Below are 381,650 nucleotides of genomic sequence, written 5' to 3'. Positions count from 1 at the left end.
TGCCGTTCTGGTTCGAGCATTACAACAATCTTCACCCGCACAGTGCTTTAGGATATCAATCGCCGCGCGAGTTCATCAGCTCGCAATCTCAAACCTGAGCATGTCCGGTCTTTTGGGGGCAACTCCAGGTTATTCCAACAGTTCCCATGACCACTGGAATAGCAACAAGCATAATCACGGGATCGACGTGGAAGCCTGCGTGGTCAGCTGTCTCATGTACAAGCTTGAGCAAGCTCATTAGATAGTAGCTGATCGCGATGATCGAAAAGCCTTCGACCGCACGCTGGATCTTGACCTGTGTCGCCGCTCGGTCGGCCATTGCCTGGATCTGTGTAGCGTTCTGGAATTCAATCTCCACCTGAATACGGGTCTGTAGCAGATCGAGCAGGTGCATCGTCGCTCTGGATAGGTGCTCGAGCCGTGAGACAGTTGCCTCGCAAGTACGGATCGCCGGCTTGAATCGTCGTTCGACGAAAGTGCCGAAACGTTGGAAACCAGGGACATGAGTTTCCCGTAAGAGAGCAATTCTCTCTTCAACGATTTTGGCGTAGGCAGCGGTTGCCCCGAACCTGTTTCTGGTTTCAGCGGTGGCCGAGATAATATGCGATGAAAGAACAGTGATCTCATCAAGCAACTGCTTGTGTTGATTTGCAGGAGTACTCAAGTTGCGATTGGTCAGCTGAAGGAGCTGCGCATCATATTCGCCGAGAAGCGGCGCAAGGCGTCGCGCCTCCGGCAATCCGAGCAGCGCCATTGATCTGTAGGTTTCAATCTCAAAGATACGACGTACCATGCGCCCCAGGCGATGCGCATTCAGATCCTTGTTGAATAAGATGATCCTACTTGAATTGTCCGGTCTGACCCGGAAATCGGAGCAGACTTGCGCCGACCCACCACCAATCGAGGACGCCGCGGTATCGCCGAAATCGAAGGATTTCAGCGCCGGTCCCAACTCGCCAGGAGGGTTCCCGAGGACAAGGATACTGACGTGGCAAACAAGGCGAGGAGTTTTCAATCCCGCTAGCCGCGCAAAATCGCCCTCCCCGAGATCAGGTTCGGGCCAACGCTCGGGCTCCGAATTTAATTTCCGCAAGCGCGTGACTGTGACGAACTCAGTATGCCGTTCGACCCTGACTGAAAAATCACCATCGACTTCTAAGCTATCATGGAATTCTGTGATCGTCGCATTGATCGTTAGGAAAGCAACGTGCTCGACGATTGCCAGTCCGGCGAAATAGATGGACGGTCGAGCATGGAGTTCAGCGTTGAAATCTGTCGAAAGTCCTGCAGAGGCAGAACTGGAGACCTTATGGGCAGTAGCAAGCGCTTTTGCCAAACCGCTCCTTTCAAGCTTTTTCGAGTCAAGCGTCATTTTTTCTCCCAACCGATGACCCCTCGTGGAACGTAATCCTCGTGATGGCCTAACGGCCTGCTGATCGAATGACGCCGACGTGCTTCGGTGAATCACGGCGAGGCGGCGGAATCGGTGTGCACCTAAACTAGCTGCAACCAGCCTAACCCGTCTTCAGTTTTCGCCATCGGACGGTACTCACAGCCGACAAAGCCACAATAGCCGATTGCATCAATTTCTCTGAAGATCAGTAGATCGTTCAATTCTCCCGTTGTTGGCTCATGGCGCCAAGGAACTGATGCAGTTTGTATGTGACCAATCACGGGGGCCAAGTTCCGCAGCGCTGTAATTACATCGCCATGCATGATTTGCCGATGGTAGATATCGAACTGAAGCCTCACATTTGGATGACCGAGGTTATGAATCAGGTCAACGGTCCGGTCAAAGTCATTGAGAAAATATCCTGGCATGTCACGCCTGTTGATTGGCTCGATCACCAATCCGATCCCAATGGCGCCGGTAGCGTCCGCTGCGTGTTTCAGATTATCAAGATATGTCGCCATAGCCTCCGGTTGATCTGATGGAGCAAGCCCAGCCATCATGTGAAGCAATGGAGTGCCGATAATGGAGGCGTAGGCCACAGCTTGGGCAAGGCTCTTTTTAAACTCTGCGCTACGTTCGGGAAGGCTTGCGAGCCCACGGTCACCTGCAGCCCAGTCGCCAGGCGGCATGTTGAAGAGCGCTTGATTGACAGACGCAGCAGCGAGTTTTTCGGCGATCAGCTGTGGCGGATAATCGTAGGGAAACAAGTACTCAACTGCGCTAAAACCCGCATCCGCTGCGGCCTTGAATCGCTCGAGGAACGGCAGCTCGTTAAACATCAATGTTAGATTTGCTGCAAACTTCGGCATCACGTCCTCTCCGGTTGAGTCATGCACTGCGATCGAAGGCCGGCGATCGGCGCAAGAAATCGTGACACGACGCTGGCATCACGGCATCCCATGCCGACGGATTCGATTATTGTTACTTTGGTCGTAGCGCAAAAACACCTTCGACGAATACCGGCTGCACCGTCCCTTCCGAAAAGACACTTAAGCTTGGTATGCCAACGATGACACCAGATCGGCGTAAGGTGTGATTCCGACGGCCATGATCAGCCCGGTACCAATAAGTAACCGGGCTGACCATGCGACCAACGTCCGCGCCCATATGGGCGCGGAGTACGTTGCACAAGAACTCGAGGTGTCAAACGGCCCGCCGTCTTCGATTGACACTCGGTGCTCTTCTGAACAACGGCGGTCAGCGTTTGATTGGCTTTAGTGAAGCTTTCGGGAACTGGACTCCAACGCAACCCTTAGTCTTTTCGCTGAGGTACGTGCAGTAGACGCGCACCTGCACACCGGGGTTGCCGTTGAAGTGCGTGATCACTTCCTGAGGGTCCATTCCATGGTCTTCGACAAGCCAGTCGAGCAACCAAAGGTGGGCTTGCCTTACCGCGTCCTCCCAAGGCCGCTGCGATGCCAACTGAATCAGGTGCGTCGGCGTTTCAATGCGAACGAAGGGCGGCTGCTTACCCTTAATCACGCTACATGCGAGCGTGACTTCAGCCTCGCATTCGTTGGCCGAACCTGCGAACTCGGTGGCCTGGCTCGCCTGGACATCGCCGGCGTAGAGTAGCGCGCCTTTATGCGCAACGGGGTAATAGATCTTGTGACCCTTCTTGATGTCGGTGGCATCGAGATTTCCCCCGTATCGACTCTGCATTGTGAATGTGTCGTACCCTTGTTCAGGTCTACGGGGAGCGACGCCCAGACATCCGATATGTGGCTCCAGATTCCAGACCGCGCCGTTGCTCACGTGACCTGTGCCGTCTGAGGTCGTCCCGCTTGCCCCGACGCGATGCTCGACAAGCTCCGTAAACGGGACTGATAGTTCGGAATATTTCGACCCAAGGAGTACGCCTGCGCCACCCTGGTTGCCGATAAAGCCCGTTGCTGCAGGAATGATTTCGAGCACATCGACGACAAGCGTGTCGCCCGGTTCTGCGCCCTCCACGAAGACCGGCCCTGCGGCAGGGTTGGATAAGCCGTCGGTAAAGATCTTGCCGAGCGTTGCTTCATCCAGGTGATCGTCTTTGCTGCGGATGTGGCCATTGAGCGCATCGCGCGTCTCCAACACAAACGGCTCTCCCTGAGCAACCGTGATTTGTGGCTCCCTGATCGCGAACTCGTAGGATGTCGCGTCCTCGCGACGCACTCGTTTGGGTGTACTCATAGCTCAATTCCTCCATTGCAGTATGCTATCGTTAGGTTGGAAATCTCGCTTGAATTCAGGATGGGGGCTGGATGATTTTCCAATACGAGTCCTTGTGGCAGATGAAGCCGGCATCATCCAATTGCATCACGTCGCAACCCTGCACCTCGATACGGTCGCCGTCCACCGAGTTTCCGGTAAGCACCCAGCGCGAAACCCCGAGTTTGCCCTTTGCCCAGTGCTCGTCGCGGCCATAGTGCATGTCAGGAAGCCAGCCGAACCGATACGACAAGATCTCGCGAACTGCGGCTTGTCCTTCGTAGCGGTTACCCCATATCTCCGGTCCTCGGGGCGTCTCGAGGACGCAGTCGTCGGAGAAGTATTCCATGATCCGATCGACATCGTGTTTGTTGAACGCGTCGAGGAAGTCACGAAGGTCCTCGTCCTGCCATTCGCCAGAGCGGATGGGGCTGCGGCGAGATTCGCTGGCGCTCGATGAAGTCTTATTAACATTTGTCTCTGTCATGCAATCATCCTCGTGTTTATCCGCACGTCCGCCACGACGACCAGGCGGAGCAGATACTAATTGAGATCTTTCTGAGAGTGACGGATGCTGGCTCCCGGGGGCCTTCCTTGGCCGGAGGTACAAAGCCCACATTCATCACTCTGCTACGCGACTGGTAAAAGTAGATGCAACCATAAGTACAAATCCGGCAGCAACTGTTACTCCGTCATCCAAGGCCGTTGAAGCCAGCCTCGTCACCGTGATATTCCGTCGAACTGCCGTTGCCCGGCGGCCTCAGTGAAAATCTATCTCAGCGCTAACACAAAATACTTGCGTGGGGCAAGGGAAAAATGTTAGCGCTGAGATAATTCGAGGTCGTCGTGGTTGCGCCGCAAATCGAACAGCATTTGTGAATGAGGTTGAATGATCATGTCATCCCCGACACTCGCCGACGTGGCAAGCCTGGCTGATGTCAGTGAGAACACAGTCTCACGGGTCATCCGCGACAAGGGTTACATCGCGCCCGCAACCAGGAAGCGCGTCAACGAAGCTATCCGAAAACTCGGTTATGTTCCCAATCGCGCCGCTGGCTCCCTTGCATCCTCATCTTCAGCGATCATCGGAGTCATTCTTCCATCAATGTCTAACATTGTGTTTCCTGAAGTTCTTCGCGGAATCCACGCTGGTCTTGCCGGCACGCATTATCAGCCAATGATCGGCGTCACAGACTACGACCTTAAGAAGGAAGAGTCGCTTATTTCATCCTTGCTCGCCTGGAAGCCAGCGGCCATCATTACCACCGGTTGTGAACACACAGCCGCCGCTCGTCGGATGCTGAAGAACAGCACGGTGCGGGTCGGGGAACTCATGGATATCGACCATCGCCCGATCGACTTGGCGGTGGGTCTGTCTCATCTTGAGGCTGGGCGGTCGGCCGCAAGGCACTTGATCGGACGTGGATATGCGAAGATTGGCTATGTGGGGCACGATTGGAACGCCGACAAGCGTGCGCACGCTCGTTACCTCGGCCTCGTTGAGGGGTTGCGACAGGCAGGTTTAGTTCTGAGCGAAGAAAATCGAACTAATGGCCCAAGCTCCACACTTGCGGGCAAGGCTGCGCTAGCCGAGTTGCTCAGTCGAGCCAAGACAATCGATGCCGTGGTGTTCTCGAACGATGACATGGCAGTCGGCGGATATATGCACTGCATGGCGGCAGAAATCGCAGTTCCGGAAACATTAGCTCTCTTCGGATTTAACGGGTTGGAAATAGGGCAGACACTCCCCAAGCCGCTTTCCACGATATTGTCCAACCGTTTTGCCATCGGGAAGACGGCAGTGGAGTTGCTGCTGGCTAACTCAGAGCGGAATAAGAAGCCTCAGATTGTCGATACAGGTTTCTCCATACTTGAAGGATCGACCGCATGAGGTTGCGTTTTAGAACATCTGGCAGGTGTTCCTCGCGAACACTCATGCACCAAGAAGACCAGCGAGCATACCGTCGGATCAGAGCAAAGCACCTCAGCAATCCGCGGGTTTCCTATCGACTCGCTTGTGCCCCTTTGGCGCTGCGAATGGGTCTGGAAGCCGGGCGCTCAAGGGACGCCGAACTCAAAGTCACCGATCTAGGAGATAGCAGGCGACGAAGCCTCTCCGAGACAGGTTAGGAGACGAAAGCGCGGGCATACGCAGTGACGGCTGACGTGAGTATTTTAGAAGGCGCTGACTGGACTGAGAAACGCCGCCGAATGAGGCGCCGATAGCAATCCTAATGCACATTAAAAGGAGATCATCTTGGACATTCGTGCCGCAGTCGCCGTTCAGGCAGGAAAACCTCTTGAAGTCATGACCGTGCAACTCGACGGCCCGAAGGCCGGCGAAGTGCTGATCGAGGTCAAGGCGACGGGCATTTGCCACACCGACGATTTCACCCTCTCGGGCGCCGATCCGGAAGGCCTTTTCCCCGCCATTCTCGGCCATGAGGGCGCCGGCATCGTCGTCGACGTCGGCCCGGGCGTCACTTCGGTCAAGAAGGGCGACCACGTCATTCCGCTTTACACGCCGGAATGCCGCGAGTGCTATTCCTGCACCTCGCGCAAGACCAATCTCTGCACCGCCATCCGCGCCACCCAAGGCCAGGGCGTGATGCCGGACGGCACCTCGCGCTTTTCGATCGGCAAGGACAAGATCCATCACTATATGGGCTGCTCGACCTTCGCCAATTACACGGTGCTGCCGGAGATCGCGCTCGCCAAGATCAACCCCGACGCGCCCTTCGACAAGGTCTGCTACATCGGCTGCGGCGTCACCACCGGCATCGGCGCCGTCATCAACACGGCCAAGGTGGAAATCGGCGCCACGGCGATCGTCTTCGGTCTCGGCGGCATCGGTCTGAACGTCATCCAGGGCCTGCGCCTTGCTGGCGCCGACATGATCATCGGCGTCGACATCAACCCGGATCGCAAGGCCTGGGGCGAGAAGTTCGGCATGACGCATTTCGTCAATCCGAAGGACGTCGGCGACGACATCGTTCCCTATCTGGTCAACATGACCAAGCGCGGCGGCGACCTGATCGGCGGCGCCGACTACACCTTCGACTGCACCGGCAACACCAAAGTCATGCGCCAGGCGCTTGAAGCCTCCCATCGCGGCTGGGGCAAATCCATTGTCATTGGTGTTGCCGGTGCGGGGCAGGAAATCTCGACCCGTCCATTCCAACTCGTCACCGGTCGCTCCTGGATGGGCACGGCCTTCGGCGGTGCGCGCGGCCGCACCGATGTTCCGAAGATCGTCGACTGGTACATGCAGGGCAAGATCCAGATCGACCCGATGATCACCCACACCATGCCGCTCGAAGACATCAACAAGGGCTTCGAGCTGATGCATAAGGGTGAAAGCATCCGCGGCGTGGTCATGTACTGAGCCATGAAGACGATCTCGACCGATAAGTCTTACGGCGGCACTCAGGGCGTCTACGTCGAGCGCTCCGAGGCTTGCGACTGCGACATGACCTTCGCGGTGTTCGTGCCGCCGCAGGCCGCCGAGCGCAATCTGCCGGTGCTGTGGTATCTGTCCGGCCTGACCTGCACACATGCCAATGTCATGGACAAGGGCGAGTATCGGCGGCTTGCCGCCGAACTCGGTCTTGTCATCGTCTGCCCGGACACCAGCCCCCGCGGCGATCATGTTCCCGATGAAGCCGACAACTGGCAGTTCGGCAAGGGGGCGGGCTTCTACGTCGACGCCACCCAGCCGCCCTATGCAGCGAATTATCGCATGTACAGCTACATCGTCGATGAACTGCCGAAGCTGATCGCGGCCGAGTTCCCGGTCGATATGGATCGCCAGGGGATCTTCGGCCACTCGATGGGCGGACATGGCGCGATCACCATCGCGCTCAAGAACCCGGACCGCTTCCAGAGCTGTTCGGCCTTCGCGCCGATCAGCCATCCCTCGGTTTCCGGCTGGTCGATGCCGGCGTTCCGGAAATATCTCGGAGCCGACGAAAAGACCTGGCGGGCCTATGACGCCTGCTCGCTGATCGAGGACGGGCATCGTTTCCCCGAACTGCTCGTCGACCAGGGGACCGCCGACAGCTTCCTGGAGGATGGATTGCGTCCCGGCGAACTCAATCAGGCTTGCGAGGCGGCTGGTATCGACCTCCAGCTTCGTATGCAGGAAGGCTACGGCCATTCCTACTTCTTCATTTCGACATTCATGGAGGACCATCTGCGCTGGCATGCGCAGAGGCTGGGAGATCGGAAATAACGCAGAGCTCGGCCGGGCATAACGCAAACGGCCAGGGAGGAAGGGAGTGAAGCAATGAGCAGCATAGCCATTCATCCGGCAGTGGATTCAGGCTTTCGAGCGACTGACGCTGCTTTCGCGGGCGGGACGCTCGTGTGCAAATGCGCGAGCAATCCGGTCAAGGTCAGGATCAAGGGCGACATCGCCCACAACCACGCCTGCGGCTGCACCAAGTGCTGGAAGCCCGAGGGCGCTGTCTTTTCGGTCGTGGCGGTTGCGCCGACCGAAAGCGTCGAAGTGCTGGAGAACGGCGACAAGCTCGCCGTCGTCGATCCCGCTGCCCTGATCCAGCGCCATGCCTGCAAGGAGTGCGGCGTGCATATGTACGGTCCGGTCGAGCGCGAACATCCGTTCCAGGGATTGTCCTTCGTACATCCGGAACGCTTCCAGGAAGGCGGCTGGGCAAAGCCGACCTTTGCGGCCTTCGTCTCCTCGATCATCGAAAGTGGCTTCGAACCCGCCAAAATGGACGCCGTCCGGGCGCAGTTGAAGGCATCCGGCCTCGAGCCCTATGACTGCCTTTCGCCCGGCTTGATGGACTATATCGCGACCTGGACGGCCAAGAAGAGCGGCGTTCTCGCCGCCTAAGACAAATACGGCGCCGGGCGACTATGTTTCGGCCCGGCGCCTGGTATCACATTCATTGCGAATTATGATGGCGAACTGCAGCTGTTCGGCGGCCGGGTGACGGCTGCCGCAATATTCATCACAAAAGGAAACAATCGATGCTGTTCGGCGCGATCGCTGATGACCTGACGGGTGCAACAGACCTATCCCTAACGCTCTCGCGCGAAGGGATGAGGACGATACAAACAGTCGGTGTACCCACCTCAGATTTGGATTTGAAGGAGTACGACGCTGTTGTTGTCGCACTGAAGTCCCGGACAAACCCTGCTGCCGAAGCAGTCTCAATGTCGCTAGCCGCATTGGAATGGTTGCAGGCGGCTGGAGCCAAGCAAGTGCTCTTTAAGTATTGTTCGACGTTCGACTCGACGCCGCATGGCAACATCGGTCCGGTTACTGACGCACTTTTCAGTAGAATGAAAGCGGATCTCACCGTTGTCTGCCCGGCCTTCCCGGCAAACCGAAGAACGGTTTACATGGGAAACCTGTTCGTTGCAGATAAATTGCTATCGGAAAGCCCGATGCGTAATCATCCCTTGACGCCTATGCTGGATTCATCCTTGGTAAGGCTCATGTCGGCGCAGTCTAAACTTAAAGTCGGTCTCATCCCCTATGAAGACGTTGCCGGAGGTGTGGAAGTCCTATCTCGTGCCTACGCTTCTGCCCGCAGCAAAGGCACCCAGGTGCTGGTTGTTGATGCTATCTCGGATAGCGATCTGAGAGTAATTGGCGAGTCGCTGGCGGATTTCCCGTTAATCACAGGCGGGTCGGGCATAGCAATCGGACTGCCAGATAATTTCCGTCGACGTGGTTTGCTGAGAGACTTCGGAACGGCTAAAGCCTTCACCGCTCCGAGTGGTCGGGCAGCAATTCTGGCGGGGTCTTGTTCCGAAGCAACGAGATTGCAGATCAAGACTGCCCTTGCGGCGGGTGTCCCAGGCCTGAAGGTTGAGCCGAGGGATATTGTCAGTGGGGCAACATCGGTGGACAAGGTCGTGGATTGGGTCTTGGCACAAAATGTAGCAGGGCCACTTGTCTATTCGAGCGCTGAACCGAATGAAGTGCGGGCCTCTCAGCTCGCGTTAGGGCGAGAACATTCTGGTGAGGTCATTGAGCAGTTCCTCGCGCGGACTTCCGTGGAGTTGCGGAAGCGTGGCGTACGCAAGCTAATTGTTGCGGGTGGCGAAACGTCTGGAGCGGTGGTTAGTGCCCTCGCGCCACCTGCTCTCCACGTAGGGTCGGAAATTGATCCTGGTGTGCCTTGGACGCTGACAGTCGGTCAGACCGAAGCGATGGCGTTGGCTCTAAAATCCGGCAACTTCGGTTCACCTGATTTCTTCATCAAGGCTTGGGATTTCCTGAAATGACCGAAATCTTGTCAGAAGAGACACGTTTGCGCGATGAGATTGTGTCGATCGGCCGCTCGCTATTTGATCGTTGCTATACACACGGTTCAACCGGAAATATCAGTGCCAGACTGTCGAATGGAGAAATCCTGATGACGCCAACTGATGCATCGCTTGGCAATCTTGAGGGATCTACGCTCTCTAAATTCTCTGCAGACGGTGTACACATTGGTGGGGCCAAGCCAACCAAAGAGGCGTTCCTGCATCAATGCATGTATTGCGAACGCATTGAGGCAAGCGCGGTGGTTCATTTGCATTCGACGAACGCTGTCGCTGTAAGCGTAATCGATGGTCTTGATCCTGAGGACCTGCTTCCGCCACTCACTGCGTACTACGTCATGCGCGTGGGAAAGCTGCCTTTAGCCCCGTATTTCCCACCAGGTGACTTAGCATTGGCGGAAGCGGTGCGGGAAAGGGCGAAGAGCAGTGCAGCAATTCTACTTGCCAACCACGGACCCGTAGTTGCGGGCAAAACGCTCAGAGATGCGCAACATGCAACTGAGGAACTAGAAGAGACGGCAAAGCTGTTCTTAATGCTGAGATCAGAAAAAATCAGGCCACTCACGCCAATGCAGCGAAACAATTTGTTGCAGCGAAAAAACTGATCTGGGCCTCACGCGACGAGCAGTAGAAGGGGAAAGCTTGTTCCGCGCGCTCCGGCGCATTCGAGTGGCGCCGGCAGTGATGAGACTTCGCAATAAGCTCTTTCAGAGCGCCCACTATAGGGGCCCCCCGATGGCCTTTAAGCCGGGCGGGGCGTAAAGCCGCCTTCCATCGCGTGATTGGAGCGGGTGCTGTTTGCCAGTGCGCTCAAGCGCAAGATTAATAAGCGATCTCAACAACAAGCTCAGTCCGCTTCACGATCGGTCTCCATCGCTCAGGCGACATCGCGTCTAGCGGCGGACTGGCCGAGGCCATAGCGACCGGCCCGCAATGGCCGGTGCGCTCATGCGTCTATCGCCCCATCATGTTCGCTCGACCACGATGGAACGATGGATGCGCTTGCTTCAAGTCAGTTAAGCGTGCCCCCTAATTCGTCGGCAATGTGCGCTTGGATAATCTCGTCCATGGATTCTTCTGCCCGAAAACCCAAATTCTTTGCGCGTTCGGCGGAAAATGCCCTTGGCCAAGACGAAACAATTCTGAGGATCGCAGGGTCGGGGACCTCTTTGATCAAATCGGTGGCCCGGGTTCCGGCAATACGACGCAGGGCTTCAATTTGCTCACCTACGGACGCCGAAACACCTGGCAAATTCAGGCTCCTGCGAGCGCCGAGCGGCGCAAGGTCGATCGTAGCTGCATGGAGTAACGCACCGACCGCTGAGCGTGGGCTGGCGAACCAATGACGCAATTCTCTTGGAACTGGCAGGATTGCTTCCTGCCCGATCAATGGTTCGCGTATGATGCTCGAGTAGAAACCAGATGCTGCCTTGTTTGGCTTGCCCGGCCGAACGCAAATGGTCGGCAATCGAAGAGCGATACCATCAAGGAAGCCGCGTCTCGAATAATCCGATAAAAGCAGTTCGCCGATTGCCTTTTGTGTTCCGTAGCACGACAAGGGCGCCAAAACAAAATCATCTGGAATTTCGTCCGGCAGCGGAACTCCGAAGACCGCGAGGGAAGATGTAAAAACTACCTTCGGGCAGTACGGTTCTGTGTCGCTTTGAAGTCGAATGGCCTCCAGCAGAGATCGCGTCCCGTCTAGATTGATGAGGTAACCCTTCTCAAAGTCAGCTTCCGCATCACTCGAAACGATAGCAGCAAGATGGAAAATGACGTCTGGACGGCTGGCGATCAGACGTTTCGCCGCGCCGTCGGTTGACAGATCAGCTGTAACGCACACCTGCTCCACTTCCGAAAAAGTGTCGACTTGAGGCGCCACGATATCGACTAGGGTGAGCCGTGATACACTTCGTGTTCCTATCGAACGATCGCTAAGAATTTTTCGAGCCAGCTTTTTCCCTATCATCCCAGCTGCGCCTATGATCATGACCTGCATAAGATTCTCCTTTCCTTCCAAGACGTTTCGGTTGTTCGACGTCGCACATCTCGTTCCTTGATCCGGTCTGACGAAGCTCTCAATGCGGACGACTTTTGAGGCGGTGTTCTAGGCATCGACCGGACTCGCCACGTCGGAATCCGCCTCGGGGAGAGGAGGTGGCATGACCATTATCTCGCTCAGAAATGTTCCTAAATTCACGGCACAACCTCGCTGCCCCAAATTTATCTCAGCGCTAACATTTTTTTCTTGCTTCGGGCAAGTACTTTATGTTAGCGCTGAGATAGATTTTAACGGAGGCCACTGGATATCAGCAGATAGAGGTAAAATCGCCGTCTTCAGGCTCAGTATAGTTGGCCCTGATGGTGGCAAGTTCATCATTGCAGCTATGTGTTATGCTTTGCGGCTAATCCGCTCAAACAAGCAAGCACATGGCAGAATGATGGATGGCAAGTTTGGCGACGTCCGGCCGTTACAAGGGGTAACCCGATCGGCGCAGGATGTCTTGGAACCTTTGGAACATGGTGCTCAAGACTGGGAGAAAGTCATGAAGAAACTATTGATTGGAACGGCCTTCGCGGGCTTGTTGATGGGAGTTACAAGCGCCCACGCCGGTTACAAAATCGGAGTCTCAAACTCTGTGCAGGGCAACGGCTGGCGCGAAGAGATGGTTTGCGCGATGAAAGCCGAAGCGCTCGCTTCAGGCAAAGTCAGCTCGTTGAACATCGCTCATCGCAACACCGATGCAGCAGGTCAGCTCGAAGACATCCGCAACCTGATCCAGGCAGGCGTCAACGCCATCGTCGTCAATCCGGCTAATGCCGAAGGCGTCAATGCCGCCATCAAGGAAGCGACCGATAAGGGCATTGTGGTGGTCGCCGTCGATCAGGCCGTCACGGAGCCGTCCGCATATATTCTCTCCAACAACCAGGAGCAGTATGCCTATCTCGGCGCCAAATGGCTGTTCGAAAAACTTGGCGGGAAAGGTGCAGTGGTTTACATGCGGGGCGCTGCCGGCGCGGGTGCTGACAATGACCGCGATAAAGGCTTCAAGCGCGCGCTCGCTGAATTCCCGGGCATCACGGTTGCCAAGGAAGTATTTACGGGCTGGCAGCAGGATCAGGGCAAGCAGCAGATGAACGATATCATCGCTTCTGGCATGAAGTTCGATGGCGTTTGGACCTCAGGTGTCGACAATGTGATCGTTGATGCGTTCACCGAGTCCGGTACGCCACTGGTTCCGATCGTGGGTGCCGACACAGCCGGCTTCGTTTCGCAGTTGACCACGGTACAAGATCTCAAGGGTGCAGCGGTCACTAATCCGGGCTCGGTCGGTGGTGCTGGAGTCGCTCTCGCAATCCAAATCCTCGACGGCAAAAAGCCCGCTAATAAGACCGTGTTGGTAGACCCTGTTGTTTGGGATAACACGACCGATGAGGGCAAGGCATTGATAGCTGCCGCCCAAAGCCCGAACCTCAGCCCCGAATGGCCTGTGAGCGTCTCGATCCCGGGCTGGACGCACTACTCGATGGAGCAAATCATCGCGTGTAAAGGTCCCGGCGAGTGATTGGGCGGGGCTTCCGGTAAGGCCGGAAGCCCCATTTCTATTCCACAGTTGCACGTAGAGATCCTAATGATGACAGCCGATGTCCAAACACCGGTCCTTGATGCAGCCTCCGTCTCCAAACACTTCGGCGCCGTCATAGCGCTTCGCGATGCATCGCTCCGCGTTAACCGCGGAGAGGTGGTCGCGCTGATGGGGGCGAACGGCGCGGGTAAGTCGACCTTCGTCAAAATTCTGACCGGCGCGTTGAAGCCTGACGGCGGCCATGTTCGTATACATGGGCGTGAGGCGCATGTAGGGTCTCCTGCAGAAGCGCGACGATCTGGCCTGGTGCCGGTCTATCAGGAACCATCCCTCATCCCAGATCTGACTGTGGGAGATAACCTGCGCCTCTGCAACATTTCCGCTGAACCGTTCCAGCATTGGGTGCGAGAACTTGGCATTATCGACCTCGATCTCGGGGAGACTATCAAGAATTTGCCGCTCGCGACGTTGCGCATTCTCGATCTCGCCCGCGCAATCGCGAGCAAGCCGGACGTTCTTCTCCTTGACGAAATGACTGCCGCTTTACCGTCCAATCTTGTCGAGCGTGTTTTGAAGGTTGTCCGCCAGCAGGCCGACAACGGATGTGCGATCATCTACATCTCACACCGGTTCGCCGAGATAGCGGGCATCTGCGATCGAACCACGATCCTGCGCGATGGCGCCACTGTAGGAGATCTCGCGATCGTGCCAGGTGTGGAAGAGCGTGCTGTTGAGCTAATGCTTGGCGCCGCTATCAGCGCCGCTGTGTTCGAAGCACGTGAGACAAGAAAAGCCGCGGAGGACAAAATCCCTCGCCTGCGCGTGCGCAATCTTGGAACCGGCGCCCGACTCGAAGACGTCTCGCTTGACCTTCACAAAGGTGAGGTACTTGGCGTTGTCGCCTTGGAAGGGCAGGGGCAGGACGAACTATTCGATGCGCTTTCTGGCAACAGGCGAGCCGCTAAGGGGACAATTGAAGTCGACGGCAGCCAGGTGTCATTCCATCACCCGGCGGACGCGATCGCTTTGGGTATAGGCTTGGTACCTGGCGATCGTGCGCATGCACTGGCCATGTCCCGGTCGGTGCGGGAAAACATCGCCATCCCTCAGTTCGCGCGCTTCAGAAAATGGGGGCCGGTCGCAATGGGTGATGAGACCCGACGCGTCGGCCCGGCCGTTGAGCGGATGCAGATCGACATGCGCGCGCAGGGCGAAGTACGTCGACTGTCGGGTGGCAATCAGCAGAAGGTAACGATCGCGCGCTGGATAGCCAGCGGAATTGAAACGCTTCTTCTGTTCGACCCGTCGCGTGGCATCGATGTGCGAACGAAGCGTCAGATTTACGATCTCGTGCGTGAGTTGGCATCGCAAGGAACATCGGTTCTCTACTACACATCGGAACTTGGCGAGATCCAGGCTGCCTGCGACCGTGCCGTGGTGATATTCAATGGACGCGTGGTCGATATCATTAGCGCGGCAGAGGCCACGGAAGCGAACCTCCTCCGTGCGGCCCATGGACTTGGTGAAAAAGCGGCGGTGCACGCATGAATCGACTTGTTTCTAGACATGGATGGGTCATGGGACTCGTCGTAATGCTGCTGGTACTTGCAGCCCTCGCCAAACTCCTTCAGGCCGATTTCGGCTTCTCCGGGCTCGAGTCGCTAGCCCGCGCCGCGCTGCCGTTCGCCTTCGCGACGGCCGGTATGGCAATCGTCATCATCGCCGGAGGCATAGATCTCTCAATCGCTGCCGTGATGGCGGTGGTAAGTGTGACTGCGGCCGTTCTGATGACCGGTACCAACGAGACCGAAGCGGTTCTCGTAGTCGTTTTCGTGTTGGTTCTCGGGCTTGCCATGGGCGCTTTGAACGGCGCGCTTATTGTCGTAACGCGCGTGCCCGATATCGTGGTGACACTTGCCATGCTTTTCGTTTGGCAAGGCGTAGCCCTCCTTATCCTAAATGCTCCAGGTGGAGCTGCCGCGTCCTGGCTTCGGAGTCTCATTGTAGGCGGCACGACCCTACCCGGCGTGTCTCCGGGGCTGACGGGGTGGTTGCCGAAGGCAATCGTATTCCTCATCGTTTGCGTTGCCGTCATCTGGATTCCCATTCGGCGCTCGAAGCTGGGCCTCATGCTCTATTCCATCGGCAGTGACAGAGTGGCTGCCTTTAGATCGGGCGTACCGGTAGGATGGGTACGCATCGCAGCTTACGCGCTTGCCGGCCTTTTCGCGGCACTCGGCGGACTTGCGGTCACAATGAGCACAGGGATAGGCGAGCCGATCCCCGGCCCATATCTACTTGCGAGCGTGGCGGCAGTAGTTTTGGGGGGCGTGGTTCTCGGCGGCGGCCGTGGGAGCATTCTTGGACCAATCCTTGCAGTGTTCGTACTGCGATTGGTTCGACTTGATCTCACTTTGCTCGCCGTTGATCCAAACGTGACAGTCATCATCGAAGGGATAATCATGGTAGTCGTTGTAATGATCGGCGCCGTGCTCATGACAAGGACGGCGAGACAATGAGCAACTCAATGGCGCAAGCGCCGACATTGGTAAATTTCAAGCGCGTATTGGCTGGCAACCCACTCATTCCTCTGCTCGCGCTCCTCATGGGGCTGATTGGTCTCCTCGAGCTTATGCAGCCCGGTATCGTGAATCCGCTCTGGCTAGGCAATACCGTCAGATTTGCCATCCCACTTGCGATGCTTGCTGCTTGCCAGACACTCACGATGCTCACCGGAGGCATAGATCTATCAGCAGGTACCGTTGCAACGATCTCGGCATTCGTCACCGCCACGCTCACACCACAGATCGGTGTCCCGGCGGCCATCACCGTGGCCCTGCTTTGCGCGGTGCTCGTCGGGTTGCTCAGTGGCTTCGGAATCGCCGTTTGCCGAGTGCATCCGCTGATCATGACGCTTGGCACAGGCCTTATTGGCGTTGGATGCTTGCTCGTTTATCAGCGATATGTAATTTCGAGCGGCACACTCATTCCGGTGTTCCTGGCTTGGCTTGGAACCGGACGTACTTGGGGCGTGCCGAACGCATTGGCGCTCTTCGTGCCCTTTGCTGCACTGTTGATCTGGGGCCAGCGCCGGACCGGTTTCGGAAGGCTCCTTTATGCGGTCGGCGCCAATGAAGAGGCAGCGCGCCTCTCGGGTGTCAGAGTGTGGCAGGTGCATCTTGCTCTCTACGCGCTCTCGGCGTTCATCGCGGGACTCACCGGTCTCCTGTATCTCGGTGTCGTGAAAACGGCATCGCTCTCACTTGCCTTGCCGCTGGATCTTCCGTCGGTCGCTGCAGCTGTGGTGGGCGGAACCTCTATTTTTGGCGGACGTGGGGGTTATGGCGGCACCATCGTCGGCGCGCTGATACTCGCGGTGCTTGCCACCATGCTCACCATGTTACAGATGCCTGAGGGCGCGCGGCGCATCATATTCGGGCTCATCATCCTGCTAGTCACCGCCATTTACGTGCGCGCGACGGATAGGGGGTAGGCCATGGCAAAACTGAGAGTCGCCGGTATCAGTTTCGATCACATGCATATGGGCGATCTCTTACGCCTGGTGCATGGAAACGCCGACACCGAAATTGTCGGGATCTTTGATCCCGATCGCAACAAGATGGTGAGCGCCATCGAGAACTTCTCGATTTCGGAGGATCGGATCTTCGCCGATTTCGACGCCTGCATGAAGGAGGCAAAACCAGACCTTGCAATTCTTTGCGTGGCTACCGCTGAGCATGCGAATTACACGGAGCGCCTAGCTGCTTACGGGGTCCACGTCGTTGTCGAAAAACCATTTGCAGCTTCGACCGCGGACGCAAGACGGATGATCGCGGCGGTCAAGCCAACCGGCAAACTCCTGGCGATCAACTGGCCACTTGCTTGGGTCGAAAGTCATATGACGGCTAAACGCCTTATTGATCAAGGCGTGATCGGCACGTTGAACGAAGTGCATTTCTATGATGGCAATCGCGGGCCGCTCTATCATCTGGCGGATAAGGTCGAAGTTACTAGAGAAGAAGTCGATCAACAGAAACCCACATCGTGGTGGTACAAGAAGGATTCAGGCGGCGGCTCCCTGCTTGACTACTTGGGATACGGCGCAACGCTCGGCACTTGGTACATGAACGGAGAGGCGCCTTTGGAAGTAACGTCTACGATCGACGTGACCCAAAACGTCGAAGTCGACCAGCACTCGATCACGGTTTGTCGATATGCACGCGGGCTGTCCAAGATGGAAACACGATGGGGTACATTCACCGATCCTTGGACCATACAACCGCAGCCATCTTGCGGATTCGTGTTTGTTGGCTCCGACGGGACCATCGCCAGCCAAGATTATGCCGATCACGTAACGGTGCAGACACGTGCGCAGCCAAAACCGACGAAGGTGCCCGCCGAGCCGCTGCCTGTACGCCGCCGCAACGTTATCGAGTATGTTGCGGGTTGTATCCGCAGAGGCGAGCCGATCACTGGGCCACTCGATCCGGAATTATGCCTGATTGCCCAACGCATCGTCGACACAGCCGCCCGATCAGCGCAAGAGAAACGCACTCTGGCCTTGCTGTCATAAACGGACGCGCTTTTGGCAGACGCTCCGCCGTTGTCGGCCATGGCGCCATGAATGGGAATCGATGTTTGCGACCTGCAGGAACACCTATGCGAAACAATTTGTCGTTGAGCACGACAACCCATCAGATCTCGTGCGCCTGGCGACGCGATCGATTTAAACCATCAAGGCGCTCTGAGGTGGCACAATGAAAAAGGAATATGGGGTTGGCATCGTCGGTTGCGGAGACATATCAGAAGCCTATTTCAGGCTGATCCCTCTTTACCGAAATCTGAAGGTTGTTGCCTGTACCGACATCAACATGGCCACGGCAAAGTCACGGGCCGAGAAGTTCGGTGTCGATGCGCTGGAAATTGAAGCACTGCTCGCCAGTCCCGCCGTAGACGTGGTTCTCAATTTGACGATCCCGTCGGCACATTATCCTGTCTCCAAGCAGGCTCTTGAAGCCGGCAAGCATGTTTATTCGGAAAAACCCTTCGTGCTGACAGTTAAGCAGGGCGAGGACCTGCGCAGCATCGCCAATGCGAGGAATTTGCGTATCGGTTCTGCGCCCGATACTTATCTTGGTGGATCACACCAACTTGCCCGCAGCCTAATTGATGCTGGCAAGATTGGAGAAATTACGTCTGGTACGGCCCACGTGCTCGGGCCGGGCATGGAAATGTGGCACCCGAACCCGGATTTCTTCTTCCAGCCCGGTGGCGGCCCAATTCTCGATCTTGGCCCCTATTACGTCACCAACCTCGTCAACTTAATAGGCCCGGTGAAGCGCGTCGTCGCCCTTGGCAACAAGGCTAGGGACGAGCGCGTCATTGGCAGTGGCCAGCGACGCGGCGAGAAAGTGCCGGTTAGCGTTATGACCAACGTGAATGCCATTCTCGAATTCGTCACAGGTGCGCAAGTAGCTCTGATGGCTAGTTGGGATGTCTGGGCAAGTCGTCATGAGAACATGGAGCTCTATGGCACGAAGGGTTCGATATTTCTTCCCGATTCCAACTATTTCGGTGGGCCAATTGAGTTGGCTGGCGAAGACCGCTCGCCCAGGGTTGAAGAGTGGGATCACCCGCTGACGGCTACGAATTATGAATTTAGCTGGGGCACGCTGGCGAACTATCGCGGCGCGGGCCTCGCGGACATGATGGATGGCATCGACACTGGTCGCGATCACCGCTGCTCGCTCGACCGAGCGCTGCATACGATCGATATCCTGACCTCGATTCTCCTGGCTGCCGAGGAGGGCAGGGCGATCGATATTAGCACGACGTGCACTCGGCCGCCGGCGTTCGGGGTCGAGGAGGCGCGATCGCTGATGCGTTGACGGATGTTGATCGCACGGCAACAGCGAAAGCGGGAGGAGTGATGGTACAGGCCGCATGCACCCCGTCGGTCGAGTTCGGTCGGTACTCTTTTAGGATTCCTTCGTTCGTGCCAATACCACGCCCACCGCGTGCGCCTAGTTCGCGCTGAACCCGAACAGATTTATTGGAGATGGCAATGACTGAACAGATTGCTGGCTGGTGTGCTCTTTGCAAATCGCGCTGCGGCGCGACGTTTACCGTAAGTGACGGCAAGCTCATAGGAGCGGGTCCGCTCCCCGAACACCCGACGGGCAAATCGCTTTGCGTGAAAGGCAAGGCCGCTCCCGAAATCCTCTACAGCCCGGATCGGCTTCTCTACCCGCAGCGTCGAACCAAGCCAAAGACCGGAGGAGATCCTGGGTGGGTCCGTATTACTTGGGAAGAGGCATATCGTGAAATCGGCGAACGGCTGCGCGACATTCGACATCGCCATGGCCCGGAGGCCCTGTCGTTCGCAACAACGACACCGAGCGGCACAAGCATTAGCGATGGCGACGACTGGATCGACCGCCTGATCCGCTTGACGACGCCCAACTGGATTTGCTCGCAGGAGGTTTGCAACTGGCACAGGGACAGCACCCATCAGTTGACCGTCGGCACCTCGGTGCCATACCCTGATTGGGCGCGCACGGATCTGGTGGTCCTTTGGGGCTTCAACCCAAGCTCCGTGTGGCTCGACCAAGCCACTCAAGTGGCGGCCGCAAGGGCGCGGGGAGCGAAAGTGCTGGTGGTTGACCCGCGCCGTTTCGGTTTTGCCATCGGAGCCGACCATTGGCTGCGCGTCCGTCCTGGATCAGACGGGATTCTGATGCTTGGGATGATCCGACACATCTTGGAGACGGAGCAGTACGACAAGGCTTTCATCCAGCGCTGGAGCAATGGCGCATTTCTCGTCAGAAAAGATACCGGCAGATTCCTGCGGGGCCGTGATATCGACGCGGACGCTCCTCCAGACAGCTATGTGGTCAGTAGCGAAGCCGGTCTTCAGTTCGTCACAAAGAACGACGAGGCGGACGGAGAAAAGCTCCTCGGAGCGAATCTCGCTAGCTCGATCGTCGTCGACGGGCGCAACGGTGCAATCGAATGTCGTACGTCCTTCGAACATTTCCGCGCAGCCGCCTGCGCTCGCACGCTGGAGGGGGTCTCGGCAGCTACCTGGGTGCCTGTCGAAGACATCATCGCTGCCGCAAATACCTTGGGCCAGTCAAAGAGCGCCGCCTACTATACATGGACGGGTCTCTGTCAGCACGCAACCGCGACCCAAACCGACCGAGCCCTCGCCAGCTTAATGTCTCTGAAGGGCTGCTACGACACCCCTGGCGGCAATGTCCTGCTTCCGAGCCAACCGGTAAACAAGATTCACGGCGACCACCTGCTGGACCCTGAACTGCTGCGTAAAACAGTTGGGATAGACGAGCGACCGCTGGGTCCACCGGGCGTCGGGCGCGTCGTAGCCCATGACTTCTATTCCGCCGTTCTGGACAGCAAACCTTACAAGGTTCGCGCACTGGTAGACTTCGGTTTAAATCTCGCGGTCTCCCATGGGGATTCATCGCGCGGCCGCGACGCGTTGGCCGCGCTCGACTTCTATGTCCACTGCGATATCTTCGAAAATCCGAGCTCACGATTTGCCGACATTCTCCTGCCTGTCAACACCTTCTATGAACGGGACGCGATGCGCGTAGGCTTCACCTCCGGCCTGGCGGCAGAGGAGCATATTCAATATCGACCCAAGCTGGTCGAGCCGGCCGGGGAAACACGGTCGGATGCAGAGATCGCGTTTGCGATTGCCGATGAGCTCGGCTTACGCGAACAATTCTTTGGCGGAAGCATCGATGCGGGACGCCAATATATCCTTCAGCCGTTGGGAATTGATCTCGAGGAATTGAAGAAGACGCCAGGCGGCATACGCCGTCCGTTAGAGCAGCGATATAGGAAATATGCCGAAGTCGCCGACGGCTCGGTAACTGGTTTCAAAACCGAAACCGGGCTCGTCGAGCTATATAGCGAAGTCCTTGCGAGAGAAAACGACCCCCCGGTTCCGGACTTCTTGGAGAGCGATCTGCCCGGTAACGAGGAGTACCCGTTTGCACTGACCACCGCGAAAACGGTCTATTATTGCCACTCGCAGCACCGAAATATCCCCTCACTTCGAAAGCGCGAGCCGGATCCATCAGTCTTTCTCGCTCCGGAAACGGCGGACGAGCTGCTGCTTGAGGAGGGCGACTGGGCGAACGTCGTAACGGCCAAAGGCTGGATCACGATGCGCGTCAAGCACGACAAGAGCCTCCATCCGAGGGTCGTACGAGCGTCCTACGGCTGGTGGCAGGCCAACCGTGAAATGTCTCTTCCCGGCTATGACCCGTTCACCAACGGCGGCTCGAATTACAATATGCTTCTCGACAGCACGAGACTGGACCGCGTCTCCGGCAGCTCGCCTCATCGCTCCCTCTCCTGCAACGTGGTGGCCGTGAACCCGCGACCCAAGCACCTTCATGGCTGGCGTGGCTTCAGGGACATGCAAGTCGTTCGGACCCAACGTGTCGCCGACGAGGTCACCGCCATTTGGATACAGGCCTCGGACGGTGGTGTCCTGCCCGACTATCAGCCGGGTCAGCATATTACCGTTCAGACGGACGATCCCAATTCGGGCGAACAGCTAATCCGATGCTATTCTCTAGTCGGTTCCGCTGTCGAAGAGGGACGCAAGACGTACCAGATCGCCGTCCGCTTTGTTCCGAGACCTCACAACCGGCCCGACCTGCCCGACGGTCGAATGTCGTCAGTGATGAACCGACATCTTTCCGTCGACCATAAAATTCAGGTTCAGGCTCCGAGCGGACGCTTCGTCATTCCGGCCGAATCTGCTCGACCTATCGTGCTTGTCGCTGGCGGTATCGGCATCACCCCGATGATCTGTTATCTGGAAACGATCGCGACCCTTGCTCAGCAGCCACGCGTTCACTTGGTCTACGCGAACAGATCGCGGGAGACGGAAGCATTCGCTGATCGGCTAACCGAACTCAAGGCGAGAATTCCCTCTCTGACGATCACCCGCGTATGGGAAGCAGGTGAAGGCGAATTACCTTATGGCGTGCGAGTTGGATTCGCGAGCGTCACGGATATTCTCGTGGACGATCTCAAGGAGGCCCCAGAGGTCTTTTTCTGCGGCCCTCCGCCGATGACGGCTGCACTGCGCAAGGCGCTCATCGAAGCGGGAGATTCAAGCGAACTTGTTCTCGAGGAGGCCTTCACCGCAGTTCAGGGGGATGTTTCGAAGCTGCCGGAAGGCCCGTTCAAGATTACCTTCGCGAAATCGGATAAGACCGTTATCTGGAAGCGGGAAAACGGCTCCCTGCTCGAACTCGCGGAAGCGCAGGGTATCAAGATCACCAACGGGTGCCGTGCAGGTCAGTGCGAATCGTGCGAGGTGCGCATTCTGGGCGGCGAATGCACGCACCGCATTGAGGTTAATCATGACGGCGGCGAGACCTGCTTGGCATGCCAGGCCGTGCCGACGGCGGACCTTCTCATCGACGCATAGACACCGAGGTCCCAACCCACTCGTCGCTTCTCTCCAGAAATGGTCAGCACGGCGCCATGAGCAACGGTTTGATAATCCTTCGCCGGTGCGAGTTCACGCTGGCGACGGTCGCAATGAACAACCTCGTCTCCTCCAGGTGATCGGTCACCTCAAAATTTTCGTGAACAGCGTTTGCATGCGAGGACACTGGTTGTAGGTTGCACGTCGTCGCTTTCTGGCGGGCGGAGACGGTCGATCGCCACAAAAGTCCTGGCGCCGCTTGCCAGGGGATAACACACTGGATCGTTCAAGGATAACCCTATGACAATCATTCCTGCACACGCAAAAGCGCCCAAGGTGGCGTTCGTAGTCGGTCTTGGCTCCATGGGCATGGGAATGGCCCTTTCGCTCAAGAACGCCGGTCTCGATGTAATCGGCATCGACATTTCCACTGAGGCCGCTTCACGCTTCGCTGAATCCGGGGGCCGCGTTGCCTCGAGCGTCAAAGACGCTGCGAAAGAGGCCGACATCGTCGTATCCGTGGTCGTAAATGCGGCACAGACCGAAAGCGTTCTATTCGGCGCGAGTGGGATCGCCGAGTTCATGCGTCCCGATTCTGTGTTTATCTCTTCGGCGACTATGGACCCGGCCGCCGCCCGCAAGCTTGCGCAGCAGGTCGAGGCGAGGGGCGTTCACTACCTCGACGCACCCATCTCGGGAGGGGCAGTGCGCGCCGCAAATGGCCAACTGACAATCATGGCTTCTGGATCGGAAGCTGCCTTCAACGCGGCGCGCCCCGCACTCGATGCCATGGCTGCAAAGGTTTACGAACTCGGCGATTCCGCTGGGGCCGGCGCGGCCTTCAAGATGATCAACCAACTGCTCGCCGGTGTTCACATTGCCGCCGCCTGTGAGGCGATTTCGCTCGCCGCAAAACTCGGTCTCGACCTCGACAAGGTCTATGAGGTGATCACTGCATCCGCCGGCAATTCCTGGATGTTCGAAAACCGTATCCCGCATGTGCTTGCCGGCGATTATGCGCCCCTCAGCGCCATCGATATTTTCGTCAAGGATCTCGGCATCATCCAGGATATGGCGCGTACTGAGCGTTATCCGGTGCCGGTGAGTGCGGCAGCGCTGCAAATGTATCTCGCGGCCAGTGGTGCCGGCATGGGTCGAGACGACGATGCCTCGCTCGCCCGACTATATGCCCAACTTTCTGGTGTAGCGCTCCCCGAAAAGACCAAGTGAGGTATGGGAAGTTCGCCCGGGCTGCGGGCGAGTTAGTGCGCGCCCCCGAGATAGGTATCGGGTGTCGAGCCGAGACGCAGATTTCTGGATTTGGCGATCCGGTGTAAATCCCCGCCCCCTTCGAACGTGAGTTCGAAGGGTCCTTCGGAATAGTCGTGCTTACCGGCGTCAGCGCGCGCTTGGAGCCCGGATAATGTGCTGCATGGATCGTCAGGTTAAGGACTATCTCGACAGCGGGGTTGGCGAGCAACGGTAGCCGACGATACCTACGCCATATTTTTCCGTGACGGTGTAACTCCTCAAAACGCATTGATGGTTTTGATAGAGCGGGTGGCGAGGCGCACGAGATCGGATGGATTATCGTGCTCAACGACAAAATGCTTCGCTTTAGTGGCCTTGCAGGTAACGAACAGTGACTTCCAGTCGACGGTACCATAGCCGACATCGGCCCAGCCGCCTTCGTCGACATTTTCACCGGCCGGCGCGATGTCCTTGACATGCACAGAGGTTATGCGGTCCTTGTAAACTTCGATGAACTTCTTCGGGTCGGCGCCACCGCGGATGACCCAAGCTACATCGATCTCCCAGGAAAGGCTGGGTGCAGTCTCGAACATGCGGTCATGCGGTAAGGAGCCGTCCGGCAGTGCTTCGAATTCGAAGCCGTGATTGTGCCAGCCAAATTCAAGACCAGCATCATGGAATGGTCTTGAAGCTTGTTCAAGCAGCAAGCCAAAGGCACTCCACTGGCTTGCCTCCTTTGGCCAGTTGTCCTGCGCTGGCGCCGGCGCATAGATCGAATCCATGCCAAGCGTCTTGGCAATAGCGAGGACCCGTTTCGGCTCGTTCTCGATTTGGGCGATATCGAAATGGCTGGTGGCCATTTTCAGCCCATTTGCATCGAGATCGGCCCTTAGTGTATTGAGGGCGCTCTCATCCATGGAACTGTAAAGGCCACCAAAGCCTTCCACTTCTTTGTAGCCAAGCGAGCCGAGGAGCGCCAGCGTATCGCCGAGCGGCGGGAAATTGCGGGCACTGTAGAGCTGGAAAGAGACATCTGTCATTGGTCAGATCCTTCTAAGTACGGGCTGGAACGGCCCGTCATTGAAAATTTTAGCCATCACAGCGCGTGCCATCCCTGATCCTCCAGCCCAAACTAAAAAACAGGTGCGGCGACGTGATCGGCGCTGCGCGCAAGAGTTGAGCGACACATGCACCACTCAACACGCTGCTCTTGTGAAACCTCTAGTGCCGGCCGCACTCCGACACCACATGCTTACCCCAGGCGATCGGAGGTGAGCCATAGATGGCACTGAAGTTGGGTCGCCTACCCACGGCGTCAGGTGTGCGCGCTCAACCCAAGCATTCGACGGTTGGCGGCTGCATCCGTCCCTGCGTCGGCAAAGTCGTCAAACGTTCGCTCGGTCACACGGATAATGTAGTTCCTGATAAGCTCTGCACCTTCGCGAGCGCCTACCTCAGGGTGCTTGAGTGCACATTCCCATTCGAGCACAGCCCACCCGTCGAAGTCGTTGGCAGCCATTTTTGCAAAGATGGCCGGGAAATCGACTTGTCCGTCACCTATCGAGCGAAACCGCCCGGCTCGATTGACCCACGACTGAAACCCACCGTAGATGCCTTGCCGGCCAGTTGGATTGAACTCGGCATCCTTGACATGGAACATCTTGATGCGGTCGCGGTAGATGTCGACAAAGTCGAGATAGTCCAGTTGTTGAAGGACGAAGTGACTTGGATCAAAGAGGAGATTAGCGCGGGGATGATTGTTTACCCGCTCAAGGAACATTTCGTAAGTGACGCCATCGTGCAAATCTTCGCCGGCATGAAGTTCATAGCAAAGGTCAACACCGGCTTCATCGAACGCATTGAGGATAGGAGTCCAACGCCGGGCTAGTTCGTCGAAAGCTTCTTCCACCAGTCCGGCAGGACGCTGAGGCCAAGGGTACACGAATGGCCAGGCCAATCCGCCTGAAAAGGTAACATGCGCATTCAGGCCCAAGTTCTGAGAAGCCTTGGCCGTCTGCAACATCGTCTGCACGGCCCATTCTTGACGCGCTTTCGGGTTGCCGCGCAAGTGTGAAGGGGCAAAGCCATCAAATGCAGTGTCATAAGCCGGATGCACAGCGACAAGCTGACCCTGGAGATGGGTCGAAAGTTCAGTGATCTCTAGACCGTGATTATGAACGGTTTCTTTGACTTCGTCAGCGTAGGTCTTTGAATCGGCGGCCTTTTCTAGGTCGATAAAGCTGGAGACCCACGTCGGGATCTGAACGCCCTTATATCCGAGGTTTGCCGCCCATCGGCAAATCCCATCGAGGGAGTTGAAGGGGGCCGTGTCGCCCGCGAACTGAGCGAGGAAAATTGCAGGCCCTTTGATAGTTTTCATAGTCGTGATCCATTGCGATTTTGAAGTTGATTTTCCACTGGGTTCAAGAGTCGAGCGGTCGCGCGCGCCTGACGGATTCGCGTGGCACCAACTCGGTTGGGAGTTCCACAACCGTCCTCGCTGTCTCCCCGGACAACCGCGCGATCATCATGGACATCGCTTGTCTGCCGATTTCTCGGCGAGGCTGCCGAATGGTTGTGAGTGGAGGGTCCATTGCGTCGGCCAAGATTATATCATCGAAGCCGACAACGGAGATATCCTCCGGAACTTTCTGTCCCAGCCGACGCAGTTCGCTTATGGCTCCGATGGCCATCTGGTCACTGGCGGCAAAGATTGCCGAAAACTCGGTGTCTGCCTCCCTCAACCGGCGCACTGCTGAGCGACCTGCCTCGATGCTATAGTCTCCGGGCACGACAAGCTTGTCATTATAGGAGATGCCGGCCTCCCGCAGACCCGCCCGGTAACCTTCAAGCCTTTCAAGGGCCAATTGCTCAGGCAAAGGCCCTGCTAGGTGGACGATGCGCCGGTGACCTTCGTTAACGAGATAGGCGATCGCCTGCCGTGACGCTTGGGCATTGTCCACTTTGACGGTGGGGAGATCGAGTCCGGGGAACGCTTCCGAAGCGATAACAAGGGGCGGTAACTGATCGATTTTCTCGGTCAGTTCAGCAGGGAAATGGCCTACCATCAGAATTAGCCCATCCGCCTGCTTCTGCCGAACCATCTCAATATGCTGTTGGACCTGTGCGTCGTCGTCGCGTGCATCGCTGAGAAGCACTCTGAAGCCTGCCTCTCGTGCTACTTCATCGATCCCCTTGTAGATCTCAAGGTAAAACGGATTGCCGATGTCGCGCACGAGCACAATGACAGCCTTGGTCGCTTGTTGGCGAAAAGTGCGCGCTTGCGCATTCGAGACGAAATTCGTTTGCCGAACCGCAGCCAAGACTTTTTCTCTGGTCTCGGCTTTCACCAACTCGGGATGCTGCAACGTGCGTGACACGGTCGCGATAGAAACCCCGGCGATTGCTGCCACTTGTCTTATGTTGGAGGCGTCGGATTGCATTATATCAAAACCTAAATCGGCGGCCACCGCAAGCGAGCTAACGGCCAGCAATAGCGTGTTCAGCAAAGGCCCGCAGCTTGTCGTGATCGCTCTAGCGAGCGCCGCAGCCTTGCGACGGCGGCGCAATATGTAACCGGTTACATATTAGGAGTCAAGGTATTCAATGATTTCACATGCAATAAGAAAATACACAATATTTCCGATAAAACCCTGCAATGTAACTGTTACATCGTGCGTCCTGCGGTTTCTCAAGCCGACGCGATTAGTTTGAGCGCAGAGAGTTCCATAAAAACCATCCTGCCGCAAAAAGGGTGTAGCCGCAAAGTTAAAGTGTCCTGTTTCTGCAAAGTTGGAATGTCACTTTCCCCGGTGTTTCGATGACCTGGGAGAGTGCGGATGGGATTGATAGCAATGATCGAGCGTGATCTGCAGCGGATCGAGGTTTTTGTCGGAGGTGATTGACGGTCGGATGACGCTGGCGGCGGCGGCGTCTCCGCTTGACCTGAGCGAGCGCCAGGTCCGTCGTCTGCTGGAGCGGATCGGTCTGACGGTGCGGCCTAGATCCGACACAAGGCGGTCCGCCGGCCGTCCGCGAGCTTTCAGCGATGCATCCCTGAAGGATAGGGGCGGCATCCGCCGGGCAGTCTACGGGCGTTGATTTGGTCCCACCCGCTAGGTTGAGCATCGAAGAAAAGCCACGGGTTGCCGCGACACGAGTTGCCGTGGCTTTCTTGTTTCTAGGCCTAGCGTCGCTCGACGCGTACGCTGCGGCGTTTGGCGTTCGACATCGAAGATTGCGACGCGTTTCGCTGGCTTTGCCTTCATAGTCATCGGCCAACTACCCAATTTTCACGCAGCAGTTTGTGCTTCCCAGCGATGGCCGACGGGAAATTTAAGGCGCTGAAAACGTGAAGGAAACTCTTACACCAGCACGCTGATAAAGCCCATTGACTCTCCGATTTAATAGGTCTAGCACTCTCTCTATTAAACTAAATAGTTCTATAAGTGCAAGAGCCCAGAGGTCGTGACAGACTGTTTTCTGGCGAGGTGCCGAGCGGAGGGCGCTCGAACTCTTATAGAACATTGGACGTCGGCGTCGGAAAAAGCGCCGAAGGAAGGGAACAGGAATGAAGTACGATCTGACGCGGTTTGCCATCAACCAGATCACGACGCCGAAATGGTCCATGCCGGAGGCGATCGAGGGCTATTCGAGGAACGGGATCAAGGGAATTGCCGTCTGGCGGAATTTCCTGGACGACTACGGTGTGGAGAAGACTTCCAAGCACCTCAAAGACGCTGGAATGTGGGTCGCTTCGCTTTGCACCAGCGCTTGGGTTAATGAAACAGAGGCGGCGGCATATAAGGCGCAGATCGACGCGAACCGCCGGATCATCGATCAGGCTGCAGCTATCGGTGCGCCGTGTGTGGTCATGGTGATGGGCGGTCTACCCAAGGGTGACAAAGACCTGGCGGCTCAGCGGGTCAGGATTCACGACGCGCTCGCTGAGCTCGCGCCCTATGCCATTGCCTCGGGCGTGAAGCTGGGTCTGGAGCCCCTGCATCCAATGTATTGCGGCGATCGCAGCGCGATGAATTCGATCACCGACGTGAAGGGACTTATCGACGAGCTTGGCGACGACGCTACGAGCTTAGTCGCAGACGTCTACCACTGCTGGTGGGATCCGGCATTTGAACGGGAGCTTCGTCACGCTGGGAAAGACCGGATTCAGACCTTCCATTACTGCGATTGGCTGGTTCCGACCCGGAACCTTCGCGACCGGGGAATGGTTGGTGATGGGGTAATCGACTTTGCTCGCATTCGTGGCTGGCTCGACGAAATCGGATACGAGGGACCGTTCGAGTTGGAAATTTTCTCCGAACTCAACTGGTGGGAGCGCGATCCGGAAGAGACTGTGCGGATCGCGATTGAGCGTTGCGGCCCGTTTGTCGGCCCGCTCAAGAAGTGAAGCTGGCCACTCATGGAACGCGAAGCAAGGCCTATCCAAAAACTGCCTGTCCTGCAGGCCACGATTCAGGGGATCCTGATGACCGAACAAAGTTTCATTTCCGTACGCGGCCTGAAGAAGAGCTACGCCAACGGGCAGATAAAGGTCCTCAATGGCCTCGATCTCGATATGAAGAAAACTGACCGCCTTCTCGTCATAGGGCCAAGTGGCGGCGGCAAGAGCACCCTCCTGCGCTGCGTGATGGGGCTGGAAGACGTACAGGGCGGCGAGATCAAGGTCGACGGCAAGAGCTACATCATCGGCGGCGAGCGAAAGACGAACATCGATCCCGAAATGCAGAGGCAGATTGGCATGGTGTTCCAGAGCTACACGCTGTTTCCGCACCTGACAGTTCTCGGCAACCTGACGCTTGCTCCCATTAGGTCACGCGGCGTCAGAAAGGACGAGGCCGAAGCCAGGGCGATGGATCTCCTCAATCGCTTTGGTCTGAAAGCCAAGGCTCGCGCCTATCCGGCGGCACTATCCGGCGGCCAGAAGCAGCGCGTGGCGATCGCAAGGGCGCTGATGCTTGATCCAAAGCTGATGCTGTTCGACGAAGTCACATCGGCGCTGGATCCTGAACTCGTCAACGAAGTGATTACGATGATCACCGAGCTGGCAGATAGCGGAATGCCGATGATGATTGTCACGCACGACATGTGGTTTGCGAAAAAGATCGCAACCCGCGTGGTATTCTGCGATGGCGGGGTGATCGCAGAAGACGCTACCCCCGAGGAATTCTTTAGCGCGCCTAAGTCGGTCCGAGCTCGGGACTTCATTCACAATGTTCTGCACGCAGATCGTTAAAGCGGACGCGTCATCATGCAAAACATCGACTTCTTCTTTGTCTTGAACGCCTGGCCGGCATTGCTGCAGGGCCTGATTATAACGCTTCAGATCACCTTCTGGGCGAACGTAATCGGCCTCGTCGCGGGCTTTCCTCTTGCGCTGCTTTCGAGCTCGTCGTTCCTTCCCGCGCGTATCGTTGCCCGGTTCTATATCGACTTGTTTCGATGCACGCCGGTTCTGGTGCAAGTCGTCTGGTTCTTCTTTTGCATTCCGATGCTGCTGGACGTGTTCTGGTCGCCGGTCTTCATGGGCATTGTCATCCTCGGGATGAACCAGACCGCTTTCAACGGAGAAGCGTTCCGCGCAGCCATTCAGTCGATACCCCTCGCTCAAAAGGATGCGAGCGTCGCGCTTGGATTGGGCCGCTGGAACTACGTACGATACGTTGTTCTCCCTCAGGCGATCAAGACCGCCACGCCGGTGCTAATCACGAACGCCATCGGCATCTTCCAGCAAAGTTCGCTGGTGGCGCTCGTCGGCGTCGCTGACCTTATGTACCAGGGCAAGCTGCTCTCGACCCAGACCTACCGTCCGATCGAGACCTTCACCTTCCTAGCGGCGTTCTACCTCGTGATCGCCATTCCGTTTGGCCGGCTGGCTGCGTTTCTCGAATATCGGCTCGAACGATTGAACAGGATATAAGACGATGCAAGGTCTCGATTTTTCCGTTGTCTTAAATTATCGCGACGCACTGCTGAAGGGGCTTCTCCTCACCGTCGAGCTCACCGTCATCTGTGGAATCCTCAGCGTCGTATTCGGCTTTCTGATTGGTGTCGGCAGAAAATCTGGCCCGCTTCCGATCCGGTGGCTGAGCACGACCTATGTCGAGATCCTGCGCGGCACCCCGGTGCTGATCACGTTGTTCTGGGTATTCTTCTGTTTCCCGCTGATCTTCGGTGTCGAGTTCGGGGCTGTGACCTCGTCTATAATCGCGCTCACCCTTTATACGTCGGCGATCACGAGCGAGTCATTCCGATCGGCGCTCAGTTCGATTGGTCCTGACCAGCATGACGCCTGCAGAGCGCTCAGCCTGACGCCCTTCACGAAGATGCTCTACGTCATAGCGCCGCAGACGCTAATCAGAGCGATACCCAACCTCATGTCGAACCTTGTGAGCCTGTTCAAGGAGAGCGCACTGGTGTCGGCAGTGGGCGTGGTGGAGTTGATGTACACCGCACAGAATGTTTCCAACGTGACCGCGAGACCGGTGGAAGTTCTGACTACCGCAGCCCTGATCTATTTCGTCATTGGATGGATTTTGACCCGCCTTGTGAACCGCGTCGAGGACCGGCTGCTGTCCAAGATCGCAGCATAGCCCGATTTTTTTGGGCGGCGTTAAAGGCGACGCCAACGACAAAACCCCAGAGACATGGAGTTGTAAAATGATAGATGCCAAAACTGGAAACGAAGCTTCGCTGGCCGTGATTACAGGCGGCGCGAGCGGAATAGGGGAGGCGACGGCCAGAGGGTTCGTGGCAGCGGGGTGGCGCGTCGTCATCGCGGACATCAACGACGAACGAGGTGACAATATCGCCGCCGAACTCGCTGGGCGGGGATCGCAGGTGACCTATTCGCACCTCGACGTGTCCGACGAGCAGGCTGTGCTCGACTTCAAGCAGGATGTTTACTCCCGGTTCGGCAGGGTTGACGCTCTCGTCAACTCCGGCGGGATACTGCAGAACGCGACGCGCGTCACGAAGATGGCGATTGCCGATTTCGACCGCATCATCGACGTGAACCTGCGAGGGACCTTGTTGACGGCGCGGGCCTTTGGCGAGGAGATGGCGGCAGCCGGCTCCGGATCCATTGTGAATTTGTGCTCGCTTACCACCTTTCAAGCGACTCCCCAGCCGGCCTACGGCATGAGCAAGTCGGCGCTGAAGATGCTTACCGAAGTCATGGCTGCCGAGCTCGGGCCTCAAGGCGTCCGTGTCAATGCGGTCGCCCCCGGCTACACCATGACGCCGGCGATGAAGCAAAGGATTGATCGCGGCGAGCGCGATCCCGCCAAGGTGATCTCAAAGTCGGCCCTGCGGCGATTTGTGGAGCCCAAGGAGATCGCGGACGCGATCCTTTTCCTATGTTCTCCATCTGCGTCCGCTATCACCGGCGTCACGCTTCCGATCGACTGCGGCTGGCTCGTGTACTCCGTCTACAGCAGCGCTGCTGCGCAGCCCGAGTAATAGGCGAAGCGCTGCGCGGCTTCGTTACGCCGCGCCGTGGAGAGAAGAGGAGGTATGGAATGCCCACGATTCAAGTCCAGATGCTGCTCGGCCGCAGTCGGGAGCAGAAGCGGGAAATGGCGGAAGTATTCACTCGCGAGATGGCTCGTATCGCGAAGTGCGGGGAGAGCGACGTCCAGATAATTTTCGACGAGGTTCCGAAAGAGAACTGGGCGGTTGGTGGCGTCCTCAACGACGAACGCTAGCCCTTGGTCGGAGGCCCAAAAAAATTGGACCTGGTCTCAAATGACCAAAAAAAGGATTGGCTATTGTCGACAATGTGGTACAACGAGGTGCGAGCAGCTAATCAAGCGAGATGTAAATAGTCGCACTGCGCGTATCGCGAAACGCGAAAGCATAAAAAGGGAACGGCTTAGTCTGTTCAAGGAAATTACCAAACCTAACACAACTGGGAGCATGACAATGAAAGCATCAGGTATGTTCAAGGGCATCGTCCTCGGTCTGCTATTTGCAGCAAGCGCCGGTTACGCAAACGCTCAGTCGCAGGAAGGCAGCGGCTACTGGCAAGACATTCAGAAAAGCGGGGTCCTGCGTTGCGGGGCCGCCGTCGCGCCGCCCCACGTCATTCGTGATCCTCAGACTGGTGAGTACAGCGGCACGTTCGTCGACCTATGCAAGAAGTTCGCCTCGGATGCGCTTGGGGTGAAGGCTGAGATCGTAGATACGACCTGGGACAATATCGTCGCCGGCCTTCAGGCAAACCGTTGGGACCTGTCGATGGCGCTCAACCAGAACCCGAAGCGCGCGATGGCGATTGCGTTCAGCCAGCCGGTCGTTGAGTATCAGGTGTCGGGCCTCTACGACAAAGCGAATCCGAAATTCTCGCAGCCTCCGAAGTCCATTACAGACGTGGATGTTGCCGGCGTGACGATCATTCTGATGTCCGGCACGTCGATCGATGGCACCCTTTCGCCGCAGATCAAGAATGCAACGATCTTGCGCCTGCCTGACATCGACGCCACCCGCCTCGCGCTCTCCTCTCGACGCGGCGACATCCTATTCGATGACAGCGACAGCAATGCTCTGTTTTCCGCGACCGGCAAAGATCGTTGGGTAACGTTGAATCCCGAACCGGCCATTTCCAAGCAAGGGATCGCCTTTGGGCTCCGCCGCTCAGCGTCCTACTCGGATATTCAGTCGCTGAATTTCTTCATCCAGGAAAAGTCAGCGATCGGAGAGATCGACCGTATTGCGAAGGGCTATATCGACAAGCTCGCGGGCGACATCAAACAATGATTTGCATGCGAGGCGCCGGTCGAAACGATCGGCGCCTCGTCCAATGAACGTTAAGTGCTGGACGAGAACCACGCTGAGAGGTGGGACCTCCCATATCCGGTGGCGGCCTCGAATGGAGATGAACATGACTGCCGAAAAGAAGCCTCTACGAAGTGAGGCGTGGTTCAAGCGTATCGACAACACCGGGTACGAGCATCGCACGCACCTCAAGGCTCGTGGCGCCCTGCCTGACATGTTCGAAGGCAAGCCGGTTATTGGCATCGCCAACTCGGCATCTGATCTCGTGCCCTGCAACGCGCATCTGACCGAGCTCGCGGAGTGGGTTTCTCGAGGCGTTCTGGAGGCTGGCGGCTTTCCCCTCGTCTTCTCGACCATGTCGATCGGGGACTCCATCATGCGGCCGAGCGGGATGCTTTTCCGCAACATGATGAGCATGGAACTCGAAGCGACCCTACGCGCCAATCCCCTCGATGGCGTCGTCCTGCTCACCGGGTGCGACAACACGGCCCCGGCCTACATGATGGGCGCGGCCAGCGTCGATCTGCCCACGATTGTCGTCCACGGCGGCGCGATGATCAACGGCAAGGTCGGTATGCGACAGGTGGGATCGGGCTCGGACATCTTCAGAATGCACGGCGAATACAAGGCCGGGCGCATGTCCAAGGACGCGTTTCTGAGTTCAGAATACGGGATGTCGAGAAGCAACGGCTCCTGCAATACGATGGGAACTGCGACGACGATGGGCTGCATCGCAGAGGCCCTCGGCCTCAGTCTGTCCGGCTCCGCAGCGATACCTGCCGTTGATGGGCGCCGCAAGGGTTCGGCCCAGCTATCAGGGCGCCGGATCGTCCAAATGGTCAGAGAGGAGCTGAATTTCTCGAAAATCGTGGATCGACGAGCGCTTGAGAATTCGATCCGCGTCAACGCGGCCCTCGGTGGGAGCACAAACGCGATCATACATTTGCTCGCTTTGGCCGGCCGGCTGGAGATCGAATTGACGTTGTCCGATTTCGAGCGAAACTGTCAGTCCATCCCGTTGCTCGCGAACATCATTCCAAACGGAAAATATCTAGTCGAAGAGTTCTTTTCCGCCGGCGGTCTTCCGGCGGTCATGGCGTCGCTCGGTGAAAAGCTACATTTGGACGTCTTGACCGCTAGCGGAAAGACGCTGGCCGAAGAACTTACCGACGTAGAGAGCCTGGACCACGACGTCATTGCGCCTCTGGACAATCCTATCAAGCCGCAGAACGCGCTGCGTATTTTGAAAGGAAACATCGCTCCCAACGGAGCGGTGATGAAGCCATCGGCCGCGAGCCCACATTTGATGAAGCACACCGGTCGCGCCGTTGTCTTCGAATCGGTGGAAGACTTGGACAAGCGCATCGACGATCCGTCGCTAAACATCGATGAGAATTGCGTTCTCGTCCTCAAAGGCATCGGGCCACGGGGTTATCCGGGAATGCCTGAGCTGGGAAACATCCGGCTTCCAAAGCACATCCTGGAAAAGGGCATCACCGACATGGTGAGAATTTCGGACGGTCGCATGAGCGGCACTGCCTATGGCACGGTTGTTCTTCATGTGGCGCCGGAATCGTCGATCGGCGGCCCATTGGCGCTGGTGAAGGATGGGGACCTCATCTCCCTCGACGTGGAAGCAGGCACCTTGTCTGTGAATCTCTCGGAAGAGGAGTTCGAAAAGCGAAGGGCGGCGGCTACGTTCGAGCCGATCGTTCACAAGCGCGGGTATGAACGGCTTTTCGTCGAACACGTGCTGCAGGCCGATAAGGGCCTCGACTTCGATTTCCTCGTCGGTCGAAGCGGGAACGCGGCTCCTACTCGGCGTCCATTCTGACGAAGCAGCAGCAGGCCGATCGTGCGCAAATACTCCATTAAGTTTACGGCAATGCCTTTCAATCAGACCGCCTTCGAAACTGATCGCACAACGAGCACTGAGATGGCGGCATTGCTTCGAGAAAAGCGCATCTCTTCCGGTTACAGCCTTGACGAGATGTCTCTAGTGACCGGCCTCACAGCAAGCGAGATCGCCGACGTGGAGCGGGGGATAATTTCCCGTTCCGCCGACCTCGCCAGACTTGTCGGAGCTGCGCGAAAGCTGCGGCGCTGAGAGGCGAGGTCGAAGCAAGTTACTGATAAGGAAACGCTAGTTGCGGCCGCCGTCGGCCGCAACTAGCGCCGCAGATAGGCCAGCACCATCTCGACAGCTTGCTCTCGTTGGACCCTAACCGCCTTTCGGGCGCTGAGATCCTTGTCGAGTACGATCGAAAGCGTGTTCATATTCGAGAAGTAGAAGTAGCCCAGCGCCGAGATGGAAATGTAAAGATGTTTCAGATCGACGTTGGAGCGGAACACTCCGATTTCCTCACCGATCTTCACAATCTCGCGCATCTTCTCTAGCAGAGGCACGTAGAGGGATCGGATGTCCATTGCTTCCTTGAGAAATCGGGCATTCAGCACGTTTTCATGGGTGATCATCCGTACTATGCGCGGATTTTCCGCGAAGGTGTCAAAGGTGGATTCGATCAGCCTTCTCATAGACGACATCGGGTCTGGGTCGTTCAGGTCGAAATCCCGCTGGGAGGCTCGAAGCTTTTCGTAGGTGTCTTTCAGGCTAGCGGTATAAAGCTCTTCCTTGCTGTTGAAATACCGATAAATCAGACTCTTGTTTGTCTGTGACGCCTCTGCGATCGCATCGATCCTTGCGCCATCGAGGCCGCGCTCAGTGAACTCGTCGATCGCCGCGTCGATGATGTGCTGCCGCGTTTTCAACGGATTTCGAATTCTTTTTTTCTTTGTCGCTTCTGTAAGGTCGTTTGTCATTTAACTGTCCTGGATAGTGGCGCCGCAGCTTGGCCCCGCACTGTGTACCATGATGTCTGCGTCAGCCCTAGCTGGCTTTCCGACCCGACGGCCACCGCAGAAGTCTGCACAAAAACCACCTAAAATAAGTCGCTTGTTTCAAGCCAAACGGGCTTGCTCAGTTGCTTATAAGCAATTGATTGGAAAGTATTTTCCAGCATTTTCAAAATTCATATTTTTGCGATTGACGCACCTCCTGAAACCAGCTAGCACTCCCGTTAGTAAACTAGTTAGTTCTATAACGAACGATCCGGGATTAGTCAACTGTCCCGGCGGGCCGAGAAAATGCGGGTTCTACCCGCTTGCCGAAAAGAAAAGAGCCGCGTACGCGCGAAGGAGGTACAAATGAATAACGCACGCATCGGCGTGGATATTGGTGGAACGTTTACCGACCTGGTACTCTTCGGTGACGGCGGCGAGACGTTCTTCACAAAAGTTCCCTCGACGCCTGCTAAACCGGAGCAGGCGGTCCTCACTGGCATCCGTCAGATTACCGCGACGGCCAAGCTCGACGTGACCAAGGTCGTCGAAGTCGTCCATGGGACCACTGTAGGTTCCAACACGCTCCTGCAGAAGGTTGGCGCGAAGTCCGGATTGATCACCACGAAGGGCTTTCGCGACGTGCTTGAAATCGGCCGCGTGCGCACGCCGACGATGTTCGATCTGAGTTGGGAAAAGGCCGTCCCGTTGATATCTCGCAGATATCGCCTCGAAGTCGACGAGCGCTCGACCGCGGACGGCAGGATCCTCAAGCCCCTGGACGAGGCGGAGGTCATCGAAATTGGCCGGTTCTTCGAAAGTGAAGGCGTCGAGTCTGTCGCGATCTGCTTCATCAACTCGTATCGCAACCCCGAGAACGAAGCGCGTGCCGAGGAAGTCATGCGCAGGAATTTCCCGGACATCTGGGTCACTTCCTCAGTGTCGGTTCTGCCTGAGATTCGTGAGTACGAGCGCACCTCCACGACCGCGGTGAATGCCTACGTCCTGCCATCGCTTCGCGCCTATTTCGAAAGACTTGAGAATGGACTGCGCGAGATCGGAGTTTCCGCCCCGCTGTTGATCAGCAATTCGAATGGCGGTCTTTCGAGCGCGAAGATGGCTCAGGAAAAGCCGGTGTTCTTCATCTCCTCCGGACGATCTGCAGGGGTCGTCGGGGCAGGGCGTCTCGGTGAGGCGATCAAGGAAAAAGATCTCGTGGTCTTCGACATGGGCGGCACCACGGCGTCCGCGTCGCTCATTCACAAGGGCGAGCTCTCGCGGGCCAACGAATACGAATTTCGCGCCGGCATTTCCACGCCGAGCCGTTTCATCAAGGCCGGCGGCTACCTCATGAGAGTGCCGACGGTCGATGTCGCGGAGGTCGGAAGCGGTGCCGGTTCCATTGCTCGCATCGATGAGGGCGGCTTGATGCATGTGGGCCCCCTCTCGGCCGGCGCCGATCCAGGTCCGGTGTGCTACGGCATCGGTGGTCAATCGCCGACGGTGACCGATGCCAACGTCGTGCTTGGCTTCCTTCCGCCCGCCCTGGCTGGCGGAAGCATGCAGCTCGACGTGGACGGCGCCCGCACCGCGATCAAGCGGGATCTCGCGGACCCGCTGAAGCTTTCGGTTGAAGATGCCGCATTTGGTATTCGCGAAGTCGTCAACATTAACATGGCCCGCACGATCAAAGCGGTAACGGTCGAAAGAGGGGTGGATCCTCGCGATTTCGCAATCCTAGCATTTGGCGGGTCTGGTCCCGTCCATGCATGCGATCTAGCCCGCACGCTGGGAATCTCCCGTGTGATCTTCCCGAAATCGCCCGGCGTCTTCACTGCGACAGGAATGCTGGCCGCGAAGGTCGAGCGCTATTTTCTCCGCAGCCTCAACGGCATGCTGGACCAGTTGCCGGTGGAGCGGGTCAACAGCCTCTTGGGCGAGATGCGTGCTGAAGCAATCGCTTCGCTCGCGGAGGAGGGATACCGGGACGATCAGGTGGAATGCGGCTTCGAGGCTGATCTGCGCTTCAAAGGCCAGGACTTCGAGCTGCCGATTGCATTGCCTGAGATCGTCGTCGAGGCGGATCGCTCAAAGCTCAGAGCGGCATTCCGCGAGGCCTACAAGGCGATCTATGGCTATGCATCGGACGACGGCGTCGAAATCGTCAACATCAGGCTTAACGCCAGCGGCAACAGTGGAAACCGGTTAAGCTTCACGCCTCACGCACCGAGCGGCGAAACACAGTTCGAAAGCCGCAGGATCTACTACTCGCGCACCGACGGCTGGGTGGACACGCCGATCTACGAACGAAGCAGCTTCCGCGGGGGAGTTGCCGGTCCGCTTATCATCCAGAGCCCAGACACGACCATTGTTATTCCGCCACGCGCGACAGCCGACCTCGACACGTTTGGCAACGTTGTCGCGACGCTTGCCTGAGATTTCCGGAGGAACAGGAACATGGCTCAAAAACACAACGACCCAATCACCTTCGCGGTCATCAAAAATGCGCTGGATACGATCGTAGACGACATGGCTTTCGCAGTGATGCGAACCGCGCGCTCGCCGATCGTCCGTGACGTGCTCGACTATTCGGTGACGCTTTGCGACAAGCATGGTCGGATCCTGTCGCAGGCGAAGACTGTTGCTCTTCACCTCGGCGCGGTCCCTGACGCGATGGCCGTGATCATGGCGCGCTATGCCAACGATCTTGCGCCCGGCGACGTCATCATCTTCAACGATCCCTACGAAGGCGGGATGCATCTCCCCGACATCTTTATGATCAGGCCGATCTTCCATGCCGGCTCGTTGCGGGGCTTCTCCGTCGTGATTGCCCATCACTGCGACGTTGGCGGCCGCGTTCCGGGCTCGAATGCGGCGGATTCCACGGAGATCTTCCAGGAGGGCCTCCGCATCGCGCCGATGAAGCTCTATGACAAGGGCGTTCTCAACGACACGCTCATGCGCATCATCACGAAAAACGTCAGGCTTCCAGAACTGGTCACGGGCGACCTGGAGGCCCAGTTCGCTACCTGCAATCTCGGCGAGCGCGAACTCCTGCGTCTTATCGAGCGATACGGCGCGGACGAGCTTGACGGCTATTTCGATGACCTGATCGACTATGGCGAGCAACTCACCAGAGCCGCAATCCGCTCCTGGCCAGACGGCGACTATTACTTCGAAGACTTCATCGACGGCGACGGCTTCTCCACCGACGCCATCCCCATCAAGGTGAAGCTCACCGTTCGTGGCGACCATCTCGATGTCGACTTCGCCGGGTCGTCGCCTCAGGTGAAGGGCGCGATCAACTCGACGCTTTCCTTCGTAAAGTCCGCCACCTACCTCTCAGTGCGCTGCGCCCTTGATGAGGAAGTTCCCAATAACGCAGGGGTCTACCGATGCATCACAATATCGGCGCCCGAAGGATCGATCCTGAACCCGTTGATGCCGGCAGCTGTGGCTGCGCGCGCTTTGACTGGCTATCGAGTAGTGGACACCGTCCTTGGCGCGCTATCGCAGATCGCGCCCAAGAAGGTGATGGCGGCCGGCGAAGGCGGCAACACCGTCCTTGCGTTCGGAGGTTGGGATAAGACGACGCGCGAGCCTTTCGTGCTCGTCGACATGATCAATGGAGCATGGGGCGGTCGTTGGAACAAGGACGGTGTGGAAGGCGTGACGAATCCGTCGCAGAACATGTCGAACCTTCCCGTCGAAACCCTCGAAGTCCGCTATCCGATGATGATGGACGAGTACAGCCTCCGGCCGGACTCGTGTGGGGCCGGCGAATATCGCGGCGGCCTGGGCCTGATCCGACAGTATCGCCTTCTGGCTGAAGAAGCGGTTCTCCAAATCCGCGCGGACCGTCACGACCATGCCCCCTATGGCCTGTTTGGCGGCAAACCTGCGGCTCCCTGCGTGAACATCCTCGATCCCGAAGGTGAGAACGTTGTGCTTCCCGCCAAGATAACCAGGACGATTGGCCGGAATGTCGTGGTTCGTCATGAACAGGCGGGCGGCGGGGGCTACGGCGATCCGTTGAAACGCTCGCTCGACCTCATTCGGGACGACCTGACGAACGGTAAGATCACTCCGGCTTACGCGACGACGCATCATGGCGTGGTGTTCGCTTCCGACGGCCAGACCGTGGACGCTCAGGCGACCGAGGCGCGGCGGGCCGAGGGCTCCGCCGCCTAGTCGAGCGGATTGCGGACGGAAGACGACTGGTCCGGCGTGGTGCCCGGCCAAGGGTGCTCACTTCAGCGAGCCGGGCCAGTCGACAATCAGGCGCTAATGCAGCGTCAACCCTAGTGCGGCAGGTCTCCGTTGGCTTTGTTGCAGGAGCCATGGAAGTTTGGGAACACCTATGTTTGCTCCGATAGACACCTCCTTCATGCGATGCGTCGATCCGTTCTTGCGACACTCGTCCGTTGCCCGGCACGCAGGTTGGCAACTGCGCATCAGGCGGCCGGCGGCGATCCAGGCGGTGATTGACGCACTCGGCGACGTGCTGATGAACGACGAACATTCGATGATGGTGAGGTTCACCGGCTGCAAGATCGTACACAGACTGCAGGAGGAGGGCACCTTCGGAGCGGCCAATACGAGAGTCGGCCGCTTTGCACTCGCAGACGAGGTTTCCGAAGCGCTGAGTTCCATTGGTTCAGACGGCCCGGTTCGCGTACTTGCGGATGCGTTGAGGCCACTGGCCGCGGAGTTGGACTGGTATCAGGGTAGGGGCGGCCCTTTCGCCAGCGTGAACTTTCCGCAAGCGCACGCTCATGCCGTTATAGTTGGCCCAATCGGGCTGGAGGAACGCAGCGACGTTCGATGCGGAATCACCATCCTGGCTCCATACACCCGCTTCCCTGACCATGAACAAACACACTCCCGTGTGGTCATACCGATCGGCATCGGTGAATTTAGGTCAGACGCCGGCGAGTGGGCCGCCACCCCGCCCGGTTCAACCATTTTTTGTGCTACTGGCAGTACGTACGCGATGCGATCTACATCGTGCCCGTTGCTGACGGTATGGTGCCAGAAACTGTCGAGATGATGTTAGCTGAACACATGCCCCTTTCGGCGGAACGGCGGTAGCGAATGGCTGAGTGCGCTTCGTACAAGGATTGGACGATGATTTCTGGCACTACGAAGATTTTTTATATGGTGGCGCATCCGATCCACCACGTCCGTACTCCGGAGATCATCAATCCGCTTTTTCGCAAGAGAGACCTCAACGCAGTAATGGTTCCGATCCATCTCAGTCGTGAGGACTTCAAGTTGGGATGGGAGGCCATGAAGCGCACGCGCAATCTTGGCGGCGTGGTTGTAAGTGTTCCCTTTAAGGAACGGGCCTTCGACCTTGCGGACGAAGTGGAGGCTTCGGCAGGTGAACTCGGGGCCGCCAATGTCGTGCGACGCGAAGAAGATGGTCGAATGATTGCTACTAATCTCGACGGTCGAGGCTTTTTGGACGGGGTGTTGAACGGCGGGACAGATGCACGCGGTCGCGACGCTTTGGTCGTTGGGGCTGGCGGTGCGGGAAAGGCTATCGCCTTTGCACTGGCGAAATGCGGTGTCCGCTCGCTTAGAGTCGACGACGTCGAGGCAGCACGTGTGGAAGATCTCGTCGGACGGGTCCAAACAGCCTACCCAGCTTTGAACGTCGGCAAGGCGCCCGCAGATCTTTCCAGCATCAATCTCGTTGTCAATGCCACTCCGTGCGGCCTGAACCCCGACTCCGATCCGCTTCCCGTGGACGGCTCGAAGCTACGATCCGACATCCTCGTTGCGGACATCATAATGAAGCCGCGCGAGACCCCTTTGCTCAAAGCGGCGATAGCGACCGGGTGCGATATTCGATATGGCGCAGGCATGCTCGATGCCCAGATTGATCTTATGGTCGCTTATTTCGGCTACTGACTTTGAAGGCGAGAACACGAAGTACGGTGGCGCATCAGTGACCGTCCGCCAAAGCATCTACTCGGATTCCGATCGTCGACGAGCTCTCGACAAACATCGCGATGACGCAGCCTCGGCGTTTGACGTTCGCGGGTCACATCGAGCTTGTCAGCTTCTCGCCTTCAACAAGGTTATGTCGTTCCGAAAGCTCGCCGGCAAGAGACGGGTTCCCGTCCCGGATGGCGCGAAGAATTGGTTCGTGTTGTGCGACGATCTCGATGGGATCGCTGATCAGGGCGTCGCTCGAATGAATGTAGACCCTGATCTGCTGTTCGATGAGTTCGTATTGCATGACCAACCGTTCATGGCTCGCCGCATTTACGATCGACTTGTGGAAGGCGAAATCGGCTTCGGCGATCGAGGTCGGCTTCCCGATTTCGCATTCACGCCTGAGCGTTTCGAAACTCGCCGCAATCGCAGCTACGCTTTTTTCGTCGCTTTTTGTAGCCGCCAACTGGGCCGCCAGTCGCTCGACCGCGCCACGAAGGGTGTAGAGCTCCCAAATATCCGTCGGCGTCAGCTCAATGACGGTCCATCCGGTGTATGGGACGAGCTTTACCAACCCTTCCTTACCCAGTTGATGCAGAGCGGTCCTGACGGTTGCGCGGGAGAGGCCCATCTCTTCGGAAAGCTGTATTTCAGTAAGACGGGACCCCGGAGCGATCGAGCCGTCGACGATCTGGCTCCGAAGTACGCTGAGCGCGCGCGCATCTGCCGGCATCTTCTGGATTTTTGGTAGTTTGACCTGCGTCATACGGATCCTCTGCGCGTCAAGGAACCACCTATATGGGCACGGCTAACATTGAACAAGGACAAAAATACTGCAAAAATTAATGAGGGCTATTGTCGACAATAGCCCTTTGCGCTAAAAGTCAAATCAAGCAAAGCCCACCTCGGCCTCAACCGATTATCTCCAACCTCCAGCGAGTAGCTGTACACGAGGAGTGCATATCCGTGTCCGCAATGACGAAGATACGAAACGCCCCTGCCATTCTTTCTCAGGGGGACATTTCCTCCCGGAGAATCGTGCTGGACATCGCCGATCGGACGCTCGAGCGGCTCGACAGTTACAAGCGCATTCGCAGCATCATGCGGCTTGAAGGAGGCATCCTCCATATCGGAATGAAGACCTGGGACCTGTCGAAGAAGCGCAACGTCTATCTCTTCGGCGCCGGAAAGGCCTGCAACCATATGGCAATGGCCGTCGATCATGTGCTGGGCGATCGCCTCACTGCCGGCATCGCCATCGTGAAGATCTATGAAGAGAGCGATCGGTTCAACAAGACCGAGGTGTTTGTCGGCGGCCATCCACTTCCGAATGAGGAGGGCTATCGGGCCTCTAAGAAGATCATCGAGATCGTCGACCAAGCTGACCCGCAGGACCTCTTCATTGCCGTGATCAGCGGCGGAAGCTCGGCACTTATGTCTTGTCCTATCGACGGCATCACCCTCCAAGACGAAATCGACACGACCGATGTGCTGCTGAAGTCGGGTGCGGGCATCTACGAGATCAATGCCGTGCGCCGGCACATCTCGGCTCTCAATGGCGGTATGCTCGCCAAACGCATCCAAGACGTCGGCGCCGAACTGATTGGTTTCGGCATAAGCGACGGCGTCGGCACCCCGGCGACTGGCGACATCGCGGTCCCGCACGCTGCCTACAAGAGCACGCCGATCGGTCCAGATGCGACGACGCTCGATGACGCGCGAGCCACCATCGTCAATTTCGACGTCGCTGATCGACTGCCGCCCAGGGTGGTCGATTATCTGATGAACGCCGGCCCCGAGAAGGAAACGCCAAAAGCGTTCCCGAGCAACACGTACTTCCTGCTCAACTCGCTGCCCGATTCCTGCATCTATGCCAAAGAAGTCGCTGAGAAGATGGGAATCCCTGCGATCATCGTCTCATCCTTCCTCGAAGGGGAGAGCAAGGACGCCGGCACGTTCTTCGCGTCTATGGCGCGCGAGATCCAGGCATATGGCAATCCGATCAAAGCGCCGTGCGTCCTACTGAGCTCTGGCGAGGTGACCACGCAGATCCTCGACAACAGCGTGATCAAGGGGCACGGCGGGCCAGGGCAGGAGATGGCTGTCGGCTTTGCGATCATGGCAGCGAAGACTAAGGGCGCCTGCCTCCTCTCTATCGACAGCGAGGGCACCGATGGGACCGCGAAGGCTGCCGGTGGCATCACCGACTCGGCGAGCTTCGCGGCCGCCGCCGCCAAAGGCATCAACCTCCATCAGACGTTGCGCGAGCATAGCTGCTTCGAGGCCCTCGATGCGATCGGCTCGGCCGTCTTCACGGGGAACACCGGCACGAACCTCTGCGACCTCAACATTCTCTACGTTCCAGCCCTGAAGGATGGCCAGTAAGATGGAAGACAAGATCGTATCGGTGACCGCTCAGCAGATCATCGACTGCAAATGCCGACCGGCCGTTGAGGTCGAAGTTCGCACAGAAAGTGGTGCGATTGGTCGTGGCGCTGCCCCGACTGGTACCTCCGTGGGGATGCATGAAGCCTTCGTGCTTCGCGACGGAGACAAATCGACATACGGCGGCCTTAGCGTTCACAAGGCCGTCGAGAAAGCTGAGAAGGTTATCGGCCCGGCACTAGTCGGCATGAATGTGTTCGACCAGCGCGCCATAGACGAGAAAATGATCGCGCTGGATGGGACACCCGATAAGAAGAGCCTTGGTGGAAACACAATCTATTCGGTTTCGATCGCCACGTTCCGGGCCGCCGCCGATGCGCGGCGCATCCCGCTCTATAATCATATCGCCGGCGGTGACGTCAAAACAGTTCCGGTTCCGTGTTTCAACGTCATCAATGGCGGCAAGTACGAGGGGTTCACCCAATCCTTCAACGAATTCCTGATCGTTCCCTATGGCACGGATAGCATCGACCTCTCGATCGAGATGGCTGTGACGGTATTCCAGAAGCTGGGCGAAGTTCTGACCTCGCACCTCGGCCACAAGCCCCAGGTCGCCAGCTCGTATGGCTACGCGGCCCCGTCCGACGATCCCGAGGTGCTGCTTGGACTCATGCAGCAGGCCATTGACGCGTGCGGCTACACTGGTTGCATCGCGTTCGCGCTCGATTGCGCGTCGAGCGAGGTCTACGATGCCGAGACCCGCACCTACCTTCTTAAAAGCAAGCGCGTGACGACCGACGAGTTGATCGCCTATGCGAAGGAACTCACCAGCAAGTTCGACTTCGTCTTCATCGAGGACCTTCTCGACGAGAACGATTGGGAAGGTTACATCAAGGCAAACCGGGAATTGGATCGGACACTTATTCTCGGTGACGATCTCACGGTAACCAAGCTCGACTATCTCAAGCGAGCATACGAAACCCATGCAGTCAGCGGCTTCATTCTGAAGCCAAACCAGGTCGGCACGATCACCGAAGCTTTGGATGCCTACCAGTTCGCGGACAGTCATGGAATGATCGCCGTACCATCGGGTCGGTCGGGCGGCGTCGTGGACGACGTAGTGATGGACTTCTCCGTTGGACTTCAGGTTCCGTTCCAGAAGAACGGGGCACCCCGATCGGGTGAGCGGATCGAAAAGCTGAACTTCCTGATGCGCGCAAATGCACGAAGCGCAGGAAGCCGCCTCTACGACATTAAGCCTCTCCTCAAATTCTGAAGAACCTGACGCGGTCGGGCCAGGTATCCAACAAGCATTCACCAACACACCCGGAGGGTTGAAACCAATGACTACGAAAATCGACTTCCTGTATCTTTCCGAACCTGACATGATCGAGGCTGGCGTCCTTGACGCGGCCCGTTGCGTAACGGTCTGCGAAGAGACATTCAGCCTGCTTGGTAAGGGCGACTACCTGATGGGTGGCGCCAACCACAATAACCACGGTCTGAACATCGTGTTCCCGAAGGAAACGAAGTTTCCGAACATGCCGGTTGCAGGACCGGATCGCCGTTTTGCAGCTATGCCAGGTTATCTGGGTGGACGCTTCGATGTCTGTGGCAACAAGTGGTACGGTTCGAACCACGCCAATACGCAAAAGGGCCTGCCCCGCTCGATCTTGACCATGATGTTGAACGACAAGGACACGGGCGCGCCGCTGGCTCTCATGTCCGCCAACCTGCTAAGCGCCGCGCGTACGGGCGCCGTTCCAGGTGTTGCGGCCAAGCGTTTGGCAAACAAGGACGCCAAGGTTGTTTCGGTCGTCGGTTGTGGGCCTATCAACAAGTCCTGCTTCACGGCGATCATGACGCAGCTTTCTGCAGTGGAGAAGGTTGTCTGCTTTGACGTCTTTCTCGACAAGGCTAACGAACTGGCCCGCTGGGTGGAGGAATCCTACAAGGTCAAAGCGGTCGGTGTAGAAGATGCGGAGGCTGGCTTCCGGGACGTCGACGTCATTACCGTCGCGGCATCCCGTCTGAAGCCACTGTTCTTCAAGGACGAATGGATCAAGGAAGGTGCGACCATACTTGTATCCGGTCCCGTCAACGCCGACGAATCCTTCCTGACGGGCTGCAAGATCGTCTACGACCACACGGCCCTTCAGGAGGCCTACGTGGAAGACGCGATCGCATCGGGCAACAAGGATGCCTACTACAGCGGTGTCATTGGCGGCCCGTTCTATCGGCTGATTGATGCCGGTAAGCTGCCGGCCCTGAAGGACTCGACGGGTCTCGGCGATGTTGTGAACGGCACGAAGCCAGGCCGTGAGAGCTCGAAGGATCGTATCATATTCATCGCGTGCGGCATGGCAGTCTTCGACATTAGCTGGGGCTATGAACTCTATGAGAACGCCAAAGCGCGCGGGATCGGGCAGTCGTTGAACCTCTGGGACAAGCCAAGCATGGCTTGAGCAGGAACGGCTGCGGCCAGCGGAGTTGCCGCAGCCGTTTCTTTGCCATTCTTGTCGAGGCTCTTGTCCGTCTATTGAGAGAGGCTTGCGTGAATCCATTTTCAATCGAAGCCGGAGAGGCTCCAGTAGAGCATTTTCTTGGCGCCAAGTTCTGTAAAATTCAGGAGGAGGACGACGGGTCAGCCAGTAGGTCGCAAGCGCTCCGGAAGCTCGTGAAGGCGTTGGAGGACATGCTGCTTCAGCAGAGTCCTGGTGTTCCTGGCACGCTTCCGGGCTGCAAGATGCTAGGCATCCTTCAAGCTTCCGGCATCAGGCAATGCGCCACGTTTGTAATGACGCCGTTCGAACTCAGGGCTGACCTTGACCATGCGCTGAAGGCGTTGGCTGCAGGAGGACCCAACTCCCGCGGTATTTCGGATGCGCTGGCCACGCTATGCGACGGTCTTGGGTGGTACTCAGCGCAGAGCGGCCCGTTCGCAAGTTTGAACTTCGAACGGGGGCACGCGCATGCGCTGCTCGGCATCACGACAGGAGGAACGGACAAAGGTTCGGTGCTCTTTGGCGTCACTGTAATGAGCAGGTACACGAGGTTCCCGGATCACGCCGTGAAGCTCCCTCGCGTGATGTTTCCGTTATCGGAAGGGGAATATCTGAATGCTAGCGGCATGTGGATTGAGGGGCAGATCGGCGCTCCCATAACCTGCGTCGCTGGTCGCGATTTCGCAATGCGGACGGCCGCGAAGCCGCTTTTGGCTCTTTGGTGTCAAAGGCACTTACCCTGACGGCATTGCCAAAACAACCGTCGCATCTTCACGTTCACCATCGGGCTGCGCAGGACCGCACGCTTCGCCATACAGAGGAAACTAGCTTGGATCACGTCGGCAAATCAAACGAGCAGATTGGCGACTCGCCGTTTCTGGAGAGCGTCGAAGCTTACATTGATCGAGCGATGACGCATCTCGATCTCAGCGAAGGTCTGGCGGAGCGTATCAAGGCGTGCAACTCCACATACACGGTTCGCTTCGGCGTTCGACTTCGCGGTCGGATGTACAGCTTCACGGGCTGGCGCTCCGTCCACAGCGAACACGTCGAACCTGCAAAGGGCGGGATCCGTTATTCGCTTCTTTCCGATCAGGAAGAGGTGGAGGCGCTCGCGGCGCTCATGAGTTTGAAATGCGCGGTGGTTGACGTCCCTTTCGGAGGCTCGAAGGGTGCCCTGAAAATTGATCCCAACGAATGGGAGGCGCATGAGCTCGAACGCATCACGCGCCGGTTCACACAGGAGCTTGCCAAGCGGAATCTCATCTGCCCTGGTCGAAATGTTCCGGCGCCCGACATGGGAACCGGTGAACGCGAAATGGCTTGGATGGCAGACGAATACAAGCGCACCGGTCCTTCCGACGTCATGAACGCGAACGCCTGCGTTACTGGAAAACCTCTGGCGCGAGGAGGTATCGCCGGCCGCACCGAGGCTACCGGTCGGGGCGTCCAGTACGCGATCCAGAGCTATCTTCGCGACATGGACGAAAACGGCATCGACGGCCGGCGCGATCTCCGTGGCTTGTCTGTGGTCGTTCAAGGCTTCGGAAATGTCGGCTACCACGCAGCCAAATTTCTGAGCGAGGAAGACAACGCAAAGATCGTTGCCCTTGTCGAACGCGATGGATACATCACCAATCCAGACGGTCTTCCGGTCGAGGAGGTCAAGCGGTTCCAGGGACTGCACGGGACCATTCTCGGCTTTCCCGGCGCGACCAGTTTCGCGTCCCCTTCGGAAGGAATCGAACTGCCTTGTGACATCCTTATCCCTGCAGCGATGGAGAACGCCATTACCGCAGCGAACGCGTCTAGAATAAAGGCAAGGCTGATCGCTGAGGGAGCGAACGGTCCGGTTAGCTTCGAAGCTGAGCGTCAATTGGCGGATCGAGGTGTCGTCGTGCTGCCTGATCTGTTCGTCAACGCCGGGGGCGTTGTGGTGAGCTATTTCGAATGGGTCAAGAACATCACCCATATTCCGTTTGGGCTCATGGAGCGACGCCGCCGCGAACGCCGAAATCTGCAGATCACCTATGCGATGGAAGCGATGACGCAATCCCAGTTTCCGGAAGATCTCCGGGACGAATTTCTGGAAGGCGGAGCTGAGATCGACCTCGTCCGCTCAGGCCTGGAAGACGTTATGCGCAATGCGTACGACAAGATTGCAGAGAAGAAGCGCTCCTCTCCGAGCATTACAACCTTCCGAACAGCCGCGTATGTCATCGCGATCAGCAAAATCGCCGAGGCATACAAGGCGATCGGCATTTAGACGAACTGGACGGTCAGCCGGGTGCGCACACAAGTCTCTGGCAGGCCGAAAAGTGGTGTCGGGAAATGATAGCCGCTTGAGGCCTCCGCCGTCGGCTGTCGTTACCCGCGCTTTCATTACGAAAATAAAATTTTCCTAGGAGGACAAAATGAGAAAGTTGGTTGCCGGCAAGCTGCACGGCATTCGTGTGACAGAGGCGAACCTGAATTACCATGGGTCAATCACCCTCGATCCCGATCATTGCGAGCAGGCCGGCATTCTTCCGATGGAGTTTGTGGAGATCTGGAACAAGAATTCCGGCGAGCGTATCTCGACCTATGTAATATGGGGCGAGCGCGGGTCCAGATGCTGTGTCCTCAACGGAGCTGCAGCCAGGACATGCCAGCCAGGAGACCAGGTAATCGTCTGTAATTCGATCTATCTGGACGACAGCAAGCTCACCGAGCTCAAGCCCAAAGTCTTAACCTTCGACACCGATAACAACGTAGCAGAGCGACTTACGTATTCGGTGACTAAGGACGTGCACGACGGTTATCGATTCGAGATACTCGACGATTCAGCCCAAAGTCTTTCCGTGCCTCTGCTCGTCTCTGGAAAGACTTGAGGCGGCGGTTCGGCAAAAGATGCCTTGCGATGTCAGATAACCCATGAAAGCGCTTTCACTGCATCAGGTGCGGCGGCACGCGGTGAAGGGTAGGAGCCACAGTGCCTGCACAGAACGTGGCGGCGCCTGCTGCCGCGCTCGCTTCCTCGAGACATGACTTACAGCCTGGACCAGGGTTTTGCTTTGGTGATCGGGGTTTCCTGAGATTGTTGTTAGTTGTCTCGTCGACAAATGTCTTAGGCGTGATGTCGCGGCCTGGGAACACGTTGCTGGGACAAGTTTGAGTGTTCTGCGCCGAACCAACAGAGGCCCATACCTTTTACGAAGGGGCTCTTCAACGTCCCGACTGCACCTGTGACACCCGTTTTAATCAGCTTCTTGCGGGCCAAATTGCCTAACTGCGGCAATTCAACAAAAATTAACTGTTCTCTGGAAGTATATCGATATATTAATATGTAGTGGGCATCGATGATGAAATTCCTACCTTTCCTTAAGAAATTGCCGTCGATGATAACGCTTTCAATGCGCGCCAAGGTTGGGCTCGCGATGGGGTTGTTGCTCCTTAGCAACGTCGGTTTAGGGATAGCTGGGTTGGACCGACTAAAAGAAGTAAATACGACCGCAACGCTTATAGCCAACAAATGGCTCCCCTCTGCGCAAAGTCTCGGCTTGCTCGCGGCACGTTTCGAGACCGTGCGCTCGCGTCAATTGCAACTACTCCTCGCAAATGAAGACGATCGTCAGAAGGCGGCGCGCGAGTTGGAAACCGGGGTCCTCGATATGGCGGATTCGCTTAAAGAGTTCAGAGCGTTCGCGACCGGTGAGGACGAGACCAAGAGCGCTGACAATATTTCGCTCACCTACGACGCCTACATGAAGTTCACCGGGCCTTTGGCCGAGACGCTCTCAACTGGCGACACGGCAGGAGCACATGAACTGCTGCTTGGCCGGTCACAGCCGTATCTCAAGGGCATCCGAGATGCGATCAAACGGGGGCAGCGGTACCAGAAAGAGATTTCAACATCCGCTGTCGCTTTGGGCGCAGAAGCAGCCGACGAGGCTCATTTGTTTTTCATCATTAGCTTAGGGATGGTGAGCATTGTCTGCGTTGGCGCATTCGCGTGGATGCAGGCGCGCATTGCCTCGCCGATCGTCAAGCTCACGAACGCAATGCAGGCTTTGACCACAGGAAGTCGATCAGTTGCCGTACCCGGTCTGGTCCGGCGAGATGAGATCGGCTCGATGGCTCAAGCACTAGCCTTTTTCGGAAAAGCCTTGGATGAGCGCCGAATTCTTGAAGATGAACAGAAGCGGCTACACAGTGAGACGGATCACCGTTTGCGTTCGACGGAACAGGCATTCGAGGCTGCAAGCGTTGAGCAACGGAGAGCCCTGTCCGTCCTTCGTGACGGATTGGTACATCTGTCCAAGGGAGACTTGACCGTCCGGATCGCCCAAGCACTTTCATCGGAGTATGAGGATCTCAAAACCAACTTCAACGACGCGGTTGAGGCATTGGAGCGGACGGTCGCTTCCGTTGCAGAGACGGTTGTCGCCGTAAACCAGACCGCGGCTCAGATGACCGCTATTTCTGATGAACTTGCGAGACGAACCGAACAACAAGCCGCGTCTGTCGAAGAGGCAGCCGCAGTACTATCAGAAATTACCTCTACCGTGGGACGGACCGCGTCCGGGGCGTCAAACGCCAACGAGGTCGTTCGGTCCGTCCAACTGGAAACAAAGCAGTCCGAAAGGGTTGTCGAGAGTGCCGTCGCAGCAATGGGTGAGATCGAGGGATCGTCATCTCAAATGTCGCAAATTATCGCAACAATCGATCAGATCTCCTTTCAGACCAATCTTCTGGCATTGAACGCAGGCGTTGAGGCGGCCCGCGCCGGAGAAGCTGGAAAAGGCTTCGCTGTAGTTGCGGCTGAGGTCCGCTCGCTTGCTCAAAGTTCGGCGAGCGCTGCAAAGGAAATCAACAGCCTTATTTCCACGTCGGGCGGTCAGGTTTCACACGGAGTCGAACTAGTTGGCAAAGCTGGTTCGACGCTTAAACTCATCGCCTCGCGATTCGAGCAGATCGCGTCGATCGTACGCGAGATTTCCGTGGGCTCAAACCATCAGGCTGAAGGGTTGCGGGGCGTGAATGCGGCTGTAACAAGGATTGATCAAATGACCCGGGAAAACGCTCATTTGGTAGATGATTGGAATAAAATTGTGCAGGAAATTCTCCGCAGGTCTCAGGATCTAAAGGTTTCCGTCTCGGGACTGAGGCTTCGATCGCACCTTGTAATGGAAGGCGCAGAGGCATTTTCGTCTAAACGTTATTTGTCTCGGTAGACATTAGTTCCATAATATCCGTTATGCAATTTTTGCATCTATTTGATGTATGTTATCTCAACAAACAACTTATGAGTGATTTCGCAGACCTGATGGTCGAGTTGCGAGTGTCGGCTCAACAAATTGCCAAGAAATCCGGGGGCCAAATATGGTTTCGGGGATCGCCATATCCGGCCGGAGCTCGGCTCAAATATGCAGCGCGCTGCCCAGAGCTTTCAATGCCGCCTCCATCATCGCCTCGCTGCGGGTCGGATGCGCGTGGATGGTGCCGGCGATGTCTTCCAGGCGTGCGCCCATCTCGATGGCCAATGCGAAAGCAGCCGAGAGCTCGGAGACCCCGGCACCCACCGCCTGCAGGCCGAGCACGAGGTTGGTGTCGGCACGCGCTACGACGCGCACGAAACCCTCTTCGGATAGCATAGTCATCGCCCGTCCGTTGGCGCTGAAGGGAAACTGGCCGGTTCGGATCTCATAGCCTTGGGCCTGGGCTTCCGCCGGCGAGAGGCCGGCGCTGATGATCTCCGGGTCGGTGAAGCAGATGGCGGGGATGCAGCGCTTGTCCCACGCCCGCTTCTTGCCGGCGATGATTTCGGCCACCATCTCGCCTTGCGCCATGGCACGATGGGCAAGCATCGGTTCGCCGGTCACGTCGCCGATCGCATAGATGCCGCGCATTGAGGTGCGGCAGCGATCGTCGATCCTCAGATAGGGGCCGGCGCGATCGAGATCGAGTTCTTCGAGGCCGGAGCCCGCGGTCCTTGGGCGGCGACCGACGGTCACGAGGATGCGGTCCGCCGGCAGGGTCTCTCGCCGGCCATCCGATGTTTCGACGATCAAAGCTCCGCCATCGTCGGCAAGGCCGATCGCCTTCGCCCCCGTCAGCACGCGGATCCCGCTTTCGGTGAGTTTGCGCATGACGGGACGCACCAACTCGGCATCATAGAGCGGCAGCACCTGCGGCGTTGCCTCCACGACCGTCACCTCCGAGCCCATCTTAGCAAACGCTGTCCCAAGCTCCAGACCGATATAACCGCCGCCGACCACGAGGAGTTTTTTCGGCAGCTCCGTGAGCGACAGCGCCTCGGTCGAGGAAATGACGCGGCCGCCGAAAGGCAGGCTGGCAAGCTCGACCGGATCGGAGCCGGTGGCGATCACTACCGTCTCGGCACGGATGATCTGCTGGCCAGTTTCGGTCTCCACCTCCACCGTCTTGCCGTCGCGGAAGCGGGCTCGGCCATGGACGATCTTGACGCGTGCCTTCTGTAAGAGGCCGGAGACGCCACTCGTCAACCGGCCGACAATGCCATCCTTCCAGGCGATCGTTCTGGAAAGATCGATGGCCGCACCCTCGACGCGGATGCCCATCGGATTCCTGCCGGCAAGCATTTTTTTCGTGGCCTCGAATTCCTCGGCCGCATGGATCAGCGCCTTGGAGGGAATGCAGCCGACCGTCAGGCAGGTGCCGCCCGGCTTGCCGGCCTCGACGATGACGGTATCGATGCCGAGCTGGCCGGCGCGGATGGCGCAGACATATCCGCCCGGACCGGCGCCGATGACCAGGAGCTTGCAGACAATCTCTTTCATGGATCAGCCTTCGATGAAAATGAGGGCCGGCGTTTCGAGCAACGTGCGGATGCGCTGCACGAAGGTTGCCGCATCCCAGCCGTCGATGATGCGATGGTCGAAGCTGGAGGAGAGGTTCATTATTTTGCGCGGCACGAACTGCGCGCCGTCCCAGACCGGCCGCGTGGCGATCTTGTTGACACCGATGATCGCCACTTCGGGGTGATTGATGACGGGCGTCGAGGCGATACCGCCGAGAGCGCCCAGCGAGCTGATGGTGATGGTGGAGCCGGAAAGCTCGTCGCGCGTCGCAGTACCGGATCGCGCCGCTTCCGCCAACCGGTTCATCTCCGCGGCGCAATCCCAGATGCCGCGGGCTTCCGCATGCCGCACCACAGGTACGGTCAGGCCGGCCGGCGTCTGTGTCGCGATACCGATATGCACGGCGCTATGGCGCGTGATGATGCCGGCGTCGTCGTCGAAGGTGGCGTTGACCTCCGGCTGTTCGGATATCGCCTTGACCAGCGCCCGCATCAAAAAGGGCAGAACGGTCAACTTCGGGTGACCTGCCCGGCGATCACCGTTCATGGTGGCGCGCAGCTCCTCGAGCGCCGTCATGTCCATTTCCTCCACGTAAGTGATGTGGGGGATGCGCGAGGTGGAGAGAACCATCTTTTCGGCGATGCGCCGACGCAGGCCGGTCAGATTGATCTCCTCGGTTGCCGTCTTCCTGGCAAAGCCGTTCTTCACCGTTGCAGGAGCGGTCCCGGCCCCCTGGGCGAGAAACTGCTCGATATCCTCGCGCAGGATACGTCCGGCCGGTCCGCTCCCCTGCACCTGCCTGAGATCGACGCCACTTTCCCTGGCGAAGAGCCGCACGGAAGGAGCGGCGAGCGGCTTTTCGGCCGGCGCTGCCACGGGCGCCGGCGGCGGCGGGGCAGGCTTCGCAATCTCAGTTTTGGTCGTTTCGGCAATCGGCGTCTGCGAGATCTGCATCGGCTGGGCTTCGCCGACATCTCCCGCCGTCTCGATCCGCACCAAGGGCGCCTTGACCGCGATGCGGTCTCCGACCTCGCCGGCAAGCCAGATGACGGTGCCGTCGACGGGAGAGGGAATTTCCACCGTCGCCTTGTCGGTCATGACGGCGGCGATCACCATGTCCTCACGGACGGGATCTCCTGCCTTCACATGCCATTCCACAAGCTCGGCCTCGGCGACCCCTTCCCCGACATCGGGCATCTTGATGATGAATTCGCCCATGGCTCAGGCCTCCATGACTTCGGCAAGCGCCCGCCCGACACGGCCGGGACCGGGAAAATAGTCCCACTCCTGCGCATGCGGATAGGGCGTGTCCCAGCCGGCAACGCGAACGACTGGCGCTTCGAGATGATAGAAGCAATGTTCCTGCACCAGCGCCACGACTTCGGCGCCGAAGCCCGATGTCAAGGTCGCCTCATGCACGACGACGCAACGGCCGGTCTTGGAGACCGATTGGACGATCGTATCGAGATCGAGCGGCAGCAGGCTTCGGAGATCGATCACCTCGGCATCGATGCCGGCATCCTCGGCCGCGGCAAGCGCCACATGCACCATCGTGCCATAGGCAACCACAGTCACCGCCGATCCCGTGCGCCGCACCTCGGCTTTGCCGATCGGGATGGTGTAATGGCCATCGGGCACCTCGCCGAGATCGTGTTTCGACCAGGGCGTCACCGGCCGCTCGTGATGGCCGTCGAAGGGACCGTTATAGAGCCGCTTCGGCTCAAGGAACATGACGGGATCGGGATCCTCGATCGCTGCAATCAGCAGGCCTTTGGCGTCATAGGGATTGGAAGGCACGATGACCTTCAATCCGCAGACATGGGTGAAGAGCGCTTCCGGGCTCTGACTGTGGGTTTGGCCGCCGAAGATGCCGCCGCCTGTGGGCATACGCACGACGATCGGGCAGGTGAAATCGCCGTTGGAACGGTAGCGGATGCGCGCCGCCTCCTGCGTCAGCTGGTCATAGGCCGGATACATGTAGTCGGCGAACTGGATTTCGACACAGGGCTTCAGCCCATAGGCCGCCATGCCGATCGCCGTGCCGACGATCCCGGATTCGCTGATCGGCGTGTCGAAGCAGCGTGTCCTGCCGTACTTTGCCTGCAGGCCCTGGGTCGAGCGGAAGACGCCGCCGAAGTAACCGACATCCTCGCCGAAGACCACGACATTGTCATCCCTAGCCATAGAGACATCCATGGCACTGCGCACGGCCTCGATCATCGTCATTCTGGTCATGTCAGTACCCCGCCTTCTGCCGCTGGCGACGGATATGCGGTGGCATCTCGGCATAGACGCCCTCGAAAATATCGCGCACCGAAGGCTTGCCGCCGGCATGCAGCGTGCCATGCGTTTCTGCCTGGCGCTGCGCTTCGATCACCTCGTCCATAATTTCGGCTTCGGCCTGCACATGCCGCTCCTCCGACCATGCGCCCTTGACGATCAGATGTTTTTTCAGCCGCAGCACGGGGTCGCCGAGCGGCCAGGCCTCCGATTCCGTCTTTGGCCGGTAGGCACTCGGATCGTCTGAGGTCGAATGTGCGCCAACGCGATAGGTCACATATTCGATCAGCGTCGGGCCAAGATTGCGGCGCGCGCGCTCGGCCGCCCAGCGGGCGACGGCATGGACGGCGAGATAGTCGTTTCCATCGACCCGCAGCGCCGGAATGCCGAAGCCGAGGCCGCGGGCGGCAAAAGTGCCGGAGCCGCCGCGGGCAATGCCCTGGAAGGTGGAGATCGCCCACTGATTGTTGACGATATTGAGGATGACCGGCGCCTTGTAGGTCGAGGCGAAGACGAGCGCCGAGTGGAAATCCGATTCCGCCGTTGATCCGTCGCCGATCCAGGCCGCGGCAATGCGGCTGTCGTTCTTGATCGCCGAGGCCATTGCCCAGCCCACAGCCTGCACATATTGCGTGGCGAGATTGCCCGAGATGGTGAAGAAGCCGTGCTCCTTGGACGAGTACATGATCGGCAGCTGCCGGCCGCGCAGCGGATCGCTCTCGTTCGAGTAGATCTGGTTCATCATCTCGACCATCGGGTAGTCGTCGGCGATCAAGAGGCCCGCCTGACGATAGGTCGGGAAATTCATGTCTCCCTTGTTGAGCGCTTTGCGGAAGGCACAGCTGACCGCCTCTTCGCCGAGATGCTGCATGTAGAAGGAGGTCTTGCCCTGCCGCTGCGCCATCAGCATGCGAGCGTCGAAGGCGCGCAGCTTCATCATGTTGCGAAGCCCGGTCAGCAACTCCTCGTCTGAGAGCGAGCCCGCCCACGGACCAACCGGTTCGCCATCGCGGTTCAGCACGCGGATGATCGAATAGGCAAGATCGCGAATATCTTCGGATGCGACATCCACCTCCGGCCGCGGCACGGAGCCCGCCTTGGCGATCTTGACGTTGGAAAAATCAGGCTGGCCGCCCGGGCGGACGGCGGGTTCGGGGACATGCAGGCTCAAACGAGCGGAATCCACCATATTTTTCTTTCCTCCCTTTGCCGGCCCTGCTCCCCTCCCCGGAAGCGGACCGGATGTCATTCCTATAGATTGCGGGCCTATAGATTGCGGGCGATCACCATGCGCTGCACATCACTCGTTCCCTCATAGATCTGGCAGATGCGCACATCGCGATAAATCCGCTCGACCGGATAATCGGCCATGTAGCCGTAACCGCCGTGGATCTGGATCGCGTCGGAGCAGACGCGCTCGGCCATCTCCGAGGCAAAGAGCTTCGCCATCGAAGCTTCCGAGAGGCAGGGAAGCTCCGCCTCCCGGAGGGAAGCGGCATGAAAGACGAGCTGGCGCGCCGCCTCGATCCGCACCGCCATGTCTGCAAGGCGGAAGGCAACGGCCTGATGTTCGAAAATCGGCTTGCCGAAGGCCGTACGCTCCTTGGCGTAATCGCGCGCTGCCTCGAAGGCCGCGCGCGCCATGCCGACGGCCTGCGCGGCAATGCCGATCCGCCCGCCCTCGAGATTGGCGAGCGCGATGCGATAGCCTTCGCCTTCCGCACCCAGCCTGAAATCCGCAGGAATGCGCATGTTGTTGAAGGCGATTTGGCAGGTATCGGTGGAATGTAGACCGAGCTTTTCCTCGACGCGGATTACCTCGTAGCCCGGCGTCTCCGTCGGCACGATGAAGGCGGTGATGCCTTTCTTGCCGGCGTCGGGATCAGTGACGGCGAAGACGATGATCACGTTGCCGTTCTTGCCCGAGGTGATGAACTGCTTGGCGCCGTCGAGCACGTAGTGATCGCCGTCACGCCGGGCTCGGGTCTTCAGGTTCGAGGCATCGGAACCGGCCTGCGGCTCGGTAAGCGCAAAGCCGCCGATCCATTCGCCGCTGGCGAGCTTCGGCAGGAAGCGCTGCCGCTGCTCCTCGGAGCCGAATTTCAGGATCGGCACGCAGCCGACGGAGCTGTGCACGCTCATGATGGTGGAACAAGGTCCGTCGCCGGCGGCAATCTCCTCCAGTGCGGCGGCATAGGCGATCACACCGGTATCCGAGCCGCCATAGGCCTCCGGCACCAGCATGCCGAGCAGCCCGAGTTCACCCATCTCCTTCAATTCCTCGCGCGGAAAGAGATGCTCCCGGTCGCGTCTGGCCGCCCCCGGCGCCAGCCGGTCGCGGGCAAAATCGCGGGCGAGATCTGAGATTTGCTGCTGGAGGTCGGAAAGGATCATCTGTTTCTTCCCCTCTCCTATTGCCGCTCGATCGCGACTGCCGTCGCCTCGCCGCCGCCGATGCAAAGCGCGGCCATGCCGCGCTTCAGGTCGTAGCGCTCCAGCGCCGCAAGCAGCGTCACCAGGATGCGGGCTCCGGAAGCGCCTATGGGATGGCCGAGCGCGCAGGCGCCGCCATGCACATTGACCTTTTCATGCGGCAGGTCGAGATCGCGCATCGCCGCCATGGCGACGACGGCGAAGGCCTCGTTGATTTCGAAGAGATCGACCTCCGAGAGCGCCAGGCCGGTACGATCGGACAATTTCTGAAGCGCGCCGATCGGCGCGGTGGCGAAAAGATTGGGTGCCTGAGAATGGGTGGCGTGGCCGAGGATGGTGGCAAGCGGCCTCAGGCCGCGGCGATCCGCCTCCGAGCGGCGCATCAGCACCAGGGCTGCCGCGCCATCGGAGATCGAGCTGGAATTGGCAGCCGTCACCGTGCCGCCGTCACGGAAGGCCGGCTTCAGCGTCGGGATCTTGTCGGGTTTCGCCTTTCCCGGCTGTTCGTCGCGGCTCGCCACCTGCTCTGATTTGCCCGATTTCACGGTGACCGGCACGATCTCGCTTTCGAAGTAACCTTCGGCGATCGCCTTCTGCGCCCGCGTCAGCGAGGCAATGGCATAGGCATCCTGCGCCTCGCGCGTGAACTGATAGGCCTCGGCGCAATCCTCCGCGAAGCTGCCCATCAAGCGCCCCTTGTCATATGCATCCTCCAGCCCGTCGAGGAACATGTGATCCACGACACGCCCATGGCCGAGCCTATAGCCGCCGCGGGCCTTGTCCAGGAGATAGGGCGCATTCGTCATGCTTTCCATGCCGCCCGCGGCAGCTATCGAGCCACTGCCGGCCGTAATCAGATCATGAGCCATCATGACCGCCTTCATGCCTGAGCCGCACATCTTGTTGACGGTGCTGGCCCCGGTCGCGAAGGGCAAGCCGGCATGGATCGCAGCCTGGCGCGCCGGCGCCTGCCCCTGGCCAGCCGGCAGCACGCAGCCGAAGACAACCTCCTCGATCGCCTCGGCCTCGACGCGGCTCCGCTCAAGTGCCGCCCGGATCGCCGCTGCTCCAAGCTCGGGCGCTGTCGCCTCTTTCAGCTCTCCCTGAAAGCTGCCGATCGGGGTGCGCGCCGCACCGACGATGACGATGGGATCCTGCAAAACCATCTTTCCCTCCTTCGAGCGACGCGCTTACCGCGCGCCCATCCGCAATGCGCCGTCGAGGCGGATCACCTCGCCGTTCAGCATGTTGTTTTCAAAGATATGGCGCACCAGCCCGGCAAATTCCGTCGGACGTCCGAGCCGCGGCGGAAACGGCACGCTCTTGCCGAGCGCTTCCCGCACCTCCGTCGGCATGCCGGCCATCATCGGTGTCTCGAAGATGCCGGGCGCGATCGACACGACGCGAACGCCGTGGCGGGCAAGCTCGCGGGCAATCGGCAGCGTCATCGCCGCCACACCACCCTTGGAAGCGGCATAGGCCGCCTGGCCGATCTGGCCGTCGAAGGCGGCAACCGAGGCTGTATTGACGATCACGCCGCGCTCACCTTCCGCATCCGGCTCAGTCTTCTCGATCGCCGCGGCGGCAAGCCGGATCATGTTGAACGTGCCAATGAGATTGATGGAGACCGTGCGCGCAAAGCTTTCCAACCGGTGCGGCCCGTCGCGGCCGATCACCTTTTCGGCGGGCGCCACGCCCGCGCAATTGACCAATCCGCGCAAACTGCCGAAGGCTTCGAGGGCTGTGGCAACCACTGCCGTTCCCTGCTCAGCATCGGTTACATCGGCCTTGACGAAACGGGCATCGCTCCCGAACTCCCGGGCGATCTCTTCGCCCGCTTCGGCATTGAGATCGGCGATCGTCACGCGTCCGCCTGCCTCGACAAGTGTGCGCACCGTTGCCGCACCGAGGCCTGAGCCGCCCCCGGTCACGATGAAACTTGCACCTCGGATCAGCATGAATGTTCCTCCCTGCCGGCCGCGCCCTCCTCAAAGCGCAACCGACAGGTACGATTCTATTCGCTCCACCTATTGCAAGCGATGACAGAACTGCTCCATTATTTCGGCCAGTTTTGCCATAGCGAGGATGGGATGGCCGAGATCGAACGACGGATGATCGCGCCGGGCTTTGTGGAGGAGGCGCTCGACAGTCTGCGGCGGCTCGGCAAACCGACGGCGCCGATCCTTGACCGCGTCGGCTTGCTATCCCGAGACGACCTGCTCGTCGACCAGCCGGTTTCGGCGGAAACCTATGGGGCACTCTGGCTGGCAATCGCCGCCGAACTCGACGATGAATTCTTCGGCATGGGCGCACGGCCGATGCGCAGCGGCAGCTTCACGCTGCTTTGCCATTGCGTGCTGCATGCGCCGACGCTCGGGCATGCGCTACGCCGAGCCCTGCGCTTCCTCGATGTCGTGCTCGACGATCCCCGGGGGCGCCTCGTCATCCGCGATGGACTGGCCGAGATCGAACTCCGGGATGCCGGCGGCCCGCGTTCGGCCTTCGCCTACCGCACCTATTGGATCATCCTGCACGGCATCATCTGCTGGCTGGTCGGCCGGCGCATCCCGATCCGCCTCGTCGATTTCCGCTGCCCTGAGCCGAAACAAGGCGCCGACTACCGGCTCTTCTTTGGCGCACCCGTGCGCTTCTCGCAACCGATCAGCCGCCTCGGCTTCGACAGCGCCTTGCTCGACCTGCCGATTTCACGCAGCGAACAGGCGCTCAAACAGTTCCTGCGCGGCGCCCCCGCCAATATTCTGGTGCGCTATCGTTATGATGCCGGCATCGCCGCCGCCGTCCGCCGCCGCTTGAGCCAGGCAACGCCGGGTATGTGGCGGAGCTTCGCCGAACTCGCCGCCGACATGCGCATGCCGCCCTCAACGTTACGCCACCGCCTGCACGATGAGGGACAAAGCTATGCTGCCATCAAGGACGACATCCGCCGGGATCTCGCCGTCGAGCTGTTGCTGAACACGCCAAGGGCCATCGGCGAGATCGCGGTGCAGCTCGGCTATTCCGAACCCAGCGCCTTCTTCCGCGCCTTCCGCAAATGGATGGGCAGGAGTCCCGAGGTTTTTCGCCGGGAGGGAGCGGAAAATTGAGGGCGTGTCAGTCGAGTCGGTTGATCCGACCCGATTGACCTCGCGCTTTCGCGAACATGGCGGCAATCTTCATCGCGAAGGTCTTGCTGAATCGACCAAGAACCTCCTGATGAGGTTCGATGTACCAGGAACGCTCGACGACATCGTAATTGTATTCGTCGACGACGATCCAACTCTGCTTGAGATCACCGAGACCGGCGCGCCGACGTTCGATATCGGGAATCTCCAGCGCAATCCTTCCCGCCTCCGGCGGCTGTGTGGTGATTGCCAGAAGGACGAGATGCGTATTTCCATCGCTCGCACTGCGGATCGCCACGACCACACAGACCGGGCGCTGTTTGCGCCCCTCGGTCTCGCCACGCTGCTGCTGCCATGCCCAGAGATAGGGATAGGTTATCACCTCGCCAGGGCGAAACTCATGGCTCATCGTCGTAGCCTTCACCGTGCGCCAGCCGCTCGATCGCGTCGTCGAACAATTCGGCATGCTCGTCCGGCATCTCCGAAATGTGATGGGCACGGCGCGGGTCCCCGCCGCTGCGCATCCGCTCGTAATGCTCATAGCTCATCAGCACGAAACGCGGCTTGTTGTGGCGGGTGAGGACGACCGGCTCGCGGCTCGCGGCATCGGTGACATCGCCGACCTGCTTGTTGAGATCACCTGTCGTAAACTGTCGCATGGATATCATCTCCGCTTCGTTCTCCATATATTCCATGTTTTCCATATTTTCAAGAAAAGGAGCTCTCCGCTCGCATTATTCAACGGCACTTTGAACCTGCCGCAACCCGCGCTACATATTTCAGCGGGAGGAGTGCCATGTTTGATTTTTCGCTCGGCGAAACCGCGGACGCGATCCGCGAAACGACGGCGCGGTTTGCCGCCGATCATATTGCTCCGATTGCCGCGGAGATCGACGAAAGCAACACATTTCCACGCCAGCTCTGGCCTGAAATGGGTGCGTTAGGCCTGCACGGGATCACCGTCGAGGAAGAATTCGGTGGCGCCGGTCTCGGTTATCTCGATCATGTCATTGCCATGGAGGAGGTCTCGCGCGCCTCGGCGTCCGTCGGCCTCAGCTACGGCGCCCATTCCAATCTCTGCGTCAACCAGATCCGCCGCTGGGCCTCGCCGGAGCAGAAACGCCGCCATCTGCCGAAGCTGATCTCCGGCGAACATGTCGGCTCGCTTGCGATGTCAGAGGTGGGCTCCGGTTCCGATGTCGTCTCCATGCAGCTGCGCGCCGACAAGAAGGGCGACCGCTATGTCCTGAACGGCACCAAGTTCTGGATCACCAATGCACCGCACGCCGATGTGCTTGTCGTCTATGCCAAGACAGATCCCGCCGCCGGCCCGAAAGGCATTTCCGCCTTCATCATCGAAAAGGGCCTGCCCGGCTTCAGCGTCTCGAAGAAGCTCTCCAAGCTCGGCATGCGCGGCAGCGACACGGCCGAACTGGTCTTTCAGGATTGCGAGGTGCCGGCCGAGGCGCTCATGGGCCGAGAGGGAGAGGGCGTGAAGATCCTGATGTCCGGTCTCGATTACGAGCGCGCCGTGCTGGCCGGCGGGCCGCTCGGCATCATGCAGGCCTGCCTCGATGTCGTGTTGCCCTATGTCAGGGATCGCAAGCAATTTGGCAAGGCGATCGGCGATTTCCAGCTGATGCAGGGCAAGATCGCCGACATGTATGTCGCGCTGAATTCGGCCCGCGCCTATGTTTATTCCGTCGCCCGCGCCTGCGATGCCGGCCGCACGACGCGCACCGACGCAGCCGCCGCAATCCTCTTTGCCAGCGAGAATGCCGTGAAAGTGTCGCTGGAGGCGATCCAGGCGCTCGGCGGCGCCGGCTATACCAAGGAATGGCCGGTCGAACGCTTCCTGCGTGACGCCAAGCTCTACGATATCGGCGCCGGCACCAACGAGATCCGCCGCTACCTGATCGGCCGGGAGCTCATTGCATCATGACGGTGATTTCCTCGGCGATCGATCGCGACAACGAGATTTTCAAGACCAATGCAATCAAGAACCGAGCGCTCGTCGACGAGCTCTACGAGCGTTCGACGAAAGCCCGCGACGGCGGTTCGCAGGCAGCCCGTGAGCGCCATACCGGTAAGGGCAAGCTCCTGCCGCGCGACCGCATCCAGCTTTTGCTCGATGCCGGCAGCCCCTTCCTGGAGATCGGTGCGCTGGCGGCCAACGGCATGTACGGCGACGAGGCGCCAGGCGCCGGCATCATTACTGGCATCGGCCGCGTTTCCGGCCGCGAGGTGATGATCGTCGCCAATGACGCGACGGTGAAGGGTGGGGCCTATTACCCCCTGACAGTGAAAAAGCATCTGCGGGCGCAAGAGATCGCCCTGCAGAACCGGCTGCCCTGCCTCTATCTCGTCGATAGCGGCGGCGCCAATCTTCCGCATCAGGCCGAGGTCTTTCCCGACCGCGACCATTTTGGCGCGATCTTCTACAATCAGGCGCAGATGTCGGCCGAGGGAATCCCACAGATCGCCTGCGTCATGGGAAGCTGCACCGCCGGTGGCGCCTATGTGCCCGCCATGTCGGACGAAACGGTGATCGTGCGCAATCAGGGCACGATCTTCCTCGCCGGTCCCCCGCTGGTCAAAGCCGCGACCGGCGAGATTATTTCGGCCGAGGAGCTCGGCGGCGCCGAGACCCATGGCCGCCGCTCCGGCGTCGTCGATCATGTCGCCGAAAACGACGAACATGCGCTGCTTCTGGTGCGCGATATCGTCGCCAGCCTCAACAGCGTCAAATCGGTCGATATCGACCTCAAGCCGCCACGACCGCCGAAACTCGATCCCGAGGATCTCTGCGGTCTCATCCCCGAGGACGTGCGCTCGCCCTATGACGTGCGCGAGGTCATCGGCCGCATCGTCGACGGCTCGGAACTGCATGAGTTCAAGCCGCTCTACGGCACCACGCTGGTCTGCGGCTTCGCCCGCATCTGGGGCATGCCGGTCGCCGTCATCGCCAATAACGGCGTGCTGTTTTCCGAAAGCGCACTGAAGGGCGCGCATTTCATCGAGCTCGCCTGCCAGCGCCGCGTACCCCTGCTCTTCCTGCAGAACATCTCCGGCTTCATGGTCGGCGGCCGCTATGAGGCCGGCGGCATCGCCAAGGACGGGGCAAAGCTGGTGACGGCGGTCGCGACCGCGACCGTGCCGAAGATCACCGTCATCATCGGCGGCAGCTTCGGCGCCGGCAATTATGGCATGTGCGGCCGCGCCTATCGGCCGCGTTTCCTCTTCACCTGGCCGAACAGCCGCATCAGCGTCATGGGGGGCGAACAGGCGGCTTCCGTGCTCGCCACCATCCGCCGCGACGCGCTTGAAGCGCGCGGCGAGGATTGGCCTGTCGATGAGGAGGAGGCCTTCAAGGCGCCGATCCGCGCCGGCTATGAGGCCGAAGGCAATCCCTATTATGCCACAGCCCGCCTCTGGGACGACGGCATCATCGATCCCAGCCAGACACGCGATGTGCTGGGCCTTGCCTTTTCCGCCTGCCTGAATGCGCCGATCCCTAGAGGGACGCGCTTCGGCCTGTTCAGGATGTGACGCGCGATGATGGAAAGCCTTCTCATCGCCAACCGAGGCGAAATCGCCCGCCGCATCATCCGCACCGCGAAGATGCTCGGCATCCGCACCATCGCCGTCTATTCCGAGGCCGATGCCGGCCTGCCCTTCGTGAGGGAGGCGGACGAGGCGATCGCCATCGGCCCCTCGCCGGCCCGCGAAAGCTATCTCTCGCCGGAGCGCATCCTGGAGGCCACCCGCAAGAACGGAGCCGCTGCGATCCATCCGGGCTACGGATTCCTCTCGGAAAATGCCGATTTTGCCGAGGCGGTGGAAAAGGCCGGCATCATCTGGGTCGGCGCGCCGCCGGCGGCCATCCGGGCGATGGGGCTGAAGGACGCCGCGAAAGAATTGATGCAGGCGGCAGGCGTGCCGGTGACCCCTGGTTATCTCGGATCGGACCAGAGCCAGGAGAGGCTGACGGCGGAAGCCGAAGCCATCGGTTATCCCGTCCTCATCAAGGCGGTTGCCGGCGGCGGCGGCAAAGGCATGCGCCGCGTCGACGGTCGGCAAGATTTCGCCGAACTTCTGGCCTCCTGCCGCCGTGAGGCCGTCGCCGCCTTCGGCGACGACCGCGTTCTGATCGAACGTTATATTGCCAATCCGCGCCATATCGAGGTGCAGGTTTTCGCCGATCAGCATGGGAACTGTGCCCATCTCTTCGAACGCGATTGCTCGTTGCAGCGCCGTCACCAGAAGGTCATCGAGGAGGCCCCTGCCCCCGGCCTCGATGCCGCCACACGGGCAGCGATCTGCGATGCGGCGGTGAAGGCAGCAAGAGCGGTGAACTATGTCGGCGCCGGCACCATCGAATTCATCGCCGATGCCTCAGAGGGGCTGCGTCCCGACCGGATCTGGTTCATGGAAATGAATACGCGCCTACAGGTCGAACACCCGGTCACCGAGGCAATTACAGGCGAGGATCTGGTGCTCTGGCAGCTGAAGGTCGCTAGCGGCGAGCCACTGCCGAAAATGCAGGACGAGATTTCAATGAAAGGCTGGGCCCTCGAAGCCCGCCTCTATGCCGAAAATCCCGCCGCCGGCTACCTGCCCTCGACCGGCCGGCTCGAGCATCTCAGGCTGCCGCAAACGGTCCGCGTCGACAGCGGTGTCGAAGAGGGCGATGAGATCACCGCTTTCTACGACCCGATGATCGCCAAGATTATTGCGCACGGGCCAAACCGCCAGGCTGCGCTTTCGAAGCTCGCGGCCGCTTGCGCCGATATTGAGGTCTGGCCGGTCCGTTCCAATGCCGGTCTTCTCGCCCGCATCGCTACCGACCCGGACTTCCGCGCGGCACGGATCGATACCGGTTTCCTCGACCGGCACGGCGAAAGTCTTGTGGCGAAGGAGCCGGATGCAACGGCAATCGACCGTGCCGCCTCGGTTCTTTCGAAGAAAGTCGGCGATGATCCGTGGTCGGCGCTGACTGGTTTTCGCATCGCCGGGCCAAGCGACGGCCGCGTGCGCGTCCGCATCGACGGTCACCTCTATTGGGGGCAGTCACGTCCGGAACTTGAGGCAAATACCGTCACAACGGCGGAAACGACAGTGCTTTTCGACGCCGGCGATGCCTGGCCGATCAGCCTGCCCGCCGCGAGCGAAGTCGAGGCAAACCATGGGCCGGGCGATGGCGCGATCCTGTCGCCCATGCCCGGCCTCGTCATTTCGGTGGAGGTCGCCGAAGGCGATCGTGTCGCCAAAGGGGACCGCCTGCTGACGGTGGAAGCGATGAAAATGGAGCATTCGCTGCGCGCACCCTTCGACGGCATCGTCGGAAAACTGCAGGTTTCCACTGGCATCAGGGTTTCAGAAAACCAGCTGGTGGTCACCGTCATCAAGGAGGAGGAGTGATGGCCGGCCGCTATTTCGATGAATGGAGGGTCGGCGACCGCATCGCCCACGAAATCCGCCGCACGGTCACCGAGACCGACAATCTGCTGTTCACGACGCTTTCCCACAATCCGCAGCCCCTGCATCTCGATGCTGACTATGCCGCCGGCACCGAATTCGGCCAGATCGTCGTCAACGGCACTTTCACCTTCGCGCTGACCGTCGGCCTTTCGGTCGGCGACACCACGCTCGGCACGCTCGTCGCCAATCTCGGCTATGACAAGGTGACGATGCCGAAGCCGGTCTTCATCGGCGATACGCTGCGAGTGGAAACGGAAGTAACAGAACTGCGCCGTTCGAATTCCCGCCCCGATGCCGGCATCGTCACTTTCCAGCACATCACCCTGAACCAGCGCGGCGAGACGGTCTGCCAGTGCCTGCGCACGGCGATGCTGAAGGTGAAACCGTCATGAGGCTGCGCTCGCTGCTCTTTGTGCCCGGCGACCGGCCGGAGCGTTTCGACAAAGCGCTCGCTTCCGGCGCCGATGCAGTCATTCTCGATCTGGAGGATTCGGTTGCGCCGGCCAACAAGCCGCGCGCTCGCGAAAACGTGCACGAATACGTCCAGCGTCGGGCCGGCGAAACCAATCTGCTGATCCGCATCAATCCCCTCTCCTCCCCGGAATTCGAAGACGACCTTGCCGCTTTGAACGGCCTTCATCCTTTCGCGATCATGCTGCCGAAGGCCGAGGGCGCGGCGTCGGTGTGGAAACTCGCAGGCTCTCTTGCATCTGAAATCCCGATCCTGCCGATCGCAACCGAAACGCCATCCGCAATCTTCGAGATCGGCAGCTATCGGGAAGTCTCGACCAGCCTCTGCGGCCTGACCTGGGGTGCCGAGGACCTGCCCGCCGCGATGGGGGCTGCGACCGCGCGCAGGACGGATGGCCGTTATACCCCACCTTACGAGCTTGCCCGCTCGCTCACGCTATTCGGGGCGCACGCCGCCGCCGTTCCAGCCATCGAAACCGTCTATCCCGATTTCCACGATCTCAGCGGTCTCAGGGCCTATGTCGGCCGCGCCCGGCGCGACGGCTTTTCCGGTATGATGGCCATCCATCCGAGCCAGGTCGAAACGATCAACCACGCCTTCACACCTGACGCGTCCGAGATCGCCTGGGCGGAGAAAGTCGCTGCTGCCTTTGCCGCCAAGCCGCACGCGGGCGTCATCCAGCTTGACGGGCGCATGCTGGATATGCCGCATCTCAAACTTGCCCTCCGCATCCTGGAGATATCAGGGCGATAGGGCAAACCGCTCCGGCCAACTAGCCGACTTCGCCGTTCGCTCGGAGACGACCTGCCCTTGCGGAGGCAGGTAGCCGGCGCCGACGGCGACGTAGAGATCGACATAATCCTTGGCGACCTGCTGCACCGTGGCGGCAAGACTTGCCTGCGCGTCAGAGACCGAACGCTGCGCGTCGAGGACATCGAGCAGCGACGAGGCGCCGTCCTTGTAGCTCGTGGTCGAAAGCACAAGTGATTCCTGCGCCGTCTGCACCTGCCTGCGCAGCGGTTCCAGCGTCTGCGTGTCGCGGCGAACCGCCGATAGCGCATTCTCGACCTCTTCGACCCCGTTCAGCACCGCCGCCTTCCAGGCGAGATATTGGGTCCGGGCGTCGGATTTCTCGATATCGACATTCGCCCGCAATTTGCCGCCATCGAAGATCGGCAGGTTGAGCGTCGGGCCGAAGAACCAGCTGGTCAGGCTTGCGCCGCTGGCGCCCGATGATTTGACCCAGCTCGGCGAGATCGAACCGGAGAGCGAGATCGACGGATAAAGCTGGGATTCGGCAGCGCCGATATCGGCAACAGCCGCCGCCAGCTCGCGTTCGGCCTTGCGGATATCGGGACGGTTGCGGATGAGATCGGCCAGAATGCCGGCGCGAATGCTGCCGCGGAAAACGGGCTGGCCTGCGCTCTTATGCAGCTCGTCCGTCAGCGAAGCCGCCGGCATTCCAAGCAAGGTGGCAATGTGATGAGCAGATTCGGTAAAACTCTGTTCGAGACCGGGAATGTCGGCCTTCGTCGACTGTACGAGCCCCTCGGCCTGAACGACATCGAGGCGGGAGGCGGCCCCTGCCTTGAGCTGCAGCTGCGTGAGTTCGTAAGTCTGCTGGCGGGATTTCAAATTCGCCTGTGAAAGCGCAATGCGCTCCTGATAGTAGCGAGCGTCGACATAGCTCGAGACGAGATCTTTCAGAAAAGTGAGTTTCGCATTGTCGGCCGTCGCATAGGCTGCCCCGAGCGAGCCGATAGCGCTCTCTTTCGAGCGACGGTACTGACCGAAGAAGTCGAGCAGCCAGGAAAGGCTGGCCCCGCCGCCTGTCGTGTTGGTGGTGCCGACGGTCGTGCGGAGCCTGCCCTTCTCACCGGACACCGTATGCGATGCGTCGACACTCAAGCTCGGCTGGCCGCCTGCACTGGCAACCGTGACGTTGGCGGAAGCCGCGTTGATCTTTTCGAGCGCCTGCAGCACGTCGAGGTTCTCGTTGAGGCCCTGAGCGACCAGCCCGTCGAGCTGCTTGTCGCGATAGGCCGTCCACCACTCTACCGTCACGACATCGCCGTTGCTCTTGCTGCCACCCTCTTCGAATTTGGCGGGGAGCGGCATTTCAGGGGGAGCATGATCCGGACCGCTGACGCAGCCTGCGAGCAGCAGCGTGAAGACGGATGCGGCGTAGCGGAGCGATGATAGTCTTGTAGAGAGCGACGAATACACTGACGAGCTTTCTGAACCGGGGTCGTGGGTTCAGGCTTAGCGAGGCCAACGTTAACAGCGGTTAAGAAACTGTAAAGTTAGGTAAAATCGCGAGGGTCGGCCGAACCGGGGAACGTCGGCCGCCTGGGAAGCTCGAGCGTGATTGCCAGGCCGCCGCCATCGGGCAAGGATGCGTGCACCCGCCCGCCATGGCGCTCGACCGCCTGTCTGGTGATGGCAAGACCCAGGCCGTATCCACCTCTTGGCACAGCCTCTTTCCCGCGTGAGAACGGCTGGAAGATCCGTTCGAGTTCGTCGCGCCTGACGCCCGGCCCCTGATCCGTAACGCAGATTTTGAGGCGCTCAGCCGCCGCCTCGCAAGACACGGATATGCGCGAATGTTCGGCCGTGTATTTGACGGCGTTGCGCACGACGTTTTCGAGCGCTCTGTAGATCAGCTCGCCTTCGACCTCGGCGCGGAAGCTGCCGGCGACGCTTGTTGTGATCGAGACATCGCGTGCCTGGGCTTCGAATGCCGCATCGCCAAGGATTTCGTTCAGCAGTTCGATGACATCCAGGGTCTGGGTTTTCAGCGGCAGGCCGGATCCCGCGGTCAGCCTCGCAAGCGTCAGAACTTCGCCGACCAGCGCATCGAGCCGTTCGACCTCCCGGTCCATGCGATCCAGCATGGCGCCGAGCTTGGCCGGGCTCTGCCGGAGGACGCCGACCGCGGCCTGCAGGCGCGACAGGGGCGAACGCAGTTCGTGGGACACGTCGTGGAACAGCCGCTGCTGCGCATCCTGAAGCTCCTGGAGCCGCGCGGCGGTGGAATCGAAGTCATGCGCAAGTGCGGTGACCTCGTCCCGGCGACCGGCCATCTGGTCGCCGATACGGACGTCGAAGCGGCCATGGGCAAGCGCGCTCAGGCCATCGCGAAGGTGCACGACAGGGCGAATGAGGTATCCGGCGAGTGCAGCCGCAGCGACCGTGCTCGCAATGAAGATCGAAAGCCAGGGCACCAGCAGAGCCAAGTTGTCTACAACGTTGAGAAGAAAGCTGCCTTGCGGCGTCACCGAAATCCGGTAGCAAATTCCGTCCTTCAGGATGGATTTCGTCTCTGCCGTGCTCTCGTCCGCGCACGCAAGCGACTCCGTGCTTTTCGAGAGCGTCAGGCCAAGCGGCACCGTCTCCTCACTTGTGCGGATGAAGCGCGCGGCGGCGTACTCGCCATCTCTTGCAAGCACATTCGCCGTCAGCGTCAGAATGATCGCCCGCTCCTGATATTCCCGATCGCGGCCGGGGGGTGGGATCTGAAAAAGATTGACGATCAGGATTATGACGGTGAGAGTCGCTGCGAGCGTCAGCCAGATCGTTGCGAAGAACTTCCAGAAAAGCCGGGGCATGGTCAGTCCACGAGAAGTTGATAGCCCTGGCCGCGGACGGACTGGATCCAGGATTGCCCGTCCTCCCTAAGCCCGAGCTTCTGGCGAACGCTGCTGATATGAACATCGATACGGCGATCGAACGGCGTCAGCGGCTTGCCGAAGGCGCGCTTTGAAATCTCCTGCTTGGACACGAGCTGACCGGCGCTGCGGGCAAGCACCTCGAGCAGGCTGAACTCGGTGCCGGTCAGGTCAAGGCTTTCTCCGCGCCATTCGGCGATCCTGCTGCCTGGATGGATCACGAGCTGCCCCGCCCTTATCACGTCGGTCGCCGCGCCGGTCGCCGGCTGACCGGCGCGGCGAAGGATGGCGCGCAGCCTCGCCGCCAGCTCACCCGGCGAACACGGCTTCGGCACATAGTCGTCGGCGCCGAGATTGAGGCCCGATATCCTGTCCACGTCATCGCCCCTTGCGGTCAGCATCAGCACTGGAACCTGGCTGAGCTTCCGGATCCTCTGCAGAACCTCGATCCCGTTCATCCGAGGCATCATGATGTCGAGCACGATGATATCGACCGTATTGCCGGCAGCCGCGGCAATGGCGGCGCGACCGTCCGTATCGGTTACGACGTCATATCCTTCTTCGACCAGATATTCCTGCAGAAGCGTCGTCAGCTCGGCATCGTCGTCGATGAGGAGAACCCTGTTCATTCACTTCGTCCGTCATTAATCCCGGCAAGCCATACAGCACAAACACGTTCGGGTGAGCGAGTTTTACCTAACTTAACACTAACTTGACCGCACTTAACGTTCGCCTCGTTACTTATCCTGCCATGACATCGACGCGCGCCGAGGCCGGTTGCCGCGCATGAGCGGCAATCATCCGTCGAGCTGGCGCGGAACGGGAAAAGGCAGCGATGCCTTTGACCACAAGGAGTGCATCGTTGAGAAAACCGTCTGGAATATTCGCCACCGCGCTTGTTGCCGCGGCGCTTCTGCTTCCGCTGCGCAGTGCCGTGGCGGATCAAGCCGCCGCACCCGCCTTGACCGTCTCGCTGGTGACGCCAGCTGAGCGGGACTGGCCGGAAACCGTTCCCGCAAGCGGCTGGCTGAAGCCTTGGCAGGAAGCCATCATCGCATCCGAGACGAGCGGCCTGCGCATCACCGAAATCCTGGCCGACGTCGGCTCGGTGGTTAGGAAAGGGCAGACCCTCGTCCTGTTGTCACAAGACAGCGTGCAGGCCGACCTTCGCAAGCAGGAGGCGGCCGTCGCGACCGCCAATGCGACGCTCGCAAAGGCGAAGGCAAATGCGGATCGGGCACGCCAGCTTCAGCCATCAGGCGCGCTCTCGGACGAGAAGATCGCCGAATATTTCGCTGACGAACAGACGGCGACAGCAAGTCTTGCCTCTGAAAAGGCGGCTCTCGACAGCCAGAAGATCAAGCTCGATCAGACGACCGTCACGGCCGTCGACGACGGGCTGATCACCTCGCGCTCGGCCGAACTCGGCGCGGTCGTCTCCTCCGGCACCGAGCTGTTCCGAATGGTCCGCCAGCAGCGGGTCGAATGGCAGGCCGAGGTTTCCGCCCGTTACCTCTCGCGTGTCTCGGAAGGATTGAGCGTCGATATCGACGGGACGGACGGACGCCACATTCAGGGCAAGGTGAGGCTCGTCGGACCTTCGGTCGACACCAATACGAGCCGGGCGATCGTCTATGTCGCGCTTCCCCAGGACTTTCACCCGCGCACCGGCCTTTACGTCACCGGCGCCATCGAACTCCGGACCACGCCGGCGCTGACGGTTCCGGAGACGGCGATCGTGTTCCGGGACGGGATCAACTACGTCTTTACAACCGGCGAGGACAAGCGGGTAAGACGGGTGCGGGTGGAGACCGGCCGCCGCAATGACGGCGAAGTCGAGATCATCTCGGGCATCGATACGTCGGCGCGGGTGGTGACGTCGGGCGGAGCGTTTCTGTCGGACAACGATCTCGTGAAGATTGCGGGAGAAGGCTGATGAACTTTTCCGCATTTTCGATCCGCAATCCCGTCCCGGCGATCCTGCTGTTTGCGATGCTTGCCGTCGGCGGCTTGCTGGCCTTCAAGCATCTGCCGGTCCAGAACTTCCCCGACATGGACCTCCCAACCATCAAAGTGACCGCGACGCTCGACGGCGCTGCGCCCTCGCAGCTGGAGACGGAGGTTGCCCGCACGATCGAGGACAATCTTGCCTCGCTCAGCTATCTCGACCATATCACGACGACGATCACCGACGGCACAGTGTCGATCAGCGTCTCCTTCAAACTGGAGAAAGACAGCGAAACGGCCTTGAATGAGGTCCGCAATGCGGTCGACAGCGTCAAAGGCGATCTGCCGGCACAGATGCAGTCGCCCAGCGTCACCAAGGTCACGGTGCAGAATTCCGCGCTGGTCACCTATGCCATCCGCTCCGACTCCCTCAATGAGACCGAACTCTCGTGGTTCGTCGACAATGATCTGACCAAGGCGCTCCTGTCGGTACCGGGCGTCGGTCAGGTCAACCGCATCGGCGGTGTCGACCGTGAGGTTCATGTCGATCTCGACCCCAAGACAATGGCGACTTTCGGTGTGACGGCGGCCACCGTGTCGGCCCAGCTGAAATCGGTTCAGGCGGATACGTCAGGCGGCCTCGGAGAAATCGGCGGCACCCGTCAGACATTGCGCACGCTGGGCGCCGTGGCCTCGGTCGATGCCCTTAGGGAACTCCGAATTCCCCTCGCCAACGGGCAGCAGATCCGCCTCGACGACGTCGCATCCGTCACCGACAGCTTCGCCGAGCGATCCTCGATGGCCTATCTCGACGGCAAACCGGTGATCGCTGTCGAGATCAAGCGCTCGAACGGGTTTTCGGACAGCGGTGTGTCGACCGATGTCAACAAGGCGATGAAAGAGTTCGCAGCCAAACATGCCAACGTGCAGATCGAGGAAGCTTACAGCACGATCGGGCCGATCCTCGACAATTACGACGGTTCGATGCACATGCTGTACGAAGGGGCGATCCTGGCTATCGTGGTCGTCTGGCTGTTCCTTCGCGACTGGCGTGCGACGATCCTGTCGGCCGTGGCGCTGCCATTGTCGGTCATACCGACTTTCCTTGTCATGTATCTGGCTGGCTTCAGCCTTAATATCGTCACCCTGCTTGCGCTGTCGCTCGTCGTCGGCATCCTCGTCGACGATGCCATCGTCGAAGTCGAGAACATCGCCCGCCACCTGCAGATGGGCAAGCGGCCGATCGACGCCGCTCTGGAGGCAGCCGACGAGATCGGGCTCGCCGTCATCGCCACCACCTTCACGCTGGTCGCCGTCTTCCTGCCGACGGCTTTCATGAGCGGCATACCGGGACTTATATTCCGCCAGTTCGGTATCACGGCCGCGGTTGCTGTCCTCGCCTCGCTCGTCGTCGCACGCCTGCTGACGCCGATGATGGCCGCCTATTTTATGAAGGCCCATCCGAGGGAGGAAAAGGACAGCCGCATCATGCGCGCCTATATGGCAATCGTGAAAGCGGCCATGAACCACAGGAAGACCACCGTGGCCGTGACCGCCGTCGTCGTCGCGCTTTCGCTTGCCACCATCCCGCTCCTGAAATCCGGCTTCCTGCCCGCTTCCGACGACGCGCGCGCCCAGATCACGCTGACCATGCAGCCAGGCGCCACCATCGAGCAGACGGATGCCGCAACCAGGCAGGCCGCCGATATCGTCGGCAAGCTCCAGGATGTGACGCATGTCTTTTCTGCGGTCGGCTCCGCATCTTCGGGCGGCGGCCCCGACTCCAGCACCGCGAGCAACGTCGGATCGGCGACGATCGTCGCCGTGCTCTCCCCCATCGGCGAGCGCGACCGCAAGCAATCGGAAATCGAAAACGACATCCGGCAAGCTCTCTCGGTCCTTCCTGGCGTGCGGGTGGCGGTCGGCGGCGGCGGCAACGGCACGAAGCTGGAGATCACCCTTGCCAGTGACGATGCCAACGCGCTCGACAGCGCCAGCACGGCGCTCGAAGAACAGCTCCGCACGCTGCAGGGTATCGGCGCAGTGACGTCGACCGCGGCCAGGCAGGCGCCGGAGATCCAGATCGCGCCGGACTTTGCCCGCGCCGCAGCGCTCGGAGTGACGTCGAGCGCCATCGCCGAAGCCGTGCGCGTGGCGACGAACGGGGAATATTCCGCCGATCTGCCAAAGCTCAACCTGCCGCAGCGCCAGGTTCCGATTGTCGTCCGCTTCAGCCCCGAGACACGCACGAAGCTCGACGACATCAAGAACATGCGGGTTGTGGGAACGAACGGCAATGTCGATCTCGGATCGATCGCCGATATCCGGATCGGCGGCAGTCCCTCCGAGATCGACCGCATCGATCGGATGCGCAACGTCACCGTGTCAGTCGAACTCAACGGCCGCATTCTCGGAGACGTCAACCGCGAGGCGCAGGCGCTGCCAGCGCTCCAGCATCTGCCGTCGGGCGTCACTCTTGTCGAACAGGGCGAACTTCAGCGCAGTTCGGAGCTGTTCCAGAGCTTTGGCCTGGCGATGGCGATCGGGGTGTTCTGCATCTACGCGATCCTCGTCCTGCTCTTCCACGATTTCCTGCAGCCATTCACCCTTCTGACGGCTCTGCCGCTCTCGCTCGGCGGCGCGCTGCTGCCGCTGGTGATAACGGGAACCAGCTTCTCGATGTCTGCTGTCATCGGGCTGCTGATGCTCATGGGCGTGGTGACGAAGAATTCAATTCTTCTCATCGAATACGCGATCATGTCGCGCCGCCAGGGCGTGCCCCGGTTCGAAGCCCTCCTGGATGCCTGCCACAAGCGCGCACGGCCGATCATCATGACCACCATCGCCATGGCATCCGGCATGCTGCCGGTCGCGCTCAGCCTGACGGGCGGCGATTCCAGCTTCCGCCAGCCGATGGCGATCGTGGTGATCGGCGGCGTGATAATGTCGACGCTGCTCAGCCTCATCGTCATCCCCGTCATCTTCACTTTCGTCGACGACCTCAACGAGAGGCTGAAGCGCCTTGTGCGCCGGACCGGGCCGGATACCGCCGACGAGGAACCGCATGCATCCAACGATCACGCGGCGATCGCCTTCAAGCCCGAGCTTCCGAAGCGAGGGCAAGGTCAGAGGTGATCGCCTCTCGCCGGGCTATCAGCCGGACGGTGCCGGTAACCGTCATGGCAACTCTTCGGTCTTATTCCCCTACGGAACAAGGCCGCGGGACGTGTTCCCCCGCAGGCGGCGTCATGCCGCCTGCGCGTCCTGCCGGATAATGGGGCGACCGCCCGTCATGTACGTCGTCCTCCCACCCTGCACGCTTTTCCGTGAAATGCGTTAACGGCCATGTTTGGCCCGCCAGGCGGCGAAATCCTCGAGGTTGTGGGGCTGCGTCGCCGGGTAGAGGCCGATGATCGATTGGCCGGCCAGCACCCGTTCGGTGACGAAATCCTCGTAGGCGGTCATCTCAATGGCCTCGTCGGCTATCTCGTCGGCCAGTTCGGCGGGAATGACGATCACGGCTTCATCATCACCCACCATGATATCGCCGGGCCATACCGCCACATCGCCGCAACCGATCGGCACATTGATGTCGAGCGCCTGGTGCAGCGTGAGATTGGTCGGCGACGACGGGCGGTTGTGATAGGCGGGGATCGAAAGCGCCGCAATTTCCGGGCTGTCGCGAAACCCGCCATCGGTAACCACGCCCGCCACGCCGCGCACCATCAGACGCGTCACCAGGATCGAGCCGGCGGAGGCGGCGCGCGGATTTTTGCGGCTGTCCATGACAAGCACGGCGCCCGTCGGGCAGCTTTCGATGCAGGCGCGCTGCGGATGCTCCGGATTTCGGAAAACCTCGAGCTTGTTGAGATCCTCGCGCGCCGGAATATAGCGCAGCGTATAGGCGGGGCCGACCATGTTGCGGCCTTTGCGTGCGACCGGCTGCACATCCTGGATGGTCTGGTTGCGCAAGCCGCGCTTGAACAGCGCCGTGCTGATGGTGGCAACGCTGACCCGCATGAGTTTGTCGCGTGTGCTCTCCGAAAGAGTCGTCATGCCTGCATGTCCTCCTGGAAAATGTCTGGCTAGAATATATCCGGTTCCCCTGCCGCCGGGCCGAATTCCGGCAGCAGATAGTCGAAATCGCAACCCTTGTCGGCCTGGCTGACATGCGCCGCATACATCCAGCCATAGCCGCGGCCGAAGCGGTCGGCGGGCTTCACCCAGGCGGCACGGCGCCGGGCGAGTTCCACCTCGTCGACCAGCATGTCCAGACGGCGGTTGGGAATATCGATCCTGACGATGTCCCCGTTCCGCAGCAAGGCGAGCGGGCCGCCGATATGGGCTTCGGGCGCCACATGCAGCACGCAGGCGCCGTAGCTGGTGCCGCTCATGCGCGCATCCGACAGCCGCAACATGTCGCGATGCCCCTGTTTCAGCAGCGCCTTCGGCATCGGCAGCATGCCCCATTCCGGCATGCCGGGGCCGCCGAGCGGCCCGGCATTGCGCAGCACCATCACATGATCGGGGGTCACATCGAGCGTCTCGTCGTCGATTGCCGCCTTCATTTGCGGGTAGCTGTCGAAAACCAGAGCGGGGCCCTGATGGACATGGAAGCGGGGGTCGCAGGCCGCCGGCTTGATCACCGCGCCATCCGGCGCCAGATTGCCCTTGAGCACGGCAAGCGATCCCTCGGGATAGATCGGGTTGGAAAGCGGCCGGATCACATCGTCGTTGTAGACTTTCGCCTCGGCCAGCGCCGCCCCCATGGTTTCGCCCGAAACCGTCATGGCGCTGAGATCCAACCGTTCGCGAATCTGCGACATCAGCGCCAGCAGACCGCCGGCATAGTAGAAGTCCTCCATCAGATAGGTCTTCCCGGAAGGGCGGATATTGGCGACAACAGGCGTGGTGCGGCCGAGCGCGTCGAGATCGTCAAGCGTCAGCGCGACACCTGCCCTGCGCGCCATCGCCAGGAGATGGATGACCGCGTTGGTCGAACAGCCGGTCGCCATGGCGACCGTCGCCGCATTGCGCACGGCCGCAGGCGTGACGATCCGGTCCGGCGTCAGATCTTCCCAGACCATGTCGACGATCCGCCGCCCCGAATGGGCCGACATGCGGATGTGGTTGGCATCGGGGGCGGGAATGGATGAGACCCCGGTCAATGTCAGACCCATCGCATCGGCGATCGCGGTCATCGTCGAGGCGGTTCCCATCGTCATGCAATGGCCGTAGGAGCGCGCAATGCCGGCCTCGATGCCGGACCACTGCTTGTCCGATATCGTGCCGGCGCGCCGCTCGTCCCAATATTTCCAGGCATCCGATCCCGACCCGAGCTGCTGGCCGGCATAATTGCCGCGCAGCATCGGCCCCGCCGGCAGGAAGATCATCGGCACTCCAGCGCTAAGCGCCCCCATGATGAGGCCCGGCGTGGTCTTGTCGCATCCGCCCATCAGCACCACGCCGTCAACGGGATGGGCGCGGATCTGTTCCTCGGTCTCCATCGCCAGAAGGTTGCGATAGAGCATGGTCGTCGGCTTCATGAAATTTTCCGACAGTGCCAGCGCCGGCATTTCCACCGGAAAGCCGCCGGCCTGCAGCACCCCGCGCTTCACGTCCTCGACGCGATGCTTGAAATGGGCGTGGCAGGGATTGAGATCCGACCAGGTGGAGAGGATGCCGATCAGAGGCTTGCCGGCCCAGTCGCCGGCATCGTAACCCATCTGCATCAGGCGCGAGCGATGGCCGAAGCCGCGCAGGTCTTCGGATGCGAACCAGCGCGCCGACCGCAGCTCACCGGGTGTCTTGACTGATATCACAGACATGCCGACATGCCTCCATTCCCGTAAAATATATGGCCGCTGACATGGTGCGAAGCGTCCGAAGCCAGGAAGATAAAGGCGCCCGTCAATTCCTCAAGCCTACCCCGGCCGTTAAAGAGACCAAGGAGTTCACTCGCCCGATGACGACCGCTGTTGGACATCATGACAGCGGCTCCATCGATTCGAAATCGGGCAAGGCGCCGCTGGCATAGCCTATCGCCTCGAGCGAACCGATGGCGATCCGGCCGTTGCGGATCGATAGGAGCGGCCCATCGGCAGTCTGCTCATAAAGATCGGGATGGGCCGCGGCGAAGCGCGCTTTCTCTGCTGGTGATGCGCCCTGCATTCCGGCCACATAGTGGTGGCCGTTGCGCTCGACATGGGAAAGGCCAAGCAGGGAGACCAGCGCCAGATCCTGCTGCACCGCAAGTCCGGCCTGGCAGGTCAGGTCCTCGCCCGAGAGGAATAGCTCCGGCACGCTTCCTGTCCTGATGCGGATCGCCTTCATGAGCGAGCGGTAAATGCCCTTGCAGGTTTTCGAGGAGACGCCGGTATAGCCGAGCCGGCGGGCGCGGGCGAAGGCGCCGTCGCCGTCATCGCTTTCATCGATCAGGAAGGGCAGTCGCGCCGCGAGATCCCCGAGCGGCGTTTCCATGGTGATCTCGCGCGAGAACGGTTGTTCGACAAAGGCGATGGCGGCACGCAGCCTGGCGAGCCCCGGCACCGCATCGATCCGCGCCAGCAAGGCGGCAAGCTCCTCGGCGGCGCCGAACTGCTCGTTGCCGTCGACCGTCACGCGGTAGTCGGGCACCCGGTCGAGCACGACGGCAATCCGCGTCAGGCGGTCGAGATCGGCATCGATCGCGCCCGAGAGCTTGATCTTGAACCAGCGGTTGCCATAGCGCGCTATCACCGCCTCGAGGCTCTGCGGCAGGCCGTCGTCGACGGGCCGGACGATATCGCCTTCGGTGATCGGGTCGAGAAGCCCGATCGTATGGCGGGCCGAGATCGAACCGGCGGGGCGAAGGTCGGCAAGCACCGCCGAGGCGGCATCGGCATCGATGTCGCCCGGCAGCATATGGCCGCCGATGCCGATGAGGTTGCGGCGCACCGCCTCGAAGAAGGAAATGCCGGCCAGACGACAAAAGGCATCGAGCGCGGCGCGGGCGATGAGCGAAGGGCCGAAACTGGCGGCCAATGGATTTCCGGGCAGGCGGCGCACCGTTTCGATTTCGTTGACGCGGGCGGCGGTAAACAATGTCGTCGGGTGAGATGCTTCGAGCGACGCAGCGGCAGCCGCGCGGATCGAGGCGCGCAACTGATCTACATTTTGCGCCGGGGTGAAGGCCGGGTTCTTGTCGAACCATTTCGGTACCATCATTTCGGCGGCGGCGCCGATGGCGCTTCTCCCCTCTTCGTCCTCGACGCTGACCCGGAGAAAAGCTTGCGGTGCCTTTTCGAGGGTCGCCGCGCCGAAGCGAAACGGCAGGCGCAGCCTGATGTCGCGCTCGAAGGCGTCGATTTCGATGATCTTTATGCGCGGCGCGGTCACGGAACCTCCAATGCTTCTGTCCATGGTCATGCCATGCGGTCGAGCATGGCGCGGGTGACCTCGTGGTGGAGCGGTTCCCGGCGAAGCAGCCTTCCGATCTCATCCACCATGGCCTGCCCCTGGGCGAAATGCGCCTCTTCGGTATGGCCGGCGGCATGCGGCGAAATGGTGACATTGGCGAGCGTGGGGTGGCGGAAAGGGCTGTCGGAAGGCAGCGGCTCATTGTCGAAGACATCAAGCGCGGCTTCGATACGGCCGGAGCGGATCTCGGTGAGTAGCGCCACCTCATCGACCAGCTCCGCGCGTGCCGTATTGATGAACAGAGCGCCGGGGCGCAGCAGCGCCAGTTCCCGGGCACCGATCATGCGGCGCGTTTCGGGCAGGACGGGCGCATGCAGGGAAATCACGTCGCTTTGCGTCAGCGCATCGTCCAGCTCGACCCTGAAAACGCCGAGCGCGTTAGCCTCACTGTCATCCAGGAAGGGATCGACGACCAGAACACGGCAGCCGAAGGGAACGAGCAGGCGCATCACTGCCCGGCCGACATATCCGGCGCCGACAATGCCGACCGTCCGGGCGCCAAGCAGTCTCTGCGGCACCGCTGCGCGGACGTCGAGCCATTCGCCGCCGTCGCGCAATTGATGGTGCAGCCGATGAATACCGCGCATGGCAAGCAACGCTTCGGCGACGACGAATTCGGCAACCGAGGCGGCAATTTTCGAGGCGGCATGGCTGACGCGAAGGCCATCGTCGAACAGGCGGGCGGGAACGAGCGTGCGGACGCTGCCTGCCGAATGGGCGACGAGGGCGAGTTGCGGATGGCGCTGACGCGCGGCGGGATCGAAGGGCGGCGTGCCCCATCCGGTGAGGCAGGCGGTTGCGCCCCGCAGCAGGTGGTCGACATCGGCAGCGTCAATCGTGGCAGCAGCCGGCCAGCGCACATCGCCAAGACCGTTCAACTGGTTGATCGCCGCATCGTCCAGCATCATGCGGCGGGTCTTTTCGGTCAAAAGGACGGCGATGACGGAAGCCTGTTCGTTCATGGTTCTACTCTTTCGCTGCGGCGACCAGGCGCCTGAGATAGGCAAGATCGGCGCGTGCCTTGTCGAGCGCCTGTTCCCGGGGGACCCGGTATTGGGAATGCACCGAGAGCACACCGGCAAATCCGGCGGCCACCAGATGGGGAATGATTTCGTTCCAAGGCACCATGCCCTCGTCGAGCCCGTACCAATCCGAATGCCATGCGCGTTGGCCGCCGGCACTGTGGGCGCCGGGAAACCGGCCGCCGTTCTTGACGCCCATGCAGCAGAACCACGGGTCGAGTAGGTCGAGGGTAAGGCGCCAGTCCTCGCTTCTCTCGCGAACGATCTGATTGGCCGGATCGGGATAGGCGCCGATCCTGACGGGATCGCGCCCGGTGAGCAATTGCCTTGCCAGCGCGCCTGAGCTGTGCAGGGTGCCGCCATGCAGCTGGATGGTCAGCTTGATGCCGAACCGTTCGGCAAGCCGTTCGAAACCACCCAGATCATGCCGCGCTTCATCGACCTGCACCGTCCAGCGCCGAGACGGATCATAGCGCCAGAAGCCAAGCCTGACCTGCCCGATGCCAGCCTCGGCGCAGCAGCCGAGAAGCCGTGACGTGGAGTCGTCGGGCCGCGTGGAATCGATCGTCGCCATCGGAGTGCGCACCCCCGCCGCGGCAAAGAGCTTTGCGGCCTTGACGATTTCCTCGGGCCTCTCAGGGGAGACGGCGTGCCCCTCGCGGATGAGAAGATCGGCGCAGTCGAAGCCCAAAGCGGCGGTGATCTCTGCCGCTCTTTCAAGCAGCAGTCCCTCCAGCGTCTTGGTGAAATAGGCAATATCCATGGCTCAGATCCGGAAGAGGCTGCTCATGTGGACGAGACGCAAAGCTCGCTGTGGCGGCCGAATGCATCGCGGGCGCGCACCGCATAACGCACCCCTTGTGGTGGCGACATGTGCAGGAATGCCGTCGAGATCAGTGGGACGGGACTAACCTTTTCAAAAGGTCCGCCGCCGGTGCTGGCCAGGACATCATAGAAGATGGCAGGGCTGGCATGACCGGCAGCCCAGAACAGCATACGCTCTTCCCGGCCGCCGAGACCGAGGTAACGTTCGACGACGAGGCCGGTCGGTGCAGCCGGAGCCGTGCCGATATCGGGAACGACAATCACCTGCGTCAGCGACGGCAACGGTACATCGAGGTCGACACTGATCCTGCCTTCATCGCATTCGACGGTGCTGATCGGATGCAGCAAGGCTGGCTCCTGCGCCCGGCGCAGCTCGGCAAACTGCGCTTCATTGGGTTCAGGCGGCGCGCCGACCGGCTCGAAGGGCCCGCGCGGATTGCTTTCGTCGCGCTGGGCCTCCCAGACCTCCATCGGATTGGTGAATTCCTCGTCGATGCGCAGCAGGCAAAGCGCGTGGCGGCCGGGAACCAATCCGCTCACATCGAGGCGGACGGCGGTCCGGCCCGAACGGTTGATGGCATCGACGCTGTGGATGAGACTGATGGAAACACCGCCGCCCGGCAGTCGCGTCGGCAGGATCGCAAGACCGTCCTGGTCAGGAGCAAGCGGCGGTTCGGCCGTCACCTTGCAGACCGTATCGCCGAGCGTTGCCAGCAGTTCCATCGATGTCAGGCCGGGCTTCTTGATGATGTCGAAGGGCGGCGCCTTGTCGACATCGGTGACCAGCGTCTCGAGATCGGTTTTGTGCTCCCACTGGGCCTTGGTGAAATTGCGCGGGCCGAAATAAGCAAAGATCGTGCGCTGGCTCCAGCCGCCGATAAAGGCGTGGTCATTGCTGAGGAAGGTGAAATCCGCCGCCTTCGGGGCGATGATGCGCCGGTCGTGTTGTTCGATGATGCGCGCGATGATGCCGGCGTAATAGGCCTTGCCGTGCCAGCTGTGGTGGTCGCTCCAACCGAGCTGCGGATCGCATTCGTCGTTGACGATGGGCAGGGCCGCGAGGCGCGGATGGTGCTCCTTGAGATAATCGACGACGAGAAGCGTGCGATCGACGATGGCGTTGGTGTTCGGCGTCAGATCTTCCTTGCTGCCGTTGACGCCCTTTTCGTGGATCGAGATGTAGTCGAGGCGCGGCGGGCCATCGCCGGTCAAGCAGCTCGTGCCATTGTCGCAATGAGCCATGAGAGCGCGAAAGATCGGTGACAGCGTGCGGGCGGTGCCGGGTCCGCCCATCGGCAGGCTGGGATCGACGGCATCGAGCCCTGCAACGCAGGCGTCGTAATAGTTGGTGTAGCCCTTGATCCCGTAGGTCCACCAGCCGGAATCGGCCTCGTTGGTCGTTTCGAAATACCATGTGCGCAATTCATCCATGCCGTAGCGCGCGCCGTAACGATCCGCCGTCACCGTGACGAGATCGCGCCAGCGTCTGACCTGATCCAGGTCCTCGTAATCGGTGAAGAGCCCCGAGGGATTGCCCATCAGCTCGAAGAACGGCTTCAGCCGGTGCTCGATCATCACGTCGAGCGCGCGGTCGAGCAGGGACCAATCATAGCCGGCCCCGCCGGTCGAACGCAGCAGATTGTAGAGGTAGTGCACGCGCAAATACCGGATGCCCTCGTTCGGCAGAGCGCCGATATAGGCAAGCATCTGGCGCATCTCGGGTTCGAGCAGCAGCTCGGCGGGTGAAAAGCCGGTGCCGCGCCAGAACCGATTGAACGGGCGGACCGCCTCACCGGCATCGACGCTTATTCGCGTACGTTCACGCATGGATCGTTTCTCCTTGAACGGAAAGTCGGCAGCAAAGGCCAGGCCGGATCATTTGAACTTGTCGCGCATCGCATCGATGCCGGGGATGGTTTTGGTCAGATGCTGATGGGCGGGATCGAAACGCTGGATCAGCCCGCGGCGGTGCTTGCCGACGAGGATGGTGAAGATGTAGCCGCGATGCCCCGGCGAGGTGACGGTCGGGTGGTAACCCCGGTCGAGCAGGAAGGTGTCGCCGTGACGGGTCATCAGGATCTTGACCGGGCCATCCTCGTCATAGGTGATCTGGCTGCCGAAGCCAGTCTCGGGCTGGAAACGGTAGTGATAGAGCTCCTCGTGGAGGGTCTCGGCATCGCCGTCTTCGGTGTCGTGTTTGTGAGGGGGATAACCGGACCAGCAGCCCTCGCCGGCATAGAGTTCGCTCACCAGAAGGTTGCCGCAGCGGCCATTCTGCCGTTGGCCGAGCAGATGGACGATCCTCCGCTGGCTGTGCGTGTCGGACGAGCCTACATTGACCGCGTCGACCTCATCAGGCGTCACCCGGAACGCGGCATAACGCGTCTCGCAAAGGCCGCCGGCGATGGCGACCTCGGCCGGTCCGCCGTGAGCCGATATCCGGACATTGGCATTGACGGGCGCGTAAACCGAGTCCGCATCGCCTCCCCAGATATCGGCTCGCCGGCCCACCGCTTCGAACATGATGTCATCCACCTCGATATCCACCTGACCCGACAGCACGACGTAGAGGCTTTCGTGCGCAGGCAGCCGCCGGGTGTCCTGCTCGTTGGAGGCGAGCGTGACGAGATCGAAGTAGATGAGATCGAGCGTCTTGGAGGAGGTATCCACAATAGGACGCTGCTCGGAGCGTGGAATGAAATCGGGCATCAGTTGAACTCCGGAACGGTACGGTCGGCAAAGGGATTGAGGTTCAAGGCTTCGGCGTGATGGCAGGCGACTGCGTGCCCATCATCAGTGACGGTGCGCAGAGCCGGTGCTGCCTGCTTGCAAAGCGCGGTCGCGTAGCGGCAGCGCGGATGAAATGCGCAGCCGGGAGGCGGGTGGGCAGGATCGGCAACCTCGCCCGCCAGCCGGATGCGCTGGCCATGGCGGCGCAGCCGTGGATCGGCGATCGGCACGGCCGAGAGCAGCGCTTCGGTATAAGGGTGGAGCGGGCGCGAAAAGATCTGCTCGGTCGGCGCCTTTTCGACGACATGGCCGACATACATGACGGCAATATTGTCCGAGATGTGCCTGACGACCGAGAGATCGTGCGCGACGAAGAGATAGGTCAGGCCGAATTGTTCCTGCAGGTCCTGCAGCAGGTTGATGGTTTGCGCCTGCACGCTGACATCGAGCGCCGAGACGGCTTCATCGGCAATCACCAGGCGCGGATTGGACGCCAGCGCCCGGGCGATGCCGATGCGCTGACGCTCGCCGCCCGAGAAAGCGTGGGGATAGCGGCGCATATATTCGGGGCGCAAACCGACGCTCTGCATGAGATCGGCGACCCGGTGCTCGAGTTCCCGGCCCTTGACGATGCCGTTGACGCTCAACACCTCGCCGATGATGTCGATCACCGGAAGGCGCGGGTTGAGCGAGGATTGCGGGTCCTGAAACACCATGCGCAGATCGCGGTGGATGTCCTTGAGGGCCGGACCCGACAGCGCCGCCAGATCGACCGTGCCGCCCCTGCGGTCGCGATAGCGGATTTCTCCGCCTGTGGGCCGATAGATGCGCAGGATGGTGCGGGCAAGTGTCGACTTGCCGCAGCCGGATTCGCCGACAATGCCGAGTGTTTCGCCATCCTCGACGCGAAGCGAAACGCCGTCGACCGCCTTCACGTGTCCGACCACGTGCCGGAACGCGCCCTTGCGAATGGGGAAATGCATCCTGAGGTCATTGAGTTCGAGCAACGGGCTGCGCGGTGTCGCGGAACCGGCCATCAGAGTCCTCCCTCGTAAAGCAGACAGCTGGCGACATGCCCGTCGCCGATGACGACGGATTGGGGATCACTCTGGTCGCAGAGGCCCGCCCTCGCCTGTTTGCATCGGGGATGAAAGCTGCAGCCTTCGGGCCGTGCGAAACGCGAGGGCACCATGCCGTCGATGACCGCCAGCCGTTCGGTGGGCGCCCCGTGCATGCGGGGCACAGATTGCAGCAGCGCCTTGGTGTAGGGATGAGCCGGCGCGTGGAAGATCGTGTCGACATCACCCGCCTCCACGACCCGGCCGACATACATGACGACCACCTCGTCGGCGATCTCGGCCACCACGCCGAGATCATGGGTGACGAACAGCACGGAGAGCCCGAATTCGGCCTGCAGCGAGGAGAGCAGATCGAGGATATTGGCCTGGGTAGTGACATCGAGCGCGGTGGTCGGCTCGTCGGCGATCAGGAGCTTGGGACGGCAGGCGAGCGCGAGCGCGATGCAGACGCGCTGGCGCATACCGCCGGAAAACTGGAAGGCATAGCTTTCCATACGCTCGGCCGGCCGGGGAATGCCGACCAGGGCTAAGGTCTCGATCGCATGTTCGCGCGCCTCCTTCTTTCCCATCTTCAGATGCAGGCGGATCACCTCCACCATCTGGTTGCCAATCGTATGGACGGGCGAAAGGGCAGCCATCGGCTCCTGACTGATCAGGCCGATCTGGGCGCCGCGGATCGCGCGCATGTCGTGGCCGCGTGGGTCGAGCGCCGCCAGATCCATGGCAGGTGCTGCCCGGTCGGGCCGGTAGCGGATCGCACCCGAGACGATCCGCCCGCCGCGCGGAACCTGATTGAGGATCGAGCGGCCGGTAATGCTCTTGCCCGAACCGGATTCGCCGACAACGCAGACCGTCTTGCCGCGCGGGATGGAAAAGGAAACGCCGTCGACGGCCCGGATCGTGCCCGCACCGCCAAAGAAATGGGTCCTTAGGTCGTCGACCTCGATCAGTGTGTCGCGACCGGCGCGCCGCCCGCCGGCGACGACGAAATTGGGATCAGTATTCATAGGGATCTGCAGCATCGCGTAATCCATCACCGAGGAAATTGAGGGCGAGCACCGTGACGATCACCGCCAGGCCGGGAAGAAACAGCCAGGGCGCGCTCGAGACCGCGAGAATGTTCTGCGCTTCCTGAAGCAGCACGCCCCAGCTCACGACAGGCGGGCGCAGGCCGATGCCCAAGAAGGAAAGCGCGGTTTCGGCCAGGATCATCGTCGGGATGGCGAGCGTCACCGAGGCGATGATGTGGCTCATGAAGGAAGGCACCATGTGCCGCCAGATGATGCGCATATGGGAGCAACCATCGAGGCCGGCGGCGATGACGAAGTCCTCGGTCTTGAGCGAGAGGAAACGGCCGCGCACCACACGCGCCAGATCGGTCCAGCCGATCAGCGACAGGATGACCGTGATCCAGAGATAGACCAGGATCGGATCGGCGCTGATTGGAACGGCCGCCGCAAGGCCCATCCACAGCGGGATGGTCGGGATCGAGTTGATGAGTTCGATAGAGCGCTGGATCACATCGTCCACCCAGCCGCCATAAAGTCCCGAGATACCGCCCAGAATGATGCCGAGGACCAGGCTGATTGCCACCCCGATCAGGCCTACGGACATCGAGACGCGGGTGCCGTGGACCGTCCGGCTGAAGACATCGCGGCCGAGCCGGTCGGCGCCGAACAGGTAGAATGGTTTGCCCATCTCGGTCGGGCCGATGAAATGCCGGTTGAGATCGAACAGCCCCCAAAGCCGGTAGGGTTCGCCTTTGACGAAGAAGCCGACGGGAATGACGATGGCCGGATCAGGCGCATAATTGCGGCTGAGCGCGATCGGGTCGACCTTCATCGTATAACCGTTGACGTAAAGCGGATGAAATCCGCCAGCCGCATCGTAGCCGGCGAACCTGAGCTGCTGGGGCGGCGCATAGGTGTAGCGTGAATCGTAGGTCTGCGATGAGACCGGGGCGAGAACCTCGGCGAATATGGCGACAAGGTAGATCAGGAAGATGACGACGCCAGCTGCGAGCGCCAGCCGGTGGCGGCAGAAGCGCCGCCAGATGAGCTTCCACTGCCCGGCGACAGCGTCGGAATTCTGGATCAGTTCTGGCTGTAGCGCGATGGCTTGATCAGTCATATCTATCGTCCCTCAGCCGTTGCGGATGCGTGGGTCGAGCCAGGCGAGCAGCAGATCTGAGATCAGCGTGCCAATGAGCGTCAGCATGCTCATCAGCAGGATGAAGGTGCCGGCGAGATACATGTCCTGGGCAAACAGCGCATTGAGCAGGAGCGGGCCTGTTATCGGCAGGCTGAGGACGATCGACACCACCACCGATCCGGAGACGAGGTGCGGCAGCACCCAGCCGACTGTGGAGACGAACGGATTGAGCGCCACCCGCACCGGATATTTCAGGAGCAGCCGGATCTCGCTCAAACCCCGGGCGCGGGCCATGTCGACATAGGGCTTGTTGAGCTCGTCCAGCAGGTTGGCGCGCATGATGCGGATCAGCGCCGCCGTGGCGCCGGTGCCGAGCACGACGACCGGAATCCACATGTGCGAGAGGAGGTCGCCGAGCTTGCCCCAGCTCCAGGCGGCGTTGATGTAGTTGGGTGAAAACAGCCCGCCGACGCTTTGGCCGAAATACTGCGATGAGACGAACATCAGCACCAGCGCCAGCAGGAAGTTCGGAATGGCGAGCCCGAGAAAGCCGAAGAAGGTGGCGAAGTAATCGCCGACCGAATATTGCCGCACAGCCGAATAGATGCCGATCGGAAAGGCCACCGCCCAGACGAAGAGCAGCGTGGTGACCGAGACCACCATCGTCATGCCCATGCGGGCCCAGATCAGCTCGCTGACCGGCTTGTTCCAATCGAGGGACTGGCCGAAATCGCCGCGCAGCAGGATGCCGCTGATCCATTTCCAGTATTGCACTGGCCATGGCTGGTCGAGGCCGTAGCGTTCGCGCAGGCCGGCGATGACGCCGGGATCGATGGTCTCGTTCTGCGAGGCCAGACGCGCGGTCATCGCGGTCAGGAAGTCGCCGGGCGGCAGCTGGATGATGATAAAGGTCACCACCGAGATCGCGAACATCATCGGGATCATGTAAAGCAGACGTCTGATGATGAAGCCGGCCATGTTCAAGCTCCTGCAATCGGCAGTCGCCGACTGGATTGGGATTGGGCGGGGCTGATGCAGGAATGACGACCATGGCGCCATTCCTGCCGATCATTTGACTTTATTGCTGGTAGTAGAAGGTCTCCGGCTTTGCCGGTCCCGGCGTCATGTAGAACGACGTGCTGGGAATGACCTTGGGCACGTTGTGCATGTTGGTCTTGACGATGCCGACGCGGTCAGGCTCCAGGTTCGTGCCGATGACGTAGAACTCGTCACGGGTGATCGCCAGCAGTTCCTTCATCGCGGCCAGCTGCTTTTCGAGCGTCGGGGCTTCCTGCACCTGGCGGTAGAGGTCCATCTGCTTCTTGGCAGCGGGGCTCGGCTCCTCAGCGTTCGGATCCTTGGGATTCTGATAGTAGAGGCCCCAGGCTGTCGCGAAGCTCGATTCATATTCGTGCGGGAAATACCATTTGGGATCGAGCAGGCCGAGGAAGTCGTAACCGCCGCCACCGACCCATCCCAGGCCGTCATTCTCGTTGTTCTGCAGGCGGGAGAAGATCAGCGACCGTTCGGCCGGACGCGGCTGCATGTCGATGCCGACAGCCCGCCAGTAGCGCTGGATCATCTCAAGGGCGTCGACCTGGATCGGGCTTCCGGTCAAGGCGTCGATCGCAAAGGTGATCCGCTTGCCGTCCTGGCCGAGGCGGTAGCCTTCGGCGTCGTGTTTAGTGAGACCCGCCTTATCGAGATATTGATTGGCGAGGTCGACATTATATTCGAGATACTGCGTCGCCATCTTCTCGTCGTAGAGCGCGGTGCCTTCACGGGGCGCCGCCTGATAGGGCTTGGCCTGCCCGGCATAGATCAGCTGGTTGAGTTCCTCGCGGTTGATCGCGTAGCTGAGGCCAATGCGGAAATCCTTGTTGGAGAAGACGGCGCGCAGCGCCGGATTCTTGTGGGTCTGGTTGAGCGTGATCAGCAGCGCGTTCGACCATGCCGGCCGGGCGACGAACAGGCCGTAGCCGCCCTTCTGCTGGTTCTGCACGATCACAGTGCGGGCATCCGTCGTCTCGATGAAGCGGTTCTGCATGTCGATTTCACCGCTGATCGCCTTCAGGATGATCGCCTGCGTATCCTGCATCACGTCGATGGTGATGCGATCGAAATAAGGCAGCTGGTTTCCTGCGGTATCCACCTTGGCATAATAGGGATTGCGCTCAGCGACGACCTGGGTCGTGCCGTTATAGGGCGCGGTCAGCACCCAGGCATCGAGCGTCGGGCGGCCGAGATCGCGCCAGCGGCCGGGAAAGCCGGTCTTGTTGTTGAAGAGCTGGACCCAGTCGGTCGCACCGGCCGCCTTCACCAGGGCATCGATGCCGTCGGGATTGAAGTCCTTGTGGAACTGCTTGAGGTAATGCGCCGGTGCAGCCGCCAGGATATCGGAGCCGCGCACGGTCGCCATGTTCATCAGGAACAGGCCATTCGGCGCGGCAAACTTGAAGACAACCTTGTCGTCGGCGAGCTTTTCGACCTTGACGGTCTCCCCGCCGGCGGTCAGCCAGTCGGGTGCTGCCGGCGTAATCTTGGTGTTGCGCAGCACGTTTTCGTTCCACCACACCAGATCGTCGGCGGTAAAAGGTTCGCCGTCCGACCAGCGCGTGCCTTGACGCAGGGTGAACGTATATTCGGTGGCGTTGTCATTGACCTCGACGCTCTTGGCGATGTCGGGAATTACCTCGGTCCATTCCGGGTTCCAGCGGACCAGCCTTGTATAGCCGATCGAACGCTCGATCTCGCTGTCGCCGCCGCCGAAGGTGGCCGTGCGCCAGGTGCCGCCATAGGTGCCGACGGATTCAAGCGGTGTAAGCACGAGCGGGTCCTTGGGAAGCCGCTGGTCGACCGGCGGCAGTTTGCCGGAATCGGCAAGCGCCTTGAGTTCCGGCGCCTCCTGAAACCCGAGTGCGGCGCCGGCCCAACAGGAACCGATGAGGACCGCTGCGGCAACGGTGGAAACAACCTGCCGGCGTAGAGTTCTGACGTGTTGCATTCTCTCCTCCCAATGCTCTCGTTCTAGGTTATCGTTAACGTATTCTCCTCTTTCTCGAACGTTATCGTTACCGTTAAATCTTGTCAAAGAGATTCTGAGTGCTCTATTCCAAGCCGACTCTGTCTTGGCTTTCCCGAAAATTATGTTAGTTATCGTTATCGTAGAATTTCCGGTCATTTAAGAGACAACCCTGTTGAGCCGCCAAAAAGAGCCAGAATCCAAAGTCACCATCGCCGATGTCGCGCGTGCCGCAGGCGTGTCGCCGATGACGGTATCGCGCGTGCTCAATGATCAGGGCGGAGCCAGTGCTGAAACCAGCCAGCGCATTATCCTGGCCGCCAACGAACTCAACTACCGGCCCAATCCTTTTGCGCGCGGATTGCGCTCCGACCGATCGAAGACCATCGGCCTTCTCGTTCCCGACATCACCAATCCGTTCTTTCCCGAAGTCATCCGGGGGGCGGAGGATGCAGCCAGCGCTGCCGGCTACAACCTGCTTTTGTCCAATGTTGTCGAGAGCAGCAAACGCGAAGAGGAACTCATCGAGACGCTGCTGCGGCACCGGGTCGACGGGATCATCGTGTGTAGCGCACGATTGCCTGATGCCGCGCTCCACAAGGCACTCGGGCCGCACCGTGCCGTGGTGCTCATCAATCGCGAGGCACCCAACGAGGTCGCGGGAACGATCGTCACGGACTACGAGACCGGAGCGTCACTGGCCGTCGACCATCTGGTCGAGCGCGGACGCCGCAAGATCGCGATCATTGCAGGCCCCCGCAGTTCGTTCGGCGGCAAGAGCCGCCTTGTCGGCTTCCGCAAGACACTGGCCGCCCAGGGGCTCAAGGCGCACGGCATCGTCTATTGCGATCCGACTGTAGCGGGCGGGCAGACAGCTGCAGAACAACTGCTGGCGGAAGCACCCGAGGTCGACGCCCTCGTCTGCTACAACGACCTCAATGCGATCGGCGCCATGAAGGCCTGCCGGGCCGCCGGCATTTCGATCCCCGGGCAAATCGCCCTGATCGGCTTCGACGACATCCCGACCGCCGAACTGCTGTCGCCTGCGCTCACCACTTTGCGGGTGCAGAAGCGGGAAATGGGCGAGGAAGCCGTGCGTCTGCTGCTCAGCCGCATCGCCACCAAGAACCGTCAGCACGGCATCGTCATCGTGCCCGAGCTCATTGTCCGCGAAACGACCTGAACTCCAATCCCAATAGGGGGAACATCCATGGATGCCGATAATCTGCAGTCACTGGCCTTGCCCGAGGAGAAGAAGGCCTGGTTCGTCCACGACCGGTTCGGCATGTTCGTGCATTGGGGGCTCTATGCCCTGCCGGCCCGTCATGAATGGGTCAAAAGCCGCGAAGAATTGAACGACGCCGACTACCAGAAATATTTCGATCACTTCGACCCCGATCTCTACGACCCCAGAGAATGGGCGAGACGTGCGAAGGCTGCAGGCATGAAATATGTGGTGCTGACGACCAAGCACCATGAAGGCTTCTGTCTCTGGGACACCAAGGCGACCGATTTCAAGGTGACCAACACGCCTTACGGAAAGGATCTGTTGCGCCCCTTCGTCGACGCCTTCCGCGCCGAGGGCCTGAGGATCGGATTCTACTATTCGCTGATCGACTGGCATCATCCTGATTTCACGGTCGATCCGCGCCACCCGCAGCGCAATCATCCCGATGCGCTGAAGATCAACGAAGGCCGCGACATCAGCCGTTATGCCGCCTTCATGCGCGAGCAGGTGCGCGAGTTGCTGACCGAGTTCGGGCGGATCGACATCATGTGGTTCGATTTCAGCTACCCCCAGTGGAAGCTCGGAGAGCTGGTCGGCAAGGGCCATCAGGATTGGGAAAGCGAGAAACTCGTGCGTCTGGTGCGCGAGCTTGCCCCCGATGTCATCATCAACAACCGGCTCGATCTCGCCGGCCTGCAGCCCGATATCGTCACGCCGGAGCAATATATGCCGCGCGCCTGGCCGAAGCGCGACGGCAGGCGCGTCGTCTGGGAGGCATGCCAGACACTCAGCGGCTCCTGGGGCTATCACCGTGACGAGGACACCTGGAAAAGCACCGAGCAATTGGTGCAGATGCTGGTCGGCACCGTTGCCATAGGCGGTAATCTCTTGATGAACGTCGGCCCAACGGCGCGCGGCACGCTCGACCACCGCGCGATAGCGGCCCTTGCCGCCTACGAAGAGTGGATGGCGCTGCACGAGCGCAGCATCGTCGGCTGCACCCAGTCAGACTTCACCGCCCCGCCCGATTGCCGGCTGACCCAGAATGGCGACCGGCTCTACATCCATATCTTCAACTGGCCCTATCGCCATCTGCATCTCGATGCACTGGCGGGCAAGATCGAATATGCCCAATTCCTGCATGACGGCAGCGAAGTCACCTGGCTGCAGCCGTCCGCCAATACGTTGTGGGCAAATACCCAGTTCCCCGTCGCCGAGGACGAGTTGACATTCGTCCTGCCGGTGCGCCGACCCAAGGTCGTGGTCCCTGTCATCGAGGTCAAGCTCAAGGCAGGGAACGCAGCTGGCATTCAAGATTGAGATGCAGCTGGCATCGCGACACGAAAGTGACGAGTGCAGTCCGACTTTTGAGAACATGATCAAGCTGAGAGGATGAACGTTTGACGCCACGGCGGCCCCGAGATCGAGGCCGCCGGATATCAATGCCGGCGAGGCTGACGTGTTGCCGACCTCGGGCGGCGTGACGATGCCTTCCCGGTTGAACTCGGCGAAAGCCTGGAATTTCGTGCCAGGATTGGCTAGCAATGACTACCCGAATAAATTGCAGCGAAATCCTCAAGCATATTGGAGCGACATAATGGTGAGCACGACACCGATCATCGCCGATGGAAAGCCTACCGACCTGCAGATTGCCGCCTCGGGTGAGGCAGGATTCAAGTCCGATCCGGTAAAACGCTTTGACGATCTGGAGAAAAGCGGAAGGCTTGCGGGCCTGCATGGTGTCGTAGCCCTTCGCGGCGGCCGTATCGTCTTCGAGCGGTATATCGATGGCAACGATATGACGTGGGGACAGTCGCTCGGGAATGTCAGATTCGGGCCTGACACGCTTCACGATATCCGATCTGTCACGAAAAGCATCGTTGGTCTGCTCTATGGCATCGCACTTGAAGAGGGTCGCGTGCCAGCGCTTGATGAGCCAATCGTCGCGCAGTTTCCCGAATATGCCGATCTTGCCGGCGATCCCCAGCGCAAGCGCCGGACCATCCGACATACCTTGACGATGACGCTTGCGATGGAATGGAACGAAAACGTGCCCTATACCGATGCGGCCAATAGCGAGATCGCCATGGAGCAGGCGCCGGATCGCTATCGCTTCATCCTCGATCGCCCGATCCTCGCAGAGCCCGGACGCGGATGGATCTACAGCGGCGGGGCTGTTGCACTGCTTGGCAAGATCATTGAGCAAGGCACCGGTCAATCCTTGCCTGCATTCGCAAGCGAAAAGCTGTTCTCCCCTCTGGGCATCGATACCATCGAGTGGATGCGGGGCCAGGACGGCAGAGCGTCGGCAGCATCGGGGCTGCGGCTGGCGCCACGCTCGCTGGCTCGAATTGGGCAGATGATATTGGACGGTGGCAGATCGGGGAGGCGCTCCGTCGTTCCCAAATCCTGGCTTGACCAGAGTTTCCAGCCCGCCGCGATGGTCGATATCGGCTGGCCGGGAATGCATTACGGTTATCTCTGGTATGTGGGCGAGGAAGCCATCACCGATAGGACAGGGACCTATGGCGAGCGCTTCATCGCCGCACTTGGCAATGGCGGGCAGCGGCTGTTTGTTTTCCCGGGGCTCGACTTCGTCCTTGCCATTGCGACTGGCAATTACGATTCTCCCGACCAGTGGAGAGCACCTGCCGCACTGCTGTACGAGGTGTTTCTGCCCAGCCTGACGGTCAGCTGAAAACCGGCGCTACCCGAAGATGGCGCCTGCTCAGGAGAACGGTTCTGTCGGATCCGCTGCCGGCTGGGTGAACCAGCGCGGGCCTTCGGTGGTCATGGTGATGTGGTCTTCCAGCCGGATCCCGAATTTTTCGGGAAATACGATCATCGGTTCGTTGGAAAAACACATGCCGGCGGCAAGCGGCGTATGGTTGCCACGAACGATGTAGGGCTCTTCATGGATCTCGAGCCCGAGGCCATGGCCTGCGCGATGCGGCAGTCCCGGCAGGCGGTAATCGGGGCCGAGCGAGTGTTTGGCAAGCACCGTACGGGCCGCATCGTCGAGGCTTGAGCAGTCCACGCCGATCCGGGCTGCGTCGAAAACGGCCTGCTGCGCCTCGCGTTCGATCCACCAGGCGCGTTCAAAGGCGCTATCGCCGCCTTCGAGCATATAGGTCCTGGTGATATCGGAATGGTAACCGTCGATCCGGCAGCCGGTGTCGACGAGAATGACGTCGCCGTGGTCAAGAACCTGATCGCCGTCGGCGCCATGCGGAAGCGAGGTGGCCACACCGAAGGAGACGATTGCAAATGTCGAGCCGTCGTCAGCGCCGATCTCGCGATGCTGCCGATCGATGAAATCGACCACCTCGGATGATTTGATGCCCGGCTTCACCAGCGCATGCACTTGCTTGTGGACGTCGAGCGTCAGGTTCATCGCATATTGGATGAGCGCGATCTCCGCATCCGATTTAATGCGACGCAGGCCGCGGATCAGCCGCCCGCCATCAGAAAGCCTTTCGGTGCCCATCGCCGCTGCCAATGCGTGATAGAAGAAAAGCGGCAGACCGTCGTCGAGGCCAAGCGTGCCGCCCCGGCCGACGAGCCGGGAGATAAGGGCAGCACTGTTCTCTTCCTCTTCCCAGACCAGGATTTCACCGGGCAGATGCGGCAGAGTTTCGACGCGGCTGCGTTCGAATCCCGGAACGATGTAGGAGACTGCCGTGGGAGTCACCAGCGCGCCGAGGAATCGTTCGCTCGGATGCCAGACGAGCCCGGTGAAGTAGCGCAGGCTCTCGGTCGGCCCGAGAAGCACGCCGGCCAGTCCTTCGGCTTCGATCCTTTCGCGAAGCCGCGACAGGCGAACCTGGCGCTCGTCTTGGGTTATGCGGGGTACGGGGTGCTGCCACGACATGTCGTTTTCCTGTATTCCCTAGCTCGGCTCAGCCGCTTCAGGATAGGCTGATCGCCACCGGCCGGTCGAGGTCGCGGGCGATATAGTCCTGAATCTGACGGACGATCTGTGCGGCGTGCGCAATTGCCAGCCGGTCGGCGCGTTCGGCGTCGCCGGCCTCGATGGCGGCGATTATTTCCTCATGTTCATCGACATATTGGCGCGGCAGCCGGTCGTCGAAGGTCGCATAGTAGAGGCGAAGGATGCGCCGGCCTTCGTCGAGCAGCTTGGCGAAGAAGGTCGTGTAATAGGAATTGCCGGCAAGCTCGGCAATCGCCACGTGGAATTCGCGGTTCGCCTCGATCATCGCATAGGGGTCGCGCGCGGCAACGGCGTCGGCGAAGTCTTTCTGGTGTCGGCGGATGGTCCTCAAGATGTCACCATTTCGCCGCTCTGCCGCCCCACGCGTCGTGACCCGGTACATCAGCGTCAGCGCTTCGAAATAGGTGGGCAGGCTTGCGAAATCGATCGGCGCGACGATCGTATTCCGGTTCGGTAGCGTCGTGACCAGCCCGTCGGCGGCAAGCCGCAACAGCGCCTCGCGAATGGGTGTCCTCGACATCCCGAAGCGCTCGGACAGCCGGACCTCGTCTAGCGGGCTGCCGGGTTCGAGCGCCATCGATAGGATTTCCCGGCGCAGCGTCACATAGACGCTCTGCGTGCCCGAGCCGCGCACTCGCACATGTTCCGCGTCATTCTGCATTCCGTCCGTCCTCTTTCATGAAAGCCTTGTATTGCGTTTCTGCCGTTTCCCGCAACGGCGTCCATGGGTTCCCGAATTATTCGAGATCAGCACGATTGAGTCTTGTCGACAGTTTGTATATAACGAAACCAATCTTAACGGAGTTTCGATCGATGACAACAGGATGGAAGGGCGTATTTCCCGCCGTAACGACGCAATTCAACGAAGATCTTTCCGTGGATCTCTCCGCGACCCAGCGTGTCCAGGACGCTCTCGTCAACGACGGCGTCAACGGGCTGATCGTCATGGGCACGTGCGGCGAAAACAATTCGCTCGATCCCGATGAGAAGCGCACGATCCTCAAAGCCGCCGTCGAGGTCGTCAACGGCCGTGTTCCGGTCGTGACCGGTGTCTCCGAATTCGACACGCGCCGTGCGGTCGCCTATGCCCGCGATGCCGAAAAACTTGGCGCCGACGGGCTGATGCTGCTGCCGGCCATGGTCTATGTGCCGAAGCCGGAAGAACTGATCGCGCATTTCCGAACCGTCGCCGAAGCGACCTCGCTGCCGATCATGCTCTACAACAACCCGCCGGCCTACCGCGTCGATATCGGCGCCGATGTGCTGAAGGTGCTTGCCGACGTGCCGAATATCAAGGCGGTCAAGGAAAGCGCGCCGGATCCGCGCCGCTTCACCGATCTCATCAATGAATTCGGCGATCGCTTCGATATTTTCGCCGGCCTCGACGACGTTGCGCTCGAAGGCTTGATGCTCGGCGCAAAGGGCTGGGTCTCCGGCCTCACCAGCGCCTTCCCCGAGGAATCCGTGCAGCTCGTTGCGGCCGCCGATCGCGGCGATTGGGAAGAGGCCCGCAGGATCTATCGCTGGTTCATGCCGCTTCTGCATCTCGATGCCGAACATGACCTCGTTCAGTCGATCAAGCTCGCCGAGCAGATCATGGGCCGCGGCTCCGAACGCGTCCGCCTGCCGCGCCTGCCGCTTTCGGGCGCCCGCCGCGCCGAAGTCACCGCGATGGTCGAAAAAGCCGCCGCGACGCGCCCCTCCAAGGCCCGTCAGGCGGCCTGAGACAAGAGGCCGGCAAGCGCTCATAGCCGCTGCCGGCCTTTCCATACCTCGCGCTACGCGCCCGAAGCGCCGGCGGAACGGCTTAGGCTGTTGCGGCTGACCAGTGACGGTATCTGGAAAATATGCTCGGCACCGGCGCGGCCTTCTATCCTGGAAATCAGGGTTCGGGTGGCGACCTGGCCGAGTTCCCTGCCCGACTGATCGATGCTGGCGAGATTGACGAGGCCAAGGGCCGCGGTCGACGAATTGTCGTATCCGATGACGGCGAGGTCGTCGGGCACGCGCACACCCATCTCCATAGCCAGGCTTAGAAGAGTAATCGCGTCGAGATCGCTCCAGCAGAACACCGCGCGCGGCCTGTCTTTCCTTGACAGGAACTTTCGCATCGCCTCTTCCCGCTTGGGCGAGGCGATCGGGATTTTTCCGATCGGCGCGGAGGAGCCGAGCCCGCCGCGCTGCATCGCCCGGCGGAACCCGATCTCACGCTGGCGGACGACGGAAACGGCGTGCCCCTCGCGTTCGCCGAGGCTCAGCATTTCGATATCGCGATAGCCTTGGGTGAGAAGCGCTTCGACCGCGATCTCCGCCCCGCGCTGATCGTCGGCATTGACAGTGTCGAAGGCCGTTGCGGCGGCATCATGGTAACCGACCGCAACGATCGGGATCTGGACCGCGAATTTTGCGATGATCTCCGAGGGCAGGCGTGGCGCAACCAGGATAAGGCCGTCCATCTTGTAGTCGATCATCGACTCGATCAACGACGTCTCCAGCTGCACGCGCGCATCGCTGACGCCGATCATCGCCTGATAATGCGAAGGCGCCAGCACCGCGTTGACGCCGGCAATCACCTCGGGAAGGAAGGGATTGCGGATGTCGATCAGGAGCACACCGATGGTGAAACTCCGGCCGCGCAACCCGCGCGCGGCCCGCGAAGGGCGATATCCGAGCGCTTCGATGGCATCGGTCACCTTTGCCCGCAACCCTTCGCTGACGCCGTAGGCGTTTCGCATCACCTTGGAAACCGCGGCGACCGATACGCCTGCATGGGTTGCCACTGTCCGGATCGTCACGCGATCATTTCGTTGCAGTTTTTGTTTGTCTTCGATCGACATGAAATCTCTGGGCTACTTTGCGGACTGCCAACAATCGTCCGCCACAAGCACCATGGCAGACTGACAACGAAATTTCTATTGCACATCCGAAAAAAATGTAGAACGTTATATGGAGAACGTTCTACATTTGTCGGGAGGACTTGATGAACTTTCAGCCGGCAGCCATCAGCGGCAATCTCGTCTCGCGTGCCTGGTCCGGGGATATGGTCGCGCCACTCTCGGATGGCGGCCAGGGAACAGCCGCAAGCTTCATCGCCAAAAGCTTCGAGCATGATGGCGCGGGACATCCGGCAGAACTCTTCATCTCCGCGCTCGGCCTCTATCGCTGTTTCATCAACGGCGCCCGCGTCGGAGAGGATCTGCTGACACCTGGATGGACGAATTACGACGACCGCATTGCCTATCAGCGATACGACGTCTCGAACCTGCTCAAGCCTGGCGTGAACCGTATCGAGATCTGGCTTGCCGACGGATGGTACCGGTCGCCTCTGATGTGGGGCGCCAAGGCTATTCCCAATTGCTGGGGCGACAGGATCGGCGCCATCGCCGATCTGGTCGGCCCCAGCGGTATCATTCTTTCTACCGATACGACCTGGCGCAGCGGCCTCCTGCCGATCCTGAAGTCGGGGATCTATTTCGGCGAGGTCTACGATGCCCGTCAGGAAAATCTTGTCGAGACGCATGGCACGGAGAGATTGCCATTCGACAGGACGCTGCTCGTCGCGCATGAAACCCCGGCTGTGCGGGAATTGCAGCCGCTCGCCCCAGTCGAAAGCTGGACCGATGATGACGGCCGGACCGTCTATGATTTCGGCCAGAACGCCGGCGGTTATGTCAGGTACACGGTCCGCGGGGCTGCCGGCGCCGAAGTGCGGGTGGAGCATTCGGAGGTCCTCGGCCCCGACCGACATTTCGACAATCGCAATTATCGCGCGGCCGTGGCGCAGACCGTCTATACGCTGCGCGGAGACGGCGACGAGACCTATTCGCCGCATTTTACTTTCCAGGGCTTCCGCTATGCCAGGGTGACCATCACTGGCGATGCAAAGATCCTGGCGATCGCCTCCATCCCGATCTCGTCGGTACCGGAGCCCGCCGGCGGCTTCATATCGGGCAATGCGCTCGTCAATCGCCTCGTCCAGAATACCATCTGGTCACAGCGCGCCAATTTCGTCGAAGTGCCCACGGATTGCCCGCAACGCGACGAACGCCTGGGCTGGACCGGCGATGCCCAGGTGTTTGCGGCAACGGCATGCTGGCTGAGCGACAGCCAGTCCTTCCTCCGGAAATATCTGCGCGACGTGATGGCCGACCAGCGCGAGGACGGCGCCATCTCGCATTTTTCGCCCGACCCGACGCGCCTGCATCCTGCCGACTTCCCGGGTTATGCCGGCTCGACCGGTTGGGGCGATGCGATCGTCGTCATCCCCTGGGTTCTCTACACCCATTATGGCGATCGGACGGTTCTTTCGGAGTGCCTGGATTCCATGGTGCGCTGGGTCGATTTCGTCTGGTCGATCTCGGATGGTCCGCTGGTGCGCCCGCCGTCACGCTGGGGCGACCGCGGCTTCACCTTCGGCGACTGGCTTCAGCCGGTCGGCGACAACCGGAAGCCACGTCCGACGATTGCTGACGACTGCGCAGCCACCCTCTACCATTTCATCTCGACCGACCTCGTGGCGAAGATTGCAGCCGTTCTCGGGGAGAAAGCGCTTGAAGAGCAGATGAAACGCCGCGCCGGAGAGATCCGGCTGGCATTTGCCAACGAGTTCATCACGCCATCGGGACGCCTCGCCCACAATGACCAGACCTCCTATGCGCTGGCTTTCCTCCATGATTTGATACCGGAGGAGCATCATGACGCTGCGAGACGGCATTTCAGGCAGGTGATCATCGATGCCGACTACAAGATCGGCACCGGCTTCATCGGCACGCCCGCCCTGCTGCCGGCCCTGACGAAGCTCGGAATGGACGATCTCGCCGAAAAGGTCTTCCTGCAGGAGGACGTGCCGGGCTGGCTCTATCAGGTCTCGAAGGGGGCGACGACGATCTGGGAGCGCTGGGATTCCATGGCGCCCGACGGCACCATCTACGAACCCGAGATGAACAGCTACAACCACTATGCCTATGGCGCCGTCTGCCAATGGCTATTCGAATCCGTCGCCGGAATTTCGCCGAGCCCGGAGGCGCCGGGCTTTGCCGAGGTGATCGTCGATCCCGCGCCGATTCCGTCCCTCTCGCCGGTTTCAGCCCATCACGATATCGGCCAGGGCCGCATCGAGGCCGACTGGCAGTGCGACGGCAACCAGATCACCTATTTGCTGACGCTTCCCGAAGGCTGCATCGGCCGTTTCCGGCCCGGACGGCGGCACCGGAACCCGTCGCTCAACGGAGAGCCTGTCATCGGGGAAGCCGTTCTTCCGGCGGGAACGCACAAGCTGGCGTTTTCCCTACCCAATTCTTGAGGAGCATACACGTCACACCGTTCAGAGGAGGAACGTCATGACACATCGGATAAAGTTCATTCTTGCCGGCACGTCCGCGCTTTTGGCACTGGTTGCGGCCGGGCCGTCACATGCGGAAGTCACGCTGTCGTTCCTGATCGACAACAATCCCGACACGGTCGCGGCAGCCGAGGCACTGGTTACCGCCTATCAGGCCAAGGCGCCCGATGTGACGATCGAAATCGAGCAGCGGCCGGGCGGTGGCGAGGGCGACAATATCGTCAAGACGCGTCTGGCGACCGGGGAAATGTCCGATGTATTCCTCTATAATTCCGGCTCGCTGTTGCAGGCGCTGAAACCCGCCCAGACGCTTGTCGATCTGAGTGGTCTCTCGTCGCAGGCGAAGGTGGACGACGGTTTCAAGTCAGTCGTCCGCGCCGATGGCAAGCTCTACGGCGTTCCCTTCGGCACGGCGATGGCGGGCGGGATCCTCTATAACAGGAAAATCTATCAGGACCTCGGCCTCTCCGTTCCGAAGACATGGGCGGAGTTCATGGCGAACAATGCGAAGGTCAAGACATCAGGCAAGGTCGCGGTGGCGCAGACATATCGCGACACCTGGACCTCGCAGCTGTTCGTTCTGGCCGACTATTACAACCTGCATGCCGCCGTGCCGAATTTCGCCGCCGACTATACCGCCAATAAGGCGAAATATGCAGAGACGCCTGCGGCCATGAAGGGCTTTGAGCGACTGAAGGATGTACACGATGCCGGCCTGATGAACGAAGATTTTGGCGCGGCAAGCTACGATGACGGCCTGAGAATGGTGGCGACCGGCGAGGCAGCGCATTATCCAATGCTGAGCTTTGCGGTCGGCGCGCTCAAGCAGAATTATCCCGAAAACCTCGTCGACGTCGGCTTCTTCGCGCAGCCGTCCGACGATGCCGGGACCAACGGCCTGACGGTCTGGATGCCGCCGGCCCTTTATATTCCCGCGACCAGCCAGCACACTGAGGAAGCGCGGAAATTCGTGGATTTCGCCGGGAGCGTCGAGGCTTGCAAGCTCATGGTGGAAACCAACGCCGTTCAGGGGCCGTCGCTGATCGATGGCTGCGACCTGCCGGCCGACGTACCGCCTGCAATAAAGGACATGCTTCCCTATTTCGAAGCCAAGGACAAGACGACACCGGCACTGGAATTCGTTTCGCCGATCAAGGGGCCATCGCTCGAGCAGATCACCGTTGAGGTCGGCTCCGGTATTCGCCAGCCGGCCGATGCGGCGAAACTCTATGACGACGATGTGCGCAAGCAGGCCAAGCAACTCGGGCTACCCAACTGGTAGTGGTCTTTCGGGTCAATCGACCTCGCTCCTAATGGAGCGAGGCTCCACCCGATCGAAGAGGTAGACATGATCGAGACACGCCCCCGCTCGCGCAAATCGCCCTACCCGCTGTGGTTTTTCATTCCGGCCGCCATCATCTACGGCGTGCTGTTTCTTGTTCCCACGGTCTCATCTCTCTGGTTCAGCCTGACGCGCTGGGATCTTTCGACGGCCGAATTCATCGGGCTCGAGAATTTCCAGCAATTCTTTTCAGAACCGTTCCTGATCAAGGGGCTCGTCAACACGTTGATCTACGCGGTGACGACATCCGGCCTGAAGACGGTCTGCGGGCTGCTGCTGGCCGTGCTGCTCACCAGCAACATCTTCGCCCGCGGTTTTCTGCGAACGTTGGTCTTCTTCCCCGTGCTGGTCTCGACGATCGGCATCGGCATCACCTTCGCCGTCATGATGCATCCGACCAAGGGCATCATCAATGTCACGCTGGAGGCGCTCGGCATCCCCGGGCCGGGATGGCTGACCAATCCAGCGCTCGCGCTGTTTTCGGTGGCGCTGGTCGACGTCTGGAAAGGTGTGGGTCTTGCCACGCTGATCTTCATCGCCGGTCTCGCTGCGATCAGCCCCGATTATTATGAGGCGGCGAGGATCGACGGTGCCACCCGGCTCCAGCAATTCTTCCGGATCACCCTGCCGCTTGTGCGTCCCGCCACCGTGATCGTGGTGACATTGTCGCTGATCGGCGGGCTTCGTTCCTTCGACCTGATATGGGCCATGACCCGGGGCGGACCTGGTTTTTCCTCTGATGTGATCGCCTCGGTTATCTACAAGCAGTACCAGGCGGGTTTCTATGGTTTGTCGACGGCCGGAAACGTCATCCTGTTTGCGCTGATCGCCGTGATCATCCTGCCATTCACTCTATGGTTCAACCGGCGCGAGGTCGAGGCATGAGAAGCGTCCGCCCTTATGTGACGGGGGCGATAGCTCTTGCCGTCGCCACCGTCATCTTCGTCATGCCTTTTGCTTTCGTCGCGCTCCAGGCGGTCAAATCGAAGTCCGAAGCGTCCCGCCTCGATTTTGAATTGCCCGAGCACTGGCTGTTCTGGGATAATCTCGCCGCCGTCTTCAAAGCGCGCGACTACCAGCTCGTGCTCGCCTATTTCAACTCCACCCTGATCACGGTTGCCTCCGTGACAATCCTCATCCTTCTGTCGGCGATGGTCGGATATGTCATGCAGCGCCGCAAGACCGCCTGGAACAGGGTGGCCTTCATTGCGCTTTTCATGGGCCTGATGATGCCGCCGGCCGTCGTGCCCACCATCGGCCTCCTGCAGGAGATTGGTCTGTTCAAGACCATGACCGGGATGATCCTGATCCAGGTCGCCTATAATCTCTCCTTTTCGATACTGCTCTATCGCTCGTTCATCTCGACCATACCGCGCGATCTCGATGAAGCGGCGCTGATCGACGGCGCCAAACCCCGGCAGATCTTCTTCAGGGTAGTGCTGCCGCTTCTGAAGCCGGTGACCGTCACCAATATCGTCGTGCAGTCGATCGCGATCTTCAACGATTTCACCAATCCGCTCTACTACCTCCCCGGCAAGGAGAACGTCACGGTGCAGCTGACGCTCTACAATTTCCAGAGCATGTATACGAGCCAGTACAATCTTCTCTTCATGAACATCCTCCTCGTGACGATCCCGCCGCTGATCGTCTTCATCTTCTTCAACCGCCAGATCGTCGCGGGCATGACATCCGGCGGAGTCAAAGGGTAGTAGGAATGGCCGAACTCACTCTCAAACAGGTTCGCAAGAACTTCGGCGCCCTCGAGGTCATCAAGGGTATCGATCTCGACGTTTCTTCCGGCGAATTCGTCGTTTTCGTCGGCCCGTCGGGCTGCGGAAAGTCGACGCTGCTGCGCATCATCGCCGGCCTCGAGGAAACGACGTCGGGCGCGCTGACCATCGGCGGCAAGGATGTGACCTACGCCGAACCCTCTGAGCGCGGCATCGCCATGGTGTTCCAGAGCTACGCGCTCTATCCGCATATGACCGTTGCGGAGAATATCGGCTTCGGGCTCTCGCTCGCGCGCCGCCCGAAAGCAGAGATCGCCGCCAAGGTCGCAGCGGCGGCCGAAACGCTGCAACTCACCCATCTGCTGGAAAGAAAGCCGAAAGCGCTCTCCGGCGGCCAGAGACAGCGCGTCGCGATCGGCAGGGCGATCGTTCGCGATCCCAAGGTCTTCCTGTTCGACGAGCCGCTCTCCAACCTCGATGCCTCGCTCCGAGCCCAGATGCGCCTGGAGATATCAGAGCTCCACGCACGGCTGAAGGCGACGATGATCTACGTCACCCACGATCAGGTCGAAGCCATGACAATGGCAGACAAGATCGTCGTCCTGAACGGCGGCGCGGTCGAACAGATTGGCAGTCCGATGGAACTCTACCGCAATCCCGCAACCCCCTTCGTCGCCGGCTTCATCGGCAGCCCGAAGATGAACCTCTACGGCGGCGAGACGGCCCGGCGAAAGAACTGCACCACCTACGGCATCCGCCCCGAACATATCAGGCTTTCGGACGGCGCCGGACAGTGGCAGGGGAATATCCGGCATGTGGAGCGGTTGGGCGCTGATGCGATTCTCTATCTCGACGTTCCCGAACTCGGCGAGATGGTCGTGCGCGCCGAAGGCGAGACGCCATTTGCGCCTGGCATGACAGTCTGGGCAAATCCGGTCGAAGGAGCGGAGCACCGGTTCTGAGGCTGGCGTCATGGTTTGGTGCGGTTTTGCGATGTTCCTATGCCGCCATCGATCATGCCAATCTTGAAAATCTGCAATCATTGATTAATATGCAATCATTGATGAATGGAGATAGAGATGGCAAGCATGACGATCCGCAATCTCGATGACGGGCTGAAGCAGCGGCTGCGCATGAGGGCCGCAACGCATGGCCGCTCCATGGAGGATGAAGCGCGGGATATCCTGCGTGCGGCCCTTGCGACCAGCGAACCGCCGGCGCGCAATCTCGCGGACGCCATCCGAGCGCGTCTGCTCTCGGTTGGCGGCGTTGAACTTGATATCCCGCCGCGTGAGCCGATCCGCGAACCACCGGACTTCGCGGCGTGATCGTTCTCGATACCAACGTCATTTCGGAGCTGCTGACACCTGTCCCGAATACATCAGTGGTCAATTGGCTCGCTGCGCAGCATCCTCCGTCAATTTTTACGACAGCAGTCACCGAGGCCGAGATCCTCTATGGACTGCGTCTCCTCCCCGAGGGACGCCGCCGGCGTGATCTCGAGGCGGCAATCCTCCCGATCTTCAGCGAGGATATCGGCGGGCGCGTTTTGCCGTTTGATCGTGACGCCTCAAATGTCTATGCCACGATCGCCAGCGACCGCCGCAGAGCGGGTCGGCCGATCAGCCAGTTCGATGCCCAGATCGCCGCCATCGCGATTTCGCGTGGGGCTTCGCTCGCGACACGCAACGTCTCCGATTTCACGGGCATCGACCTCGAAATTATCAATCCGTGGAAAGAGAGATAGAAGCGCGGGCCGTCATCTGAGCGGAATTGAGCCCGAACGGCCAACCGTGAAACATCACGCGATGGAATCGCCGTCGCTCGATCGATTCAGCATATTCATTGGACGCGGGCAGCACTCGCATAGGATTCTTGGGCATGACCCAAGCGACCCATCCGACATTGCTTTTTCGTATAAACCCCGCGCAGAATATGGCGCGCTTCTATCTGCTGACGATCGAACCCACCCTTTTCGGCGGCAGTTCGCTCATGCGTTGCTGGGGACGGATCGGAACGAAAGGGCAGCTGAAGATCGACCTGTTCGACACGGCTGTCGAAGCCAGTGAGGCTGCCGGTAAGCTGTTGCACGACAAGCTGAAACGGGGATACAGCCGGAATGAGGAAAATTCACGGGAGCACGGCTCAAAACCGATCGGGACGCAAAGGCGCTAATCCGCGCCAGCGCTCAATGGCGGCAATGCATCGCCGGCCAAGGAGAGAAGCGGCTCGTAATCGGCTTCGGAAAGCACCGCAAAATCGACGAGACCCAGAGTGGCGCGCGTGGCGGCCAGCGATGGCTCCCTGATGGCGGCATGAAGTGCGCTCCTCAGGAGACGAATTCTCTCTTCCGATGCGTCGCCAGAGGTGATGAACGGCAGACCCGGACCTCTCGGCGTCTCGGCAATGACGCGGATATCCTGGAGAAGGTCGGGATCGAAGCGGAGAATATTGGCATAGGTGACGCAATCGATCGCCGCGCTGTCTGCCCTGCCCTCGACCACAGCAGCAATGCTGCCGCCATGGCTGCCGGTTTGAATGATCCGTCCGAAAAAGCTGCCATTGCGGGCAAGCGGCGCGACGGCGGCGCGAAAGAAATTGCTGCCGGAATTGCTGTCAGGGCTGTTGATCGCAGCGGTCGTGCCGCGCAGATCCTCCAGCGACTGAAAAGCGGAATCCTTGCGGACGATGACGAAGCTGCACATCAGCGGCCCGTCGCAGCCGGGATAGCCATAAACCGGCGTCGCCACCAGGCGGACCTTGCCGCGCAGGTCCTTCACATAGGGATAGCCGCATGTCTGCGAGAGGAGAAGATCCGGCCGCAGCCAGGCTTCGTCGTAGGGAATGCTCCGGTCGAGCCTCTCGGGCAAGTCCTCGAGACCGGCCTGCGAGAGGCTGCACCTGAGGAACGACCAGAGTTCAGCCGTCGCATCCGCGAGCGGCTGAGATGTGGCATACATGGCAATGCTGACGAGATGCATTCGGTCTTTCCTTGCGGCGAAACGCAAGCATCGACCAGTTCAGGCAATGCCGCCCATGCATACATATTTGAGTTCGGTATATTCGTCCAACCCGTGCCTCGATCCTTCGCGGCCAAGCCCCGACATCTTGACGCCCCCGAACGGCGCCTCGGCCGTGGAGATGAGACCGGTATTGACGCCGACCATCCCATACTCGAGCGCTTCGGCGACGCGGAATACCCGCGACAGATCACGCGCGTAAAAATAGGAGGCCAGCCCGAAGTCGGTGTCGTTTGCCTGCTCGATCACATCCCGCTCGTCGCGGAAACGAAAGAGCGGCGCGAGAGGCCCGAAGGTCTCTTCGCGAGCGACCTGCATGCCGGCATCGACGTCGCGCAGGATCGTCGGTTCAAAGAACAGGCCGCCAAGCGGGTGGCGTTTACCCCCTGAAACGACCCCGGCACCCTTTGCAACAGCATCGCGGATATGGCTTTCGACCTTGGCGACAGCATTGTCGTCGATGAGCGGGCCGAGCACGACGTCGCGCTCCAAGCCGTTGCCGACCTTCAATGCCGCAACGGCCGCCGCAAGCTTGGCGGCGAATGCTTCGTAGACGCCGTCCTGGACGTAAAGCCGGTTGGCACAGACGCAGGTCTGGCCGTTGTTGCGGAACTTGGCGATGATCGCGCCTTCGACTGCGGCATCGAGATCGGCATCGTCGAACACGATGAAGGGTGCGTTGCCGCCAAGTTCGAGGCCGAGCTTTTTGATCGTCGGCGCGCATTGGCGATAAAGCAGTTCGCCCGTCCGGGTGGAGCCGGTAAAGGTCAGGACCCTAATGTCGCGGCTTGCAGTCAACACCCCGCCGATGGCGGCTGCGTCACCGGTCACGATGCTGAGCAGACCCGGCGGCAGACCGGCGCGCTGCGCAAGAACCGCAAGCGCGATAGCCGAAAACGGCGTCTGCGGCGCGGGCTTCAGAACGACGGAACAGCCGGCGGCCAGTGCCGGTCCGACCTTGCGGGTGATCATCGCATTCGGAAAATTCCAGGGCGTGATCGCGGCCACCACGCCTGCGGGCTGGCGAAGCACGAGGATGCGTTTGTCCGGCTGATGTCCCGGGATGGTCTCGCCATTGATGCGTCTCGCTTCCTCGGCGAACCATTCGATGAAGCTTGCGCCATAGGTGATCTCGCCCTTGGCCTCGGCCAGGGGTTTTCCCTGCTCCAGTGTCAGGATCATCGCCAGGTCGTCGCGGTTTTCGATCATCAGGCGGTGCCACGCCTTGAGCACGAACGCGCGCTCGCCGGCGGTCTTCTTTGCCCAAAGCTTCTGGGCGATGACGGCGGCTCTGATGGCCTGCTGCGTCTCCGCGGCACCGAGATCAGGGACCGCACCCAGCGTCTCGCCCGTCGCCGGGTTGCGGATCATCGTCGCCTGCCGGCCTTCCGCTTCGATCCAGCGATCGGCGACCGGGCATGCCTGACGGAACAGCGAGGGGTCAACGAGCTTCATAGGGCAACTTTCAGCAGAACACGTGAGCGGCACCGGGATCGAAATCCAGACGCACCCTGTCACCTCGGCTGAGCCCGGTGATCGCCTCATGACCGAACGGCAGGCGAACTGCGAGCGCTTCACCCGCCGCCGTTTCGGTCGCGACGTGGATATTGTTGCCGAGGAAGGTGATGTCGCTGACGGTCGCGGCAAGACCGGTTCCATCAGCCTGAGCGCGCGACAGCCGAATGCGTTCCGGCCGCAGCATTAGCGCTGCCTTTGTGCCGGAGGTGCCTTTTCCATGCACCGGGATGCGGTTGAACACGCTCCCGCCGCCAAGCGAAATCGTGGCCTGCCCATCGGACGACGACAGCAGGTCACAGGAAATGAAGTCACTGTCGCCGATGAATTCTGCGACGAAGCGGGTCTTGGGATTGGCGTAGAGTTCCGGGCCGGTTCCGATCTGGTCGATGATGCCCTTCGAAAAGACGGCGATGCGGTCGGAAAGACGCAACGCCTCTTCCTGATCGTGCGTGACGTAGAGGATCGTCACTTCGGTCTGCTGGTGGATGCGGCGGATCTCATGCTGGATTTCCTCACGCAGCTTCTTGTCGAGTGCCGACAGCGGCTCGTCCATCAGTAGCACGGGCGGATCGTAGGCAAGAGCCCTGGCAAGCGCGACGCGCTGCTGCTGGCCGCCCGACATTTGCGCAGGTTTGCGATCCTCGAAGCCTTCGAGGCGGACGAGGCGCAGCATCTCCTTCACCTTGCTGTCGATCTCAGCCTTGGACTTGCGCCTGACCTTCAGCGGAAAGGCGATGTTTTCACCCACCGTCAGATGCGGAAACAGGGTGTAGCGCTGGAACACCATGCCGATATTGCGCTTATGCGACGGTGTGGCGAGCAGGGTCTTGCCCTCCAGCGTAATGTCGCCCTTCGTCGGATTGTCAAATCCCGCCAGGATGTAGAGCGTCGTGCTCTTGCCGGATCCGGACGGCCCGAGAAAGGTGAGGAACTCACCGCGGCGGACGTCGAGCGTGACATCGTGCACGGCGACGACGGGGCCGTATTCCTTGCGTATGCCACGGATCTGAAGGAATGGTTCGTTCATTGTTTCAGTACCTTACGCACGACGGCAACAAGTGCCATCAGGATGATCGTCAAAAGGATGAGAAGGGTCGACGCCGCAGCCACGACGGGCGTCAGGTCCTGCCGGAGCGTCGCCCATACCTTCACCGGCAGCGTCTGCAGGGTCGGGCTGGACATGAAGATCGCCACCACCACCTCGTCCCATGATGTCAGGAAAGAGAAGATGGCGGCCGAAAACAGCCCATGACTGATTGCGGGAAGCGTGACCCTGATCTTCGCTTCCAGGGGAGAGGCGCCGCAGAGCACCGCCGCATCCTCGATCGACTTGTCGAAGCCCTCCAGCGCGCTCGATATGGACAGGATCGAGAAAGGCAACGCGAGGACCAGGTGCGAAACGACAAAGCCGGTCAGCGTTCCGCCAAGACCGATCCTGAGAAAGAAGGCGTAGAGGGCAACCGCGAGAACGACGACCGGAAGGATCATCGGCGTGAGGAACAGCGCTTTCAGCGCATCGCGGAAGATGAACGAACCGCGCACCAGCCCGAAGGACGTCACGAGCCCGAGCAGCACCGACAGAACCGTCACAATGACCGCGATCTTGAAACTCGTCAAAGCCGATTCCAGCCAGCGCGGATCGGCGAAGAGCTCACCATACCATTGAAACGTCCAGCCCGGCGGCGGAAAGATCAGCCATTGCGAGGAGCCGAATGACAGGGCCGCGATGAAGAGGATCGGCAGCAGCAGGAAGGCTGCGGTCAGAAGCGTTATCGCCAGAAGCATGTATTTCCACCAGCCGAGGCGGTCGAAATTGAGCAACATGTCAACGTCCTCCCGGGTTCTGGTTGCCTAGGAAACGCAGCTGCACGGCATAAAGCGACAGGGTCACCACCAGGAGAACCAGCGCCGCAGCACCGCCCATTCCCCAATTGACCAGCGACTGCACGAATTGCGCGATCAGCTCTGCGAGCATCATGTTGGCGGTGCCGCCGAGAAGCGAGGGCGTGACGAAATAGCCGAGCGACATGACGAAGACCATGAGGGCGCCGGCCGCCATGCCGGGTGTTGCCAGCGGCAGCAGAACGCGCGTCAGACACTGCCACCGGTTGGCGCCGCAAAGGGCCGCCGCCTGCAGGATCGACGGGTCGATCTTCTTGATGACGCCGTAGAGCGGCAGGATGATGAAAGGCAGCATGATATAGGTCATGCCGATCGTCACCCCGGTCAGGTTGTTGACGAGCGCGAGCGGTTTGTCGATCAGCCCCATTCCCATCAGCATCTTGTTGATGAGCCCCGTTCGCTGCAGAAGCACCATCCAGGCATAGGTGCGGGCCAAGAGGTTGGTCCACATCGACAGGAGCAGGATCGCAAAGATCACCGAGGTCAGCCGTCCGGGCATGATTGCCAGCGCCCAGGCAACGGGAAAACCGATCAGCAGCGAAATCACCGTGACGAGGCCGGAGACGATGAAGGTGTTGGCGAAAATCTTGAGATAGGTCGCCGACCCGATAAGCTGCGCATAATTGCCGAGGCCCGGCACCGGTTCCAGCACGCTCCGCAACAGAAGTATCGCCACCGGCACGATGAAAAAGATGCCCACGAAGGCAAGAGCCGGAGCGACCGCGCCGAAACCTGTTGCCCTCCGCACCTTCGGTAAGGGCGCAATGATGCCGGAGGCATCGCTATACGTCGACATGACAGTCCTTCCCACCCGTCAATTTCCGCGGGGCGCCGGGATAGAAGCAATTGGCAGCGGCGCCGCGGAGGGCACGGCGACCTTCGCCGTGCCCATTCATCTCAGGTTTCAGCTTATTTCGCCTGCCAGGCGTACCACTTCTCGCCGATGGCATCGCGATTCTCAGCCCAATAGTTCATATCGGCATTCACCTGGCTTGCCGTCTGCTGGTCCGGCAGCGTCTTGGCGGTCGCCGGGTCCATCAGCTTGGCGGAGTCGAGGTTGATCGGCGCATAGCCGGTGGCTTTTGCGAGGGCCGCCTGCGGTTCAGCCGAGGTCGCCAGAGCAATGAACTTCATCGCAGCCTCAGCGTTCGGCGAACCCTTCGGCACGACGAGCGCATCAGCTGCGGTGATATTCTGTTCCCAGGAGGTCTCAACCTTGATGCCGGTCGCTGCAAGCGCCGTCATGCGGCCGTTCCAGACACTGCCGAAGGGAGCTTCGGCGGATGCCAAGAGCTGCTGCGACTGTGCGCCGCCCGACCACCAGATGATGTCGGATTTGATCGTATCGAGCTTCTTGAAGGCGCGGTCGAGATCGAGCGGATAAAGCTTGTCGGCAGGCACGCCGTCGGCCAGCAGCGCCGCTTCGATCACGCCGGGAGCCGACCACTTGTAGAATGTGCGCTTGCCGGGAAATTTCGCCGTGTCGAACAGGTCAGCCCATGTCTTCGGGCAAGCGCTGACGGCATCGGCATTGCAGCCGATCACAAAGGAATAATAGAAGCTGCCGACTGAATAGTCGGTGACGAAGCGCGGATCGAGCTTGGATTTATCGATGATCGAGAAGTCGAGTTTCTCGAGCTGGCCGTTTTTGCCGGCCTGGGCAGCGTAGTCGCCTTCAACGTCGACGACGTCCCAGGTGACCTCACCGGCCTCGACCATCGCCTTGAGCTTGCCGTAGTCGGTCGGTCCGTCCTGAACGACGGTGACACCGGTCTTTTCCGTGAACGGGCTTGCCCATGCAGCCTTCTGCGCGTCCTGGGTCGTTCCTCCCCAGCTCGAGAAGACCATGTTGTCGGCGTGTGCGGGTGCGGACGCCGCCACGAATGCGGCGATCGCCGCGAAAGCAAATGTTGTTTTCATGTTCCCTTTTCCTTGTTCTGGTTTGTCCTACGGGTATGCCTTATGCCGTCAGTGCGCCTCGCTCCCGGGCGAAAAGCTTGCTGGCTTCATAATCTTGTTCTCCGCCACTTCGATCAGATCGCGGATCTTGGGCAGGAAGGCCTGCCAACGGGGATCGGCCAGAAGCGTCCGGCGTCTTGCCTCCCGGTCGTCCAGGCTCGCAAAGGCCCAGATGTGGACGATCTCGTTGATCGTGCCGATCTCCGAGAAGAAGTAGCCGACGAGCGTGCCGAGATGGCTCTTCTGGATCTCGATCCCCTCTTCCTCGACGACCTTGAGGTATTGCGGGATCGTGCCGTTCTTCAGCCGATAGGTGCGGATTTCGTAAAACATCGCCGCTATCTCATCACGAAGGGATCGGGGATCGGATCGTCCGATGTCCGGAGCCAAATCGTCTTGGTGCGGGTATAGTCGAGGGCCGCTGCCATGCCCCCTTCCCTACCGTGACCGGACAGGCCGAAACCGCCGAACGGCGCGATCGGCGATACGGCGCGGTAGGTGTTGACCCAGACGATCCCGGCGCGGATCCCCTTCATCAGCCGGTGTGCCCGGGTCAGATTCTGCGTGAAGACTCCGGCGGCCAGGCCATAGCGAGTATCGTTGGCAAGCCTAAGCGCCTCGGCCTCGGTCTCGAAGGACACGACTGAGAGGACCGGCCCGAAGAATTCCTCGATCAGCGAGGGCGAGGCGACATCGTCGCAGTCGAGGATCGTCGGCGGGAAATAAAAGCCTTCGCCGTCAATCTTGCTGCCGCCGGTGACGAGACGGGCGCCGCTTTCGATCGACCTGGCGACGAGCGCGCCGATATTGTCTTGCTGGCGCTTGGTGGCAAGCGGGCCGACCTCCGTCGCCATGTCGAGCGGTGCGCCGATCCGGATCGCCTCAGCCTTCTGTCGCAGCAGGGCGACGAACCTGTCCTTGACGCTGCGTTCGACGATCAAGCGCGACCCGGCAACGCAGCTCTGTCCCGTCGCGGCGAAGATGCCGGCGACCTGGGCGTTGGCAGCACTTTCGAGGTCCGCATCGGCAAAGACGATGAAGGGCGACTTGCCGCCGAGTTCAAGCGAGGTGGAGGCGAGGTTTTCGGCCGAGTTGCGAACGACGTGCCGGGCCGTTTCAGGACCGCCGGTGAAGGCGACGTGCGCAACCTTCGGATGACGGCCGAGCGCGGCGCCGCAGGAAGCGCCGAAACCGGTGATGATGTTGACGACGCCTGCGGGAAAGCCAGCCTCGTGCACGAGACGCGCAAATTCGAGAAGCGGCGCCGGCCCATCTTCCGAGGCCTTCACCACCATGGTGCAGCCGGCGGCCAGCGCCGGACCGATCTTCACCGCCGACAGGAAGAGCTGGCTGTTCCACGGCACGACCATGGCGACGACGCCGATCGGCTCGCGGCGAAGCCAGACATCCATGTCAGGCTTGTCGATCGGCAGGTAGGAGCCTTCGATCTTGTCTGATATGCCGGCATAGTAGCGATAGTAGTCGGCGACATAGGCGATTTGCGCCGATGTTTCACGGATGATCTTGCCGGTGTCGCGCGTCTCCAGTTCAGCGAGAACCTGCGCGTTGGCGGCAACCAGATCGGCGAGCTTGTAAAGCAGCTTGCCTCGCTGCGTGGCCGTCATTTTCGACCAGGGGCCTTCGTAGAGCGCCCTGTCAGCGGCATTCACCGCCCGGTCGACATCATCCTCGCGCGCTTCCGGCATCTCCGCCCAGACCGCGCCGGTGGCCGGATCGATGCTGGGATAACGGGCCTCGCCATCCGAAAATTCACCGTCGATATAGTGCTGGAAACGCCGCATGGCCTTACTCCTGAAATGCCGGCATGACCTCGGCGATGAAGCGTTCGAGCGACGCTTTCTTGCGCTCGAAACTCATGCCGGTGTCGATCCAGAAGGAATATTCGTCATAACCGAGCGCTTCATAGGCTTTGAGCCGGTCAATGACGGTTCGCGCGTCTCCAACGACATTGTTGGTGCGCATGACGTGATCCGAAAGCATGGCGTTCGACCTGATCTGGTCGTCCGGAATCCGCTCGATCAGGCCTTGGTTGACCGGCTTCTCATTTTTGAACCAGGCGAAGAAATAGTTGTAGTAAACGCTGAGTTCGTGCGCGGCCTGGGCGACGTCTTCTTCCGACGAACCGACATAGGTGTGGCGCAGCAGCATGATCTTCGGCCGCTCGACGTCAGGATTTTTGGCGCAGGCATCGTTGAAGCGGTCCATCAGCGACTGGACCTCGTCATCACCCTGCCAGAGCGGCGTAACCTGGACGTTGCAGCCGTTGGCGACGGCAAATTCGTGCGAATTCGGATCGCGCGCCGCAACCCAGATGGGCGGGTTCGGCTGCTGCAGCGGCTTCGGCGCCGAGGTGGTCGCGGGGAACTTGAAGAATTCCCCGTCATGGGCGTAGTCGCCGTTCCAGATTCCTTTGATTGCCGGGATGAGTTCCCGCATGCGCTGACCGGCACCCCATGCATCGAGACCCGGGAGCAGGCGCTCGTATTCGAAGGAATAGGCGCCGCGCGCAATGCCGATGTCGAGCCTTCCATCGCAGATGATGTCGGTCATGGCAGCCTCGCCGGCAAGCTTGATCGGATGCCAGAAGGGCGCGATTACCGTTCCCGTCCCGAGCCTTGCCCGCGATGTGCGCCGCGCCAGATCGGCAATGGTGACGAACGGGTTGGGCGCGATGGTGAAATCCATGCCATGATGTTCGCCCGTCCAGATCGCATGCATGCCGCCCTTGTCGGCGATCTCGCAGAGCGCGACGAATTCCTCGTAAAGGCTCTTGTGGCTCTGGCTGGCGTCGAGCCGTTCCATATGGACGAAGAGGGAGAACTTCATGCTTTTGCGCCCTTGGCTGGAATGGGATGAACTTTGCCGCCGGTCTCGTCACCGAAATAGACGCCGAAATTGCCGATCGAGCTTTCCATCGCGAAGCGATTGACGATATCGGCGGTCGAGCTGGTCTTGAACTGCGCACCGGATATGGCATCGGCCTTCAGGAACCTGCCGCTCGCGGGCTCCCCATCACCTGCGACAGCGTGGTAGACGATGTGCTGCTTACCGTCGCTCTTGCCCTCGTAAACCGAATAGAGAAAGCCGATGCTGACCTTCAGCCCGGTTGATGTCTCCAGGTATTTTTCCAGCATCTCCGTCGGGTTGCCGTCATGGGCGTCAATGCTTGGGAGAAACAGAACGTCATCGCCGAGCAGCAGAACCTCTCCGCGTCGTTCGACGACGGCGGCAAGTTCCAGATTGCCTTCGGCTGCCGCGGAGACCGCCTTGCTGGCGAGCGTCGGGGTGAAGTAGCCGCCACGGGCATAGCCGAGACCGTTGCGGCCGCTATTGTCGAAGGATTCGATGCTCCCGATCAGGATGACGTGGTCGCCGGCCTCGATGACCTCTTCCATGGCGCATTCGAACCATGCCGCCACGTTCGAGAAAATCGGGCAGCCTGCCGTTCCCTTGGCCCACTCGACCGCCGCAAACCGGTCCTCGACAGGACGCGCAAAGGTATTCGACACATCCTTCTGCGTTTCCGACAGCACGTTGATCGCAAAATGCTGCGCGCCGGTCATGGTGGCGAAATTTCGCGAGGTCTTGGCAAGGCAGACGAGCAGCAACGGCGGATTGAGCGAGACCGAGGTGAAGGAGTTCGCCGTGAAGCCGATCGGATTTCCCTCCCCGTCGCAGGCGGTGACGACAGTCACGCCTGTGGGAAAAGCCCCGAATGCATCGCGCAATGCTCTTGGATCGACAGTCTGGATTGTCATCGTTCATCCTCCCCGAACGACAGCCACTCGGCGAGCAGCGAATTGACGATATCAGGCGCGGTCAGGTTCACCATATGGCGATGACCTTCGACGATGCGGGCATAACCCCGGGGCGCAAGCTCTGCCATTTGCGTCGCCATCAAGGGCGTCGAGTTCGGATCGTCGGACCCCGTCAGAAACAAGGCCGGACCAGCCACGTCTTTCCAGCCGTCGGCATAGGTCTCGTCTCCACCCGCAAAGGCGGCGTAGGCGACAGCATAACCCTGGGGGTCGACGAGGTTGAGCCATTTCCGTGTCAGCTCACGAGCAGCATTGCTCTCCGGATCATCGCCGAACCAGCGCGCCAGCGGACCTTCCTTATCCACGCCCGTCACCGGAATGGCCGCGGCCCGCTCGAGGACGGCAGCCTTGGCTTCCGGGTCACGGCGATAGACGCCATTGAGGTAAGCAACGCGCTTGATGCGTTGACCGAAGGTCGCAGCCGCCCCTCCCGACACCAGTGCGCCCATGGAATGCCCGGCGACATTCACCGTGCCGATTTCCATCTCATCGAGAAAGCGGCCGAACCAGGCGACAAATTCCTCGAGGCGGCTGCCGACCTGCAGCTTTGCGCTCTCGCCGTGCCCCGGCATGTCCACGGCGATGACGCGATATCCGCCGGACAGGGATGCGATTTGCGGCGCCCAGGCTTCGAGCCGCATGCCGACACCATGGATCAGGACCAGCGACTCGCCGCTCCCGGCCTCATGATAAGCCGTCCCGCCTGCCGTCCTCTTGCGAGGAAAGGCACCGGCGTCCTTCACTGCAGCGGTGCCTGAGATCGATCCGGCTGCCTGCATGTCAGAGCCCACCCCTTCAAACGCCCGCCGGATTGGCGACGTCCTGCCCCAGATCCTTGAGATCCTGATAGCGGTCGCCGATGCGATGATGAGGACGCCCGCCCACCGAAGCGCCGAGCGCCACGACAATCTCATCGGCAGCAGGCGCGTCGGGGATCGACGTCTGGATGGTCAGGTAGTGGGAGCGGCGGCCTTCATCGTTCTTGTCCATCAGCGGGATCATGATCGGCGCGTTGGCAGGGCCGCGCGTATTGCAGAAGGCGAGATACGACTTGGCGCCGACAGCCTGGCGGTAAAAATTGCCGAAGCGCAGCGTGTGGATGAGTGCGGATGCGTGCTCGATCTCACCGTTCAGGCCGACGACGGCCGCCTTTCCATAGCCTTCGACAGCCTCGCCGGAACCGACCGCGTCGATGATCATCCTGGTCAGCAATTCACCGAGCACGGGAGCCGCAGCATGGATTTCCGGCTTGAGGTCTTCGACGAAGCCGCGCCCCGCCCAGGGGTTGTTCACAACCGCGAAGGCCGAAAACAGCTTCAACGGCACGGCTGCAGCCTTGCCGCCCTCGATCAGCGTCGTTTCGATCTGCAGTCCCGTCTTGCGAATTTGGATGGCCATCTGAATACCTCAATCCCGTTATTAGGTATTATGGTATACCATAGTATAAGAGTGTCAAGTTCGCTATGCGACCCAAGGGAAAATCTTAAAAATACCGTTATAAAACAACACTTTAATAATCAGCTGGCATTCCACATTGACCGCCGCGTTATCTGCTCAAGAGCGAAAATTTCCAAGCCGGCCACGAAAAACGGTTAGCCGCCCGGAATAACCTCTTCATTTTTGTCCACTGTTGTCAGCTGACAAAGCCCCGCGAATGCGCGACCGACAGGCGCGCAACAAACCCGAAAGGCAGGATGGTCCAGACTCAGCAATGTCACCTTAGATATTATTTATTATGGCATACCATCACATCACGCAAAGTTGCGTGTCAAGCCGGCAGTGCCGACTCCCCAGAATCGTGATTGGCATGATGATGGGCGATCGATGGCACGAATGCGTCGCCCGCTTCCAATGGAAGCTGCGGCGGTCGCCCGGTCTTACTCGGCGGATTTCTTGGCCGACAGCACCGCTTCGGCAATCGCGCAGGCGGCGGCGACATGGTCCATCGCCGCCTGGTAAGCCCCCTCGCCGTCGCCGCGGCGGATGGCGTCGACGATCTTCGCCATCTGCGCCGGCCCTTCAATGCTGCGTCGCTCCGTCTTGATCGTCATCGAGCGCAAGTGGTTTATGCGCACGGTGAGAAGGTTGACGACACCCCAGGCAACATGCCTGTCGACCATGGTAAACAGCGTTTGGTAGAAGGAAGAGGTGTTCGCGAGCACAGCCGCCATGTCATTGTCGCGATAGCTGTTGCGTATCCCGGTCAGGGATTCTTCCAGCGCAGCAACAATCTCGGGACTGCTGCGCTCCGCACACAGCCGCGCCGCCATGCCCTCGAGCGCGCCGCGGATCTCATAGATCTGTTTGGCTTCGTCGATGTCGAGCTGGGCAACGATCGGCCCCTTGTTCGGCAGATTGGCGACGAGCCCTTCCGATTCCAGATGCCGCAATACCTCGCGCACGACGGTTCGGCTGACGCCAAGCTGGGCGCAGAGGTCGCGTTCGACGAGGCGGTCACCGGGACGGAAATATCCGTTGACGATGGCTTCGCGGACCTTGTCGAGCGCCAATTCCCGCAATGTCTTTGCAGGACGCTCGACCCTGATTGTTGCGTCCTTCAGAGCACCGCTCATTCTGCACCTCAATGTTAGACCGGCTAAACGCGAACGAACGTCGCCGCGGCAGTCGAATTCGGGAAATCGTATTATGGCGTACCAGATACTGTAGCTGCCGGCGACCGGCAATTCAACAGCCCGGGAACGATCAGGAATTGTCAGCCTGTGCCTCGGCAATCGTGCGTTTCGCAACGATCTCTTCGACCACAGCCTTCGCCTGCAACCGAATATCGGGAACGGCCGTGATCTCCCAGAACTGTCCCGCCGTCAAGGCGCCCACGGTAAACAGCCGGGCAGGCGAAATCCGCGATGGGGCCATCACCTCTGAAGCAGCGTCCACCTGGATCCCGAGACCGAGGGGATCAGCGGCGATCAGTTGAAACCGGCTCATTTCCTTCAAAAGCGGGGAATGGCTGATCCCGGCACGCTCCATCCCCGTGCAGTTGACGAGCCAGTCCGCCCGGATCTCGGCGATGTCTTGCGTCCCTCTGATCCTGTATCCGGCAAGGAGCCTGTCCTCCTCGGCTCTAAGCGATTTCAGGAAGCCGGCATGGAAACGAACGGTTCCTTCCGAGACCAGTTTGTCGAACCTGTCGAACACCTCGGGCGCGACCCGATGACGGTGGATGTTCCACCAGGGAAGCGCATGCCTGAGGAAGCGTGCCCGCTCCTCGCTGGAAAGCCGCTGCCAGAGAGCCTGCGTGAGGGGCCTCAGGCCATCCATCACACTTCGCCAGTCGTCGACCGCCCTGCCCCTCTCCCGCAAGCTCTTCAATATGCTGCTGATCGTTCCGGGAAGCGCCTCAACGTCGATCGGCAGCGGCGCCGGCGGCTTCCCCACATGGCCGAGCGGCGCGAGCCCGCGGCGCGAAAGCACGTCGATCCTGCCATTATGGCCGTGCGCGCGAAGAGCCAGAACCTGATCGATCATCGTCAGGCCGGAGCCGAGGATGCAGACGGCATCGGACAATGCGACGCGCCGCAGCCAGGAGAACCGCCAAGGGTTCTCGATGATCCGCGACCTCAGTGATAGAGGAGCGCCAGCCGGATCGACCGGGAGCTTGGCGTTGCCGACACCGAGACAGAGCACCACGTTCTTTCCGGCGATCTCGTCGCCATTGCCGAGCTGGAAGGCCAGCGTGCTGTTGTAACGCTCCACGCATCCCGTCGCCTTGGCTCTGATGAAATCCACCCGGCAGCGACCGTCGCGCCTTCGAAGCAGCCGCGCAAGCGTATCCCTGATATAGAGGCCGTAATCGCTACGCGAGGCGAAATCGCCGGCCTGCAGTGGGCGTCCATGGCTTTTCAGCCAGTTGACGAAGTCGTCGGGATGATGCGGCAACAGGCTCATGCGGCCCGCCGGCACATTCAGGCGGTGGAGATAGAGTTCCGTCCGATATGCCGTCCCGCGGCCGAAGCCGGGATCGTCACCGACGACGGCAATCTTCGCCGAAGCGGGAAGCTGCTCGATGAGATTGCAGGTCACGGCTATCGCCGAAAAACCGGAACCGACCACGATAACATCGTATATCACCGCATTCTCCCTGAAGCTTCGCAGACCTTAGCTCCCATCGCTCACTCGTCCTTGGGATCGCGTCAGCGGCGGAATCACGAAAACAAATGTCTTCATTGTCTATAAATATAGTTTGTTATTTCTCCCGCTAGCCCGTTCTCAACCATTACCCTTTTGAGGGTGAGATTAAGGGGGCCGGGTGGCCCTCAAACAAAGGGGCTCAAGATGAATTTCAAAAAATTGGTTGCCGCGATCGCTATCGGCGTCGGCACTCTTGCAGCGGCTGCTGTCACTGAGGCGGCGGACAAGAAGGTAGTCGTCGGCTATCAGACCGACGCCCTGCCGTCTTCGGTAGCAATCGCCAATGGCGAATTCGCCAAGTCGACGGGCTATGACATCGATTTCCGCAGGTTCAATTCCGGCGCCGAGATCTTTGCGGCCATTGCCTCGGGCGATGTCCAGGTCGGCTATGTCGGCTCCAGCCCGTTTGCGGCTGCGGTATCGCGCGGGCTCGAGGTCAAAGCCTTCTACCTCGCCTCCATCTCGGGCATCGACGAGGCTCTCGTCGTTCGCAACGGTTCCGGTATCGAAAGCCTGAATGACCTCAAGGGCAAGAAGCTTGCCGCCGCGCCGGTTTCCACCGACCACTATCAGCTGCTGGCGTTGATCAAATCGCTCGGCCTGACCGAAAAGGACGTGCAGGTCTTCGCAATCCCGCAGCCCGAGATCGTCGCCAGCTATAATCGCAGCGACATCGATGGCGGCTTCGTCTGGGATCCGGCACTGACCGAACTGAAGAAGAACGGCAAGGTTCTCGTCACCTCGAAGGACGTGGCGGACAAGGGTGCGCCGACCTTCTCGGCCTGGGTTGCGACCTCGAAGTTTGCCACCGACAACCCGCAATTCCTGAAGGGTTTCGCTTCGGTCATCAACAAATACTACGCGTCCTTCGCCTCGGACAAAGCCGCCTGGGGTCCCGATAGCGACAACGCCAAGTCGCTCGCCAAGCTTCTCGGCGGAACGCCGGACCAGCAGGCATCGGCCCTGAAGAACCTGACCCTTCTGACGCCTGAGGTCCAGGCATCGGACGCCTGGCTCGGCGGCGGCGAAAAGGCCGGCGCCGGCAAGATTCTCAAGGACACGGCATCGTTCCTGAAGGAACAGGGCAAGGTTTCCGACGTCCTGGCCGATTACGGCGCCTTCGTCACCGCCGACGCGCTCACCGGCGTCAGCAACTGATCCTCCCCGACGCCGGCGCGGCTTGCCGCGCCGGCGTCTAATTTGCGAGCGGGCAACATGCTTAAAGTCGATCACGCCGGCGTTTTCTTCTCAGCCCGCGACGGGCGGACGGTTCATGCGCTCGATCGCGTTTCCTTCGATATTCCCGAACGAGGCTTCGTCGTGGCGCTCGGAGCATCGGGATGCGGCAAGTCAACCCTTCTCAACGCGATCGCCGGGTTCCTTCCGCTTTCGGAAGGCCGGATCACGCTTGATGGCCGCGCGGTCGAACGACCGGGTGCTGATCGCGGCGTCGTCTTTCAGAAGGACTCGCTGCTGCCCTGGAAATCCGTGGTCGACAATGTCGCGCTCGGCCTGAAATTCGCCGGCGTAAACCGGAAGGAGCGCCAGGCAAGCGCCCTGGAACTTCTCCGGCTCGTCGGCCTTGCCGAATTCGCCGGCGCTTTTCCCTACGAGCTGTCGGGCGGCATGCGGCAGCGCGTCGGCATTGCCCGAGCTCTCGCGACAAATCCCGATATCCTGCTGATGGACGAACCGTTCGGCGCGCTCGACAGCCTGACGCGCGAGCAGATGCAGGAACTGCTGGTGTCCATCTGGGACAAGACGGCAAAAAAGATTTTCTTTATCACCCATTCGATCGAAGAGGCTCTGTTCCTTGGCACGCAGGTCCTGGTCATGTCGCCGCGGCCGGGACGCGTCGTAGCGCGCTTCGACCTCGATTTCATTAACCGCTTCGCCGAAACCGGCGACGCCCGATCGATCAAGGCGTCCCCGCAATTTGCCGAGCTGCGCGAGGAGATCCGCGCCATTCTCCACAGCACCGAAGACTTGAGGAGCGCCGCATGAGCGATGTAGTCCAGGCCCCGCCGATTGCGGCCGATATAGAGAACCATCAGGTCAAGTTGGTGAAAATGGCAGGCTTCGGCGCCGGCGACAAATCGACGGTGGCGATCAGCGTTGCCACCGCGCTCGCCATACTGCTGCTGTGGTGGGTTGTATCCGCGCTCGGTGTCGTTCCACACCTCTTCCTGCCGCGCCCGGACGAGGTGCTCACACAGATCGGCGCTATCTATCGCGACGGTTACGCCGGAGCGTCGCTCTCCGAGCATGTCTTTGCGAGCCTGTTCCGTATCGTCGTCGCCGCTCTCATCGCCGTCTCCGCCGGCATTCCGCTCGGATTGCTCATGGGCTTGAACCGCTGGGCAAAGGGCGTACTCGACGCACCGATCGAATTCTACTGGCCGCTTCCGCCGCTCTCCTACCTGCCGCTGATGATCATCTGGCTCGGCATCGGCGAGACGTCGAAGATCACGCTGCTGGTGCTTGCGATGTTCGCACCGATCTGCCTCTCGGCCCAGGCCGGCGTTCGTTCGCTGCCGATCGAGCGCGTCAATGCCGCGCGTTCGCTAGGCGCAAGCCGGCTGCAGCTGTTCCTCGATATCGTCCTGCCGTCCGCCATGCCCGAGATTCTCACCGGCATCCGTATTGCACTCGGGGTCGGCTGGGGTACGTTGGTTGCCGCCGAATTGATCGCCTCGACGCGCGGGATCGGCTTCATGATCATGTCGGCTTCGCAGTTCCTGGCGACCGACGTCGTCTTCGTCGGCATCGGCATCATCGCCGTCTGCGCCTTCACCTTCTCGGCCGTCATCCGCTTTCTGGAGGCCTTCCTCGTGCCGTGGAAGGGCAAGCTCTAAAGCGTGAGAAGCGAATCTGAAAGCTGGCGACCCGCTTAAAGCGGGGCGCGAACTTCTTCGCCCCGCAGGATCGCCGCGTGCTCCTGCTCCAAAGGTTCAGGTGTCAATGCACCGTAAACCTGGCCGCGTCGGTTCGGCGGCGCTCCAAGCTGCGTATCAGCATCGCCGCCTCCCTGACGATTGCCTGGAATGTCGCATCGTCTGCCTCGGCGATCCTTCCGGTCATATCGCGGATGATCGTCGTCAAATGGATGATCGAATAGCGGCTCTGCACATCGTCCGGACCGAATCCGCTATCGGCCATGGCAAGCAGCGCCTGCACCAGGCGCTCCATCGTCTGCCGCCGCCTGCTCCTCGGATCGGCATCCGGATCTTCGCTGAGACGCAGGAGATCGGCGACAATGTCGGACATTCCGTTCCACTCACATCGCGAAGGCTGGCGGCATGGCGACGGTATGCCTTCGACCACGCGTCTGCGTCTTCAAGGTCTCTAGCAGCCGGTAGCCTGTGCGCCAGCGGCCAAAGCCGCTGGCAACATTGATATGTCCGGCGAGGCCGATATTCCTGGTTTCGGCGTTCCATAAGCGGCCGAACAGGGTCAACCGGTCGACCGTCATGTACGCATCGTTCATGCTGCCGACGACGATGCTCGGATATGGCAGAGCGGCTGTCGGCATGTCGCCAAACGAGATCTGCCCCGGATGCAGATTTTCCGTGACCGGCAGATCGCATGGAGCAACGAGCAATGCCCCCTTCACGTGACGTGCCGCACTTCGCCCGGCCAGTCGGGCGGCCAGCAGGCATCCGAGACTATGGGCCACCAGATAGGCCTCGCCCGCCTCTTCCAGCGCACTTTCCAGCCGCGGCAGCCAGCTGTCGAGGTTCGGATGGTCCCAATCGTCCTGGGTAACGCAACGGCTGTCCGGCTGATCCTGCAGCCAGTGCTGTTGCCAATGCCCTTCGCCCGAGCCGAAAAGGCCGGGGAGGATAAGTACATCGCTCATTGGATCAGCCCGATCACCAGGGCGAACAGGAATGCGAAAGAGCCGGCGACCGTGCAGATTCCGGCCGCATGCCTGAATTGCGACATTAAGCTGCCCGTTGCTCTTCTCGCACCGTGCCGACCGAGGTCGGTCTCAACGACGATTGCCATCACGCCACCTCCTCAATACCAAAGCCCGGGCAACGCGCCCCAATAGTGAAGTTCGTATTCGCGCGCGGACCGATCGCGTTCGTCGTCCCGCACAAATGACGCAACTACAGGCTCCCGCGCCTTTGCATGGAAGAGGCGGCCGATCACGAGTTTCAGCCAGACGTGAAAATCAAGCTTCATGCGAACCTCCTGGGATCGATAGGTTAGGAAATCAGCGAATGACGTTGGGCGTTGGCGAGAAGATCGCGGAGCGATGCTGTTGGTCCGTAGAGCATCAGCAGGCGGTTCTCCTCCCGTTTGGCGAGACGGTATCGTCGGGCGAATTCGAAGACGCTCCACAGTTGATCGCCTGCCCCCGGCCTTTCGGCATCGGTAATTGTCGCTTCCTGGGATCGAGCCATGGCGACGATCCTTATTCGGCCGCCGCCAGCGCCGGGTTTGCACCCGGGAAGAAGGCCGCCAATTCGCCGACCACTTCGTTGATGCGGGCCAGGAGCGGATCGGATGAGACCGCAAAGTCCGTGAAGTCGCGATCGGACGCGTAAACGGCAGTCGGCAATGTATGGGCCATGAAAAAACCAAACAGCGGCCGAAGCTGATGCTCGACCATCAACGCATGCCGATCACCGCCCCCTGTCGCCGTGATGATGATCGGTTTGCCCCGGAGTTCGTGCGGGTCGATCAGGTCGATCAGGTGTTTGAAATGGCCGGGATAAGAGCCCTTGTAGGTCGGCGAACCGATGACCAGGGCATCGGCCTGCACGATCTCGTCGACGACACGCCTGGCCTGCTCGTCGAGGTCCTTGCGCCACAAGGTGCTGCCCAGCGACGGGCCGACATCGTTGAGATCATAGGTCTTGCTCGTAAATCCGTAACGAATGCTCGCGCGGTCAGCGACGTGCCGGACGAGTGCAAGTGTTTTCGATGGGCGGTTGAAGCTGCCAGCAATGCCGACGAGTTTGAAACCTGACATGGTTTTTCCTCTCTTTGGGTTGCCTCAACTATTGTCTACAAAATTGATAGATTAAAGAAACATGTGTCTCTCCTTGTTCGCGTCGTTGAAAAAAACGTTCGTCACCGCTTCGGCACGCATAAGCTGCGCTTCCGATGACAATTTCGGGAGAGCTCGATCTTGAGCCGGGTACTTTCGCATTCTGCCGGCCACAGGTTTCGTTCTGTCGTCAGCCTGCGGCGGTCGTTAGTCGCTTCCGCAAAAAGCCCCGCGGATCTGGTCAGTGTGTGGATTGTACCGCTGCTGCCCGCATACGCGTCTCCTTCGGACACTCGCCGAACGGCATTGCGGTAAACAACGGAGAACCGGCCCGGGTGAAAAAAGCCCCACATCGCGCAAATTTCGCGAACCGATTTTTGATTTAAAGGATCAGCCAGTTGGTCATGAGGCCGCCATCTCAATGAGCAGAGGCTTGCGCCACCATGATGGCAGCTCAGCTTTCATGCGGCGGTGAAGAAAGCCGGTGTGCGGAATTAGAATGTCAGTATCCGCGCCACCGACCCGCCCAATCTGACCAAACGGCTTTGCCGCAAGCTTGAATATAATTGGTATAAGATTTCCGGTTCAGCGGTACGATTGGATCACACGCCCTGCCTTTTGAGCCGGCGAAAACATACACTCCTTATAGATTTAGCGGGAGTGTTTCATGCCAGTGCAGACGGCTGATGTCATCGATTTCCAGGCCTATCGGCAATCACGCAGCAAAGATGCGCTTGATGCGTCCAAGGCAGCCGCTCCGGTATCCTTTGCGATGCAGCCTGTTCTGATGTGGATGCCATATTGGGGTTTCGTCCCGGTCATGGCGATGGGCATTGCGGGATATGGCGTCTGATCAAGCGCTTCTTTCCGACGGTGAAGCGAGAGACACCGCCGACGAGATCACCGCTCAGACAGGACAGAATTTGCGGCGCATTCGCACCCGCCGCGGCTATTCCCTGGACAGGCTGGCAAAGATCGCCGGCGTCAGCCGCGCCATGCTCGGCCAAATCGAGACGGGCAAAAGCAGCCCGACGCTCAGCATTCTTTCGAAGATCGCGCTTGCGCTCGGCATTCCCTGCGCAGCGCTGATCGCCGAACGCGCTGAAAACTCGATCATTGCCGTGCCGCGGGCAAGATCAAAGATCCTCGCTTCCTCCGAGGGGCGCTTCCGGACAAGGGCTCTCTTCCCGTTCGAAGGTGAGCGGAAGGTGGAATTCTACGAACTCAGGATCGCTCCGCATCATACCGAAAACGCCGATGCCCATCAGCATGGAACGGTCGAAAATCTGGTCGTTGCCCAGGGCACCGTCGAAATCATTGCGGGCAAGCAGACGCCGCATATCCTGGGTGAAGGCGACGCCCTCCTCTTCGATGCAGACGTGCCCCATGTCTACCGCAACATGACGGGAACGGAAGCGATCCTCTACCTGGTTACGACCTACCTCGAAGACGTTCGCGTCTGACGCAAAAAAAGCCGCCAAACATGGCGGCTTCTCGGTCGTTTCCTGACAGCGCCGCGCATCTTTTCAGATGCGCTGGAGATGGCTTAGGCGGCCATCATGCAGCACATCATCATGCCGCCGCAGTTCATCATGACGGGCATGCCGCCGGACATCATGGACATCATGCGCTTGCAGCACTCCATGAACATGTCCTTGTCCATGCCTTCCATCGGCTTCATTTCGCAGACCATGCCCTCGGCGGTCATGCTGCACTTCATGGAGCCCATCATCATCATCGTCGGCATGGAGCCCATCATCGGCATCATCGCGCCGTTCATCATCGGCATCCCGCTCATCATGGGCATGCCCGACATCATCGGCATCATTCCACCCATCATCGGGTTCATCATGGCAGGCATCATGTTGTTCATCATCGGCATCATGTTCATGGCGGGGTTCATTGTCTCTCTCCGATCAATACAGCGGCGTTTCGCGTTTCAATGAAGCGGGAGATAAAACGACTAATTGGGGTAAGCAATGTAAAAAAATCTTCCCATATCTTTTCCTCCAATAGAATGGAACGGTTTCGATGGGATTGCGCAAACTTACCAAGATAGCGGAATTTCCTCCGTTATAGTCGCTTGGGTAAAGCGACGCTCGCGTCGCCAGCCGTGCCCCGCTTTCGCGTGAGGCTCAGGACAGGCGATTGGAGTGAGCTTCTGCAGTGCTGTCATCCAAGTCACGAGCGCAGCGACAGTGCCGACGCTTCAGCCGGTGACCCTTGGATGCGTTGGCGCCGTCATTGTTATGAATGATGAGGATGCGTCGGATCGTCGTGCGGCTTCAGGAAAAACCGGCGCGCAATGTCCCAATAGCCGTCATAGACAAGCCCGCCATTCGACTGGACGAGCGTTTCGCGGTTTTTGCGATAGACCTCCGGAAGACGATACCAGGAGATGCCCGGCCGGCGGTGATGGAGAACATGCAGATTGTTGTAGAGGAACAGCAGGCCGAAGAGACGGCTGTTTTCGACGATGGCGGTGCGTTCCTCATGGCTGTCGGCATATCTGTGCTCGGCATAGGATCTGAGCCGCGTCATGGCAGCACCCGTATAGATGAAAGCGAGATAGAGCCACAGCGGCACGCCGCAGACGAGTATCGCCCAGCAAAGGAGGGCGGCGACGCCGATGCCGTGCTCTGCCCATATCCGTCGCCGTCCCGGTTCGTTCGTCCGGATCAGCCACCATTCCTGTCCAAGGAAACTCAAAAGCATCACGGCGGGACCGATGGTCAACCGGCCGAACAAGGTGGTATTCCACCGCGCCAGCAGCCTGCCGGTCGCGCCGAGCTGTTCCCAGGCAGCCTTGGTGAAATAGGACGATTCCGGATCTTCGATCGGATCAGTCAGATATTCGTCGCGATGATGCTCCAGGTGGCTTTCCCTATAGATCGGATAGGGCAGCCAGAGCGACAGCGGTATCGACCCAATCGCGTCGTTTATCCCTTGCTTTCCGGTCGGATGGCCGTGAATGACCTCGTGCTGCAGCGATCCGTGCCAGGCGATCAGCCAGCCTCCAACGATGATCGCTACAACAGGCGATAATGATTGCCACCACCAGGTGAGCGCAAAAAATCCGCCATGGATGACGAGTGCGAGAATGACGGTCGGCCATTCCGTCGGACGCGTGGAAACAATGGTCCCGGCGGCCTGCGAAGTCCTGTCGAGCATGCGTGTGATTTCCCCATCAACCACACCAATCTATCGCAGGGCATCGGCAGTAGGGAATAATACCTATCTATTTTATAGACTTATCGGAAAAAATCCGTCTCAACTCCGGCTGGATTGCTCAACCCAAAGCCTAAGGCCTGTCGCCGCGAAGGTGACGTTCGAGGAAGGGCAAGTTGTCCTGTCCCCAATAGAGCTCGCCATCATGGACATAGGTGGGAAAGCCGAAGACGCCGCTGTCACGCGCATGCAGGCGGTCGGCCGACCACTTGTTCTGGACATCGTCGTCGGCCTGCCGTCTGAGCAGTGCTGCGCCATCGAACCCTGCGGCGTTTACGATCGCCTCGCGCACGTCGGACCTGCCGATATCCCTAGCCTCGCTCCAGAAGGCATGCTGCAGGGCGCGGGCAACGCCGATCCAATCCTGTCCGTTGAGATAGGCCGCGATGACGAAGAGGGACGCCGGTGTCGGATCGCTCAATTCAGGACGATGTTCGAGCCGTAGCTCCTTGCCGCGCACGCGCGCCCAGCGTTTGAGATCCCGCGTCCAGTAGGCACGCCGGATTTCGGGGCGATTGCGCGAGAAGATACCGCCATTTTCTTCGACCACCGTCGTCAGATAGGGCGTGATGGCAACCTTGTTCTTCGCCGCCAGTTCGGTAAAGGCGTCGAAGCCGATATAGGACCAGGGCGAGCCGATCGAAAAGAAATATTCTACCGATTTAGTCACTGATGCATCTTCCCTAAGAGATGAGTTCTGGCATCGATTGATGTGGCTGAGATATTCAGGAGGCGGCCCGAATGGCGGATTGCTCTTTCCATCCGAGCTCCGGTGCGATTGTCGTCACGAAGTCGTGGAGGATCTGGCGATATTGCTCGTGCTCGAACTCGTAAGGAAGCTCCAGCCTCAACTCGCTGACCGCGGGCAGGATCGGATCGGCGAAAAGCCGCTCCAAGATCTCGTCTGATGTGCCGACGATATCGCCGGCAAACAAGATGCGCCGCTCGCCCTGCGGCGAAAGCGTCCGTTCATGGCGGCCATCGGCATAGTCTCGATATCGGCGCCGCGTTGCCGCATCGGCGCTGTCGAATGGTACGATGACGCGGCCGAGCGCGACACGGCGCTGCGTGCCGGCGGCGCGAAAGGTTTCGATCAACCTGGATTGCGCGGTAAAGAAATCGTCGGTCCCCTCACCCGTTATCACATTGCCCGTCAACAGGTTGAAGCCATTGCGGCCGGCCCATTCGGCCGAGCGCTGCGACCCGCCGCCATACCAGATCCGGTCGATAAGGCCCTTGGCATAAGGCTGCAGGCGCGGCCGCTGCGGCCCGAACGGCGTCTTGATCAAGGTCTGCTCGTCGCCGAGATAGTTGCCGCGCAGATTGTCGGCAAAGCGCAGCACGCGCTCATGCGAGAAATCGTAACCCGTCCAGTCGCCGTCGAAGACGAGCGGCGCGATCAGATCGGCGTGTAACGGCCGGCCGGCACTGACGCCGACATTCAGCCGCCCGCGCGAAAGGATATCGACGGTGGCAAGGTCTTCGGCCAACCGATAGGGGCTTTCATAACCGATCGGAATGACCGCGGTTCCAAGCTCGATCCGGCTGGTGCGCTGCGTCGCGGCCGCCAGGAAAGCGCTCGCGGAAGAGATTCCGGGCTCGAGATGCCGCTGGCGGACCCAGGCGCTATCGAAGCCCAGATCCTCGCCATATTGCAGCTGCTGGAGCGTCTGCTCCAATCCCGACAGCGGATCCTCGTCAGGATAGTTGCCGGGGGTGAGGAAGCCGATATGGCTGATGGATATGTTGCCCAAGCGTGCCATCCCATCAGTATTTCGGCAGGCCGGGCGGGTTGGTCTCGGATGCAGGCAAGGCTTCCTCGGAAAGATGCCAGTGGTCGAGGATTTTTGCGTATGTGCCGTCCTTGATCAGGCCGTTGGTGGCGACGGTCAGCGCATCGGCGAGCCCACTCCCCTTGCGGGTGGTGATTGCGACATCCGAACGATCCGGCCAGCCGGCGCTCAACGTGCCGACACGCTTGATGTTCTTATCGCGCGCGGCGATGAAGACCAGCTGCGCATGCGGCTGGACGATGACGTCGGCCCGGCCGGACCTGAGCGCGAGAAGGCTTGCCGCCTCGTCGTCGTAATATTGCAGCTCGATCGGCTTCAGGCCGGCGGCGACATCTTCCTCGCTCCACTTCACCAGGATACGCTCCTGGTTGGTGCCGGCGCCGACGATGATCCTGAGGCCTGCGGCGTCCTTCGGCTCCTTGATCGAGGTGACCAGACTGTCGGATTTGACGAAGATACCGTGCAGGCCCTGACGGTAGGTGGAGAAATCGAATTTCTCCTTGCGCTGTTCGGTGACGCCGACATTGGAGATGACCGCATCATACTTGCCGGAGACGAGGCCGAGCGGCCAGTCGATCCAGGCGACCGGCACGATCTCCAGCGTCAGGCCGAGGCTGTCGGCGATGGCGTAAGCGTAGTCGGGGTCGGCCCCGACCACGGTCTTGGCATCCGTGGCATAGGTGGCAAGTGGCGGACCGCCGGGGCTGACGGCGATGGTGAATTTGCCCGGCGTGACGAATTTGAATTCCCTGGGGATCGCGGCAATCGCCGCATCGTTTTTGGCGGCATGAAGCCGGCCCGGCTGTTGCGGGCTGAGATCGAAATCCTCGGCCGCGTGAGCGGAGCCGAAACCAGTCAATGCTGACACCAGTGCTGCAAAGAGCAAGATGCGGGATTTTGGATGGATCGTCACGTTTAATATGTCTCCGTTTGCATCGGGAAGCGGGAGCGGACCGGCAGCTTCCCTGTAACGCCGGTCCGCCAAACCAACGTTACGAACCGCTTTTCGGCAGGCCGGGTGGGTTGGTCTGAGCCTTGTCGATCGCCTCAGGGCCAAGGTTCCACGTGTCGAGGATCTTCTTATAGGCGCCGCTGGCGATCAGGTCGTTGACGACATCGGTCACCGGCGCCGCCAGGCCGCTGCCCTTGCGCGTTGTGACGGCAATTTCTGCGGTGATCGGCCAACCGCCGCTCACAGTGCCGACGAGCTTGGTCTTACCGTTGATCCCCGCCGAATAGGCTTGTGTTGCGTTCACGCTGAAGACGGCGTCGGCACGGCCGGACTGCACCGCAAGAGTCTTGACCGCATCGTCGTCGTAATACTGCACCTCGATCGGCTTCAGGCCGGCCGCGACGTTCTGTCGGTCCCATTCCAGCAGGATCTTCTCCTGGTTGGTGCCGGCATCGGTAATGACCTTCAGGCCGGCAATATCCTTAGGCTGCTTCAGCGCCGTGATCGGGCTATCCGACTTGACGTAGAAACCCAGCTCATCCTTGCGGTAGGTCGAGAAATCGAATTTCTCCTTACGCTCTTCCGTGACCGTCACGTTCGAGATCACGGCGTCGAACTTGCCGGAGGTCAGTCCCAGCGGCCAATCCGCCCAAGCGACGGAAACGAGATTAAGCTTCAGTCCCAGGCTGTCGGCAACCGCCTGCGCGAGATCGACGTCATAACCGATGACCGTCTTGGAATCGGAGGCATAGTCGTGCAGCGGCAGATTTCCACTCGAGCTGATGCCGACCGTGAAGACGCCGTTTTCAACGAACTTGAAATCCTTGACCTCGGCAATGCGCTTCTCGTTCTTTTCCACCCGCAGCCGGTTCGGCTGCTCGGGGCTGAGATCGAATTTCTGCTGCGCCTGAGCGGAACCGAAACCGATCGCGGTAATGGTGACGGCACCCGCTATCAGAAGCCTTGCCCTATCTCTAAATGTCATGCCCCTTCTCCATTTCATCTTTAGGTTGTGGTTATTGTCAGTCAACCGGAGCAGCCCGTCGCGGCCCGGCATTTCGCCAGCGCTGTCAGGCGCTAGAGAACCTTGGCGAGGAATTCCCGTGTGCGGGGATGCTCCGCTTGCGTGAAGACGCGGGCCGGTGGGCCGGCCTCCAGAATGCGGCCGCTTTCCATGAAGACAACCGTGTCGGCGACCTCACGGGCAAAGCCGATTTCATGGGTAACGATGACGAGCGTCGTGCCGGTACGGGCGAGTTCCTTGATGACGTCGAGCACTTCGCCGACGAGTTCCGGATCGAGCGCGGAGGTCGGCTCGTCGAAGAGCAGTACCTTGGGGCGAAGCGCCAGCGCGCGGGCGATTGCCACGCGCTGTTGCTGGCCGCCGGAGAGCTGGCGGGGATAGGCGTTGATCTTGTCGCTGAGGCCGATGCGGGCAAGCAGCTCCTGCGCCAGTTGCACGGCTTCCTCACGGCTGACGCCGCGAACCTGGATGGGCGCCTCGATGAGATTTTCGAGCACGGTCAGATGCGGGAACAGATTGAAGCTCTGGAAGACCATGCCGATATCGGCGCGGCGTTTGAGGATATCCTTCTCCTTGAGCTCGTAGAGCGTATCATCCTTCCTGCTGTAGCCGACGAAATCGCCGTCGACGGAGATGAAGCCCTCATCGACACGCTCCAGATGGTTGATGGCGCGCAACAGCGTCGACTTGCCCGAACCGGAGGGGCCGAGGATGGCCGTCACGCTGCCGGCGGGAAGGCTGAGTTCGACATCGTCGAGCACTTTCAGCGAGCCGAAGCTCTTGGAGATACCATGGATGCGCACCGTGCCGCCCGCGGCGCGCAGCGCCGCCGCATCCCGGAAACCGACCTTACGCCCGGTGTCGGTCGCCGTCTCCAAGACCGGCAGCGGACGACGGAAGCGCTCGAAAAATGCCTGGAAGGGCAGCGGCGTCGGATTGCGCACCGCGCCCTTGGAGAAATAGCGCTCGATATAGTGCTGCGCGAGCGACAGCACCGTCATGATGATCAGATACCAGACGGTCGCCACCATCAGCAGCGAAATGACTTCGAGATTGCGGCGGTAGATCACCTGGACCGTGTAGAAAAGCTCCGGCAGCGCCAGCACATAGACCATGGATGTGCTCTTCGCCAATCCGATCAGTTCGTTGAAGCCGGTCGGCAGGATCGAGCGCATGGCCTGCGGCAACACGATGCGGAAAGCCTGGCGGCGCCGCGGCAGGCCGAGAGCGGCAGCGGCCTCCAGTTGGCCGTGATCCACCGAGAGAATGCCGCCACGCACGATTTCCGCGAAGAAGGCAGACTGGTTGAGCGTCAGACCAAGGAAGGCGGCGGCAAAGGGCGTCAGCAGCTGCACGGTGGGATAGTCGAGGAAGACCGTATTGGTGAAAGGGATGCCGATCTTGATCGTCTCGTAGAGGTAGCCGAGATTGTTCAGGATCAGCAGCAGCACGATGACCGGGATGGAGCGCAGCAGCCAGATATAGCCCCAGGAGAGACCGGAGAGCAGCGGCGACTTGGAAACTCGGGCAAGCGCCAGAGCCGTTCCGAGAATGGAACCTGAAATGGCGGCAAGCACGGTCAAGAGCAACGTCCTGCCGAGGCCGACGAGCACCGGTTCGGCAAAGAACCACTCGGCAAAGACGCCCCAGCCCCAGCGCGGATTGGTAAAGGTGGAATAGAGCGCGGCTGCGATGACGAAGGCTGCAAAGATCGTGCCTGCCAGGCGGCCCGGATGGCGCGCCGGCACGATGCGGTAACGGGAATAGTCCTTCGATTCTGCCGTTCTGCTGCCGGGGTCGATGCCGGCAAAATCCGTCGTCAGTGCCATTGTGCTTCCCTTTTATGATTGTCGGTCTTTGCCGTTTTCAGTGATTGGCGCCGGCGAGACGCAGGCGCGGCTCCGCATCTTCGAGAGCCGGCTCAGCGAGATGGGTAATGTCCTTCTCGAAGGGCAGGCTCTTGTAGATTTCGGGATCGGCTGACGTGTCGAAGAGAGCGGTGTAGCCATAGTTCAGATAGAGGCCGACGGCCTCTGGCTGGCGAAAACCGGTCGTCAGATAGATGCGGGCATAGCCCTGGCGGGCGGCCTGGGCCTCAAGCTCCACCAGCACCTTGCGGGCAAGGCCCTGGCGGCGCAGATCGGAGCGCGTCCAGATGCGCTTGAACTCGGCCGTGCGCTCGTCATAGTTTTTGAAGGCGCCGCCGCCGATAGTTTCGCCGTCCCGGATCAACAGCAAAAAATTGCCATGAGGCGGGGCAAAGGCTTCAGGAGGATAGCGATTGAGTTCGGCCGCAGCACCTTCAGCATTGAAATAGGTGCCGTAGCGGCTGTCATATTCGTGGATCAACTCATCGATCAGCGGCTTGGCGCGGGGGTCGAGAGGGCTGGTATAGAGAAACGTATCGCTCATATCGTTCATCACCCGTTGTCATCAGTGAGGAAGGTTTCGGCGAGCAGCACCCAGTAGCGGGCGGCGGGCGCGATGATCGCATCGTTGAAATTGTAGTGGGCACTGTGGAGAGGCGCGCTGTCGCCGTTGCCCACGAAGAGGTAGCTGCCGGGATTTGCCTGCAGCATGAAGGCGAAGTCCTCGCTCGCGGTTCTCGGCCGGAAATCCTTCTCGACCGCGGCGAGACCGAGCGCGTCATATGCAACATCGCGGGCAAAGGCTGTTTCCTTGGCGTGGTTGACCAGCGCCGGAAAACCGAGCCGGTAGTTCACCTCCGCCTCGGCGCCGAAGCTTTCGGCCTGGGCGCGGGCAAGGGCTGGAATGCGCTCTTGCAATAGCTGGCGCACCGCCTCGCTGAAGGCCCGCATGGTGAGCTTCATCTCCACGCTCTCAGGGATGACATTCGAAGCCGAGCCGGCATGGATCGAGCCGACGGTGGCGACCGCCATGTCCTGTGGATCGACATTGCGCGAGACGACGCTCTGCAGGGCGGTGATGAAGGAGGCCGAGGCCAGCACCGGATCGACGGCCCGGTGCGGTTCGGCGCCGTGGCCGCCCTTGCCGACGATCTTTATAATCGCCTGATCGACCGAAGCCATGGCGGGACCGGCGACGAAACCGAATTGTCCCGCCGGCACGCCCGGCCAATTGTGCAGCCCGAAGACCGCATCGACCGGAAACCGCTCGAACAGGCCTTCCGAGATCATCTTGCGCGCGCCGGCGCCGATCTCCTCGGCGGGCTGGAAGATCAGCCGCAGCGTGCCGCTGAAATTGCCGCTCTCGGCGAGATATCGGGCGGCGGCAAGCAGGATCGACGTATGCCCGTCATGGCCGCAGGCATGCATGACACCGGGATTGCTGCTGGCATAGGCAAGACCGGTCGCCTCCTCGATCGGCAGGGCATCCATGTCGGCGCGAATGCCGATCCGCCTCCTGCCCTCACCGCGCTTGAGGGTGGCGACGATGCCGGTTCCGGCAATGCCCGTCGCCACCTCGTAGCCCCAGGAGGAAAGGCGGGATGCCACGAGCTTGCTGGTGCGCAACTCCTGGAACGCAAGTTCCGGATATTGGTGCAGGTCATGGCGAAGCGCGATGATCTCGTCGAGATAACCGGCGACGCCCTTTTCGACCGGATCGTTGCTGCGCGAATCTTGATCGATGATATCCATGGCGGTTCGCCGGCGCCTCAGGCGCCGACAGCCTTTCCGGGCTCGACCTGCTCGGCACCTGCCGCATAACGGCTTTCGCGGAAGGGCAAGCCGAGATGATCACGCAGCGTTTCGCCCTTCAGGACCGGGTCGAAATAGCCGCGTTCGGTGAGGATCGGCAGAACGTATCTCTCAAAATCGTCGAAACCCTCGGCGATGACGGGGAAGCCGAGAATGAAGCCGTCGGCAGCACCCTGATCCACCCAGCGGATGATCTCATTGGCGATATGCTCGGCCGTGCCGATGAAGGCCGTGCGCGGCGTTGCTGAATCGAGCGCGACCTGGCGAAGCGTCAGACCCTTTTCACGCGCTGTCCTCTTGATGCGGTCGGTGGTGGCGCGGAAATTGTTCCTGCCGATATCGCCGAGTTCGGGGAACGGCTCGTCGAGCGGATAGGCGCTGAAATCGTGATGATCGAAGAAGCGGCCGAGATAGAGCAGCGCCTCCTCTATCGTGACGAGATTGCGGATCGCCTGGTACTTGACTTCCGCTTCCTCGGCCGTCGCGCCGACAATCGGTCCAATGCCGGGATAGATGCCGACTTCGGCTGCCGGGCGGCCGTGTGCGATCACACTGTCCTTCAGCTGCCGATAGAAGGCCTGCGCCTCCTCGAAAGGCCCACCATTGGTGAAGACGGCATCGGCATGTTTGCCGGCGAGCCTGATGCCGGAATCCGAAGCCCCGGCCTGGAAGACGACCGGCTGACCCTGCTTGGAGCGGCCGATGTTGAGCGGCCCCTCGATGCGGTGGAAGCGGCCCTTGTGATTGAGGCGATGCATCTTCGTCTTATCGACAAAGACGCCGGTCTCGCGATTGCGCACGAACGCGTCGTCGTCCCAGGAATCCCAGAGGCCCTTGATCGCATCGATATAGTCCTCAGCGATCTCGTAGCGCAGCTCGTGTTCGGGATGTTCGCGGCTGTAATTGCGCCCCGAGCCCTCGAGCGGGGAGGTCACTGCATTCCACCCTGCCCGGCCGCCGCTGATGAGGTCGATCGATGCAAACTGCCGGGCGATGGTGAAGGGATCGCTGTAGGAGGTCGAGACCGTGCCGACGAGGCCGATCTTCGAAGTCGAAGCCGCCAGGGCAGAGAGAATGGCGATCGGCTCGAAGCGGTTGAGGAAATGCGGGATCGACTGCTCGTTGATATAAAGCCCGTCGGCGACGAAGGCGAAGGCGATGCCCGCCTCCTCGGCCTTGCGCGCGGTCTTGACGAAGAAGTCGAAATTGACGCTGGCATCGGCCGGCCCGCTCGGATGTTTCCAGGCATTCATGTGGCCGCCGGGACCCTGCAGCATGATGCCGAACGTGACGTGTTTCTGAGCCATGGGATCAATCCTCCTTGGAAACGGTCAGGCGACGAGAGAAAGCCGCTCCTTGGCGAGCAACTCGATGGAGGCAAGGCGCTCGGCCGCCGAAAGCGCGGGCGTGTCGAGCACGAATTCCTTGACGCCATATCGCCGGTGAAGTTCGTCCAGCTCCTTGCGGATCTGCTGTGCTGTGCCGTGCAGCACGCTCGGTACCTTTTCTTCGATGCGGTAATCGGTGACGCCTGCCTGGCGGGCGAATTCCGCGGCCTGTTCCTCGCTGCCGACACTGACCGTCTGGCCATTCGGCAGGAATACTTTAACGATACGGAGCTTGCCGACGCGCTCGCGGGCATAGTCCTCACTCTCGGCGGCAAAGGCCGCCAGCGCCAAAATCGGTCGCTTGCCGCCGGAAGCGCGCTCATAGGCCTCGAAGGTCTTGCGCAGGTTGTCCGGATCGCCGTTGAGGTGACCGGCGAAAACAAGCTCCCAGCCTTTCTCGGCCGCGAGTTCGGCGCTTTCGACACTGGCACCGAGCAGGAAACGTTCGGGAGGCGTCGGCGGGAAAGGTGTTGCCTGCGCCCCATCGTATTTCGGGTCGGCGGCGAGATAAGTGTTGAGGTCGGAAAGCTGGCTCGGAAAATCCGGCTTTCTGGACGGATCGACGGCAACCTGCAGAGCGCGTGTCGACAGCGGAAAGCCGCCCGGCGCCTTGCCGACACCGAGATCAACGCGGCCGGGCGCAAGCGAAGCCAGAAGATTGAAGGTTTCGGCAACCTTGTAGGCGCTGTAATGCTGCAGCATCACGCCACCGGAGCCGATGCGGATCCTCGACGTCCTGGCGAGAAGGTAGGCGATCAGCGCCTCAGGCGCGGAACTCGCCAGATTGGACATGTTATGATGCTCGGCGACCCAGAAACGGTGATAACCGAGTTCCTCGGCCCGGGCGGCAATCTTTACCGTGGCTCGCAGCGCATCCGCGGCGGTAAGACCCTCTTCGATCGGGCTTTTGTCGAGAAGACTGAGGAGATAGGACATGGCACCACGATCCGATCACTGGTTGCAAAGTTTAGTCTATAAAATCAGTAGACAAACTTTATTATAAGAAATGCCATTCTCTTTCGGACCGGCGGAGTGAAAAAAAGCGTCCACGCCCCAAGGGAAAATCAACTGCTGGAGAGCAGCGCCGCGGCGTCTATATTCTGGATAAAGGGAGTAGGCAGATGAAGCGGTCAGAACAGATCAAACCGATCTGCTATCTCAAGCGCAGGCGCGTGTCGGCCAATATGAGGAAACGCTGGCGCTTCTGAAGGTGCTCGCGCTCACCAGCCGACAGGTCGACGAGGGCAAGCCGCGCCCCGCTGGGGAATCCTTCGCGCGCATCCGCAAACGTCTGGCCGATAGTCAATCCTGATGCCGTGTCGTGCTCCTTTCGCCGAGGACGCGGAGCGCGAAATCCAGGCCCTCCTGGAGCAAAGGCTGATCCGCTGAAGTGCTGCATGTCGAGCAGTCCGACATATGGCTTGCCCCATCCCCTGCCCTCAAAAATCCGCTGACCATTCCCCGGACCTGGCCATAAGCGCCCATGTGGAGACCGGAGGCCTACCCCTCCTTTCGGCCGTCTGGCGCGTTTGCCCGTAGGAACGCTATGAGCGTCGGGCCGATCGCGAATTCTCCCTTTTCGCCTCGCCGCGTCAGGTTACGAAGATAGCCGCCGGTCGAATTGATGTGGCCGCCGCGCTCCAGGATGCAGGCCATCACCGTTGCAGCGTTTTCCGCACCCATCACATGTCAAAATGGATGCGTATCCGGCCGAACGCTACGGGCTATTCAAGGGGGAGGTCACGAACGTCGGAGCCGACACCCGGAGGATAGCGCACGGCAGCAATGGGTTTACGCCACGCCTGAAGCTGACGGCCATCCCCCGCTCGCCGGCGGGGGATATCAAGCTTGCGGCTGGCATGACGTCGACGGTTGACGTGATTACCGGTGAACGGCGGCTCGTCAGTTATTTCTTCGAGCCGCTAACAAAGGCCTTGCAGGATAGTTTGCGCGAGCGTTGAAGCCACCTTCCAGAGCCCGAAACGCCTAGGGTCGAAGGTCTTTCTGTCGTTCGGTTCAGTGTGGACAAAAAAGATGGGACAGCATCCGGACATCGCATTGCATTTTTAGGCATCCCATTGCGTTCCGCTTATGAAAGATGGCCGTTTTTGGTTCGACCGGCTTCTTGCCGCCGTGCCGAACGCCGCAATCGGTATGGCGCTCTTTTCACTCACAATTGTGCATCGAAACGCCGCCTCTTCATAATCTCTCAGAACTGTGGGGGCCGGCACATCAGGAATCCTCTCGCTCCCGCCCGGAACGAAGTGATTGCGGCCGTCTTTTGGGTCGATCCCTGCAAACAGCTCAGAAACACTTACGGATTAGCCGCGCGGCAAGCGAGGAACGCTCGAGCAACAGATCCGATCCAGTCTCGAGAAGACGCTATTCAAAATGGGATATTGTCCGTAGTGCTTTGTCGGGATCGAAACCTAGAATTTCCGATAGTTCTAGAAATTCGATGACGTCAACTCTGCGCTGGCCGCTTTCCAAGCGAGCCACGAAAGACTGATATTCTCCAAGCTTCTTCGCAAGCTCAATCTGCGTCAGGCCGGCGGCTTCGCGCTTTTCGATCAACAGCGCAATGAGCGCTTTATGTCGTTCCGTGCCGAGTGTCTTCGCCACGTATTCACCCACCGATTGAGATAGGCTCTTTCGTTATATCTGATTTTCAGTTATCTTAAATTCAGATATTTCGAGGTCGACCCTGCGGCGTAGGGGACTGCGATGCTTTGCGTCTGGCTAACGCCGATTTTCGCGGGCATAGGGGTCAAGGATCTAAGGCAATGCATGATCGGGTAGAAAAGCGGTTCGCAGGTAACTCTGGGCCCAACATGTTTCGGGCTGGAGACGACGGCGACCAAGCGTCGCATCCGGTCGATATTCACGTGGGCCAGCAGCTTCGCATCAGGCGGGTTCACTCCAACCTGTCGCAAACCGAACTCGGTCAGAAAGTTGGCCTGAGCTACCAGCAGGTCCAGAAATATGAGAGTGGCAAGAACCGCATCAGCGCGTCGATGCTCTATGAAATCGCCAGCGGTCTGAATGTGCCGGTGGGCTGCTTTTTCGATGGGCTGCCGCAACCAGGTTCAAGGAAGGGGGCGGCTATCGCGCCCGAGGCAGATGAGAGGATCGCCTATCTCGCCACAGCGGAAGGACGCCGTTTCGTCGAGGAGATCCTTCGTCTTCCGCCAAAGCTCAGGACCCGCACCTTCGCGGTAATCAGGGCAATCGCTGGAGACGAGGATAAAGCCGATGACGATTGATCGTCCCCTCATGCCAGCATATTTTAAGCAGGCGGCCCCATGTTTCCGTGCCTGCCTTCAGGCAATATGAATTCTGCCCAAGGGACCGTTGCGCTCGATGAGCGTGCCAAATTCGATCGAGCGCTTGGCGAGATCATCGATGATCTGCTCCGCTGTTTTGCCCAACGCCGCAACCGGCACATGGCGCTGATGGAAGTCCAGCTCTTCGATCTGTTCTCCGCCGAGGACAATGGGGAGAAGGTCGATCGTCAAGGATCCCGCCGGGTCGAAGGTGCATGTGGCCACCACGCTCTTCCAGACATCCGGCGAACTCCATTCCGTTTCACCCTTTTCGGTGTGGAAGAAGAAATTCCCAAGGCCGAAGAAGACGGGGGCGCGTTTATAGATCTCGATCGGCTGCAGGACCGGTGTCCCGTGGCTGACGAAGGCTTGGGCGCCGGCGTCAATGCAGGCATGGGCGAATGCCCTGACCCAGTCCGGCACGTCGCGCCAGTTCGGTTCCCAGTGATGATGGTGCAGATAGGCGATAACGAATTGCCCGCGAGAGCTGGCCTGTGCAATTGCCGTCAGCTGGCCTGAAGCACTTTCAGGATCAACCGCGATAACACGCCGATTGGCGCTGGAGCGTCGGAAAATGGTGCCGTAGAAGTCGACTTCCTTGTCATCGTCCACGACCGGAGGATCATCGGGCTGGGCATAGTTTGCCCGTTCCAGTTTCGAGCTTTGAAACGTCGCCTGGATGGTTTCGAGCATGTCGAATATGGCTTGATCCGCCTCGAAGATCCTGGTCACGTTCAATTGGTTCACACCGGGTCTGGACGGACGGCGGTTGCTCGCATTCTCGGCATACATATTTCGAGGTCCAGGGCCGGCATCCATTGCCACCAAGGCCATATGTTGGTTGCCGAAGGTCGCCGCACCCGGCGTTGCGGCATGATCGCGGTCAAGACCGATACCTGCGTGCAGGAAACCGTGGGTACGAACCTCCTCGAGCGTAGACATGATACCTGGTGGGCCAAGATCGAAGGCATGGTTGTTGGAGAGCGCCAGGGTGTTGAAACCTATTTGCCTCAGGGCATCGAGGACAGAGGGGTCGGAATACCCGAAATATGAACCTTTCATGGGAGAGCCGCCGTGCCGCCCCAGGATCGTGCCTTCGAAGTTGGTGAAGGCGACATCGGCCTTTTTCAGGATATCCACGATTTGCAGAAAGCCGGGATCCCGGCAAGTTCTGACATCGTGATGGATGAGCGACTGGCCCGTCACGGCCACGGTAAAAAGGGAGGGCATCGGTTTACCTGCGATGTTCAATTGGAATTCAACCGGCAGTTCTGATGCCGGTTCCTGTGGTTGGCTGCTGGCGAGATCTCTCCATCCGGTCAAGCGTCGCGCCGGCTCACGGCGTCGCGGATGGGGAGATATCGATTCCGAACCACTTCAGGCTAAGCGCCTTCAGTGTTCCGTCTCTGACGCTCTCATCGATGGCCTTGTCGAAGGCCGCGACCAGATCGGTATCTTCCTTGCGGATGCCGACCCCGACGCCTGGCCCCCACAGACCGCCCGATAGTTCCGGGCCGTAGAAGGCGGCTGTCTCACCATCCTTACCATCAAGGAATGTCTTCCACGTGAAATAGTCGGCAAGGCCGCCATCGATACGGCCTGCGGCGAGATCCAGATGGAGATTGTCCTGGGTGTCGTAGCTCCGGATCGTTGCAACTTTGCCGAAGAGCTCGTTGAGGACGGCTTCGGAATTGGAGGACCTCAGAACGCCCAAAGTCTTGCCGGAGAGCGCCGATTGGAGCTGCCCGAGGATTGCCTGTTGCTCTGCGCCAACGCTTGTAAGGTTGATTTTAGCGTTGGTGTCGGTTGCCGGGAGCTGAAGGTCCCTTCGCATTACCAACTGATTGAAGCCGCCGGCATAGGGTCGCGAAAAAGCGATCGACCTCCTGCGCTTTTCCGTGATCGCCATGCCGGACATGATCGCATCGAACTTGCCGACGGTCAGTGCCGGGATGATCCCATCCCAGTCCTGAGCGACGAACTTGCATTCGATCGCGATGCGTCGGCATAAATCTGTGCCGACGTCTATGTCGTAGCCGACCAGCTTTCCTTCTGTGTCGATCATGTCCCAGGGCGGAGAGGCGCCTTCTGTCGCAATCGTAAGCACTTTGCGATCCATAGCTTGGACGGCGGTCTGGCTCGTGAGAGCGATGAGCGATGCTAGGAGCATGGACTTGAGCATTTGCTGTTTCCCTTTTTATAGTACGTGGATGGATGTTTCGTCGCCCCGTTTTGTGTGGGCTCGCTTGTCCACGGCCTTTCGAAGACGCCGGAGCCTCGAGGCCATTGGGCCGGCTGTGGCGTTCCTTGAATTGCTGGTCGGCGACTGCGTGAGATGCGTCTCCAGCATTCGGAAGAATGCCGAAACGATGAAGTTCAGAAGCAGATAAAGAAGGCCTGCCGCCAGGAAGACCTCGTAGGGAGCGAATGTCTCCGAGACCATCCGGCGGGCCAGTCCTGTGATCTCCAGGAGTGTGACGGTGCTTGCCAGCGAGCTCGCCTTGACCATGCCGATGACTTCGTTCGCATAGGAGGGAAGCACCGTCCTGAATGCCAAAGGGAATATGATCAGCCGTATTTGCATCAGTCTCGACAGGCCGAGTGCCTGTGCGGCTTCGATGATGCCTCGTGGGACGGCCAGTATGCCCGCTCTGAATACTTCGGTCGTATAAGCGGTGCTGTTCAAGGAGAAGGCGGCAAGCGCACACCAGAACGGCTCGCGCAGCAACGGCCAGAAGATACTCTGACGGACGACCGCCAGTTGGCTGAGACCGTAATAGACCAGGAACAGCTGCACGAGCAATGGCGTGCCGCGAAACACATAGGTATACGCCAGTACCGATCCCGAGAGGACCCTGTTCGGGGATGCTCTGAGAAGGCTGAGCGGCACCGACAGAATGAAGCTGACCACGAGCGATAGAAGAGTCACTGAAAGGGTAAGGAAAACACCGTGCGACAGCACGAAGATGCTTTCGACGATCAGCTTGATGTCCATCGCTGCGATCCCTCAGTGACCAGGAATTTGGATGCGCCGCTCGAGCGCGCGGAACGACGCGAGCGACAGGCTGGTGACGGCGAGATAAAGTGCCGAGGCCATCAGATAGAATGTGAGCGGTGCCCTCATCGATCCCGCACCAATAAAGGCCACACGCATGATGTCGGTCAGCCCGATGACAGACACGAGGGATGTATCTTTCACGAGGGAAACCCAGAGATTGCCGTAAGCTGGCAGGGCGACGCGCATCATCTGCGGCAGGATGACGAACAACCAGATATGCCATGGTTTCAGGCCCAGACTGCGCGCGGCCTCCGCCTGTCCTCGCGGAACGCTCACGATCGCGCCGCGGAAAATCTCCGCAGAATAGGCACCAAAGACGATCATCAGTGCGGCTACACCCGCGGCAAAGGCATTGATTTCGACATAGCGGCCCGTCAGCGCAGTGATGGCCGCCGTTCCCCCGAAATAGACGACGAGAATGACGAGCAGTTCGGGCAGGCCGCGCACGATCGTCGTGTATGCCTGTCCAAGGAGGACTGAGACACCCAGCTTTGACAGTTTGACTATGGCGACAAGCAGACCGAGAAGTGATCCTAGTGCGCCGCTTACGAGCGCCAGTACAACGGTGACCTGGAGACCATTGAAGAATTGAAGTGCAAAGCTGAGCACGCAGGTCCTCCCCGCCTAATGTCGGATTTCCCGAAATAAGGTCGCCTTATGTGTAGTTTCTTGTCAAAAAGCGTGCATACTACCGGAGATAGTATTATGTATACCTATAATCTCAAGTAATATTCGCGTTCACTCAAGATTTATACTTTGACAATTTGGCGTCAATTTATAAGGTGTTCTTAATTTTGATAAGCTCAGCTTATATGCCGTTTCCCGCCCGCCTCGGAGAACCTCTCTTCGACGGCGTTGACGCTCGGGCCGGTCAAAACCATGGGACCGAAAATATGGTCGGCAAAACCACGACAGGAGTGACGATCCGGCAGCTACAGATTTTTCGCGAGGTTTTGCGCGCAGGATCGGAACGGCATGCCGCAAAGATCCTCAAGATCACCCAGCCGGCCGTCAGTCAGCAGATCAGGCAGCTTGAGCTGGAGGTTGATCTCGTGTTGTTTGCGCGGGAGAATAATCGGCTGGTACCGACCGATCGTGCCTGGGATCTGTTGCGCAGCGTCGACGGTGCCTTGCAGAGCGTCGACCGGATCGCAAGGTCGATGGCTGCCTTGCGCAACGAGGAGCCGGGCTCATTGAGCTTGGCTGCTCCGGGCGTTTTCTGTCTGAACGCCATCCCCCGGGCCATCCAAGCCGTCCGGAAGAGCAATCCCCTATCGTTTCAGATCAGATCCGGCAGCTACCAGCAGATCGCAGAGCACGTTCTCAACGGCCGAGCCGATCTGGGAGTTTCGCGCCTGCCGCTCGATGAACGTGCCTTCGAGTGGGCACCGGCTGCTACGGCCACAAACGTCTGTTTGTTCCAAGCGGGACATCGGTTGGCCGCCAAAGACGTGGTCACGCCAGAGGATATTATCGGTGAAGCATTGGTGGACATAGAACCCCAGTTTGCGGCTCATCAGATGAATATCAACGCCTTGCGATACCGGGGCGTAGAACCGGATATAGCCGTTGAATACGACGCGAACGGCCATGACGTAGGCTTCGTCGCGGCCGGCGTCGGAATTTCGATCATCAATAGCCTGATTGCGCGCGAATATCGGCAATTCGGGCTGGAGTTCAGGCCATTCGAACCTGGCGCCATCTACCACTACGTGGTGTTCTGGCAACGAGGGCGCCAACTCACCACTGGCATGCGACAAACTGTGAATGAGTTAGTGGGCGTCTTCACAGCGACGTAGTAGTTTGAGCTGTACCGCGAGCCATTTCCGCATCGTTGATATTTCCGAGCGGCCTCGGCGGCGTGTGCTGATGCTGGGTTGCCGCGCCTTAAAAGGCAGATCGTCCTTGCGTTGCGGCCGGACGCCCGGTGTTGGTTGCGAAAGGCGTCCCTTCACTACTCGGTATGCTTGCTTAAATAGGCATGCAGATACCGATCGTTGCCAAGCGTGGCACTGGTCGTCTTCTGCCGGCCATCTGCCCTGGCGCGACTAATTTACGCTCAATCCTGCACCCCCCGGCGCGCAAAATATATGCAGGCGAGCCGGAATCTCCTGAAAATCCTGAGTGCGGGGTTTTGGCACGAGCTTTGCTTTTCTATCTTGTATGCAAGATAGCCGCGCAACCGAGATCACGCAGAGGACCATCGAGGAGACGATCGTCTCCGGGATTCTTTCGGCCAGGATTCGTCCCGGTACGCGCCTCAGCGAAAACCAGCTCGCCACACTCTTCGGCGTGTCGCGAACCCGCGTGCGTGAAGCCATGATGCGCCTGGAAACGCGCGGCATCGTGCATGTCAGTCCGAGGCGCGGCTGGTTCGTCGTCGAGCCTTCCGCCGAAGATGCGATGGCGGTCTATGAGGCACGGCGCATTATCGAGGCCGGATTGCTGCGCAGCATGCGGTCGCTGACGGATGCAGGACGCAAAGCTCTCGAGGCGCACTTGCACGAGGAAAAGCATGCACTGGCTTCGGGCGACCGCCAGCGCCTGACCTATCTGATGGGCGATTTCCATATCCGCATCGCGGAATTGAGCGGCAACGGCATCCTGGTCGATATCCTGCGCGATCTCACCGCGAGGACGATCCTCATTTCGATGCTCTATCAGTCCGATTTTCACGCGGCGCAGTCCCATGACGGTCACTGCCGCATCTTCGAGGCCATGCAGTCGGGCGATTTCACCAGGGCAGCAGAACTCTCCGTCGAGCATCTCGACGAAGTGGAAATGGGCCTCGACCTCACCACGCGCCCCGATCCGCTCTCGGAGCTGCGCAATTCCCTGTCACTCCCTCCCAAGACCGCTTCTTCGGTTTCCCCACAGCCCGACCCCAAAAAACGCAACTTCAAAGGAGCAATCAACACATGCTGACAAGAAGAGTCTTCTTCGCAATCGCAACGCTCGCGGTAGGCTTCGGCTTCGCCTCCGCCTCTCACGCCGATGCACTAGCCGACATCACCGCACGGGGTACGCTGCGGGTCGCCGTCCCGCAGGATTTCCCGCCCTTCGGCAGCGTCGGCACCGATATGGCGCCGATGGGTTACGATATCGATGTGGCCAATCTCGTCGCTGAAAAGCTGGGTGTCAAAACCGAACTCGTGCCGGTCACCAGCGCCAACCGCATTCCCTACTTGCAGACGAACAAAGTCGATCTGGTCATATCAAGTCTCGGCAAGAATCCGGAGCGCGAAAAGGTGATCGATTTCTCTATCGCCTACGCCCCCTTCTTCAACGGCGTCTTCGGGCCGGCTGATCTTTCGGTCGCCAAGGCGGAAGATCTCGCGGGCAAGAGCATCGGCGTCACACGCGGCGCCGTGGAGGACCTCGAGTTGACGAAGATCGTCCCGGCCGACGCAACAATCAAGCGTTACGAGGACAACAACGGCACCATCTCGGCGTTCCTGTCTGGCCAGGTCGACATCGTTGCCACCGGCAACGTGGTGGCCGCCGCGATCCTCGCCAAAAATCCTCCCAAGCGTCCTGAGCTGAAGTTCCTTATCAAGAATTCGCCCTGCTACATCGGTCTCAACAAGGAACAGCCGGCCCTTCTGGAGAAGGTAAACGGCATCGTCGCCGCCGCCAAAACCGATGGCACTTTAAACGCCGTTGCGCAGAAGTGGCTCGGCACCGACCTCCCGTCGGATCTGTAAAGATCGAGTCTCCCGTCTGTCATCCCGCGCCGCATGCGGGATGACGATGCTCGTCACCGCAGGAGGGGAACTCCTTGAGCTACCATTTCGAATTCGGCTGGCTGCTTCAATATTATCCCGAGATCATCAAGGGTATACTGATCACCCTGGAGCTTATCGCGGTTGGCGGAGTGCTCGGCATTTCGCTCGGCATCGTTTGCGCCTGGGTGCGGGCACTCGGTCCCGTCTGGCTGAAGCCGGTCGTCGCGAGCTATGTCGAACTGATCCGCAACACGCCGTTCTTGATCCAGCTTTTCTTCATCTTTTTCGGTCTGCCGTCCCTTGGTCTCCAGCTTTCCGAATTGACGGCCGCCAATCTTGCGATGGTCATCAACCTCGGCGCCTATAGCTGCGAGATTATCCGCGCCGGCATCCAGGCAACGCCGAAAGGCCAGTTCGAGGCAGGCGAGAGCCTCGCCATGACTCGCTTCGAGACCTTTCGTCATGTTGTTCTCGTGCCGTCGCTGCAGCGCATCTGGCCGGCGCTGTCGTCGCAGGTCGTCATCGTCATGCTCGGCTCGGCGGTCGTGTCGCAGATCGCCGCCGAGGACCTCACCTTCGCCGCGAATTTCATACAGTCGCGAACCTTCCGCGCCTTCGAGGCCTACATCGTCTCGACATCAATCTATCTCGTGCTGGCGATCCTGCTTCGGCAGGTGCTGGGCCTGGTCGGCTGGTTCATTTTCCCGAGGAGAGCAGCACGATGATCACGTTCACACTCTGGGACATCTTGCGCAATCTCCTTCTCGCAGCCCGCTGGACTATCCTTCTTTCGCTCGTCTCGTTCACCGGCGGCGGCCTGGTCGGCCTGGGGCTGCTCTTCCTGCGGATCGGCAAGCGCAAGGCATTCAGGGCATTCGCGAAATATTATATCGAGCTCTTCCAGGGCACGCCGTTGCTGATGCAGCTCTTTGTCGCCTTTTTCGGGCTCGGCCTCTTTGGCATCGACGTGCCGGCCTGGTTTGCTGCGGGATTAGCACTCACCTTGTGGAGTGCGGCCTTTCTCGCTGAGATCTGGCGAGGCTGCGTCGAAGCTGTCGCCAAAGGTCAGTGGGAAGCCTCCGCCAGCCTCGGCATGGGCCGGCTGCAGCAAATGCGCTATGTCATCCTTCCGCAGGCGCTGAGGATCGCCGTACCGCCGACCGTCGGCTTCTCGGTCCAGATCATCAAGGGCACAGCGCTGACCTCGATCATCGGCTTCGTCGAATTGTCGAAAGCCGGCACCGTCGTCACCAACGCCACCTTCCAGCCCTTCACCGTCTATGGGCTCGTTGCCCTCATCTACTTTGCCCTTTGCTGGCCTTTGTCAAAAAGCAGCCAGATCCTGGAAAGGAAGCTCAATGTCGCTCATCGAAATCACTGAAGTACGCAAGAGCTTCGGAACCAACGAGGTGCTGAAAGGCATCAATCTTGATGTCGAGCCCGGAGAGGTCATCGCCATTATCGGCAAGAGCGGTTCGGGCAAATCGACTCTGCTTCGCTGCATCAACGGTCTTGAGACGATCACCAGCGGCTCCATCTCGGTGGCCGGCGCGCAACTACTCGATGACGAAGTGCATCTGAAGGCATTGCGCCTGAAGGTCGGCATGATCTTTCAGCAGTTCAATCTCTTCCCGCATTTGACCGCTGGTGGCAATGTCATGCTGTCGCAGACGGTAGTCAAAAAGACCGCCAAGGCCGAAGCCGAGTCCACCGCCCGCAAGATGCTGGAGCGGGTGGGGCTCAGCCACAAGTTCGATGCCTATCCGGACGAGCTCTCGGGCGGCCAGCAGCAGCGCGTCGCCATTGCCCGCGCGCTTGCCATGCAGCCGACAGCATTGCTCTGCGACGAGATCACTTCCGCACTTGATCCGGAGCTGGTCGCCGAGGTTCTGGCTGTCGTGCGCGAACTGGCCTCGGAGGGAATGACGTTGCTGATGGTCACGCATGAGATGAAGTTCGCCCGCGACGTCTGCAGCCGCGTCGTATTCATGCATCAGGGCCGGGTCCACGAGATCGGCCGGCCGGAAGAAGTCTTTGCCAATCCGCGGACCGCGGAGCTGAAGCAGTTTCTAGGCGTCAACTAGCATCGTTTCACCGGTCTCCAATGAAGGGGGCTGGAGTGCGAGAAGATGGACTGAACCTTACACGCGATCAGTCGATGCAGGCGTCGACGATCGGCGAGGGTGAAATGTTGATAGTATCGAGACACATGTCGCACTTGAAAATAGAATGTACCGAAGAGCTGTACCGTCAGGCGCTCGACTTCAGCATCGCCCGTGAGAACAGCCGCCGGTCGCAAATCCTGCAATCCAGTCTTCCCGTCCACGAAGCCCTGAGCCTCTACCTTTACGATATCGCTGACGGCGACACCCAGCCGGGCAAGCCGCGAGGTTGCATGGTTTCCACGGCCGTCCTGCAGCATGCGGAAGAAAATGCATCCGTCGCGCGGATGACGGCGGCATTGCGCGAGACGTCGCTCCAGACCCTTAAAGCCCGCTTCGACCGTGCCGTCGAAGAAGGCGAATTGCCCGCGAAAACCGATACCGATACGCTCGCGCGCTTCTATGGTGCGATCATTCAGGGCATGTCTGCTCAGGCCTGCGACGGCGCCTGCAATGTGCGGCTTAAGCGGCTGATTGACGTCGCGCTCACGGCCTGGCCAGGAAAGCGTCCGACCTCGACCGGGAATTCGGATTAAAGACACGTCGACCACTTGTACTGACTGCAAAGGTGGGAAAAGCGCCGGTCGGCAAATCTGCGGACGCGAGAAGGCCGGCACCCCCTCGCGCCGCCTCCCGCGTGCGTCGGAAGCTATCTCCGACCCGCGGAACATCAGTGTACGCGCGGATCCCTGTCCCGGCGCACGCGAGACGCGACGATAACGTTGGTTTCCGGCGCCAGCAGATCGTGCTTTTCCGCAAAGGCGGCAAACAAGCCGCGGGCGGTCTCCGCTTCGATTTCGCCGCGCAGGGCGGCTCCGCACGCCTTAAGCGCAACGGAGTGCGCGTCATCTCTGCGCGCCGCCGGCCATTCAACGAGATAGCGGTAGGCGTCCATCGTGCTGCGGACCTCCGCCGGAAAGCCGAGGCCCATAAGTATTGAAACAGGCTCTTTGAACATATCGGGTTTCATTACGCTCTCCTTCCCAACCCGCGATGTTGAGGCGTCGGCGCAGCGACGCCCTGTTGATAGGTTGCTTAAGCGGCCTTCTGCGCTTCGATCTGCGCGGGAAGAGCCGACCGCTCAAGAGTCGGCGCAGTCTCGATGGCGATTTTCCGCGGTTTCATTTCCTCCGGAACCTCACGAACCAGATCTAACGACAGCAGCCCGTTCTTTAGATGCGCTCCGTTCACCCTGACATGGTCGGCGAGCTCGAACCGGTGTTCAAACGGCCGGCCGGCTATGCCGCGATGGAGGTAGGCTTCGGCAGCCGCCTCCGGCTTCTTGCCGGCCACGGTCAGAAGGTTGGACTGGAACGTTATGTCGAGATCGTTCTGGGCGTAACCTGCCACTGCTATCGAGATCCGATAGCTGTCACCGCCGGTCTTCACAATGTCATAGGGCGGCCAGTCGTTTATAGAGCGACCACGCTGAGCATTTTCGAGAAGATTAAAGACCCGATCGAAACCGACGCTGGATCGGAACAGCGGTGCATAGTCGTAGTATGTTGCCATAGCCATATCCTCCTTGAAGCAACATGGGTACGGAGCGCCGAAAGACGGCGCTTCCAGCAAGGCCAGCCCTACCTCAGCGGCTGGCGGCTATCAATTTGGTTTTTGAGAATTTCGGATTCAAGAGCTGCGCCTGAGAAAAATTAGCGGGTCTTCAGTCCCTGCGGACCACCCGATCACGCTGATGACCTGCGGCTAATTCTCCACCCTCACAAAGGCGCACGCCCATTGCGCCGTCGTCCAACCGCAGAATTAGAGCCGGCAATCAAACGTGGGCTGCGCATGCACTATCCCGACACGCTTTTGATATCGTCACACGGAGACCGGGACGACGTGCGATAGTAGCCTCCATCGCCAAAAGAGCCAGGAAACGAAGAATCCGGATTCACGTCTCAGTGCAGCTTAAATTCGCCTTCAACACGGCGCCATTCGTTCGGTCCGATCAGGCGGTGATGCGTATAGCGGACGGAATGCAGCGGGCCGTCAAGGTTGGCCTGCCAGTAGTTGAGGAACTTCTTCATCTCAGGGAAATCGGGAGCCAGATCGTAATCCTGCCAGACATAAGTCTGAAGAACGGATTCGAAATCGGGAATGCGGTACAGGATACGCGCGGTGATAAGGCCATAACCGTTGAGCTGACTCTCCAGATCCGATGAAAATCGCATGCTTCATCTCCGCTACGTGACAGCCTGCAGGTGGCGTAAATTTTTGCGGCCATCAATGATTTTTTGAAATGCTCAAGGTCATGTTGTTGTTCCTTTTCAGTGTGTTAGCGGCCACCGATGAAGAGTGCCAATTTTTTTATTTTGACCTCTTGAAATCGTAAAACCGACAAACCAGATGATTTTGCGCGAAACGCTCGACTGAGGTTTTTGCACCCGCCCGGACTGGTCATCCGGTCCGGCCAGGGGAACACGTCATCATTGTTTGTCCATCGGAGGAAAACATGTCGTTCCGACCGCTTCATGATCGCATTCTTGTCCGCCGGGTTAAGTCTGAAGAGAAAACCAAGGGCGGAATCATCATCCCCGATACCGCCAAGGAAAAACCGCAGGAAGGCGAGGTCATCGCCGTCGGCCCCGGCGCGCGTAACGATTCCGGCCAAGTCCAGGCGCTCGACGTCAAGGCTGGCGATCGCATCCTGTTCGGCAAATGGTCCGGCACCGAGATCAAGATCAACGGCGAGGACCTGCTGATCATGAAGGAAAGCGATGTCATGGGCATCATCGAAGCTCCGGCAGAGCAGAAGCAGGCCGCCTAAAGGCCGATCCATGAGCTGAATTAGCTGCCTATTGAGGAGTTAAAGAAATGGCTGCGAAAGAAGTCAAGTTCCATACTGATGCCCGTGAACGCATGCTGCGTGGGGTCGATGTGCTTGCCAATGCTGTGAAGGTGACGCTTGGCCCGAAAGGCCGCAATGTCGTTATCGAAAAGTCCTTCGGCGCACCACGCATAACCAAGGACGGCGTTTCGGTCGCCAAGGAAATCGAACTCGAAGACAAGTTCGAAAACATGGGTGCCCAAATGCTGCGCGAGGTGGCGTCGAAAACCAACGATCTCGCCGGCGATGGCACAACGACCGCGACCGTGCTTGCCCAGGCAATCGTCAAGGAAGGCGCCAAGGCGGTGGCGTCTGGCATGAACCCGATGGATCTCAAGCGCGGCATCGACCTTGCTGTGGACGCCGTGGTCAAGGAACTGAAGACGAACGCGCGCAATATCTCGAACAATTCGGAGATCGCCCAGGTCGGCACGATTTCGGCCAATGGCGACGAAGAGATCGGGCGGTATCTTGCCGAGGCAATGGAAAATGTCGGCAACGAGGGCGTCATCACCGTCGAGGAAGCCAAGACGGCGGAAATCGAACTTGAAGTCGTCGAAGGCATGCAGTTCGACCGTGGCTATCTCAGCCCTTACTTCGTCACGAATGCCGATAAGATGCGCGTCGAGTTCGAGGATCCTTATATCCTCATCCACGAAAAGAAGCTGTCGAACCTGCAGTCTATGCTGCCGGTTCTCGAAGCCGTCGTCCAGTCCGGCAAGCCGCTCCTCATCATCGCCGAAGACGTCGAAGGCGAAGCCCTTGCAACCCTCGTCGTCAACAAGCTGCGTGGCGGCCTGAACATCGCAGCCGTCAAGGCTCCCGGCTTCGGCGACCGCCGCAAGGCCATGCTGGAAGACATCGCCATCCTGACGGGCGGCACGGTTGTTTCCGAAGACCTCGGCATCAAGCTGGAGAACGTGACGTTGAACATGCTTGGCCGAGCCAAGAAGGTCGCGATCGAGAAGGAGAACACGACGATCATCAATGGCGTCGGTTCCAAGGCCGAGATTGACGGCCGCGTTGCGCAAATCCGCGCGCAGATCGAGGAAACCACCTCTGATTACGACCGCGAGAAGCTGCAGGAACGTCTTGCCAAGCTCGCTGGCGGCGTTGCCGTCATCCGCGTCGGCGGCTCGACAGAAGTCGAAGTCAAGGAAAAGAAGGACCGCGTCGACGACGCGTTGCATGCGACCCGCGCAGCAGTCGAGGAAGGCATTCTGCCGGGCGGCGGCGTGGCGTTGCTGCGGGCCGTCAAGACGCTCGACAATCTTAATACGGCCAACCAGGACCAGCGTGTCGGCGTCGAGATCGTGCGTCGCGCGCTCGAGGCACCTGTGCGTCAAATCGCCGAGAATGCCGGCGCAGAAGGTTCGATCATCGTCGGCAAGCTGCGCGAAAAGAGCGAGTTCTCCTATGGCTGGAATGCCCAGACCGGCGAGTATGGCGACCTTTATGCGCAGGGCGTCATCGACCCGGCCAAGGTCGTGCGCACCGCGCTTGAGGATGCAGCCTCCGTTGCCGGCCTGCTGGTGACGACGGAAGCCATGATCGCCGAGAAACCCAAGAAGGAAGCCGCTCCGGCGATCCCCGCCGGTGCCGGCATGGACTTCTAAGGCGATCGACGCCGGCCCGCCCTGCTCTTAAGGGCGGGCCTCCAGCAATGGAGGAATTAATGGTTCAAACGATCATCAAGAAGTCGCAAGCGCCGCTGGATTCCCGTGATCTCGAAATCTGCCAGGACGTCTTCGACGACCTCAGAACTATGGCGGACGTGCCTCGCAATTCAGAAGAAGCCGAACGCATCGCGGCCATCGTGGTGGAGATTTATCGGCAGGGCGTTCACAATCCCGAACACCTGAAGACCATTGTTCAGGCCGCGCGCGGACTGTTCGAAAAGCAGCCTGCGCTGACCATGGGAAGGCGGATAAGGTCCATTGGCCCTCTATCCGTGGAGTCGGAAGATGAGAAAGGGAACTGATAGCAATTCTGCAGCCGAGCAAGCCGTAATGGGCCCCGCGCATCTGTTGCACCCGGCCATGCATTTCGATCATCCCCGCGACGTGCTGATGGCAGACAATATCAGCAAGGACGAGAAGCGGGCCATTCTGGCCTCATGGGCGTCCGACATATATGCAATCGAATCCATGCCAGCCTGGCGGTGCTATCCGGGTACGGAACGGATCGTCGCCTATGATGAGGTTCTTGCGGCCTTGAAGGCCCTCGATGGCGACGATCAAAGCATGTCGTTCCGTTAATGAGAGCCGAAGTCGCTGCCGCAGCTCGCTATGGCTATCGCGCTGAAGCCGCGCGGAAGGGGGTGTTTGCCGCTTCGACCTATATCGACGTGCGGAGGCTCCCCGAGCTCTTTCTGCGGCCTGCCGCACCGGCGCGCAGGGACTGACCTTCATGCGGTCAAGTGCTCGCGTAGGCATGGGCGGCGGCAACGCCTTTGTCGTTATTGCATTCGTGCCTCGGAGTTCGATCCGAAAGGTAGACGTGATCGATCGCAGGGGGATATTCGCGTGCTCACGACAACATAATCGGTTGGATCGAGCGCTACGCCGGTCAAGTCCCAACCACGCTATCTGTCACGCTCTTCCTCGTCGGCGGACACTGATCAACGAGCGCGGCAACCTTGCCTGTCGGCAGATGCCGGCCTTCACCCAGCAAAGCTTCGTCGTTGCTGGCCCACGCAAAGCCCGCGTAGCACCTGTCGCGATAACCTCGGCCACAAGCGTTTCGTCGGCAGGCCCGAGGACGGCAGTGACGTCGGCTGAAGTCATGGTCATAGCCATTGCTCCCTCTCTTTACCTTGGCTCAAATATGGTGGCGCCTCGCAAAATTCAATTTTTCCAACGGAGGAAATCCACTCCTCTTGAAACATTAACCAACTGAATTATATCAATATTAGTCGATTGCCCAATCGGGATCGACACAGGTCCAGGAGACGCCGGTCGCTCTTGGCGTCTCTTTGTATCCATGTTGCTTATAAGGAGGATATGGCTATGAGGACAAACCTCGATTTCTCACCCTTATTCCGGTCGAGCATCGGCTTCGACCGTATGTTGAACGCGCTCGAGGCTGCTAGCCGCGCGGAGACGATCGACAGTTGGCCGTCTTACGATATCGTCAAAACTGGCGAGAATGATTACCGCATCGTCATGGCAGTGGCGGGCTTCTCACAGGACGAACTGGCGATGACCCAAGAGCAGAACATGCTCATCGTCTCGGGGCAGAAGGCTGAAGGCGATGACTTCCAGTATCTGCATCGCGGCATCGCTGGCCGTTCGTTCCAGCGTCGCTTCGAACTGGCCGACCACGTCAAGGTCGTGGGTGCGGGTCTCGTCAACGGTCTACTGACCATCGATCTCAAACGCGAAATCCCTGAAGAAATGAAGCCGCGCCAGATCGAGATCCGAACCGGTCCGGGAATGCCGAAAGCCGAGACCAAGCAGATCGAGGCCGAGAAGCACGCGGCTTAAGCCTTCCAGCCGACCGCAAACAAGGCGCCGGCACGGCCCGGCGCCCGCAGGAAAGCTTTGCCAACCGAACCAACAAAAAGGAGAAGAGACATGAGTGTTCGTGATCTAATTCCCTGGGGCCGCAACAATGGCAACCGGGTTCCCAGTCTCTTGCCCGATGATGAGCGTGATCCCTTCCTGTCGCTTCATCGCGAGGTGAACCGTCTGTTCGATGACGTCTTTCGCGGCTTTGGCTCCGGTTTACCGTCCTTCGGCAACCCCTCTGGGTTCGGGAGTGGCTGGCCGAGCGTCGAGATCTCCAATGCCGAAAAGGAAATCAAGGTGACGGCCGAAGTGCCCGGCCTTGAGGAGAAGGACATCGAGGTCCTGCTCACTGACGGCGTTCTGACGCTGAAGGGCGAAAAGCGCTCCGAGAGCGAGGATAAGGATCGCCAGTTCTCCGAGCGCTATTACGGCCGCTTCGAGCGTCGCATTCCGCTCGGTGTCGAGGTCAAGGAAGACCAGGTCGACGCCACCTTCAGGAACGGTGTGCTGACTGTCACCCTGCCGAAGACCGAGAAGGCGCAGTCGCAGGTCAAGCGCATCACCATCAAGAGCTAAGCGAGATGAGCACGCGGCGGCGGCCACCAGATTGCCGCCGCCGCATGCTTCGCCAACATGGGGAAAATTTCCAGTCGGCTGACGATAGCCCGATCGATATCGGGGTCGTCCTGTTGTTTGGCGAAAGAGGGAAGAATATCTGCGCGTTCTGGCTTCGATCGCGAGGCAGCTTCGGTCCGGATTGGTCGTCCAAGCCATGCGTGCCGCCCGTACGGCGGGCAGCTCGTGACGAGATGCGGCGGTCGGACAGCGCTGACAACAGCATTTTTGGGATTACAAGCTAAACCTCTTCGGGCCCCATAGTCGCAGCAATTCGGCTGGAGCCGAAAGCTCCGCCGCGATGACGTAGGGGTCTCCACTGCGCATCGGCGTTGTGGCTTCCCGCCTCTTGATTGGAAGCCCGTGCTCCATGTTCCGGACCGAATAGAAAGCCAGCTTCAGACCGTCTAAGGCCCGCCACGACTGCAATCTGCCAGATGAAACCGGTCGTTACGGAGAGCATCGGTCTCCAGTTGCGAGAGAGCTGGTTCAACCATAAGAATTCTCCACGTCTTTAATGCTAAACTGTAGGACAATCGAACATGAAACACTGTGTCGCTCTAGCCACCGCGCAGGGTGAGGTTGCCTAAATAATGGACATTACCCTCTTGGCCGACGCGGAAGCGTTCCGCCGAGAGGCCCAACCTTTTGCGACTGGTGCGGTCAGCTTTGAAGCTGCCAAAGCGGGCATTCCCAATAGGTCTCGAGAAGGCTTGCCCGCCACAGCGAAGCTGGTGCTGATCGAGGCGATGTCCTTGATCCTGTGTAAGCGCGTTCGTTGAACGAACTCGTCGTCCTGTGGGCTGCCACGAGGATGCGTAGATATTCTTCCTTTGCGGGGCATACGCGTTTGACGCGCCTGATAAGCGGAGTCACCAACCTCCGGCTCTCAATTAAGTTGCGGGTTAATCGGCACTAAAATGCGACCGCGCACCTTACCCTCAAGGAATCGCGGTGCGGCTGCGATAACGTCGCCGAGCTGAACTTCCGTCGTCATTGCCTCAAGTCTTGCCATATCGACTTCGTGCGCGAGTCTTTGCCAGACGATCAGCCTTTCGAGTTTTGGACACATAACGCTGTCGATCCCGACCAGCGTCACAGCGCGCAAGATGAAGGGCGCGACAGTCGCGGGCAGTTCCATGCCGCCCGCCAGTCCGCATGCGGCGACGACACCGCGATAGCGCATCGAAGCCAGTACGTTGGCCAGCACCACTCCGCCTGCCACGTCTATAGCTCCCGCCCAACGCTCCTTGGCCAAAGGTCGGCCGACCTGCATAAACTCCGCCCGGTCAATGATGATCGTGGCACCGAGGCCGGTGAGATAATCTGTCTCGGCCGTCCGCCCGGTAACGGCAGCGACGCTGTAGCCCCGCGCGGCCAAAAGCATGGTCGCAATACTGCCAACACCACCGGCCGCACCTGTTACCACCACTTCGCCGCCTCCCGGCAGCACCCCATTGCGCTCTAGCGCCATGACGCACAACATCGCCGTGTAACCAGCCGTCCCTATCGCCATGGCGTTCCGGTGGCTGATCCCTTCCGGCAAAGGCACGAGCCAGTCTCCACTCACGCGCGCCTTGGCCGCCAGTCCACCCCAATGCCGCTCTCCAACGCCCCAGCCGTTCAGCACGACCCGATCGCCCGGCTCAAAGTCGGAATGGGAACTTTCGGCAACGACGCCGGCAAAATCGATCCCCGGCACCATCGAAAAACTGCGAACCACCGGCGAGGCGCCGGTGATCGCTAAGGCATCCTTGTAGTTCAGGGTCGACCACGCGACCTCCACCAGCACGTCGCCTTGGGGCAGTTGCGCGGTATCGATCCTGGAAAGACCGGCTTCCTGCCCACTGTCAGACTTTTCGATCAGGACGGCGTCAAACATCTGAGATTCCCATTCCTGGATTTCCCTATTTCGCCTACGCGACTTTCTTAGCGTCGGACGTTGAGCAAGCCACTTGCGCATTGACCATGGCGTCAACCGCCTGGGGAAGCGTCAGCACACCTATGGCCTGACCGTCGCCATCGACAACAGTGATCTCGCTTGCCCCGGCCAGCGTCATCGCTCTTGCCGCTTCTTCCAGCGTTGCGCCGGCCTGCACCGAAATGTTCAATTCGCGGGACGAGCCATTAGGCGCGGTGGCGACAGTCTCGACTTTGATGACACGGCCGCGGTTCACTTCCCGGACGAAGCTGGCGATGTAATCGTCGGCAGGATTCATCACGATGTCCTGCCCCGTGCCCTGCTGCACGACTTCGCCGTCCCGCAATATCGCGATGCGATCCCCAAGCCTGAGCGCTTCGTCCAGATCATGGGTGATGAACACGATCGTCTTCTTGATCTCCTTCTGCAGATCGAGGAGCACGGTTTGCATGTCGACGCGAATGAGCGGGTCCAGCGCGGAAAACGCTTCGTCCATCAACAGGATCGGCGCATCGTTCGCCAGCGCACGGGCAAGACCGACGCGCTGTTGCATACCGCCGGACAACTGATTGGGATATTTGCTCTCGAAACCCTTCAGCCCGACGCGCTCGATCCATCGCATGGCGCAGTCGACCTGCCGGTTCCGAGGCGCCCCTTGTATCTCCAGGCCATAGAGGGTGTTTTCGAGAACAGTGCGGTGCGGAAGAAGCGCAAACTTCTGGAACACCATGGCTGTCTGATGCCGACGGAACTCACGCAACTGCTCGGCGTCCATCTTGACCACATCCTCGTCGCCGATGACGACTTCACCTGACGTCGGATCGATAAGGCGATTGATGTGGCGAATGAGCGTGGACTTTCCCGATCCAGAAAGACCCATGATCACCTGAATGCCACCGGCAGGCATGAAGATGTTGATGTCTTTCAGGCCAAGGACATGCCCATGTTTTGCATTCAGTTCCGTCTTCGTAACACCCTGCTCGATCAGCTTGACGCAATCCGCACCATTTGGGCCGAAGATTTTGTAGAGCTTTTTGATTTCGATGCCGAAGCCGCCAATTTTCTTATTACCCATGGACCACCTCCCGGTGCTTTTGAAGGCGTGCGCCGAAAGCTTGGCTGACGCGGTCGAAGATGATCGCGATGCCGACGATGGCGAGGCCGTTGAAGATGCCGAGCGTGAAATATTGGTTGGAGATCGCCTTCAGAACCGGCTGGCCGAGGCCCTGAACGCCGATCATCGAGGCGATGACCACCATGGCAAGCGCCATCATGATGGTCTGATTGATGCCGGCCATGATGGTGGGCAAAGCCAGCGGCATCTGCACGTGCTTCAGCTTCTGCCAGTTCGACGACCCGAAGGCGTCTGCCGCTTCCAGCACGTCCTTGTCGACGAGACGGATGCCGAGATTGGTCAAACGGATCATCGGCGGGATGGCGTAGATGACGACGGCGATGAGGCCCGGCACCTTGCCGATGCCGAGCAGCATGACGACCGGGATCAGATAGACGAAGCTCGGCATCGTCTGCATCACGTCGAGCACCGGATTGACGATATTCTGCACCCTGTCCGACCGGGACATGGCGATACCGATGGGAATACCGACGACGATCGACAGGACCGTGCAGACGAAAATCATCGAGACCGTCTTCATCGTGTCGTCCCACATGTCGAAGTAGCCGATGAGCAGCAGCGTCACGACTGTTCCCGCGACGATCTTCCAGTTGCGGCTGGCGAACCACGCGACCAGCGCAATGAGAATAAGCACGATCGGCCAGGGCGTCTTCGTCATGAAACGCTCGGACCAGATCAGAAAGTGCTGTAGCGGCTCGAAAATCAATTCAAGACCATCGCCATAGGCCCGAGTAAAACTGCGGAATCCTTCGTCGATCACCTTCTTGAGATCGCGTAAAGCCGCATCATCCATGTGCGGAAAGCTGAACAGCCAATCCAAAATCCATCCTCCTCGATAACGGCAAGCGCATTCTGGGACGCGCTGTTCGTTGCCGGCGCGATACACGCCAGCAACGTCTTGAATGAGATCAAAGCGCCGCCTTGATCTTCTCGGCTGCTTCAGGCGATACCCATTCTTTCCACATGGCCTCGTTTTCTTCGAGGAAGTGCTTTGCACCGTCGTCGCCGCTTGCCTGATTGTCGGTCATCCAGGCCATCAGCTTGTTGACCGTGTCGTTCGACCAGGCGCGTTTGTTGAGGTAGCCCATGATGTCCTCACCGGCGCGCTCGGAGAATGGCTTGGTCACGAGCGTCTGGACGGTGTCCTTCGGCCATTCATTCTTTTTCGGGTCCAGGCAATCCGCGACGGTGTTGCAGCGCTTCCACTCGGCCGCGTCATAGGGCACGCCATGCTCGAGCTTCACCATCTCATACTTGCCGAGAAGCGCGGTTGGAGCCCAGTAGTAGCCGACCCAGCCTTCGTTGCGCTCGTAGGCCTTGGCAATGGAGCCATCGAGGCCGGCAGCTGAGCCTGTGTCGACCAGCGTGAAGTTCGCAGCTTCGCCGCCATAGGCCTTGTAGAGCTGCGAGGTCACGACCGTGCCGCCCCAGCCCTGCGGGCCATTGTGAATGGCACCCTTCGAATTGTCCTCGGGATCCGGGAACAGCTCCGGATGCTTAAGGATATCATCGATCGTCTTGATGTCCGGATGAGCGTCAGCAAGGTATTTCGGCATCCACCAGCCCTGCACCGCGCCATCGGTCAGCACGGTCGATGCAACCACCAGCTTTCCGTTCTTGACGCCGGCGTTGACGACATCAGGCAGAAGATCGACCCAGCCTTCCGGCGCGATGTCGGGCTGGCCCTTTTCGGTCATCGACGTGATCGTCGGGACCGTATCGCCCTGTATGATTTCGGCGTTGCAACCGTAACCCTCGGTCAGAATAAATTTGTCCAGACTGGCGAGCACTTCCGCACTCTGCCAGTTCATGCTGGCGATGGTGACGTCGCCGCAATCAGCAGCCTGCGCCGAATTGCAAAAGGTCAGCATGGCTGCTGCAAGGCATGTCGAGGCGAAGAGTTCTTTCATGGCATTTCCTCCCTATGTGCGATGTTGAAATTCCAAGCCCGTCGACGCCATCGCATAGGTTGGGGGCCGCGAGCGGCTTCAGTATCCTCCTCAGAACCCGAAGCCGCCGTTTCCTGCTAGCTCGGCAGATACTCCGCGCTCCAAGTCTCGCTGACCGTACCGGAGGCAATCAGCCGGTCGATCTCGGCTTCGGTGTAGTTCAGGGACTGGAGAACGGCGCGCGTGGAGGCTCCGTACTTCTCCGCCGGGGCGACGGCTGTAACCTTGCCGACAGCCGGACGGATAGCGAAGGGATCGAGCTGTGTGACGGTGTGCCCGCTCGGATGGTTTGGGAAGATCGAGAAGGAATAGCTGCCCCGGTCGATGCCCGGCGTGCCGTCGGCAATGCGGGCACTGCGGCTGCGGATCGTTTCGATATTCTCGCAGAGCGATACGCCGATATCGGCTTCCCGCAGGCGCTGGTGCCAGGTTTGGGCGGGAGCGGTCACAAAGGCCTGCGCGAGATAGGACTCACGATTGGATGCCGCCATCTCGACTATCCCCCTTAGACCTTCAACCTTGCCGAAGCGTGGCAGGTCCGCTTCCGAAGCACACAAAAGAAGGTGATCTCCCAATGCCGTTTCATAGAGGCGCGACAGGGCATGATACCCCTTGGTTTCGCGGCCGGACGGCTCGTCGAAGGGACCGCGCCCGGTATAATCGTAGCAGAACGGTATCTGCGCGAGGCCGGTCAGCGCCGACAGGGACGTGCGCGGGCGGCCGACGATGCCGGTTCTGGATTTCTGATAGAGGGCGGCGGCAATGCCGAGCGCCGCGCCGAAGCCGCACATGACGTCGATCGTGCCGACATGGGCATGTTCCTCCGGCGTTTCCATCGAGCCGCCGAAACGCAGCATGATGCCGGTCGCGGACTGCACGAGATCGTCATAGCCGAGATAGTCCGTGCGCGGGCCGCTCCGCACGCCGCCGAAGCAATCAAGCTGGCAGAAGATCGCTTGGCGGTTGAGCGCCTTCAGGCTTTCGGCATCGAGCCCCATCGCCTTGACCTGCCGGTCGGTGGCATTCCAGACCACGACATCGACGGAACGCACCAGTTCCTCGAAGACGATGCGGCCATCAGGCGAACCCATGTTCAGCAGCACGGACTGTTTGCCGCGCATATGCGACAGGCCGAAGATCACGGTGTTCCAGCAATCATAGAGCGGTCTGGCCGGATCGATCTTGATCACCTCAGCGCCGAAGCGGGCGAGATAGGCGACCGAATGCGGACCGGCGATCACATTGCATAGATCGAGAACTCTGACGCCGTCCAGCCAGCCGCCGGGGGCGTCGGTTGTCGGCGCCGGCAAGGACGGGCGCTCCACACCCGAAAGCATCGCAAGCGCGTCCTCAAAGGTTCCCCAACGCCGCGGACGCGGCGTCAGCATGGCTTCGGCGCTCTCCTGTAGCCAGGCCATGGGCCCCGGCTGCGTCATGCGGCCCAGGATCGGATCGTCCACCTCAATCATCAGGCCGGCGGCCCTTGCATGATCGTCTGCGATCCATTCCTTCAGCCAGCGCTGCGGTGCGCCCGGAAACAGGCCTTCCCCGAAGACGCGTTCCCATTCAGCCGCCGTCCTGGTCAGGAAGACCTCCTTCATGCGGGCCGCGATCTTGTCGGCCCAGAATTTCGGGAGCGGATAGACGCCAAGCGAAACGTCCGACGACCATTGCGAGACCGGCAGATAGGTGTCTTCCTCCTCGCGCAGTCCTTCGACCACCAATTCATCGTAGAGACCGAGGGCTTGCAGGCAGCGCTTCGCATGGTTCTTGTGGCTGGGGCAGACGACGTAGAACATCCGCCCATCGGCGCACATGTAGCTGCGATAGAAGGGATCGAGGAACTCCTGGAGGTCGTCATAGGACATATTCATCGGCAGGCCTTCGCCGCGCCGGCGCTCGATCTCCCGCTCACGCTGGGTCTGGTAGCGCAGCGGATAATCGTCGATCAGGATCGAGTTATAGGACAGGCCCTCCATGACGGCGCTTGCCAGCGGCACTTCGATGTGGTCACCGTGCCCAGTGCGCTCGCGCGCCTGAAGCGCCAGCACCGTCGCAGATGCTGCAAGCATCGTGCCATAGGCGGAAGACAACGGCAGCGGCGAGAAAGACGGGTTGATGCCCATCAGCACGCGATTAAGGCCCATATCCGTAAAGACACCGGATGACGCCGCGATCACCGTCTCGAAGGCACGCCAGTCACGACGAAGTTGGTCGTCAGAGGCGAAACCGGGGATAGACAGGGTGATCAGCTCCGGCCGAGCCTTGCGCAACGCCGAAAAATCGATTCCAAGCCGGGCGAGCACGCCGGGGCGGAAATTCTCGACGACAATATCGGCCTCGGCCACCAGCGCTTTTGCCTCATCCACCCCCTCTTCCGACTTGAGATCGAGAGTGACGATCAGCTTGTTGCGATTGAGGATGGCGTTGGCGGGATTGTCCCAGAGCGGACCGCCGGGCGGATCGACGTGCACGACGGTCGCACCGAGATCGCCAAGAATCATGGCGACCGCCGGGCCGGCAATGTATTGCCCGAAATCAACCACCCGAACGCCGGAAAGCGGAAGCGCAGAACGCGCGATCGAAGTCATTGCTATTACCTCCCCAAGAATTTTCTATGCGCGCGCATCGGCGACGATCCATCCCGCTGCTTTTTCGGCGATCATCAGCGTCGGCGCGTTGGTGTTGCCGCTGGTGATCTTCGGCATGATGCCTGCGTCGACGACGCGCAGACCCTCGATGCCCCGTACCCTGAGACGGCCATCCACCACCGCCATCGGATCGTTGTCACGGCCCATCTTCGTCGTCCCGACGGGATGAAAGATAGTGTTGGCGATATCGCCCGCGAGCCGCGTCAGCTCCTCGTCGCTCTGGAACTGCAAACCGGGTTTCCACTCTTGCGGCTGGTATTTCGCCAGTGCCGGCTGCGACACGATCTTGCGCACCTGCCGCAGGCTCTCGGCGGCAATACGGCGGTCCTCTTCCGTGCTGAGATAGTTCGGCGCGATAACCGGCGTGTCCGATGGCTTGCTGGAGCGAATGCGCACGCTTCCGACGCTGGTAGGGTTGAGGTTGCAGACGCTCGCGGTGAAGGCGGGTATGCTGTGCAAAGGCTCGCCGAAGGCATCGAGACTGAGCGGCTGGACATGATATTCGAGATTGGCAAAGGCCTGGCTGTCGTCCGAACGGGTGAAGGCGCCGAGCTGAGAGGGCGACATGCTCATGGGACCGCTGCGCTTCAACGCATATTCCAGCCCGATCATCGCCTTGCCGAACAGGCTGTTGGCGAGCGTATTCAGCGTCTTTGCATTGCCGACCTTGAAGACCGCGCGGATTTGCAGATGGTCCTGGAGATTTTCCCCCACGCCCGGCAGGTCATGCACAACCTCGACGCCATGACGCTTCAGCAGTCCAGCCGGGCCGATACCCGACAGTTGCAGGATTTGCGGCGAGCCGATCGCGCCGGCGGACAGGATGACTTCCCGGCGCGCCCGTACCTCCACGCTCTGTCCCTGCCGCTGAAGCACGACGCCAACGCAACGCTTGCGACCGGAACCCTCCGCTTCCAGGATCAGCCGTTCGACATGGGCCTGCGTCCAGATCGTCAGGTTCGGGCGGTTCTTCGCGGGGCGCAAAAAAGCCTTCGACGTGTTCCAGCGCCAGCCGGAGCGCTGGTTGACCTCGAAATAGCCGACGCCTTCATTGTCGCCGCCGTTGAAATCGTCCGAGCGCGGAATCCCGGCCTCGACAGACGCCTCGGCGAAGGATTCGAGGATGTCCCATTTGAGCCGCTGCTTCTCGATCCGCCACTCGCCCCCATGGCCGTGCATGTCGGAGAACCGGCTGTTGCCACCAGTCTTCGGGTCCGCGCCGTTGTCCAGCCGGTAGTGGTCCTCATGCGCCTTGAAGTCCGGCAGGCAGTTCTGCCAGGACCAGGCATCGTCCCCGGCCGCCGCCGCCCAGCCGTCGAAATCGCGCGCCTGGCCTCGCATGTAAATCATGCCGTTGATGGAGGAGCAGCCGCCAAGCGTCTTGCCGCGCGGGTAGCGGAGCGACCGCCCGTTCAACCCGGCATCGGGCTCTGTTTTGTAAAGCCAGTCGGTGCGGGGATTGCCGATGCAATAGAGATAGCCGACAGGGATGTGGATCCAGGGGTAATCATCCTTCCGCCCCGCTTCCAGCAGCAGCACGCGCATCGCGGGATCGCGGCTTAGACGGTTGGCGAGCAGGCAGCCGGCGGAGCCGCCACCCACAATGATATAATCAAATGCATCAACGGAAGCCGGAGAAGCTCTACGCATCATCGTGCTGCCCGCCTGTTCAACTGGAACAACGCACAATCATAAGCTTCGACACTCTGTCGTGGCATGCCAGCCTCCCTGCCTACATTATTTAGAGCCATAGCGGAGGTTCAGCCCGAAAATCCAATGACAAATGATAGAACGCATTATAAATGAAACTAATATGCTGCAGTCGATCGACCTGAGAACATTGAGGGCATTCGTAGCCGTGGCGCGGGAGGGCAACGTCACCCGCGCCGCAGAGCAATTGCACGTCACCCAGCCTGCCGTGACACTGCAACTGAAACGTATTGCCGCAGAGACCGGCCTCTCCCTGTTCCGGCGGACCTCCACGGGTTTAGAGTTGACGCAGGAGGGAGCTCTTCTTGCCGCCAAGGCGGAGCAGGTTTTGGCGGCACTTACGGATTTTGGGCAGACGGCCGGGCACCTGGCGACGCGCGTGCGGGGGAAACTGCGGATCGGCACCATCATCGACCCGGAGTTCACACGCTTGGGTGCGTTTCTGAAGGCGCTGATAGAAAGCGGGCCAGGCATCGAGACGACGTTGCGCCATGGCATGAGTGGGGATGTACCGGAAGGGCTTCGACGGAATGACCTGGATGCTGGATTCTTCCTCGGAGACCCAAGGGATTACGATCCTGTAGCCGAGATTTCGGATGAAACTACCACCAAACTGTTTTATGGCAGGGAACTGGCACAACTGACTTATCGCGTCGTCGCCCCGCCGTCGCTTGCCACCTTCGTGCGCGGTGCGGATTGGGTACAGCTTGCATCCCTGCCGTGGATCGGTACACCACCCGCTTCGGTGCATAACCGACTGCTGGCGCGCTTGTTCACCGATCTCGGCCTGCGTCAGAACATCGTCTCGCAGGTTGATCAGGAAGCGTCGATGGTCGCCATGGTCCGCACGGGCGTTGGCTTGAGTCTCTGCCGTGACTCGATCGCTCTCCATGAACAACAAGCCCACGGGCTCTTCATCGCCGATGCTGTGAAAATTTCGACGACACTGAGCTTCATATGCATGGAAGCTCGTAGGAATGATCCTACTGTCGTGGCCGCATTTGATGCAATCAAACGTGTTTGGGGTTAAGCAGATCAAGTTCGGTCGACATCTTGCACCGGCTTTGAAGTGAACCCCTTCGGGCAGCCGCAAAATGCACCGCTAACACCGACCATCACTTGGGAACACACCCGATCGTAGTCACCGTCGAAGCGGTGCAGAAGCCGCGGAGCACTGGATTCAAGCGCATGTGGAGGTCGATGGCAGAAGCGCTAGGCAAGAGACCCTTGACGTTGCGAGAAGCCGGCGGTCCCATTACCGATCGAGTTGATCATCTGCGACCCCAACTGCGAGAGAGGTAGCTTAACTGCAAAACGGTCGGCGAATCTGATGGTCGCGTCGGCGGCTCGGGATTTCGGTCGATGGCCTGCGCGCGACGGTTGGACGGTTCAACAGCTTCGCACTTGATGGTCATGATCTCGATTTTGCTCGCGGTGCAGACGTGCACGGCGCTTATTATGGAGAGCCCGATCATCATCCGCCGCGGCCGACAGGTGCTGTGTGCCGAACGGACTGAAGTAGTACATGCCGAGACGGCGATGCCCCGAGAAAAAATGGCGGCCGCCGGGACCTGTTCGGCGACCGCCAAGGTGCCCCGGGAGGAGGCTGGAATTCGTATCGCTTCTTTGGCGTCGAACAGGTTATGTTATTACGCATGCGACGATTTATGGACCTTCGGGCAATGTACGTGAGGCGCCGACTGGGGGCGCTGCATCGCCACTGTACGCACCGCGACCTGTCCAGTTCTGCCGGTTGGCGATCAGATCGTCCACCACTGCCGGATCGGCAAGCGTCGACGTGTCGCCCAGCGCGCCAAAATCATCCTCGGCGATCTTGCGCAGGATGCGGCGCATGATCTTGCCGGAGCGGGTCTTCGGCAAGCCGGGCGCGAACTGGATCTTGTCGGGTGCCGCGATCGGGCCGATTTCAGCGCGGACATGTTTCACGAGGTCCTGACGCAATGTGTCGGAACCGTCGTGGCCGGCCATCAGCGTCACGTAGCAATAGATGCCCTGGCCCTTGATCGGATGCGGATAACCGACGACAGCCGCTTCCGAAACCAGATTGTGCGAGACGAGCGCCGATTCCACTTCAGCAGTACCGAGCCGGTGACCGGAGACATTGAGCACGTCGTCAACGCGGCCGGTGATCCAGTAATAGCCGTCCGCATCGCGCCGGCAGCCGTCGCCGGTGAAATATTTCCCCTTGTAGGTGGAGAAATAGGTCTGGATGAAGCGTTCATGATCGCCATAGACCGTGCGCATCTGCCCAGGCCAGCTGTCCGTAATGCAGAGATTGCCATCGGCCGGGCCTTCCAGCACCTTGCCGTCATTGTCGACCAGCTGCGGTTTAACGCCGAAGAACGGTGTCGTCGCCGAACCAGGCTTCAGATCGGTGGCGCCCGGCAGCGGCGTGATCATATGGCCGCCGGTTTCCGTCTGCCACCAGGTATCGATAACAGGGGAGCGCTTGTCGCCGACGACGTTGTAGTACCATTCCCACGCCTCGGGATTGATCGGCTCGCCGACCGTGCCGAGCAGGCGCAGCGAGGAGCGCGAGGAGCGCGTGACGAATTCGTCGCCGGCGCCCATCAGCGAGCGGATCGCCGTCGGTGCCGTATAGAAGATGTTGACCTTGTGCTTGTCGATGACCTCCCAGAACCGGCCCTGGTCGGGGAAATTCGGCACGCCCTCGAACATCAGCGTCGTCGCGCAATTCGCAAGCGGTCCGTAGACGATATAGGAATGGCCGGTGACCCAGCCGACATCGGCCGTGCACCAGTAGATGTCGCCATGATGGTAGTCGAAGACATATTCATGCGTCATCGAGGCATAGACGAGATAACCGCCCGTCGTGTGCAGCACGCCCTTCGGCTTGCCGGTGGAGCCTGACGTATAAAGAATGAAGAGCGGATCTTCCGCCTTCATCTTCACCGGCGGGCATTCCGCCTTCACGGTGGCGACCTCCTGATGATGCCAGAGATCGCGGCCCGGCGCCCAGCCGGTCTTGCCGCCGGTGCGGCGCACGACCAGCACCTTGTCTACGATCACGTGCTGGCGTGCCGCAATGTGAATTGCAGTATCGGTATTGTCCTTCAGCGGTACAGGCTTGCCGCCGCGCACACCTTCGTCGCAGGTGATGACGAAGGTGGATTCGCAGTCGACGATGCGTCCTGCCAGCGCCTCCGGCGAGAAACCGCCGAAGACGACCGAATGCACCGCGCCGATGCGGGCGCAGGCGAGCATCGCATAGGCCGCCTCCGGGATCATCGGCATGTAGATGGTGACGCGATCGCCCTTCTTGACGCCGTGCTTCTTCAAGACGTTCGCCATCCGGCAGACATGCTCGTAGAGCTCGTTGTAGGTGATCTTCTTGTCGACGTAAGGGTTGTCGCCTTCCCAGATGATCGCCACCTGGTCGCCATTGGTTTTCAGATGGCGGTCGATGCAATTATAGGAGACGTTCGTCTGGCCGTCCTCAAACCACTTGATCGAGATCTTGCCGGTAAAGGACGTGTTCTTGACCTTGGTATAGGGCTTGAACCAGTCGATCCGCTTGCCGTGCTTGCCCCAGAATTTATCCGGGTTCTCAACGCTTTCCTCGTACCATTTCAGGTACTTCTCCCGGCCTATGAATGCTCGTTCCCGGATGAGGCGCGGTACGATGTAGCGCTCGAGGACCACGGTTTAGCTCCTTGATATTGGCTCCTATTAGCTGATTCCGTCCGGTCGACGAGAATCTGGAAGCCTTTTCTGTTCGGTTGATCTTCCGACCCATTCGTCGGTTTAAGTCCCTAAAGGCCAACGACAACAGCAGCTTGGACAGTAACCAACCTCGACCGTTACATCATTTCCGGCCGTCTGATCGCCGAGCCGTCGCTGAACCGGCTCAGCCTGTAGGGTGTGATGTCTGTGATCGAGGTCTCGTTCATAACGATCTCGCTGACCAACCGACCGGCACCCGGTCCAATGGCAAAGCCGTGCCCGCTAAACCCCGCCGCTATCACGTAACCAGGCAGTTGCTCCACTCTAGAAATGACGGGGACGAGATCTGGCGAAGTATCGATGAGCCCTCCCCAGGCGCGCTCGACCCCGATTCCCTTCAGCGCTGGGTACTCGCTTTGCAGATTCTTCAATGCGAGCTTCACGAGTTCCCCGTCGGGCGCAGGATCCAGAATGCGGTTCTTTTCGAACGGCGAGATTTCATCGTTCTCCCAGCTGCTGACAGCATCCGGCCCATTCCAGAAGCTGCTGTTCAGACGATACTTCAGCTTCTTGCCGATCTTGCTGCGGTACATCTGATAGAATTTGAAGGCGTATCGCATCCCCCGCGGCGTGATGTCGAGCGTACCACGTCCCGGTACGGCGATCGTGTAGGCGCCGTCTGTCCGGCGCCGCAACACGAAGTTTGAAGCCGAGAGGCATCCTGCTTGAATGATCTCGGGCGCGGGAGTCGTCTTAATTGCGGTCCCGGAGATGTTTGCGACGGGAAGCTCGATGCCATATCGATGAGAAAACCGGGAAGCCCATGCCCCGCCAGCGCAAACAACAGTGCCGGCTTTCACAAGTCCCCGCTCTGTCCAGGCGCCTGTTACGCGGCCGTTGCTAATGTCGAGGCCCCGAACGGCGCAGTTTTGATGGAGCGATACGCCGTTTTCCTTCGCGGCCTCAGCGATGGCAGGTACGGCAAGGCTGGGCTCCGCTCGCCCATCGCTCGGAGACCAAACGCCGCCGACCCACGAGGATGTACCGCCTGAAGCCCGTTCATTGGCCTCGGAGGCGCTGAGGATCTGGCTATCAAATCCTTGAAGGCGGGCAGCCTGGCCCCACTTCTCCCATCGGGCGACGTCAGCCTCGTTCTTTGTGCAGTAAAGTATGCCGGTTCGGCGGAAGCCGAGATCGCGGCCGGTCTCGCTGCCCAGTTCCTCCCAGCGCCGCAGACTGTACATGGCCAGCGCAAGTTCATAGAGGTCGCGGTTCTGCTGGCGAACCCACCCCCAGTTGCGGCTCGACTGCTCGCCACCGACGATGCCTTTTTCAAGCAGGGCAACCGATAACCCTTTGCGGGCGAGCTCATAGGCCGTGCAGGTACCCACGATCCCCGCGCCGATGACGACCACATCGACCTGGGTCGGAAAAGAGGCGCTATCACTTACTTTCTGAACCTGGACCGGCATAGTCACTATTCCTCTGGCATCGTGCTCCAGTCATCTGGAACGATAAAACTCAACAATCTGTCGTCTTGGACACGGAACATTCCGACGATCGGGGCAGGCAATGACGCCAAATGTGTTCCGCCGACATCACGTGCGCATTTTGCAGCGGATGTCTCTTTTGGTGGCGCGCGAGATGCTCTTTCTCAGCTGTGATCACCGCGAACATCGAGTGCATCGCGCAGCCCGTCGCCGATGAAATTGAAGCTTGTGACAGCGATCGTTATGGCCGCGCCGGGAATTATCGCCAGCCAAGGCGCCGTCCCCAGATATTGCTGGGCGCCGTTCAGCATATTACCCCAGCTGGGCAGCGGCGGCTGAATTCCATAGCCGAGGAAGCTGATATAGGCCTCCATCAGGATCGCCCGGGCGACGGTCAGTGTCGCGGCGACGATGATCGGACCGATGGCATTGGGAAGGATTTCGCGGAACATGATGTGCGTTGCGCTCAGTCCCAGCATGCGGCCGGCCAGCACGAATTCACGCTCGCGCAGGGAGCGGACCTCGGCCTCGACGATGCGGGCAACTTCCATCCAGCTTGTGGCAGCGATGACGACGGTGATCATGATGGGACTTGGCTTCAGCGCAGCGGCAAGAGCAAGTACGAGGAAGATGGATGGGAAGGAGAGGAAGCCATCCACGGCACGCATCAGCACCGTGCCGACCAGGCCACCCCTATATCCCGCCACCACGCCGACAAAGGTTCCGATCAGCGTCGACAATAGCATCGCCGAGAAACCGACCAAGAGCGAAATCCGCCCCGCCATGAACAGCCGGGCGGCCAAGTCTCGTCCTAGTGGGTCCGTGCCGAGATAATGCTGGCCGGTCAGGGGCGGAGCGAAGCGGGCGCGCAAGTCGATGTAGAGCGAATCGTACGGCAACAAATGCGGACCTAAGACGCATGCCAGCGTCATGAGAACGATCATTACCATTCCGATGAGGGCCAGATGGTGCTTCAAGAAACGGTGCGCAGCTCGGCTGTTCCACCAGCGTTCCCGGGGCGAATTTGCGGCAATGGCAGTCATGATGGCTGACTCCTGATGAGCGTTCATGGCGCTTAACTCAGACGGATACGGGGATCGATGATGGCGACAACGATGTCGGCGGCGAGGTTGCTCACCACGACAAGGATCGCTGAGAACATGAGCAATCCCATCACCACCGGATAGTCACTGTAGCCGAGGCTGTCGAGGAACAGGCGTCCCATGCCCGGCCAGGTAAACACCGTCTCGGTGACCAGAGCACCCGTCAGGACGCTGGGAAGCTGCACCCCAAGGAGGGTGATCATCGGTAGAAGGGCATTGCCGATGACATGTTTCATCAGGATGCGCCGCTCGCTTAGTCCTTTGGCGCGCGCAGTCTTAATGAATTCCTGGCTGATAACGTCGAGAGTAGCCGTTCGCATGTAGCGGCTCCAGATGGCCACATGCACGAGCGCGAGTACGACGCTGGGCAGAATAAGATGGTGGAGATAGTTCAGAACGGATTCGTCGCCGATCGTGTACATGTTGCCGGCTGGCAGCCAGCCAAGTCTAAGCGAGAAGACGTAGATCCCGATCAGGCCGAACCAAAAAGTCGGGATGGAAAGGGCCACCATCGCACCGATCGTCGCCATGTAGTCGAAAAGCGAATAACGCTTTATGGCGCCGCGAACACCGATCCACGTACCGATAGTGATCGCGATCACCGTGGACGATCCCATCAGCAGCAGCGTTGCCATGAGGTGTCGCCCAATCACCTTGAGAACAGGCGCTCCGTCGCGGAATGAGTGGCCCCAGTCTCCTCTCAACAGGCGCCAGGCCCAATCCAGATACTGCATCCACAGAGGACGGTTCAGGCCCAACTGCTCCGCCAGTCGCTTCAAGTCATCCTGCGTCATGCTCGCATCGAGCCCAAATTGTGCCAGGGGGCCGCCCGGAATCAGGTTGAGGACCACGAAGCCGATAACGGAGACGATCAGGAGCAGTATGAGGCTCTGAGCGAACCGATTAAGTAGGAAGCTACGCATTCAGGCTCTCCCTGTGATAGCGCCAATAGAAGTCGCCGCCGCGACGGGCGGCGGCGACGACGGGAGGTTAACTCAACTCTTCCAGTGCCAGCCGGCAGCATGCCAGGATGCCGTGCGCGTGTTCGTATTCGGTTCCCAGCCTTCAAGGCCTTCCTTCGTGCCAACCACATAGGTGGCGGCAAACAGTGGAAGGAACGGAAGGTCCTGACGGACGATTTCCTGGATACGGTAATAGATTTCACGACGTGCTTCGGGATCGAAGGTCTGAGCACCCTTCTTGAGCAGTGCATCCACTTCCTGATTGGAATACTGGCCGACGTTCGATCCCTTTCCGCCCTTGGCGGCAATCGCGCTGCTCGCAAGACGGTTGGTTGCATCGGGGTCCGCGGCAATCAGATGCGTAACACCCGAGATGGCCGTGTCGAACTGTGACTTCAGCCAAAACTCGCCGAACATGACGGCAGCCGGCAAATTCGAGATCGTCATCTGGACACCAATTTCGGCGAATGTCTGCTGCAGGAATTGCTGCACCTGCTCGCGGAGGTTATTGCCGGATGTCGTCGAGTTGTTGAACGCCAGCTTCACTCCGTTCTTCTCACGGATTCCGTCCGAACCCGGCACCCAGCCGGCGTCGTCGAGGAGCTTGCGTGCGGCGTCGAGATTGAATTCCTGCGCCGGAAGGTTCGGATTGAAATAGTAAGACTCCTTCGGCATGAAGGTTTCGGTCGTTGTCACCACGCCGAAATAGAGGGCGTCGATGATCGCCTTTCTGTCCATTGCAGCATAGAGTGCCTGACGCACCGCAAGTTCCTTGAATTGCGGCCGCTCGAGATTGAGATAGAACGACTCGACGGAGGCGCCGGGCACCAGGCTCACCACACGGCCCGGCAATTTGCTGGCTTCGTCGTAGTGGTCGGGCGTGATGTATGCCTGGTCTGTGAGGTCGATGTCGCCGCTCTTGAATTGGGTATAGAGCACCGTCTGGTCAGGAATATATTTGAATACAACCTGTTCGACATACGGCCCCTCCCCAAAATAATCCGGGTTCGCTGCCAGCTCGAGATGGTCGCCGGCGACACGCTGGCTCCACTTGAAGGCACCGGTGCCAACGGGTGCCTGGTTGAAGGCTGCTGCGTTCGGATCAGCCTCATTCTCGAGAAGGTGCTTCGGCACGATGAAGGTTTCGGTGAGAAACGACAGGTAAGGAGCGAAAACCTGCTCCATGCGCCAGGTGATTTCAGTTGGCGAGACCACCGTGAGGTCGCGCACCAGCGAATGGCCGCCCGTACGCCAGGCGCGGAATTTCGGATTGGTGATCAGTTCAAGGGTGAACTTCACGTCCTCAGCGGTAAACGGCTGGCCGTCATGCCAGCGCACATCGTCACGCAGGCGAACGCGCCAGTTCAGGCCATCCGCCGAGATGCCGCCGTTCTTTTGCGTGGGCACCTCTAGCGCAAGATTGGGCTGGAGCACACCGCCCGGATCCATGCGAAAGAGGGCGTCGAAGAGTGAGAAGTGGACCGCATCGTCCGTTTCGATGTGGGCCATCAGCGGATTGAAGACGGTCGGTTCCTGCGAAAGCCCGACCACGACGCGACCCGCAGGCTTCTTGTCGGCAGCCCGGGCAATGTCAGGCTTGCCGATCAGGTTGGGAGCGGCAAAGCATGCAATGCCGCCGGCTGCCATCAGGCGCAGTGCGTCGCGCCGAGAAATGTTGCTTTTGATTCTAGACTCTTTTGTCATTTCATTCCCTCTCTTTTGCTCATTAGGAAGCCACCGCCAGCAGTTAATTGAACTTTCTCAAGTGTCTCTGCCTCGTTCTCCCGGAATTGCAGCCACAAGTTCACGCGTGTAGTCGGATTGCGGTTTCAGGAAGATCTGAGACGGCGGGCCGCGCTCGACGACCCGGCCCTTCTGCATCACAGCAATTTCGTCGCAAATCTGGCTGGCAACACGCAGATCATGGGTGATGAAGACCATTGATACGCCGGTCTCGCGCTGGATTTGGTCGAGCAGTTTGAGGATCTGCGCCTGGATCGACACGTCGAGCGCGGAGACTGCTTCGTCGGCAATCAGCAGCTTGGGCTTGAACATCAAGGCCCGCGCGATGCCGATGCGCTGGCGCTGACCACCCGAGAATTCGTGCGGGTAGCGGCCGAAGGCGCCCGCATCGAGACCGACGTGGGATAGCAACGCCCGAGCCTCTTCGCGCGCCTGTGCATAGGGCATACCATGTGCGACGGGCCCGACGGTCAATATCTGACCGATAGTGGAGCGCGGATTGAGCGAGGCAAAGGGATCCTGAAAGATCATTTGAATCCTAGGGCGCAGCGGCCGGAACTCGGATTCAGAGAGCTTGACGATGTCCTTGCCCTCAAACAGGATCTGACCGCTGTCGCTGTCCTGAAGCTTGATCAGGAGTCGCCCCAACGACGATTTTCCGGAACCACTTTCGCCGACAATGCCAAGGGTTCGGCCCGCGGCCAAGGTGAATGAGGCGTCCTGTACCGCAGGCACGACACGCTGGCTACCGAACAACGCGCTGCCGCTGCGATAGGTCTTGCACAAGCCATTGACAGTCAGGATTGCCTCGTCGCTCGTCTGCACCTTGAGCTTTCTGTCCTCGCCCGTGAGGCGCGGAACGGCGGCGATCAAGCGTTTGGTGTAGGGGTGGCTGGGTGATTTGAGAACCTGATCGGCGGTGCCCTGCTCGACAATCCGCCCTTTCTCCATAACCACGACGCTGTCGGCAATTTCTGCGACCACGCCGAAGTCGTGGGTGATGAACATGACGCTCATATCCTTGCGGCGCTGAATGTCACGGATGAGCTTCAGGATCTGCGCCTGGGTGGTTACATCGAGGGCTGTCGTTGGTTCGTCTGCGATCAGAACGGTCGGCTCGAGGGCCAGCGCCATCGCGATCATGACACGTTGGCGCTGACCACCAGAGAGCCGGAACGGATACTGGTGGTACATCAGATCCGGATCGGGTAGGCCCACCTCGGTCAGCAATTCGAGTGCGCGGTCACGGCGCGAGGCCTTTGTGCCCACTCCATGGGCCGCCATCACTTCAGTAACCTGCTCGCCGACCGTCATCAGCGGGTTGAGCGCCGAAAGCGGATCCTGAAAGATCATGGACACGACGCGGCCGCGCAACTGGCGCAGCTTTTTTGCCGGCGCGTCGACGATCCCCGTTCCATCAAGATTGATCGCACCCGACGAGACTGGAATTATCTTGGGTAAAAGCCCCATGATGGTATTCGCGGTTACCGACTTGCCCGATCCAGACTCGCCGATAATGCAAAGGATTTGGCCGCGCCTGAGGTCAAACGAGACGTTTTCGACGGCATGAGCTCGTTCCATGCCTTTTGGCAGGTCGACTGTGAGACCACGCACCGAAAGCGCTGCATCGCCTGCTGTAACAGCCTCTGTCGTAACGGCCATCGGTTTTTCTCCATTGTCTACGCAGCTTCTCATTTGAGATTTTGATCGCCGATCAATGCATGCTGCCACGTAATCTTTTCGAGCAGTGCATCTCAGCACCATTCGCAACCAATCGGCGTTGGTTCGATGATTATTATAAGATTGGTCTTGCCATTGGTGTCAATATAGATCAAATTGGTTTCGTAAAATATTTATTGGAGGTCACATGAGCGTGTTGTTGAAGGACTTCATTGAAGCGGAAGGTCTGGAACCAGGCGATCGCCTGCCTCCCGAGCGTGACTTGGCACTGAAGCTCGGGCTGCCGCGTACCGCCCTTCGAAGGATGCTCGGTTCCTTGGAGAAGGAAGGCCGCCTTATCAGGCACGTCGGCAGAGGCACCTTTATAGCCGGCAGCGGCGTGAGTTCGAGCGCCCTTCGCCGGCCGGCAACCAATGAAGGAGACACATTGCGCACCTATCCGGCGGAAGTCTTTGAGGCTCGGCTAATCATAGAACCGAAGATCGCCGCGTTGGCAGCATTGCGGGCGACCAGGCAGGAAGTCGAAGAAATGCAGAAATCAATCGCGCGTGGCAGCGCGTCGGAAGCACTGGGTGAATTCGAGAAATGGGACGCCGTCTTTCATCGCATTATCGTCCAAGCCGCCCGTAACGGTCTTCTTGCCTCGCTCTATGAAGGAATTCACGCAGTACGGGCCGGGAACCTCTGGGGGAAAATGAAAGAACAATCGCTGACCTCAGAGCGCATGACGGCGTATATCGTCAGCCATCAGGCGATTCTCGACGCAATAAAAGATCGTGATAGCAGGGAGGCTGAGCGAAACATGTACGACCACATCATCGAAGCCAGAACCAATATCCTCGGTCCGAGCATCTGAGGTGTGGCAATTGGTATTGAGGCGCAATGCGTGTCCACTGTATCGGCTGCGATCCTCGTTAAGTCGCCGCCCGAGTCGATAACCCACGCCGGCCTCGCAGTCTTGCCAAACTGCGGCCTTCAGGGACCAAACTGTCGTCGAAGCCAAGAGAGGAAGGTTCGTTTTCTGGCATCGCCTTCGAAAGGAAGTCGGCTCAACAGGATGTAATGATAGCCGTTACCGGAGAACCCCAGCGGCGCCACCAGTTGCCCGCTTTCCACAGCGTCGGCGACCAGCGGCTCTGGGCCTATCGCGGCACCTAGCCCGGCGATTGCAGCTTCGATACTCAAATAGAAGTGTTCGAACACTTGGCTGCCGGGTGGATTTGGGTCTCCGATCTGGTTGTCGGCGATGTAACGCGTCCACGCATCTCGACGCGTGGCCGAATGAATGCGAGGCAAGCAAAGGATTTCATCGCTGCCGGACGCCAACAGGCGTGACGCGCACACTGGGCCGACACGTTCTTCGACAACCGTTTCCACAAACAGTTCCGGCGGCCAGCTGAAATCGCTTCTCCGCAGCGCGAGATCAATATGGCTCCTGTCGAAGTTTACAGGGCCGCCAGCGGCCAAGACGTGAACCTCAATCTCCGGATGAAGTGCGTTAAACAGCGGAAGGCGCGGGATCAGCCAGCGCTGTGTGAATGTCGGCTCGCACGAGAGTACAAGTGGTGCCGAACCGCCACCTTTGATTTCATCGCAACACTCGCTGATCTGCCGAAACACTTCGCTCATCGTTACAAGCAGACGCCGTCCAGAGTCGGTCAGGAAAACGGCTCTGTTTCTTCGTTCGAAAAGGGCCACTCCCAAGTCTTCCTCAAGCAAGCGGATTTGTTTGCTGACGGCGCTGTGCGTGACGAACAATTCATCGCCGGCACGCCCGAAATTCAAATGCCGTGCAGCTGCCTCAAACACTCGAAGCGCGGATAAAGATGGGAATCGTGCGGCCATATCTGTGAGATAAAGTGACGGATTTCGGTCAGAATTGATCGTTTTTCCGGCAAAAGCAATAGCGCTAATATCCTCCTCGTCACACAAAAGCCGACAGGAGCGCGACTTTGAAGGTAGGAATTCTAGCCGATGATCTGACGAGTGCAACGGATGGCGCCGCACCATTCGTGAGCATGGGGCACAGATGCCTTGTCGTCACCGACTACCGGCGATCGTCGCTTGAAAAGGTCGCGATTATCTCTATCAACAAGGCGAGTCGGAGTGCGCCGGTTGAGGACGCTATCGATCGGGCGACGCAGGCGGCGAAAAGCCTGGCGTCCGCGGAAATCCTTTACAATACCGTTGATTCCACCATTCGCGGCCACATTGGAGCTGAGATAACAGCCGCGCTCGCGGCGTCTGGTCGGACCATCGCAATCGTCGCTCCGGCTTTCCCCGCAGGCGGACGCACTACTGAAGGAGGGCGTCAGCTTCTTCATGGCGTCCCGCTGGAGGAAACCGAGTTTGCAAAGGACCCGCTCCACCCCATAGCGGACTCCCATCTTCGGGCCCTGTATCGGGATATCCCAGAGGAGGAAATCCGTCACCTTGGGCTTACGGAAATCCGTATATTAAAGTCGGGCGAACTGACCGCAGATCACCGGAAATTGTTGATCGCCGATGCCACAACGCAGGATGATCTGACTCGGCTGGTGAAATCGGCGGCGGATCCGAAGTCGATTCTTTGGTGCGGTTCTCCAGGACTGGCAATCGCGCTGGCAGACTATGTGGGTCGCGCCGATGACACTACGCTGTTTCCTCTCGCGACGGCGCTCAATCTCTTCGTCATTGGCAGCGTCAACCCCCTGAGCCGCGAGCAATGCTCACGGCTCATCAGCACTGGCGACGTCCGGCAGATCATCATCGACGCCGAGGTGGCGTCCCGCTCTGCCGGCCTAGCGGCCGAAAACGCCGCTGCCCAATACAGAAAATGCGGAACCAGCGGTGAAGTTATTCTAACTACGTCGGACCGGGGCGCCTCCGCTGATCCTCGGTCGATCGCAATCGCTCTTGGCAAGGCTGCCCGCGCGATTATGGAGCATCATCCGGTGACCGGACTCTTCCTGACCGGCGGTGACACCGCCGAATCCGTGCTGAGCGAACTTGAGATCGCGTCTGTGAATCTTCTCGGCGAGGTCGAGCCCGGCATCCCGGTGGGCCGCACGACCGGCCCCCATCCTATTCACATCATCACAAAGGCGGGCGGCTTCGGCTCGTCCAATATCCTGCTGAAATCAGCCGAGGTGCTTCGGGGCCTCTGGCTTGGAGATAAGAAATGAAGAAACCTGTTGGAATAACGATGGGCGATCCCTGTGGGATCGGCCCGGAAATCATCGCGCGCCTTTTCGCGGACGGACTGCCGGAGCAAGCGGTGGTGATCGGCGACGCGAAGGTGATGGAACGCGCGGTTCGGGCCTTGGCTCTTCCTCTCCAAGTGCAGCCCATCGCGTCGGTCGATGAGGCGGTCCGAGACGCGACCCTCATACCCGTCCTTAACGTCTCGGATCTGCCGAACGATTTGCCGATCGGTCAGGTGGACGCTCGTGCCGGGCGCGCGAGCTACGATTATGTCGTGAGAGCGATCGACGAAGCGCTGGCAGGAAACATCGGGGCAATCGTCACCGCGCCGATCAATAAGGAAGCAATGAAGAAGGGTGGGCTCAATTATCCCGGCCACACCGAAATCCTTGCTGAACGGTCGGGGACCGACAAGTTCGCGATGATGCTGGCAAACGATGAATTGCGTGTCATTCTGGTGACGATCCACGTGTCGTTGCGCGACGCAATCGACCTGGTGACGCAGGATTCGGTGCTCAGAACGATCGAATTGGCGCACAGGGCAGGCAAGACTTATGGCATCGCCTCGCCGCGCGTTGCGGTCGCCGGTCTCAATCCCCATGCCGGTGAAAACGGCATGTTCGGACGCGAAGATCTCGACATCATCGCGCCGGCGATCAGGCGCGCTCAGGAATTTGGAATAAATGCGTCCGGCCCTTGGCCCGGAGACACGATTTTCATGCGGGCCCGCAAGGGTGAGTTCGACATCGTCGTTGCACAATACCACGACCAGGGGCTCATTCCGGTCAAGTATTTCGGCATCGACAACGGCGTCAACGTCACCATCGGCTTGCCCTTCATCCGGACCAGCGTCGATCACGGCACCGCATTCGACATCGCGGGCCAGGGCACGGCCGACCATTCCTCTCTTCGCTATGCCTTCGATCAGGCTCTGCTTCTCAACGCAATCTAGGAGGGCTTTCGATGCCCCAGGCCCCCGACTTCATTTTCATGCTGACCAATCAGGATCGGACCGTTGCCGACGCGACCGACCGCCTCAAGGATGTCCTTGCCGCCGGAATCACGCATGTGGGATTCAAGGATATTGGTCTGCCGTTCGATGAACTTTTGGTCCTTGCTTCAGCGATCAAGGCGGCGGGCGCCACGCTCTATCTCGAAGTGGTCAGCCTCGACGAGGAAAGCGAGCGACGGTCCGCGCAGGCCGCGGTCGACCTTGATGTCGACATCTTGATGGGTGGAACCAGACCAAGTGTCGTTTTGCCAGTCATTGCTAGGAGGAACATCCAGTACTATCCGTTCCCCGGCAAGATCGTGGGACACCCGAGTAAGCTCGAAGGGACGATCGAAACAATTGTGGACAGTGCTCGGCAATTGGCTGCGATCGACGGTGTCAGCGGTCTCGATCTGCTCGCCTATCGTTTCCACGGAGATGTCGAAGCGTTGATGACGCGGGTGTGCGAAGCCGTCGAGAAGCCTGTAGTGGTTGCCGGATCGATCGACAGTCCTGAAAGGATGGCGGCCGTGATACGATCTGGCGCAGCAGGGTTTACTATCGGCACGGCGGCTTTCAATGGCGCATTTTCAGGCAGTTCAAATCTGCGGTTTGAGATCGAGAAGGAGATCGACGTACTCACGCGGATTCAGGCTGATGCGGGTGATATTGCGCTGTCACCATTAACAGCTGGCTGAATCGAACCTTCACCGACCATTAATTGCTATCTTTACGATTTAGCGACAAGGTTAATTTCGATTTTGGAGATCAGATACATGGATCTAGCGACGTTCGACCCCTCCTCTCGCTTGGCGGCCACGACCACTCTTGAGACGCTGGAAACGCCCTGTCTGGTTCTGGACGCGGACCGGATGGACCGGAATATCACGCGGCTCAGGAACCGGCTCGATAGCCTGGGTGTGTCGCTTCGACCGCATCTGAAGACCGCAAAGTCAACTGACGTGGCCCGGCGCATCATGAGTGCGCCGGAGGGGCCGGCGACCGTCTCCACGCTGAAGGAAGCCGAGCAGTTCGCGACCGATGGCGTTCGCGACATGATCTATGCGGTCGGCATCGCCCCGGAGAAGCTCGCACGTGTCGTCGAACTGCGCGCCAAGGGCGTCGATCTCGTGGTGGTACTCGATACTGTTGAGCAGGCGGAGGCGGTTGCCGCGGCATCCCGAAAGGCCGGAATGCGGATCCCAGCCATGATCGAGATCGACTGCGATGGCCACCGCTCGGGTGTGGTGCCAAATAATCACGCTCAGTTGCTGGAGATCGGGAAGGTCCTGGCCGCAGGGGCGGAACTGCGTGGCGTTCTGACCCATGCCGGCGACAGCTACAGAGGTGGAGGCGACGAGGCGCAGCACCACTATGCACAAGCGGAGCGGTTGGCCGTTGTTGAAGCCGCGCAGCTTCTTCGCGGTGCGGGTCTGCCGTGCCCGGTCGTCAGCGTCGGTTCGACGCCGACGGCCCATCATGCGAAGGATCTGACCGGGGTGACTGAAGTCCGCGCCGGCGTATTCGTGTTCTTCGATCTCGTGATGGCAGGCATCGGCATTTGCCACGTCGATGACATCGCGCTCAGCGTTCTGGCTACGGTTATCGGACACCAGCGCGAGAAGGGTTGGATCATAACTGACGGCGGATGGATGTCGCTGTCGCGCGACCGTGGAACCGGCAAGCAAGCCGTCGACCAGGGATATGGCCTCGTCTGTGATATCGACGGAAGTGCCTACCAGGACATCATCGTTGCCGATGCGAACCAGGAGCACGGTATCATCGCCGTGCGGCCCGGCTCGGACGCTCGCCTGCCCGATCTGGCGATCGGAGACCGGGTGAGGATCCTGCCGAACCACGCATGCGCGGCCGCTGCCCAGCACGAAGCCTATCATGTTGTCCGCAGTCGCTCGCACGCTGTCGAGGCCTGCTGGCCGCGCTTCGGAGGCTGGTGATGCCCGGAACCATGAACGTGAGTACCGACCAAGCACCCAGCCCTGCAGGTCATTACGTACAGGCCAGACGGGCTGGTGACCATCTTTACATTTCCGGTCAGCTCCCGACCCGGCCAGATGGGCGGCCGCTTGCTGACGACAGTTTCGAAACACAGGCAGGGCAAGCCATCGACAACTTGATGGCGGTTCTGAAAGCCGCCGGCGGAAGCCCAGACGATCTCGCCAGGGTCACTGCATACATCGTGGGCGTCGGCAACTGGCCCCGCTTCAACCAGATTTATGCCGCGCGGTTGGGAGAAGCGCGCCCGGCGCGCACGGTGGTGCCGGTGTCCGAACTCCACTACGGCTATCTGGTGGAAGTCGATGCCATCGCCGTGATCGCAGAAGAACCAACTGCCACGCAAGCAGCAAAACCCGTCAATATGACGGTGAATGAAAGTTAGAAGCGATGATTTTTTCATCCGACAATTGGTCCGGCGCCCATCCTGCGATTGGCGAGAGCCTGATGATGCATGCCGGCGGCTATGCGTCGGGCTACGGCACCAGCGACCTCGACCGTAAGGTGGAACAGAAGTTCGCGGAGATTTTCGAACGCGACGTCGCCGTCTTTTTCGTCGGCACCGGAACGGCGGCCAATTCGCTGGCGCTTGCGACAGCCAACCGCGCGGGAGGCGTCGTCTTCTGTCATCGCGAGGCTCACGTCGTCGCCGACGAATGCGGCGCGCCGGAGTTCTTTTCGCACGGTGCGCGACTGAAGCCGATTGACGGACCGCGAGGCAAGATGGAGGTTGCCGGCCTCGAAGCCGAGATTCGGCGCTTCCCACTCGATAATGTCCAGGGCGGTCAGCCGACGGCGGTATCGCTGACGCAGGCAACGGAAAGTGGCACGGTCTATTCGCTCGCTGAAATCGACGCGATCGCCGCCGTTTCCAAGGCGCATAGGCTGCCGCTTCATATGGATGGCGCCCGCTTCGCCAACGCGCTTGTCAGCTTGGATACGACTCCTGCCGAAATGACCTGGAAGCGAGGCGTTGACCTAGTTTCCTTCGGTGGCACCAAGAACGGCTGCTGGTGCGCCGAAGCGCTGGTGCTTTTCGATCGCTCTAAGGCGCAGGAAATGCACTTCATGCGAAAGCGCGCCGGCCAGCTCTTTTCGAAATCGCGCTTCGTTTCGGCGCAGTTCGACGCCTACTTTGCTGGCGATCTCTGGCTGAACCTCGCCCGCCACGCCAACGCCATGGCTGCGCGCCTTGCCGAGGGCATCACCGCCTCCCAGACGAGTCGCCTCGCCTGGCAAGCCGACGCCAACGAGGTTTTCGCTATCCTGAAGAAGGACGTCGCTGCCAAACTCCGCCAACAGGGTGCAATCTTCTACGATTGGCCCGTGCCACAGCGCCTCGACGGAAGCCTCGCGCCGGACGAAGGTCTCCACCGACTGGTGAGCAGTTTTGCAACGAGGGCCGACGAGGTCGATCGTTTCGTGTCGGCTTGCTAAGACAAAGGTTCAGTGGAGCGGGTCCCGACCTCTGAACCTCAATTACACCATTCCGCCTGTCGAACGGGATGAGCTGCGTTGTCAAACGATGCTTGCTGCGTCCTCACATCGGAGAGGATCTCGGCCGAAGAGCAGTAGTCCAAAATGAGGTCTCCCAATGTCACCACTCCTCAAGCGTATACAGAGCGATCAAGAGCTTCCCGCTAAGGCCGACGTTGTCGTCATCGGCGGCGGCATTATTGGTGCGTCGGCGGCATTTTTTCTCGCAGAGCGGGGGCTTTCCGTTGCTTTGGTGGAAAAGGGCTACGTCGGCGGTGAGCAGTCCAGCCGAAACTGGGGCTGGTGCCGCCGGCAAAACCGGGATGAGCGCGAACTGCCGCTCTCAGGGATTTCCATGCAGGCGTGGGACCAGTTTGCTGCAAAAATCGACGAGGACGTCGGCTTCCGCCAATGCGGCCTATTCTATGCGACAGACAACCCGCAGCAACTGGCGGAATGGGAACAATGGCTTGATCTTGCCCGGCAATTCAACGTCAATACGAAGATGCTAACTGCCCGGGAGGCGCATGACAGAGTTCCCGCGCAAGGTCGCCGCTGGCTCGGCGGCGTCCATTCAGTCGATGATGGCAAGGGCGAGCCGGCCATTGCGGCGCCGACGATCGCGAATGGTGCCCGCAAGTTCGGAGCGACTATCCATCAGGTATGCGCTGCACGAGGTCTCGATATCGTCAATGGTGCAATCGCGGGCGTCATCACCGAAAAAGGGATAATCAGGTCGCAGGCCGTTCTGAACGCCGGCGGTGCGTGGGCCTCCCTGTTCTGTCGCCAATACGGCGTGCAGTTCCCGCAGGCAAGCGTGCGCCAGACCGCAATTCGTACGCGACCCACAACCAATCTTGGCGAGGCGATCTATACGCCGGAGTGCTCGCTGACCCGCAGGTTGGACGGCAGCTATACGCTTGCTGTCAGCGGTAGGGCAACATTGGATATCACGCCACAAGGCCTACGCTACGCGCGCTGGTTCATGCCGATGTTTCTGAAGCGACTGAAAGCGGTCCAGATCGGCGTAGGCAGATCGATGTTTCATGGGCCTGAAGCGTTGGCAAGCTGGAACCGGGATGCGCTTTCGCCTTTCGAGCGGATCCGTGTTCTCGATCCAAGACCAAGTCGTCGGACGATCGCGGCTATCCTGAAGGGCGTCACGCAGCAGTTCCCGGCGCTTGCAGGTATCGAGATAGCCGACAGTTGGGGCGCTTACGTGGATTGCACACCGGATGCGGTACCGGTCATCTCGGCGTCCGATCATGTGAAAGGCCTCTATTTGGCCGCGGGCGGTTCCGGCCATGGCTTCGGCATCGGCCCGGGCATCGGTCGACTGGCAGCCGACCTGGTTGCGAACGATAGGCCTTGCGTCGATCCCACGCCGTTCCGGCTATCGCGCTTCTTTGACGGCTCGAGGGTCGAGGTCGGCGGGCTCTGATCATGGCGGAAGGCCAGTGTAGGACAAAAAGTTTCTAGCCGACGCTGTCCAGCATCTTGTAATACATGCCGACCAGCGGCAGGAACCAGGGGGTTCCGAAGTGTCCCGGGACGGCCGGCCATTCGAGCCTCTTCATCGGATTCCGGTCCGGTCGGCCAAGGATCGCGTCGGCGGTCAGCATTCCGAGATGGGTCGAAAGCTGGGCGCCATGGCCGGAGTAACCCATCGCGTACCAGACGCCGTCGTGACAGCCCGCGCGCGGAAACCGGTCTTTGGTGATGTCGACGAGGCCGCCCCAGCAATAGTCGATCTCGACGTTTGCGAGTTGTGGGAAAATCTCGGCGAGACTTGCCTTCAGGATCGCTCCGATCTTGGGGTCCGAACGGTGATCGGAGCTCGCCGAGAAGCGCGCGCGGCCTCCAAAGATCAGCCGGTTGTCAGGCGAGAGCCGGAAATAGTTGCCGATGTTCTTCGATGTGACGCAGGTGCGGTTGCCCGGCAACGTCGCCGCGATCTCCACTTCGCTCAACGGCCGCGTTGCAATGATGAAGCTGCCTACCGCAATGATCCGGCGCCGGAAATAGCCGAAGGTCGAGGGCGTATAGGCGCCGGTGGCAACAAGCACCGCATCGGCGGTGATGCTGCCGCGGCCGGTTTTCAGATGATGGCGGCGGTCCGCCTGCCGATGATCCGTGACGGCGGCGTTCTCGAAGATCGTCGCACCGTGACGCTTCGCGGCCTCGGCAAGCCCTGTGACGTATCGGCCCATATGCATCATCGCGCTCTTCTTTGAGAGCATCGCGCCAAAGAAGGGCGAACCGATCTCCTGCTTGAGGTCATCTGCACCAAGCAGTGCCGTGTCGGGATCTACCTCAGCATTCACGGCTTCGAAGTTGCGGGCGATTGCCTGGAAATGCTGGGCCTTCGAGGCGAGTTTGAGCTTCCCGGCGCGGCGGAAATTGCAGTCGATTCCCTCCTCCGCAATCAGCGCCTCGATCGTGTCGATGGAGTCGTCCAAGGCCTTGTAGAGCGCGATCGCCCTCTCCTTGCCGAGTTCCGCCTTTGCCGCCAGGTAGCTATGCGCAAGCCCGTTGTTCAGGTGTCCGCCATTGCGGCCGGAGGCGCCCCAGCCAACGTTCTCCGCCTCCAGCACCACAACCTTGGCACCCGCCTTCGCGAGTTGCCGGGCGGCGCCGAGACCCGTGAAGCCGCCGCCGATCACTGCGACGTCGTAGTGGCCATCGACCGGACACTCCGCGGCCCCGGCAAAAGCTTGGGCGTTGTCATGCCAGTAGGATAGGAATTTCATGGCAGTACGCCTTCCTTCTAGAGTTTGGGTTGCCCGTAACCGTCGGTGGAAGGGCAAGGAGTTCATCATAACCTACGGCTCAAACAGCTTTGTCAGCGGCAGCTGCGCCTTGCGGATCGGCGATTTCAGCACGACGAAGCTAAAATATTTGTCGATACCGACGTCCAATTCGATCAACCGCTCCATGATCTCCTGATATTCTCCGATCCCAGTAGTCACGAATTTCAAGAGGTAGTCGTAGCCGCCCGAGACCACATGACACTCGATGAGTTGCTCGATCTTCTCGATTGCAGCAAGGAAGCGTGCGAAATCGGTCTGCCGATGGTTCTTCAGCGTAACCTCAGTAAACACCGTTAACGCCTGCCCCAACTTGGCGATATTGATGCGCGCCGAATAGCCTTCGATGTAGCCCTCGGACTGGAGATTCTTCAGTCGCATGAGGCAGGGGCTCGGCGACAGGTTGACCACCTCCGCAAGTTCAACATTCGTCATCCGGCCATTCTGCTGGAGCACATGCAGGATCTTGATGTCGATCCGGTCTAACTTCATGGATGTAGCTTTCGCTCTGATGTTCACACCCGCGCCACGGCTTTTCTGAGCGCATGTTCGATGGCTTCGAGGAATCGGTCCACATGCTCCGCCTGGCAAATGAGCGGAGGACGGACTTTAAGAGTATCCTCGTTGGCGCCCGTGGTACTGATGAGAACGCCATCATCACGCAGCAGGTTTACGATCTCCAATGCCGTGGCGCGTCGACCGGCCGCCCCCGTTGCATCCAACCCGATGTCAATGCCGATGAACAGGCCGGCATTTCGAACACCGCGAACACCAGGATGCCGTGTGGCAAGCTGCTCCAATCCCAACCTCAGGCGCTCACCCATGAGATGGGCATGCTCCATGATCCGGTCTCTATGCAAAATGGTTAGGACTGCATTAGCTGCCGCGATCCCGACGGTATTGCCCGCAAAGGTGTTTGAGTAACGGGCGGCAGCGCCAAAGCGGTCCATCGGTGCCTTGCGGCCAACAACCGCGCCGATGGGAAAACCATTGCCCATCGGCTTACCGAGAGTGACGAGGTCCGGAACGACATCGTGCCGCCCAAAACCCCACATGTTTTTGCCCGTCCGCCCGAAGCCTGGCTGAACTTCATCGGCAATCACGAGACCACCCACTTCCCGCACCGCCTTGACTCCTCCCGCAATGAAGCCAGGCGGGTCCACCCATACGCCGTCGCTGGAGAAGATGCTGTCAAAGAGCAGGGCCGCTACGCCAATGCCACGTCGCTTCAAATCGGCGATGGCCGAACGGACCTGTTCTTCAAAGAATGCCGCAGCTTGTTTCTCGGAGACGCCGGCTGGCCCATGCAACGACACCATCCGGACGGCAGGACTAAGCTTGACGGCGTCGCCCAAATTGGGCGACACCATCGCCGTGGCCGCGCTTGTGCCGTGATAGGCATGGGAAGAGACGATTACGCCGTCGCTGCCGCTGGCCAGCCTGGCGATGCGGAGCGCCAAATCATTCGATTCGCTGCCCGTGCAGGTGAATACAACGCGGTTCAGCTCCTGAGGAAACGTGCCGACCAGCCGTTCGGCATAGTCGACCAGCCTCGGTTCGAGATAGCGCGTGTTTGCGCTAATTCGGCTGGCTTGTTCCGCCATCGCAGCGTTGATCTCTGGATTGCAATGCCCAAGAGAAGGCACGTTGTTATAGAAGTCCAGATAGCGACGTCCGTCGGGATCGTAGAGCCACATGCCCTCGCCGCGAACGAAATGCACGGGTCGGCGGTATTGGAGCCTGTAAGAGCCTCCCAGGACGTTGTCGCGGCGGGCGATGAGCTCGGCTTCGCGCAGCGGAATTGTGGCTTCACCGGGGGTAAAGCGGTTGGGCATGAGATCTGTGGACATAGCTTTGATCCTGCTTAAGTTTCATCCGCGAGAAGTCGCGAGTTATCGTCCTGACCGCCAACGCGAGTGACGAAAAGCTTAGCTGTCTCCAGCAACCCCCGTTAAGTGACGGCGCGTCGCACAGCCAGTTCAGCCTCTTCGACCCCCAACGACGATAGTATTGAGAGCCCACGTTCGGCGCGGCCCACGTTCTTCTTGATATACGCTGCCTCCGCCGGAAACAGTCCGGCTCGCCAGTAGTTGATCAGGATGAGCGCGCTTTGCCGCGCCTTTATCAGCCCGACGAGCAGCTTTGTCTCGAGCGCGGAAAGCGGAACCACCGACGCATAACCAGAGATGAGATTTTCTGCGCCCCCGAGTGTCAAAGACGGGTCTGTCACCACGAGGCTTGCCGCAATCGCCAGATCCTGAATCCGTGGTCCCCAGCAGCCGTCCCCAAAATCGATGAACGCGACACCGCTGTCGGTGAGGAGTGTGTTGAACGGGCTGGGGTCATTGTGTGTGACCTGCCATGCTACCTCACGCAATTGCGGCTCGATGGAATCGACATAGTTGTTCATGGCAAGACGCACGGATGCCGCGACAGGCTCTGGAGGCAAATGCTCCTCCAGTCCCATTAGCTTCGACCAGCACCCCACGTGCCAAAGAACCGGGCGGTGGATGGCGGGCAACCTCAAAGGCTCGAGCGCCAAACTGAGTCCGGCGAGCGCTTGGCCGACCCGGTAAAGAACGTCCCGAGTTGCGGTCACCTGGTACAGCGGCGCCCCTGAAATTCGGGTCTGCAAGTAACCACAAATCTTCTCCTCTTCGAACATCAACATAGCGCCATTGGTACGCACGATATGAGGAGCTGCGAAGCTGACAGCGCCTTCCAGTCCGGCAAGGGCCGCAACCTGGAAGCGGAAACTGTCTCTTCCTTCGGGCCGCGTTGATGTTTTGAGGATCAGCTGGTCGCCGGTCAACAGCTTGACCTCCGCAGTACACTCAGCCTCCGAGGAGAGAACCCTGATCGCTCCCGTTACACCGTAGTGGCGCAATAGCAACTCGGACAACAGTGTTCCGGCAGAACTCGGCTTTGTCGCCAGAATAGCTACGGCGTCCTCAAAAAATGCTTTAGTGAACGGCTCGCGGACCGATGGGTTGTCGTCGAGATGACGCGCCCCGTCTTCTGAAACCGCATCATTACAGGTACCCACGACTGAAACCCTCGCACTGTTGAATTCGAGCGGCGTGCTCATCCGAAGCGATCGTCGCTTAACATTCAGTCCGCTGCGATCAATCCCGACTGGGGTCGGACGTTTGCTACTGAAGCACGATTGCCTCGCTCCAGGTACTGGAAATTCCTTGCCCGTACGGGCATCCATGTCGCACCGCCGAACACGGCGGAACCACAATGCCCGCCCCCGACCCCACGGCAAACCGAGATTACCGGTCCGGCGGGATCGGGATTTCAGATCTGTCTGCGCACCTTAAAGCCCGACGATGCCGGGCAATCCCGAGATGCCTGCGATTTCGGTGTATCCGTAATAGGGATTGGCCGGCTCGTGACCGCGATTGACCCAAACCTTGTTCTTGATCCCGAGGTCATGTGCGGACATCAGATCGTAACGGAACGAAGAGGAGCAATGCAGTATGTCCTCCGGACCGCAACCAAGCATATCGAGCATATATTCGAACGCCCGGAAGTGCGGCTTGTAGGCGCCCGCCTGTTCGGCCGTGTAGACGGCATGGAAAGGCGCGCCGAGTTTCTCGACGTTGGACATGATCTGCGAGTTCATCGCATTTGACAGAATGACCAGTGGAATTTCCTTGGCCACCTTGGCAAGACCTGCCGGAACGTCTGGATGCGGCCCCCAAGTGGGGACGCGTTGGTAAACCATCTGTGCGTCTTCGTCCTTGAAGACGATGCCGTTGCGTTTGCAGGTCCTTTCCAGTGCGTTATGGACCACTTCCGCATAAGGCTTCCAGTCGGCCATGACTTCATCAAGGCGGTACGCGGAAAAGTCCGCGATAAATTGCAGCATTTTCTGCTCGCTCATTCGGTCGCCGTAAAGATCGCGTGCGGCCTCCGCCATCTGGAAGTTGATGAGGGTGCCATGGCAGTCGAAGGTGATGTATTTCGGGCGGAAAATGGTCATGCGCTTCGTCCTTGCTTTGCGGGGGAGTTGTTCAAGTTATGACCAATCATAGCCCGGCCCTCGCATCTGAATTGCCCGGATATTGCGGGACATCAGCATAAAATGCTGGAGGGAAGCATCATTTGTCCTTGTGAGTGCTGGGTCACAGTGATCCGCGGTCGAGATGCCGGACGCAGCAGATAGATAGTGCCCGGTCAACTCGTTATGCCGGAAACGGTGGGGCGTTCGTCTTCGGGTAGCGGACGGGATCCAATCCCGGGAAGCTCGTCATTCGGTAACCCGTAGGCGACAGCGCGTAAGATCGACTGCGTCAGCTCCCAATCATTCGCGATTTTAGCATTGGAGTGGTGGGATAGTTCCAGCACTCCGCCCAAGCTCCAAAGGGCGCCCGCCGGTACTCTCTGCCAAAATCGCCGCGCGATATAAAACAATCTGCCTGAGGTCCCGCGAATAAAGCCAATAGACCCACATTGGGCCTGATATGATCAATGCAGTTCAGGTCGCACCCTGCCCACGCATCCGATGAATTGAATTAGAGAGGTCACGCATGAAAACGCTGCTGCTCAAGAAGCATGACGTAGGGCGGCTTATCAGCATGACGGAAGTCATCGGCGCGGTCGAAGAGGCTTATAGGGCCTTCAGCAGCGATCAAGTGGAACAGCCCGATTATATCGGGATTCATCTGCCCTCGCTGCGCGGGGAGATCGACTTCAAGCTTGGCTACGATAAAGTCGCTGAAATCATCTCCATGAAGGCGCATTCCGGAGGATTCACCGACAACCCGGTAAAACACGGCGTGCCGAATAGCATGGGCACCATTCTCCTGTTTGATGCCAGAAGCTGTGCGTTGATTTGTATCATGGATGGTAGTTTGATCACTGGCCTCAGAACCGGAGCGGCGGGAGCCGTCTCCGTCAAAGCACTAGCGAGAAAGAACGCCACGACGATCGCGTCGATCGGCACAGGCAATCAGGCAAGAATGCAAATTCGGGCGATCAACGAGATCATGAAGATCGAAGAGATCCACGCCTGGGACAGCACCTACGAAACAAGTTCCAAATACAAGGCGGATATCGAGCATGAATTCGGCATTCCCGTTACCGTCGCAAGCTCGAAGAAGGAGGCGGTCGAGCGGGCCGACATCTTGATCACAACGACCCGAGGGAAAGGGTCGCTTGTGGAAGCGGATTGGGTGAAGCCCGGCACGCACATCGTTGCAATCGGGACGGATCAACGCGGCAAACAGGAGCTGGATCCGGAGCTCTTCCGAAACGCCAAAATCATCGTCGACTCGCTTTCACAATGTATGGAAAAGGGCGAGACCTGGCACCCGCTCGATAAAAACATCATTACCAAGGACGACATCCACGGTGAAATCGGCGAGGTATTATTGGGGAGGAAGCCGGGACGAGAAAGTGATGACGAAATCACCATTTTCGACTCCACGGGGATGGCCATACAAGACAATACGACGGCCAGCAAAATTTATCGCAACGCCATAGCCAATAATGTCGGCACTTTTTTCCCGTTTTTTTGAGGAATGACCATGCGCAACTATCCCACCATTCAGGACATCCGTGAAGCGCAGCAACGACTAAAGCCGCATGTCAGGCACACGCCGCTATTGCGTGCCGACAAAATCGAGAAAGCGGCTGGTTGTCAGCTCTACCTCAAGCCGGAAACCCTGCAGATCACTGGCGCATTCAAGATCCGCGGCGCCCTGAACAAGGCTCTCTCGCTCCCCCGAGAAGAGGTCGCAAATGGGATCATTGCGACCTCGTCGGGGAACCACGCCCAGGCGCTTGCTTACGCAGCCAAGATGCTCGGCGTAAAAGTGATGTTGGTGCTGCCGGTCACCACACCCAAAATCAAGATCGCTAATACGGAAGCCCTTGGCGCGGAAGTCATTCTTTTTGATGGCGATAATGCTGCTAGATGGAGAAAAGTCTACGAGATCGCTGAAGGAAACAATTATGCGGTCATTCACGGCTTCGAGGACCCCGTCGTAATGGCTGGTCAGGGAACGATCGGGTGCGAGATCCTCGAAGACTTGGAAGATGTGGACACGGTCATCGTACCCCTGGGCGGTGGAGGGCTGATCTCGGGCATCGCCACTGCGATCAAAGAAACGAAGCCATCGGTGCGTGTTATCGCGGCAGAGCCTGCCTTGACGCCGAAATATTTTTACAGCCGGAAAAACAAGGAGCGCACATCGCTTCCGTTAAAGAATACGATCGCGGATGGTCTGAGGTTAAGCGTTCCGGGTCAAAATCCGTATCCGATTATCGAAAAATATGTCGACGAGATTGTTCTTGTTGAAGACGAACACATCATTGCCGGAATGCGCGCCCTTGCCAAGGATGCAAAATTGATTGCGGAACCAGCCGCCTCCATCGGAATAGGAGCCCTGTTGGCAGGCAGCATACACGTGAAGCAAGATGAGAAAGTGTGTGCGGTCTTGTCTGGCGGTAATTGGGATCTAAGCGACCTTGCCGAGATTTACAATTTGGCGCCGTGATCGGTCTCAGCGTCGGTCAGGACATCACCCCGATCGTCGTTCGACGTCTGCGATTCTCATACCCTCTCTCACAAATGCAAACAGTCCGACCGCGGGGCGGATCGGTTTTCATTCGGCAGGGAGGATAGATCAAGCCATTCCAGGGAGCCACCATTGAAACATAACCACAGCTTCTATATCGACGGTCAATGGGTCGCGCCCTGCGTCTCGGAAACACTCGAAGTCGTCGATCCCTCGACCGGGCAGCCGATGGGCACAATCGCACTCGGCAGTGCCGCCGACGCTGAAAAGGCGGTCGCGGCCGCATGGCAAGCCTTTGCCTCCTTCTCGCAGACATCAAAGGAAGAGCGCGTCGAACTACTGAGGCGCATTGTAACGATCCTGAAGCGCCGCAATGACGAGCTCGGCGACATCATTTCGCGGGAAATGGGCGCGCCGCTCGCCATGGCCCGGGCCGAGCAGGCCGGCATCGGCGCTGTCCATTTCGAGCAGGCGATCAAGGCTATGGAGACCTTTGCCTTCGACTACATGCAGGGGACCACGCGCATCCTGCACGAGCCGGTCGGTGTGGTTGCGATGATCACGCCGTGGAACTGGCCGATCAATCAGATCGCCTGCAAGGTCGCTCCGGCGCTCGCCACGGGATGCACCATGGTCCTGAAGCCTTCGGAGATCGCTCCCTTCAACGCCGTGATCTTCGCCGAGATCATGGATGAGGCCGGCGTGCCGAAGGGCGTCTTCAACCTCGTCCAGGGCGACGGGCCTACCGTAGGTGCGGTACTGGCCAGGCACCCGGATGTGGACATGGTGTCCTTCACCGGGTCGACGCGCGCCGGCATTGCCGTGGCGCAGGCGGCGGCACCGACTGTCAAGCGGGTGCATCAGGAACTCGGCGGCAAGTCGCCGAACATCGTCTTGCGCAGTGCCGACTTTTCAGCGGCGGTCGCCGCCGGCGTGCGCCGGTGCTTCGGCAATTCCGGCCAGACCTGTACCTCACCAACGCGGATGCTGGTGCCGGCGGAGCGAATGGACGAAGCAGGCTCGATCGCCGCGCGGGAAGCGGCCGCGCTTGTTGTTGGTCCCCCTTCGGATTCCCGCACCGATCTCGGACCAGTTGCAAGCGCCGCCCAGTTCGACAAGATCCAGGCGTTGATCGAACGCGGCATCGCGGAAGGCGCGGAGCTCGTCGCCGGCGGCCCTGGCCGCCCTTCGCATCTCAATGCCGGCTATTACGTGCGCCCAACGGTCTTTGCCCGCGTCACCAATCAGATGACGATTGCGCGCGAGGAAATCTTCGGCCCGGTGCTGTCGATCATCGGTTATGACAACGAAGAAGAAGCCGTGGCGATCGCCAACGATACGCCCTACGGCTTGGCGGCCTACATTCAGGGCGATCCAAAGGAAGCGCGATCGCTCGCAGGCAGGTTGCGCGCCGGCAGCGTTCGCCTCAACAGCTCCGCCTGGGACAGTGCCGCCCCTTTCGGCGGCTACAAGCAATCCGGCAACGGTCGGGAATACGGGAAGTTCGGACTGCACGAGTTTACTGAGATCAAGGGCATAGCCGGCTTCTTAAACGAGTGAATGGTCAAAGTGCGGTGTAGCCGTTTCGGATGCCTGTGCAAGAGGCTGTGATTACAGTCAAACGGGAGATCCAAGCGTAACGCGATCACGGGTGATCGCGTGGGATCGACCGCTCTGAAGATGCGGTCGCGCGCGAAACGGTATCCCGCGGCGGCATAAGCCGGGCGGGTCGAAATTGAATGTGACCTCAGGCGACGTTTTCACTCATTCAGAAGAAGACCAGCCGACCCATGCAATTCGAATCACCGATCAAACGCGGAAGGCTGTCGCTGCATCGATGGAACCTCGAAAGGTCGTGAATGGGATTCCCTGTTTGACGAACCCAACCGTAAAGATCGGCCCGGTCCAGTCATTCCCGCACGCCTCACGGACGACCGCTGTGCGCCCCTAGAAGCGTTTGTTGAGGAACAGCCCCGGTTACTCGAAAGCGGACATCGATAGCTACAAACGCGCCTAAGTCCGACGTGCCGTTGCGTCAAGCTCATATCACACCGCTCTAACGCCAGCAGGTCGCGCGTGCGGAAGGGGTCTCCGAAAGGCCTTGCCTGCTCCCCTTCGAACGTAAAGAGAAGGGGCGAACGGACCGCCCCGGTCTCATCGTCGTAACAGCGCTTGAGCTGGCTTTTCAGGCGCGCTTGAGGGCTGGCTCCAGGCCAACGACGGCGGCTAAGCCGCCGATATCCTTGATCTCGGTGTATTCGTAATATGGATTGGCCGGCTCATGGCCGCGGTTCACCCAGACCTTGCTCTTGATGCCCAGGTCATAGGCGGTCATCAGGTCGTAGCGGAAGGATGAGGACACATGAGTGATGTCTTCCGGTCCGCAGCCGAGCTTGTCGAGCATGTATTCGAAACCCTTCATCAGAGGTTTATATGCCCCGACTTCTTCTGCCGTGATTACCATATGGATGGGCGCGCCCAGCTTTTCCACGTTCGACATGATCAGGCTGTTCATGGAGTTCGAGAGGATGACCAGCGGAATTTCCTTGGCCACCCTCGACAGGCCAGCCGGGACGTCCGGGTGCGGACCCCAGGTTGGCACCTCGTCATAGATGCGCTGCGCGTCTTCGGGTTTGAACGGGATACCGATGCGTTTGCAGCTGCGTTCGATTGAGTTCTGCACCACTTCGAGGAACGGCTTCCATGGGCCTAGCACCTCGTCAAGGCGATAGCCCCTGAAAGCCTCGACGAAGGCGGCCATCGCTTCAGGGGAGAGGCGCTCGCCGTAGACGCGTCGCGCAGCGCCGGCCATATCGAAATTGGTGAGCGTGCCGTAGCAGTCGAAGGTCACGTACTTCGGTCGAAATTGAGTCATCGCGTGTTTTCCTTCCAATTTTCATGGCACGGTGTGCCTATCCAAGGTCGTTTTAGCGGGCATGCCGCCTGTCCAACGAAGTCGCGGTTCCGACAGACCGCAATGCGGTCGAGGCCGGTACCTTTGCCAATCTGGTCATTTGCTCTGCCTTTTCAGATACCGGGCCAACCCACCAAAGCGGATCATTCCGACTCGTTCGCCGCATTCCGACCAGTGGGAACACACTGGCATAACTTTGTGACGGTGGCAACTAATTGTCCAACAATTATTTGAATCTAAGTTCTGTGATTCTCCGTCATCGACGTACGTGTCGCTACCAAACAATAACCATTGGCTCGTTAATCAGCTGTTTTTGTAGCATTTTGCCCGGAGGAAATCAGAAAGGCTAAGCTCGACCACATTCGTCATCGAAATAAATTGTTGTACAAAAATTGAAGTGTGAGATACTAACGTCATCGAACTGCCCGTTCCGAGGCAGGATATGAATGAGTTTGAAGATGGGTCACGAGCATCAGTGCGGGCCAGCCCGCGTCCCGGAGCTTTCCGAGGCGTGCCATACCGTGGGCACTGCGGAAGCCGAACGAATCGCCGAGCGGCTATATGGCACGCACGGGTCGGCAACGCGCTTTGAAACAGAAAAGGACGACACGTTCCTCCTCAACTGCGCGGCCCAGGGGAAGTTTGTGTTGAAGATCGCTCATCCTTCTGAGCGGATCGAGGAACTCGATTTCCAGGTCTCGCTGATGCGGCATTTGGAGCGGCGAGCCCCTGATCTGCCAATCCCCCGTACACTTCGCGATGTCGACGGGGCGGATTTACCCATCGTCACTACGAGTGGCGGCGAGCGGCGAGTGGTGCGCCTTATTACCTTTCTTGCCGGCACCCCGCTCGACCGGACATCTTGCACAGCCCCACAGCGTGAATGGATCGGCGAAATTCTGGCAAAGCTGCGTCATTCCATGGCCGATTTCTCGCACCCCGCAGACGGCCGGACGGTGGCGTGGGACGTCACCCATCTGCTCGACCTCACCAATCTGTTGAGCTACATCCCGGAGGGCAGCAAGCGCACCTGGACCGTCCGCGCGCTCGAGCGGTTTGCCGAAGTCAAGCCGAAGCTCGACCTGTGCCGGCGGCAAGTGCTCCACAACGACTTCAATACGTCGAACCTGGTCGTCGATCATGCCAGTCCGCGGTTCCTGACCGGCGTCATCGACTTCGGCGATGCGGTCCGTACCGCCATTGCCGTTGATGTATCCACGGCATTGATGAACCAGATGCCAAAAACCTTCGACCATGGGAACCGGCGTGACCTGTTTGACGAACCGCGCGACGTTCTGCGCGGTTATCTCCGCCACGCCGAACTGACGGAGGAGGAGATCCGGCTCATCCCCTTCCTATCGATGGGACGTCTTGCGGTCCGTGCGCTGTTGACGTGCTGGCGCGCAGAGATCTTCCCCGAGAATAGCCGCTATATCCTGCGTAATACCGAAGTCGGTTGGGCCCACCTGGAGTGGTTCCACTCGATTTCGACCGCACAGATTTCCGATCTTCTGACACGATAGGAACCGCAATGTCCAAACAAGCGACTACCTTGCCCAAGGGCTTCCGTGGCGACATGGCCAATGGCTTCAACCCTCAGGACACGTCTCATCTAACAAATGAAGATCTGGCGCATGTCGCCAGGCGGCAAAGGCTGCTCGGGCCTGCTTATCGGCTCTTCTACAAGTCGCCGGTTGAGATCTCTCGCGCCAAGGGCGTCTTCCTCTATGACAAGCACGGCAACGAATATCTTGATGCCTACAACAACGTGGTATCGCTGGGTCACTCTCATCCTCGTGTCGTCGAGGCGATCCAGAAGCAGCTCGAGGTACTTTGTACCCACACGCGTTACATGCAGGAGCCGCTGCTGGACTATGCCGAGGCCCTGATCAATACGTTCGGTGGCGAACTCGGCCGGACCGGATGCGCGATGTTCACATGCACGGGTTCGGAAGCCAACGATCTCGCCTTGCGAATCGCGCGTTACCACACACGCAAGACCGGCGTCATCGTCACGGCCGAAGCCTATCACGGCAACAGCGGCGCGGTGGCGGCAATCTCGCCGTCGCTCGGCAGGAGGTCAGCTCTGGATCCCTATCTTCGCACGGTCGCCGCGCCGGATTCCTATCGCCTCCCCGTCGAGGAAATCGGCCGGCGGATGGCGGAGGATGTCGCGCGGCAGATCGCCGACATGGAGCGGCGTGGCGGCGGCCTGGCGGCCTTCATCGCCGATTCCGTCTTCTCCTCCGATGGTCTTTACGTCGATCCGACGGACGTATTGGCGCCGGTGGCGGAAGTGGTGCGCAAGGCGGGTGGCCTATTCATTGCCGACGAGGTGCAATCCGGATTCGGGCGGACCGGCACCCATCTTTGGGGTCACCGCCGTCACAAGATCGATCCGGACATCGTCACCATGGGCAAGCCCATGGGCAACGGCTATCCCGTAGCCGGCGTAGTGCTGCGGCCCGAACTCGTCGCCGAATTCGGTTCCAGCATGCGCTACTTCAACACGTTTGGCGGCAACTCGGTCGCTATCGCCGCTGCAAAATCCGTGCTCGACACGATCCTCGAAGAAGGCCTGATGGACACTGCTGTCAAGGTCGGCGGCGAAATCCTCGACGGCCTCCGGGATCTACAGAAGAAATATGAATTCGTCGGCGATGTTCGCGGCGCCGGACTCTATTTCGCGGTCGAACTCGTCAAGGATAGAGACCGGAAGACACCGGACATGGACCGTGCGCTTGCAGCCGTCAATGCCTTGCGCGACCGGCGCATCCTCATTTCCGCGACGGGAGCGGACGCGCATATCCTGAAGATCAGGCCCCCGCTCATCTTCACATCGGCCAATGCGGCGCGTCTGCTCGAGGGCATCGACGAGGCGCTTCGGTCCGTGCATATCTAGGACCCGCCACCAGCGGCCGGGAGGCACAAATCATCTAGCCTTGCCCTACGCCGCCTCGTGTGGCGTAGCTACATGAACATGATCAACGAGCAAAGCCAAAGCCATGCCGCTGCTGTCCGCCAAGAATCAAGCCGAAGATCCAGAGACGAAGGTCGACGCCGTGCCCGCTAGCGCGGTGGAAATCCTGACTCACGCCTTGCGACGGCGCATCTTGTCAGGGGATTTCCGACCGGGCGAGTTCCTCCGCGACGTGAAGATGTGCGAAGAGCATTCGACCTCGCGGCACACATTCCGCACAGCTGCCCAGGTGCTCGTCACGCAGGGCCTGCTGCGTCAGATACCGAACCGGGGCTTTGTGGTGCCCGAATTCGGGCCAGACGATATTGTCGATATCACACGCGTGCGCGGCGCCATCGAGGGCGAGGCCATTCGTCTGATTGTGCTGACCGGCGTCATCCCACCTCAGGCGCTGGAGGCGGTCGACGTGATGCACAGGTCGACTCTATCCTCCGATAGATCTGTGTTGGTTGCTGCGGACCGTGACTTCCACCGCGCGATCATCGCCGCCAGCGGTAGCGTTCGGCTGAAGCGGACTTATTCGGACCTCGAGGGCGAGATCGAGCTCCTCCTCGCACAGCGGCAGGATTTCTACGCCACCGCGGAAGAAATGGCGGAAGAACACGAGCGGCTCATCAACAGTTTGAGAAGCCGCCACTACGATACGGCGCGGGACGCGTTCCAGGAGCATTGGGAAGATCTCCAGATCAAATTGCTCGATCAACGCTGACCCCAGCGCTCCCTGCGGAATTCGACCGCTCGGAAAGGATAACCTGCCAGGCGGCACAGAGGATGCTAGTCCCGCGCGTTCGACGCGGAGTAAGCACCATCTCTGATGCTTCCTCTCTGACTTCGAGAGGCCCTGCTTCTGGCTCGCGGCGTCGTCGCTAAGCGTATGGCATCGAAGACGCAGTGGCGGCCGCTGCCGGCCAACTCGATCGAATAACGATACGGAGAAGTTTGATGCGTGAATACTCCATTGCAGCCATACCTGCCGACGGCATCGGACCTGAGGTGATCGCTGCCGGCCAGACTGTTCTTGCAAACCTGGAGATGCGACTCGGCGACGTAAAATTGACCTTCAAAAATTTCACCTGGGGATCTGACTACTACAGGAAACATGGTGTGATGATGCCGTCGGACGGGCTGGAGCAGCTCAAGAAATTCGACGCCATCTATTTTGGCGCGGTCGGAGCACCGGATGTTCCCGACCATGTCACCCTGTGGGGGCTCAGATTGCCGATCTGCCAGGGCTTCGACCAGTACGCCAATGTCCGGCCAACCAAGATCCTGCCTGGCATAACCTCGCCGCTGCGCAATTGCGGCGCCGACGATCTCGACTGGGTGATTGTGCGGGAGAACTCCGAAGGCGAATATTCTGGCCATGGCGGCCGCGCTCACCGCGGTTTGCCCGAAGAGGTCGGCACGGAGGTCGCCATCTTCACCCGCGTCGGCGTCACCCGTATCATGCGCTACGCCTTCAGGTTGGCCCAATCCCGGCCGCGCAAGTTGCTTACGGTCGTTACGAAGTCCAATGCCCAGCGGCATGGCATGGTCCTGTGGGACGAGATCGCCTCCGAGGTGGCGGAGGAATTCCCCGAGGTTACGTGGGACAAGATGCTGGTCGATGCCATGACGGTGCGGATGACGCTCAAGCCACGGAGCCTCGACACCATAGTGGCAACGAACCTGCACGCCGACATTCTTTCCGATCTCGCTGGTGCTCTTGCCGGTAGTCTGGGGGTTGCACCGACGGCGAACATCGATCCGGAGCGCCGCTTTCCCTCGATGTTTGAGCCGATCCACGGCTCCGCCTTCGACATTGCCGGCAAAGGCATCGCTAACCCGGTTGCCGCCTTCTGGACTGCTGCCCAGATGCTCGACCACCTCGGCGAGCGGGAAGGCTCGTCCCGCCTCATGCGCGCTGTCGAGCGGGTGACCGGCGCCGGAATCCTTACCCCCGACGTGGGCGGTTCAGCCACTACCTTGGAGGTTGCCGAGGCCGTCTGCGACGCGCTCCACTCCTCGAATTTCTAGGGACACGCGGCTGACCATGACCTGAAACGATCACAAAGCAAGGAAGGCATTTCGCCGGCGCCATCCTCATCAGCGGGAACTAGCCAATGAAACTTGATAGGATTGACGTCAAGATACTGAACGCATTGCAGACGGATGGCCGAATGACGAATGTCGAGCTTTCGGAAATGGTGAATCTCTCGCCAAGCCCCTGTTTGCTGCGCGTGAAAAAGCTGCAGGCGGAGGGCTATATCCAAGGCTACTCTGCACGGATCAATATGGCAAAACTGGGCCAAGCGCTGACGGTGTTCACCGAAATCACTCTAAAGAATCACCGTCAACTTGACTTCGCGAGATTTATTACGGCGATTGAGAAGGTCGATCAGGTTATCGAGTGCCATTTGGTTTCGGGAGGCTACGATTATCTCGTAAAATTTGTCACCACCGGAATCGATGAGTACCAGACGATCATGGAGCGGCTCCTCGATTTGAATATCGGAATTGACAAGTATTTTACCTTCGTCGTCCTGAAATCGCCCCTGATCAAAGTGCATTTGCCGCTTGCAGGCCTGCTTCAGCAGTAATGGTACCGGACGTCGACAGCCGGCATCCGGTGCCGCTGGAATGATGAGAGACGACAATTGAAGCCAGGCTTTTAGATAGGTGTCCACCCGTTTCAAACGGGCGGAGCAGTCGATGTTGCAACATAAGAGCGCCATGCTGAATGGGGTACCGTGTTATCGAATTACAGCAGAGCGGAGGGGAAAATGCTAAGGCGGACTCCGCGCCAGCTCTCCTAGCGCTGCGGCGATGCTATGGGGACAGCCAGCATTTCATCTGAGGAGCCGCCCCTGTCAGAATGGCACTCCCTGTCGGCAGGCAACATACAGGGGAAGGCCGATGAAAAGGTGTTTGGGGTGTTGGCCGCGGGAATTGGGAACTAATCAACCTTCGAGACTTGTAATGCGGCTTCCTGTCTGCCAGTCGCGTGGAGACGCCTCGACGGCGAGACGCTCTTCTGTCCCAGAGGCAGTCAGATGTGTCTAATGCCGCCGCCTCGCACTTCAGATTTTTCCGTCAGCCAATAGCTTGGCTCGCAAGGCAGAAAGTTTGAACGGCCGGTATTTTAGATTGGCCCGCGGCGCCGCGAACCATCGCAACGACGGTGCCCTCCCGAGGCAGCCCCCAGTCTTCGAGCGGTGACGAAAGGCCGGTCTGTTCGGGGATGTCGACTCGCACGATGCGACCTTTCTTGCCGGAGAGGATGAAGGCAAGCAGGTCCCTTGCCTGTTCCAAGCTTTCCGCAGCGACAGGCCCGACGACTTCACCCTTTCCGAACAACCGCGTTGCCGCAAATGCGACGATACGATCACCTTTTCGGATGGCGGCGAAACGCCCCTCCTTCGCCAGGGCATTGTATACCGCGTCACGGTCGGCCCCGAATGCCGTACGATCGAGCGCTTTAATTGCCGGCAGCGCGTCAGGCCCGACCCAGTCAGCATTTTCAGCGGAAACGACGTCGCTGACGACCCCTTGGTGGCGGACGATTTGGTGCTTCGCGACGAATCCCAGTTTTTCATAAAGAGGCAAGCCGTCATTCGTCGCCGTCAAGCGGCATTCACGATCGCCGGCGAGTTCCAACACAGCGGTGGTCAATTTTCTTCCCACCCCCCGGCCACGTTGGCTTTCGTCGACAATAATCATGTTAATGGCAGAGCAAGTGTCGCCGAAGGGAGTCATGAGGGCGGTACCCACTACCCGGTCGCCGGCGAGCGCAACGCGTCCTTCGCTCAGAGAGCGTATCATTTCCCAGTCTTCCCTCCGGTGCGCCCAACCCGCTGCACGCGACAGCGCGAGGGCTCCGCCCACATGATGAGCCTCGAAAGGCGCAAGAACGATCGATTCCGTTTGCATGAGTTCATCCATTCGTGGGTCTCCTGGTCGCCAGTGGTAAGAGAGACGGGTCTATGAAGCGGCGGCGGAGAACCGAGACTTCTGGCCGCACCCGACGATACGGATAGACAAGCCGAGTAACGAGCGACGGATAAACCGCCGAACCGATTTCTAGACGCGCCGGCCGAAACTGGTGGCCTGCCGCCTCGCTCCGTCCCACCTGCAGATGCGAAGATGCACGTTATTAAAACGCATCGTTTGCTCGAATGATCAGGTGACGGTGACGAAAATCTTCCGCGCCGTCTCGATTGTCTTCCAAACCCCGACATAGCCCGGCTTCATCACGAAGCTGTCGCCCGCGCGATAAATGACCGGGTCCTTGCCCTTCTCTGTCAATTCGATCACACCGTGTACAAGATGGCAAAATTCAAATGTCTCGCCCTTGATGGAGTGCGTTTCGCCTGGCGTCGCTTCGAAAACACCGGTATTGACCTTCCCGTCCTTGGCGGTGTCCTGCAGCCATGTCTTGAAGGCAGGGCTGCCCGAGATGAGGCGATCCGGCTCGGCGGTTCTATGCTTCGGCTCGAAGGATGGATTGGGGTCGATCGTTTTCAGTAGGGACATTTATCTCTCCTATTCTTGCTGGAGACACCTGCGCGTCATCATTGGATGTTTAGCCTGCCTGACGTCGGCAACGATTGCCAACGCGTAGCGTACCCGCTTTGCTCGAGGCGACCTACCAAGTGACCGCGATGTACTTCGTTTCGAGGTATTCGAGCATGCCGTGATGGCTGCCTTCGCGCCCGAGGCCACTCTGCTTCATGCCGCCGAACGGCGCCGCAGCGTCGGAAACGACACCTCGGTTGATACCGACCATGCCGCTTTCCAGCCTGCCGGCGACTGCAAGCACACGCTTGAGGTCTCGGCTGAAGATATACGATACAAGCCCGTATTCGGTATCGTTGGCCAGATTGACGACCTCGTCCTCGGTATCAAACACAATCACTGGCGCAACCGGACCGAAGATTTCTTCGCGAAGAATCTCGGCGTCCGGAGAGACATTGGCGAGAACGGTTGGCAAATAATAGAAACCCTCGCCGCTCAACCTGCTACCGCCTGTTACCAGCCGGGCCCCCTTGGCGACCGCGTCGTCTACCAGGCGCTCCACCTTGGTCACCGCTGCATCGGTGATCAGTGGGCCAAGCTGCGTATCCGGCGCCAGTCCTGGCCCCACGTTGAGCGCTGCCATCTCCTCGGCGAAGCGCCGAATGAAGTCAGCAGAAATTCCCCTTTGAACGTAGAAGCGGTTTGCGGCCGTACATGCCTCACCGCCGTTGCGCATCTTTGCAACCATTGCGCCGGCGACCGCCGTTTCCAGGTCGGCATCGTCGAATACGATGAAAGGCGCGTTGCCGCCCAATTCCATTGAGCAACTGACGACCTGGTCCGCGGCCTCGCGCAGCAGTATCCTGCCAACGCCGGTCGAGCCTGTGAACGACAGCTTCCGGACCCGCTGGTCATGCAGCATTGCGCTGACCACAGGGCCGGCTTTTTTCGTGGGAACGATGTTGACCACTCCGGCAGGAACACCTGCCTGGCGCATGAGTTCTCCAATCGCGAGCGCGGTCAGAGGCGTCTCTGCTGCCGGCTTCAGGATGCAAGTGCAGCCTGCAGCCAATGCCGGGGCAATTTTTCGGGTCGCCATCGCTGCCGGGAAATTCCAGGGCGTTACCAACACGGCGATACCAATCGGCTCATGGCTGACGATGATCTGGTTTGCGCCCGAAGGTGCTGATCCAAATTCTCCGGTAGCCCTCACCGCCTCCTCGGCATACCAGCGGAAAAACTCGGCCGCGTAGGCGACTTCCGATCTAGCGTCGGGAAGCGCCTTGCCATTTTCCACCGTGATCAGTTGCGCCAGCCACTCGGCTTGTTCGAGAAGAAGGTGAAAACACTTCATCAGGACATCCGCGCGCCGCCGCGGCGGAGTTGCTTTCCAGGCCGCAGCTGCCTTTTCCGCCGCGTCGACGGCCGCCATCGCGTCCGGAATGTCGCCGTCACAAACTGTGGCGATTGCTTCCGCAGTCGAAGGATCGATCACATCGAAGGTCCGGCCACCTTTTGCCGAAACCCATTCGCCGTCGATGAACAGCTGGGTGGGAGCTTCGCATGCTAGAGCAGCCTGCGAAGGCGCACGGCTTGTTTCAAGTGTCGGAGTTGCTTTCACGGTCACCACCATTCGCTACCAATCAGGATCGTTGTGCGATCAATATAGAATTGGTTTAGCGATTGGTGTCAATATAGATCAAAATGGTCTCGCGGATTATTTCCAATCTTCTGCAAGGGCGGTGCCTTGCGGTAAGCAAAACAGCTCGAATGCGGGCCGCTGAGGCCTCGGCGGCAAAGAGCCGACCAGCATCAACTTTCAAAGAACGTGCCGGCACTTCGTTCTTCGGCGCGCGCAAACGCCAGCGTGGCAATAGCGGTATCCTGAACACCGGTGCCCGTAAGATCGGCTATGGTGATGTCCGAGGCGCTTCTGCGGCCCGGTCTGGCACCCACAACGACCTGACCTAGTTCCGGAAAATCAGCGTCACTTGCGACGAGACCTGCGTCGATGGCATGGCGCAATTCACCCAATCTTCGCGTCTGTTTGAGGCTGTCAGCCACGTAAACATCTGCCGCTTTGATAGCGATGGGGTCAATCTCGTTCTTATGTTCGGCGTCCGAACCCATGGCTGTCAGGTGCTGTCCGGGTTCGAGCCACGAGGCATCGACAATCGGTCGGTCGGCAGGTGTCGTCGTGACGACGATCTGTGACCCGGCGATCGCGCTTCGCGGCTCCTCAAATGCGGAAATGGACAGATTTTGTGTGGTTCCGATCTGCTCAACAAGCGCTTGCGCTCGCCGATAATCACGCGCCCAAACGCGAATCTCTCGAATAGGTCTCACCAGCATCAGGGCCTCAAGTTGCAGCCTGGCCTGAACGCCCGCCCCGAAGACCGTTGCAATCGACGCGTCCTTCCGTGCCAGATGGTTTGCCGCGACAGCGCCGGCGGCCGCTGTGCGAACGTCGGTGAGATAGCCATTGTCCAGCAAGAGCGCCTGCACCAAGCCCGTTTTGCTCGACAGCAAGACCATCAGACCGTTAGTGCTCGGAAGTCCGATCTTCGGATTATCGAAGAAACCAGGGCTGACCTTAATGGCAAAGCTGCTCAAACCATGAATATAAGCCGTCTTCACATCGACTTCGCCTCTGCTGTCGGGCACGTCGAGGCGCAAAATCGGCGGCATCTGAACCGCGTTTTCCACGGCCAGTGCGCGGAAGGCGTTTTCAACGCAAGTCACCGCATCTATGTCGAGCGGAACGATGGTTCGAAGCTCTGACTCGGTCAATATTCTTATTTTCGGCATCAGCTTCCCTCACCAATTGTGTCGAGGCCGTTGGCCACCTTCATGTGCAACGCCATGTCGATGTTCCCACCTGAAAGAATGGCAACGATCGGGCCTTCAACCTGCGCCAGTTTACCTGAGAGCAGCGCAGCAATGCCGACTGCGCCCGCCCCCTCGATTATCTCATGCTCATACGCATAGGCGTGACGTATGCCGGCGGCTATCTCGCGCTCGCTGACGAGCACCACGTCGTCGAGAAGGGTTTTGCACATCGGGTACGTCCAGGCATTGGCCAATCCGATGCCGCCTCCGAGCGAGTCGGCGAAACTTCGATGCTCTTCGACCTGGATCGGGTGCCCCGTATCGATGCTAGCCTTCATCGCCGCTCCCCTTTCCATAGTTATACCGACTACCTTGGCATCCGGGCGCACCGCCTTGACCGCCGAGGCGACACCTGCTGCCAAACCGCCGCCGGACAGGGGAACGAGAACCGCGGCGACGTCAGGCATCGCCTCGACGATTTCAAGTCCGACGGTGCCTTGGCCGGCGATGATCCAGGGGTGATCAAAGGGCGGGATCATGCTGAGGCCCTCCTCCGCGACGAGACGATCAACCTCGACCTGCGCTTCATCTTGGGATGACCCGACGATCCGTACGCGAGCGCCGAGCCGGCGGATTTCGGACACCTTGTTTTCAGGCACGAGATGCGACATGCAAATGGTCGCTCGGGAGCCAATCGCGCCGGCGGCATACGAGAGCGCGCGTCCGTGATTGCCAGTGGAAGCCGCAACAACGCCTCTATCCCGCTCGGATTGGGTGAGCTGCAACACGGCATTGGTGGCTCCACGAAGCTTGAAGCTTCCGGTCAACTGGCGATGCTCCAGCTTCAGGCTGACTTGCGTCCCGGCCAGTTCGGACAGTGTCGCCGACATGACGACAGGCGTGATGCGGATGTGCTTGCTGATGCGCTCGCGCGCCTGCTCAATCGTTTCCAGACTAATCATGTCTGTTCACCCTAGCTCCGGCCTTTGCCAGTTGTTGCCTGCTGAGCGTAGCGCCAACGCAGGGACTTGATTGCAAGCGGACGGCACGCACTTTTTCGGTCCCTTGGCGGACTTGCACAAACAAGTATCACATCTGAACCTCAGCCCTTCAGGCGTCTGAGGAGCATCTTCCTGTCGTGCCGCGCATACATCGAGTAAACGATAGGAATGAACCAGGGTTTGCCGTTGAAGAATGGGACGGCCCTCGGAGCGGCATCGAAATCGAACGCAGAGCGCGATTGTTCCCCGTCACCGAGGATCTTGAACGCCGCCTTCTTGCCCAGCCATCTGGCCCATACGACACCGGAGCCGCAATAGCCGGTCGCATAGACTGTATTTCCGCGGGTGAACATGCGCGGGATCATGTCGCGGTTCATGGCCACAAAGCCGAACCAGCTGTGTGTAAGACCTATTCCTGCAAGTTCGGGAAAGAGCCGAGCAAGTTCGCTTTGCAGATGTGCAATCGGAGCAGCGGAGTCCCCTTCAGTCGTCCCGTCGCGTCCGCCGAACAAGATCCGAGATCCATCGTGCGACGGCCGATAATAGTAGCTGAGCTTACGCAGGTCGCCATACATCATGCGTGGCGGCATCAGCCGATCCATCACCTCCCTGTCGAGCGGCTCGGTTGCAATTATCCTGCTACGGACAGGAACAAGCCGGCGACGCAGCCACGGGTCGAAACCGTCGGTGTAGCCATCAGTGCAGACAAGAAGTTTTCTGGCGAAAACCTCTCCGCGCCGCGTTTGAATTCGCACGCCTCCGGCCTCGCTAGTCGATCCAATGACTGCCGTATTTTCATGTATGACCGCCGTCGACGAACTTACCAGATGGACCATGGCCGCAAGAAGCTTGGCCGGCTGCAGCCCACCGATATCTTTGCGCACAAGGCCGCCGATATAAAGGTCAGTTCCGATGAACTTCGGAACATCGGCCCTTTCCACCGGATATGCCTCGATGCCGAGATTCTGATGCAGAAAGTCTGCCTGACGACGGAGTTCGTCGGCTTGATCAGCCGTCATGGCCCCGCTGAAGGCGCCAGACAGCGAGAAGTCACATTCGATACTCTCGTCTCTGAGGAAGCGCCAGAGATCCTCTCGCGCCGCTTTACCTTCCAGGAGAATGGCTTGCGCCCTCTCCTGCCCGAACCGCCTGACCAAATCCTTCCGCCCCGGGCGGATGCTTCCGCTGGCCATGCCCCCATTGCGGCCCGATGCCGCAAGGCCAAGGGCCTGACGGTCGAACAGCTGGACATGCTTGCCGGCACGCGCAAGTTCGTGCGCCGCCGATAAACCCGTGTACCCTCCCCCAACGACCGCCACGTCGCATGTCTTCTCGACGTTCCGCGCTGGCAGGGAAGGAAATGTGCTGTCCTCCCACCAGTAGGGCGTGGATTTAATGGGATGCGCTTGAGCCTGGGCCATGAGAGCTTACGTTCCGGAAAGATGATTTGAAGTGATGATGGCTTAGTCTCGGCAGACCCAAAGCTTGCGCGTCGTTTCGATCACCCTCCAGGTTCCGACGAAACCCGGATGCATGGCGAAAGCGTCGCCGGCAACGATGCGTCGCGGCGCACAGCCATCCTCAATCAGTTCGGACACACCCGACAGAATGACACAGAATTCGAAAGTTTCGCCCTTGATCGAGCGGTAGGCGCCGGGCGTCGCTTCCCAGACGCCGGAGCGAACGACGCCATCGGCGGTCTGCGCGATGTCCCAAGAGAGAAACTGCGGATTTCCCTCGACCAGCCTTTCAGGCGCGGGCTGGCCTTTACGCGGTTCAGGCAGGTTGCCGTAATCGACGAAAGTGAGTTTGGACATTGAAAGACCTTTCTTGGATCTGTTTATCGGACAAACGACAGGCGCCGTTCGAGGAGTTTCAAACCCGTCAGAACGACGACGTTGATGGTGAGATAGAACGCTGCGGTGACGATGAAGATGTCCATGATCGCGAAAGTCTCGCTCATGAGCCGCTTCGCATATCCGGTGATTTCCAGAACGGTGATCGTGGATGCGAGGCTGGATTCCTTCACGATGATCGCCGCCTCGCTGCTATAAGCGGGAAGTGCCTGGCGTACGGCAAGCGGGAACTTCACCCTCTTGAAGACGTGCCACGGGTGCATGCCACAGGCTTCTGCCGCTTCAATAAGTCCTTTCGGCAGGGAGAGGAAAGCCGTGCGGAAAATCTCCGCCGTGTAGGCACCGGTGTTGAGCACCACGGCAAGGATTGCAGCGTTCAGCCCATCTCCGATCATCCACCACAGAATGGGGTTCTGACGAATAAAGCTCACCTGGGCCAAGCCGTAATAGATGACGAAGACCTGCACCAGCATTGGCGTGCCGCGGAAGATCGCGCAGTAGGCGTCGCATACGCGGCGCAATGCCCGGCTCCTGGAGCAGCGCGCGAGCCCGACGGCGACACCAAAGGGAAGCCCGATACCGACGCCGAATACGGCGATCAGCAACGTCGTCTTGGCACCTATGACAAGGAACGGAATGGCATATGCAATTATTCCGAGATCCATATCAGCGTCCTCGGAAGCCGCGGTCGAGCGCACGTTCTGCGCTCGAAAACGCGGTTTGGCTGACTGCGGTCATGCAGAAGAAGAGTGCTGCAGCGATGCAGTAGAAAAGCAGCGGGGATCGCGTGATTCCTGCACCGATGGCAGCCGTCCTCATCAATTCCTGTAAGCCGACGACCGAGACGAGCGAAGTATCCTTGATCGTCATCTGCCAGACGTTGTTGATCCCGCCAAGCGCCAGCCGCAGTGCCAGTGGGAACGTGATGCGCATAAAGGTTACCCCTCTTGGCAAGGCGAGCGACTGAGCGGCTTCCAGCAGACCGTACGGCACCGCCTGAAGCGCACCCCGGATGACTTCGATCGAATAGGCGCACGAGATGACGGCAATCGCGATCACCCCGACGATGTAGGGGTATGCGTCATCAGCCGAGTCCTGGTAGCCGAACGCAGCCGTAATCTCCTTCACCCACTCGATCGACCCGAAAAACAGGAGATAGATGACCAGCAAGCCCGGGACGCCACGAACAAGAACGCTGTACCCGTCGACAAGTTGCGAGACAAACACGACCTTCCGCCAGCGCATGATGGCCAAGGGGGTCGCAACCAGAAAACCGAGTGCCATTCCGGTCAAACCGATGACGATCGTGACGACACTTCCTTTCAGCAGAGCCAGCGCCCAACTTTGCTCCACCATCAACACCCAGAGGTCACTCAACATGGAAACAATCCCCGTGACCTGCCTTGGTATGTGCCAAGGCAGGCTTCATGTTCGAAACAATCACTTCTTGCAGGGAATCGTGTAGTCGTCCTGGAACCAATGCATCGAGGCTTCCTTGACCTTGCCATCGTTGATCATCTTGCAAAGGGCGGCATCGACCTTGGTCTTGAGTTCGGTATTGCCCTTGCGCATGCCGACTCCCATGCCATGGCCAAGAACGTCTGGGTCATCCATGGCCATGATCTTCAGGTCGATCCTGGTGAAGTTGGCGCCGTCAGGCGTTGCGAAAAAATCCATCCATGTCGGCGAATCCGCGAAGGCGGCGTCGATACGGCCGCTCGCGAGATCGGCGGTCAGCTGCGTGACGGCGTCGTATGTCTTAAGATCGGCGCCGTGCATCCGCTTCTCCATGAACCTGGCGTAGGTCGTCCCGGTGACGACGCCGACACTCTTGCCCTGGAGGGCCTTTTCGATTTCGGCGAGGCTCTTGAGGCCTGCAAGCGGGGAGTCCTTGGCGACAGCGAAATAGAGCGGTGTTGTCGCATAGGGGATGGAGTAGTCGATCTTCTTCTGACGTTCGGCGGTGATACCAAGGCCGGAAATGATGACGTCAAAGCGATCTTTATCCATGGAAGGCACCAGCGAGCTGAATGTCTGTACGACGAATTCGCACTTCAGTTTCAGCTCGGCGCAGATGCCGTTGGCGATATCGGCGTCGAACCCGGTTACCTTGCCGCTCGGATCGGCCATGCTGAACTTCGGCGCATCACCCTCCGTCCCGATGCGCAGGACGCCGTCCTTTGCCGACGCGCCCGTCGCCAGTGCGCAGACGAGAAGGCTGGTTGCGAATGCTGACTTGATGAGATTGCTGTTGATCATGATTTGTTACCCCTTTTGGTTTTCGTTGTAGCGCGCTTTCAGGCGTTGGCCGCCATCACTGTCGATAGAAACCGCTTCACCCCTTCCGTTGCCGGATTTCGAAACAGTTCCTTCGGCTCGTCATCCTGCTCAAGGCGGCCGTTTTGCAGGAATATCATCCGGTTCGACACATCGCGTGCGAACCGCATTTCATGCGTGACGAGGAGGATCGTAGCCCCCGCTTCCGCCAGCGCCCTTATGACTTTCAGCACTTCACCCACGAGCTCGGGGTCCAGTGCGGATGTCGGCTCATCGCAGAGCATCAGTTTCGGTCCCATTGCCAGAACACGTGCGATCGCGACGCGTTGTTGCTGCCCGCCGGAAAGCTGTTGCGGGTAGCGGTCGCGGAAACTCGCCATGCCGACTTTCGACAAGGCCGACAGCGCAACCTCTTCGGCGTCTTTCTTCCCGAGTTTCAGCACCCAAACGAGTGCCTCGGTCACGTTGGACAGGACGCTCAGGTGCGGCCAGAGATTGTAATTCTGGAACACCATGCCGATCTGTCTGCGAAGGTTCCTGATATCGCGAGCGTTGACGATCTGACTTCCGCCGCGCTCGTCATTGACGACGGAGACGGACTGGCCCATGCACTCGATCCGACCCGATGTCGGCGTCTCCAAAAAATTGATGCAGCGAAGTGCGGTGCTCTTTCCACATCCGGACGACCCGATCAGAGAAATGACCTCACCTTCTCTCATATCGAAGCTGATACCATCCAGCACCTTCGTCGATCCAAACGTCTTGGTGAGTTCGTGAACCTTTAGAATTGCGTTCATGCGCAAAGCCTTAGACGATTGCCCATTCGTTACCCCACCACCAGTCCTTGGGAGTCCAGCTCGCGCAGCACCTCGTCGACGGCAGCCCTTGCGATCGCAATCATTTCGTCGATTTCCGCTTCCGTCATCACAAGTGGCGGTGCAAAGCCCAGAATGTCTCCGTGCGGCATTGCGCGCGCGATGAGGTTGCGATTTCGAGCGGCTTGCGAGATGCGCGCGCCGACCTTCAGGCCCGGATCGAACGAAGCCCGGCTACCACGATCGGAAACGAACTCGATGGCTGCCAGCATGCCGACACCACGAACTTCCCCGACGATCGGGTTCTGCTCGAACTCTGCCTTCAACCGTTGCAAAAGATAAGCGCCTTTCGTCGCGGACTGTCGGGCCAGATTTTCGCGCTCGACGATATCAAGCACTGCGTTCGCCGCCGCGGCGCCGATCGGATGACCGGAATAGGTGTAGCCGTGTGAGAAGGAGCCCACGCGCGGCGTCGCCTCCTCCATGACCTCGTAGACTTTCTGCGAAACGATGGCCGCCGACAGCGGCACATAGGCTGAGGTCAATCCCTTGGCCACGGTGATCAGATCGGGATCCATACCGTAGAGATCCGATCCGAACATTGCACCGGTGCGGCCAAACCCGCAGACCACCTCGTCGGCAATCAGCAGCACGTCGTACTTCTTCAGCACAGCCTGGATTTTCGGCCAGTATCCTGCCGGCGGCGGTGCAATGCCTCCCGTGCCAAGGACCGGCTCCGCTATGAAGGCCCCGACAGTCTCCGGCCCTTCGGCGAGAATGAGGGCTTCCAGTTCATCAGCGCGACGCTGTGAAAAGGCTTCTTCGGTCTCGCCAGGCATCGCACCGCGATAGAAATGCGGCACGCCGGTACGCAGAATCCCCGAAACCGGGAGATCCATATGATCGTGGTAAAAGCTCAAGCCTGTCATGGAACCGGAAACCACAGAACATCCATGATAGCCACGCTCACGCGAGATGATCTTTTTCTTTTGCGCTTTCCCGCGAAGATTGTTGTAATACCAGACGATCTTCGCCTGCGTCTCGTTCGCATCCGAACCGGACAGCCCGTAGAAGACCTTGGACATGTTGCCTGGCGCCATTCGCACCAGTCGATCCGAAAGTCGCGCCAGCTCCTCGGTCGTGTGCGCAGCGTACGAATGATAATAGGCAAGCTTGTAGGCCTGCCGGGCGATCGCTTCGGCGACCTCGGTGCGGCCGTAGCCAACATTTACGCAATAGAGGCCGGCAAAGCCGTCCAGATATTCCCGTCCGGATGCGTCGCGGATACGAACGCCTTTTCCAGTCTCGACGATGGTAGGATCGGTCTCGCCGGCGGAGTAATTCTTAAGATAAGTGAACGGATGCAGAACCGTTCTGCGGTCCATGTCAGCTATTTCAGCAATGTTGGTCATTCTCAATTCCTCATGCAGCGAGGTCATCGTCCGGCTGAATGTTTCCGCCGCCTCTGTCTTGTCCATGAAGGGTAGGAGTACTGAGACGATGAATTCCGGCGTAGGTGTTGCTTGGACGAGGAATTCCTGCTTTTTATGGCCATTGAACGATGAAATCATGCGGAGTTTCCCAATGCAGCTCGACCGCCTAGATGCTCGTCTTCTCAGCATTGTGCAGAATCATAACAGGCATAGCAGCGAGGAACTCGGTGCGATGGTCGGTCTTTCGGCCACCGCGGTGCAGCGCCGTCTCAGGCGGCTGCGTGAGGCGGGAGTCATTGAGGCGGAGGTTGCGGTTGTGAAACCCAGATCTGTTGGCCGGCCGATCGCAATGCTTGTACTGGTTACGCTCGAGCGCGAAAGAGCCGACATCGTCGACCGGTTCAAGCAATCGATCCGGCAGACGCCGGAAGTGATGAACGGCTACTATGTAACGGGAGATGCGGATTTCGTCCTGATTGTCACTGCCGAGAGCATGGAGGACTACGAGGTCTTCACCCGCAAGTTCTTCTACGAAAATCCCGATATCAAGGGCTTCAAGACAATGGTGGTGATGGACCGCGTCAAGACAGGCTTTTCAGTTCCGATCGACTTTGATCACTTCTCCTGAGATTGTCGCCGACAGCCGCTCAGCCGCGTCGTCTTTCGGAAAGATAGACACTTCCACGAGTTACGTGGACAGTCGGTTTCCTCCACGAACCATTTGTACTCGAGTGCTTGAGCCGGATGGACGGACACGCGGCAAACGGTCGGCATCATGAGCGAAATGCACGGCAGATTGGTCTGTTTGTGCCGTTCCGGCTGAGCGATTCGCATCCGATGATATGCGCACCAACGCTTCATCGGAGGAAACCACATGAAAATCTACAATATTTCCCTCATCGGATTTGGTGGCGTCAACCGTGCTTTGGCCGAGCTCATCGCGACGAAAAATCCTCTGTGGGAACGCGATCTCGGTTTCCGCCTGAACATCGTCGCCGTCAGCGATCTCCATCTGGGCTCCGTCATTTCGCCCAACGGTCTGGATGCCAAGACCCTCGTGGAGGCGAATTTCGCGAAGGGCGGTTTTGGCGAGCTCTCCGGCGGCAGCGCCGAGGCCGACAACGAAGCCATTATCAAGACGGCGCCCGCCGATATCGTCGTGGAGGCGACTTTTACGAACCCGAAGGACGGCGAGCCCGCGGTTTCGCACTGCCGCTGGGCTCTAAACTCGGGCAAGCACGTGGTCACCACGAACAAGGGGCCAGTAGCAATTGCTGGTCGCGAACTGAAGGCACTTGCCAAGGCGAACAGTGTTCACTTCGAGTATGAGGGCTCCGTGATGAGCGGGACGCCCGTCATAAGGATGGCAGAGAAGACCCTTGCCGGAGCAGAGGTGAAAGGGTTTGAAGGGATCCTCAACGGCACGTCGAACTTCGTCCTCGGTCGCATGGAGGACGGTCTCGACTTCGCCAGGGCTGTTGCGGAAGCGCAGGCCCTGGGCTATGCCGAAGCCGATCCGACCGCCGACGTCGAAGGTTTCGACGTTCGCCTGAAAGTCGTGATCCTGGCAAATGAGCTGCTGGGAGCAAATCTCAAGCCGGAGGATGTCTCTTGCCGCGGCATCTCCAAGCTTTCCCATTCCGACATTCAAGCAGCTGCCAAGGTTGAAAGCCGTTGGAAACTGATCGGCTCCGCAGTTCGTAATGCCGACGGGACGATAACCGGCAGTGTAGCGCCCAAACAGCTTGCTCTCGGACATACGCTCGCCGGCGTCAACGGCGCTACCAACGCAGTATCGCTGAACACAGAGCTTCTCGGCCCCGTTACGGTCAGTGGCCCAGGCGCCGGTCGAATCGAAACCGCTTACGCGCTGCTGTCCGACATCGTGGCTATACACAATGCCCAGTCGGCAAATTTCGCGAAGGAGGCAGCGTGATGCCCGGTCTAGCCTTGAAACCCGCCTCTTCCAACGAAATCATCGTCAGTAATCCTTACGACGGCAGTTTTGTCGGCGCCATCCGAGAGACCAGTGCCGACGCTGTGGACCTGTTGCTCGAACGCGCTAGGCGCGGCGCGCAGATTGCCCGGTCGCTCCCCCGCCACCAGCGCTCTGCAATTCTCGAAAGGGCCGCAGCCACTGTCGAAGAACGCCTGGAGGAGTTTGCGCTCCTGATCGTACGAGAGGCGGGGAAGACAATTTCCCAGGCCCGCAAGGAGGCGACACGTTGTGTCAACACACTGAAACTCTCCGCGGAAGAGGCCAAGCGGAATGCTGGCGAAGTCATCCCGTTTGATGCCTATGCTGGATCGGAATCTCGGCAGGGCTGGTACACCCGGGAGCCGCTAGGGATCGTCGCGGCGATCACGCCTTACAATGACCCGCTCAATCTCGTGGCCCACAAGCTTGGCCCTGCCATTGCCGGCGCAAACGCGGTACTTCTGAAGCCGTCGGAGCTTACGCCCTTATCGGCCCTCAAGCTGGTGGAGGTCTTGATCGAAAGCGGCTTGCCGGAAGAGGTCGTCACGGTCGCTGTCGGCGGTGCCGATCTGGGTGAGGCGATTGTTTCGGCAAAAGACGTTCGCATGATCTCCTTTACAGGGGGCTTTGTCACGGGCGAGGCCATCGCAAGATCTGCAGGCATCAAGAAGCTCGCTATGGATCTCGGTGGCAATGCTCCGGTTATCGTGATGGAAGATAGTGATGTTGACGCCGCCGTGGAAGATTGCGTGTCGGGTTCCTTCTGGGCGGCGGGCCAGAACTGCATCGGAACGCAGCGAATTCTGGTGCAGCGCACGATCTATGAACGCTTCAAGGCGGAGTTCGTGGCCCAGACTGCTCGGATGAGGACCGGCGACCCGATGAAATCCGAGACTGACATGGGCCCGATGATCTCCGAGAGTGCGGTGAACCGAGCCGCCGCCATGGTGGAACGGGCAATCGCTGCCGGCGCGATGCTGCTTTGCGGTCACAAGCCGGCCGGCACCCTCTATCCCCCGACCGTCCTGGAAAACGTGCCTGCGACGTGCGATGTACTTAATGAGGAAGTCTTCGCCCCGGTCGTCATACTGCAGCCGTTCGATGACCTTGAAGAGGCAATAGAGCTGGCTAACAAGCCGGAATACAGCCTCCATGCCGGGATCTTTACCAACGATCTTGCCAGCGCCCTGGAGGCAGCAAAGCGGATCGACGCCGGCGGCGTCATGATCAACCAGTCGTCGGACTATCGGTTCGACGCAATGCCGTTTGGCGGATTCAAATACGGCAGCATGGGACGCGAAGGCGTTCGCTTTGCTTATGAGGACATGACCCAGCCTAAGGTCGTCTGCATCACGTCGCTGCAGCACTGATCGCCGGCGCCGGCGCCAGTTTGAACCCATCGTCGTTTTTGGAAGTCAAGATGTTCGAAGGATCCATCACTGCCCTTGTCACCCCATTTGCCGATGGGAAAGTCGATGAGTTTGCGCTTCGCAGCCTCATCGAATGGCAGATCGCCGAGGGCACGTCAGGGCTTGTCCCCTGCGGAACAACGGGGGAAAGCCCGACCCTCAGCCATGCCGAACACAAGCGAGTCGTGGAAATCGCGATCGAGGCAGCGGGCGGTCGCGTTCCGGTCATAGCCGGCGCCGGCTCCAACAGCACTGAGGAAGCAATCAGCTTCGTGCGGCATGCACAGGAGGCGGGCGCGAACGGTTTGCTGATCGTGGCGCCCTACTACAATAAACCCACCCAAGAGGGGATCTATCAGCACTTTAAGGCCATCGACGCTGAAGCTACGGTTCCGATCATTGTCTACAACATCCCGGGTCGGAGCGTAATCGATATTGAAGTCGCAACGCTTGCCCGGATTTTCGGTGATTGTCCGAACGTCAAGGGTGTCAAAGACGCGACGGGCAATCTCTTGCGACCGTCGCTGGAGCGTATGGACTGCGGCAATGAGTTCAATCTTCTCACCGGCGAAGACGGCACCGCGCTGGGTTATATGGCCCATGGCGGCCACGGTTGCATCTCCGTCACCGCGAACGTCGCTCCCCGGCTGTGTGCAGACTTCCAGCGGGCATGTCTGAAGGGCGACTTCGTGGCGGCACTGGCTCTTCAGGATCGACTGATGCCCCTGCATCGCGCGCTATTCCTCGAGACCAGCCCGGCTGGGGTGAAATTCGCGCTGGCGCAACTCTCAAAGATTCGAAGGGACCTGCGCCTTCCTCTCGTGGAGGTGAGCGATCCTGTCAAAGAGGTAATCCTTCATGCCATGCGCCACGCCGGAATTCTGGACCAGGGGGGAACGGCAAATGGGAACTGAACGCATAGAGACCGATTTGATCGGCCCCCTCCCTATCCCCGGTGACGTTCTCTACGGTGTCCATACGCGTCGAGCCGAACTTAACTTCACCGTTTCAGGCCTTCGCCTAAAAGACTTCCCCGAACTCATTCAATCTATGGCTATGGTCAAGAAAGCGGCCGCGCGTGCGAACGCTGAGCTTGGCCTGCTGTCAGCGGAAAAGGCGTCGGCAATCTCAGAGGCTTGTGATGAGCTCATCGAGTTGAAATGCGTTGATGAGAACTTCCCGGTCGATATGATGCAGGGTGGCGCCGGAACGTCCACCAACATGAACGTCAATGAAGTTGTTGCGAACCAGTCGCTCTTGAAGCTCGGTGCGAATGTGGGCGACTATGACAAGCTTCATCCAAATGATGACGTGAACCTGTCTCAATCGACAAACGATGTCTATCCGACCGCACTGCGTCTGACCATTCTTCGTGCTTGCGAAGGGCTGATCGAGTCCCAGGTCGGGCTGCGCGATGCATTTCGCGCCCAGGCGCATGAATATGCGACTGTGCTGAAGGTCGGCCGCACTCAGTTGCAGGACGCGGTCCCAATGACGGTCGGGCAGGAATTTGGTGCGTTCGCCGAGCTGATCGACGAAGATATCGACCAACTGCAGGCCGCTTCGAGGCTGATGAAAGAGGTTAATCTCGGCGGATCTGCGATCGGAACGTCGATCAACGTACCCCGCGGCTTTGGAGCCGCGGCTTGCGCCCACCTGACACAGATTTCCGGTATCCAGCTCACCCGAGCTCGAAATCTGATCGAGGCCACCTCAGACACCGGTGGCTTCGTTTCCATCTCCAGTGTCCTCAAGCGAATTGCTGTGAAGCTGACAAAGGTCTGCAATGATCTGCGGCTCTTGAGCAGTGGGCCGAGGGGCGGCCTGGGAGAAATCCGACTTCCGCCCGTCCAGGCCGGTTCCTCGATCATGCCCGGAAAAGTCAACGCCGTCATTCCGGAAATGATGAACCAAATCGCATTTCAGGTTATCGGAAATGATCCCACTGTCACCCTGGCGGCAAGTGCGGGGCAGCTGCAACTCAATGCCATGGAGCCGGTGATCATCCTCAACATCCTTCAATCCATGCGGATGTTGACGCGGGGCATGGAAATTTTTAAGCAGCGGTGCGTCGTCGGCATTGAAGTTGATGTCGACCGTTGCAAGGACCTCCTCGATCAGTCTCTCGTTCTTGCGACACCGTTAGCGATGCTAATCGGCTACAGTAAGGCAGCGCAGCTTTCCAAAAAAGCGCTGGCCGAAAAGCGGGGGCTGCGGCAGGTCGTGGAAGAGGAAGGGATCTTAACTTCCAGTCAAGTTGAAGAGCTCTTCGAAGTTACCTCCGCCTTCGCAAATTTCTGATGGGTTCATCGGCCGCATAAGGGTAGGAAATGGCTGTTTTTACCGAGCTTTCTGACGAAGATCGCCAACTCATTACAGCGGCTTATGGTTTCACGTCGCTTCTGTCGATGATTGGCATCGCGGACGGCGACTCCGAGACGACCTATCTGTTTCGGACTGGGGAAGGCGAATTCATAGTTACCCTTTTCGAGAACGGAGCCCGACCTTCAGATCTGGAAAGGGCCTTCGAAACCATGGAGGCGCTTTATCGACATGGCGTCCCCTGCCCTAAGCCGCTGCGCACGGTCGATGGCCACGCTACGTCTCGGGCCGCAGGTCGAATGGTCGCCATCGTCAGCTTCGTACCCGGCGCCTCACCCACATTTGCAAACCCGGCAAAATGCCTCAGTCTAGGCCACGTGCTGGCTGAAATGCACACCGTCTTAGAACTAAAAGCGAAGTGCAAATCGACGGATCTTCGCATTGGCGCGATTCATGGCGCATTGGTCCAGGAGAACGTCTTTTTCCTCGGAGAGGAAGTCAGCGGAGTCATCAACTTCAGGCTTCGGCACGACGACGCGCTCGTGTCGGAGCTAGCTGATGCGCTTGTCGGTTGGGCGGGCGAAATCAACGGAGAGCTGAATAAAAACCGGGCGCGAGCGCTGCTGCAGGGTTATCAGGACGTCCGCTGTCTGACGGAGAGTGAAAAAGAGGCGCTGCCAGGATTCGTAATGGCTTCGACATCAAAGCGATTTGCGAGCAAGAAGGAAAGAACATTGCTACCGGAAATCGCCATGTTAGCTTATCGGTCCGTAACCTCCGACATTCTAGGCTAAGCGACCCGGCTCAATATCCATGAAATATCTTCTCGATCGAACTGACGAACAGATACTTATCGAATTGAAGGCTAATGCTCGAATTTCGCATGCGGATTTGTCAGCGAAGGTGAACCTTTCTCGCAACGCCGTGCGGGTGCGAATCGAACGTCTCGAACGAGAAGGCTTCATCAAGGGATATACAATCCTCACCGGGGATGGTGGGAATAGCCAAAACGTCACAACAGCATTGATTTTCGTCTATCGTCACGATCGCATGCGGGGCGGAGAAGTCATTCAGGCGCTACGGAAGATCCCAGAAGTCGTTGCTTGCGACGTTATGACCGGTGATTTCGATCTCCTCGTGCGGGTCGAGTCCCCCGAGGCCGACCGCATACGGCAGATTTGGCAATTGATTGCCGAGATGCCCGGCGTGCGCGATACACTGACTGCGTTCGCCCTCTCCTCGGTAATCCGAAGATAATCCGGTGTGATCGGTAAGTGGGCAAGTGTCAGTCCCAAAACAACCGGGTGCCAACCTAATTGGCGGACTATACGAGCACGCGCAAATTTGGGTCACCATCCGCTCGATGTGAGCGGATGGTGATCATTCCAGCGAGCCGGCCCATCCGAACTGCTCTTCACATGTTGGAGCTTCGAATGATGCCGCTCCCAGACTGGCGCATGGTTTGACATCGTCGAATCCTTGCGGATCATATGTTCTCACAACGGCGGAGAGCAACGCTTCTCCGCCGATTTACCGCTAGTTCTTGTCGAGGCTAATCGGTTCCTACGCTCGCGTACCGGAGGCGGCGGAGCTGGTTAGTTGACGGTGACGTAGATCTTCCGGACCGTTTTCACGGTGCGCCAGGTGCCGATGAATCCGGGTTTCATCACGAAACTGTCGCCTGCTTTGTAGGTAACCGGTTCACCACCGTCCGGGGTGATTTCCACGACGCCTTCAAGGATGTGGCAGAATTCGAATGTCTCTCCCTTGACGGAGCGCGTCAGGCCAGGTGTCGCTTCCCAGACGCCGGTGTGAATCATGTCGCCTCGCGCAACGTCCTGAGCCCAGCTTTTGAACGAAGGATCGCCGGAGATCAGGCGTTCCGGCCCAGGCTTTGACTCACGCGGTGTTTCCGTGCTGTTGGGTACTATGGTCTTGAGGAGGGACATATTTTCTCCTTGCTCTCCTGGTTGCAGCTTCAATATCCGCGGTCGCGATCGACCAGCCCGATCGGGTCGAGACCGTTGCGAAGGCGTTTGATGTTGTCGATGACGGCGCCGGCCGCCGTCTCTGCTTGCGTGACGCTTGCGATGTGCGGCGTCAGGATGATTTTTGGATGCCTCCAGAAGCCATGTTCGGGGGGCAAGGGTTCAGGTTCGGTGACATCGATGACCGCACCCGACAGATGTCCATCATCGAGGGCCGCAATCAGCGCGTCATGATCGAGTTGCGCGCCGCGCCCCACTTGGACGAGCGCCGCGCCGGCTGGAAGGGCCGCGAAGACCGCGGCGTCGAGTAGTCCTTGCGTCTCTTGGGTCAGCGGCAGGAGACAGATCAGGATGTCGGTGCGCGCAAGCAACCGCGTGAGTCCCTCCGAGCCGTGATAGCAATCAACATCATCCACCTGTCGTTCCGAGCGGCTCCAGGCGGCAAGCGGAAAGCCGAAGGGCTTCAGTCGCTCCATAACGGCCTGGGCGAGCATACCAAGGCCAAGGATGCCGATCCGCTGCTCGCCAGCTTGCCGCACAGGAAGCGAGAGCCAAGCAGCGTCAGTCTGCTGTCCGATATAGAACTTCAACTTGCGGTGCAGGGCGAGCACGGCGAGAGTGACGTATTCTTGCATCATCCGCACGATACCGTCCTCGACCATGCGGACGATCATGACGTTTGGCGGAAGCGATTCTGGCTTGAACTGATCGACGCCCGCGCCAATCGAGAAGACAACCTCCAAGTTCCGGAAACGATGGAGATCGGGCGGCGCGGTCCACGTGAGAACGTACCGGATTTCGTCCGGGTCGCGTTCTGAAATATCCATCACGAAGGGCAGATCGGGCAGGTCGCGTGCAAAAGCCTCGGCGAAGACCCGGCCTCGTTCTCGATCCGAATTGAACCAGAAAACCATGAACGTCTCCTACCGTTGTAGCGTTTTGGCGAGCCGCAGGATCATCTCTTCACAGGCAGCCAGTTCGTCGAGGCGGATGAACTCGTCAGCGCGGTGGGCGCGGGAGATGTCCCCGGGACCACAGATGATCGCGTCGATGCCGGCTGCCTGATAGAGCCCGGCCTCAGTGCCGTAGCTGACGGCTGCCAAGCTCTGCGCTGAGGTTAGCTCCTCCATCAGCCGAGCGAGCGGCGTGTCCGCGTTAAGCGAAAGCGCGGGATAAGTGCTGCTGATTTCCCACGTGACGCGGAAACCGTCGTTCGCCAAAGCCTCTGCCGTTGCCTTGATATGTTCCAGGAGAACTGTTGGCGATACGCCGGGCACCGCGCGAGCTTCCAGTTCCATGATGCAGAGATTAGGGATGATGTTGACGCTGCGTCCGCCCGTGATCGTTCCGATCTGCAGCGTAGAATATGGCGGCTCGAAGTTCCGATCTAAGTCGCTGTTTCGCAGGGCATCGACAGTCTCCAGCGTCGCACTCATCACCGCAGTCATGGCGTGGATCGCGTTCAGACCCTTATCAGGGCGCGACGAATGACCGGTCGCGCCCTGGATTTCGATACGGGCGGCGGCCTTTCCCTTGTGACCGCGGATCGCCACCATACTGCTCGGTTCACCAATGATTGCTCCCAAAGGAGGAGCGCATAGGTTTCCGATCTGCTGCAACATATGAGGTACGCCGCGGCAGCCGGCTTCCTCATCATACGAAAAGGCGAAGTGAATCGGGTGCCTCAATGGCATTTTTGCTATAGCGGGAAGTCCTGCAAGTACGGCGGCAAGAAACCCCTTCATATCGGAGGCGCCTCTGCCAAAAAGCCGATCTCCCTCAGCCCGCAGTCGGAAGGGATCCGACGTCCAAGTCCGTTCGGAGGCCGAAACGACATCCATATGCCCGGAAAGAATATAGCCGGACTGATCTTTGGGGCCGATCGAGGCGAACAGGTTTGCCCTATCCCCTTCCGGCCCCGGCAAGACAGTCACGGTGGCGCCATGACTTTCGAGATAGGTCTTCACCCATGCGACGATGTCCCCATTCGGAGTCCCGACGACGGACGGAAAGCTGACCAGCTGCTCCAGTATGTCCTTAGCATTCATCGCAGGTTCTCCATCGTGTGTAGGGCACAACGCCGTACTGGCGACCACTGGCCGCATGGCAGGCTCCGTTCGAGCAGCGGTCGCGGGATTATCGTTCGGGGATCCCTTCCCTGTCTGGGGCGGCCAAATCGGCCGGCGCATTCTCGGTATCCGGTTCCCAACCGCACCCGCTGAATACTGCCCAGGCCAGCCCATCGGGCTGATAAGCCAACGTCGCCAGCATGAATCCGTTATCCCCTAATCTCACCTTGTCGCCAAAGCCTAAAGATGGCAATTAATCCCAGATGAATAATCACTTCAGGTAGACGTTAATGCTCACGTCCGACGATCTTGCCTTTTTTTCGGTCCTCACCACCTCCAAATCCCTCGCTGAAAGCGCGAGAAAGCTGAACGTCACCCCTCCGGCGGTAACCCAGCGCCTGCGCGCGCTAGAAGAGAAAGTCGGGGTAAGGCTGATCGACCGCTCCGGGCGCCACCTGCGTCTTACCGAAGAGGGCTCACTGGTCGCTTCCCACAGCGTGATCGTCAGCGATGCCATAGACTCGCTTACCGAAGCCCTGGCTGATCGCAAGGGTGCGGTCCGCGGGCACCTAAGGGTCGCAGCACCTCACGGTTTTGGTAGGATCTACGTCGCCCCGGTCGTGGAGGCTTTCGCTCGAGAGCATCGCGGTGCCACCGCTACCCTGCAACTGTCCGACCATCCCACGGCATTGATCGTTGACAGCTATGAGGTGGTTGTTCACATCGGGGCGTCCGCGCATCTGGATCAAGTCGTGACGACGCTGGCGCCGAACAACCGGATTCTCTGCGCAAGTCCCGAATACCTGACTTTGGCTGCGCCCATTACTACCCCCGCCGATCTGGCGCGCCATCGCTGCCTTGTCGTTCGCGAGAACGAGGAGGACGTAACGCTCTGGCGGTTTAAGGGATCACGGCAGGAAAGTGCGACAGTGCGCGTCAACCCCGTCATGTCGAGTAATGATGGCGCCGTTATTCGGGATTGGGCGCTGGCGGGTCAGGGCATCATGATGCGCTCCGAATGGGCCGTTGCAGAAGACCTGGCCGAGGGACGGCTGAGGCAGGTACTTCCCAACTGGAAGCTGCCGTCGGCCGATATCGTCGCCATCCTCGGATCGCGGCACGGACGAAGTGCGCGCACCGCCGCTTTCCTGACAATGCTTCGTCAGTCGCTGAAACCACCGCCCTGGAGCGCCGATCCTGCGGAGAAGCCTGGTTAATAACCGAGGATCGACTTCGTTTCGAGATACTCTTCAAGCCCATATACGCCATACTCGCGGCCGTTGCCCGACCGTTTGTAGCCGCCGAAGGCGGCCGCTCCGTCCCAAGCCGGATAATTGATATGGACCTGACCGGCACGGATGCGAGTGGCGACCCGGCGTGCCCGCTCCGGGTCTGGAGACTGAACATGGGCGCCCAATCCATAGACGGTGTCGTTGGCAATCGCGATTGCCTCTTCCTCGTCCTTGTAGGGCATGATTGAAAGGACGGGACCGAAGATCTCCTCACGAGCAATGCGCATGTCGGGCGTCACCTCGGAAAAGATCGTGGGCTGCGTGAAAAAGCCGCTGTCATGGCCGGCCGGTCGACCCAGCCCGCCGCACAGCAGCTTGGCGCCGTCATCAATACCCGCTTGTATCATGACCTGTACCCGCTCGAACTGGGCACGATTGGCTATGGGGCCCATGTCCGTCGCCGGATCAAGCGGCACGCCGACGCGGATGGCACGCGCAGTGGCGCCAGCCAATTCCTCGACTTCACCGAGCCGATGTGCCGGTACCAGCATGCGCGTCGGGGCGCTGCACGACTGGCCGACATTGCGCATTCCGGCGAGCACGCCCTTCGCCACCGCCTCGCCGAAGTCGGCATCGTCGAGGAAAATGTTCGGCGACTTGCCGCCTAGCTCCTGAACCACTCGCTTTACAGTCGGGGCGGCCGCCTGCGCGACGAGTACCCCTGCGCGGGTGGAACCGGTGATCGAGATCATGTCGACGTCAGGGTGGCTGGCGAGCGCTGCGCCTACGCTCTCGCCGGTCCCGTTGACCAGATTGAACACGCCCGCTGGAATGCCGGCATCGTGCATCAACTGGGCGAACAGCAGAGCGCTGTACGGCGACAGTTCACTGGGCTTGAGGACGATGGTGCAGCCTGCTGCGATAGCGGGAGCGACTTTGGCCGTGATCTGGTAAAGTGGCCAGTTCCAGGGCGTGATCAGAGCGCAAACCCCAATCGCCTCCTTAGCGGTCGCGGTTCGCCCTTCAACCGTCACGAAACGGTACTTCTCGAGCATCTCCATTTGGACACGAATGTGCTCGGCAGCAAACGGAACCTGTGAGGCGCGCGCGAAGCTGATCGCTGCCCCCATTTCCATGACGAGGGCTTCTGCGAAAGTCTCCGCCCTTTCCTTCAAAAGCGAATACATCCGGCGGAGCAGATCAATCCTGTCGGACACAGAAGCTTGGGAAAAAGTGAGAAAGGCCTGCCGCGCAGCTGCAACCGCGACATCGACGTCTTGAGCGCCGCCCGCAGCAATATGCCCGATAACCTGCTCCGAGGCGGGATTCACGACCGGCGAACGGGTTGGATCCAGAGCGTCCTGCCATCTTCCACCAATGTAGAACTGGTGCTCGCGTTCGGTCAGCATTTTTCACCTCGCGTCAAAACTTTGCGGCCATTCCGAGCCGCCTGGGGAGGATGCCGGGAAAGACGCGAAGATGGCAATTTACCTCGTCTGAATGGTTACTTAAGGAGCATGTTAACACAATCGCTTTTTGGCTTGGCGAAGATGGTAAGGTTCTTCGTCGTATATCATCTCGGCCACTGCCCCAACTAGAATCAGGTTCGGAGCGACCGGCGCCCTACGCGAAATCGTTGAAGAGAGATTCGCGCTTTTACGGGAAACCCATGTCCCCGGCTTCCAACGCTTTGGCACTTTCGTCGAGAGGCGGTTCAAGCCCGCGGTCAGTATCCGCGAGGCAACTGTCTTGAGTCTTGGGCATTTATCCAGACCGACGATGCACCTGCTCGACACAAACCCGAATTCAGCTCAGGATTGAACTCCAATGCAGCACAGATCCAGGCAATGGCCGACCCGGCTGCGACGCAGGTCAAGATCCAGCGTGCGGTCGAAGGCTTCTGGATGAGAGCGATCAGCTACTATCTGCTGGGCTTGCTGATATTCACGTATGAGACAGCAGACCATGCAGGAATCCATTTCAATCCCATGATTATTCTTGTTGCCGTTCCAGTGGTCGTCGTGGGGGTTGCTGCGATCACTATCATCCGCGTCAAGCATCCTTTGACGGAAGGGTCGTAAAGCTGGAGATCACGCGTTGAGAACACCTTGCACCAAAGGTCCTCGACGTCTTAGCCGGTGACCACGACGCGGGTCCGCTTGTGTATAGCGGCTAGCAGGCCGCCGCGTGCTCGAACCGATAATCGATGCCTTCGAGCGATGCGGTGATACTGACCAGCGCAAGGGCACGGCGACAACGGTGTGCGCCACGATGACGGCTGCAAACGTGTTGGCAAATCCGAGGCGGGCAAACAGGATCTGTAACCCGACGCCGAGTACGACCGCCGGAACGACCATGGGCAGAAGGAAAATTGTTCGCAGTGTCGAACCCAAAAAGATTCGCCTGCGCAATGCGAGCGCCGCAAGCATGCCAAGCACCGTCGACAGCACGGTGGTTCCTGTGCCGATCAGGAAGCTGTTAACGATGGATCGCCGCCAGGCCTCGTTATTTGCAAGCTCTGCAAACCAGCGTATCGAAAAAGCCGGAATGGGATAGGCAAGGAAGCTGCTGGAAGTAAATGCGATCGGACGGATGTTCGACACCAAGATAGACAAATGGACCAAAATAAGGTCGATCCCAATGGGAGATGAGCAAGACTTCTTAATTCAAATTGGTCGTGCTGGGTATGCGTTAGTTCGACTCGGCGCGATTTAGACAACACCAGACAATAGCACCACTTGCTGCCGAGTTATCATGACACGACGGTCGCATCGTGGGGCTTTCTGCGGAAATTCCCCCTGGCGCTCACGAGTCGATCAGAGACCACATTGCCCGCCTCGGATCGACCGCCGGTCAGTAGCAATGCAACTGCCTCCTCATCTGCGGGAGCTGTTTTTTTGGCAATCGCCCTTGTAGCCTACGACGAGCGGATGGTAGGCAGCGCTTGGCGCAAGTTTATGGCCGAGGTCTAGATCGATTCAATTCTTGTTCGCGGCTACAGGGGCGGCCCAAGTTCCAAGCAGCATGCTCATGAAGCGTTCGGCTGCTGGCGATAGCGATCCGTTTCGCCGCCGGACAATGCCGATGGTCCGCGAAATCTCAGGATTTCGAATTGGCCTGGCGACGAGAAAAGGATGATCTCCCTGAGGTGTCGCCATCTTCGGAAGCACTGAGATGCCGAGGCCAGCCTCGACAAGACCAAGCGAGGTCGAAAGATGTGTCACCTCGTAGAACCAGTTGAGTTTGATGCTTGATTTCGCCAATGCCGCATCGAGAAGGGTGCGGTTGGCGCTGGAGCGATGGACCGTGATCAAGTGATAGGGCTCCAGGTCTTTCCACCCGATCTCGTCCTTCGTCGCAAGCGGGTGATCGTTGCGCGCTGCGAGAACGAAAGGGTCTTCGACAAGGCGTTCGAAAACAAGGTCGCTATCCGAACTTCCCATAATGTTGATGCCAAATTCAACCTCGCCCCTGGCAACGGCCTGCAAGGCATCGACGGCGGTCAGGTCGAGAATCCTGACGCGGATCTGTGGATACTCGATGTTGAACTGGCGAATGACCGAAGGCAGGAAATAGAAGGCGGCCGTGGGCAGGCAAGCAATGGTCACTAGCCCGCCGCGATTGCCACCGAGTTCGCGCATCGCGAAGAGAGACCCGTCGAACTCCTCCAGCATTCTCTGGATGAGCGGTACAAGTCCCACACCTACGGCAGTGGCTGCAACATGCCGTGTGGTTCGTTCGAGCAACGGTGCGCCGATTGTTTGCTCGAGCTTTTGAATGCGCCGGCTGAGGGCCGGTTGCGATAAGTGCAATTGATCCGCAGCCCGATTGAAACTCTCCAACTCCACGACCGCAAGGAAAGCGCGAAGATCGAGTATTTCGCAATTGATGTTCATTTCGCATCAATACCCTCGTTATTAGCATTTCACAAATAAATCTTTATTCCGATAATGGCAATAACTGATGAGATTGATACCAACCGAACATCATTTCCGGGGTCTCGATGAACGATCTGATTTCCATTCCATGCGTCCTGATGCGCGGTGGCACCTCGAAAGGTCCCTTTTTTCTCGCTTCCGATCTCCCGAGCGAGCCGGCATCCCGGGACCAGGTGCTTCTATCCGTCATGGGCTCCGGGCACCCTCTCCAGATCGATGGAATCGGCGGCGGAAATCCGATTACGAGCAAGGTGGCAATCATTGGCAAAAGTACGGTACCCGACGCAGACGTGGACTACCTCTTTGCACAGGTTCGCGTCGATCAACAGATCGTCGATACATCCCCAAATTGCGGCAACATGCTTGCCGCGGTTGGGCCTTTTGCCATCGAAGCGGGTCTTGCAGCCGTGTCTGGAGAGACGACCATCGTGCGGATCAACAACCTGAACACAGGCAAGATGATCGAAGCCGAGGTGCCCACGCCTCAAGGACGTGTCGCTTACATGGGTGACGCCGCCATCGACGGCGTGCCGGGACGAGCAGCGCCGATCGCTCTGACTTTCATGGACGCGGCGGGAGCCAGAACCGGTCAGCTCTTCCCGACGGGCAAAGCAATCGACACCATCGATGGCGTGGACATGACATGCATCGACTGTGCCATGCCAATGATCCTCATGGAGGCTGAATCTCTCGGCGTGAGCGGCTATGAAACGTCTGCCGAACTGAACGGGAATGGCGCCCTACTGCAGCGGATGGAAGCTCTGCGTCTTAGCGCTGGCGAGCGGATGGGTATGGGTGATGTGCGCGATCAGGTCACCCCGAAGCCCGTCTTGATTGCGCGCCCAAGCAAAGGCGGTGCGCTCTCCGTGCGCTATTTCATGCCCCATGAGTGCCATCCATCGCTTGCAACGACAGGAGCCGTCGGCATTGCGACCGCATGTATCAGCGAAGGGACGGTTGCGGCGCGCCTTGTGGGCCTGCAACAGCCGCCCGTCATCCTGTCGCTTGAACACCCGAGCGGACGTCTGGATGTCAAACTCGACCACCGGGACGGCAAGGTCGTCGCGGGCATTCTGCGAACCGCCAGACGGCTCTTCGAAGGCCGCGTCTTTGCGAAACCCGTCAAAAATCTCATTTGTGCTGCATAATCTGTCAATCTACCGGCACTGGGAGAGTGCCTGAACGGAGGAAAGAACATGAAGAAGCTCATCTTGGCGCTTGCCGCAACCGTGGTTCTCACGAGCTCGGCTTACGCCGAGTCCGTGCGGATCAGCGTCGGCTCCTATAATCTTAACAACTTGCCGTTTCCAGTCGCCCAGGGTCTGGGCCTCTACAAGAAGGAGGGCCTGGAAGTCACGATCGAAAATTTCGCGTCAGGCGGCTCTAAGACGCTTCAGGCGCTCGTTGCCGGATCGACGGACGTCGCCGTCGGCTTCTACGACCACACGATCCAGATGCAGTCTCAGCGCAAGGACGTGGTTGCTTTCGTCGAACTGGCCCGCAATTCTGGTCTTGTCCTCGCAGGCGGGAAGGACTCGAGATTTGATCCGGCCAAGCCCGAGACCATCAAGGGCGCAAAAATCGGGATCACGGCGCCCGGATCCTCTTCGGATTTCTTCGTTCGATACTACCTGCAGCGTCACAAGATTCCTTCAGATGAGGTCTCGATCATCGGGGTCGGCTCCGGGTCGGCCGCCGTCGCCGCCCTGGAGCAGGGAAAGATTGACCTCCTGGTCAATTATGACCCGGCGGCGACCTTTGTCGTCGAAAAGGGCGTCGGGAAGATTCTCATCGACGCGAGGAACGACGAAGGCGCAAAGGAGATCTACGGCGGCCTCTATCCCACCTCGGTCCTCTATGCGACGCAATCCTACATTTCCGAAAATCCGGAGACGATCCAGAAAGTCACGAATGCCACGGTGAAGGCTTTGGAATGGATGAAGAACCACACCGCCGCAGAAATCGTCGAGACGCTGCCACCCGAGTTCATTTCCGGTGACAAGGAGACCTATGTGAAGGCCGTCGAAAACGCCCGTGCGATCTTTTCGTCCGATGGGACGCTGAATGAAGAGGATATCAAGACACCTCTCGCCGTCCTCCAGTCCTTCAACGAGAAGGTTGCCGTCGCAAAGATCGACCTGAGCAAGACTTATACCAACGAATTCGTATCGAAGGTGCCGAAAGCGGCATCGAACTGAGGGAGGATAAGATGACCGTGGCGGCCTTCAAGCCAACCATGCGGACGCCGAAGGCGGCCGCAACCCGAGGAATGGTGTCGATCGAAAACGTCACCATGGCCTTCGGTTCCTTCGTCGCCGTTCAGGACGTGAACCTGACCGTCGCTGATGGGGAATTCGTCGCAATCGTCGGCCCGACGGGCTGTGGAAAGAGCACGATCCTCAACGCCATCGCAGGCCTCCTGAAGCCCGCGCAGGGCAGTGTCACGATCGACGGCAAGCTCGTCGACGGGGTCCAGAACGACATCGGCTATCTGTTCCAGCAGGATGCATTGCTGCCTTGGAAGACGGCAATCGAGAACGTCGAACTCGGCCCGATGTTCCAGGGCGTGGGCGCAAGGGAACGGCGCGAGCAATCCCTCAAATGGCTTGCCAAAGTCGGCTTGAAGGGCTTCGAAGATCGTTATCCCCATCAGCTCTCCGGCGGTCAGCGCAAGCGTGTGCAGATGGCCCAGGCGCTGATCACTGGCCCGAAGGTGATCCTGATGGACGAGCCGTTTTCGGCTCTCGACATTCACACGCGACATCTGATGCAGAATGAACTCCTGCGCCTATGGCAGGAAGAGCGCCGCGCCGTCGTGCTCATCACCCACGATCTCGAGGAGGCGATCGCTCTAGGCGACCGCGTCGTGGTGCTGGCCGCCGGACCGCGTTCACGGGTGATCGACAGCTTCCCGGTCGACCTTGAGAGACCGCGCGATGTCTCGGAAATCAAGCTCGATCCGAGGTTTACCGACCTCTATCGCAACATCTGGGCGTCCCTGCGGGGTGAAGTGGAGAAAAGCTATGCACACAATGACTGAACGGCTCATTCAACTCACCCTTCTCCTCGTCATCGTCGGAGGATGGCAGCTCGGCGTGAACGCAGGCGTGATCGATGTCTTCTTTTTCCCGTCGCCGGCCGACATCTTTCATCAGGTCGTCACCTGGGTAAGCGATCCGTCTTTCTACAAGCACGTAACGATCACGCTGACGGAGACGGTACTCGGCTACGTCATCGGCACGGCTCTCGGGGTCGCCGCAGGCGTGTGGCTCGGCCTCTCCCGATCGATGGCACGGATTCTGGATCCCTTCATCAAGGGGCTGAACGCCATCCCACGCGTCGTCCTTGCACCAATTTTTGTGCTGTGGCTTGGACTGGGCTTGTGGTCAAAAGTCGCGCTCGCGGTAACGCTCGTCTTTTTCGTAACTTTCTTCAACGCCATGCAAGGCGTTCGTGAGGTCAATCCGGTCGTGCTTTCGAACGCGCGTATTCTCGGGGCCAAGCGGTCTGACCTTCTCCGCCATGTCTATTTCCCGGCTGCGGCAAGCTGGATTCTTTCGTCACTTCGCACTTCGGTGGGCTTCGCAGTGGTCGGCGCAATCATTGGGGAATATCTCGGCGCGTCCGCCGGACTGGGCTATCTCATCGCTCAGGCCGAAGGCAACTTCGACGCGGTCGGCGTCTTTGCGGGTATCGTCATCCTCGCCATCTTCGTCCTCCTCATCGATCTGGTGCTGGACTTGGTCGAGTCGCGCCTTATCAAATGGCGTCCGAAAACCGCAGAACGGCCCGCTTAATACAACAGGCTTGACGCCTCTGCCATGTGCATATTGACAGACAGTCACAATGCAAAAGACGGATGCGTCAACCATCCCGGTAGTCCCTTTTACAACGGCAACCTTGTGAGCGAACGTACGATGACGACAATCGTATCCATACCTGGCATTATGTCCGACGGTCGCACTTGGCGGTCCATCGTCGGTGATCTGAAGTCCGATAAAACCACGGTCTTCGAGGCCGATACACGCCGGGATGCGAGGATAGAGGATATGGCCTCCCGAACGCTTCGTGAAACGAATGGGGCATTGATCGTGCTCGCCCATTCGATGGGGACCCGCGTGGCCATGGAGATGGGCCGCCAATCGCCGGATCGGATCGGTGCAATGGTCCTTTCGAATGCAAATGCCGAAGGCCCGGCTCAGGATGAAGCGGCCAGCCGCGAGAGCCGTATTGCCGAGGTAAAAGCAGATGTGGTGGCTTACGCACGCTGTTGGGTGACAAAGGTGATCTCTGCCGAAAGTGCGCGAGACGCTCGTCTCGTCGGCGATATCCGCCAGATGGTCGAAGATTGTCCGCTAGAGATTCACGAGCGGCAGAACCGGGCTCTAATTGTCAGGCCTGATGCGACGGTGTACCTGCCGTCCTTCGAGTTTCCCGTCTTGTTGATGACCGGTGCGGAAGATCACCTCTCTACGCCTGTCGTCCAAGAAGCCATCGCGGAACTGATGCGAGATTGCGAGACAGTGGTCATCGAGGGCGCAGGGCATCTGCTTCCTTTTGAGCAGCCACGTGCGGTGTCGGCAGTTGTCAAAGAATTTCTATGCCGCAGGTACTTTTGAAGCGTGCGGATCCGCAATCGCGTGTTCCGACAGCTTGGTATTGCGGGCTCCACATCAATTCAACGTGAGACTGCAGGTTCCTACGCTAATTAGCGCTATCCAGTTGATGCTCTTGGGGGGAGCAGAACTTGGGACCGCGTCATTTGTCCGTCTGGCGTAGGCGAAGGGGATTCGTACCAGAGGCTCATTTGACATTGAAAACCCTCGAATTTTCAAGAATCGGCGGGTCTTGAGGCTGAGCAGAAATTCCCAGGCGCTAACACCACAGTGCGGAAATAGGCACGGCGTATAGACGTTCTCCGAAGGGGACCACTTTTTGATGGTCATACAAAACAAAGCCTGAAACAAATCTTTCTCTAGATGCCTCGGCCAGGATTCGCAACCCAGAAAAATCGGCGCTCGAGACGGTAGCTGCCGCCTTTATCTCAATGCCGACGATGCGTCCTCTTCTGTCTTCGACAACGATATCGACTTCGTTCTGCTGCTTGTCGCGAAAGTGTGAGAATTCAAATCGTTCTTCCCCGCCACTCGCGAGTTTAAGAATTTCGGCGAAGACGAAAGTCTCCAGCAATGGTCCAAATTGCCCCCTCTCTGCCCGTAGCCGGTCGAGAGAGAGATCCCGGAGGGAAGCGAGAAGACCAGAGTCGAGAAAATGTATTTTGGGTGTCTTGATGAGGCGTTTCAGGTTATTGGAAAACCAGGGCGGCAAGGTTCGAGCGAGGAATAAGCTCTCGAATATGCCGACGTATTTTTGTGTTGTGATGTGGTTCATCCCGATGGCGGCACCAATGCCGGAATAATTCACGAGTTGACCTGAATGCTCCGTAAGAATGCGTAGCAACCGCGGCATTTGAGTGATCTGCTCGATTTGTGCCACATCGCGAACATCGCGTTGAACGATTGCCTGGATATAATCCGCGTACCAGTCCTGTCTGCGGCTCAGGTTTTTGCGGCCCAATGCCTCGGGATATCCCCCTGCCAAGACCGCGGCCATCAAGTCGTCGCCGAAGATGGAATCTCCGGCTTTGGGGTCGTTGCGAAAAGCGTCGCGCAAAAAGCTGCTGCCGGCCGCCCTGATTTCGCTTTGAGCGAGCGGCAGCAATCGGACGACCTCCATGCGACCTGCGAGCGAGTCCGCTACGCGCGGCAGTGTCATGAGATTGGCTGAGCCCGTCAGCAGGAATCGTCCTGGACGTTGGTCGGTATCCACACTTTCTTTAATTGCCAGCAGCAGCTCGGGAGCGCGCTGAATCTCGTCGATGATGGCACGGTCCATTCCTCTGACGAACCCAACCGGGTCTCGTTGAGCCGCTTCCAGGATCGTCGCATTGTCGAGCGTGTAATATTCCATTTCTGGACTGGCCATCTTCCTGGCCAGCGTCGTTTTGCCGGATTGTCGGGGTCCGACGATCAATACGACGCGCGTGTCCGACATGGCATCGTTAACACGTTGCTCGGCGAGCCTAGGATATAGCGCCATGGTTTTGCTCCTTGTGACCAATTGAAGCTATGGTATTGACTAATTGAAAGTCAATATGTGGCCATTTGAAATCCAAATGGCGTCCATTTGAAATTTAAGACAAAGACGCCGGCATACTCGTTTGCGACAAGAAATAGGAGAGAGATGGGGTGCTCACCGTCTTTTTCCTTGCCGCAGTCCGGATGCCGCGCCAGTATTTCAACGTCCATGCCGAGGTCACCGCATGACGAATATTCTGAAGGTCGCGTTCAGGGAATTCTTCGTCATGTTCGTCGACGACGGCGCTGGCGTTGGCGGCGCTGCTATTGATCGCCGTCGGCGGCGTGCTGGTGAAATTCGTCCATGCCGACGCGCTGCTCCGCGCCGCTCTGCTTCTCCTCGGCTGTCTGCTGATCCTCGCCGAGAGCGTGGCGCGCGCCGCGCGGAAGAAGTTTCAAAGAAGATAGGCGGGGACAAAAACCGGGCTCAATAGAAGCGAGCGTCGCGCACTCTCGCTTAGACGCTCTACATCATTCGACCAAGTTTCGCTCCCTTTAACTTTGTTATGGGGACAACCGCTGCGCTTTCGTTCTGACACTCGGACCATGAGGCATACGATAAGGCGTAGCCCGTCTTCTCAATGGCGAGCGCGAGCCGCACCCCTTGTCGTTCGGCTTCGTTTGGCGACCGGCCTCGGTTTCGGCACGATCATAACGAGTTCAATCTTCCTCGCCGCGATCGTCACGATCGTAGCCTTCATGAGCGTGCTGCATTAAGGCGAAGAGCTGGTTGACATCAACGAGGATGGCAATGACAAAGGCCAGCCACAGCCAAAGGTTCGCTGTCATCAAGAAAGGCTTCAACCATTTGGTCGCTGCCGTCCTTGACCAAGACCCAGCCGTACACGGTGGCAGGAGAGTCGTGTTCCTCGCGAGCGACGATGACGGCGCCGCAGCGGAGATTGGTGCGCTTGCGGAAAATCTCGGTTCTCCGGTGCCGCGTGATATATCGCTGTCAAGCTGGTCGGGGTGTGTGGGCCCAGAGTCACAATGTTTCCACGAGAAGCGGCCCCTTTCACGGCGGTCGCTGCTGCATCGGACGCAGGTGCTAGGTAGCCTACGTGCCGACGGCATGCTATTCTGTCTGGAAACATTGTGGTGAAGCTATGCGCCGGTTTCTTACATCGGTAGCGTTGTTTTTTTCTGCGACAGTCGCGGCCGCAGGGGATCCCTTGTTCGATGCCGTTTCAGCGGGAAACACTGTTGCCGTGGAGCAGTTTCTGGCTTCGGGTGCCGACGTCAACAGCCGCACCCGCGACCAGGCAACACCACTCATCAACGCCGCGCTTGAAAATCAGCTCGCCGTTGCCGAGTTGCTGATAGACAGAAATGCCGATGTTATGGCCAGGAATTCAGGCGGCTTTACTCCCCTCCATGCTGCGGCATTTTCGGGCAGCGTTCCGATCAGCAAACTGCTCCTAGACCACGGAGCAATTCTCGACGATGCGTCCAACAAAGCGGGTGTTACCCCGCTCATGGTTGCGGGCGAAGAGAACCATGTCCTTCTCGCGGAGTTTTTCCTCGCCAAGGGCGCCGATGTGACCCACGCCGAGGTTCACGGCTACGCACCAATCACGAGGGCCATGTGGAAAGGCAATTTCGATATTGTCCGTCTATTCAAGCGACATGGCGTGGCATGCCCTCCGGGCAGCGTTCTCGGCGCAGAGAATTACGCTAAGTGCACGGAAATACACGAATAAAACAGGAGGCGCAGATGCATTTTGGAAACAAGACACAATGCATTGGTCGATCTTTGGCAGTGATCGGTCTGGCTGTCGCAGGCGTTGTCAGCGGATCGCCAGCCATGGCGGACGACTCGGTAAACACGGGGTACTTCGGCGGTGTCGCGATCATGGGCTACGATACTGTCGCCTACTTTACCGAAGGCAAAGCGACGAAAGGTTCGGAAAAAATCACCTACGAATGGATGGGGACGCCCTGGCATTTCGCTAATGCCAAACATCGCGAGATGTTCATGAGCGAACCGCTCAGATACGCGCCTCAGTACGGCGGCTACTGCACGGGCGAGGTAAGTGCCGGGTCTGTCACGGTCAACATCGATCCGGAAGCCTTCAAGATTGTCGAAGGCAAGCTTTACCTGATGTATGACAAGGCGGATGCGGAGGACTTTGCCGCTCATCCGGCGGACACTGTGGCCAGCGCCGATGCCAAATGGCCGAAGGTCGCGGCCGATCTCGAACGGGATCAGTACCACTGACGGACTAACAAGGCTCTATTGGGCCGGCGAAAAATAAAAAACCTTGGTCGAGTTTGCGTAGGCATAGCTGGTTTGGTCGACCGGATTTGCGTGTCTATAGACCGGGCCGCAATCGGGCCGGCCAAATGCGTTTTCGCTTTGCTCGCAAAGCAGGTCCCCTTTGACAGAGACCTTCTCGGTCATCATCTGGGATGCCGAGCGGAATGCGGCCTTTCCGTCCGGTTGGACTTGCATCAGCGCGAGGCTTTCGGACGGCTCGGTCGTCCCTCGCAGAAGTTTGCCCATGACGGTGGCGGAGATCTCGGCACCTTTCAACCGATTTTGCTCGTTCCCCTGGAAACCGAACGGCCATTCCGGCAGCCCGGCCTGGCGCAACGCGTCCAGGATAAATGCCAAATCCTCGTCCCTGAAATGGGCATTGCCGATACGCCAGGCCGCAAGGCAGTCGCGTCCCCCGAGAAGACGTTGGGCCTCGGCGACAGTCGCTCGGGCCTCATCAATGCGACCGATACGGACATAGGCCATGGCGAGCGGGGTGACGAACTCGCCGTTACCTTGGGAGCCGTAGCCCGCGCGTTTGAAACTGTCTATCGCCCTCTCGTAGTCGCGTTGCAGATAAAAAATCATGCCGGCCGTATATCGGTCGACGGCGGAGGGGTTCGGATCGAACCTGAGCGCCTTCTCGACAGCCGCAACGGCGTCGGCGTGATTGCCCGATATCAATTGAACATATGCGAAGGCCATATGAGCTTCGGCGTCAGAGGGGCCGAGTGCCACGGCCTTCTGCGCCGAGACAATCGCCTGCTCGTAACGTCGGTCCACGACCTGCATGATAGCGAGGACCGCATAAGGCGACGGTAGTTCGGGATCGAGGGCGAGCGCGCGACTTGCCTTGTCGTATGTTCTTTTTCGCGCCAGGGCACTCTGGAGGACGTCGTCATATGCGCTTCGCCATACAAAGGCCGACGCATGCGCATCGGACGCAAAGGCTTCGGCAAAGCCACTGTCGAGTTCTTCGGCCTTGTCAAACAGCGCCAACGCCTCCAGCATCATAGAACGACGTCCCGTCCGGGCCGCCTGCTCGGCACGCAGATAATAATCATAGGCTTCGAGATTGGCGGTCGGCGGACGCGCAATTCGCTCTACCTCGGAGGGGGTGAGTTCCAGACCGAGCGCATTGGCGATCTGGCGGCTCATCGCATCCTGGACAGCAAACACATCCGCCCCGCGGCGATCAAATCGATTGGCCCACAGATGGTCGCCGCTCACAGTGTCGACCAGCTGCGCGTTGACGCGCATCAGGTCGCCCATGCGCTGAACACTGCCCTCCACGACAAAGCGCACGCCGAGATCACGGCGTATGTCTGCCAGCAAATGGGGTTTATCCTTGTAGGCAAAGACGGAATTCTGGGAAATTACATCAAGTTTCGACAGCCTGGTGAGATCGGTAATCAGGTTGTCGGTAATGCCATCGGCGAAATAATCTTGGGTCTGGTCGCTCAAGTTGGCGAAGGGTAGTACTGCAATCGATGCGCGTTGTTTATGAGGCCATTGCCATGCGACGACGGCCGCAACGGCAGCGATCGATAGCCCTACAAGCGCTAACAGCGCCATAGCTCGTGCCCTTGTCCGCGAGGCAAAGATGACCTTACCAAGGTGGGTTGGGTCAAGCAGAACGCTATAGACGCGAACGGGGTCGGCGATGTTTTTCAACCGATGCTCGCCGAGCGACGAGAAACCGACATCGACCTTGTGTATGACCTGGTCGAATGCGGTGCCGGATATGAAAATTCCGCCAGGCTCGGCAATTCCCTGCAGACGGGCGGCGATGTTGACGCCGTCGCCATAGATGTCATCGCCTTCGACAATAATGTCGCCGAGATTGATCCCGATGCGAAACCGAATGCGCTGTTCCGCGGGAAGTCCTCGGTCTCTGCCGGACATTCCCCGCTGGATTACGGCCGCGCATTGAACCGCGTCTACAACGCTAGCAAACTCGACCAGCGCGCCATCACCCATGAGTTTGATGATCCGGCCATGGTGCTCTTCGATGGTGGAATCGACCAGTTCCCGACGGCAGGCCTTCAACCGCTCAAGCGTGCCGCCCTCATCCATTCCCATGAGGCGACTGTAGCCTACCACATCAGCGGAAAGTATCGCGGCGAGACGCCTCTCCATTTCTTTGCCCACCCTTTCGAAACAGGGAGTTGGGCATCTTACCACGACGGAGGGCGCGCTGGCACACGAGCCCGGTCTTTTCGCTCAATTTGGCTCGCGTTCGGGATGCGCCCTGACGAAATCACAAAATGGCTTACTGCAGTTGAATATATTCGAACCCGCGACCCGCTCTTGACGCCTCTGATCCAAAAAAACAAAAACTCGGCGACGTAGCGGGGAAAGCTCGGTGGCCAATGCTGGGCTCGGGGGTTGGCCGCCTATCTGGAACAATTGCAAGGGCCACGAGTTAATGGTTCAGTCGGGCGTAAGCGTAATCGGAGCGCGGCGCTCTCCCCATCCCTCGGGTATCCGAGGTTGCTTCCAGCCTTCGAGCTGTGACGCGGGGTTCGAATCCCTGCCCCGACCCCCAACTTCGATATCAACGAACAAAGCCCGGCGATTTCTCGTCGGGCGTTATTCTTCAGTCAATTGTGTAGACGGCGGCATTGCCCTGGCGCTCGCGCATTGCACGAGGCGTGTCGCAGCTTTCCATCGTGTGTCCAGAGGCGGTACTCAGTCTCGGCGATGAGCGTCGGCTGCACCCAAACCAAGTTCTTCCGCCGACCCCGATCGAGAGTGGTTTCTCCCCCGGAACAAGGATTTCTCAAACGGGTTTTCCTAGCAGTGACCCGGTCTGTTCGAGGTGAACTGACCGGGTTTCCGGTAGAGGCACGCTCATGGTCGAGGACAGAAATATCATCCGAAAGCGCAAATGGCTTGCCACGGTGCGGGGTATTGTCACGCACAGCGTCGGCGGCCCTGAAGTAGATCAGGCTCCATGTGATATGCTGCTTGGCAACGCCATTCTTCGTGTCGCTAGGTTGGATCAGTCTGTTTGCAGCACGGCGGCTGCGACAGTCACACTGGACGGCATTAAGCTTGATTGCGAAGATTGCAGGCGGCTCGCCCTGAAATACGGAGACCGTCTCGAAGTGCGCGAGTAACGACATCCTACCCGCTATCCGTCCGGAGGTATCGACGTGGACTAGGCGTAGATTTTATCACCAAATGGTGCTATTTAAGACGTCAGAATAAGGATAAAAAATAATGCGATCGACTATCAATCTCGACGACACTCTCATGGAAAGGGCCAGGTCTCTGACTGGCACAAAAGAAACCGCGGCTCTCGTCCGCCAAGCGTTGGAGACGCTTGTCCGAGTAGAGTCCGGGAAACGCCTCATCGCGCTCGGCGGAACTATGCCCGATGCAGAGGCAGCTCCGCGTCGCCGGCGCGCGGCGGCCAAGTGATACTGGCAGACACTTCTATATGGATCGATCATTTTCGCCATTTTGAGGCGGAGCTTCGGACGATCATTGAGGACGATCGCCTACTCTGCCATCCGGCGGTGGTAGGCGAACTGGCACTTGGCAGCCTTCGAGATCGCGAGCGTGTGATAACGTTTCTGGCAGCCCAGCGCCAAGCATTCGTCGCAACGCACGACGAAGTAATGACAATGATCGACCGTCACGGCATTTTCAGTATGGGCATCGGCTATACAGATGCCCACTTGCTCGCCTCGATACTGCTTGATCGGCGAGCGGCATTATGGACCAGGGACAAGCGTCTGCGGGCAGCGGCCGAAAAGGCAGGCGCTTCATTGCATAAGCCGCGCAGCTAAACACCGAAATAATGCTTCCGAATTTTCGGATTTTTCCGATCTCTCGCCCTTGAAGGGACTTGAACCATATCACGCTATTCCCTCGTGCGGCATATCGTTGATTTAGACGTTTCTCTCGCCGCTTGCCAATCTCTGGTCAGAGGACGACTCGTCCTCCCGTCGCGGCTGATCGCTTCACGGCCTCGATGACCTTCAATGTCTCCAAGCCTTCACGACCGCTCACTAATGGAGCTTCCTCGCCACGAATAACGCTGCAGAACTGACGGATCTGCATGACGAGCGGGTCCTCGTTTTCGAACGGAGCTCTGTCACGCTCAAATGCCTCGGTCCAGCTTCGCTTTTCGGCATTGCTCCATATTTCCAACGACGGCACGGCCAGAGATCCGTGTGTTCCGCCGATCATGTAGCAAGTCTCTTCGGTTTTCGGGTAAGCGGGATTTTCTCCCGTCGTCATCTCCCAACTCCACGGCGCGACAACGGAATCGGCGACGGAAGCAGTGCCGAGAACACCATTTTTGAACTCGATGAGGATGACCGCGGTTTCCTCGACGGCGTTGCGGCGCACTGCATTGGATTCACGGGCCTGCACGGCGCTTATGTCGCCGCAAAGAAAGCGGAGGTTGTCGATGTCGTGAATAAGGTTGAGGAAGACCGGCCCGGCTCCACGCTCTCGCCGCCACGGGATGTCGAAGTACTCGTCCGGCTTGAACAGCCAGAACATCGCATTCACGATCAGGATCCGACCGAGCGTCCCGCTGTCGATGATCTCCTTCGCCTTCTGCATCATCGGATTATGCCGGCGGTGATGTCCCGTCAGCAGCGCGACGCCTTTGGCTTCCGCCATTTGCACAAGCTTCTCGCCAGCAGCGATGTCGTCCGCGATCGGCTTTTCAACCAGCGCCGGTACACCGGCCGCTACGGCTTCCAACCCATTCTGGACATGCACCTGGTTGGGCGTCGCGATGATGACGCCGTCGGGGCGCTCTGACATCGTCATGTCGGCAAAACTGGGGAACCATCTGACACCAGCCTCACTAGCGATCGCTTGGCCGACTGGCGAGGGATCCACCACGGCCATCAGCTCCGCGGCCGGCTCTTTCATCACGTGCTTGACATGACGCTTGCCGATGAGCCCCGCCCCAAGGACCGCTAGCTTGACCCGGTTCGCCACCGCCATCAGTCCTTCTTCTCGGTCTTGAGCATGGTCGCAACTCTGCGGATGCCGAGTTGGTAGCCCTCGGTGCCAAGACCCGCGATGACACCGTCGGCCCGGTGGGACACGAAGGAATGGTGGCGAAAACTCTCGCGCTTGTGGACGTTGGAGATATGGATCTCGATGACGGGGCCCTCGAAGGTATTCAGCGCGTCGAGGATGGCGAGCGAAGTATGAGTGAATGCGGCCGGGTTGATGACGATGCCAGCGCCGTCCTCGCGCGCTTCGTGGATCCAGTCGATGATCTCGTATTCGCGATTGCTTTGATGGAAACGGATCTCGTGTCCCAGTTCCGACGCCAACTTTCGGCAGTCCGCCTCAACGTCAACCAATGTCTCGTGCCCGTAGATATGCGGCTGGCGCTTGCCGAGAAGGTTCAGGTTTGGGCCGTTGAGAACGTAGATGAGGCTCATTGCAATTGTCCTTGTTAGGCGTTGCCGGATCAGGCCAACGCTATTTCCTGAAGCGCGAAGTTTGGGTCGGATTCGTAGAGATCTGCGCGAAGCCCGAGCCGGCCCGTTTCCAGTGCGGATGCTGCGACGTCACGCGCAGCTTCGAGCACCGATTTCAGTAGCTCCCTTTTGACCTCCGGGGGACGGCCGGGGGCCATGCGCACGATTATCTGCACAAAGTGATTGTCGGGATGCTCGTCCCCGACGCAGGAGATGGTGGCTTCTCTAGCGAACGTGCGGACCACGGTTGGCTTGACCAGCCCTCCGTCGCGGACCCGGCGATGAACCGCGCGGGTCAGTTCATCGATGGCGACGCGTTCTGCGGCACCTCGGCTGTAGTCGATGATAATATGCGGCATGGCTTAGTTCCCCCGATCAGGCTGCCACTCGGCACAGATCGTCGAAATGGCGCGACATTCGTTCCGTGTCGGGCGATAGGCCTGTGAAAAGCTCGAAGGCTGCGGCCGCTTGGAACACGGTCATTCCTCCCCCGGGAAGCGTTCGGCACCCCTTCTGCGTCGCCAACGCAAGGAGCTCGGTCACCAACGGCATATAGACGATATCCGCCACCCAATGATGCCGCTCTATCCAATCGGGATCGATCGGAAGTCCCGGATGGCTTCGCATACCCGTCGGCGTGGCGTGGATCAGGCCGTCTGCGGTGGCGAGCGCAGCGCCGACGTCTTTGACCGGCCTCGCGACCTCTCCTGAAAATCTCTCGTTGAGCTGTTCGGCAAGAGTTGAGGCGCGGCGCTCGTCCTGATCAAAGATCGAGAGATTTTCTATGCCGACTTTCACAGCCGCGTGCGCGACGGCCACACCAGCACCGCCAGCGCCAAGCAGAACTGCATGAGTCTTCGCGACACCGGGCAATCCGCGCTCGAAATTCTTGTAGAAGCCATACCAGTCGGTGTTGTGTCCGACCCGCTCGCCGTTCTGAAACACGACTGTGTTAACGGCTCCAAGCATCTCAGCATCTTCGGACAGGCGCGTTAGGTGAGCCAGCACGGTCTGTTTGCATGGGTGGGTGATGTTGGTTCCCGCAAAGCTGCGGCTTTCCAGTTCGTCCAGAAGATCCGGCAGCGCGGAAGGCGGCAAGCCGCGCGCCGCCAGGTCCACGAGCTCGTACTTGTAATCAAGTCCCAGGTGGCGCCCTTCCGCTTCATGGAGCGCCGGCGACTTTGACATCTGGATGTCGGCGCCAATTAGACCGACCAGGTATTTGTTGTTGTCCATGTTTCTGACCGATCAGTGATGCGCAAGGATTTCGCCGAGAAACGCCTTCGTCCGGTCATGCCTGGGATTTTTAAAGAAGGTTTCCGGCTCCGCCTCCTCTATGATCTCTCCGGAAGCCATGAAGATGACCCTGTCAGCGACTTGCCGGGCAAAGCCCATTTCATGGGTCACGCAGATCATTGTCATGCCGTCTCGTGCGAGGCCGATCATGGTGTCGAGAACCTCTTTGACCATTTCGGGGTCCAAGGCGGACGTGGGCTCGTCGAAAAGCATGGCTTTTGGCTCCATGCACAGGGCGCGCGCGATGGCGACGCGCTGCTGCTGCCCGCCGCTGAGTTGGGCTGGATACTTTTCCGCCTGATCAAGGATGCGGACGCGCTCGAGATACTTTCGCGCCAGCTTCTCTGCGTCGGCACGGCTTGCGCCCCGCACCCTCATCGGTGCGAGCGCGCAGTTTTGCAGGACGGTCATGTGCGGAAACAGATTGAAGTTCTGGAAAACCATTCCGACTTCACGTCGAATAGCGTCGACAGCCTTGGTGGTGCCGTCCAGCAGTTGGCCTTCGACCACGATCTTGCCGTCCTGAATCAATTCAAGAGCGTTGATGCAACGGATCAAGGTGGACTTGCCGGAACCGGACGGTCCGCAAAGGACGATCTTCTCTCCCTTGCGAACTGACAGATTGATGTTCTTCAGGGCGTGGAAGGAGCCGTACCATTTCTCCACTTTATCAAGGGATATCAAGGTCGACTGATCGTTGGGGGAAGTGAGCACGGCGCCCTCCATTTATGCTTTACTTGACCGTAAACGGGATGTTCGGGATGGATTCGGGGAACTTGGGAAGATCGATTGCCATCCACTTCTTGGTGATGGCTGCGAGTTCGCCATTACCCTTGATCTTGTCGAGGAAGGCATTGACGGCCTCGTTCCAGTCCTTCTCGCCCAGTCGCGTTCCGACGCCGTTGTAAGTCGTCAGGAAGTCGATCTTACGCTCGTAGGTGCCGGCGCTGGCGGCATCGAGCCGCTGTCCGTAGAACATGTTGCCTCCGACGGCCTTGACCTGTCCCGAGACCAGCGCCTGAATAGTTGCGGCGTCATCGTCGAAGCGGCGAATGGTGGCCGTCGATCCGACCGCGTCGGTCACGGCCTTGTCCTGCGAGCTGGACTTCGGCACGCCGATTTCCCAACTCGCCACGTCCGCCGGCGTTTTCACGGCGTCGGCCTTGGCGGCATAGAGCGAAATCGTGTTGGCCGCATAAGGCTTGCTGTACTGGATCGCCTTGGCGCGCTCTTCCGTCATCGCCATCGTGGCGAAGAGAATGTCGACCTTGCCGGTCGTCAGCGCGGGAATACGGTTCGCGACCGCGAGTGGTTGGAACTGGACTTTCACGCCGAGTTCCTTGGCGAACAGCGTCGCCACGTCGGCGTCAAAGCCGTCCTGTTTGCCACTCGAGTTCACAAAGCCCCAAGGCGCGTTGTCGCCTTGGATGCCCACTACGAGCATTCCCTTCGACTTAATCTCCTCGACAGATGCCGCGGTGGCTGCCGCGGCGCCAACGGAGGCGAAGGTAGCGGTCGCCAGCGCTAGACCCAAAAATTTCCTGCGATTGGTATTCATTGCACTTCCTCCTCTTGTGCTGTTTGCTTCTTCCCGAAGCAGGGTTAGCGGGCAGCTTTTGCCATCCGTTTCTCGAGGCCGCTTCCGACATGGGAGAGAGGCCAGCAAATCATGAAGTAGATTATTCCGACGATCCCGAAGACGAGCAGCGGGCGGTAGGTCTGGTTCGATATGATCTGGCCAGCGCGGGTCAGCTCGATGAAGCCCACGATCGCCGCAAGCGACGTCCCCTTGATGAGCTGCACAAGAAAGCCGATGGTCGCAGGCATCGAGATCTTCAAAGCCTGCGGCAGAACCACGTCCTTCATTCGGGAGACGTAATGCAGACCAAGAGCGTTCGCGGCTTCGGTCTGCCCTTTGGGGACGGCTTCAATCGAGCCGCGCCATATCTCGCCGAGGAAGGCGCTCGCGTGAAGAGTGAACGCGATCGCGACAGCGACCGAGGCGTTGACGTCGATGCCAAGCAAGGCAACGCCGTAGTAGACGACAAAGAGCTGCATCAGGAGCGGCGTGCCTTGGAAGAGCGCGATGTAGCCAGATGATGCAAGCCGGGCGAACGGATACTTCGACGTGCGCACAAGCGCGATCAAAATGCCGAACACGCCTCCGCCAATGAAACCGATGATCGCCAGCAATACGGTCCATTTCAGACCCTGCAGGATGAAGAGCAGCTCGTTTTCGCCGATGGGACCCATGAGCGCCTCCTATCGAGTCGGATAGTTGAAGTAGGAACGGGAGATCAGAGCGAAGATTCCCATCATCAGGCTTGAGATGACCAGGTAGATTGCGGTCACCGTGAAGTAGACTTCGAAGCTTCGGAACGTGTCTGACTCGATGCGTTGCGCCGCGGATGTCAGCTCATACGCGGCGATCGAGGTGCACACCGACGTGGTCAAGGTCAGCATCACGAATTGGCTCGTCAAAGACGGGTAGATCGCTCGCAGTGCCGGCTTGAGAACGATGAGGCGGAAGACGTCGGCCTTGTGCAGCCCGAGCGCAAAACCAGCTTCGATCTGTCCCTTGCTTATGCTCTCAACGCCCCCGCGGATGATCTCGATGGCGTAGGCGCCGCCGTTGATCCCCAGCGCGATGATCGCGGTGACCGTCGGATTCAGGCGGATGCCCATAAGCGGGAGGGCGAAGTAGATGAAGAAGATCTGCACCAGGAACGGCGTGTTGCGGACGACTTCGACGAACGCGATGACCGGACTGCGAACCCACGCGATCTTCGACGTTCTCGCAGCAACGCCCAGGATTCCGATCACGAGAGCAAGCAGCATCCCGGCGAAGGCGAGACCCAACGATCCGAGCGAACCCCATAACAATTCCGGGGCGCGGTCGAAGACCGCACCAAAATCAAACGTGTAACCCATGTGTTGGCTTCCTCCACTCGGCGCGGCTCTCGCCCCGCCGGCGCCGGGATCACTGACCCGGCTTAAATATTCGTACGGCCCCTTCGAACAGGCGTTTCAAATGCTCCTCCGCGTCTGCCGAGCCTGAAAGAGGTACTTCGACCGAGACCGATGCGGCCCCGGCTATTGCGACCAGTTCGCCCAAGGGCAATTCCCCCTCGCCGGGGGCAAGGCGTTTGCCTCGGGCCTCTGCGATCATGGCCTCGGCTGTGCTCGGGGCAGGTCCGGCGACGTCGCACAACTGGACGTGTTTGACCCTGTCGATCTCGGCGCGCAGCAACGTCAACGTTCCGCCGTTCCTGAAGAAATGCACTCCGTCGACGAGCGCGCCGGCATTGGACGCGCCGCTCGATTTCACGAGATTGACGCTGTCAGCGAACGTTCTGATCGTCCGCCAACCCATGTTCTCGATATCGACCGCTAATCCGTAGCCGCTTGCAAGGCCGCAGAATTCGGTGAAGTTCGACTGCAGCCTGCTCTGTTCCGGATCGTCGCCGCACACGCTTAGACGCTTGGCCCCGATATTGGCAGCCGCAGCCAATATGGGTTCCAGAGACGAGGCGTTGAACGAGGGGTCGATGACAAAGAACTCGATGTCGAAGACCTCGAGCGCTTCGCCGCGCAGTACGGCTTTCAATTCTTCCGCCGCGTGGCCGCCGACGGGAAGCTCGTAGTAGGGCGCTCCGGGGAAGGCCGGATTCAGCCTCAGCCCAATTCTGGAAAAGCCTGCCCCGGCTGCGACCTTCGCAAAATCGCTCGGCTCCAGGGAGATGGCGGAGAAGTGCGCTACGCCAATCTGTTGCTCTGATTTTCCAGGCGCCACCATCACACGATCCCTTTCGTCGCGAGATGATTTCGAAGGTTCGTCCCAGTGCGGTGGATGTGCTGTCGCAGTTTGTCGGTGGCGTATTCGATATCCCGCGCGACCGCTCCTTGCGCAATCTCGCTGTGCTCTTGGCCGACGTTTCGGTCGCCGGAAGTTCTTATGAGGAAGGCCCGGCGGTACCGGTCATTGAGGTTCAGCAAGAGGCCGCAAAAATGCAACAGAAGCGGTTTGCCGCAACCGGAAATGAGCGTGAGATGGAATTCCCGGTGAAGAGCTTCCCATAGCTCCAATGTCTCAGGCCGCGAGGCATCCCGATCCGTGCGGTTCAGGCGATGGAGCGAGCGCATTATATTGCTCTCCCACTCGACATCGCCGATACGCATGGATTCCCGCAGCGCGAAGACTTCGAGCTCTTCGCGGAGCGTCGTGATTTCTTCCAGATTCGCCAGCGAGATCGGAGCAACGCGATAGCCGCGGTTGTCCTGAAACTCCACCAGGCCGTCGGAGATGAGGCGGGCAAGTCCCTCCCTCAGAGGGCTGAGGCTGACGTTGAATGTGCGGCGCGCCTTATCGAGATTGATCTTGCTGCCGGCCTCCAGCTCGCCAGAAATGATCGCCTCGCGCAGACGCGACGCCAACTGACTTCCGATAGTGTTCTTGCCATCATCGGCAAAACCCGCGGACGCTGTCTCCTCGTCTGTCATTGGCGCAGAGGCGCTGTCGTCGGTCGAGCTCATCCCTGCTCCCTGGCAATCTTGATCAATTGTCGATGATCGATATAATAAACGATTATCTGCGTCAACAAAAAATGCAAATGAGCCGGTCTTGTTAGCTATGGTCTGTTTGCTTTGCGATTTTAAATTAACAATAGCAATATATTAGCCTGATGAAAGGCTAATTTCCTCCCGGCTGGCGGGAAAAGTCGTCGTAACATTCCTTGACAGATAATCGATTATTTTTATAGTCGGCGCCAATGGGAGGTAGCCCTATGGCCATAAAAACCGAAAGCGATCTGACGCCTGCCGTCCTCGCGGTGATGAACAAAACCGAGGATCCGCGTCTTCGCGAGATTCTCGTAGCGATGGTGAAGCATCTCCATGCATTCGTGCGGGAGGTGAGATTGTCCGAAGTCGAGTTCCGCGAGACTACGGCGATCCTAAACGAAATCGGACAACTGCAGACGGACAGCCACAACGAGTTTGTTCTTATGGCCGGATCTCTCGGCGTATCCTCGCTGGTTTGCCTCTTGAACAACGGCGACAGCGGCCAGACGGAGACGTCGCAGTCTCTTCTCGGGCCGTTCTGGCGTCTGAACTCTCCCCGTGTCGAAAACGGCGGTACGATCATCCGCTCCGACACGCCAGGCACGCCACTCTATGTCCGCGCCAAGGTGGTAGACCGGGACGGCAGGCCGATCGCGGGGGCCGAGGTCGACGTTTGGCATGCTTCTCCAGTCGGGCTCTATGAAAATCAGGATCCCGATCAGGCTGAGATGAACCTTCGGGGCAAGTTCACCACGGACGCGGACGGCCGCTTCTGGTTCAATACCGTGAAGATGGTCGGATACCCGATCCCAGTCGACGGCGTCGTCGGCCGACTGCTAAAGGTGCAGGGACGTCACCCGTACCGACCAGCGCATCTTCACGCCCTGATCTTCAAGCAGGGATACAAGACGTTGATTTCCCAGGTCTTCGATCCAAGCGATCCGAACATCGATTCCGACGTTCAGTTTGGAGTGACCGCAGCCCTGACCGGCGACTTCGTCCGCCATGACGAACCGCATCCGTCCGAGCCGGGCGTCGACGGCCCCTGGTTCTCGCTCGACTACACCTACGTCATGGAGCCCGGCGAAGCCGTGCTGCCGCGTCCACCAATCAAATAATCAACGACAGAGCCGAACCATGATCACAGAACTGGAACGCCGAGAGGCGGCCAACGCCCTTTTGAAGGCAGAAATCGACCGCAAGCCGATCGTTCAACCGAGCAAGACCTATCCCGGTCTGGAGCTTGAAGACGCCTACAAAATTCAAGCGCTCTGGGCGGAGGCTCGCACTGCGAAGGGTGCTCGGGTCGTAGGCCACAAGATCGGCCTTACGTCGCGCGCGATGCAGATGGCATCCAAGATGACCGAGCCCGACTATGGTGTCATCCTCGACGACGCCCTCTACAACGACGGAGCGCAGATCAAGGCGGAACTCTTTATCAAGCCCCGCCTTGAAGTCGAGCTCGCCTTTGTGATGGGCGAGGATCTCGAGGGGCCCGGAACGCGGATCTACGACGTGATGAGGGCGACTGAATTCGTAGTCCCGGCTCTCGAGATCATCGACTATCGCACCGAGGTTCCAAGAGCGATCACCGACACGATCGCTGACAATGCCGCCTTTGGAGCAATCGTTGTTGGGGGGCGCATCATTCGTCCGATGGACATCGACATCCGCTGGGTGGGCGCCACCCTCTCGAAGAACGGCATTATCGAGGAATCCGGTGTTTCTGCAGCGATCATGGGCCATCCGGCAGCCGGGATCGCCTGGCTGGTAAACAAGCTGTACGCAGTGGGCGGCGGTTTGAAAAAGGGACAGATCGTGCTGGCCGGCTCTTTCACCCGCCCTGTGGACATCGCCCAGGGCGACGTGATCCAGGCCGACTACGGCCCCGTGGGGTCTATCGGCGTCTCGTTCGTGTGAGGATCTAATGGAACTCCCCGTCAACAGGTTCAAGCGAAAACTCCTGGCCGGTCAAAGTCAGATCGGATTGTGGTGCGGCCTTCCGGGCAGCTATGCAGTGGAAATCGTCGCACCGTCCGGTTTCGACTGGCTGCTTTTCGATACCGAGCATTCTCCCAGCGACGTCCTCACTGTACTTCCACAGTTGCAGGCGGTCGCGCCGTACGACGTCGCCCCCGTGGTACGCCCGGCCTTCAACGACCCTGTATTGATCAAGCGCTTTCTGGATATCGGCGTCCAGACGCTTCTCATTCCATATGTGCAGAATGAACAGGAGGCGAAGGCGGCCGTGGCAGCCGCGCGTTACGCACCACGAGGTATCCGCGGCGTATCCGCCCTCACCCGCGCCACCCGTTTCGGGCGCGTGCCGAACTACGCGCAGACCGCCGAGCAGGAGATCTGCCTCTTGCTGCAGATCGAAACAGGAGAGGCGCTCGATCAGCTTGAAGCCATTGCAGGAGTCGATGGAGTCGACGGGATCTTCATCGGTCCGGCGGACCTCGCAGCCAGCCTCGGCTATCCCGGCCAACCGGGACATCCTGCGGTAGTCTCGGCAATCGAGAATGCGATCGAGCGCTTGAAAGCCGTCGGTAAACCGTCGGGCATCTTGACGGCTGACGAGAAGTTTGCGGCTCGCTGCATTGCGCAGGGAACGCTGTTTACGGCAGTTGGAGTCGATGTTGCCCTCCTTGCCAGAGGATCGGAAGCACTTGCATCCAGGTTTTCGCGCTAGGGAGGCACAGCATGTTTAATTTGGAGCAGGTCCGGTCGGAGATAGCGCCGGCTGGAACCGTTAGGGCCGCCGTCAACATGTCGAACGCAGCGTTGATCCGCTGGGACGAAGACGCAGGCGCCTTGGTGGGCCCGAGCGCGGAAATTGCGGATAGGATCGCCCACGAACTCGATCGTGGGCTTTCCCTGATACAATACGGATCGGCCGCGGACATTCTTTCCGCTGCGGACGGCGGTGAGTGGGACATCGCCTTCATCGCGTCTGACCCATCAAGAACCGATCGCTTCAGCTTCTCGCCTCCCTACATCTCCGTCGAGGCCACCTACCTGCTTCCAGAGGGTTCGCCCTACCGGACGGCGGAGGAAGTGGATTGCAATGGAATCCGTATCGCTTCCGCGCGGAGCGCCGCCTATACGAAACAGCTTGAACGAACCCTCAAACGAGCAACAGTGTTGCATGTCGACAGCCCCGCGGCGGCACTCGACTGTCTCGCCGAGCGAGAATGCGACGCGGCGGCTGGGCTGACCGAATTCCTCGTCAACGCCTCGGAGCGGATGGAAGGCTTCCGGGTGTTAGATGGAGTGTTTTCGCGAATTCCTCAGACGATCGCGGTCCACAAACGGGCCACTAACGCCTCGCTCTTCTTCGCGGATTTCGTGCGGCGGCTCGATGGCGCGGATGTCGGAAGCCTGCCGTAGTAGAAGCCGCCCTCAGGGTGCAAAGATCGGCGAGGAACTGCTCGCAGCTTCAAGCTCCCTCGCACTGGATTTCAGCCAAGGGAGGATCTCATTCATACGGTCGTCGCTAAGGCGCATCGTGGGACCGGCCACACTCAAGGTGCCGATCGGAGAGTGGGTGGCCCTTCGAACGATGATGACCGCCATCGCAGTCGTTCCCAGCGCGTAGCTGTCGCGAACGCTTGCGTAGACTTTTTGTCTCGCGTCATCGAGCATGGCTGAGAGCTGCTCGAACGTCTCGGGCGCGCCGCACCAGCGCAGGAAAGGTTGGCCTGCCCGCGCAAAAACGAACGGTCGGATCGGCAGGATACCGGGGCTAACAATGGTCAGAACGCCACCGAGATAGGGCAAGGATAAACAGGATAGTTGGTCGATCCCTGATCGTTCAAGCTGCAGCCGGATGGAATTTCATGGCCACGCCGTTCATGCAGTAGCGCAGACCGGTCGGCTTCGGCCCGTCGTCGAAGACATGTCCCAGATGCCCGCCGCAACGGCTGCAGTGCACTTCGTTGCGCACCATGCCGAGGGTCGTGTCGCGCGACGTCGCCACCGCGCCATCGAGCGGCGCCCAGAAGCTCGGCCAGCCCGTGCCGCTCTCGAACTTGGTGGTCGAGGAAAAAAGCTCTTGATCGCAGCCGGCACAGGCGAAATTGCCTTTTCCATGTTCGTTCAATAAAACGCTCGTAAACGGGCGTTCGGTCCCTTCTTCCCTGAGCACAGCATATTGGTCCGGCGTCAGGATCTTGCGCCATTCGTCATCGCTATGGACGACAGCAAAGATCCCGGCCGCCCTTGCCGCCGTCACGCCGTTCCCCAGTCGCAGACCAATACCGCCAAGAGCAGCGGTGATAAGCATTCGTCGTCTGTTCAACATCGCACTGTTCTCCTTCGGCGGATAAGCCGCCGGCTCGCAGAACATCCACGCTCCCATCACTTGCGGCGGCATGTCCCGTCGCTATGAATTACGGAAGTGGATATCGCCTTGTTACACATATGCCGGTGAGAACACCGAAACGTGATCTGCCGTCATTCCGCCAAGGGCTGCGCAATTGGAGGTCTTCAATCGCCAGGTCCTGGCAGATGTTGCCGCGATGCCTCGACCGGCATGACACCTGCCTCCTTGGTGGTTGTTCCACCCAGAAAATGCGCGGCACATCAAAAGATGCATGGAATCATGGATCTAGCCGGGACTCGCAAAACGCGCATTCGCATCGGGCTAAGCTATTGAAAATAGATTCGTTTCGACTCGGAACGAATCGCCGCCGAATCACTTGAATCGCTGGAGTTGCGTCGGAGTAATGGTGCCATGGCGGGTCCAAGAGCGAATTGGAAGGGGTACATCAAGTTCGGAGAGGTTTCCTGCCCGGTGGCGCTCTATACGGCTGCCTCGTCGTCGGAGCGCATCGCCTTCAACACCCTCAATCGCAAGACCGGCAACCGCGTCAGACGGGAGTTCGTCGACAGCGAAACCGGCGATCCGGTCGAGCGCGAGGCCCAGGTTAAGGGATACGAGGTCGAGAATGGCCAATATATCGTGCTCGAGCCTGAAGAGGTCGCCGCCGCCGTGCCCGAAAGCAACAAGACCCTGAAGATTGAGGCCTTCATCCCCTGCTCGCAGATCGACACCACCTATTTCGACAAACCCTATTATCTCGCGCCCGACAAGATGGGCGCGGATGCCTTCCTGCTCCTGCGCGACGGCATGAAAAAAGAAGGGGTCGCCGCAATCGCCCAGACCGTGCTCTTCCGCCGGATGCGCACGGTCCTCATTCGGCCATATGGCAAGGGGCTGATCGCCTCGACGCTGAACTTCGACTACGAGGTCCGCTCGTCCGACAAGGCATTCGAAGAGATGCCGGATCTCAAGATAGAAGGGGAAATGCTCGAACTTGCCGAACACATTATCGGCACCAAGAAGGGCAGCTTTAATGCCAGCACCTTCCACGATCGCTATGAGGCTGCCGTCGCCGAACTGGTGAAAGCCAAGATCGAAGGCCGCACACTGCCGAAGAAGAAGGCTCCCATCGCCTCCAAGCCGACCGATCTGTTGCAGGCACTGCGCGAGAGCGCCGGCATCGCAGGAAAGGAAGCAAAACCAAAACGCACGGCCGCCAACGCCAACCGGAGCGCCGGGCGCCAGAAGGCGGCAAATCCGGCCGCGAAATCGAAGCCGGCGGCGACGCCCGCCCGCCGTGTCAGCTGATGGAAGGATGACGCCATGGGTCTGCGTCCCTATTGGAGAGGCTATCTCAAACTCTCGCTGGTTACTTGTCCGGTGCAGATGATGCCGGCCACATCGGAAAGCGAGAAGGTCCGTTTCCACACGCTCAATCGCCAAACCCAGAACCGCGTGGTCAGCCATTATGTCGATTCCGTCACCGGCAAGGACGTGAAGGAAGAGGACGAGGTCAAAGGCTATCAGCGTGGCGAGGATGAGTATGTTATCCTCGAAGACGAGGAGCTCGAGAACGTGGCGCTCGAGAGCACGAAGACGATCGACATTTCCACATTCGCGCCGCGCGACAGCATCGAGTGGATTTGGCTCGACACGCCCTATTATCTTTCTCCGAGCGATCCGGTCGGGCAGGAAGCGTTTTCTGTCATTCGCGACGCGATGGAGGCCCAGAACATGGTGGGCATATCCCGGCTGGTAATCTCGCGCCGCGAGCGGGCCGTCATGCTTGAGCCGCGCGGCAAGGGTATTGTTCTATGGACTTTGCGTTATGGGGATGAGGTCCGCGATGAGGATAGCTATTTCGAGGCGATCGGCGATGAAATGGCAGACTCGGAGATGATGCCGCTGATCCAGCAACTGATCACAAGGCAGACGAAGGATTGGAGCCCGGAAATGGTGGCCGACCCAGTCCAGGAGCGGCTGCTCGACATCATCGCCACCAAGAAGAAAGCGCTGAAGAAGCCGATCAAGGCTAAAGGCAAACCTGCGCCATCGGTTCCGCCGGGCAACGTGGTTAACATTATGGATGCCCTGAAAAAATCCGTCGCCGCCGAGAAGCGGGCCGGCAAATGAGCCGTCGCACCAAACCGCTGCTGCAGGACGATCCGGTCGCCAAGTCCAAGCCGTCCCGGCCGCGCGATCCCGCGCAGCCCAATCTTCCCTTCGATCCGATGCCCGACAGGATCGAGCCCTGTCTGGCGCTCCTGAAAAAAGTTCCGCCGAAAGGGCCGGATTGGTCCTTCGAGGTGAAGTGGGACGGCTACCGCCTGGCGATCCACATCGAGCCGAAGGGCGTGCGGATCATCACCCGCGGCGGCCATGACTGGACGCACCGGTTCCCGGTGATCGCCGAAGCAGCCAAAAAGCTCGGCGTCGGAAGTGCCATCCTCGATGGCGAGGCCGTCGTGCTTGATAACAAGGGTCATGCGGATTTCGGGGCGCTGCAGCGGTCGCTAGGCGGACGCGGCGGCAAGCGAGCATCGACGGAGTCGGTATTTCTGGCGTTCGATCTTCTTTATTTCGACGGCCACACTCTGACCGGAATGGAGCTTTCCGCCCGCCGGCACATGCTGGAGGATTTTCTCGATGGCGCCACTGGCGCGATCCAGCTGTCGGAGGAAGTCTTTGGCGACGGCGCGGTTCTCCTGGAACAGGCCTGCTCGTTGGGGCTCGAAGGCATCATCGCCAAGCATCGGGATCAGCCTTATCGCTCCGGCCGCACCGGCGACTGGCTGAAGATCAAATGTGTGCAGAGCGAGAGCTTCATGATCGTCGGCTATGAGCAATCGACAGTCGCGCGCGGCGGCTTGGGGAGCCTTCTGCTTGCCGCTCGCAACGGGCACGACTGGGTCTATGTCGGCTCCGTTGGAACGGGATTCGACACGAAGGACGCCGAGTACCTAAGAACCACCCTGGACAAGCTAACGACCAGGCGGCCGGCCGTGCCGCTCAAGGGCAAGAACCTGGTCTTCGCGCAACCGACCCTGATCGCCGAGGTAGAGTTTGCCGGTTGGACGGATGACGGCAGCTTACGTCACCCATCCTATAAGGGGCTCCGCGAGGTTCAAGACAATGCGGCAGTCTTTGACATCAGCGAACGGCGGATGCGCTAAAGCACATCCAACCCCCGACCGTGGCAGCCGAAGCACGAAGGGACTGCTGACCCTGATCATGCAGCCCTGAACCGCACATCACTTCTCGTCGTAGCGACCTGGCCGGTGGAGTCGTTGAGCCGAAATTGGTTGACGAGGTCGCGCAGTCTGCTCGCCTCACTCGACAAGGACGCGGCCGCGGCCGTCGACTGTTCGACCATCGCCGCGTTCTGTTGAGTGGACTGATCCATATGATTGACTGCTGTGTTGATCTCGGCAAGGCCCGTAGACTGTTCGCGGGCGGATGTCGCGATCGCCGACATCAGTTGATTGATCTGAGCCACATGATCGCCGATCGACTTCAGCGACTGGCCGGTCTCAAGGACCAGTTTCACGCCAGTGCCGACCTCGATAGACGACTTTTCGATCAGGCCTTTGATTTCCTTCGCCGCGGTTGCTGCGCGCTGTGCGAGCTCGCGAACCTCCTGAGCGACAACCGCAAAGCCTTTACCGGCTTCTCCGGCCCGGGCTGCCTCGACGCCGGCGTTCAGCGCCAGGAGGTTTGTCTGGAAAGCGATTTCGTCGATTACACCAATGATATTGGAGATCTGCTCCGAGCTGTTCTCGATGCGCCTCATAGCCTGTTCGGCTTCAGACACGACGGCAGCGGACCGTTCGGCGCTGACGTTCGCCTCCTGCGCGACATTGCGAGCTTCGTCGGTTCGCTTGGAGGCGGTGGTAACATTGGCGGTAATCTCGTCGAGCGCTGCTGCCGTCTCCTCCAGAGAGGCGGCCTGCTGCTCCGTGCGCTTGGAAAGATCTTGCGCACCGGACGCGATTTCGCGCGTTCCGTTGTCGATGCTGTGCACCGTTTGCAGTACTGCGCCGATCGCCGTACCAAGCTGTTTGAGCGACGTGTTGAAATCCTCGCGCAACTGCTCGTATTCCGCAGCGAAAGGCTCCGCCAGCTGAAAAGAGACGTCGCCGCCTGCCAGACGTCTCAGTCCGTCACCCAGCGTGGTCGTCGCGAACCGCAATTGTTGCGCTTCTCGGTCGGCACGCTCCTGTACTGCTGCACGAGCGGCCTCTGACTGGCTTCGTGATGCCGAGGCCTCCTGCTCCAAGCGAAGGACATTTATGGCGTTCTGCCGGAACACTTCAACCGCTGCCGCCATCGCGCCGATCTCGTCGGCGCGGCCGGCATAGGGGATCTCATTTTGCAGATCGCCGTCGGACAAGATCTTCATGGCGGAGGCGATGCGGCGGATCGGGTTTGCGATGCCGAGCACGGCGAATATCGTTCCGACCAAGGCGACTAGAACTGCAAGAGTTGCAATTATTGCTGTAATTATAAACGCACTGCTCGCGGCGGCGCTGCTTGACGCCACGAACGTCTCGGTCTGGCTCAAAATGAAGGCCACGAGCTCTGCAATCTTCTGACTGACGAGATCGGATTGCGGCTCCATACTTTCCCGGAAGAAGCTGGCCGCCTCGGCGCCCTTTCCGCTGTCTTGTAGTTGGGCCATGCGTGCGGCCAGTTCGGCGTATTTTTTAAGTTCCGAGTTGACCTGGTTGATCAGCTCGCGACCCCGCTCGGTACGGACGTCTTTTACATATTCATCGACCGCGCTTTTGACCGCGGAATTCGCGTCGGCGACCAGCTTCGCGTCAGAGGTTTGCTTTTCTGGTGACGCCTCCAACAGGTAGCGCGCGTAAGCCAGCTTCAAATCGGAGAAATTCCCCTCGATATCCCTGGCCGTGATCAGGCGTTTCACCCAGAAGCCGCCAATTTGCTGCGTATTGTCGTTCAGCGTCGAGATCGTGCTGAGGGAACTGTAAGATAAGACGACGACGAAGGCACAGATGACGGACAAAACGCCAATAAGGGCCTGCTTGACACTCGGGCGCTTCATTCGGGTCTCCAGCTCCTGAGGGCGACCACGCGGGTCGAGTAGTGCCAGAATTTGCCCGATTTGCTAATTTAGAATTAACTTTGTTTGTTTCCGCCCTCCCTGGCTTGGAGATTTGTCTTGCTTACAAACGACACATAGAAAAACTCCTAGGCATGCTATCCAGGGTGGCTCGGATGGCACACTCGCAGCGAATCAAATCAGCACGCGGCCGTTGGGCGAAGTGTTCGTTCGACGTGGCAGAATCGCGTCACAATCGATGAGAAGTGCCGTCCAAGCTTCGATTTGCTGATGTCTCGGTCAGCCTGGATGGCCGGAGCAACTCTTCCGAGATCAGCTCGCGCGTCTTGATCTTCCGAAACGCTTGATCGCCTGCTCGAGCGGTCGCTCACCGTCACGATAGTCCTGCCAAGCGGAGCTCCTGGCAAGCAGCGCCGGCACCGTGCGGACCGTGAAGCGCTTCGGGTCGAGATCGAACTTCACCTGTGCCCAGGTCAGCGGCATCGACACGGTGGCTCCGGGCCGGGCCCGTGGCGACAGCGGCGCCACGGCTGTCGCCATGCGATCGTTGCGGAGATAGTCGAGAAAGATCCTGCCGCCCCGAAGGCTCTTGGTCATCTTGATGAGATAGAGATCGGGATTGTCGCGCGCCATCTGCTGACAGACGTTATGGGCGAAACCCTTCGCCTCTGCCCAGCTGAGCGGCTTGCGCTTATTGACGGCAAGCGGCGTGACGACATGCAATCCTTTGCCCCCCGTGGTTTTGCAGAAACTGACGAGACCGAGCTCCTCAAGCCGGTCGCGCATTTCGCGCGCGGCCGCGACAACGGTCGAAAACGGCACGTCAGGGCCAGGATCGAGGTCGAAGACCAGCCGGCCGGGGACTTCCGGCTTGCCGGGCTCGCAATTCCACGGATGCAGCTCAACGCCGCCGATCTGGGCGATCGCCGCCAGTCCCTCGACCCGATCGATCTGCAGGTAAGGCTTCTTGTCGCCGAAGACCTTCACCAGCTCGAGGAGGTTCGAGGTGCCGAGCATTGCGTGGCGCTGGAAGAACTGCTCTCCACCGATGCCGTCGGGCGCGCGGATAATCGAACAGGGCCGTCCTTTGATATGCTCGATGAGCCAGGGACCGACTGCTTCATGATAGCGCGCCAGATCTTCCTTGGTGACGGGCTCACCATCGCCAGCGTCCGGCCAGAGCGGTTTGTCGGGATTGGAAATCAGCACGCCCAAGACCTCTGCCTTGGCACCTTTGCGGCGGGTGGGTCTGGTCCTGGCGGTTTGCGCAGGTTGAGCAGTATCGGTTTTGGCGGGCGATGCCGGCTTCTCGGCCTCAACCTCTTTCGCCGGCTTGTCCTCTCGCAGCCCCTTGAAGGCAGCCTGGCGGACGAGGCCATCCGTGGTCCAGCCTTCGAATTCTATCTCGGCAACAAGCTGAGGCTTCACCCAGACAACCTCGGCCTGCTTCTTCGGAGCGCCGATACCGGTGAACGGGGATCTCGTCGTCTCGAGCGCCTTCAGCTTCGGAAGCAGCGTCTCGACTTTCTTGGCGCCGTAGCCCGTGCCAACACGGCCGACATAGGCGAAGTGATCCCCACGGTGGACGCCGACGAGGAGAGACCGGAACTTGCCGTCGGTCTTAGCGTAGCCGCCGATCACCACTTCATGTCCGGCCCGGCATTTCGACTTGACCCAGCTGTCGGTGCGGCCCGATTGATAGGGCGCTTCTATCTGCTTGGAGATGACACCCTCGAGATGCAGCTTGCAAGCGGAGCGAAGCACGGCATCGCCACCGGATTCGAAATGTTCGACGTAGCGGAGGCGAGTATTGTCGGTCGCTTCAGCGACCAGATTTTGCAGCCGTTCCTTCCGCTCGACCAGGCGCATGGACCGCAAATCCTGGCCGCCGTCAAATAGCAGATCGAATGCGAAATAGACCAGATCGCCAGTTTTGCCCTCCGACAGGGCCGCCTGCAGTGCCGCAAAATCAGGTGCGCCGTTCTCGTCGAGTGCGCAGATCTCGCCGTCGATGATGCAGTCGGAGAACGCGGATGCTGCGTCTGCAATTTCGGGATATTTGGCCGTCCAATCCAGGCCCTTGCGCGTCTTCAGCGTCACCGACCCATCGGCAACCCGCATCTGGATCCGGTAACCGTCGAACTTGATCTCGTGCAGCCAATCGTCCCCGGCCGGCGGCCGAGCGAGCTTTTCGCACAGTTGCGGGTCAATGAAATCCGGCAGATCGACAGCGGTTGAGGTCGCGACATCCGTCCGAGACTTCTTCTTCCGCTCGTCCGCCGCCAGGCCATGCTTGCTGCCCCAGACCGCGTCCGCCTCGACCTCGGCATTCGCCATTATGAACGGGCGCGGCTTGCTGCCCTTGCCCTCGGCGATCTGTTCCATGCTGCGGCCGGAGGCGACCGAGGTGGTCTTCTCCTCCAGGACGGCTGCGCCATTCTCCTCGACCGAATGATCGTCATGATGTTTGATCAGCAGCCAGTTGGTCCGCTTGCCACCATCGCGGTCATTGCGCATCCGGACCAGCACGAAACTGCCGTGGAGACGCTTGCCCTCGAGCGTGAACTTGAAATCGCCCTTCCTCAGTGCCTCCTCCGGTGACTTCCGGCCTTCCGGCTCCCAATAGCCGCGATCCCACAACATCACCGTGCCGCCGCCATATTGGCCCTTGGGTATGGTGCCTTCGAAGTCGCCGTAATCGAGCGGATGATCTTCGACTTCGACCGCGAGCCGCTTGTCATGCGGATCGAGTGACGGCCCCTTGGTCACGGCCCAGGATTTGAACACCCCGTCGAGCTCGAGCCGGAGGTCATAGTGCAGACGTGTGGCGTCATGCTTCTGGATCACGAAGCGCCGGCGGTTCGACGATTTGACATGCGTCTCGCCGCTCGGTTCGCTGGTCTTCTGGAAATCGCGCTTGGCACGGTATTTCGAGAGATTGTCGGCCATAAGTTTTGCGAACCTTCCATAGTACGAGGAGCGGCGGCGGCCTCTGTCTCCTGAGATTGATTACCTGCGGAGGGAACGCATCGGGTGGCTGGGAGTTTCGACGGCGAGCCCCCGCGCACTACGGAATCTGTTGATATCGCATCAAAGGCTGCTATGTTCTCTTTTTGTTTCGGCGCGAATTCAAAATGCCGATCCCACCGCGATTGCTGAAGCCGCCATGAACGACATGAGCTCAACCCCCGTCCGTAAAATCGTCCATGTGGACATGGATGCTTTTTATGCCTCGGTGGAGCAGCGGGATAATCCGGAATTGCGCGGCAAGCCGATTGCCGTCGGCGGGTCGGCGGCGCGCGGCGTGGTGGCGGCGGCGAGCTACGAGGCGCGCAAATTCGGCGTTCATTCGGCGATGCCGTCGGTGACCGCGAGACGAAAGTGTCCGGAGCTGATTTTCGTGCCGCCGCGCTTCGATGTCTATCGCGCAGTGTCCCAGCAGATCCGTGAGATTTTCGCTGAATACACGCCGATGATCGAGCCGCTCTCGCTTGACGAGGCCTATCTCGATGTTACGCAAAATCTGAAGGGCATGGAGATTGCCACGGAGATCGCGCTGGAGGTCCGCGCCAGGATCAAGCAGGTGACCGGCCTCAATGCCTCGGCCGGGATTTCCTATAACAAGTTCCTGGCCAAGATGGCGAGCGACATCAACAAGCCCAACGGCCAGGCCGTCATCACACCGAAGAACGGCCCGGCATTCGTCGAGCAGCTACCGGTCAAGAAATTTCATGGCGTCGGGCCAGCAACCGCCGAAAAGATGCATCAGCTCGGGATCGAGACTGGCGCAGATCTCAAGCAGAAGACGCTCGAGTTTCTGGTCGAGCATTTCGGCAAGTCGGGACCGTATTTCTACGGCATTGCCCGCGGCATCGACGAGCGCCAGGTCAAGCCGAATCGGGTGCGCAAATCCGTCGGCGCGGAGGATACGTTTTCGCAGGATCTCCATACCTACGAGCCGGCTCGCGAAGGGCTGCGGCCGCTGATCGAAAAAGTGTGGGGGTATTGCGAGGCGAACGGAATCGGCGCCAAGACGGTGACACTGAAGGTCAAATATGCCGACTTCAACCAGATCACCCGCAGCAAGACGGTTCCGGCCCCTCTGCCGGCGATCGCCGACCTTGAAGAGATCGTTGGCCTGCTGCTTTCGCCAATCTTTCCGCCGCGAAAAGGCATCCGCCTGCTCGGCGTCACCCTCTCCTCGCTGGAACGGCAAGCTTCTGGAAGGGAGCCGCAGTTGCGGCTGGCTATTTAAGGTGAGGAGGCAGTAAGCGCACGGAGCGAACGACGGGGTCTAGCAATCAAGCGGCCTTTGGCTGTCTCTGCGACACGTCATAATCAGCTGCGAACGAGCTGGCCTATGTAGGTCTGGATTGAGATCAATCCTCGAATTGGATCCTCGGGATATTCGGGACCATCGGCAGTGAGAGCCGTCATCCTGGCATATGAGTGAGCCGCCGCATCGGAAAAGCCCAAACTTCGGTATGCGTCTTCCCAGGTTTCGCGCGGGATCACGTCGACGCGAACAGCCCGGCCGAGGGCGGCGGCGAAAGCTGCGGCAACGTCATTAGGGGAGCAGCGTTTCGGCCCCTCGACGGGATGTATGCCGATCTGTTCGATCGGCTCCTGCAGGAGCCGCGCAGCGACCCTTCCAAGATCCTCCGGCGCGACCATGGGGAGCTTGAGGGTCGGCAGGGAGCATGGTCGATAATACCCCGTCCCTCGTGACAGGCCCCACCATCGTATCCCAGTTGCTGTAGTAGTAGGCTGCGCGGATAATGGTGGCAGGAATCGGCTGGTTCCTCAGGCCCTCCTCCAGTTGGTAAAGGACGTTGAGATCACCGCATTCCTCGCCCGGCTGTGCGCCCATGGTTGATTGCGCCACCACCTTCTCCAGCCCCGACCCGTCGATCGCTTCGAGCAGGCAGCGCACGGTTTTGCATTCTTCCCGATCCGTATCGCTCGAGATGTCAGCGTTCGGGTTCAGCAGGAAGGCCCGCTTCCCTTGGCGAAAAACCTCGCGCAGCAAGGTCATGTCGTGGACGTCGGCGAGGGCGACTTCCGCGCCCCGCTGTCGCCATGCGGCGGCCTTCTCAGGGTTTCGAGTGACGACTGTGACCGCTTTGCCCCCTTCAAGCAGCGTCTTCGCCACGGCGGAGCCGACGTGTCCCGTCCCGCCAACAATGATGTACATGGACCATGTCTCCCGCAGTGATGGGGGGCATAACCCTTCGGACTTTCAAAGGTTCCCTCGCCGTCACTGACGCAGTCCATCGCCGCAGAGCGCTTCTTCGCCTCCCATGACCCTCGTCGGACCCATTGCCCACAGTTATGAATTGTTGGACGGTCAAGGTGTCTCATGAGACTCTATAGGGGAATTCTAATCGTAGCGATTAAACCCTGCTGCTCGTATCTCAGTTCCGAGGATCCGCCGAGCTGAGCCGCCATTCCTTCGATCAACTCCGTTCCGTATCCCCTCTCATCGGAGGGCACGACGAGCGGACCGTCCGATTCCTGCCATTTGCAATTCAAAAGGGTTCGATCACGAGAGCCGGGCTCGAGGGTCCAGGCGACATCGAGCTTGCCGCCTTCAACGGACAGAGCACCGTACTTGGCGGCATTGGTCGCCAGTTCGTGGAAGATCATACTGACCGATAGCACGTTCTGGCTGGGCAACTGAACGGACGGACCATCGGTGTGCAGACGCGCTGCTCCAAGTACGCCGACCGTCCCCCCGAAGCAATTCTTCAAAATCGGCCCCTTGCTTGCTGGCAGCGAGGTCCTGGGCGTGAAGCGCGACGTCGAGTCGAGCCAGCAAGGTGTCCCGGTACTCGATCACATCCGCTGTTTTTGCCTTCGTTTGCATGGCAATCGCCCGCACGACGGCAAACAGATTCTTCATCCGATGCCGTGTCTCGGCAATGATGAACTCCTGCTCGGCATTGTGTCGTTGTCTCTCCGTGACGTCATCGAAGATGACAAGGATGTTCGGACTATTATCATCGGGATGAATGAGACGTCGGGCATCGATGAGGAAGGTTCGCTGGCCGATCGTTGGGAAATCGTGCTTCACTTCGTAGCCGACGACCGCTGCCGCCTTAGGTATGATCGCTTCGATCAGGTGACGGAGTTCCGGGATTTCCCACTGGCCGTTACCGAGGGCGAAAAAGCTCTCGCCCAATACATCCTCCCGGTCGACCGAAAACGTCTTGACGAACGCATTGTTTGCCGTGGTCACGGAGAAATTTCGATCAAGGACGACGACGGGCTGCGTCATCGTATCGACTACACCCTGCGCCTGAACGTGCCCGCTCTTAAGCAGGCGGTAGAGATCTTCGAGCATCAATCGCGGGTTTCCCAATGCAAAGGCAGACAATTTGCTGCGGGCGTCATCGGCCTGGATTTCGTCTATACAGACAGTGGCGCCAAGACGAGAATATTCCGAAACCTGAAAAAGAAAAGCATCACACCGCTCGATGTCCGACTGCACCAGATGCAGTGTCGAATGCGGACCGGCTAGGAGGACTAGGCATCGGTTACCAATAGAAAGCCAACGTAGCGTAAAACTTTATAGCCGGCTGAAGCTGAGTGTTCTACGGCAAAAGGTCTCAATCGCGCCGAGGAGTTTGCCATATGCCCTTATGCCCGATTGCAGCAGCTTACCGGCGGTACGCTTCGGGTGGAGCACCTCTGGGAGCCGCGCTTGAACGCGGCGGAACCGAGAACGCGTTGCAGGCGTTGTTGGATTATGTTGAAGCAGCAGGCATTTCCGCCCCGGATCGGCAAGATCTACCACGTCGGCAAGTATCAGGTTCATGTTCTGGAGAACGGCGACTTGAACTCAAGTCCGGTACTTGTGCTCCATGGCTGCGGCAGCCTGGCCGAAGAAGTTCTGTTTCCGTTTGCGGCGAGCGAATTCCGGATGGTGGCGCCCGATCGTCCCGGTTACGGCTTCAGCGATCCACTTCCTCCGGCGGAACAGGGACCTATCGGCCAATCGATCTGGCTCGCGCGGTTGCTCGACGCATTGGGCTTGCGCGGCATTCCTGTGGTCGCCCACTCCATCGGCAGCGCTCTCGCACTGCATCTGGCTGTGCGGCGGCCGGAACTGGTGAGCGGATTGCTGCTTATTTCGCCTTGCTGCAGGCCTGTCCCGCTAAAGCTCCTACCGCTCCTCCGGGCGTCCGCGGCTCCGATGATCGGGTCATTGATCCGCAGGCACGTCATCAGCCGATGGGCCGCCTTCTTTCTCGAGCGCAGCCTGACATCCTCATCATATCCGAACCTCTCGCCTCCTCATCTGTCGATGCTGTCAGCCGCTCATATGGTCAATCCAGGCGCGATCGAGACGATGGCCAACGAGCTGCGAGCTTTCAACGAGGACATGGAGCTTTTGCCGAACCTGTCCGGCGATCTTCCTCTGCACGTGTTGTTCGGCACGGATGATCGCATCATTCAGCCGTCCTGGCATATCGATTGGCTCAGGCAGAAGCACCCCTGCCCGATCGTCAGATTGATCGAGGGCGTCGGCCATCTTCCCCATCATGTGGCGCCCGGCGTCGCGCGCCAGATGCTGAGCTCCCTTGCGCGGGAGCAAGCGCACATTTCACAGCCGCAGCCCCATTCTGGTGCCGCGTGAGGTGACCTCCGTTCCACTACCTGGGGAACATGACGCGGCGAGCGTCGTTCGGCCGTTGAGAGCAATCCCAGATATAGGAGCGAGAGCATGCAGCGTTTCAAAGAAGGTCGTCATCGTAACTGGTTCCGGTTCCGGCATTGGGAGGGCGACGGCAGCCCGATTCCTCGATGAGCAGGCCAGCGTCGTCTTCGTTGGCCGGCATCGGAAGAAGCTCGAAGATGCCGCAAGCGGCTTCGCAAACGACCGCATTCTGATCGTCGCGGGGGACGTCTCTTCGGAGAAAGACGTCGACCGACTTCTGCAGGAAACACTCGACCGTTTCGGAAGGCTGGACGTCCTCGTCAACAATGCCGGCATTCATGCCGAGGGCAAGGTCGACGAACTGGCCACCGCCGACTGGCGGAAGGTTATGGCAACCGATCTCGACGGCGTGTTCTTCGCGAGCCGGGCCGCATTGCCTCACCTGAAGAAGACCGGTGGCTCCATCATAAATGTCGCTTCGGTTTCGGGGACTGGTGGCGACTGGTCAATGGCAGCCTACAACGCCGCAAAGGGTGGTGTCGTGAATCTCACTCGGGCGATGGCGATGGACCACGGGAAGGATGGAGTCCGAGTGAACGCCGTGTGCCCGAGCCTCACCCGCTCGGATATGACGAAGGATATGATGGATGACGAGGAGCTGTTGGCCAAGTTCAACGAACGCTTTGCTTTGAAGGGGCCGGCGGAACCTGAGGACATCGCCGGGGTGATCGCGTTCCTGGCCAGTGACGACGCGCGTTTCGTTACCGGGGTCAACATGCCCGTCGATGGCGGCATGTCAGCGTCGAATGGTCAGCCGCCTCAGTGAAGCCCCGAAGGGCCTTGAGCATTGCCGCCGAGCGTCGATCTTAGCTCTTATCATCCGGATACGCTGTTGATTCAGTTTGTGAGTGAAATTACCGACCTGCCGAGCTGGCAGGGACCCAAACCCGCGCTGATGTTTGATGGCCCGATGACAGAACGAGGCTGGCGATAATCGCGACTATCGCAATCAAGATGACGACGATGGGAAAGGTGGTCCCTGACCGCTTGTCTTCATGATAAATCATTGATCCCTCCTGTGGTCCCGGCGGCGACCAAGACGCCGCCGGGGAACGCGTGCTAGACCTCGATGATGTAAACAATCGTCAGAGCATCTGGATCGACAATGACGATCCGGCCATCCGCCAGAAGGAAGAAGCGGTAGCCTTCGTACTGCGGAACAATTTTCACAACACGCGACGGCAGCCTTTCAAGCCGTACCTTCTTCGGGATTTTCGCCCCGACCGAGACCGTGAAGTTTACCTCCTTCACGGGCGCGACATGCACCTCCTTCACCACCGCTCGAATTTCCGTCTGCTGCTCGACGGAGATATTGACGTTGGTCTCAGACGAGCTTTTGTTTGTCGTCGTCGCGTTCTGATCGGTCGACTGCTTCGACGTATCGCCGCTTTTCGTGGTGGTGCCACTCTTCGTGCCCTCTGCAGGTTTAGCATCTTGAGTGCTGTTCGTGCCTGAGGTAGCCGTACCACTTTCCGTGCTACCGGATTTGGCGGCGGGCTTTGGTTCGGTGGTGGTGCCACCGCTGGCGTCTTGCGATCCGGACTTGGTTTCAGTCGAGGACTTGCCGGATGCACTTCCACTGCTCGAGCTATCGGTCGAAGGCCGCTGAGCACTCTTCTTGGTCTCCGAACCCTGACTGGGCTTCTGCTTCGATGACTGATCGGGGCAGGCTCCCGAAGCGTCGGGGGTGCATTCGGTCCCGGTTTTGCTGGACCCGGATTGCGCGCCGGAGTCCGCGCCCGTCTGGGCCTGGGCCTGGGCCTGGGTCTTGGTTTGCGTGTCCTGCTGGGCTCCGGCCGAGAATGTTGTCAGCGGTGATACGCTCAACGACAATGCTGCCACGAGCATTGCGAGATGGCTGCTTTTCATAGTCAATCTCCGAGATTTCGAGCACAAGATTCCGCCCGCATTTTCATGCGATGCATGCGTGCCCTTGTTGTTGGAAAAGGACGGCTTTGGCCGTCCATCGGTCACTGGATGACCTGGATAACCTTCCGAGACGAAGGTTCGACGATCACGCGCTGATCGTTGACAATCGCGTATGCGTATTTCGGATCATCGGGGATGGGCGTTACGACGACGGTTTCCGGCAGAGGCTGTCCGACCACGACCTTTTCCTTCACCACGACGCGTTCAGCCGGGGCGGGAGCCTGCTGGACATAGGTCACCACCTTCTGCGGTGGCGGATCAATGACGCTGCCTGCCACCCCGCCGACGATGCCACCGACAGCAGCACCCACAGGGCCGCCAACAATGGCGCCCGTTGCAGCACCACCCGCCGCGCCGGTTACAGTCGATGACTGCGCGAAGGCTGCCGTCGATGCCAGTACCATGCCGGCTGCGATTCCTACTGCTTTGATATTCATTGGTTATCCTCCTTTGGCGCGGCTTAGTCCGCTGCAGGACTAAACCGGGGAATGGAGGATGTGTTCCCAGGCACGGACTTCATGCCGGGGGTACTATAGGCCCATGGTCGGACCTTTCCGACACCATTCGCTACTGCCTGGGGAAGCGGCTCAGCATCCGGTCCTGGACGTTTTCAGAGCCGACGATCATCGCTGCGAGCGCGATGACTTTGTCGCGGTCTGCGGCCTTTGTTATATAGCCTTCGAGCACAACGACGGGGCCGAGCATTCTGATCTCGATGGCGCTGCAGTCGATTTCGGGATCGCCGGAAAGAGCGGCTGATATCGTTGCGATGGTCGCGGCCGCACTATGGCCTTGCGAACAGCGCTCTTCATGATTGTTGGGGCCGAACTTCATATTCTTCTCCTGATCCGCCCCTCCACGGACCTTCACATTACCTCAAACCAGTATATGAGCAGTGGATCCAAGGCCGCCAATGCGACTTAGGTCCGCCTTTCCCTCGGAATCACCTGCGTTAGTTGCTCCTTATCCCTCTTGCGGGGACATCAGGGAGGTTTTCGTTGTCATCGCTAGAGTCTGGTCAAAACCTCCCTGATGACACTATGTTGTCGATCTCTGGTGAGAACGAATAGAAGTGCGGTCACCCGTTTTAGTGGACTGGCGCAGTAGGGAAGGCTTCGCTCCCCTGATGCTTGTAATGAGCGGATCAGAAAAACATCGGCTGGTCCGATCACTGGGTGAGGTTGCCGATGCCTTGATCAACGCATGGCCGACCGATGATGGCGAGGAATACGTCGCGGCTGTAAAAACGTGCCTGGATGCTATTCAGGGTAATACCCAGCCCAAAGTAGCGCGAGCCGCACTCATTCGCGCTGCAACTGAGGCCGGGATTCGCGTGGTCGCTGTTGTTCATTGATAGCGTGCCCAAAGTCAATTGTCGTGATTGCTAGCTGTCCAAGGCCGATAGTTCCGCCAAAGACATGAAGGGGAGCGACCTCCGCGCCCAAGTTTTGCCGCGCCGACGCTGTGGCGGCCGACCGGCCGCGACGAGGGACAAAGAGCCGGAAAAGCCGACTGGGCACGTCTCATGCCGCAGGCCTAAGCGATTAATGTCACGAACATTCCAACAACACATGCCGTCATTGCGGCTGTCGAGGCCCAGCCCAGCCGCCGCAGCCAGCCGGAAACGACAAACGCACCCATGATCTGGATTGACCGGCGTGAACAATATGCCCATCCCGAGGATGCAGGCGACGACCAAGGTCGCGTAAAAGGCTTTTGCGTGCTTCGGCTTTCTGGAAAGGCCGACGGGCCATCTGAAAGCTTCGCCAACGGCGTAGGCGGCGGCACCGGCAAGCACCGGAACCGCCAACAGACCAGAGCCAGTTGGTTCCATAGGGCTGCTGCGCCTAAAATTTCCCAGCATGCGCGCAGTTGCGTTGGTGCGCAGGCTTGCCTGAACGTCCCTTGGAAGAGGAGCGCGCCAAACAAAATATGCAACGCCGACGAGCCGCTGAGCAGCGGTTTCGACATGTCTCAACGCGCCTTCGATGTTGTTTGAGGCAATATCGATAAGGAGAGCGAAAATCCAAGCGAGTGGGAAGGATGATCATTTCGTGCGGTCGTGGGCGGGAACATTTCCGCCAAGCCGAGGTTGGAAGCGCCGTTGATGATCGGCAAGGAGAGAACATCGTGAGAGCTCTGACTTGGCACGGCAAGCATGATATCCGTTGTGACAGCGTTCCCGATCCGAAGATCGAGGACGGGCGTGACGCCATCATCAAAGTCACGGCCTGCGCGATCTGCGGATCCGATCTGCATCTTTACGACGGCGTCATGCCCGAAATGCACAGCGGCGACGTCATGGGCCATGAGACCATGGGCGAGGTGGTGGAGGTTGGAAAGGACAACATGAAGCTTAAGGTCGGCGACCGCGTCGTCGTGCCGTTCACGATTTCCTGTGGCGACTGTTTCTTCTGCAAGCGCGGCTTCTATTCCGGCTGCGAGCGCTCCAACCCCGATCGCGCGAAGGTCACAAAACTTTGGGGCAATTCGCCGGCGGGCCTTTTCGGCTATTCACATCTGCTCGGCGGCTATGCCGGGGGACAGGCAGAATATCTGCGTGTGCCCTATGCCGATGTCGGGCCGATCAAGGTGCCGGAAGGATTTTCCGACGAGCAGGTGCTGTTCCTGTCCGATATTTTCCCGACCGGCTACATGGCGGCCGATTTCTGCAATATCCAGCCCGGCGATACGATCGTGATCTGGGGCTGTGGCCCGGTCGGTCAGATGGCGATACGGTCGGCCTTCCTGCTCGGCGCCGAGCGGGTGATAGCCATCGATACGGTGCCCGAGCGGCTGGCGCTCGCGCAGGCTGCGGGCGCCATCGCACTCGATTTCATGGACAAGGATATCTACGACCAGATCATGGAGCTGACGGGTGGTCGCGGGGCCGATGCCTGCATTGATGCCGTGGGAACCGAAGCCGAGGCGGCCGCCAGCTGGGATTCTCGCCTCGACCGCATCAAGGTCGCGATGTTCATGGGAACCGACCGTCCACATGTGCTGCGCCAGGCCATCCACTGCTGCCGCAACTTCGGCACGGTCTCGATCGTCGGCGTCTATGGCGGCTTTCTCGACAAGATCCCGATGGGTTCGGCGATCAATCGCGGCCTGACCTTCAAGATGGCGCAGACGCCGGTCCAGCATTACCTGCCAATCCTGATGGAGCGTATCCAGAAAGGGGAAATCGACCCGTCCTTCGTCATCACCCATCGCGGTACGCTGGAAGATGGCCCGGCTCTCTACAAGAAGTTTCGCGACAAGCAGGACGGATGCATCAAGGTCGTTCTGAAACCTTAAAGGAGAAGCATCGTGGTTCCTAATCATTCAGGCAAAGGCCTCGCCGTTGTCACCGGCGCCTCACCGGCATCGGCTACGAACTGGCGAAATGCGCAGCGCAGGACGGCTATGATCTGATCATTGCCGCCGATGAGGAGCGCATCAACCTGGCAGCCACAAATCTCAAGGAGTTCGGTACGACAGTGGATCCGGTCGAAGCCGATCCACGCTCGAAGGCGTGGATCGGCTCCTCGAGCGCATCGCCGCCAGCGGCCGCTCCGTCGATCTGCTGATGGCCAACGCCGGCCGCGGTCTCGGCAAGGGTTTCCTCGACCAGAATTTCGGCAAAGCACGCAAGGTCGTCGATACCAACATCACCGGAACGATCTATCTGATCCATGAAATCGCCAACCAGATGCGCAGCCGCGGTGAAGGCCGTATCCTGCTGACAGGCTCCATCGCGGGTTTTATGCCGGGCTCTTATCAGGCTGTCTATAATGGCACCAAGGCCTTCATCAACAGCTTCTCCTTTGCCTTACGGGAAGAATTGAAGGAATCTGGCGTGACTGTCAGCTGCCTGATGCCCGGCGCGACCGAGACCGAGTTCTTCCAGCGGGCCGATCTCATGGACACCGCGATCGGTCAGGCGAAGAAGGACGATGCCGGCGACGTCGCCCGAATCGGCTATGATGCAATGATGGACGGCGAAGGCGACGTGGTCAGCGGCTGGAAGAACAAGGTGCAGGCAGCCGTTGCTAACGTCACTCCGGCAAGCGTACTCGCCCACCAGCATTCGAAAATGGCCGAGCCGGGTTCGGGCTCCAAATAGACGCCGCTTTCCGACAGGGAGGTAGCGATCGGATAGCAGCCGTCCGGAGAATGCTCAGAGGATCTCCGCATCGCGTCGAGCGGTTTAACTGCGCTCGACAAATTTGTTGAAGCGGCTCTTCTTCCCCTCCTTGGTCTCACCTTGGTAAAGAAAGGCGAGCTGATTCTTGTCAAAAATCTTGAAGAATTCCTCCCAGCCGATCTCCTCGAATTCCTCTTCCTCACCGAAATCGATGCGTAGGATCCCACCCTTGCCGCCAGTCCGGATGACCGCTGGCCTGCCGTTCCTTGCCTCCGCCCAGTTGCGGATCGCCTGGTGGTCCGTCGTTGTCTCAGAACTGCTCATTGAAGGCTCCATCTAGGCTCTTCGCCTTGTTGATGTCGCTCCGTTGGCCGAAGCGGTCACAGCAGCGGTTGTCTTTGCTTCCAGTCACGATAGGGTGCGAGCAGCTCGCCGGGATAGCGCCGTTCGATTTCGCTTTCAGTCAAGGCGATCCGGGGAAGAATCTCTTCGATCGCGTCGTCCCCGGCAGCCTCGCTCGCTTGTTCCAAGTCGTTCATAAGTATGAACAACTCATCATCCGTCATCGCCCCAAGGCGAGAGGTAAGCTCTTTAACCGGTTCGTTGATGGATGGGTTCGTAGACATCTACGCCTCGGAAATTGACATCGACGCGGCGGGCACCACGGAAGCAGAAACCGCAGCGGTTCGTGGACCGACGCCTCAGCTATCGACGACGTTGTTCAAGTTCATCTCGAACTCCGAACTTCCCACTTCATTCTAAGTTCCCCCGAATGATATCGGCCGACACTTTAGACGTCCGTTTTCTTCGCTTACTTCGAGATAACGAACGCAGTCACAAGCGGCTCCCCAGGCTCTACCAATATCATCGATAGTGCCTTCCCACGTTTGGTGACGGTTGCATCTATGACGCACATGTCCCGAAAGGAGCCCAACTGCAGAAGGATGATTTCGTTGCAATCGGCTCGAAGCCAGGAAGGCGTCGAAAGCGTGAGGAAATGAAATTCGTCCTCTGGGCGAGCGGCAGTCAGCATCATCAAAAAGCAGAAACCTCCGGGCCAGCCGGAACTCTCGGCTTGCCCGGAGGTTTGGCGGCTCAGCAACCCAGGAGATTCCGATGAAACGCCTTGTAATCGCCTCGCTCGCCCTGTCCCTCGCCGTCCCTGCCTTCGCACAATCCACCGCCGAAAAGACGGGCGTCAATTCCCTGATTGGCATCCCTCCTAAAACTGGAGATTTCGTGCAGGAAGCGGCCACGAGCGATATGTTCGAAATCGCCTCCAGCAAGCTTGCCCTCGAGCGCGGCGACGATACGACAAAAGCCTTCGCGCAGCAGATGGTCACCGACCATCAGAAGACCACAGAGGAACTCAAGGCGCTGGTCTCAAGCGGCAATGTCAAAGCAGCGCTCCCCAGCGCCATGACCTCCGATCAGCAAAGCATGCTCGAAAAGCTGAACGGCCTGCAGGGAAAGGATTTCAACAAGCAATATCATTCGGATCAGGAATCTGCCCATGAAGACGCGGTCGATCTCTTCAAGCGCTACGGCAACGAAGGGGACGATCCCCAATTGAAGGCATGGGCCGCAAGTACGCGGCCTGCCCTGGAACATCATCTCGAGATGGCCAAGGAACTGAACAAGTAAGCAAGATCGGTCTTCTCGGCTGGTGTGCGACCTGCCCCTACTCTTGTGCCGCCAACCGGCATCGGGAAATGCCAATTCTGCCATCCGGCTTTATGTGGCCGAACGAAACATTCAACCGCAGATTCGACGACAATGGTGCATTTACATCGCTTCAAACGCGGGGCTACCATGAGAATCAACCCGCTGCTGAAGTGAACCCGGGACGGACCATCATGAAGATCGGTCTCTGGATAGTCGCGATCTTATGCACTGCTTCTTTAGGGGCAGCTGCGGCATGGATCGTGACCGCTCCCGCGCCGGGATTTTCCAAAAGCGATCCCCGGCTGGCAGGAGTTGGAGATGCTCGGCGAGGCAAGGATATTTTCGACGCTGGAGACTGCGCTTCATGCCACGCAACGCCCGGACAGCCTGATCGCCTGAGACTTGGTGGCGGTCTAGCACTGGCTTCGCCATTTGGAACGTTTCGGCCGCCGAATATCTCGCCCGACCCAACCGACGGGATCGGTGGCTGGGACGTCTCAGATCTGGCGAATGCCCTCGTCGCTGGGGTGTCCCCGCAGGGCAAGCACTTTTATCCGGCATTTCCCTATACAAGCTACACTGGAATGACCGTCGCAGACATCAAGGATCTCTTCGCCTATCTCGAAACACTTGCGCCGGTGGCAGGACGCGCACCACCACATCATCCAAAAATCCTTTTCGCGATCCGCCGCTCAATCGGCTTCTGGAAGCTCCTCTTTTTCAGAGAGGGCTCGTCAAACGCGAGACTGACGGGTGACGCCGTTCACGATCGAGGCGGATATCTGGTCGAGACGCTTTCCCACTGCGCCGAATGCCATTCCACTCGAAACTTCCTCGGCGCGATAAAGTCCGATCAGCGCTTCGCAGGCGGCCCGGACCAACAAGGGACCGGCTACGTGCCGAATATCACTCCCGCTGGAATCGGTAGCTGGTCGGAGGCGGATATTGTCAAGATGCTTGCGACCGGCAATACGCCGGCTCACGGGCGCGTGGGATCGTCCATGGCTGATGTTGTCACCAACACTCAGAGCCTTCCTGAAGGCGATCGACAGGCGATCGCTCGCTATATCAAGTCACTCGCCCCAAAGCCTACTCCGCACCCTTAGCGACGTCAGTTCGCGTAAAGATATGCGGCAAGATCCTTGGCTTCCTCGGAGGTTATTCCGGTCTCCGGCATGGCGCTATGCGGCGAAAACTGTTGCGGTGAAACGATCCAGTGTTCAAGATTGTCCGCAGTATTCGGTAGCACGCCGGCGATATAGACGCGCGCAGACAGACCAGATAGCGCAGGCCCGAGCAATCCATCGGCGCCCGGCACTCCGGGGATGGTGTGACAGCCCGAGCACCCGTATCGGCGAAATATCGTGGGCGATCGATCGGGATCCCCGCCCGTCAGCAAAATCGCAGTTTGGTAGCGAAGACTGCGGTTACCGAGATATTGCGTGGTCGCAAACGCAGTCACCATCGTGATGAGCAAGGCGATGACGCCCACCGCGGAAAGATGTGAAGTCTTAGACAAGGTTGGCACCTCTCCGTCCTGAATCCCTGATCAACTTCGACAGCAGGAAGATCGCCGCACCCGCATAGACCGTGCCGGCGGGAATCCACATCAACATTCCGGCCATCTGCTGATCCTCCAACGGCGTCAGTCCCCATTCGGGTGCGCTTGCTGTCTGCGCGACGTAGAGAACTCGCGGCGAGAGAGCCATCAAAGCGCCCAGAACGCTCGTATGCATCATGGTAACGAACAGATGCCACGCAGCCGCGCCTCGTTCGCTTCGCCATATGATCGCCCACCAGAATATAAGTGCGGTGATGAGGAAAGAGAGATGCTGGAGCCTGTGCATTGCGAGATTCGTGAGCGACGCGTCGAGCAGGATCGGCACATGCCAGGCCCATATTGCCACGGCATGCAGCACCGTGGCGTTGATCCCGCCGGTAAGCCAGCGCCAAAGGCCGCGAACCGGGGAAGCGTTGAATGCCCGCGCCATCCAGCGGCGGGCGAACCTCGGAAGCGACCACACGCACATTGCAGTGGGTCGTGAAAGCACCAGAAGGGGGGCCGATATGGCCAGGACGATCTCGTGCTCGATCATATGATAGGTGAAGAGGTGCTCGCCCAGCCAGTGAATCGGTGAAACCAGAGCCACGGTGAGGGAAAGCAAACCAGCGAAATAAGCAACAATACGGAGAAGCTGCTCCGGCCTTCCTGGAGAAACGCGGCACAGCAATCGGCCGGTGCCTATCGCAAACAACGCGGCTGCGGTGCAAAGAGGGATAACGACCCAGGGATCGAAGGTCCAGGCGTAGGAGGCTGTATGCTCCTCCGCGCCGTGCGCCAAGGCCGTGCCGGCGCTGGTGATCGTGACGCCGAGGGCCATCAACGTGCGCATGGGCTGAGCAGCATGGAAGCGGCCCCCTGCAAAGCGAGCGCGAATACGAAGACTGCCGCGATGGCCAGACAGGTTTGGCCGAATTTTCTCTGGGAAACGCTCCAACTCCGCCAACCGTTCGTGGCGAACATGATGCCAGCGACGCTGGCACCGGCAGTGGCTGCGCAAGCCACGAGTGTCCAGTTGGTGCGGGCGGCGCAGTCGACGTAGGGAAGTATCTGCCCGAGTTCAGTCGTCAAAGCCCATGCCATGGGAGCAATTGCATACCCTGCAATTTGAGTGGATATCGTTGTCATAGGCGCGGGACCCAGTAGATGCAGACGTAGATTGGCAACCACGTAGCAACGACGAAGTTCCAGTACATCGCGTTATCCGCAATATCGCCGTATCGGCGCCCGTTGTCGGCATGGCGTGTGAACATAAGGCATGTGAGCACAAGCGTTTCGACCAGGTCCGTCAGAATGTGGGTGGTGTGTAAGCCCAACATCAGCCAGACGATCGATCCATAGGCGTTCCGATCCCAACTGACACGCATTGCAGGAAATTCGAAACCGCGAATAATCAGCGGGACGATCCCGAGCAGCGACATGATAACCAATCCGAAGCGAACCTTGGGCAAATTTTGCTTTTTCGCCCAACGCGCAACCAGCATGTTTGGAGCGAGGCTGGCGACAAGCACGACCGTCATCAGCGTGCCTGCCGTCAGTGCCGGGACTTGGCTATCGATCGGCCAATCGGGGGCCAGGCTCATCAAATAAAGATAGATCACAATTGCCAACGCAAAACCCGTGCCTTCGATCAGCATGAAGGCAAGCGTCCCCCACCATGTCGGGCTCGCAGTCCCGCTACCATGTGACTTCAAGAATGAAACATCGAGGACCACGCGTTCTCTCATGTCTCTTCCTCCGGAGCGCCCTTGGGCCAGAACCAGACGGTCAAGGCGACCGCGACCGGGATCGATCCCCAGACGACTGCCCAGGGCGTAAAGATCGACCAGATCAGGACAATCGTTGTCGCCACCGCCGTGCAAAGCGGCCAGATGGATTGCGGGACCGATGATTCCCGCGCTTCAGGCATCGCTGCGACGACAGTCGTGATAAGCAGTTCCCGGCGATCGACGCGAAGGCCCGAAGCCGCCGGGAGTTCATCCTCTGTCCACAGTGGCTCCCCCGAGTCGACAACCGGCATTCGACGGAAATTATAACAATGCGGCGGCGACGTCGTCGCCCATTCGAGTGTTGCCGCGCCCCAGGGATTGGCGCCGGCCACCGGACCGCTTCTTGCGCTTCGAAATACGTCGACGACGAATAACAGGAAGCCCGATACCAGAACGAGTGCACTCAGGCTGACCATCATGTTCAGACCGCCCCAGGGCAATTCGGGCTGGTAGGTGTAGACTCGCCGGGGCATTCCGGCGAGCCCGAGAATGTGCATCGGGAAAAAGGTGAGGTGGAAACCGACGAAGATCAGCGCGAACACCCAACGTCCGAGCGTCTCGCTCATCATCCGGCCGGTGATTTTGGGAAACCAGTAATAGATCGCGCCAAGCAGCGGGAAAACTGCGCCTCCGACCAGTACATAGTGAAAATGAGCCACGACGAAGTAGGTATCGTGAACCTGGGTATCGAACGGCACAGAGGCTACCATCACCCCCGTCATCCCGCCGACGACGAATGTGATGATGAATCCGATAACGAACAAAAGCGGCGTCTTGAACACGGGCCGACCCATCCAGAGCGTTGCCAGCCAGCAGAATATCTGCACACCGGCGGGAACGGCGATGGCCATGCTGGAAGCGGTGAAAAAGCTCTCTCCCAACCGGGGCAAGCCAGCAACGAACATGTGATGCACCCAAAGGCCGAACGCCAGAACGCCGGTCGAAATCAAGGCCATCACCATCGCAAGATAGCCGAACACGGGCCGTCCGGTGAAAGTCGCAACGATGGTCGACACCATCCCTACCGCCGGCAGGAAGATGATATAGACCTCCGGATGGCCGAAGAACCAGAAGAGGTGTTGCCACAACAGGACATCTCCGCCCTCGGCCGGATTGAAAAAATGGGTTCCGACGAGGCGGTCGAGGATAAGCGAGGTGCTGGCAATCATGATCGCGGGCATTGCCAAAATAACCAGAAACGACGTTACCAGCATCGACCATACGAATAGTGGAATCCGGTCCAGCGACATGCCGGGTGCGCGCTGCTTGAAGATCGTCACCACCAGTTCTACGGCCACACAAAGCGCTGATATTTCGGTGAAGGTAATCATCTGCGCCCAGATGTCTGCCCGCTTTCCGGTGCCGTATTGCGGCCCAGCAAGCGGCACATATGCGAACCAGCCAACATCAGGACCGGTGTCGATCGCAAACGCCACCCACAGCAAGATTCCGCCGGCAAGAAACATCCAGTAGGAGAACGCATTGAGGCGGGGGAACGCAATATTGCGAGTGCCGACCATCAACGGCACGAGATAGACCGCCATTGCCTCCATGACCGGGACGGCAAAGAGGAACATCATGTTCGTGCCATGCATGCTGAAGATCTGATTGTAGCGGTCCGGCCCGATGAACCGGGCCTCCGGCTGCGACAATTGAAGCCGCATAAAAAGGGAGAGGATACCGCCCAGGAATAGGAAAACGAACGCGGTGATAATGTAGCGGCGGCCAATGATCTTGTGGTCGACCGTCGATAACGCAGCCCATAGTCCGTGGCGTGTGCGCCATATCGACGTTAGATGCCGGTCGAGCTCGGCGGTGTCGAGCGCGGTATCCCGAAGGTCTCTCTTGGGGCCATCGTCCACCATCATTTCAGGCTTTCGATGTACGCGGAGACAGCGCGCAGCTCGTCGCTGGTGAGCGGCACCATCGGCATGTTGTTGCCGGGCTTGAGCGTCTGAGGGTCCGCGATCCAGGCTGCGATGGAGCCCCTGGTGCGCTCCATCACGCCGGCTCCGACCGTGTCCCGGCTCCCCACGTGAGTGAGGTCAGGGCCGGTGGTTCCGGCGGACGGTGTTCCACGCACTCGATGACAGGCGGCACAGGGTTTTCCCAAAAACACAGCTTGCCCGGCAGTCGGCTCCGGCTCGGCAGGTTCGAGACTTTCCGCCCTTTGGCCGGCCAGCCATCGCTCAAAGGAAGCGGCATCGTCGGCAACAACCAGCATCGCCATGTGGCTATGCTGGAGGCCGCAGAACTCCGCGCACTGTCCACGGTAGACGCCCGGCGTCTCGGCGCGAAGGGCAAGCGTGTTCGTCCTTCCTGGAACGAGATCCTGCTTGCCGGCGAGACTTGGCACCCAGAACGAGTGGACGACGTCCGCGCTTTCGAGCTGAAGCAGAACCGTCCGTCCGACAGGAATATGGATCTCGTTTGCCGTCTCGAAGTCGGGTTTGCCATTCAGCATATAGGTGACGCGCCACCACCACTGTTCGCCCTTAATGGCGATAGTTAATGCTACCTCCCCGTCCGCATCGATCAAACGGGTGGTATAGAAGCTTGCGACTGTTAGCCCAGTAATGATCAGAACTGTTGCTCCGACGGCGGCAGAAACGATGATCGTCGCCCTTTTGTCGGCACCCGCTTTGCCCTCGGCCGGATCGCGGCGTTTGCGGAACAGTGCATATGCAAGCACCATCATCACGGCGATCCACACGAGTGTGCAAACCAAAATCACGGAGAGCATCAAGTGTTTCAGGTGCATTGCAAATGCACCGTGCACATCGAGAGCCGACTGCGCGCCGGCGCAACCGATGAGGCCACAAACAAGCAACCCCGATAAGATAACTCTTGCGATCACGGTTCCGGCCCCTGCTCAGGATGAACGCCAACCGGTCCTTCATCGAAAATGATTGTTGCGGGCGCCCGGTTTTCGGAGGGGCGCGTATGTTTTGCATCATCGCGGCCTGGTGCTGCAACCTTGGCGCTGTAAGCCCCGATCGTCTGGACGTAGCCCGCGAGCTGCCAGATCTGCTCTATCGTCATGCGGTTTTGAAATGCCGGCATGCCATGCGGCCTTCCGTCTCGAATGGAAGCAACGATTGAAACCATCTCGGGTCCATAGAGCCACCATCCATCGAGAAACGAAGGACCTGCTGCCCCTCGCCCGTCGCCATGACAGGTTGGACAGCCAAACCAGGTGTAGAGGCGTTTGCCCTGGCTCAGATTGTAAGAATCCGTTTCATAAGGTTGACCGAGTGCGAAATCGACCTCAGGCGGCGCTCCGCCGATGCCGTTTCGCATCAGTTTCAAATGATCCAATTCCGCGGTGATTGCGGGATCGAGCCTGAATTCGCGTGGGTGGTCTATCCAGCCGAGCAGCACCGACACCGCGAGTCCGCCCGCGATCAGGAATCCCCAGAGCAGGATCCTCATTTTGTCGGGCGCCTTACTCGGGTCTTGCGCAAGCGCCTTATCGCCGAAATGCGGTGCCCCCTGGCCGGCAGGTCCTGAGGCGCTCGCCTTCCAGACGAACAGACCGGCCAATGTCAGGCAGGCGATCCATCCGGCCAGCCTCCTGAAACGATCCGATGCTCCTACAGAACCACCGAACAGCATTGGCAATCCCATCTGCAGGTCAGTCGCGAGGTGTTTCGACCGATCGCGTAACAACAACCGGCAACAGTTTGTATGAAGGCGTCTTGGACTTGGCGTCGTGGTGATCTAATGGAAATAACGGGTTCGTTTCCGGATAGTACGCCGCACACGAGCCCTTGGGAATGTCATATTCCACAACCCTCAGCGCGGTCACTGTTCGAACGGTCGTTTCATCGATAGCGGTCGTGAGATCGACCGATATCCCGTTTTCGAGATGAAGAGCCGCGATATCACTGGCATTCATGAACACCACCCTTCGCGTGCCCTCGACGCCACGAAAACGATCTCCGTATCCATAGATCGTCGTGTTGAACTGACCGTTCGAGCGCAGCGTGGCAAGGTGGAGGACATCGGATCTGGCTGCGGTAGGGAGATCCGGAAATAGCCTTTCCGGCGTGATGAAATTGGCCTTGCCGTTCGAAGTGACCCATTTCCGTTCGCGTGCCGGCAGCGGCCGAGGAAAACCTCCGGGTTGAAACAGGCGCTTGTTGAAGTCCTTGAACGTTTCCGGATAGGTGTCCTCAATCGCTTCACGGATCCTGGCATAATTCCCGACCCATTCGTCCCAAGGCACCTTGCATTCACCTAATGTAGCCTTGGCAAGGCCTGCCACGATTGCCGGTTCCGAGAGCAGCTCCCCACTCGCGGGCTTGGTTTTTCCCCTGGAGCCGTGGAAATGGGCAATCGAACTTTCCACCGAAACAGCCTGGGGACCGGTGGCCTGTTGATCGATTTCGATCCTGCCGAGACACGGTAGGAGATACGCGATCTCGCCATGAATAACGTGGCTACGATTGAGCTTGGTCGCGATGTGGACGGTCAGGCGTAGCTTTCGCCATGCGGCCTCCATGGCGCCGGTTTCCGGAACGGCTTTGAGAAAATTTCCGCCCAAGCTGACAAACGCACGCGTTTCTCCTTTCATAATCGCCTTGCACGTCTCGACCGTGGAGTGTCCCGTCCAGCGCGGCGGCTCAAAGCCGTAGAGCTCGGACAGCTTGTCGAGCGGCACGAGACCAGGCTTTTCGGTAATTCCAACGGTTCGCTGCCCCTGAACGTTCGAATGTCCTCTCACGGCACAAATGTTTGCGCCGGGCTTCCCGATATTGCCGCGGAGCAGAGCAAGATTGGCGACCATATGCACGGTCTGGACACCCATCAGATGTTGCGTCAGCCCCATCCCGTAGACCATAAGGACGGCATTCGAGTTGGCATAGATCTCCGCTGCCTGCACCATCTGCTCACGCAGGAGGCCCGAAATCCGTTCGAGCTCGGACCACTCATGCTGGCGTGCCGCCGCCGCGAAGGTTTCAAAGCCGGCCGTATGATCCTTGATAAAATCGTGATCTAGCACATGCTTCTTGTCCGCCGAGGCCATGGATGCAGCAAAGGCAACCATCGCCGCATTCGACGGATCGGCTGGACGACCATCATTCCCGGCAACTTTTGAACGGCCAGTCGCCTTTAGAGTGTCATCCGCCTCGATCAGCGCCTTGCAAATTCCGAACAGAGCCGCAATGTCACCGCCGTTGCGCACCTGATAGTACTGAGACGAGATCCGGGTTTCCGATCCGGTGAGCATTTGCGACGGCCATTGAGGATTGACGAAGCGTTCAAGCCCCCGCTCGCGCAGCATGTTGAAAGTGACGATCTTGACGCCACGATCGACCGCATCTTGAAGGTCGTGAAGCAGACGCGGAGAAGACGTCGCAACGTTCTGTCCGATATAGAAAATGCAGTCGGTGTTCTCGAAGTCCGAGAGGATCGCCGTACCGACGGACGCTCCGATGCTTTCCGGCAGCGCGACCGACGAGCTTTCATGACACATGTTTGAACTATCGGGTAGATTGTTGCTGCCATAAATGCGCGCGAAAAGCTGATACATGTAGCTGGTTTCGAGCGAAGCTCGCCCGGAAGTGTAGAAATCCACTTCTTGCGGTTTCAGCGACCGAAGTTCTCTGCCGATCTCGTCAAATGCAGCTTGCCATGAAACAGGGACATAATGGTCGGTGGCCGGAACCCATCGCATCGGATGCGTCAAACGGCCCTGCTCTTCCAAGTCATGATCCCGCCATAGCTCCAAGCCCTTCAAGGCGTGTCGGGCAAAAAAGGATCTGTCGGCTCGCCGGCTTGTAATTTCCCATGCTGTTGCCTTTGCGCCGTTCTCGCAAAATTCGAGCGGATGCGCCTTGGCTGGCTTTGCCCATGCGCAGCTCACGCACATGTAGCCGTCGGGTTTGTTTTGCTTTGAGAGAACTCCTGCGCCAGCCAGGGTTTTGTGTTCCTGGGCTAGGATTGCGGCCACTGATTTAGCTGAGCCCCAACCTCCCGCCGGCCCCCGGTAACGTTCGATTTTCGGCGGAGATTTGGGATTTGCAGACATTTCTTGTCCCTCTGTTTTCCCCGAACCAAAAGCATTGCCTTTTGTTCCAAGCCATCTCGAAGAGGGGAAGCCATCCCCCAAAGCTCTTCGAGAAGCTGCCAGCGATCAAGTTTTCGAAAGATGTGTCGCGTCCTGAATGCACCTTGGAAATCTCCTCGCGCATCTCCTGCTTTTGCATTCAGAATGACGGGGCGTTTTGTGGCCAGCGCGATGGGGCCAGCACGAGGGGCCGGGCCGTTACCTGCTTATGCCGAGCGTCAGATCGGGCCTTCGCAACAGCCTTTCTGAAGATTTTGGCGGGCTGCTTCCCGCAATCGACATGAACAAGACCTGCAGTTCGGGCTCGTCCACGAGGACCGATGCTTCAGACGGAGACAGCCAGGCGCGTCTCCTTTCTCCAAGCTCTTTGAATTCGTCGATTTCGTGATCCGTATGCAGCGGAAAAAGGGCGACGCGATAGGGCGCTCTCGTCGGATCTTTCAGGTAGGAGTAAAAGCCGATAGCCTTCTTGCCGATGCGGCCGACCACACCGGCCTCTTCAAGCGCCTCCCGGCGAGCGCATTTGTGCAATTGCTCACTCTTTTCGATGTATCCCTTCGGGATCACCCACCGGCCGGTATCACGGCTTGTGATCAGGAGCACGTCAACCATGCCAGCTTCGTTGAGTTGCCAGCAGATCGCGGCGCATTGGTCGGCCTTTTGTCCTTGCAGTATTTCCGACGCTTCAGGCACGAGCTCAGGTAGGTATGTCTGTTGCCGCATCGGTTCACCTCATCAATCTAGCAATAGGTCAACCTGAGTAATTTCGAATCGATGGTTGCCAAAGCAGCAAACAAGATTTGATCTGTCGGAGTTCCCGGTCGCCTGTTTCGATTTCAGCAAAATCACCCGTCAATCAACGGCCGCCAGTCAGGCCGTCCAAGTTCAGACATCGTCTCCACGCCGGCAGTTAAGGAACAAAACCCGTGCATCGATGTTGGGATCCCGAGGCTTGCATTCTTGGAGGAGAGACAATGCTGAAAACACTTCAATTCGTGCTCGCAGTTTTGGCGGCCATGTCAGGGCTGACCGTCCTTCCGACGATCGCGTCAACTCAGAATTTGGAACTTCGCGTCGGCCCCGGAGGCATCGGCGCCTACGACCGCGATCAATATGAAAGCTACGACCGCCGGCCACGAGGCTGCCATCCTCGGGAGGCCCTGGACATTGCAAGAGGCGAAGGGCTCCGCAGAGCACAAGTTGTCCGGGTGTCACCACGAAGCATAGTCGTCGAAGGGTTCACTCGACGAGGTCCAGATCGGATGATTTTCGCCAACCGTCGGGGATGCCCCGAAATCTAGTCAGGAGAAACGACTCGAGCCGCGACCTTCCCAGAGGCGGTCGCCGGCCTAGCGCCGAATGGCCAAGTCTTCGCCGCCGAGGATGATGTTATGTCCTCTGGCAGCAACAATACGTCACGAAGAGAGACATCGATCTACAACTTGCCACAGGAGGACATCATGGCAAACACCAAGACACTCGCAGACCTTTTCCTTGATACGCTGAAAGACATCTATTTCGCCGAAAAGCAGATCCTCAAGGCCCTTCCGAAGATGGCCGGCGCCATACAATCGGAAGAAGGAAGAGCAGGCTTCCTGCAGCATCGCGACGAGACCCAAGGCCACATCGAACGCCTCGAAAAGGTATTTGAACTGGCCGGCAAGCCCGCCCGCGGCAAGACCTGCGAGGCAATCCAGGGCATCCTCTCCGAAGGCGAGGAGATCATGGAAGAGTTTAAAGGATCGCCGGCACTCGACGCCGGCCTAATTTCGTCCGCACAGGCCGTCGAACACTACGAGATCGCCCGTTACGGCACCCTGATTGCCTGGGCGAACGCACTTGGTCTAAAGGACGCGGTGCCGCTTCTAAAGGCAAACCTTGCCGAAGAGGCAGCCACCGATAAGAAGCTGACGCAGCTCGCGGAGGCTTCTGCCAATGCAAGGGCCACGAGGGCCGCTTAGCCACTGCGCATCGCAAAAAAAGGCCGTCCTCGAGGCGGCCCTTTCTTTTCACATCCTATAATCCAGGGGACGAAACATGGCCAAGAGACCATCCAACACCATGCAATCTGATGGGGTCACGGTGCACGACCAAAAGCTCCATCGAGGCGATGGCGGTGAGCTTCACCAGTTCGCGGAGAACGGCGCCGATGTCCTTACCACTGCACAGGGCGGACCAGTCGCCGATGACCAGAATATGCTGCGCATCGGAGCACGCGGCCCTGCCCTGATCGAAGACTTTCACTTCCGGGAGAAGATCTTTCACTTCGACCACGAGAGAATACCCGAGCGTGTGGTTCATGCCCGCGGCTATGGCGCCCACGGCTTCTTCGAAACTTACGAATCCTTAGCCGCCTACACCCGGGCCGACGTCTTCCAGCGTGCGGGCGAGAAGACGCCTGTCTTCGTGCGCTTTTCGACGGTTGCCGGCAGCAAGGGATCCTTTGATCTTGCCCGGGATGTTCGCGGCTTTGCGGTGAAGATGTATACCCGCGAGGGGAACTGGGACCTCGTCGGCAACAACATCCCTATTTTCTTCATCCAGGACGCCATCAAGTTTCCCGACATCATCCATTCCGTGAAACCGGAGCCAGACCGGGCCTTCCCGCAGGCGCAGTCGGCCCATGACAATTTCTGGGATTTTATCAGCCTGACGCCGGAAAGCATGCATATGATCATGTGGGTCATGTCGGACCGGGCGATCCCCCGCTCCTTCCGATTCATGGAAGGCTTCGGCGTCCATACCTTCCGCTTCGTCAACGCCAAGGATCAGTCGACATTCGTCAAGTTCCACTGGAAGCCGAAGCTCGGGCTGCAGTCCGTCGCCTGGAACGAGGCGGTTAAGATCAACGGCGCCGATCCGGATTTCCACCGCCGCGATCTCTGGCAAGCGATCCAGTCGGGCAACTTTCCGGAATGGGAATTGTGTGTCCAGCTTTTCGATCAGGAGTTTGCCGATACGTTCGATTTCGACGTGCTCGATCCGACGAAGATCATTCCGGAAGAAATCCTTCCCGTTCAGCCGATCGGTCGGCTGGTGCTCGATCGGATGCCCGACAATTTCTTCGCCGAGACGGAACAGGTCGCCTTCATGACGCAGAACGTTCCGCCGGGCATAGACTTCAGCGACGATCCGCTGCTGCAGGGCCGGAATTTTTCCTATCTGGACACTCAACTCAAGCGCCTCGGCGGGCCGAACTTCACGCATTTGCCGATCAATGCGCCGAAGTGTCCCTTCCATACCTTTCAGCAGGACGGTCACATGGCGATGCGCAATCCGATCGGCCGGGTTAACTACCAACCAAACTCGTGGGGCGAAGGTCCGCGGGAATCGCCTCAGAAAGGCTTTCGACATTTCGCCTCCGAGGAACAAGGTTCAAAGGTCAGGCTGCGTCCGGAAAGCTTCGCCGACCATTACAGCCAGGCGCGCCAGTTTTACATCAGCCAGACGCCGCCCGAGCAACGGCATATCGCGATGGCGCTGACCTTTGAACTCAGCAAGGTCGAAAACCCTGTCATCCGCGAGCGGATGGTATCTCATCTGATCAACATCGATGAAACGTTGGCGACCACCGTCGCAGAAAAACTCGGATTGCGGTCGCTGCCGAAACCGGCTGAAGCCGCCATTCCAACGCGCCAGGACCTGGAGCCCTCTCCGGCGCTCAGCATCGTCAAACGCGGTCCAGGACGCTTCGAGGGGCGTAAGCTTGGTATCCTGATCACTGACGGTGTCGATGCCAAACTGCTCAAGGGCCTGACAACGGCGCTCACCAAACAGAAAGCCGTCTTCGAACTGATCGCGCCAAAGGTCGGTGGCGTGACCGCGTCTGACAACGCTTGGATCGAAGCGCAGCACATGATCGATGGCGCACCCTCAGTGCTTTTCGATGCGATCGCACTTTTGACCTCGCCGGCGGCCATCGAGGATCTCGTCACAGAGGCCGCCGCTCGCGATTTCGTCGCCGACGCCTTCCAGCATTGCAAGTTCATCGGCTATCATCTTTCCGCGCTGCCGCTGCTCGAAAAGGCCGGAATTTCGGAAAATATCGACGAGGGCGTGCTGAGCTTGCCGGGGGAAGACGGTATCGCCGCCTTCGTCACCGAGCTCGGCAAGCTAAGGGTCTGGGGCCGGGAACCCTCCGTCAAGCTTGGCAAGGCTTCGCCACCGAAAGGATGACGGCAAGACAGGACGCCGCGAGGCTGCGTCTCGCAGCTGCGCTGCGTCAGCCTGTCCAAACGTTCTTTCGTTGATGCTCGACGTCGGCGGTCTAAGCAGCCCGCCCGGCGTGTGTCATTCCGTAGGATCTGGCCAGCCGGCCGAACCGATACCTGGGCAGGTTGGCGATCGGTGTGTCCCCGACCAAGTCGGGGCTTTGGTCCGCCGGAACATGCTGACTGGAACTGCGTTTTACGGCGAAGGGAATAAAGCGCTGAGCAAGCGAACATGGACGACCATTGGAATTTCTTGAAAATCCACGGAAGTGTTCTCTGCTTGGTCGCAGCCTTGGCAGGTTGCTCCTCTTCCGCCGCCGATCAGGTGAGCGCGCAATCAATAATTTCGTCCTGCTCGAATTCGGCCCGGATGGCGCTCAACGGCTGGTACTTTAACCAACTCCCCGATGCTTATGTACGCCAGACCTTGAAGGCGATGCAGCGCAATATCGAAAGTGCCGCTTCTGAAATCGAGGCCCTGCGCCACGTCGACACGGCAGAGCGCGAAGCATTGACCGGCTCGGTGAGCGACATCGTCAATTTACTTTCACAAGCGCAGAATCAGGTTGCGCGTGGAGATCACGACACGATGGAAACGGCGACGCATCTTAAAGACGCGATCGAACGTCTCAGTCTGACTTCGGGCATGAGACGATCCACATGAAGAAGCTACTGGAGATATCGCTCGGAATTGTCACAAGTGTCGGCGGCTTTCTTGAAATCGGATCGCTGGCGACGGCGGCCCAGGCGGGCTCGGCATTCGGCCTTCAGTTGATCTGGGCGATCGTGCTCGGCACCATCTGCATCATTTTCCTTGTTGAAATGGCCGGCCGTTTCGCCGCTGTCAGCGGCCACACGATTTCAGACGGCATCCGTGAGCGGTTTGGTTTCAATTTTTTCTTGCTGCCTTTTCTCTCGACCCTCCTGCTCAATCTGATGGTTCTTGCCGCCGAAATAGGCGGAGCAGCTATTGCCCTTGAACTTGCCACGGGCATTGGGTTTCAGTGGTGGGCGTTGGCGGTTGCGTTCCTTGCCTGGCTGTTGCTCTGGAAGGGCACTTTCGGTTTCATCGAGAAAGGCGTCGCCATCCTCGGACTGGTGACCCTCTGTTTTGTCGTCGCGGCGGTGTTGCTTAAACCTCACTTGAAGTCGGTGGCCGCCGGTGCCTTGCCAAGCCTGCCGCAGCACGACCATGCAAGCTACTGGTTTATGGTCGTCAGCATTCTCGGCGCCTCGATATCGCCATACCTGTTTTTGTTCTATTCTTCCGGCGCGGTCGAAGATCAGTGGGACGAAACCCATCTGGGCGCCAATCGTGCTGTCGCAGCGCTGGGCATGAGCTTTGGCGGCACCATATCGATCGCCGTGCTCATCGTCGCCGCCCTTGTTCTGGCTTCGAATGGGGTAGAGCAGATCACCGATTACCATCAGTTGCCGACGATGCTCATCCCCGTGTTTGGCCTCTGGGGTTACTGGTTGTTTGTTGCTTCTCTGGGCATCGCCTGTTTTGGCGCAATTCTGGAAGTTGGGTTGCAGCAGGCCTACCTGGCGGCTCAGGGACTGGGTTGGAACTGGGGCGAAGACCGCAAACCAAGTGAAGATCCAGGATTTAGCGCTGTCTATACGCTGGTGCTCTTGTTCGCGGCCGTCCCGATCGTCTTTGGCATCGATCCATTGAAGTTGACGATCCTGTCCATGGCTTTGACGGCAGCAACGCTCCCGCTAACAGTCATCCCGTTTTTATTCCTGATGAATGATGAGCGATACGTTGGAAAATATAGGAATGGGATCATCTCCAATTTGGCGGTCGTCTTGATCGTGCTGCTCGGTTCTGTCCTGGCGATTGTGGCCATCCCGCTTGAGATCGTGGGAGGCACGTGATGGATTTGCTGCGGGATGTACTCGATAAGCAACTGGTCGACCGGAACGGCGTGAAGATGGGCAAGGTTGACGGTATCGTCGCCGAACTCCGGCCGAACAGTCCGCCCCGGGTGGTTGCGATAGAGGTCGGCGCGATCGTCATGGCCCGCCGATTTGGCCGGCGGCCAAAGCGTTGGATAACTTGGCTTGCATCGCGACTCGGCGGAGATAGACACTCCACACCCCATCGCGTCGCATGGAGTGCTGTGCGCGATATTGGGGTTGACGTTGAGTTGGACGTGGCCGTCACGGATACCGGAATTTTTGACTGGCAAGATTGGCTACGAGACAGAGTGGTGAGTAAAATTCCCGGAGCATAAAATGGTCGAGATCAACATCGAATTGCTGGTGGGGCGGGCCGTCTTATCGAGGGCGGGAAAAACAATTGGTCATATTGAAGAGGTGCGGGCGGAGGAAGACGGGCCAGATCTCGTCATAACCGAATTTCATGTCGGTTTGTACGCAGCCATGGAGCGAATGTCTGCATCACCAATGGGCGCCGCGCTCTTGGATCTCTTCCGCCTTCGCCGCCGACATCGCGGTTACCGTATACGCTGGAATCAAATCGAACTCGGCGGGAGCGAACTAAAGCTGCTTTGCGAAGAGAAGGAACTTGCCCCGCTGGGTGAAGGCTAAGGCTACTGACGCGGTTCCCCCCGATGTACCAGCCATAGGGACGGCAAAAGCCTTCGAGCGAGGAGGCCGAGCCACTTCCATCGGAAGGAAGCAGCTCCCCGTCTTGGTGGATGATCTCCGATTTTCAGGCCGTTCGCGAAAACGCCATCGCGGCAAGAGTAGACGTGGCACCGGGCGGTCAATGGGCGAAGCAGCTCGGCAAAGCAATGAAGATTTCCACGATCGGGTACGTTTGAAAAGCGTAGCGAAGTCGCTCTTTGTCAGCGGGCGTTCGATAAAGTCGATTTAGCGAAACAGATCAAATCCGACGAACCGAGGCAGGACATGGCCATCCAGGTTACCGACCTGTATCTGCACGGAGTGAGGGACAAGGCTTATTTATTGCGGCTTCTAACTGAACCCAAACCTCCCTCCTTCCCCTACACGCCGTAGCAGTCTAGGCGATCCAGCTGCCCTCCCACGTCACGAACTTGTATCGAAACTAGTTGGCTGCACGATCCACTGTCCCCCATCGTACTGGAACCTGCCCGGACCCTACTTCGTTAAAGCTATAGGAAAGCACGGGTGTTCCTCCCTGTGCGATCCGTCGTTACGACAAACTTGCCCCGTCTCGGCGGGGCCTTTTTTGAGCGCCATGCCGCAGCCAAGCCATAGCGGCACTTAATCTATATCGACGCGCTGTTTTACTTAGCTGTGCGCCGTTGAGTCGCTTCAGCCGTGTCATGATCTTGCATATCGCCCGCAGATCGCCATCTGCTGGTTGAGTGTCGATTGCACTTCCTTATGGCGCCGGCCGTCGGCGACCTTTCCAACACGAGCTGTGAGTTCCTTGCTTTCGGCTTGCGCCTGAGTGCGCCACGACTGAAGTTCGTCGAGCGCGATGAGGCGTTCTGCGATCTCCGAATCTCGGCAGGGATCCTGCTTGCGGCTCCGGGCCGACGGCCTCAGCCGGCAGTTGATCGCCCGCAGCGCCATCGTCATCCTGGCGGTTGCCTTAAGCCAGCAACGGAGTGAGCATGACCAACATCTGCCGGAGGCTGTTAGAGGCGAAAGCAAGCAGGCTGTGAAAAGCCCCGCCCGATGGGCGGGGCATGCGTGATCGAAATCTTGGGAGGCAGTATGCACCCCAGTTAGCTGACCGGACTTGCGCTGGGCTGGCTTTGAAAGACCTCAGCCCTGATATTGCGTCCGGGACCGGGCTGAGCTGCGGTTGTCGTAATCTCGCAGATTGCATAACCCTGCCCCATTGTGGCAGTACCAGCGCGCGTCGATGGCCAATGGGCGGTCTTCCCGGGCCCAAAAAGGCTGACAGATTGCCGTTGCCGCGACCAAAATTGATGGGCTCCTGCCCTTGTGATGGATTGGTGATGATTGCCTCGCTTTATGCCGACTATGTTCAAAACCTGAAGGCAGCACTGGACGATTTGTTCGAGCGGCCCGATCGGTATCAAACCTTCGACCTGCACGTTGAGCTTGCGATGGGTGCGGCCCTCATGGTCTACGAAACAAAAAGGCAGAAAGGGCGAACGGATACGATTGCCTACGCCCGGACGCCGAAAGGCAATGTTCAGGTATCGCCGGAGCTCGCCCAACAGTCGCTCTTGTCGTTTCTGACGATGCAGGACCATATTGCTTTGACCGGCGAGCCGATGATCAGCCTCAATGAAAACTATCCGCACGCTGTGACCAGCTTCGAGCATCGCGCCAGAGGCGCACCGCTCACGAACTCGATGAAGATGATCTTCGTTGGCGTGAATGATGCTGAAGATGCCGGCCAATACGTTGAAATTACGGGAGAACCGACTGCTATCGTGACGACGCGACCGCACCATTCCAAGACGCTCTGGGAGTGGAAGTAGAAGGAAGCCGCACCCTTCGAGCGTGCCTGGCTGTCGCATAATCGACATTTGTCTGAACGGTCAGAGGATCGCGACCCTCGTGGGCGGCGCAAAGCTGACGAAAAACGATCCGCGCCCATGGCCTCGCGGAGCATTGTGGCGCTGACAACGCTTATGGCGGGCGCTTCCTGAGTGCTCATCGCGCTCGCAAGGACTACGCGAATAAGCTCTCGGCTTAGGCATCGCATCGTCTTCAGCGTTTCCTTGTGCGTGCCAGTATTCGAGGCGACAAGGCAGTCAATAATGACCGAATGCGTAGGTCTGTTCGATAGTCATATTTGACAGGCGTCTGGAACGGCCCGGTTGAGACTATTCTGGTTCGTCGCTTCCCTGGCTCGATGATCCGATAAGGGGAACGGAGTGCGTGATTGGTTCGACATTGCCATCGCTACGGCCAGTGAGCCGCTGTTCCAGCTCGTCCCAGCCGACCTTGCCTGCGCGACCGGCCCCCGCGATCAGAAGCTCCGCGGCGACAAGCGGATGTCGTTTGACCAAGCGCACAAACATCCGTGCGATACCCGACACCGCTGCCTTCTCGACCCCGGAGCGCGCGAACCGTTGAACTGCGTAACGTTCCAAATAACCCGCATCTTCGGGCGCGGCTGCTAGTGCACCGCGCCTTCCGAAGGGCGGTCCTTCATCTCCTTCCGCACGCGCTTGGGAAGCGAATCTCGCGTGGAGGACTTCACCGCTTCGATTGCGGCTTCGACGGCGCGGCTCATTGCGATTCCTGCGGTTCCTAGTGCCCGCCTTCCCTTTCTCATGTTTCGGTCGGCAGCATTTGCAACGTCGTCGTGTTCCTCAACCAATACCGCTGCGGCGGCGCCTGCAGCTGCCGTCAGAGCGTTGGCGAGGATGCCTCTTCCAATGTCGCTCGCGAGCAATCCGTTCATGAGGGACGACTTGCGGAGGGCTTTAGGCACCTTATAACCAACGATCTTCTTCGGAATACTATTCTTCTTTGCCATTTCGACCTCCTATCCCGGGATCCAAACGCCCGGTCGTCCGGTTGGTTCCCGGGTAAGCGCACCAATGTCGGGAAGCATGATCGAGGAACCCAAGAGAGGAAGTTCTTCCATCCCGAAAGTGGAACTGAAGGAAGACCAGAGATGCCCCTTGGAAACTACAAGCTGAGCCTCTTCAGGCCCCATAGTCGCAGCAATTCGGCTGGAGCTGAAATCTCCGCCGCGATGACGTAAGGATCTCCACTGCGCATCGGCCTTGTGGCATCCCGCATCTTGATTGGAAGCCCGTGCCCCATGTTCCTGACCGAATAGAAAGCCAGCTTCAGACCGTCTGCGGCCCGCCACGACTGCAATCTGCCCCACGGCTTTTCCTCCGCATATCCGCTGCTGTCGGCGATGCCTTGGACTTCGAGCCACTGTGCCATGGATGCGAGCGCGTTGGCAGGGTTCACAGTCCGATCATCCATGCCATGCCAGATGGTTATCGGCGGCCACTGCTTTATGTCTGAGGAGATTTCCGCGACGGGTCGCCCCCAGCCGCCAGGCGGGGGCGTCGCGCCCGACTTCATCGCTCGTAACGCGGTCATCGCATCTCGGGCCGATCCGACGGGCATGCCGGCGATGATCGCGGCGCCTGCGAACAGCCCTGGATAGTTGGCAACCAGTGCGGCCGTCATCGCCCCACCTGCAGACAGTCCTGTGACAAAGATCCTCGAGCGGTCGATGCGATGTTTTTCGCATGCATGTTCGATCATCTGCCTGATGGAGAGCAGCTCTCCACGGTCCCTGGCAACGGCACTTGGACGGAACCAGTTGAAGCATCGTTGCGAATTATTGGCGCTTCTCTGCTCAGGGTAAAGGAGAACAAAGCCGCGTTCCTTTGCGAGCCTCGAGAAGCCAGCGGCACCATCCAGACTTTCGGGTGTCTGCCGGCAGCCATGGAGCACCACGACAAGTGCCGGGCGTTTCGGCAGCCGCGCTGCCGGCACGAAGGTTTTCATGGTCAGACGGCCAGGATTGCTTCCAAATGCAGTCGTCTCGACCAGAACGGGTTTCGGGGCGCCGGGTGCCGGCCTCGTGCGTTTCACCTTGTTTCGAGGCGTCTTGAAGGCCTTCTCGATCAGCCTCCTGAATTTCTTCTGGGACTTGAGGGCTCGCGCCAGCGACTTGCCGAAACCGAACTTCATACGCCCATCGTCTCGAGCCGCGACAACAGCGTCCGCAGGCCCGGCTGCGCGGCTTCACGACTGGTATCCCTCAAACGGAACCACTGCGTTTTGCGAAGTCCCGCTTCAGGAAACGCCGCGGCAATCCTGGAAACTTTCAGAAGATGAACGGCGACTGTGTAGCGGTTCACGCTACTGTCCTTTCGATAGGTGAAGCTGCCGACGGGCGTGCTGCCGACATCGCCGATGATGCCGGCCTCCTCGAACGCTTCCCTCAAGGCTGCCGCGCTGCTCGTTTCGCGGCTCTGGATATGGCCCTTCGGAACGCCCCATCGACCGTTGCGTCGACTGCCAACCAAAAGCACTTCGAGACGTCCGTTCGCATCTTGCCGATAGCAGATGGCACCTGCCTGTGCGACATCGTGCCCGGTGTTATCGGTCAGAACTTCGTTTCGTGTTGGCTCCTGGAGCATGAACGGCCTCCGATACGGCTTGCAAACTAGGGCGATGAGACTGACGGGTCCAGTTGTTTCGACCTACATTTGCGAAACTTGAATATGCCGCGGGGTTTCTGCGTTGGCATGTCTCGTCAGCATTGTCCAAAGGAGACCCCGCAGTTACGGCGTCACTTGATGCGACTGACTACACTAGATGCCAAGTTGAGTTCGACCGTCGCGCTCGAGCCGGCGGAATCAGCAATTAGCTGACGAGCCCAGCCCTGCGCTCGCGGATCGGTTCCAGCAGCTTCAAAGTCCAGATAAGTATTTTGGATAAATATTCGCCGTGCTCTGACGGGGTTACATTCTTCGTTCATTAAAACGGGGAGTTAACGATGAAAGCGATCACGGTTTCTGGCCTCATCGCGCTGGCCTTCGCATCAGGTGCGTATGCCGCAACAATGACGGCGGAGCAGATGAAAAGCGAGTTGGTGGGCCACCCAATCCACTGGAAGTCAAAGACCCAATCGGGCGTCACAACCTATAAACCAGATGGAACGATTGAAGCGACCGTCGACGGGGACGAGAGCACCTACAAGGGCACATGGAGCATCAAAGGCAACAAGATGTGCGAGAAGTTCGATAAGGAAAAATGTGCAACGATCAATTCGCTTGGAGACAAGAAATACTCCAAGGGGGGCGGAACATTGACGGTGGAATAGGGCCTGCTTTTGTTTTCGTCGCTAGCGTATCCATCCTTTTACTGGGGTCGGCGGCGGATCAAGTCCAAAGACCCCTGCTTCAGAATAAGCGGGCCGCTCAGCGAACAGGAGACGCATTGCTTGGGGTTAAGCAAACAATCGCCGAGCGGCCTGCCGAATATTACTGAATAATATTTTCTTGTCCTACTGATTTTGTTTTAGTGCGAGATCGTACAAATATAGGTATTAAGTACTACTTTATTGAAAAAAAGAAAATATTATGCAATATTGTTGCGCAGCGCACAAGCCGCGCATCAAAACCAGACACCCCGCCTTCCTTACCCCGCTTCTGCGGGGCTTTTTTCCGAGAGGAAATCTCGAAGAATGGTGGAACTTCCTGACCGAGTTTTTCGACGCTCATCGATGAGCGCCGCACGGGTTCTGCCGTAGCGTCGGGCATACACCGCTCGTGCTCTCAATCTTCTGTCCGGAACGGTACAGGAACCGCTGCCAATTACATGGGTTTGATCATTCGGATCGCGAGAGGGAGCTTCCCTGCCTCGATAGCGAAGAGAAACATCCGTGCGATTCTTCTTGGCATATATTCATAAAAATCAACCGCATACTCGCCACGCGATGTGGGAACAATTATCGCCCTTGCAGGTTTGCACCGCATGGATCTGCCTGATCCGCAAATGGAGGAAACATCGTATGAAAAAGATTGTGTTGGCAGCGGCAATTCTCGGCGCCTCTGCGGTTGCTGCCTTTGCTCAAACCCCGCCTGCTTCATCTCCGGATGGAAATACACCTGCAGTTGCAACCCCGGATACCAAAAATCCCACGGCGCCTGTTGAGGGCGCCAATAGCTTTACCGAAGCTCAGGCGAAGGACCGCATTGCGGAAGCGGGCTACACCGACGTCAAGAATCTCAAGCTTGATGACAAGGGGATCTGGATAGCTTCCGGCATGAAGGATGGGAAAGCCGTCTCCATTGCCCTCGATTATCAAGGCAACATCGTCGCCAGGTAACCTCAAGGAGAAGCGTGATGAAAACTGTGACCGGACTTTTTGACGATTACTCGGACGCTCGTGCCGCCGTCAACAAATTGGAAGCCGCAGGCATTCCCTCCAGCGATATCAGTATCGTCTCCAACAAGGCTGGCCGGATTGATAGGGACTCCGACGTCGGCGAGGATGCCGCGACCGGCGCTGGTCTTGGCGCTGCCGTCGGAGGCGCCGGTGGCCTGCTCACGGGACTGGGTTTGATGGCCATCCCTGGCGTCGGACCGGTGGTTGCTGCAGGTTGGCTTACCGCAACCGCGGCGGGGGCGGTCGCTGGCGCCGTCGCCGGGGGGGCCGTTGGTGGCCTGATCGGTGCGCTCACCGATTCCGGCGTTTCGGAAGATGATGCTCACCTCTATGCCGAAGGTGTCCGCCGCGGTGGGAGCTTGGTTACGGCCAAGGTCGACGACGCCCGCGCCTCCGAGGCGCGGGCTATTCTCCAGAGTTCAAACTGGGTCGACCCGGTAGAACGTCGGCGTGTCTATACCGAGCAGGGATGGACCCGGTTTGACGACACGCTCGATCCATATTCCCCTGAGCAGATTGCAAAAGAACGCGAGCGGTACCGTCGGACCGCCGTCTAACCAGCATCGAGCCAACCCTCCTCGCTCTAGGCGAGGAGGGTTGAAGCGGATCTGGCGCATGGCTGTCAAGCGTCTGGAGATAACATGCAGAGGCCGTCTCGCTGGCGGCCTTCTTTTTGTCAACAAGATTTCCCCGGCTACCCAACCGCGGCGCTCCGGCGGCGCAAGAAACGCCCACGGAAATCCGCGCTAGGCCTCGACGATGTGAACGATCGTGAGAGCATCGGGATCGACAATTGCGGTCCGTTCAGCCGCCGGGATGAACAAGAGGTGGCCTTCATAATGCGGAACGATTTTTGCGATGCCCTTCGGCAATCGTTCAGGCCGCAATTTCTTCGGTATTTTCGTTCCGATAGAGACCGTAAAGTTTAGTCATGGAGACATCACGAAATGGCAGACAAAAACTCCTCCGTCTTAATAAGTTGTAGCTGAACCGAGAAACGGTCACCCAACAGATCGATAGCCGCATCGTGTGTTTCATCGGCGCCACTGCACACGGCATCGCTGAGCACAATGACGTGGAAACCGAGGTCGATCGCTCCCAGCACGGTGGTGAGCACACAGACGTCGGTTTCACCTCCGGTCACAACCAGCGAAGTCGCCCCTTCCAGGTGAAGATGCGTGAACAATTTGCCATCGATCCACGGGGAATATGTCGTTTTGTCGTAGAGGCGTGCTGGTGGCACAAGCTTTTGCAACGAGGGGGCTAGTCCAATCAGTTCCTCCGGCAAATGCTCGCCCGTCATCATCCACCATTTCCGGTAATACTCTTTCCAGGAACCAAAAGCGTCTTCCGCCCGAACCGGGGGGACGAAGCGCGTGAAAATCGTTCGTTCCGCATGATGCTGGGCAATCTCAAGGAGTTCTGGCAGCACCCGTTTCATCCACGGCACATTCCACGGCGTGTCTTCAATGAACATGCGCTGAGCATCGACGCAAATATGCCGCCAGTTCCCAATGTCCTTCATAGGCAATCTCATGAATACCGCGCCTGGGCGAGCCCTCCACACATCCGAACGGGTCCTCAGAACAGGACGAACCAAACTGCCGCCGCCGGCCAGTTCCGCAAGGCGGCTTGTTTTCGTCGGAGCAAGGGCTCAAGCCACGCCTTTGCCACCGGTGACGCCGTACACTTCGCCATTGATAAAGCTTGCTTCCGACGAGGCAAGCAGCACGAAAACCGGCGCCAGTTCTACCGGTTGACCGGGACGGCCAAAGTCGCTGTCCTTGCCGAAATTCTTCACCTTTTCCCCTGGCTGTCCGCCACTCGGCTGAAGAGCCGTCCAGACCGGTCCGGGCGCCACGACGTTGGCGCGGATGCCGCGCTCGATCAATTGTTTGGCGAGTGCTTTGGTATATGCGACAATACCCGCCTTTGTCGTCGCATAGTCGAGCAGGATCGGCGACGGCTGGTAGGCCTGGAGGGAAGCAGTTGTGATAACCGCCGATCCCGCCGGCATATGGGGAATGGCCGCCTGCGCGATCCAATGGAGCGCGTAGAGATTCGTCTTCAATGTCTTGTCGAAATCTTCCGTTGACAACTCCTCGATCTTATCGCGGTACTGCTGACGGCCGGCATTGATGACTAGGATATCGAGACCGCCAAGGTCGGAAACGGCCTTTGCGACCAGCTTGCGGCACCAGGCTTCGTCCTTGACGTCGCCTGCCAAAGCCGCAGCCTTTCGGCCTTCAGCCTCGATAAGGCTGACCACCTCCCTCGCATCTGCCTCTTCCTCCGAAAGATAGGCGATGGCGACGTCGGCACCCTCGCGGGCAAAAGCTATGGCAGCGGCACGGCCGATTCCGGAATCGCCACCAGTCACAAGCGCCTTGCGTCCCGTCAGTCTGCCTGAACCGCGATAGCTTTGTTCACCATGATCCGGACGGGGATCCATCCTTCGTGCAAGCCCTGGGGCACGTTGTGGTTGATCGGGAAACGGAGGTGCGGGATAGATCTTTCGGGGATCCTTCAAATTATGATCGCTCATCGTGCTCTGGGCCATTCATGTTGTTGAGATTTGCGATAATCGCTGAGGCCGAACGCGCTCAGTATTGCTTTGTTCCTTGAGGAGACTGCCTTCCCTCAAAAGCCGTTCGATGGCGATCCAGAAAGAGGGAGGATGTGTCGTGCCACGCGCGTGACAACTCAAAATCGCCGAGGAGAAGAGCCCGAAGGCGTTCCTTCGATCCATCAGGTGTCGTCCATGACCCAGAGTGCGTAGAAGCATGAACGCCCACGGTCGATCCGTGATGCACCTTGCTTTCCCGGCAGGACCGAACTCAACACTCGCCGGACCGTGCCACTCATTGGGATCGTATGACGACCGCCGATGACAGATCGGCTGGGAACAAAGACTGCGGTTGAAAGTTTGGCGACATCAACCACGTAACGTCAGTCTCTGACAGGAGGTCTTTCATGGGTCGCGGTATTCTGCTTTGGCTGCTTGGCGTTCCACTGCCGATCATCATCCTTCTGGCCCTTTTTATGCGATAGGATGAGATGATGTCGGTTTCAGTGACAGATTCCGGAGAGGTTGTCGCTCCGGTCGAATCCTCCAAATCCGCCATGACATGGGGGCCGATCTTCGCAGGCGCCGCGGCGGCCATCGGCGTAAGCCTCATTCTTTTGCTGCTCGGATCCGGGGTCGGATTGACGATGGTGTCGCCCTGGTCGGGGCAAAGCAGCTCGCTCGGCACGGTCGGAATTACCGCGGCGATCTGGCTTGTTGTCGTGCAATGGCTCTCCTCCGGGCTCGGAGGCTATATCACCGGGCGGCTGCGCACGAAGTGGGCGGCTGTGCACACGGACGAAGTCTTCTTCCGCGACACCGCACACGGTTTCATCAGTTGGGCGCTGGCGACGATATTTGTGGCCGGGTTCCTGGCGTCCTCGCTAACCTCGCTCGCCGGTGCGGGTGCGCAGGCCGTTGGTTCGGCCGCACAAGCCGTCGGCTCGACCGCAACGGTCGCCGGGACGGCGGCAGCATCGTCGGCAACGGACTTGCCTACGGCCTATTTTACCGACGCATTGCTGCGTCCCGATCAGGCGAAAGCACAAGCAACGTCCAATGATGCCGCGGCGACATCCGAGGTGTCCCGGATCCTTCTGAACGGTGCCGCTCAAGGCCAGATTCCGGAAGATGATAAGGCCTATCTCGCTAAAATCGTCGCGTCGCGGACCGGCCTTTCCGAAGCCGACGCTCGGACGCGTGTCGATACGGTGCTGAAGCGCGTGGATGATGCCAAGGTCGCCGCGCAGAAGGCTGCCGACGAGGCACGCAAGGCTGCCTCCACCACGGCCTTGCTCGGTTCGCTGTCACTTTTGATCGGGGCCTTCATCGCCTCTGCCGCTGCGGCGTTTGGCGGATCGCAACGCGACGAAGAGGAAGATCTGCTCGTTAGGTCCCGGCCCTGAGAACCCTAAACACCTGGCGGGTCGGCGAACTCTCGTCAGGTCGTCTGCCGCAATGTGAGCGACCTCGGGGATCCGGAGCAAGGGTATTTCCGCGCGGTTGCCTCACGTCCAGTCGACCGCCTGCGTAATTCCTTGGCTAACTTTTCGCGGGTCCTGCCGGCGTCCTGGTCACACCACCCCATCGGAGCTCCGGCGATTGGTCGATAAACCGACTGCCGGCTAACGCGCTTTCGTTATGCATGCCTGCACGGCCGAGCTCCTTCCATCGGAAGGAACCATCTTCCCGTCTTGTGAAGGCGCAAACCCTTGGCACCAAATGGTCCATGGCGATAGCATCGAGTGGACGGATAGAAATCGGAGCATAGCGTTGATTTATGAAACTTTTCCATCTTGCAGTCGCTGCGATGTGCGGGTCGAAGTCAGCTTTTCTCAAGGATTGGCGGGCTGTCGCTGGAGGAGCGCGATCCGCTTCAACCGCAGTGCACGCTTTTCCAGGAGATGCCACGAAAGCCACCCGAGCAACCAAGACGCCGGCAGGGAAAGTGCAAAGACCGCCCACCACGTGCTGTACTGGCCGAGGGCATGGTTCATCACCTGCTCCACTGGCCAGCCATAGAGATAGGTACCGTACGAGACGTCGCCCACCCGTTCGAGAGTCGGCAGGCGAATTACCGGCGAGGTCGCGATGTAGATAAGCGGATAGGCGAACAACATAGGACGGTAAAAATAGTCGGGCCAGACGACGAAGCAGAGCACACCAAGCGCCACGAAGATCAATGCCAGCACAATATTAGGCTGCCGGTTTTCCATCGCGATCCAGAGAAGCGAACCGCAGAAGAAGTAGGGAGCGATAAAAGTGAAGTCCGTCAGGAACCTTGTGTTTGGCCACGGATGATCGAAGAAAAGCTGCCAGGTCACGCCCACGGCGAGAGCAAGTGCCATGACCGGGGCTCGCAGAAGCCCGATTGCCATTAATCCCGCGATGATAAGGTAGCAGAAGATTTCCTGCCCGATCGTCCAAAGAGAGCCGTTGACGAAGGTGGCGAGCCAGGAGATTGCGGGATCATAAAACTGCACGTGCGGCAGGGTCATGCCGAAGTTCGGGTCGAACAACGAATGCAATGTCGTCTTCACGTGAAGCGACTTGAGCAAGTAACCGCTGATGCCCAACGGGCTGAACAAGGCGCCCAACACATAGACGCTCAGCAGCGTGCAGACGGCAAACGCCGGATATATTCTCAGAGCCCGACGCCAGAGAAAACCACCCGCGCTGCCGAACTGCGCGCTCTGCGTGACGAGGAAGCCGCTCGTGATGAAAAACGCATAGACCCCGAAGATGCCAAGGGTGCCCTCTCCGAGCAAACGCCGGAAGGGCTCGTTCGCCGAGGTCTTTTCCGAGATGAGAAAGGCATGCGAGAAGATCACCATGGAGGCTGCGACGAGCCTGATCATGTTGAAGTTCGGGTAAAACGCCTTCTCGAATTCCCGCCCGTCCATACGAGCCTCCCGCGCTTGCACAGTTTAGCAAACTAATAATTTGAGTTTTGAATGGTGTCATGGGCCGTTGTGAAGACGAGATTACATCACGGCAATGCCGGCAATCCTGACGAAGATGAGGTCGGCGTTTGACTAACGGTACCTGGGAGCAGGCTCGCCAGCTACAGCGGGCATTGCGGGACGACCGGCTTATCCTTGTGCCGACCGAGAAGGATGCAGCCTGGTAGCCTAAAAAATTCGGGTGATCAGGCGGTCGGCTTTTGTCCCTTCGCGATATATTGCAAGGACTATGAGTGCCGCGATGAAACCCGTCAGTGCTCCGCCGAAGACGTCGCCGGCGTAGTGGGTCCCGATATAGATGCGGGAGAAGGCGACAAGCCAGGCCGCCGCAAGGAAAGCAAACCCGGCGCGTCGGGCGCCGTGAAGGAGAAAAGCGGCCGCGATCGCAAAGGTCGCCGTTGCATGATCGGAGGGAAACGAAAAGTCGGCGCTCCGTTCGATCAACAGGTCTGTTACGCCGTTGTCATAGGGACGAGCCCGATGGATAAAGAGAAGAATGAGTTGGTTGAGGCCGAGTCCCAGCAAGAACGAGAAGCCTGCCGCCACAAGGACATGCCGTATATGCGTCCTATCAGACCCGCGCCACCATTGCAGGGCTACCGCCATTACCATGACCGGGACGCCGATACCAGAGATCCAGACCATCAAGTAGTCGATCGCAGCGCTATGTCCCGCTAATCCATTGATGGCGCGTGTTACAGCTACGTCGAGTTCATACATTGTCACACTCCAGTTCAGCCCTTGCAGCTCCGCAGGCTCTACATCGATTCTGGGTTAGCCGACTGACGCTTGGATCTCCGCCGGCGCACATTTCAGCAAGGGTGACAGCCCCGAAAACGGCATCAGCGAGGAATGTCGCCGCGGGCCGGTGATGCCCGAAATGCGCAGGCGACCGCTTCAGAGTTCGTCGTTGGCGGCAATTAGCTTTTTGCCTTCACCCACCGCCAGCCGCTTCCCATCTTGACCGACGACGACCAATTCGTCGCCTTCGTGCCGCAGGCTCATGAAGGCGACGATCGTGACGATCGCGGCAAGGAAGATTGCACTCGTTATGATCGTGCCGAGGCCTAGGCCGCCATATTGCTCGGGCTGAGACATCAGATCGCCGAACGAAGCTCCCAGAGGCCTGGTCAGGATGTAGACCAGCCAGAAGCCGAGTATCGGGTCGAGACCGAGGAAGAAATAGCCGATGCTGAACGATAAGATGATCATCCCGAACAGGATGCCTGTCGCCAAATATCCAAGCGCGAACTTCTCGGCGACCAGATCGCCCGCCGCCGTGCCGAGCGCAAAGGTGAACAGAATGGCGAGCCAATAGAAGGCCTCACGTCGATTTGTGAAGATGGAGTGGATCGAAAGCGTTCGCTCTGTCTGGAACCAGAGTAGGAAAGTCAGCGCTAAGGCGATCGAGAAAGCGATGGTGGTATGCAGCAGCGGTACATTGAAATTGTCGACCAGATTGTCGGTAATCAACGTGCCAACGATGCTGATCAGCACCACCGAAAGCCAATAGGCGGCAGGAACATACTTCTTCTGGGCAAATTGCCAAACCAGTGCGCCGGCGAGAATTGCCGACATGATCAGCGATGTCGCCGTCAGTCCCAAGCCCATTTGCATGTTGAGATAATCGGCCGCCGTTTCGCCCGTGGTGACGGCCATCAGTTTGATGAGCCAAAAGTCGGCCGTGACACGAGGAACGCGATTGTAGACAACAGCTTTGGCGGTTTCTGTCGTAGCGGTCATTGCGAGTATCCTTGAACGGCGATGAAACGTCTCGCGAGCGGCGCGAAGGGCGCGGGACAACGGGTCGCGTCGGCCTACTGAGATGATTGGGCCGGATGATTGAGAACCGCCACAAGGGTGGCGAGCGTCTTGTTGACGTTGTCAGCCGACGGGGCCGATTGGCGTAGCGCCTTAAGCGCAGCATCGGAGGCAGTGTCGATATTGTTCCAGTCGTTCGGATTCAGCGGACGGATTGCGCTCTCGGCCTGATCCCACGCCGTCTCGTAGTCCGTGATCCGCTTTGCGGCCGCCGTCAGATCACCCTTGGAAGCGAGGGCCTGAACGTCGGCAACGATGGTCTTGAACGATGAGAGATCACCGAGGTCCTTCGTTTTGGCGGGGGCATTGTTGGCATAGAGTTCAAAACCCGTGAAAGCCGCCACCGGAGCAATAATGAGCGCAAGGGCGAGAAAAATCTGTCTCATTCGAATATCCCCTAAATTCTGGAACGCGTCACGCCTGTATTGCCCTTCGGCGGTGATCGGCTGCGCCTGGCTGGCGCCCCCGGCACGCGCGCCGCCTTCCCATTGGCGTTTGCTTTGGCCGACAATACCTACGCAGATTCTATTAGCGGAGAATTAGAGCCGATGCCGGTGTGGGCGCGACACGTAATCAATCGGTCGCAATCGCGCGCGAAAACGGCGGCCGGGTTGTCGCCGGCCGCCGCAAGCCTCACTTCTCCGGGGTCAGGTGAGAGACGACCGCCTTGCCGCCCTTGATCGCGAAGGTTAGCTGAACCTTCTCACCGACACGAAGGTTGGTATCCTCGATCCCTTCGGTCAGGGTATACTTCTTGCCGTCCGACAACGTGATCGTATCGGCCTTCTTGCTGATTGCGGTGATCGTGCCGGATGTCTGGGCAGCGAATGCCGTGCCCATCGGGGCCAGCGCCAGTATTGCGGCCATAAGCATTTGTGGTTTCATTTCTTTCTCCTTCACGGTTCAGCCCCCAATCTGTAGAATTTTTTCGCAAGGCAGCGCCGGCGCGGCCGATGCTTATTCGCCTCTCAACTTCTCGATGACGTGTGCCTGGCTTCGCATCGCCTCGCTCGTCGCGGCCAGGAGAGCGGCGCTGGTCGCGGTGATGACGAGGACAGCGAGATAGCCCCAAGGCACCGAAAGCGCCTCGGGTGGCGGGTCGAATACCCCGGTGAGCAGCTTGACGAGCACATAGGCTATGAGCATTCCGGCCAAGAGGCCGAAAAGCATGCCGCCTCCGACTACCAATCCAGCTTCGCTCCAAACAAAGGCGCCAAGCTGCCGCGGCTTGGCGCCAAGCGCGACGAGGATGGCGAAGGAGCGTTCACGGTCTGCCAACCCCAGCCCAAGGACCAATCCGCCCGAGGCGGCAAGCATGACCAGCGCGAAGATCAGCTCAAGCCGCGTCAAACCGGCGAGGTCGATCGCTGTGAGACTCGATCCGATCAAAGCAACGGCATCACCAATCTGGCTCACCTTGAGCGCTGGCAGATCCGCGATTGAGCTTCGGACAGTTCGGGCAGCTCGGGCCGGATCGTCGTTCGACCGAATGAGGACAATTTCGCTTCCCGCGGAACCGGTTTGTTGTGCAACGTAAGTTGCGTTAGCGACCAGAAATGAATCCTTGGGCGCAGTCGGGAATTCGCGCACTACGCCCACGATATGAAACGACACCATGTGGTATTGGTGATCGGCCACATTTTGCAAACGAAGATTGATGCTGTCGCCGCGATTGAGTTGATAATCGTTCACGGTTTCCTGCGATACGAGCACGCCATCGGGCGTTCGCGCGAGGTCGGCGAGCGTCGCCCGGGCAGCACCATTAGCGAAATAGGCGTCGGACATCGGTGTGGCTGTCCCGATACGTGTCGGATCGATACCATAGAGATCCTGGAGGTCCGTCCCGACATAAGCGTATCGGTGTTGCATCGGCTGGACGGCCAGCACGCCCGGCAGCTTGGAAAGACGGTCGAGCGCCCGGGAGGCGGGTTCGGCGGATGTACCCGTGACGGTGACGTCGGCGCCGTTGGTGAGCTCGGCATCGACCCGGGCTTGAGCCTCGTAGGTCGCGTTGAAGACCGCGGTTGATGTCGCGAAGGCGAAGGCAAGTGCCGCAAGGCCCACGCCAGCGGTCAGCCGCGGGCCTTGCCGTCCAAAGGTCGCGGCGATGATATCCGCGAGAGAACCGGCGACAGGTCGCAGCCCCCTGGCGATGACCGACCGGCCGTGCTGTAGCCCGACTCCGACCAGCCGTACTGCAAGCAGTGCCAGGCCGCTCCATAGGAGCACGGGGGGCAGGAAGGCCGTATAGTCAACCGCTGTCGCTGCCACGCCTTCCGGCGCGAGGACGATTTGGTATCCACTCGCCGCCGATCGCCAGTAGAACGCGGCGGCTAGCACGAGCAACACCAAGTCGACATAGCCGCGGCTCCAGAGCGGCGTCCTGTGCTTGCCGATTGACCGGCGGGCGGCGGCAACGGTCGAGCCGCGCGCGTCGCGCCAAGTGGGAATCAGGATCGCCGCGAGAGAAAGCGCCACTCCTGCCCCGGCCACCGTGGCGAGCAGGGCAACGGTTTCGCTGCGCAAGAGCGCCACCCCGAGGATGAGGTATCCGGCGAGAGCTCCGAGGAAAATACCAAGTACCGCGCCGCCGATGCCCGCGACGGCCGCCTCGACCGCGGCAAGGCGGAGAACAGTGTCAACGGTTGCTCCGCGCAACCGCAGCAACGCCTGGTCGCGGCGGCGCCTGTCCCGTCCGGCGCCCGCCACAGCAAGTGTGAGCAGGACCGCGAGAATGACCCCTGGGGCACCAAGGAACAGGAAGACCAACCGCGCATAGAGGGTATCCTCGCGTACCGCTTCGAGGCGGGCCGCCAGATTGTTTGCAAGCAGCGCCGCGCCGGCGACGCGGGCCTCGAAATTGTGGCCGCGCTCACTCGCCGCCGTGCTGGCGGCGAGCGGGTCGGAAGGCAGGTCGTGATGATCGAGCTTGACGTGGAACTCGCTGCGAAGGGTATCCGGACGGCCCCCGAGCTGCGGGTCGAATAGCTGCTGCCACTGCGCCATGGGCAACAGCAGAACGTTGTCGGGAGGCGCTTGGGGTGCGGCGCCGGCCGGTACGCCAATCGCCTGGAAGAGTGCATCGGCGTTCAGCAGCTCGACGATGCCCGCGATCGTCACGCTGACGTCGGGCGCTTGGCGGCGATGGATAACGACTTCATCGCTTAACGAGACATGCAGGTTGGCGGCAGTTTGTTGCGCCACCAGGACACCCTCGACCGATCCGAGCAGGCTCCGGACCTGGGCTGGGAACCGGCTTAAATAGCTCGCATCGATGCCGAGCACCGTACCGCCGCCCGTGGTTTGGACGGTGCCCCCAGTGTTCGCCTCGAAGCCGGGTACGTCGGCATAGCCGACCGGCTGCAATGCGGCGACGGGCGCGGCAGAGCGGATTGCGGCCTCGACAGCGCCGCCATCCGCCCCCGGCAGTAGCTGGACCTGCCAGTCGAGGGGAACCTGAGCGATCGATCGCGCGGTCATCTCGGCGGCGCTGGACTGCAAAAAGGCGCTTAGACACGTGACGAAGGCAACGGTCAGCGCGACGCCTCCAAGGGTGCCGACAAGGCGGCCCGAACGGGTTCGGACAAGTCCGATCAGCCAGTGCCGGTACATTCGCACCTCGCCCCCATGCTCTCGAATTTGCCGTGTCGCATCCGCCAGATGCGGTTCATCTTTGCAGCCACACGCTCGTCATGCGTAGCGATGACGATGGCGCTCCCCGACTGCCGACCCCAGGCGAGAAGCCGGTCGACCAGCATGGCGCCACCTGCCTGATCGAGTTGTCCCGTCGGCTCGTCGGCGACGATCAGTTGCGGACTGGTCGCTACGGCCCGGGCTACGGCGATCCGCTCGGCCTGGCCGCCGGAGAGCTGCTCCGGCAGCTTTGCCGCCAGGGCTTCAACCCCGAAAGCGGCGAGCGCAGCCAGGGCACGCGCCTCGGCATCGGCGCCGCTACTGAGAAGGATTGGCAGCTGGACGTTCTCGGCGGCAGTCAGCGCGGGCATCAGGTTCGCTGATTGAAAGACGACGCCGATCCGTTCCGGGCGCAACATGTCGGGCCGACCAAGCGCGGGCCAATCGATTTGTCCCGAATTTGGGCGGTCCAGTCCGGCGATCAGGTTCAAAAGCGTCGTCTTGCCGCAGCCCGAAGGCCCGATGATTGCGACGGTCTCCCCGGCGCCAATCCTGAAGGAGCAGCCTTGAACGGCCGACACGACGCCCCGCTCGCGCTGAAAGCTGCGCCACAGATCGGCAGCAATGACCAAGGGGCTAGTCATGTACGATGCGTCCGTCTCGGATGTCGATAACACGGTCGGCACGGGCTGCGAGCGCGCCGCTATGCGTGACGACAAGGACCGCTGTACCCCTGCGGCAGATGTCGACGAGGCGATCGATGACACGCTCTTCGGTTGCTGCATCGACCTCGGCGGTTGGCTCGTCGCAGAGCAGGATCGACGGGTTTGCCGCGAGTGCGACGGCAAGTCCGGCTCGCGCCGCTTCGCCGCCCGAAAGGTGGGCGGGCAACATGTCGGCGAGACCGTCGAGGCCGAGACTGCCGAGGAGTCCGTCGATTTCGCCAGGCCGGTCGGAGCCGGATATCTGCATCTGGAGATGGATGTTGGCCCGCACCGTCAGATGTCCGAACAGATTGCCGGACTGCATGAGCATGCCGAAATGGCGGGCTCTCAGGCGAGCCCGATAGGATTCGGGGCGCCGGGTCATGCGCTCCCCGAGGATCGACACCGTGCCGCCATCCGGCTCGTCGATGCCGGAAAGACAGGCAAGCAGTGTCGACTTGCCACTACCCGAAGGGCCTCGCAAGGCCGTGAATTCCCCAGGATCAAGTGTGAGGCTAACTCCGCCCAGCGCCACGACCTCGTCGTCACCGGCATGAAAGAAGCGGTAGAGCTCGGTTGTCTCCAGCACGGTCATTCATTCATTTCCACTGCAGCGAATTGGATATCAGTTGCCACTGATCGACGTTATCCGCGCCGGTCGGTGCGGCCAGATCGAGGGTGATCGTCTTGCCGCCCTTGAACACAATGAAGCGCTCGTGCTCCAGGCGGATCTGCTTGTTCGTGACCGGGTTGGGCGCGGAATTCGACTGGTAGCTGATGCGAACAGCCGGTCCGGCCGCGAGCTTCACGGCCTTGACCGCAGTGACCTTGACGGCGTGCCCGGCTTTCTCGAGGTTCGCGATCTCGCCGGCCCGGACCGAGGCAACCGTCGGCGCCGCATTCGCCGAACCAAGCGTAGCGTTTATGTCATCGTATTTGTCGAAAAACCGGACGCTGGGGCCGGTCACTGTCCGCGACCATCCCTCGGGCACTTTCAAGCTGAACCCGTCCGGGGAGGTATAAGCAACGAAGACCTGGTTGTCGGGAATGTCGCCCGGCGGGTTCGTTTCAGGCGCAACGAGTTTCTCCTGCGCCGCGGCTGGAAGAAACGCGCCAGATGCCAACATGAGCAGCGTGGCGAATGCGGCGGCGATCCAACAACGAACGGTCATGACCAAGTCTCCTTTGCAAACCAGCAAGGCCATATGACGCTCGTAGAATTAGGAGGGTCTTAGGTGGCTTCTCCTGCTCGAGCTGCATTGAGGACTTCTGTTGTGCGGAACGTTCGGTCTATTATGGGGTATGCGCGTTCTCGTGATCGAAGATGATGCCATGCTGGGCAAGGCTCTCGTACAAGCTCTGGAAGATGCCGGCATGTCGGCTGACTGGGTGCGTGACGGGCAGCTCGGGCACGAGGCCGTCGCCGTTGGCGGCCACGCTCTCGTGCTGCTCGACCTCGGCTTACCCGGCCGCTCGGGACTGGAAATCCTCCGTACGCGGCGAACCGCCGGCGACAAGAGGCCGATCCTTGTGATTACCGCCCGCGACGAGCTCGACGATCGCGTCGCGGGTCTCGATCTTGGGGCTGACGACTATTTAGTGAAGCCGTTCGAAGTCAAGGAACTACTCGCACGCATGCGCGCGGTTTTACGTCGACATGGCGGTCAGGCGGTTTCGGTCCTCGGAACGAGCAAGATCGAGCTCGATCTATCAAGCCACGAGGTGACATATCAGGGGCTGAGCCAAGTGTTGCCCGCGCGCGAATTTGCGCTGCTTCAGGCATTGATAGAGCGCCCAGGAACCATTCTTTCCCGCACCCAACTTGAGGAAAGGCTCTATGGCTGGGGTGAGGAGGTGGAAAGCAACGCTGTTGATGTGCTCATCCACTACGTCCGACGCAAGTTCGACAAAGACATCATACGCAACGTCCGCGGGGCCGGCTGGATGGTCCCGAGGTGACCAACACCTTATCGATCCGACGGACGGCATTCTTGTGGCTCGCCGGCTTGATGGCGACTATCGGCGTCTGTGCGGCGACGACATCATACTTCCTCGTCCGGAATGAGGCATCTGACTTCCTCGACAACCAGCTTCGGCAGATTGCGCTCTATGTCGGGGATGCGCCTCTGGTGCCGGCGGCTGGCCGCGTTGGCGGGGTGCCACATGATCCCGAGGACGACTTCGTCATTCAGGTCTGGGATTCGCTCGGCGAGCCACTGCGACAATCGGATCCCTCCATCGCTCTTCCCCGGCAACAGGCTACCGGTTTGGCCGATATTCTAGCCGCCGATAACAATTGGCGCGTCTACACCCTTGTGACGCCGTATCGAACTGTTCAGGTTTCCCAGGAGATGAGCGTGCGGCAGGAGCTGGCCGCCAATGCGGCGCTTCAGGCGGCGCTCCCGATCGCAATTCTTATTCCACTGTCGTTGCTGACGCTGAGCTGGATCATTGATCGCATCATGGCCCGGCTCAATCGCCTGGCCTTCGCGATCGCCTCTCGAGACGCCGCAGCGGACGACCCCGTACCGATCGACGACGTGCCGGCTGAAGTCATTCCCTTCGTAAGCTCAATCAATCTGCTGCTCGCGCGGCTGCGGTCATTGCTTGAGCGACAGCGGCGGTTCATTTCCGATGCAGCCCATGAATTGCGCACGCCCCTCTCGGCACTCCAGATTCAAATCGACAACCTTCGACACGACGACCGCGATGGCCGATTTGCCCAGCGGTTGTCCGAGCTGGAGGCCGGGATCAGAAGGTCTACAAGCCTGGTCAACAAGCTCTTGCGCCTCGCCCGTTACGATGCCCGCGAACCCGCGCCAGCCCCGCGGCCTGTCGACCTCGCCCAGCTTGCGGTCGATACCATCGCGCGCCTGACACCGCTTGCCGGCAGTCGGTCGATCGATCTTGGCATCACCCGCCGGGATGAGGCCGTCACGATCGGCGCCCTTGCCGATTTCGAAATCATCCTCGACAATTTGGTCGAGAACGCCGTGCTCTATACGCCACCGGGTGGAACCGTCGATGTCGCGGTGGAGGTCGCCGGACAAGAAGCACGGATCGAGATCCGCGACACAGGACCCGGGATCGCGGAGGAGGAAATGCCGCGCGTCTTCGAGCGGTTCTTCCGCGCCGGCCCTCAGGATAGCGAGGGGAGCGGCTTGGGGCTGGCGATCGCCAAGGCGGCAGCCGAAAGACAAGGAGTGCGGCTCACACTCGCCATGCGCGAGGATGAGCCCGGTCTTATCGCACGTCTCATTGTACGACTGGCCCCAAGGACGGCGTCGCGTTAGTTCCCCTAGCAGGTATGATCCGGAAGAATGCGAACGCAACGGATTTAGGTTTCTTTGAAGTTCGTCACACAGGGATGGCGCAAGCGTCCCCAATTGAGCAGCAGCGGATAGGCGCTGCGCCTCAGTCGGAACCTTTTTCTCGTTCTTGATCCGCCTGAAAGCTGGTTGAAAGCTTGGGCCAGCTATCTTCCCCTTATCGCAGAGGAGCGCGTGGCCGTCGTGGCAACGTAAGTGCGATACGAAAACTCAGGAGGAGATCCCATGCGTTCTACACGCACGTTATTCAATTCAGCTGCACTGTCCGTCGTCATGCTCGCGTCGATGCTTGCAGCAAATTCTGCCTATGCAGCCGGCAAGATCACGCTGATGGTCGGCGGCTACGAAAAGCAGATCTATCTGCCCGCAAAACTGGCTGAAGGCCTCGGCTATTTCAAGGATGAAGGCCTCGATGTCGAGCTTCTGAACGAGCCGGCCGGCGTCGATGCCGAGAACCAGCTTCTGGCCGGCGCGGTCCAGGGCGTTGTCGGCTTCTATGACCATTGCGTCGACCTGCAGGCGAAGGGGAAGTTCGTCGAATCGGTCGTCCAATTCAGCCAAGCTCCAGGCGAAGTCGAACTCGTCTCGGCCAAGCATCCGGAAATCAAGTCCATCGCGGACTTCAAAGGTCATAGCGCTGGGGTCACCGGTCTTGGTTCCTCGACCAACTTTCTGACCCAATACATGGCCAACAAGGCTGGTCTGAAGTCCGGCGACGTCACCTCCGTTCCGGTCGGCGCAGGCGCGACCTTTATCGCCGCCATGCAGCAGGATGCGATCCAGGTGGGCATGACGACAGAACCGACGATCTCCCGCCTCCTGAAGACCAAGGAAGCAACCGTCCTCGTCGACATGCGCACGATGGAAGGCGCACGCCAGGCGCTCGGCGGTACTTATCCCGCGGCCTCGCTCTACATGGAAACCGCATGGGTCGATGCTCACAAGGACGACACCCAGAAGCTTGCCAATGCTTTCGTGAAGACGCTGCGCTTCATCAATACGCATTCCGGCGCCGAGATCGCCGACAAGATGCCGAAGGAATATTATGTCGGCGACAAGGAAGGTTACGTCAAAGCGCTCGACCAAGGTAAGGCGATGTTTACCGCCGATGGCGTGATGCCGGAAGATGGTCCGAAGACCGTTCTCTCGGTACTTTCGTCCTTCTCGAAAAATATGCAGGGCAAGCAGATCGATCTTTCGAAGACCTACACCACGGAATTCGTCAAAAAGGTCATGTAAGCGGCTTTCAGATCCGCCTCCGGCACATTGCCGGCGGCGGACATGTCCTCAGCTTCGCGTGCGAGCCTAACCAGCGCGCGTCAGGAAAACCAATGTCAGACATCAATATTCGGAAGCCGGCAATCGAGCTTCTCAATGTCAGCAGGCGTTTTGTCTCTCCGACAGGCAAGTCGCTGACAGCATTGCGCGATTTCACCATGTTCGTGGAAGAAGGCGAATTCGTCGCTGTCGTCGGCCCGACCGGCTGCGGCAAGTCTACCACGCTTAACCTGGTCACGGGCCTTGCGCGGCCGAGTGCCGGGGAGGTCAGGCTGATGGGCGGACCCGTCGACGGTATCGATCCGCGCGTCGGCTTCGTCTTCCAGACGGACGCGCTCTTTCCCTGGAGGAATGTCATCGACAACGTTATGGCCGGCCCCCTGTTTCGCGGCAAGAGCAGGAAGGAAGCAGAAGATAGCGCCAAGCGCTGGCTTCAGCGCGTCGGCCTTTCAAAGTTTCTGCATCACTATCCGCATCAGCTTTCGGGCGGCATGCGCAAGCGCGTCTCGCTGGCGCAGACCTTCATCAACGAGCCGGAAATCCTGTTGATGGATGAACCCTTCTCGGCACTCGACGTGCAGACCCGCACCGTGATGCACGAGGAATTGCTGAGACTATGGGCGGAACGGAAGGCTTCGGTCGTTTTCGTGACCCATGATCTGGAGGAAGCCGTAGCGCTTGCCGACAAGGTCTATGTGCTCACAGCCGGCCCAGCCACGGTCAAGTCCGTCTACACGATCGATCTTCCACGCCCGCGTGTCGTGTCGGAAATCCGCTACGAGCCGCGCTTCATCGACTATTGCAAGACGATCTGGGAGGACCTCCGCCAGGAGGTCGAGGCCAGCTATCGCCGTTCCAGCGAAGCTGCATAAGGAGACAAGCATGGCAAACATCATCGCAGACAACGCGCCGGCCGTCGTCTTTCGCCCCGGCACATCGGATTCCGAGATCGAAGCCGCCGCGCTCCGCGCGATCAAGAGACGTAAGCAGCAGGTTCTGTCGCTGCAGATCGGGATCTTCGTTGCGGTTGTGGCACTCTGGCAGCTGTCATCCAACCTGCTTTGGATCGACCCGTTTTTCTACTCCAGCCCGAGCGAGATTATCTTCCGCCTCTACGATTGGGCGGTCAACGGCACCAGTGAAGGTTCACTTTGGTACAACCTCTGGGTAACGATGGAAGAGGCTCTGATAGGCTTCTTCTGCGGCTCCATCACCGGCGTCATCGTCGGTGTAAGCCTCGGTCGCAACCGTTTTCTGTCGGATGTTCTGTCGGTCTATATCAAGGCGATCAATTCCATTCCGCGTGTGGTTCTGGCACCGATCTTCATCATGATCCTCGGCCTTGGCCTGCCATCCAAAGTGGCGCTTGCCTTCATCATGGTATTCTTCGTCGTGTTCGCCAATGCGTTCCAGGGAGTTCGTGAGGCCGACCGCAACATGATCGCCAATGCGAGGATCCTCGGTGCTTCTGATTGGCAGGTCACGCGGGCCGTGATCGTTCCTTCGGCCATGAGCTGGATTTTTGCGAGCCTTCACGTCTCCTTCGGCTTTGCCATCATCGGCGCTATCGTCGGCGAGTTCGTCGGCGCCCGCTTCGGCATCGGCCAGCTGATTTCAATCGCCAAGGGCACCTTCGACGCTGCAGGCATGTATGCCGCGATCGTCCTTGTGATGATCGTAACGCTGATCGCGGAATTCATCATGACGCAGATCGAAAACCGCTTGGCGAAGTGGCGCCCGCAGCAGAGCCTCGATATTCAATAATCCTCCCAGGGATAGCAGCATAGAACACAGACGCACGGTACTTTTGTTTGGCAGATATGTTCGATCAGGGTCCGACAGCCGGAATTCTGACTGTGAGCAACAGCCCTCCGGTCGTCGCGTCCCTGAGCGAGACGTTTCCGCCGGCACCGTTCACCACTTCCCGTACGATCCACAGTCCGAGCCCCCTTCCATCAGCCGGTGTTCCGACAATCCTGTAGAACCGCTCGAACACGTGGTCCCTTTCGCCCTCGGGAATGCCGGGGCCGCTGTCCTCGATCTGCAGCATGGCCTCGTCGCCCTCACGGGTGGTCCTCACCGTCGCGGTCCCGCCAGGCGGGGTATAGCGTAGTGCGTTATCCACGATGTTGACGACCATCTCACGCAGCATCGTGCCATCGCCCTCCACGAAGATCGGCTGCTCGTCGGCCTCGAGGCCGAGGTCCAGACCACGTCCCAATGCTTCCTCTGCATGATATTCCAGGACCTGGCGGACGGCTGCCGCAAAATCGATCCTGTCGCTACCAGGCCGACGGCTTCCGGGCTCGGCACGCGAGAGGGTCAGCAGCTGGCTTGCCAGTCGTGTCATCAGGCGCGTGCTGGTTCGCAGGGACTGCAGGGCCTCGTCGCGCCGCGCCGGGTCTGCCTCGCGCGCCGCTACGCTTGCCTGCGTCGCAATGAGCGCGAGGGGTATATGCAATTGGTGTGCTGCGTTTGCGACAAGCCGCCTCTGTGCCGCGATCTGGTTTTGCACGCGCTCCATATGGTCGTTGAGCGTCGCGACCAGGGGGCGCAGTTCCGTCTGCACGCTGTCGAGCGACAGCGCGCCCCCGGGTGCAAACGGCGTCGCGCAGGCTCGGCGCCAAGCCGCGCTGCAGCCCGACAATCGTGACAGTTCCAGCAAGTAGCACGAGGACCAGCTGTTTGCTGAAGTCCGATAACCAGAGCCTGTCCCTCATCGCCGTCCACCCGTTGCGGGTCGCCGCGACGGTTACCCCGATATATCGCCTTGTTGCTTCAATCCGACCAAAGGATGGTAAAGCGTCAGCAGGCGCACCAGGCTACCCTGAAGGACTGCTTCTTCGCCGATCCCCGGCCCGGTCGATTCCGTCAGGTCCGGAAACCCGGCGACGAGATTGCCCAGGCCGTGATCACCCGGTAGAAAACACGGTCCTGATAGCCGGTATCGAACATTTCCAGCGCCGCCGGCGGTATATCGATCTGCGCTGCTCCGCTTTCATCGACGGTGACATCTTCGGCAATGACGCGCGCCGAGGCCATCAATGTCTGGTCGAAGATAAGGTTGGCCGTCGCGTTGGCTGTGAGCAAACTGAGGTAGAGATTGATGCAGATCGCGCCGACAAAGGTCAGAAAGACCCATGCCAACAGCTGGATGCGCAGACTTGCGCCGAGCAGACGGATGGTTTGCCAGGCGCCTTTTCCCAGACTTTTGATGTTTTCACCCGGCATGGCGCAACATGTAGCCAAGGCCGCGGAGCGTTGCAATCTGGACCGAGCTGCCCTCGAGCTTCTTGCGCACGCGATGGACGTAGATTTCGATCGCGCTTGCGTCCGCTGCGTCGTCGAAGCCGAAGACGCTTTCCGACAATGTTGCCTTTGCGACCGTCGTACCGACCTTCAGGACAAGGTGTTCGAGTACCGCATGTTCTCGCGGCGTTAGAATCAGCGTCTCGCCCGCCAGGGTGAACTGGCGCGTGCCGCCGTCGAAAAGAAGGTCTCCGATGGCTATCTGGGGCGTTGCCCGGTCATGGCCGCGCCGGACAAGCGCGCGGATCCGGGCTTCCAGCTCCGCTATTTCGAAAGGTTTGGCAAGATAATCGTCGGCGCCACCATCCAGTCCGGCGACCCTGCCATCAAGGCTGGCATTGGCAGTAAGGATGATAACGGGGACCTTGTTACCGTCTTGTCGAAGCCGCTTGAGCAGTGTCATGCCGTCAATTTTCGGGAGCGACAGATCGAGAATGACGACGGCATACTCCGCTACCCTCAAGAGATGCCCCGCATCTTCGCCGTCATGCGCGATATCAACCGCATAATTCGCCTGCTTGAGCGCCTTGCCAAGCCACGCCGCTAACTCGTGATTGTCTTCGACAACGAGGATTCTCATAGGAGAACACTACTACAAATCATCCGGGAATGTCGCGACGTTAAAGGTGTCTACTCCTAGCATATAAGGTGACGCTAAGAAAATATGGCGCTGGCGATGAGCTCCTCGGAGAGGGGAATTGATAGTGCCCTTCCCAATGTCATAAGGCTATCACTTGCGCGTGAATTTCCGTCTCGCAGCCCGCGCGACGCTCTCGGCAAGGATCAGCAGGTATCCGATGATCAGTATGCCGGCGCCGATTGAGCCGCAAAGCAGCCCCCATTTCACCGAAAGGCCGATGGCGATGATCAGGACCAGCGCCAAAAAGGCCAGTGCGCCGTCGTCGATGAACATGCTGACGAGTTCGTTGAAGGCGATTCTGATAATCTTCATTGGGCAGGTAACATATGCGCGTTGTGGTATTGGCGAAGCATTTTGACGGCCACCAACGAGAAGAGCGCCAATACGCCGAAGATTGGCAGCAGCGAAAGATCGGCACCCGGCCAGTCCGTGCCGATGCCTTCACCCACCCAGAAAATTCCAAACGCGCTCAGCATAAGGCCAACCACGAGTTTGAGCGTATTTTCTGGAACAGTCGAGAGTGGCTTGTGGACGAAAAGGCCGATAAGGAAAACAAGAAGGCATGCCGCCAGCGCCCCCAGGCTCGCATAGCCGAGCATGCCGGGACGTGCGCCGGTGGCGATCACGATGAACACCACTTCCATCCCTTCGAGCAGGATGGCCTTGAACGCAGTAACGCCGGCTAGAAAGTTTGCCCTGCGGTCGTCCGCCTGCCGACGAAGGCTATCCGTCTCCTCGGCAAATGCCTTTTCCTCGTCATGCAGGGCGATGAAACCAGAAGCACGCAAGATGGCTTTTCTCAGCCAACGCAGGCCGAACAGGATCAGCAGCGTGCCGATGACGAACTGCATGATGTCGATCGGGATTAGGCCGAGCAGCGGTCCGAAGACCAGCACCAGAACGGCGAGAACGACAAGCGCCAGGCCCATGCCGATGAAGGCAGGCCGCCAACTTTGGGTCACGCCGACAGCAAGGATGATGGTGAACGCTTCGACGACCTCCACGAAGGAGCCCAGAAAGGCAGCCGTCACCGTGGAAACGATACTTGTTATTGTTGTCATGATCAGTGTCCGTGTTTAGTCCAGTGAGCAGCTGAGGATGGCAGCCTCAGAAACTCGCGATCAACGATCCCCATCATGACGTCGTCATGCCATGATCCATCGACAAAAGCCGCTTCCCGCTCTCGCCCTTCGATGACAAAAGCACATTTTTCATAAGCGCGTATAGCACGCCGGTCGTATGCGAGCACGTGAACGCTAATACGACGCAGGTTCAGATCATCGAACGCGTATTACAGGAGCAGACGGATAGCCTCGCTCCCAAACCCTTTGCCGAGCAAATTTTGATCATAGATCCCGATTGCCGTGGACGCTCGACTGCCGGTCTGATCCGCTCTATCGAGCGTGATTCGCCGGAAGGCTTACCTGCCCACCGACTCAGGCCGAAATTACCCTCGATCGGTGGAAATTGAGCTTTCATCAGCTGGAAAAGCAGATGTATATAGCTAGACAGTCTAGCTAGTTTGGAGCAAAGCAATGGAATGGCAACTGCAGGACGCCAAGAACCACTTCTCGAAAGTGGTGCAGAAGGCGCGACACGAGGGGCCGCAGATCGTCACGCTTCGTGGAGAGCGCACTGCCGTGGTGCTGTCGGCCCACGACTATGACGCTTTGCGCGCCGGCCGACCGACGCTGGTCGACGATCTGCTCGGCGGTCCCGCTTGGGACGATGAGCTCGCCAATGCGGTCGAGGCGCGCGCCAAGACGCCAAGCCGCGACGTGGCCTTCTGATGTATCTAGTTGACACTAACATCGTTTCGGAGGCGCGACGCGGCACGTCGCAGGCGGTTGCCTGGCTGCGCTCAGCCGACCCGCTCAGCATCCATCTGAGCGCGCTGACCCTCGGCGAAATTATGCGCGGCATTGCGTTGAAACAGAAGTCGGATCCGAAGGCCGCCGCTCACCTCACTGAATGGCTGCGCAAGCTGCGTCACGACCATGGCGACCGCATCCTGCCAGTGACCGACCAGATCGCGGTCGAATGGGGCCGCATCGCCGCGATCCGGCCGCGTGGCGATACTGACGGGTTGATCGCAGCGACCGCGATCGTCCACGACCTGATCCTCGTCACGCGCAACGTCAAGGATTTCGAAGACACGGACGCATCTGTGATCAATCCTTGGGAGACACCGGCGTGAGCGGCTCAGCGACGGGCTCGGAACCGCAAAAGTCGATCTCTCTCCCCCGGATGGTGTAACGGTGACGCGAACCCTGGGGCACTGCACTCCCCTCCCCTGTTCCCGAAGCGAACGCCGCCCTGCCGGCGCACCTTGAGCGCCTCCCCGATCGGGCCCGCGGTTATGTCGAGGCCGCCAGCTCCGCCGACACCCGCAAGGCTTACGCCTCCGACTGGAAGCATTTTGCCGCCTAATGCCGCCACACGAAGGGACGCGGCTCCCTTTCCGCATTCGACACCAATATCATTGATGTCAGCGCAAAAGCGAGAATCAATCATTGATGGTCAGCCGGCGCCTGTGCCTTTGACGGTCTACAACACAGGCTTCTTGAAGCGAACACCAACTCCGCCGCCATTTTCTGAAATAAACTCTATGCCTGCATGTTCCAGCACGCGTTGGATACGTTCCAAGGTACTTGGTCGCAGATTCTCACCGCGCTCGAGGCGGGTGATAGTTTGTGTCGAGACCTTTGCTGCCCTTGCAAGATCTAGAACTCCCCAATCAAGCGCAACGCGTGCCAACTTACACTGAATACCCTTCATATCACCATACCATGGTGATTTTGATTGCACATTTAAAAGTTGCCCTGTATAGAGTGACTAATTAATCAGCTGCATACGGTGCTGGAACACCGAATGCAGCCTGACCACAAGCAAGCTGTCAGGAGCTCGGATCATGGCTGATTCCGACAATAGCAGAACTTTACCTGCGGTCACGCAGGGAGACCTCCATTCCTTCGTGGTGGCGTCTTTTCCCACACATCCCGAGGTTGCGGCGCGGCTTACGGCGGCGTTGGATATCTGGAATGTCGATCTCGCCTTTACCATCTGGCGTCAATGGTGCGCGGCTCGCCATCGGCTGATCGAATCATGCCTGCGGCAGCAAGGGCTCGAAAAAAGACTGTTCGCGATGGTTGGTAGGCCATCCGATGCGCCCGAGGCCTGGAAGGCGGCCGACCAGCAGATTGGGTATAGCGAGGCGGTCCAGGACGAAGAACGGGCGGCCACCCTGGAGGACGACGTGGCCGAGATGCTATGGGATACACCAGCGGAATCGATCGTCGGCGCGACCGCGAAGCTCCATGCCATGCTCGCCAAATGGCAGCCAGCCGCTTCAAGCGATGAGCATCCTTGGCCACAGCTCCGTTCGGTCATCGCTGATTTGCTAAAGATCGACGCCCAAATATCGTCGGGCGGCAGCGCAGCTCGTCAGGTCACGGCAACGCAACGAGCGTTTCACCGTGTTTAGCAGCAGCCTGCGACTGGTGGAAGAAATGCTTCTGGAGCGCGGCATCGTCGTCTCCTATGAAACAATCTGGCGCTGGGGCGGCAAGTTTGGCGCGGCCTACGCCAAGCAACTGCAGAGAAAGAAGCCCTCACGACAGGACATCTGGCATCTGGACGAGCGGTGGCGGAAACACTGGCTTTGGCGAGCCGTGGACTAGAACGGCTATGTTCTCGACGAAATCGTCCAAGCTCGTCGCGACACCAAGGCCAAGCGATTGTTGATCAGGCTGTTGAAAAAGCAAGTCTGTCGCCCAAGCGGATCGTTACCGATAAACTACGCTCATGTGGAGCGGCAAGACGGCATGTGATGCCTGCTATCGACCATAGATCGCACAAGGGGCTGAACAACCGGGCGGAAATTTCCCATCTGCCTCTTACAAACGGGAGCGAATGATGTGGTGCTTCCGAGCCCCGGGCGGGCTACAACGTTTCATCTGGGTCTTTTCGGCAGACAGAAATCTTTTCGTCCCACCGCACCAGAAACGCTCCGCCCTCGCCACCCACATCCATCGGATCTACGCAATCGCGCCGTGGCAAGCCGTGACCGACGCAAAACGTTCGGCCTCACTGTAACAACGTGACATCGCCTGCGGACCAGTATGACCGCCGGTCATTTGCCGTGGGCATACTAAGTGCACTCATCACCGCGGCCGGTGGTTCAAGGCTTTTCGTCATGAAGCCTGGCACATCGAAGCTTGGCTGCCCGCGGACGTAGTGCCCTGTTGTCGAGACTCCCATGTGTCGGCTCGCCAGCCAATGAGGTCGTTGATCGCGGCGTGCAGCCAGATGCCGGAAGCTGGTTGGTCTACGGCTTTCTCATGCACATAGTCGGAAGAAGCGGTAGTAGATGGACAGGAGTACGGGAACATAACCTCGCCACATTGCACAGAATGGCATTGCGGCATTGCAATAATTAATAACGCACTGCAATATAGCTGTCACAAACCTGTGCAGTTAGGGTTACGTTCGATGAGGATTTGTATCTATAAGTCGGAAAGAGCACCTGAGCTTACCCTCCTGCTGCGAGAAGGATTGCCTCTCCCGCTCGATACCAAGGTAGACAAATGGACCAAAATTAAGGTGGTCACCGATAGAGAAATGAGAGCAGACCTTTTGATTCAGATTGGTGGCGTCGGATATGCGTTAGTTCGGCTTGGGGCGATCGGACAACATTAGGCAGTAGCACCCGCCTTGCCGCCGCGTTATCACCAAACGACCGTCGCATCGCGGGCTTTGTCTGCTGGACTCACGAGCCGACCAGCGGCCAATTGTCCGCCTCGGATTGAAAGCTGCTTTGTTGAGTTGGTTAGGCTCTTGATGAGATACGAACCGACGACCATCGATTAAAACACCTAAGCATCTCAGAAAGTTGATCGAGCCTAGGCGGGTTTCGGTGCTGATTCTAAAAGGTATTCACGGTCTATCATCTCCGACAGTTTTTAAAGGACGTTGGCTTCTGGTGGTCCAGTTACGCAGAGGCCTACTTCACGAACGCAGATCGATTTCGGAAACAAAGGCTTCGCCAACATGCATTCGAGCGCCTTTCCGGCTGACGTCTGTGGTCGTGCGTTCTTTCGCGATCTTGAGATCACCGTCGATTTCCTGAATGGGGTCTTCTACCAATGGATGCTTGGACAACTCTCCCAGGAAGTCGAGTGAAACGCCACAGCGGACCCGGACGGATCTGAATGTGTTTCTCCCGACCGTAATTGGTGCCGGAAGATCAAAGTCAATCTGGCGCCCGAGATAACGCCGCTTATTCGCGGTAAATGCGGCCCGGTCCCGCCTGTGCTTCAGCTCCTCCTCGGCACGTGCTTTTTTCTCGTCAACGGTTTCTCTGCGCACACGCTCATAGCGTCCTGAAGTTGGACGCGATTGAGGTGTCGCGCCCGATGGTGCGGACATGGCCGCGGAACTGGCTCCAAAACCCGCAAGCCTTAGGGACTTGGCACTAGCTGCCCTTATGATCGCATCGTCTGCGTAGATCATTTCGTCATCGTCGCGAACTTTTCGTTTCCAGGCGGGTCTATGATCCTCAGGCTACTGCCATGCCGATTGCATGCTTCTGCGCCGCTCAAAAACGGCCCCCGCGCCGAGGCGGGGCAAGTCTCGTAACGGCGGATCGCACAGGAGGAAAACCCGTGCTTTCCTGGCTCTATAACGAAAAGTCGCCCAGGTTCCAGAATGGTGTGCTGATGCCGAAATCACTCCTCCCCGATCGCAGGTGCAATTCCCGCGACGAGCGCGATCTGGAGCAACTCCGTCAGGCTGCTCGCGTTTAGACGGTTCATGACTTGCGAACGATGCAGCTCCACTGTGCGCGGGCTGATCCCGAGCTTCTGTCCAATTGATTTATTGGTTCCGCCCTCAACCAGGCCGAACAGCACCTCGCGTTCCCGGGGCGTCAATCTGGCGATTCGGGCACCAGCTTTTTCGTCGCGCTTCATTGGCCGCATGGTCCCGAGACATTCCGCCATGGCTTTGGAGAGCGTGGGGCGAAGGAATGCTTCCTTTGCCACGAATACGTAGTCGATAGCGCCGGCCTTCATCGCGGTGACGGCCGCCTCGACATCCGCGCCCGGTGCGTCCAGGGCGATCATTGGCAGAGGAATGGATCGCGCCTTAACCTCGCGCAGGATTGAGAGGCCCTCGTCTCTCGCCTTGCGGAGATCGACGAGCACACAGCCGGGCGCTAGCACTGGGGCCACGTCAAGAAAGGCGGAGCCGCTTGCAAAGGTTCGCGCCCGATAACCTTCGGTTCTGACAATACCAGCCAGGCGGCGGGCGTCAGCGGCCCTACTGCAAATAATATAAGCTTGGCGGATATCGTCCTTGGTGAGGTCCTCGGTGATCCCGCCGATCCGGGTCACGGCGCCTTGCTCATCGAGGATCGGAAAGCTCGTGTCTCGAAGCGAGCGGATTGCGCCGTCGACCGGCCGGACGATCCTATACTCGAATTGCGCGACTTCCCCGGCCCCAACGGAGGTAAGCGCACGTTCGACCTGATGTCGATCGTCGGGATGAACATTTTGCAACCATTCAGCGAATGGAGCGGGCACCTCCGGACTTGGAAACCCCCAGATCTTCTCATAGGCGGCGCTGCGATAGATGATCATCGCTTCGACCGAATCAACGATCCAGATCAGGCTGCTGCTATTGTTCGCGAAGCTGCGAAACAGCGCCTCGCTCGCCCGGATCGCTACCTCGCTGCAGCGCAGGGTTGTGATGTCGATCGCGGCACCGATGAAACCGGTGGCGCGCCCGTGCGAGAAGGTCGTTTGGCCCGAGGTCGCGATGTAGCGCGTGCCGTTGCCGTTGCGCCCCCTCAGCCGATACTCGACGTTGTAGCGCCCATCGCCCGCCGGATCGACACATGCCGCGATCGCACGGCGTACGTATGGCAGATCGTCAGGATGAATAGCTGCCTCGAACACTTCCGTAGTGACCTCGATGTGCGGCGGGAGGCCCCACATCGCCCGCAAGCGCGTGTCCCATTCCAGTGCTCCGGTGACCGGATCCCAGGAATAGATACCCAGGCCCGCCAGCTCCGTCGCGGCGCGCAGGCGAGCTTCGTTCTCCCTCAAAGCCTCCTCCAAGAAGCGGCGCTCGCTGATGTCACGCGACATGCCAACCACCCGCTCGACCGAACCGTCCTCGGCACGGACCGGTCCCCACGCGAACTGGAAGTAAGCGAGGGAGCCGGTCGGGTCGCGGTAGAGGAATTCGTCCTCGACATTGACCGCGTCCCTCAGGATGTGGTCGATGTGCCCATTGAGGCGGTCCGCAAGGTCCGCAGGATAGTCGAGGTCGGCGAAGCTCTTGCCAATCATCTCGTCTGATGAAAGCGCGAGCATTGCTGGGTTGGCATAAACAAAGCGCCGCTGCCGATCGAAGGCGTAAACAAAGTCGGGGATAGATGCGAGCATCGCCTCGAGGAGCCGGCAGTGGCTGGCGAGCTCGGCGAGCACCTTTTTCCTTCCGGCCGACCTCGTCAGGTCGCCCACCTCCTGCGCGGCCAGATCCGACCCTGTGCCGGCGTTAGGAATGTCGGACGTCATGCTCGACCTTGTTGCAGAAGTTGCAGGGATGGCCAACGAACCCCCAAACCCTCGGAAGGTTCCCTAGGCATCGCCCGCATGTTCATTATCCTCCCGGATGTAGATAGTGCTACTTTGAACATTAGGGAGATTTAAATGAGAGCCCTAGTCTGGCGCGGCATGGAAGACGTCCGTTGCGACACGGGCGTCCGACGCCAAGATTGAACATCCCCGCTATGCTGCCCGGGGGACATTCTCGGCCATGAGTTGATGCGAGAAGTCGCCGATCGAAGGGATAGAAGCAGTTATTCGAGAAATTGGTCAACGGCAACATCTGACGTGCCGACCCTGGTGGGGGAGCGGTAGTGGATCACCTGCGGAAATTTGCCAATGCGAATCGCCCAAATCGCGCCGCTTGCAGAAAGGGTGCCGCCCAGGCTCTACGGAGGAACGGAGCGTATTGTCTCCTATCTCACCGAAGAACTGGTTGCACAAGGCCACGACGTCACCCTGTTTGCGAGCGGCGATTCCGTCACTGAGGCTACGCTCGTGCCATGTTCGGACGTCGCCTTGAGGCTCAATCCAGCCATTGAGGACCACCTGCCCCATCAGGTCCTGATGCTGGAGGTAATCCGGCGTCATGCGCGTGAGTTCGATATCCTGCATTTCCACATCGACGTGTTGCATTTCCCGCTGATTAGTGAATTTGCCGATCGCACCGTGACAACGCTGCATGGGCGGCTCGATCTGCCGGACCTGCGCCCACTGTACCAATGCTTTCCGGAGGTTCCGCTGGTATCGATCTCGGATGATCAGCGTCGGCCAATGCCGCCGGTCAATTGGCTAGGTACGGTCTATCACGGCCTGCCATCCGACCTCCTTTCCTTCACGCAAAAGCCGAAAGGCAATTATCTCGCCTTCCTCGGCCGTGTATCCCCCGAAAAACGACCCGATCGGGCAATAGAAATTGCCGTGCGGGCTGAAATGCCGCTGAAGATCGCCGCCAAGATCGACCACGTCGATAGGGCATATTGGAAGACAGCGATCGAGCCGATGGTGAACAGACATTCCAATATCGAATTCGTCGGTGAGATCGACGAGCACCAGAAGGCGGAGTTCCTCGGCAATGCCAGAGCCCTGCTGTTCCCGATCGACTGGCCCGAGCCATTCGGGCTGGTAATGATAGAGGCAATGGCTTGCGGCACGCCCGTCATCGCCTTCCGCTGCGGCTCGACGCCGGAAATCATAGAAAATGGCGTTTCCGGCGTTCTGGTCGACAATGTCACCGAAGCTGCCGAAAACGTCGAATGGGCGCTGCGGCTTGATCGGCGCAGGATACGCGACACGTTCGAGCAGCGCTTTACGGCCACGCGGATGGCAGCAGACTATCTGAACGTCTATCGGCAACTGACTGGTGTTTTTCCGGACGCTGAGTGCCCCCGTCCGAACACCCCTGCCGTTCAGCTCTTCGCTTAACAGGGAGGCGCCTATGCAAACGACCTCTGCAAACATTATCCATTCATTGGCGTCCGCAGGCGCGGATACTCCGATGGACCAGTTCTTCATTCCGGCAACCGCATCGCTGCAGGAGCGACGGCCGCGAACTCTCAAGCACGGAGACACCTTCGCCATTTTCGACCATAACGGCGATGTTCTCTCGGGACCAGAAAGTCCGGACGGCATCTTCCATTGCGATACCCGGTACCTGTCGCATCTGCATCTGGCGATCAATGGCAGACGGCCGATGCTCTTGTCGTCGACGCTGCGCGATGACAATGCGATGCTCACCTGCGATCTTACGAATCCGGATTTGTTCGACAAGGGTGGAAAGCTCGTTCTCAGCCACGATCTCATTCATATGCGCCGATCTCGCTTCCTGTGGAATGGCCGCTGCCATGAACGATTGACTGTCAGAAACTACGACGAACAGGCCCAGCGCCTTCGGATCGACATCGCCTTTGCAGCTGACTTTGCCGATCTGTTCGAAGCACGCGGCACCGTGAGGCTAAAACGGGGACAAAAGCTGCCTATCACCACGACGGGAGGGCATGTCGTTCTCTCCTATGTCGGTCTCGATAACCGAAAGCGCTCGACCCAGCTATCGTTCGATCCGCCGCCGGACCAGCTCAACGCTGGTCGCGTCGCTTACGACCTGCACCTCGCGCCACACGAGATGAAGTCGCTCTTCATCGAGATCGCTTGCGATCCATCTGACACCGGCAGGTCGGGCTACCGCTCCTTCTTCTTTGCCCTCAGGAACGCGCGACGGGCGCTGCGCGCGTCGTCGTCACGAGCGGCATTTATCAGCTCATCCAACACCATCTTCAACGAAGTGGCGCGGCGGAGCATCTCCGATCTCTACATGCTGGTGACGCAGAAACCGGAGGGCCCTTACCCTTATGCGGGCATTCCATGGTTCAGCACGGTCTTCGGCCGTGACGCCCTCATTACGGCCCTGCAGACGCTCTGGCTCGATCCGCAGATTGCGCGTGGCGTCCTTGGCCATCTGGCTGCCAATCAGGCAACTGAAATCGACGCTGCTTCTGATGCGGAACCTGGGAAGATCCTGCATGAGGTGCGTTATGGCGAGATGGCGGAGCTTGGAGAGGTGCCTTTCCGACGCTACTACGGCAGCATCGATTCTACTCCGTTGTTCCTGATGCTGGCGGGGGAATACCTTAAGCGAACCGGCGACCTTGCGACCATCCGCCGTCTCCTGCCGAATATCGAGGCGGCGCTGACTTGGATCGACGAGTATGGCGATCGTGACGGCGACGGGTTCCTCGAATACGGGCGTCTGACGGAAGACGGATTGATCAATCAGGCCTGGAAGGACAGCTACGACTCCGTCTTCCATGCGGACGGAACACTCGCCACGGGGCCGATCGCCATCGCTGAAGTACAGGCCTATGGCTACGGCGCGTGGCAGGCTGCGGCGGAGATCTTCAGGCGGATTGACCGGCCGGAACGCGCCGAAAGCTTTCTCGCCAAAGCAGAAGCGCTACGTCGCGCGTTCGATATCCATTTTTTCGATGAGGAAATCGGCACATATGTCTTGGCCCTCGACGGAGGCAAGCGCCCTTGCCGGGTACGATCGTCCAATGCCGGCCACGCGCTGTTCACCGGCATTGCTTATGCGGAGCGAGCGCAACAGGTTGTCCGCACGCTGATGAACGCGTGTTCATTCTGCGGCTGGGGGATCCGAACAGTTCCCTCAACGGAAGCGCGCTACAATCCCATGAGTTACCACAACGGGTCGATCTGGCCGCATGACAACGCCATGATCGCCGGTGGTCTCGCCCGATACGGCTATCGTGCGGAAACGGCCCGGATATTCGAGGGACTGTTTGCGGCTTCGACCTACATAGACCTGCGGCGGCTTCCGGAACTCTTCTGCGGCCTGGCGCGCCAGCGGGCGCAGGGCCCGACCTTCTATCCGGTCGCCTGCTCTCCGCAGGCCTGGGCTGCGGCATCGGCGCTCTCGTTGCTGCAATCCTGCCTCGGCCTCGATTTCGATCCGAGTACCCTGGAGATTAGTTTCAACGAGCCGCAGCTTCCGACCTTCCTCGATGAGGTTACCTTGCGGCACCTGCTGATTGGCACCGGCTCGGCCGACCTTTCCATCCGCCGCTCTGGACGCCATGTCATCGTCGACGTAATCGACCGCAAGGGTGACATCCGAGTTCTCACGACCGTATAAGCTTGGCAGGATTGACATTCTCGTCAACGATGCAGCGCAGAAGGACTGCAACTAGGAAATTTATAATGGGTTTGGTCACAACTACAATCCAGAATAGGCGCCGACGTGCCCCAGAGTACGTGCCGCCTGCCCTAATCTGTTCCGATGGGCAAGGTACTGCCGGCTGAGGGGATATTTACGTCTGCGTCTTGGACCCGCCCTGACGATCGTCAAGGCGCGGCATGATTTGCGGAGTCATGAAGGTAGCGTCACCTTTTGGGGAGCGGATAACCATGGAGCCAGAAGCCGATGAAATCCTCGCACAGAGTGCTGTCCGCGAAGTTGCCGGCATCGTCCGGACTCCGAAGATTCTGGACAATGTGGTGGAGGCTCTCGAACACGCTGGTTTCGATCGCGCGGACATCGACGTCATGGCGGATTGCGCGACCATCCGAGACCGCTTCGGAACCATTTTCATTCCCGTGGAAGAACTCGCCGATGTCCCCGGCGCTCCCCGGCGCGCCTTCATTCAGCCGGACGATGTCTCAGTGGTACGCGTTGGGGCGACTGGCGTGCTGTTCTATGTTGGTGCTACCGTCGCGGCTCTAAGCATCGTCGCATCCGGCGGCAGCCTGGCCGCCGCTCTCGCAGCAGCCGCAGCGGCAGGCGCGGCGAGCGGCGGCATCGGGGCCCTTGCCACACGGTTCCTCACCCGCGAGCGAGCTAGCATGATCGAAACCATGATGATCGAAGGCGGTCTTGTACTCTGGGTGCGGGTGCGATCGGAAGAGGCCGAAAGGCAGGCGGAGGAGATTATGCGCGACCAGGGTGTAGAGCAGGTCCGCGTCCACGAAATCGTGATCGATAAGCGTCTGGAAGATCTACCGCTTGCCAATGTCATCGCGCAAACCGAATAACGCCGAAACCGGCCGCGCCCAAAGCAATGAAGAGCTGAGGCAACAACCATGATCCACACGCATTCTCGATATGGTGCGGCCTTGGCCTGCGCGGCAGTACTGTTCCTTGTGCCCCTTCTGGCGCAATTTCCGACGAAGTTGGCCTCGTGGCGCTCGTGCTGATGCCTTCAACAATGAAAATTGTCTGCCCTTACTGTTTGAGCGTCAACCGATTAGGCGCCGACCGTGACGCCAGACGAGCGAAATGTGGCAAGTGCACGGGACGCCTATTTGACGGCCGCCCACACGCTGTGGACAAGGCTGCTTTCGATAGGCACATCACACGCAATGACATTTCGGTGGTCGCCGATTTTTGGGCCGAATGGTGTGGCCCATGCAAGATGATGGCCCCGGTCTTCAAGGCCGTCACTGCGGAGATGGAACCCGCGTTGCGCTTTCTGAAGGTTGACATCGAAGCGGAACCGGCACTGGCGGCGCGGTTTCAGATCAGGAGCATTCCAATGCTGATGATATTTCGCAAAGGTGTGCTCTTTGCACATCGCGGCGGTGCGCTTGACCGAGCCACCTTGCGCGCATGGCTCGCCTCCCTTCCCGCGGCATAGATGTGCCTATGGCCGGCCGAGGCGCGGAGCAACGCCCAGCCTGGAAACGCTGCCGGTTGACAATCAATCGTTTGGGGGAAGGGTTCATCAGAGCCTTCAAAACTTCCAGGCGACCCGTTCGGCCTCCCGCTCAGCCCACGATCGAACGGAAACGCTCAATGTCACGGTTCCACCGTCGGTCTCAATGATGCCGCGGGTGCAACTTGGCAAGTTCCATGCGCCATGTCGACTTGAAGGACGGGCGTCGAAGTTCGAGAGCGGCTTGTCGGTGCGGACGATCGCCGGGCCGATCGCACGCGTTGACGCTGGCCACCATCGGAGCTTGCGGTCCAGCAGATATTTCATCTTCAGGATCCGCGCCGCTTCCCGCCCTCTGGCAGCGAGCTCCGGTTTGGGCATCTTGTTCAGCGACAGGCCGAAACCCATGCCGAGATATTGGCCCGGGTCATTGCGCTACGTGACCCGGGAGCGACGGCCCGACTCATCGCCGACGACTTCACGCGCAAGGGTGGTCCCCCATCTTTCGCCCGGTAACGCAGCGGTCCGGCGTAGCGCCGAGACGATTTGGCACGCCGACCCATTAAAAACGCCGTGAAACCTAGTTGGCTACGCAGACCCGGTCGGCTTCGCCGAATACTGCCGTCCAATGCTGTTGGTCGAAAGGTCGGTTGGCAGCGAATCCGGAACCGGGTACATTCGGGATGACCGATAGTTTGACGTCAGCGATGCAGCTATTTCTTAAATTGAAACTCGGGCAGCTTTTGCAGTGCATCTTTGGAGGCTCCCGCAAGCGTGATTTTACCTCCATCGTCGCTGATGGTCAGACTTTCATAAGGGACAGCAACTAAATAGCCTCCAAGCCCTAGGAAGCCGCCGATCTCGAGAATAGCAAAGAGGTTGCGGTCCTTTGCAATAACAAGATCGTCAAGTGTTCCGATTTTTTCGTTCTTATCGTTTTCGACTCGCTTTCCAATGAGTTTGGACACCTGAAACCCTTGGGATACGGCCTGAACGTCCACAGTGACGAGTTGTACAGTTTGTGCCCGAGCAGAGGGATTTCCCGAAGCCGACAGCATGGCAATGGCCAGCATAGAGCTGGACACAGCGCGGCGGCTCACGCGCCAGGCAGATTGAAAGCACTGAATAGCTTGAGCGTCCGAATGGGGGGCATGGTCATAAGAAAGCATGATAGATCTCCTCGCAGTGAAGCATCCATTTGTGATGCGCATTAAAATGATGATCTCAATCTCTCTTGCTCGCCTTGACGATCGTCACTTCACGCGGCGACGCCGATCACGCCGCAGCACCAAGGATCGCCTGATCGATCGCTGAGGACAACGTCGCCACCCCGTAGGGGCTGTCATGGCGTAGTCCATTTACGAAGAACGTCGGCGTTCCGTTAACACCGCTTCTCACACCGCCAATAAAATCCTCTCGGACCTTTGTCGCAAACCTTCCCGATGCAAGCGCGTCACGCAGCTCGATTGGCGAAAGCTTGAGGTTCGCAGCAAGTGCAATAAGAAGCGGCACGTTCAAACGATGTTGGTTGGCAAAGATCGCATGATGCATCTGCCAAAACAGTCCATGAGCTCCCGCGAATTCCGCAGCCTCAGCCGCCGCCCCGGCATGGGGATGGACTTCGACCATCGGGAAATGCCGGTAGACAAGCCGAAGCCGGTTGCCGAAGTGGGCCAGGATCTGTTCCAGGCTTGGTTGCGCCGCGGCACAATGGGGACACTCGTAGTCGCCATATTCGACAAGGGTCACGATGGCGTTGTCGTCACCCTGAATGTGGTCAAGCGACGTTATGGGTACTCTCAGCTGGGTCATGTTTCTTCTCCACCGGAGGAAGCGCTTCGAGCGCATCTAGGATACCCTCGGCGCCCGGATTGACCGCGATCGGCGAACAGTAACTCCACACGATCATCCCCTTTTCGTCGATTACGAAGAGCGCCCTCTCGGCCACCCCGTCCGCACTCCGAAAAGCGCCGTAAGATTTGGCGACGGCACCCTTCGGCTCGAAATCCGACAGAAGTGCAAAGTGCAGTTTGCGGTCACGCGCGAACGCCTGGTGACACCAGGCTCCGTCGACCGAAATGCCGAGAAGCTCCGAGCCGTGGCGGCGAAACTCGGGCAGGATATGGTTATAAAGACTCATCTGGTCACCACAAACGGGGCTCCAGTCGGCGGGATAAAAGGCGAGGATCACGCGTCTGCCGGCAAACTCGTCGAGCGACAAGGTTTGATCCGGGGTTACATGTAGCGTGAACTTAGGCGCACGTGTTCCTTTCGCGAGGATGCCGGTCATGGCCGTCTCCCCAAGTTTAACCCAGATTCCGCCACGGCGTTGGGGGCATGCTGGCCTTGATGCTGACGCAGCCTGAATGCGAGCACGATCAGGGTCACGCCGAAGATCAGTGCGTGAGCTCCCATCCACCATGTGAGCACGAGGGCGCCGATAAAGGGACTGGCGAACAGAAGCAAGCCGTAGATTAGAGAGGCGATCGCGCCAAAGACGAGCAGCCAGCGTCCGTGGCTAATTCTGAGACTAATGGCAGCGCCGAGCATCAAACCACCGGACACCAACGCCCATGCAGCAACCATGAAGACGAAGGCGAGCACGGTGACGCCTGGAAGGAGCGCCGCTGCGGCGGCAATCGCGATCCCGAACAGGCCGTTGAGCAGAAGCAAACCCCAGCGCTCACCCTTGCGAGCGCCTCGTACTGACAGCGCGATACTGAAGATTCCGTCGACGAAGCTATAGGCGGCGAAGACGATTACAAACGCGAGCATTGTCGCAACGGGCGTAACGAAGGCAGCGATGCCAAACAGGATCGCCAATCCGCCCCGCAGCGCAACGATCCACCAATTGTCTGCGAGCATCGCATTTCGTGCGCTCTCTAGGTCTGGATTGTAGGACTGGAACCAGGTCATAGGGCACCTCGTCGGTTTATACCTCTTTGGTAACTGCACTGCGCACTGTAATGGCGGGCGGAAGCTATAGCCTTGACGATCGTCAACGACGGCAAGATCGTGGCGTTTCATGCACTGCACGTCATCAGATGCCGACCCTTTTCCGAAGCTCCGGATTGAGCTCGGCGCGAAGGGTGGTAATGATCCGCCCTGCCTCTTCCTGGGTGAGGCCACACAGCAAAAGCGATTGGTCAGCGAGTGCAAGACCGGCCGCAAGATTTTCAGGGAAGACGACTTTCGCGCCGGCTTTGACGAGAGCCGTGATATCCCGATCGTCGGCCATACTGACGATACACGGAATGGCCATCTGCTGCTCGCCCGCAAACTTTAGGATTCGTTCGACGGCGGAGTGCCTATCAAAAGTGATGACGACCAGCCTGGCCCTTGCGAGGCCTGCTGCGGACAATATCCTGCGATGCGCGGCATCGCCGTGGACGATCGAGTGACCTTGTCGTTGGGCTTCTTTGAAACGCGCGAGATCGGACTCGATGGCGACGTGGGGTATCTTCGCCGCCTCAAACGCAGTCGCAACGAGGCGGCCGACACGTCCGCATCCACACAGCACAACATGTCGGTCGAGCGATTGGCTTGTTGTGCAAATAGCATTCTCGGTTGCGGCCACACGGGCGCGCCGATCGCCGACGAGATGCTCGACAAGCTTCGCGCTGTGCTGAATCAGCAGTGGGGCCAGGCCCATGGTGAGCGCAAGGGCAATCAGGACGGATTGACCGACTTCGGAAGTCAGCAGGCCGGTGTTCATGGCCAGGGTCAACAGTAGCAGGCCGAATTCTCCGCCGTGGGCAAGGATGACCGCGACGCGGAGGGCAATCGCGGCGGACCTGTGCAGCATGAGCCCAACAACGAAGGTAATGAGCACTTTCCCGAACAGAAAGACCGCACACCAAGCGAGGATCGCGTAAGGAGACACCACGATCAGTCGGAAATCTATCTGCATGCCGACTGTGACAAAAAACAGGCCGACGAGGACGTCACGGAACGGACGCAGGTCGTCCTCTACGCGGTGTTGAAAGTCGCTCCCGCCGATCACCATGCCGGCTATAAAGGCACCAATCGGCAAAGCCAGACCAGCGAGATGAGCGATATAGGCGGCACCTAGAGCAGTGAAAAGCGCTGTCAGGAGAAACAAGTCGCTAGATCGGGATTTGGAAGCACCGGCAAGAAGAGTGTGTACAAGCGGGCGGGCGATGATGGAAACTGCGATGAGTGCTATCGCCGCTAGCCCGAGACGCTCAACGAGATCGAACGGATCCACGGATGCTTGCCTCGACCAACTGTCTACGGCGACGAGAAGGGGGATCGTCGCGATATCCTGAAATAACAGGATGCCGAGGGCAAAGCGTCCATGCTGACTCGAAATCTCGCCTTGTTCAGCGAGTTGCTTCATGGCAACGGCCGTCGACGACATCGCCACAGCACCACCAAGCAGAATGGCGATGCGGGGATCAAGCCCAAGCGACCATAGCACGGCGGCAATCGTCGCAAGTGTCGCTCCCACTTGTAGGCTGCCTGCCAAGAGGACGTCGGTGCGTGCTGCGAGCAAAGTGGTCAGCGAGAACTCGAGCCCGACCATGAACATCAGGAAGATCAGGCCAAGTTCGGCCAGGAAGAGGGTATCATCACCGAGTGCCACGAGATGCAGACCATAGGGACCAATCGCAAGCCCCCCCAGGAGGTAGCCCATGGCGGCAGGCATTCGAAACACGGCGAGGAGCCCGACAGCAGCGGCGGAGACCATGATCATGGAGAGACATTGTGTCAGCAGGTGTTCGGTCATCGTGTGCGTCGGCGGTACACCGCCACGAGATGGCAACTGCGCTCGTCTTTCAACTTGCCGGGTTCAACCGGCCCGGTGTTTTCGCCCAGGCTTTGATCCGGAAATTTGCAGGGAAGGAGATCGCTTGGGGGGAAGGATTTGAGACAGGCGTCGAAGACCGAACCGTGCGGCTCGTCGGCGGTCTCGGAATGGCCGTCCGTACCGCGCAACTCAGGTCTGGCCAGTTTTTCTCGCCCGGCATGCATCACGCCGTCCTTATTCGAGTGACTGTTCTGGCAACAACATCGATGATCTACTCAATTTTCGCGACGCTAGCGCGGGCTAGGGTCTGGGCGACCAGCGAAACAAGACGTTCCCTCCTCACATCAGCCGGGCAATCAGCAAGCAACGGCCCGTAAGGTCGAACGAGCATTCCGTCCGACCCATCAGAGCCGAAATGATGCGCCGGCCGCCACGATTCCCGTAACGGCTTCAGCGCATCATTCAAGGGACTGGCCCGGGCCAAGCCGATCGGCTGCCGCGGGGCGCGTCAGACGCTGATGGTGATACGGTTATCGACCTTGGTAACTCCGGGCGCACGCCAGGCGGCGCGTTCGGCCTCCTGCCGCTCGGCCCAAGATCGTACTGAGCCCTTCAGGATCACCTCGCTGCCGCTGGCTTCGACGATGACGTGTTTGGCGTCGACCTCCGCATTGCGGCGAAAGGCTTCTTCGATCTTGCTCTTGATCTCGGACGGGGCCACGCTAGGCTTGAGGACGATCAAGTTCCTAACCCCCTTGATGCCTTTGACCCGCCGCATCGCCTCTTCAGCACGAATGCGCTGGTAGTTCCACTCGGCGCTACCCTCGAGTTCTACCCAGCCACTCTTGACGATTACTTTCATGTTCTGGGAGGAATAGGGCAGTTCCGCTTTGAGGGCGGCGACTGCATCGCGTGCGATTTCCGGATCCGGCCGTTCGCTGCCTGAAAGAAGTCGGACTTCGATGTCGTTGGCAACTCCCGTGACGCCGGAGACACGCTTCACATCCCGTTCGGCCTGATATTTATGCACGTAGCTGTGTACGAAACCGGTCAGGGTCACGACGCCGCCCTTCACCGCAACGGCAATATCCGTCGCATCGATGTCCGGGTCCCATTTCAGTTCTGCTTCGACGTCGCGCTTGATGTCACTATCCGTCGTCATCTCAATCTCCTTGTTTGATGCTTTTGACCTGCAACAGCCGACTTGAACCATCGTGCGGGTGCAGCGGGAGAAATACTAGGACGGGGGCATCCTGCGCGCCTTGACGATTGTCAGATTCGGGTGGATCCTGCGCAACAGCTAGTTAGTGACGACTGGCTTGATCGCGCCGGGATTGGATAAGCAACGCTTCATGGAGAAGAGCGAAACCTCGCATCGTCCGGCCATAATCCAAGCGTCGTGATGCATATCCGTGCGCCATCTGCAGGAGTTCGGGATTGATGACTTCGAGATTGTCGATCGCTTCGCGGGTGAAAGTCTCGTTGTCGGTACGATCGATGCGTTTGACGATGGCGTCGCGGACTTCGATCGAAACGCGAGGAAGCGGATTAAGGGCACTGGAGCCCATTGGAACATCCGCTTCTGCCGCCAGGAGCCTATAGAACATGCCGAACGCCGTCATGAGGCTGGCAGCTTCGGCTCCGCCGCCGGCCCAGCGTCTCGCCATGTCGAGCAATTCGGGATTATGCTGGCGCAGGTCAGCCTTGATCTCGGCCAGGCAGGCGTCTGGTCCGAGGTCGTCGAATTCCCGTGAAATCCGCTCCCTGGTCAGTTCCGTCACACGTGGCAAAACGCTCATTGCCGTTCCTTCTTCGCGAACGTACGCATGAAGGTGCTAGAAAAACAATACGGCGCCATGGTGACGGCGCCGTGTTCGGTTGTGGAGGATCATCGTTGCGCTCAAGGGAAGGCAGGCGCCCGTGATCGTCAATTGGATTGCACAGGGATGCGCTTTGAAGAGCTCTGCGACTCAGCCGTCTTCGGGATCGTGACGGTCAAGACGCCGCTCTTGAAACTCGCCTTGGCGGCATCTGCGTCGATACCGTCCGGCAGGGGCAAACGTCGCTCAACGCGACCGAAACTACGTTCGCGGAGAATATAGCCATTCTCCTCGGCTTCACGGTCGGTCTTTTTCTCGCCGCTGATGATCAGCGTGCCGTCCCTCACCTTAACGTCAACGTCGGCCTCATCCAATCCTGGCAGTTCCGCCGAGACCTTCACTTCCTTGTCTGTTTCGGCGACGTCGACCTGGATTCCGGAGCCGTTGTCGAGAAACGATGCAGGCAAACCGGAGAACGGCACATTAACCAGGCGCAGGAAATCATCGAAGGCACGGTTGACATCGTTCTGCAGGGTAGCGATGGGATCACGTTCACTGCGCACGGCAGGCTCATACCCACGTGCAGACTTCCAGGGAATAAGATCGGTCACTCGCATGTCGTCCTCCTTCATTCTGCCTTGACGTTGATCTTCTTGGCCGTGTTGGCCGCCTTGGGGACGGTCAGTCGGAGAACGCCGTCCTTCAGGACGGCGTCGATGTGTTCACCGTCCATCTGTTCAGAGAATACGAAGCGGCGCTCATAAGTGCCGTCTCGGAATTCGTGATAGACCGGCGTATAGCCTTCCGGTTCCGCCGACGTCACACGGGCCATGATTGTCAGGATATGATTGTCGAGCGTGATATCGAGGCTCGCGGGATCGGCGCCCGGAATATCGACAAGCATGACCACCGTTTCTCCCTTTTCAAGAATGTCGGCCGGAGGCGTGAAGATTGGACCTGCATTTGACGGCTCGCTTGAAGCTGAAGGCCCATTTAATATGATCTGGTTCATCGCTGACTCCTGTTTGGTTGGCGGACGTCAAGACCGTGTCACCTTTATCTGGTGCGGTTTGTCGTCCTCCGGCCGGGGTAACGTCAGCGTAACGATGCCTCGCTCGAACTTGGCGGACGCCTTATCGGCGTCGACCAGGAATGGAAGGACGACGGTGCGCGCGAAGGGACCATGCGTGCGCTCCTGCCGTTGCACGACGGTTCCGTCATCGACCGTCTCTGGCAGCCGGTTGCCTCGCACGGTGACGGCGTCACGCCGGATCGTGATGTCTAGGGTCTCAGGCGCGACGCCGGGGACCTCCGCCGCGACGATGGCACCATCGGAGGCCGTCCAGAAGTTCAGCAACGGGAATTCGGTTGCGGGGTAGAAACGCAGGCCACCGAACAGTCTGTTTAGGTCGGTCTGTGCCCTCTGCATCTGGCGGACGGGATCGAACCGTCGGCCCGTGGGCGGCATTTCTCTGAACGTCATCTCACCGTTCATGGCTGCTCTCCTTTGTCCGAAAGTAGGGAATTCGCGGTCAACAATGGGCTGTTCTGCCGTCGTCGTCGTTGACGACCGTCAATTCATGTCGGGTATCGAAGGACTATCGTCGCAAGGATCAGCGCCCTTGGACTCATCGGAGACGGAGAATGGATGTGATGACCAGCGCCGACCCCTATGACATTCTAGGTGTGGCCCGCGACGCTTCGCAGAAGGACATCCAGAAAGCCTATCGCCGGCTCGCCAAAAAACTTCATCCGGATCTCAATCCCGGAGACGGCGAGGCGCAGCGCAAGTTCCAGGATCTCTCCGCCGCCTACGATATCCTGAGCGATGAGGAGAAGCGAGCACGGTTTGATCGCGGCGAGATTGATGCTTCCGGGACCGAGCGACCGCAACAACGATACTATCGCGACTTCGCGCAAGCTGGCGCCGGTTCTCAGCGTTATGAAAATTCGTCCGGTTTTGCCGATTTCGAGGACGCAAGCGATATTTTCTCGAACCTCTTTTCCCAAGGCGGCCGTCGCAATTTCCGTTCGCGGGGCGAAGACAGGCACTATCGCCTCGAAGTGGATTTTCTGGAAGCCGTGAATGGCGCGTCTCGACGCATCACTCTGCCTGGAGGATCCACGATTGACGTGGTCATCCCGCCGGGCACCCGCGATGGCCAAACGCTGCGTCTGTCAGGAAAGGGGAACCCTGGGCCGGCTGGCGGCGAGGCTGGCGACGCATTGATCGAGATCGCCGTCAGGCCGCATCCGTTCTTTAAACGAGACGGCCGTGATATCCGTCTTGATCTGCCGATCTCGCTGACGGAGGCCATCCTCGGTAGCAAAGTAACCGTCCCGACACCGAGTGGGCCGGTCACAGCGACGATTCCTAAGGGATCGAACACCGGCAGGACGCTTCGATTGAAAGGCAAGGGCGTTCCGGGGCGGGACGGTAGGCGCGGTGACGAATATCTCACGCTGCAGGTGATGCTCCCCGATGCACCAGATGCCGAGCTTGAGGCGTTCGTCTCCCAATGGGCAGCGGGACGCTTCCAAAACCCGCGACAGAAGATGGGTGTGTGATGTTTGACGCGACGGAATTTTGCCGAATATCTGGGATCCAGCAAGAGGCTCTGGCGGATTGGATCGAGGCGGAATGGCTTCGCCCAAGGCAAACGCACAACGGCTGGCGATTCTCGATGATAGACCTCATGCGAGTGCAACTCGTTCTGGACCTTCAAGGTCAGATGGGTGTTAACGATGAGGGCGTCGCCGTTATTCTGCATTTATTGGATCAGATCCATGGTCTCCGCCGCGCGCTGCGTGGCACGACTTCGGCCACGATGCGGCGTGTCTCCGGTTCGCCGGTGCGCGGGTAACCAGACCGGGAAAGCGCCATACAGCGGAATTAGCAGAACGGGTTGAAGGAACAGCCTGTCGCGGCGCGCAAGGACAGCATCGTGCAGATACCGACCGTCATGGTGATCGCGCTGCTCGCCATTCGCCGCACGATGATCACTTGATCTGACTACTCTCGCTCGCAGCGCGCGATCCCCGCACTCGGCGGGGTCTATTGGCTTATCCGCAATCGTGATCGGACAGAAAAAGCTTTCGATTGATTACGGGGCATCGGTCTTCGGGCGGGCTTCGGCAGGCGTGGCACGTGCGTCCCCGGAACTCGCGTTGACACCCACAAGCGCCGGTCGAAGGAGGCGATCATGATGCATGTAACCGGACTGGATAACGTTCGTGACGGATCCTGGCGAGTATTGCGGATCGACTGCTTCGAAACTTGCTTCGTGCTGATGCGGGTCGAACGGCTTACCGATCGGGTCCAGTCGCGTTATTCCCTGTTGTGTGAAGGCGGCGAGGAGAGCCCGGTGGGTCGCTTCGACTCCTGCCAGAAGATCGGCGACCGCTGGGTCAGAGCGCTTGTCCTTCGGTACACTGGCAATGGCGCGTTCCAAATTGTCGACTACCGGCAACAAGTCACTGGCAAACTTCGCAGCTGCATATCTAACGGCTTGATCACGATCCCGCCGGGCTTGATTGCGAATGTTCTCCTGTTCGGCAAGCGAGCACAGCAAACGGTCCTTCGTCACCGCCAACTCTGTAGTGATATCCGCAGCAGATTTTTCGGACCCATTGGCGGGTGTTGCCGCGGCGGTGTCATCGGAACCGGCAAGGTGCTTCTCGGCGTCTTTCTCGGACATGGATCGGCCTCCGGTGCCTTGTTTTACCTATTATTGGGAGCGCTTCTGGCCGTCGACTTCTTCGTATTCCGCATCCACCACGTCATCATCGCCGGCGGCCGCATTCCTCGTTGTTGACGCTTGATCGTCGGCGCTCTCCGTCTTGGTCTGGCTGGCCTTGTAGATGGCCTCTCCAAGCTTCGTGGAAGCTTGGGTCAAGGCGCGCGTTTTTTCCTCGATCCGCCCGAGATCGTCGCTTGAAATCGCTGATTTGAGATCGGAGAGCGCCATCTCAATGTTAGCTTTGTCTGCCGCTTCGAGCTTTTCGCCGTGCTCGGCCAAGGTCTTTTCAGTAGAGTGAATTAGGCTCTCCGCCTGATTGCGCGCCTCGACAAGGGCGCGGCGCTTTTTATCTTCCTCCGCGTGCTCCTCGGCCTCCCTCACCATTTTTTCTATATCGGCATCGGATAGTCCACCCGATGCCTGGATCCGGATCTGCTGTTCCTTGCCAGTGCCCCTGTCCTTAGCCGTGACGTTGACAATGCCGTTGGCATCGATGTCGAACGTGACTTCTATTTGCGGCACGCCGCGCGGCGCCGGCGGAATACCGACGAGATCGAACTGGCCAAGCAGCTTGTTGTCGGCCGCCATCTCGCGCTCGCCCTGGAAGACCCGGATGGTCACTGCTTGCTGGTTGTCTTCAGCGGTCGAGAACACCTGGCTCTTCTTGGCCGGAATGGTGGTGTTGCGGTCTATGAGGCGCGTGAATACACCGCCGAGCGTCTCGATACCGAGCGAGAGGGGTGTTACGTCGAGCAGCAGGACATCCTTGACATCGCCTTGCAGAACGCCGGCCTGGATTGCCGCACCGATGGCGACCACCTCGTCCGGGTTCACGCCCTGGTGCGGATCCCTGCCAAAATAATTCTTCACGATCTCCTGGATTTTAGGCATGCGGGTCATGCCGCCGACAAGCACGACTTCGTCGATCTGCTTGGCGTCTATGCCAGCATCCTTGAGAGCGGCCATGCACGGTCCGATCGTGCGCTGCACAAGATCATCGACAAGGGATTCAAATTTTGCGCGCGAGAGCTTGATGTCGAGATGCTTTGGCCCGTTCTGATCGGCTGTGATGAACGGCAGATTGATCGTTGTTTCCGTCGTCGCGGAAAGTTCGATCTTCGCCTTCTCCGCGGCCTCGCGCAGACGCTGCAACGCCAGACGGTCGTTGCGCAGATCTATGCCTTGCTGCTTTTTGAACTCGTCGGCCAAGAAATCCATGATGCGTTTGTCAAAGTCTTCACCGCCGAGGAAGGTGTCGCCATTGGTCGCCTTCACCTCAAAGACGCCGTCTCCAATATCCAGGATGGAGATATCGAATGTGCCGCCGCCCAGATCATAGACGGCGATTGTGCCATGTCCCTTTTTCTCAAGACCGTACGCGAGGGCCGCGGCCGTTGGCTCGTTGATGATACGCAATACCTCCAGGCCGGCGATTTTGCCGGCATCTTTGGTGGCCTGACGCTGGGCATCGTTGAAATAAGCGGGAACGGTGATTACCGCCTTCTCGACCTTTTCGCCGAGATAACGCTCCGCCGTTTCCTTCATTTTCTGCAGGATAAAAGCGGAGATCTGCGATGGGGAATATTTTTTCCCGTTGGCCTCGACCCATGCGTCGCCATTATCGCCGCGGACAATCCTGTAAGATACGAGCCCCTTATCTTTCTCGACGATGGGATCGTCAAAGCGGCGGCCGATCAATCGCTTGATAGCAAAAATGGTATTCTCCGGGTTGGTTACGGACTGGCGCTTCGCCGGTTGACCCACGAGCACCTCGCCATCTTTGCCGAACGCGACCATAGACGGTGTCGTCCTCGCTCCTTCCGCGTTTTCGATCACCTTCCCCTGTTTGCCTTCCATCACGGCAACACAGGAATTTGTCGTTCCCAGGTCGATACCGATCACCTTGGCCATATCCGCCTCCATCGCAGCGTCTCTCTGCACGCGATGGATCTTGGCCACCGCCACAGTCGAGAGGCACTTAACATCGTCCGCCAGATGGGCGCCTTGACAACCGTCAATACGACCGACGCTCATGAGGATGGCAGGATTAGCGCAAGGATCTGCGCGCAGGAGGCTGAAGCGTCAATCGCGTTGTCCACCCCTGATGAACAATACCTGACAGATAGAGTTACTGGCGCGGGCGGGAAAACATACCTCATTTTGCTGGTAATCGCCGAGAGCTTGACCCTATGGGATCGCGGGAAACGCGAGAAGAAACGGCACTGTGAGAGCAGCCATGAAACCAACGCAAGATCCGACATAGATGTGGGACGAGTCGGTGAGAGTGCGGTGACCAAGGGATTCTACATAGGGAACGTACGGATGCCCCTGAATAGAATATCGGTCCATGCCTCATCAAAATGGATTATCATTCCGGAGGAACGGCTATGGAGCGAATGAACCTTGGCAAACTTTCCTCCGCGGTGGACGCCGCCGCGGGCCATTCGCCTGTATATGAAACCGTAGTAAACTTCACACGTGAACTTGGCACTACCGTGACCTTGGCGCGCTGGGAGCGTGCTGATTGCTGTGATTCTATGGTCGAGAGTGGTGGGATCGGTTGGGTGCTATCTGGCACCGTCCGGAAGTCCGTCATTCTCGAAAGCGGACAACGGCGCATTGTCGACCTGATGATGCGGGGTGATTTCTTTTCTCTGCAGGGAGATGATCCCCGGGCATTTTCATTCGAGGTATCAACTGACGAAGCGGTGACCGCAAGAATTGCGCATAGGGACCTCATCTCGATGCCCATATTGCAACCCGAACTATATCGGTTCGTCCACGAACGAACCTGTGAAACCATTTCCCGCCTTGAAAATCACATACTGGTTCAGGGGCGAACGAGATCGGCGCAGAAGATCGCGAGTTACCTTTCCTTATTATGCGCTCGCTTGTCTGAGGAACAAGGTGCAGCGGTGGAACTACCCATGTCGCGCTACGACATCGCCGATCACGTTGGGTTAGCAGTCGAAACAGTCAGCCGAGCCATAACCGATTTGCGCCGGCGAGGGCTTATAGAACTCGAAACTCCACGATCCATGGCAATATGCCAGGCTCAGAAGCTTCTCGCGGATTTAACTTGAGTCGCTTTTCACATTCTTCAATCAAGAAAGCGGCGCCCGATAGACTTACAGGCCATCCAACACCCGAAAAACCGCGTCGCAACATCCAGAGAATTTTCCAAGCTGCCGGCGGTATCGAGGAAATGTGACCCGCAACTGGGGAATAAACGCGCGAGTGTGCCCATGCTGATTTGAAGCAGAACGTGCGTGTAGGAAGGCAGCCGACATCACGATTGCTGACCACGACCCAAGGGCCGCGTGGGGCGGTGCTAGACACGTCCGTTTGTGGTCGCGCCGGGAGAGGAATTGCAGCGTCAAGACTAGCAGCTCCAACGGTCAGCACGATCGATGGCCCTGTTCTCAGCCACGGCGTTCCAAACACTCAGGTGTTCCCTATGTGCAGCGAGTAGGAACAACAGATCAGCTACGCCGAATACCGCAAGGTGATGTCTCGCTCTTGGCATCCCCACGCACCAAACGAACTGGATATGCCGACGTCTAACGACATCAAGATCGGCGATATGGCCCCGGCAATCCGTGCTGGAGGCGATATTATCTTGGAGCTGACGTAGATGAAGTTCGGGTTTCCCACGACCCTGACGCGCGGCCCAGTGTTCAATCTTCGATCGGGGGCCGACCGGCTTATTAAACTCGAAGGAAATGAGCCGCGATGAATGAAGCGCTCGGAACAGGTATAATCACATCTGAAGCGGTGGATCAGACTAGCTTTTGCCGACTCGGCGCCTTCATCGATGAGCTTGCCAGTCTCATCTGAAAGTGCCAGCAGTTTGCCGGAATGTCCTTCTTCGGACTTCAAAAGGTCAACAAAGCCTGAAGAGCAGGGTGTATCTGGGCTCAACGCATGCGGCGATGATCTTTGCGACACGCCCAAAACGGCCGCTTCAGGCGTCCGTTTCGGGAAGACGCCTGCCTGTTCCGGCGGAAAACAGATGTTCGCTGGCGATGCGCAAGGTAAAGCGGATCGTATCGCCCGCCTTTACGGCAATGCGCTCTCGAAACAGCATATTGACGTTTTCCCCCTCGATTCGGGCGACAACCAGCGTCTCCGCGCCTGTCGGCTCCATGACCACGACCTTTGCCGGCGTTCCCTCGTCGGCGATGACGAACTGTTCCGGCCTGATGCCGTAGATGAGCTCTTCTCCGGGATCGGTTGTGCCGGGACGCAGCGAGAGCGGCATGGCGACACCACTGTCGGTGCGGAAGATCGAAGGCGCGTCGGCCTGGATGCGGCCCTTGAGCAGGTTCATCGCGGGCATGCCGATGAAGCCGGCAACGAAAGTGGTTGCTGGTCGATCATAGATCTCCAGCGGGGTTCCGATCTGCTCGACGATGCCGTCGCGCATCACGACGATGCGGTCCGCCATGGTCATTGCTTCGGTCTGGTCGTGGGTGACGTAGACGGTGGTGATCTTCAGCCGCTGGTGAAGCTCCTTGATCTCGGCGCGCATCGCCACGCGCAGCTTGGCGTCGAGATTGGAAAGCGGTTCGTCGAAGAGGAAGACCTTCGGATCGCGCACGATCGCGCGGCCCATGGCGACGCGCTGGCGCTGGCCGCCGGAGAGGTGACGCGGATGACGGTCGAGAAAGGGTTCCAGCGCAAGGGTCTTCGCTGCAGACTGCACCCGGCGGCCGATCTCGTCCGAGGCCCTACCGCGCAGTTTCAGCGAAAAGCCCATATTCTCCGCCACCGTCAGATGCGGATAGAGCGCATAGCTCTGAAACACCATGGCAATGTCGCGCTCCTTCGACGGCAGGTCGTTGACCATGCGACCACCGATCGAAAGCCGCCCGTCCGAGATCGTCCAGGCCGGCGATCATGCGCAGCAGCGTGGACTTGCCGCGGCCGGAGGGGCCGACGAGCACGATGAACTCGCCATCCTCGATATCGACGTCGACGCCGTGGATGACAGGCAGGTTGCCGTAGGACTTGCGGATGTTGTAAAGCGCAATCGACGCCATGATATTTCCCCCTCTAGTGATCGTAATGTTAGGCCGCCCCTTCGCCCTCATGATTGACCGCCGTCCTAGTGCCGGAGGAGAACATGATCAGGGCAAAGAGCGGTTCGGTGCCGAGAGCGCGCGCCCAGTGCCTGATGTTGCGGGGAATGCGGATCGTGTCGCCGGCTTCGAGCCGGTAAAGGGCGTCGCCGAGCTTGTGCTCGCAACTGCCGGAGACGACGTAAAGGATCTCCTCGCAATCGGGATGCGAATGCAGCTGGTTGCGCTCGCCGGGATTGATGCGGCAGGTGCCGAAGGTCATCTCGGCGCCGGGCGTGCCGTCGCCGGTGATCTTCCAGTTGAGTTCGCCCCAGCTGGTCGGCATGAATTCGCCGCCGGCTTTTCGGAAAATGACATCGCTATCGGTCAAGGCAGTCCCTTCCCTGTCAGAGATTGGTGGTGACGCCAGCATCCGTGCGTCTGTAGAATTCGAAGAGTTTCATGATCTCGCGGGCAATTTCGAGCGTGCCCCTTGAGATCGGCGTGCCGGAGAGGATCGCATCGGTCAGATGCAGGATTTCGGGCACATAGCCGAGATAGAAGAGGTTGTTGTTATAGAGCTGGCCGAGCGAATGTTCCGGCTCGTAGAATAGCGCCGCATTGTCGTCCGGCTGGATGAAACTTGCGGCGCGGCCGTAGGACGGAAGATCAGCCTTGCGGAAATAAGTCAGCCGGCTGCCGTTTTCGACGATGGCGTTGGCGCCTTCGCCGATGATCTCAACCCGCTCGAAGATGCTGCCGCCGGATTGGCCAGCGGCAAGATGCAGCGTGCCGATCGCGCCGGAGCGGAAGCGCAGGCTGGTGACGGTCGCCCCCGTCACCGTTTCCCATTCATAGCCGGCGCGTTCGATCTCGCCACCGAGGAAGTTGAGGATCGCGCCGGGATGATAGATATGGTCGAGGAAACTCTGCATCTTGACGAGATCGGCGCGATCTTCCCGGCTCGGCAGGCTCTGGGGATAGCGGACATTGATCGAGGTCAACCTGCCGAAGCCGGGCGAGCCGATCAGGTCCTTCAGCTTCTCGATTGTGGGGAAGAAGGTCTTCTTGAGACCGGTCATCACCATGCGGCCGGCCGCAGCACTTGCCGCCTGCAGTTTTTCGATATCTTCGATGCTTGCCGCGGTCGGCTTTTCCATCCAGACGTGCGCGCCTGCTGCAATCGCGTCGAGCGCCAGATCGGTCGCCTGTACCCGGCCGTCCGGATGATAGGCGGTGACGAGAAAGACCAGGTCCGGCTTTTCCCGTTCCAGCATCTCACGATGGTCGGTATAGGCTTTGCCGGCGCCGAAGAGCTTGGCGAATTTCTCGGCGCGGCCGAGATCGAGATCGCAGATGCCGGCAAGTTCCACCGGCGCATAACGCAGGGCCGGATAGACATTGCGGTAGGCATGGCCGCCGGCGCCGATGAAGCAGGCCTTGATGCGGTGGTCGAACTCGAAATTGTAGCGGATTTCCCGCTGGACATGATGCGACATGGTCAGCCCTTGATTGCTCCCTGAGTCAACCCCTCGGTAAAGCGGCGCTGCATCAGGATGTAGAGAAGAATGATCGGCAGGAACGAAATGACGGTGCCCGAGAAGACCAGGCGGTAGTCGGAAGCATAGGTGCTGGCGAAACGGACGAGCCCGAGCGGCAGCGTCTGCACCTCCGGGCTGATCAGCACGATCAGCGGCAGGAAAAAGTCGTTCCAGGTGGAGAGCGCGCTGATGATGACGAGCGCCTGCACCGCCGGCGTGGAAATCGGCAGAAAGACTTTGGTGAGGATCTGGAAATGCGAGGCGCCGTCGATCTTGGCAGCCTCGATCAAATCGTCCGGCACGCCGATGAAGAAGCTCCGCATCAGGAAGATGCCGAAGGGAATGCCGTTGCTGACCTGTACCAGCACGATGCCTGCAAGCGTGTTGACGAGGTTCAGCCCGAAGAGCACCTGGTAGAGCGGGATGACGATCGCCTGCACCGGTACGGTCAAGCCGAGGATGAAGGCGTAGAACAGCCATTCCCGGCCGGGAAAACGGATCTTGGCGAGTGCATAGCCGGCGGGAGCGCAGGTAATCAGCGACAGGAGGACGACGCCGATAAGGTTGATGAGGCTGTTACCGACGAGTTCGCCGAACCCGCCGATCTGCCAGGCGTCGAGATAATTCCGCCACATCAAGTCGGCGGGCCAGGTGAAGGGATCGGCCTGGCCGATCTCGGCCTCGGTCTTGAAACTCGAAATCACCAGCCAGACGAAGGGGGCGAGGATCAGGATCAGCGCCGGGGTTAGCGCCAGCGCCACCGGCCATTCGCGATTGCGCACACTCATTGTGAAAGCCTCGCGCGCCAGCGGTTGAAGACGATGGTGATGACGATCGCGAGCAGGCTGAGCAGAATGCAGAGCACCGCCGCAAGCCCGTGATCCTGGGACTGGAAGGCAAGCCGATAGATATAGGTCGTGATCAGCTCGCTCTGATAGAACGGCCCGCCATTGGTCATGACGAAGACCGTGGCGAAGCCCTTGAGGCCGTTGATCATCGCCAGCGAGACGACGAAGGTCGTCACCTCGCGAAGCCCCGGCAGCGTCACGTAGATCAGCTTCTGGAAGCCGTTGGCGCCGTCCACGTCGGCGGCGTCATAGAGCGAGTGGTCGATGTTCTGCAGGCCGGCGATGAAGAGCAGCATGTAAAGGCCGAAGCCCTGCCATGAGCTTGCGACATTGACGGAAAAGAGCACCAAAGCGGGGTCGGAAAGCCAGCCCTGCGTGAAGGCGCCGAGCCCGATACGCGTCAGCGCCGTGTTCAGCAGGCCGAAGAACGGATCGTAGATATTGGCCCAGATGACGCCGACCACCGCGAGCGACACTAGATGCGGCAGGAAGAAAGCGGTGCGGAAAAAGACCTGCGTGATCCTGAGCCTGCTGACGGCAAGCGCCAAGAGAAGGCCGAGCCCTCCTGCCATTACCACATGGTAGGCCAGCCAGAGGAAGGTATGGATCAGGCTCTTCCAGACGATCGGGTCCTGCACGGCCTTGGCGTAGTTGTCGACGCCGACGAAGTTTGCTGACGTGTTGAAGCCGGCGGAGCTGTTGAAGCTCAGCCAGAAGGTGGCGGCGATCGGCAGCAGCGTGAAGACGGCGTAAAGCGCGAGCGCCGGCGTCATCAACCAGAATGCGGTGCGGGCATCGCCATCGGGTGAGGCATTTCCGGCCGTTCGGCGTTTGGACATACGGGCGGACAGGCCGCCCGTATGTCTCGCCACGGCAGACGCATCCCTGAGAGGAGCAACGACCTTGCTTCCGGGCGTTTCTGGAATGACCACTATTTCGCCTCTGCCATCTTCGCCTGGAGTTGCTTCATACCGTCCTCGCCGCCGATCTGGCCGGAGATCAGGCCCTGGATGACCTGGAAATAGGTGTCGAGAACGGTGCCGGGCAGATAGACGCTCGGGTTATAGCCGACGCCGCCTGCGGCAGCCGCAAAGACGTCCTTCAGGACAGGGGTCGCTGGCTCGACCCCGGGGATTTCGCGCGGGTAGATCATCGTGCTTGCCGGATCCTGCGCACGTTTCTTCATCACCGCATCCGACAGCATGAAGTCGATCCACTTCATCGCAAGCTCGGGCTGCTTGGAATTGACCGGCACCAGCCAGCTCCAGCCGACGCCGCCAGTCGGGATCGCCGCTCCCTTGATGTCGGAAGGCATGGGGGCGTAGCCAGCATTGGAGAGGTCGTAGCCGGCCTTGCGGGCATTGGCGGTGAACCAGGGGCCGGCGACGAACATCGCCGCGCGCTTGTTGAACCAGAGGCGTGAGGCGCCATCGAGATCGAGGCCGGCCATTTCCTTCTTGATGTAGCCCGCCTCGACCAGCTTCTGCAGCCGGACGGCGCCGGCGGCGATTGACGGATCGTCCCAGGCGATTTCGCGGCGCAGCGCCTTGCCGATCACCTCCTTGCCGCTTGCCGATTGCAGCAGGTTGCCGAAGAGATGGCCGGCGCTGCCGGTCGTGCGCGGGCCGATGGCGATCGGCTGCAGGCCGGTTTCGTCGATCGATTTCATAAGCGCTTCGAATTCGGTCCAGGTTGCCGGGATCTTCCAGCCCGCCTGCTCGAAAAGGTCCTTGTGATACCAGATGCCAAGCGCATCGAGGCCGTCAGGAACCTCATAGATCTCGCCGCCGAACTGGCCCTTCAGCTCGGTGTAGAGCCAGGGGTAGATCTTGTCCTTCCAGCCGCGCTTTTCATATTGCCCGGTCAGTGGCATAATCTGTTTGGCGTTCTTGACGACGCTGATGCGGCCGATGCCGGAATTGGTGAGGATCACGTCGGGACCTGCATCCGACTGGATGGCAGCTTGCACTGCGCCGTTGCTGATTGTCCCGGTCGGCGGCATGAACTCGACTGTTACACCGGGATTGGCCTTCTCGAAATCGGCCTTGATGCCGTTCCACAGCTGCGCGACCAGCGGTTCGGTGATCTGTTCCGGACCCCACATCTTCAGGGTTTCGGCATGCGCCAGCGAACTTGTGGCGATCATCGCCGCAAGTGCTGTGCTGCGGGTAAGAAATTTCAGCATTGTTCCCTCCTCTTGGGCCGCTCCGCGGCCACGTTTTTCGCTTGTCGAAAAGGAGACCTCCCTCTCCTTCACGTCGCCGGGCATGCATCCGACATTCTGGCCGGCTAACGCGCCGGATTTTCCTTCTGAAACCGCGCCATGACGGCCTGCTGGACATCGCTGATATGCGCGTGCATCAGCGCCTTTGCGCGGGCAATGTCGCGTGCCCTGAAAGCCCGCAGGATCTGGTCGCGTTCTTCCGCCGCCCTTTCGGCGAGATCGCGGCTCTCATTGGCAATCGAGCGGCAGATCTGGATCTGCAGCGCGAGCCGCGCCAGTGTTTCGATCAGCGGCGCACTTCCCGAAAGCTCGGCGATGGTCTCGTGAAATTCCTTGTCGCGAATGCCGTAGGTCTCCATGTCGCCGCGGCGCAGTGCCGCCACTGCCTCATCCAGGATGCGTTCGAAGTTTGCGATATGCCGGTCACTCATCTCAGGCACGGCAAGCTCGACGGCAAAGCATTCAAGCGTCTTGCGCAAATTATAGAGGTCGTCGATCTCCTTCGGCGTGAAGCTGCGCACGAAGAAGCCGCGATAAGGCTTGATCTCGATCAGCCCTTCCTTGGCGAGCGTGCCGATCGCCTCGCGAAACGGCGTGCGGCTGACCTGCAGGCGTTCCGTCAGCTCCTTTTCGTCGATCGAGACGCCGCTCGGCAGCTCGCCGGAGACGATCAGGCGAACGATCTCTTCGTAGATCCGCTCGCGAAGGGTGAGATGGCGCGGTGCGTTCATGATCTCCATTTCCGTCTGGCATTTGTGATCTAAGTATGCAATATGCGAAAGAATATACAATATGGAAAATACAAAAACTGGATTTATCGGGAAACAGAACAGAGACGGATTAAAAAGAGGAGGAAAACCAATGGGAAAGGTCTATGTCGTCGGTACCTGCGACACCAAGGGAGCGGAACTGAACTACGCCAAGGATGTGGTTTTTTCGGCCGGAGCCGATGCGTTGCTCATCGATGTCGGCACGCTCGGCGATGGCGCCGGAGCCGACATCCGGGCGCGCGACGTCGCCGAATTTCATCCCGAGGGGGCGGTGGCCGTGCTCGGGCAGACCGATCGCGGAACTGCGGTCTCGGCCATGGCCAAGGCGCTGACGGCGTTCCTGAAATCGCGTGATGACATCGGCGCCGTTCTCGGCCTCGGCGGAACCGGCAATACCGCGCTGGTGACGGAGGCGATGCGAGCGCTTCCCATCGGCCTGCCGAAGCTGATGGTCTCGACGGTCGCCTCGGGCAATGTGGCGCCCTATGTCGGGCCGAACGATATCACCATGATGTATTCGGTCGTCGACGTTGCCGGCCTGAATGCAATCTCGCGCAAGGTGATCGGCAACGCAGCCAATGCGGCGGCTGGCATGGCCCGCAACCCCGTTCGCGCTTCTACGGATGATCGGCCGGGGATCGGCATGACCATGTTCGGCGTCACCACCCCTTGCGTCACGCAGGTTCGCGAGATGCTCGGCAAGACGCATGAAATCTATGTCTTCCATGCGACCGGCGTCGGCGGCCAATCGATGGAGAAACTTGCCGATTCAGGTCTGCTGCAGGGTGTGATCGATGTAACGACGACAGAGGTTCCCGATCTGCTTGTCGGCGGCGTTTTTCCGGCGACAGAGGATCGCTTCGGCGCCATCATCCGCACCGGCCTGCCCTATGTCGGCTCGGTCGGCGCCGTCGACATGGTGAATTTCGGGGCGCAGGAAACCGTGCCGACACTGTTCCGCGATCGCAGGCTTCACGTCCACAATGCCCAGGTGACCCTGATGCGCACAACGCCGGAGGAAAACAGCAGGATCGGCGCCTTCATCGTCGAACGGCTCAACCGGATGCGAGGTCGGGTTCGCTTCTTGCTGCCGCTACAGGGCGTTTCGGCAATCGATGCTGCCGGTCAGCCGTTCCATGATCCCGAAGCCGACGCGGCGCTGTTATCCGCCGTCCGGACCGGATGGCGCGATGCGCCGAACAGACGCCTCATCGAGATAGACGCCCATATCAACAGCCCGGAATTCGCTGCGGCGCTCGTCGCCAGCTTCCATGACATCCATGCCTGAGGAGAGAGTCTTGACCCGTATCGACAGAAACGACATTCTGAGCAAGCTTCGCCGCAAGATCGCCGAGGGTCGGCCGATCATCGGCGGTGGCGCCGGCACCGGCCTTTCGGCGAAGAGCGAGGAAGCCGGCGGCATCGACCTGATCGTGATCTACAATTCCGGCCGTTACCGCATGGCCGGGCGCGGTTCGCTTGCTGGTCTGCTTGCCTATGGCAATGCCAACGAGATCGTCAAAGAAATGGGCCGTGAGGTGCTGCCGGTCGTGCGCCACACGCCGGTGCTTGCCGGCGTCAACGGCACCGATCCCTTCATGCTGCCCGATCACTTCCTCGACGAGTTAAAGGCAATGGGTTTTGCCGGCATCCAGAACTTCCCGACGGTCGGGCTGATCGACGGCACTTTCCGCGCCAATCTCGAAGAGACCGGCATGGGTTTCGATCGGGAAATCGACATCATCGCTCGCGCCAACGCCAAGGACATGCTGACGACCCCTTACGTCTTTAGCAACGAAGACGCGGTTGCCATGAGCAAAGCCGGCGCCGACGTCGTCGTCTGCCATCTCGGACTGACCACTGGGGGCGCGATCGGCGCGGAGACGGCGCTGACGCTCGATGGATGCGTGGAGAAGATCAACGAATGGTCGGATGCCGCGAGATCCGTGCGCGACGATGTTATCGTGCTCTGCCATGGTGGCCCGATCTCCATGCCCGCGGATGCCGCTTATGTGCTTGCCCGCTGCAAGGGTTGCAACGGCTTCTACGGCGCAAGTTCGATGGAACGTCTGCCGACCGAGGTCGCGATCAGGGCGCAGGTAGAGGACTTCGCGAAGATGTAGGCGTGCGTGATGTCAGAGGGGGAAACGAACAAGCTGGGCCGGACGGGCCTCATTGCCGGATGCGTCAGCAGCCGCTGGACAAGTGATCGTTACCGGAATCAGCGGAGACGGCGGAAGGATCGCTTCGTGCCGGAGGCATAGAGCGCGTCCGCCCGACCGGGTAGTGGCTCAAATGCGCCTCACGATTTGCTCTCGGTAATCTCGCCACTGAGCGGCGGGCCGTATCTCCGATCTCGGCGGATCGGCGTACCAATCACTCCAGCTTTAAGTCAGGCCGTACCAGGTCCCGCGTCCCGCTCCATGAAGGGTCAGATGTCCCTGCTCCGTCAACGCCCGAAGATGATCCTTGACGGTGTTGCGGCTTGCGCCCATGGCTTTGGCCGCGACCATGACAGTAACGCGCCCACGCTCTCGTGCCAGTTCGAGGATCGCGACCGACAGTTCCGGCAGGTCGCCCAACAGAATACGCTCACGTTCGATCTTGCGCTCGAGCCGCTGCTTCTGGCGCTGCAGGCTCCGCAGGAAAAATTCGACCCACGGATTCCAGTCCTGTTCTTCTGTTCGGATTGTTCCCTGTGTGCGACGAAGCGCGAGGTAATAAGCTTCCTTGTTCTGCTCGATCACGCTCTCGAGAGAGCTATACGGGACATAGAAGTAACCAGCTCGAAGCAGCAACAGGGTGGTCAAGGCTCTCGACAGGCGTCCATTGCCGTCCTGGAAAGGATGGATTTCCAGAAAGACCACAACGAAGACAGCGACGATGAGGAGGGGGTGGAACCTGCCATCCTTCTCTTGGGTCTGTTGCCAGGCTACCAGTTCTGACATCCGGCTGGGCGTATCGAATGGGGACGCAGTCGCGAAGACGATCCCAAGGCTTCGCCCATCTTCGTCGAAGGCCTCGACGTTATTGGAAAGTGTCTTCCAGCTTCCTCGGTGCCTCTCGTCCTTGGTCGAGTGGGCGAGCAGGTCCCGATGAAGTTGTCGGATGTGATTTTCGTTGAACGGGATCGCATCGAAGGCTGAGAAGATCGTTTCCATCACCTCGGCATAGCCTGCGACCTCCTGTTCGTCTCGACTGGCGAACGAGCCAATACGGAGGTTCGAGAGAAGCCTTTCGACTTCACGGTCGCTTAATTTCGCGCCTTCAATGCGGGTCGACGATCCGATGCTTTCGATCGTTGCGACCCGTCGCAAACTGGAGAGGCGGTCGGGCGCGATGCGGCCGAGCGCTCGCCAAGCACCTTTGAATTCGTCGATTTCGGCGATCAGTGATAGGATCTCCGGCGTGATACGCAATTTGGAGAGATCGAGTTCCGTCATCCATTATCCCATCCGTTTACATCCGAATGGGATATGGCACGCCGGAATCCATTTTGCCATCCATTTTCATCCAATAAATGAAAAATTGCGGAAAATGTTGGAGCGGGAGAGGCTCCGCTGGTGGCGGAGCCTCTCCCGCTCATTCCTCATCCTGCCACCTGCGCAGATCCGTCTGGGGTGATGTCAGGTTAAGTTGTTGAAATACGTTTTCGACAAGACGCGTGGCTCAGGCAGCGGTCTCGACCACGGCCTTCTAACCGCTGCCCCTTATAGGGCAGCTCGCAATAAAAACCCTCGGATCTCTCCGAGGGTTCGCAGTAAGATAGGAACAGCCCCGGACGCACAATCGGGAATGCGGTAGCCAACCCGCGCATCAGAGACGCCCGTTTGCGAGAGCGGCATCGTCTTCGTGCCCAATGCATTGACAATGGACATCAGAGCGATGTTTTCCTCGCACATTCACCAAGAATGTTTGGCCGTTTCGGACACTACGGTTGTGATAGAGATGCAAGAATGCGCCAAAATTTGCCGCTTTGCTCTTTTCGTCAGGGGCACTTTGCCTATAGTGTCCGGCTAGAACACTCGGGCGCACGTTATGTTTCAACTTCACTATTTTCCAGATAACGCGAGCCTTGCACCTCATCTTCTTCTGGTCGAGACGAATGCAAAATACGAACTCAAACTGGTTGATCGCAAATCGAATGCCCAGAAGTCTGCAGACTATCTGAAGCTCAATCCAGCGGGTCGCATTCCAACGCTGGTCCATGGCAATTTGGTGCTTTTCGAAAGTCCCGCCATTTGCGTTTACATTTGCGAGCAGGACAGCGCTTCGCGATTTATCCCATCGCAAGCGAACCCCGATCGACCGCTCTTTTTTCAGTGGTTGGCGTATCTGAACAACACCTTGCAAGCCGAATACATGGTGTGGCGATACGCCGAAAAACACACGACAGAACTCGCAGGCGTCGAGGCGATCAAGGCTGCACAGGCTACACGGCTGGCAGAAATGCTTGCCCTACTAGACACCGAGCTTGGCCGAAAGCGCTTCATGCTTGGTGAGGAGGTTTATGCCTGCGACCATTTTCTTTTCATGCTGGCGCTGTGGTGTGAAAGCCTGCCCCGGCCGACCTCAGCTTATGAAAATCTAAGCCGCTTCATGCATGAACTGTCTCAGCGGCCTGCGATCCGCAAGGTATGCGAGATCGAAAACATCAGCCTTGATTGCTACTCGCGGTAGAGGCGGTCTTTCGTGTGCGATCGGCGCCGCGCATCAGGAAAACTTGACGAAGTTGATCGCTGGCAGCGCGCCGCCGGGGAACTGGGTGAGCCTGCCGCCGATCGAGATCGGGCCAAGGTCGACCCCGGCAAAGCCGAGCCTGCCGATCAGCGCCGCAACCTCCCCCTTTGCCGCTGCGTCGTCGCCGGAATAGAATAGAACGCGCGCTCCGCCTTCCGCATGAGGATCGGCCTCGACGAGAGCGGCGGACAGATGGTTGAAAGCCTTCACCACGCGTGCGCCTGGCACGAGACCAATCACGATGTCCGTCGACAGTCTCCCGTTCAGTTCCGCCGGCTTGAAGAGCGGTGCTTCGATCGGGTTGTTGGCATCGATCACGATCCGGCCCTCCCAATCCGGCAATCCGGAAAGGGCTGTCGGGAGCTTCGACCAGGGCACGGCAATCAGCACAATGTCCGCCCGCGCTGCGGCTTCAATCGTTCCGGTTGTGGCGCTAGCTCGCTCACCAATCCGGACAGGCTTTCCGGGCCACGGCTGTTGGCGATCGTCGCTGCAATGCCGTTGCGGGCCAGTGCCCTTGCGAAGGCTGCGCCGATAATTTCCGGCGCCGATAATACCGATACTTGTCATTGTCGTTCTCCTGTTGAGTTATGGTGTGGGGAAAAGATTCAGGCGGACTGGCCGCCATCGACATTGAGCGTGGCGCCGGTGATGTAGCCGGCGTCCGGGCCGACGAGGAAGGCGACCGCCGCCGCGATATCCTCCGGCCGGCCATAGCGACCGAGCGCGGCAAGGTTTTTCAGCGTTTCCGCGAACGGCCCGTCTTCAGGGTTCATGTCCGTGTTGATGGCACCGGGCTGAACGACATTGACGGTGATGCCGCGTGCCCCGAGATCTCGAGCCCAGCCTCGCGTATAGGCGGCGACCGCAGCTTTCGTCGCGACATAGTCGGCGGCGCCGGCAAAGGGGATGTGGACGGCGCCCGTCGTGTCCGCCCGCGAAAAGAAAGCCTGCACCAACGGAATCGTCGCGCGCATGTCCTCAGAAGCCGTCGATCCAAATTGCATGCCGGCGAAGCTTGGGATGCAACCTCGGACCGTCTTGAGGGGTATGAACCCATGCCAGGCTCACAACCAGCCATTGCCGCGACCAGAGGATGAAAAACCTTGGTACGGCGGACTGGGGGTCAGATCTACGGCAATAACGTGCACTCAGCAAAACCCCACTTCGATCGAAACGCAGCTCGATTTCGGTAAAATTCATCGCGCGGCATTGGCCTACGACATTAATGACAAGCTAGTCGGCGCGCGTGCCGAGGATCGGCGTCATCATCTTGACGTGCGCATCGATCCGCTCGAGCACTTTCATCGGAACGGCCTCGCGCTCCGGGAGCGACCACCAGGTTTGGTTCACGCGCTCGGTGGTTTCAGTCACCGATTTGAGAACGGCAGCTTCTGGCAAGCGCGCACGATTGGCAAAGGTTTTCCATCGTTGCGCGTTCATGGCTTTGAAAGACCGCTCGCCAGCTAGCGACAGCGCCATGGCATCTGCCGGGATATAAGGAATGGTAGAGAGTACATCATAGACCGGCGCAAGTTCCGGCTTGTCACCCGCCCCGCGATAGATCAGTGACCAGTTTTTCAGGTACATGTCGCCATTGCCGGTGACGGCAGCCAGAGCCAGCCGGCGGACGAATTCGAGCGCGGCCGCGGAGGAGACGGCAACGCCAAGGGCTGCTGCGATATCGTGATAGGCCGCACCTTCGTATTTGCGCGAAGGATAAATGCCGAAGACCTGTGCGAAATCCTCAACATGTATCCGTTCAGCGCCAGCGCTGCGATCGAAGCGTTTGACGAGCAGGACTCTTCCATCCGAGAGCGTCTTGAATTCTTCCGGAATGCCTTCGAATTCCGATTGCTCGACAAGCTCGCGTTCCGGCACGTCCATGCCGATCGCTTCGGCCAAAGCGAGATTGGCATATTCATTCTCCGAGACACCAGGAAAGGATGTCGACGGAAACTTGGCGATGTACGAGCCCTGCTCGTCTCCCAACGGCAGGGTCAGACCGCCACCTTTGCCTGTGTTCTTGATGACTGAAAGCTTCATCTGCACGCCGGCGAGCGAAAATCGGACCTTCGGTTTCGGACGTGACGGACCTTCGAGCGCAAGAGCTGCATCTTTGCTGGGCACGATGCGGACAGCACCTGGCAGATCGGACCCGAGTGCGATGAGCAGATCGAAATCGTTGCCGGCGCGAACGCTGCCAGCGTGGTGCTTCTCCATCGCCTCCCGCAACTTGTCCTCTGGAAGTAGATTCGCAAAAAACGCCGGCAAAGCACTGGCGACAGGCTTGGGATCTTTGCGCAAACCTCCGGTGACCGCCCGAAAGGACAGGCTCAGCACAGGGGAACCACCCGTCGCCCGATAGCTTTCCTCGAAACTGAACGCATTGAAGTCGCCAGGCGTCCTGACAATCGTGCCGACTTTGAGATCGTTCAGCAGCACCTCAAGCGATGAGATTACTCTTGGATCGAGATACGCCTCAGACATCGGCATCACCATCGGGGCTGGCGATGAAGGCCGGCAAATCGTCGCCGTCATCATGTGGCCGCATCAATGCATCGACCGCCGGAACCATCGCCTGCGGAATGAGCATCAGTTCGAGACCGAGCGCGCGGGCAATGTTGATCAGGGTCGTGGTGCGGGCAGCGCTGCTTCCGGCTTCGATTTCGCGGTAGCGTGGACGCGATATACCTGCCATATCGGCGACCTGCTCTTGAGTAAGCCCCAATCCCTTGCGCGTCGTCTTCAAAAGCCGACCGATGTCCAGAAGCGCTTCAGACTCCGGCTTCATGTGATACCTATCATTCGTCTTCAGATGATACCTATAAATATCATTTCCCCTCGGTTTTCAAGAGATATGATAACTATACGGATCATTAAATAAGGTAAGATCCGTTTACGGATCATGCGCAGAGTTTAACTGTCGATTGAAGCCAAGATTGATAGCCCCGGCTAGGATATGAAATGTGGTGAACTGCTCTCTGGAGCGATCGGGAGGGCGGATGGGAAGTGTTGATCCCGTCGGTCGCCTTCAAGAACTCCGGATCACCGTTTTTCGGCCAAAAGCCGTTTAGGTTGATCCTGCCGGATCTGCTGGACCTCTATAATTATCTCAAGGCCCTATATCGACAAGCATAACGGGGTGCCTCTTTGCGGTGCCAAGGATCCGGGCATGGAGCAAATGGACCGGTGTTTATAGGTCTTGAGGGATATGAACTCTCGGACATCAATTTAAGGCCGACAGTCCGCATACCTAACTCTAGGGGAGCGTTGGACGATTCAATCCAAAGGTCCCAATCTACGAAACAACGATAGGCGCTAGCCCAGCGCTTCGACCACGTTGAGCAACACCCGGGCACCTGAAATCATATGCGCGTCAGTTACGAACTCCGCCTCGTTATGACTGATGCCATTGCGACACGGAACAAAGATCATGGCTGTTGGAGCTACGCGGTTTATGAACAGCGCATCGTGAAAGGCACCGGAAACCATTTGGCGGCTCTTGAGACCGAGAGCTTTGCAGGCCCCTTCAATTGCCCCTGTAATAGTTGGTGAAAAGCGGCCTGGCGCCATGTTGACGCGCTGGCTGACGCTAACGTCACAGTCCCAGCGGGCGCCCGCGGCCTCGCATTCCTTTCGCACATGCTGGTCCATCGCAGCAAGGATAGCGGCGTCCGGATGGCGGATATCGACGGTGAAGGTAACAGAACCGGGGATAACGTTGATGGAACCTGGCTCGGCAGTAATGCGGCCGACCGTCAGCCGTGCCTCGGGGTCCGCAGGCATGACCGCCGATTGAAGGCTCGCGATTGCGGCGGCTGCCGCACCCATGGGGTCCTTGCGGAATTCAAGCGGCGTCGTGCCGGCATGCGCGGCCACACCGGAGAAGACAACTTCAAGCCATTTCGTGCCCTGCACCGCCGTGACGACACCGATGGGCACGTCCTCCTGCTCGAGGATCGGGCCCTGTTCGATATGCAGTTCGACAAAGGCGGAAATAGCGTGGCCTGTTGGTCGCAACGCAGCTTCAGGCAGTGCTGCGAGCGTTGCCGCCAGCTCATCGGCCAGCTGCGGGCCGTCCGTCGCATGTATTGGCTCCCAGTCCGCCATAGTTCCTGCCCCTGCAAAGGCCATGGATCCCATGCAACCCGGCGAATAGCGGCTACCTTCCTCATTGGTGAAGGCGACGACTTCGACGGCACGGTCGGTTTCGATGCCGGCGTCGCTCAGCGCTTCGAGCACCTCGAAAGCGCTGAGCGTGCCGAGCGCGCCATCAAAACGGCCACCAGTCGGCTGGCTGTCGAGGTGGCTGCCGATGAGGATCGGTGGCAGGGAAGCATCCCGGCCCTCCCGTCGAATGAACAGATTGGCGATATTATCCTGGAAGACGGTGAAGCCACGGGCAAGCGCTCGCTCAGCGAGCAGCCGGCGCGCCGCACGGTCTTCGATGCCCAAAGCCTGCCTGTTGACACCACCGGCAGGCGTCGCGCCGATCGCTGCGAAATCGGCGACAGACGCGAGCAGGCGCGCGGCGTTGACCTCCGGCTTCCGACTCATCGGCCAAGGCCTGCAATGAACCGCTTGACCCGCTCGAGCTCAACCGCATTCCACCAGACGCCATCGTATTTAAGGGCGCTTGCAATGATCACGCCATCCGCGACAGACAGAATATCGTTGGCATTATCATGCGTGACGCCGCTGCCCACCAGTGTAGGCAGCGACGCCGCCTCCTTGATCATCCTGATATAACCGAGATCGGCGGCGTGGCCGGTGCGCTGGCCGGTGGCGATGACGACATCGGCATCGAAGAAGACGAGATCCTTGACCTGTTCTTCGACCGGCCGATCCGCCACGATGGCATGCGCCCCATGCTTGACGTGGGCATCGGCAAAGATGCGGACGCCACGGGCGCGAAGATGGGCACGGTAGCGCATGGCGCGTGCCGATTCTCCCTCCACAAACCCCTCGTTCGCAATATAGGCATTGGCCCACTGGTTGACGCGAATGAAGGATGCGGACGAGGCAGACGCGATGGCAAGCGCCGGGATCGCCGCATTGGCGAGCACGTTGATGCCGATCGGGCGACCGAGCTCGCGGCGGATGCGATCGGCGACAACGGCCATATGCGCTGATGTCTCGGGGCCGATATCATCAGGCTTGGCAAACGGAACATCGCCGTGGTTCTCGACGATGACTGCGTCGCAGCCGCCCGAAAGGTAGGCGCGTGCATCTGAAAGACCGCGCTCGTAAATCGCCTCGACGCCTTCGTCGTCATAGCGTGGCGCCCCCGGCAATGGCATCAGATGCACCACACCGATCACCGGCTTGTCGCGCCCGAAAAGCGTCCTCAGTGTGTCCTTGTCCTGCCGTCCGATAGGGTTGCTCATGGCGATCACACGTTTTCCAGTTTCATTGTCTTGGTAAGGGCGGCTAGCTCTGCCGAGGTGGGGAAAGAGGCGAGCGTACCGGCACGGCCGACCGCGATACCCGCCGCCCGTGTTGCAAGTCTCGCAGCATCGGCAAGCGTCGCACGCTGCGCAAGAAGTCCGGCTAACGTTCCGGCAAAGCAATCCCCGGCGCCGCTGGCATCCACGGCTTCGCGTTTTTCGGCCGGGATGTGGAGCCGGGAAGAGGCGTCCAGAACGAGGGCGCCCTCCGAACCGAGCGTTACGATGACGGTGGCTGCGCCCCTCGCGCGCAGGCGGTCGGCAGCGCGGTCAGCAGAGGTCTCGCCGGTCAAGGCTTCGGCCTCCGGTCGATTGATGATCAGCAGTGACACCGCCGAAAGATCCGGCGCATCGGAAGCAAGCGGGCTCGGATTGAGAACGGTGAAGAGCCCGGCCCCCCGCGCTGCCTCCAGGCACTGCACCGTGACACCGGCGCCAAGATTGCCCTGCATCAGCAACATGTCTCCGGCGCTCCAGGTCGATGTGAGCGGGCACATCGTCAGCGGATTGAACGCCTCGGCGCAGGCGGCGGCGGTAATGATGACATTCTCGCCATGGCGATCGATCAGGATCACCGAGCGGTCACTGGACAGATCGAGGCGCGAGAGGCGCAGGTCGGAAATCTCAGTGGAGAGCAGGCTTTCCATCCGGTCGCCGGTGGTATCCCGGCCAACGGGTGCCCAAAGCGTCACGCATGCACCTGTCCGGGCGGCGGCGGCGGCCTGGTTCGCTCCCTTGCCGCCGACACCCTCGCCGGCAGCCGCTGCGTTCAGCGTTTCTCCCGGCTGCGGCAGCCGCTCCAGGCGAAAGCTCGTATCGACGCAGACATTGCCGACGACGTGGATGGTCATGACTGCGGACCTTCCATTCAGTCCGTTGCCCAGGCGAGCATCTGCTCGAACAGGGTCTTGTAGCCCGGCCAGGCGATGAATTCCGGCGGCAGCCAGTGCGGGCCGACATCAGACGTCCAGACAAGTGTGCGGCCTTCGCCGTAGGTGCCTGTGACGAGCAGCGGCAGTGAACCGTACTCCGAGGAAACGGTCATAAGCTGGTTTGCACCTTCCTTCAGCGTCACCTCGTTGAAGCCCAGCAGATAAGGGAACTCGCCGGAAATACCAGAAAGGATCGGATGCGAAGCATCGCCCGAAACAACGGGCGTAAAACCCTCCGGCACCTCAACACGGTCGTCGACGGAAAGGCAGGCTACCGGTAGCACCTCTTCAACCGCGGTGTTGCGGAAGCGCGCACCGCCATTGATGCCCTGGAAGGAATAGTAGCCACCGAACATCAGGAGCGCGCCGCCCCGGGAGACGTAGTCACGCAGCAATTTCAGACGGTTCGGTGTACGACGCGAGTGAATCCAGGTGTCGGGATGCAGAAGCAGCGTATTGGCGCCGATATCCGAGAGCACAATGGCGTCATAGGCTTGAAGGCCTTCGAGCGTGCTCGGAAACTCCTTCTGCGCCTCGTGTGCCGGCATGAAGGTGACGTCGAAGGGGCTATCTTTCAGGGCCCTCAGCAATTCGTCCGCGCCGGTGTGATAGGTCACGGTCGGGAACTGATCGAAGCCCTTGATATGGGTGGCGGTCGAAACCCAGGATTCGCCGGCGAGCAGCACTTTCTTCTTGGTCATGGAAACTCCTTGGACGATGGGCCAACGCTCAGCGCGTAGCGGAAAAGACGGATTTCGGGTTGTCGATCAGCATGTGGTCGATGGCCGCCTGATCGACACCGTGGCGCTTCAGGCGCGGCAGGAAGTGTTTGAGGATGTAGCCGTAGCCAAAGCCGCCGTAGCGAGTCAGCATGATCTTCAGGAACACATCCTGCGACAGCAGCAGCCGGTCGCCGAAACCTTTGTCGACGAGGGTGGCAATAGCGCGGGCATTCTCCTCATCGGAGGGTGACTGTGCGTCCTGATCGGCATAGTAATAATCCATGCCGATCATGTCGTATTCCAGGAAGGCGCCGCGCCTTGCCAGCGCCATCTGGTAGTCGAGATCGTCGTGGCTGGGGTTCATGTGGCAAAGAACGGTATGGCGCAGATCGGCTCCCTCCTCCTCCACCACATCGAGCACGCGATGCGCCAGCCGCTCCCAGCCCGGCAGGTGGATGGAAAGCGGCAGGCCGGTGATGCGTGCCGCCCGCGCCGAAGCGCGAAGTGACTTCTCCTCCTCGGAGGTGAAATGGCGGCTGACACCGACCTCACCGATAATGCCGGCCATGATTTCCGGCTGGTTCTCGGAACCTCCGACATCATCGACGATGAACTGCGTGACCTCTTCGACGCCCATGGCCTTCAGCCAGTCCGGATGGGTATGCTCCAGATAGAAGCCGGTGCCCATAATGATCCTGAGCCCCGACATTCGTGCAATGCGGGCGAGCCCCGCCGCATCGCGACCGATACCGAAATTGGTCGTCTCCACCACGGTGCAGCCGCCGAGCGCCTGGAACCGTTTGAGCTCTGCAAGCGCCAGATCACCGTCGTCGAGCGAGACATTGTCCCGGTTCATATAAGGGTTCATGCGCAACTCGCCGATAATCTCGATCGAGACCTTCTGTTCGGCGATCGCCTTTTCTCCCGGATGGCACGGACAAATCCAACTGGTCGCACCATCGAGGAAGATGTGCTCGTGCATCAGCGTCACGCCGAGATCCTCCGCCGGGACGGGGCCGGTGACGGTCATGGCTGTGCCGGAATTCACCCCGATGGGGTGCCGCGTTTGAGGTGTGTCTGTAAAGAGGTGATCGAGCATTCTCAGCGCCCCTTGGCGGCACCGCGGAACAGGCGGAAATTCAGCCAGATCGCGACCAGGATGATGACGCCGGTGACGATTGGCGTGAAGAAGGGCGACAGATGCGAGAGGATGAGGCCGTTTGCGAGCACCGCGACGGTGAGTGCGCCCAGGATCGTACCTACCAGTGAACCGCGTCCGCCAAAGAGGCTGGTGCCGCCGAGCACGACGGCTGCGATCACATCCAGCTCAAAACCCTGTCCCGCATTCGAGGAGCCGGAACCGAGACGGGCGGAGAGGATAACGCCGGCCACCGCGGCCGCCGTGCCCGAGAGCACATAAACCCAGAGGATGACCCGGCGCGTATTGACGCCTGCCCGCCGAGTCGCCTCGGCATTGGCCCCGACGCCCGTGACGTAGCGGCCGAAATGGGTTTCGTTGAAGACGATGTAGGCGATAGCGAGAATGACAATTGCGATCAGCGCCGGAGCCGGAATGCCGAGCAGCCAGGCGCGGCCGAGCGCTACGAAGGGGCTCGTCGGCTCGATGGGGATCGAATAGCCGCCGGTGATGAGCAGCGCGAAGCCACGGATCACAGAAAGGCCGGCGAGCGTGACGATGAAAGCAGGGATGCGCTCGTAGGCGATGAAGTAACCCTGGATGACGCCCACAACGCCGCCGAGCAAAAGCATCAGCACGATAGCAAGTGGCCAGGGCACGCCGGCCTGAAGGGCTGCGGCCGAAAGTGTAGCTGTCAAGGCAAGAACGGAGCCGACTGAAAGGTCGATGCCGCCGGTTGTGATGACGAAGGTCATGGCTGCGGCGACGATGAGCAGCGGGGCGGATTGCCTGATCACGTTGAGGAGGTTCGGCGCGGTCAGGAAGGCATCGGTCGTCATCGAGAAGAACAGGCAACAGACCACGAAGAACAGCGCGATCGACATGACGCCGCCGTTGGCCACGAACTTGTCGAGGATCGTCGCCTTGCGCATGCGAGGCGGATGGCTGGCATAGGCGTTGGGTTCGGAACTCATGCGGAGACGCCTTTTTCCCGGTTGTGGCTTGCGGACCGGGCGGCAAACTTTCGCCCGACGATAAGATTGACGACGTCCTCGATATTCGTGTCCTCGATCCGGCGCTCGGCCACGTTGTGCCCCTCATACATTACCTGGATGCGGTCGCAGACGAGGAAGAGGTCCTGCAGGCGATGCGTGATGAGGATGACGGACACGCCGCGTTGCGAGACGGTACGGATAAGTTCGAGGACCGCCTCCACCTCGGCGACGGCAAGTGCTGCCGTCGGCTCGTCCATGATGAGCACGGAAGGATTGAAGGACGCAGCGCGGCCGATGGCGATGGACTGGCGCTGGCCGCCCGAGAGATTTTCCACCTTCATGCGTGTATCGGGAATGACGATGCCGAGGTTGGAGAGCATATCGCGCGCCCGCTCATGCATCAGCTTCTTGTCGAGCACCGGTATGCCGGCCACCCGCCGTTTCGGCTCGCGACCAAGGAAGAGATTACCCGCGACATCGATCGTGTCGCAGAGCGCCAGGTCCTGGTAGACCATTTCGATGCGGGCGGCACGCGCATCGGCCGGCGAGGTGAAGGCAACTTCTCTGCCATCGATTTCAATCGTACCGGCATCCGGGATCACCGCGCCGGAGAGAACCTTGCTGATGGTGGACTTGCCCGCACCGTTGTCACCCACCAGGCCGAGGACTTCCCCCGGCTTCAGGTCGAGCGAGGCGCTATCGAGCGATTGCAGAGCGCCATAGCGCTTGGAAATGCCGGTCATGCGGACGCGGCTGACTTGCGAGTCGGTCATATTCAATGGCCCTTGCTGGAAATCCGGCCGCCCAGCCTGATCGTCAGGCCGGGCGGCGACGGCAGTTCGGCTTACTTGAACACGTCGCGATACTGATCGACATTCGCCTTGGTGACGATGGTGACCGGCACGTTGATGATCGGCTCGATCTTTTCGCCCTTCTTGACCTTGACGAGCGCTTCGACCGCGGCCTTGCCCTCACCGGCCGGGTCCTGCTGGATCACTGCCGTGACGAACCCCTGGTCGATGCCATCGATGGCGGACTTCGTCAGATCCCAGCCGAAGACCTTGATGCTATCACCGCGCCCCTGGCTGGCGACGGCGGAAACCGCGCCGAGCAACGCCGGCTCGCCGGTAGCATAGAGCGCCGTCATGTCGGGGTTAGCGGTCATCAGGTTTTCGGCAGCGGATAGCGCGACATCCTGTACGTTCTGGCCGTCGACGGTGTTGAGGAATTCAACCTTCTGGCCGCCCTTACCCACGGCTGCCTTGAAGCCATCAAGGCGCTGGTTCTGGATGAAGGAGTTGAGCGCGCCGACGACGCCGACCTTTGCAGCACCACCCATGTCGCTCTTCACGTAGTCGGAGAAGAACTTGCCGATCTCGGCGCCGGCTGCGGTGTTGTCGACACCGACGAAGGCGATGTTGTCGCCTTCCGGAATCTGCGCATCGATGGCGATGACCGGAATGCCGGCATTCTTAGCAGCAGTGATGGCCGGCTTCACGCCGTTGACATCGATGGCGACCAGAATGATGCCGTCGACCTTCTGAGTGATATAGGTCTCGATCGCATCGTTCTGCGCCGAGGGCACGTTGTTGGCATTAAAGATGACGAGATCGACGCCGGCAGCTTTGGCGGCGGCGTTGGCACCATCATTGATCTGGTTGAAGAAGAGTGCCTGCTGATTGATGGTGACGAGCGCGAAAGTATCGGCAAAGGCGCTTGAAACACCCATGGAAAGTGTCATGGCAACGGCTGCAGCGCAGCCGAGGAGATATTTGGTCCGACCCATTTTAGGTTCCCCTTGTTAGAAGCCGCGGGCGGCAACAGAATTTACAAGAAGCATTATTCAAGTGACTTGAATTCTTGTCAAGTCACTTGAATGGCAATGATCGGAAAAATGAAGAAGTAGATTTTTCTGAGAAAATTTAGAATGTTGGCGGCGTATTGACCCAGAAAATCGAGGCCTGCTGGTTGCCGACATTGCGATACCAATGGGCAAGTTCGGAATTGAACACGAAACTGTCTCCGGCAGACAGCCGAAAGGTCTTTTCGCCGATCATTAACTCGATTTCGCCGATGAGCACGTACCCCACTTCTTCGCCGACATGCTGGATCGGTCCGGCGCTCTCACCACTGACATCGATATGATGAATGTTGCACTGAAGCAGATGGCCCTGCGAATAGGGAATGATGCGTTCGAGCGATATGCCTTCGCCGCGCCGCAGCGGATCGAGCGAGATCAGCGGCCGCGTGCCAGCGCGAAATACCACTCCCTCATCGGCATCCGTCTCCTCGAACATCCAGCCGATATTGGAATCGAGCGCCTGCACCAGCCGGTGCAGCATGGGCAACGATGGCGAAGCTTTGCCGTTTTCGATCTTGGACAGCAGGCTTTCTGAACAATCCGCAGCCAGCGCCAGTGCCTTCAACGTCAAGCCGCGCGTCTGCCGCGCAAGCTTGAGGCGTGCACCAAGCCGCACCGGATTCGATTGGACCTTATCCTCTCGGTTGCTTTCGGACGGCAAAGGCGGCTTGACCATATTCATGTTAGAAGCATCGCATTAATCGGGACTTCAATCATAAGTCCTTCAGGCAAGCGCTGTCCAGTTAGGATGCTTTAGGCGTAGAATGTTACGCCTGCTTGCGGGGAGCAAGGCTATCAAACAAAAAATGACGACAATGCTTGGGCCAGACGGCGTGAACATTGCGCTGCACCTAGATTTCAGCTCGAAATCGTCCCTCATCCCGCTGAGCAACCTGATCTTGTCCGTCGGGGACCATCGCGACCGATATGCCTGGCGGAGTTGTTTCCACTCTACCGTCAAAACCATTGGCATGGCCAGGTGGCCTGAGGAATCGGGCAGCGCAGCCATTTGACGTTGTCGTCGTCGACCTGCGCCTCCGATCGAGCATAAACTTTTGGCTATACCCGTTCAGCAGCACGCTGCGGCAGGCGATGGGTCCGCCATCGAGGTTGAGGGCAACTTTAAGATTAAGTGGCGACGCCTTGAGAAATTCGGCCAAGCTTCGAGCGAGAAGAATGCCTCCTTTGTCGTGCCGATCATGATACTGCCGGAGCCCGGAGCGCTTCGAGATATATAGCGCAGTTGCTCGCCTTGAACCAACTCGAACCGTCGACCCGTCGCTTTCCGAGCGTCAAGCCTTGATTTTCAATACAACTTAGCGACTACGGCTACCCGGCTCGGACCCAGTGCGGTCTCGTGGATCCCAACTGCAGCTTTGGGGGTGAAGCCGGTAGTTGTCTCAGACGTAGCGTATGCGCGTAGCGTGGAAACTTAGATGCTGGGCAAAGTGTCGCGCCATTCCTGCGAGCCATGAAGGACGCGTAGGACACGAACTACTGTTTCGGTAACGGCATATGCAGCGATATATGGCGTTCCGTTGATTGCCAGTTCGCGAGTCCCAGCAATTCTTCCAACTCGACGCTTGCTGGAAAATCGACCAAGCGGCGCGTGGCCACGATCCGTTCGTCGATCATGATAACGGCCGAAGGATTGTCTGCCTCGATATAGGTGAATATGGCGTCGCGATCCGACACCGCGAACGCAGACCATGTAAGCTTCACGATTTGAGAGCACCCGCTTTGACGCGCGCTGTCGCCCGGCGCTCCGCGAAGTGCGCCTCGACTTCATCATCAGACACGTCCGGCCGAGTGTCGTTCAGTGCTTCGAGCACCTTCGTGCGAAACCAAGCATCGTGAGCCTCGCTTCCCGAAAAAAGTTCAAGAGGCAGCGCACCTTCATTGGCAGTCCGGGTGAGTAGGATGCGGACCACGTCCGATACCGTCAGGCCCATGTTCTCAAGGACGGCGGAAGCACGATCCCGAACTTCGGCATCAATGCGTGTTTGGACAAGTGCGTTTGCAGCCATTGCTATCTCCAAAATTAATAGCAACGTAATGCATTTGAATGACAAAATCAATAGCGGGTTTCAGGTCCGCGAAGGCCCTATCCAGATCATCGACTACGCGATTTTCCTCGTGCGGCATAACAGTGATTGATGGAACTCGCTAGCTTGATGATCTCGTTCAAGGTGATGGCTTCTTCGGAGGGAGGAACCCCATCGTTCATCTCTGCCAGCGAGTTCGCGAGAGTAATCAGCCCGACGGCGCTTAGTCAAATCTCCGGCGTCGGAATGTCGAGTTCAGGAGGTGCGTCCCGCAATGCGGGTGCAGGCAGATCTGTCGCGACTCGCTGCCTACGGGTTGACTTGAGGATGTCCGGCTCGCCATCGGCAATGCGACCTTCGTCGGCGTGGAGTCGTTGCCTGCGGCGACAACCACACGTTCGGTCTCTATCGCTTGACCCTTTCCGGATAATCTATATCTTCCTCGGCAGCCATCACGTCGGTGACCTTTTCACCCGTGACCAGGGCGGGGTGGACCTTCGCTTCGCTTGACAATCAATGCGCCCACATCTTCACGTCCGCGATCTGGTTCATCTAGTTGCGAAAGTGATAATCTCGGGGCTCGACGGTCCAAGCGGGCTGCCGTCAAAGCCGCCGAATCGCTGCTCGATCCGTAGCCCCGCGCTTTCCAAGAGGCTAGATAGTTCATCCGCCTGAAGGAATCGCAAGGTGCTCTGACTAACCCGCGGAAGGCTCCGATGCTTTCCGTAGAACCTGTGGGCAAATGTCAGCGTCTGTCCATCGAAAGGGATGACGACCTCTGTTGTGACCTGCACCAATGACCCGTCAGGTAGTTCAACGATCACAGCATTCTCAGGCGTCCAGTGCTCCCACGCGCGCACCGAAGGATTCCGCGTTTCGAAAGCGAAACATCCACCTGGCACAAGAGCGTGTCGTACAGCCGCCATGAAATCCCGAAGGTCTTCGTCGCTGACAATGGCCTGGAATGCGTGCCCAGTCATCACAACGAGATCAAACTGCGCTGTCCAACCGGCCGATTGGAGATCGCCGAGAACCCATTCAATGTCTGGGCGCGTTCGTGCGCGATTCAATACGCCAGGTGCTGGGTCGATCCCGCAAAGCCGCCCCAAATGTCCGGCCAGGCGAGCCTCGTGGAGGAGGGTGCCCGTTCCACAGCCGACATCAAGCACAGCGTCTGCTGTTATAATGCGGGAAAGATAGAAATCATAATCCTCGCGTGCGGACCTCGGGTACAAGGCATCATAAACGGCTGCAAGGTAGGGGTCGGCGAAAAGATGGTCGAGCATATGAGGTGTTCTCGATCAAGTTTGAATGAGGAGTGGGACGAGGCACGCTTTGGAGCTACGGGACGCTCGGATCACTGTTTTCTTAGTCGTAGGCGGTTGAAGCGCTGCCTGGGCCAAGGTCAGCGGCCCGCCCGGCACAGGTCGCGCGTCAATACCTGTTCCGATCGATGCGCCCACAACTTCATGTGCGCGATCTATATCGCCGCGCCCATCATCTTCTGGCTCTGTTCAACAAATTGCGAACGTCGTCGCGCCCTTGTCTGGCCTTCTTCGGCGTCCGCCGTCACGTCCATCCTGGCGATGTGGCGATCGGCCCTAATCCGCCAGCACAGTCAGCCGTCGACTGCAGCCTGAGCAGCCTGCTGCGCGCGAATCGTCCGGGGATCGACTGAAATCCAGGAATCCACGATCTTGCCGTCGACGACGCGGTACATGTTGAGACCCGTCGCCTCAAACGGTTTATTGGTGGGTTTCAGATTGAAGAACCGGCCCGTATGCACGCCGGTCTCGCGCCATTGAGCAACGACCAGGTCTCCGCTTGCTACGACCAACTGTAACTCGCTCTTGAGCTCGGAATACGCTTTGTGGATGTTATCGACGGCTTGCGCAAATCCCGCCGGACCATTCCTGCCGTTCGAATGATCCGTATGCTTCTCCGAAACGACTGCCGCGAAGCCGCGGGCGTCGTTTCGCCGGATACAGTCGTAAAGCTGACGGACGACCTGCTCGTTTTTGGCTGTATCACTCATGATTGCACTCCTGTTTTTTGATCGGCTAAACCTTGGCGATTCTAATTTTTCGCCGCGTCCTGTTTGGTGCGTCTACGATCGAGGCATTCAGATATTTGCACTCCAATGCCAATGGTCAGCACGATGTGATCAACTTGGATCAAAGACGTCAAAGAGCATGCGTATGAAGCGCCGTCCGACTTCGGCCATGGCGACATTCTTGCGCTCCACCGCGTGGATTTGCATGACTTGAATGCAGCGGACTTTTTGACGCTGTGAGCCCGGCCGCTCTCGACAGGCTGGCCTCGCTGCAGGAAGCGGAAGGTCGCTGATCTAATTTAAGTATTCGTCGAAATGGGCCATCTCGAATGGCCGGTTCGCGCGTGCCTAGCCTTGCAGGTTCATCCAGACGATTTCCCAAACATAACCATCTGGGTCTTCAACATGGCGATTATACATGAACCCAAGGTCCTGTGCAGGATTAGGGTCGGCGCGACCGCCTGCTGCAACTGCGCTCGCCAGCGTCGCATCGACAGTGTCGCGATCGCCGACAGTGAGGACGATCATCACCTGACTGTCGCGCCGTGCGTCGCCAATCGGGCGTTGGGTAAATTCATTGTAGTGGTCATGGGTGAGCAGCATCACCCCGACTGAGTCTGAGAACATGAGTGAAGTGGATTTCTCGCCCGAAAACTGCGCATTAACAGTGCCGCCTAAGGCTACGTAGAACGCCGTCGACGCAGACAGGTCGCGCACAGGCAGGTTCACAATCATCATTTTGGACATCACTTTCCTTTTCCGGACCTCCTTTGTGGGGCCCAATTTTTAATATACAATGTGTATAGTTAAATCAAGCTATTTTTTGTCGGGAGCTGGCGCGAGTTTTTTTGCTCGCGCGACATTCTGGGTCAGGAAGGAAGTCATAATACCGGCAGGACCGACCAACGCCGGATGGCTCCGCGACAACCTGCTTGCTTGTTGCCGGCGAAACGATTGCTCTGAAGTCCCCAATTTGCTGACCTCGACCTACCCTCGGTCGTCGACATCCGCGGACGATTTGCGTGCCGGGCGGTTACCGATTTCCGCCCTAGCTGGGTGGGACGCCCCACGCTTACGGCCTGGCCATGACTGAATGCCTGGCAAGAGCCGCTCGAAGGTAATGAAGTGCAGAACCAGCCAGACGAGAATGTCGCGCAGTCGTCGAGCCGCGCGTCCGCCCAGCACGAACAGAATGGGATGGTCGTTGGCGTCGAGTGGAAACAATGCTGCGAACCGGCCGACCGCGATCGCCTGGGCGAAGGTGGAGAAAGTAAACGGCGAAATAGTCTTTTCGGCAATTTTAGCCGCAACCTGCTCGGCGGCGTAGACACCTGAGACTGCTGCGGTAAGCGCAGAGTGTCGAAACGGAGCACCAGTTGCACCGCGCGGATGCGCGCTGTCGCCAACCGCCAGAATGCAAGGGTGCGAAACAGATCGGAGATCGGTGTCGACAACCACCCTGCCCTGCGCATCGACCGTGAGCCCAGCCTCTCTGGCTATCGAGGGCGCGCGCATGCCGGCCGCCCAAATGCAGACGTCGTACGCAAAGTGGCGTCCGTTCGCAGTGACCACCTCGCTCGCGGTAATCTCACTGACGCGTTCATTGTCGACAAGTGCGACGCCCAGTCTCGCCAGATCGCGTCTAAGTACGGCTTGGACCTTGTCGCTGGTGAAATCCCCGGCACGCGTTGCGCTCAGGAGGGTAACGTCCATTTCGGGCCAGGTTGACTTGACCTCGCCCGCCGCCTCGATCGAAAGCGGCCCACCGCCGACGGCCAGCACGCGAGCGGGTCGTCCTGCGAGCTGGTGCAAGGCAGCTCGTAAGGCTGCGGTCGCATGTAGGCCCTCGCCAGGGTCGAGCCGGTAGGCGTATTGCGACGCGCTAGGCGCGGTACTTGTATCGACACGCGATCCAAGCGCATAAATGAGCTGGGTGAAGCCGATCTCACGCGTGGATCCCGTGGCTTCGATGATGATTCTGCGTTGCAGGAGGTCCAGCGAACGCGCACGCGCCTTTATGAACTTGACTGGCGTCCTCGCGAGATAGTTGGAAAGGGACGCGATGCGTGGCGTAACCGGAGCGACCATCGCTTCCTGCAGTCGTACACGTTCCACGAATTGTTCCTCGGCATTGATCAGCGCGACCCGGAGTCCAAGCCGGCGTCGTCCCAGCCGAAGGCTGGCCATCAATCCCGCGTAGCCGGCTCCCAGCACGACTACGTCATAGGTTTCGAACGGTGCGATAGGTGTCGTCAACATAGAGGACTTCTCCGGCAGAGCATTACAATATCTATCTCTAGGCGTAGCGGGCGGCGGCCATGGTCACAGCCGCGGTGGCGAGCAGAATGGCCGCGCCTCGCTGAGCGACCGCGACACGGCGTTGAACGCTCGCGTCATCGTCACCGCCAGCTTTGCTCAACTGCCGCAGCGCGCCACCCACGACAGCCGCCTGGATGGCAAGGGCAATAAGTGCGGCCACGGCGCCAGCCCCCAGCAGCTGTTCGCCTACTCCAAAGGAACCCCCGTGCAGCATGTGCCAGAGGTAACCGCCAGCGCTGATGGCGATTGCGGGAGCCAAAAGCTGCGAAACGAAGAGTTTATCACTTCCGCGTCCCGCCGTTCGCGCCAGCGCGAAAGTGGATCCGGCCCAGAAGGTGGTGGAAAGAATATGGACCGACAGAGCTATAATCAGCGACAGTTGCATGGCATTGATCCTCTTGACTGGCTGCTAATTAACTATACATAGTGTTATTCTAAATCAAGAGGCAAGATGGTGGCAAAGCGTTCCTATATCAGCGTAGCGCGGGCGGAGGCGGCCGCGGAAAAAAAGGAACGGGTGGTTCAGGTCGCCACCCGTTTCCTCCGCGAGGCGGACAGCATCACAGCTTTTTCGTTGGACACCATCGCGAAGGCTGCCGATGTGACCCGTCTCACAGTCTACAATCAGTTCGGATCGCGGCGGGGGCTGCTCGAGGCGGTTTTCGATAATATCGCTCAACGAGGGCAGCTCCTCCGGCTCAACGGCGCGATGGCCGAGGCTGACCCCTTCAGGGGACTCGATCTTCTGATCGAGATCTTTTGTGACTTCTGGAGTGGCGATCCAGCGGTGGCTCGGCTCCATGACGCTATGGTGATCGATCAGGAGTTCGCGGAGGCGCTGCTCCAGCGTAACGAACGCCGCAGAAGAATGATCGCAGACCTGGTCGCACGAATAGCCGGGGAACATTCAACAGTCGCAGCGAAACGCGATGCCGTGGACCTCATATTCGCACTCACCAGCTGCGGGATGTTTCGGATGCTGTCTGGAGCGAGGCCCGTCGAGGCTGTTTGCGCCATCATAACGGACGCCGCTAGGGCAGCCATTATCAGAATCTCGTCCCCAAGTCCCGTTCCAAGTTGATCCCTGCAGGCCGTCCTCACCCACTGGAAACCGCGTCCGCCCGACACAAGAAATTCTGGTAATAACCGCAGCGATAAAGATGGGCACCTTCGATCTGGTGAACTCTCTACGATTGATATCGATGGGAGACTGAAGAAGCACAGGAGAAGACAATGGATCGCCAGGAAGCTTTCGATCGAGCACACGCGCTCATTCAACGTCATGAAAGGGTAGTCTTCATGATGTGTGGCATTGCAGGTTCGGGAAAGACCACATTCGCCCAGGAACTTGAGAAGATGGGGTGTGAACGGCTATCGATAGATCAGGAAATCTGGCGCGCCAACGGCCGCTTCGCGCTGGATTACGCAGAGCATGAATACGCCGAGTTGCGAGACGCGGCAGAGGAACGCCTTCGCAAGCAACTCATAGAGATGCTCCGGCGGGAAACCAAGGTTGTCATCGATTTCAGTTTTTGGAGCGCCAAAGCACGAGCCGATTACCGTGATCTTGTGCAGCGCAACGATTATCGACAGCAACTGGTGTCCATGAACATTCGGCCCGAGATTTTGCGGGAGCGTTTGAATTACCGCGCCTCACGACGCGACGCTAACGCGGCCTTTCCGATCGCTGATGAGCTGCTGCATCGCTACATCCAGGGTTTTGAACCACCACATCATGAAAATGAGTGGAGGGTAGAATAGCCCCACCAAGAAATTTGCTGCGACGCCAGATCCGTGGAATGGGAGATGAAACCGCATGCCATCATTTAACGAAGCCTTCGCAATTTGAGCTCTGAGGATCCAATCTAACACTACGACCCCGCGACCAACCGTCCCACGGTAAGCCCTGAGGGGTGCACATCCACATTTCGATAAGTACGTGTCGTGAAGCACCTCATCGAGTGGGCCTTCGATCAAATCGCAACCGTGGTTTCAGATAGAGAAGTGGTGGTGTGGCTGCCGATGTCGGCCGCCACGCGATCGTATCCATCAGCCCAGGAAATCCCGTACCGCCTGCATGAACTCTAGTCGATATTCGACGTTCGACAAATGAACCGCAGGCAGGACAACCAGTTTCGCGCCGGGCACTGTCGCGGCGATCAACTCGCTATGGCTGAGCGCCGTCACGGTGTCATACTCGCCGGCAATCACTAGTGTCGGCCGGTTGATTAGTGCCACGGTGCGGCGAAGGTCCGCATCGCGAACCGCCGCAAACAAACCCGCAAGGCCTTGCCGGTCGATTGTCATCAGCATGGCTCGGAATTCCTCGATGGCTGGGTCGTTGGCCGCCAACATACCCGACGGGAACCAGTTGTTGAGGAATATCTCGGCGGTCTCGGACATGTCCGGTGCCTGACGCACGACGGCGATACGCTCGTCGAAATAGCTTGCGGGTGAGAGGTGCGACGACGTGTTACTCAGGATCAGCCGGTCGATGCGCTCGGGCGCGTAGATTCCGAGCCACTGGCCCACGAAGCCACCGAGCGACAGGCCAAGGAAGTGCACGCGTTGTAGAGCAAGCGCATCAAGCAACTCGATGACGTCGCGGCCAAGCCGGTCGAGCGAATAGGCGCCAACCGGCACGCTCGATCCACCATGGCCGCGAAAATCGTAGCGCAGAACGCGGAAATCCTTCGACAATTCGGCGATCTGCCCGTCCCACATGTGCAGTGTGGTGGCGATCGAATTAGACAGCAGCAGCACCGGATTTGCGGCGTCGCCGTCGAAGCAGTAGGCGATTTGGGTGCCGTCGCCGACAGTCACGAAATTCAGCTCACTCATGATGATGATTCCTTCTGGAACGTTGAATGAACCAACCGTAGCGGCGCCTGACGTTTGTTGATATTACAAAGATAGGACAATCTCTGTAATCAGGACTGACATGGCTGAATTCACCTTGCACGACCTGCAGTGTTTCGATGCGGTCGTCCGCACCGGCGGCTTTCAGCCGGCGGCCGCGCTGCTGCACCGCTCCCACCCGGCGGTGTTCGCCGCCGTCGCCAAGCTTGAGCGACAGCTCGACCTTGTTCTTCTCGATCGCAGCGGCTATCGAGTTCGCCCGACCGAGGCAGGGCTGTCGTTCCACCGCCGGGCGCAGTCGTTGCTGCGCGAGTTGGAAGGCCTGCGGGTCCATGCCGCGCAGCTCTCAATGGGCGAGGAAAGCGAAATCCACGTCGTGATCGGCGATCTCTGCCCGCGCGCGCAGGTGCTTGGCATGCTCGGGCGGTTCTTCGCACAATGTCCCAGCACGCGACTACATCTGCATTTCGAAGCCGTCGGCGGCCCGTGGGAGCGCCTCTTCGATGACGAGGCCGATTTGATCCTGCACTGGATCGACAAGGGCGATGCGCGGGTGGAATGGATCGATCTGTGCAAGGTGCCATTCATTCCCGTTGTGGCGCCGGGCTTTCTTAAGGAAGACATCAAGCCGATCACCCTCGAACAGATGCAGGCGCTCACTCAATGCGTGATGCGCGACACCGCCCGCCATTCACCGCAACAGAACTACTTCATGATCGAAGGCGCGCCCCAATGCCTGGTGGCCGACCAGAGCATGAAGAAAGAGATTATCTTGCAAGGCCTAGGCTGGGGCCACCTGCCTCGCTTCCTGATTGAGGACGAGCTGGGCGATGGACGTCTGCGATCGATTGCCGGCAGCCATATGCCGGGCCGCACCGAGGACCTGGTGGTCGCGCGCCGCCGCGACCGACCGCACGGGCCGATCGCGGACCGATTGTGGGATCATGTCCAGCAGGAAGCGCCGGCATTGCGTCGCGCGTTGGGGGCCGCGGGATCCTGATACTCAGTGCGGATTTCGCTTCCCTTGCGGTCGTCATCGACCTCTATTCTCGCCGGGTCATCGGCTGGGCGATTCATAGCCGACAGACCACGGACGTCGTGTTGCAGGCTCTGCTCATGGCGGTGTGGAGGCGAAAGCCGAAGGACAAGGTGCTGATCCATTCGGACCAAGGTTCGCAGTTCACCAGCATGGACTGGGCCTCGTTCCTCAAGCACCACAATCTGGTTCACTCGATGAGCCGACGCGGCAACTGCCATGACAATGCGGTGGCCGAGAGCTTCTTCAATCTTCTGAAGCGAGAGAGGATACGTCGCAGGGTCTACCGTTCACGCGATGAAGCTCGCCAGGATGTGTTCGACTACATCGAGATGTTCTACAACCCGAAACGCAGGCACGTCAGAAACGGAATGCTTTCGCCCGTCGAGTTCGAGAAGCAGCAGAAAATCTAACCCGAGGGTGTCTACGAAACTCGGGGCTATTCAAAGTTCACGACAAGTCGCCCGAAATGAGGCTAGCATTCGAGCTGGAGCGCCCGACGTGAAAGACACCTGCAATCGTTTATTCATCTGCCGAATGTTAGGGATGATGAAGGCAAAAATTTCTCGGCATAACAGGCGACGACGCATATGGCGTATGATCTTCATATCACCCGGAAAGAGAACTGGTTTGACCCCACTTCCGGCTTCACGCTTCAAGATTGGCATAAGTACGTGGATGGCGACGCCGAATTAAGGCACGATGGCTTTGCCGAAGCAACTGTTAATGACGGCAAGGTTCTACGCGTTGAACAGGAAGGCTTGTGCGTTTGGACGGCATATTCACATGGAGCCAAGACAACATAGACGCGAAGAATCCTGATCAGGAAATTCGGCAGAAAATGTGGTCCATAGCCCAGCGATTTGGAGCCAAGGTCCAAGGCGACGACGGAGAGCTATACGGCCCGGACGGCGACCAAATGACCGAAATGACATCAACAGCGACCAATTCAAAACGTCCTTGGTGGCGCTTTTGGTAGCGCCTCAAACAGCGCAGAGGGCGATTAATGCATACCGTTGCGGTTGGAAACTGGACATTGTTGATTGAAGATGGAAGCCTGCCGCGAATTTTCGACAGCTACGTGAAAAACGCCGCCATCGTGGATCGGGTCGAACCAAGTACACTGGGAGGGCGCGACCTATTCGTAGGGGTCTGCGATGGGGGTAGCCCGCACAGGTGGCCTGAGATCGTGATCACCCAGAAATATGAGGATGCCAGCGGAACATTCCATCCCGGTTTTCTTCTCGTTCCGGAGAACTCGATCCTATTCATTGGAGCCGGAGAACGACTTGTTGGCTATAACGTTGAAAGCGGGGAAAGGGTCTTCGAGGATCGGACCGATTACGGCTTCTGGGGCTGGACGCGGCAAGGGGATTACATCCTCATGTCTGCGGAACTGGAGTTCGGGGTCTGGAGAACGACCGGAGAGAAACTCTGGTCAACGTTCGTGGAACCACCGTGGAGTTTCAATGTCTCCGGCGAGAATGTCGAACTGGACATCATGGGACAACGGAAAACGTTGAGATTGGAAACTGGAACGGCGGCGCTGACAAATGTCAGGTAGCCACGGGCAGCAGCTACCTCGTCCGGGAATATCTCTCGATGCGAATATCGCTCAGAGCAGCGTCGGTTGGGACACCGGATCGCCAGACGCAGTCACGATGGTCGAGCCATAGGGTTCGCGTGACGTCACTATGATTTGGTCGTTTGGAAGCGGCCGGGCGAGCGTCTTCGCCTCTTCCCAAGGTGCACGCATCCAAACGTCCACCTCTTCCCGCGTCAGCAGGAGAACCGGCATTGCTTTCTGATGGATCGGCTTGACGATGTCATTGGGATCGGTGGTCAGGAAGGCATAGAGATCGTCAGTAGTCAGCCCGTCCTTGACCTTCCGGACACTTTGCCACTGCGGGACATGCACCCCCGCGAAGAACATCAGCGGTTTGCTTTCATCACGAGCAAACCATGCGTTCGGTGTGCTTCCCCCGTCCTGCTTGCTGGCGGGATCAGGTTCGGCAAAGCCAGTCACCGGCACGATGCAACGGCTCTGGACACCGAACCATTTCTTCCAATGCGGAAGATTGAGATTCCGGATGTTTGTGACCCCCTTATCCGGCTCCATCCGGATGAGCACATCCATGTCGACCGGCTTGCCCTTCTGGCGCAGTTTCTCGGCCCGGGCCTCGGCAGCCTGCTTGATGGCGAAAAATGGCGACGGCACCCCCCATCGCGCATGTACAAGCTGCTTGCGGCCGTCGGCTGTGTTGCGGATGATTGGCCCCGCCTGATCCGGGTTCATCTGATAGGCAGGCATCAGGTTGATCAGGCTCTCGGCGTCCTGGGCCCATTTGTTAACCCAGTCCTTGTCCTCCATGCGGTAGAGATTGCACATGACCGCAACGACCTCCCTTTCGCTGCGGACAGCCTATGCATTTCGGAGAGGACGTCAAACGCTGGTCCAGACTTGCGATATCAGTGGATCACGATTCTCTCGTGTCGCCAGGGAGGATTGGATATCGTCACCCAGGGAGTTGTCGGCCGGTAGCTGCGACCATTGTCCATCATGCTAGCGGTTGGTAACCGGGGATATAGTTGCTGGAGCACTAAGACGAATACGATCTAATCCCGCAAATGCCGAAGAGACTGTGAAGGTTCTAGCGCAACCCTGGTCAATCCAATCCTTAACCGAGAAGCAATCGTGCCAAAACACACACAGCAAACGAAACAATTCCCTGGAACGACGGCCATCCAAAAGATCGCTCTTGTTTGCCTGCTACTGTCGAGCCCTCCAGCGTTTGCGAGCCAATGGGAAACGATTGCTACGATACCTGGCCTCGAATATCTCCCCGATTCCGCCCATCGCATTGGGAGCCATGTTTATGTTGTACACCGGAACACCCCTCGCGAAGGCGGGGCGAACTTCGTCATCGCCAACGAGGTTGATTGTGAAAATGAGGCGCTACGCATTTCCTGGGCGGATGGCAGTCTCGGTGACGTTAAAGGCCGATATTACAACGAAGGCAAATCACATGACCATTATGCGGCAACGAATTTCAAATCCGCTGAAACTGACAAGGTCTTTTTCAACTGGGCGTGCACGCTACCTCTTCAACCCGAACACCTTATCAACCTGAGAAGGGAGCGAGAAGAAACGCTTACCCAGATCGATATTGGGAGCGTGAAAAGAGAAGGACCGATAGCTACCCTTTGGATGCGGCACGATTATCCGGCGATCAGCCTCGACCCCCCTTACAATGCGCCGTTCGACTCGAAGCGCGAGTTCGTTCAAGTAAATTGCGATACAAATCTCTATAGGGTCTCGGTGGGATACGACTTTATGCCCGATGGAACGGTGACTGATGGAATGATTGCTCCGGAAGGTGACGACTCGGAGCTAACGCCGTCAGACAGTTACGCCGCAGCCAAAGAGATTGGGTGTAGGAGCACGCTCAATCCGATAGATATCGTGGGAATAGGCGGGCCAACGATCAGGCCAAAAGCCTCATCGTTGCCCTGACCAAACGTTTGAATTAGCCCCCGAAAGGCCCGGACATGCTCCCCCACTTAGCTAAGTGGGTAGGAGTAATGTTGGTAATATGACTAGTAGCAATTTTAAGATGGAAGTCCTCTCTGGGCCGGAACGTCGGCGG

At 59.3% G+C, this 381,650-nt stretch carries 368 protein-coding genes and 24 pseudogenes; 173 read left to right on the top strand and 219 right to left on the bottom strand.

Going from position 1 to position 381,650, the window contains the following annotated elements; all coding sequences use genetic code 11:
- Positions 1-98, top strand: a 98-nt coding sequence (locus tag EFQ99_RS19665; RefSeq protein WP_155403616.1) for an integrase core domain-containing protein, incomplete at its 5' end; no start/stop codon positions are given.
- Here EFQ99_RS19665 and EFQ99_RS19660 read toward each other — a convergent pair.
- The 4 genes from EFQ99_RS19660 to EFQ99_RS19645 form a co-directional block, all read right to left on the bottom strand.
- Positions 89-1,372, bottom strand: a complete 1,284-nt coding sequence (locus EFQ99_RS19660; RefSeq protein WP_126922779.1) for a DUF3422 domain-containing protein — start codon at positions 1,370-1,372, stop codon at positions 89-91. The genes EFQ99_RS19665 and EFQ99_RS19660 overlap by 10 nt on opposite strands.
- A 122-nt stretch (positions 1,373-1,494) precedes the next feature.
- A complete protein-coding gene (gene otnI, locus EFQ99_RS19655; protein WP_126922777.1) occupies positions 1,495-2,262 on the bottom strand; it encodes a 2-oxo-tetronate isomerase in 768 nt (255 codons plus the stop codon).
- A 388-nt stretch (positions 2,263-2,650) separates the two neighbouring features.
- Complete coding sequence (locus tag EFQ99_RS19650; RefSeq protein WP_126922775.1) at positions 2,651-3,625, bottom strand: acetamidase/formamidase family protein; 975 nt, start codon at positions 3,623-3,625, stop codon at positions 2,651-2,653.
- Positions 3,626-3,680: 55 nt separating this feature from the next.
- Positions 3,681-4,130, bottom strand: coding sequence for a nuclear transport factor 2 family protein (locus tag EFQ99_RS19645; RefSeq protein WP_126922774.1), 450 nt, complete (start codon positions 4,128-4,130; stop codon positions 3,681-3,683).
- Between the two features lie 402 nt (positions 4,131-4,532).
- Between EFQ99_RS19645 and EFQ99_RS19640 the strand changes: the two genes are divergently transcribed.
- From EFQ99_RS19640 to otnC, 6 genes are all read left to right on the top strand, one after another.
- Positions 4,533-5,534, top strand: coding sequence for a LacI family DNA-binding transcriptional regulator (locus tag EFQ99_RS19640; RefSeq protein WP_425376280.1), 1,002 nt, complete (start codon positions 4,533-4,535; stop codon positions 5,532-5,534).
- Between the two features lie 366 nt (positions 5,535-5,900).
- Positions 5,901-7,028: an S-(hydroxymethyl)glutathione dehydrogenase/class III alcohol dehydrogenase gene (locus EFQ99_RS19635; protein ID WP_126922772.1), complete on the top strand. Its 1,128-nt coding sequence runs from the start codon at positions 5,901-5,903 to the stop codon at positions 7,026-7,028.
- 3 nt (positions 7,029-7,031) lie between these two features.
- Positions 7,032-7,874 (top strand): S-formylglutathione hydrolase, encoded by an 843-nt coding sequence (gene fghA, locus EFQ99_RS19630; RefSeq protein WP_126922770.1) that lies wholly within the window; start codon positions 7,032-7,034, stop codon positions 7,872-7,874.
- 54 nt (positions 7,875-7,928) lie between these two features.
- Positions 7,929-8,501 carry an S-(hydroxymethyl)glutathione synthase gene (gene gfa, locus EFQ99_RS19625; protein ID WP_126922768.1) on the top strand — a complete coding sequence of 191 codons (573 nt, stop codon included), beginning with the start codon at positions 7,929-7,931 and terminating at the stop codon, positions 8,499-8,501.
- 137 nt (positions 8,502-8,638) lie between these two features.
- Positions 8,639-9,904, top strand: a complete 1,266-nt coding sequence (otnK, locus tag EFQ99_RS19620) for a 3-oxo-tetronate kinase (protein WP_126922766.1) — start codon at positions 8,639-8,641, stop codon at positions 9,902-9,904.
- Complete coding sequence (gene otnC / locus EFQ99_RS19615; RefSeq protein WP_126922764.1) at positions 9,901-10,548, top strand: 3-oxo-tetronate 4-phosphate decarboxylase; 648 nt, start codon at positions 9,901-9,903, stop codon at positions 10,546-10,548. The genes otnK and otnC overlap by 4 nt, the downstream gene beginning before the upstream one ends.
- 407 nt (positions 10,549-10,955) lie before the next feature.
- Here the strand turns inward: otnC and denD are convergent, their stop codons facing one another.
- Complete coding sequence (denD, locus tag EFQ99_RS19610; protein WP_126922762.1) at positions 10,956-11,942, bottom strand: D-erythronate dehydrogenase; 987 nt, start codon at positions 11,940-11,942, stop codon at positions 10,956-10,958.
- A 163-nt stretch (positions 11,943-12,105) separates the two neighbouring features.
- Between denD and EFQ99_RS19605 the strand changes: the two genes are divergently transcribed.
- The 8 genes from EFQ99_RS19605 to ltnD all read left to right on the top strand — a co-directional run bounded on the left by EFQ99_RS19605 (position 12,106) and on the right by ltnD (position 24,232).
- Positions 12,106-13,509: an ABC transporter substrate-binding protein gene (locus EFQ99_RS19605; protein WP_245441540.1), complete on the top strand. Its 1,404-nt coding sequence runs from the start codon at positions 12,106-12,108 to the stop codon at positions 13,507-13,509.
- Positions 13,510-13,575: 66 nt separating this feature from the next.
- A complete protein-coding gene (locus EFQ99_RS19600; protein ID WP_342635417.1) occupies positions 13,576-15,078 on the top strand; it encodes a sugar ABC transporter ATP-binding protein in 1,503 nt (500 codons plus the stop codon).
- A 29-nt stretch (positions 15,079-15,107) separates the two neighbouring features.
- A complete protein-coding gene (locus EFQ99_RS19595; protein ID WP_245441539.1) occupies positions 15,108-16,049 on the top strand; it encodes an ABC transporter permease in 942 nt (313 codons plus the stop codon).
- Entirely contained in the window at positions 16,046-17,023 is a 978-nt protein-coding gene (locus EFQ99_RS19590; protein WP_126922759.1) for an ABC transporter permease, read from the top strand. Before EFQ99_RS19595 ends, EFQ99_RS19590 begins: the two co-directional genes overlap by 4 nt.
- A gap of 3 nt (positions 17,024-17,026) precedes the next feature.
- Positions 17,027-18,103, top strand: a complete 1,077-nt coding sequence (locus EFQ99_RS19585; protein ID WP_126922757.1) for a Gfo/Idh/MocA family protein — start codon at positions 17,027-17,029, stop codon at positions 18,101-18,103.
- A 184-nt stretch (positions 18,104-18,287) separates the two neighbouring features.
- Positions 18,288-19,418: a Gfo/Idh/MocA family protein gene (locus EFQ99_RS19580; protein WP_126922755.1), complete on the top strand. Its 1,131-nt coding sequence runs from the start codon at positions 18,288-18,290 to the stop codon at positions 19,416-19,418.
- Between the two features lie 176 nt (positions 19,419-19,594).
- Positions 19,595-23,002, top strand: a complete 3,408-nt coding sequence (locus tag EFQ99_RS19575; protein WP_164736412.1) for a molybdopterin-dependent oxidoreductase — start codon at positions 19,595-19,597, stop codon at positions 23,000-23,002.
- 300 nt (positions 23,003-23,302) lie between these two features.
- Positions 23,303-24,232 (top strand): L-threonate dehydrogenase, encoded by a 930-nt coding sequence (gene ltnD / locus EFQ99_RS19570; RefSeq protein ID WP_164736411.1) that lies wholly within the window; start codon positions 23,303-23,305, stop codon positions 24,230-24,232.
- A 299-nt stretch (positions 24,233-24,531) separates the two neighbouring features.
- On the opposite strand, the gene EFQ99_RS19565 is transcribed toward ltnD, so the two are convergent.
- From EFQ99_RS19565 to EFQ99_RS19555, 3 genes are all read right to left on the bottom strand, one after another.
- The gene (locus EFQ99_RS19565) at positions 24,532-25,293 is read right to left on the bottom strand and encodes a sugar phosphate isomerase/epimerase family protein (protein WP_126922751.1); all 762 of its coding nucleotides are present in this window, start codon (positions 25,291-25,293) and stop codon (positions 24,532-24,534) included.
- A gap of 275 nt (positions 25,294-25,568) precedes the next feature.
- Entirely contained in the window at positions 25,569-26,633 is a 1,065-nt protein-coding gene (locus EFQ99_RS19560) for a sugar phosphate isomerase/epimerase family protein (RefSeq protein ID WP_126922749.1), read from the bottom strand.
- Positions 26,634-26,676: 43 nt separating this feature from the next.
- A complete protein-coding gene (locus EFQ99_RS19555; RefSeq protein ID WP_245441538.1) occupies positions 26,677-27,762 on the bottom strand; it encodes a LacI family DNA-binding transcriptional regulator in 1,086 nt (361 codons plus the stop codon).
- Positions 27,763-28,092: 330 nt separating this feature from the next.
- On the opposite strand from EFQ99_RS19555, the pseudogene EFQ99_RS19550 reads away from it, so the two are divergent.
- The 10 genes and pseudogenes from EFQ99_RS19550 to EFQ99_RS19505 form a co-directional block, all read left to right on the top strand.
- Positions 28,093-28,254: pseudogene (locus EFQ99_RS19550) on the top strand (helix-turn-helix domain-containing protein); the annotation flags it as partial.
- 569 nt (positions 28,255-28,823) lie between these two features.
- Complete coding sequence (locus tag EFQ99_RS19545) at positions 28,824-29,663, top strand: sugar phosphate isomerase/epimerase family protein (RefSeq protein WP_126922747.1); 840 nt, start codon at positions 28,824-28,826, stop codon at positions 29,661-29,663.
- 78 nt (positions 29,664-29,741) lie between these two features.
- Complete coding sequence (locus EFQ99_RS19540; protein ID WP_126922840.1) at positions 29,742-30,509, top strand: amino acid ABC transporter ATP-binding protein; 768 nt, start codon at positions 29,742-29,744, stop codon at positions 30,507-30,509.
- Between the two features lie 15 nt (positions 30,510-30,524).
- The gene (locus EFQ99_RS19535) at positions 30,525-31,193 is read left to right on the top strand and encodes an amino acid ABC transporter permease (RefSeq protein ID WP_126922745.1); all 669 of its coding nucleotides are present in this window, start codon (positions 30,525-30,527) and stop codon (positions 31,191-31,193) included.
- A 4-nt stretch (positions 31,194-31,197) separates the two neighbouring features.
- Positions 31,198-31,866: an amino acid ABC transporter permease gene (locus tag EFQ99_RS19530; protein ID WP_126922744.1), complete on the top strand. Its 669-nt coding sequence runs from the start codon at positions 31,198-31,200 to the stop codon at positions 31,864-31,866.
- Between the two features lie 67 nt (positions 31,867-31,933).
- Positions 31,934-32,734, top strand: a complete 801-nt coding sequence (locus EFQ99_RS19525; RefSeq protein WP_126922742.1) for an SDR family NAD(P)-dependent oxidoreductase — start codon at positions 31,934-31,936, stop codon at positions 32,732-32,734.
- A complete protein-coding gene (locus tag EFQ99_RS36010; RefSeq protein ID WP_126922740.1) occupies positions 32,632-32,979 on the top strand; it encodes a tautomerase family protein in 348 nt (115 codons plus the stop codon). Before EFQ99_RS19525 ends, EFQ99_RS36010 begins: the two co-directional genes overlap by 103 nt.
- Positions 32,980-33,211: 232 nt before the next feature.
- Positions 33,212-34,030, top strand: a complete 819-nt coding sequence (locus tag EFQ99_RS19515; RefSeq protein ID WP_245441536.1) for a substrate-binding periplasmic protein — start codon at positions 33,212-33,214, stop codon at positions 34,028-34,030.
- Positions 34,031-34,148: 118 nt separating this feature from the next.
- Positions 34,149-35,882, top strand: a complete 1,734-nt coding sequence (locus EFQ99_RS19510; RefSeq protein ID WP_425376282.1) for a dihydroxy-acid dehydratase — start codon at positions 34,149-34,151, stop codon at positions 35,880-35,882.
- Positions 35,883-35,984: 102 nt separating this feature from the next.
- On the top strand, positions 35,985-36,155 hold the full coding sequence (locus tag EFQ99_RS19505; RefSeq protein WP_245441535.1) for a helix-turn-helix domain-containing protein: 171 nt from the start codon (positions 35,985-35,987) through the stop codon (positions 36,153-36,155).
- A 62-nt stretch (positions 36,156-36,217) separates the two neighbouring features.
- On the opposite strand, the gene EFQ99_RS19500 is transcribed toward EFQ99_RS19505, so the two are convergent.
- Entirely contained in the window at positions 36,218-36,868 is a 651-nt protein-coding gene (locus EFQ99_RS19500; RefSeq protein ID WP_126922734.1) for a TetR/AcrR family transcriptional regulator, read from the bottom strand.
- A 384-nt stretch (positions 36,869-37,252) separates the two neighbouring features.
- Here EFQ99_RS19500 and EFQ99_RS19495 point away from each other — a divergent pair, with 384 nt between their 5' ends.
- From EFQ99_RS19495 to EFQ99_RS19480, 4 genes are all read left to right on the top strand, one after another.
- Positions 37,253-39,322, top strand: a complete 2,070-nt coding sequence (locus tag EFQ99_RS19495; RefSeq protein WP_126922732.1) for a hydantoinase/oxoprolinase family protein — start codon at positions 37,253-37,255, stop codon at positions 39,320-39,322.
- A gap of 21 nt (positions 39,323-39,343) precedes the next feature.
- A complete protein-coding gene (locus EFQ99_RS19490; RefSeq protein WP_126922729.1) occupies positions 39,344-41,077 on the top strand; it encodes a hydantoinase B/oxoprolinase family protein in 1,734 nt (577 codons plus the stop codon).
- Positions 41,078-41,246: 169 nt separating this feature from the next.
- Positions 41,247-41,936 (top strand): dimethylsulfonioproprionate lyase family protein, encoded by a 690-nt coding sequence (locus EFQ99_RS19485; protein ID WP_126922727.1) that lies wholly within the window; start codon positions 41,247-41,249, stop codon positions 41,934-41,936.
- A 77-nt stretch (positions 41,937-42,013) separates the two neighbouring features.
- A complete protein-coding gene (locus tag EFQ99_RS19480) occupies positions 42,014-42,802 on the top strand; it encodes a shikimate dehydrogenase family protein (protein WP_126922725.1) in 789 nt (262 codons plus the stop codon).
- Between the two features lie 133 nt (positions 42,803-42,935).
- On the opposite strand, the gene EFQ99_RS19475 is transcribed toward EFQ99_RS19480, so the two are convergent.
- Complete coding sequence (locus EFQ99_RS19475; RefSeq protein ID WP_126922723.1) at positions 42,936-43,595, bottom strand: GntR family transcriptional regulator; 660 nt, start codon at positions 43,593-43,595, stop codon at positions 42,936-42,938.
- 89 nt (positions 43,596-43,684) lie between these two features.
- Between EFQ99_RS19475 and EFQ99_RS19470 the strand changes: the two genes are divergently transcribed.
- From EFQ99_RS19470 to EFQ99_RS19440, 7 genes are all read left to right on the top strand, one after another.
- Positions 43,685-45,214 (top strand): glycerate kinase type-2 family protein, encoded by a 1,530-nt coding sequence (locus tag EFQ99_RS19470; RefSeq protein WP_245441534.1) that lies wholly within the window; start codon positions 43,685-43,687, stop codon positions 45,212-45,214.
- Between the two features lies 1 nt (position 45,215).
- On the top strand, positions 45,216-46,490 hold the full coding sequence (eno, locus tag EFQ99_RS19465) for a phosphopyruvate hydratase (protein ID WP_126922721.1): 1,275 nt from the start codon (positions 45,216-45,218) through the stop codon (positions 46,488-46,490).
- Entirely contained in the window at positions 46,435-47,679 is a 1,245-nt protein-coding gene (locus EFQ99_RS19460) for a tyramine oxidase subunit B (RefSeq protein WP_245441533.1), read from the top strand. The genes eno and EFQ99_RS19460 overlap by 56 nt, the downstream gene beginning before the upstream one ends.
- 89 nt (positions 47,680-47,768) lie before the next feature.
- Positions 47,769-48,461, top strand: coding sequence for a dimethylsulfonioproprionate lyase family protein (locus tag EFQ99_RS19455; protein ID WP_126922719.1), 693 nt, complete (start codon positions 47,769-47,771; stop codon positions 48,459-48,461).
- A gap of 167 nt (positions 48,462-48,628) precedes the next feature.
- The gene (locus EFQ99_RS19450; RefSeq protein ID WP_126922833.1) at positions 48,629-49,984 is read left to right on the top strand and encodes a Glu/Leu/Phe/Val family dehydrogenase; all 1,356 of its coding nucleotides are present in this window, start codon (positions 48,629-48,631) and stop codon (positions 49,982-49,984) included.
- A gap of 148 nt (positions 49,985-50,132) precedes the next feature.
- On the top strand, positions 50,133-50,588 hold the full coding sequence (gene panD / locus EFQ99_RS19445; protein ID WP_126922717.1) for an aspartate 1-decarboxylase: 456 nt from the start codon (positions 50,133-50,135) through the stop codon (positions 50,586-50,588).
- 507 nt (positions 50,589-51,095) lie between these two features.
- Positions 51,096-52,931 (top strand): HAMP domain-containing methyl-accepting chemotaxis protein, encoded by a 1,836-nt coding sequence (locus tag EFQ99_RS19440; protein ID WP_164736409.1) that lies wholly within the window; start codon positions 51,096-51,098, stop codon positions 52,929-52,931.
- A 186-nt stretch (positions 52,932-53,117) separates the two neighbouring features.
- Here the strand turns inward: EFQ99_RS19440 and lpdA are convergent, their stop codons facing one another.
- The 7 genes from lpdA to EFQ99_RS19405 all read right to left on the bottom strand — a co-directional run bounded on the left by lpdA (position 53,118) and on the right by EFQ99_RS19405 (position 61,207).
- The gene (lpdA, locus tag EFQ99_RS19435) at positions 53,118-54,515 is read right to left on the bottom strand and encodes a dihydrolipoyl dehydrogenase (RefSeq protein WP_126922713.1); all 1,398 of its coding nucleotides are present in this window, start codon (positions 54,513-54,515) and stop codon (positions 53,118-53,120) included.
- A gap of 3 nt (positions 54,516-54,518) precedes the next feature.
- Positions 54,519-55,754, bottom strand: a complete 1,236-nt coding sequence (locus EFQ99_RS19430; protein WP_126922711.1) for a dihydrolipoamide acetyltransferase family protein — start codon at positions 55,752-55,754, stop codon at positions 54,519-54,521.
- Positions 55,755-55,757: 3 nt separating this feature from the next.
- Positions 55,758-56,771 (bottom strand): alpha-ketoacid dehydrogenase subunit beta, encoded by a 1,014-nt coding sequence (locus EFQ99_RS19425; protein ID WP_126922709.1) that lies wholly within the window; start codon positions 56,769-56,771, stop codon positions 55,758-55,760.
- A gap of 1 nt (position 56,772) precedes the next feature.
- On the bottom strand, positions 56,773-58,005 hold the full coding sequence (locus tag EFQ99_RS19420; RefSeq protein ID WP_126922707.1) for a thiamine pyrophosphate-dependent enzyme: 1,233 nt from the start codon (positions 58,003-58,005) through the stop codon (positions 56,773-56,775).
- A 77-nt stretch (positions 58,006-58,082) separates the two neighbouring features.
- On the bottom strand, positions 58,083-59,210 hold the full coding sequence (locus EFQ99_RS19415; protein ID WP_126922705.1) for an acyl-CoA dehydrogenase family protein: 1,128 nt from the start codon (positions 59,208-59,210) through the stop codon (positions 58,083-58,085).
- A 17-nt stretch (positions 59,211-59,227) separates the two neighbouring features.
- Positions 59,228-60,415, bottom strand: coding sequence for an acetyl-CoA C-acyltransferase (locus EFQ99_RS19410; RefSeq protein ID WP_126922703.1), 1,188 nt, complete (start codon positions 60,413-60,415; stop codon positions 59,228-59,230).
- A 24-nt stretch (positions 60,416-60,439) separates the two neighbouring features.
- Positions 60,440-61,207: a 3-hydroxyacyl-CoA dehydrogenase gene (locus EFQ99_RS19405; RefSeq protein ID WP_126922701.1), complete on the bottom strand. Its 768-nt coding sequence runs from the start codon at positions 61,205-61,207 to the stop codon at positions 60,440-60,442.
- A gap of 132 nt (positions 61,208-61,339) precedes the next feature.
- Between EFQ99_RS19405 and EFQ99_RS19400 the strand changes: the two genes are divergently transcribed.
- Positions 61,340-62,353: an AraC family transcriptional regulator gene (locus EFQ99_RS19400; RefSeq protein WP_208722790.1), complete on the top strand. Its 1,014-nt coding sequence runs from the start codon at positions 61,340-61,342 to the stop codon at positions 62,351-62,353.
- Positions 62,354-62,360: 7 nt separating this feature from the next.
- On the opposite strand, the gene EFQ99_RS19395 is transcribed toward EFQ99_RS19400, so the two are convergent.
- Together EFQ99_RS19395 and EFQ99_RS19390 are read right to left on the bottom strand one after the other, a co-directional pair.
- Positions 62,361-62,780 (bottom strand): hypothetical protein, encoded by a 420-nt coding sequence (locus EFQ99_RS19395; RefSeq protein ID WP_126922697.1) that lies wholly within the window; start codon positions 62,778-62,780, stop codon positions 62,361-62,363.
- Positions 62,770-63,030: a type II toxin-antitoxin system Phd/YefM family antitoxin gene (locus EFQ99_RS19390; protein WP_126922695.1), complete on the bottom strand. Its 261-nt coding sequence runs from the start codon at positions 63,028-63,030 to the stop codon at positions 62,770-62,772. The genes EFQ99_RS19395 and EFQ99_RS19390 overlap by 11 nt, the downstream gene beginning before the upstream one ends.
- Before the next feature lie 137 nt (positions 63,031-63,167).
- Here EFQ99_RS19390 and EFQ99_RS19385 point away from each other — a divergent pair, with 137 nt between their 5' ends.
- Genes EFQ99_RS19385 through EFQ99_RS19365 form a run of 5 tightly spaced genes read left to right on the top strand, consistent with a single transcriptional unit; the run spans position 63,168 to position 69,077 of the window.
- Complete coding sequence (locus EFQ99_RS19385; RefSeq protein ID WP_126922693.1) at positions 63,168-64,313, top strand: isovaleryl-CoA dehydrogenase; 1,146 nt, start codon at positions 63,168-63,170, stop codon at positions 64,311-64,313.
- Positions 64,310-65,920: a carboxyl transferase domain-containing protein gene (locus tag EFQ99_RS19380; protein WP_126922691.1), complete on the top strand. Its 1,611-nt coding sequence runs from the start codon at positions 64,310-64,312 to the stop codon at positions 65,918-65,920. The genes EFQ99_RS19385 and EFQ99_RS19380 overlap by 4 nt, the downstream gene beginning before the upstream one ends.
- Positions 65,921-65,926: 6 nt before the next feature.
- Positions 65,927-67,792, top strand: coding sequence for an acetyl/propionyl/methylcrotonyl-CoA carboxylase subunit alpha (locus tag EFQ99_RS19375; protein ID WP_126922689.1), 1,866 nt, complete (start codon positions 65,927-65,929; stop codon positions 67,790-67,792).
- Complete coding sequence (locus tag EFQ99_RS19370; protein ID WP_126922687.1) at positions 67,792-68,244, top strand: MaoC family dehydratase; 453 nt, start codon at positions 67,792-67,794, stop codon at positions 68,242-68,244. Before EFQ99_RS19375 ends, EFQ99_RS19370 begins: the two co-directional genes overlap by 1 nt.
- The gene (locus EFQ99_RS19365; protein WP_126922686.1) at positions 68,241-69,077 is read left to right on the top strand and encodes an HpcH/HpaI aldolase/citrate lyase family protein; all 837 of its coding nucleotides are present in this window, start codon (positions 68,241-68,243) and stop codon (positions 69,075-69,077) included. The genes EFQ99_RS19370 and EFQ99_RS19365 overlap by 4 nt, the downstream gene beginning before the upstream one ends.
- Here the strand turns inward: EFQ99_RS19365 and EFQ99_RS19360 are convergent.
- The 3 genes from EFQ99_RS19360 to EFQ99_RS19350 form a co-directional block, all read right to left on the bottom strand.
- Positions 69,066-70,550, bottom strand: a complete 1,485-nt coding sequence (locus EFQ99_RS19360) for an efflux transporter outer membrane subunit (protein WP_126922684.1) — start codon at positions 70,548-70,550, stop codon at positions 69,066-69,068. The two genes, EFQ99_RS19365 and EFQ99_RS19360, sit on opposite strands and share 12 nt — an antisense overlap.
- Positions 70,551-70,627: 77 nt before the next feature.
- Positions 70,628-71,932, bottom strand: a complete 1,305-nt coding sequence (locus tag EFQ99_RS19355; protein WP_126922682.1) for a HAMP domain-containing sensor histidine kinase — start codon at positions 71,930-71,932, stop codon at positions 70,628-70,630.
- Positions 71,933-71,934: 2 nt separating this feature from the next.
- A complete protein-coding gene (locus tag EFQ99_RS19350; protein ID WP_126922680.1) occupies positions 71,935-72,621 on the bottom strand; it encodes a response regulator in 687 nt (228 codons plus the stop codon).
- Positions 72,622-72,827: 206 nt separating this feature from the next.
- On the opposite strand from EFQ99_RS19350, the gene EFQ99_RS19345 reads away from it, so the two are divergent.
- Both EFQ99_RS19345 and EFQ99_RS19340 read left to right on the top strand, forming a co-directional pair.
- The gene (locus EFQ99_RS19345) at positions 72,828-73,928 is read left to right on the top strand and encodes an efflux RND transporter periplasmic adaptor subunit (protein ID WP_126922678.1); all 1,101 of its coding nucleotides are present in this window, start codon (positions 72,828-72,830) and stop codon (positions 73,926-73,928) included.
- The gene (locus tag EFQ99_RS19340; RefSeq protein ID WP_126922676.1) at positions 73,928-77,074 is read left to right on the top strand and encodes an efflux RND transporter permease subunit; all 3,147 of its coding nucleotides are present in this window, start codon (positions 73,928-73,930) and stop codon (positions 77,072-77,074) included. Before EFQ99_RS19345 ends, EFQ99_RS19340 begins: the two co-directional genes overlap by 1 nt.
- Before the next feature lie 201 nt (positions 77,075-77,275).
- On the opposite strand, the gene EFQ99_RS19335 is transcribed toward EFQ99_RS19340, so the two are convergent.
- From EFQ99_RS19335 to EFQ99_RS19275, 12 genes are all read right to left on the bottom strand, one after another.
- Positions 77,276-77,995 (bottom strand): ribonuclease activity regulator RraA, encoded by a 720-nt coding sequence (locus EFQ99_RS19335; protein WP_126922674.1) that lies wholly within the window; start codon positions 77,993-77,995, stop codon positions 77,276-77,278.
- Positions 77,996-78,024: 29 nt separating this feature from the next.
- Positions 78,025-79,767, bottom strand: a complete 1,743-nt coding sequence (gene araD, locus EFQ99_RS19330; RefSeq protein ID WP_425376279.1) for an L-arabinonate dehydratase — start codon at positions 79,765-79,767, stop codon at positions 78,025-78,027.
- A 157-nt stretch (positions 79,768-79,924) separates the two neighbouring features.
- Entirely contained in the window at positions 79,925-81,346 is a 1,422-nt protein-coding gene (locus EFQ99_RS19320) for an enolase-like domain-containing protein (RefSeq protein ID WP_126922672.1), read from the bottom strand.
- Positions 81,343-82,359 carry a hydroxyacid dehydrogenase gene (locus EFQ99_RS19315; protein WP_126922670.1) on the bottom strand — a complete coding sequence of 339 codons (1,017 nt, stop codon included), beginning with the start codon at positions 82,357-82,359 and terminating at the stop codon, positions 81,343-81,345. Before EFQ99_RS19315 ends, EFQ99_RS19320 begins: the two co-directional genes overlap by 4 nt.
- A gap of 4 nt (positions 82,360-82,363) precedes the next feature.
- Positions 82,364-83,182 (bottom strand): sugar phosphate isomerase/epimerase family protein, encoded by an 819-nt coding sequence (locus EFQ99_RS19310; protein WP_126922668.1) that lies wholly within the window; start codon positions 83,180-83,182, stop codon positions 82,364-82,366.
- Between the two features lie 23 nt (positions 83,183-83,205).
- Positions 83,206-85,071 (bottom strand): GH39 family glycosyl hydrolase, encoded by a 1,866-nt coding sequence (locus EFQ99_RS19305; protein WP_126922666.1) that lies wholly within the window; start codon positions 85,069-85,071, stop codon positions 83,206-83,208.
- A 48-nt stretch (positions 85,072-85,119) separates the two neighbouring features.
- Entirely contained in the window at positions 85,120-85,953 is an 834-nt protein-coding gene (locus tag EFQ99_RS19300) for a 5-deoxy-glucuronate isomerase (protein WP_126922664.1), read from the bottom strand.
- The gene (locus tag EFQ99_RS19295) at positions 85,953-87,011 is read right to left on the bottom strand and encodes an ABC transporter ATP-binding protein (RefSeq protein WP_126922662.1); all 1,059 of its coding nucleotides are present in this window, start codon (positions 87,009-87,011) and stop codon (positions 85,953-85,955) included. The genes EFQ99_RS19300 and EFQ99_RS19295 overlap by 1 nt, the downstream gene beginning before the upstream one ends.
- A complete protein-coding gene (locus tag EFQ99_RS19290; protein WP_126922660.1) occupies positions 87,011-88,060 on the bottom strand; it encodes an ABC transporter ATP-binding protein in 1,050 nt (349 codons plus the stop codon). Before EFQ99_RS19290 ends, EFQ99_RS19295 begins: the two co-directional genes overlap by 1 nt.
- A complete protein-coding gene (locus EFQ99_RS19285; protein WP_126922658.1) occupies positions 88,050-89,183 on the bottom strand; it encodes an ABC transporter permease in 1,134 nt (377 codons plus the stop codon). Before EFQ99_RS19285 ends, EFQ99_RS19290 begins: the two co-directional genes overlap by 11 nt.
- 12 nt (positions 89,184-89,195) lie before the next feature.
- Positions 89,196-90,182, bottom strand: a complete 987-nt coding sequence (locus EFQ99_RS19280) for an ABC transporter permease (RefSeq protein WP_126922656.1) — start codon at positions 90,180-90,182, stop codon at positions 89,196-89,198.
- Positions 90,183-90,282: 100 nt separating this feature from the next.
- Positions 90,283-92,208 (bottom strand): ABC transporter substrate-binding protein, encoded by a 1,926-nt coding sequence (locus tag EFQ99_RS19275; protein WP_126922654.1) that lies wholly within the window; start codon positions 92,206-92,208, stop codon positions 90,283-90,285.
- 193 nt (positions 92,209-92,401) lie between these two features.
- On the opposite strand from EFQ99_RS19275, the gene EFQ99_RS19270 reads away from it, so the two are divergent.
- From EFQ99_RS19270 to EFQ99_RS19260, 3 genes are all read left to right on the top strand, one after another.
- Positions 92,402-93,409, top strand: coding sequence for a LacI family DNA-binding transcriptional regulator (locus EFQ99_RS19270; RefSeq protein ID WP_126922653.1), 1,008 nt, complete (start codon positions 92,402-92,404; stop codon positions 93,407-93,409).
- Positions 93,410-93,436: 27 nt separating this feature from the next.
- Positions 93,437-94,774: an alpha-L-fucosidase gene (locus EFQ99_RS19265; RefSeq protein WP_126922651.1), complete on the top strand. Its 1,338-nt coding sequence runs from the start codon at positions 93,437-93,439 to the stop codon at positions 94,772-94,774.
- A gap of 277 nt (positions 94,775-95,051) precedes the next feature.
- Positions 95,052-96,152, top strand: coding sequence for a serine hydrolase domain-containing protein (locus EFQ99_RS19260; RefSeq protein ID WP_208722788.1), 1,101 nt, complete (start codon positions 95,052-95,054; stop codon positions 96,150-96,152).
- Between the two features lie 30 nt (positions 96,153-96,182).
- Here EFQ99_RS19260 and EFQ99_RS19255 read toward each other — a convergent pair whose 3' ends face one another.
- Positions 96,183-97,325, bottom strand: coding sequence for a M24 family metallopeptidase (locus EFQ99_RS19255; protein WP_126922642.1), 1,143 nt, complete (start codon positions 97,323-97,325; stop codon positions 96,183-96,185).
- 37 nt (positions 97,326-97,362) lie between these two features.
- On the bottom strand, positions 97,363-98,067 hold the full coding sequence (locus EFQ99_RS19250; RefSeq protein ID WP_126922640.1) for a GntR family transcriptional regulator: 705 nt from the start codon (positions 98,065-98,067) through the stop codon (positions 97,363-97,365).
- 152 nt (positions 98,068-98,219) lie between these two features.
- On the opposite strand from EFQ99_RS19250, the gene EFQ99_RS19245 reads away from it, so the two are divergent.
- Entirely contained in the window at positions 98,220-99,131 is a 912-nt protein-coding gene (locus EFQ99_RS19245) for a dihydrodipicolinate synthase family protein (RefSeq protein ID WP_126922638.1), read from the top strand.
- 53 nt (positions 99,132-99,184) lie between these two features.
- On the opposite strand, the gene EFQ99_RS19240 is transcribed toward EFQ99_RS19245, so the two are convergent.
- Positions 99,185-100,243, bottom strand: a complete 1,059-nt coding sequence (locus EFQ99_RS19240; RefSeq protein WP_126922636.1) for a LacI family DNA-binding transcriptional regulator — start codon at positions 100,241-100,243, stop codon at positions 99,185-99,187.
- Positions 100,244-100,386: 143 nt separating this feature from the next.
- On the opposite strand from EFQ99_RS19240, the gene EFQ99_RS19235 reads away from it, so the two are divergent.
- The 8 genes from EFQ99_RS19235 (at position 100,387) to EFQ99_RS19200 (ending at position 107,994) form a co-directional block, all read left to right on the top strand.
- Complete coding sequence (locus EFQ99_RS19235) at positions 100,387-102,708, top strand: alpha-L-rhamnosidase (RefSeq protein WP_126922634.1); 2,322 nt, start codon at positions 100,387-100,389, stop codon at positions 102,706-102,708.
- 37 nt (positions 102,709-102,745) lie between these two features.
- Positions 102,746-104,029, top strand: coding sequence for an ABC transporter substrate-binding protein (locus tag EFQ99_RS19230; protein ID WP_126922632.1), 1,284 nt, complete (start codon positions 102,746-102,748; stop codon positions 104,027-104,029).
- 66 nt (positions 104,030-104,095) lie between these two features.
- A complete protein-coding gene (locus tag EFQ99_RS19225; protein WP_125843067.1) occupies positions 104,096-104,974 on the top strand; it encodes a carbohydrate ABC transporter permease in 879 nt (292 codons plus the stop codon).
- Entirely contained in the window at positions 104,971-105,798 is an 828-nt protein-coding gene (locus tag EFQ99_RS19220) for a carbohydrate ABC transporter permease (RefSeq protein WP_126922630.1), read from the top strand. The genes EFQ99_RS19225 and EFQ99_RS19220 overlap by 4 nt, the downstream gene beginning before the upstream one ends.
- 5 nt (positions 105,799-105,803) lie before the next feature.
- Positions 105,804-106,781: an ABC transporter ATP-binding protein gene (locus EFQ99_RS19215; RefSeq protein WP_126922628.1), complete on the top strand. Its 978-nt coding sequence runs from the start codon at positions 105,804-105,806 to the stop codon at positions 106,779-106,781.
- A 117-nt stretch (positions 106,782-106,898) separates the two neighbouring features.
- On the top strand, positions 106,899-107,147 hold the full coding sequence (locus EFQ99_RS19210; RefSeq protein WP_126922627.1) for a FitA-like ribbon-helix-helix domain-containing protein: 249 nt from the start codon (positions 106,899-106,901) through the stop codon (positions 107,145-107,147).
- Positions 107,144-107,566 carry a type II toxin-antitoxin system VapC family toxin gene (locus EFQ99_RS19205; protein ID WP_126922625.1) on the top strand — a complete coding sequence of 141 codons (423 nt, stop codon included), beginning with the start codon at positions 107,144-107,146 and terminating at the stop codon, positions 107,564-107,566. Before EFQ99_RS19210 ends, EFQ99_RS19205 begins: the two co-directional genes overlap by 4 nt.
- Positions 107,567-107,700: 134 nt before the next feature.
- The gene (locus EFQ99_RS19200) at positions 107,701-107,994 is read left to right on the top strand and encodes a WGR domain-containing protein (protein ID WP_126922623.1); all 294 of its coding nucleotides are present in this window, start codon (positions 107,701-107,703) and stop codon (positions 107,992-107,994) included.
- Here EFQ99_RS19200 and EFQ99_RS19195 read toward each other — a convergent pair.
- The 14 genes from EFQ99_RS19195 to EFQ99_RS19130 all read right to left on the bottom strand — a co-directional run bounded on the left by EFQ99_RS19195 (position 107,991) and on the right by EFQ99_RS19130 (position 122,146).
- Positions 107,991-108,800 carry a phosphate/phosphite/phosphonate ABC transporter substrate-binding protein gene (locus EFQ99_RS19195; RefSeq protein WP_126922621.1) on the bottom strand — a complete coding sequence of 270 codons (810 nt, stop codon included), beginning with the start codon at positions 108,798-108,800 and terminating at the stop codon, positions 107,991-107,993. The two genes, EFQ99_RS19200 and EFQ99_RS19195, sit on opposite strands and share 4 nt — an antisense overlap.
- 39 nt (positions 108,801-108,839) lie before the next feature.
- Positions 108,840-110,294: an NAD-dependent succinate-semialdehyde dehydrogenase gene (locus tag EFQ99_RS19190; RefSeq protein WP_126922619.1), complete on the bottom strand. Its 1,455-nt coding sequence runs from the start codon at positions 110,292-110,294 to the stop codon at positions 108,840-108,842.
- Between the two features lie 10 nt (positions 110,295-110,304).
- Positions 110,305-111,384: an ABC transporter ATP-binding protein gene (locus EFQ99_RS19185; protein ID WP_126922617.1), complete on the bottom strand. Its 1,080-nt coding sequence runs from the start codon at positions 111,382-111,384 to the stop codon at positions 110,305-110,307.
- Positions 111,381-112,181 carry an ABC transporter permease gene (locus tag EFQ99_RS19180; protein WP_126922616.1) on the bottom strand — a complete coding sequence of 267 codons (801 nt, stop codon included), beginning with the start codon at positions 112,179-112,181 and terminating at the stop codon, positions 111,381-111,383. Before EFQ99_RS19180 ends, EFQ99_RS19185 begins: the two co-directional genes overlap by 4 nt.
- A 1-nt stretch (position 112,182) precedes the next feature.
- Positions 112,183-113,055 carry an ABC transporter permease gene (locus tag EFQ99_RS19175; RefSeq protein ID WP_126922614.1) on the bottom strand — a complete coding sequence of 291 codons (873 nt, stop codon included), beginning with the start codon at positions 113,053-113,055 and terminating at the stop codon, positions 112,183-112,185.
- 113 nt (positions 113,056-113,168) lie between these two features.
- Positions 113,169-114,179: an ABC transporter substrate-binding protein gene (locus EFQ99_RS19170; RefSeq protein ID WP_126922612.1), complete on the bottom strand. Its 1,011-nt coding sequence runs from the start codon at positions 114,177-114,179 to the stop codon at positions 113,169-113,171.
- Between the two features lie 48 nt (positions 114,180-114,227).
- Positions 114,228-114,551 carry an NIPSNAP family protein gene (locus EFQ99_RS19165; RefSeq protein WP_126922610.1) on the bottom strand — a complete coding sequence of 108 codons (324 nt, stop codon included), beginning with the start codon at positions 114,549-114,551 and terminating at the stop codon, positions 114,228-114,230.
- Positions 114,552-114,556: 5 nt separating this feature from the next.
- A complete protein-coding gene (locus tag EFQ99_RS19160) occupies positions 114,557-116,020 on the bottom strand; it encodes an aldehyde dehydrogenase (RefSeq protein WP_126922608.1) in 1,464 nt (487 codons plus the stop codon).
- Between the two features lie 4 nt (positions 116,021-116,024).
- Positions 116,025-117,065 (bottom strand): LLM class flavin-dependent oxidoreductase, encoded by a 1,041-nt coding sequence (locus tag EFQ99_RS19155; RefSeq protein ID WP_126922606.1) that lies wholly within the window; start codon positions 117,063-117,065, stop codon positions 116,025-116,027.
- Complete coding sequence (locus tag EFQ99_RS19150; RefSeq protein ID WP_126922604.1) at positions 117,062-117,997, bottom strand: flavin reductase family protein; 936 nt, start codon at positions 117,995-117,997, stop codon at positions 117,062-117,064. The genes EFQ99_RS19155 and EFQ99_RS19150 overlap by 4 nt, the downstream gene beginning before the upstream one ends.
- Positions 117,994-118,836 (bottom strand): alpha/beta fold hydrolase, encoded by an 843-nt coding sequence (locus EFQ99_RS19145; RefSeq protein ID WP_126922603.1) that lies wholly within the window; start codon positions 118,834-118,836, stop codon positions 117,994-117,996. The genes EFQ99_RS19150 and EFQ99_RS19145 overlap by 4 nt, the downstream gene beginning before the upstream one ends.
- A 16-nt stretch (positions 118,837-118,852) precedes the next feature.
- A complete protein-coding gene (locus EFQ99_RS19140) occupies positions 118,853-119,455 on the bottom strand; it encodes an amino acid synthesis family protein (RefSeq protein WP_126922601.1) in 603 nt (200 codons plus the stop codon).
- Between the two features lie 479 nt (positions 119,456-119,934).
- Positions 119,935-120,630, bottom strand: a complete 696-nt coding sequence (locus EFQ99_RS19135) for a GntR family transcriptional regulator (RefSeq protein ID WP_126922599.1) — start codon at positions 120,628-120,630, stop codon at positions 119,935-119,937.
- Positions 120,631-120,760: 130 nt separating this feature from the next.
- Entirely contained in the window at positions 120,761-122,146 is a 1,386-nt protein-coding gene (locus tag EFQ99_RS19130) for an FAD/NAD(P)-binding protein (protein ID WP_126922597.1), read from the bottom strand.
- Positions 122,147-122,350: 204 nt separating this feature from the next.
- Here EFQ99_RS19130 and tauA point away from each other — a divergent pair, with 204 nt between their 5' ends.
- Genes tauA through EFQ99_RS19115 form a run of 3 tightly spaced genes read left to right on the top strand, consistent with a single transcriptional unit; the run spans position 122,351 to position 125,061 of the window.
- Positions 122,351-123,364, top strand: a complete 1,014-nt coding sequence (tauA, locus tag EFQ99_RS19125) for a taurine ABC transporter substrate-binding protein (protein ID WP_126922595.1) — start codon at positions 122,351-122,353, stop codon at positions 123,362-123,364.
- Between the two features lie 57 nt (positions 123,365-123,421).
- Positions 123,422-124,210, top strand: a complete 789-nt coding sequence (locus tag EFQ99_RS19120) for a taurine ABC transporter ATP-binding protein (RefSeq protein WP_126922593.1) — start codon at positions 123,422-123,424, stop codon at positions 124,208-124,210.
- Positions 124,207-125,061: an ABC transporter permease subunit gene (locus tag EFQ99_RS19115; RefSeq protein WP_126922591.1), complete on the top strand. Its 855-nt coding sequence runs from the start codon at positions 124,207-124,209 to the stop codon at positions 125,059-125,061. Before EFQ99_RS19120 ends, EFQ99_RS19115 begins: the two co-directional genes overlap by 4 nt.
- Positions 125,062-125,164: 103 nt before the next feature.
- Here the strand turns inward: EFQ99_RS19115 and EFQ99_RS19110 are convergent, their stop codons facing one another.
- The 7 genes and pseudogenes from EFQ99_RS19110 to EFQ99_RS35610 all read right to left on the bottom strand — a co-directional run.
- Positions 125,165-125,473 (bottom strand): hypothetical protein, encoded by a 309-nt coding sequence (locus tag EFQ99_RS19110; RefSeq protein WP_126922589.1) that lies wholly within the window; start codon positions 125,471-125,473, stop codon positions 125,165-125,167.
- A 10-nt stretch (positions 125,474-125,483) separates the two neighbouring features.
- Positions 125,484-126,065 carry an RBBP9/YdeN family alpha/beta hydrolase gene (locus EFQ99_RS19105; RefSeq protein WP_126922587.1) on the bottom strand — a complete coding sequence of 194 codons (582 nt, stop codon included), beginning with the start codon at positions 126,063-126,065 and terminating at the stop codon, positions 125,484-125,486.
- Positions 126,062-126,214, bottom strand: coding sequence for a hypothetical protein (locus EFQ99_RS35095; protein ID WP_164736408.1), 153 nt, complete (start codon positions 126,212-126,214; stop codon positions 126,062-126,064). The genes EFQ99_RS19105 and EFQ99_RS35095 overlap by 4 nt, the downstream gene beginning before the upstream one ends.
- 12 nt (positions 126,215-126,226) lie before the next feature.
- Entirely contained in the window at positions 126,227-126,394 is a 168-nt protein-coding gene (locus tag EFQ99_RS35090) for a hypothetical protein (protein WP_164736407.1), read from the bottom strand.
- A 23-nt stretch (positions 126,395-126,417) separates the two neighbouring features.
- Positions 126,418-126,615, bottom strand: a complete 198-nt coding sequence (locus EFQ99_RS19100) for a hypothetical protein (RefSeq protein ID WP_126922585.1) — start codon at positions 126,613-126,615, stop codon at positions 126,418-126,420.
- A gap of 11 nt (positions 126,616-126,626) precedes the next feature.
- Positions 126,627-127,187 (bottom strand): FMN reductase, encoded by a 561-nt coding sequence (gene msuE / locus EFQ99_RS19095; RefSeq protein ID WP_126922583.1) that lies wholly within the window; start codon positions 127,185-127,187, stop codon positions 126,627-126,629.
- A gap of 259 nt (positions 127,188-127,446) precedes the next feature.
- A pseudogene (locus EFQ99_RS35610) lies at positions 127,447-127,609 on the bottom strand (helix-turn-helix domain-containing protein); the annotation flags it as partial.
- A gap of 263 nt (positions 127,610-127,872) precedes the next feature.
- On the opposite strand from EFQ99_RS35610, the gene EFQ99_RS19090 reads away from it, so the two are divergent.
- From EFQ99_RS19090 to EFQ99_RS19080, 3 genes are all read left to right on the top strand, one after another.
- The gene (locus tag EFQ99_RS19090; protein ID WP_126922581.1) at positions 127,873-128,058 is read left to right on the top strand and encodes a hypothetical protein; all 186 of its coding nucleotides are present in this window, start codon (positions 127,873-127,875) and stop codon (positions 128,056-128,058) included.
- Entirely contained in the window at positions 128,048-128,668 is a 621-nt protein-coding gene (locus EFQ99_RS19085; protein WP_126922579.1) for a helix-turn-helix domain-containing protein, read from the top strand. The genes EFQ99_RS19090 and EFQ99_RS19085 overlap by 11 nt, the downstream gene beginning before the upstream one ends.
- 129 nt (positions 128,669-128,797) lie before the next feature.
- Positions 128,798-129,151 carry a hypothetical protein gene (locus tag EFQ99_RS19080; RefSeq protein ID WP_245441532.1) on the top strand — a complete coding sequence of 118 codons (354 nt, stop codon included), beginning with the start codon at positions 128,798-128,800 and terminating at the stop codon, positions 129,149-129,151.
- A gap of 301 nt (positions 129,152-129,452) precedes the next feature.
- Here EFQ99_RS19080 and EFQ99_RS19075 read toward each other — a convergent pair whose 3' ends face one another.
- The 10 genes from EFQ99_RS19075 to EFQ99_RS19030 form a co-directional block, all read right to left on the bottom strand.
- Positions 129,453-130,376, bottom strand: a complete 924-nt coding sequence (locus EFQ99_RS19075) for a fatty acid desaturase (RefSeq protein ID WP_126922575.1) — start codon at positions 130,374-130,376, stop codon at positions 129,453-129,455.
- A gap of 130 nt (positions 130,377-130,506) precedes the next feature.
- On the bottom strand, positions 130,507-131,103 hold the full coding sequence (locus tag EFQ99_RS19070; RefSeq protein ID WP_126922573.1) for a 2-hydroxychromene-2-carboxylate isomerase: 597 nt from the start codon (positions 131,101-131,103) through the stop codon (positions 130,507-130,509).
- A 55-nt stretch (positions 131,104-131,158) separates the two neighbouring features.
- Positions 131,159-132,196 carry an LLM class flavin-dependent oxidoreductase gene (locus EFQ99_RS19065; protein ID WP_126922571.1) on the bottom strand — a complete coding sequence of 346 codons (1,038 nt, stop codon included), beginning with the start codon at positions 132,194-132,196 and terminating at the stop codon, positions 131,159-131,161.
- A gap of 4 nt (positions 132,197-132,200) precedes the next feature.
- The gene (locus EFQ99_RS19060) at positions 132,201-133,139 is read right to left on the bottom strand and encodes an ABC transporter substrate-binding protein (RefSeq protein ID WP_126922569.1); all 939 of its coding nucleotides are present in this window, start codon (positions 133,137-133,139) and stop codon (positions 132,201-132,203) included.
- Between the two features lie 79 nt (positions 133,140-133,218).
- A complete protein-coding gene (locus tag EFQ99_RS19055) occupies positions 133,219-134,163 on the bottom strand; it encodes an ABC transporter substrate-binding protein (RefSeq protein WP_126922567.1) in 945 nt (314 codons plus the stop codon).
- Between the two features lie 92 nt (positions 134,164-134,255).
- Positions 134,256-136,031, bottom strand: coding sequence for an amino acid ABC transporter permease/ATP-binding protein (locus EFQ99_RS36005; protein WP_126922565.1), 1,776 nt, complete (start codon positions 136,029-136,031; stop codon positions 134,256-134,258).
- 37 nt (positions 136,032-136,068) lie between these two features.
- The gene (locus EFQ99_RS19045; RefSeq protein ID WP_126922563.1) at positions 136,069-136,626 is read right to left on the bottom strand and encodes a GNAT family N-acetyltransferase; all 558 of its coding nucleotides are present in this window, start codon (positions 136,624-136,626) and stop codon (positions 136,069-136,071) included.
- Positions 136,623-137,822, bottom strand: coding sequence for a M20 aminoacylase family protein (locus EFQ99_RS19040; protein WP_126922561.1), 1,200 nt, complete (start codon positions 137,820-137,822; stop codon positions 136,623-136,625). Before EFQ99_RS19040 ends, EFQ99_RS19045 begins: the two co-directional genes overlap by 4 nt.
- Before the next feature lie 17 nt (positions 137,823-137,839).
- Positions 137,840-139,189, bottom strand: a complete 1,350-nt coding sequence (locus EFQ99_RS19035; RefSeq protein ID WP_126922559.1) for an LLM class flavin-dependent oxidoreductase — start codon at positions 139,187-139,189, stop codon at positions 137,840-137,842.
- A 24-nt stretch (positions 139,190-139,213) separates the two neighbouring features.
- On the bottom strand, positions 139,214-140,206 hold the full coding sequence (locus EFQ99_RS19030) for an LLM class flavin-dependent oxidoreductase (RefSeq protein WP_126922557.1): 993 nt from the start codon (positions 140,204-140,206) through the stop codon (positions 139,214-139,216).
- Between the two features lie 185 nt (positions 140,207-140,391).
- Here EFQ99_RS19030 and EFQ99_RS19025 point away from each other — a divergent pair.
- Positions 140,392-140,582, top strand: a pseudogene (locus EFQ99_RS19025) (hypothetical protein).
- A 188-nt stretch (positions 140,583-140,770) separates the two neighbouring features.
- On the opposite strand, the pseudogene repC reads toward EFQ99_RS19025, so the two are convergent.
- Positions 140,771-140,956 (bottom strand): annotated as a pseudogene (gene repC, locus EFQ99_RS19020) (replication initiation protein RepC); the annotation flags it as partial.
- Between the two features lie 8 nt (positions 140,957-140,964).
- On the opposite strand from repC, the gene EFQ99_RS19015 reads away from it, so the two are divergent.
- Positions 140,965-141,231: a putative HlyD family type I secretion protein gene (locus EFQ99_RS19015; protein WP_126922556.1), complete on the top strand. Its 267-nt coding sequence runs from the start codon at positions 140,965-140,967 to the stop codon at positions 141,229-141,231.
- Between the two features lie 421 nt (positions 141,232-141,652).
- Here the strand turns inward: EFQ99_RS19015 and EFQ99_RS19010 are convergent, their stop codons facing one another.
- Complete coding sequence (locus tag EFQ99_RS19010) at positions 141,653-141,892, bottom strand: helix-turn-helix domain-containing protein (RefSeq protein ID WP_126922553.1); 240 nt, start codon at positions 141,890-141,892, stop codon at positions 141,653-141,655.
- A 161-nt stretch (positions 141,893-142,053) separates the two neighbouring features.
- Between EFQ99_RS19010 and EFQ99_RS19005 the strand changes: the two genes are divergently transcribed.
- Positions 142,054-142,533 carry a helix-turn-helix domain-containing protein gene (locus tag EFQ99_RS19005; RefSeq protein WP_126922827.1) on the top strand — a complete coding sequence of 160 codons (480 nt, stop codon included), beginning with the start codon at positions 142,054-142,056 and terminating at the stop codon, positions 142,531-142,533.
- A 57-nt stretch (positions 142,534-142,590) separates the two neighbouring features.
- Here EFQ99_RS19005 and EFQ99_RS19000 read toward each other — a convergent pair whose 3' ends face one another.
- From EFQ99_RS19000 to EFQ99_RS18985, 4 genes are all read right to left on the bottom strand, one after another.
- Positions 142,591-143,823 (bottom strand): CapA family protein, encoded by a 1,233-nt coding sequence (locus tag EFQ99_RS19000; protein WP_126922825.1) that lies wholly within the window; start codon positions 143,821-143,823, stop codon positions 142,591-142,593.
- A 106-nt stretch (positions 143,824-143,929) separates the two neighbouring features.
- Positions 143,930-144,775 (bottom strand): transporter substrate-binding domain-containing protein, encoded by an 846-nt coding sequence (locus EFQ99_RS18995; RefSeq protein WP_126922551.1) that lies wholly within the window; start codon positions 144,773-144,775, stop codon positions 143,930-143,932.
- Positions 144,776-144,790: 15 nt separating this feature from the next.
- Entirely contained in the window at positions 144,791-145,588 is a 798-nt protein-coding gene (locus EFQ99_RS18990; protein ID WP_126922550.1) for an ABC transporter permease, read from the bottom strand.
- A gap of 12 nt (positions 145,589-145,600) precedes the next feature.
- Positions 145,601-146,260, bottom strand: coding sequence for an ABC transporter permease (locus EFQ99_RS18985; RefSeq protein ID WP_126922548.1), 660 nt, complete (start codon positions 146,258-146,260; stop codon positions 145,601-145,603).
- A gap of 284 nt (positions 146,261-146,544) precedes the next feature.
- Here EFQ99_RS18985 and EFQ99_RS18980 point away from each other — a divergent pair, with 284 nt between their 5' ends.
- From EFQ99_RS18980 to EFQ99_RS18950, 7 genes are all read left to right on the top strand, one after another.
- Positions 146,545-147,450 (top strand): LysR family transcriptional regulator, encoded by a 906-nt coding sequence (locus EFQ99_RS18980; RefSeq protein ID WP_126922546.1) that lies wholly within the window; start codon positions 146,545-146,547, stop codon positions 147,448-147,450.
- Between the two features lie 364 nt (positions 147,451-147,814).
- Positions 147,815-148,576, top strand: a complete 762-nt coding sequence (locus EFQ99_RS18975; protein ID WP_126922545.1) for a GntR family transcriptional regulator — start codon at positions 147,815-147,817, stop codon at positions 148,574-148,576.
- The gene (locus EFQ99_RS18970; RefSeq protein WP_126922543.1) at positions 148,570-149,355 is read left to right on the top strand and encodes a transporter substrate-binding domain-containing protein; all 786 of its coding nucleotides are present in this window, start codon (positions 148,570-148,572) and stop codon (positions 149,353-149,355) included. The genes EFQ99_RS18975 and EFQ99_RS18970 overlap by 7 nt, the downstream gene beginning before the upstream one ends.
- Positions 149,356-149,429: 74 nt before the next feature.
- Positions 149,430-150,101 (top strand): amino acid ABC transporter permease, encoded by a 672-nt coding sequence (locus EFQ99_RS18965; protein WP_126922541.1) that lies wholly within the window; start codon positions 149,430-149,432, stop codon positions 150,099-150,101.
- Positions 150,098-150,757, top strand: a complete 660-nt coding sequence (locus tag EFQ99_RS18960) for an amino acid ABC transporter permease (protein ID WP_126922539.1) — start codon at positions 150,098-150,100, stop codon at positions 150,755-150,757. Before EFQ99_RS18965 ends, EFQ99_RS18960 begins: the two co-directional genes overlap by 4 nt.
- Entirely contained in the window at positions 150,735-151,460 is a 726-nt protein-coding gene (locus tag EFQ99_RS18955) for an amino acid ABC transporter ATP-binding protein (RefSeq protein WP_126922537.1), read from the top strand. The genes EFQ99_RS18960 and EFQ99_RS18955 overlap by 23 nt, the downstream gene beginning before the upstream one ends.
- Before the next feature lie 104 nt (positions 151,461-151,564).
- Positions 151,565-152,074: a TetR family transcriptional regulator C-terminal domain-containing protein gene (locus tag EFQ99_RS18950; RefSeq protein ID WP_245441545.1), complete on the top strand. Its 510-nt coding sequence runs from the start codon at positions 151,565-151,567 to the stop codon at positions 152,072-152,074.
- A gap of 134 nt (positions 152,075-152,208) precedes the next feature.
- On the opposite strand, the gene EFQ99_RS18945 is transcribed toward EFQ99_RS18950, so the two are convergent.
- The 3 genes from EFQ99_RS18945 to EFQ99_RS18935 all read right to left on the bottom strand — a co-directional run bounded on the left by EFQ99_RS18945 (position 152,209) and on the right by EFQ99_RS18935 (position 153,712).
- A complete protein-coding gene (locus tag EFQ99_RS18945) occupies positions 152,209-152,508 on the bottom strand; it encodes a DUF982 domain-containing protein (RefSeq protein ID WP_126922535.1) in 300 nt (99 codons plus the stop codon).
- Between the two features lie 65 nt (positions 152,509-152,573).
- On the bottom strand, positions 152,574-153,050 hold the full coding sequence (locus EFQ99_RS18940) for an Hsp20 family protein (protein ID WP_126922533.1): 477 nt from the start codon (positions 153,048-153,050) through the stop codon (positions 152,574-152,576).
- A 389-nt stretch (positions 153,051-153,439) separates the two neighbouring features.
- The gene (locus EFQ99_RS18935) at positions 153,440-153,712 is read right to left on the bottom strand and encodes an usg protein (RefSeq protein ID WP_126922531.1); all 273 of its coding nucleotides are present in this window, start codon (positions 153,710-153,712) and stop codon (positions 153,440-153,442) included.
- A 281-nt stretch (positions 153,713-153,993) separates the two neighbouring features.
- Between EFQ99_RS18935 and groES the strand changes: the two genes are divergently transcribed.
- The 5 genes and pseudogenes from groES to EFQ99_RS36300 form a co-directional block, all read left to right on the top strand.
- A complete protein-coding gene (gene groES, locus EFQ99_RS18930) occupies positions 153,994-154,308 on the top strand; it encodes a co-chaperone GroES (RefSeq protein ID WP_126922529.1) in 315 nt (104 codons plus the stop codon).
- A gap of 47 nt (positions 154,309-154,355) precedes the next feature.
- Positions 154,356-155,984 (top strand): chaperonin GroEL, encoded by a 1,629-nt coding sequence (groL, locus tag EFQ99_RS18925; protein ID WP_126922527.1) that lies wholly within the window; start codon positions 154,356-154,358, stop codon positions 155,982-155,984.
- A gap of 59 nt (positions 155,985-156,043) precedes the next feature.
- A complete protein-coding gene (locus EFQ99_RS18920) occupies positions 156,044-156,349 on the top strand; it encodes a hypothetical protein (protein WP_245441531.1) in 306 nt (101 codons plus the stop codon).
- Positions 156,333-156,605: pseudogene (locus EFQ99_RS18915) on the top strand (hypothetical protein); the annotation flags it as partial. The gene EFQ99_RS18920 and the pseudogene EFQ99_RS18915, both read left to right, overlap by 17 nt.
- Before the next feature lie 44 nt (positions 156,606-156,649).
- Positions 156,650-156,850, top strand: a pseudogene (locus tag EFQ99_RS36300) (hypothetical protein); the annotation flags it as partial.
- Positions 156,851-156,952: 102 nt separating this feature from the next.
- On the opposite strand, the pseudogene EFQ99_RS35595 reads toward EFQ99_RS36300, so the two are convergent.
- A pseudogene (locus EFQ99_RS35595) lies at positions 156,953-157,160 on the bottom strand (hypothetical protein).
- A gap of 216 nt (positions 157,161-157,376) precedes the next feature.
- Between EFQ99_RS35595 and EFQ99_RS18905 the strand changes: the two are divergent.
- The 3 genes from EFQ99_RS18905 (at position 157,377) to EFQ99_RS18890 (ending at position 159,274) form a co-directional block, all read left to right on the top strand.
- Positions 157,377-157,853 carry an Hsp20 family protein gene (locus EFQ99_RS18905; RefSeq protein ID WP_126922523.1) on the top strand — a complete coding sequence of 159 codons (477 nt, stop codon included), beginning with the start codon at positions 157,377-157,379 and terminating at the stop codon, positions 157,851-157,853.
- 90 nt (positions 157,854-157,943) lie between these two features.
- Positions 157,944-158,453, top strand: a complete 510-nt coding sequence (locus EFQ99_RS18900; protein WP_126922521.1) for an Hsp20/alpha crystallin family protein — start codon at positions 157,944-157,946, stop codon at positions 158,451-158,453.
- A gap of 632 nt (positions 158,454-159,085) precedes the next feature.
- Positions 159,086-159,274 carry a hypothetical protein gene (locus tag EFQ99_RS18890; RefSeq protein ID WP_126922519.1) on the top strand — a complete coding sequence of 63 codons (189 nt, stop codon included), beginning with the start codon at positions 159,086-159,088 and terminating at the stop codon, positions 159,272-159,274.
- A 107-nt stretch (positions 159,275-159,381) separates the two neighbouring features.
- Here the strand turns inward: EFQ99_RS18890 and acuI are convergent, their stop codons facing one another.
- From acuI to EFQ99_RS18860, 6 genes are all read right to left on the bottom strand, one after another.
- On the bottom strand, positions 159,382-160,374 hold the full coding sequence (gene acuI / locus EFQ99_RS18885) for an acrylyl-CoA reductase (NADPH) (protein WP_126922517.1): 993 nt from the start codon (positions 160,372-160,374) through the stop codon (positions 159,382-159,384).
- Between the two features lie 34 nt (positions 160,375-160,408).
- Entirely contained in the window at positions 160,409-161,488 is a 1,080-nt protein-coding gene (locus EFQ99_RS18880) for a quaternary amine ABC transporter ATP-binding protein (protein ID WP_126922516.1), read from the bottom strand.
- Entirely contained in the window at positions 161,481-162,368 is an 888-nt protein-coding gene (locus tag EFQ99_RS18875) for an ABC transporter permease (RefSeq protein ID WP_126922514.1), read from the bottom strand. Before EFQ99_RS18875 ends, EFQ99_RS18880 begins: the two co-directional genes overlap by 8 nt.
- A gap of 88 nt (positions 162,369-162,456) precedes the next feature.
- Complete coding sequence (locus EFQ99_RS18870; RefSeq protein WP_126922512.1) at positions 162,457-163,458, bottom strand: ABC transporter substrate-binding protein; 1,002 nt, start codon at positions 163,456-163,458, stop codon at positions 162,457-162,459.
- A 116-nt stretch (positions 163,459-163,574) separates the two neighbouring features.
- Positions 163,575-166,088, bottom strand: a complete 2,514-nt coding sequence (locus EFQ99_RS18865; RefSeq protein ID WP_126922510.1) for a CoA transferase — start codon at positions 166,086-166,088, stop codon at positions 163,575-163,577.
- A gap of 24 nt (positions 166,089-166,112) precedes the next feature.
- Positions 166,113-167,801 carry a GMC family oxidoreductase gene (locus tag EFQ99_RS18860; protein ID WP_126922508.1) on the bottom strand — a complete coding sequence of 563 codons (1,689 nt, stop codon included), beginning with the start codon at positions 167,799-167,801 and terminating at the stop codon, positions 166,113-166,115.
- Positions 167,802-167,961: 160 nt separating this feature from the next.
- Between EFQ99_RS18860 and EFQ99_RS18855 the strand changes: the two genes are divergently transcribed.
- Positions 167,962-168,888 carry a LysR family transcriptional regulator gene (locus tag EFQ99_RS18855; RefSeq protein ID WP_126922506.1) on the top strand — a complete coding sequence of 309 codons (927 nt, stop codon included), beginning with the start codon at positions 167,962-167,964 and terminating at the stop codon, positions 168,886-168,888.
- 713 nt (positions 168,889-169,601) lie between these two features.
- On the opposite strand, the pseudogene acs reads toward EFQ99_RS18855, so the two are convergent.
- The 6 genes and pseudogenes from acs to EFQ99_RS18825 all read right to left on the bottom strand — a co-directional run.
- Positions 169,602-171,542: pseudogene (acs, locus tag EFQ99_RS18850) on the bottom strand (acetate--CoA ligase); the annotation flags it as partial.
- A gap of 158 nt (positions 171,543-171,700) precedes the next feature.
- Positions 171,701-173,035, bottom strand: coding sequence for an NAD(P)/FAD-dependent oxidoreductase (locus tag EFQ99_RS18845; protein ID WP_126922502.1), 1,335 nt, complete (start codon positions 173,033-173,035; stop codon positions 171,701-171,703).
- A gap of 182 nt (positions 173,036-173,217) precedes the next feature.
- On the bottom strand, positions 173,218-174,096 hold the full coding sequence (locus tag EFQ99_RS18840) for an ABC transporter permease (RefSeq protein ID WP_126922500.1): 879 nt from the start codon (positions 174,094-174,096) through the stop codon (positions 173,218-173,220).
- A gap of 32 nt (positions 174,097-174,128) precedes the next feature.
- Positions 174,129-175,079 (bottom strand): ABC transporter permease, encoded by a 951-nt coding sequence (locus EFQ99_RS18835; protein ID WP_126922498.1) that lies wholly within the window; start codon positions 175,077-175,079, stop codon positions 174,129-174,131.
- Between the two features lie 72 nt (positions 175,080-175,151).
- A complete protein-coding gene (locus EFQ99_RS18830; protein ID WP_126922496.1) occupies positions 175,152-176,822 on the bottom strand; it encodes a peptide ABC transporter substrate-binding protein in 1,671 nt (556 codons plus the stop codon).
- 57 nt (positions 176,823-176,879) lie between these two features.
- Positions 176,880-178,523 carry an ABC transporter ATP-binding protein gene (locus EFQ99_RS18825; protein WP_126922494.1) on the bottom strand — a complete coding sequence of 548 codons (1,644 nt, stop codon included), beginning with the start codon at positions 178,521-178,523 and terminating at the stop codon, positions 176,880-176,882.
- A gap of 205 nt (positions 178,524-178,728) precedes the next feature.
- On the opposite strand from EFQ99_RS18825, the gene EFQ99_RS18820 reads away from it, so the two are divergent.
- Positions 178,729-179,397 carry a FadR/GntR family transcriptional regulator gene (locus tag EFQ99_RS18820; protein WP_126922493.1) on the top strand — a complete coding sequence of 223 codons (669 nt, stop codon included), beginning with the start codon at positions 178,729-178,731 and terminating at the stop codon, positions 179,395-179,397.
- 119 nt (positions 179,398-179,516) lie between these two features.
- Here EFQ99_RS18820 and EFQ99_RS18815 read toward each other — a convergent pair whose 3' ends face one another.
- Positions 179,517-180,386 (bottom strand): LysR substrate-binding domain-containing protein, encoded by an 870-nt coding sequence (locus tag EFQ99_RS18815; RefSeq protein WP_126922823.1) that lies wholly within the window; start codon positions 180,384-180,386, stop codon positions 179,517-179,519.
- A 107-nt stretch (positions 180,387-180,493) separates the two neighbouring features.
- On the opposite strand from EFQ99_RS18815, the gene EFQ99_RS18810 reads away from it, so the two are divergent.
- From EFQ99_RS18810 to EFQ99_RS18780, 7 genes are all read left to right on the top strand, one after another.
- Complete coding sequence (locus EFQ99_RS18810) at positions 180,494-181,705, top strand: four-carbon acid sugar kinase family protein (RefSeq protein ID WP_126922491.1); 1,212 nt, start codon at positions 180,494-180,496, stop codon at positions 181,703-181,705.
- Entirely contained in the window at positions 181,702-182,676 is a 975-nt protein-coding gene (gene pdxA / locus EFQ99_RS18805) for a 4-hydroxythreonine-4-phosphate dehydrogenase PdxA (protein WP_126922489.1), read from the top strand. Before EFQ99_RS18810 ends, pdxA begins: the two co-directional genes overlap by 4 nt.
- Before the next feature lie 11 nt (positions 182,677-182,687).
- Positions 182,688-183,413, top strand: coding sequence for a 4-hydroxythreonine-4-phosphate dehydrogenase (locus EFQ99_RS18800; RefSeq protein WP_126922487.1), 726 nt, complete (start codon positions 182,688-182,690; stop codon positions 183,411-183,413).
- Between the two features lie 78 nt (positions 183,414-183,491).
- Positions 183,492-184,670 carry an alanine racemase gene (locus EFQ99_RS18795; protein WP_126922485.1) on the top strand — a complete coding sequence of 393 codons (1,179 nt, stop codon included), beginning with the start codon at positions 183,492-183,494 and terminating at the stop codon, positions 184,668-184,670.
- Complete coding sequence (locus EFQ99_RS18790; protein ID WP_126922483.1) at positions 184,670-185,113, top strand: RidA family protein; 444 nt, start codon at positions 184,670-184,672, stop codon at positions 185,111-185,113. The genes EFQ99_RS18795 and EFQ99_RS18790 overlap by 1 nt, the downstream gene beginning before the upstream one ends.
- Before the next feature lie 5 nt (positions 185,114-185,118).
- On the top strand, positions 185,119-186,165 hold the full coding sequence (locus EFQ99_RS18785) for a threonine aldolase family protein (protein WP_126922481.1): 1,047 nt from the start codon (positions 185,119-185,121) through the stop codon (positions 186,163-186,165).
- 157 nt (positions 186,166-186,322) lie between these two features.
- Positions 186,323-187,645, top strand: coding sequence for an NAD(P)/FAD-dependent oxidoreductase (locus tag EFQ99_RS18780; RefSeq protein ID WP_126922480.1), 1,323 nt, complete (start codon positions 186,323-186,325; stop codon positions 187,643-187,645).
- A gap of 34 nt (positions 187,646-187,679) precedes the next feature.
- Here EFQ99_RS18780 and EFQ99_RS18775 read toward each other — a convergent pair whose 3' ends face one another.
- From EFQ99_RS18775 to EFQ99_RS18755, 5 genes are all read right to left on the bottom strand, one after another.
- Positions 187,680-188,954: an NAD(P)/FAD-dependent oxidoreductase gene (locus tag EFQ99_RS18775; RefSeq protein ID WP_126922479.1), complete on the bottom strand. Its 1,275-nt coding sequence runs from the start codon at positions 188,952-188,954 to the stop codon at positions 187,680-187,682.
- A 72-nt stretch (positions 188,955-189,026) separates the two neighbouring features.
- Positions 189,027-189,503: an Lrp/AsnC family transcriptional regulator gene (locus EFQ99_RS18770; RefSeq protein WP_126922478.1), complete on the bottom strand. Its 477-nt coding sequence runs from the start codon at positions 189,501-189,503 to the stop codon at positions 189,027-189,029.
- 23 nt (positions 189,504-189,526) lie between these two features.
- A complete protein-coding gene (locus EFQ99_RS18765) occupies positions 189,527-190,861 on the bottom strand; it encodes an aspartate aminotransferase family protein (RefSeq protein WP_126922477.1) in 1,335 nt (444 codons plus the stop codon).
- A 101-nt stretch (positions 190,862-190,962) separates the two neighbouring features.
- Complete coding sequence (locus EFQ99_RS18760; RefSeq protein WP_245441529.1) at positions 190,963-192,099, bottom strand: phosphotransferase enzyme family protein; 1,137 nt, start codon at positions 192,097-192,099, stop codon at positions 190,963-190,965.
- A 231-nt stretch (positions 192,100-192,330) separates the two neighbouring features.
- Positions 192,331-192,999 carry a haloacid dehalogenase type II gene (locus EFQ99_RS18755; RefSeq protein ID WP_126922476.1) on the bottom strand — a complete coding sequence of 223 codons (669 nt, stop codon included), beginning with the start codon at positions 192,997-192,999 and terminating at the stop codon, positions 192,331-192,333.
- A 547-nt stretch (positions 193,000-193,546) separates the two neighbouring features.
- Between EFQ99_RS18755 and EFQ99_RS18750 the strand changes: the two genes are divergently transcribed.
- The 3 genes from EFQ99_RS18750 to EFQ99_RS18740 all read left to right on the top strand — a co-directional run bounded on the left by EFQ99_RS18750 (position 193,547) and on the right by EFQ99_RS18740 (position 197,098).
- Positions 193,547-194,536 carry an ornithine cyclodeaminase family protein gene (locus EFQ99_RS18750; RefSeq protein WP_126922475.1) on the top strand — a complete coding sequence of 330 codons (990 nt, stop codon included), beginning with the start codon at positions 193,547-193,549 and terminating at the stop codon, positions 194,534-194,536.
- Between the two features lie 9 nt (positions 194,537-194,545).
- Entirely contained in the window at positions 194,546-195,517 is a 972-nt protein-coding gene (locus EFQ99_RS18745; protein WP_126922474.1) for a threonine/serine dehydratase family protein, read from the top strand.
- A 153-nt stretch (positions 195,518-195,670) separates the two neighbouring features.
- Positions 195,671-197,098, top strand: coding sequence for an aldehyde dehydrogenase family protein (locus EFQ99_RS18740; RefSeq protein ID WP_126922473.1), 1,428 nt, complete (start codon positions 195,671-195,673; stop codon positions 197,096-197,098).
- Between the two features lie 625 nt (positions 197,099-197,723).
- Here EFQ99_RS18740 and EFQ99_RS18735 read toward each other — a convergent pair.
- The gene (locus EFQ99_RS18735; RefSeq protein ID WP_126922472.1) at positions 197,724-198,413 is read right to left on the bottom strand and encodes a haloacid dehalogenase type II; all 690 of its coding nucleotides are present in this window, start codon (positions 198,411-198,413) and stop codon (positions 197,724-197,726) included.
- A gap of 485 nt (positions 198,414-198,898) precedes the next feature.
- Here EFQ99_RS18735 and EFQ99_RS18730 point away from each other — a divergent pair, with 485 nt between their 5' ends.
- The 5 genes from EFQ99_RS18730 to EFQ99_RS18710 all read left to right on the top strand — a co-directional run bounded on the left by EFQ99_RS18730 (position 198,899) and on the right by EFQ99_RS18710 (position 204,011).
- Entirely contained in the window at positions 198,899-199,975 is a 1,077-nt protein-coding gene (locus tag EFQ99_RS18730) for a phosphotransferase (RefSeq protein WP_164736405.1), read from the top strand.
- Between the two features lie 8 nt (positions 199,976-199,983).
- The gene (locus tag EFQ99_RS18725; protein ID WP_126922471.1) at positions 199,984-201,354 is read left to right on the top strand and encodes an aspartate aminotransferase family protein; all 1,371 of its coding nucleotides are present in this window, start codon (positions 199,984-199,986) and stop codon (positions 201,352-201,354) included.
- Between the two features lie 103 nt (positions 201,355-201,457).
- Complete coding sequence (locus EFQ99_RS18720) at positions 201,458-202,141, top strand: GntR family transcriptional regulator (RefSeq protein ID WP_126922470.1); 684 nt, start codon at positions 201,458-201,460, stop codon at positions 202,139-202,141.
- Between the two features lie 233 nt (positions 202,142-202,374).
- Positions 202,375-203,448, top strand: a complete 1,074-nt coding sequence (locus tag EFQ99_RS18715; protein WP_126922469.1) for a tartrate dehydrogenase — start codon at positions 202,375-202,377, stop codon at positions 203,446-203,448.
- Positions 203,449-203,534: 86 nt separating this feature from the next.
- On the top strand, positions 203,535-204,011 hold the full coding sequence (locus EFQ99_RS18710) for an Lrp/AsnC family transcriptional regulator (RefSeq protein ID WP_126922468.1): 477 nt from the start codon (positions 203,535-203,537) through the stop codon (positions 204,009-204,011).
- 493 nt (positions 204,012-204,504) lie between these two features.
- On the opposite strand, the gene EFQ99_RS18705 is transcribed toward EFQ99_RS18710, so the two are convergent.
- The 12 genes from EFQ99_RS18705 to EFQ99_RS18650 all read right to left on the bottom strand — a co-directional run bounded on the left by EFQ99_RS18705 (position 204,505) and on the right by EFQ99_RS18650 (position 216,116).
- Positions 204,505-205,353: a GNAT family N-acetyltransferase gene (locus EFQ99_RS18705; protein ID WP_126922467.1), complete on the bottom strand. Its 849-nt coding sequence runs from the start codon at positions 205,351-205,353 to the stop codon at positions 204,505-204,507.
- 237 nt (positions 205,354-205,590) lie between these two features.
- Complete coding sequence (locus EFQ99_RS18700; protein ID WP_126922466.1) at positions 205,591-205,944, bottom strand: cupin domain-containing protein; 354 nt, start codon at positions 205,942-205,944, stop codon at positions 205,591-205,593.
- Positions 205,945-206,056: 112 nt separating this feature from the next.
- The gene (locus tag EFQ99_RS18695) at positions 206,057-207,559 is read right to left on the bottom strand and encodes an NAD-dependent succinate-semialdehyde dehydrogenase (RefSeq protein WP_164736404.1); all 1,503 of its coding nucleotides are present in this window, start codon (positions 207,557-207,559) and stop codon (positions 206,057-206,059) included.
- Positions 207,560-207,738: 179 nt separating this feature from the next.
- Complete coding sequence (locus EFQ99_RS18690; protein WP_126922465.1) at positions 207,739-208,734, bottom strand: cyclodeaminase; 996 nt, start codon at positions 208,732-208,734, stop codon at positions 207,739-207,741.
- Positions 208,734-209,717, bottom strand: coding sequence for a hydroxyectoine utilization dehydratase EutB (eutB, locus tag EFQ99_RS18685; RefSeq protein ID WP_126922464.1), 984 nt, complete (start codon positions 209,715-209,717; stop codon positions 208,734-208,736). Before eutB ends, EFQ99_RS18690 begins: the two co-directional genes overlap by 1 nt.
- Positions 209,718-209,857: 140 nt before the next feature.
- Positions 209,858-211,177 (bottom strand): NAD(P)/FAD-dependent oxidoreductase, encoded by a 1,320-nt coding sequence (locus tag EFQ99_RS18680; RefSeq protein ID WP_164736403.1) that lies wholly within the window; start codon positions 211,175-211,177, stop codon positions 209,858-209,860.
- A 42-nt stretch (positions 211,178-211,219) separates the two neighbouring features.
- Positions 211,220-211,573, bottom strand: coding sequence for a cupin domain-containing protein (locus tag EFQ99_RS18675; RefSeq protein WP_126922463.1), 354 nt, complete (start codon positions 211,571-211,573; stop codon positions 211,220-211,222).
- A gap of 23 nt (positions 211,574-211,596) precedes the next feature.
- The gene (locus EFQ99_RS18670) at positions 211,597-212,277 is read right to left on the bottom strand and encodes an ABC transporter permease (protein WP_126922462.1); all 681 of its coding nucleotides are present in this window, start codon (positions 212,275-212,277) and stop codon (positions 211,597-211,599) included.
- Position 212,278: 1 nt separating this feature from the next.
- The gene (locus tag EFQ99_RS18665) at positions 212,279-212,992 is read right to left on the bottom strand and encodes an ABC transporter permease subunit (RefSeq protein ID WP_126922461.1); all 714 of its coding nucleotides are present in this window, start codon (positions 212,990-212,992) and stop codon (positions 212,279-212,281) included.
- 60 nt (positions 212,993-213,052) lie between these two features.
- The gene (locus EFQ99_RS18660; protein ID WP_097601022.1) at positions 213,053-213,871 is read right to left on the bottom strand and encodes a transporter substrate-binding domain-containing protein; all 819 of its coding nucleotides are present in this window, start codon (positions 213,869-213,871) and stop codon (positions 213,053-213,055) included.
- 38 nt (positions 213,872-213,909) lie between these two features.
- The gene (locus EFQ99_RS18655; protein ID WP_126922460.1) at positions 213,910-214,686 is read right to left on the bottom strand and encodes an amino acid ABC transporter ATP-binding protein; all 777 of its coding nucleotides are present in this window, start codon (positions 214,684-214,686) and stop codon (positions 213,910-213,912) included.
- A 29-nt stretch (positions 214,687-214,715) separates the two neighbouring features.
- On the bottom strand, positions 214,716-216,116 hold the full coding sequence (locus tag EFQ99_RS18650) for an aspartate aminotransferase family protein (RefSeq protein ID WP_126922813.1): 1,401 nt from the start codon (positions 216,114-216,116) through the stop codon (positions 214,716-214,718).
- A 172-nt stretch (positions 216,117-216,288) separates the two neighbouring features.
- On the opposite strand from EFQ99_RS18650, the gene EFQ99_RS18645 reads away from it, so the two are divergent.
- The 7 genes from EFQ99_RS18645 (at position 216,289) to EFQ99_RS18615 (ending at position 223,103) form a co-directional block, all read left to right on the top strand.
- On the top strand, positions 216,289-216,765 hold the full coding sequence (locus EFQ99_RS18645) for an Lrp/AsnC family transcriptional regulator (RefSeq protein WP_126922459.1): 477 nt from the start codon (positions 216,289-216,291) through the stop codon (positions 216,763-216,765).
- 246 nt (positions 216,766-217,011) lie between these two features.
- Positions 217,012-218,073, top strand: a complete 1,062-nt coding sequence (locus EFQ99_RS18640) for a homoserine dehydrogenase (protein WP_126922458.1) — start codon at positions 217,012-217,014, stop codon at positions 218,071-218,073.
- The gene (locus tag EFQ99_RS18635) at positions 218,073-219,485 is read left to right on the top strand and encodes an aldehyde dehydrogenase family protein (protein WP_126922457.1); all 1,413 of its coding nucleotides are present in this window, start codon (positions 218,073-218,075) and stop codon (positions 219,483-219,485) included. Before EFQ99_RS18640 ends, EFQ99_RS18635 begins: the two co-directional genes overlap by 1 nt.
- Before the next feature lie 50 nt (positions 219,486-219,535).
- On the top strand, positions 219,536-220,438 hold the full coding sequence (gene dapA / locus EFQ99_RS18630) for a 4-hydroxy-tetrahydrodipicolinate synthase (protein ID WP_126922456.1): 903 nt from the start codon (positions 219,536-219,538) through the stop codon (positions 220,436-220,438).
- A complete protein-coding gene (locus EFQ99_RS18625) occupies positions 220,428-221,825 on the top strand; it encodes an aspartate ammonia-lyase (protein WP_126922455.1) in 1,398 nt (465 codons plus the stop codon). The genes dapA and EFQ99_RS18625 overlap by 11 nt, the downstream gene beginning before the upstream one ends.
- A 29-nt stretch (positions 221,826-221,854) precedes the next feature.
- Complete coding sequence (locus EFQ99_RS18620) at positions 221,855-222,640, top strand: phosphotransferase (protein ID WP_126922454.1); 786 nt, start codon at positions 221,855-221,857, stop codon at positions 222,638-222,640.
- Positions 222,641-222,659: 19 nt separating this feature from the next.
- Positions 222,660-223,103, top strand: coding sequence for an Lrp/AsnC family transcriptional regulator (locus tag EFQ99_RS18615; RefSeq protein WP_097601030.1), 444 nt, complete (start codon positions 222,660-222,662; stop codon positions 223,101-223,103).
- 338 nt (positions 223,104-223,441) lie between these two features.
- On the opposite strand, the gene EFQ99_RS18610 is transcribed toward EFQ99_RS18615, so the two are convergent.
- Genes EFQ99_RS18610 through argE form a run of 3 tightly spaced genes read right to left on the bottom strand, consistent with a single transcriptional unit; the run spans position 223,442 to position 225,882 of the window.
- Positions 223,442-223,795, bottom strand: a complete 354-nt coding sequence (locus EFQ99_RS18610; RefSeq protein WP_126922453.1) for a cupin domain-containing protein — start codon at positions 223,793-223,795, stop codon at positions 223,442-223,444.
- A gap of 29 nt (positions 223,796-223,824) precedes the next feature.
- Positions 223,825-224,748, bottom strand: a complete 924-nt coding sequence (locus tag EFQ99_RS18605) for a 2-hydroxyacid dehydrogenase (protein ID WP_126922452.1) — start codon at positions 224,746-224,748, stop codon at positions 223,825-223,827.
- Positions 224,749-224,757: 9 nt separating this feature from the next.
- The gene (gene argE / locus EFQ99_RS18600; RefSeq protein WP_126922811.1) at positions 224,758-225,882 is read right to left on the bottom strand and encodes an acetylornithine deacetylase; all 1,125 of its coding nucleotides are present in this window, start codon (positions 225,880-225,882) and stop codon (positions 224,758-224,760) included.
- Positions 225,883-226,193: 311 nt separating this feature from the next.
- On the opposite strand from argE, the gene EFQ99_RS18595 reads away from it, so the two are divergent.
- Positions 226,194-227,120, top strand: a complete 927-nt coding sequence (locus EFQ99_RS18595; RefSeq protein WP_126922451.1) for a LysR family transcriptional regulator — start codon at positions 226,194-226,196, stop codon at positions 227,118-227,120.
- On the opposite strand, the gene EFQ99_RS18590 is transcribed toward EFQ99_RS18595, so the two are convergent.
- Entirely contained in the window at positions 227,117-228,544 is a 1,428-nt protein-coding gene (locus EFQ99_RS18590) for an aldehyde dehydrogenase family protein (protein ID WP_126922450.1), read from the bottom strand. The two genes, EFQ99_RS18595 and EFQ99_RS18590, sit on opposite strands and share 4 nt — an antisense overlap.
- A 154-nt stretch (positions 228,545-228,698) precedes the next feature.
- Between EFQ99_RS18590 and EFQ99_RS18585 the strand changes: the two are divergent.
- Positions 228,699-229,216, top strand: a pseudogene (locus tag EFQ99_RS18585) (DUF3422 family protein); the annotation flags it as partial.
- A 97-nt stretch (positions 229,217-229,313) separates the two neighbouring features.
- Here EFQ99_RS18585 and EFQ99_RS18580 read toward each other — a convergent pair.
- Both EFQ99_RS18580 and EFQ99_RS18575 read right to left on the bottom strand, forming a co-directional pair.
- Positions 229,314-229,777, bottom strand: a pseudogene (locus tag EFQ99_RS18580) (ABC transporter permease); the annotation flags it as partial.
- A gap of 336 nt (positions 229,778-230,113) precedes the next feature.
- Positions 230,114-231,031 (bottom strand): LysR family transcriptional regulator, encoded by a 918-nt coding sequence (locus EFQ99_RS18575; protein ID WP_126922449.1) that lies wholly within the window; start codon positions 231,029-231,031, stop codon positions 230,114-230,116.
- Positions 231,032-231,138: 107 nt separating this feature from the next.
- On the opposite strand from EFQ99_RS18575, the gene EFQ99_RS18570 reads away from it, so the two are divergent.
- From EFQ99_RS18570 to EFQ99_RS18550, 5 genes are all read left to right on the top strand, one after another.
- Positions 231,139-232,221, top strand: a complete 1,083-nt coding sequence (locus EFQ99_RS18570) for a 4-oxalomesaconate tautomerase (protein WP_126922448.1) — start codon at positions 231,139-231,141, stop codon at positions 232,219-232,221.
- Between the two features lie 48 nt (positions 232,222-232,269).
- A complete protein-coding gene (locus EFQ99_RS18565) occupies positions 232,270-233,271 on the top strand; it encodes an ABC transporter substrate-binding protein (protein ID WP_126922447.1) in 1,002 nt (333 codons plus the stop codon).
- Between the two features lie 11 nt (positions 233,272-233,282).
- Positions 233,283-234,113, top strand: a complete 831-nt coding sequence (locus tag EFQ99_RS18560; RefSeq protein WP_126922446.1) for an ABC transporter ATP-binding protein — start codon at positions 233,283-233,285, stop codon at positions 234,111-234,113.
- A complete protein-coding gene (locus EFQ99_RS18555) occupies positions 234,097-234,870 on the top strand; it encodes an ABC transporter permease (RefSeq protein WP_126922445.1) in 774 nt (257 codons plus the stop codon). Before EFQ99_RS18560 ends, EFQ99_RS18555 begins: the two co-directional genes overlap by 17 nt.
- A 120-nt stretch (positions 234,871-234,990) precedes the next feature.
- A complete protein-coding gene (locus tag EFQ99_RS18550; protein WP_164736401.1) occupies positions 234,991-235,692 on the top strand; it encodes an alpha/beta fold hydrolase in 702 nt (233 codons plus the stop codon).
- A 256-nt stretch (positions 235,693-235,948) separates the two neighbouring features.
- Here the strand turns inward: EFQ99_RS18550 and EFQ99_RS18545 are convergent, their stop codons facing one another.
- Positions 235,949-237,172 carry an ATP-binding protein gene (locus tag EFQ99_RS18545; protein WP_126922443.1) on the bottom strand — a complete coding sequence of 408 codons (1,224 nt, stop codon included), beginning with the start codon at positions 237,170-237,172 and terminating at the stop codon, positions 235,949-235,951.
- A gap of 50 nt (positions 237,173-237,222) precedes the next feature.
- Positions 237,223-237,381, bottom strand: coding sequence for a hypothetical protein (locus tag EFQ99_RS35085; RefSeq protein ID WP_164736400.1), 159 nt, complete (start codon positions 237,379-237,381; stop codon positions 237,223-237,225).
- Positions 237,382-237,395: 14 nt separating this feature from the next.
- Between EFQ99_RS35085 and EFQ99_RS18540 the strand changes: the two are divergent.
- Positions 237,396-237,618: pseudogene (locus EFQ99_RS18540) on the top strand (hypothetical protein).
- A gap of 252 nt (positions 237,619-237,870) precedes the next feature.
- On the opposite strand, the gene EFQ99_RS36000 reads toward EFQ99_RS18540, so the two are convergent.
- A complete protein-coding gene (locus EFQ99_RS36000; protein WP_281024252.1) occupies positions 237,871-237,999 on the bottom strand; it encodes a hypothetical protein in 129 nt (42 codons plus the stop codon).
- Here EFQ99_RS36000 and EFQ99_RS35590 point away from each other — a divergent pair.
- The 3 genes and pseudogenes from EFQ99_RS35590 to EFQ99_RS18525 all read left to right on the top strand — a co-directional run.
- A pseudogene (locus EFQ99_RS35590) lies at positions 237,992-238,138 on the top strand (NADP oxidoreductase coenzyme); the annotation flags it as partial. The gene EFQ99_RS36000 and the pseudogene EFQ99_RS35590 sit on opposite strands and share 8 nt — an antisense overlap.
- A 178-nt stretch (positions 238,139-238,316) precedes the next feature.
- Positions 238,317-238,910, top strand: a complete 594-nt coding sequence (locus EFQ99_RS18530; protein ID WP_126922442.1) for an ankyrin repeat domain-containing protein — start codon at positions 238,317-238,319, stop codon at positions 238,908-238,910.
- A 14-nt stretch (positions 238,911-238,924) separates the two neighbouring features.
- Entirely contained in the window at positions 238,925-239,428 is a 504-nt protein-coding gene (locus EFQ99_RS18525) for a YHS domain-containing (seleno)protein (protein WP_208722787.1), read from the top strand.
- Between the two features lie 15 nt (positions 239,429-239,443).
- Here EFQ99_RS18525 and EFQ99_RS18520 read toward each other — a convergent pair whose 3' ends face one another.
- On the bottom strand, positions 239,444-241,606 hold the full coding sequence (locus EFQ99_RS18520) for an adenylate/guanylate cyclase domain-containing protein (protein ID WP_126922441.1): 2,163 nt from the start codon (positions 241,604-241,606) through the stop codon (positions 239,444-239,446).
- 460 nt (positions 241,607-242,066) lie between these two features.
- Positions 242,067-242,211: pseudogene (locus EFQ99_RS35585) on the bottom strand (ATP dependent DNA ligase); the annotation flags it as partial.
- 111 nt (positions 242,212-242,322) lie between these two features.
- Between EFQ99_RS35585 and EFQ99_RS18510 the strand changes: the two are divergent.
- The 3 genes from EFQ99_RS18510 to EFQ99_RS18500 all read left to right on the top strand — a co-directional run bounded on the left by EFQ99_RS18510 (position 242,323) and on the right by EFQ99_RS18500 (position 243,264).
- Entirely contained in the window at positions 242,323-242,589 is a 267-nt protein-coding gene (locus tag EFQ99_RS18510; RefSeq protein WP_126922440.1) for a hypothetical protein, read from the top strand.
- 103 nt (positions 242,590-242,692) lie between these two features.
- Positions 242,693-242,893 (top strand): type II toxin-antitoxin system VapB family antitoxin, encoded by a 201-nt coding sequence (locus EFQ99_RS18505; protein WP_112977447.1) that lies wholly within the window; start codon positions 242,693-242,695, stop codon positions 242,891-242,893.
- Complete coding sequence (locus EFQ99_RS18500) at positions 242,890-243,264, top strand: type II toxin-antitoxin system VapC family toxin (RefSeq protein WP_126922439.1); 375 nt, start codon at positions 242,890-242,892, stop codon at positions 243,262-243,264. The genes EFQ99_RS18505 and EFQ99_RS18500 overlap by 4 nt, the downstream gene beginning before the upstream one ends.
- 136 nt (positions 243,265-243,400) lie before the next feature.
- Here EFQ99_RS18500 and EFQ99_RS18495 read toward each other — a convergent pair whose 3' ends face one another.
- Genes EFQ99_RS18495 through EFQ99_RS18450 form a run of 10 tightly spaced genes read right to left on the bottom strand, consistent with a single transcriptional unit; the run spans position 243,401 to position 250,758 of the window.
- On the bottom strand, positions 243,401-244,435 hold the full coding sequence (locus EFQ99_RS18495) for a Gfo/Idh/MocA family protein (RefSeq protein WP_126922808.1): 1,035 nt from the start codon (positions 244,433-244,435) through the stop codon (positions 243,401-243,403).
- A gap of 5 nt (positions 244,436-244,440) precedes the next feature.
- The gene (gene aroQ / locus EFQ99_RS18490; RefSeq protein ID WP_126922438.1) at positions 244,441-244,890 is read right to left on the bottom strand and encodes a type II 3-dehydroquinate dehydratase; all 450 of its coding nucleotides are present in this window, start codon (positions 244,888-244,890) and stop codon (positions 244,441-244,443) included.
- Positions 244,891-244,919: 29 nt separating this feature from the next.
- Positions 244,920-245,288 carry a 5-carboxymethyl-2-hydroxymuconate Delta-isomerase gene (locus tag EFQ99_RS18485; RefSeq protein ID WP_126922437.1) on the bottom strand — a complete coding sequence of 123 codons (369 nt, stop codon included), beginning with the start codon at positions 245,286-245,288 and terminating at the stop codon, positions 244,920-244,922.
- A gap of 16 nt (positions 245,289-245,304) precedes the next feature.
- Complete coding sequence (locus EFQ99_RS18480) at positions 245,305-246,165, bottom strand: shikimate dehydrogenase (protein ID WP_126922436.1); 861 nt, start codon at positions 246,163-246,165, stop codon at positions 245,305-245,307.
- Between the two features lie 12 nt (positions 246,166-246,177).
- On the bottom strand, positions 246,178-246,951 hold the full coding sequence (locus EFQ99_RS18475) for an amino acid ABC transporter ATP-binding protein (protein WP_126922435.1): 774 nt from the start codon (positions 246,949-246,951) through the stop codon (positions 246,178-246,180).
- A 7-nt stretch (positions 246,952-246,958) separates the two neighbouring features.
- Positions 246,959-247,783: a transporter substrate-binding domain-containing protein gene (locus EFQ99_RS18470; RefSeq protein ID WP_126922434.1), complete on the bottom strand. Its 825-nt coding sequence runs from the start codon at positions 247,781-247,783 to the stop codon at positions 246,959-246,961.
- A 44-nt stretch (positions 247,784-247,827) separates the two neighbouring features.
- Positions 247,828-248,478 (bottom strand): amino acid ABC transporter permease, encoded by a 651-nt coding sequence (locus EFQ99_RS18465; RefSeq protein WP_126922433.1) that lies wholly within the window; start codon positions 248,476-248,478, stop codon positions 247,828-247,830.
- 9 nt (positions 248,479-248,487) lie between these two features.
- Positions 248,488-249,156 carry an amino acid ABC transporter permease gene (locus EFQ99_RS18460; protein ID WP_126922432.1) on the bottom strand — a complete coding sequence of 223 codons (669 nt, stop codon included), beginning with the start codon at positions 249,154-249,156 and terminating at the stop codon, positions 248,488-248,490.
- Between the two features lie 49 nt (positions 249,157-249,205).
- Entirely contained in the window at positions 249,206-250,021 is an 816-nt protein-coding gene (locus EFQ99_RS18455) for a sugar phosphate isomerase/epimerase family protein (RefSeq protein WP_126922431.1), read from the bottom strand.
- Positions 250,021-250,758 (bottom strand): GntR family transcriptional regulator, encoded by a 738-nt coding sequence (locus tag EFQ99_RS18450; RefSeq protein WP_126922430.1) that lies wholly within the window; start codon positions 250,756-250,758, stop codon positions 250,021-250,023. Before EFQ99_RS18450 ends, EFQ99_RS18455 begins: the two co-directional genes overlap by 1 nt.
- 251 nt (positions 250,759-251,009) lie before the next feature.
- Between EFQ99_RS18450 and EFQ99_RS18445 the strand changes: the two genes are divergently transcribed.
- The 4 genes from EFQ99_RS18445 to EFQ99_RS18430 are packed head-to-tail and all read left to right on the top strand — an operon-like array spanning position 251,010 to position 254,175.
- A complete protein-coding gene (locus EFQ99_RS18445; RefSeq protein WP_126922429.1) occupies positions 251,010-251,903 on the top strand; it encodes a dioxygenase family protein in 894 nt (297 codons plus the stop codon).
- Positions 251,904-251,922: 19 nt separating this feature from the next.
- Positions 251,923-252,705: a 2-oxo-hept-4-ene-1,7-dioate hydratase gene (hpaH, locus tag EFQ99_RS18440; protein WP_126922428.1), complete on the top strand. Its 783-nt coding sequence runs from the start codon at positions 251,923-251,925 to the stop codon at positions 252,703-252,705.
- 7 nt (positions 252,706-252,712) lie between these two features.
- A complete protein-coding gene (gene hpaI, locus EFQ99_RS18435; RefSeq protein WP_126922427.1) occupies positions 252,713-253,477 on the top strand; it encodes a 4-hydroxy-2-oxoheptanedioate aldolase in 765 nt (254 codons plus the stop codon).
- A gap of 11 nt (positions 253,478-253,488) precedes the next feature.
- Positions 253,489-254,175: a transporter substrate-binding domain-containing protein gene (locus EFQ99_RS18430; protein WP_126922426.1), complete on the top strand. Its 687-nt coding sequence runs from the start codon at positions 253,489-253,491 to the stop codon at positions 254,173-254,175.
- A 12-nt stretch (positions 254,176-254,187) separates the two neighbouring features.
- Here the strand turns inward: EFQ99_RS18430 and EFQ99_RS35580 are convergent, their stop codons facing one another.
- A complete protein-coding gene (locus EFQ99_RS35580) occupies positions 254,188-254,475 on the bottom strand; it encodes an IclR family transcriptional regulator domain-containing protein (RefSeq protein WP_281024251.1) in 288 nt (95 codons plus the stop codon).
- Positions 254,476-254,599: 124 nt separating this feature from the next.
- Positions 254,600-255,088: a peptide-methionine (R)-S-oxide reductase MsrB gene (gene msrB / locus EFQ99_RS18420; RefSeq protein ID WP_126922806.1), complete on the bottom strand. Its 489-nt coding sequence runs from the start codon at positions 255,086-255,088 to the stop codon at positions 254,600-254,602.
- Between the two features lie 432 nt (positions 255,089-255,520).
- On the opposite strand from msrB, the gene ku (EFQ99_RS18415) reads away from it, so the two are divergent.
- The 3 genes from ku (EFQ99_RS18415) to ligD (EFQ99_RS18405) are packed head-to-tail and all read left to right on the top strand — an operon-like array spanning position 255,521 to position 258,282.
- On the top strand, positions 255,521-256,417 hold the full coding sequence (ku, locus tag EFQ99_RS18415) for a non-homologous end joining protein Ku (protein ID WP_126922424.1): 897 nt from the start codon (positions 255,521-255,523) through the stop codon (positions 256,415-256,417).
- Positions 256,418-256,432: 15 nt separating this feature from the next.
- A complete protein-coding gene (gene ku / locus EFQ99_RS18410) occupies positions 256,433-257,242 on the top strand; it encodes a non-homologous end joining protein Ku (RefSeq protein WP_126922423.1) in 810 nt (269 codons plus the stop codon).
- The gene (gene ligD / locus EFQ99_RS18405) at positions 257,239-258,282 is read left to right on the top strand and encodes a non-homologous end-joining DNA ligase (RefSeq protein ID WP_126922422.1); all 1,044 of its coding nucleotides are present in this window, start codon (positions 257,239-257,241) and stop codon (positions 258,280-258,282) included. Before ku (EFQ99_RS18410) ends, ligD (EFQ99_RS18405) begins: the two co-directional genes overlap by 4 nt.
- A 56-nt stretch (positions 258,283-258,338) precedes the next feature.
- On the opposite strand, the gene EFQ99_RS18400 is transcribed toward ligD (EFQ99_RS18405), so the two are convergent.
- Entirely contained in the window at positions 258,339-260,174 is a 1,836-nt protein-coding gene (locus EFQ99_RS18400) for a HAMP domain-containing methyl-accepting chemotaxis protein (protein ID WP_126922421.1), read from the bottom strand.
- 330 nt (positions 260,175-260,504) lie between these two features.
- The gene (gene ligD, locus EFQ99_RS18395; protein ID WP_126922420.1) at positions 260,505-263,141 is read right to left on the bottom strand and encodes a DNA ligase D; all 2,637 of its coding nucleotides are present in this window, start codon (positions 263,139-263,141) and stop codon (positions 260,505-260,507) included.
- A gap of 217 nt (positions 263,142-263,358) precedes the next feature.
- Between ligD (EFQ99_RS18395) and dinB the strand changes: the two genes are divergently transcribed.
- A complete protein-coding gene (gene dinB, locus EFQ99_RS18390) occupies positions 263,359-264,447 on the top strand; it encodes a DNA polymerase IV (RefSeq protein ID WP_126922419.1) in 1,089 nt (362 codons plus the stop codon).
- Positions 264,448-264,759: 312 nt separating this feature from the next.
- Here the strand turns inward: dinB and EFQ99_RS18385 are convergent, their stop codons facing one another.
- The 3 genes and pseudogenes from EFQ99_RS18385 to EFQ99_RS36155 form a co-directional block, all read right to left on the bottom strand.
- The gene (locus tag EFQ99_RS18385; RefSeq protein WP_245441527.1) at positions 264,760-265,386 is read right to left on the bottom strand and encodes an NmrA family NAD(P)-binding protein; all 627 of its coding nucleotides are present in this window, start codon (positions 265,384-265,386) and stop codon (positions 264,760-264,762) included.
- 173 nt (positions 265,387-265,559) lie between these two features.
- Positions 265,560-265,943: a sensor histidine kinase gene (locus EFQ99_RS36160; RefSeq protein WP_342635418.1), complete on the bottom strand. Its 384-nt coding sequence runs from the start codon at positions 265,941-265,943 to the stop codon at positions 265,560-265,562.
- Between the two features lie 40 nt (positions 265,944-265,983).
- Positions 265,984-266,469, bottom strand: a pseudogene (locus EFQ99_RS36155) (PAS domain-containing protein); the annotation flags it as partial.
- 471 nt (positions 266,470-266,940) lie between these two features.
- Here EFQ99_RS36155 and EFQ99_RS18375 point away from each other — a divergent pair.
- Together EFQ99_RS18375 and budC are read left to right on the top strand one after the other, a co-directional pair.
- On the top strand, positions 266,941-267,831 hold the full coding sequence (locus tag EFQ99_RS18375) for an alpha/beta fold hydrolase (protein ID WP_126922418.1): 891 nt from the start codon (positions 266,941-266,943) through the stop codon (positions 267,829-267,831).
- A 55-nt stretch (positions 267,832-267,886) separates the two neighbouring features.
- Positions 267,887-268,678, top strand: a complete 792-nt coding sequence (gene budC, locus EFQ99_RS18370; RefSeq protein ID WP_245441526.1) for a meso-2,3-butanediol dehydrogenase — start codon at positions 267,887-267,889, stop codon at positions 268,676-268,678.
- A gap of 293 nt (positions 268,679-268,971) precedes the next feature.
- Here the strand turns inward: budC and EFQ99_RS18365 are convergent, their stop codons facing one another.
- The 3 genes from EFQ99_RS18365 to EFQ99_RS18355 form a co-directional block, all read right to left on the bottom strand.
- Entirely contained in the window at positions 268,972-269,781 is an 810-nt protein-coding gene (locus EFQ99_RS18365; protein WP_126922417.1) for a DUF1236 domain-containing protein, read from the bottom strand.
- 101 nt (positions 269,782-269,882) lie between these two features.
- Positions 269,883-270,278, bottom strand: coding sequence for a DUF1236 domain-containing protein (locus EFQ99_RS18360; protein WP_126922416.1), 396 nt, complete (start codon positions 270,276-270,278; stop codon positions 269,883-269,885).
- A gap of 130 nt (positions 270,279-270,408) precedes the next feature.
- Complete coding sequence (locus EFQ99_RS18355) at positions 270,409-270,675, bottom strand: transport-associated protein (RefSeq protein WP_126922415.1); 267 nt, start codon at positions 270,673-270,675, stop codon at positions 270,409-270,411.
- Between the two features lie 292 nt (positions 270,676-270,967).
- On the opposite strand from EFQ99_RS18355, the gene EFQ99_RS18350 reads away from it, so the two are divergent.
- Positions 270,968-271,195: a DUF982 domain-containing protein gene (locus EFQ99_RS18350; RefSeq protein ID WP_425376278.1), complete on the top strand. Its 228-nt coding sequence runs from the start codon at positions 270,968-270,970 to the stop codon at positions 271,193-271,195.
- 182 nt (positions 271,196-271,377) lie between these two features.
- Here EFQ99_RS18350 and EFQ99_RS35575 read toward each other — a convergent pair.
- A pseudogene (locus tag EFQ99_RS35575) lies at positions 271,378-271,663 on the bottom strand (divalent metal cation transporter); the annotation flags it as partial.
- Positions 271,664-271,971: 308 nt separating this feature from the next.
- Between EFQ99_RS35575 and EFQ99_RS18340 the strand changes: the two are divergent.
- Both EFQ99_RS18340 and EFQ99_RS18335 read left to right on the top strand, forming a co-directional pair.
- Positions 271,972-273,141 (top strand): zinc-dependent alcohol dehydrogenase, encoded by a 1,170-nt coding sequence (locus EFQ99_RS18340; protein WP_126922413.1) that lies wholly within the window; start codon positions 271,972-271,974, stop codon positions 273,139-273,141.
- Positions 273,142-273,153: 12 nt separating this feature from the next.
- Positions 273,154-273,949, top strand: a pseudogene (locus EFQ99_RS18335) (SDR family NAD(P)-dependent oxidoreductase).
- An 84-nt stretch (positions 273,950-274,033) separates the two neighbouring features.
- Here EFQ99_RS18335 and EFQ99_RS18330 read toward each other — a convergent pair.
- Positions 274,034-274,294, bottom strand: coding sequence for a hypothetical protein (locus EFQ99_RS18330; RefSeq protein WP_126922412.1), 261 nt, complete (start codon positions 274,292-274,294; stop codon positions 274,034-274,036).
- A gap of 56 nt (positions 274,295-274,350) precedes the next feature.
- Positions 274,351-274,596, bottom strand: coding sequence for a hypothetical protein (locus tag EFQ99_RS18325; protein ID WP_126922411.1), 246 nt, complete (start codon positions 274,594-274,596; stop codon positions 274,351-274,353).
- A gap of 490 nt (positions 274,597-275,086) precedes the next feature.
- Here EFQ99_RS18325 and EFQ99_RS18320 point away from each other — a divergent pair, with 490 nt between their 5' ends.
- Both EFQ99_RS18320 and EFQ99_RS18315 read left to right on the top strand, forming a co-directional pair.
- Positions 275,087-275,614 carry a DUF4142 domain-containing protein gene (locus EFQ99_RS18320; RefSeq protein WP_126922410.1) on the top strand — a complete coding sequence of 176 codons (528 nt, stop codon included), beginning with the start codon at positions 275,087-275,089 and terminating at the stop codon, positions 275,612-275,614.
- Between the two features lie 212 nt (positions 275,615-275,826).
- Complete coding sequence (locus EFQ99_RS18315) at positions 275,827-276,741, top strand: c-type cytochrome (protein WP_126922409.1); 915 nt, start codon at positions 275,827-275,829, stop codon at positions 276,739-276,741.
- Positions 276,742-276,746: 5 nt separating this feature from the next.
- On the opposite strand, the gene EFQ99_RS18310 is transcribed toward EFQ99_RS18315, so the two are convergent.
- The 8 genes from EFQ99_RS18310 to EFQ99_RS18275 all read right to left on the bottom strand — a co-directional run bounded on the left by EFQ99_RS18310 (position 276,747) and on the right by EFQ99_RS18275 (position 285,761).
- Positions 276,747-277,100 carry a c-type cytochrome gene (locus EFQ99_RS18310; protein ID WP_126922802.1) on the bottom strand — a complete coding sequence of 118 codons (354 nt, stop codon included), beginning with the start codon at positions 277,098-277,100 and terminating at the stop codon, positions 276,747-276,749.
- Positions 277,101-277,146: 46 nt separating this feature from the next.
- Positions 277,147-278,016, bottom strand: coding sequence for a cytochrome c oxidase assembly protein (locus tag EFQ99_RS18305; RefSeq protein WP_245441525.1), 870 nt, complete (start codon positions 278,014-278,016; stop codon positions 277,147-277,149).
- Between the two features lie 304 nt (positions 278,017-278,320).
- Positions 278,321-278,923 (bottom strand): cytochrome c oxidase subunit 3, encoded by a 603-nt coding sequence (locus EFQ99_RS18300; protein WP_126922408.1) that lies wholly within the window; start codon positions 278,921-278,923, stop codon positions 278,321-278,323.
- On the bottom strand, positions 278,920-280,833 hold the full coding sequence (ctaD, locus tag EFQ99_RS18295) for a cytochrome c oxidase subunit I (protein WP_425376277.1): 1,914 nt from the start codon (positions 280,831-280,833) through the stop codon (positions 278,920-278,922). The genes EFQ99_RS18300 and ctaD overlap by 4 nt, the downstream gene beginning before the upstream one ends.
- Positions 280,830-281,822 (bottom strand): cytochrome c oxidase subunit II, encoded by a 993-nt coding sequence (gene coxB / locus EFQ99_RS18290; RefSeq protein ID WP_425376276.1) that lies wholly within the window; start codon positions 281,820-281,822, stop codon positions 280,830-280,832. The genes ctaD and coxB overlap by 4 nt, the downstream gene beginning before the upstream one ends.
- Positions 281,819-282,397, bottom strand: coding sequence for a c-type cytochrome (locus EFQ99_RS18285; protein WP_126922794.1), 579 nt, complete (start codon positions 282,395-282,397; stop codon positions 281,819-281,821). Before EFQ99_RS18285 ends, coxB begins: the two co-directional genes overlap by 4 nt.
- Before the next feature lie 202 nt (positions 282,398-282,599).
- A complete protein-coding gene (locus tag EFQ99_RS18280; RefSeq protein ID WP_126922407.1) occupies positions 282,600-284,999 on the bottom strand; it encodes an FdhF/YdeP family oxidoreductase in 2,400 nt (799 codons plus the stop codon).
- 237 nt (positions 285,000-285,236) lie between these two features.
- Positions 285,237-285,761, bottom strand: a complete 525-nt coding sequence (locus EFQ99_RS18275; protein WP_126922406.1) for an NUDIX hydrolase — start codon at positions 285,759-285,761, stop codon at positions 285,237-285,239.
- A gap of 251 nt (positions 285,762-286,012) precedes the next feature.
- Between EFQ99_RS18275 and EFQ99_RS35570 the strand changes: the two genes are divergently transcribed.
- The 7 genes from EFQ99_RS35570 (at position 286,013) to EFQ99_RS18240 (ending at position 291,805) form a co-directional block, all read left to right on the top strand.
- Positions 286,013-286,339 (top strand): hypothetical protein, encoded by a 327-nt coding sequence (locus EFQ99_RS35570; RefSeq protein ID WP_126922405.1) that lies wholly within the window; start codon positions 286,013-286,015, stop codon positions 286,337-286,339.
- Positions 286,340-286,498: 159 nt separating this feature from the next.
- Entirely contained in the window at positions 286,499-286,999 is a 501-nt protein-coding gene (locus tag EFQ99_RS18265; protein ID WP_126922404.1) for a YciE/YciF ferroxidase family protein, read from the top strand.
- A gap of 100 nt (positions 287,000-287,099) precedes the next feature.
- The gene (katE, locus tag EFQ99_RS18260) at positions 287,100-289,214 is read left to right on the top strand and encodes a catalase (protein WP_425376281.1); all 2,115 of its coding nucleotides are present in this window, start codon (positions 287,100-287,102) and stop codon (positions 289,212-289,214) included.
- Positions 289,215-289,481: 267 nt separating this feature from the next.
- Complete coding sequence (locus EFQ99_RS18255; protein ID WP_126922402.1) at positions 289,482-289,913, top strand: hypothetical protein; 432 nt, start codon at positions 289,482-289,484, stop codon at positions 289,911-289,913.
- The gene (locus EFQ99_RS18250) at positions 289,910-291,130 is read left to right on the top strand and encodes an Nramp family divalent metal transporter (protein WP_126922401.1); all 1,221 of its coding nucleotides are present in this window, start codon (positions 289,910-289,912) and stop codon (positions 291,128-291,130) included. Before EFQ99_RS18255 ends, EFQ99_RS18250 begins: the two co-directional genes overlap by 4 nt.
- A complete protein-coding gene (locus EFQ99_RS18245) occupies positions 291,130-291,489 on the top strand; it encodes a hypothetical protein (RefSeq protein ID WP_126922400.1) in 360 nt (119 codons plus the stop codon). The genes EFQ99_RS18250 and EFQ99_RS18245 overlap by 1 nt, the downstream gene beginning before the upstream one ends.
- Before the next feature lies 1 nt (position 291,490).
- Positions 291,491-291,805, top strand: coding sequence for a hypothetical protein (locus EFQ99_RS18240; protein WP_126922399.1), 315 nt, complete (start codon positions 291,491-291,493; stop codon positions 291,803-291,805).
- Between the two features lie 720 nt (positions 291,806-292,525).
- Here EFQ99_RS18240 and EFQ99_RS18230 read toward each other — a convergent pair.
- On the bottom strand, positions 292,526-292,786 hold the full coding sequence (locus EFQ99_RS18230) for a hypothetical protein (RefSeq protein WP_126922398.1): 261 nt from the start codon (positions 292,784-292,786) through the stop codon (positions 292,526-292,528).
- Positions 292,787-293,082: 296 nt separating this feature from the next.
- Here EFQ99_RS18230 and EFQ99_RS18225 point away from each other — a divergent pair, with 296 nt between their 5' ends.
- Complete coding sequence (locus EFQ99_RS18225) at positions 293,083-293,664, top strand: hypothetical protein (protein WP_126922397.1); 582 nt, start codon at positions 293,083-293,085, stop codon at positions 293,662-293,664.
- 644 nt (positions 293,665-294,308) lie between these two features.
- Here the strand turns inward: EFQ99_RS18225 and EFQ99_RS18220 are convergent.
- From EFQ99_RS18220 to EFQ99_RS18210, 3 genes are all read right to left on the bottom strand, one after another.
- Entirely contained in the window at positions 294,309-294,671 is a 363-nt protein-coding gene (locus EFQ99_RS18220) for a hypothetical protein (RefSeq protein WP_126922396.1), read from the bottom strand.
- 155 nt (positions 294,672-294,826) lie between these two features.
- Complete coding sequence (locus tag EFQ99_RS18215) at positions 294,827-295,855, bottom strand: extracellular catalytic domain type 1 short-chain-length polyhydroxyalkanoate depolymerase (RefSeq protein WP_126922395.1); 1,029 nt, start codon at positions 295,853-295,855, stop codon at positions 294,827-294,829.
- Complete coding sequence (locus EFQ99_RS18210) at positions 295,852-296,307, bottom strand: NUDIX hydrolase (protein WP_126922394.1); 456 nt, start codon at positions 296,305-296,307, stop codon at positions 295,852-295,854. Before EFQ99_RS18210 ends, EFQ99_RS18215 begins: the two co-directional genes overlap by 4 nt.
- Before the next feature lie 359 nt (positions 296,308-296,666).
- Between EFQ99_RS18210 and EFQ99_RS18205 the strand changes: the two genes are divergently transcribed.
- Entirely contained in the window at positions 296,667-296,993 is a 327-nt protein-coding gene (locus EFQ99_RS18205; protein ID WP_126922393.1) for a hypothetical protein, read from the top strand.
- Positions 296,994-297,225: 232 nt separating this feature from the next.
- On the opposite strand, the gene EFQ99_RS35075 is transcribed toward EFQ99_RS18205, so the two are convergent.
- Positions 297,226-297,393 carry a hypothetical protein gene (locus tag EFQ99_RS35075; RefSeq protein WP_164736397.1) on the bottom strand — a complete coding sequence of 56 codons (168 nt, stop codon included), beginning with the start codon at positions 297,391-297,393 and terminating at the stop codon, positions 297,226-297,228.
- A 290-nt stretch (positions 297,394-297,683) separates the two neighbouring features.
- Between EFQ99_RS35075 and EFQ99_RS18200 the strand changes: the two genes are divergently transcribed.
- Complete coding sequence (locus EFQ99_RS18200) at positions 297,684-298,001, top strand: PepSY domain-containing protein (RefSeq protein ID WP_126922392.1); 318 nt, start codon at positions 297,684-297,686, stop codon at positions 297,999-298,001.
- A 17-nt stretch (positions 298,002-298,018) separates the two neighbouring features.
- Positions 298,019-298,618: a general stress protein gene (locus EFQ99_RS18195; protein ID WP_126922391.1), complete on the top strand. Its 600-nt coding sequence runs from the start codon at positions 298,019-298,021 to the stop codon at positions 298,616-298,618.
- A gap of 383 nt (positions 298,619-299,001) precedes the next feature.
- On the opposite strand, the gene EFQ99_RS18190 is transcribed toward EFQ99_RS18195, so the two are convergent.
- Both EFQ99_RS18190 and EFQ99_RS18185 read right to left on the bottom strand, forming a co-directional pair.
- The gene (locus EFQ99_RS18190) at positions 299,002-299,586 is read right to left on the bottom strand and encodes a cysteine hydrolase family protein (protein ID WP_126922390.1); all 585 of its coding nucleotides are present in this window, start codon (positions 299,584-299,586) and stop codon (positions 299,002-299,004) included.
- A 129-nt stretch (positions 299,587-299,715) separates the two neighbouring features.
- Positions 299,716-300,606, bottom strand: a complete 891-nt coding sequence (locus tag EFQ99_RS18185; protein ID WP_126922389.1) for an SDR family oxidoreductase — start codon at positions 300,604-300,606, stop codon at positions 299,716-299,718.
- Positions 300,607-301,121: 515 nt separating this feature from the next.
- Here EFQ99_RS18185 and EFQ99_RS18180 point away from each other — a divergent pair.
- On the top strand, positions 301,122-302,033 hold the full coding sequence (locus EFQ99_RS18180; RefSeq protein ID WP_126922388.1) for a hypothetical protein: 912 nt from the start codon (positions 301,122-301,124) through the stop codon (positions 302,031-302,033).
- A gap of 429 nt (positions 302,034-302,462) precedes the next feature.
- On the opposite strand, the gene EFQ99_RS18175 is transcribed toward EFQ99_RS18180, so the two are convergent.
- The 9 genes from EFQ99_RS18175 to EFQ99_RS18135 form a co-directional block, all read right to left on the bottom strand.
- Entirely contained in the window at positions 302,463-303,530 is a 1,068-nt protein-coding gene (locus EFQ99_RS18175) for an acyltransferase family protein (protein WP_126922387.1), read from the bottom strand.
- A 228-nt stretch (positions 303,531-303,758) separates the two neighbouring features.
- Entirely contained in the window at positions 303,759-304,310 is a 552-nt protein-coding gene (locus EFQ99_RS18170) for a phosphatase PAP2 family protein (RefSeq protein ID WP_126922386.1), read from the bottom strand.
- A 177-nt stretch (positions 304,311-304,487) separates the two neighbouring features.
- Positions 304,488-305,333 (bottom strand): COG4705 family protein, encoded by an 846-nt coding sequence (locus EFQ99_RS18165; RefSeq protein WP_126922385.1) that lies wholly within the window; start codon positions 305,331-305,333, stop codon positions 304,488-304,490.
- Between the two features lie 74 nt (positions 305,334-305,407).
- Positions 305,408-305,797 (bottom strand): hypothetical protein, encoded by a 390-nt coding sequence (locus EFQ99_RS18160; protein WP_126922384.1) that lies wholly within the window; start codon positions 305,795-305,797, stop codon positions 305,408-305,410.
- Positions 305,798-306,044: 247 nt separating this feature from the next.
- Entirely contained in the window at positions 306,045-306,296 is a 252-nt protein-coding gene (locus EFQ99_RS18155) for a DUF1344 domain-containing protein (RefSeq protein WP_126922383.1), read from the bottom strand.
- Positions 306,297-306,368: 72 nt separating this feature from the next.
- Complete coding sequence (locus EFQ99_RS18150) at positions 306,369-309,023, bottom strand: FtsX-like permease family protein (protein ID WP_126922382.1); 2,655 nt, start codon at positions 309,021-309,023, stop codon at positions 306,369-306,371.
- The gene (locus EFQ99_RS18145; RefSeq protein WP_126922381.1) at positions 309,005-309,688 is read right to left on the bottom strand and encodes an ABC transporter ATP-binding protein; all 684 of its coding nucleotides are present in this window, start codon (positions 309,686-309,688) and stop codon (positions 309,005-309,007) included. The genes EFQ99_RS18150 and EFQ99_RS18145 overlap by 19 nt, the downstream gene beginning before the upstream one ends.
- A complete protein-coding gene (locus tag EFQ99_RS18140) occupies positions 309,681-310,343 on the bottom strand; it encodes an ABC transporter ATP-binding protein (RefSeq protein WP_126922380.1) in 663 nt (220 codons plus the stop codon). Before EFQ99_RS18140 ends, EFQ99_RS18145 begins: the two co-directional genes overlap by 8 nt.
- A 4-nt stretch (positions 310,344-310,347) precedes the next feature.
- On the bottom strand, positions 310,348-310,920 hold the full coding sequence (locus tag EFQ99_RS18135) for a hypothetical protein (RefSeq protein ID WP_126922379.1): 573 nt from the start codon (positions 310,918-310,920) through the stop codon (positions 310,348-310,350).
- A gap of 130 nt (positions 310,921-311,050) precedes the next feature.
- Between EFQ99_RS18135 and EFQ99_RS18130 the strand changes: the two genes are divergently transcribed.
- From EFQ99_RS18130 to EFQ99_RS18110, 5 genes are all read left to right on the top strand, one after another.
- Positions 311,051-311,707 carry a response regulator gene (locus tag EFQ99_RS18130; RefSeq protein WP_126922378.1) on the top strand — a complete coding sequence of 219 codons (657 nt, stop codon included), beginning with the start codon at positions 311,051-311,053 and terminating at the stop codon, positions 311,705-311,707.
- Positions 311,704-313,041 (top strand): ATP-binding protein, encoded by a 1,338-nt coding sequence (locus tag EFQ99_RS18125; RefSeq protein ID WP_208722786.1) that lies wholly within the window; start codon positions 311,704-311,706, stop codon positions 313,039-313,041. The genes EFQ99_RS18130 and EFQ99_RS18125 overlap by 4 nt, the downstream gene beginning before the upstream one ends.
- A 261-nt stretch (positions 313,042-313,302) precedes the next feature.
- Complete coding sequence (locus tag EFQ99_RS18120) at positions 313,303-314,316, top strand: ABC transporter substrate-binding protein (RefSeq protein WP_126922377.1); 1,014 nt, start codon at positions 313,303-313,305, stop codon at positions 314,314-314,316.
- A gap of 92 nt (positions 314,317-314,408) precedes the next feature.
- Positions 314,409-315,227, top strand: a complete 819-nt coding sequence (locus EFQ99_RS18115) for an ABC transporter ATP-binding protein (RefSeq protein ID WP_126922376.1) — start codon at positions 314,409-314,411, stop codon at positions 315,225-315,227.
- A gap of 10 nt (positions 315,228-315,237) precedes the next feature.
- Positions 315,238-316,119, top strand: a complete 882-nt coding sequence (locus EFQ99_RS18110; protein WP_126922375.1) for an ABC transporter permease — start codon at positions 315,238-315,240, stop codon at positions 316,117-316,119.
- Between the two features lie 64 nt (positions 316,120-316,183).
- Here the strand turns inward: EFQ99_RS18110 and EFQ99_RS18105 are convergent.
- The 4 genes and pseudogenes from EFQ99_RS18105 to EFQ99_RS18090 all read right to left on the bottom strand — a co-directional run bounded on the left by EFQ99_RS18105 (position 316,184) and on the right by EFQ99_RS18090 (position 319,365).
- Positions 316,184-317,586: pseudogene (locus EFQ99_RS18105) on the bottom strand (sensor histidine kinase).
- A complete protein-coding gene (locus EFQ99_RS18100) occupies positions 317,576-318,244 on the bottom strand; it encodes a response regulator (RefSeq protein WP_126922374.1) in 669 nt (222 codons plus the stop codon). The pseudogene EFQ99_RS18105 and the gene EFQ99_RS18100 overlap by 11 nt, the downstream one beginning before the upstream one ends.
- Before the next feature lie 150 nt (positions 318,245-318,394).
- Positions 318,395-318,616, bottom strand: a complete 222-nt coding sequence (locus EFQ99_RS18095) for a hypothetical protein (RefSeq protein ID WP_126922373.1) — start codon at positions 318,614-318,616, stop codon at positions 318,395-318,397.
- Positions 318,613-319,365, bottom strand: a complete 753-nt coding sequence (locus EFQ99_RS18090; protein WP_126922372.1) for a COG4280 domain-containing protein — start codon at positions 319,363-319,365, stop codon at positions 318,613-318,615. The genes EFQ99_RS18095 and EFQ99_RS18090 overlap by 4 nt, the downstream gene beginning before the upstream one ends.
- Positions 319,366-319,839: 474 nt before the next feature.
- On the opposite strand from EFQ99_RS18090, the gene EFQ99_RS18080 reads away from it, so the two are divergent.
- The 3 genes and pseudogenes from EFQ99_RS18080 to EFQ99_RS35555 form a co-directional block, all read left to right on the top strand.
- Positions 319,840-320,094, top strand: a complete 255-nt coding sequence (locus EFQ99_RS18080; protein WP_126922371.1) for a type II toxin-antitoxin system Phd/YefM family antitoxin — start codon at positions 319,840-319,842, stop codon at positions 320,092-320,094.
- Positions 320,094-320,501, top strand: coding sequence for a type II toxin-antitoxin system VapC family toxin (locus EFQ99_RS18075; RefSeq protein WP_126922370.1), 408 nt, complete (start codon positions 320,094-320,096; stop codon positions 320,499-320,501). Before EFQ99_RS18080 ends, EFQ99_RS18075 begins: the two co-directional genes overlap by 1 nt.
- Before the next feature lie 86 nt (positions 320,502-320,587).
- A pseudogene (locus tag EFQ99_RS35555) lies at positions 320,588-320,731 on the top strand (integrase); the annotation flags it as partial.
- 120 nt (positions 320,732-320,851) lie between these two features.
- Here the strand turns inward: EFQ99_RS35555 and EFQ99_RS18065 are convergent.
- Positions 320,852-321,082 carry a helix-turn-helix domain-containing protein gene (locus tag EFQ99_RS18065; RefSeq protein WP_126922369.1) on the bottom strand — a complete coding sequence of 77 codons (231 nt, stop codon included), beginning with the start codon at positions 321,080-321,082 and terminating at the stop codon, positions 320,852-320,854.
- A gap of 133 nt (positions 321,083-321,215) precedes the next feature.
- Between EFQ99_RS18065 and EFQ99_RS18060 the strand changes: the two genes are divergently transcribed.
- Both EFQ99_RS18060 and EFQ99_RS18055 read left to right on the top strand, forming a co-directional pair.
- The gene (locus tag EFQ99_RS18060) at positions 321,216-321,788 is read left to right on the top strand and encodes a hypothetical protein (protein WP_126922368.1); all 573 of its coding nucleotides are present in this window, start codon (positions 321,216-321,218) and stop codon (positions 321,786-321,788) included.
- A pseudogene (locus tag EFQ99_RS18055) lies at positions 321,784-322,399 on the top strand (IS6 family transposase); the annotation flags it as partial. The gene EFQ99_RS18060 and the pseudogene EFQ99_RS18055, both read left to right, overlap by 5 nt.
- Positions 322,400-322,426: 27 nt before the next feature.
- Here the strand turns inward: EFQ99_RS18055 and EFQ99_RS35550 are convergent.
- From EFQ99_RS35550 to EFQ99_RS18040, 3 genes and pseudogenes are all read right to left on the bottom strand, one after another.
- Positions 322,427-322,614: pseudogene (locus EFQ99_RS35550) on the bottom strand (amidase family protein); the annotation flags it as partial.
- Between the two features lie 697 nt (positions 322,615-323,311).
- On the bottom strand, positions 323,312-323,815 hold the full coding sequence (locus tag EFQ99_RS18045) for a hypothetical protein (RefSeq protein WP_126922367.1): 504 nt from the start codon (positions 323,813-323,815) through the stop codon (positions 323,312-323,314).
- A gap of 215 nt (positions 323,816-324,030) precedes the next feature.
- Entirely contained in the window at positions 324,031-325,884 is a 1,854-nt protein-coding gene (locus EFQ99_RS18040) for a PAS domain-containing protein (protein ID WP_126922366.1), read from the bottom strand.
- Between the two features lie 369 nt (positions 325,885-326,253).
- On the opposite strand from EFQ99_RS18040, the gene EFQ99_RS18030 reads away from it, so the two are divergent.
- From EFQ99_RS18030 to trxC, 4 genes are all read left to right on the top strand, one after another.
- Positions 326,254-327,339, top strand: a complete 1,086-nt coding sequence (locus EFQ99_RS18030; RefSeq protein ID WP_126922365.1) for a glycosyltransferase family 4 protein — start codon at positions 326,254-326,256, stop codon at positions 327,337-327,339.
- A gap of 73 nt (positions 327,340-327,412) precedes the next feature.
- Entirely contained in the window at positions 327,413-329,563 is a 2,151-nt protein-coding gene (locus EFQ99_RS18025) for an amylo-alpha-1,6-glucosidase (protein WP_245441524.1), read from the top strand.
- Between the two features lie 272 nt (positions 329,564-329,835).
- Positions 329,836-330,459: a hypothetical protein gene (locus EFQ99_RS18020; RefSeq protein WP_208722785.1), complete on the top strand. Its 624-nt coding sequence runs from the start codon at positions 329,836-329,838 to the stop codon at positions 330,457-330,459.
- Positions 330,460-330,605: 146 nt separating this feature from the next.
- Complete coding sequence (gene trxC / locus EFQ99_RS18015; protein WP_245441523.1) at positions 330,606-331,061, top strand: thioredoxin TrxC; 456 nt, start codon at positions 330,606-330,608, stop codon at positions 331,059-331,061.
- A 96-nt stretch (positions 331,062-331,157) separates the two neighbouring features.
- On the opposite strand, the gene EFQ99_RS35365 is transcribed toward trxC, so the two are convergent.
- The 12 genes from EFQ99_RS35365 to EFQ99_RS17955 form a co-directional block, all read right to left on the bottom strand.
- Positions 331,158-331,487: a P-loop NTPase family protein gene (locus EFQ99_RS35365; RefSeq protein WP_126922363.1), complete on the bottom strand. Its 330-nt coding sequence runs from the start codon at positions 331,485-331,487 to the stop codon at positions 331,158-331,160.
- A 305-nt stretch (positions 331,488-331,792) separates the two neighbouring features.
- On the bottom strand, positions 331,793-332,248 hold the full coding sequence (locus EFQ99_RS18005) for a PRC-barrel domain-containing protein (protein WP_126922362.1): 456 nt from the start codon (positions 332,246-332,248) through the stop codon (positions 331,793-331,795).
- A 106-nt stretch (positions 332,249-332,354) separates the two neighbouring features.
- Positions 332,355-332,891: a DsbA family protein gene (locus EFQ99_RS18000; RefSeq protein WP_126922361.1), complete on the bottom strand. Its 537-nt coding sequence runs from the start codon at positions 332,889-332,891 to the stop codon at positions 332,355-332,357.
- The gene (locus EFQ99_RS17995; RefSeq protein ID WP_126922360.1) at positions 332,857-333,369 is read right to left on the bottom strand and encodes a redoxin domain-containing protein; all 513 of its coding nucleotides are present in this window, start codon (positions 333,367-333,369) and stop codon (positions 332,857-332,859) included. The genes EFQ99_RS18000 and EFQ99_RS17995 overlap by 35 nt, the downstream gene beginning before the upstream one ends.
- Positions 333,366-333,995, bottom strand: coding sequence for an HdeD family acid-resistance protein (locus EFQ99_RS17990; protein ID WP_126922359.1), 630 nt, complete (start codon positions 333,993-333,995; stop codon positions 333,366-333,368). Before EFQ99_RS17990 ends, EFQ99_RS17995 begins: the two co-directional genes overlap by 4 nt.
- Positions 333,996-334,119: 124 nt before the next feature.
- Entirely contained in the window at positions 334,120-335,829 is a 1,710-nt protein-coding gene (locus tag EFQ99_RS17985; RefSeq protein WP_126922358.1) for a cation:proton antiporter, read from the bottom strand.
- A complete protein-coding gene (locus tag EFQ99_RS17980) occupies positions 335,826-336,074 on the bottom strand; it encodes a hypothetical protein (protein WP_126922357.1) in 249 nt (82 codons plus the stop codon). The genes EFQ99_RS17985 and EFQ99_RS17980 overlap by 4 nt, the downstream gene beginning before the upstream one ends.
- Positions 336,075-336,358: 284 nt before the next feature.
- Positions 336,359-337,012, bottom strand: a complete 654-nt coding sequence (locus tag EFQ99_RS17975) for a BON domain-containing protein (protein ID WP_126922356.1) — start codon at positions 337,010-337,012, stop codon at positions 336,359-336,361.
- 142 nt (positions 337,013-337,154) lie between these two features.
- On the bottom strand, positions 337,155-337,649 hold the full coding sequence (locus tag EFQ99_RS17970) for a hypothetical protein (protein ID WP_126922355.1): 495 nt from the start codon (positions 337,647-337,649) through the stop codon (positions 337,155-337,157).
- Positions 337,650-337,777: 128 nt separating this feature from the next.
- Positions 337,778-338,287, bottom strand: a complete 510-nt coding sequence (locus EFQ99_RS17965) for an Hsp20/alpha crystallin family protein (RefSeq protein WP_126922354.1) — start codon at positions 338,285-338,287, stop codon at positions 337,778-337,780.
- Between the two features lie 11 nt (positions 338,288-338,298).
- The gene (locus EFQ99_RS17960; RefSeq protein ID WP_126922353.1) at positions 338,299-338,682 is read right to left on the bottom strand and encodes an Hsp20/alpha crystallin family protein; all 384 of its coding nucleotides are present in this window, start codon (positions 338,680-338,682) and stop codon (positions 338,299-338,301) included.
- Between the two features lie 27 nt (positions 338,683-338,709).
- Positions 338,710-339,165 carry an Hsp20/alpha crystallin family protein gene (locus EFQ99_RS17955; RefSeq protein WP_245441522.1) on the bottom strand — a complete coding sequence of 152 codons (456 nt, stop codon included), beginning with the start codon at positions 339,163-339,165 and terminating at the stop codon, positions 338,710-338,712.
- Positions 339,166-339,323: 158 nt separating this feature from the next.
- On the opposite strand from EFQ99_RS17955, the gene EFQ99_RS17950 reads away from it, so the two are divergent.
- Together EFQ99_RS17950 and EFQ99_RS17945 are read left to right on the top strand one after the other, a co-directional pair.
- A complete protein-coding gene (locus tag EFQ99_RS17950; RefSeq protein WP_126922783.1) occupies positions 339,324-340,238 on the top strand; it encodes a DnaJ C-terminal domain-containing protein in 915 nt (304 codons plus the stop codon).
- The gene (locus tag EFQ99_RS17945; protein ID WP_126922352.1) at positions 340,238-340,534 is read left to right on the top strand and encodes a chaperone modulator CbpM; all 297 of its coding nucleotides are present in this window, start codon (positions 340,238-340,240) and stop codon (positions 340,532-340,534) included. The genes EFQ99_RS17950 and EFQ99_RS17945 overlap by 1 nt, the downstream gene beginning before the upstream one ends.
- Positions 340,535-340,774: 240 nt before the next feature.
- Here the strand turns inward: EFQ99_RS17945 and EFQ99_RS17940 are convergent, their stop codons facing one another.
- Together EFQ99_RS17940 and dnaK are read right to left on the bottom strand one after the other, a co-directional pair.
- Entirely contained in the window at positions 340,775-341,368 is a 594-nt protein-coding gene (locus tag EFQ99_RS17940) for a nucleotide exchange factor GrpE (protein WP_126922351.1), read from the bottom strand.
- Between the two features lie 30 nt (positions 341,369-341,398).
- Positions 341,399-343,321 (bottom strand): molecular chaperone DnaK, encoded by a 1,923-nt coding sequence (dnaK, locus tag EFQ99_RS17935; RefSeq protein ID WP_126922350.1) that lies wholly within the window; start codon positions 343,319-343,321, stop codon positions 341,399-341,401.
- A 476-nt stretch (positions 343,322-343,797) separates the two neighbouring features.
- On the opposite strand from dnaK, the gene EFQ99_RS17930 reads away from it, so the two are divergent.
- Positions 343,798-344,493 (top strand): Crp/Fnr family transcriptional regulator, encoded by a 696-nt coding sequence (locus tag EFQ99_RS17930; protein WP_164736396.1) that lies wholly within the window; start codon positions 343,798-343,800, stop codon positions 344,491-344,493.
- Between the two features lie 881 nt (positions 344,494-345,374).
- Here EFQ99_RS17930 and EFQ99_RS17925 read toward each other — a convergent pair.
- From EFQ99_RS17925 to EFQ99_RS17895, 7 genes and pseudogenes are all read right to left on the bottom strand, one after another.
- Positions 345,375-346,452, bottom strand: a pseudogene (locus EFQ99_RS17925) (ABC transporter ATP-binding protein).
- 28 nt (positions 346,453-346,480) lie between these two features.
- Positions 346,481-346,861 (bottom strand): cupin domain-containing protein, encoded by a 381-nt coding sequence (locus EFQ99_RS17920; protein ID WP_126922348.1) that lies wholly within the window; start codon positions 346,859-346,861, stop codon positions 346,481-346,483.
- 16 nt (positions 346,862-346,877) lie between these two features.
- On the bottom strand, positions 346,878-347,969 hold the full coding sequence (locus tag EFQ99_RS17915) for a Gfo/Idh/MocA family protein (RefSeq protein ID WP_126922347.1): 1,092 nt from the start codon (positions 347,967-347,969) through the stop codon (positions 346,878-346,880).
- A gap of 2 nt (positions 347,970-347,971) precedes the next feature.
- On the bottom strand, positions 347,972-348,799 hold the full coding sequence (locus EFQ99_RS17910; protein WP_126922346.1) for a carbohydrate ABC transporter permease: 828 nt from the start codon (positions 348,797-348,799) through the stop codon (positions 347,972-347,974).
- A complete protein-coding gene (locus EFQ99_RS17905) occupies positions 348,796-349,731 on the bottom strand; it encodes a carbohydrate ABC transporter permease (RefSeq protein WP_126922345.1) in 936 nt (311 codons plus the stop codon). The genes EFQ99_RS17910 and EFQ99_RS17905 overlap by 4 nt, the downstream gene beginning before the upstream one ends.
- Positions 349,732-349,790: 59 nt before the next feature.
- Positions 349,791-351,044 carry an ABC transporter substrate-binding protein gene (locus EFQ99_RS17900; RefSeq protein WP_126922344.1) on the bottom strand — a complete coding sequence of 418 codons (1,254 nt, stop codon included), beginning with the start codon at positions 351,042-351,044 and terminating at the stop codon, positions 349,791-349,793.
- 104 nt (positions 351,045-351,148) lie between these two features.
- Complete coding sequence (locus tag EFQ99_RS17895) at positions 351,149-351,814, bottom strand: GntR family transcriptional regulator (RefSeq protein WP_126922343.1); 666 nt, start codon at positions 351,812-351,814, stop codon at positions 351,149-351,151.
- A gap of 130 nt (positions 351,815-351,944) precedes the next feature.
- Here EFQ99_RS17895 and EFQ99_RS17890 point away from each other — a divergent pair, with 130 nt between their 5' ends.
- A complete protein-coding gene (locus EFQ99_RS17890) occupies positions 351,945-353,141 on the top strand; it encodes a Tm-1-like ATP-binding domain-containing protein (RefSeq protein ID WP_126922342.1) in 1,197 nt (398 codons plus the stop codon).
- Positions 353,142-353,151: 10 nt separating this feature from the next.
- Positions 353,152-353,976 (top strand): phosphoenolpyruvate hydrolase family protein, encoded by an 825-nt coding sequence (locus tag EFQ99_RS17885; RefSeq protein ID WP_208722784.1) that lies wholly within the window; start codon positions 353,152-353,154, stop codon positions 353,974-353,976.
- Between the two features lie 264 nt (positions 353,977-354,240).
- On the opposite strand, the gene EFQ99_RS17880 is transcribed toward EFQ99_RS17885, so the two are convergent.
- On the bottom strand, positions 354,241-355,296 hold the full coding sequence (locus EFQ99_RS17880) for a Fic family protein (RefSeq protein ID WP_126922340.1): 1,056 nt from the start codon (positions 355,294-355,296) through the stop codon (positions 354,241-354,243).
- A 595-nt stretch (positions 355,297-355,891) separates the two neighbouring features.
- Between EFQ99_RS17880 and EFQ99_RS17875 the strand changes: the two genes are divergently transcribed.
- The gene (locus tag EFQ99_RS17875; RefSeq protein ID WP_126922339.1) at positions 355,892-356,533 is read left to right on the top strand and encodes a glutathione S-transferase family protein; all 642 of its coding nucleotides are present in this window, start codon (positions 355,892-355,894) and stop codon (positions 356,531-356,533) included.
- Positions 356,534-356,566: 33 nt separating this feature from the next.
- On the opposite strand, the gene EFQ99_RS17870 is transcribed toward EFQ99_RS17875, so the two are convergent.
- From EFQ99_RS17870 to EFQ99_RS17855, 4 genes are all read right to left on the bottom strand, one after another.
- A complete protein-coding gene (locus EFQ99_RS17870; protein ID WP_126922338.1) occupies positions 356,567-357,163 on the bottom strand; it encodes an NADPH-dependent F420 reductase in 597 nt (198 codons plus the stop codon).
- A gap of 38 nt (positions 357,164-357,201) precedes the next feature.
- A complete protein-coding gene (locus EFQ99_RS17865) occupies positions 357,202-357,570 on the bottom strand; it encodes an SDR family oxidoreductase (protein ID WP_425376274.1) in 369 nt (122 codons plus the stop codon).
- 259 nt (positions 357,571-357,829) lie between these two features.
- Positions 357,830-359,083: a type II toxin-antitoxin system HipA family toxin gene (locus EFQ99_RS17860; RefSeq protein ID WP_126922337.1), complete on the bottom strand. Its 1,254-nt coding sequence runs from the start codon at positions 359,081-359,083 to the stop codon at positions 357,830-357,832.
- A complete protein-coding gene (locus EFQ99_RS17855) occupies positions 359,076-359,387 on the bottom strand; it encodes a helix-turn-helix domain-containing protein (protein WP_126922336.1) in 312 nt (103 codons plus the stop codon). The genes EFQ99_RS17860 and EFQ99_RS17855 overlap by 8 nt, the downstream gene beginning before the upstream one ends.
- Positions 359,388-359,552: 165 nt before the next feature.
- On the opposite strand from EFQ99_RS17855, the pseudogene EFQ99_RS35545 reads away from it, so the two are divergent.
- Positions 359,553-359,768 (top strand): annotated as a pseudogene (locus EFQ99_RS35545) (hypothetical protein); the annotation flags it as partial.
- A gap of 146 nt (positions 359,769-359,914) precedes the next feature.
- On the opposite strand, the gene EFQ99_RS17845 reads toward EFQ99_RS35545, so the two are convergent.
- From EFQ99_RS17845 to EFQ99_RS17765, 16 genes and pseudogenes are all read right to left on the bottom strand, one after another.
- On the bottom strand, positions 359,915-361,153 hold the full coding sequence (locus tag EFQ99_RS17845; RefSeq protein WP_126922335.1) for a Zn-dependent hydrolase: 1,239 nt from the start codon (positions 361,151-361,153) through the stop codon (positions 359,915-359,917).
- Positions 361,150-361,983, bottom strand: coding sequence for a BtpA/SgcQ family protein (locus EFQ99_RS17840; protein WP_126922334.1), 834 nt, complete (start codon positions 361,981-361,983; stop codon positions 361,150-361,152). The genes EFQ99_RS17845 and EFQ99_RS17840 overlap by 4 nt, the downstream gene beginning before the upstream one ends.
- Before the next feature lie 5 nt (positions 361,984-361,988).
- Positions 361,989-362,894 carry a PfkB family carbohydrate kinase gene (locus EFQ99_RS17835; RefSeq protein ID WP_126922333.1) on the bottom strand — a complete coding sequence of 302 codons (906 nt, stop codon included), beginning with the start codon at positions 362,892-362,894 and terminating at the stop codon, positions 361,989-361,991.
- 17 nt (positions 362,895-362,911) lie between these two features.
- On the bottom strand, positions 362,912-363,676 hold the full coding sequence (locus tag EFQ99_RS17830; protein ID WP_126922332.1) for a glutamine amidotransferase: 765 nt from the start codon (positions 363,674-363,676) through the stop codon (positions 362,912-362,914).
- A 28-nt stretch (positions 363,677-363,704) separates the two neighbouring features.
- A complete protein-coding gene (locus EFQ99_RS17825) occupies positions 363,705-364,796 on the bottom strand; it encodes a phosphotriesterase family protein (RefSeq protein WP_126922331.1) in 1,092 nt (363 codons plus the stop codon).
- A gap of 2 nt (positions 364,797-364,798) precedes the next feature.
- Positions 364,799-365,809 carry an ABC transporter permease gene (locus tag EFQ99_RS17820; RefSeq protein ID WP_126922330.1) on the bottom strand — a complete coding sequence of 337 codons (1,011 nt, stop codon included), beginning with the start codon at positions 365,807-365,809 and terminating at the stop codon, positions 364,799-364,801.
- Positions 365,806-366,603 carry an ATP-binding cassette domain-containing protein gene (locus EFQ99_RS17815; RefSeq protein WP_126922329.1) on the bottom strand — a complete coding sequence of 266 codons (798 nt, stop codon included), beginning with the start codon at positions 366,601-366,603 and terminating at the stop codon, positions 365,806-365,808. Before EFQ99_RS17815 ends, EFQ99_RS17820 begins: the two co-directional genes overlap by 4 nt.
- A 71-nt stretch (positions 366,604-366,674) precedes the next feature.
- Positions 366,675-367,616: an ABC transporter substrate-binding protein gene (locus EFQ99_RS17810; RefSeq protein WP_126922328.1), complete on the bottom strand. Its 942-nt coding sequence runs from the start codon at positions 367,614-367,616 to the stop codon at positions 366,675-366,677.
- 136 nt (positions 367,617-367,752) lie between these two features.
- On the bottom strand, positions 367,753-368,367 hold the full coding sequence (locus EFQ99_RS17805) for a cupin domain-containing protein (RefSeq protein WP_126922781.1): 615 nt from the start codon (positions 368,365-368,367) through the stop codon (positions 367,753-367,755).
- 756 nt (positions 368,368-369,123) lie between these two features.
- Positions 369,124-369,413, bottom strand: a pseudogene (locus EFQ99_RS17795) (type II toxin-antitoxin system RelE/ParE family toxin).
- Complete coding sequence (locus tag EFQ99_RS17790; RefSeq protein WP_126922327.1) at positions 369,410-369,718, bottom strand: type II toxin-antitoxin system RelB/DinJ family antitoxin; 309 nt, start codon at positions 369,716-369,718, stop codon at positions 369,410-369,412. Before EFQ99_RS17790 ends, EFQ99_RS17795 begins: the two are co-directional and overlap by 4 nt.
- 566 nt (positions 369,719-370,284) lie before the next feature.
- Entirely contained in the window at positions 370,285-371,022 is a 738-nt protein-coding gene (locus tag EFQ99_RS17785) for a class I SAM-dependent DNA methyltransferase (protein WP_126922326.1), read from the bottom strand.
- 332 nt (positions 371,023-371,354) lie between these two features.
- Positions 371,355-371,771, bottom strand: a complete 417-nt coding sequence (locus EFQ99_RS17780) for an ester cyclase (RefSeq protein WP_126922325.1) — start codon at positions 371,769-371,771, stop codon at positions 371,355-371,357.
- Positions 371,772-372,137: 366 nt separating this feature from the next.
- The gene (locus EFQ99_RS17775) at positions 372,138-372,536 is read right to left on the bottom strand and encodes a VOC family protein (protein WP_126922324.1); all 399 of its coding nucleotides are present in this window, start codon (positions 372,534-372,536) and stop codon (positions 372,138-372,140) included.
- Between the two features lie 240 nt (positions 372,537-372,776).
- Entirely contained in the window at positions 372,777-374,048 is a 1,272-nt protein-coding gene (locus EFQ99_RS17770) for an NAD(P)/FAD-dependent oxidoreductase (protein WP_126922323.1), read from the bottom strand.
- 37 nt (positions 374,049-374,085) lie between these two features.
- Positions 374,086-374,493: a hypothetical protein gene (locus EFQ99_RS17765; protein WP_126922322.1), complete on the bottom strand. Its 408-nt coding sequence runs from the start codon at positions 374,491-374,493 to the stop codon at positions 374,086-374,088.
- 66 nt (positions 374,494-374,559) lie between these two features.
- On the opposite strand from EFQ99_RS17765, the gene EFQ99_RS17760 reads away from it, so the two are divergent.
- Together EFQ99_RS17760 and EFQ99_RS17755 are read left to right on the top strand one after the other, a co-directional pair.
- Positions 374,560-375,189 carry a TetR/AcrR family transcriptional regulator gene (locus EFQ99_RS17760; protein WP_126922321.1) on the top strand — a complete coding sequence of 210 codons (630 nt, stop codon included), beginning with the start codon at positions 374,560-374,562 and terminating at the stop codon, positions 375,187-375,189.
- Positions 375,190-375,341: 152 nt separating this feature from the next.
- Positions 375,342-375,869, top strand: a complete 528-nt coding sequence (locus EFQ99_RS17755; protein ID WP_126922320.1) for a P-loop nucleotide/nucleoside kinase family protein — start codon at positions 375,342-375,344, stop codon at positions 375,867-375,869.
- A gap of 288 nt (positions 375,870-376,157) precedes the next feature.
- Here EFQ99_RS17755 and EFQ99_RS17750 read toward each other — a convergent pair whose 3' ends face one another.
- On the bottom strand, positions 376,158-376,949 hold the full coding sequence (locus EFQ99_RS17750; RefSeq protein WP_126922319.1) for an alpha/beta fold hydrolase: 792 nt from the start codon (positions 376,947-376,949) through the stop codon (positions 376,158-376,160).
- A 100-nt stretch (positions 376,950-377,049) separates the two neighbouring features.
- On the opposite strand from EFQ99_RS17750, the gene EFQ99_RS17745 reads away from it, so the two are divergent.
- The 4 genes and pseudogenes from EFQ99_RS17745 (at position 377,050) to EFQ99_RS17730 (ending at position 379,567) form a co-directional block, all read left to right on the top strand.
- On the top strand, positions 377,050-377,967 hold the full coding sequence (locus tag EFQ99_RS17745) for a LysR family transcriptional regulator (protein ID WP_126922318.1): 918 nt from the start codon (positions 377,050-377,052) through the stop codon (positions 377,965-377,967).
- A gap of 23 nt (positions 377,968-377,990) precedes the next feature.
- A pseudogene (locus tag EFQ99_RS17740) lies at positions 377,991-378,416 on the top strand (IS3 family transposase); the annotation flags it as partial.
- Positions 378,417-378,593: 177 nt separating this feature from the next.
- Positions 378,594-378,809 (top strand): hypothetical protein, encoded by a 216-nt coding sequence (locus EFQ99_RS35540; protein WP_245441520.1) that lies wholly within the window; start codon positions 378,594-378,596, stop codon positions 378,807-378,809.
- A gap of 200 nt (positions 378,810-379,009) precedes the next feature.
- Positions 379,010-379,567: a hypothetical protein gene (locus EFQ99_RS17730; RefSeq protein ID WP_126922317.1), complete on the top strand. Its 558-nt coding sequence runs from the start codon at positions 379,010-379,012 to the stop codon at positions 379,565-379,567.
- A 51-nt stretch (positions 379,568-379,618) separates the two neighbouring features.
- On the opposite strand, the gene EFQ99_RS17725 is transcribed toward EFQ99_RS17730, so the two are convergent.
- The gene (locus EFQ99_RS17725; protein ID WP_126922316.1) at positions 379,619-380,392 is read right to left on the bottom strand and encodes an SOS response-associated peptidase family protein; all 774 of its coding nucleotides are present in this window, start codon (positions 380,390-380,392) and stop codon (positions 379,619-379,621) included.
- A gap of 306 nt (positions 380,393-380,698) precedes the next feature.
- Here EFQ99_RS17725 and EFQ99_RS17720 point away from each other — a divergent pair, with 306 nt between their 5' ends.
- The gene (locus tag EFQ99_RS17720) at positions 380,699-381,517 is read left to right on the top strand and encodes a hypothetical protein (RefSeq protein WP_126922315.1); all 819 of its coding nucleotides are present in this window, start codon (positions 380,699-380,701) and stop codon (positions 381,515-381,517) included.
- Positions 381,518-381,650: the final 133 nt, after the last annotated feature.

It is taken from the genome of Rhizobium vallis (assembly GCF_003985155.1).
GTDB classification, from domain to species: Bacteria; Pseudomonadota; Alphaproteobacteria; order Rhizobiales; family Rhizobiaceae; genus Rhizobium; species Rhizobium vallis.
This window is presented reverse-complemented; position numbering and strand designations above follow the sequence as displayed.

Coding starts and splice junctions, on each gene's coding strand:
- EFQ99_RS19545 (WP_126922747.1), top strand. CDS start 28,824: ATGAAGTACGATCTGACGCGGTTTGCCATCAACCAGATCACGACGCCG.
- EFQ99_RS18955 (WP_126922537.1), top strand. CDS start 150,735: ATGTCGCTCATCGAAATCACTGAAGTACGCAAGAGCTTCGGAACCAAC.
- EFQ99_RS18330 (WP_126922412.1), bottom strand. CDS start 274,294: ATGAGCAGTTCTGAGACAACGACGGACCACCAGGCGATCCGCAACTGG.
- EFQ99_RS18375 (WP_126922418.1), top strand. CDS start 266,941: ATGTTGAAGCAGCAGGCATTTCCGCCCCGGATCGGCAAGATCTACCAC.
- EFQ99_RS17930 (WP_164736396.1), top strand. CDS start 343,798: ATGGAGCGAATGAACCTTGGCAAACTTTCCTCCGCGGTGGACGCCGCC.
- EFQ99_RS18770 (WP_126922478.1), bottom strand. CDS start 189,503: ATGAAGTTAGACCGGATCGACATCAAGATCCTGCATGTGCTCCAGCAG.
- EFQ99_RS19310 (WP_126922668.1), bottom strand. CDS start 83,182: ATGGATATTGCCTATTTCACCAAGACGCTGGAGGGACTGCTGCTTGAA.
- EFQ99_RS18825 (WP_126922494.1), bottom strand. CDS start 178,523: ATGGCCGTTACGACAGAGGCTGTTACAGCAGGCGATGCAGCGCTTTCG.
- EFQ99_RS35090 (WP_164736407.1), bottom strand. CDS start 126,394: ATGAAGCTTGATTTTCACGTCTGGCTGAAACTCGTGATCGGCCGCCTC.
- araD (WP_425376279.1), bottom strand. CDS start 79,767: ATGTCTGTGATATCAGTCAAGACACCCGGTGAGCTGCGGTCGGCGCGC.
- EFQ99_RS18460 (WP_126922432.1), bottom strand. CDS start 249,156: ATGGGTTACACGTTTGATTTTGGTGCGGTCTTCGACCGCGCCCCGGAA.
- EFQ99_RS19065 (WP_126922571.1), bottom strand. CDS start 132,196: ATGGCACGCTTGGGCAACATATCCATCAGCCATATCGGCTTCCTCACC.
- EFQ99_RS18485 (WP_126922437.1), bottom strand. CDS start 245,288: ATGCCGCATATTATCATCGACTACAGCCGAGGTGCCGCAGAACGCGTC.
- EFQ99_RS19315 (WP_126922670.1), bottom strand. CDS start 82,359: ATGAACGAACAGGCTTCCGTCATCGCCGTCCTTTTGACCGAAAAGACC.
- EFQ99_RS19150 (WP_126922604.1), bottom strand. CDS start 117,997: ATGACAATCCAGACTGTCGATCCAAGAGCATTGCGCGATGCATTCGGG.
- EFQ99_RS18900 (WP_126922521.1), top strand. CDS start 157,944: ATGAGTGTTCGTGATCTAATTCCCTGGGGCCGCAACAATGGCAACCGG.
- EFQ99_RS18865 (WP_126922510.1), bottom strand. CDS start 166,088: ATGACTTCGATCGCGCGTTCTGCGCTTCCGCTTTCCGGCGTTCGGGTG.
- EFQ99_RS18645 (WP_126922459.1), top strand. CDS start 216,289: ATGCAGCTCGACCGCCTAGATGCTCGTCTTCTCAGCATTGTGCAGAAT.
- EFQ99_RS19600 (WP_342635417.1), top strand. CDS start 13,576: ATGATGACAGCCGATGTCCAAACACCGGTCCTTGATGCAGCCTCCGTC.
- EFQ99_RS19245 (WP_126922638.1), top strand. CDS start 98,220: ATGACAACAGGATGGAAGGGCGTATTTCCCGCCGTAACGACGCAATTC.
- EFQ99_RS17780 (WP_126922325.1), bottom strand. CDS start 371,771: ATGAGTGATACAGCCAAAAACGAGCAGGTCGTCCGTCAGCTTTACGAC.
- EFQ99_RS17970 (WP_126922355.1), bottom strand. CDS start 337,649: ATGAGCGTTTTGCCACGTGTGACGGAACTGACCAGGGAGCGGATTTCA.
- EFQ99_RS19535 (WP_126922745.1), top strand. CDS start 30,525: ATGCAAAACATCGACTTCTTCTTTGTCTTGAACGCCTGGCCGGCATTG.
- EFQ99_RS35085 (WP_164736400.1), bottom strand. CDS start 237,381: ATGGACGTTGAAATACTGGCGCGGCATCCGGACTGCGGCAAGGAAAAA.
- EFQ99_RS18000 (WP_126922361.1), bottom strand. CDS start 332,891: ATGACCCAGCTGAGAGTACCCATAACGTCGCTTGACCACATTCAGGGT.
- eno (WP_126922721.1), top strand. CDS start 45,216: ATGGAAGACAAGATCGTATCGGTGACCGCTCAGCAGATCATCGACTGC.
- EFQ99_RS18210 (WP_126922394.1), bottom strand. CDS start 296,307: ATGCTCCAGGAGCCAACACGAAACGAAGTTCTGACCGATAACACCGGG.
- EFQ99_RS18970 (WP_126922543.1), top strand. CDS start 148,570: ATGCTGACAAGAAGAGTCTTCTTCGCAATCGCAACGCTCGCGGTAGGC.
- EFQ99_RS19255 (WP_126922642.1), bottom strand. CDS start 97,325: ATGTCGTGGCAGCACCCCGTACCCCGCATAACCCAAGACGAGCGCCAG.
- EFQ99_RS19640 (WP_425376280.1), top strand. CDS start 4,533: ATGATCATGTCATCCCCGACACTCGCCGACGTGGCAAGCCTGGCTGAT.
- EFQ99_RS18300 (WP_126922408.1), bottom strand. CDS start 278,923: ATGAGAGAACGCGTGGTCCTCGATGTTTCATTCTTGAAGTCACATGGT.
- EFQ99_RS19135 (WP_126922599.1), bottom strand. CDS start 120,630: ATGAGCGGTGCTCTGAAGGACGCAACAATCAGGGTCGAGCGTCCTGCA.
- EFQ99_RS17745 (WP_126922318.1), top strand. CDS start 377,050: ATGGCTGAATTCACCTTGCACGACCTGCAGTGTTTCGATGCGGTCGTC.
- EFQ99_RS18640 (WP_126922458.1), top strand. CDS start 217,012: ATGAAAATCTACAATATTTCCCTCATCGGATTTGGTGGCGTCAACCGT.
- EFQ99_RS17985 (WP_126922358.1), bottom strand. CDS start 335,829: ATGACCGAACACCTGCTGACACAATGTCTCTCCATGATCATGGTCTCC.
- EFQ99_RS18920 (WP_245441531.1), top strand. CDS start 156,044: ATGGTTCAAACGATCATCAAGAAGTCGCAAGCGCCGCTGGATTCCCGT.
- EFQ99_RS19030 (WP_126922557.1), bottom strand. CDS start 140,206: ATGTCCTATCTCCTCAGTCTTCTCGACAAAAGCCCGATCGAAGAGGGT.
- EFQ99_RS19075 (WP_126922575.1), bottom strand. CDS start 130,376: ATGCTCGACAGGACTTCGCAGGCCGCCGGGACCATTGTTTCCACGCGT.
- EFQ99_RS18195 (WP_126922391.1), top strand. CDS start 298,019: ATGAAAACTGTGACCGGACTTTTTGACGATTACTCGGACGCTCGTGCC.
- EFQ99_RS19335 (WP_126922674.1), bottom strand. CDS start 77,995: ATGACGACTCTTTCGGAGAGCACACGCGACAAACTCATGCGGGTCAGC.
- EFQ99_RS18735 (WP_126922472.1), bottom strand. CDS start 198,413: ATGACTCAATTTCGACCGAAGTACGTGACCTTCGACTGCTACGGCACG.
- EFQ99_RS18525 (WP_208722787.1), top strand. CDS start 238,925: ATGCATTTTGGAAACAAGACACAATGCATTGGTCGATCTTTGGCAGTG.
- EFQ99_RS18385 (WP_245441527.1), bottom strand. CDS start 265,386: ATGTACATCATTGTTGGCGGGACGGGACACGTCGGCTCCGCCGTGGCG.
- EFQ99_RS19120 (WP_126922593.1), top strand. CDS start 123,422: ATGCTTAAAGTCGATCACGCCGGCGTTTTCTTCTCAGCCCGCGACGGG.
- EFQ99_RS17900 (WP_126922344.1), bottom strand. CDS start 351,044: ATGCTGAAATTTCTTACCCGCAGCACAGCACTTGCGGCGATGATCGCC.
- EFQ99_RS18510 (WP_126922440.1), top strand. CDS start 242,323: ATGGTCGAGGACAGAAATATCATCCGAAAGCGCAAATGGCTTGCCACG.
- EFQ99_RS19115 (WP_126922591.1), top strand. CDS start 124,207: ATGAGCGATGTAGTCCAGGCCCCGCCGATTGCGGCCGATATAGAGAAC.
- EFQ99_RS19210 (WP_126922627.1), top strand. CDS start 106,899: ATGGCAAGCATGACGATCCGCAATCTCGATGACGGGCTGAAGCAGCGG.
- EFQ99_RS19105 (WP_126922587.1), bottom strand. CDS start 126,065: ATGAGCGATGTACTTATCCTCCCCGGCCTTTTCGGCTCGGGCGAAGGG.
- EFQ99_RS18860 (WP_126922508.1), bottom strand. CDS start 167,801: ATGATGCGTAGAGCTTCTCCGGCTTCCGTTGATGCATTTGATTATATC.
- msuE (WP_126922583.1), bottom strand. CDS start 127,187: ATGTCAGGTTTCAAACTCGTCGGCATTGCTGGCAGCTTCAACCGCCCA.
- EFQ99_RS18625 (WP_126922455.1), top strand. CDS start 220,428: ATGGGAACTGAACGCATAGAGACCGATTTGATCGGCCCCCTCCCTATC.
- EFQ99_RS19260 (WP_208722788.1), top strand. CDS start 95,052: ATGGTGAGCACGACACCGATCATCGCCGATGGAAAGCCTACCGACCTG.
- EFQ99_RS17860 (WP_126922337.1), bottom strand. CDS start 359,083: ATGTCTGAGGCGTATCTCGATCCAAGAGTAATCTCATCGCTTGAGGTG.
- msrB (WP_126922806.1), bottom strand. CDS start 255,088: ATGTTGAACAGACGACGAATGCTTATCACCGCTGCTCTTGGCGGTATT.
- EFQ99_RS18255 (WP_126922402.1), top strand. CDS start 289,482: ATGGACGACCATTGGAATTTCTTGAAAATCCACGGAAGTGTTCTCTGC.
- EFQ99_RS17785 (WP_126922326.1), bottom strand. CDS start 371,022: ATGCTCGACCATCTTTTCGCCGACCCCTACCTTGCAGCCGTTTATGAT.
- EFQ99_RS17940 (WP_126922351.1), bottom strand. CDS start 341,368: ATGTCCGAGAAAGACGCCGAGAAGCACCTTGCCGGTTCCGATGACACC.
- EFQ99_RS19560 (WP_126922749.1), bottom strand. CDS start 26,633: ATGAAAACTATCAAAGGGCCTGCAATTTTCCTCGCTCAGTTCGCGGGC.
- EFQ99_RS17840 (WP_126922334.1), bottom strand. CDS start 361,983: ATGAGCAACCCTATCGGACGGCAGGACAAGGACACACTGAGGACGCTT.
- panD (WP_126922717.1), top strand. CDS start 50,133: ATGAGAAAGTTGGTTGCCGGCAAGCTGCACGGCATTCGTGTGACAGAG.
- EFQ99_RS19085 (WP_126922579.1), top strand. CDS start 128,048: ATGGCGTCTGATCAAGCGCTTCTTTCCGACGGTGAAGCGAGAGACACC.
- EFQ99_RS18960 (WP_126922539.1), top strand. CDS start 150,098: ATGATCACGTTCACACTCTGGGACATCTTGCGCAATCTCCTTCTCGCA.
- EFQ99_RS17995 (WP_126922360.1), bottom strand. CDS start 333,369: ATGACCGGCATCCTCGCGAAAGGAACACGTGCGCCTAAGTTCACGCTA.
- EFQ99_RS19110 (WP_126922589.1), bottom strand. CDS start 125,473: ATGTCCGACATTGTCGCCGATCTCCTGCGTCTCAGCGAAGATCCGGAT.
- EFQ99_RS18635 (WP_126922457.1), top strand. CDS start 218,073: ATGCCCGGTCTAGCCTTGAAACCCGCCTCTTCCAACGAAATCATCGTC.
- EFQ99_RS18595 (WP_126922451.1), top strand. CDS start 226,194: ATGCTCACGTCCGACGATCTTGCCTTTTTTTCGGTCCTCACCACCTCC.
- EFQ99_RS18400 (WP_126922421.1), bottom strand. CDS start 260,174: ATGAAGCGCCCGAGTGTCAAGCAGGCCCTTATTGGCGTTTTGTCCGTC.
- EFQ99_RS18765 (WP_126922477.1), bottom strand. CDS start 190,861: ATGTCCACAGATCTCATGCCCAACCGCTTTACCCCCGGTGAAGCCACA.
- EFQ99_RS19415 (WP_126922705.1), bottom strand. CDS start 59,210: ATGATCCTTTCCGACCTCCAGCAGCAAATCTCAGATCTCGCCCGCGAT.
- EFQ99_RS18365 (WP_126922417.1), bottom strand. CDS start 269,781: ATGAAAAGCAGCCATCTCGCAATGCTCGTGGCAGCATTGTCGTTGAGC.
- EFQ99_RS19305 (WP_126922666.1), bottom strand. CDS start 85,071: ATGCGTGAACGTACGCGAATAAGCGTCGATGCCGGTGAGGCGGTCCGC.
- EFQ99_RS19180 (WP_126922616.1), bottom strand. CDS start 112,181: ATGTTGCTCAATTTCGACCGCCTCGGCTGGTGGAAATACATGCTTCTG.
- EFQ99_RS18245 (WP_126922400.1), top strand. CDS start 291,130: ATGGATTTGCTGCGGGATGTACTCGATAAGCAACTGGTCGACCGGAAC.
- EFQ99_RS18775 (WP_126922479.1), bottom strand. CDS start 188,954: ATGAAATTCCTATCCTACTGGCATGACAACGCCCAAGCTTTTGCCGGG.
- EFQ99_RS19450 (WP_126922833.1), top strand. CDS start 48,629: ATGACGCATCTCGATCTCAGCGAAGGTCTGGCGGAGCGTATCAAGGCG.
- EFQ99_RS19390 (WP_126922695.1), bottom strand. CDS start 63,030: ATGCGACAGTTTACGACAGGTGATCTCAACAAGCAGGTCGGCGATGTC.
- EFQ99_RS18530 (WP_126922442.1), top strand. CDS start 238,317: ATGCGCCGGTTTCTTACATCGGTAGCGTTGTTTTTTTCTGCGACAGTC.
- EFQ99_RS19410 (WP_126922703.1), bottom strand. CDS start 60,415: ATGGTTTTGCAGGATCCCATCGTCATCGTCGGTGCGGCGCGCACCCCG.
- EFQ99_RS18140 (WP_126922380.1), bottom strand. CDS start 310,343: ATGACCGTGCTGGAGACAACCGAGCTCTACCGCTTCTTTCATGCCGGT.
- EFQ99_RS18905 (WP_126922523.1), top strand. CDS start 157,377: ATGAGGACAAACCTCGATTTCTCACCCTTATTCCGGTCGAGCATCGGC.
- pdxA (WP_126922489.1), top strand. CDS start 181,702: ATGAAGAAACCTGTTGGAATAACGATGGGCGATCCCTGTGGGATCGGC.
- EFQ99_RS18855 (WP_126922506.1), top strand. CDS start 167,962: ATGCTGCAGTCGATCGACCTGAGAACATTGAGGGCATTCGTAGCCGTG.
- EFQ99_RS18660 (WP_097601022.1), bottom strand. CDS start 213,871: ATGATCAACAGCAATCTCATCAAGTCAGCATTCGCAACCAGCCTTCTC.
- EFQ99_RS19145 (WP_126922603.1), bottom strand. CDS start 118,836: ATGCAGGCAGCCGGATCGATCTCAGGCACCGCTGCAGTGAAGGACGCC.
- EFQ99_RS19585 (WP_126922757.1), top strand. CDS start 17,027: ATGGCAAAACTGAGAGTCGCCGGTATCAGTTTCGATCACATGCATATG.
- dnaK (WP_126922350.1), bottom strand. CDS start 343,321: ATGGCCAAGGTGATCGGTATCGACCTGGGAACGACAAATTCCTGTGTT.
- EFQ99_RS19370 (WP_126922687.1), top strand. CDS start 67,792: ATGGCCGGCCGCTATTTCGATGAATGGAGGGTCGGCGACCGCATCGCC.
- EFQ99_RS19250 (WP_126922640.1), bottom strand. CDS start 98,067: ATGCAGAATGACGCGGAACATGTGCGAGTGCGCGGCTCGGGCACGCAG.
- EFQ99_RS18080 (WP_126922371.1), top strand. CDS start 319,840: ATGGAATGGCAACTGCAGGACGCCAAGAACCACTTCTCGAAAGTGGTG.
- EFQ99_RS18150 (WP_126922382.1), bottom strand. CDS start 309,023: ATGTACCGGCACTGGCTGATCGGACTTGTCCGAACCCGTTCGGGCCGC.
- EFQ99_RS18155 (WP_126922383.1), bottom strand. CDS start 306,296: ATGAAACCACAAATGCTTATGGCCGCAATACTGGCGCTGGCCCCGATG.
- EFQ99_RS18835 (WP_126922498.1), bottom strand. CDS start 175,079: ATGCGTAGCTTCCTACTTAATCGGTTCGCTCAGAGCCTCATACTGCTC.
- EFQ99_RS18240 (WP_126922399.1), top strand. CDS start 291,491: ATGGTCGAGATCAACATCGAATTGCTGGTGGGGCGGGCCGTCTTATCG.
- ltnD (WP_164736411.1), top strand. CDS start 23,303: ATGACAATCATTCCTGCACACGCAAAAGCGCCCAAGGTGGCGTTCGTA.
- EFQ99_RS18190 (WP_126922390.1), bottom strand. CDS start 299,586: ATGAAGGACATTGGGAACTGGCGGCATATTTGCGTCGATGCTCAGCGC.
- EFQ99_RS35365 (WP_126922363.1), bottom strand. CDS start 331,487: ATGGGTTTCGGCCTGTCGCTGAACAAGATGCCCAAACCGGAGCTCGCT.
- EFQ99_RS18165 (WP_126922385.1), bottom strand. CDS start 305,333: ATGACCGCTACGACAGAAACCGCCAAAGCTGTTGTCTACAATCGCGTT.
- EFQ99_RS19235 (WP_126922634.1), top strand. CDS start 100,387: ATGAACTTTCAGCCGGCAGCCATCAGCGGCAATCTCGTCTCGCGTGCC.
- EFQ99_RS19195 (WP_126922621.1), bottom strand. CDS start 108,800: ATGCATCTCGTCAGCATTGCCATGTATGCCACATCTCAGCCGCTCGCG.
- EFQ99_RS18145 (WP_126922381.1), bottom strand. CDS start 309,688: ATGACTAGCCCCTTGGTCATTGCTGCCGATCTGTGGCGCAGCTTTCAG.
- EFQ99_RS18470 (WP_126922434.1), bottom strand. CDS start 247,783: ATGAATACCAATCGCAGGAAATTTTTGGGTCTAGCGCTGGCGACCGCT.
- EFQ99_RS18655 (WP_126922460.1), bottom strand. CDS start 214,686: ATGAACGCAATTCTAAAGGTTCACGAACTCACCAAGACGTTTGGATCG.
- EFQ99_RS18005 (WP_126922362.1), bottom strand. CDS start 332,248: ATGCTTTCTTATGACCATGCCCCCCATTCGGACGCTCAAGCTATTCAG.
- EFQ99_RS18610 (WP_126922453.1), bottom strand. CDS start 223,795: ATGTCCCTCCTCAAGACCATAGTACCCAACAGCACGGAAACACCGCGT.
- EFQ99_RS35095 (WP_164736408.1), bottom strand. CDS start 126,214: ATGGCAATCGTCGTTGAGACCGACCTCGGTCGGCACGGTGCGAGAAGA.
- EFQ99_RS18265 (WP_126922404.1), top strand. CDS start 286,499: ATGGCAAACACCAAGACACTCGCAGACCTTTTCCTTGATACGCTGAAA.
- EFQ99_RS18695 (WP_164736404.1), bottom strand. CDS start 207,559: ATGGTGGTGACCGTGAAAGCAACTCCGACACTTGAAACAAGCCGTGCG.
- EFQ99_RS18135 (WP_126922379.1), bottom strand. CDS start 310,920: ATGACCGTTCGTTGTTGGATCGCCGCCGCATTCGCCACGCTGCTCATG.
- EFQ99_RS17825 (WP_126922331.1), bottom strand. CDS start 364,796: ATGCTCGATCACCTCTTTACAGACACACCTCAAACGCGGCACCCCATC.
- EFQ99_RS19440 (WP_164736409.1), top strand. CDS start 51,096: ATGATAACGCTTTCAATGCGCGCCAAGGTTGGGCTCGCGATGGGGTTG.
- EFQ99_RS19080 (WP_245441532.1), top strand. CDS start 128,798: ATGACGGGCATGCCGCCGGACATCATGGACATCATGCGCTTGCAGCAC.
- EFQ99_RS19575 (WP_164736412.1), top strand. CDS start 19,595: ATGACTGAACAGATTGCTGGCTGGTGTGCTCTTTGCAAATCGCGCTGC.
- EFQ99_RS17945 (WP_126922352.1), top strand. CDS start 340,238: ATGTTTGACGCGACGGAATTTTGCCGAATATCTGGGATCCAGCAAGAG.
- EFQ99_RS18320 (WP_126922410.1), top strand. CDS start 275,087: ATGAAACGCCTTGTAATCGCCTCGCTCGCCCTGTCCCTCGCCGTCCCT.
- EFQ99_RS18130 (WP_126922378.1), top strand. CDS start 311,051: ATGCGCGTTCTCGTGATCGAAGATGATGCCATGCTGGGCAAGGCTCTC.
- dinB (WP_126922419.1), top strand. CDS start 263,359: ATGAACGACATGAGCTCAACCCCCGTCCGTAAAATCGTCCATGTGGAC.
- EFQ99_RS18110 (WP_126922375.1), top strand. CDS start 315,238: ATGGCAAACATCATCGCAGACAACGCGCCGGCCGTCGTCTTTCGCCCC.
- EFQ99_RS18605 (WP_126922452.1), bottom strand. CDS start 224,748: ATGGTTTTCTGGTTCAATTCGGATCGAGAACGAGGCCGGGTCTTCGCC.
- EFQ99_RS19515 (WP_245441536.1), top strand. CDS start 33,212: ATGTTCAAGGGCATCGTCCTCGGTCTGCTATTTGCAGCAAGCGCCGGT.
- EFQ99_RS18350 (WP_425376278.1), top strand. CDS start 270,968: ATGCTTGTAATGAGCGGATCAGAAAAACATCGGCTGGTCCGATCACTG.
- EFQ99_RS19510 (WP_425376282.1), top strand. CDS start 34,149: ATGAACATGACTGCCGAAAAGAAGCCTCTACGAAGTGAGGCGTGGTTC.
- EFQ99_RS17990 (WP_126922359.1), bottom strand. CDS start 333,995: ATGACCTGGTTCCAGTCCTACAATCCAGACCTAGAGAGCGCACGAAAT.
- EFQ99_RS19160 (WP_126922608.1), bottom strand. CDS start 116,020: ATGCGGCGTTTCCAGCACTATATCGACGGTGAATTTTCGGATGGCGAG.
- EFQ99_RS18220 (WP_126922396.1), bottom strand. CDS start 294,671: ATGGCAAAGAAGAATAGTATTCCGAAGAAGATCGTTGGTTATAAGGTG.
- EFQ99_RS36000 (WP_281024252.1), bottom strand. CDS start 237,999: ATGACAGCGAACCTTTGGCTGTGGCTGGCCTTTGTCATTGCCATCCTC.
- EFQ99_RS18090 (WP_126922372.1), bottom strand. CDS start 319,365: ATGACAACAATAACAAGTATCGTTTCCACGGTGACGGCTGCCTTTCTG.
- EFQ99_RS17870 (WP_126922338.1), bottom strand. CDS start 357,163: ATGACAAGTATCGGTATTATCGGCGCCGGAAATTATCGGCGCAGCCTT.
- dapA (WP_126922456.1), top strand. CDS start 219,536: ATGTTCGAAGGATCCATCACTGCCCTTGTCACCCCATTTGCCGATGGG.
- EFQ99_RS19660 (WP_126922779.1), bottom strand. CDS start 1,372: ATGACGCTTGACTCGAAAAAGCTTGAAAGGAGCGGTTTGGCAAAAGCG.
- ctaD (WP_425376277.1), bottom strand. CDS start 280,833: ATGATGGTGGACGATGGCCCCAAGAGAGACCTTCGGGATACCGCGCTC.
- EFQ99_RS18465 (WP_126922433.1), bottom strand. CDS start 248,478: ATGGGTCCCATCGGCGAAAACGAGCTGCTCTTCATCCTGCAGGGTCTG.
- EFQ99_RS18710 (WP_126922468.1), top strand. CDS start 203,535: ATGAAACTTGATAGGATTGACGTCAAGATACTGAACGCATTGCAGACG.
- EFQ99_RS19240 (WP_126922636.1), bottom strand. CDS start 100,243: ATGTCGATCGAAGACAAACAAAAACTGCAACGAAATGATCGCGTGACG.
- EFQ99_RS19040 (WP_126922561.1), bottom strand. CDS start 137,822: ATGGATATCATCGATCAAGATTCGCGCAGCAACGATCCGGTCGAAAAG.
- EFQ99_RS19365 (WP_126922686.1), top strand. CDS start 68,241: ATGAGGCTGCGCTCGCTGCTCTTTGTGCCCGGCGACCGGCCGGAGCGT.
- EFQ99_RS18445 (WP_126922429.1), top strand. CDS start 251,010: ATGGCCATAAAAACCGAAAGCGATCTGACGCCTGCCGTCCTCGCGGTG.
- EFQ99_RS18175 (WP_126922387.1), bottom strand. CDS start 303,530: ATGGACGGGCGGGAATTCGAGAAGGCGTTTTACCCGAACTTCAACATG.
- ligD (WP_126922420.1), bottom strand. CDS start 263,141: ATGGCCGACAATCTCTCGAAATACCGTGCCAAGCGCGATTTCCAGAAG.
- ligD (WP_126922422.1), top strand. CDS start 257,239: ATGAGCCGTCGCACCAAACCGCTGCTGCAGGACGATCCGGTCGCCAAG.
- EFQ99_RS18230 (WP_126922398.1), bottom strand. CDS start 292,786: ATGACGATGGCGCTGCGGGCGATCAACTGCCGGCTGAGGCCGTCGGCC.
- EFQ99_RS17960 (WP_126922353.1), bottom strand. CDS start 338,682: ATGAACCAGATCATATTAAATGGGCCTTCAGCTTCAAGCGAGCCGTCA.
- EFQ99_RS18980 (WP_126922546.1), top strand. CDS start 146,545: ATGGTCGGCAAAACCACGACAGGAGTGACGATCCGGCAGCTACAGATT.
- denD (WP_126922762.1), bottom strand. CDS start 11,942: ATGCAGGTCATGATCATAGGCGCAGCTGGGATGATAGGGAAAAAGCTG.
- EFQ99_RS18480 (WP_126922436.1), bottom strand. CDS start 246,165: ATGGACAACAACAAATACCTGGTCGGTCTAATTGGCGCCGACATCCAG.
- lpdA (WP_126922713.1), bottom strand. CDS start 54,515: ATGAAAGAGATTGTCTGCAAGCTCCTGGTCATCGGCGCCGGTCCGGGC.
- EFQ99_RS19500 (WP_126922734.1), bottom strand. CDS start 36,868: ATGACAAACGACCTTACAGAAGCGACAAAGAAAAAAAGAATTCGAAAT.
- EFQ99_RS18225 (WP_126922397.1), top strand. CDS start 293,083: ATGGGCGGTCTTCCCGGGCCCAAAAAGGCTGACAGATTGCCGTTGCCG.
- EFQ99_RS18560 (WP_126922446.1), top strand. CDS start 233,283: ATGACCGTGGCGGCCTTCAAGCCAACCATGCGGACGCCGAAGGCGGCC.
- EFQ99_RS19425 (WP_126922709.1), bottom strand. CDS start 56,771: ATGACCAGAATGACGATGATCGAGGCCGTGCGCAGTGCCATGGATGTC.
- EFQ99_RS18120 (WP_126922377.1), top strand. CDS start 313,303: ATGCGTTCTACACGCACGTTATTCAATTCAGCTGCACTGTCCGTCGTC.
- EFQ99_RS19005 (WP_126922827.1), top strand. CDS start 142,054: ATGCATGATCGGGTAGAAAAGCGGTTCGCAGGTAACTCTGGGCCCAAC.
- EFQ99_RS18185 (WP_126922389.1), bottom strand. CDS start 300,606: ATGAGCGATCATAATTTGAAGGATCCCCGAAAGATCTATCCCGCACCT.
- EFQ99_RS18795 (WP_126922485.1), top strand. CDS start 183,492: ATGGATCTAGCGACGTTCGACCCCTCCTCTCGCTTGGCGGCCACGACC.
- EFQ99_RS19290 (WP_126922660.1), bottom strand. CDS start 88,060: ATGAATACTGATCCCAATTTCGTCGTCGCCGGCGGGCGGCGCGCCGGT.
- EFQ99_RS19265 (WP_126922651.1), top strand. CDS start 93,437: ATGGATGCCGATAATCTGCAGTCACTGGCCTTGCCCGAGGAGAAGAAG.
- EFQ99_RS18020 (WP_208722785.1), top strand. CDS start 329,836: ATGGAGCCAGAAGCCGATGAAATCCTCGCACAGAGTGCTGTCCGCGAA.
- EFQ99_RS17980 (WP_126922357.1), bottom strand. CDS start 336,074: ATGCATGCCGGGCGAGAAAAACTGGCCAGACCTGAGTTGCGCGGTACG.
- EFQ99_RS17725 (WP_126922316.1), bottom strand. CDS start 380,392: ATGTGCAATCTCTACCGCATGGAGGACAAGGACTGGGTTAACAAATGG.
- EFQ99_RS18815 (WP_126922823.1), bottom strand. CDS start 180,386: ATGGCCGCACGATTCCCATCTTTATCCGCGCTTCGAGTGTTTGAGGCA.
- EFQ99_RS18275 (WP_126922406.1), bottom strand. CDS start 285,761: ATGCGGCAACAGACATACCTACCTGAGCTCGTGCCTGAAGCGTCGGAA.
- EFQ99_RS19595 (WP_245441539.1), top strand. CDS start 15,108: ATGGGACTCGTCGTAATGCTGCTGGTACTTGCAGCCCTCGCCAAACTC.
- EFQ99_RS17760 (WP_126922321.1), top strand. CDS start 374,560: ATGGTGGCAAAGCGTTCCTATATCAGCGTAGCGCGGGCGGAGGCGGCC.
- EFQ99_RS18935 (WP_126922531.1), bottom strand. CDS start 153,712: ATGCGATTTTCATCGGATCTGGAGAGTCAGCTCAACGGTTATGGCCTT.
- EFQ99_RS18800 (WP_126922487.1), top strand. CDS start 182,688: ATGCCCCAGGCCCCCGACTTCATTTTCATGCTGACCAATCAGGATCGG.
- EFQ99_RS17810 (WP_126922328.1), bottom strand. CDS start 367,616: ATGGGTCGGACCAAATATCTCCTCGGCTGCGCTGCAGCCGTTGCCATG.
- EFQ99_RS19220 (WP_126922630.1), top strand. CDS start 104,971: ATGAGAAGCGTCCGCCCTTATGTGACGGGGGCGATAGCTCTTGCCGTC.
- EFQ99_RS18505 (WP_112977447.1), top strand. CDS start 242,693: ATGCGATCGACTATCAATCTCGACGACACTCTCATGGAAAGGGCCAGG.
- EFQ99_RS19165 (WP_126922610.1), bottom strand. CDS start 114,551: ATGTTTTACGAAATCCGCACCTATCGGCTGAAGAACGGCACGATCCCG.
- EFQ99_RS18475 (WP_126922435.1), bottom strand. CDS start 246,951: ATGGAGGGCGCCGTGCTCACTTCCCCCAACGATCAGTCGACCTTGATA.
- EFQ99_RS18950 (WP_245441545.1), top strand. CDS start 151,565: ATGTTGATAGTATCGAGACACATGTCGCACTTGAAAATAGAATGTACC.
- EFQ99_RS19275 (WP_126922654.1), bottom strand. CDS start 92,208: ATGCAACACGTCAGAACTCTACGCCGGCAGGTTGTTTCCACCGTTGCC.
- EFQ99_RS17950 (WP_126922783.1), top strand. CDS start 339,324: ATGACCAGCGCCGACCCCTATGACATTCTAGGTGTGGCCCGCGACGCT.
- EFQ99_RS19280 (WP_126922656.1), bottom strand. CDS start 90,182: ATGGCCGGCTTCATCATCAGACGTCTGCTTTACATGATCCCGATGATG.
- EFQ99_RS19540 (WP_126922840.1), top strand. CDS start 29,742: ATGACCGAACAAAGTTTCATTTCCGTACGCGGCCTGAAGAAGAGCTAC.
- otnI (WP_126922777.1), bottom strand. CDS start 2,262: ATGCCGAAGTTTGCAGCAAATCTAACATTGATGTTTAACGAGCTGCCG.
- EFQ99_RS35540 (WP_245441520.1), top strand. CDS start 378,594: ATGGCGTATGATCTTCATATCACCCGGAAAGAGAACTGGTTTGACCCC.
- EFQ99_RS18840 (WP_126922500.1), bottom strand. CDS start 174,096: ATGACTGCCATTGCCGCAAATTCGCCCCGGGAACGCTGGTGGAACAGC.
- EFQ99_RS17730 (WP_126922317.1), top strand. CDS start 379,010: ATGCATACCGTTGCGGTTGGAAACTGGACATTGTTGATTGAAGATGGA.
- EFQ99_RS17750 (WP_126922319.1), bottom strand. CDS start 376,949: ATGAGTGAGCTGAATTTCGTGACTGTCGGCGACGGCACCCAAATCGCC.
- EFQ99_RS18690 (WP_126922465.1), bottom strand. CDS start 208,734: ATGCCGAAAATAAGAATATTGACCGAGTCAGAGCTTCGAACCATCGTT.
- EFQ99_RS18325 (WP_126922411.1), bottom strand. CDS start 274,596: ATGTCTACGAACCCATCCATCAACGAACCGGTTAAAGAGCTTACCTCT.
- aroQ (WP_126922438.1), bottom strand. CDS start 244,890: ATGAGCCTCATCTACGTTCTCAACGGCCCAAACCTGAACCTTCTCGGC.
- EFQ99_RS18455 (WP_126922431.1), bottom strand. CDS start 250,021: ATGGTGGCGCCTGGAAAATCAGAGCAACAGATTGGCGTAGCGCACTTC.
- EFQ99_RS18280 (WP_126922407.1), bottom strand. CDS start 284,999: ATGTCTGCAAATCCCAAATCTCCGCCGAAAATCGAACGTTACCGGGGG.
- EFQ99_RS17965 (WP_126922354.1), bottom strand. CDS start 338,287: ATGCGAGTGACCGATCTTATTCCCTGGAAGTCTGCACGTGGGTATGAG.
- EFQ99_RS19230 (WP_126922632.1), top strand. CDS start 102,746: ATGACACATCGGATAAAGTTCATTCTTGCCGGCACGTCCGCGCTTTTG.
- EFQ99_RS18725 (WP_126922471.1), top strand. CDS start 199,984: ATGTCCAAACAAGCGACTACCTTGCCCAAGGGCTTCCGTGGCGACATG.
- EFQ99_RS19395 (WP_126922697.1), bottom strand. CDS start 62,780: ATGAGCCATGAGTTTCGCCCTGGCGAGGTGATAACCTATCCCTATCTC.
- EFQ99_RS18095 (WP_126922373.1), bottom strand. CDS start 318,616: ATGAAGATTATCAGAATCGCCTTCAACGAACTCGTCAGCATGTTCATC.
- otnK (WP_126922766.1), top strand. CDS start 8,639: ATGCTGTTCGGCGCGATCGCTGATGACCTGACGGGTGCAACAGACCTA.
- EFQ99_RS19605 (WP_245441540.1), top strand. CDS start 12,106: ATGACCATTATCTCGCTCAGAAATGTTCCTAAATTCACGGCACAACCT.
- EFQ99_RS35570 (WP_126922405.1), top strand. CDS start 286,013: ATGCTGAAAACACTTCAATTCGTGCTCGCAGTTTTGGCGGCCATGTCA.
- EFQ99_RS17915 (WP_126922347.1), bottom strand. CDS start 347,969: ATGTCGCATCATGTCCAGCGGGAAATCCGCTACAATTTCGAGTTCGAC.
- EFQ99_RS19480 (WP_126922725.1), top strand. CDS start 42,014: ATGATTTCTGGCACTACGAAGATTTTTTATATGGTGGCGCATCCGATC.
- EFQ99_RS19320 (WP_126922672.1), bottom strand. CDS start 81,346: ATGACCATGGACAGAAGCATTGGAGGTTCCGTGACCGCGCCGCGCATA.
- EFQ99_RS18040 (WP_126922366.1), bottom strand. CDS start 325,884: ATGACGTCCGACATTCCTAACGCCGGCACAGGGTCGGATCTGGCCGCG.
- EFQ99_RS18045 (WP_126922367.1), bottom strand. CDS start 323,815: ATGATCTACGCAGACGATGCGATCATAAGGGCAGCTAGTGCCAAGTCC.
- EFQ99_RS18550 (WP_164736401.1), top strand. CDS start 234,991: ATGACGACAATCGTATCCATACCTGGCATTATGTCCGACGGTCGCACT.
- EFQ99_RS19565 (WP_126922751.1), bottom strand. CDS start 25,293: ATGACAGATGTCTCTTTCCAGCTCTACAGTGCCCGCAATTTCCCGCCG.
- EFQ99_RS19090 (WP_126922581.1), top strand. CDS start 127,873: ATGCCAGTGCAGACGGCTGATGTCATCGATTTCCAGGCCTATCGGCAA.
- EFQ99_RS19460 (WP_245441533.1), top strand. CDS start 46,435: ATGCACGAAGCGCAGGAAGCCGCCTCTACGACATTAAGCCTCTCCTCA.
- EFQ99_RS19420 (WP_126922707.1), bottom strand. CDS start 58,005: ATGGTGGATTCCGCTCGTTTGAGCCTGCATGTCCCCGAACCCGCCGTC.
- EFQ99_RS18065 (WP_126922369.1), bottom strand. CDS start 321,082: ATGAAGGGTATTCAGTGTAAGTTGGCACGCGTTGCGCTTGATTGGGGA.
- EFQ99_RS18250 (WP_126922401.1), top strand. CDS start 289,910: ATGAAGAAGCTACTGGAGATATCGCTCGGAATTGTCACAAGTGTCGGC.
- EFQ99_RS19035 (WP_126922559.1), bottom strand. CDS start 139,189: ATGGCTCAGAAACACGTCACGTTCGGCATCATGCTGCAGGGTCCCGGC.
- EFQ99_RS18820 (WP_126922493.1), top strand. CDS start 178,729: ATGAGCGTGTTGTTGAAGGACTTCATTGAAGCGGAAGGTCTGGAACCA.
- EFQ99_RS19405 (WP_126922701.1), bottom strand. CDS start 61,207: ATGCTGATCCGAGGTGCAAGTTTCATCGTGACCGGGGGCGGCTCAGGC.
- EFQ99_RS19490 (WP_126922729.1), top strand. CDS start 39,344: ATGGCTCAAAAACACAACGACCCAATCACCTTCGCGGTCATCAAAAAT.
- katE (WP_425376281.1), top strand. CDS start 287,100: ATGCAATCTGATGGGGTCACGGTGCACGACCAAAAGCTCCATCGAGGC.
- EFQ99_RS19525 (WP_126922742.1), top strand. CDS start 31,934: ATGATAGATGCCAAAACTGGAAACGAAGCTTCGCTGGCCGTGATTACA.
- EFQ99_RS18945 (WP_126922535.1), bottom strand. CDS start 152,508: ATGAAACCCGATATGTTCAAAGAGCCTGTTTCAATACTTATGGGCCTC.
- EFQ99_RS19140 (WP_126922601.1), bottom strand. CDS start 119,455: ATGGCCATCCAAATTCGCAAGACGGGACTGCAGATCGAAACGACGCTG.
- EFQ99_RS36005 (WP_126922565.1), bottom strand. CDS start 136,031: ATGGCACTGACGACGGATTTTGCCGGCATCGACCCCGGCAGCAGAACG.
- EFQ99_RS19185 (WP_126922617.1), bottom strand. CDS start 111,384: ATGAACGAACCATTCCTTCAGATCCGTGGCATACGCAAGGAATACGGC.
- EFQ99_RS18565 (WP_126922447.1), top strand. CDS start 232,270: ATGAAGAAGCTCATCTTGGCGCTTGCCGCAACCGTGGTTCTCACGAGC.
- EFQ99_RS17890 (WP_126922342.1), top strand. CDS start 351,945: ATGGGAAAGGTCTATGTCGTCGGTACCTGCGACACCAAGGGAGCGGAA.
- EFQ99_RS17855 (WP_126922336.1), bottom strand. CDS start 359,387: ATGAAGCCGGAGTCTGAAGCGCTTCTGGACATCGGTCGGCTTTTGAAG.
- EFQ99_RS18450 (WP_126922430.1), bottom strand. CDS start 250,758: ATGAGCTCGACCGACGACAGCGCCTCTGCGCCAATGACAGACGAGGAG.
- hpaI (WP_126922427.1), top strand. CDS start 252,713: ATGGAACTCCCCGTCAACAGGTTCAAGCGAAAACTCCTGGCCGGTCAA.
- EFQ99_RS17845 (WP_126922335.1), bottom strand. CDS start 361,153: ATGAGTCGGAAGCCGGAGGTCAACGCCGCGCGCCTGCTCGCGTCTGTC.
- EFQ99_RS19495 (WP_126922732.1), top strand. CDS start 37,253: ATGAATAACGCACGCATCGGCGTGGATATTGGTGGAACGTTTACCGAC.
- EFQ99_RS17805 (WP_126922781.1), bottom strand. CDS start 368,367: ATGGTCAAGCCGCCTTTGCCGTCCGAAAGCAACCGAGAGGATAAGGTC.
- EFQ99_RS17765 (WP_126922322.1), bottom strand. CDS start 374,493: ATGCAACTGTCGCTGATTATAGCTCTGTCGGTCCATATTCTTTCCACC.
- EFQ99_RS19055 (WP_126922567.1), bottom strand. CDS start 134,163: ATGACATTTAGAGATAGGGCAAGGCTTCTGATAGCGGGTGCCGTCACC.
- otnC (WP_126922764.1), top strand. CDS start 9,901: ATGACCGAAATCTTGTCAGAAGAGACACGTTTGCGCGATGAGATTGTG.
- EFQ99_RS18995 (WP_126922551.1), bottom strand. CDS start 144,775: ATGCTCAAGTCCATGCTCCTAGCATCGCTCATCGCTCTCACGAGCCAG.
- EFQ99_RS18315 (WP_126922409.1), top strand. CDS start 275,827: ATGAAGATCGGTCTCTGGATAGTCGCGATCTTATGCACTGCTTCTTTA.
- EFQ99_RS17880 (WP_126922340.1), bottom strand. CDS start 355,296: ATGACGGAACTCGATCTCTCCAAATTGCGTATCACGCCGGAGATCCTA.
- EFQ99_RS18570 (WP_126922448.1), top strand. CDS start 231,139: ATGAACGATCTGATTTCCATTCCATGCGTCCTGATGCGCGGTGGCACC.
- EFQ99_RS18940 (WP_126922533.1), bottom strand. CDS start 153,050: ATGGCAACATACTACGACTATGCACCGCTGTTCCGATCCAGCGTCGGT.
- EFQ99_RS18305 (WP_245441525.1), bottom strand. CDS start 278,016: ATGGCCCTCGGCGTCACGATCACCAGCGCCGGCACGGCCTTGGCGCAC.
- EFQ99_RS18025 (WP_245441524.1), top strand. CDS start 327,413: ATGGACCAGTTCTTCATTCCGGCAACCGCATCGCTGCAGGAGCGACGG.
- EFQ99_RS17775 (WP_126922324.1), bottom strand. CDS start 372,536: ATGTCCAAAATGATGATTGTGAACCTGCCTGTGCGCGACCTGTCTGCG.
- EFQ99_RS18675 (WP_126922463.1), bottom strand. CDS start 211,573: ATGTCCAAACTCACTTTCGTCGATTACGGCAACCTGCCTGAACCGCGT.
- EFQ99_RS18730 (WP_164736405.1), top strand. CDS start 198,899: ATGAGTTTGAAGATGGGTCACGAGCATCAGTGCGGGCCAGCCCGCGTC.
- EFQ99_RS18700 (WP_126922466.1), bottom strand. CDS start 205,944: ATGTCCCTACTGAAAACGATCGACCCCAATCCATCCTTCGAGCCGAAG.
- EFQ99_RS18845 (WP_126922502.1), bottom strand. CDS start 173,035: ATGCCGGTCCAGGTTCAGAAAGTAAGTGATAGCGCCTCTTTTCCGACC.
- EFQ99_RS19485 (WP_126922727.1), top strand. CDS start 41,247: ATGTTTGCTCCGATAGACACCTCCTTCATGCGATGCGTCGATCCGTTC.
- EFQ99_RS18355 (WP_126922415.1), bottom strand. CDS start 270,675: ATGAAGTTCGGCCCCAACAATCATGAAGAGCGCTGTTCGCAAGGCCAT.
- EFQ99_RS17875 (WP_126922339.1), top strand. CDS start 355,892: ATGTTTCAACTTCACTATTTTCCAGATAACGCGAGCCTTGCACCTCAT.
- EFQ99_RS18760 (WP_245441529.1), bottom strand. CDS start 192,099: ATGAGCACGCCGCTCGAATTCAACAGTGCGAGGGTTTCAGTCGTGGGT.
- argE (WP_126922811.1), bottom strand. CDS start 225,882: ATGAATGCTAAGGACATACTGGAGCAGCTGGTCAGCTTTCCGTCCGTC.
- EFQ99_RS18650 (WP_126922813.1), bottom strand. CDS start 216,116: ATGACCAACATTGCTGAAATAGCTGACATGGACCGCAGAACGGTTCTG.
- EFQ99_RS18115 (WP_126922376.1), top strand. CDS start 314,409: ATGTCAGACATCAATATTCGGAAGCCGGCAATCGAGCTTCTCAATGTC.
- EFQ99_RS17865 (WP_425376274.1), bottom strand. CDS start 357,570: ATGCGCGCGACGATTCCGTTGGTGCAGGCTTTCTTTTCGCGGGCGGAC.
- eutB (WP_126922464.1), bottom strand. CDS start 209,717: ATGATTAGTCTGGAAACGATTGAGCAGGCGCGCGAGCGCATCAGCAAG.
- EFQ99_RS17815 (WP_126922329.1), bottom strand. CDS start 366,603: ATGACCGACTCGCAAGTCAGCCGCGTCCGCATGACCGGCATTTCCAAG.
- EFQ99_RS18360 (WP_126922416.1), bottom strand. CDS start 270,278: ATGAATATCAAAGCAGTAGGAATCGCAGCCGGCATGGTACTGGCATCG.
- EFQ99_RS18575 (WP_126922449.1), bottom strand. CDS start 231,031: ATGAACATCAATTGCGAAATACTCGATCTTCGCGCTTTCCTTGCGGTC.
- EFQ99_RS18180 (WP_126922388.1), top strand. CDS start 301,122: ATGTCGGTTTCAGTGACAGATTCCGGAGAGGTTGTCGCTCCGGTCGAA.
- EFQ99_RS18060 (WP_126922368.1), top strand. CDS start 321,216: ATGGCTGATTCCGACAATAGCAGAACTTTACCTGCGGTCACGCAGGGA.
- EFQ99_RS18520 (WP_126922441.1), bottom strand. CDS start 241,606: ATGGAGAGGCGTCTCGCCGCGATACTTTCCGCTGATGTGGTAGGCTAC.
- EFQ99_RS19295 (WP_126922662.1), bottom strand. CDS start 87,011: ATGGCCGGTTCCGCGACACCGCGCAGCCCGTTGCTCGAACTCAATGAC.
- EFQ99_RS17820 (WP_126922330.1), bottom strand. CDS start 365,809: ATGAGTTCCGAACCCAACGCCTATGCCAGCCATCCGCCTCGCATGCGC.
- EFQ99_RS18075 (WP_126922370.1), top strand. CDS start 320,094: ATGTATCTAGTTGACACTAACATCGTTTCGGAGGCGCGACGCGGCACG.
- EFQ99_RS19385 (WP_126922693.1), top strand. CDS start 63,168: ATGTTTGATTTTTCGCTCGGCGAAACCGCGGACGCGATCCGCGAAACG.
- EFQ99_RS18790 (WP_126922483.1), top strand. CDS start 184,670: ATGCCCGGAACCATGAACGTGAGTACCGACCAAGCACCCAGCCCTGCA.
- EFQ99_RS19530 (WP_126922744.1), top strand. CDS start 31,198: ATGCAAGGTCTCGATTTTTCCGTTGTCTTAAATTATCGCGACGCACTG.
- EFQ99_RS19000 (WP_126922825.1), bottom strand. CDS start 143,823: ATGCCCTCCCTTTTTACCGTGGCCGTGACGGGCCAGTCGCTCATCCAT.
- EFQ99_RS19155 (WP_126922606.1), bottom strand. CDS start 117,065: ATGAAGTTCTCCCTCTTCGTCCATATGGAACGGCTCGACGCCAGCCAG.
- EFQ99_RS18030 (WP_126922365.1), top strand. CDS start 326,254: ATGCGAATCGCCCAAATCGCGCCGCTTGCAGAAAGGGTGCCGCCCAGG.
- EFQ99_RS35075 (WP_164736397.1), bottom strand. CDS start 297,393: ATGAGCGTCGAAAAACTCGGTCAGGAAGTTCCACCATTCTTCGAGATT.
- EFQ99_RS19645 (WP_126922774.1), bottom strand. CDS start 4,130: ATGACAGAGACAAATGTTAATAAGACTTCATCGAGCGCCAGCGAATCT.
- EFQ99_RS19340 (WP_126922676.1), top strand. CDS start 73,928: ATGAACTTTTCCGCATTTTCGATCCGCAATCCCGTCCCGGCGATCCTG.
- EFQ99_RS18615 (WP_097601030.1), top strand. CDS start 222,660: ATGAAATATCTTCTCGATCGAACTGACGAACAGATACTTATCGAATTG.
- EFQ99_RS19650 (WP_126922775.1), bottom strand. CDS start 3,625: ATGAGTACACCCAAACGAGTGCGTCGCGAGGACGCGACATCCTACGAG.
- acuI (WP_126922517.1), bottom strand. CDS start 160,374: ATGTTTGACGCCGTCCTGATCGAAAAGTCTGACAGTGGGCAGGAAGCC.
- EFQ99_RS19175 (WP_126922614.1), bottom strand. CDS start 113,055: ATGTCGACGTATAGCGATGCCTCCGGCATCATTGCGCCCTTACCGAAG.
- EFQ99_RS17755 (WP_126922320.1), top strand. CDS start 375,342: ATGGATCGCCAGGAAGCTTTCGATCGAGCACACGCGCTCATTCAACGT.
- groL (WP_126922527.1), top strand. CDS start 154,356: ATGGCTGCGAAAGAAGTCAAGTTCCATACTGATGCCCGTGAACGCATG.
- EFQ99_RS17790 (WP_126922327.1), bottom strand. CDS start 369,718: ATGGCTGCAAACGCACTTGTCCAAACACGCATTGATGCCGAAGTTCGG.
- EFQ99_RS18975 (WP_126922545.1), top strand. CDS start 147,815: ATGCAAGATAGCCGCGCAACCGAGATCACGCAGAGGACCATCGAGGAG.
- ku (WP_126922423.1), top strand. CDS start 256,433: ATGGGTCTGCGTCCCTATTGGAGAGGCTATCTCAAACTCTCGCTGGTT.
- EFQ99_RS18555 (WP_126922445.1), top strand. CDS start 234,097: ATGCACACAATGACTGAACGGCTCATTCAACTCACCCTTCTCCTCGTC.
- EFQ99_RS17910 (WP_126922346.1), bottom strand. CDS start 348,799: ATGAGTGTGCGCAATCGCGAATGGCCGGTGGCGCTGGCGCTAACCCCG.
- EFQ99_RS19225 (WP_125843067.1), top strand. CDS start 104,096: ATGATCGAGACACGCCCCCGCTCGCGCAAATCGCCCTACCCGCTGTGG.
- EFQ99_RS18310 (WP_126922802.1), bottom strand. CDS start 277,100: ATGGTGACTGCGTTTGCGACCACGCAATATCTCGGTAACCGCAGTCTT.
- EFQ99_RS19190 (WP_126922619.1), bottom strand. CDS start 110,294: ATGAAGCTCGTTGACCCCTCGCTGTTCCGTCAGGCATGCCCGGTCGCC.
- EFQ99_RS18100 (WP_126922374.1), bottom strand. CDS start 318,244: ATGAGAATCCTCGTTGTCGAAGACAATCACGAGTTAGCGGCGTGGCTT.
- EFQ99_RS18200 (WP_126922392.1), top strand. CDS start 297,684: ATGAAAAAGATTGTGTTGGCAGCGGCAATTCTCGGCGCCTCTGCGGTT.
- EFQ99_RS18670 (WP_126922462.1), bottom strand. CDS start 212,277: ATGGATCTCGGAATAATTGCATATGCCATTCCGTTCCTTGTCATAGGT.
- EFQ99_RS19505 (WP_245441535.1), top strand. CDS start 35,985: ATGGCGGCATTGCTTCGAGAAAAGCGCATCTCTTCCGGTTACAGCCTT.
- EFQ99_RS17830 (WP_126922332.1), bottom strand. CDS start 363,676: ATGACCAAGAAGAAAGTGCTGCTCGCCGGCGAATCCTGGGTTTCGACC.
- EFQ99_RS19015 (WP_126922556.1), top strand. CDS start 140,965: ATGGATGCGTATCCGGCCGAACGCTACGGGCTATTCAAGGGGGAGGTC.
- EFQ99_RS18830 (WP_126922496.1), bottom strand. CDS start 176,822: ATGACAAAAGAGTCTAGAATCAAAAGCAACATTTCTCGGCGCGACGCA.
- EFQ99_RS17975 (WP_126922356.1), bottom strand. CDS start 337,012: ATGACGACGGATAGTGACATCAAGCGCGACGTCGAAGCAGAACTGAAA.
- EFQ99_RS19345 (WP_126922678.1), top strand. CDS start 72,828: ATGCCTTTGACCACAAGGAGTGCATCGTTGAGAAAACCGTCTGGAATA.
- EFQ99_RS18750 (WP_126922475.1), top strand. CDS start 193,547: ATGAAAACGCTGCTGCTCAAGAAGCATGACGTAGGGCGGCTTATCAGC.
- EFQ99_RS18665 (WP_126922461.1), bottom strand. CDS start 212,992: ATGTTGAGTGACCTCTGGGTGTTGATGGTGGAGCAAAGTTGGGCGCTG.
- tauA (WP_126922595.1), top strand. CDS start 122,351: ATGAATTTCAAAAAATTGGTTGCCGCGATCGCTATCGGCGTCGGCACT.
- EFQ99_RS18705 (WP_126922467.1), bottom strand. CDS start 205,353: ATGGATGAACTCATGCAAACGGAATCGATCGTTCTTGCGCCTTTCGAG.
- EFQ99_RS18590 (WP_126922450.1), bottom strand. CDS start 228,544: ATGCTGACCGAACGCGAGCACCAGTTCTACATTGGTGGAAGATGGCAG.
- EFQ99_RS18545 (WP_126922443.1), bottom strand. CDS start 237,172: ATGGCGCTATATCCTAGGCTCGCCGAGCAACGTGTTAACGATGCCATG.
- EFQ99_RS19350 (WP_126922680.1), bottom strand. CDS start 72,621: ATGAACAGGGTTCTCCTCATCGACGACGATGCCGAGCTGACGACGCTT.
- EFQ99_RS18430 (WP_126922426.1), top strand. CDS start 253,489: ATGTTTAATTTGGAGCAGGTCCGGTCGGAGATAGCGCCGGCTGGAACC.
- EFQ99_RS18870 (WP_126922512.1), bottom strand. CDS start 163,458: ATGAAAGAACTCTTCGCCTCGACATGCCTTGCAGCAGCCATGCTGACC.
- EFQ99_RS18170 (WP_126922386.1), bottom strand. CDS start 304,310: ATGTATGAACTCGACGTAGCTGTAACACGCGCCATCAATGGATTAGCG.
- EFQ99_RS18880 (WP_126922516.1), bottom strand. CDS start 161,488: ATGGGTAATAAGAAAATTGGCGGCTTCGGCATCGAAATCAAAAAGCTC.
- EFQ99_RS19100 (WP_126922585.1), bottom strand. CDS start 126,615: ATGGCTCGATCCCAGGAAGCGACAATTACCGATGCCGAAAGGCCGGGG.
- EFQ99_RS18680 (WP_164736403.1), bottom strand. CDS start 211,177: ATGGCCCAGGCTCAAGCGCATCCCATTAAATCCACGCCCTACTGGTGG.
- EFQ99_RS19375 (WP_126922689.1), top strand. CDS start 65,927: ATGATGGAAAGCCTTCTCATCGCCAACCGAGGCGAAATCGCCCGCCGC.
- EFQ99_RS17835 (WP_126922333.1), bottom strand. CDS start 362,894: ATGACCATCCACGTCGTCGGCAATGTCTGCGTCGATACGAGCTTTCGC.
- EFQ99_RS17955 (WP_245441522.1), bottom strand. CDS start 339,165: ATGAACGGTGAGATGACGTTCAGAGAAATGCCGCCCACGGGCCGACGG.
- EFQ99_RS18890 (WP_126922519.1), top strand. CDS start 159,086: ATGGACATTACCCTCTTGGCCGACGCGGAAGCGTTCCGCCGAGAGGCC.
- EFQ99_RS18620 (WP_126922454.1), top strand. CDS start 221,855: ATGGCTGTTTTTACCGAGCTTTCTGACGAAGATCGCCAACTCATTACA.
- EFQ99_RS17895 (WP_126922343.1), bottom strand. CDS start 351,814: ATGAACGCACCGCGCCATCTCACCCTTCGCGAGCGGATCTACGAAGAG.
- ku (WP_126922424.1), top strand. CDS start 255,521: ATGGCGGGTCCAAGAGCGAATTGGAAGGGGTACATCAAGTTCGGAGAG.
- EFQ99_RS18990 (WP_126922550.1), bottom strand. CDS start 145,588: ATGGACATCAAGCTGATCGTCGAAAGCATCTTCGTGCTGTCGCACGGT.
- EFQ99_RS19285 (WP_126922658.1), bottom strand. CDS start 89,183: ATGACTGATCAAGCCATCGCGCTACAGCCAGAACTGATCCAGAATTCC.
- EFQ99_RS18285 (WP_126922794.1), bottom strand. CDS start 282,397: ATGAGGATCCTGCTCTGGGGATTCCTGATCGCGGGCGGACTCGCGGTG.
- EFQ99_RS18755 (WP_126922476.1), bottom strand. CDS start 192,999: ATGACCATTTTCCGCCCGAAATACATCACCTTCGACTGCCATGGCACC.
- EFQ99_RS18745 (WP_126922474.1), top strand. CDS start 194,546: ATGCGCAACTATCCCACCATTCAGGACATCCGTGAAGCGCAGCAACGA.
- gfa (WP_126922768.1), top strand. CDS start 7,929: ATGAGCAGCATAGCCATTCATCCGGCAGTGGATTCAGGCTTTCGAGCG.
- EFQ99_RS19170 (WP_126922612.1), bottom strand. CDS start 114,179: ATGAAAACAACATTTGCTTTCGCGGCGATCGCCGCATTCGTGGCGGCG.
- EFQ99_RS19590 (WP_126922759.1), top strand. CDS start 16,046: ATGAGCAACTCAATGGCGCAAGCGCCGACATTGGTAAATTTCAAGCGC.
- EFQ99_RS19430 (WP_126922711.1), bottom strand. CDS start 55,754: ATGGGCGAATTCATCATCAAGATGCCCGATGTCGGGGAAGGGGTCGCC.
- EFQ99_RS18785 (WP_126922481.1), top strand. CDS start 185,119: ATGATTTTTTCATCCGACAATTGGTCCGGCGCCCATCCTGCGATTGGC.
- EFQ99_RS19380 (WP_126922691.1), top strand. CDS start 64,310: ATGACGGTGATTTCCTCGGCGATCGATCGCGACAACGAGATTTTCAAG.
- EFQ99_RS19580 (WP_126922755.1), top strand. CDS start 18,288: ATGAAAAAGGAATATGGGGTTGGCATCGTCGGTTGCGGAGACATATCA.
- fghA (WP_126922770.1), top strand. CDS start 7,032: ATGAAGACGATCTCGACCGATAAGTCTTACGGCGGCACTCAGGGCGTC.
- EFQ99_RS18215 (WP_126922395.1), bottom strand. CDS start 295,855: ATGAAGTTCGGTTTCGGCAAGTCGCTGGCGCGAGCCCTCAAGTCCCAG.
- EFQ99_RS18160 (WP_126922384.1), bottom strand. CDS start 305,797: ATGAGACAGATTTTTCTCGCCCTTGCGCTCATTATTGCTCCGGTGGCG.
- EFQ99_RS19200 (WP_126922623.1), top strand. CDS start 107,701: ATGACCCAAGCGACCCATCCGACATTGCTTTTTCGTATAAACCCCGCG.
- hpaH (WP_126922428.1), top strand. CDS start 251,923: ATGATCACAGAACTGGAACGCCGAGAGGCGGCCAACGCCCTTTTGAAG.
- EFQ99_RS36010 (WP_126922740.1), top strand. CDS start 32,632: ATGTTCTCCATCTGCGTCCGCTATCACCGGCGTCACGCTTCCGATCGA.
- EFQ99_RS19475 (WP_126922723.1), bottom strand. CDS start 43,595: ATGACGCAGGTCAAACTACCAAAAATCCAGAAGATGCCGGCAGATGCG.
- EFQ99_RS18205 (WP_126922393.1), top strand. CDS start 296,667: ATGAAAGCGATCACGGTTTCTGGCCTCATCGCGCTGGCCTTCGCATCA.
- EFQ99_RS18780 (WP_126922480.1), top strand. CDS start 186,323: ATGTCACCACTCCTCAAGCGTATACAGAGCGATCAAGAGCTTCCCGCT.
- EFQ99_RS19300 (WP_126922664.1), bottom strand. CDS start 85,953: ATGCCCGATTTCATTCCACGCTCCGAGCAGCGTCCTATTGTGGATACC.
- groES (WP_126922529.1), top strand. CDS start 153,994: ATGTCGTTCCGACCGCTTCATGATCGCATTCTTGTCCGCCGGGTTAAG.
- EFQ99_RS19355 (WP_126922682.1), bottom strand. CDS start 71,932: ATGCCCCGGCTTTTCTGGAAGTTCTTCGCAACGATCTGGCTGACGCTC.
- EFQ99_RS19400 (WP_208722790.1), top strand. CDS start 61,340: ATGGCCGAGATCGAACGACGGATGATCGCGCCGGGCTTTGTGGAGGAG.
- EFQ99_RS17770 (WP_126922323.1), bottom strand. CDS start 374,048: ATGTTGACGACACCTATCGCACCGTTCGAAACCTATGACGTAGTCGTG.
- EFQ99_RS19215 (WP_126922628.1), top strand. CDS start 105,804: ATGGCCGAACTCACTCTCAAACAGGTTCGCAAGAACTTCGGCGCCCTC.
- EFQ99_RS18720 (WP_126922470.1), top strand. CDS start 201,458: ATGCCGCTGCTGTCCGCCAAGAATCAAGCCGAAGATCCAGAGACGAAG.
- EFQ99_RS18715 (WP_126922469.1), top strand. CDS start 202,375: ATGCGTGAATACTCCATTGCAGCCATACCTGCCGACGGCATCGGACCT.